Annotated in this window: 304 protein-coding genes, 3 tRNA genes and 1 rRNA gene (1 of these 308 running past the window's edge); 173 read left to right on the top strand and 135 right to left on the bottom strand. The window is 35.3% G+C overall.

All coding sequences use genetic code 11. From position 1 onward, the window contains the following. The 4 genes from Q0871_RS11925 to Q0871_RS11910 all read right to left on the bottom strand — a co-directional run. A 16S ribosomal RNA gene (locus Q0871_RS11925) occupies positions 1 to 266 on the bottom strand; the annotation flags it as partial. A 589-nt stretch (positions 267 to 855) separates the two neighbouring features. Continuing rightward, positions 856 to 2,847, bottom strand: a complete 1,992-nt coding sequence (locus Q0871_RS11920) for a putative porin (protein WP_299323334.1) — start codon at positions 2,845 to 2,847, stop codon at positions 856 to 858. 115 nt (positions 2,848 to 2,962) lie between these two features. Then, complete coding sequence (locus Q0871_RS11915) at positions 2,963 to 4,381, bottom strand: hypothetical protein (RefSeq protein WP_299323330.1); 1,419 nt, start codon at positions 4,379 to 4,381, stop codon at positions 2,963 to 2,965. A gap of 15 nt (positions 4,382 to 4,396) precedes the next feature. Beyond that, a complete protein-coding gene (locus Q0871_RS11910) occupies positions 4,397 to 7,210 on the bottom strand; it encodes a TonB-dependent receptor (protein WP_299323325.1) in 2,814 nt (937 codons plus the stop codon). Positions 7,211 to 7,416: 206 nt separating this feature from the next. On the opposite strand from Q0871_RS11910, the gene Q0871_RS11905 reads away from it, so the two are divergent. From Q0871_RS11905 to Q0871_RS11885, 5 genes are all read left to right on the top strand, one after another. Further along, positions 7,417 to 7,998 (top strand): ribonuclease HII, encoded by a 582-nt coding sequence (locus tag Q0871_RS11905; RefSeq protein ID WP_299323321.1) that lies wholly within the window; start codon positions 7,417 to 7,419, stop codon positions 7,996 to 7,998. Between the two features lie 42 nt (positions 7,999 to 8,040). After that, complete coding sequence (locus Q0871_RS11900; protein WP_299323316.1) at positions 8,041 to 10,494, top strand: ribonuclease HII; 2,454 nt, start codon at positions 8,041 to 8,043, stop codon at positions 10,492 to 10,494. A 118-nt stretch (positions 10,495 to 10,612) separates the two neighbouring features. After that, positions 10,613 to 11,305 carry a hypothetical protein gene (locus Q0871_RS11895; protein ID WP_299323312.1) on the top strand — a complete coding sequence of 231 codons (693 nt, stop codon included), beginning with the start codon at positions 10,613 to 10,615 and terminating at the stop codon, positions 11,303 to 11,305. 116 nt (positions 11,306 to 11,421) lie between these two features. Beyond that, on the top strand, positions 11,422 to 12,156 hold the full coding sequence (locus Q0871_RS11890; protein WP_299323308.1) for a hypothetical protein: 735 nt from the start codon (positions 11,422 to 11,424) through the stop codon (positions 12,154 to 12,156). Between the two features lie 118 nt (positions 12,157 to 12,274). Continuing rightward, positions 12,275 to 12,934 (top strand): collagen-like protein, encoded by a 660-nt coding sequence (locus Q0871_RS11885; RefSeq protein WP_299323303.1) that lies wholly within the window; start codon positions 12,275 to 12,277, stop codon positions 12,932 to 12,934. Positions 12,935 to 12,963: 29 nt separating this feature from the next. Here the strand turns inward: Q0871_RS11885 and lipB are convergent, their stop codons facing one another. The 3 genes from lipB to Q0871_RS11870 are packed head-to-tail and all read right to left on the bottom strand — an operon-like array spanning position 12,964 to position 14,608. Next, positions 12,964 to 13,677, bottom strand: a complete 714-nt coding sequence (lipB, locus tag Q0871_RS11880; RefSeq protein ID WP_299323299.1) for a lipoyl(octanoyl) transferase LipB — start codon at positions 13,675 to 13,677, stop codon at positions 12,964 to 12,966. A 26-nt stretch (positions 13,678 to 13,703) separates the two neighbouring features. Then, positions 13,704 to 14,441, bottom strand: coding sequence for a hypothetical protein (locus Q0871_RS11875; protein ID WP_299323296.1), 738 nt, complete (start codon positions 14,439 to 14,441; stop codon positions 13,704 to 13,706). Positions 14,442 to 14,452: 11 nt separating this feature from the next. Further along, positions 14,453 to 14,608: a YqaE/Pmp3 family membrane protein gene (locus tag Q0871_RS11870; RefSeq protein WP_073240341.1), complete on the bottom strand. Its 156-nt coding sequence runs from the start codon at positions 14,606 to 14,608 to the stop codon at positions 14,453 to 14,455. 96 nt (positions 14,609 to 14,704) lie between these two features. Between Q0871_RS11870 and Q0871_RS11865 the strand changes: the two genes are divergently transcribed. The 8 genes from Q0871_RS11865 (at position 14,705) to Q0871_RS11830 (ending at position 27,669) form a co-directional block, all read left to right on the top strand. Next, on the top strand, positions 14,705 to 15,757 hold the full coding sequence (locus Q0871_RS11865) for a helix-turn-helix transcriptional regulator (protein WP_299323289.1): 1,053 nt from the start codon (positions 14,705 to 14,707) through the stop codon (positions 15,755 to 15,757). A 106-nt stretch (positions 15,758 to 15,863) separates the two neighbouring features. Continuing rightward, entirely contained in the window at positions 15,864 to 16,427 is a 564-nt protein-coding gene (locus Q0871_RS11860; protein WP_299323285.1) for a thioredoxin family protein, read from the top strand. A gap of 219 nt (positions 16,428 to 16,646) precedes the next feature. Next, positions 16,647 to 18,338, top strand: coding sequence for a lysine--tRNA ligase (gene lysS / locus Q0871_RS11855; protein ID WP_299323280.1), 1,692 nt, complete (start codon positions 16,647 to 16,649; stop codon positions 18,336 to 18,338). A 55-nt stretch (positions 18,339 to 18,393) separates the two neighbouring features. Next, on the top strand, positions 18,394 to 19,824 hold the full coding sequence (locus Q0871_RS11850) for a DASS family sodium-coupled anion symporter (RefSeq protein ID WP_299323275.1): 1,431 nt from the start codon (positions 18,394 to 18,396) through the stop codon (positions 19,822 to 19,824). A gap of 194 nt (positions 19,825 to 20,018) precedes the next feature. Continuing rightward, on the top strand, positions 20,019 to 22,508 hold the full coding sequence (locus tag Q0871_RS11845; protein WP_299323270.1) for a zinc-dependent metalloprotease: 2,490 nt from the start codon (positions 20,019 to 20,021) through the stop codon (positions 22,506 to 22,508). A 179-nt stretch (positions 22,509 to 22,687) separates the two neighbouring features. Then, positions 22,688 to 22,867, top strand: coding sequence for a hypothetical protein (locus Q0871_RS11840; RefSeq protein WP_299323266.1), 180 nt, complete (start codon positions 22,688 to 22,690; stop codon positions 22,865 to 22,867). A gap of 161 nt (positions 22,868 to 23,028) precedes the next feature. Continuing rightward, positions 23,029 to 23,484 carry a hypothetical protein gene (locus Q0871_RS11835; protein ID WP_299323262.1) on the top strand — a complete coding sequence of 152 codons (456 nt, stop codon included), beginning with the start codon at positions 23,029 to 23,031 and terminating at the stop codon, positions 23,482 to 23,484. A gap of 255 nt (positions 23,485 to 23,739) precedes the next feature. Next, positions 23,740 to 27,669, top strand: a complete 3,930-nt coding sequence (locus Q0871_RS11830; protein WP_299323259.1) for a DUF2194 domain-containing protein — start codon at positions 23,740 to 23,742, stop codon at positions 27,667 to 27,669. 74 nt (positions 27,670 to 27,743) lie between these two features. Here Q0871_RS11830 and hemL read toward each other — a convergent pair whose 3' ends face one another. The 4 genes from hemL to Q0871_RS11810 are packed head-to-tail and all read right to left on the bottom strand — an operon-like array spanning position 27,744 to position 31,109. After that, positions 27,744 to 29,024, bottom strand: coding sequence for a glutamate-1-semialdehyde 2,1-aminomutase (hemL, locus tag Q0871_RS11825; protein ID WP_299323254.1), 1,281 nt, complete (start codon positions 29,022 to 29,024; stop codon positions 27,744 to 27,746). A gap of 20 nt (positions 29,025 to 29,044) precedes the next feature. After that, positions 29,045 to 29,866, bottom strand: a complete 822-nt coding sequence (locus Q0871_RS11820) for a glucosaminidase domain-containing protein (RefSeq protein ID WP_299323250.1) — start codon at positions 29,864 to 29,866, stop codon at positions 29,045 to 29,047. Next, positions 29,863 to 30,768, bottom strand: a complete 906-nt coding sequence (locus tag Q0871_RS11815) for a 1-aminocyclopropane-1-carboxylate deaminase/D-cysteine desulfhydrase (protein WP_299323246.1) — start codon at positions 30,766 to 30,768, stop codon at positions 29,863 to 29,865. The genes Q0871_RS11820 and Q0871_RS11815 overlap by 4 nt, the downstream gene beginning before the upstream one ends. Before the next feature lie 11 nt (positions 30,769 to 30,779). Further along, positions 30,780 to 31,109 (bottom strand): hypothetical protein, encoded by a 330-nt coding sequence (locus Q0871_RS11810; protein WP_299323243.1) that lies wholly within the window; start codon positions 31,107 to 31,109, stop codon positions 30,780 to 30,782. Between the two features lie 197 nt (positions 31,110 to 31,306). Here Q0871_RS11810 and Q0871_RS11805 point away from each other — a divergent pair, with 197 nt between their 5' ends. Both Q0871_RS11805 and Q0871_RS11800 read left to right on the top strand, forming a co-directional pair. After that, a complete protein-coding gene (locus Q0871_RS11805) occupies positions 31,307 to 31,465 on the top strand; it encodes a DUF5522 domain-containing protein (protein WP_177214896.1) in 159 nt (52 codons plus the stop codon). 74 nt (positions 31,466 to 31,539) lie between these two features. Continuing rightward, positions 31,540 to 32,112 carry a DUF4136 domain-containing protein gene (locus Q0871_RS11800; RefSeq protein WP_299323229.1) on the top strand — a complete coding sequence of 191 codons (573 nt, stop codon included), beginning with the start codon at positions 31,540 to 31,542 and terminating at the stop codon, positions 32,110 to 32,112. A gap of 58 nt (positions 32,113 to 32,170) precedes the next feature. Here Q0871_RS11800 and Q0871_RS11795 read toward each other — a convergent pair whose 3' ends face one another. Next, positions 32,171 to 32,638, bottom strand: a complete 468-nt coding sequence (locus tag Q0871_RS11795; protein ID WP_299323225.1) for an Lrp/AsnC family transcriptional regulator — start codon at positions 32,636 to 32,638, stop codon at positions 32,171 to 32,173. A gap of 168 nt (positions 32,639 to 32,806) precedes the next feature. Here Q0871_RS11795 and Q0871_RS11790 point away from each other — a divergent pair, with 168 nt between their 5' ends. Continuing rightward, positions 32,807 to 34,564, top strand: a complete 1,758-nt coding sequence (locus Q0871_RS11790) for an aromatic amino acid hydroxylase (RefSeq protein ID WP_299323220.1) — start codon at positions 32,807 to 32,809, stop codon at positions 34,562 to 34,564. On the opposite strand, the gene Q0871_RS11785 is transcribed toward Q0871_RS11790, so the two are convergent. From Q0871_RS11785 to alaS, 6 genes are all read right to left on the bottom strand, one after another. Beyond that, complete coding sequence (locus Q0871_RS11785) at positions 34,554 to 35,168, bottom strand: DUF4230 domain-containing protein (protein ID WP_299323216.1); 615 nt, start codon at positions 35,166 to 35,168, stop codon at positions 34,554 to 34,556. The genes Q0871_RS11790 and Q0871_RS11785 overlap by 11 nt on opposite strands. 45 nt (positions 35,169 to 35,213) lie before the next feature. Continuing rightward, positions 35,214 to 35,903: a T9SS type B sorting domain-containing protein gene (locus tag Q0871_RS11780; protein ID WP_299323211.1), complete on the bottom strand. Its 690-nt coding sequence runs from the start codon at positions 35,901 to 35,903 to the stop codon at positions 35,214 to 35,216. Continuing rightward, the gene (locus tag Q0871_RS11775) at positions 35,846 to 37,678 is read right to left on the bottom strand and encodes a hypothetical protein (protein ID WP_299323208.1); all 1,833 of its coding nucleotides are present in this window, start codon (positions 37,676 to 37,678) and stop codon (positions 35,846 to 35,848) included. Before Q0871_RS11775 ends, Q0871_RS11780 begins: the two co-directional genes overlap by 58 nt. A gap of 84 nt (positions 37,679 to 37,762) precedes the next feature. Beyond that, positions 37,763 to 38,683 (bottom strand): GSCFA domain-containing protein, encoded by a 921-nt coding sequence (locus Q0871_RS11770; protein WP_367275143.1) that lies wholly within the window; start codon positions 38,681 to 38,683, stop codon positions 37,763 to 37,765. A 20-nt stretch (positions 38,684 to 38,703) separates the two neighbouring features. After that, positions 38,704 to 39,555 carry a tetratricopeptide repeat protein gene (locus tag Q0871_RS11765; protein WP_299323201.1) on the bottom strand — a complete coding sequence of 284 codons (852 nt, stop codon included), beginning with the start codon at positions 39,553 to 39,555 and terminating at the stop codon, positions 38,704 to 38,706. Between the two features lie 75 nt (positions 39,556 to 39,630). After that, a complete protein-coding gene (alaS, locus tag Q0871_RS11760) occupies positions 39,631 to 42,246 on the bottom strand; it encodes an alanine--tRNA ligase (RefSeq protein ID WP_299323196.1) in 2,616 nt (871 codons plus the stop codon). Positions 42,247 to 42,351: 105 nt separating this feature from the next. On the opposite strand from alaS, the gene Q0871_RS11755 reads away from it, so the two are divergent. The 5 genes from Q0871_RS11755 to Q0871_RS11735 are packed head-to-tail and all read left to right on the top strand — an operon-like array spanning position 42,352 to position 45,487. Beyond that, entirely contained in the window at positions 42,352 to 43,329 is a 978-nt protein-coding gene (locus Q0871_RS11755) for a M23 family metallopeptidase (RefSeq protein WP_073240362.1), read from the top strand. Next, positions 43,329 to 43,658, top strand: a complete 330-nt coding sequence (locus tag Q0871_RS11750) for a MerR family transcriptional regulator (protein ID WP_027066328.1) — start codon at positions 43,329 to 43,331, stop codon at positions 43,656 to 43,658. Before Q0871_RS11755 ends, Q0871_RS11750 begins: the two co-directional genes overlap by 1 nt. A gap of 10 nt (positions 43,659 to 43,668) precedes the next feature. Beyond that, on the top strand, positions 43,669 to 44,268 hold the full coding sequence (locus Q0871_RS11745; RefSeq protein WP_299323180.1) for a LemA family protein: 600 nt from the start codon (positions 43,669 to 43,671) through the stop codon (positions 44,266 to 44,268). Between the two features lie 6 nt (positions 44,269 to 44,274). Further along, entirely contained in the window at positions 44,275 to 44,712 is a 438-nt protein-coding gene (locus Q0871_RS11740; protein ID WP_299323176.1) for a TPM domain-containing protein, read from the top strand. Next, positions 44,693 to 45,487 carry a TPM domain-containing protein gene (locus Q0871_RS11735; RefSeq protein ID WP_299323171.1) on the top strand — a complete coding sequence of 265 codons (795 nt, stop codon included), beginning with the start codon at positions 44,693 to 44,695 and terminating at the stop codon, positions 45,485 to 45,487. Before Q0871_RS11740 ends, Q0871_RS11735 begins: the two co-directional genes overlap by 20 nt. 359 nt (positions 45,488 to 45,846) lie before the next feature. Here the strand turns inward: Q0871_RS11735 and der are convergent, their stop codons facing one another. From der to Q0871_RS11720, 3 genes are all read right to left on the bottom strand, one after another. Continuing rightward, the gene (gene der, locus Q0871_RS11730) at positions 45,847 to 47,151 is read right to left on the bottom strand and encodes a ribosome biogenesis GTPase Der (RefSeq protein ID WP_299323165.1); all 1,305 of its coding nucleotides are present in this window, start codon (positions 47,149 to 47,151) and stop codon (positions 45,847 to 45,849) included. 82 nt (positions 47,152 to 47,233) lie between these two features. Further along, a complete protein-coding gene (era, locus tag Q0871_RS11725; RefSeq protein ID WP_073240368.1) occupies positions 47,234 to 48,118 on the bottom strand; it encodes a GTPase Era in 885 nt (294 codons plus the stop codon). Continuing rightward, positions 48,105 to 49,469, bottom strand: a complete 1,365-nt coding sequence (locus Q0871_RS11720; RefSeq protein ID WP_299323156.1) for a sodium:alanine symporter family protein — start codon at positions 49,467 to 49,469, stop codon at positions 48,105 to 48,107. The genes era and Q0871_RS11720 overlap by 14 nt, the downstream gene beginning before the upstream one ends. 194 nt (positions 49,470 to 49,663) lie before the next feature. Between Q0871_RS11720 and Q0871_RS11715 the strand changes: the two genes are divergently transcribed. The 19 genes from Q0871_RS11715 to Q0871_RS11625 all read left to right on the top strand — a co-directional run bounded on the left by Q0871_RS11715 (position 49,664) and on the right by Q0871_RS11625 (position 71,828). Continuing rightward, positions 49,664 to 49,736 (top strand) — tRNA-Met (locus Q0871_RS11715). Positions 49,737 to 50,000: 264 nt separating this feature from the next. After that, entirely contained in the window at positions 50,001 to 50,420 is a 420-nt protein-coding gene (locus tag Q0871_RS11710; RefSeq protein WP_299323151.1) for a hypothetical protein, read from the top strand. Between the two features lie 119 nt (positions 50,421 to 50,539). Beyond that, a complete protein-coding gene (locus Q0871_RS11705) occupies positions 50,540 to 54,292 on the top strand; it encodes an efflux RND transporter permease subunit (protein WP_299323146.1) in 3,753 nt (1,250 codons plus the stop codon). Further along, positions 54,289 to 55,506, top strand: a complete 1,218-nt coding sequence (locus Q0871_RS11700) for a TolC family protein (protein WP_299323141.1) — start codon at positions 54,289 to 54,291, stop codon at positions 55,504 to 55,506. Before Q0871_RS11705 ends, Q0871_RS11700 begins: the two co-directional genes overlap by 4 nt. A gap of 3 nt (positions 55,507 to 55,509) precedes the next feature. Beyond that, positions 55,510 to 56,076: an AraC family transcriptional regulator gene (locus Q0871_RS11695; protein ID WP_299323136.1), complete on the top strand. Its 567-nt coding sequence runs from the start codon at positions 55,510 to 55,512 to the stop codon at positions 56,074 to 56,076. Positions 56,077 to 56,148: 72 nt separating this feature from the next. Next, a complete protein-coding gene (locus tag Q0871_RS11690) occupies positions 56,149 to 58,485 on the top strand; it encodes a multicopper oxidase domain-containing protein (RefSeq protein ID WP_299323131.1) in 2,337 nt (778 codons plus the stop codon). A 31-nt stretch (positions 58,486 to 58,516) separates the two neighbouring features. Beyond that, on the top strand, positions 58,517 to 59,107 hold the full coding sequence (locus tag Q0871_RS11685; protein WP_076546995.1) for a DUF3347 domain-containing protein: 591 nt from the start codon (positions 58,517 to 58,519) through the stop codon (positions 59,105 to 59,107). Then, positions 59,108 to 59,560, top strand: a complete 453-nt coding sequence (locus Q0871_RS11680) for a heme-binding domain-containing protein (RefSeq protein ID WP_299323083.1) — start codon at positions 59,108 to 59,110, stop codon at positions 59,558 to 59,560. Between the two features lie 74 nt (positions 59,561 to 59,634). Then, positions 59,635 to 62,136, top strand: a complete 2,502-nt coding sequence (locus Q0871_RS11675) for a heavy metal translocating P-type ATPase (protein ID WP_299323079.1) — start codon at positions 59,635 to 59,637, stop codon at positions 62,134 to 62,136. Positions 62,137 to 62,155: 19 nt separating this feature from the next. Then, positions 62,156 to 62,647, top strand: coding sequence for a DUF305 domain-containing protein (locus Q0871_RS11670; protein ID WP_299323075.1), 492 nt, complete (start codon positions 62,156 to 62,158; stop codon positions 62,645 to 62,647). 109 nt (positions 62,648 to 62,756) lie between these two features. Further along, positions 62,757 to 64,499: an efflux RND transporter periplasmic adaptor subunit gene (locus Q0871_RS11665; RefSeq protein ID WP_299323071.1), complete on the top strand. Its 1,743-nt coding sequence runs from the start codon at positions 62,757 to 62,759 to the stop codon at positions 64,497 to 64,499. Between the two features lie 145 nt (positions 64,500 to 64,644). After that, positions 64,645 to 65,496, top strand: a complete 852-nt coding sequence (locus tag Q0871_RS11660) for a class I SAM-dependent methyltransferase (protein ID WP_299323068.1) — start codon at positions 64,645 to 64,647, stop codon at positions 65,494 to 65,496. Between the two features lie 140 nt (positions 65,497 to 65,636). Continuing rightward, positions 65,637 to 66,431 (top strand): CPBP family glutamic-type intramembrane protease, encoded by a 795-nt coding sequence (locus Q0871_RS11655; RefSeq protein WP_073240383.1) that lies wholly within the window; start codon positions 65,637 to 65,639, stop codon positions 66,429 to 66,431. Positions 66,432 to 67,357: 926 nt separating this feature from the next. After that, positions 67,358 to 67,702: a single-stranded DNA-binding protein gene (locus Q0871_RS11650; protein WP_299323061.1), complete on the top strand. Its 345-nt coding sequence runs from the start codon at positions 67,358 to 67,360 to the stop codon at positions 67,700 to 67,702. A 78-nt stretch (positions 67,703 to 67,780) separates the two neighbouring features. After that, positions 67,781 to 68,161, top strand: coding sequence for a DUF6876 family protein (locus Q0871_RS11645; protein WP_299323057.1), 381 nt, complete (start codon positions 67,781 to 67,783; stop codon positions 68,159 to 68,161). Positions 68,162 to 68,172: 11 nt separating this feature from the next. Next, positions 68,173 to 68,370, top strand: coding sequence for a hypothetical protein (locus tag Q0871_RS11640; RefSeq protein ID WP_299323052.1), 198 nt, complete (start codon positions 68,173 to 68,175; stop codon positions 68,368 to 68,370). Positions 68,371 to 68,800: 430 nt separating this feature from the next. After that, entirely contained in the window at positions 68,801 to 69,181 is a 381-nt protein-coding gene (locus tag Q0871_RS11635; RefSeq protein WP_299323047.1) for a BfmA/BtgA family mobilization protein, read from the top strand. 11 nt (positions 69,182 to 69,192) lie between these two features. Continuing rightward, positions 69,193 to 70,224 (top strand): MobB family relaxase, encoded by a 1,032-nt coding sequence (gene mobB / locus Q0871_RS11630; protein WP_299323043.1) that lies wholly within the window; start codon positions 69,193 to 69,195, stop codon positions 70,222 to 70,224. Between the two features lie 5 nt (positions 70,225 to 70,229). Then, entirely contained in the window at positions 70,230 to 71,828 is a 1,599-nt protein-coding gene (locus Q0871_RS11625) for a type IV secretion system DNA-binding domain-containing protein (RefSeq protein ID WP_299323041.1), read from the top strand. Positions 71,829 to 72,127: 299 nt separating this feature from the next. Here Q0871_RS11625 and Q0871_RS11620 read toward each other — a convergent pair whose 3' ends face one another. From Q0871_RS11620 to Q0871_RS11560, 13 genes are all read right to left on the bottom strand, one after another. Then, positions 72,128 to 74,095, bottom strand: a complete 1,968-nt coding sequence (locus Q0871_RS11620) for a heavy metal translocating P-type ATPase (RefSeq protein WP_299323040.1) — start codon at positions 74,093 to 74,095, stop codon at positions 72,128 to 72,130. A 41-nt stretch (positions 74,096 to 74,136) separates the two neighbouring features. After that, positions 74,137 to 74,553 (bottom strand): Fur family transcriptional regulator, encoded by a 417-nt coding sequence (locus tag Q0871_RS11615; RefSeq protein ID WP_073240391.1) that lies wholly within the window; start codon positions 74,551 to 74,553, stop codon positions 74,137 to 74,139. 9 nt (positions 74,554 to 74,562) lie between these two features. Then, entirely contained in the window at positions 74,563 to 75,705 is a 1,143-nt protein-coding gene (locus tag Q0871_RS11610) for an efflux RND transporter periplasmic adaptor subunit (RefSeq protein WP_299323034.1), read from the bottom strand. 43 nt (positions 75,706 to 75,748) lie between these two features. Further along, positions 75,749 to 80,134, bottom strand: a complete 4,386-nt coding sequence (locus Q0871_RS11605) for a CusA/CzcA family heavy metal efflux RND transporter (protein WP_299323032.1) — start codon at positions 80,132 to 80,134, stop codon at positions 75,749 to 75,751. A 118-nt stretch (positions 80,135 to 80,252) separates the two neighbouring features. Then, positions 80,253 to 80,564 carry a DUF6660 family protein gene (locus tag Q0871_RS18740; protein WP_073240394.1) on the bottom strand — a complete coding sequence of 104 codons (312 nt, stop codon included), beginning with the start codon at positions 80,562 to 80,564 and terminating at the stop codon, positions 80,253 to 80,255. A gap of 371 nt (positions 80,565 to 80,935) precedes the next feature. Further along, on the bottom strand, positions 80,936 to 81,196 hold the full coding sequence (locus Q0871_RS11595) for a hypothetical protein (RefSeq protein WP_073240395.1): 261 nt from the start codon (positions 81,194 to 81,196) through the stop codon (positions 80,936 to 80,938). 3 nt (positions 81,197 to 81,199) lie between these two features. Continuing rightward, a complete protein-coding gene (locus Q0871_RS11590; RefSeq protein WP_276493804.1) occupies positions 81,200 to 81,562 on the bottom strand; it encodes a hypothetical protein in 363 nt (120 codons plus the stop codon). A 7-nt stretch (positions 81,563 to 81,569) separates the two neighbouring features. Beyond that, a complete protein-coding gene (locus tag Q0871_RS11585) occupies positions 81,570 to 82,403 on the bottom strand; it encodes a DUF4138 domain-containing protein (RefSeq protein WP_073240397.1) in 834 nt (277 codons plus the stop codon). A 32-nt stretch (positions 82,404 to 82,435) separates the two neighbouring features. Then, positions 82,436 to 83,365 carry a conjugative transposon protein TraM gene (gene traM / locus Q0871_RS11580; protein WP_299323005.1) on the bottom strand — a complete coding sequence of 310 codons (930 nt, stop codon included), beginning with the start codon at positions 83,363 to 83,365 and terminating at the stop codon, positions 82,436 to 82,438. Next, complete coding sequence (locus tag Q0871_RS11575; RefSeq protein ID WP_299322997.1) at positions 83,346 to 83,969, bottom strand: conjugal transfer protein TraK; 624 nt, start codon at positions 83,967 to 83,969, stop codon at positions 83,346 to 83,348. Before Q0871_RS11575 ends, traM begins: the two co-directional genes overlap by 20 nt. A gap of 20 nt (positions 83,970 to 83,989) precedes the next feature. Beyond that, positions 83,990 to 84,832, bottom strand: coding sequence for a hypothetical protein (locus Q0871_RS11570; RefSeq protein ID WP_299322993.1), 843 nt, complete (start codon positions 84,830 to 84,832; stop codon positions 83,990 to 83,992). 2 nt (positions 84,833 to 84,834) lie between these two features. Beyond that, positions 84,835 to 85,410 (bottom strand): conjugal transfer protein, encoded by a 576-nt coding sequence (locus tag Q0871_RS11565; RefSeq protein WP_299322988.1) that lies wholly within the window; start codon positions 85,408 to 85,410, stop codon positions 84,835 to 84,837. Positions 85,411 to 85,414: 4 nt separating this feature from the next. Then, entirely contained in the window at positions 85,415 to 87,817 is a 2,403-nt protein-coding gene (locus Q0871_RS11560) for a TraG family conjugative transposon ATPase (RefSeq protein WP_299322984.1), read from the bottom strand. 116 nt (positions 87,818 to 87,933) lie between these two features. On the opposite strand from Q0871_RS11560, the gene Q0871_RS11550 reads away from it, so the two are divergent. Further along, positions 87,934 to 88,071 (top strand): hypothetical protein, encoded by a 138-nt coding sequence (locus Q0871_RS11550; RefSeq protein WP_299323375.1) that lies wholly within the window; start codon positions 87,934 to 87,936, stop codon positions 88,069 to 88,071. A gap of 52 nt (positions 88,072 to 88,123) precedes the next feature. On the opposite strand, the gene Q0871_RS11545 is transcribed toward Q0871_RS11550, so the two are convergent. Further along, a complete protein-coding gene (locus Q0871_RS11545; protein WP_215932671.1) occupies positions 88,124 to 88,411 on the bottom strand; it encodes a hypothetical protein in 288 nt (95 codons plus the stop codon). Between the two features lie 188 nt (positions 88,412 to 88,599). Here Q0871_RS11545 and Q0871_RS11540 point away from each other — a divergent pair, with 188 nt between their 5' ends. Beyond that, positions 88,600 to 89,259 (top strand): N-acetylmuramoyl-L-alanine amidase, encoded by a 660-nt coding sequence (locus tag Q0871_RS11540; RefSeq protein ID WP_299322977.1) that lies wholly within the window; start codon positions 88,600 to 88,602, stop codon positions 89,257 to 89,259. 74 nt (positions 89,260 to 89,333) lie between these two features. On the opposite strand, the gene Q0871_RS11535 is transcribed toward Q0871_RS11540, so the two are convergent. The 13 genes from Q0871_RS11535 to Q0871_RS11475 form a co-directional block, all read right to left on the bottom strand. Then, positions 89,334 to 91,022, bottom strand: coding sequence for a hypothetical protein (locus tag Q0871_RS11535; RefSeq protein WP_299322974.1), 1,689 nt, complete (start codon positions 91,020 to 91,022; stop codon positions 89,334 to 89,336). After that, positions 91,006 to 92,598 carry a hypothetical protein gene (locus Q0871_RS11530; RefSeq protein ID WP_299322973.1) on the bottom strand — a complete coding sequence of 531 codons (1,593 nt, stop codon included), beginning with the start codon at positions 92,596 to 92,598 and terminating at the stop codon, positions 91,006 to 91,008. Before Q0871_RS11530 ends, Q0871_RS11535 begins: the two co-directional genes overlap by 17 nt. Positions 92,599 to 92,745: 147 nt before the next feature. Beyond that, the gene (locus Q0871_RS11525) at positions 92,746 to 93,408 is read right to left on the bottom strand and encodes an ATPase (protein ID WP_299322968.1); all 663 of its coding nucleotides are present in this window, start codon (positions 93,406 to 93,408) and stop codon (positions 92,746 to 92,748) included. Next, positions 93,392 to 94,144 (bottom strand): hypothetical protein, encoded by a 753-nt coding sequence (locus tag Q0871_RS11520; protein WP_299322963.1) that lies wholly within the window; start codon positions 94,142 to 94,144, stop codon positions 93,392 to 93,394. Before Q0871_RS11520 ends, Q0871_RS11525 begins: the two co-directional genes overlap by 17 nt. A 3-nt stretch (positions 94,145 to 94,147) precedes the next feature. After that, positions 94,148 to 94,432, bottom strand: coding sequence for a helix-turn-helix domain-containing protein (locus Q0871_RS11515; RefSeq protein WP_299322958.1), 285 nt, complete (start codon positions 94,430 to 94,432; stop codon positions 94,148 to 94,150). 319 nt (positions 94,433 to 94,751) lie between these two features. After that, positions 94,752 to 95,588 (bottom strand): RteC domain-containing protein, encoded by an 837-nt coding sequence (locus Q0871_RS11510; RefSeq protein ID WP_299322953.1) that lies wholly within the window; start codon positions 95,586 to 95,588, stop codon positions 94,752 to 94,754. 271 nt (positions 95,589 to 95,859) lie between these two features. Continuing rightward, a complete protein-coding gene (locus Q0871_RS11505; protein ID WP_276493783.1) occupies positions 95,860 to 96,285 on the bottom strand; it encodes a response regulator transcription factor in 426 nt (141 codons plus the stop codon). Positions 96,286 to 96,785: 500 nt separating this feature from the next. Then, entirely contained in the window at positions 96,786 to 97,271 is a 486-nt protein-coding gene (locus Q0871_RS11500; RefSeq protein WP_276493782.1) for an asparaginase domain-containing protein, read from the bottom strand. A gap of 104 nt (positions 97,272 to 97,375) precedes the next feature. After that, positions 97,376 to 98,581, bottom strand: coding sequence for a site-specific integrase (locus Q0871_RS11495; protein ID WP_073240416.1), 1,206 nt, complete (start codon positions 98,579 to 98,581; stop codon positions 97,376 to 97,378). A 250-nt stretch (positions 98,582 to 98,831) separates the two neighbouring features. Next, a complete protein-coding gene (locus tag Q0871_RS11490; RefSeq protein WP_299322939.1) occupies positions 98,832 to 101,132 on the bottom strand; it encodes a type IA DNA topoisomerase in 2,301 nt (766 codons plus the stop codon). Positions 101,133 to 101,411: 279 nt separating this feature from the next. Next, entirely contained in the window at positions 101,412 to 101,852 is a 441-nt protein-coding gene (locus tag Q0871_RS11485; protein ID WP_299322937.1) for a DsrE family protein, read from the bottom strand. 150 nt (positions 101,853 to 102,002) lie between these two features. Further along, entirely contained in the window at positions 102,003 to 102,440 is a 438-nt protein-coding gene (locus Q0871_RS11480) for a response regulator (protein ID WP_299322933.1), read from the bottom strand. A 206-nt stretch (positions 102,441 to 102,646) separates the two neighbouring features. Beyond that, positions 102,647 to 103,087 carry a BLUF domain-containing protein gene (locus Q0871_RS11475; RefSeq protein ID WP_299322928.1) on the bottom strand — a complete coding sequence of 147 codons (441 nt, stop codon included), beginning with the start codon at positions 103,085 to 103,087 and terminating at the stop codon, positions 102,647 to 102,649. Positions 103,088 to 103,319: 232 nt separating this feature from the next. Here Q0871_RS11475 and Q0871_RS11470 point away from each other — a divergent pair, with 232 nt between their 5' ends. Next, positions 103,320 to 103,793, top strand: a complete 474-nt coding sequence (locus Q0871_RS11470; RefSeq protein ID WP_299322924.1) for a hypothetical protein — start codon at positions 103,320 to 103,322, stop codon at positions 103,791 to 103,793. A gap of 109 nt (positions 103,794 to 103,902) precedes the next feature. After that, complete coding sequence (locus Q0871_RS11465) at positions 103,903 to 104,412, top strand: peroxiredoxin-like family protein (RefSeq protein ID WP_299322921.1); 510 nt, start codon at positions 103,903 to 103,905, stop codon at positions 104,410 to 104,412. Between the two features lie 90 nt (positions 104,413 to 104,502). On the opposite strand, the gene Q0871_RS11460 is transcribed toward Q0871_RS11465, so the two are convergent. Together Q0871_RS11460 and Q0871_RS11455 are read right to left on the bottom strand one after the other, a co-directional pair. Next, on the bottom strand, positions 104,503 to 105,219 hold the full coding sequence (locus Q0871_RS11460; protein WP_299322916.1) for a ribonuclease activity regulator RraA: 717 nt from the start codon (positions 105,217 to 105,219) through the stop codon (positions 104,503 to 104,505). Between the two features lie 23 nt (positions 105,220 to 105,242). Then, on the bottom strand, positions 105,243 to 106,211 hold the full coding sequence (locus Q0871_RS11455; protein WP_299322912.1) for a TIM barrel protein: 969 nt from the start codon (positions 106,209 to 106,211) through the stop codon (positions 105,243 to 105,245). Between the two features lie 166 nt (positions 106,212 to 106,377). Here Q0871_RS11455 and Q0871_RS11450 point away from each other — a divergent pair, with 166 nt between their 5' ends. The 7 genes from Q0871_RS11450 to Q0871_RS11420 all read left to right on the top strand — a co-directional run bounded on the left by Q0871_RS11450 (position 106,378) and on the right by Q0871_RS11420 (position 118,689). Next, positions 106,378 to 108,696, top strand: a complete 2,319-nt coding sequence (locus tag Q0871_RS11450) for a chondroitinase-B domain-containing protein (RefSeq protein WP_299322907.1) — start codon at positions 106,378 to 106,380, stop codon at positions 108,694 to 108,696. A 24-nt stretch (positions 108,697 to 108,720) separates the two neighbouring features. Then, positions 108,721 to 109,773: a polysaccharide lyase family 7 protein gene (locus tag Q0871_RS11445; RefSeq protein ID WP_299322903.1), complete on the top strand. Its 1,053-nt coding sequence runs from the start codon at positions 108,721 to 108,723 to the stop codon at positions 109,771 to 109,773. A 247-nt stretch (positions 109,774 to 110,020) separates the two neighbouring features. Continuing rightward, positions 110,021 to 112,357: a chondroitinase-B domain-containing protein gene (locus Q0871_RS11440; RefSeq protein WP_299322898.1), complete on the top strand. Its 2,337-nt coding sequence runs from the start codon at positions 110,021 to 110,023 to the stop codon at positions 112,355 to 112,357. A 5-nt stretch (positions 112,358 to 112,362) separates the two neighbouring features. After that, positions 112,363 to 114,591, top strand: a complete 2,229-nt coding sequence (locus Q0871_RS11435) for an alginate lyase family protein (protein ID WP_299322893.1) — start codon at positions 112,363 to 112,365, stop codon at positions 114,589 to 114,591. A 19-nt stretch (positions 114,592 to 114,610) separates the two neighbouring features. Then, positions 114,611 to 114,985: a cupin domain-containing protein gene (locus Q0871_RS11430; RefSeq protein ID WP_036156630.1), complete on the top strand. Its 375-nt coding sequence runs from the start codon at positions 114,611 to 114,613 to the stop codon at positions 114,983 to 114,985. A gap of 90 nt (positions 114,986 to 115,075) precedes the next feature. After that, positions 115,076 to 116,329 (top strand): Nramp family divalent metal transporter, encoded by a 1,254-nt coding sequence (locus Q0871_RS11425; protein WP_299322883.1) that lies wholly within the window; start codon positions 115,076 to 115,078, stop codon positions 116,327 to 116,329. A gap of 41 nt (positions 116,330 to 116,370) precedes the next feature. Continuing rightward, positions 116,371 to 118,689 (top strand): chondroitinase-B domain-containing protein, encoded by a 2,319-nt coding sequence (locus Q0871_RS11420; protein WP_299322879.1) that lies wholly within the window; start codon positions 116,371 to 116,373, stop codon positions 118,687 to 118,689. A gap of 43 nt (positions 118,690 to 118,732) precedes the next feature. Here Q0871_RS11420 and Q0871_RS11415 read toward each other — a convergent pair whose 3' ends face one another. Then, on the bottom strand, positions 118,733 to 119,827 hold the full coding sequence (locus Q0871_RS11415) for a type I phosphomannose isomerase catalytic subunit (protein ID WP_299322875.1): 1,095 nt from the start codon (positions 119,825 to 119,827) through the stop codon (positions 118,733 to 118,735). Between the two features lie 634 nt (positions 119,828 to 120,461). Here Q0871_RS11415 and Q0871_RS11410 point away from each other — a divergent pair. From Q0871_RS11410 to Q0871_RS11390, 5 genes are all read left to right on the top strand, one after another. After that, positions 120,462 to 123,497, top strand: coding sequence for a TonB-dependent receptor (locus tag Q0871_RS11410; protein ID WP_299322871.1), 3,036 nt, complete (start codon positions 120,462 to 120,464; stop codon positions 123,495 to 123,497). A gap of 26 nt (positions 123,498 to 123,523) precedes the next feature. Continuing rightward, positions 123,524 to 125,053, top strand: coding sequence for a RagB/SusD family nutrient uptake outer membrane protein (locus Q0871_RS11405; RefSeq protein ID WP_299322867.1), 1,530 nt, complete (start codon positions 123,524 to 123,526; stop codon positions 125,051 to 125,053). A gap of 273 nt (positions 125,054 to 125,326) precedes the next feature. Continuing rightward, positions 125,327 to 126,028, top strand: coding sequence for a FadR/GntR family transcriptional regulator (locus tag Q0871_RS11400; RefSeq protein WP_299322863.1), 702 nt, complete (start codon positions 125,327 to 125,329; stop codon positions 126,026 to 126,028). A gap of 119 nt (positions 126,029 to 126,147) precedes the next feature. Then, complete coding sequence (locus Q0871_RS11395) at positions 126,148 to 127,437, top strand: MFS transporter (protein WP_299322860.1); 1,290 nt, start codon at positions 126,148 to 126,150, stop codon at positions 127,435 to 127,437. A 40-nt stretch (positions 127,438 to 127,477) separates the two neighbouring features. Further along, positions 127,478 to 128,239, top strand: a complete 762-nt coding sequence (locus Q0871_RS11390) for an SDR family NAD(P)-dependent oxidoreductase (RefSeq protein ID WP_073240463.1) — start codon at positions 127,478 to 127,480, stop codon at positions 128,237 to 128,239. Positions 128,240 to 128,293: 54 nt separating this feature from the next. Here Q0871_RS11390 and Q0871_RS11385 read toward each other — a convergent pair whose 3' ends face one another. Then, positions 128,294 to 129,310: a LacI family DNA-binding transcriptional regulator gene (locus tag Q0871_RS11385; protein WP_299322852.1), complete on the bottom strand. Its 1,017-nt coding sequence runs from the start codon at positions 129,308 to 129,310 to the stop codon at positions 128,294 to 128,296. A 149-nt stretch (positions 129,311 to 129,459) separates the two neighbouring features. On the opposite strand from Q0871_RS11385, the gene Q0871_RS11380 reads away from it, so the two are divergent. The 5 genes from Q0871_RS11380 (at position 129,460) to Q0871_RS11360 (ending at position 135,069) form a co-directional block, all read left to right on the top strand. Further along, positions 129,460 to 130,506: a sugar kinase gene (locus Q0871_RS11380; protein ID WP_133688088.1), complete on the top strand. Its 1,047-nt coding sequence runs from the start codon at positions 129,460 to 129,462 to the stop codon at positions 130,504 to 130,506. Between the two features lie 35 nt (positions 130,507 to 130,541). Beyond that, a complete protein-coding gene (locus Q0871_RS11375; protein WP_299322841.1) occupies positions 130,542 to 131,762 on the top strand; it encodes a 6-phosphofructokinase in 1,221 nt (406 codons plus the stop codon). Positions 131,763 to 131,770: 8 nt separating this feature from the next. Then, positions 131,771 to 132,439, top strand: coding sequence for a bifunctional 4-hydroxy-2-oxoglutarate aldolase/2-dehydro-3-deoxy-phosphogluconate aldolase (locus Q0871_RS11370; RefSeq protein WP_299322838.1), 669 nt, complete (start codon positions 131,771 to 131,773; stop codon positions 132,437 to 132,439). Positions 132,440 to 132,735: 296 nt separating this feature from the next. Next, on the top strand, positions 132,736 to 134,400 hold the full coding sequence (locus Q0871_RS11365; protein ID WP_299322836.1) for an ATP-binding protein: 1,665 nt from the start codon (positions 132,736 to 132,738) through the stop codon (positions 134,398 to 134,400). Between the two features lie 3 nt (positions 134,401 to 134,403). After that, positions 134,404 to 135,069 carry a response regulator gene (locus tag Q0871_RS11360; RefSeq protein ID WP_299322833.1) on the top strand — a complete coding sequence of 222 codons (666 nt, stop codon included), beginning with the start codon at positions 134,404 to 134,406 and terminating at the stop codon, positions 135,067 to 135,069. A gap of 199 nt (positions 135,070 to 135,268) precedes the next feature. Here the strand turns inward: Q0871_RS11360 and Q0871_RS11355 are convergent, their stop codons facing one another. From Q0871_RS11355 to Q0871_RS11345, 3 genes are read right to left on the bottom strand one after another with little or no spacing between them, the layout of a single operon-like run. Then, on the bottom strand, positions 135,269 to 136,159 hold the full coding sequence (locus tag Q0871_RS11355) for a transglutaminase family protein (protein ID WP_299322831.1): 891 nt from the start codon (positions 136,157 to 136,159) through the stop codon (positions 135,269 to 135,271). A 2-nt stretch (positions 136,160 to 136,161) separates the two neighbouring features. Further along, positions 136,162 to 138,723, bottom strand: coding sequence for a circularly permuted type 2 ATP-grasp protein (locus tag Q0871_RS11350; protein WP_299322827.1), 2,562 nt, complete (start codon positions 138,721 to 138,723; stop codon positions 136,162 to 136,164). Then, positions 138,723 to 142,046, bottom strand: coding sequence for a DUF2126 domain-containing protein (locus tag Q0871_RS11345; RefSeq protein WP_299322824.1), 3,324 nt, complete (start codon positions 142,044 to 142,046; stop codon positions 138,723 to 138,725). The genes Q0871_RS11350 and Q0871_RS11345 overlap by 1 nt, the downstream gene beginning before the upstream one ends. A gap of 249 nt (positions 142,047 to 142,295) precedes the next feature. Here Q0871_RS11345 and Q0871_RS11340 point away from each other — a divergent pair, with 249 nt between their 5' ends. Together Q0871_RS11340 and Q0871_RS11335 are read left to right on the top strand one after the other, a co-directional pair. Then, complete coding sequence (locus Q0871_RS11340) at positions 142,296 to 142,838, top strand: DUF4287 domain-containing protein (protein WP_299322820.1); 543 nt, start codon at positions 142,296 to 142,298, stop codon at positions 142,836 to 142,838. A 26-nt stretch (positions 142,839 to 142,864) separates the two neighbouring features. After that, complete coding sequence (locus tag Q0871_RS11335) at positions 142,865 to 145,222, top strand: carboxypeptidase-like regulatory domain-containing protein (protein WP_299322816.1); 2,358 nt, start codon at positions 142,865 to 142,867, stop codon at positions 145,220 to 145,222. Between the two features lie 65 nt (positions 145,223 to 145,287). Here Q0871_RS11335 and Q0871_RS11330 read toward each other — a convergent pair whose 3' ends face one another. From Q0871_RS11330 to Q0871_RS11310, 5 genes are all read right to left on the bottom strand, one after another. Continuing rightward, entirely contained in the window at positions 145,288 to 146,184 is an 897-nt protein-coding gene (locus Q0871_RS11330; protein ID WP_299322812.1) for a flavin reductase family protein, read from the bottom strand. 31 nt (positions 146,185 to 146,215) lie between these two features. After that, the gene (gene fahA / locus Q0871_RS11325; protein WP_299322809.1) at positions 146,216 to 147,451 is read right to left on the bottom strand and encodes a fumarylacetoacetase; all 1,236 of its coding nucleotides are present in this window, start codon (positions 147,449 to 147,451) and stop codon (positions 146,216 to 146,218) included. Between the two features lie 17 nt (positions 147,452 to 147,468). Beyond that, complete coding sequence (locus Q0871_RS11320) at positions 147,469 to 148,623, bottom strand: homogentisate 1,2-dioxygenase (protein ID WP_299322804.1); 1,155 nt, start codon at positions 148,621 to 148,623, stop codon at positions 147,469 to 147,471. A 162-nt stretch (positions 148,624 to 148,785) separates the two neighbouring features. Next, positions 148,786 to 149,916 carry a 4-hydroxyphenylpyruvate dioxygenase gene (gene hppD, locus Q0871_RS11315; RefSeq protein ID WP_299322799.1) on the bottom strand — a complete coding sequence of 377 codons (1,131 nt, stop codon included), beginning with the start codon at positions 149,914 to 149,916 and terminating at the stop codon, positions 148,786 to 148,788. A gap of 59 nt (positions 149,917 to 149,975) precedes the next feature. Continuing rightward, positions 149,976 to 151,082, bottom strand: coding sequence for a histidinol-phosphate transaminase (locus tag Q0871_RS11310; protein ID WP_299322795.1), 1,107 nt, complete (start codon positions 151,080 to 151,082; stop codon positions 149,976 to 149,978). 120 nt (positions 151,083 to 151,202) lie between these two features. On the opposite strand from Q0871_RS11310, the gene Q0871_RS11305 reads away from it, so the two are divergent. From Q0871_RS11305 to Q0871_RS11290, 4 genes are all read left to right on the top strand, one after another. Further along, the gene (locus tag Q0871_RS11305; RefSeq protein ID WP_299322790.1) at positions 151,203 to 151,649 is read left to right on the top strand and encodes a MarR family winged helix-turn-helix transcriptional regulator; all 447 of its coding nucleotides are present in this window, start codon (positions 151,203 to 151,205) and stop codon (positions 151,647 to 151,649) included. Positions 151,650 to 151,753: 104 nt separating this feature from the next. After that, positions 151,754 to 151,827: transfer RNA gene (locus Q0871_RS11300), tRNA-Arg, on the top strand. Positions 151,828 to 151,961: 134 nt separating this feature from the next. Further along, entirely contained in the window at positions 151,962 to 152,393 is a 432-nt protein-coding gene (locus Q0871_RS11295) for a BLUF domain-containing protein (protein ID WP_299322786.1), read from the top strand. A 208-nt stretch (positions 152,394 to 152,601) separates the two neighbouring features. Then, on the top strand, positions 152,602 to 153,039 hold the full coding sequence (locus tag Q0871_RS11290; RefSeq protein ID WP_299322785.1) for a response regulator: 438 nt from the start codon (positions 152,602 to 152,604) through the stop codon (positions 153,037 to 153,039). 176 nt (positions 153,040 to 153,215) lie between these two features. Here Q0871_RS11290 and Q0871_RS11285 read toward each other — a convergent pair whose 3' ends face one another. From Q0871_RS11285 to Q0871_RS11250, 8 genes are all read right to left on the bottom strand, one after another. Continuing rightward, positions 153,216 to 154,211, bottom strand: coding sequence for a helix-turn-helix transcriptional regulator (locus Q0871_RS11285; RefSeq protein ID WP_299322781.1), 996 nt, complete (start codon positions 154,209 to 154,211; stop codon positions 153,216 to 153,218). Then, positions 154,202 to 154,363, bottom strand: a complete 162-nt coding sequence (locus Q0871_RS11280; RefSeq protein WP_299322777.1) for a hypothetical protein — start codon at positions 154,361 to 154,363, stop codon at positions 154,202 to 154,204. Before Q0871_RS11280 ends, Q0871_RS11285 begins: the two co-directional genes overlap by 10 nt. A 116-nt stretch (positions 154,364 to 154,479) precedes the next feature. After that, positions 154,480 to 156,405, bottom strand: a complete 1,926-nt coding sequence (locus Q0871_RS11275) for an ATP-binding protein (RefSeq protein ID WP_299322773.1) — start codon at positions 156,403 to 156,405, stop codon at positions 154,480 to 154,482. 129 nt (positions 156,406 to 156,534) lie between these two features. Continuing rightward, complete coding sequence (locus tag Q0871_RS11270) at positions 156,535 to 156,975, bottom strand: response regulator (RefSeq protein WP_367275142.1); 441 nt, start codon at positions 156,973 to 156,975, stop codon at positions 156,535 to 156,537. A 37-nt stretch (positions 156,976 to 157,012) separates the two neighbouring features. Beyond that, on the bottom strand, positions 157,013 to 157,546 hold the full coding sequence (locus Q0871_RS11265) for an AraC family transcriptional regulator (protein ID WP_299322765.1): 534 nt from the start codon (positions 157,544 to 157,546) through the stop codon (positions 157,013 to 157,015). Positions 157,547 to 157,723: 177 nt separating this feature from the next. After that, positions 157,724 to 158,104 carry an alpha amylase C-terminal domain-containing protein gene (locus tag Q0871_RS11260; RefSeq protein WP_299322762.1) on the bottom strand — a complete coding sequence of 127 codons (381 nt, stop codon included), beginning with the start codon at positions 158,102 to 158,104 and terminating at the stop codon, positions 157,724 to 157,726. 155 nt (positions 158,105 to 158,259) lie between these two features. Beyond that, a complete protein-coding gene (locus Q0871_RS11255; protein WP_299322757.1) occupies positions 158,260 to 158,586 on the bottom strand; it encodes a hypothetical protein in 327 nt (108 codons plus the stop codon). A 199-nt stretch (positions 158,587 to 158,785) separates the two neighbouring features. Further along, a complete protein-coding gene (locus Q0871_RS11250; protein WP_299322752.1) occupies positions 158,786 to 160,438 on the bottom strand; it encodes an ATP-binding protein in 1,653 nt (550 codons plus the stop codon). Between the two features lie 305 nt (positions 160,439 to 160,743). Between Q0871_RS11250 and Q0871_RS11245 the strand changes: the two genes are divergently transcribed. From Q0871_RS11245 to Q0871_RS11235, 3 genes are read left to right on the top strand one after another with little or no spacing between them, the layout of a single operon-like run. Continuing rightward, the gene (locus Q0871_RS11245) at positions 160,744 to 162,390 is read left to right on the top strand and encodes a hypothetical protein (protein WP_299322747.1); all 1,647 of its coding nucleotides are present in this window, start codon (positions 160,744 to 160,746) and stop codon (positions 162,388 to 162,390) included. 25 nt (positions 162,391 to 162,415) lie between these two features. Further along, positions 162,416 to 163,903: an APC family permease gene (locus Q0871_RS11240; protein ID WP_299322743.1), complete on the top strand. Its 1,488-nt coding sequence runs from the start codon at positions 162,416 to 162,418 to the stop codon at positions 163,901 to 163,903. A gap of 3 nt (positions 163,904 to 163,906) precedes the next feature. After that, complete coding sequence (locus Q0871_RS11235) at positions 163,907 to 165,355, top strand: aldo/keto reductase (protein ID WP_299322739.1); 1,449 nt, start codon at positions 163,907 to 163,909, stop codon at positions 165,353 to 165,355. A 19-nt stretch (positions 165,356 to 165,374) separates the two neighbouring features. Here the strand turns inward: Q0871_RS11235 and Q0871_RS11230 are convergent, their stop codons facing one another. After that, a complete protein-coding gene (locus Q0871_RS11230; protein WP_299322736.1) occupies positions 165,375 to 168,494 on the bottom strand; it encodes a hypothetical protein in 3,120 nt (1,039 codons plus the stop codon). Positions 168,495 to 168,837: 343 nt separating this feature from the next. Here Q0871_RS11230 and Q0871_RS11225 point away from each other — a divergent pair, with 343 nt between their 5' ends. The 18 genes from Q0871_RS11225 to Q0871_RS11140 all read left to right on the top strand — a co-directional run bounded on the left by Q0871_RS11225 (position 168,838) and on the right by Q0871_RS11140 (position 188,668). Further along, on the top strand, positions 168,838 to 169,698 hold the full coding sequence (locus Q0871_RS11225) for an RNA polymerase sigma factor RpoD/SigA (protein WP_299322733.1): 861 nt from the start codon (positions 168,838 to 168,840) through the stop codon (positions 169,696 to 169,698). Positions 169,699 to 169,841: 143 nt separating this feature from the next. Then, positions 169,842 to 170,033 (top strand): hypothetical protein, encoded by a 192-nt coding sequence (locus tag Q0871_RS11220; RefSeq protein ID WP_299322731.1) that lies wholly within the window; start codon positions 169,842 to 169,844, stop codon positions 170,031 to 170,033. 42 nt (positions 170,034 to 170,075) lie between these two features. Further along, positions 170,076 to 170,897 (top strand): pyrroline-5-carboxylate reductase, encoded by an 822-nt coding sequence (gene proC / locus Q0871_RS11215; protein WP_299322728.1) that lies wholly within the window; start codon positions 170,076 to 170,078, stop codon positions 170,895 to 170,897. A 238-nt stretch (positions 170,898 to 171,135) separates the two neighbouring features. Further along, positions 171,136 to 171,834, top strand: a complete 699-nt coding sequence (locus Q0871_RS11210; protein ID WP_299322723.1) for an NUDIX domain-containing protein — start codon at positions 171,136 to 171,138, stop codon at positions 171,832 to 171,834. Positions 171,835 to 171,864: 30 nt separating this feature from the next. Further along, entirely contained in the window at positions 171,865 to 172,743 is an 879-nt protein-coding gene (locus tag Q0871_RS11205) for a TIM barrel protein (RefSeq protein ID WP_299322719.1), read from the top strand. A gap of 166 nt (positions 172,744 to 172,909) precedes the next feature. Continuing rightward, positions 172,910 to 173,422: a hypothetical protein gene (locus tag Q0871_RS11200; RefSeq protein ID WP_299322715.1), complete on the top strand. Its 513-nt coding sequence runs from the start codon at positions 172,910 to 172,912 to the stop codon at positions 173,420 to 173,422. A gap of 445 nt (positions 173,423 to 173,867) precedes the next feature. Further along, positions 173,868 to 177,167, top strand: coding sequence for a S41 family peptidase (locus tag Q0871_RS11195; RefSeq protein WP_299322711.1), 3,300 nt, complete (start codon positions 173,868 to 173,870; stop codon positions 177,165 to 177,167). A 93-nt stretch (positions 177,168 to 177,260) separates the two neighbouring features. Further along, positions 177,261 to 178,535, top strand: a complete 1,275-nt coding sequence (locus Q0871_RS11190) for an amidohydrolase family protein (protein ID WP_299322707.1) — start codon at positions 177,261 to 177,263, stop codon at positions 178,533 to 178,535. A gap of 241 nt (positions 178,536 to 178,776) precedes the next feature. Next, the gene (locus tag Q0871_RS11185) at positions 178,777 to 180,435 is read left to right on the top strand and encodes a serine hydrolase (protein WP_299323366.1); all 1,659 of its coding nucleotides are present in this window, start codon (positions 178,777 to 178,779) and stop codon (positions 180,433 to 180,435) included. Between the two features lie 101 nt (positions 180,436 to 180,536). Continuing rightward, positions 180,537 to 180,929: an endonuclease domain-containing protein gene (locus Q0871_RS11180; RefSeq protein WP_299322702.1), complete on the top strand. Its 393-nt coding sequence runs from the start codon at positions 180,537 to 180,539 to the stop codon at positions 180,927 to 180,929. A 366-nt stretch (positions 180,930 to 181,295) separates the two neighbouring features. Beyond that, a complete protein-coding gene (locus Q0871_RS11175; protein ID WP_299322698.1) occupies positions 181,296 to 182,039 on the top strand; it encodes an FRG domain-containing protein in 744 nt (247 codons plus the stop codon). Positions 182,040 to 182,041: 2 nt separating this feature from the next. Next, positions 182,042 to 183,157, top strand: coding sequence for a DUF262 domain-containing protein (locus Q0871_RS11170; protein WP_299322694.1), 1,116 nt, complete (start codon positions 182,042 to 182,044; stop codon positions 183,155 to 183,157). A 585-nt stretch (positions 183,158 to 183,742) separates the two neighbouring features. Then, the gene (locus Q0871_RS11165) at positions 183,743 to 184,960 is read left to right on the top strand and encodes an alginate lyase family protein (protein WP_299322691.1); all 1,218 of its coding nucleotides are present in this window, start codon (positions 183,743 to 183,745) and stop codon (positions 184,958 to 184,960) included. 73 nt (positions 184,961 to 185,033) lie between these two features. Next, positions 185,034 to 185,567 carry a DinB family protein gene (locus Q0871_RS11160; protein ID WP_299322687.1) on the top strand — a complete coding sequence of 178 codons (534 nt, stop codon included), beginning with the start codon at positions 185,034 to 185,036 and terminating at the stop codon, positions 185,565 to 185,567. A gap of 319 nt (positions 185,568 to 185,886) precedes the next feature. Next, positions 185,887 to 187,125, top strand: coding sequence for a DUF2130 domain-containing protein (locus Q0871_RS11155; RefSeq protein WP_299322683.1), 1,239 nt, complete (start codon positions 185,887 to 185,889; stop codon positions 187,123 to 187,125). A gap of 158 nt (positions 187,126 to 187,283) precedes the next feature. Then, a complete protein-coding gene (locus Q0871_RS11150) occupies positions 187,284 to 187,583 on the top strand; it encodes an immunity 53 family protein (protein WP_299322680.1) in 300 nt (99 codons plus the stop codon). Between the two features lie 64 nt (positions 187,584 to 187,647). Then, complete coding sequence (locus Q0871_RS11145) at positions 187,648 to 188,148, top strand: hypothetical protein (RefSeq protein ID WP_299322677.1); 501 nt, start codon at positions 187,648 to 187,650, stop codon at positions 188,146 to 188,148. Positions 188,149 to 188,152: 4 nt separating this feature from the next. After that, positions 188,153 to 188,668: a hypothetical protein gene (locus tag Q0871_RS11140; protein WP_299322673.1), complete on the top strand. Its 516-nt coding sequence runs from the start codon at positions 188,153 to 188,155 to the stop codon at positions 188,666 to 188,668. A gap of 13 nt (positions 188,669 to 188,681) precedes the next feature. On the opposite strand, the gene Q0871_RS11135 is transcribed toward Q0871_RS11140, so the two are convergent. The 4 genes from Q0871_RS11135 to Q0871_RS11120 all read right to left on the bottom strand — a co-directional run bounded on the left by Q0871_RS11135 (position 188,682) and on the right by Q0871_RS11120 (position 193,546). Continuing rightward, positions 188,682 to 189,443 (bottom strand): LytTR family DNA-binding domain-containing protein, encoded by a 762-nt coding sequence (locus Q0871_RS11135; RefSeq protein ID WP_299322669.1) that lies wholly within the window; start codon positions 189,441 to 189,443, stop codon positions 188,682 to 188,684. Further along, complete coding sequence (locus Q0871_RS11130) at positions 189,440 to 190,474, bottom strand: sensor histidine kinase (RefSeq protein WP_299322666.1); 1,035 nt, start codon at positions 190,472 to 190,474, stop codon at positions 189,440 to 189,442. Before Q0871_RS11130 ends, Q0871_RS11135 begins: the two co-directional genes overlap by 4 nt. 120 nt (positions 190,475 to 190,594) lie before the next feature. After that, entirely contained in the window at positions 190,595 to 190,978 is a 384-nt protein-coding gene (locus Q0871_RS11125; protein ID WP_299322661.1) for a hypothetical protein, read from the bottom strand. A gap of 252 nt (positions 190,979 to 191,230) precedes the next feature. Beyond that, on the bottom strand, positions 191,231 to 193,546 hold the full coding sequence (locus Q0871_RS11120; RefSeq protein WP_299322657.1) for a hypothetical protein: 2,316 nt from the start codon (positions 193,544 to 193,546) through the stop codon (positions 191,231 to 191,233). A gap of 261 nt (positions 193,547 to 193,807) precedes the next feature. Between Q0871_RS11120 and Q0871_RS11115 the strand changes: the two genes are divergently transcribed. Continuing rightward, a complete protein-coding gene (locus Q0871_RS11115; RefSeq protein ID WP_299322654.1) occupies positions 193,808 to 194,488 on the top strand; it encodes a head GIN domain-containing protein in 681 nt (226 codons plus the stop codon). On the opposite strand, the gene Q0871_RS11110 is transcribed toward Q0871_RS11115, so the two are convergent. The 8 genes from Q0871_RS11110 to Q0871_RS11075 all read right to left on the bottom strand — a co-directional run bounded on the left by Q0871_RS11110 (position 194,489) and on the right by Q0871_RS11075 (position 205,678). After that, positions 194,489 to 194,671, bottom strand: coding sequence for a CPXCG motif-containing cysteine-rich protein (locus Q0871_RS11110; RefSeq protein WP_036156737.1), 183 nt, complete (start codon positions 194,669 to 194,671; stop codon positions 194,489 to 194,491). Positions 194,672 to 194,680: 9 nt separating this feature from the next. After that, complete coding sequence (locus tag Q0871_RS11105) at positions 194,681 to 195,349, bottom strand: hypothetical protein (RefSeq protein ID WP_299322647.1); 669 nt, start codon at positions 195,347 to 195,349, stop codon at positions 194,681 to 194,683. Between the two features lie 52 nt (positions 195,350 to 195,401). Continuing rightward, positions 195,402 to 196,787: a TolC family protein gene (locus Q0871_RS11100; RefSeq protein ID WP_299322643.1), complete on the bottom strand. Its 1,386-nt coding sequence runs from the start codon at positions 196,785 to 196,787 to the stop codon at positions 195,402 to 195,404. Next, positions 196,787 to 200,074, bottom strand: coding sequence for an efflux RND transporter permease subunit (locus tag Q0871_RS11095; RefSeq protein WP_299322639.1), 3,288 nt, complete (start codon positions 200,072 to 200,074; stop codon positions 196,787 to 196,789). The genes Q0871_RS11100 and Q0871_RS11095 overlap by 1 nt, the downstream gene beginning before the upstream one ends. Beyond that, positions 200,074 to 201,204 (bottom strand): HlyD family efflux transporter periplasmic adaptor subunit, encoded by a 1,131-nt coding sequence (locus tag Q0871_RS11090; protein WP_299322635.1) that lies wholly within the window; start codon positions 201,202 to 201,204, stop codon positions 200,074 to 200,076. The genes Q0871_RS11095 and Q0871_RS11090 overlap by 1 nt, the downstream gene beginning before the upstream one ends. Before the next feature lie 430 nt (positions 201,205 to 201,634). After that, entirely contained in the window at positions 201,635 to 202,519 is an 885-nt protein-coding gene (locus tag Q0871_RS11085) for a hypothetical protein (protein ID WP_299322631.1), read from the bottom strand. Positions 202,520 to 202,731: 212 nt separating this feature from the next. Beyond that, entirely contained in the window at positions 202,732 to 203,607 is an 876-nt protein-coding gene (locus tag Q0871_RS11080) for a hypothetical protein (protein ID WP_299322630.1), read from the bottom strand. A gap of 157 nt (positions 203,608 to 203,764) precedes the next feature. Continuing rightward, positions 203,765 to 205,678 (bottom strand): ABC-F family ATP-binding cassette domain-containing protein, encoded by a 1,914-nt coding sequence (locus Q0871_RS11075; RefSeq protein ID WP_299322628.1) that lies wholly within the window; start codon positions 205,676 to 205,678, stop codon positions 203,765 to 203,767. Positions 205,679 to 205,817: 139 nt separating this feature from the next. On the opposite strand from Q0871_RS11075, the gene Q0871_RS11070 reads away from it, so the two are divergent. After that, positions 205,818 to 206,207 (top strand): DUF983 domain-containing protein, encoded by a 390-nt coding sequence (locus tag Q0871_RS11070; RefSeq protein ID WP_299322624.1) that lies wholly within the window; start codon positions 205,818 to 205,820, stop codon positions 206,205 to 206,207. Here the strand turns inward: Q0871_RS11070 and Q0871_RS11065 are convergent. The 9 genes from Q0871_RS11065 to Q0871_RS11025 all read right to left on the bottom strand — a co-directional run bounded on the left by Q0871_RS11065 (position 206,204) and on the right by Q0871_RS11025 (position 218,143). Further along, positions 206,204 to 207,247 (bottom strand): FAD-binding oxidoreductase, encoded by a 1,044-nt coding sequence (locus tag Q0871_RS11065; protein ID WP_299322621.1) that lies wholly within the window; start codon positions 207,245 to 207,247, stop codon positions 206,204 to 206,206. The genes Q0871_RS11070 and Q0871_RS11065 overlap by 4 nt on opposite strands. A 99-nt stretch (positions 207,248 to 207,346) precedes the next feature. Then, on the bottom strand, positions 207,347 to 208,234 hold the full coding sequence (gldN, locus tag Q0871_RS11060) for a gliding motility protein GldN (RefSeq protein WP_299322619.1): 888 nt from the start codon (positions 208,232 to 208,234) through the stop codon (positions 207,347 to 207,349). Between the two features lie 64 nt (positions 208,235 to 208,298). Beyond that, positions 208,299 to 209,858, bottom strand: a complete 1,560-nt coding sequence (gene gldM / locus Q0871_RS11055) for a gliding motility protein GldM (RefSeq protein ID WP_299322615.1) — start codon at positions 209,856 to 209,858, stop codon at positions 208,299 to 208,301. 55 nt (positions 209,859 to 209,913) lie between these two features. Further along, positions 209,914 to 210,570, bottom strand: a complete 657-nt coding sequence (gene gldL / locus Q0871_RS11050) for a gliding motility protein GldL (RefSeq protein ID WP_073240527.1) — start codon at positions 210,568 to 210,570, stop codon at positions 209,914 to 209,916. Between the two features lie 84 nt (positions 210,571 to 210,654). Then, entirely contained in the window at positions 210,655 to 212,019 is a 1,365-nt protein-coding gene (gene gldK / locus Q0871_RS11045; protein ID WP_073240528.1) for a gliding motility lipoprotein GldK, read from the bottom strand. A gap of 121 nt (positions 212,020 to 212,140) precedes the next feature. After that, on the bottom strand, positions 212,141 to 213,298 hold the full coding sequence (locus Q0871_RS11040) for a formimidoylglutamase (protein ID WP_299322605.1): 1,158 nt from the start codon (positions 213,296 to 213,298) through the stop codon (positions 212,141 to 212,143). 58 nt (positions 213,299 to 213,356) lie between these two features. Further along, positions 213,357 to 215,861 carry a type I DNA topoisomerase gene (topA, locus tag Q0871_RS11035; RefSeq protein ID WP_299322602.1) on the bottom strand — a complete coding sequence of 835 codons (2,505 nt, stop codon included), beginning with the start codon at positions 215,859 to 215,861 and terminating at the stop codon, positions 213,357 to 213,359. A gap of 214 nt (positions 215,862 to 216,075) precedes the next feature. After that, on the bottom strand, positions 216,076 to 217,341 hold the full coding sequence (locus Q0871_RS11030; RefSeq protein WP_299322599.1) for a hypothetical protein: 1,266 nt from the start codon (positions 217,339 to 217,341) through the stop codon (positions 216,076 to 216,078). A gap of 58 nt (positions 217,342 to 217,399) precedes the next feature. Beyond that, positions 217,400 to 218,143, bottom strand: a complete 744-nt coding sequence (locus Q0871_RS11025; protein ID WP_299322596.1) for a hypothetical protein — start codon at positions 218,141 to 218,143, stop codon at positions 217,400 to 217,402. A 156-nt stretch (positions 218,144 to 218,299) separates the two neighbouring features. On the opposite strand from Q0871_RS11025, the gene miaB reads away from it, so the two are divergent. The 7 genes from miaB to groL all read left to right on the top strand — a co-directional run bounded on the left by miaB (position 218,300) and on the right by groL (position 225,256). Continuing rightward, positions 218,300 to 219,745: a tRNA (N6-isopentenyl adenosine(37)-C2)-methylthiotransferase MiaB gene (miaB, locus tag Q0871_RS11020; RefSeq protein WP_299322592.1), complete on the top strand. Its 1,446-nt coding sequence runs from the start codon at positions 218,300 to 218,302 to the stop codon at positions 219,743 to 219,745. Between the two features lie 20 nt (positions 219,746 to 219,765). After that, positions 219,766 to 221,052 (top strand): sigma-54-dependent Fis family transcriptional regulator, encoded by a 1,287-nt coding sequence (locus tag Q0871_RS11015; protein WP_299322589.1) that lies wholly within the window; start codon positions 219,766 to 219,768, stop codon positions 221,050 to 221,052. 21 nt (positions 221,053 to 221,073) lie between these two features. Further along, on the top strand, positions 221,074 to 221,595 hold the full coding sequence (locus tag Q0871_RS11010; RefSeq protein WP_299322586.1) for an LptE family protein: 522 nt from the start codon (positions 221,074 to 221,076) through the stop codon (positions 221,593 to 221,595). 5 nt (positions 221,596 to 221,600) lie between these two features. Beyond that, positions 221,601 to 222,719: a tetratricopeptide repeat protein gene (locus Q0871_RS11005; protein WP_299322581.1), complete on the top strand. Its 1,119-nt coding sequence runs from the start codon at positions 221,601 to 221,603 to the stop codon at positions 222,717 to 222,719. 6 nt (positions 222,720 to 222,725) lie between these two features. Beyond that, positions 222,726 to 223,079 (top strand): preprotein translocase subunit SecG, encoded by a 354-nt coding sequence (gene secG, locus Q0871_RS11000; protein ID WP_299322577.1) that lies wholly within the window; start codon positions 222,726 to 222,728, stop codon positions 223,077 to 223,079. Positions 223,080 to 223,227: 148 nt separating this feature from the next. Continuing rightward, entirely contained in the window at positions 223,228 to 223,506 is a 279-nt protein-coding gene (gene groES, locus Q0871_RS10995) for a co-chaperone GroES (protein WP_036156781.1), read from the top strand. Positions 223,507 to 223,624: 118 nt separating this feature from the next. Next, the gene (groL, locus tag Q0871_RS10990) at positions 223,625 to 225,256 is read left to right on the top strand and encodes a chaperonin GroEL (protein WP_299322559.1); all 1,632 of its coding nucleotides are present in this window, start codon (positions 223,625 to 223,627) and stop codon (positions 225,254 to 225,256) included. 414 nt (positions 225,257 to 225,670) lie between these two features. Here groL and Q0871_RS10985 read toward each other — a convergent pair whose 3' ends face one another. The 4 genes from Q0871_RS10985 to Q0871_RS10970 form a co-directional block, all read right to left on the bottom strand. Further along, positions 225,671 to 226,036, bottom strand: a complete 366-nt coding sequence (locus tag Q0871_RS10985) for a metal transporter (RefSeq protein WP_299322554.1) — start codon at positions 226,034 to 226,036, stop codon at positions 225,671 to 225,673. A gap of 21 nt (positions 226,037 to 226,057) precedes the next feature. Continuing rightward, positions 226,058 to 228,295 carry a TonB-dependent receptor gene (locus Q0871_RS10980; protein WP_299322548.1) on the bottom strand — a complete coding sequence of 746 codons (2,238 nt, stop codon included), beginning with the start codon at positions 228,293 to 228,295 and terminating at the stop codon, positions 226,058 to 226,060. A gap of 21 nt (positions 228,296 to 228,316) precedes the next feature. Further along, a complete protein-coding gene (locus Q0871_RS10975) occupies positions 228,317 to 230,809 on the bottom strand; it encodes a heavy metal translocating P-type ATPase (protein WP_299322543.1) in 2,493 nt (830 codons plus the stop codon). Positions 230,810 to 231,008: 199 nt separating this feature from the next. Further along, positions 231,009 to 231,413: a hypothetical protein gene (locus tag Q0871_RS10970; RefSeq protein ID WP_299322539.1), complete on the bottom strand. Its 405-nt coding sequence runs from the start codon at positions 231,411 to 231,413 to the stop codon at positions 231,009 to 231,011. A 197-nt stretch (positions 231,414 to 231,610) separates the two neighbouring features. Here Q0871_RS10970 and Q0871_RS10965 point away from each other — a divergent pair, with 197 nt between their 5' ends. The 8 genes from Q0871_RS10965 (at position 231,611) to rodA (ending at position 240,611) form a co-directional block, all read left to right on the top strand. Continuing rightward, positions 231,611 to 232,711, top strand: a complete 1,101-nt coding sequence (locus tag Q0871_RS10965; protein ID WP_299322537.1) for a hypothetical protein — start codon at positions 231,611 to 231,613, stop codon at positions 232,709 to 232,711. Positions 232,712 to 232,822: 111 nt separating this feature from the next. Continuing rightward, positions 232,823 to 233,272 carry a GAF domain-containing protein gene (locus Q0871_RS10960; RefSeq protein ID WP_299322533.1) on the top strand — a complete coding sequence of 150 codons (450 nt, stop codon included), beginning with the start codon at positions 232,823 to 232,825 and terminating at the stop codon, positions 233,270 to 233,272. A gap of 92 nt (positions 233,273 to 233,364) precedes the next feature. Beyond that, positions 233,365 to 234,897 (top strand): bifunctional phosphoribosylaminoimidazolecarboxamide formyltransferase/IMP cyclohydrolase, encoded by a 1,533-nt coding sequence (gene purH / locus Q0871_RS10955; RefSeq protein ID WP_299322528.1) that lies wholly within the window; start codon positions 233,365 to 233,367, stop codon positions 234,895 to 234,897. Between the two features lie 56 nt (positions 234,898 to 234,953). Beyond that, the gene (locus Q0871_RS10950) at positions 234,954 to 235,982 is read left to right on the top strand and encodes a rod shape-determining protein (protein WP_027066022.1); all 1,029 of its coding nucleotides are present in this window, start codon (positions 234,954 to 234,956) and stop codon (positions 235,980 to 235,982) included. A 167-nt stretch (positions 235,983 to 236,149) separates the two neighbouring features. Further along, positions 236,150 to 236,971: a rod shape-determining protein MreC gene (gene mreC, locus Q0871_RS10945; RefSeq protein ID WP_299322512.1), complete on the top strand. Its 822-nt coding sequence runs from the start codon at positions 236,150 to 236,152 to the stop codon at positions 236,969 to 236,971. Continuing rightward, a complete protein-coding gene (mreD, locus tag Q0871_RS10940; protein ID WP_299322508.1) occupies positions 236,964 to 237,473 on the top strand; it encodes a rod shape-determining protein MreD in 510 nt (169 codons plus the stop codon). The genes mreC and mreD overlap by 8 nt, the downstream gene beginning before the upstream one ends. Beyond that, the gene (gene mrdA, locus Q0871_RS10935) at positions 237,470 to 239,338 is read left to right on the top strand and encodes a penicillin-binding protein 2 (RefSeq protein ID WP_299322503.1); all 1,869 of its coding nucleotides are present in this window, start codon (positions 237,470 to 237,472) and stop codon (positions 239,336 to 239,338) included. The genes mreD and mrdA overlap by 4 nt, the downstream gene beginning before the upstream one ends. Beyond that, on the top strand, positions 239,328 to 240,611 hold the full coding sequence (rodA, locus tag Q0871_RS10930) for a rod shape-determining protein RodA (protein WP_299322501.1): 1,284 nt from the start codon (positions 239,328 to 239,330) through the stop codon (positions 240,609 to 240,611). Before mrdA ends, rodA begins: the two co-directional genes overlap by 11 nt. Here rodA and Q0871_RS10925 read toward each other — a convergent pair. After that, a complete protein-coding gene (locus Q0871_RS10925; RefSeq protein WP_299322498.1) occupies positions 240,608 to 241,420 on the bottom strand; it encodes a DNA/RNA non-specific endonuclease in 813 nt (270 codons plus the stop codon). The two genes, rodA and Q0871_RS10925, sit on opposite strands and share 4 nt — an antisense overlap. A gap of 89 nt (positions 241,421 to 241,509) precedes the next feature. Here Q0871_RS10925 and msrB point away from each other — a divergent pair, with 89 nt between their 5' ends. The 3 genes from msrB (at position 241,510) to Q0871_RS10910 (ending at position 243,040) form a co-directional block, all read left to right on the top strand. Continuing rightward, on the top strand, positions 241,510 to 241,968 hold the full coding sequence (msrB, locus tag Q0871_RS10920) for a peptide-methionine (R)-S-oxide reductase MsrB (RefSeq protein WP_299323361.1): 459 nt from the start codon (positions 241,510 to 241,512) through the stop codon (positions 241,966 to 241,968). Continuing rightward, entirely contained in the window at positions 241,961 to 242,503 is a 543-nt protein-coding gene (msrA, locus tag Q0871_RS10915; RefSeq protein ID WP_299322493.1) for a peptide-methionine (S)-S-oxide reductase MsrA, read from the top strand. The genes msrB and msrA overlap by 8 nt, the downstream gene beginning before the upstream one ends. A gap of 129 nt (positions 242,504 to 242,632) precedes the next feature. After that, positions 242,633 to 243,040, top strand: coding sequence for a DoxX family protein (locus tag Q0871_RS10910; RefSeq protein WP_299322489.1), 408 nt, complete (start codon positions 242,633 to 242,635; stop codon positions 243,038 to 243,040). A gap of 70 nt (positions 243,041 to 243,110) precedes the next feature. Here the strand turns inward: Q0871_RS10910 and Q0871_RS10905 are convergent, their stop codons facing one another. Continuing rightward, positions 243,111 to 245,249, bottom strand: a complete 2,139-nt coding sequence (locus Q0871_RS10905) for a carboxy terminal-processing peptidase (RefSeq protein ID WP_299322485.1) — start codon at positions 245,247 to 245,249, stop codon at positions 243,111 to 243,113. 191 nt (positions 245,250 to 245,440) lie between these two features. On the opposite strand from Q0871_RS10905, the gene surE reads away from it, so the two are divergent. The 5 genes from surE (at position 245,441) to Q0871_RS10880 (ending at position 250,313) form a co-directional block, all read left to right on the top strand. After that, positions 245,441 to 246,214: a 5'/3'-nucleotidase SurE gene (gene surE, locus Q0871_RS10900; RefSeq protein ID WP_299322481.1), complete on the top strand. Its 774-nt coding sequence runs from the start codon at positions 245,441 to 245,443 to the stop codon at positions 246,212 to 246,214. 45 nt (positions 246,215 to 246,259) lie between these two features. Continuing rightward, complete coding sequence (locus Q0871_RS10895) at positions 246,260 to 246,544, top strand: hypothetical protein (RefSeq protein ID WP_299322476.1); 285 nt, start codon at positions 246,260 to 246,262, stop codon at positions 246,542 to 246,544. Position 246,545: 1 nt separating this feature from the next. After that, positions 246,546 to 247,667: a lipid-A-disaccharide synthase gene (gene lpxB / locus Q0871_RS10890; RefSeq protein ID WP_299322473.1), complete on the top strand. Its 1,122-nt coding sequence runs from the start codon at positions 246,546 to 246,548 to the stop codon at positions 247,665 to 247,667. 68 nt (positions 247,668 to 247,735) lie between these two features. Beyond that, the gene (locus Q0871_RS10885) at positions 247,736 to 248,299 is read left to right on the top strand and encodes a C40 family peptidase (RefSeq protein ID WP_299322470.1); all 564 of its coding nucleotides are present in this window, start codon (positions 247,736 to 247,738) and stop codon (positions 248,297 to 248,299) included. A gap of 1 nt (position 248,300) precedes the next feature. Further along, entirely contained in the window at positions 248,301 to 250,313 is a 2,013-nt protein-coding gene (locus Q0871_RS10880) for a ComEC/Rec2 family competence protein (RefSeq protein WP_299322467.1), read from the top strand. Positions 250,314 to 250,320: 7 nt separating this feature from the next. Here the strand turns inward: Q0871_RS10880 and Q0871_RS10875 are convergent, their stop codons facing one another. After that, the gene (locus Q0871_RS10875; protein ID WP_299322462.1) at positions 250,321 to 251,853 is read right to left on the bottom strand and encodes a peptide MFS transporter; all 1,533 of its coding nucleotides are present in this window, start codon (positions 251,851 to 251,853) and stop codon (positions 250,321 to 250,323) included. A 16-nt stretch (positions 251,854 to 251,869) separates the two neighbouring features. Continuing rightward, on the bottom strand, positions 251,870 to 254,035 hold the full coding sequence (locus Q0871_RS10870; RefSeq protein WP_299322457.1) for a S9 family peptidase: 2,166 nt from the start codon (positions 254,033 to 254,035) through the stop codon (positions 251,870 to 251,872). Positions 254,036 to 254,246: 211 nt separating this feature from the next. On the opposite strand from Q0871_RS10870, the gene Q0871_RS10865 reads away from it, so the two are divergent. Both Q0871_RS10865 and Q0871_RS10860 read left to right on the top strand, forming a co-directional pair. Next, the gene (locus tag Q0871_RS10865; protein ID WP_299322455.1) at positions 254,247 to 255,563 is read left to right on the top strand and encodes a hydroxymethylglutaryl-CoA reductase, degradative; all 1,317 of its coding nucleotides are present in this window, start codon (positions 254,247 to 254,249) and stop codon (positions 255,561 to 255,563) included. 7 nt (positions 255,564 to 255,570) lie between these two features. Then, complete coding sequence (locus Q0871_RS10860; protein ID WP_299322452.1) at positions 255,571 to 256,482, top strand: GYDIA family GHMP kinase; 912 nt, start codon at positions 255,571 to 255,573, stop codon at positions 256,480 to 256,482. A 54-nt stretch (positions 256,483 to 256,536) separates the two neighbouring features. On the opposite strand, the gene Q0871_RS10855 is transcribed toward Q0871_RS10860, so the two are convergent. The 7 genes from Q0871_RS10855 to Q0871_RS10825 all read right to left on the bottom strand — a co-directional run bounded on the left by Q0871_RS10855 (position 256,537) and on the right by Q0871_RS10825 (position 264,298). Next, the gene (locus Q0871_RS10855; protein WP_299322448.1) at positions 256,537 to 258,654 is read right to left on the bottom strand and encodes a peptidylprolyl isomerase; all 2,118 of its coding nucleotides are present in this window, start codon (positions 258,652 to 258,654) and stop codon (positions 256,537 to 256,539) included. A gap of 110 nt (positions 258,655 to 258,764) precedes the next feature. Further along, positions 258,765 to 260,051, bottom strand: coding sequence for a hemolysin family protein (locus Q0871_RS10850; protein ID WP_299322443.1), 1,287 nt, complete (start codon positions 260,049 to 260,051; stop codon positions 258,765 to 258,767). Then, positions 260,051 to 260,257, bottom strand: a complete 207-nt coding sequence (locus Q0871_RS10845) for a hypothetical protein (protein ID WP_299322438.1) — start codon at positions 260,255 to 260,257, stop codon at positions 260,051 to 260,053. Before Q0871_RS10845 ends, Q0871_RS10850 begins: the two co-directional genes overlap by 1 nt. Further along, entirely contained in the window at positions 260,250 to 260,861 is a 612-nt protein-coding gene (gene lptC, locus Q0871_RS10840) for an LPS export ABC transporter periplasmic protein LptC (protein ID WP_299322435.1), read from the bottom strand. Before lptC ends, Q0871_RS10845 begins: the two co-directional genes overlap by 8 nt. Positions 260,862 to 260,866: 5 nt before the next feature. Continuing rightward, positions 260,867 to 262,240, bottom strand: a complete 1,374-nt coding sequence (locus tag Q0871_RS10835; protein ID WP_299322433.1) for a hypothetical protein — start codon at positions 262,238 to 262,240, stop codon at positions 260,867 to 260,869. Positions 262,241 to 262,279: 39 nt separating this feature from the next. Continuing rightward, complete coding sequence (locus Q0871_RS10830; protein WP_299322431.1) at positions 262,280 to 263,569, bottom strand: hypothetical protein; 1,290 nt, start codon at positions 263,567 to 263,569, stop codon at positions 262,280 to 262,282. Beyond that, positions 263,570 to 264,298: a type III pantothenate kinase gene (locus tag Q0871_RS10825; protein ID WP_299322428.1), complete on the bottom strand. Its 729-nt coding sequence runs from the start codon at positions 264,296 to 264,298 to the stop codon at positions 263,570 to 263,572. 100 nt (positions 264,299 to 264,398) lie between these two features. Between Q0871_RS10825 and Q0871_RS10820 the strand changes: the two genes are divergently transcribed. Beyond that, a tRNA-Phe gene (locus Q0871_RS10820) sits at positions 264,399 to 264,471 on the top strand. Positions 264,472 to 264,834: 363 nt separating this feature from the next. Here the strand turns inward: Q0871_RS10820 and Q0871_RS10815 are convergent. Beyond that, on the bottom strand, positions 264,835 to 266,415 hold the full coding sequence (locus Q0871_RS10815) for a glycoside hydrolase family 32 protein (protein ID WP_299322425.1): 1,581 nt from the start codon (positions 266,413 to 266,415) through the stop codon (positions 264,835 to 264,837). 55 nt (positions 266,416 to 266,470) lie between these two features. Here Q0871_RS10815 and Q0871_RS10810 point away from each other — a divergent pair, with 55 nt between their 5' ends. The 4 genes from Q0871_RS10810 to Q0871_RS10795 are packed head-to-tail and all read left to right on the top strand — an operon-like array spanning position 266,471 to position 269,246. Next, entirely contained in the window at positions 266,471 to 266,977 is a 507-nt protein-coding gene (locus tag Q0871_RS10810; RefSeq protein WP_299322422.1) for a rhodanese-like domain-containing protein, read from the top strand. A 36-nt stretch (positions 266,978 to 267,013) separates the two neighbouring features. Then, positions 267,014 to 267,685: a TIGR04282 family arsenosugar biosynthesis glycosyltransferase gene (locus Q0871_RS10805; RefSeq protein WP_299323356.1), complete on the top strand. Its 672-nt coding sequence runs from the start codon at positions 267,014 to 267,016 to the stop codon at positions 267,683 to 267,685. Continuing rightward, on the top strand, positions 267,682 to 268,497 hold the full coding sequence (locus Q0871_RS10800) for a purine-nucleoside phosphorylase (RefSeq protein ID WP_299322417.1): 816 nt from the start codon (positions 267,682 to 267,684) through the stop codon (positions 268,495 to 268,497). The genes Q0871_RS10805 and Q0871_RS10800 overlap by 4 nt, the downstream gene beginning before the upstream one ends. Before the next feature lie 44 nt (positions 268,498 to 268,541). Beyond that, complete coding sequence (locus Q0871_RS10795; RefSeq protein WP_299322413.1) at positions 268,542 to 269,246, top strand: TIGR04283 family arsenosugar biosynthesis glycosyltransferase; 705 nt, start codon at positions 268,542 to 268,544, stop codon at positions 269,244 to 269,246. Positions 269,247 to 269,249: 3 nt separating this feature from the next. On the opposite strand, the gene Q0871_RS10790 is transcribed toward Q0871_RS10795, so the two are convergent. From Q0871_RS10790 to Q0871_RS10775, 4 genes are all read right to left on the bottom strand, one after another. After that, entirely contained in the window at positions 269,250 to 270,284 is a 1,035-nt protein-coding gene (locus Q0871_RS10790) for an N-acetylmuramoyl-L-alanine amidase (RefSeq protein WP_299322408.1), read from the bottom strand. Between the two features lie 66 nt (positions 270,285 to 270,350). Next, the gene (locus Q0871_RS10785) at positions 270,351 to 271,616 is read right to left on the bottom strand and encodes an outer membrane protein assembly factor (RefSeq protein ID WP_299322403.1); all 1,266 of its coding nucleotides are present in this window, start codon (positions 271,614 to 271,616) and stop codon (positions 270,351 to 270,353) included. 170 nt (positions 271,617 to 271,786) lie between these two features. Then, positions 271,787 to 272,662, bottom strand: a complete 876-nt coding sequence (locus tag Q0871_RS10780) for a hypothetical protein (protein ID WP_299322382.1) — start codon at positions 272,660 to 272,662, stop codon at positions 271,787 to 271,789. Positions 272,663 to 272,684: 22 nt separating this feature from the next. Further along, the gene (locus tag Q0871_RS10775) at positions 272,685 to 273,401 is read right to left on the bottom strand and encodes a DUF547 domain-containing protein (protein ID WP_299322378.1); all 717 of its coding nucleotides are present in this window, start codon (positions 273,399 to 273,401) and stop codon (positions 272,685 to 272,687) included. Positions 273,402 to 273,678: 277 nt separating this feature from the next. Here Q0871_RS10775 and Q0871_RS10770 point away from each other — a divergent pair, with 277 nt between their 5' ends. The 8 genes from Q0871_RS10770 (at position 273,679) to Q0871_RS10735 (ending at position 284,022) form a co-directional block, all read left to right on the top strand. Further along, on the top strand, positions 273,679 to 275,025 hold the full coding sequence (locus tag Q0871_RS10770) for an FAD/NAD(P)-binding oxidoreductase (RefSeq protein WP_299322374.1): 1,347 nt from the start codon (positions 273,679 to 273,681) through the stop codon (positions 275,023 to 275,025). 28 nt (positions 275,026 to 275,053) lie between these two features. Next, positions 275,054 to 276,637 carry a 4Fe-4S dicluster domain-containing protein gene (locus tag Q0871_RS10765; RefSeq protein ID WP_299322369.1) on the top strand — a complete coding sequence of 528 codons (1,584 nt, stop codon included), beginning with the start codon at positions 275,054 to 275,056 and terminating at the stop codon, positions 276,635 to 276,637. A 156-nt stretch (positions 276,638 to 276,793) separates the two neighbouring features. Continuing rightward, entirely contained in the window at positions 276,794 to 279,199 is a 2,406-nt protein-coding gene (locus Q0871_RS10760; RefSeq protein ID WP_299322362.1) for an alpha-L-rhamnosidase C-terminal domain-containing protein, read from the top strand. A gap of 56 nt (positions 279,200 to 279,255) precedes the next feature. Further along, entirely contained in the window at positions 279,256 to 279,747 is a 492-nt protein-coding gene (locus Q0871_RS10755) for a hypothetical protein (protein WP_299322359.1), read from the top strand. Then, the gene (locus Q0871_RS10750; RefSeq protein WP_299322356.1) at positions 279,747 to 280,436 is read left to right on the top strand and encodes a glycosyltransferase family 2 protein; all 690 of its coding nucleotides are present in this window, start codon (positions 279,747 to 279,749) and stop codon (positions 280,434 to 280,436) included. Before Q0871_RS10755 ends, Q0871_RS10750 begins: the two co-directional genes overlap by 1 nt. Position 280,437: 1 nt before the next feature. Further along, positions 280,438 to 281,922 carry a cellulose synthase family protein gene (locus Q0871_RS10745; protein WP_299322353.1) on the top strand — a complete coding sequence of 495 codons (1,485 nt, stop codon included), beginning with the start codon at positions 280,438 to 280,440 and terminating at the stop codon, positions 281,920 to 281,922. Between the two features lie 199 nt (positions 281,923 to 282,121). Then, positions 282,122 to 282,931, top strand: a complete 810-nt coding sequence (locus tag Q0871_RS10740; RefSeq protein WP_299322349.1) for a hypothetical protein — start codon at positions 282,122 to 282,124, stop codon at positions 282,929 to 282,931. A 224-nt stretch (positions 282,932 to 283,155) separates the two neighbouring features. Next, positions 283,156 to 284,022 carry a hypothetical protein gene (locus tag Q0871_RS10735; RefSeq protein WP_299322344.1) on the top strand — a complete coding sequence of 289 codons (867 nt, stop codon included), beginning with the start codon at positions 283,156 to 283,158 and terminating at the stop codon, positions 284,020 to 284,022. Positions 284,023 to 284,116: 94 nt separating this feature from the next. On the opposite strand, the gene Q0871_RS10730 is transcribed toward Q0871_RS10735, so the two are convergent. Both Q0871_RS10730 and Q0871_RS10725 read right to left on the bottom strand, forming a co-directional pair. Beyond that, entirely contained in the window at positions 284,117 to 284,425 is a 309-nt protein-coding gene (locus Q0871_RS10730) for a transposase (protein ID WP_299323353.1), read from the bottom strand. Between the two features lie 6 nt (positions 284,426 to 284,431). Beyond that, positions 284,432 to 285,688, bottom strand: coding sequence for an IS1182 family transposase (locus Q0871_RS10725; RefSeq protein WP_299322342.1), 1,257 nt, complete (start codon positions 285,686 to 285,688; stop codon positions 284,432 to 284,434). Positions 285,689 to 286,470: 782 nt separating this feature from the next. On the opposite strand from Q0871_RS10725, the gene Q0871_RS10720 reads away from it, so the two are divergent. From Q0871_RS10720 to Q0871_RS10700, 5 genes are all read left to right on the top strand, one after another. Further along, positions 286,471 to 286,866, top strand: a complete 396-nt coding sequence (locus tag Q0871_RS10720) for an RDD family protein (protein WP_299322338.1) — start codon at positions 286,471 to 286,473, stop codon at positions 286,864 to 286,866. A 104-nt stretch (positions 286,867 to 286,970) separates the two neighbouring features. Further along, on the top strand, positions 286,971 to 287,129 hold the full coding sequence (locus Q0871_RS10715; RefSeq protein WP_299322334.1) for a hypothetical protein: 159 nt from the start codon (positions 286,971 to 286,973) through the stop codon (positions 287,127 to 287,129). 162 nt (positions 287,130 to 287,291) lie between these two features. Beyond that, the gene (locus Q0871_RS10710) at positions 287,292 to 288,365 is read left to right on the top strand and encodes a YHYH protein (protein ID WP_299322331.1); all 1,074 of its coding nucleotides are present in this window, start codon (positions 287,292 to 287,294) and stop codon (positions 288,363 to 288,365) included. Next, complete coding sequence (locus tag Q0871_RS10705; protein WP_299322329.1) at positions 288,355 to 288,984, top strand: hypothetical protein; 630 nt, start codon at positions 288,355 to 288,357, stop codon at positions 288,982 to 288,984. The genes Q0871_RS10710 and Q0871_RS10705 overlap by 11 nt, the downstream gene beginning before the upstream one ends. Then, the gene (locus Q0871_RS10700) at positions 288,981 to 289,196 is read left to right on the top strand and encodes a hypothetical protein (protein ID WP_299322326.1); all 216 of its coding nucleotides are present in this window, start codon (positions 288,981 to 288,983) and stop codon (positions 289,194 to 289,196) included. Before Q0871_RS10705 ends, Q0871_RS10700 begins: the two co-directional genes overlap by 4 nt. A gap of 95 nt (positions 289,197 to 289,291) precedes the next feature. Here the strand turns inward: Q0871_RS10700 and Q0871_RS10695 are convergent, their stop codons facing one another. Next, the gene (locus Q0871_RS10695) at positions 289,292 to 289,708 is read right to left on the bottom strand and encodes a hypothetical protein (protein ID WP_299322324.1); all 417 of its coding nucleotides are present in this window, start codon (positions 289,706 to 289,708) and stop codon (positions 289,292 to 289,294) included. A 99-nt stretch (positions 289,709 to 289,807) separates the two neighbouring features. Continuing rightward, entirely contained in the window at positions 289,808 to 290,479 is a 672-nt protein-coding gene (locus tag Q0871_RS10690) for a class I SAM-dependent methyltransferase (protein ID WP_299322321.1), read from the bottom strand. A 271-nt stretch (positions 290,480 to 290,750) separates the two neighbouring features. Between Q0871_RS10690 and Q0871_RS10685 the strand changes: the two genes are divergently transcribed. The 16 genes from Q0871_RS10685 to argH all read left to right on the top strand — a co-directional run bounded on the left by Q0871_RS10685 (position 290,751) and on the right by argH (position 305,269). Further along, a complete protein-coding gene (locus tag Q0871_RS10685; RefSeq protein WP_299322319.1) occupies positions 290,751 to 291,212 on the top strand; it encodes a hypothetical protein in 462 nt (153 codons plus the stop codon). Positions 291,213 to 291,222: 10 nt separating this feature from the next. Next, positions 291,223 to 291,600, top strand: coding sequence for an ester cyclase (locus Q0871_RS10680; protein WP_299322316.1), 378 nt, complete (start codon positions 291,223 to 291,225; stop codon positions 291,598 to 291,600). Between the two features lie 27 nt (positions 291,601 to 291,627). Beyond that, the gene (gene speB / locus Q0871_RS10675; protein ID WP_299322311.1) at positions 291,628 to 292,410 is read left to right on the top strand and encodes an agmatinase; all 783 of its coding nucleotides are present in this window, start codon (positions 291,628 to 291,630) and stop codon (positions 292,408 to 292,410) included. Positions 292,411 to 292,488: 78 nt separating this feature from the next. Then, positions 292,489 to 293,808 carry a glycosyltransferase 87 family protein gene (locus Q0871_RS10670; protein ID WP_367275141.1) on the top strand — a complete coding sequence of 440 codons (1,320 nt, stop codon included), beginning with the start codon at positions 292,489 to 292,491 and terminating at the stop codon, positions 293,806 to 293,808. A gap of 236 nt (positions 293,809 to 294,044) precedes the next feature. Continuing rightward, positions 294,045 to 294,659 (top strand): GNAT family N-acetyltransferase, encoded by a 615-nt coding sequence (locus Q0871_RS10665; protein WP_299322302.1) that lies wholly within the window; start codon positions 294,045 to 294,047, stop codon positions 294,657 to 294,659. A 135-nt stretch (positions 294,660 to 294,794) separates the two neighbouring features. Then, a complete protein-coding gene (gene argG / locus Q0871_RS10660) occupies positions 294,795 to 295,985 on the top strand; it encodes an argininosuccinate synthase (RefSeq protein ID WP_299322298.1) in 1,191 nt (396 codons plus the stop codon). Next, positions 295,978 to 296,952: an N-acetyl-gamma-glutamyl-phosphate reductase gene (gene argC, locus Q0871_RS10655; protein ID WP_299322293.1), complete on the top strand. Its 975-nt coding sequence runs from the start codon at positions 295,978 to 295,980 to the stop codon at positions 296,950 to 296,952. The genes argG and argC overlap by 8 nt, the downstream gene beginning before the upstream one ends. Positions 296,953 to 297,000: 48 nt before the next feature. After that, positions 297,001 to 297,795 carry a pyrroline-5-carboxylate reductase gene (proC, locus tag Q0871_RS10650; RefSeq protein ID WP_299322289.1) on the top strand — a complete coding sequence of 265 codons (795 nt, stop codon included), beginning with the start codon at positions 297,001 to 297,003 and terminating at the stop codon, positions 297,793 to 297,795. Positions 297,796 to 297,834: 39 nt separating this feature from the next. After that, entirely contained in the window at positions 297,835 to 298,959 is a 1,125-nt protein-coding gene (locus tag Q0871_RS10645; RefSeq protein WP_299322286.1) for an aminotransferase class III-fold pyridoxal phosphate-dependent enzyme, read from the top strand. Further along, positions 298,956 to 300,152: a glutamate-5-semialdehyde dehydrogenase gene (locus Q0871_RS10640; protein WP_299322282.1), complete on the top strand. Its 1,197-nt coding sequence runs from the start codon at positions 298,956 to 298,958 to the stop codon at positions 300,150 to 300,152. The genes Q0871_RS10645 and Q0871_RS10640 overlap by 4 nt, the downstream gene beginning before the upstream one ends. Positions 300,153 to 300,205: 53 nt before the next feature. Further along, complete coding sequence (gene proB / locus Q0871_RS10635; protein WP_299322278.1) at positions 300,206 to 300,973, top strand: glutamate 5-kinase; 768 nt, start codon at positions 300,206 to 300,208, stop codon at positions 300,971 to 300,973. Continuing rightward, the gene (locus Q0871_RS10630) at positions 300,970 to 301,911 is read left to right on the top strand and encodes an acetylornithine carbamoyltransferase (RefSeq protein WP_299322273.1); all 942 of its coding nucleotides are present in this window, start codon (positions 300,970 to 300,972) and stop codon (positions 301,909 to 301,911) included. Before proB ends, Q0871_RS10630 begins: the two co-directional genes overlap by 4 nt. Continuing rightward, positions 301,901 to 302,083 (top strand): hypothetical protein, encoded by a 183-nt coding sequence (locus Q0871_RS10625; protein WP_299322270.1) that lies wholly within the window; start codon positions 301,901 to 301,903, stop codon positions 302,081 to 302,083. The genes Q0871_RS10630 and Q0871_RS10625 overlap by 11 nt, the downstream gene beginning before the upstream one ends. Then, positions 302,073 to 302,852, top strand: coding sequence for an acetylglutamate kinase (gene argB, locus Q0871_RS10620; RefSeq protein WP_299322265.1), 780 nt, complete (start codon positions 302,073 to 302,075; stop codon positions 302,850 to 302,852). Before Q0871_RS10625 ends, argB begins: the two co-directional genes overlap by 11 nt. 1 nt (position 302,853) lies before the next feature. Next, positions 302,854 to 303,918, top strand: a complete 1,065-nt coding sequence (locus tag Q0871_RS10615) for a M20 family metallo-hydrolase (RefSeq protein WP_299322259.1) — start codon at positions 302,854 to 302,856, stop codon at positions 303,916 to 303,918. A gap of 73 nt (positions 303,919 to 303,991) precedes the next feature. After that, on the top strand, positions 303,992 to 305,269 hold the full coding sequence (gene argH, locus Q0871_RS10610) for an argininosuccinate lyase (protein WP_299322254.1): 1,278 nt from the start codon (positions 303,992 to 303,994) through the stop codon (positions 305,267 to 305,269). Here the strand turns inward: argH and Q0871_RS10605 are convergent. Further along, positions 305,266 to 306,144, bottom strand: coding sequence for a YihY/virulence factor BrkB family protein (locus Q0871_RS10605; protein ID WP_299322249.1), 879 nt, complete (start codon positions 306,142 to 306,144; stop codon positions 305,266 to 305,268). The genes argH and Q0871_RS10605 overlap by 4 nt on opposite strands. A 69-nt stretch (positions 306,145 to 306,213) precedes the next feature. Between Q0871_RS10605 and Q0871_RS10600 the strand changes: the two genes are divergently transcribed. From Q0871_RS10600 to Q0871_RS10575, 6 genes are all read left to right on the top strand, one after another. Next, on the top strand, positions 306,214 to 308,007 hold the full coding sequence (locus tag Q0871_RS10600) for a tetratricopeptide repeat protein (protein WP_299322245.1): 1,794 nt from the start codon (positions 306,214 to 306,216) through the stop codon (positions 308,005 to 308,007). 280 nt (positions 308,008 to 308,287) lie between these two features. Next, positions 308,288 to 316,228 carry a BspA family leucine-rich repeat surface protein gene (locus tag Q0871_RS10595; protein WP_299322242.1) on the top strand — a complete coding sequence of 2,647 codons (7,941 nt, stop codon included), beginning with the start codon at positions 308,288 to 308,290 and terminating at the stop codon, positions 316,226 to 316,228. Between the two features lie 4 nt (positions 316,229 to 316,232). Further along, positions 316,233 to 317,165, top strand: coding sequence for a PorP/SprF family type IX secretion system membrane protein (locus Q0871_RS10590; protein ID WP_299322239.1), 933 nt, complete (start codon positions 316,233 to 316,235; stop codon positions 317,163 to 317,165). A 109-nt stretch (positions 317,166 to 317,274) separates the two neighbouring features. Beyond that, positions 317,275 to 319,092: a WG repeat-containing protein gene (locus Q0871_RS10585; RefSeq protein WP_299322235.1), complete on the top strand. Its 1,818-nt coding sequence runs from the start codon at positions 317,275 to 317,277 to the stop codon at positions 319,090 to 319,092. Positions 319,093 to 319,110: 18 nt separating this feature from the next. Further along, a complete protein-coding gene (locus Q0871_RS10580; RefSeq protein ID WP_299322233.1) occupies positions 319,111 to 319,422 on the top strand; it encodes a hypothetical protein in 312 nt (103 codons plus the stop codon). Further along, the gene (locus Q0871_RS10575) at positions 319,403 to 319,753 is read left to right on the top strand and encodes a hypothetical protein (protein ID WP_299322229.1); all 351 of its coding nucleotides are present in this window, start codon (positions 319,403 to 319,405) and stop codon (positions 319,751 to 319,753) included. Before Q0871_RS10580 ends, Q0871_RS10575 begins: the two co-directional genes overlap by 20 nt. 87 nt (positions 319,754 to 319,840) lie before the next feature. Here the strand turns inward: Q0871_RS10575 and Q0871_RS10570 are convergent, their stop codons facing one another. The 5 genes from Q0871_RS10570 to Q0871_RS10550 form a co-directional block, all read right to left on the bottom strand. Then, entirely contained in the window at positions 319,841 to 320,902 is a 1,062-nt protein-coding gene (locus Q0871_RS10570) for a putative zinc-binding metallopeptidase (protein WP_299322224.1), read from the bottom strand. A gap of 35 nt (positions 320,903 to 320,937) precedes the next feature. Continuing rightward, the gene (locus Q0871_RS10565) at positions 320,938 to 321,780 is read right to left on the bottom strand and encodes a S4 domain-containing protein (protein WP_299322221.1); all 843 of its coding nucleotides are present in this window, start codon (positions 321,778 to 321,780) and stop codon (positions 320,938 to 320,940) included. 75 nt (positions 321,781 to 321,855) lie between these two features. Then, positions 321,856 to 322,761: a geranylgeranylglycerol-phosphate geranylgeranyltransferase gene (locus Q0871_RS10560; RefSeq protein ID WP_299322216.1), complete on the bottom strand. Its 906-nt coding sequence runs from the start codon at positions 322,759 to 322,761 to the stop codon at positions 321,856 to 321,858. A 13-nt stretch (positions 322,762 to 322,774) separates the two neighbouring features. Then, positions 322,775 to 323,713: a mevalonate kinase gene (locus tag Q0871_RS10555; protein ID WP_299322213.1), complete on the bottom strand. Its 939-nt coding sequence runs from the start codon at positions 323,711 to 323,713 to the stop codon at positions 322,775 to 322,777. A gap of 145 nt (positions 323,714 to 323,858) precedes the next feature. Next, positions 323,859 to 324,941: a diphosphomevalonate decarboxylase gene (locus tag Q0871_RS10550; RefSeq protein ID WP_299322209.1), complete on the bottom strand. Its 1,083-nt coding sequence runs from the start codon at positions 324,939 to 324,941 to the stop codon at positions 323,859 to 323,861. Between the two features lie 81 nt (positions 324,942 to 325,022). Between Q0871_RS10550 and Q0871_RS10545 the strand changes: the two genes are divergently transcribed. Continuing rightward, positions 325,023 to 325,496, top strand: a complete 474-nt coding sequence (locus Q0871_RS10545; RefSeq protein WP_299322207.1) for a TspO/MBR family protein — start codon at positions 325,023 to 325,025, stop codon at positions 325,494 to 325,496. Between the two features lies 1 nt (position 325,497). On the opposite strand, the gene Q0871_RS10540 is transcribed toward Q0871_RS10545, so the two are convergent. Genes Q0871_RS10540 through Q0871_RS10510 form a run of 7 tightly spaced genes read right to left on the bottom strand, consistent with a single transcriptional unit; the run spans position 325,498 to position 333,957 of the window. After that, positions 325,498 to 326,037 carry a DUF1697 domain-containing protein gene (locus tag Q0871_RS10540; protein WP_299322204.1) on the bottom strand — a complete coding sequence of 180 codons (540 nt, stop codon included), beginning with the start codon at positions 326,035 to 326,037 and terminating at the stop codon, positions 325,498 to 325,500. Between the two features lies 1 nt (position 326,038). Further along, a complete protein-coding gene (locus tag Q0871_RS10535) occupies positions 326,039 to 327,319 on the bottom strand; it encodes an NAD(P)/FAD-dependent oxidoreductase (protein WP_299322200.1) in 1,281 nt (426 codons plus the stop codon). Next, on the bottom strand, positions 327,319 to 328,065 hold the full coding sequence (locus Q0871_RS10530; protein WP_299322196.1) for a glycerophosphodiester phosphodiesterase family protein: 747 nt from the start codon (positions 328,063 to 328,065) through the stop codon (positions 327,319 to 327,321). The genes Q0871_RS10535 and Q0871_RS10530 overlap by 1 nt, the downstream gene beginning before the upstream one ends. A gap of 3 nt (positions 328,066 to 328,068) precedes the next feature. Then, positions 328,069 to 329,844 carry an alpha-amylase family protein gene (locus Q0871_RS10525; RefSeq protein ID WP_299322193.1) on the bottom strand — a complete coding sequence of 592 codons (1,776 nt, stop codon included), beginning with the start codon at positions 329,842 to 329,844 and terminating at the stop codon, positions 328,069 to 328,071. Between the two features lie 47 nt (positions 329,845 to 329,891). Then, a complete protein-coding gene (locus tag Q0871_RS10520; protein ID WP_299322191.1) occupies positions 329,892 to 332,195 on the bottom strand; it encodes a glycoside hydrolase family 65 protein in 2,304 nt (767 codons plus the stop codon). Positions 332,196 to 332,252: 57 nt separating this feature from the next. Further along, complete coding sequence (pgmB, locus tag Q0871_RS10515; RefSeq protein ID WP_299322182.1) at positions 332,253 to 332,921, bottom strand: beta-phosphoglucomutase; 669 nt, start codon at positions 332,919 to 332,921, stop codon at positions 332,253 to 332,255. A 13-nt stretch (positions 332,922 to 332,934) separates the two neighbouring features. Beyond that, complete coding sequence (locus tag Q0871_RS10510) at positions 332,935 to 333,957, bottom strand: LacI family DNA-binding transcriptional regulator (RefSeq protein WP_299322178.1); 1,023 nt, start codon at positions 333,955 to 333,957, stop codon at positions 332,935 to 332,937. Between the two features lie 320 nt (positions 333,958 to 334,277). Here Q0871_RS10510 and Q0871_RS10505 point away from each other — a divergent pair, with 320 nt between their 5' ends. Then, positions 334,278 to 337,400, top strand: a complete 3,123-nt coding sequence (locus tag Q0871_RS10505; protein WP_299322174.1) for a SusC/RagA family TonB-linked outer membrane protein — start codon at positions 334,278 to 334,280, stop codon at positions 337,398 to 337,400. A gap of 19 nt (positions 337,401 to 337,419) precedes the next feature. Continuing rightward, a complete protein-coding gene (locus tag Q0871_RS10500; protein ID WP_299322171.1) occupies positions 337,420 to 339,030 on the top strand; it encodes a RagB/SusD family nutrient uptake outer membrane protein in 1,611 nt (536 codons plus the stop codon). Between the two features lie 690 nt (positions 339,031 to 339,720). Here Q0871_RS10500 and Q0871_RS10495 read toward each other — a convergent pair. Then, positions 339,721 to 341,307 (bottom strand): solute:sodium symporter family transporter, encoded by a 1,587-nt coding sequence (locus Q0871_RS10495; protein WP_299322169.1) that lies wholly within the window; start codon positions 341,305 to 341,307, stop codon positions 339,721 to 339,723. A gap of 275 nt (positions 341,308 to 341,582) precedes the next feature. Between Q0871_RS10495 and Q0871_RS10490 the strand changes: the two genes are divergently transcribed. Genes Q0871_RS10490 through Q0871_RS10470 form a run of 5 tightly spaced genes read left to right on the top strand, consistent with a single transcriptional unit; the run spans position 341,583 to position 351,274 of the window. Continuing rightward, a complete protein-coding gene (locus Q0871_RS10490) occupies positions 341,583 to 344,939 on the top strand; it encodes a VCBS repeat-containing protein (protein ID WP_299322166.1) in 3,357 nt (1,118 codons plus the stop codon). Next, positions 344,929 to 348,180: a VCBS repeat-containing protein gene (locus tag Q0871_RS10485; RefSeq protein WP_299322164.1), complete on the top strand. Its 3,252-nt coding sequence runs from the start codon at positions 344,929 to 344,931 to the stop codon at positions 348,178 to 348,180. Before Q0871_RS10490 ends, Q0871_RS10485 begins: the two co-directional genes overlap by 11 nt. A gap of 4 nt (positions 348,181 to 348,184) precedes the next feature. After that, on the top strand, positions 348,185 to 349,516 hold the full coding sequence (locus tag Q0871_RS10480) for a vanadium-dependent haloperoxidase (protein ID WP_299322161.1): 1,332 nt from the start codon (positions 348,185 to 348,187) through the stop codon (positions 349,514 to 349,516). An 8-nt stretch (positions 349,517 to 349,524) separates the two neighbouring features. Further along, positions 349,525 to 350,415, top strand: a complete 891-nt coding sequence (locus Q0871_RS10475; RefSeq protein ID WP_299322159.1) for an AraC family transcriptional regulator — start codon at positions 349,525 to 349,527, stop codon at positions 350,413 to 350,415. A gap of 1 nt (position 350,416) precedes the next feature. Next, entirely contained in the window at positions 350,417 to 351,274 is an 858-nt protein-coding gene (locus Q0871_RS10470) for a hypothetical protein (RefSeq protein ID WP_299322157.1), read from the top strand. Between the two features lie 9 nt (positions 351,275 to 351,283). Here Q0871_RS10470 and Q0871_RS10465 read toward each other — a convergent pair whose 3' ends face one another. After that, a complete protein-coding gene (locus Q0871_RS10465) occupies positions 351,284 to 355,006 on the bottom strand; it encodes a metallophosphoesterase (protein WP_299322154.1) in 3,723 nt (1,240 codons plus the stop codon). Positions 355,007 to 355,063: 57 nt separating this feature from the next. Here Q0871_RS10465 and Q0871_RS10460 point away from each other — a divergent pair, with 57 nt between their 5' ends. After that, positions 355,064 to 356,281 carry a Pycsar system effector family protein gene (locus Q0871_RS10460; protein ID WP_299322151.1) on the top strand — a complete coding sequence of 406 codons (1,218 nt, stop codon included), beginning with the start codon at positions 355,064 to 355,066 and terminating at the stop codon, positions 356,279 to 356,281. Here Q0871_RS10460 and Q0871_RS10455 read toward each other — a convergent pair. Beyond that, positions 356,270 to 358,642: a GAF domain-containing protein gene (locus Q0871_RS10455; RefSeq protein WP_299322150.1), complete on the bottom strand. Its 2,373-nt coding sequence runs from the start codon at positions 358,640 to 358,642 to the stop codon at positions 356,270 to 356,272. The two genes, Q0871_RS10460 and Q0871_RS10455, sit on opposite strands and share 12 nt — an antisense overlap. Before the next feature lie 110 nt (positions 358,643 to 358,752). Here Q0871_RS10455 and Q0871_RS10450 point away from each other — a divergent pair, with 110 nt between their 5' ends. Then, entirely contained in the window at positions 358,753 to 359,649 is an 897-nt protein-coding gene (locus Q0871_RS10450; protein ID WP_299322149.1) for a metallophosphoesterase family protein, read from the top strand. Between the two features lies 1 nt (position 359,650). On the opposite strand, the gene Q0871_RS10445 is transcribed toward Q0871_RS10450, so the two are convergent. Then, positions 359,651 to 360,913, bottom strand: coding sequence for an aminotransferase class V-fold PLP-dependent enzyme (locus tag Q0871_RS10445; RefSeq protein ID WP_299322148.1), 1,263 nt, complete (start codon positions 360,911 to 360,913; stop codon positions 359,651 to 359,653). Between the two features lie 392 nt (positions 360,914 to 361,305). Between Q0871_RS10445 and aqpZ the strand changes: the two genes are divergently transcribed. From aqpZ to Q0871_RS10410, 7 genes are all read left to right on the top strand, one after another. Beyond that, positions 361,306 to 362,001: an aquaporin Z gene (gene aqpZ, locus Q0871_RS10440; protein WP_299322145.1), complete on the top strand. Its 696-nt coding sequence runs from the start codon at positions 361,306 to 361,308 to the stop codon at positions 361,999 to 362,001. Between the two features lie 96 nt (positions 362,002 to 362,097). Next, complete coding sequence (locus Q0871_RS10435; RefSeq protein ID WP_299322142.1) at positions 362,098 to 363,414, top strand: gluconate:H+ symporter; 1,317 nt, start codon at positions 362,098 to 362,100, stop codon at positions 363,412 to 363,414. Between the two features lie 11 nt (positions 363,415 to 363,425). Continuing rightward, the gene (locus Q0871_RS10430; protein WP_299322139.1) at positions 363,426 to 363,893 is read left to right on the top strand and encodes a RidA family protein; all 468 of its coding nucleotides are present in this window, start codon (positions 363,426 to 363,428) and stop codon (positions 363,891 to 363,893) included. 5 nt (positions 363,894 to 363,898) lie between these two features. Further along, positions 363,899 to 365,011 carry a D-TA family PLP-dependent enzyme gene (locus Q0871_RS10425; RefSeq protein ID WP_299322130.1) on the top strand — a complete coding sequence of 371 codons (1,113 nt, stop codon included), beginning with the start codon at positions 363,899 to 363,901 and terminating at the stop codon, positions 365,009 to 365,011. Between the two features lie 2 nt (positions 365,012 to 365,013). Beyond that, positions 365,014 to 366,078, top strand: a complete 1,065-nt coding sequence (locus Q0871_RS10420) for a membrane dipeptidase (protein WP_299322126.1) — start codon at positions 365,014 to 365,016, stop codon at positions 366,076 to 366,078. Between the two features lie 450 nt (positions 366,079 to 366,528). Beyond that, positions 366,529 to 366,696, top strand: coding sequence for a hypothetical protein (locus tag Q0871_RS10415; protein ID WP_299322124.1), 168 nt, complete (start codon positions 366,529 to 366,531; stop codon positions 366,694 to 366,696). Between the two features lie 115 nt (positions 366,697 to 366,811). Continuing rightward, positions 366,812 to 367,465 carry a hypothetical protein gene (locus Q0871_RS10410; RefSeq protein ID WP_299322119.1) on the top strand — a complete coding sequence of 218 codons (654 nt, stop codon included), beginning with the start codon at positions 366,812 to 366,814 and terminating at the stop codon, positions 367,463 to 367,465. A 29-nt stretch (positions 367,466 to 367,494) separates the two neighbouring features. Here the strand turns inward: Q0871_RS10410 and Q0871_RS10405 are convergent, their stop codons facing one another. Together Q0871_RS10405 and Q0871_RS10400 are read right to left on the bottom strand one after the other, a co-directional pair. After that, positions 367,495 to 369,672 carry an acylase gene (locus tag Q0871_RS10405; RefSeq protein WP_299322115.1) on the bottom strand — a complete coding sequence of 726 codons (2,178 nt, stop codon included), beginning with the start codon at positions 369,670 to 369,672 and terminating at the stop codon, positions 367,495 to 367,497. A gap of 47 nt (positions 369,673 to 369,719) precedes the next feature. Then, positions 369,720 to 370,763: a YgcG family protein gene (locus tag Q0871_RS10400; RefSeq protein ID WP_299322112.1), complete on the bottom strand. Its 1,044-nt coding sequence runs from the start codon at positions 370,761 to 370,763 to the stop codon at positions 369,720 to 369,722. Positions 370,764 to 370,927: 164 nt separating this feature from the next. Here Q0871_RS10400 and Q0871_RS10395 point away from each other — a divergent pair, with 164 nt between their 5' ends. Continuing rightward, positions 370,928 to 372,667 (top strand): ABC transporter ATP-binding protein, encoded by a 1,740-nt coding sequence (locus Q0871_RS10395; RefSeq protein ID WP_299322109.1) that lies wholly within the window; start codon positions 370,928 to 370,930, stop codon positions 372,665 to 372,667. A 187-nt stretch (positions 372,668 to 372,854) separates the two neighbouring features. Here Q0871_RS10395 and Q0871_RS10390 read toward each other — a convergent pair whose 3' ends face one another. Beyond that, on the bottom strand, positions 372,855 to 373,187 hold the full coding sequence (locus Q0871_RS10390) for a 2Fe-2S iron-sulfur cluster-binding protein (RefSeq protein WP_027065921.1): 333 nt from the start codon (positions 373,185 to 373,187) through the stop codon (positions 372,855 to 372,857). A gap of 70 nt (positions 373,188 to 373,257) precedes the next feature. Further along, positions 373,258 to 374,057, bottom strand: the 3' portion of a protein-coding gene (locus tag Q0871_RS10385) for an NAD(P)/FAD-dependent oxidoreductase (RefSeq protein WP_299322101.1). It continues 259 nt past the right edge of the window; 800 of the gene's 1,059 nt are visible here — the last part of the coding sequence; its start codon lies beyond the right edge, outside the window — the gene reads right to left on this strand; the stop codon is at positions 373,258 to 373,260.

Raw genomic sequence — 374,057 nt, 5'->3', positions numbered from 1 at the left:
CGTTACCTTACCAACAAACTAATGGGACGCATGGCCATCTTATACCGCCCGAAGGCTTTAACCAAATCCCGATGCCGAGTTATGGTACTACGGGGCATTAATCCAAGTTTCCCTGGGCTATTCCCCTGTACAAGGTAGGTTCCATACGCGGTGCGCACCCGTGCGCCGGTCGTCATCTTGTGCAAGCACAAATGTTACCCCTCGACTTGCATGTGTTAGGCCTGCCGCTAGCGTTCATCCTGAGCCAGGATCAAACTCTTCATCGTTGTTTTGTAAATATTCGTCCCAACGAAGTCTAAATTTCTCCCGGCCCCGACTCTCGATTCAATTCCTTATATATACCTTACGATATACTAAATTGTATGTTTCCTTAATTCTTGTTCCTCTCACCCAGGTCCTCACCTGAACTCGATTCTTATCTCCACAATATTTCAATGAACTTCTATCCACTCCGCATCAAATCTCTCGATTTCTTCGCTTCGTTTCCCTTAGGTGTTTCCCTAAGCGGCTGCAAATATACAACTGTTTTTTAACCTGACAACTTTTATCGAAAAAAATATTTTTTCTTTTTTCGCCAAACCAAAACAACATATCTATGAACCTTTTTCCAACTAACGATTCAGAAATTATCTTCCTCGTTTGCGGGGTGCAAATGTACACACTATTCTTAATATCACAACCATTTTTTAAAATAAAAAATGAAAGTTTTTTAACCTCAACATAACAACATGATTTACCGTACGTTAGAAACAATACAAAAACGAATAAAAACAACTTACTGTATTACAGTCACTTAAGCAAAGTGCAGTATCTATACATTTGACTTTCAGTGTGTTGAATAAATCAACCTAACCGTTAAGAAAAGAAATTCCATACTAAACCAAAGCGTATAACAAAATCACGGTACGGATAATTTGGCGCAGCATAATAGTCATACCCAGAAAAAGCGGCATTAAAGTGTTCTGCTTTTAAGTAAATTCTAGTTTGTTTAATTCGAGCATTAATGAAGAAATCTAATAAAGGGTACCCGCCCAATTCTTCCTCATTCTGTACATAGAACTCACCTAGTATAGGATTGTAACCATTCATATTATAACTGGAGAAATATTTAAACGTAATGCCTGTTTGCAAGTACATTGCTTTCTTAAATACATCTGAAGAAAAATACAATGTATTTCGAGTGACTAATTGAGGCACATTCAACACTTGAGTGTCTTGTGTTACATTCTGATACATCACTGTATTGTTCAAAGCAAACATACCAACCTTAAACTCTTTCTCATATTTAACTTTTAAATGCGATACACTATTACCTTCCTGTAACGGTTTTATAAATGCATTCTCCGTGTCATTCCCAATTTCGTCATCTGAGACTGGCGCAAAATATGTGTAGTTGTCTAAATTACTATACTTCACCATAAGGTTACCCCATGTTTTTGAAAGCAACTCGCCTTTTAAACTACTAGCACGCTCTTTCTCGAATACTTCGCTATTGTTCCAATTATAATTAAGGTATTCGCTTTGATATAATAGGTAATTGAAATTTGGCATTCTACTTGAAGTATGCAAAGAGAATCTCAACTTATGGTTCTTATTTATGGTATATGATGCAGCCGCATTAAAAAGGTTACCCGCTAATTCGCCTGAAATATTATATTTCAAATCAGCCTTAAAATCAAATTCCCCTATCCGCTTTTCATATTTCCCCACTATTCCAAACTCTGTTCCGTTTAACCTACTTGGAATTATAGTACCATCTTCCTCTGTAAGTCGACTATTGAAATAATAATCATAATTATACACATTAACACCCCCTGTCAACTTACCTAGGGTTCTATTATAAAATTCAGCATTTACTTCATTAAAAAATGTCTTTAGAATTGCCTTATCATTAATAGTACTTAGAATAGCATCACCAAACAAGGTATCACTGGCTGTCTCTATAAATTGATAATATTTAGTCTCATAATCAAAGGTATGCCCTATTGAAAAGGATGTCTTTTCAAATCGAGTTGAATCTAACTGCTTTCTAACCAATTTATAGGTATGATCTAAGTAATATCTTTTACCCAAAATTTTGTTATTCGCATCATCTAGATATACATCTACTCTTGGCCTATTAATAAAATCTTCATCACCAGATTCAAATTGCTCCTCTTTTTCTGACAAACCACCATTTTCTTCAGAAGTAATATTCTGAGCAGCAATATGAGCCCTTAACGCATACCTTCCATTTTTTGACAAGTAATTTGTTGTTGTTATAAAATTTCCGGACTCTATTTCTGTATCGTTATACTTACCAAATGATCGAAAACCTGTGTAACCGATAGAAAAATTTAATCTTCTAGATGTATTAAACGCCAAATTAGCATCTAACAATTGACCTTCTTCTAAAGTTGTTTTAAAGAACAACTCGGTCATAGGCGTAGCTACGTTGTAGTAATTTATTTGCTCTTTCTCTAAATACTTGCGGTCTTTTGCAATGGCCCCTAAATTTGGATAGCTAGTTATCCTTTCAAAATCTACCCCTAATTCATTATAAGCCTGACCTATATTAGAAAATGACATTAATTCAAAATCGTCTTCCCTTAAGTAATTGTACTTATACTCTTTTTGAATAGTAAGTGTAGTATCTAAAAAAGTAGTATCTCTTGCAAATGAAATAATTTTATAATCTTTTACTGTTAAAGTAATAGAATCATTTTGCAGTTTGTCTTTCGGACTTATTGGTTTAGCCTTTTTACCCAGAGAAAGTGAGTCTTTCTTTTTCTGAGGTTTTTCAATTACATCTTGACCTAAAGCTATCGAAGCTGTTAAACACAATAAAACTAGAATTATATATTTCATGAAGCTTTGTTACCCTTGCAAAGTTAATTTTTTTGTTGCTAAGTAAATGTGAAAGTTTAGCACAAAAAAAAAGCTCCTATATTAATATAGGAGCTTTTAGTAAATTTATAACATATTATTCAAAAGGAACAACCTGATCTGAATTTTTGTTTGCAACCAAAATATCATTTAAATTAATTACAGTAGTTGATACACTATTTGCTGCATCATAAGTTATTGCATCTAAATCTGCAATAACAGAAGAAATGAAAGATGGGACAACTGGAGTTGTACCTAAATCTCCCTCATTAATATTTCCGTTAATTAATATTTCATTTTCGTCTATAACAAGTTTCACACCCATATCTACCATACGCAAGCCTTCTGCAATAAATACTTCTTGTCTTGTTCTATATAACAAACTTAAACCTGCATCATCATCTTGCATAGCAGAAATATCATCTGCAGTTAGAGAAGTTCCCGAAACCGAGGGTATATCTACATTACCAGATTGACGATCCAATACAAGGCCTGACCTACCATTAACTACTACAGAAGCATTATCAGGTCTAGAACCTTCTTCTACTTGAGTACGTTGCTCAATGGAATCATCGATACTTCTTACGTCTCTTGCAGCTATTAAATCTATTAATGCTGTCAAGTTAGTTCTAGCACTATTAATATCATCGTCAGAAAGGCTGGCTTCTGCCAGAATCAAATAAGCTTCTTCCGCTTTCATGTAATGCACCGGAGCATCTTCATTCGGATCTAAAAATGAATATTTAGGATCTAGAAAATCTAACGTTGGAAGAGGCTGAAGATCATCAAAGGTAGCTCTTTCATATAATGCATCTTCAAATGTATTACTTGGCCCGTTCGATTCATCAAACAAAACAGTTCTATCAAAAGAAGTATCTAATGCTAATGCTGCAGTTGCAGCAACAACAGCCTCGGACTTATTACCTAAATAATAATTTGCACGAGCTTTAGCCAAATAGTATTCTGGTTTTGCATTAATCCCTATTGCTAAATCTAATGCGATGATAGCATTACCATAATGCTCAGCAGAAGTCAAAGTAACGCCCACTGGTTCTTGAGGCAAAGCAGAAAAGTACATTCCCGAAAACAAGTAAGATATACCTTCGAAATAATTGAACTCAGCCTCAGTCTCTGCATCATAATTTGGGTCACCAGGACCAACTTGACCAAGACCAAAAACTGCTAGTTCTCTAAGACGCTGAATTTGTCTTTGAGTATCTCTCATATCAGGATCAGTATTCTGAATTAACAACTCATCCATAAACTGATTAAAAAAGGTCTGCGTATTTACATAATTATCAGAACCTAATTCTGACAAGACCAGTGTCTCATTAAATACATTTGCCAACTGTCTTTCAAGACCTGTAAGCCAAATTGAAGCCGAATTTGGCTGTCCTACAACCGAAGCTTCTGAAAGGTTAGGATTCTGAACATCTTTATAGTCGACAACGTCTCCAAAATCACCCGTACAACCAAATACCAAAATGGCGGTAGAAAATATTATTAATTTTTTCATTTTTACAATTTTTTATTAAAATTCAAACCTCAAAGAGGCTATGTATGTTCTAGGCGCCGATTCTGTACCATAAGCAAATCCTCCACTAGAAAATCCGTTTTGTGCAGAAATTCCAGAACCCGTTGTTTCAGGATCAAAGTTACCTGCTGTCCAGTTAAACGGATTGGTTACAGTTGCACTTAATCTAATATTACTAAACAATGGTTTTGCAATATCCCCAAAATTATAAGACGCTCCAATATTTCTTATTTTTAAGAAATCGTTATCAAACACGAAGAAATTTACGTAATTGAATGGAGATGTTGTACCTATTAATTCTTCAGGAATACCTGTATCATCGGTACCTCTTAAATGTCTCAACAAGAAACTTAAATCTGTAATTTTACCTCCAAATTGATAATCTGCTGTTGCAAAGAAATTAAAATCGCCGTACGTATAATTTAAGCCCATTGAACCAAAATTCGGAGCAAATGTATCACCCAAAGCTGTATTAGCTTCAAAAGCATAAGTTCCATCATCTTGTAGAACAGCTGCAGTTCCTCTTAGGTAACCTAAACTTTGACCTTCTTCAACGACTGAACCTAGTACCGTAAAACCACCAACTACAAATGGCGGCGCTCCTCCAGAATCTGTAACCAAGTTCTCATTTGTATTATAAGAAAGGTTTATACTTAAATTTTGCTTTTCAGTTTGTATTGGTGTTACCGTAAGAGCCAATTCATAACCTTTATTTTCTACTTCTCCAATATTTTGGATTTGGTTTAGTTGCCCAGATGAAGGTGCAGATTGTGGTGTAAACAAAGCATCTTCGGTAATACCTATATATCTGGTACCACTAAAAGTAAGCCTATCTCTAAAAAAACCAAGTTCTATACCGAATTCAGTAGTATTTACTCTTTCTGAAACCAACTCATCATTACCAGGGTTATCAAATGTAAATGACGGCCCTCCTAAAAATGGATTTTGCGCAAATGTTTTATCTTGATCAAAAGGTTGTGCAAAATTTGTTGCTTCACCGTAGTTAGCTCTTAACTTAATTGTTGATATTGTATTGCTTATTGCCGCATCCTTATAAAACTCATGGTCACTTAGGTTATAAGTAAGACCAATCTTAGGTAATAATAATGGACTTGTATTAGACCCTGAAATTGTATTCTTATCAAGTCTTCCTCCAAATTCTAAGAAAGCTACATTATAAATACCAATGTTTTCTAAGAAATAAAGACCATAGTTTGCATTCTCCAAAACGAAATCAGAAAAAGTTTGCTCAGAAAAATTATTTAACGATCTAGTACCATCAACACCACCAGAACCATTTAATCTATTTTGCCTATCAGTAGTTCTAAAAAATTGAGCACCAAAAATACTTACAAAAGAAAAATTGTCAGTATATGCTTTGTGAGTAAGGTTCAAATCTGTAGTTAAGGTGAATGCAGATCTTAAAACTCTAGTTAGAGACCCTTGGTCAGTAGTACCTTCTGCCACAGAACCAAGCTCTACTTGCAATGCATTACTAAGCAACTCTTCTTGAACCGTATTTCTATTATCAATACCAATTGTAGCATTTACTTGAAAATTTTCATTAACATCATAAATGAATTTATTTGAAGCCGTAATACGATTTGTAGTACTAGCTATATCAACCAATTCACCTATTCTTTGATACCTAGCGATTTCCTCATCAAATTCAGCATCAGTAAATCCATCTGTATCCCCTCTTGAAGAACCTTCTAAATTAGAAAATCTAGAAAAACTTGTATTCGCGTTATAATCAAGATTTGATTCAAAATTTACATATGAAAAAGAACCTTGATATCTTAATTTATCTGTTACTCTAGCGGTTAGTCCGAACGTAAAAGTTCTTCTAATCTGCTCATTAATATCGTTATAACTATCATCTTTATATAAACTTCCACCAAAATTATATGAAAATTTATCAGACCCACCACTTAAACCAACTCTATATTGTTGCGACCAACCTGGTTGAAAAATTGCTTCAGCAGTTCTATCATACCTCAAATAATCTGTAGTACCTTTAATGGCTCCCACACTACTTTCAAAGTATGCAGAACTTTTCCCGTCCTTACCTTTTTTCGTTATAATCTGAATAATACCATTTGCAGCATCTGCACCATACAATGTTGTTGCAGCACCACCCTTAATATATTCAATTCTTTCAATTGATTCCATTGGTATATCAGCCAATGCAGACACGTTTGCTCCACCAGTATCAATTCCTAATTGTGGATTTGAATTTAAATTATCTACACGAATACCATCTATAATAACAACCGGAGTTGCAGATGAAGCTGCCGAAATAGGACCACGAGTACGAATAATAGCTGCAGTACCTGGCTGACCAGAACTTAAACGTACTTGCGCACTTGGCGTAGTAGACTGCAACAATTGATCAATTTGAGTTGCAGGCAATTTATCAATATCCTCAGAATCTAGAACATCAACAGTAGTTGATAACTTTCTACGAGCAATACCAGACCCCTGACCAGTTACAATTACTTCTTCCAATGCTTCAGCATCTTCTTGTAACTGTACATCAATTGTATTGGACGCGCCAACACTCATCGTCACTGTTTTTTGACCTATATAAGAAAATCTTAAACTTTGGCCTTGATTAACGTTGATAGCAAAATTACCATCAAAATCCGTTTGAGTACCATTTGCAGTACCAACTACTAAAACGGACACTCCAGGTAGCGGCAAACCTCCTTGATCGGTTACAACACCTGTTACATTTTTTTCCTGTGCAAAGGAAAATGTCATGAAGAGCACCAATAAAGGTGTCAACATCCACGTCAACTTCTGTTTCATAAAATTTGTTTTTGAATTAGCTTGCGCCAAAAGTCCAAAAAATTGCTTAGTATTCAAAAGCTATCTTAACCCAAAAAGATTATATGTTAAAAAAACACTTATTATTATTTTTTCCTTCCTAAAACAAGAAATTTGTTGAAAATAATACGGTTATTTAACATTAAATTAATGTTGAAAAATCAATATTTTAAGTTAAAAAAATCATAATGCTTCTTAAATATTACAAAAACGCTAACGAAACAGGCACTGACGAGGCTGGAAGAGGTTGTTTAGCAGGACCTGTTACCGCTGCTGCCATCATTTTACCAGAATCTTTCGAAAACTCCATGTTAACAGATTCAAAGCTTTTATCTGAACATAAGAGAGAGCTTTTAGAACCCTTACTAAAAAATGAGAGTGTTTGTTTTGGTATAGCTCATATTCAACCATCTGTCATAGATGACATCAATATTTTAAACGCTTCTATTTTAGCCATGCATAATGCTATAGATTCCCTATCTCAAATACCTGAATATATAATTGTAGATGGCAACAGATTTAAGCCCTACAAAAATATATCCCACTCTTGCATAATTAAGGGTGACTCTAAGTATTTGAGTATTGCAGCAGCTTCCGTATTAGCGAAAACTGCACGTGATGCCTACATGCTTCAATTGCATGAAGAATACCCTATGTACAACTGGAAGAAGAACAAAGGCTACCCTACAAAAGAACATAGAGCTGCAATTAAAAAATACGGTCCTACAAAATATCACAGAATGAGTTTTAAGCTTTTACCAGACAACTAAACTTTATTTTACAAATAGTATAACTTTGCACAAACTTTTCTAATGAGGCCTACTCTACTATCTGTAGTAATTACATTCTTCTGCATATCCTGTACATCTAAAAAGCAATCTGAGAATTCTATCTTAGATTTAATTCCACGTAATGCCAGTATAGTTTTTAAAATAAATGATTTTGAAACGCTTAATGATGAGCTTTCGAGTAATGAGATTCTGAACGCACTAGAGTCACAAAAACCATTTATAGATGTAAAGAAAATTCTAACTCCGATTAACTATTTTACTGATCAGAAAAAAGGGCTATTAGCTTTATCAGCTGATAGCACTAGAATAGATTATACCTACATATCAAAAGATAGTTTAGTTATTACTATTGGCGATAGTATTTCGAATAAAAGTACTGAGACGCTTAAATATAATAATGTAGCCATCACCAAATACAAAATTGAAAAGGATACTTTTTATAGTACGTTTATTGAGAAGCATTGGGTTTTAAGTTCTTCTCAACCATTATTACAAAACCTTATTAATACTATTGAAAATCCAATAAAAAATGAGTCATTAGAACGCTTTTACGAAGTTTCGAACACTGACAAGGTTGTAAATATTTGGATAAATATAGAAAATGGAGAAATGCTATTTCAAAAACTACTTTCTGATGATCAGCATATTTCAAATTTCGGTAGTTTGATGTCTCTAGACTTATCCCTAAATGACAACGAAATCATATTGAACGGCGTAGCTGAATCAAGTGCAGAAAAAAAACTATTTCTTAATCTATTCAACGAAACAAAACCTATTCAAAACAAAACATGGAATTTAACACCTAGCGATGCCAACAATATGACATCATTTGGTTTGGATGATTTTAATAAATACACTTACAACAAAACACTTAAAAACTACCCCAATACTGTTTTAGATTCACTACTTAGTACCGTAGAAGAAATTGGAATCGCCGCGTATAACAACGAACACGTTTTGTTTTTGAGAACATACGGTATCGAAACACTACTTGATTATATTAACGAAGAAAAGATATCTGCCGAAGAATTTAGCAGTAACGAAATATGGGGATTAAAACCTAATCTTGAAATATTTGATCCGTTAACACCCTTAATTGGAGAACATTCTTTTGAATTTGCGAGTATAGTTGAGAATACTTTTCTCTTTTCTAAGTCTAAGAGCACGCTTGAATCTGTAATTACAAAAATAAAAACAGGTGATACTTTTGACAAGACCACCTTATTTAAAAATGCGGAAAACAAACTTACCTCTTCATCAAGTGTAGTGTCTATCTCTAATTTAAAAGGTTTTGTTTCCAGAATGAATGAATTAGCTTCCAGAACTTTAGGTAACTCATTCTCCAATAGCAAATTAGATGATTATATTTTTGCCTCTCAAATAATCGCAGATGCGGGATTCTTTCACACCAATTTCTTAATAAAGAAAATCATAAAAGAAGAGGAATCAAATTCTGTATCTTCTGCTTTTGAAGTAAAATTCGATACTGATCTGGCAACCTTACCACAATTTGTAACGAACCATAGCAATAGAAGAAAAGAGATTATAGTACAAGATCAAGAAAATATACTCTATTTGATTTCTAATAGTGGAAAAATTCTTTGGAAAAAACAACTTAATGGAACTATACAAGGCAAAGTTCATCAGGTTGATTTGTTCAAAAACGGAAAATTGCAATTGGCATTTACTACGAACAACGAGTTCTTGATTTTAGATAGAAATGGAAAAGAGGTTCAACAGTTTACCAAAAAGTATACTGGTGGCAACTTGAACCCTTTAGCCGTATTTGATTACGAGGGTCGTAAAAATTATCGCTTTGTTGTTACTCAAGATAAAAACGTATTTATGTATAACGGTGAAGGAGACATTGTTAAAGGTTTTACCTATAATACTGCCGAAGCACCTATAGCAGCAGCACCTCAACACTTTAGAATCGGTAAAAAAGATTACATCGTATTTAAATTAGAGAACGGTCAATTAAAAATAACTAATAGGGTAGGTAAAACTAGAATCAACGTAAAAGACAAGTTCTCATTTTCTGACAATGACATTAAGTTGTATCAGAACAAGTTCACATTTACGTCTGTCGACGGTATACTGTATCAAATAGATGCTAATGGAAAAATCTCATCAAGTAATCTAAACCTTGCTAAAGACCATGGTATGGATGCTACTTCAAGAACTTTAGCTATCATGAACGACAATACTTTACAGATTCGTAACAAGAAGGTGGAGCTTGAATTAGGTGTTTACTCAAAGCCAACTATTTTTTACCTTAACGATAAAATTTACGTTTCAGTTACCGATATACAAAATCAGAAAATATATCTCTTTGATAGTCAGTCGGAATCAATTCCAAATTTCCCCATTTTTGGCAGCTCAGCAATTGATATGGAAGATATAAATGCAAATAAAAAACCAGAGTTTGTATTTAAAGACCAAGAAAACAGCATTACGGTTTTTAAAATACAATGATACACCTGAAAGTAAAATTCACAAGCATTTAAATACCGAATACACATATCATACAAAATAGTGAATTGATTTTTATATATTTAAGTAGTTATTAATCAAAACCTTAACTGTATCAAAAATGAAAATTAAATTACTTAACTCATTATTTTTTTTAATCGGAATCGCATTCGTTACCGCTCAAGACAATTGTAGTACGTTCTACACTATGAACGAAGGTGTGTCTATGGAATACACCAATTACAATAAAAAGGGAAAAGTTGAAGGTGTTAGCAACTACAAAGTTATCGAGGCAAACCATACTGGTAATACTACTACCGCCACTATGTCCATAAACTTAAAAGACAACAAAGGCAAAGATATTTATAGCACTAGCTACAACTTAGCTTGTAGCGGCAATGCGGTTACTTTAGATTACGAATCTTTATTACCTACCGAAATGATGGAGCAATATGGCGATATGGATATTGAAATCTCTGGCAATGACATTGAAATACCCAATGAACTTACCGTAGGACAAAATCTCAAAGATGCTAATGTTGCCATGAAAATTAGCATGAGCGGTATTAATATGAATATGACCGTTGACATGACCAATAGAAAGGTTGAAAAGAAAGAAAGTGTAACTACCACTGCTGGCACATATGATTGTTTTGTTCTATATAGCGAAAATCGTTCTAAAATGATGATGGCTAACCAAGTGTATCCATCTAGAGTTTGGCTTGCAGAAGGCATAGGCATGGTTAAACAAGAAACCTATAAGAAAAACGGAGACGTAATGAGTAGCACACTGCTTACGGCACATAGCAAATAATAACTTAACCAGACACCAACTTTGAACCGAGGCTTACACCTCGGTTTTTTTATACCCGTATGTTAACCTTTATTCTCAAGCTTCATTAAAATAAAATAACCTTAAAAATTTTAATAATGAAGACTACATCAAATTTTATCAAATGCGCAGTTTTAATATTCGCCATTTCATTTACATCATGCTCTAAGGATGGAGATATTGGTCCTATTGGTCCACAAGGCGAACAGGGAATACAGGGCGAAGATGGTGAACAAGGACCCGCTGGTGAAGATGGAGAAGCACTAGGCGTACCAGGTCCGCAAGGAGAACAAGGAGAAACTGGAGCAACCGGACCTGCTGGAGAAGACGGAACTAATGGAACTAACGGTACTGACGGTACAAATGGAACCAACGGTGAAGACGGAGAAGATGGCAATGCTAATGTTGTAGCGTCAAGTTGGTTAGTTGCAGACTTTCCTGACAACTATTCTTACTCTGCTGCAACCGTCACTATAAGTGATTCTAGAATTACACAAGATGTATTAAATAATTATACTGTTCTAGGGTATTTTTCATTTTCTGATACTTTTTCCGAGGTCTATGCTATACCATTTACAGAGCCTTTATTCAGGTCTTTTACCATGGAACAAAAAATGTCTCTTGGCGAATATAAAATTACTGAAATGGGCAACCCAGATACAGTAGGTACTATTGACCCTACCGATGGTTTTGTTCGCTATTTATTAATAGCCCCTGCTTACCTTTCACTTAAATCAGGAGAAAATAACCGGTATACTATAAGCGGAATGAAAGAGAACGGCGTAAATCTATCTAATTACCATGAAGTTATGGATTACCTAGGGCTGGAGTAACACACCCCTATTTTAATAAAAAGAAAAAACCGAGGCATATACCTCGGTTTTTTTATGCCCGTATGTTAACCTTTACTCTAAAGCTTCATTAAAGGGAAATAATCCTAAAATATTAATAATGAAGACTACAACAAATTTTATCAAATGCGCAATTATAATATTCGCTATCACACTTACCTCATGCTCAAAAGATGGCGACATTGGACCTATTGGTCCACAAGGCGAACAGGGTGAAACCGGTGCAACCGGACCTGCTGGCGAAGACGGAACTAATGGTACTAACGGTCCAAATGGTACCGATGGAACGAACGGAGAAGATGGAGAAGATGGAGAAGATGGAGAAGATGGCAATGCTAATGTAGCCACTTACACCTACGATATTTCTTCAGAATCTGGAGCTACTATACCAGTTACCGCAACTGCTTTATCGCAAGAGGTAATAGACAACGATTTAATTCTTGGGTATCTCTCAAAAGATAGCAGCGTCTACACACCTATTCCCGCACCCATTTATGCTTTCGAACTTGGTGACAATAGCGATATTGCCGTGGAAATAAGTTTGAACAGATATTGGATGTTCTTTTATGAAGTGGGCACAGAGAACTTAAAATCAGTAACTGCAGGTCAATTAAACGAATTAAAATTAATTATTGTAGAATCTAATAGTACAACTTCCGGTAAATCTAGTAAAGAAAACACATTAGCCAACTTAAAGTATGCAGGTATTGACACCAGTGACTATTATGCAGTTATGGACTATTATGGATTAGAATACTAATCTGATTTTAAAGCATAAAAACCCGAGGCTTACACCTCGGGTTTTTTATTTATCTCAGCCTCAAAAAGCACTTGAAAATGTTTAAGCAATTTCTGTTTCACCTCATCCATATCCACCTCCTTTTTACCTAATTCTACATTTAAAGAAGTAACGGCCTTACCTTTTATACCGCATGGGATCATCAAATCAAAATAACCTAAATCGGCATTTACGTTTAATGCAAAGCCATGCATGGTCACCCAACGTGATGCTCTTACACCCATCGCACATATTTTTCGTGCAAACGGAGTACCAACATCTAACCAAACTCCGGTTTCGCCTGGAGATCGCTCAGATTTTATTCCGTATTCTGCCAAGGTCAAGATGACCATTTCTTCTAAAAAACGAAGGTATTTATGAATATCGGTAAAGAAGTTATCTAAGTCTAAAATAGGGTAACCTACTATTTGACCGGGACCATGGTAGGTTATATCTCCTCCCCTATTTATTTTATAAAAAGTAGCTTCTTTAGCTACCAAGACTTTTTCATCTACTAATAGATTAGAAATATCTCCACTTTTACCAAGTGTATACACATGTGGGTGTTCAACAAACAGAAAATGATTAGGAGTCTCTAAACTCAAATCTTCTCTTCTATTTCTAATTTTAAGGTCTAAGGTGTTTTTAAATAATTGCTCTTGGTAGTCCCAAGTCTCTTTATAATCCTTAAGCCCTAAATCTTGTACATGCACCTTCTTATTCATCTTACAAAGATATGAAAAGGAATATCCTATTTTTCTAACTCTACTTCGATGACCATAGATTCTGGATCTTTCATCATCTGTAAAAAATTCACTTCATGCACCATGGTTTTTCCATCCATAGAAAAAGTTGCTTCTTCAATATTGGTAGACTTTACACGTCTTGGAAAATGATACTTAAAAGTGTAGGTAGAACTAGACAGAAACATTTCTGCACTAGCCAAACTATCTAAACTTTTTTCAAATAATTCTTGATTTAGAATTACCGTCTCTCTTTTAAATGTGTTCTTATCAAAACTGTAATTCACAGTTGTTGTTTCTTCTGTTGCACCAGCTGGCATTGATTTACCGCCTGCAACAGGACCTATAGCACTAGCATTTTGAAAAGCATTAAATGCATCATTAACCTCAGACACTTTTTTGAAGTCTGTAAACATATTAAAATTCATGACTCCGCCTTCAGGATCAACTATCATACGTAAACTAAAAGGCTCTAATCTTTTTAGCTTAGCTTGCTCTTCTGGCGATAACTGCGCTATACTATCCTTTTTTTCTCTTAATAAGTCTTTAAAGACTAAAGTAGAATCTATTGCTTTATCCAATTCTGTAGAATCAGTTTCTGGTATCATTTGCATCATTTCATTACCGTCGAAAAGAATGCTCATTTTACCTGACCCGTCTTCATTGAAATAAATTTCTTCAGTAAAATTACAGGCAGCGAAAAGTACTGTTATAATAACAACAGATAGAATTTTAAAAAGTCTCATGTATTTTGGTTCTAGTTAGGATTATTCAATATAACTAATGCAGCGATTACCCCTGGCACCCAACCGCAAAAAGTCAAAAGTAGAACAATTACAAAAGAACCACAACCTTTGCCTAAAACTGCTAAAGGAGGAAAAAAGATGGCGAGCAATACTCGAATTAAACTCATTTGATTATTATTTTGATTGATTGATGTACCTTATAGGTCGCAATTGCAAACGCTTTGTTACAAGATCTATTAATTTTATTATCCTTAACCCAATCAATGTTCAGAACAGTATTTTTAATCCTTATTTTTTTCTCCTGTTTCAAAGGTTTATCTCAATATAGTTTCGACGGTCAAATTGCCGATGAACAAAGCGGAAAGACCATTTACCTATCTATCATTGAAGATTATAGGAAGTTTGGTAGGATTTCGATGGAACAGATTCTTAAAAAAACTACTACCGATTCGTTAGGTTATTTTAGTTTCAGAGGCAATAATCTTAACGATGATAATAGAATTTATAGAATTCATTTAGATGATTGTTCTGACACGTCTTCGAATTCTGAACACTTTTTTGGCAGTTGTGAGTTCAGCAAAAGCATACTTTTTATTGCCAATAATAATGACACTATTACTTTCCCTACTTCTTTTGCAAACGAAGCTCTCTGTGAAATTACCTCAACAAACAGGAAATCATCTACCTTTTTAGATATAGCTGTTTTAAAAGAGGAAATGGCTTTCGATTTTAATGACTTTAGAAGTGATGCCAATAGAAAGCTGAATTCTAAAAAGTGGTTCTCGACCTTGCAGGATTTCGGAGAAAATCTAGATGAGCCTTTAGCCGAACTCTATATTTTCAACTTTTTGTCAGATAAAAGAAATGATACCTACAGCTATTACCTAAAAGATATTCGCAAAACCAATTATTATAATGAACTTGGCGAGCGATTACTCTTGAAATATCCAGACGCGGCATTTACTGATTTGTATTTAAACGAAATAGCCATAGACCAACAATTAACAAATGGTAATTCACCAAAATCTAATTACTGGAAATGGTTACTTCTTGCCCTACTTCTACTCTCTATATCGCTGAACGTATACTTTGTTTTCAACCAGAGAAGTACATCAAGAAACTTGCAAAACGATTCTCTTGCGAAGCTCACCGAGCAAGAACATAACATTGTTCAACAAATTCTTGAAAACAAAACCAATAAGGAGATTGCAGCTGCCATGTTTATCAGTGTAAGTACTGTAAAGACCCATATTAACAATGTTTACAAGAAATTAGAGGTGTCGTCGAGAGACGAAATAAAGCAACGTTTTCAATAATTTTTTAAATTTCCACCTAGGGTCTAGTACCTATTTCCACCCCACTAAATCAATTTTACTCTAGTAATTTCTAGAATTTTCAGGTCTAATATAAAAACTGCAAATCATGAAATTATCATTTTTAATGACCACTCTTCTTTTAAGTTTCTTCTTAACTACCTTCTCTCAAAATACAAACCACGAGGTTGTTATTGATAATCAACAACCTTTTTTATTGGGAGAAATAACTGTTGGCGGACTCTCAACTAACTCCTACAAAACATGGTTTGAACCTAGTTATGAAAATTACGAGACCAATCAAAGTCAAATTGATTTATTTAAAGAAAAATTAAACTCTTACAAAATTCTAATCTTCATGGGTACCTGGTGTGGTGATAGTAAACGAGAAGTACCTAGATTTCTTAAAATTCTAGAGTCTGCGGAATTCCCTCTGGAGAATTTAAAAATAGTTGCGCTAGACAAACGAAAAGAATCTTACAAGAAAAGTCCACAAGGTGAAGAGTGGGGATTGAACATCCGCAGGGTTCCCACATTTATTTTTTACAAGAACGGAAAAGAGGTGAATAGAATTATTGAAACGCCTGTTACCTCGTTAGAAGACGATATCTTAAAAATTATTTCAGAACAAGAATACATACCCAATTACACATCATCATTACATTTCGACTGATGATTAAAATTAAATGTCAAAACAAAAGGAATTACTTTCCTCGATATCACCGATATCACAAGAAAAGGTTTGGATGAAACAGAATTGGTTGCTAATGACAGATTACATCCTTTAAGGCTTGCTTATGAAAAATTTGTAGAAAGACTCTATCCTTTAGTGTCTACAAGATTGAAAGATTAATACATATCGATTATATTTGCCAGCTAAATAAACGACGGCATGCAATTATCGGAGCAAGAGCTTATCAGAAGAGAAAAATTAGAGAAATTAAGAGCACTAGGTATTAATCCTTATCCAGCGGCTTTATATCCTGTAGATGCTACATCTGCAAGTATCAAATCTAATTATGTGGAAGGCAAACAAGTTATTGTTGCTGGTAGATTGATGTCTCGTCGTATTCAGGGGAAAGCATCTTTTGCTGAACTTCAAGATAGTACCGGTCGTATTCAGGTATATTTCAACAGAGATGAAATTTGTACTGGTGAAGACAAAACCTTGTACAACGATGTTTACAAGAAATTACTTGACATTGGTGACATCATCGGTATTGAAGGTGATCTTTTTACCACTCAGGTAGGTGAAAAAACGATTATGGTAAAGAAATTTACCATGCTTAGTAAATCGTTAAGACCTTTGCCTCTACCTAAAAAGGATGCCGAGGGTAAAATATATGATGAATTCAATGACCCTGAGCTGCGTTACCGCCAACGTTATGTTGATTTGGTGGTAAACCCAAAAGTGAAAGAAACCTTCATTAAAAGAACTAAAATAACCACTAGTATTCGTGAATTTTACAATGCAGCTGGGTATTTAGAGGTAGAGACTCCAATTTTACAACCTATACCTGGTGGGGCAACTGCACGTCCGTTTTTAACGCATCATAATGCATTAAATATTCCCTTATACTTAAGAATCGCAAACGAACTTTATCTTAAACGATTAATAGTTGGTGGTTTTGATGGTGTCTATGAATTCTCTAAGGATTTTAGAAACGAAGGAATGGACCGTACCCATAACCCAGAATTCACCGTAATGGAATTGTATGTTGCATACAAAGATTACAACTGGATGATGGATACCACCGAGAAACTATTGGAGAAAATTGCGATGGATTCTAACGGTGCCACTAAAATTACTGTAGGTGAACATGAAATTGAATTTAAAGCTCCGTATGCACGTGTGCCTATTTTAGAAGCGATAAAGATACACACTGGTTATGATGTTGCAGGTATGCCTGAAGATGAACTCCGTGAAACTGCCAAGAAATTAGGACTTGAAGTGGACGAAACTATGGGTATCGGTAAATTAATCGATGAAATATTCGGTGAAAAATGTGAGCACTTCTACGTGCAACCAACATTTATTACTGACTACCCAAAAGAAATGAGTCCGCTTACGAAAGAACACAGAGACAACCCTGCATTGACAGAGCGTTTTGAGCTTATGGTAAATGGTAAAGAGCTGGCAAATGCTTATTCTGAGCTTAATGACCCTATTGATCAAAGAGAGCGTTTTGAAGATCAATTAAAGCTTTCTGAAAAAGGAGATGATGAGGCAATGTTCATTGATCAAGATTTTCTTAGAGCTCTTGAATATGGTATGCCCCCAACTTCTGGTATTGGTATTGGCATTGATCGTTTGGTGATGTTAATGACTAACAATGCATCAATACAAGAAGTATTGTTCTTCCCTCAAATGAGGCCAGAAAAGAAGCCTTTACAACTGTCTGAAAATGAAAAAGTGATTTTCGATATTCTTAAGGCAGAAAAGAAGATGGAGCTTGACGCCCTTAAAACTAAATCTGACTTAAGTAACAAAGCTTGGGATAAAGGCATTAAAGGGATTACGAAGCAACAATTGGCTAAAATCTACAAAGAAGACGATGTTCTTTTGGTGGAAATTATAAAATAGTCATTTCAAGGAACGTTAAAAAATAGTAGCTTAGAAGCTGGCAAAACCAACCAGCATGAATCTAAGTAGCAAAATAGGTCTATTTACAGGTCCTATCATATTTTTCATTATCCTTTTTTTACCCAATGTACTTATCTCTGAAAATGCAGATGCTGTAATTGCTGTTGCGCTCTGGATGGTAATTTGGTGGGTTACCGAAGCGGTTTCTATTTCTGTAACCGCATTGCTGCCCTTGTTACTATTTCCTATTTTAAAAGTGATGCCCATTGGTGATGTTGGAGCTAATTATGGTAGCCCCATAGTTTTTCTATTCTTTGGTGGTTTTGTCATGGCATTAGCGTTAGAAAAAGTTAATCTTCATAAACGTATTGCCTTAAACATCATTAGACTTACGGGTACGACAGCGAATAAAGTAGTTCTCGGCTTTATGATTGCTACAGCTGTTTTAAGTATGTGGATCAGTAATACGGCGAGTACCGTAGTAATGTTACCCATTGCCATGTCGGTTATCAATTTACTGATCGAAGATGAAGACGGATTTACAAAGCGAGATCGAAACTTTGCTTTAAGTGTAATGTTAGGTATCGCCTTTGCTGCCAACGCCGGTGGTATTGCAACTGTTATTGGCACTCCCCCAAATTCAGTTCTCATTGGCTTATTAGAAAATGAATACAATATTGAAATTTCATTTCTAAAATGGATGGTTATAGGACTTCCGTTTTCCCTGATAATGATTAGTATTTGTTATTTTGTTCTAATAAAAGTGTTTTTTCCTACTCAGGGTTTAAAATTTAAAGCTTCAAAAACCATTATTCATGAAGAGCTAGATAAATTAGGTCCTACTTCTGGGAAAGAAAAAATGGTGCTTATCATATTCGGAGTTACCATCTTCTTGTGGGTAATTAGAACTTTGATCAATTCGATATTCCCGAGTTTGGGATTATCAGATACACTTATCAGTATGTTTGCGGCAATCACCCTATTCGCACTTCCATATAATCTTAAAAGAGGAGATTTCATTCTGCAATGGAAAGATACACAAAAACTAGCCTGGGGAATTCTTATTCTATTTGGTGGCGGACTCTCATTAGCCAAAGGCATGTCGGTTTCTGGTATTGTCGATTTAGTAGCTGAAGTTATTGGGCAAAGCGACCTTAGTATTCTACTAACCGCATCATTATTGATTTTGTTAATGTTGTTTATGACAGAGCTGATGAGTAACGTAGCCCTTGTTGCCGTACTTGCTCCTGTAGTGGCAGGTATCGCTATTGGTCTAGGCTTACCTATTACTTATTTATTGATACCAATAACTATTGCCAGCAGTTGTGCTTTTATGCTACCTATGGCAACACCACCAAATGCTATCGTATTTGCCAGTGGCTATATTAAGGTTCATGAAATGGCACGGGCAGGTGTCATCTTAAATCTAATTGCAGTGCTACTATTAATAGGATTATTCCATTTTATTCTTCCCCTTTTATTTTAAAATTGCCCAAAAAAAAATAAAGCCCTTGCAGATGCAAAGGCTTTATAATCGACTAATTCAGAAATGAAAAAATGTTTATTCCTACTTAATAGACGCCTTTCATTCAGCATTGTTACAAATAGGCTTAAGAAATTATTAACTATTTGTTCCAGATATTATTTCAATCTTTGAAAGATTACCAAACTAACTCACAAATGAAAAGAAAATTACTAGTAAAATTATTGCTGTTTGTATGTATTTTCGGCTACCAAAATGCCGAAGCTCAAATTTTTAAAAAGAAGAAAAAAAATACTGAGCAAGAATCTAAAAAACCTTCAAAAGATAAAATTCAACCTTACAATAAGGTAATCACTAAAGATGCCGTAAGTGATGCGGGACTTTTTACTACCCACGTAGTTGACGAGAATCACTTTTTTGAAATTCCAGATTCACTATTCAACAAAGAAATGTTGATGGTAAGCCGTATCTCTAAAACTGCCTCAGGTATCGGTTTTGGTGGCGGAAAAATTAACACACAGGTTTTACGATGGGAAAAAAAAGACAAGAAGGTATTACTTCGTGTAGTTTCTCATGATGTGGTTGCTGCAGATTCTCTTCCTGTTCATGAAGCTGTTCTAAACTCCAATTTTGAGCCAGTTTTATACTCGTTTGATATTAAAGCTGTTCAAAAAGATTCTCTAAACTCAACCACAGTTATAGAGGTCAATGATATTTTTATAAAGGATACCAAAGCTTTTGGTATGCCAGATAGATTTAGAAAAAGATATAAAGTATCTCGTTTAGATGAAGGCAGAGGTTATATTGAATCAATCAAGAGTTACCCTTTAAATGTAGAGGTACGCCACATTAAAACATATTTGGCAAGTGCCGCACCTAGTAACCAGAGTTTAGGTTCTATTTCTGTAGAAATCAATAATTCTATGGTATTGTTACCTGAAGAACAGATGAAGCGACGTTATTTTGATGAACGTGTTGGCTGGTTTGCTCGCGGTCAGGTAGATTATGGCTTAGAAGCTCAAGAGAGCAAGACCATCAAATTTTTGGACAGATGGCGTTTAGAGGTAAAAGATGAAGATGTCGAAAAATTCAAGAACGGCGAATTGGTAGAGCCTAAAAAACAAATCATTTATTATGTAGATAGAGCTACACCTAAAAAATGGGTACCGTTTATTAAACAAGGTATAGAAGATTGGCAAGTTGCTTTTGAAGCTGCAGGTTTTAAAAATGCAATTATCGCCAAAGAAGCTCCGACTGAAGAAGAAAATCCAGAATGGTCTCCTGAAGATGTTCGTTATTCTGTGGTGCGTTATTTAGCTTCACCAATACCAAATGCTAACGGTCCACATGTTAGTGATCCACGTAGTGGCGAAATATTAGAGTCAGATATCAATTGGTACCATAATGTAATGACACTTTTGAGAAATTGGTACTTTGTACAAACAGCAGCCATTAATCCTGCAGCTAGAGGCGTTTCTTTCGATGATGACGTAATGGGTAGATTAATTCGTTTTGTATCTTCTCACGAAGTTGGACACACGTTAGGGCTACCACATAACATGGGTAGTAGCGTTGCTTATCCTGTAGATTCTCTTCGTTCTAAATCATTTACGAAAAAATATGGCACCGCTCCATCAATAATGGATTATGCGCGTTTTAACTATATCGCACAACCTGGTGATGAAGGCGTGGCTCTAATGCCAGATATTGGTGTATATGACAAGTATGCTATTCAATGGGGATACAAGCCTATACCCAACACAACTGCAGAAGAAGAAAAATCTATTTTAGATAAATGGATTATGGCACATGCAGGTGATCCTTTATATCGCTTTGGTCACCAACAGGTAGGTGACATTGTTGATCCAAGTTCACAAACTGAAGATTTAGGTGATGATGCCATGAAAGCTGGTGAATACGGTATTGCCAACCTTAAAAGGATTGTTCCGAAATTAATTGAGTGGACAGCCGAAGACGGTAAGACTTATGAAGACCTAGATAAGTTATACGGACAAGTATTCTCTCAATTCAACAGATACATGGGTCACGTCTCAAATAACATTGGTGGAGTTTACGAAAACCATAAGACATATGATCAAGATGGTGCTGTTTACACAGCTGTACCAAAAGCAAAACAACAAAGAGCAATGGTTTTTCTTCACGAACAGCTTTTTGAAACCCCAATGTGGATGCTGGATCAAGATATTTTAGAACGCACAGAGTACTCCGGCTTCTTAGAGCAAATGCGCTCAATGCAAGTACGTACATTAAACAATGTATTAAGCTTAGGTAAAATGGCGAGGTTAATTGAAAATGAGACCATAGATAAGTCTGAAGCATATTCTCTTGCTCAAATGATGAGCGAATTAAGAAAAGGAATTTGGTCTGAAGCTAAAAACGGTAAAGCCATAGATACCTACAGAAGAAACTTACAAAAAGCGCATATAGATCGTTTAGAATATTTATTGACAGCAGACAATCAAGCGAAAGCTTCTGATTTCGGTGGCTACAGAAAATCAACAGTTGTCAACACTAGCCAATCTGACATTAGAACTATTGCAAGAGCAGAACTGAACATTTTAAAGCGCGATATTAGAAATGCAAGCAATAGAACCTCTGATATGATGACAAAATATCATTACGACGATGTTTCTGAGCGTATTAACGTCATTTTAGACCCTAAGTAAGAACACGTTTTATGATCGATTAAATGCACTTGTCGATGAACAACCAATATCATCGATGAATGAAATGTATTAACCACATTTTAAATATTCTAGACATCAAAAAAAGCCCATTACACAACAATGGGCTTTTTCATGCGTTATTGTTTTTTAGATTAGCAATGAATTTAAACCCCCAAATCATGACAAGTAAATTAAAAAGCCTTATTTATCTAGCTTGTTTCATCTGCGCTTCTGTTGTTTATCATCAAAGCACAAGTGAAAATGCACAAAAAGAAATTGTAACTTATACTTACGATCAAGAAGCTGACATTGTAATTAATCCTTACAAAACTATGGAGGGAAGAACACCGTCAAATTAAAAATTTACAAAATTTACCTACTTAAAAGCGCGGCTACCTACAGCCGCGCTTTTTTATTTTAAGCACTTTACCTAGCCGTTAAACTTTTACTAAAATGAGGTTTAACTTTAAACCAATTTGAATTATTCATGTCAAAGAACCAAATAATTAAAATAATAAACATGAAAAAAATACTAATGGCCATTTTAGTAATGGCAACAATATCGGTAACAGCGCAAGATCATAACATGAAAGGAAAAAGAGGCAACATGAAGGATTTGTCTCCTGAACAAGCAGCTACTCTGCAAACAAAAAAAATGACCTTGGCATTAGATTTAAACGAATCGCAACAGTCAAAAATCAAAACTATTCTTACCGAAGATGCTACTGCTAGAAAAGCAAAAATGGAAGAGCGAAAAGCTAATAAAGAAGATGGTAAAAAAGTTTTGACTGCAGATGAAAAATACGCTATGCAAAATGAGCGATTAGATCATCAAATTGCACGTAAAGAGCAAATGAAATCTATTCTTAATACGGATCAATATGAGAAGTGGGTAAAGATGGATGGCAGAAAAAAAATGCGTGGCAAAGGAAAAAATCGTGGTGACAAAAAAGAAAAATACTCTTCTAAACAATAGATATTTAATTCAATAGATTAAAAAAAGACTTGCTTTTAGCAGGTCTTTTTTGCATTTAATCGATTTACCATTTTCACATTAACCCCACTAAAATACAGTATTAAGCACATAAATGATTCATTCATGGATGAATTTGAATACTTAACTAATAAATTTTATGATAGCGCGATTAGTAAGGTACTTAGTTTGTTCAAATTAGAGACTAGTTTAAGTTTTAACCATTGGTCTCTCTATTGAATTTCAAGACACCAAACCATGATAGCAAAAAAAATAGGTTATTTATCACTTCTTATAGCCTTTAGTTTATTGACCAGTTGTCAACAAGAACTATACAAGTCTAACAATAAATTTAATATCCCTGAAAAAAGTACCGAAGAACCTCTTGTTCAGTTTTTGATAGAGCCAACAAATTATAGCGCTATTCTTGAAACCGAGAATTTGGCAAAGGCTTTTGACTATTCTAAAATTGCCCATAAAACTTTATGGGTAAACCAATTTAACGAAAAACTTAATATTGCACCCACTACTAGGGTTGTAACAGTACACGAAACTGCTGGACTAAGCACTATTACCATAGACAGTCTTTTAAAGTTTGTTTCAAAAGGAGGAACTTTATTCGTTACCAAAGCTGCCAAAGATGAACGTATGTCGTACTTTTTTGGAATGACACCTGATGCCGACTGGAGCACGAACAGAGAGGCTTCTGGTCTATTCTTTAATAAAGCTCTTTTTCCTGGTATGCAAGGGCGTGGTTTTGATAACAAAACGGTTCATCTTGGCTTTGACAGCTCAAATTTTTCTAGTAACATCAATGTTTTAGTCGCCGCACATAACAACCAAGATTATCCGGTGTTAATTGAAAATAGAATTGGTAACGGAAAAGTGATTCTGTACAACTCATCTCAAATTCTTAAAAAAGAAATGAGAGGTCTACTATTTTCCGCAAGTTTATTAGGTCTAGAAGGTATTCCTTACCCTATTTCAAATATTGGGACATTATTTCTTGACGATTTTCCTTCGTCCATGTATAATGATAATGGAAAAGCAATCAACGTACAACAAGGTATCAGCAAATCTGAGATGTTAAAGGCTGACTGGTGGCCAAAAATGAAAGCACTTGCACAAGAAGAAGATATTAAATACTCTGCTTACGTAACTTTTAATGCCAACGAAAAAAATAACGGCGACCCCACTTTTAAAAGTTGGGACCAAACAGGTTTGCTAGACGGTAAAAATCAAAGTGGTACTAATAAGTGGCTTACAAATGAATTTACCAATAGAGGTCATGAACTTGGTTTTCGTGGTTATAACGACCTTCCCCTATCTAAAAAATTATGGAAAGACACGGACCTCATTTTAGACAATACCAAAGCATCAAGAGAAAAATGGGAAAATGATGTATCAAAAACACTACCTAGCTCATACGTTGCTCCAGATAATCAAATAGATAGTCTAGGTCTTATAGCACTAAAGAAAGGGTTTCCTAGCTTAAACTTTCTACATACTTCTTTTTTAGGAGATGTATATGAAGGTGGAAATAGAGAATTCGACCCAGACCCATTAAATAACAGATTTTTTGATTACCCTCGTTTAAGTAGCGGCTATACCATTTCACAAAAAGAACGATGGGCAGTAGAATCTACATACTTATATACCGGTATTTGGTCTCATGTATTAAATACTAATGATATTTTAAAGATAGGCAGCACTTCAAATGCTATTGGTGAATTAAAAAAGCACATTGTTGATTACAAAAAAAGACACCCTTACATGAAGTTTTTAACTGCCAAACAATCTACAGAAGCAGCAATGGACTGGCGTTACCAAAGTATTCGCCATTTAAGCTACGAAGGTCAATATGAAGTTTCTAGTTCTTTAAATACCGATGAAAAAAAGGACTCTTATTGGCTAATGTATGTTGAAGAAAACAACAATGTAAAAGTGCATGAATCACTTTCTCTTGATCAAGCAGAATTTTCTTCAGTTCCTTTATTGAACGGTTTTCTTTATAGTATTAAAACCAAAACGCCGAATTTAAGCGTTCCAGATATTCGACCAGAAATAAGAACTCTTATAGGTAATACCTCAACTTTAATTACTAATACAAAAAGCGATTATAAATCTTATAATAAAAGTAAGCAAACCATGGTTCCGTTGAAACAAAAAATCGATAGATTGATTGTTGAGGAAAAAACAGAAGAGGCAACAAATTTAATGGAGAAGTTATTTAAGGATAACAAATTCATTAACTCTCAACAGATCGTTACCTATGCCAAAGGCATGGAGTCACAAGGTAAAACCGACCAGCTTTGGTCTCAGTTAAATGGATTGTATTTAAAAAATCCTTCTGGCTCATATGCTGATTTTTCTAGAGATATAAGCACTGTAAGCAATTACCCCTCACCTGCCGTTAAAAAAATGTGGATGGAGAGACAAATGGAATGGGGACAAAATGATGTCACTATTTTAAAAGAATACTTCAACAATTTTAATACTGACGATAACACTGAAATTATTGAACAGGTTTTAGAAGTTCTTTACACAATAGAGCCAACGGAAGAGAACAAGTTGACGTATTACGAATTTCTAGTAAATTCTAATAATGAAAATCTTCTATCAAAACTAGATAACATTGAACCTTGTAGTATTTCTAACAGAGATTTAGCCACTTCTATTAGTCAAGTATATGCTGACAAATTAAATTTTGAAAGAGCAGAGCAATGGCAAAAATGCGGTAACATTTCTCCAGAAATCGTTAAGGAATGGAAGGAAAAAACTAGAACTATAGAAAGTAAGAAGTTTACAGATTTTGAATATTATGTAAGATACTTGTTGGTTAATGACCCAGACAAAGCGGTTACAGAATTAAGAGATATTGAAACATGTAGACCTGACCTAATAAGATTATCTAAAAACATAGCATTTCTATTTGCCGATTATACCCAATACCAAAAAGCTTTGGATTGGAGCACTTGTACAAATACTGTACCTGTAGCTAAATTGCTAGACTGGAACTTAGAATTTGCAAATGGTAGATACTTAAAGAAAGTATATGCTAACCATATAGAGAAAAATCCTAGAGATTACAACACCATGAACCACATGGCAAAAATCTTATTATTAAAAGGTGATGTAAATAAGGCCGGTGAAATTGCAGTAAACATACCACCAGCCAAAATTGATTCCGATTTTAAAATTGCATTTAACAATGAAGTAAAAGCAACACCTGAAGAAAAGCAATCCCTGTACATAAGCAAGTTCAAAATGCTAATGGATGATGCCATCGTAAAAAAATCAGAAATTGAATCACGAAAAAAGAAAGGACATTCCATTGGGCTTACCTCAACGGCTATAGCAGATGAGTTTAACCCTACACTTTTCAATAATGCATTTCACTTTGGTTTTTATAATAAGAATTTAGATTTTCACCAATTCTCTATTGTTCAAGGTACGGCATATACCATTTTAAAAGATACAATTGTACCTAATGATATTGGTAGAGATTTATTAGGTATAGAATATGTCTATAAAAAAGAATCTGACCAAAAAAGCCCGTTTTATGTAGGCGCAAGAGTTGAGATGGACAACTTTAATAAAGTATTCTTCCATTTTAAATCTGGTATAGATTTTATCGGTGACACCAGCAAATCTTCTTTAGCACTAAAAGCACACCCGGTTACAACTGGTCCTGGTTATGATTTAAATATTTACGATATACAGGTAAAAGCTACACAAGAGTTTGAATACTCATCTAATTTAAACCATGAGTTTTATATAAAAGCCGATTATTATACCGATAGTCAATATTATGCCATTGGTGGTACGCGAGTAGAATATAACCTATTGAATTTAGATAAATTCAAACTAGGACCGTTAGTTGAAGGTGCTTACGGTGTTGGCTCTGAAGATAGAAGAAACGGATTTCCATATTGGTTGACCGAAGACAGACTTTTTGCCGGTGGTGGACTGCTATTTCAAATTGGGAATGATGATTCTGATTTTAACCTGAAGAGCGATTTCTCTCTTTTTGCAGAACAAGATGAAGATAGCTTTCAACGCTATGAAGGTGAACTATCATATAGAATTAAGAATTTCACCACCATTAATTTAAACTACTCTTACTTTACAATTGACAAGTTTTTCTCGAATGCTGTTCAACTAGGTATTCAGTATAATTTTAAATAGTATTATAACTAACTCAAACAAAAAGAGCCCTCATTTGAGGGCTCTTTTATATATTTAATATTAGTAAACTTATACTATAAATCTATTTCTTTCAACGCATTTATAGTAGCATCTAAATCTTCATAACCTAAAGCATCATTTAAAAAATAACTTTCAAAAGCACTTGGTGGCAAGTAAATACCGCGTTCTAACATACCATGAAAGTATTTCTTGAACGTTTCATTATTACCCTTAGCGGAAGAGGTAAAATCAACAACTGGCTCATCACTAAAATGTACAGATATCATACTGCCATAACGGTTAATTTGATGAGCTACCTTTTTCTCGGTCAACACTTCTGCAATGCCTTTATGCAGGTATTCTGCCTTATCAGCCAGACTTTTAAATACGTCAGGGTTGTTATTCAATTCTGTCAACATAGCCAAACCTGCGCTCATGGCCAACGGATTTCCACTTAAGGTACCAGCTTGATAAACTGGACCATCTGGAGCAAGAAAATCCATTATTTCTGTTCTTGCCGCAAAGGCACCTACTGGTAATCCACCTCCGATTACTTTACCATAAGTAACTATATCAGCCTTTATATTCAGTACTTCTTGGGCTCCACCTTTCGCTAAACGAAATCCGGTCATTACCTCATCGAAAATCAATAGAATTCCCTCTTGGGTACAAATGTCACGTAGCCCTTTCATAAAAGCATCCGAAGGTACAATACAACCCATATTACCGGCAATTGGTTCAATGATGATAGCAGCCAATTCTCCTTTGTTCGCTTGTACCAATTCTTTAACACCGGCTAAATCATTGTAATCTGCCAATAAAGTATCTTTTGCAGTACCTTGGGTAACACCAGGACTATTGGGACTACCAAAAGTAACCGCACCACTACCCGCTTGAATCAAAAATGAATCTGAATGACCATGGTAGCATCCGGCGAATTTAATAATTTTGTCTTTGCCTGTAAATCCCCTTGCCAAACGAACTGCACTCATGCAAGCTTCTGTTCCGCTGTTCACAAACCTGATTTTATCCATATTAGGAACCATAGAAATAGCCAGTTTCGCAAGCTCTGTTTCTATTTCAGTAGGCATGCCAAATGAAGTACCGTTCTGTGCCTTTTCTACAACAGCGTTGATTACAGGCTCATAGGCATGACCTAAAATTAACGGCCCCCAAGATGCTATGTAATCAATTAATTTATTACCATCCTCATCATACAAATAAGCTCCTTTGGCTTTTTTTACAAAAATTGGATCACCACCAACAGCTTTAAATGCGCGTACTGGTGAATTTACTCCGCCAGGTATATATTTTTTTGCCTCTGCAAACAGGGCGCTACTTCTTTGATAAATCATTCTCTTAATAAATTTTACTATTATTTGACTTTAATAGGCTGCCCAATAGACAAATCTGCACTTCGCAAATTATTCAACTTCATCAGTTCATCGACACTCATATAGTACTTTCTTGATAATGAATATAAGGTATCACCTTTTTGTACCGTATGTATGTTGTTAGAATCTGTTGTGACTACCGCTGTATTGTTATAATTGACTTTTCTCGCATGCTTATCATATTGATGCAAATCGTACTTTTCTATTAAATAAATAAGCTTTTGTGGATATCTTGGATCCGTTGCATAACCTGCCTTTCTTAAGCCCCTTGCCCAACCTTTATAATCGGTATGTCTTAAATTAAAAAGAAATGCATATCTGGACCTTGTCGTCAAGAAAATACTATGATCTCTAAAAGAATACATAGGGTGGTTATATTTTCTAAAGCACTCTCCCTTTTCGTCATCATCATGAAAATCATAATCACCTTCCCACCCTTTATGACATTTTATACCAAAGTGATTATTGGTCTTCATTGCCAATTCACTTTTACCGTTACCACTTTCTAAAAGTCCTTGTGCCAAAGTGATACTTGCAGGAATACCATAATCCCTCATTTCTAATTGAGCCGTTTCTGCAAATGTGTCTATATATTCTGAAGGAGAGTCTATGCGAAAACTTATAAATTTCGAAGGCTCTGCAGGTAAGTTCGTATTTTCTTTCTTTTTAGAAGGTTGCGTATTCGATTTTCTTTGTTCATTTAGAACGTTTTTGGTACGCAATTCATCAGAGTGTCTTTTTTTAGATTTACAAGACATGAATCCTATACCCGCCAACAACACCAATAAAATTATCTTTTTCATAAATGCAACAAAGGTAAATTTTTCTTTTTCAGTACACTATTCATGCCAGCAATACCTTGCAAACCACCTGTATGTATCGCTAAAATTTTTGTTCTAGGCACAAAAATATCGCGCTTTATCATATCGAACAACCCAAAAATCATTTTTCCGGTATAAATTGGATCTAAAGGAATACCTGTTTTTTCTTTAAACTCATTTATAAATAGAATTAGTTCTTCGGATGTTTTTGCGTAACCCCCAAAGTGATAATCGGTAAGTAATTGCCAACGTTTATTATTGACTAATTTATCAATTTCATCGTTCAAAAAATCACCTTTCAATGCCGAAAACCCCAAAACGTTCTGATTTGGAAAAGATACATTTATTAATCCGGATACTGTACCACCTGTACCTACGCTACTGCAAACAACAGCAAACTCTTCATCATCTTTGGTTATAATTTCTTCACAACCTTTTATAGCTAAACTATTTGTACCACCTTCTGGCACTAAATAAAAATCACCAAATTCCTTTTTTAAATCTTCAATAAATGCGGCAGATTCTTTTTCTCGATAATCGCTTCTACTTATGAATTTAAAACGCATTCCATCGTCATATGCCTTCTTTAATGTAGTGTTTGTTTGCCAAGAATTTTCAAGCTCTTCGCCACGTATAATTCCTATCGCATCAAAACCTTTTTCTTTTGCCGCATAAGCCGTAGCCGCAATATGGTTTGAATATGCTCCTCCAAAAGTTAATATGGTATTTTGATTATCTGCTTTAGCAGCCAGTAAATTGTATTTGAGCTTTCTGTACTTATTACCAGAAATTAAAGGATGCAGTAAATCTTCGCGTTTAATAACAAGGGTAACTTGCTTTTCTGCTAATAACGGATATTCAACAAGTTGATTTATACTTTGCAAGAAGGGCGAATTTATCGCCAAAGATATTTAATAAAGCTAAATGCTCTGCGATTCGTAAGATAATCCCTATCATTTTCATGAATGTAAGCCTCACGCTCAAAACTTAAATTTTGGTATGCCTTATACGTATCTAAATAACAAACAGCACGAATTAACCATTCGGTTAAATACAAAACATAAAAGGGTAGAATCAATAATTCTTGTTGCTGACGCAAGTGAATTTTTTCATGATTTATAAGTACATCGTCATTTTTTAAATTTCCATTTTTTAAAAATATAAAGGGCCATAGTGATAGCCCCACATAATTTTTATAGAAGAAATGTCTAAAAACCAATATCATAGATTTACTTTGGTGATACTATTACAAAGATAAAGCCAAAAATAGCTTGTCAGAAAATTACTGGTTTTTGTTGCCAACAAAACCGTTTAATGGTCAATCTATGGCTTAAGCGCTTTAATAGCTATCTTCTAAACAACATGCCCTTAGGTTATCAACAGAAAGAAGTAACTTTATACTATTAAATAGGCATCGATTACATGAAAGAGATAATCCCCATAGAGGAAGGTGATTTTTATTGGTCAGAAAACGGATTTAGGGTCTTCACAAAACAGTACCACCTTAAACGAGGGTATTGTTGTGAAAGTGGTTGCAGACATTGCCCATATGGCTATGATCCAAAAACGAACATGCAATAAGTTTTAACATACTTCGGCATGATATTTGTGTTTATTTTTTAACAGAAAATTTAGTACTTAAAACATATAACGTTATGAAAAACATCAAATTACTTGGCTTACCGCTGCTACTTTTAGTTTTTATTACTTCATGTTCATCAGTTAGCGTACTTTCTGATTATGACCAAAAAGCAGATTTTAACGGATATAAATCTTACGCCTTCTACAAAACAGGTATTGATAAAGCGCAGATATCAGATTTGGATAAAAAACGAATTCTAAGAGCTATTGAAACTGAAATGAGTTCTAGAGGCTTTGTAAAGTCTGAAACACCAGACATATTGGTAAGCATATTCACTAAAGAACAAGAAAGAGTTGATGTTTATAATAACAACTACGGTTGGGGCGGCGCCTGGGGTTGGGGTTACAACCCTTACTCTTGGGGACCTGGTTTTGGCTGGGGTGGCGGCACTAGTGTAAGCGCAAGCACACAAGGCTCTTTATACATTGACCTTATTGATAATAAAACCAGTGAACTGGTATGGCAAGGTAAAGGTGTGGGTACACTTTCTAACACCAAAAACATAGCTAAGAAAGAAGAACGTATTAGAGAATTTGTTTCTCAGATTTTAGAGCAATACCCACCGAATGCGATTGCAATGAAATAATAAAAAATTATAGTTTAAAAAGGGGTTGTAGATGAATTCATCTATAACCCCTTTTTATTTATAGCAACGGAAAATGAGTATCGTTCTTTACCTCATTTAAAACAAAAGCACTCTTAACACCACCTATACTTGGTAACGATGCAATCTTAAATTTCGCGAAATTATAATAGGCATCTAGATTTTTGACGATAACTTTTAATAAAAAATCAAATTCACCACCCACAACAAAACATTCTACCACCTCTGGGTATTTCATCACCTGCTCAAAGAAATCATCCATCATAGCACCCTTTTGGGCTTCTAATGAAACAAAGCTAAAGACCGTAATACTTTCTTCAATTTTATCTTTATTTAAGATAGCTACATAGTTTTTAATGTAACCTTCTTGCTCTAATCTTTTAATGCGCTCATAAACCGGAGTTTTAGTTAACCCCAATTGCTCTGCAATAGATTTTGCCACCGTCTTGGCATCCTTCTGCAAAATTTTTAAGATTTCACGATCTATATCATCTAATTTCTCTGTCATAACTTTTTCCTGTTTTATGATTATAAGCTACATCTAAAAAGAACTTATTCCTTTAATATTATTATTTAAAAGTCATATTTCCTAATTAAAATAATATTAACAATTAATTGGACTGTAAATGATATATTTAATAGAAATATTGTGACTCAACAATTGAAAACTAAGCGTATGAATACTTCTGAGTATGAAAGCAATCCTATTTTAGATAAGCTTCCTAAGCATTTAAGGCAATACATAAAACCTCAAAACTATGAGGACTACACGCCTATCAATCAAGCTGTGTGGCGCTATGTAATGCGTAAGAATGTAGATTATCTTAGTAAGGTTGCTCATAAATCTTATTCTGAAGGATTACGCAAAACTGGTATTTCAATTGACAATATCCCCAATATGTACGGTATGAACCGTATTCTAAAGGATGTAGGATGGGCTGCTGTTGCCGTAGACGGATTTATACCACCCGCTGCTTTTATGGAATTTCAGGCATATAATGTGCTGGTAATCGCCTCAGACATTCGCCAGTTAGAAAACATTGCATATACCCCTGCCCCAGATATTATTCATGAGGGCGCTGGGCATGCTCCTATTATTGCTAACCCCGAATATGCTGCTTATTTAAGACGTTTTGGTGAAATAGGATGCAAGGCAATATCTAGCGCTAAAGATTTCGAGCTTTATGAAGCGGTACGCCATCTGTCTATTATTAAAGAAGCCAAAGGCACGCCTATAGAAGAAATTGATAAGGCAGAAAAACACATAGAATTTCTTCAAGATAATATGGGCGAACCTAGTGAAATGGCTTTTATTAGAAACCTGCATTGGTGGACCGTTGAATACGGACTCATAGGCACTCTGGATGACCCTAAAATTTATGGGGCGGGACTTTTATCTTCTATTGGTGAAAGTCAATGGTGCATGACCGATAATGTCAAAAAACTACCTTACTCTATTGAAGCGGCAAAAACATCTTTTGATATTACCAAAAAACAACCGCAACTATTCGTAACTCCCGATTTTGCATTTTTAAGCCAGGTGTTAGAAGATTTTGCCAGTACCATGGCATTACGAAGGGGTGGACTTACTGGTTTACAGAAACTTATAGACTCTAAAGAATTAGGCACTATTGAACTAAGTACTGGCTTACAGGTATCTGGTAATTTCGAAACATTGATTTCTCATGAAGGCAAACCTATTTACTTTCAAACAAAAGGGAAATCTGCATTGGCATACCGAGAAAAAGAATTGGTGGGGCAAGATATTAATCAGCATGAAACCGGTTTTGGCTCTCCTATTGGTAGACTTAAAGGAATAAATATTCCTATTGAAGATATGAGTCCGCGTGATCTAAAAGCTTATAAAATCTATGAAGGAGAAATTGTTTCATTAGATTTTACAGGTGGTATTAATGTTACTGGTAAAATCATAACCGGTACTCGTAATCTTCTGGGGCGAATAATTCTAATCACTTTCGAGAATTGTAAAGTGACGCATAAAGGTATTACACTTTTTGAATCTAACGAAGAATTGTACAACATGGCTATTGGTGAAGAAATTGTTTCTGCCTACCATGGCCCTGCAGATTTAAAGAGTTTTGACCTTTTGGACCATTCGTTAAGTTCCGGCAGCCAAAATAACGACCAAGTAGGTTTAAGTGAACTGGAATCTTACTATAAATTAATTCGTGATTTTAGAGAAGGCAACAACACCATTATCTCTAGAACAAAGGTTTTTGAAGTAATACAAGAAAAATACCCGAAAGACTGGTTACTAACCATTGAAATCTATGAACTGGCGATTTTAAGTAATGAAAAAATACTACCGGAGAAAATAAAAGCACATCTTGAAAACATTAAGCGAGACCAACCTAACCTTGGACAATTAATTGATGACGGATTAGAATTGGCAACTATAAAAACTAAGGTTTAATGACTTGCAAGCCATCTAAAGATTCAATGGTCTGTTCTTGATAGGTTAAACGCCACCCCATAGAATTAGTAAGAATATAGAATTTCTGCAATTCGCTGATTAGCCTATTTTCTGCATTGCTGCGCAGTGCAGAAGCTTCAACCTTTTTCATTAAAGAAGCTTTAACTGTTTTCTTTATTTTGTTATAGTCGGCAGCATCAAACTGGTTCAGATAATCTGCGGTTACGTCATAATATTCAAAATCAGGATTCAGATTAATTTCTGCATCTGGTATGCTTTTGATTTTTACCGTTTTGGTTGCCTCGTCAATTTCAAAATCAATCTTACCTAAATCATAGGCTACAGTTACATCTGCATTTACCACTACTAACGCTTTTTTCTCTGCTCTTAAAAGCGGACCAAAAAGTTCTTTTGAGTCTTTATAATTATATACCTCAGCAAAATGACCCTCTGTTACCACTAATTTAGAAACATTGGTTATTTCTTGCTGAATGAGCATAGAATTTTCCTCTAGAATAGATTTATCTTCTTTGTCATCTTGACAAGTTTGGAAGGCAAACAATAATGTCGCTCCTATTACTAAGCCTAAAAGTATTTTCTTCATAAAAAACAATGTACTCGAAATTAAGGAACAAACGAATATATAAGCCTATCGCTTTAACGAAAAATGACCCGAAAGGTCTATTCCGGTATCGTAATTCAGATATTTGAACCAATAATCAGTTGAAGGCATTTGCTTGCCATTATACATACCATCCCAAGCACTATTAGAAGCATTAGGGTCAAGCTGCTTTAAGAGCTTACCATAACGATCATAAATAAATATACCTATATCAACTGTGCCAGATAGTTTTGATGTATCCCAAACATCATGATATGAATCATTATTAGGAGTAAAAAACTTAGGCAACGCCAAAGACTCTAAACCTTGGCAAGCAACAGCATCTATATTTATCGTAAATCTAGACTGACTAAAACAACCATTCTCTTCTACAAATACATAAATAGTCATTGACGCTGAAATTTCATCACCAGCCAATAAAATGCTTCCATTCCCATCTGCTTCACTATAGTAATCCTGTCCATCTGGTAATGTTGGTAGTGTAAACGTAAGACAAGCCGTTACATCATCGAACTCTGCAACTGAGACCTCAGTGATATCTATGAAAAAACTACTTTCATCAAAACAATCTTCCGCTCCCGTAGCACTCCCTGCATACACGTATATTGTTTGCGATTCGGTAATCTCTTCACCTGCATTCAATATCGTTCCAGTACCCCCTATAGCTGTATAATAGTTATTCCCGCACTCAATGCTGGTAGAATATAAGCGTTGCAAACTTCGACATCAGAGAACACATCTGCGACGGTCAAAGGATTTACAATAAGACTAAAAACAGTCTTGTCAAAACAGGTTGCAGATGCCTCTACCCTAACTGTAATATCTTGTTGGTTTGCAGTAGTATTATCAAATGAGTTTGTTAACGTTATTTGACTTCCTGTGCCGTCAAAATAAGAAACCGTTAATCCTGTTTGACTGCCTACTACTTGAGATTCAATAGCCGTCAAATCTAAATTAAATGTGGCAAATCCGTCAGTATCGATATCACATAGCACGATATCATCAATATCGTTTGCCGTAGGTCCGTCGTTATTCACTGTTAACGTAATTGGGTTTCGCTCTAACACCAAATCTGTTACTATAGTACTACTAATTTCGCATGTATAAACACCTGTATCTGTTACTTGAAGGTTGGTCAAAACTAAATCTGGTGTATTAGAATTTGGTATTGCAACACCATCCTTAAACCACTCATATACATTTGAACTACCGCTAACCGTAGTGGTTAAGGTTAAAGAACCACCAACACACCCTGTTATATTATCTATATCATTCACTAAAGCTTGCGGATTATCAACAAAAAATAAAAACCCTTCATAATAATCAAATTCATCTTCAAAATCTCCGAATTGAAAACGATTATCATTAATTCTTAATATGGTTGTATTTAAAAAAATAAAACTAGGTACATCTCCCTCTATTCTATTATTCGAAATATTAAAAGAACTAATATTAACCCAGTTTACTATGCCTGATGGTAAAACGCCAACTATATCATTATCATTAATTTCAAATGACCCTATATTTATTAGACCTGAGAAAGAATCGGGTATTGTTCCCGTAAAATTATTTTGACCTAGCCACAATGTAAGTAACGTAGTAATATTTCCAATTTCCTCCGGCAAATCTCCCTCAAATTGGTTATTTCGAAGTATTAAAATCTCTAAAGACACTAAATTTTCAACCAATGGAGAAATAGCCCCTTCTAGCTGATTAAATTCTAATTGCAACGTGATTAAATTCATTAAACCATAAATACTTTCAGGAATTTCACCTGTAAGATTATTATTGCTTAAAAGTAATTGCCTCAAATTTGAAAGCAATCCTATTTCGACGGGAATTTCGCCAGTAAGTTCATTTGAAGAGAGCCAAAGAGATACTAAGTTATTTAGGCTTCCTAGCTCCATCGGTATGGTTCCTGTGAGTTGATTTCCTGAAAGCAGTAAAGATTCTAAAGTACTTAAGTTACCAAGTTCGGGCGGTATAGTTCCACTTAAATTATTTGAGCCTAGCCATAATGTTAACAAATTATTTAAATTCCCTAATACTGGAGGTATGACTCCAGATAACTCATTGCCATTTAAAAGTAAAACTTCAAGATTTAGAAGATTACCTATACTGTCTGGAATGGGACCAGTGAGGTTAGTTTGATCAGAAAGGTCTAAATCAACCAAGTTCTGTAAATTACCGATTTCAGTTGGTATCGTTCCTATTAAATTGTTCCCAGTATTTCCTCCATTATCTAATATTAACTGTGTAACACGGTTACCGATTACGGTGACCCCGTACCAATTAGTAACATCGGTATCAATCAACGGCGTAGCAAAAACCCAATTATCAGTAGGATCTACATCTGTTTCACTAACCCAGTTAGGACCTCCGGTTTCATTATATAACGCTTGTAATGCCTCTAACTCATCTAATGGAAGCTGAGCGCTAGCAGTAATTACACTAAACATTAATAAAACAAGACAGCTTAACTTTTTAATCATATTGGACGTAAAACTGGAAAGTACTGAAAAAACTATAGTATTAATATCCAAGCCTAAAAAAATTCGACAAAGTTCTTAATTAGACTAGAAAACAAGGTCTGGATATTCTTTATGAATTTCAGATTTCAACACATTTAGTTTTAAAAGAAATTTCTGATGTTGTTCTGATTTATCATTGAAGGGTTTATGAAGAATCCCTTTTTGTATTTTTTCAATCTTTTTCATAGTAGGATAAACATTTGAAGCAATCCATACTTCGCAAAATTTCTCCCAGATATAATCTATTGCTACTTCGTTAGGGTGAATCATATCTTTTGCATAAAAACGATAATCTCGAAGCTCATCCATCATAAGTTCATAACTAGGAAAATATGAGATTTTATTATCCTCTAAAACGTTATGAATAGCAGAAATTAAATGCGATTTGCTTAATTGATTTTCTACGAAGCCGTCTTTTAAATGCCGAACGGGCGATACGGTGAATATAAATTGAACAGCGGGGTTTATCGATTGCACCATTTCAATAGTACGTTGTAAACTTTGTTTAACATCATTGACACTCAATAACTCTTTATTGAAATTTACCTGAGGCACTTTATGACAATTGGCAACAACTTTTTCACTCGCATTATTACGATATACCCAAGCAGTACCTAAAGTGATAATGATGTGACTTGCTTTTTTTAGTTGCGCAGTAGTGTTTTGTACGGCATCATTTAAATCGTCAATAATTTTTTCTTTGGATGGATTACTTAAGCAAGAATGTGCATCGAAACTATGCCATTGCTCATTCTCATGGAACACATCTTTTTCAGTAAACACCTCTTGATGAACAGACTTTTGAATGAGTTTTTCAATTGCCAAAGGATGAAACAAAATACCAAACGGATTCTGTAATCCCTGGAATTTAAAATATTCTAGTTTAGCCCCAATATTCTCTGAAAAACAAGAACCCAAAAGTAACAACTGACTTGAATAATCAATTGGATTTTCAGATTTCGACAATGGTATTTTGGTTAAGAGATTCATTTAGGTCGTACACTCTCGTTTAACTTATGAAACACTTGATATGGATAAATTTCATAAATAACATTATCCTCATTTATAGTATTTTTTCCATTTTCAAAGGCTTTTTTCTCCCATTCAGCACCTTCTACATTTCCTAATTTGGTCATACTTCTACCTCTAAAATAAAGTGCATCGGCAAAATTTTCATATACTTTCAAAGACATATCAAAAGAAGTAATCGCCTCTTCATAATTACCCAATTCAAAATCTGCAATACCCAAATAATACCAATCTAAGTAGTGACAGGCTTCTTGCGGCGTGTCATTAGGGAAATCGTGAAACTGCTGCTCTTTACTAAGCAACAAGAATTCTTTGGCTTTAGAGAATTTATTTAATTGAAGGTAATCTAGCCCAATATAAAAATTATAGGTATGATCCATTACATAGCCATCACCGTATTCTTTTTTTGCTCTCATGAATTCAGTTATAGATTTTAGGTAGTCTTTTGAGAAAATACATCTCATAAAACCACTGTAATCTAAATATTTTTCAGGGGCATACTCAACAGCCTTTTCTAAAAATGGTCTACCTAATTGATACTTTCTAGCTTTATATAACGGCATTGCTTTTTGCTGCCAAAGCCAAGCATTTGCCGGATCTATTGTAAGGGCAGAATCTAAATACTGCTGATGCTCTAGAGAATGCAACGGAGTTTGAAATGATTTTTCAACATACTCCCTAATATGAATTGAGTCTATACCAGTTAAGATGTTTGATTCCACTGTACCAGAGCTCTCAACACCATCTTGATTTTTATCTGAAAGGTTACAAGACGAAATAATGAGCAATAAGATGATATACTTTTTCATAAAAATATCGTATTAATTAAATCCATCAGTTAATTCAACTGAAGTTTTATTATTATCATCTTATAGATGGTAGCATTACCCCAAATAGCCTTCAGCCTTCGCCAATGCCTCTTCTATACCTGCCGGATTCTTACCACCTGCAGTTGCAAAGAAGGGTTGACCACCACCGCCACCTTGTATATATTTACCAAGTTCGCGAACAATAGTACCTGCATTCAAATTTTTAGAAGCCACTAATTCTTTAGATACATAACAAGACAATAATGCTTTCCCATTTTGCTCGGTACCGAACAGCAAAAACAAATTATCTTTATTAGCACCCATTTCAAAACATAAATCTTTTATACCGGCAGCATCTAAATCTATCTTTTTTGCTAGAAATTGAACTCCGTTTACCTCCTTAAGTTCAGATAGTAAATCTCCTTTTAAGTTCTTCGCTTTGTCTTTCAACAATTCGGCCACTTGCTTTTTAAGACTGCTATTTTCATCTTGAAGACTTGAAACCGATTTTACAGGGTCTTGAGTATTACCAAGAACAACTTTTATTTTCGACAATAACTTATCATTATCTACATGCAAATCTTTAACTGCGTCGCCTGTAATCGCCTCAATTCTTCTAATACCAGCAGCTACAGCACCTTCTGACTTAATTTTAAATTGCCAGATATCGCCAGTATTCTTTACGTGTGTACCACCACATAATTCTATTGATTGACCAAAACGTATTGTTCTTACCGAATCGCCATATTTTTCACCGAACAATGCCATGGCACCATCTTCAATTGCAGATTTCATTGGTACATTTCTTTCTTCTTGAAGTTGTAAATGCCCGTCTATACGTGCGTTTACAAAATTTTCTACTTCCTGTAATTCTTCTGGCGACATTTTAGAAAAATGAGAAAAATCGAATCGTAAGTGTTTAGAATGTACAGCTGAACCTTTTTGCTCTACGTGATTTCCTAAAATCTCTCTTAAAGCTTGGTGTAACAAGTGTGTTGCAGTGTGGTTGGCTTCTGTTCTGCTACGTTGTTTTTTATCTACTACCGCTTTAAAACTCTCATCTAAATGTTTAGGTAGGTTCTTCGCAAAGTGAATAATTTCATTATTCTCTTTTTTAGTATCGGTAATATACACGACATCGCCATTGGTATCTTCTAAATATCCTTTATCCCCTACTTGACCACCACCTTCTGCGTAGAACGGAGTTAGATTGAAAACCAACTGAAACTGTGTTCCGTCTTTTTTTGAAACTACTTTACGGTATTTGGTGATTTTCACTTCAACATCTAGCATATCATAACCAACAAACTCCTGTTCGTTATCATCCTGTAAAACTTCCCAATCTTCCTTTGAAACTACTGATGCCGATTTTGAACGATTTTTTTGCTGCTGCATAGCTTCATCAAATCCCGCTTCATCTAATTGATATCCTTTTTCACTAAGAATCAGAGCAGTCAAATCTATAGGGAAGCCAAAAGTATCATACAACTCAAAAGCTTTACCACCATCAACTGTTTTACCTTCGGTATTTTTTATAATCGTATCCAATAACAACAATCCTTGATCTAACGTTTTCAAGAAAGAATGTTCTTCTTCTTTAATTACGTTTTCAATTAATTGCTTTTGATTTTTCAATTCTGGGTATGCATCTCCTAAAGAATCTGTCAACACATTTACCAAACGGAACATAAAGGGTTCTTTGGTATTCAAAAATGTGAATCCGTAACGTACGGCTCTTCTCAATATTCTTCTTATCACATAGCCTGCACCGGTATTACTTGGCAACTGGCCATCTGCAATTGAAAACGAAACGGCACGTATATGATCACTGATAACACGAATAGCGATATCAATTTCCTCATTTTTACCGTAATCGGAACCTGTAATAGTTTCTATTTCACGAATTAACGGTGTAAATATATCTGTATCATAGTTCGATTGAACTCCCTGTAAAACCATACACAAACGCTCAAAACCCATACCGGTATCTACATGTTTCGCCGGTAAACTTTCTAACGACCCATCTGCTTTACGGTTGTATTGCATGAATACAAGGTTCCAAATTTCTACCACCTGCGGGTGATCTTGATTTACCAAACTTGCACCCGAAACTTTTGCTTTTTCTTCCTTAGAACGAATATCTACATGAATCTCTGAACATGGTCCGCACGGACCTTGATCGCCCATTTCCCAAAAATTATCCTTCTTGTTACCCATGATAATTCTATCTTCAGGCACAATACTTTTCCAAAGCTCAAAAGCTTCTGTATCTAATTCTAATTGATCCGCATCTTCACTTCCTTCAAAAACAGAAACATATAAACTGTCTTTATCAATTTTAAGAACCTCGGTCAATAGCTCCCATGCCCATGTAATGGCTTCTTCCTTAAAATAATCGCCAAAACTCCAGTTACCTAACATCTCGAACATGGTGTGGTGATAGGTATCTTTACCAACCTCTTCTAAATCATTATGCTTACCACTTACACGCAAACATTTTTGGGTATCTACAACTCTAGAGCTTTTAGGCTGACTTATACCTAAAAAGTATTCTTTAAACTGGTTCATGCCCGCATTTGTAAAAAGCAGGGTCGGATCATCTTTAATGACCATTGGTGCAGAAGGCACTATTTTGTGTTCTTTACCTTTGAAAAAATTCAGAAATTGAGTTCTTGTATCTTTGGAATTCATCTAAAATGCTAAGCTTTTACAAATTTTAACGGTTTATATAAAACTATCTTTATATTTGTTTGTTCCCTAATAATTGAAAAAACAAAAATAGGATAAATAACATTCATGTCTAAGGTAAAATACTATTACGACCCAGACACGCTGTCGTACCGTAAAATAGAACCCGAAAAATCTAAACGTTATAGAAATATAGCCTTCTTTATTTTGGGCTCATGCCTTTTTGGTTTTTTGGCACTTATCCTTCTGCTAAACACCAACTTAGTCAATACACCAAGGGAACTTTCTTTATCTCGTGAAGTCAAAAATTATGAACTACAGTACGAGCTTTTGAACAAGAAAATGGAACAAATTGAAGAGGTTCTAGGTAATATCGAAGACCGTGACAACAATATTTACCGTCTATATTTTGAAGCTAACCCAATACCAGACGAACAGCGTAAAGCTGGTTTTGGTGGTATAAACCGATATAAATCATTAGAAGGTTTTAATAATTCTGAAATGATCGTTTCTACTACAAAGAGACTAGATATCATTAAAAAGCAAATGGCCATTCAATCTAAATCATTGGATGAAATTACCAAACTAGCAGAGGAAAAAGAAAAATTATTAATGTCGATACCGGCTATTCAACCTATCAACAATGAAGACCTAAAACGTATGGCTTCTGGTTATGGTTGGCGTTCAGATCCTTTTACAAAGGCTAGAAAAATGCATTATGGTATGGATTTTACCGCTCCAAAAGGCACCCCTATATATGCCGCAGGTGATGGTAAAATAACTAGAGCTGACAATAACTCATCTGGCTACGGAAAACATATTCGTATTGAACATGGATATGGATATTTGAGTCTATATGCTCACTTAAGCCAATACAATGTTAAGAAAGGACAAAAAGTAAAAAGAGGCGATTTAATAGGTTTCGTAGGAAGCACAGGTCGCTCAGAAGCTCCACACCTTCATTATGAAGTATGGAAAGACAATGATAGAATCAACCCTATGAATTTCTACTATGGCAGTTTATCGCCAGAAGAATTCGAAAACATGTTGAAATTCGCTAATCAAGAAAACCAATCTCTGGATTAATGCAGATAGAACTCCCTGAAAAAAGATATTATGGTATTGGCGAGGTCGCCCGTGCCTTTGGCGTAAACGCTTCACTAATTCGTTTTTGGGAGAAAGAATTCGACGTGCTTCAACCTAAAAAAAATGCGAAGGGAAACAGAAAATTCACTCCCCAAGACATTAAAAATCTTCAATTAATATATCATTTGGTAAAAGAAAGAGGTTTTACTCTCGATGGTGCCAAAACACATTTAAAAGAAGAAAAGCAGAAAACACTTTCTAATTTTGATATTATTCAAAAATTAGAACGCGTTAAAGCAGAACTAAATAAAATTAAAGACCAGTTATAACACAACCATTATGAAAAAAGGACTAATTGCATTAATCGTCATTGCCGTCATAGCATTCGGACTATACCAGTGGGGCGTTGGTTTCAACAACACTGCTGTTGCATTAAAAGAAACATCTACAAAGACTTGGGCAAATGTAGAAAGTGCCTACCAACGTAGAAACGACTTAATAGGTAATCTTATAAAAACAGTACAAGGTGCTGCCGATTTTGAAAGAGGCACATTAACAGATGTTATCGAAGCAAGAGCAAAAGCAACATCGGTTAGCATTGACCCTACTAATATTACACCTGAGCAACTAGCACAATTCAACCAAGCTCAAAGCGGACTAAGTGGTGCATTAAGTAAATTATTGGTAACTGTAGAACGCTACCCTGATTTAAAATCTAATCAGAACTTTCTAGAGCTACAATCACAATTAGAAGGTACAGAGAACAGAATAAATGTAGCAAGAGATAGATTCAACGCTACTGTAGAACCTTACAACCTTCACATTAAAAAATTCCCTAATTCTATATTGGCAGGTATTTTCAATTTTGATGAGCTAGCTTACTACAAAGCAGATGCCGGTTCAGAAGATGCACCTGATGTAGATTTTGATTTCGAATAATATCTTATGTCTAGAGTAGAAGATTTTTTAACGGCAACAGAAGAGCAAGAGGTAGTAAATGCTATTCTTAAAGCGGAAAAGAATACTTCTGGTGAAATCAGGGTACATATTGAAGGGCACACTCGTAAAGATCATTACGAGCGCGCTAAAGAGGTTTTTCATTTATTAAAAATGGATAACACCAAGCAAGAAAACGGCGTATTAATTTACGTTGCCGTCACCGATAAAAAGTTTGTTATATGCGGTGACAAAGGAATTGACAATGTGGTACCTAAAGACTTTTGGCAAACTACTAAAAATAGCATTCAAGCACATTTTGAAAAAGGAGCGTTTAAAGACGGTCTCGTTGCTGGCGTATTAAAAGCTGGCGAAGAATTAAATAGTCATTTTCCTTGGCAATCAGATGACACCAACGAATTAAGCAATGAGATATCTAAAGGTTAGCCTTGTAATTCTTTTTCTTTGGTGCACTCCGTCATGGAGCCAGTTTCAAATACCTGAAAAGCCAGCACTACAAACCAGTGTTTACGATTACACAAACCTTCTCACCGATCAGCAAAAAGTAGCTTTAAGCCAAAAACTGGTTCGTTATTCAGATAGCACCTCAACTCAAATTGTAGTTACTATTATTGCCAGCACTAATGGGGAAAACATTAATTACCTAGGTGCAAATTGGGGTCAAAAATGGGGAATCGGACAAGAAGGAAAGGACAATGGTATTCTCATTATTCTAGCAGAAAACGATAGAAAAGTAGCTATTAGTACCGGATACGGAGTTGAAGGTTCTTTAACCGATGCACTTTCTAAACGAATCATTGAAAATGTAATTCTCCCTGAATTTAGAGTCGGAGATTATTACGGAGGTCTCGACAAAGGGTCAGATGTTATTTTTCAAGTTTTAACCGGTGAATTTCAGGAAGACAGAACTTTTGGAGATAATAGTGGCACTCCATTTTCATCTCTTTTACCATTTATCATATTCGTGGTAATCCTCTTCATTCTTTGGAGTCGAAAAAATGACGACAATGATAGTAATGGCGGCAGAAGACGTGGCGGTCTTAGTCCGTGGGACATGATTATTCTCAGCAACATGGGTCGCTCAAGCGGTTCTAGTGGCGGATTCGGTAGCGGCGGAGGCGGAAGCTTCGGTGGCGGTGGATTCGGAGGAGGTTTCGGCGGCGGCGGCTTTGGCGGCGGCGGCGCTTCTGGAGGGTGGTAGCCTTTATTCCGGAAGAGTTACTTTGTTAGTATTATCTAAAAATTTTCAATTCAAGTCAGAATCTGTTCCCCTCCTGGGAGGGGAAGATTACGTTTTTTGTTTTGAGATTGTTGAGTGCTGGGAGCAATATTTCTACAAGTATCACTAAACCTGCTTTATCTAAAATGAATAATTCAAGTCAGAACCTGTTCCCCTCCTGGGAGGGGTTAGGGGCGGGTAATTGTTTGTCGAATTAACACTAAAAAAAAATGACCAAATAATTCTGCTACGCAAAATATTTGGTCATTTCTTATTTCTCTCACTGAAGATTAGAGTTTACTCTTCAACCCTAACACCCAAGTCATAAGTCCAAAAGCAACTTACTTCTTTCTCATAAATACCGTAATCGGTACTCCTGTGAAATCGTATTCCTCTCTAATCTTATTCTCCAAATAACGCTTGTAAGGCTCACGCACATATTGTGGCAGGTTACAAAAGAATGCAAACTGCGGATACGGAGTCGGTAATTGCGTACAGAATTTAATTTTAACGAATTTGCCTTTATATGCCGGTGGCGGATAATTCTCAATTATTGGCAACATGGTTTCATTGAACTTACGGGTAATAATCTTTTTATTACGATTATTATACACTTCTACAGCTGTTTCAATTGCCTTAAAAATACGTTGCTTAGTAAGTACAGATACAAAAAGAATTGGCACATCGGTAAATGGCTCAATAGCTTTTTTAATTTTTTGAGTATAGTGCTTTATGGTATTGGTCTCTTTATCCTCGACCAAATCCCATTTATTAACAAGAATTACTATTCCCTTATGGTTACGTTGAGCTAGCCAAAATATATTTTCTACCTGACCATCAAATCCTCTGGTTGCATCTAACATTAAAATACACACATCGCAATGTTCAATAGCTCTTACCGAACGCATTACAGAATAAAATTCTAAATCTTCCTTCACCTTTGCCTTACGACGAATACCTGCCGTATCTACAAGATTAAATTCAAATCCGAATCTATTATACTTTGTATCAATACTATCTCTAGTTGTACCAGCTATATCGGTAACGATATATCGATCTTCACCAATTAGGGCATTGATAAAAGATGACTTACCAGCGTTAGGCCTACCTACTACTGCAAATCTTGGCAATTCACTTTTTTCTTCTATAACTTCTGGTAATTTCTCAACCAAATCATCCAGCAACTCACCAGTACCACCTCCATTAATACTAGATAGCGTGTAATATTCACCTAAACCTAACGAGTAGAATTCAACAGCATCTTCTGCCCTCTTAGCATTATCTACTTTATTGACCGCCAAAAAAACAGGTTTTTTAACGCGCCTTAATAATTTAGCTACATCTTCATCCATACCGGTTACCCCAGTCTCAACATCAACCATAAAGATAATTGCATCAGCTTCTTCAATTGCCAGTTCAACCTGCCTATCGATTTCCTTTTCGAAAACATCATCACTACCAACAACATATCCACCGGTATCAATAATTGAAAACTCTTTACCGTTCCAATCACTCTTACCATAATGGCGATCACGAGTAACACCGCTAACGGCATCAACAATAGCCTCACGTCTTTGAATTAATCTATTAAAAAATGTTGATTTTCCTACATTAGGTCTCCCTACAATGGCAACAATAGCACCCATAGCTTAAATTTGCCGCAAAGGTAGTATAATCCAAACAATAGTAGCCTGATTACCTTAGCTATATATAAAATTATCGTTTTGACTACTTATTATATCCAAAACGCTTCAATTGACGTGAATTACTACGCCAATTTTTATTCACTTTTACATACAATTCTATATGCACTTGCTTACCGAAGAATTTTTCTAGGTCTTTTCTCGATTCTACACCTACCTTTTTTAATGCGGCACCTTTATGCCCTATAATTATCCCCTTTTGAGAATCTCTTTCAACCATAATTACCGAACGCATACGAATGATGTCTTCATCTTCAAAGAACTCTTCCGTTTCTATCTCAACTGCATACGGAATTTCCTTTTTGTAGTTCAATAAGATTTTCTCGCGGATAGTCTCATTTACAAAGAAACGTTCTGGCTTATCGGTTAATTGGTCTTTTGGATAATATGCTGGTGACATTGGCAATAATTCTATAATTCGCTCAAAGACACCTTTTACATTAAAATTAGATAACGCAGAAATAGGATGCAGCTCTACACTTGGTAACATTTCTTGCCAATATTGCACTTGCTCTTCCAGTAATTCTTGAGTAGCAGTATCTACTTTATTCAAAAGCAATAAAACAGGAATCTTACTATTCTTTATTTTCTCAAAGAAAGCTTCATCTTTTAAAGCCTTCTCTCCTATCTCTACCATATACAGAAGTACATCAGCATCTTCAAAGGCAGATTTCACAAAATCCATCATACTGCTCTGAAGCTGATATGCCGGTTTAATAATTCCAGGAGTATCTGACAAAATCATTTGGAAATCATCGCCATTTACAATACCTAAAATACGGTGCCTCGTTGTTTGTGCCTTTGATGTTATTATGGATAATTTTTCACCCACAAAAGCATTCATCAACGTTGATTTACCAACATTAGGATTACCAATAATATTTACGAAGCCTGCCTTATGATCTGCCATCCTTATACTTTAATATATATTTCTTCAATTCCACATTTACCTTTGGAGCCAACAAAAGTACGGCAATCATATTGGGTATCACCATTAGTGCATAAGACAAATCAATTAAATTCTTCACCAACTCTAATGATGCTACTGCCGCAAAGACTATCATAATTACAAAATACCAGTTGTAAAACTTACCTATTTTGGCATTTGTCAAGAACGATAATGATTTTACACCGTAATAAGAATAGGTAAATAAGGTAGATAATGCAAAAGCAGTTACGATCACCATTAACAATACATCTCCCCAACCAAACAATGTTCTTTCAAATGCAGACAAAGTCATTACGATTCCACTAGAATCTTCTAAATAAGCTCCACTTAATATGATAACGATTGCCGTAAACGTACATACTAATATGGTATCGATAAACGGACCTAACATGGCAACCAATCCCTCACGAATAGGCTCGTCATTTTTAGATTGTCCATGATACATTGGTGCACTACCTAAACCTGCCTCATTAGAAAACATCGCTCTACGTACCCCGATAATAACAAGACCCCAAAACCCACCAGTTGCCAGCGATTTAAAATTCCAGGCTTCTGTAATTATCATTTTTAAGGCTGGTAGTATTTGTTCAGAATTCAGTGCCATTACTACTATTACCGCAATTAAATATACAGCCACCATAAAAGGTACGATAGCAGATGCTACTTTAGCTATATTTTTTAAACCTCCAAAAATTACCAAAGAAGTTATGACAGCTAAAACAATACCTATCGTCCATTTCCAATTTACTTCACTCATTTCAAATAATGTAGATGATGGCTTAACTACACTCATAAATGTTTCGGTAAATTGATTTGCGGTAAAAACTCCTAAAAATCCAAATAGACCACAAACAGCAAAAAATATAGCTAACGGTCGAGCTTTTTCACCTAATCCTTTGGTAATGTAATACATTGGTCCTCCTTGTAAATTACCATCCGAATCTGTTCCTCGATACATAATTGCCAAACTACACGAATAGAATTTAATACACATACCAATCAATGCAGTCATCCAAATCCAGAAAACCACACCCGGACCACCGTCATGAATAGCGATGGCAACTCCAGATATATTCCCTAAACCAACCGTTGCCGCAACAGCTGCCGATAAGGCCTGAAAAGAACTCACATCTCCTTTTGAGTCTTTATTATCATATTTACCCGCTGTAATTGCGATTGCATGACCAAAAAAACGGTAAGGCATTAGTTTTGAATAGAAGACAAGAAAGAGTCCACCCCCTATTAATAAAAGAAACATTGGCCACTCTGTATACGGTAGTGCGCTGGCTATAAAGTCGTTAATTGTATCCATAGAATTGTAAAAAACCGAAGTTATGGATTTAATGTTTTTTAAAAGATAATGCTCCTAAAAAATATTATTTAAATAAGTTTTGAATATAGAGAAAATGTGTTGTATATTTGCAGCCCGTTACAAATAGTAGCGCATCTTTATCTCGTCAGCTTAATGACCTGAAGTCGCAAGACAAGTGAGATAAAAACCCATATCGCGGGGTAGAGCAGTAGGTAGCTCGTCGGGCTCATAACCCGAAGGTCGCTGGTTCGAGTCCAGTCCCCGCTACTAATAAAATCAAGCCTTTCAAGAAATTGAGAGGCTTTTTTTATGCTTGGGTACAACATAGGTACAACATTTCTTTGTTTTGCTAATCAAAATAAAAATTATCATTATTTGACATTAAAAACAGTCAATAGCAATTATTTGAGTACTACTCCCAAAGATTTTAAATTGTAAGTCCCCGATTTTCAGCTTACTTGGTTCAAACCATTACAAATTAAATTATTGTTAAACTCAATAAAAATTTTAAATTTTTATATATTTGTGCTAATGAAAAAAGTATCTCAAAAAATAATGTCAATCTTGATGGCGTTCGTAGTGTTATTCTCTACGATGTCATTTACCATTGATTTGCATTACTGTGGAGATACTATGGTCGATTATTCTTTCTTTCATAATGTGGAAACTTGTGGAATGAAAAAAGAGCAAGTTGTATCAACTTGTGAAAATCCAGAAATGAAAAATAAATCCTGTTGCTCAGATGAACAAATCATCATCGAGGGACAAGAAGATTTAAAAAATAATTTCAGCACACTCACATTTGAGCAACAGATTTTTGTTGCATCATTCCTTTACTCTTACATCAATCTTTTTGAAGGAACGGCATCAGAGGAGGTTCCTTATAAAGATTATCCACCACCATTTGTCATACGGGATGTGCAAGTCTTGCACCAGACCTTCTTAATTTGATTTATTAAACATTCGTGATTCGCCCTTCGATAACTATCGACTAGGGCTCAATTTGTTGTATTTGTATTTCTGTGTTTCAGGATTTCAAATCATTCGTAAATGTTTAATAATCAAAGTATATGCTTAATAAAGCTATCAAATTTCTTATCGAGAATAAGCTCGTTGCAGCTCTATTGTTATCCCTGTTTGTAAGCTGGGGAATTATAAGCACTCCATTTAATTGGAATACCGGAATTCTACCATCAAATCCTGTTGCCGTAGATGCAATACCAGATATAGGAGAAAATCAACAAATAGTATTTAGCAAATGGGTTGGTAGGTCTCCTCAAGATATAGAAGACCAAATTACGTACCCTTTAACAACCACTCTTTTGGGAATACCTGGAGTTAAAACTATTCGTAGTTCATCTATGTTCGGCTTTTCTAGTATTTACATCATTTTTGAGGAGGATGTTGAATTTTACTGGACTAGAAGCCGAATTCTTGAGAAAATAAATTCTTTACCAAATGGTTTGCTTCCCGATGGTGTCAACCCCACATTAGGACCTGATGCTACAGGATTAGGACAAATTTATTGGTACACTTTAGAAGGTCGAGATAAGGATGGTAATGTAACCGGTGGATGGGATTTACAAGAACTACGAAGCATTCAAGATTATTATGTTAAGTATGGCTTGGCTTCTGCAGGTGGTGTTTCTGAGGTTGCATCAATTGGTGGTTATGTGCAAGAATACCAAATTGATGTTGAGCCTGAAAAAATGCGTCAATATGGTATTGGATTAAGTGATGTCGTTAAGGCGGTTAAAAGGTCTAATCAAGATATTGGTGTACAGACTTTAGAAATGAATCAAGCGGAATATTTAGTTCGTGGCTTAGGTTATGTGAAATCTATTTCTGACCTAGAAGATGCTGTGGTTACTTCAAAAAACTTTACCTCAATTCATATCAAGGATATTGCGAATGTACATTTAGGCCCCCAAACGAGAAGAGGTATTCTAGATAAAGAAGGAGCTGAAGTTGTAGGTGGCGTTGTGGTTGCTAGATATGGTGCCAATCCATTAGAGGTAATTAACAATGTAAAAGAACAGATTGTAGAAATTTCATCAGGTTTACCCTCAAAAGTATTGAAAGATGGGAGAACATCTCAGTTAACAATTGTCCCCTTTTATGATCGTACAGAGCTTATTCAAGAAACCTTACATACGTTAAACGAAGCACTTACGCTAGAAATTCTTATTACTATTCTTGTAATTATAGTTATGGTGTTCAATCTACGTGCATCTATACTTATTTCGGGTTTATTACCGGTTGCAGTATTGATGGTCTTCATTGCCATGAAATTGTTTAATGTAGACGCAAATATCGTTGCTTTATCTGGAATTGCGATCGCTATAGGTACTATGGTAGATGTCGGGGTAATACTCGCTGAGAATATGATTCGGCATTTAGAAGATGAGAAACTGCGCTTTCAAGCAAATGGTGTAGAGTATACAACCAATGAAATTATATATAACGCAACGGCAGAAGTATCAGGGGCAATATTAACAGCTGTTCTAACAACGATTATTAGTTTTTTACCCGTATTTACAATGATAGGTGCAGAAGGTAAACTTTTTCGTCCGCTAGCATTTACCAAAACAATGGCATTAACGGCATCTTTGGTAATTGCACTTTTCTTGATACCACCAATCGCCGCATTTCTTTTTAGAAAGCGAAGTTTAAAAACAGCAACAAAATTCGTTATTAATGGGTTATTAATAATTCTAGGTTGTATCCCCATTTTTTATGGCTATTGGTTGGGCTTATTGTTAATTGCTTTTGGTGCTGTGGCTTTTTTAAAGATCAGGTCTTTTATATCATCGAAACAAGAGAATTTGACAAACATCGTACTATCAACGTTAGCGATTGTAATCTTACTTGCAGAATACTGGAGACCACTTGGGTTTGATCGTAGCATTATCATGAATTTGATTTTTGTTTCTATTATTTGTTTCGGTCTATTGGGAGTATTTACCGTTTTTAAAAAGTATTATGACCAAATTCTTCGCTGGGCTTTAGAGAATCGACTTCTTTTCTTAACGATACCAACAGTGATTTTAATACTGGGGGTTCTCATTATGAGAAATACTGGCAAAGAATTTATGCCTGCTCTTAATGAAGGCTCTTTTCTTTTGATGCCTACTTCTTTACCGCATGCTGGTGTTGAAGAAAATAAACGTGTTTTGCAACAACTAGATATGGCTGTTGCCAGTATTCCAGAAATAGAGACTGTGGTTGGCAAATCTGGTAGAACAGAATCTGCGCTTGACCCAGCTCCTTTATCTATGTACGAAAACATGATTCAGTATAAGTCTGAATATATGAGAAATAGTAATGGATTAAGGCAACGTTACAAGGTTAACGATGACGGATTGTTTGTCCTTAATAATGACAAGTATATCATCAACCCGAACAATGACATAAATGATGATGCAATTTATGAAGCTTCAAAACTAAAAACTACAGCTACTAACAGAGATTTAATTGCTGATGATGACGGAGAATATTACCGAAATTGGCGACCAGAAATAAACAGTCCAGATGATATTTGGAATGAGATAGTTAAGGTAACCAAATTTCCAGGTGTAACATCTGCCCCAAAATTACAGCCTATTGAAACTAGACTTGTAATGTTACAGACCGGTATGCGAGCTCCAATGGGTATTAAGGTAAAAGGTCCCGATTTAAAAACTATCGAAGATTTCGGATTGCAATTGGAAACCATTTTAAAGGAGGTGAATGGTGTAAAGAAACAAGCTGTTTTTGCAGATCGCATCGTTGGTAAGCCCTATTTACTAATTGACATTAAGAGGAAGCAATTAGCCCGTTACGGATTAACCATAATGGACGTTCAAGAGGTACTACAAGTAGCGGTTGGCGGTATGTCTCTTACGCAAACGGTAGAAGGAAGGGAACGATATGGAGTAAGAGTTCGTTACCCAAGAGAATTAAGGTCAAACCCAGAAGATTTGAAAAATATCTATGTTCCCATTAAAAACGGTACACAAGTGCCACTTGGTGATCTTGTAGATATAAGATATGAACAAGGACCACAGGTAATTAAAAGTGAGGACACCTTTTTAATAGGTTATGTATTGTTTGATAAATTAGATGGTTTTGCTGAAGTTAATGTTGTAGAAAGTGCACAAGCTCGAATTGAACAAAAAATCGAAAATGGTAGTTTAATAGTTCCGCAGGGTGTCAGTTATCGCTTTACCGGAACCTATGAGAATCAGATAAGGGCAGAGAAAACACTTTCAATCGTAGTGCCTATGGCGCTGTTAATTATTTTCTTGATATTATATTTTCAGTTTAAATCGGTAGCCACATCATTAATGGTATTTACAGGAATCTCGGTTGCATTTGCTGGTGGCTTTATTATGATCTGGTTATATGGTCAAGATTGGTTTTTCAATTTTAGTTTATTCGGAGAAAATCTACGAACACTTTTTAATATGAAAACCATTAACCTAAGTGTAGCCGTCTGGGTTGGTTTTATTGCACTGTTCGGTATAGCTACTGACGACGGTGTTGTTATGGCCACCTACCTAACCCAAACATTTGATAGAGAAAACCCTAATGATAAAAAAGGGATTAGACAAGCAACTTTAGAAGCTGCAGGCAAGCGAATAAGACCTTGTTTAATGACTACTGTAACTACCATATTGGCACTACTGCCTGTATTAACATCTACAGGAAAGGGAAGTGATATTATGATACCGATGGCCATTCCCATATTTGGAGGAATGATCATAGATATAACTTCCTATTTTTTGGTTCCTGTTCTGTATAGCTGGAAAAAAGAGTATGAACTTAAAAAAGTATACAAATGAAACAGTTAAATCTAGTTATTTGCTTATTCTTTCTAACTGCATTTGTTAATGCTCAAGAATTACAGTCTTTTATACAGGAAGCTGAAAGTAATAGTCCAGAGATACAAGCATACAATCTTCGCCATAACATAGCTGAAGAAAAAGTGAACGAAGCTAATTGGATTCCGAATACGGAATTTAGCGCTGGCTATTTTGTAAGTGAGCCAGAAACTAGAACGGGAGCTCAACGAGCACGTTTTTCAGCAAAACAAATGTTGCCTTGGTTTGGTACTATCACAGCTAGAGAAAATTACGCGAGTTCAATAGCTAATGCCGAATATGTAGAAATCGTAATCGCCAAGCGTAAACTAGCACTTTCCGTCTCTCAGTCGTATTACAGCTTATATACAACTAAGGCAAAGAAAAAAGTGCTCGACGAGAATATAGAGCTACTTAAGACCTATGAAAAATTGGCACTTACTTCCGTAGAAGTTGGCAAAGCTTCAGCGGTAGATGTGTTGCGATTGCAGATTAGACAAAACGAATTGCAGCAACAAAAAGAGGTGCTAGAGGAAACCTATTTGGGAGAGCAAACCGCATTCAACAAGTTGCTGAATCGAGATGGAAATACAAGTGTAACCATTCTCGAAGCATTGTGGTTGCCCAGTGAAGACATCTTTTACGCTGAAAATAACTTATCGCTTAATCCAGAGTTGCTTAAATATGACAAACTCTATGAATCCATAACACAATCAGAACTGTTGAATCAAGCCGAAAGTAATCCTATGATTGGTTTTGGACTGGATTATTTGCCAGTTTCCGACCGTCCTGATATGAACTTTAGTGATAATGGGAAAGATATTTTAATGCCGATGGTTTCGGTCTCTATTCCTATTTTCAATAAGCAGTACGATTCTAGAAGCAAGCAAAACGAATTGAAACAGTTAGAAATCAACGCTCAAAAAGAGAATCGATTGAATGTTTTAGAATCCGCTTTCGCGAAAGCGCAATCGCAACGTAATCAATCCAGAATAGCATACAATACACAAGCTAAAAATTTAAAGCAAGCTAAAGATGCTGAGCAAATTCTTATTAAAAACTATGAAACAGGCACTATCGATTTTAACGATGTACTGGATATACAGGAGCTTCAACTCAAATTTGAGTTGAATCAGGTGGAATCCATACAAATGTATTACATACAATCTGCACTGATTAATTACCTAATTAACTAACCGATGGAAAAGAAATTATTCATAAAAAATATGGTGTGTAATCGCTGTATTAAAGCAATTCAGAGGGATGTTGAAATATTAGGTATTCAATTAAAGCATATTCAATTAGGCTCTATAATCTATGAAGAGAGATATAAAGATGATTTTAATAATATAAAAACGATTTTAGAAAATAATGGTTTTGAAATTCTACTTGCTCAAGACCAGCAACTAGTAGAACAAATTAAAATTGAACTCATCAAGTTACTGCAAAAACTGCCTTTACAATTGGAAAAAACTCTCTCTAAATATTTAGAAAGCACGATGAGTATCGAGTACTCAAAAATCAGTAAGATTTTTTCATTTAATGAAAGTATAACTATAGAAAAATACTTTATCAAGTTAAAAATAGAAAAAGTAAAAGAGTTGATACAATTACAAGAAAACAACTTTACAGAAATTTCACAACTACTTGATTATAGCAATGTCAATCATTTAAGTAGGCTATTTAAGAATGAAACTGGTATGAGTTTAACGGAATATAAGAATAGTCAAAAAAGCATAAGAAACGCCTTAGACCAAATTAGGTAGATAAGAACCATAATTGTGATACAAAAAGCTTTAAATCAAGAGTAATTTCGTGTCTACAAAATAAAAGCTAAAATGAAAACTAAAATAATTTTGTTGTTTCTAATTGAGTTAACTACAGGTGTTTATGCACAAGACACACAAGGAAATATAGATAACCTTCCAGTAAGAGAACACACTATTACCTTGCGTGAGGCTACTGTGAATAAAGCAGGCAAAGATGTTGTGGGAATGACCGTTAACGGGACAATTCCCGGTCCAACTTTAGAGTTTACAGAAGGTGAATATGCAATAATATATGTAAAAAATGAAATGAGTGTAGAAACCTCAGTGCATTGGCACGGACTTTTACTTCCTAACTTTTACGATGGTGTACCGTACTTAAATACACCACCTATAGAACCAGGACATACACAGAAATACGAATTTCCTATCAAACAATCTGGAACCTATTGGTACCATTCCCATACAATGTTACAAGAACAAAGCGGCGTATACGGTTCCATTGTTATTCAGCCTAAAGAAAAAGTGTTGGATTATGACAAAGAATTGGTGTTGGTCTTATCTGACTGGACGAATGAAAAGCCGATGAACGTTCTGCGTAATTTAAAGCGTGGGAATGAATGGTACAGTATTAAAAAAGGAACAGCTACACCTTTAAATCAAGTAATTGCGCGTGGCGCTTTTGGAGCACAACTCAATTTTTGGAGGCAACGTATGGAAGGTGCAGATATAGCAGATGTATATTATCCTGCATTTTTAATTAATGGAGAAGAAAGCATTGACTATCCAGAATTTAAAGCTGGTGAGAAAATAAGACTGCGAATGATTAATGGAGGAGCTTCTACCTCTTTTTGGATGACGTTTGGAGGAGAGATACCTGTACTGGTTTCTTCAGATGGATTAGATGTGGTTCCTGTCGAAAGAAATAAAACTTTTATAGGAGTAGCCGAAACGTATGATTTTATTGTCACGGTACCAAAAGAAGGTAAGATGGAATTTAGAATTACTGCACAAGATGGTTCTGGTACAGCCTCTGCTTTTATAGGTAATGGTACAATTTTACCTGCAATGGATGTTGCTCGACCAGATAAAATCGGGATGATGCAGAAAATGGCTAAAATGGATATGAAAATGGGTGCACACGCCTTAAAATTTCAGCCAGGTAAGGATGAGCGTTTTGAGATGAAAGAGGAATACGGGATGCAGATGGATAAAATGGAAGGAATGAAAATGGATGGAGAGATGAAAATGGATCATTCTAAAATGAAAGGTATGAAGATGGATCATTCAAAAATGTCTGGAATGGATATGAAGAAAGACAAAACAATGTCTGGAATGAATATGAAGAAAGAGAATTCTATGCCAGGAATGAAGATGGAGGGAATGGATCTATTTGCCGAATACAATTATGATTATTTGAAGTCGCCCAGCAAAACAACATACGACAAAGATGTTCCCGTTAAGGAAATATTACTAAATCTTACTGGTAATATGAATCGTTACATCTGGAGTATGAATGGTGTACCACTATCTGAGGCTGATAATATCAAAATAAATAATAAGGAGGTAACGCGCATTACATTCAATAACCTGACGATGATGCACCACCCAATGCACTTACACGGTCACTTCTTTAGAGTACTTAATGAAAATGGAGAGTACTCGCCATTAAAGCACACGGTAAATGTGCCCCCAATGGAAGAAATGACTATCGAGTTTTATGGAAATAATGGCGATGAGGCTGGAGACTGGTTTTTCCATTGCCACATTTTATATCATATGATGGGTGGTATGGCAAGAGTAGTGTCTTATGATACGCCACGAGACCCAAGAATGGATGAATTTCCAGCTTCTAAAATTATTGAAGAAACCAACAAATGGTATTCTTGGGGACTGGTAGATGCAGCGTCGCATACTACTGGTTTTAATTTGATGACCTCTAATATTAGAAATCAATTTAATGCTTCTTTTGAATATGGATGGAATGAAAATCTGGAAGGAGAATTCACGTATGAACGGTATCTACACGATTATTTACGAGTTTTTGGTGGTGTAAACATTGAGAATTCAACACGTGATAGCTTAAATGAGTTTAGCACAACGGCAGTTGTTGGTGTTCGCTATTTAACGCCCTACTTATTCAATTTAGATGTGCGTGTTGATAATAAATTAAGACCAAGAATTGGTGTAGGTCGCAGTATAATGATTTTCCCAAAACTGTCTGTATTCGGTTATTATGAATACCAAATAGATTTAGGTTTCGTAGATGACCTACCTATGAATAAAGACTTTACTTCAGAAACAGTATGGAGTGCAGGAGCTGAATATATGCTATCAAGAAACTTTTCTCTTATGGCGAGTTACGATAACCGTTTTGGTGCCGGTGGAGGATTATCAGTAAGATTTTAAGTAAATAATATTAACAATAAAACAAATAAAAATGAAAACAATTAAAAGAAGTATTAGAACAGTAGCCTTAGTCGCTACAATGATTTTAACCGTGTCTTGTAAAGATGCTAATAAGAATGAAGCACCTTCGTCTGCTAGCAATGAAGTAATGCAAGAAAATATGGATAGCTCAAAAAATATGGCAATGAATAATTCTCAAAACGCAATGGCAGAAGCTATTTTAAAAGATTATTTTAATCTTAAAGATGCGCTAGTAGGAGATGAAAATGACAAGGCTAAGATGCTCGGTGGAACACTTGCTAAATCACTTGGCAATCTTGACAAGTCAACATATTCTGAAAGTCAGCAAAAGGAATTAATAGACATCATCGAAGATGCTACGGAACACGCTGAACATATTTCAGAAAGTGATATCAAGCATCAGCGGGAGCATTTTAAAATTTTAAGCAAGGATATTACAGATATGGTTGCTATTACAGGAACAGCGACTAAATTATATGAACAGTTTTGCCCGATGTACGATGGTGGAACTGCTTGGTTGAGCACCAAAGAAGAAGTAAGAAACCCTTACTATGGTAGCAAGATGTTGAAGTGTGGTAAAGTACAACGAGAAATAAACTAAATGAAGATTCTAAAAGTCATTGCAATTATTGCATTGGTCGTTCTTGTGGGTATACAATTTGTACCCACAGAACCTAATCAAAATGATGTAACACCACAAACAGATTTTATGTTGGTCAATGAAGTGCCAATTGCTATCCAGAATCAGTTAAAGGTGTCTTGTTACGATTGCCATAGTAATAACACTAACTACCCTTGGTATAATAAGGTGCAGCCAGTTGCTTGGTTTTTAGAAAATCATATTAAAGAAGGAAAATCCGAACTTAATTTCAATGAATGGAAAAACTATTCTGATAGGAAAAAAAATAGTAAGCTACGCTCAATTATTAAACAAATTGAAAATGGAGAGATGCCTATGGATAGTTATACGCTAATCCATAGAGGTGCTAAATTGGATTCTCTAGCAAAAAATGAGATTATCAATTATATGAATAATTTGAAAATAAAAAATTAAGTCCTGATTTGGGAGGGTAAATTCTTTGATGGTTGGTTAATAGACCTTCCCGCATCAGGCACAATATAAATTATATGAAACATACTTATCACATACACGGAATGACCTGCAACGGCTGTCTAAATCACGTAGAGCAAACACTTTATAAAGTGGAAGGTGTGACTAATGTTTCGGTAAATTTAGAAAAAGCTGAAGCATCTATCGAAATGGAATCTCATATTTCTATCGAGACGTTTCAAAAAGCAATGCAAGATGATGGTGGTTCTTATAGCTTACATAAATTAGGAGAGCATCATAAAGCGAAAGAATCCAAAAAGGAAAAGACCAAAGGCAAAGGAACTGGTACATTTTATTGTCCGATGCATTGCGAAGGTGATAAAACCTATGATAAATCTGGCGATTGTCCTGTATGTGGAATGGATTTAGTAGAAGAGCAAAATCTTTCTGTAACAACATTAGAACAATGGACTTGTCCTATGCATCCCGATATTGTTAAGGACGAAGCTGGAGCTTGTCCCATTTGCGGAATGGATTTAGTACCTATGCAACCAGACCTTTCCGCAGAAGAGAAGACCTATAAAAAATTACTGAAGAAATTCTGGATAGCTGTAGCTTTTACGTTACCTATTTTCTTAATCGCAATGAGCGAGATGATTCCCGATAATCCATTATACGATGTAATGGAACAAAAATCGTGGAATTGGATTCAGTTTGCATTATCCATTCCTGTGGTGTTTTATGCGACTTGGATGTTTTTTGAACGTGCGTATCGCAGTATCAAAACGTGGAATCTCAATATGTTTACGCTTATTGGCATCGGTGCTGGTGTAGCTTGGTTATTTAGTGTATTCGGGATGTTATTTCCTGATTTTTTTCCTGAACAGTTTAAGACCGAATATGGTGCAGTCCACGTGTACTTTGAAGCTGCAACGGTCATACTTACGCTAGTATTAATGGGTCAGGTTTTAGAAGCTAGGGCACACAGTAAAACCAATTCCGCAGTAAAGGAATTATTAAAGCTTGCGCCTAACAAAGCCGTACGTGTGGTCGATGGCAAAGAAGAGGAAGTTTCTATCGATACCATTGAAAAAGGAGATTTTCTACGTGTAAAACCAGGCGATAAAATCCCCGTGGATGGTAGCATCACGGAAGGTAGAACAACCGTAGATGAATCGATGATTTCGGGAGAGCCAATTCCAGTAGATAAGATTGAAAATGATAAAGTAAGTAGCGGTACTATAAACGGAAATCAGTCCTTTTTAATGAAAGCAGAAAAAGTGGGCAGCGATACCTTACTTTCTCAAATCATACATATGGTAAACGATGCTAGTCGCAGTCGTGCACCCATTCAAAAGTTGGCAGATACCGTTTCAGGATATTTTGTACCAGTAGTGGTCATCATTTCGTTAATCACTTTTGGGGTTTGGGCTGTTTGGGGTCCAGAACCGGCGTATGTATATGCACTAGTAAATGCCATTGCAGTATTGATAATTGCTTGTCCCTGTGCTCTAGGATTGGCTACGCCTATGTCCGTAATGGTGGGTGTTGGTAAGGGAGCGCAAAACGGTGTATTGATTAAAAATGCCGAAGCTTTGGAGAAAATGGACAAGGTAGATACCTTGATTGTGGATAAGACAGGTACGATAACCGAAGGGAAACCAACCGTTGAGAAAATAGGAGTTTTTGGAGACAGATTTAGCGAAAGCCAGATGCTACATTTAATTGCATCCCTAAACAGTTCTAGCGAACATCCACTTGCCGAAGCTACCGTGAAATACGGTAAGAAACAGAATGTTGAAATATCAAAAACAGAAAACTTCAGCGCAGTAACCGGAAAAGGCGTAGAAGGAACGGTTGATGGCAAAAAATTAGACTTAGGAAATGCCAAAATGATGGAATACGCAAAAGCCACCATTTCATCAAAAATGGAAACCGAAGCGCAATCCTTTCAAAGACAAGGGAAAACAGTTTCTTATCTGGCTATAGATGGCGAAGTATCAGGCTATGTAGTTATTGGAGATAAGATTAAACAAACAAGTGCCAAAGCAATCAAGGAATTACAAGATCAAGGCATCGCTGTGATAATGCTAACAGGCGATAACCACGATACGGCAAAAGCCGTAGCGAGCGAACTTAATCTTGCTGATTTCAAAGCAGGTATGTTGCCAGAAGACAAACTTAAAGAAGTAACAAAATTGCAGGAACAAGGCAAAGTTGTCGCAATTGCTGGCGATGGTATCAACGATGCACCGGCTCTTGCCAAAAGTGATGTAGGTATCGCAATGGGAACAGGAACCGATGTGGCTATTGAAAGTGCTATGATTACCCTTGTAAAAGGAGATTTACACGGCATTGTCAAAGCAAAGAATTTAAGCCACGCCGTAATGAAGAACATCAAGCAAAATCTATTTTTTGCATTGATATACAATACCCTCGGTGTACCCATTGCAGCAGGAGTTTTATTCCCATTTTTTGGAATATTATTATCGCCAATGATTGCCGCTTTAGCAATGAGTTTCAGTTCGGTTTCGGTAATTGCAAATGCGCTAAGGCTGAGAACAAAATCAATTAATTAAAAACTAAAAGCCATTAGAAATGAATTCAAAAGAGAACAATCACGGAGAAATGAAAAAAGGAAATTACTCAAAATTTGTTGGTATGCTCGTGGCATCCTTTATAGCAATGTACATCACGATGTATCTAAACACCTATGCAATCGAACACGTATATTTTAGCCTCACAAGGTTTTATATGAGCTGTTTAGGTATTGCAGCGATGGCCATAATAATGTTTGTGGCAATGCGAAATATGTATCAAAATAAAAAGAAAAATGTTACCATAGTTTTAGGAAGTATTGTTCTATTTGTTGGTGCGCTAGGACTGGTACGTGACCAAAAATCAACTGTGGGCGATGTACTCTGGATGAAAGCTATGATACCGCACCACTCGATAGCAATATTAACCAGTGAGCGTGCAAATATTCAAGACCCTGAAGTGAAAAAATTAGCCAATGATATCATTAAAGCTCAAAAGAAGGAGATAGAAGAAATGAAACAAATGATTGACCGATTGCAAAATCAGAAATAGAGCGTTCGAGCAGTCTTTTCGCTATATCTTTTGTTTGCAGAAATAGCAAAAAAAGGATGCCGCTACTATCCCTAACACACATCGTGCTACACATTAAACAATTTTTATTATGAACAAAAACATATTATATATAGCAGTCGCAGTAATAGTGGGATTATTTGCAGGCTGGCTCATTTTCGGAAATTCTGAGATTGATGTTGACGCAAGCAAGGATTCGTCTAATATGTCAGATTCCCACAACCACTCTAGCGATACGGCAAACCAAATGTGGACTTGCTCAATGCACCCACAGATTATGCAACCAGAAGCAGGCGACTGTCCTATATGCGGGATGGACTTGATACCTGCTGAGTCTGGCGCTGAAGGTCTCGCTTTGAATGAGATAAAAATGACAGATAACGCAATGGCGCTGGCCAATATTCAAACTACAGTTGTAGGTAGTGGTGCACCTTCTGATGAAGACGGAATGATCTCACTCTCAGGAAAGATTGCTACAAACGAAGAAAATAACGCTGTACAAGCAAGCTATTTTGATGGTCGTCTGGAAAAATTGAATGTAAGCTATGAAGGTCAAAAAGTAAATCGTGGTCAATTACTGGCTACTATTTATGCGCCTAATTTAGTAGCGGCACAACAAGAGCTTTTAACTACGACTGCTTTAAAAGAATCGCAACCTGCTTTGTATAAAGCTGTGCGAAACAAGTTGAAACTCTGGAAGCTTTCAGAAAGTCAAATTAATGCTATTGAAACTTCTGGGAAGGTTCGTGATAATTTCCCCATTTATGCTACTGTTTCAGGAACTGTCTCAGAAGTTGCGGCAAGAGAAGGAGACTATGTAAAACAAGGTCAACCAATTTTAAAAGTGAGTAATTTGAATTCAGTTTGGGCAGAATTTGATGCCTACGAAAGTCAAATCTCTAATCTAAAAGTAGGTCAGAAAATGATGATAGTAACCAATGCCTATGCCAATAAAGAATTTGACGCCACGATTTCTTTTATTGACCCTATGCTGAACAACGCAACGCGTACTGTTACCGTAAGAGCAACACTTAAAAATATAGATGTCCTATTTAAGCCAGGAATGTTTGTCACGGGCAAACTCAAAGGAGAATCCAAAATGAATGACGATTTAATTACCGTTCCTGCAAGTGCAGTGATGTGGACAGGAGAACGCTCATTGGTGTATATAAAGACCAATCCTAACGAACCAATTTTTGAAATGCGTGAAATTGTGATTGCGAATCGTAATGGAGAAAATTTTAGGGTAAAAGAAGGGCTTGAAAATGGCGATGAAATCGTGACAAATGGAACATTCTCAGTAGATGCCGCCGCACAATTACAAGGGAAAAAATCGATGATGAACATGAGCAAAAAGGAAACATCGGATATGTCATTGTCTCAAATGATAATAGACTTACCATCAAGTTTTCAGAAGGACTTTGAAAAAGTGCTCACATCCTATCTTCAAATGAAAGATGCATTTGTCTCAAACAATGCTAACCAAGTTGCCGCTTTTGCAAAAGAGACATCCAAGGCCTTAAAATCTATAGATATTAGTGGTTTAGGAAAGATGGAGCAAGCACACTTAAATAAAACTATTAAAATGTTTGACGCCATTGTAGAAAATGATAATCTGGAAAATCAACGTGACCATTTTGTAATTCTGAATGAAAATTTAGTGCCCATTGCTATGAATATTGAGAATGTTGATCCCATACTATATTTGCAAAAATGTCCTATGGCAAATAAAAATAAAGGTGCTTTTTGGCTAAGTAAAGATAAGGATATTCGAAATCCATATTATGGAGATGAAATGTTGACTTGTGGAAGTATCATTAACATAACTAAGTAAACTGTCAAAGAATAGAACACAAATTTTTCAAATAGTCCAGATTAAAATAGTTTAAGCTAAAACCTTAGGAAAGATAAATTTTTCTAGGATATAAAAAGAACCAAACTATAGAATTAAAGAAATAAATGTTATAGCACACTAGCAAATGAAAAAAATAATTAAAGAATTCATTGGAGCAATTTTGATTAAGTTACAACCCCAAAAAGTTGAAATATTAATAAAAAAAGGCATCAGTTTTAATGTCAAAAATGAACTTAGTTTAAATGAACGTTTCATGCGTTCGGCACTTTTAAAAAATGCCGAAAAAAACCAAGACTTCGATATGCTGGCAGATTATCATGAAAATTTTTGGAAAGAGACAGGTAGAAAATATTTTTCAGATAAAGAGAATGTATTGAAAGATTTTTTTCTTCCTAATTGTTTACCAGTATTTGAAAAGCTTCAGAATATTTTAAAAGATACATCACATGAATTTCACACCATTGTCGAGATTGGAACAGGCAATGGGGATGTTTTAGATTACTTGAGCGCTGAATTTTCACAAATTGAAAGATTTATAGGTATTGATTTAAGTGTTGAGCAAATTAAATTTAATAAAAAACAGTATGTTGAGAATATTAAAATCGAATTTGTAGCCGCAGATGGATTTGATTGGATTAAAGAAAACGGAACCAATAATATGATAATCTTTACTTCAGGTGGTGTCCTAGAATATTTTTCAGAACAACGATTGCAAGAGTTCTTTTCTTACCTAAACAAATTAGGGACTTCAATATTTATTGCAATTGAGCCCATTGGAGCAAATATTGACTTTAGCAAGAATCCAAATTCTCAACCTTATGGTGTTGAGCGATCATTTTCTCATGATTATGCACGCCTTTTTAAAAATGCAGGTTTTAATTTATGGCACGAGTCTAAGGCACCAGGCAAGATGCATGAAGATTATTTTGGGGTTTTTGGAGCAATAAATGAATGTTATTCATTAATAATTACATAGAAATTGACGTTTAATCCAACATAACAGTTCGAATAAACAAAAGGTCTTGTATAAAAAAATGATAAGACTATCTTGGCAAACGATTTTTTTACAAAGAGATTAAATCAAAATAACACCAAACCATAACTAGAAATTTACTGATGACCACAAAAATGATAGACTTTTTAAAGAGGTACGAAATATGGGTGTTTTTAACACTTGCACCAATGCTGAATTTTGTAATAACTTTTGCTAAAAGCAAAGGCGTAATAGAATTTTTCCCGTACACCAATGGTCGCTTTTACGCTTTAATGTTTTTGTTGTTATTTATTGTAAAAATTACAAAAGGTAATGAAGGCATAAAGAATTTATTTAGACCTATGCTAGTTTGGAAAGTACACCCAAAGTGGTATGTATTTAGCTTACTGTTCGCATTTACCATAGGTTTAATAACTTTAGTAATTGTAGCTTTTTATAATGGAGATATGTCCATTCTTGATTTCGAAATTTATATACCTACCTTAAAATTCACTTTGTTTCTTTTGTCTTGGGCATTTCTAGGTGAAGTGGTATGGATTGGTTATGCATTTCGTGAACTTTCGAAAATTACTAAACCATTTTACGCAACTCAGGTTATCGGCTTTGTATGGTCTTTATGGTGGCTACCTTCCGTTTATATAAATGTTGGTGTAATTGAAGACCTTCCTGTATGGCCGTTGTTTTTAAATATGATGGGAGCTGCTGGTATGTGTGCTATTGTATATTCAAAAACCAGAAGTGGAATATGTGTATTGGTAATACAATCGATGTTAAATATGTCTCTTGTTTTGTTGCCGATTTCACCAGATGCGGGTGACCATACCTATACTATATTTGCGGTTCTTTACTTTATAATAATGTTGGTCTTTATGTATTTTATGCCACCAAAGATAGATTCTAATTCATTGAAATTGTAGTCTTTCTTATTAATCAATTACTTTAAAAAATTTTAAATATTATCCGTCAGCACATACCCCAACATTCCGCGAAGAGCTTCATTTCGGGAAAAGCGCTTCATTAAAGGTCTTAGACACAATCCCAAAGATTCCGATTTCCACTACGCTAATCCCGCCCAAAAGCAGGAAACGCTTCATTCCCAATCTACATATTTGAAATTTAGTCCGCTTTAAATTCTGCTAAAGAGGTTAATTCGTTTTCACAATCCGTTCAGCACATTCCCCTACATTCCTTAAAAAACTTCATTCCGTGAAAAGAGCTTTTCTACAAATGTCTTGGACACACCTATTGTTTTGCTTCCTTCATTACGTTAACCCGAACCGCTACGCTGGTTTGGGACACTTCATTTCGTCAGAAAAAATAGGTAAGTCCAACAAAACATCGGAAAGCCATCGGCTCGATTTTCTTAACAGGATTTTCGGCGAAGTCTTTTTGAGCCTTCACTCGAAAATCCTTAAAAACCAAACCGCTGTCTTACACATTTTAAGGGGTTTATAATGGATAAAGCCTTTGTTGTTTTTCGGGTCGTCGAAAAACAGGCAGAACATAACCAATTCTAGATTAAACCCAGCTACTTATTTCGCTTAACTATCGGTACGCTTAAACGCAACTGCGTTTAAAAGAATTGCTAATGCCCTTATGGAACTTGTCAAGACTATACAAGTTTTAGTGAAAAATAAGGTTTCTACTTCCTTGAAATTCCAAGGAATTTACTACGTCGCAAACACACCTGATTTATTCCCGAAAAGTCTTGACAAAACCCACTCTATCCATTGTGCGGTGCACAGAAGAAAAGAACAAACACCCCTTAAAATTTAATTCAGTTTAAAACAAATAAGGGAAATATAAACCAGTCTGTAATAAAGCAGACACAAATCTTTTTATTATGAGTACTATTAAAAATTACGTACAGTTAATTGGAAACGTTGGACAAGAACCAACCATTACGAACCTTGAAAGTGGAAAGAAAGTAGCCCGTTTTTCACTCGCCACAAATGAGTATTACAAAGATGCCAAAGGCGAAAAACAAACTGACACTAATTGGCATACGGTAGTTGCTTGGGGCAAGACTGCCGAAATTGTAGAGAAGTATGTCATTAAAGGTAAAGAAGTTGGAATATCGGGAAAACTTAAAACCCGAAGTTATACAACCGATAAAGATGAGCAACGCTACGTTACCGAAGTGGTAGTCGATGAAATTCTATTACTTGGAAACAAAGACGACAAGTAAATCTTAAAATGAAAGAGGGCGTAACCGTCGAAAGATGCGCCCTCTTTTTCATTATTCACACTTTAAATAATATGTACAATGAAAGCACAAGTTAACGAAATCAAAGAAGGATTGCAACATTTTCACGGAACGAAAATGTTCTATCAAATCCCATTATTAAGAACACGTTTTACCGACGGACTGAAATATTTATCCGAAGTTGCTGAATGTTTTTGGCTCATTACCGATACATCCGTAATCGCAAAAAGTCTGATGAACCGAAGCGAATTTGTAACCATAGACTTTAAAAGATTGTCCGAAGAAAAACAGGATTTTACAGGTTATGAAGCTGAAATTATTTACACAGATGGCAACGATAATATTTTAGAAAAACACGGCTATCGTGTAACCGATTTTCCATTGGATGAACTGCGGTTATTTTTTGTAAATGATACGCTGATGTTACCTAGCGAATATTAAATTTTCAAATTATGATTTACATTAAATTTCAAGATTTGAGCGAGGAAAAACAAGAGGAACTTTTACAAGTTTCGAGAGAACACGTTACACATCTTTTTGGGGAATCCATAAAAAAGTATGTGGAAGAAACCGGTGCAGATTATGAAAAATTGATAGATGAAGAAATGATTAAAAACCTATACTCATACAGTTATGTTTTCAATATCTGAAACTTTAAAGTTTTATTTAAAACACCTCTGAATTTTTAGAGGTGTTTTTGTATGTAATTAGTATCAAGTCAATAAAAAAACGTATCTTTAATTTTGCTGAAATTCAGCATTCAAATTAAAGTAAGGTTATCCATTTTTTACTTTCGCCGATAACCATACACATCGAAAAATAACATATCGGAAAATCATTTTCCTAAAATGGCAATCAGCTTTTTGAGCTGGATTGTATGGATTTTTGTTCGCCTGTGGCGAACGAAAAGGAATAGCAAGAGGGTAACACGCTGCGCGATGTTTCGGATTCCTTTTCGTTTTCAAATAGCTGATTACCAGCGATTTGAATATATTTTAATTTTCTGACAATCAGAGATTTGCGACAAACGAGCTGTAAACGCCCATTTTTAGGGAAGATTTTGCGACAAATCGGCGAAATATGGACTCATTTATTGGAATTAGATTTAAAAAGGAAACTGCAAAACGTTTCCAGACTTTCTCACGCACTTACTTCAAATCGCACACCGAGGCAATGTCCACGATGCTCGATTTTTTCTTCTATAACGAAATATCGCCAAAGGAAAAATTAGGACCAACAGGGCGAACCATCGAAGCCAAATTACTTAAAAGAATCAATGCTGTAATTGCCATAATGAGGGATGTGGAAAAGACACAAACCAAACCTACGGTAGCGATGATTCAATCTCTTTTTCAGACAGAAGAACCAAATGAAAAGCCTCTGATTGTGGAAAAGAAATATGCCAAAGAGAAAAAGGAAGTACGCTTTCGTGAAAAGAAAAACCCAAGTAATCAACTTTAAATTTTTGAGCTATGTACATCACAATAACACCTCAAAAATTAGGCGGCACTTATAGTCAGGGTTCAGCGGATTTTGTAGGCTATTTAGAGAAAGAAAATCAAGGTTTGGAACAACAAGATGTAGAACACTTTTTTAACCTATATGGCGATGAAATTTCCGCTGAAGAAGTGGTCAAAGAAATTGATGGAAATACCGCAAAATTAAAAAAGAAAGAACCCAAGTTTTATTCGATTACGGTCAGTCCTTCAAAGTATGAATTACGAAAACTAAAGAACAATAGCCAAGATTTAAAAACCTACACGCGTGAGCTGATGAAGGATTATGTTGCCAGTTTCAACCGTGAAATTAATGGGCGACCTATAACTATTGATGACATAAAATACTATGCGAAAATTGAACATCAACGAACCTTTAAAGGCACAGATATTCAGGTAAAAGAGAACCAACCTTTCGCGACAGAAATACTTCAGCTAAAAACAGAAATCCGAAATATTCAAGATGGACGAGCAAAAGGGAATATTAAAAAGATGAACAGGGAAATTGCCAAACTGGAACGCCAAGCACCGCATCAACAAAATGGAAAACGCATTGTCCAAGGAATGTCAAAAGATGGAAACCAAAGTCATATCCATATTATCGTAAGCAGAAAGGATGCTTCCAATTCGGTAAGTCTTTCGCCTGGTAGTAAACACAAAGCTTCTGAAGTAGAGATGCACGGCAAAAAGGTAAAGCGAGGTTTTGATAGGGATGCCTTTTTCGTTAAAGCGGAAAAGACGTTTGACAAAACTTTTGGATATAAACGCAATTTTGCCGAGACCTATAAAGCAAGAAAAGATTTTGTTAAAAACCCTAACCTCTATTTTGCTGCCTTGATGAAACTACCAGCTAACGAAAAGGTATTGGCTTTTAAAATGATTACAAAAACAGGCTTGCCAGTAATACCTAGTATTCCTTTAAGCCAAGCACAAATTGCGCTTCGGGTTTTCAAACGGTTAAGACGTGGTGCAGAAATAGCAATTAAATCAAGTTCCATCGGAATATAAGTAGTATGCAGATAGATAATATCATAACGACACTTTCAATTATTGGTTTTACCAGTACTGTTTTCTATGCGATGTTTCGGGTAAGTAAGTTTGCGTTTCTTTTGAATATCGCAATACTGTCATTTTTCGTATTCTATGTTGCTGCTGGAAATGAATTAACATTCATTTTGTTGTATCTAGTTTGTCCGATACTATTAATTAATACAGGACTATACGTTTTTCTGCATAAAACTGAAAATTCGCAAAATGGCGATAGTAAATACCAAGTCAACTTTGCTACGAGCAAAGGGAATTTTAAATTGGATAATATTAAACGTGGCGCATCCGTCATCGGATCCGCTGGAAGCGGAAAAACCGAAAGTGTCGTTTACGGATTTCTTAAACACTTCCAAAAAGAAGGCTTTTGTGGAATCATTCACGATTACAAAGATTTTGAATTGACCGAAATGGCATATCCACTTTTCAAGGATAGCGATATTCCATTTAAGGTCATTTCCTTCGATAAAATCATCCATAGGGTAAATCCTATTGCGCCACGCTATTTAGAGAACGAGGAAAGCGTCAATGAGGTGTCAAGGGTGTTAATCGAAAACCTTTTAGAGCAAAGAGAAAGCGGAACAACTGGCACGACAAAATTCTTTAACGATGCTGCAGAGGGGTTGATTGGTGGTTTGATTTGGAAACTGAAAACGGAATATCCAAAATACTGTACGTTACCCCATTTGATAGCTGTTTATCAATTCCTTGATACAAAAAGCCTAATCCAGTTTCTGGAAACCAACACCACCTCAAGGGCGATGGCAGATGCTTTTATTAGTGGCAAAGATTCTGAAAGACAGACTGCTGGTGTAAAAAGCACCTTGGCCAATGCGCTCAAACGAATTAGTACCCAACGTATTTTTATGGCATTGTCCGCAGACGAAGTGCCATTGAATATTAATAGCGAGGAAAATCCATCAGTAATTTCAATAGTGAACAACCCAAAATTTGAAACCTCCTATTCGCCCGTCATCGCTACCATCATTCATACTATTACCAAGCAAATGAGCGTGCGGAATTCAAAACCATCATTTCTATTAATGGAAGAAGCGCCAACCATACGACTGTTGAATATGCACCGTATTCCGGCAACATTACGTAGTTATAACATCTCAACTATTTATGTGATGCAAGACAAAATTCAGAATGATATGATGTATGGCGATAAAGCAAGTAAAGCGATTTTGAGCAATTTATCCTATCAATTCTTCGGTAAGGTCAATGACCCAGATACCGCTAAATATTACGAACGCTTTTTTGAAATTATTAAAGACCCAACCAAGAGTATCAGTCGAGGACATAACCTTGATTTTGATACGCGTATTACTACGGGCGAAAAGGAAATTCCAAAGATTAGAGCTTATGTTTTCTTCAGGTTGAAACAAGGCGAATTTATTACTTACGCGGATGGAAAGGATAAGAAAATTCAATTTAAATTGGATGATATTCAAAGAGAATTACCAAAGGAATCGAAACAGTTTGCACAGGCTGATTTAGCAGCTAATTTTGAACGGGTTTATGATGAGGCGCGTTCGATATTTGAAAAGCGACTGTATGTGAGTTAAAGTAGCGACGTTCTTTGTACTCTTAGCAAAAAGCGGATTTTGTAAAGAGTGTGGCATTTTTGAAGCATACTTTAATGAGTTTGACTGCAATAACGAAACGAAGCACAACAAGTATAATGTTAAGAGTACATTTAAACAATCGTTTAATTATACTTTTTTAGTTCCGTAAAAGGTGAATTACCGGAACTACTAAAAAGAACGACAAATTGAACTGGAAGCGAATATGTTAGCAACATTTTCAAGTCATTTCGTAAAACGGCCGTTTTAAAGAACTAAAATCTATGTATTTTATTTCTTTACTAACCCCACTTCATCTTCTGCAATCGCACCGCATTCAATATAGCTAGCAACGCCACCCCCACATCCGCAAAAACGGCTTCCCACATTGTGGCAAGTCCACCAGCACCAAGAATAAGAACTATAATCTTTACACCAAATGCCAAACCAATATTTTGCCAAACAATTTTTCGGGTAGAACGCCCAATTTTAATTGCTCTTGCGATTTTTGAAGGTTGGTCCGTCTGGATAATGACATCCGCCGTTTCAATGGCAACATCGCTACCCAAACCGCCCATCGCGATACCTACATCACTTGCTGCCAATACCGGTGCATCGTTGATACCGTCGCCTATGAAGGCAACCTTCGTATCTGGTTGTGCTTTGAGCTTTTCGACTTCGTTCAATTTATCTTCCGGTAATAGACCGCCCTTAGCCCAATCTATGCCCAATTCTTTTGCGACCTGTTGAGTTATGGAATCCTTATCGCCCGAAAGCATAATGATTTTGGAAATCCCAGAATCCCTAATTTGCTTTATGGCTTGGTGCGCATCTTCCTTTAGTTCATCGGCAATGGTCACATAGCCCGCAAATTTTCCATCAATGGCGACCATGACGATGGATTCCACAATGTCATTGGTTGCAGATGGAGCTTCGATGTTATTTGAGGTCATCAAAGCCTTATTCCCTACCAGAACAGTCTTACCATTAACCGTTCCCAATAAGCCTTTTCCAGCAACCTCAGAAACATTCGTGGCATCTAAATCTGCACCTTCAGCTTTATATTCCAGAATTGCTTTTGCAATAGGATGGGTAGATTGTTCTTCCATTGCCATCAAGTATTTCATAAATACCGCTTCCGAGAAATTGGAACTGTTTATTACTTCCTTAATCTTGAAAACACCTTTGGTCACGGTTCCCGTTTTGTCCATTACCACAGTAGTCACTTTGGTCATTGCATCCAAAAATGAAGCTCCTTTAAATAGTATACCGTTGTGCGAGGCTGCACCCAGACCACCGAAATAGCCGAGAGGAATCGAGATGACCAATGCACAAGGACACGAAATCACGAGAAATATTAAAGCTCTGTACAGCCAATCACGAAACACATAATCATCCACGAAAAAGTAAGGCAAGAATGTCAGACCGATAGCGAGAAAAACAACGATAGGCGTATAAATCCTTGCGAACTTCCTTATAAATAATTCCGTCTTTGATTTTCTTGCAGTCGCATTCTGTACCATATCAAGAATTCGTGCAATGGAACTATCTTTAAACTCTTTTGTGGTCTCGATTTCGATTACACCATCGAGATTTATGCTTCCGGCAAAAACACTATCTCCTTTGGCGATAGTATCGGGTTTGCTTTCGCCTGTTAAAGCTGCGGTATTAAATGAACCTTTATCAGAAAGCAGAATACCATCGAGTGGTACTTTTTCGCCCACACGCACCTGAATCTTTTCGCCTATCTGAACAGTCTCGGGATTGACCGAAATGAAATCGCCATCACGGTTTACCAAGGCTTCATTAGGGCGCACGTCCAATAATGCTTTTATATTTCTTTTAGCACGGTTAACAGCAGCATTCTGAAACAGTTCTCCAACGGCATAGAAAAGCATTACCGCAACACCCTCGGGATATTCGCCTATGGCAAATGCGCCCAAGGTTGCAATGGACATTAGAAAAAATTCTGTAAAGAAATCGCCATTCTTGATACTGTTCCATCCTTCTTTTATGACTGGAAATCCAACTGGAATATAGGCTACCGTATACCAGACAACACGAATCCAACCCTTAAAAAATGGAAAAGCATCGAAATAATCAATGGCGATTCCTGCTATCAACATTACAAAGCTAAAAATCGCTGGTAAATAAGTTCTGAAATTGGAGGCTTCTTCTGGACTGCCGTGATTGTGTCCGTCATCGTGATTGTGCCCGCCTTGGTGTTCCTTTGGGTCTAAATCCCGTAAGTTTACTTTTTTCTTTTTCATGAGTGTAATTTCCTAATTATTTTGATGCAACAGAAGTGCATTTATTGCCTGCTGCATTTGTCACAGATTCCCTTCAAAACCAAATTTGCGTCTTCGGCAACGTAACCGTCCGGGAGGTTGATATGTGGAATCTTATGTTCAGTCAGACAGACCGTCTCATTGCAGTTGCTGCAATGAAAATGAAGGTGTAAATCCTGTTCAATCTCACAGTTACAACCGGGCTCACATAATGCATACTTGGTTGTGCTAGTGCCATCGTCTATCTGGTGTACGATTCCTTTTTCCTCAAAGGTTTTCAGCGTTCGGTATAACGTAGTCCTGTCAGATTTCGCGAAAGCGTTCTCAATATCCGTAAGGGCGACCGCAATTTCCTTTTCGGCCATATATTTATAGATCAAGATGCGCATTGCCGTAGGACGCACATTTTTATTTTCCAATGTTTTTTCTATTTCCTTCATGCTTTATTATTAATGGCCGTGACCTCCTTCTTCTTCGCTATTCTTTGCTTTTGCCAAAAGGGTAAAAGAATCCTTTAAAACAATTTCCATAGAAGTAATGTCCTGCGTTTCATCGACAAATTCGAACGCAACAAAACCTTCTTCCTCGTTACCTTTTGTGATTTCGAGCATTTCAAAATCATTCATCGGGTTTTCACCTTCTCTCCGTTTTCCGAGGGATTTAAAAATATACTGTTTTGCTTCAAATCGAACTATGGCTTCTTCTGGAACGGCATATAGTTCCTGCGCTTCCACTTCAATAGCTGCATTGACGAACATTCCTGGCAATAAGTCTTCATTTTTTTCCTTTAAATGACCGTGAATCGTAATAGACCTATCGTCACGCACGTTGCTTCCAATGAGAAATACTTCGGCTTCCATCCATTCTTCCGGTGCATTTGCCAGTCTAAAGCGAATGCGTTGCCCATTACGAATCAAGGGAATATCATCTTCATATACCTTAAGTTCTACATGTAAATCTGTTGCATCGGTAATATCCATTATTACATCTTGGGGATTGAAATATTTTCCTGTGTTGATATAAACATCCCGAACCACACCATTTATGGGCGAATACACATTCACGACAGTTGATAGATTACCATTTTTTACACTTATTGGGTTTATACCTATCAATCGAAGTTTACTTTCAAGCGACTTGATGTTTGCCTGATTGGTCAAATACATACTTTTCGCCTTTTGGAATACTTTTGTTGATGTTACATTTTCATCGTTCAAGGTTTGCTGACGGTCAAAATCTGCTTTGAGATAATCATTATTTGCCCGAGCTTCCAAATATTCCCTTTGGAACTCGATAAATTCTGGATTTTCCACACTTGCTATTACCTGACCCTTTTTAATTCTGCTACCAGGAAGCATTTCGGTATATTTCAAAAATCCCCCGTACAGTACTGTAACTGAAATATTGCCCTGTGGTGGCACATCAATCATTCCGTTTACCGAGATTTCGTGTCCTATTTTTCGTTTTTCAACCTTACCAATGACAATGTTGGTCTGTTCCATTTGCGCATCGGTCAGTTCAACTTGATTTTCTTCTCCTTTGTGGTCATCTTCAACCATTGGTTGTGCATTATCCTTACAACCTGTTGACATTAAAGCGACGATAAAAAAGATTGTTATATATATATTCTTCATTTTATTGATTATTAGCGATGAGTTCTTCGATTTTTATGAGTGTTTGATTGTACTGGTTTACAAAATCCAAATATTTCACTTGAATAGTCATTGCCCTGTTAAGCCCTTGGATGTATTCGATATACCCAACTTCCCCTTCCTGAAATCCACGTTGGGAATTTTTCAACAGCAATTCCGCTTGCGGCAAAGCATTGTTTTTGTACGATTCCAGATTTGTTTGCTCCGTTTGAAGCGTTTCCCATAAGGTATCAAACTGGGTCTGCGCTCTGTTTTTTATAGCTTCCAATTGTGCTTCGTTCTCCATTTTTTGGATTTTGGCAGCTTGGATTTTCGCTGTGTGTGGTTTTAACCAAATTGGGATACTCAAACCCAATTGCACACCTGTAAATCTATCTCCAGAATCGAATACTGTTGGTGTTCCGTTTGCGGTTTCGCCATTGCCTATAAAGGATTGATTGAAATAACCCAATGTGATATCTGGTAATAGTTTTGAAACAGCCACGGATTTTTCATTTTCGGCAAGTTCGATTTGCTTTTGGTAAAAAGCGAGCGTTGGATTATTTGAGATTGCTGTGGAATCCTTCAACTGGGGTAACATTTCAGTTTTTACTTCTAAATTTCCTACATTGATATCAACCAAACTATCTGTATTCATCAGATTTTGCAATTGTAGTTGATGGTTTTTAAGGACAGAAGCGTTATCCAAAATCATAATCTGAATATCTGCCAGTTCCACATTGGCTGTTGCCTGCTCCAATGCATTGCTTTCGCCTGTTTTATAACGCAAGTTCGCGGCGTAGGCAAACCGTTCATAAATGCTGTCCTGTTTTTGCAGTACCATTTGTTTGCTCTTGATATACCACAATTCGTAATACGTGGATTTAACTTGGGCAATCAAATCATTTTTTAGAACCGCTTCATTCAGTTCGCTTGCCTCAATTTTGGTTTTTACCAATTTATTTTGGCTTCCATAAAGTGTTGGGAACGCAAACTTTTGACTAACGCTAAAACGTGTATCATTATCTGCAATGCTATTGATTTGTCCATATTCCAAACCAAAATCAGTTTTAGGTAAATCGAAACTACTGCCTTTCAATGCCTGCTGCTGTTCTGTCTGCAAACGTGACACCTTGATATTGGGATTGTTTTTTAATGCTGTTTCAATTACTTCATCAATATTTTGATAGACTTTTACTTGAGAAGTTGTCTGCGCATTTATGGAAAAGGCACTTCCGAATAATGCCATCAGCATAACAAGAGCTGTCTTATTAGGTTTCGTCTTTAATTTTTTTTCAGAATAATAATAGAGAATTGGCAATACCACGAGCGTTAAAAAGGTTGCTGTAATCAAACCACCAATCACTACGGTTGCCAAAGGTCGCTGTACTTCTGCGCCAGAAGTTTGGGAAATTGCCATTGGCAAAAACCCTAGAGAGGCTACGGAAGCGGTCAAAATTACAGGACGTAAACGGGTCTTTGTGCCTTGATAGATGCGTTGGAAAATATCTGAAATTCCGTCTTTTTTAAGTCGGTTAAATTCCGCAATTAAAACGATACCATTTAGGACCGCTACACCAAACAAAGCAATAAATCCAACTCCTGCAGAAATACTAAATGGCATATCTCGAAGCCAAAGTGCAAACACACCCCCAATGGCTGATAATGGAATTGCCGTAAAAATGAGCACACCTTGTTTGATTGACCCAAACGTAAAGTATAACAGAATAAAAATGAGCAACAATGCGAGTGGAACTGCAATTGCCAAACGTTCTCGTGCCTCCACAAGATTTTCAAACTGCCCTCCATACGAAATAGTATAGCCTGGTTTCAGATTGATTTGTGAATCGATTTTTGAACTTATTTCATCAACAACGCTTTCCACATCCCGATTACGCACATTGAAGGCTACGATTATTCGTCGTCGTGTATCATCTCGTTGAATTTGGTAAGGTCCATCTTTTATGGAAACATTTGCTACCTGTTGCAAGGGAATCTGTTGGCCATTGGCACCATTGAGATACAGATTCTGGACATCCTGAAGGTCTGTTCTGTTTTCATTTTCCAAACGTACTACCAAGTCAAACTGCTTTTCGCCTTCATACACCAAGCCTGTGGAAGCTCCAGCGAATGCAGCTTGAATCGTATTGTTTACCGATTTTATATCCAATCCGTATTTTGCAAGTTGTCCACGATTGTAGTTGATGACTATTTGTGGCACTCCCGTGACCTCCTCCGTATAGACATCCACAGCACCTTCCACCGTTCCTGCCAATTTTCCGATTTGGCTTGCATAGGTAGAAAGTTGATTTAAATCTTCGCCATAAATCTTGATGGCGACATCTTGACGCACACCTGTCATCAACTCATTAAAACGCATTTGAATCGGTTGTTGAAAACCAAAGGTAACACCAGGAATAACTTCAAGTGCTTCAGCCATTTTATTTGCCAAATCTTCCCTGTTGGATGCCGAAACCCATTCTGATTTATCTTTAAGAATTATCATTAAATCGGCAGCCTCAATCGGCATCGGATCTGTTGGGATTTCTCCCGAACCAATTTTAGATACGACTTGTTCCACCTCTGGAAAATTATCCAAGAGGATTTTTTCAGCTTTGGTAGTCGCTTTTATTGTATTTGAAAGGGAACTTCCCGTAATAACTCGTGTTTCTACCGCAAAATCGCCTTCTTCAAGTGTTGGAATAAATTCGCCACCCAAGCTTTGGAACACTAAAAAAGCGGTGACGAAAAGTGCAATGGTACTACCAACTACAATAATTCTTGTACGCATTGCCCAATGTATGATTGGTTCGTAAATGCAATAAAAGAAGTCCATTATTTTATCGGAAATATTCCGCTTGTGTTCTGTTTTTTTGCTCAAGACCAATGCCGACATCATTGGAATGTAAGTCAGCGACAATAAGAATGCTCCCAAAATAGCGAAACTTACCGTTTGCGCCATCGGTCCGAACATTTTGCCTTCCGTTCCCACCAAGGCTAAAATAGGTAGATATACAATTAGGATGATGATTTCTCCGAAAGCTGCTGAATTTCGAATTTTACTTGCAGATTGATACACTTCTTCATCCATTTCAGCCTGCGTCAATTTTCTGGAAATTTTTAACGCCCCTAAATGGAATAGGGTCGCTTCCACAATAATGACCGCACCATCCACAATTAAACCAAAATCAACTGCTCCCAAACTCATCAGGTTTGCCGAAACACCAAAAATATGCATCATACTAAACGCAAATAGTAAAGCGAGAGGAATAACGGATGCTGTAATCAAACCAGCACGCCAATTGCCCAACAATAAAAGTAAAATGAAAATCACGATAAGCGCACCTTCCACAAGATTGGTGGTAACTGTACCAATGGCATTGTCCACCAATTTAGTTCTATCCAGAAAGGGTTCGATAACCACACCTTCGGGCAAGGTTTTGCTAATGGTTTCAATTCTATCTTTTACATCCTTTATTACTTTGGCGGAGTTAGCGCCTTTCAACATCATAACAATCGCACTAACCACTTCGCCTTCGCCATTTCGGGTTGTTGCGCCATAACGAATCGCCTTTCCTGTTTGAACTGTTGCAACATCACTTATCAAAATAGGAATGCCACTTTCTGTCTGCTTTACAAGAATATTCTTGATATCTTCTATCGAACCAACAAGGCCTTCGCTTCTAATAAAAAGTGCTTTGTCATTTTTTTCAATATAAGCACCGCCAGTATTTTGATTGTTATTTTCGAGTGCGCTGAAAAGGTCGGAAATGGAAACACCCATACCGTTCAAGCGTTCTGGACGAACTGCAATTTCATATTGTTTTAGATAGCCACCAAAACTACTGACGTCTGCAACGCCTTTCGTTCCCAATAGCTGGCGTTTAATGACCCAATCTTGTATCGTCCGAAGCTCTGTTGCTGTGTATTTGTCCTCATAACCAGGCTTTGTAGCAATGACATATTGATAAATTTCACCAAGTCCCGTAGTCAATGGTGCGATTCCTGGCTTACCGATGCCCTCTGGAATTTGGGATTGAGCATCCGCCAGACGTTCGTTTACCTGTTGTCTTGCCCAATACACATCTACATTCTCCTCAAAAACAATGGTTACAACCGATAATCCAAAACGTGAAAAAGAACGAATTTCATCGATTTGGGGAATGGTTGCCATTGTGAGTTCAATGGGAAAAGTGATTAATCGCTCAACCTCTTGGGCTGCAAGTGTTGGCGAGGTCGTAATGACCTGTACTTGATTATTGGTAATATCCGGAACGGCATCTACAGGAAGCTGTTGCAATGAATAAGCACCCGTGATAATCAAGGCTAGAGTGAGTAAACCAATAACCAGCTTATGGGTTATGGAATACCTAATAATTTTATTAAGCATAGAAAGAATTTAATACAGTTAAACATCACGGAATTATGCCAAAAAATTGCAATTGTCCGCAGCGGAGTGTGACCTTTCTAGGTCAAAATCGGATATAGTTATCCTAGTGTAAAACTGACTATGCCTTTGGAGGCTGGAAAAGAGAGTGTGAAATGTCATTGCCGAAGCTATCGAAATGCGCAAATTTTTCCTTGAAATTCATAAGAATCAAGGGTTCGAACGAAATAATGTTGGATTCGATGGTATGGATATGGCAGCAATGGCAATTGCAAAATGGGGAACACAGGTCGGTTGCGCCATGGTCATGATTTCCATCCATCGCGATTACATTTTCGATTTCCGCATCATCACTTGACATCTTCCCATCATTACACGGAATGAAATTGAGTGCCAAAAAATATAGCGATAATATGATTGCGATTGATTTCACTTTCCAAAGATAACAAGAAATTCATGCAACTGTGTTGCAAAGCTTTACTATGCTATGAGTTCCTAAAAAAAGAAAGTTGTACGGGACTGCATTTAATTTCTAAAGTTCAAATAAGGGTATTTCCACAGAATTTAACTAGTACGTTTAAACCCACCTTTATTTAGACTTTCAAAATTGCAGATTTAGTCTACTTATAACGACCGTTTAAATGGACCTTTCTCAACATTATTTAGTAACTATTTACAAATAGCACTTTTAATAGAAAGTTTTTGCATAGAGGACTATTACATAAAAGGTGCAAATAGTGAAGTAATCTCTTCTAGATAAAATTAACGATAAAATCTATTTTAGACAGAGTTCAGTTTACACCATCATTCATGGACTAACCGATTGTAATAGGATACAAATTCCACAACATCCTCATCGCTGATTTCATCCGAAATTTGTTTAGATGAGATGACCATATCTTTGATATTAATTTTCAAAATATCGTTGAGTTCTATTAAGTCTGATTGGTTATGACCAAAAGCGGTATAGGCTTCAATTTTACCTTTTATAATACTCTTGAAAATATCCAGCGCTATAAACGCGGTATCAGGGATATTATTGTTATGGACCTGTTCATTATCCATAGCTTAAAAAGGCCCTTTTTCCCTCGGTCTTTTACTGGTAACTTTCCATTGACCGTTTTCTTTAACCAACTTGAAAATTCCAGTTTTCCCATCGTAGGTGCTGCTGTATTTTATCCAGGCAATTTCGCCATCAACAGCTTCATCTAAAATTTCCACTTCGATGTTTTTATCAGAATCCGGTATCATATTCTGTACAGTAATCAAACTGGCATAGCCTTCTGTAGTAGTATGTTTTTTTAAAGCTGATTCATCTTTTGAAAAAAAACTTCCCGCAACTGCCTTGGCAGTTTCAGAAGGGGATTTTGTTGTGCTTTCTGAACAAGAAAGGAACAACAGTACAAGCGAGCAAATGACGATTTTTTTCATAACAATTTTAATTTGGGTTATTGATATACTTATGCGATACCTTCAATTTTAAATCCCTTTCCCCATTTTTCTCATTCAGCTCAACCACTAATCTACGGTCATTAATTATTGAAAATTTAGGCATTACATAAACTAATTTTACAACTTCGCCCTCAGCTATTCTGGACGGTACGTTGTGCTTAAAAATGGGTTCTTGAAGCAGCTTTTGTAACGATTTTCTTTTGCCTTTTTGTCTTGTTTCTAGCGAGAGATTTAAGAAATTTAAGTCGTAATCCAAACTCGATTTATTCTCAATCTGGATAACAAAGTAGAGTTCTTCCTTATCAAAAACTATATTCTCAACACTCAAAACGATGCTTTCATTTCGTTTTTGTATCGTACCTATTCGTTGCTTTCTTTCAAGAAGATAAGAAGAGAATTTTGTGTAGTAAAATCTGCTGTTATCTACTAAATTCTCAACTTCAGTTACTTCGGTAGTGTCAATGATGATAGGTTTTTCATTGCCTATACTACTTGATTGTGACACGAAATAATTGAGCTTCGATAGCTGCTTTCTATATCTTATAATATACGAAAAAATCGCCCCATTTCTATTGATTATCAATAAATTACTTTCTTTCCCAGGGGTTGCCTGAAGCAATCCAAAGTACTGTTCTTTTTCACGATTGTAGGTAAAGACAAAATTATCCGAACCAGTTACACCTTGCCTAATAGGTTCTGGAAAGAACAGCGCAACGTTTTTGGTGTCGTTGGCATAAATGGTGTCGAGAACTTTGGTTGTTTGTGCTTTCGCGAAAGCGGAAATACATATGACTGCTATTATTAAGACTGAATTTTTCATAAGAGTGCGTTTTTAAATACCCATTATAGGCCTCATAATTTTGGTTTTAAGATTAATTTGTAATTGTTCAAAACCGTAACTTTTACGTTACGATTACTACGTCTAAGAACTTTTGTAATTCCACCTACTTGCGGAACGGCAGGTATGTTGATGTCGCCAATAATGTCGTCAAGAACTTCGGTGGTGGCTTCTGCTCGAAAGTTATTTTCCACATAGATACCTTCACTACCATCCAGCAAATCAAAAGCTTTGAGTTTGGTCGGATGATGCTTTATGTTTTCAATCTCAATCAAGGCACGGTTGGGTTGAAAGCTTATGAACCCGAAAATGAATGTGTTCTTTGATATCTGTTTGCCATTGATTAGTGCAGACTTGGTCAGGCGCATTCTTAATCGGGTATTTGCCATAACTATTTGGTCGCCGTCAACGACCACGTAAATAGTTTCATCTGTATTACCTAAAATTGAAAATTCATTTGGTTTTGGCGATGCAGCAAAGAACAGTTGATGTTCTAGTCCTAATTCTTTAGCTTCAATCTTTTGTTCTCGTTTTATTTCGGCTGAGTCAATCTGTTGTACATTTTTTTGTGCAACTTTCTTTTGTCCAATATTTTGATACCGCTTTTCGGAATATTGAATTTTACCAGCATCGTAAATACTATCTATAATGCGTTCTTTTTCACGTCCCGGAAGGTCAGGGTCATAGAAGCCTAAAGAATCAATTAGTTTTTCGTCATAGATACTCGGTGCATTGGTTTCCCTTGCTTCCTTCAAATCGTTGATGGCATCTAGTTTGGAATCGTATTCTTTTTGGTTTTCATCCAAATCTGGTACTAAGGTCTGTTCTAAATTATCATTTTCGCTTTCATCATCGCCCATAACCATCATAGAATAGGAAATCAGGAATATGAAAATCACAGCCAATACAGCTGCAAAGACAATTTTATTTTTTTCTATCTTCATCTGTAAGTTTTTTTAAAGTGTTCTCGAAATAGTTTGTAATCAACAATCCGTGCGGATTATTTGGAAAGTTCCGGTCAACCACTATCAGGTTTCCAGTGGAAACCAACTCATATTTATCGATAATAGTCCCTCTGTTGATTTCAAAAATGGTCGTTGTGGTAAAGCTATATGACCCCTTGTTTTCTTCTATTTTGGAATCGATGCTAACTACCTTTTCTACCAAAGAATACTGTAACAATCGGTTGTAGACACCATCTGCCTTTTTTTGTCGGTATAGGTTATCCACGGAACTATTGCCGAGCCAAAGCGCCTTTTCTAGATTGCGTTCATAATTGCTGGCATCGATATTATAGAAGTAGTTGTGGAACAGGTCTAAATGCGCTAAAGCTTCAACCTTAAAATTCTCTTTTTGCGTAACGAGCTTCAGCGGAATAATACTGCCATCGGTATTTATGGCGAAAGCACTATTAAGTGCTTTTTGATTGGTATTGAACGCTATCCAAACCGAAAAGGTACTGGACAGCAAAGCGCAAACAATAACTGCTATTACTATAAATCGGTTCAATTTTAGGACGGCATATATGTTCTTGTATGGTGTTTTCATAGTTCTATTTTTAATCTGCTTTAAGCCGTAAATAACCTGAGTGTAAATGATGTGGCGCGTTTGTATAATTTGAATTTCAGAAAAACAATAAAACCAACTGACCCAAGTTGAACCACAGGTGCAAAAAAGCCCTGGCCAACATCTGTCCCAAATAGGTTTGTCCAGAAATTTGTATTGATTTCCGTATAGAGTGCGTTCACAAATACATTAACCAAAAAGAATGCTGGCACCAACATATAAACGCCAGCGTACAATTTGAAAAATGTGTAGGCAAGCGAGCGGAACTTTTCAAAAACGGCCAAACTTATAACCAACGGAAAGAAAGCTTGCATTATTCCAAGTAAAAAGTAGCGTTCTGCAAGGAATAATGGGTAGATGAACAAATCCAGAATCCAAAGGAAAAGACTAATGATAAATGCAAATATTTTGAATCCATAAAGTGGTGTGACTAAGGCTTCGTATAAGAGCGTCATAGCTGCTTGTGCTACCTCAATGATACTTACATCTTCCTCAATGGGAATATCTTGCATCTGCAAGGGTAATAAGGCTGGTGCGGTGCCTCGATATTGTCCTTCAATAGAAACCAAGATACTATCGAAGAAACCTAGTACTTGTGTTGAAAAGATGACCAGCACGACAATGGCAAAGTTCTTCATCAATTCCCCTGGGCTTAATCCCCAAGTATAACCATCTTTGTCCGCAATGCCCTCGTTATACTTTTTAAGGATATTGACCAGAAAAAACAATACAGCAAGCGTTTTCATTCCGGCAATGGTGTATTGCGAGAAACTGCTGTTCTGTATGGTTTGAAACACCGCATCGATGTATTCCAATCCTATCCCTAAAAGTATGGTTGCGGTCATTATTAATATTCTGTTTCGCGATTATTTATTTTATCCTGCATTTTTCTGAAGGAAATAATGTCCCTATATCGTTTGGTTCTTGTGTTAATATTGGAAACCATTTCCTTAGATTCCTGTTTTTTCTGTTCTAACACTTCAGCACGTTGTGCATCAGACATTTTTAGATTATCACTTGATAAAATTTCTCCCATAAAATCAACCGTGTCTAAAGAGTTTTGGACTATAGCATCAAAAGATTCCGCAACCCGTGTGACTTCCTCTGGTTTGATGTAAGGCGAGTTTAAAATATCCTGTAAATCGTCTTGCATTACATTAATAAGGCGTTGATTGTTCTGTGCAATTTCCTGAACCGCTCTAAGCTGTTGTACCACACTTGACACCTTTTCCATACTTTCTTTTGCATCTTTCAGGAACTTTACAGACTTAATAAGTTGAGAGGTCTGTTTTGCAGATTCGACAAGAGATTTTACCAAGCTAATAAAGTTGGTATTGTCATAAGTGGGCATTCCCTGGCACGCAGCGCGTGCAGGCAGTAAAAAAGTGAATGCGATTACGAGTACTAAAATTTTTGTCTTCATAATATTATATTTTAGATGTGAATTGAATTATTGCTTTTTCCATATTGTTATGCTCATCGAAGAGCTTCATTATGGCCTCGTTTTCTTGTCCATCGGTCAAGTATGCTGCATACACTTCCTTCGGAACTTCTAGCCTAAAAATGTTACTTTCTTTACCTATTTTGATAAACATTTCGGTGTACTTGCGTGGACCAGAAAGATTGTTCTTGATGGATTTTAATTGGTTTAAATCGTGGCTAGAAAGATTGAGTCTTTTGACTAATTCATCATAGCCTTTTTCATTGTTCAGGCTATAAATGACCTGCGTATTTTCTAGTATGCTGGCTGATGTTGAATTATTGGGAAGTTGATTTATGGATTGAAGAATAATCCCAATCGCACCATTTTGTTTACGGATAGCTTGATAATAGAATTCCACGCTTTCCAATACGTTATCAAACTTTAGTTGCTTTGCAAACTCATCGAAAAGAATAATGCCTTTTTCTGCTCTGTTTTTCCAAATGGTTCTTTGGATGGCAGACTTAATCAACTTCAACATTACGGACAGGATTTCCTTGTTATCCTTGACTTCATCCAGTTCAAACACAATCAAGCGTTTGTCCTCTATTTTATAGGTTTGGTCTTCGCTTACTTCAAACAGGAAACTATATAGACCATCGCCGACATATTCAGACATTACGTGTAAGAAGCTTGTAATATTGAAATAATCGGGATGGATTTTTAAGGTATCCAGAAGGTCTTTCTGATTCTTTTCTATAAAGTTGTAGAAACCATCTAAGGAATGATTTTCCGAAGTATTATTGTAATAATGGCGCAGTATCTTTTTGACTGAAACCGATTGTGCTTTGGTTACTTTTAAATCTGAAGCAAAGAGTTCAAACAAGAAAACAGACAAGTCTTCCAACCGTTCTGGTGTTAGGTCATTTGTATCGCTGATGTAAAAGGGATTGATACCCAAGTTCTTTCCACTTTCGTAGCGAAGTACTGTATATTTTTTAGGATAGAGCTTTGCGAATTTGGTGTAAGAACCACCTAAATCAATGATGACCAACCGAACACCGCTTTCAAAATACTGGCGTAGAATGTTATTCGCCAAAAAGGATTTCCCTTCCCCTGTTGGCGCAAAAATGGCAAAGTTCCGAGCTTTAATTCGTTTCTTTTTTTCATCCCAAACATCCTTTAAAACTGGAATGTTATGCTCACGGTCGTTAAAGATGATTCCCGTGGAATCAGATTTGTAATTGGTGTTATTGATGAACAGGCATAAAGCGTGTTTTAAATCAGTTACATACAAATCGTTGTTTGAGAAATTGGACGAAAAACAGCAGTAACTGTTCAGGATATAATTCTTTCGTTCTTCGCCTCTAGGGTAATACGGAATGATATCCAGTTCCTTAAACTCGGTCTTTATTTTAGAACCGATTCGGCTTAGGTTTTCAGGATTTTTATCCCAGAAAACAATGTTTAAATGACCACGAATAATCCGTGCATTATCATCCGCATTGATTTGGTCAAGGATATGCTGAATTTTACCAAGTACTACTTTGTTTTGAGAACCGAAGTTTGAACTCTTGTTGAGTTCTTCAATCTTTTTGTCGAGCAACTTGCGCCACTTCTGTTTGTCATCCAAATACAAAATTTGATTGACAATGTGGTTTTCATTAAGCGTAAGCCCTAAGCCATCAATAAACCCTTGATGAAACACAAAATCTTCAGAAGTGAATTTCTCATTGGTTTTGCTACTCTGTACACTTTCGCCAAAGCACAGTTCGCTATTGATGGCAAGGGCATCAAAATGGTTTTCGCCAATATTGACGCTTTTCTTTTCTAATAAAATATCGGTATCAAAGCCTTCGTTGAAGCCATTAAAATAGCCCTTTGTTAAATGTTGAATTTCCATTGCATCAATCGGAAGGAATTCCATTTTACGACTGTTATTGATGAAGGAAACCGAATCGCTAACCGAGTTGACGAACCGTTGCACGTTATCATCCAGTTCCTGTACGATTCCTTTTGAAACGTTACGGAACGGATTCACATATTTTGAATTATTGAATGCCTTGTTTTTGGTTAACGTGAAGAACAGGTAACACTTATGTTCTATATGACCGCGACTTTTAAAATGCTCGTAAGTAGCTTTTTCTAAAAAGGTCGTATTCGGAAGCTGCTCAGAAGTATAGGTTTTCTTCAGGTAGATATCTTGCTTATGAACAACAGTCCCAACGGGTAATGATTTTAGGGCTTGAAACCAAGCTCCGTGCATATCCTCAAAATCATTTTCAGAAAGCGAATAGATTTCCGGTAGATTCCCTTTATAACACAAAATCACATTGCCATTATTGGCAAAGATGATATTGTCCTGAATATCTGTGATAGGTTGATATGCGGAAAGGTTAATCTTGTTCATAATCGAAGCCTGAGTTTTGTTTATTACTAATAATTGTTGGAAAGACTTTTGCCACCTGAAACAGTTGAGGATTATTGCTAATTCTCGTGAGCGAGATGTATAAAGCAGCGTTGAAAATGGCAACACCTATAATCATCGCAAAACTGAACGAGAAGATGATGACCATTAATGAAGCCAATACTGACATCATCATCAGGGCAAACAAGGAAATGGGCAGCCCAAAAATGACCGCCTTTTTCCTAATGTTTTTATAGGGCTCAAATTTTTTCATAAAGCTTTGATAATAAAGACCTCGATGAGGGTTAATTAAACAACGATTGAGATTAAATAAGTAAATATGCCGACAACCGCACCTGCGATTAAAACAAATACAAGGACACGAGTAATACCTTTTTTAAGGTCTGCGTTTTCCCCAAAGAAATGTCCGGCATTAAATAGGAAACCAACAAGAAATATAACCCCAAGTAAAATTGGAAAGATGGTTCTGATGGTATCGCCCACATCATTAACAGAATCTTCGATTCCCCCAATTTGAGCAAAAAGTGATGTTGAGAGCAGCGACAAAAAAGTTGCCAAATAGATTGATTTTTTCATAATAAAAGGTTTAGAATTTTTATTCATTTTCGCTTTCTTAAATTTACATATATTTGTACATAAATAACTGAAAATCAATTATTTGTGAATAAAATATTATTTGATATCGATTGAATTCCGTTGCTATTATTTGGCATCAAATGCTATGAATTTTTGAAGGAAAGTTGTTGATAACCTGAAAATTGAAAATGAAAAAAGTGCTCAGAAACGTCAGTTTTGTAATTTTGCTTCTAAAAATGTGTATCATTTTTGGGCAAGAAACGACTGCTCAAAAACAAATTGTAATTGACGTTGGACACGGTGGAAATGATTCTGGTGCGATAGGTATTAATAAAATCCAAGAAAAGGATGTTGTATTGGATATTGCGAATGCCATTTTGAAGCTTAATAATGAATTGGATAAACCTTTGGATATTTATTTGACTAGATATAATGATACGCTTATTTCTTTATCGGATAGAACGAAATTGGCTAAAGCCTTGAATGCTGATTTATTTGTGTCGTTGCATTGTAACCATTCTGATAATCCAAATGCGAGAGGGGTTGAAGTTTATGTGGCTAACGCTACTTCAGAATATTCTGATGAGTCTACTTGGTTTGCTTTTCAACTGCAAGATGCATTAAATAAGGGTTTAGGTTTTGAGAGTAGAGGTGTGAAGTTTGCGAATTTTCAGGTGTTGCGAGAAACGATTGGCAATTGTCCAGCAGTATTATTGGAATTGGGGTTTTTGAGTAATGTGGATGAGAGTAGTTACTACCGTAAGCCTGAATCGATAAAGCTCTTGGCTTTGGTAATATGGGATAGTTTAATTAAAAAAATATTTAGTTATGAGAGAGTTGGGGATTGAGGTAATAAAATGTATAAGAGAGATAATAGTTATTTTATTCTATTTAATCCAAAAGGACAGATAAGCTTAATATATCATTGGTCTCGATACATATCTTCGCCTACTTGTAGAAATCTTCTCCAAAAGAACGGAAATGGTAGCCCTCTATGATAATGACTGGTAATTGTAAAAATGTAATCGTAGCCAATTTTGATTGAACTGAAATCCTTTTCAGCAGAAAACAACTCAACCTCTTCTATTACCTCTTTTTTGTAATCATCAATTGAGTCATAAAGTAATATAGAATGTTTGACTTTTCCGGATTGTCTGCTGTAACCAGTATCTAAATAAAATTGTTCTGTTTCTGATTTAGGAAACCATATCTGAAGGTTCAATTTCTCATCGAATAGTTTTAGTACATTTTTTAAGTCTTCATACGCTTTACTACTATTTAGGATTACGCACCAATCGGCTAAAAGCGTCAATAGCATACTGGATTTTTCATCTTGTTTCTTATTTCCCAGATAGTAGTCAACTAAGTTCTCATAATGAGTTCTAAACAAAGGAAAAAAATCTTTAAGAACTTTAGCGTCGTGAATGCCTACAATTAGCGTTCTTAACCATTTTATACCTTCTTCTTTTTTCCCAGTTAAAAATAGAAACCTCATTGCTGGTTCAATATCTATGATATGGTCATCATATAAAGGGTAGTGCGAAGGTGGGTTTGTATCTATTAGAGAAACAAGAGCTTCGGAAATTGTCATAGCAGCTTCTTCGAAAATAGTAGCATTTTTAGGTGCTCTCGAATCAAAATGGTATTGATAGTGTCTGATTTCGGTTAATCCAATATTGGCAAGTACCCCTATTTCTTCCCAGACAGTCAAACCATACTCTATTTGATTTTTCGAGTATCGTTGTAAGCTATGTTCGACGAAGTAGTGGTCACTTACTTTATTAAAATACGCTATGCCTATTTTACGTCTTAGAGAATGAATATTATAAAACTCTATATTGACATATTTTTTCTTAAAGTGACCTTGACTGTTTAACCATTCAAATGACTTCAAAATTGTTTTATCCGCAGCTTTAATGGCTGACTTTAAATATCCATTGTCCTCTGCCCATTTGAAAACAATATCTAAACAAATTTGAACGAGTTTTAATCTTTTTAATAATGGCTTTTTGGTTTTAATGGGTTTTTCTAGAATTAAATCAATTAGCTTTTTAAAGTGATTTAAATCGTAATCTTTAAGTTCAAGAAAGGCTAATGTTTTCTTTAAGAGTAAACGCCTTTGAGAATCAAAAAGCCTTTCAGAAAGTAGATTGTCCGATACCATTCTAGCAATATCATCAATACCCCAAAAATCAAATTCTATTCCTTTTTCCTGATGCTTTTCCGTGTATTGCGCCCAACTTGTCTGTATAGTTTGCTCAAGTACACCGTTGGTGGCAATGATTATTATTTTAGGAAGTTTTTTTTGACGCGCTGTAAGCGATATGTTGATGTAGGTTTCTCGTATTTCATTCAAAGATTGTCTAACACTATTTTGCCCAGAATCCCAAATTGAACGAGAAATATTACCTTGCTTTACGGTAATAAGAAACAGCTTTTCCACGTCATCTTTGTCTTTGCCTATTGCCGCAATATCCACTCCATACTGCCTGCCCTTTTGTGGTTTGGAAATTGGAATGATACCCTTGCTGTTAAGGATGTCAATAAGAAGAGTGTCCAGTTCCCCATCCTCCTTTAGTAAGGCTAAATATTCACTAGTCAGAAAATTCATCTCTCGTTTTATTTTGCCACATTAACCGTAATTTTTCTTGCCCTATCTCATCAATAAATTGAACGCGTGCAACTTCAAAACTACTTCTGAAATTCTGCATCTCCGATTCTTGAGAATACTCTCCTCTATATTTTGAGAAAAAAGATTTGCCTGCTCTTAAGTTTACATTGGTAAACATATTTAAAAATGAACCTCTTTTCATTTCTGAATCATCCATCAATTTTTGCATTTGGCTGTTTTGTTGTTTCAAAAAGTATTGCATCTTCATATCGGATGGCTCAAACTCATTTACCAATTCCAATTCAGTAACTTGTTTGTAATAATTTTCCGAAGATTGAATTATTTGGTCAATAACAGATTTTATAGTTTTGTTGGCCGAACTTCTTTTTCTTTTCAAAATTTCCGTTACGGAGTAATAATTTATTATCAAATATTTTGCAAATAGGCTGGCAATATGATTTCTTATTTTTTCACTTTTATGGTTGACTTCAAGGATAGAATAAAGCATTTCTGAAGCATATTTTCTATCTAGAATATGACCGACTATCATATAAACTATATAGAGTGAATCTTTTTCGGATAGTTTTTGTAGTGACTCTTTGGGAAGTCCTATTGCATCTACATTTGAGCTAAGATTGCTTATTACAAATGGCAGAGCAAATTTGTATAAGCGGTTGTCTGAGTTTAACCAATCCAAGAACATTTTTTTAATAGATGACGGGTGCTCAAAGTATAGTTCTTGAATAACTCCTTCCAAAGAAGCAATACCTTTTAATTTTTTTTTATTGTTAAGAACCCAATCGTCTATGAACTTTAAAATCAATTTAGGATGAGATTTGGTTATGTCTTTTAGTCGAAAGCGAATCGTATTATAAATACCTTTGTATTTGGTATCGGTATAAGTTAAATGACTTAAACATTCTTGGAAGAACTCAATATCGTCATCGGGCTTAAATTCTTCATTAAGTGACCTTGCTACCTCACTTTGAACTTCGACATTTTTAAGCTCTAATAGTCCAAGTACAACTTCCTTGGCTTCTTCAATTTTCGTAAGGTGTTTATTGTAAAACCTAGTGATTATACCAAAGCATTTTGTTGATTCTTCACTAAGTACACTTTTTAATTTATTGTGGACTTTTTTGAGGAATTTCTTTTCTTCTTCTTTATCAGTGAAAACACTTCTGTAAGCAGCATCCACGCCCGAAGAAATTTTGTTTTCATCCTTACTATCAATAAAATCTAAGATTTCTTTCTGGTAATCAAAGGTAGTTTTGGATTTCGAGAGCCCACTGAGAATTGAGGCGCTAAATGATAAAGTTTCTTTCGTGTTCTTCTTTTCGATTAGGCTTAATAATTCAACAGCTTCTTGAGGTTTTGCTTCTGCATACTTGTTTAACCCCTGATAAATGTAATAACCCGCTCCATCATTTTCTATTCTTCTGAAGAGTATTGGTAAGGATTCAACGAACTCCTTTTTGTTAGGGATATCTAAATCTTCGCAATACTCTCTTAAGTCCTGCCAAAACTCAAAGTAATCAGGGTCCTCTTTTAGTTGTTTTAGAAATTTATTAGGCATTCTTTTGATACTATATTTTAAATAAAAAAAGCTAATGAATACTCATTAGCTCAGTCAAACTTTATCTATGTGTAATCTAGTCTAAAGATATTAAAATTTTAACATAATTTCTTACGGACTTCCGTATTCATTCTAATCTTTGTAAGATTATTTTCTCTTATCCCCAGCCTTAGTATCAAAAGCAATCAAATTAAACAGTTCACGCATACGGCTGCGAACACGATTACCGTAGCGTTCTTCGAGTTCTTCAGCATTGAGGTTGGTGGTAGCGTGTGTTTTTATTTTCCGTTTGGTATCAAGATAGAGTTCGTAACGAGATAACAAGACTTCACCCATTACGTTCAAATCTTTACCGTAAAATCTGCCAGCAGGTTCCACGCCTAAATCATCAAAACAATAGAATTTAGTATTGCCGTATTCTTCAACAGTTTTAAAACCAAGATGGTTAAAACTAAAGGCTACATTCCTGCACGGAATCATTTCATAAGGGCGTTGCAGCGGTACAATATGGCGTAGCAATTTCATCAGGCTGGTTTTACCACATCCTACAGGTCCAGAAAGTAAAATGCCTTTGTCAATGTCTATTCCATACTTTTCACAATTGTCCTTATCCTTGATAAAATAGTGGCAGAGCTTTCGGATGATTGTGATATCTTCATCATAGATTCTAAAATTTTTTCCGAATAATTGTCTGCCTTTGGCATTTAGATAAATCAAGATTTTGTCAAAATCGTAAAGAACGCTTTTGCCATCAAACTTGCCAAGTGAATATTCAATACCACCTTCGGTAATTTTAGAGGGGTTGTCCATAATCTTTGTTTTTAGTGGTTCGCAAGTTGTCCTTGATTTGGGATGCTTGTTTTTTGTTTTCTTTGTTTTCTTCGTCAAAAAGTTCGATTCTATCCATCCAGTTTTTGGCTACTGCACGCCAATCTCTAATCGATTTTCCATCGCTCGTTTGCCAATTCCGAGTTTCATAATGGGCAAAGAATTTTTTTCCTTCATCAGCATTAATACCTTTTTCAATAAAAAAATCAATAACGGCCTGGCAGCCCTTTGGTTGTTTTATATTGTTTACTTGTTTGGTATTGTTTATAGTAGATACCAATGCTTGTCCACCTATGGGACGGTGCGAGTCCACAGCTTGTCCGTTTATGGGATGGTGCTGTCCCGTAAGCGGTACACCATTGAGACGGTACTGTTCCGCAACCTGTTCTAATATGGGATTGTACCGTCCCATATCCGGTTCATCACTTGTCCCGATAATGAACATCTTGATTTTACTGCCCTTATATGGATTGTTGGAAGGAAAGTAGCTTAGATAGTCCCAAGCATTTAAATCGGTCACACATCTGTGGTATGTGGATTTTGAGCCTATTTTAGACGCAAGCATCAAATCCCTGCGGTTCACGAAAAATTCATCCGCAAATCTAGAGCTGTTCCATTCTTGGAAAAGCGCCATATACAAACTGATATGCGTAGGATTGAGCCGGTCATCAAAAAAGAATTTTTCAAAAGCCGCATTTAGTAGCTTTATATAGTTCATCACCTAAGAATTAAGGCCGTGCTGCACACGGTTGGCGGTCATTATCGTTTGTATTTCTTCAGCATCATAGTAAATGATTCCCCCAACTTTGGTGTAAGGCAATGTACCATTGATACGTAGGTTTTGTAAGGTGCCTGGACTTACTTGTAATAAATCCATAACCTCGGAAGATTTGAGGTATTTTTTCAGTTTTCCGCTGGCTTGCTTGGAAAGAAGATTTTTAATGTCATCGAGTAATTCTAGTTTGAATTCCCGAAGGTCGTCTGTTGTAATAATACTTGTCGGCATAATAAAAAGGGTTTAATGGTAAGGGACTATCTGAAATAAATTTTTAATTGATAGCCCCTGACCTGATTTGACTTTCGTTCTGCAAATTTGAATAGGTTTATTGGATTTTATTCCCCAGTACGACCGTACTACGGTTAAAATTTAACATTTTGAAAATTGAGGTGTTTTGTAGTGTTTTAAAGGTCATAAAATATAAATCACACGCCAAATCATAGTAAATTAAATGAAAAAAGTATTCAAAATCGAAAGACCGTAGGTCGACCGTAGTACGGTCTTATCTAAACATTTTAAAATTGAGTTTAAGGAAGTCATTAAAGGCTTATTCTTCGCTCTTTTTTATTTCGATTTGAAGTGCTATCGAAAGGTCGTCAAGAAAAAGAGTTCTACTATTTTTCCGATTTTTAATGTCCTGAAAGGTTTTATAAATGTCTTTCGGCTCAAAATCGAATACCTGCTGCAATCGCTTAGAAACTTTCATTATACTTTGATTATCCTGCTTGCCTAAGCCTTTTGCACAAAGCGCATAGACCAATTCAACCCAATCCGTATTAGAAAATGGCCAACGTATTTTTTTTAAAGATGAAACTGGAGTTAAAATACCGTTTGAACCATTCTGAATTCGATTTTTTTTTTCATCGAGATAAATTATCAGAGAATTGAACGCCTTGAACTTTCCTAAAAGCATATCTCTTGGTGTGCAAAATTCTGGGTCTTGAAAATAGAATTTTGAGGTAATAATGCGAAAAGTATTCATATGGTCTCTTGTATAATACTCTTTATCAAAATGAACTGCTTCAGAATTAATATAACGCCCAAAATCGATATTGTATAAGAAGAAACGATTGAGTTTGTTGATTTTCTTTTTGATATATTTTAACTGATAATTTTTACCCGCCTTCGGGAACTGTGTTTCAAAAGAATGTATCTCTGAAAAATAAATTAGTTCTATCAGCGGAATTTGCTTGGTTTCCTTAAAGAATGTTATTTCGTCATTGATGGTATTAAATCCTTCTCTAAGAATTTCTTTCTTAAAGGTGCTGAGTAAACTGCTGCATAATGCGATGGATTGATACGCCCTTTCCAAGATGTCATCATTTTGAATTCTAACATCATCCAAATCTTTTATCAGCTTTTTTGATAATAATTGTAAATTCATAAGAAGGCGTATTAAAATTGTAAAACATATTAAGGTGTTTTAATTGAAGGTTTAAAAAAGGATATTTTCGTGATTTAAACTAGATTAAATCGCACCCATATTCTAAAAAAATCAAGTTTAGCAAGGGTTGTAATGGAATTCTTGTTAATTTACTTTTTTAGTAAAATAAAGTCAAGAAACTGTGACGTACTTAATTACGGAATATACCGTATTTTTCTACGGAACTACAGTCACTTACTGTAAATACTAGGATTGAAGTCTTTGGTAGCTATTACTTTTTCTTCCGGAATCGTTTTAAAAATTCAGTTCTATTTTTCACGCCACTCTTTTTAAAAATATTGGAAGCGTGTTTTGATACTGTACTTTCCGCGATGAATAAATCTTTAGCGATATTTTTGTAGCTCAAGTTACTTAAAATGGAAACTGCAACCTCGATTTCACGACGGGTCAAATCTTCATAGATAATCTTATTCTTTATTAATTCGGTTCTATGCTTTTTCTTCAACGCAAAAACCTGATACATTCTGTTCTTGTTTTCGATAAAATAAAGATACCTGTCGATTTCTATGGTCGTAATGGCGTAAAATGCAATATTCATTACGCTAAATGTAAGCCATTGATAATCGCCTATCAGCGTGCAAACGGGAAGCAATGCAATACTTGATGCGCCAATTAATGAAAGTTTGTTCCTTCTCAAGATAACGGGCTTAGGATTATTTGGTATTGATATTCGACGATAGAAAATGACTAGAAAAATGAAGGCAATTATCGAAATCGGAATCGTAAAAAAAAGTCTTGCCGTATCAAGATTGTCCGTTAGCAAATAAGGAATTATAAATAATATTAAAAAACAGACTGCTACCATTATAGCAACATTCCGAACAGATGATTTGAAGGATAGAACTACTATATCGTATTCTTTATATAAGTGGTATATTATGAAAACGCAAAGAGTAATGGCCACGCTGTAGGTAACGATATATTGAAGAATAATTGGATCTGGTAAGCTATCTATGGGAAGTAAACCCCCTGTAATATTGTATGTAATAAAAAGTAAGCCAAGACTGATAAAACGTTTAAGGCTCCTACAGTTCTGTTTTCTGGAAGCGTAAATTGCAAACAATACAATGAACGTATCTAGCAATAGATAGAAAAACGTTGTCCAATGTATAGATGTCCCAAACATTTATAATGTTACTATTCATTATGCTCAAATTTGTTGGTTTCTAAGTTTTTTACAACATTGTTCCAATGAAATACTTTTCCGTTCATAGCAATATAAACATCTGGCTTTAGAAATTGTAGTGAGCTAATTGCATACCCTAAATTAAATGGGGCATCCGTATTAGCAGACGACCCTAAAATGAAAGACCCAACTAAAACTATAGTTTTGCCAATATTGAGCTTTCCTATATAGTTTGCGGTAGCTTCCATCGTGAAAGTACCGTGTGTAATTAATACTTTGGTCGCATTAGTTCCAATTATCTTACTGAGAAGCAATTCAAGGTCATTTTCAGTAATAGCTCGACTATCCTTTTTAAAGATACTTTCGATGGTATATTCAAAGTCAACATTTGCACTATCTAAAAAGTCTTTAATTGTTATATTAGTTTCTGTAACACCTTGGTCATTTTCATAATCCAAACCTTCGATTGTGCCGCCCGTTGTGAATATATGTATCATAATTAATTGTCATTGTAATACTTTTAAAGTTAACCGAAATATTTTATAATGGTTTTGAGGGGATTTAATGTAGATAAATTTTAAGATTAAACATACAAGTATGATTAGAAATTAATGACACTATCAAGCGCATCATCAGTATCTTTATTGATGAAGTTTGCTTGGTAGCGTATTGTTGTGGTCACCGAAGAATGACGATATAATTTTTGTAACATTTGAATTGGTATTTTATCCCCAGAAATATTTCCGAAACTATGTCGAGCTATATGCATACTTATGTTTTTAGTTATGCCTAGTTGCTTTGCTGCAATTTTTAGCCTTCTGTTTAGGTTTCTGGTAATGGATTGTGTCCTTTTTGAAACTTCCTCGGTATTATTTAGGTCTATATGATTTAATTGAGGAAACACCAATCCGTTGCTTTCTGATTCATCCTTATAATTTTCGATTATTTCAATTGCTTTTTCAGGAACCTTTAGAGAAACCAGTTTGCTATTTTTATTCATTCTATAAAGTAGCCTACCATCATTAAAATCCGACCATTTTAGTTGAAGTACATCCCCAACTCGTATGCCAGCGAAATAAAAACTAATAAGCCAAATATGAATTGCCTTTTGTTGGGCTTCCGTTATACCTTGCGCATTTTCAAGTTTTTGTATTTCATCGGCGGTAAACCCTATTTTTTGAGATTCAGGAATTCTAATGGTCATCTTACCTTTCCCAAAAGGATACAACCCCCTATCTACAATAGATTCTGAAATAGCTAAATTATAAATGGTTCTTATAAGAATCAGATAATTCACAACAGTTCTAGGCGATAGGTTTTTGCGATGTAATAAGTGTGTTTCAAACTTCTTTAGGATTGTAACGTCCAGCTTGTTAAAAGGAAGTGAATCCTTACCTAGAAACTCTTTAAACTTTTTCAATCGACCAAATTCCGTATCGTACTGATGGTGTTTGTTTCTGTTCTTAAGATTTTGAAGATGCATATCTGCAACCGTAAAAAAGTCTAAACCCTTCTTCTTAATTATTTTATTTCTTATTTCTGATACAGTTTCATACTCAGATTTCATTTCCGATTTGAGAACCTTGTCATTTGCTTCGGCTAGCTTACCTGTTATAAAATTGTTGAGGACTTTGGAGTTAGGGTGGGATTTTCTAACATTACGATTCCTTTCATCCCAAAACTTTTCATCGATGTATTGACCCGTATTTAGAAAGGTGCTTTTACGGTCTTTTGTGATTCGAATAGCAATAGGAAGCTGTCCAGCTTTGTTTTTTTTCTTTCTCGTAACTGCTCTAATTGTTGCCATATCGAATTTATTAAATCTTCAGTATAAAGGTAATCATTTTGGGTACAACATAGGTACAACATTTGTTGATTTCGTTTGATATTATTTGATACCAAATTATATTAATTTTTAATTAAATAATTGAATATCAGTATGTTTATATTATTATGATACATTAGTATCAAAAACTCATAACCCGAAGGTCGCTGGTTCGAGTCCAGTCCCCGCTACTAAAAAAAAAGGCTTGTGTTTCACAAGCCTTTTTTTGTATTTAATACTCTCTAAATATTTCATAAACCAACTCTTTGGTCAAGGGTCTACCATTTGCTTTTTCGCGTATGGCATCAAAATTACATCTAAAGTCGCAACCTGCTTTGTATTCGCTACAACCATACGCAGTTTTTCCTTTAACGATAGTACCTATTTTACATTTTGGACAACTATTTTCTTCAGTAGTATTCTTTGCTTGAACTTTAGACTTCTTAGGTTCTAACTTTAGCTTAAAGCTTTCATCAAATCTAACCAAACCTTCAACGGAAGCATTGTTGACTTTAAAGCCTTTTAAATTCACCGTGGATCCTTTTTGAAAAAGTCTTGTATATTGTTTTTCTGAAATAGTTTTTCCTTCAAATTTAAAAGGAATAACAAAATCACAAGTCTTATTAAACTCAGAACAGCCATAGGCTGATTTCCCTTTTCGTATGGTTCCTTTTTTACATTTAGGACAAACCTCTGATGTTATTTCTGTAGCCTTTTTAATTGCTATTTTCTTAGAAGCCGCTGCTGCCGGTTTATTATTTACAGCCGAAATATTAGCCTTTCTAGTTTCACTTCGAACTTCGTAAACCAATTGATCCACCATTTGTTTCATCTGTTTAATGAAACTACCCGCACTAAAAGTACCTTTCTCTATATCTTTTAATTGCTTTTCCCATTTACCAGTAAGTTCGGCAGACTTCAGCATTTCATTTTGAATGGTATATATTAATTGAATACCTGTAACGGTGGGAATCACTTGTTTTTTATATCGTTTTATATATTTTCTACGAAACAATGTTTCAATGATATTGGCACGTGTTGAAGGTCTACCAATTCCGTTTTCTTTCATTAGCTCACGAAGTTCATCGTCATCGACCTTTTTGCCTGCTGTTTCCATTGCACGCAAGAGTGAAGCTTCTGTATACTGCTTTGGTGGCTTTGTTTGCTTTTCTAGAAATGAAGGTTCGTGTGGTCCCTTTTCGCCTTTCTTAAAAGTGGGTAATATTCCCGTTTCTTTCGCTGTTGTATCGGGTGTTTCAAAAACAACACGCCAACCCTTTTCTAAAATCTCTTTCCCCGTGGTTTTAAACTTTACTGTTTCAGCTTTACCGATTACAGTTGTATTAGAAACTTTACAATCTGGATAGAATACCGCAATAAACCGACGGACAATTATATCATAAACCTGCTGCTGGTTGTACTGCAAGTTCATTTGCTGACCGGTAGGAATAATAGCATGGTGATCTGTAACCTTACTATCGTCAAAAACCTTTTTGGTTTTCTTTATTTTTTTACCATCAAGAGGCTTCGTTAGCGTATCATACTTCGTAAGGTTCTTGAGTATTCCCGGCACTTTAGGGTACACATCATTAGGCAAAAATGTGGTATCTACTCTTGGGTAGGTTACTACTTTTTGCTCATATAATTTCTGAACAATCTTTAATGTCTCGTCTGCACTAAATCCAAATTTGGTGTTACAATACACTTGCAGCCCTGTTAAATCAAAAAGTTTTGGTGCATATTCATTCCCCGCTTTTTTGGTAGTGGAAACAATTTCGAAATCGTGTTCTTTTACAATATTGGCAAGTTTTTCGCCATCTTCTACTTTTAAAAAACGACCTTCTTCATAACTGAACAACGTCTCGCGATATAATGTTTGCAGCTCCCAATAGGGTTGTGGTTTAAAATTCTCTATCTCCTTAAACCGGTCTACCAACATTGCCAAGGTAGGTGTTTGTACACGCCCAACAGACAATACTTGTTTGTAGCCACCATGTTTTAAAGTGTATAAACGGGTAGCATTCATACCCAAAAGCCAATCGCCAATTGCACGAGAAAAACCTGCATAATATAAATTATCGTAATCTGTAGATGATTTTAAATTATTGAATCCTTCTTTTATAGCTTCTGTGGTAAGTGAAGAAATCCAAAGTCTTTCAACTTTACCTTTATAGTTCGCTTGATTTAATACCCAACGTTGTATCAATTCTCCCTCTTGCCCGGCATCACCACAGTTTATAACAACATCTGCCTTATCGAATAATTGCTTTATAATTTTAAACTGTTTTTGAATACCAGAATCTTTTGTCACTTTGGTTTCAAAATGTTCGGGTAACATTGGTAGATTATTTAAATCCCAACTTTTCCAATGTGGTTTATAATCATTTGGCTCTTTGAGCGTGCAAAGGTGTCCGAAAGTGTAGGTTACTGCATAGCCATTGCCTTCGTAATAACCGTCATGTTTGGTATTTGCCCCAAGAACGGAAGCGATTTCTCGAGCTACAGATGGTTTTTCGGCAATACAGACTTTCATTTTATGAATTGAAAATTAAAGATTTAGGCATTGATCTTAGTCTAAGCAGTCATATTATTTATGATAACTAAAATTCACAACCGTCGGACATTTTTATTTGGACAAATATAGAAATAGTTTGTCATAGGTAATAGTATATAAAAAGCTTCTAAAACTGAGTTTTAGAAGCTTTTTAATTCTAGTTATTTAGCTAACATAAAAATGATGCCAATTACCAGAGTGTTCAAAAAAAAAATCCTTTCAAAAAAAATAGGGTAATTTTAATTTTTATGTATTCTCTTAATAGGTTAACGTATTGTAACCGTTTGCTTGTAGTTGCAGTACACGTACCGATGCGGTCGGCGTAACATCAAGACCATCAAAAAGTGTTTCTTCTGCTACACCTAGTTTCTCCATAGCAACACTGCATACACTTACTTTTACCTTTCCCTTATATTTTTTAAAGAACTCTTCAAGCTCTGAACCTTTTACCAATTGGGTCACCACTTTACCTTTTACCACAATTTCATAATCCTCTATTTTAACGCCGTTCTCAATAAGAAGGTCATACATACTTAGCACACCCTTAAAATGTCTTTCTGAAGTAAGTATAAAACCATATTTAGGTGTTTTCTGTAAATCAGCAACAGCTTGTTCGTCTAATTTTTTTTGTCCATATGCTTGTGTACCACTAGCAATCATTACAATAACTACTAAAAGTGTTCGTAAAATATTATTCATAATTTCTATTTTGATGGATGCATTTGTTATTTAAAAATACAGAAAAATAGTTCTAAATATTAATTTAGGGATGATAAAAAAAGGAATCGTTTTTTAGCATTACGTAACACCATCAATCGATTATAAAAATTGTAGCAAAGTTCACTTCATTTACAATAGAACAACGAATTCATCTTTATGTACTACTTCATCATTCTTGAACGGCACCTTTCTCAAAGACTTCGACAACAGCTCTCTTAATTCTTTCAAGGAAGATGATTTTTTTAAGAATTGATTAGCCCCATCTTTTTTAAGCTGATTCACTTCTCTATCTCTATAAATTGAAGAATAGGCAATGATGTATATATCCTTAAATTTTTTGAAATTTCTGATATCAATAAGACACTCAAAACCATCCATAATAGGCATATATAAATCTAAAAATATTACATGTGGCAAGGTAACATCAGAGAATAATCTATCCATTAAATCAACACCATTATCAAATTGAGACACTTCTGTATTTATATCTACACTCTTCAAAGCATCCATAAAAAAATCACGGTCGTCAAAATCGTCATCCGCAATATATACATTCAATTCTTCCATTATTTCTATATAAAATCAGTGTGTCTTTCAAAACTATATAGAAATATCAAATAAAATTCTACCAATAAAAACGAAAAATGACTCTAAAGCATATAATCATAAAACATGTTCTATTATCAAACACTTAAAATTCAGTTTTTTACCTTTTGTGTTACTTAATAAGTGTACGAAACATTTTCTCTAATAATATGATTCAATAACCGCTTTTAATTAAAATTATCATGCCCTATTTTGTTCAATAAATTCTTTGCCGCCAGCCAAAATCTTTTAGAAGTTGGATTAGGAATAACCGACATATCGGTAATTTCAAATTCAGGACTAACCATTAACTTAATGTATTGAAAAGCTTCGTTTGGAAGTTCATCTGAGAGGTACGCCATACTCCAAGTATCAAACTCCCTTGAATATATATTACCTTGAGATAGAACAATAACTTCATAATGACGAGTATCTACCCTAATTTTCTCGAATAATGCCAAGACTATCTCGGCATTGCCTTCTAAATATTGTACAAAAAAACCATCATGATAAATAAGACATCCTGTAACATCATGTTTGCCATTAAAATCTCTTGATTCCATTAGAATTTCACTAACCTGAGCAGGTGTTAGGTTATTGGCAATTGACTTATACACAAGATTGTACATATAGTAGGGTTTATAAAACTGCTTAAAACAGTTATTAAGGTAGCAACTTTCAATGAATTACACCTATTTAAACATGGTATTTTTCTTACAAAAATAATTTAACGTAAATTTTCATCCTTAACAATAACAAAAAAAACCATTATACCCTAAGAGTCAATTTTAATTGTGATAGCGACTATAGAAATTTATTTTAAGCCATAATTTTCGAGGAGAATTTTAAAATATGAAAATCATGAAAAATAGAATCATAGTTACTTTAGCATTAACCGTCATCTTGACCGCATGCTCAAGCACTAAAAAAACGACTTCAAACAATACGAAAGCAGTAACAGCACGAATGAATACCGCACAAAATGAAACGTACACAAAATCAACAGAAACTACTGCTTCTGAAACAGCTATGAATCAAAAAAATAGCATTGAACAAGTGAACGAATCTACTGGCGCCATGAACAATGTAGCTACTGAAAATAGCTCAAATAGCTTAGGTGCCGAGTATTCTGATATGTTCACTGCCTTAGACATGAGCGAAAATCAAATCAGCATTTTCAAATCTTCTATGGAACGTTTTAAAACAAAACAGGCAAACATGGCTAGTGGTGAAATGTTAGGCAGTATAGAAAGTGAACGTACACGACAAATGGAAAGTATTTTGTCTAGCGCTCAATATGCAAAATACGAAAAATGGTTAGCTGATAACAAATAAATAGTAAATTCAAATTCATGTATTGCATCAATTCTAAAAGGTATGCAACAAAGCTTTTACAAGAACCTCATATACCTTTATAACTTACTAATTATAAAATAATATTACCATGATAAAACCCACATCAGAAGTACCTGATTTAAAAATACCATTGATCAACGATACACAATGGAGCTTATATGACCAAGCCAGTACATCTTTTACTATGATCGTTTTTTATAGAGGACTGCACTGCCCAGTTTGTAAAAACTACTTAGAAGATTTAGCGACAAGATTGAAAGATTTTAGCGACAGAGGTGTTCACCTAATTGCTATTAGTAGTGATAGTGAAGAACGGGCAAAAAAAGCAGGCAAAGAATGGAATATACCTGAACTACCTGTTGGTTATAATTTACCAATTGAGACTGCTAGAGAATGGGGATTATATGTTTCTAAAAAAACATCGGACAAAGAGCCAGATGAATTTTCAGAACCTGGATTATTTTTAATTCGCCCTGATAATACATTATATGCAAGTGCTATTCAAACAATGCCATTTGCCAGACCTCATTGGGATGATATTTTGAACGCAATAGATTACGTCAACAAAAATAACTACCCTGCAAGAGGTGGTGAGTAGAATACATTTCAAGAATACTTTACATAAATAAGGTGATTAGTGCTGTTATAGCCTAATCACCTTATTTTTTTATCTGCCAAAATCACTCAACTACATGTTATCTAACTTCCATTTTTCAAATTTAACTTTAGCCTCATCACTTACCATTGGGTAGAGTCCTATCACAGGTTCTCCTCCTTGTACCATTTCCAAAACGAAATCTTCATACAATGTCATCTGAATACATTCATCTGCAACCTCATCGGCAAGATGTGCAGGTATCACCATTACTCCGTCATCATCACCAAGTATAATATCACCAGGAAAAACTGCTACATCGCCACAACCAATAGGATCATTTATAGCAATAGCTTGGTGTAAAGTCAAATTGGTAGGTGCTGTAGGTCTATTATGATATGACGAAAAATTTAAATCGGCAATTTCGGCGGAGTCTCTAAAGCCGCCATCGGTAATAATACCTTCTGCTTTTCTAACCATTAATCGTGTTACCAAAATTGAACCGGCAGACGCAGCTCTAGCATTTTGTCTACTATCGATTACCATAACAGCACCTTCTGGACATTCTTCTACTGCTACTCTCTGTAAATGCTTTGGGTCTCTAAAAACCGTTATAGGATTCAGATCTTCTCGAGCAGGTATGTAACGTAAAGTGTACGCCTCACCAACCATAGTCGGACGACCTAATTTTAGAGGCTTTACATGTTGTATAAACTGGTTTTTCAATCCTTTTTTAAATAAGCAGGTTGCAACGGTTGCCGTACTAACCTTTCTTAATTTATCTTTTGTTGCTTTAGCTATTTTGGTCATTCTATTTGATCTGAAAATTTATATTATTCCGCTTTTTTCCATGCTTCTTTGATAAAGGTTAAATCCTTTTTAATCTTAGCGAACACTTCTTTTTTATCTATTGTAATTTTTGATGCACCGTGCTCTGCCCCGCCGAGATCATATTCTAAATGTAATGATATTGGCACGTTAATTTTGTACTTTTTAAGCAAAGAAAAGTATCGGTTAAAATCTATCATACCTTCCCCTAAAGGTGTATTGATAGGCTCCCATACTCCATCTTTCTTTCCCCATTTAAAATCTTTAATAACTATAGATTTAATATACGGCTGAATGCGTCGCAAATCTAATTCCCAACTTTTGCCGCCTTCTACTACTGCATGCCTTATATCATACTGACATCCTAAAAATTCAGTATCCGTTTTTGAAAAAATTGTAGGCAAATCCCAAATTGGTGCCCCTACGTGATTACCTGCATGATTTTGATAGCATCCGATTAATCCTAATTCCTTATTTAAGATTTCTAAATGTTTAGCCTGCGTAGCATATAATGCCAGACTTTCTTCTATTGATTTTTCTTCGGGATAGCTTAACCAACCCGTTCGATAATATTGGAACCCTAACGTGCTAGCTGTCTTTAAAACTTTTTGCTGACCGACATCTGTAATATCCCAAACATTGGTGGTCATCATCCTCGGATTCAATCCATATTTTTTCATCGCTTCTACTGCCGCCGGTAAATCTTCATCTACCCTGTCTGGCAATACATGCCCTTTGGGGCGTACTGTTAAATCTAACCCATTAAAACCCATTTCTGCTGTTGCGGCAGACATCTCATTATAATCAAGAAATTGTAAATGTTTAGAAAATAGGTGTACTTCAATACTATCATCTGTAGTTAAAAATGGTTTTAGAAAATCACTATCTAACTGTACCAAAGGTATGCCCGCCAAAGCCATAGCTGATTTTTTCGCAAAATTCCTTCTAGAAACACCCTTTTTATCTTCTCTCATTTTTGATATCTCTTTTATATTTTATTAATAGGTTTTGTGTTAATTAGTTGTCATTCTTACAAATATATGTATTTTTGGTCAACCAAACTGGTTAACCAGTTTGTGGTGATTGCACAATAAATCACAGACCTACTTTGAGTTTCAAACCAGATTAAAATACTATCTAATGAAAAAGTATTTCATACTATTAGCTTCCGTTTTCTTACTACTTTCTTGTGGTGAAGAATCAACCAGTAACTCTATCACTGTAAACGATATTAATGAATTGAATACAGCTATATCAAAAGCAAAACCTGGCGATGATATTGTTATGGTTAATGGAGATTGGAAAGATGTAAATATTAAATTTGTTGCCTACGGTAATGAGCAAAATCCTATTACTTTACGTGCAAAAACTCCTGGCGAAGTATTAATTACCGGTACTTCTGATTTAAAACTTGCCGGTGAGTATTTGAATGTAAATGGTTTAACCTTTACTGATGGATCATCTCCATCTTCAGCAGTTATCGATTTTGGTATTAGTGAAGACTCCGTTGCAAACCATTGTAAGATTACCAATTCTGCTATTATAGATTTCAACAAAGCACAACGTAATCAAACAGATTTATGGGTATTATTTAAAGGTCGACACAATGAGCTAGACCATTGCTATATTTCAGGAAAGTCGAATAGAGGACCTACGGTTAGAATTGATTTGGCAGGTAATAATAGTATTAAGAATTACCATAAAATTACCAATAACTATTTTGGACCTCGACCACCTAAAGGCGGACCTAGTGCCGAGACCATTCAACTTGGTAATAGCTTTACCTCTATGGCCCCTAGTTATACTTTAGTTGAAAATAACTTTTTTGACCACTGTAATGGTGAAGTAGAGATTATTTCTAGTAAAACCAATTTCAATGAATTTAGAAATAATGTATTTTATAAAAGCGAAGGTTCTCTTGTTACAAGGCATGGTAACTACTGCATTATTGATGGCAATGTATTTATAGGCGATGAAAATTCTGAACAAATAGGTGGTATTCGATTAATAGGAACAGGACACTGGGTGACCAATAATTATTTCTATAACTTAAATGGTAAAACTTTTAGGAGTCCACTTGCCGTAATGAACGGAATTCCAAAATCACCTTTGAATAGATATTTACAAGTTACAGATGTTGTAGTAGCCAATAATTCTTGGGTAAATTGTGAATCACCTTGGCAATTTGGTGTAGGATCAAATACCGATCAAAAAGATATTTTACCTAAATCTGAGATTCGATCTGCTACACCTATACGAACTATAGTAGCAAATAACCTTATTTATAATGATAAGGGTGACAAGCAACCTATAGTTGAACACGATTCTATTGATGGTGTTGATTTTAAAAGTAATGTAATCAATAATAAAGGGGTGATATTTAAGGCTATTGACGGACTTACCCAAAAAGATTTTGGTACCACTGTAGCCGATGGTGATATTTTAATGCCAGATAGTTCGTTGTCTAACTTTGAACTTTATAACGGATTTGAATTTGACCAGATCAAAGCCGATTTGTTCGGTAACTCTAGAGCTGACAAAAATTTGGTCGGTGCTGTTATTGGTAAGCCAGTGAATAAAAAAGATATGATGGATGTATCGCAATATGGTCCTGACTGGTATTCTAAAACAACTTCTACGAGCACCGAAAACAAAACACATTCAGCAAATAACGTTGCCGAGCTTACCAGTGCCCTTGCAACTGCAAATAGTGGAGATACTATTGTACTATCTGCCGAGCGTTACAATTTAGATACCCCTTTAATAATTAATAAAGGTATTACCATAATGGCTACTACCTCTGATACAAAAACCATTATTCAATATAAAGGAGCATCTGAAACTCCGGCTTTTGAAATGAATCCTAAAGGGCAACTTACACTTAAAAATGTTCAACTTATTGGGGCTAAAGAACAGTATGCTTTTGCTAGTTTAAAGAACAATATGTCGAGCCTGTACAATTTAACCGTTGTCGATTGTGAAATATCGAATTTCGATTATGTTTTAAAAGCATACAAACTTTCGTTCTCCGAACATATTACTTTCAAATCTACTCAAATTAAAGATTGCGCAAATGGTTTAGAATTGTCTGAAGAAACAGATGATAAGGGGGAATACAATGCCGAGAACATCACCATTGAAAATTGTTTATTTGATGGGATTGCGAGTAATGTCCTGGACTACTATAGAGGTGGCTATGATGAATCTACGGTTGGTGGTAATTTAATAGTAACTAACAGCACATTCACACATTGCGGATCTAAAGCTGAAGAAGGACTACTTCTTAATACTTACGGTATTATCAATGTAAACCTTGCTAACAATAAATTCATTGACAACCCTGTAAAAATAGTCACGCGCCTTTGGGGTGCAAAAAACAACAGATATTCAGATAACGAAATAAAAAATTCAGGTAAGATTCTTGTTGAAGAAAATTTACCTCTTAAACTTATGTATTAATACCACGCAAAAAATATATTACCAATGAAAAAATCAATAATTACCATCATAGCAGTAGTAGCTTTATTTGCCTGTAAAGACAACTCAAAGAAAACTACAGTTTCTAATGAAGAATCAACGACCGAAGGTGAAACTGCCGTTAAATACCCAAGTGATGTTATTCCGTTTATGGCCGAATGGAAAATTCTATTAGGTGATGGCACCTACGAGGACAACCTTAAAGATTACGCTAAAGATGATTTCTTTTATGTTGCTAATGACGGAAAAACGGATTGGGTAGTTTACAAAACACCAAATAGCGGCATAACATCTCGTACATCTAGCAATACAAGAACAGAACTAGGACAAAAAGAACATTGGATACCAGAAACTGGCGGAAAATTAACCGGAACTTTAAAGGTACAACACGTATCTACCTCTGGCGATGCCAGAGTTGCCGCTTCTTATGCTGTTGTAGTAGGACAAATACATAGTGATGAGGGTCATGAGAATGAACCTATAAAGATATTCTACAAGAAATTTCCCGGACATACAAAAGGATCTGTTTTCTGGAATTATGAAATCAACACAGCAGGTGATAATTCAAAAAGATGGGATTATTCATCGGCAGTTTGGGGTAATGACATGTCTGTTGTTGGATCAGACGCAATAACTCCTCCTGCAGAACCAGAAAATGGTATTGAATTAGGTGAAGAATTTAGCTATGAAATCAATGTTTATAAAGGCATCATGTACTTAACTTTTACAAGTGAAGGTCATGAAACCGTAAAGTTCACCAAAAACCTATTGGCGTCTGAATTTACTAAAACCTTACCTGAACAAATTAAAACACTATATGCCTCAATAGGTCGTGATGGTTTGGAACGCGAAAATGCATATGCTGGCGAAATTCAATATTTCAAACAAGGTGCTTATAATCAAACTAATGGTAAATCTCCAGAAGACAATATTGTTTGGAGTACAGGTGCTGACACCTATGATGGTAATATCGAAAAACAATATGCAAACGGAGATTATACCGAAGTCTGGTTTAAAGAGGCAACAGTTGGTGCAGGTACTCAACCGAGCGAAAAATAACATTTAGTTTTCTTATGGTACTGTCGTTTAAAGTATATTAAAACTGAAAACAAATCACTCGTTACTAGGTTAATAAGACTACTAATTATCGGAAAATTTGCCAGTAATAGAATTTATCGAATTGACGATTTCTAAAGTAGATATTTATCGATTCGTAAATTAAACCGCCCTTTTTATGTTAAATATTTGCCAGTCTTGCAAATATCCTTATTTTTGGTAAACCAATTTGGTAAACCAATTTCCTTCTATGAGACGATACCACCTTCTATTCTTATCTGTTTTTCTATGCCTGGCATATTCCTTTACCACACCACAGCATACTCATACTGTAAAAAATGTAGCAGAGTTTACTGAAGTACTTCAAAAAGTACAGCCTGGTGATAGCATAGTTCTTGCCAATGGAATTTGGATGGATTCTGAACTACTCTTCGAAGCAAATGGTACCGCAGAAAATCCGATTACGCTTATAGCAGAAGAAAAAGGAAAAGTGATTTTATCTGGCGCATCTAATTTAAGAATCGCTGGCGATCATTTAATCGTAAAAGGTCTTGTATTCAAAAACGGTTTTACGCCGACCAACGCTGTTATTTCCTTCAGAAAAAGTAGAGAAAAAATGGCTAATAATTCTCGCCTTACCGAATGTGTAATCGATAACTTTAATAATCCTGAGCGTCAAGTACAAGATTATTGGATAACCATCTACGGAAAAAATAACCGAATTGACCATAACCATATTGCAGGTAAAAAGAATTTAGGAGTTACCATGATTGTTGGTTTAGATACCGAAGATAGTAGAGCGAACAATCACCAAATAGATCATAATTATTTTGGACCACGCCCTACCTACGGAAACAATGGAGGAGAAACCTTAAGAATAGGAACTAGCCACCATGCATTAGAAAAATCCAACACCTTGGTTGAATCTAACTATTTTGATAGAACTAACGGTGAGCACGAAATCATCTCTAATAAATCTTGTAATAACACTTTTAAGTACAATACATTTTTTGAATGTACAGGTACATTGACTATGCGCCATGGCAACGAAACATTGGTAGATGGTAATGTATTTATAGGCAATAATAAACCAAGTACTGGCGGCGTTCGTGTCATTAATGAAACGCAAACAGTTATTAACAACTACCATGTTGGCTTGACAGGATATCGTTTTAGAGGTGCCTTTGTAATGATGAACGGTGTACCTAATTCACCACCAAATAGGTATGTACCAGTTATCGATTCTAAAGTAAACAACAACACTTTTGTAAACTGCGATAATATTCTTTTTGGTGCAGGTAGCGACGCTGAAAGAAGTCAGGCACCAAGAACCTCTGAATTTTCAGAAAACATCATTTACAACGATACCAAAAAAGATGTTTTCACAATTGATGATGATATTAGCGGTGTAAAATTCAAGAACAACATCCTTGGTGAAAATTCAGAAACAATTATAGAAGAAGGTTTTAAGAATGCTAAGATTAAACTGGTAAAAGACAAAAACGGATTCCCCATTCCTACTTCAAAAAAGATTAAAACTAAAGTTGTTATTAGTCCTAAAATCGCAACTAAAGAGAACACAGGTACATCATGGTATTCTAAAGCAGATAATACGGTTGCGTTAAATTCTGGTAATACTATTAACGTAGCTGCTGGTATTAATACGTTGTACGATAAAGTAAAAGAAACGAAAGCAGGTGATATTATCATTCTTGAAGGCGGTGGTACTTACTTATTGACCAAAGCCGTTAAAATTAATCACCCACTTACTTTTAAAACAATCGGTAAAGAAAAGGCGACCATCTTATTTGAAAGAATGATGGCTTTTGAAATTGAAAATGGCGGTAGTCTATCTCTAGAAAATATCACTTTTGACGGTACCAAATCCCCAGACTACGCAGGTAACTCAGTTATTAGTACCAGCAAAAAATCTATGATCGATAATTACAAACTGTTTATTGACAGGTGTGAGTTTAAAGACATGATCGTAAACCACTCTTTTGATGTATTACGAGTTTCAAAAGGAACTTTTGCCGACACTATTAGTATTCAAAATTCTAAATTTAAAAACATCTCTGGTAGCATTGCAGCCTTAGATAAAGAAACTGATGACATTGGTGCTTACAATGTGGAATACTTTTTAATGAATAACAATGCCATCAATGATTTACAAGGCGCTGCATTACGTTTGTATAGAGGTGGTAAAGATGAAAGTACCTTTGGACCATTTTTAGAAATGGAGCACAATGTATTTGACCATGTTGGTTACGGTTCTAAAAATAAATATGATGCTACCGTTTCTTTATACGGAGTTCAAGAAACAGCCATTAAAAACAATATTTTTAAAGATAGCAAGGCAATTAACATGCATCTGGTAGTCGGTGAGCCAATTGTAAAAGTTCTTAATAATGCTTTGAGTAATTCAGAAAAACTAATGGTCACTGGCGATCAGAAATACCAAGTGGAAAATCAATGGGAACTTGTCCCTGAATTTTCTAAAGACACCAACTACGCATTACCTTCAGATTCTCCATTAAAAGGAAAAGGTACTGATGGCAAAGACTTAGGCCTACTTAAAAACGAATAACAAGCATGATCAAATACTTAACAACATTGCAAATTTTTATTTGCGCTATTTTAATAACGTTCAGCGCAGCTGCACAAGAACACCCTAGCCTTATTCTCACTAAAGAGGGAGTTGAAAAAATAAGAGCAGAATTAGGTTCTGTTCCTTTATTTGATGCCTCGTTACAAAAGTTAAAAGCAGAGATTGATGCCGAAATAGCTTTAGGCATAGACACACCTATACCTAAAGATTATTCTGGTGGATATACCCATGTACGTCATAAACGTAACATGATAGTAATGCAACAAGCTGGTGTTTTATATCAAATTTTAGACGACGAAAAGTATGCAAAGTATGTAAAAGACATGCTTATGCAATATGAAGGAATGTATAAAACATTACCTCTGCACCCCAAAACCAGATCTTATGCACGAGGTAAGCTGTTTTGGCAATGTTTAAACGATTCTAACTGGTTGGTTTACGTTAGCCAAGCTTACGATTGTGTATATAACTACTTAAGTGCAGCCGAAAGAAAAAAGCTAGAGAAAAATCTTTTTAGACCATTTGCAGATCACATTTCAGTTGATAGTCCGCAATTCTATCAAAGAGTACACAATCATAGTACATGGGGTAATGCAGCTGTTGGCATGATTGGTTTAGTAATGAACGATAAAGAGTTAATTGATCGTGCTTTATACGGAATTCCAGATTTAGAGATGGATAAAACCGCTAAAGACGATGATGGCGGATTTATCAATAAGGAAGGAAAAGCCGGATTTTTAGCGAACATTGAAGAACCTTTTTCTCCAGACGGTTATTATAATGAAGGTCCATACTACCAGCGTTATGCCATGTATCCATTTTTGATTTTTGCAGAAGGATTACACAATGTAAAACCAGAATTGAAAATTTTTGAATACAAGGACGGAGTACTTTTAAAATCAATCAATGCCCTTTTAAATTTATCTGATGCAGATGGAGATTTCTTTCCCCTTAACGATGGTCAGAAAGGAATGTCTTATTACAATGATGCCTTAGTTACTGCTGTAGATATTTCTTATTATTTCGGAAACCAAAACCCTGGATTATTAAGTATAGCAGAAAAGCAAAACAAAGTATTGTTAGACGATTCTGGTTTAGCTGTTGCTCTTGGAGTAAAAAATGGAAAAGCAAAACCTTTCGCTAAAAAATCAATCAACTTATCTGACGGTCCTAACGGAAAACAAGGTGGTGTGGGTATTTTACGTAGCGATGATTTAGAACTTGTTTTTAAATATGCAGCACAAGGCTCAAGTCATGGGCACTATGATAAGTTATCGTACTCCTTCTACGAAAATGGTGATGAAGTATTGCAGGATTACGGATTAGCTCGTTTTGTAAATATTGAACAGAAAGGTGGTGGTAATTATCTGAAGGAAAATAAAACTTGGGCCAAGCAAACAATTGCCCATAACACCCTTGTGCAGAATGAGAAATCTCACTACCAAGGCAAATATGATATTGGCAGCAAGCACAACCCTACTTTATATATTTTTGATGATTCTAATGCCAATGTACAATTAGTAAGCGCTAAAGAATCTAACGCATATCCTGGAACTGAGATGCACAGAACAATGGCCATTATTAAAGATGGTGAATTTGAAAAGCCTTTCATGCTTGATATTCTACGAGTTAAGTCTGATAGTACCAACCAATATGATTTGCCCTTTTATTTTATGGGTCAAGTATTGAACACAAATTTTGAATTCGAAGTTCCAAAAACCCTTGAGCCTTTAGGTATTGATAGCGGCTATCAACATTTATGGTCAGAAGGTTGTGGAAGTACAACAGAAGAAAACACTAAATTGAGTTGGCTAGAAAAAGGGAAGTTCTATACCTTAACATCTGCAACCTCAAAAGATGACGAGTTAAGATTTGTACGAATAGGCGCCAATGACCCTGAATTTAATTTAAGAAGAGAAGCTGGTTTTATTATCCGCAGAAATGATACTCAAAATACGCTTTTTGTTTCAGCTATAGAAGCACATGGAAGCTATAGCCCGGTTTCAGAATCTGCTGTTAATTCTAATAGTTCTATCTCAGCGTTAAAAGTAGTTTTAGATACTATAGATTACACTGCTATTTCAATAACTACCGTAAAAGATTCTACCAAACTATTTATTATTGCAAATACCAATGCTTCAAAAGAAGCTACACATACATTAAAAATTAACGATAAGAATTATGAGTGGTCTGGTTCTTATTATTTTAAATAAATATTAAAGAATAAAAATTATGAAAAGATTCAGTGAAAAATACGTCATCACTAAAGACATGGAATGGGAAGTACTTGGAGGAGGAGTTTCAAGAAAATTCTTAGGTTATGACAACCAAATCATGATGGTTAGAGTAAAATTTGACAAAGGAGCATTAGGTGCCCCTCATCAACATTTTCACACACAAGCTACCTATTGCGTTTCAGGTAAATTCGAATTTGTAATTGACGGTGAGAAGCAAATAGTAGAAGCAGGTGACGGAGTTTATATTGAACCAAATTTATTACATAGTGCTGTTTGCCTTGAAGAAGGGGAACTAATTGATACTTTTAGCCCTGTCAGAGAAGATTTCTTAAGTGGTGTGGGTCCATCTTATTTCGGAGATAAAGAGTAAGACCTAATCTATTTACAGTTACTTTTTGCGGCTTCAAATAGATTTTTTGAAGTAATATTTTATAACATATTAAATGCTGAACCAATACTTATGACAACAGAAAATATGTCCTTTTCAGGAAAATTCAAAAAACGTCTCAAGGATTTTGGTCCAGCATTTTTTATTATTGGTTACGTTGTAGGTACCGGTAGTGTCACCTCAATGGTAGTTTCTGGTGCTAAATATGGTCTTAGCCTTTCATGGGCGCTACTACTTTCTTGTTTTTTCACCTACTTCTTATTGGTGTCTATTAGTAAATTGACCATCGTTTCTGGAAATACCCTAATGTTCAATTTTAAAAAGGCATTCGGTAAACCACTCACTATTTTTATTATTACTGCATTACTCGTCTCTATTGTTTCATCTTGTATTGGCGTTATGGGCGTAGTAGCAGAAGTAACAATGGAATGGATTTCAGTAAAAACTTCCATTTCATTTCTAAACAAACCTGTAGTTTCCATCTTTTTTATCGCTTTACTTATCGGACTTTTTTGGACCGGTAAACACGAAAATTTCATAAAAGCCATGAGTATTATGGTTGGCTTTATGGCCTTAGCCTTTATTATCACTAGCTTTATGGTGGTTAAAGAAGCAGGCACTTCCATTACCGAATTTTTTCCAGAATTGCCTAAAGGTGATAACAACGGCTTGGTAATTGCCGGTATAGTAGGTACTACAATGGCAGGTGTTTGTTTAGCGTCGAGAAGTATTCTCGTTCAAGAACAAAATTGGGGCTTAAAAGATTTAAAAACTGAAAACAAAGATGCAATGTCTTCAATGGTAATGACCTTTTTTATAAGTCTTGCTATAATGATCAGCGCAACGGGAACCCTGTACTTTAAGGGCGCACCTGTTGAAGATGCCACAGATATGATGCATGCATTAGGACCATGGGCAGGAGATTTCGCCCTTACCCTATTTACATTAGGTATTATCGGTGCGGGTTTGTCATCCATCTTTCCCAACCTATTATTATTCCCTTGGTTAGTTGCTGATTACACAGGTACAGAACGCGACATGAAAAAACCGCTGTACAAACTAATTGTTGTATTGGTGGCACTGTCTGGTTTAATTGTCCCTATTCTAGGAGGAAAACCAGTTTGGATATTAATTGCTTCTCAAGCATTAAGTCCGTTTGTAATGCCATTGATTACACTCTTTCTTATTATCCTCTTAAACAAAGAAAGTATCATGAAAGAGTACAAAGTAGGTATTGGGATGAATTTAGCCTTAGGCGCCACTTTTATTTTCAATTGTTATATGCTTTACGTTGCATTAAACGGATTTATTGATTTCATTCAGTAAACAAACAGAAGCTAGTTCATTTTATTTAACAAGTTACTTTTATGAAGAATATTCTACTAGCGATTACTGTTTTTATTGCACTAGCATCTTGTACAGAAAATAGTTCTAAAAAAACTCTCATTGTTAATGACATTGCCGAATTAAATACTGCTATAGCCAAAGCCAGTCCTGGTGATAAGATTTTATTAGCCGATGGCATTTGGAAAGATGCTGCTATAAAATACTACGGTAACGGTACAGAAAAACAACCTATTACCATTAGTGCCGAAACACCTGGTAAAGTATTTTTAGAAGGCAATTCATTTATTCAACTAGGCGGAGAGTATTTAACTGTAAGTAACCTCTACTTTAAAAATGGATACTCCCCCAACAGTTCTATAATTCGTTTTATGATTAATGAAGATAGCGTTGCAAATAACTGTCGTGTAACCAATACAGTCATTAAAGATTACAACCAACCAAACCGATACACGAATGACCGTTGGATAGAACTTTACGGTAAGCACAACCAATTTGATCATAATTATATATCTGGAAAATCTAATGATGGAGAAACGTTAAGAGTATTCTTCACGGGTAACCAACATATAGAGAATCACCATCAAATAGTAAACAACTATTTTGGACCACGTCCCAGAAAAGGAGGTCCTAGAGGTGAAACCATACGTATAGGTGATAGTAAAACCCGTTTTTCACCAGGTTATGTAAACGTATCAGATAATTATTTTGACGCCTGTAATGGTGAAGTCGAGATAATATCAGACAAGACAAATTTCAATACTTTCAATCATAATATCTTTTACAAATCTGAAGGCTCTTTGGTATTACGCCATAGTAATTACGCTAAAGTAAATGGTAATATTTTTATAGGTGCTGATGATTCTGAATTCTATGGTGGCATTAGAGTTGTAAATGCAGGTCATTGGATTACCAATAATTATTTCTACAAAATCAAAGGAGAAGAATTTAGGTCACCACTTGCGATTATGAACGGCATACCAATGACTCCTTTAAACAGATATCTACAAGTATCAGATGTTGTGGTCGCTTTTAATACATGGGTAGATTGCACATCACCTTGGCAAATAGGTATTGGTCAAAATTTAGAAAGTACCAGTGTACTGCCTGCGAGTGAAATTAGATCTGCATCACCTATTCGATCTATCGTTGCGAACAATCTGATCTATAATTCGGAGTCAGATGAAACTCCTATTATAAATCACAGTGAAATGGATGGCATTTTATTTAAGAATAATATTATTGACAATAATGGCACTCTATATTCTGAGTATGATGTACTACAAAATGGAGAAGTAAAAATGGAGCAAATTAATGAATGGCTCTTTGCTCCTGCCAATTTTAAAGATAGTATTTCGAAAGTGGTGTATAACGGATTCGATTTTGCTAAAATCGACAAAGATATTTTTGGTGCATCGCGAAGTGATAAAAATCGCCCAGGTGCCATAAACGACCTTTCTTCAGCTAAAAAATTTATAATCGACAAGAAAAAGTATGGACCAGATTGGTTCTCGCCCGAAGAAGAAGTTTATGAACCTCAAATAATAAAAGCCACAGCTGCAGAAGGTGAACTTACCAATAAAATTCAACAGGCACATACTGGCGACATTATAGAATTAACCGATGCCATTTATCAAATAAATACTCCCTTAGCTATTGACAAGAGTATTACCTTACGTTCAAAAGACGCTACCACTAAAGCTCAATTAATATTCACGAATGATAAAGATAGCGTGGCTTTTAAAATGAAGCCTAAGGGAAATTTAAGATTGGAACATATTATAGTAAAAGGCTTAGATAACCAGATTGCTTTTGCACCATTAACAACAAATATGTCATCTGCCTACAGTCTAGATATAATGGGTTGTGAAATAAGCAATTTCGCCTTTATCTTAAAAGCCTACAAAGGCTCTTTTGTGAATAGCATTTCATTGAAAGATACTGCTTTCAATAATTGCTTAAACGGTATAGTTCTCGCTGCAGACGAAAAGGGCGATTACAATGCCGAAATGGTCTCTATTTACCAATGCGAGTTTGATAATATTGGGCAGAATGTTATTGATTTCTATAGAGGGGGTTATGACGAATCTACTATTGGTGGATATTTAACAATAAAAAATAGCAGTTTTACAAATTGTGGAAAGAATGAAAAAAGTGATATCCTATTAAAAACCAAAGGTATAATCAACGTGCTAATTACAGATAACACTTTCAAGAACAATCCTGTTAGCTATGCTGCTCTTTTATGGGGAGAAAAGAATAATCATCATAAGAATAATTCAACTATAAATTCTGGTGAAATTAAAGTAGAAGAACAGCAGAAGCTAAAAATTCTATATTAAGATAATTTCTGGATTCCGCTGTTATGTTTATTTTCCAAACACCTTATTTTGGTGGGTAACATAATAAGATTTTCGATTCTATAGTAGACCTAAACTCAACTTGGTCTATTGCTGCAGAAAAGAATATTTCATCACCTTGGGCAAAGCTATATTCTTTACCACCACATACTATAGTGCCTTCACCAAAGTAAATAACAGCTACAAAAAAGCTTCCATTTGCTTTAATGGTATGTGATCCATTTAAATCTAACTCACTTAGCCCAAAACAATCTGTATGACTTTCATTGAAAATCGTATTCAATGAATGCGTATCAGATGAATCTATCGTTTTAGGTGAGACCTTCCATCTTTTTATTGCTTCTTCATAAGAACAACCATCGTAATGAAAACAATCAAGCATATTTTGCTCCCCCACCCCTTGGTGTATTAATTCATCAGAAATTGTTAATCCTGCAGGAGTAACTTTTTCTACACGCATGGTATAATCTGTAGGCTCTTGAACTTCCATTAAAAAGCAACCACTACCAATTGCATGTGGTACACCACCATATATCATATATGCATCACCAGGGTTTACCTCTATCTTATGAAGACTGTTCAACATACCTTCTATATCTTGAGCGATAAATAAGGTTTCCCATTGTTCTTTGGTCACACCTTCTTTAAAGCCCATGTAAATGACACTCTTCTCGCCATTTATTTCTCTCTTATTCAAAACGTACCATGACTCCGTTTTTCCGAAAGCGGAATTCAACATGGTCTTAGCATAATCTTTATCTGGATGAACTTGTATCGTTAACCTTTCTTTAGAATCGAGCATTTTTATCAATACTCCCGTAGTGCCAAATTTATCAGCTAATGCTTTACCTAAATACAGTTCTTTGTTAGAAGCAACCAATTGTTTTAACGAATGAGTACCTGACGGAGTTTCCACAAGAGAGAGCCCTTCGTTTTCAGGGCGACCATTGCCTCTTGCAGTTACAGTAGACATAATCCATTCTTCTGGCATGCTACCATCTACTTCTGGAACATCTTTTTTCCACTTATCAATTAATGCCCCACCTTCATAAGTTCGCCAAACTCTGTTAGAAAATTGTTTAAGGGGCATATATGCATATTGCTCAAAACTGTTATTCATATTACTGTATTTACAATGAATTAAAATCATCAGAAATTAATGAATATCACAAAGTTGAATTCATTACTTGCTATTAAAAATCAAAATATTATTGAAAAGTTAGAGAGGAAAACCGCTCAAATTTAGGGATTTAAATGCAGTTTTTAACTGCAAATAAAGCATAATTAGCTACAAAAAGCATTATCTCAAAAAAGATTCCATTTGTTAATTAAATACCATATCCTCAATATTATATAGGGTTAAAAGCAGATTTGAAAAATTTCAGCACAGCAAAAGTTGTTAAAATGTAAATTTCTCTTTTTTTAACGATTAAATAACATATATTTGGTCAACCAAATTGGATAACCAGTTTGGAAAACCAAAATATTTTCAACTCAAATTAACATCGAACTTAATTTTAATTCAATCCAATGACTGAAAATTTAGATTAACACATTAACATTATCGCTTCTTATTTGAGATAAGAACTATGATTAAAAATTGAACTACTTACTGTTAGTGCTTTCTTCAAAAGCAAGAAATAGAAATAAAAGAAGCCTAACAGATGTAAAATAAACTTAACTCAATTTTCATTTTAAAATGCTTTAATCAGACTTTAACAAGTCGAACTTAAATTAACATAACAAGACTACAAATGAATTTAAAAACGAAATTAGTATTAATGATGGTATTGTTACTCAACATATCATTATTCGCACAAGACGGGTATAACCTGACCGGTACAGTTACCGATGAAACAAATATGCCTGTGCCCGGTGCCAATGTTGTTATCCAAAATACAACAACAGGTACATCAACAGATTTTGATGGTAATTATGCCATTACAGTTAAAAATGGCGATGTATTAGAATTCTCTTACATTGGTTACGCTAAGAAATCTGTAACTATTAATGGGCAACAAACTTTAGACGTTGTTCTTGCTGAAGATGCAAGCCAACTGGAAGAGGTTGTTGTAGTAGGTTACGGTTCTCAGAAAAAAAGTGACATTACAGGTTCAGTTTCTTCAGTTAAATCTGAGGAATTGAATGCATATCCTGTTTTAAATGCAGAACAAGCATTACAAGGACGTGCAGCAGGTGTTGTAGTACAATCTAATAATGGTGGTGAACCAGGTGCACCTATCAGTATAAAAATTAGAGGTAACACCTCTATTAATGCAAGTAGCTCTCCACTTATTGTTGTAGATGGCTTTGTAGGCGCTTCTATGCCACAAGCAAATGACATTGAATCAATGGAGGTTTTAAAAGATGCATCAGCAACTGCTATATATGGATCAAGAGGTTCTAATGGTGTTATATTAGTAACTACTAAAAAAGGTAGAAGTGGAAAATTATCAATTGAAGCTAACACTACTTACGCAATTCAAAATATTTCTAACAGATTAGATTTACTGAATGCTAGTGAGTTCGCTGATTATCAAAATCAAATTAGAACTAACAATGGTGTTTCAACTCCATATGCACAAGGACCTGCTAATACAGATTGGCAAGACCTTATCTATAGATCAGGAAGTACATCTAATAACCAAGTTTCATTTTCAGGTGGTAGCGAAAAAATTAATTTTTATGCTTCTGCAAACTACTTCAAACAAGATGGTATCATAATAGGTTCTGATTTCGAAAGATTAACTTTCTTATCTAACATTGACGCTCAAGTTACCGACAAATTAAAGTTAGGTATGAACCTTTTTGGAAGTAGAGGTATTAAAAATGGTTCTGCAACACAGTCAGATGGTTCTGTTTCTGCTGGTGGTGATGATGTAATTACATTAGCTCTAAGATATGCACCGGACCAACCAGTTTTTAATGCAGATGGAACTTATACATTTGGTAATACTGTAGGTGATCCAGTTGATAACCCTTTTGCTGTTGCAACAGAAAGAATTGATGAAACAAAAACCGATAATTTTAGAGCTAATTTATATGCTAATTATGAAATTTTAGAAGGTCTTAGTTTCAAAACTACTTTTGGTTTAAGTACAGAGAATCAGACTAGAGGTATATACTTACCTTCATTATTAACCCAAACTGCAGGTGGAGAAAGCGGAAGAGCAATAGTAGACACTAATAGAGAAACAAGTGTTTTGAGTGAAAACTATTTAACTTACACTAAAGAATTCGGTAAAAGCAATTTAACGTTATTAGGAGGATATTCTTACCAAAAAACAGTTAATGAAAACTTTTTCTCTGAAGCTACCGGCTTTATTTCAGATGGCTTTTCTTATTATGGTTTAGGTTCTGCTACGAACATCTTACAACCAGATTCTTCAAAATCAGAAGTAGAAATTCAATCTCAGTTTGGTAGATTCAATTATGATTTTGATGATAAATATTTATTAACTGCGACTATAAGACGAGATGGTGCATCGAACTTTTCGGCTAATGAAAAGTATGCCCTTTTCCCTTCTGCAGCTTTAGGATGGAAAGTTTCTAATGAAAACTTTCTTAAAGACAGCAAGGCTATTTCTAATTTGAAATTTAGAGCTAGTTACGGTGTTACTGGTAACCCTTCAATTGGTGCTTACGAATCTTTATCAAGACTTGAGACTCTTTATGCTTCAAGCAACGGACAAACTGTTAGTGCTGTAACTCCTGAACAACCTGAAAATCCAAATTTGAAATGGGAATCTTCATATCAAACAAACTTTGGTATTGATTTAGGTCTTATTAACAATAGAGTATCTGTATCATTAGATTATTACAACATTGATACTAAAGATTTGATTTTAACGGATAACAGTATTACTGAATACTTAGGTTTCTCTGGTGATGATATTTTAGCTAATGTTGGTGAAATAAACAACAGAGGACTTGAAATTGCTTTAAGTACAAAAAACATTCTTAAAGAAGATTTTAGATGGACAACTGATTTCAACATTGCTTTTAACAAAAACGAAGTGGTTAGCTTAGTAAACGATGCAGATTTATTTTTCGATGCTACACCAAGTTATTTCAGTCATGACAGAAGTTATGTTTTAAGAGTTGGTGAAGAAGTTGGTCTATTCTGGGGTTATGAATATGCTGGTGTTTATCAAGGCGGTACAGCACCTACAGGTACACAAACCTTATCAGGTGGTGTAGCAGGTGACCCACTATTTGCAGATATCGATGGAAGTGGTGACATTACCGAAGCAGATAGAACAACGATAGGTAACCCTAATCCTGATTTTACTTGGGGTTTCACTAACAACTTTAGCTACAAAAACTTAGATTTAAGTATATTCTTTCAAGGTTCTCAAGGCGGAGATATCTTTAACTTGACCAATGTTCAGTTAACGAATGGAGATGCAAATACTACTAGAGCTTACTACAATAGCGCTTGGACTCCAACAAATACAGACACAAACGCTCCACGTGTTGGTAACAACAGTAACAGAGAAATTTCTTCTCGTTTTGTAGAAGACGGTAGTTACATTAGACTTAAGAATATTTCTTTAGGTTATACAGTACCTTCTAACGTTTCAGAAAAGTTAGGTCTTGATAACCTTAGATTATCTTTAAGTGGTCAAAACCTATTAACTTTTACAGATTATTCTGGTTTAGATCCTGAGGTAAGTTACTACGGTTCTGGTGGCAACAACAACACTTCATCTAATACCGCTCAAGGTTTTGACTTTGGAAACTACCCAACAGTAAGAACTGTTACTATGAGCCTTAATTTAAAGTTTTAATAAAGAATTAATTTAAAATAAGAAAAATGAAAATATATAAATTATTACTATTATTGGTAGGCTTATCAATAATGGGATGTTCAGATCTAGAAGAAGAGCCTGTAGGTATATTATCTGCTGAAGGTTTCTTTGAAACTCCTGCGAATATACAAACAGCGGTAGATGGTTCTTTAACACACGCTATTAATGAAAAATTTTGGGGCAGAAAATTATCAATTGCCTTATTGTTACGTTCAGACATGGTAAGTCTTGCCTCTAACGAAACTAGAAGAGTTGAAATGAACGAGTTCACTACTCTTGCCAGTAATGGTATGATCAGTGAATTCTGGCCAAGAACTTATCAAGGTATTGCTGCAGCAAACGCTGCAATTGCTGGAGCTGAAGATGTAGATGTGGATGATTCTATAAAAAATCCAATTACAGCTCAAGCTTATTTTGCAAGAGCATTCTACTATTTTCACTTAGTACGTCTTTTTGGAGATGTTCCTTATATCGATGAACCTGTAACCGATTTTGATGCTGCCACTTCAATTAGTAGAACTCCAGCTGCAGAAGTATATCAAAATATAATTTCAGATTTAGAGTATGCAAAAGCATGGTTACCAGCAACGGTAACATCAAGAGCAACCCCTTCGAAAGCGGCAGCTAGTTCTTATTTAGCTCTAGTTTATTTAACGATGGAAGAATGGCAAAATTCTTTTGATGAGGCACAAGAAGTTATAGACAATGCAGGAACTTATAATTTAGTATTAGATACTAATTTTCAAAACCTATTTAATGCAGATGCTATAGATGCATCTCTTGAACCAATTTTTGCATTGGATTACAATAATTTCGAAGCAGATGATAATGCTTATGATCAAACAGCTCCAATGACCGGTATCAGAGGAGATGATAGAAACTTAGGAGGAGGATGGTCTGTAGCTGTACCAACTTTAGAAGTTTATACAACATGGGATGCAGCAGATTACAGAAGAGCTGTTAGTATGGATGACGAAGTATCTATTGGAGGTACAGTTGTTGATTACACGCAATTTGACATCAGTGGTCATGAATTTGCTAAAAACAACCCTTACGTTGCAAAATACACACGTTTTCCTGGACCATTTGCTCGCGCAAACGCTAGAGCAACTAGCCATAACTATTCTATGATACGTTATGCAGAAGTATTATTGATTGCAGCTGAAGCAGCAGTAGAATTAGGAGACAATGCAACTGCTCTTAACTATATAAACCAAGTTAGAGCAAGAGCAAGAATGGGTGGAGAAACTCAAACTGGCTCAGGTGTTACTGTAACAGTAGAACCAAGTGCAGTACCTGCAGATCTTTCAGGTACAGTTACAATCGACGACATCTTAGAAGAAAGAAGATTAGAATTTGCTTTTGAAGGAATAAGATGGTACGACATTGCTAGAAGAAAAATTGGAAACGAAGTATTTGGAGCATCCGGATTAGAAGGTGAAAAACCATTTTTCTCTGTAGATGATTATTTACTTCCATTACCCGAAGATGAATTAGAAAGAAACCCTAACCTAACACAAAATCCAGGGTATTAAGTTATAAGCTTTAATTTTTACTATCTGAAAATTCATGAATTAGCTAATCGAATTTATCGATAGTAAAAATTAAAGCATTGTTTAAAGAAAGTTGTTTGAGTTAGTTTTTTTTAAGATTGCTGGCTTGTTAAGCGGGTCAGCAATCTTTCATATCAGTATTTTCTGTAAAGTTCTCAATATTAAGTTCATTAAAAATTTGATAACACAGTTATTTTCATAAATTTGATAAACCAATCTGGTTAACCAATTTGTTTCAGTAATAATATGTGATTTATGAAGCTAGAGATACTTACAAAAAATGAACACAAAGAACTGCATAATGTTATAATTGCCAATATTAGAGATTTAATAAACAACAAGAATCTTGAACCAGGCGACAAATTACCCTCTGAGCGTATGCTCTCTGAAAAATTTGAAGTTAGTAGAAGTAATGTTCGTGAAGCAATTCAAAAACTAGAATTCTATGGTATTCTAAAATCTAAGCCACAAAGTGGCACATTCGTAGCCGATATTGGGCAAGTAGCCATGAACGGTATGATGGATGATATTCTTGGTTTGGAAGACCCTGATTTTAAATCATTGGTTGAAACAAGAATTCTGTTAGAACTAAAAACAGTTAGACTAGCGGCAAAAAGAAGAACCGATGAAGATTTAAAATCAATGGAATCGGCATTAGAGGCTTTCAAAGAAAAAGTATTGAACAATGAAGACGCTGTTCAAGAAGATTTACTTTTTCATTTAGCAATTGCTCAGGCATGCGGCAATAGTACTATTAATAGAATGATGTTGATAATCACACCAGAGATCATCAACAATTTTGAGAAATACCACGTCTGCGATAAAAACCAGAGTAAAAGAAGATTAAAAGAGCATCAAGATATTTTTGAAGCTATTAAAGAACAAAATACACAGAAAGCAAAACAAATGATGAAAGATCATTTTGTTGAACTGTATAAATATTGTTACAACTTATAAGAGACAAACGATAGAATCTCTATTAACCAACCAATGAAAATAAGAAGTTTTATAGATTATTAAAATAACTCAATACTACTTATTTTCAACAACAAACTAAACCAAAAAAGCACTGAATTATGAAAATTAAAGGACTAAGATGGTGGATAATTGTGCTTATTTTTATAGCGACTGTTATCAATTATATTGATAGAACTGCATTTGCTTTACTTTGGCCAGAGATGGGTAAAGACCTAGGCATGGACAAAGCAGATTATGCATTTATGTTCAATATTTTTCTAGCAGCTTATGCTATTGGTAAATTTGCTTCTGGAAAATTATATGACCAAATAGGAACAAGACTTGGTTTTACCGTTTCTATTATTATTTGGTCTGTCGCCTCGGTATTACATGCCTTTGCAGGTGGTATCGTTTCTCTATCCATATTTAGAGGTGCACTTGGTTTAGGTGAAGCAGGTAACTGGCCTGGTGCCGTAAAAAGTAATGGAGAATGGTTTCCTGTAAAAGAAAGAGCCATTGCCCAAGGTATATTTAATGCTGGCGCTTCTATTGGTAATGTTATTGCTCCTTTCATCATCGTATTCCTATACGCCCAATTTGGCTGGAAAACTACATACATTATTTTGGGTGCTGTTGGTTTGCTATGGGTTATTCCTTGGTTATTCTTAAATAAATCTACCCCAGAGAAACACCCTTGGGTTACAGATGAGGAAAGAAAACTAATTCTAACTGATAGAATTGAGGAAGAAGATACGGGCGTTAAAAGAAAGAGCCTTAGTGTTGGTGCAATTCTTAGCTACAAAGAGTCATGGGGTATTTTACTATGTAGATTTTTCATAGAGCCAATTTGGTGGTTCTTCGCTGCATGGATGCCAATTTACCTTAATAATAAATTCGGCTTAAGCATTGAACAGATTGCCAATACAATGTGGATTACCTACCTAATGGCAGCAGTCGGTAGTATTGCAGGCGGTATGGTATGCGGCGAATTAATGAAAAAGTATTCTGTAGATATTTCCAGAAAAGCGACCATTGTCTTTGGTGCCATTCTAATTCTTATGGGCTTTGTAGGCATCATTATACTGGTAAAGCAAGATAACTTTATGACTTTCATATACCTTGCAGGTCTAGCCTTATTTGGCTTCCAATTCGCAATTGGAAACATTCAAACACTATCTAGTGATATGTTTAGCGGACCATCTGTAGGTACTCTAGCGGGTATGGCAGGAACGGTAGCCGCTGTATCACCAATGATTATGAACTGGTTTGTAGGTAAGATTACAACCAACTCATATACCCCAGCATTTATCGCTATTTGTATAGCAGTAGTTTTAGGTGTTCTCGCAATTTTGGTTTTAATCAAAAAAGTGGAACCCGTGAAAAAATATATTCCAAATATTAAAAAGTAATATTAAACTGAATTAAGAATAGATTAAAATAAATTATATCATGAGTACAGAAGGAAAAGTAGCAGTAATTACAGGAGCAACTGGAGGAATCGGATTTGAAGTTGCTAAAAGATTAGGACAAGATGGGTTCACCGTTATCTTAAATGGTATAGATGACGCAGCTGGTGCACAAAGAATCAAAGAACTTACTGCAGAAGGTATTACTGCTGAGTACTTAGGGTTTGATGTTACCAATGAAGAAGCGGTAACTAAAAACATCAAAGCTATTGGTGATAAATACGGTAAAATTGATACCCTTGTAAACAATGCAGGTGGATTAGGTGGTAGATCTCGTTTCGAAGAAATGACTACTGAATTTTACAGATCTGTAATGGCATTGAACCTTGATTCTACCTTCTTTGCATCAAGAGCTGCTATCCCTTACCTTAAAAAAGGTGAGCACCCATCAATCATCAACTATACATCTAACGCAGCTTGGACAGCAGGTGGACCAGGCGCAGGTATCTACGGTACTTCAAAAGCAGGTGTTAATGCAATAACTAGAGCTTTGGCAAAAGATCTTGCTGAATATGGTATTAGAGTAAATGCAGTATCTCCTGGTACTATCGACACTCCTTTCCACGCACAGATCAAAGCTACTAAACCAGAAGTTTTTGCTTCTTGGGCAAATAACATTATGTTAGGTAGATTAGGTCAACCTGGCGATGTTGCTGGTGTTGTTTCTTTCCTTGCAGGTAAAGATGCAGCTTTCATTACTGCTGAAACTATCCAAATTGGTGGTGGACAAGCTTTAGGTATCTAGTAAGTAGAAATTATTTATAAAAGGCGTTATTATAATCTTACAATAACGCTTTTTCTATTTAGACGAATCACGTATGATCAATTCTGAATCTAATATAATTTTATTCAAAGATTGTTTCACTACATCTTTATCGACATAACTTAAAAAGGTATCTGCCGCTAGTTTTCCTATTTTTACACTATGCTGACTAATACTGGTGATAGAAGGTGTAACCAAAGAAGTAAACGGTTCATTTCCAAATCCTACCAATTTTATCTCTTCTGGCACTTTAATATTTTTTTCCTTTAAAACTTGTAACGCGCCTAATGCTGCATAATCACTTGCGACATAAACTGCATCTGGTCTATTTTTTAAAGCCAATAAGTTTTCAATTTGTTGTCTGCCATCTTCCAATGTCAAGCTGCTTTCAATTAATAACTCATCATCATGAGGTAAATCGTGTTTTTTTATCGCATCTATATAACCACGTATTCTGTTATTAAATATTCGGGTTCTACGGTATCCGCCTATATGGGCAATACGTTTACAACCTTGAGCTACTAAATGCTCTATAATCATATGACTACTATCGTAATCATTAATACCTACATAATCTACGTTCAAATCATTCTCTCCCCTATCAAATAGAATTAAAGGAATTCCGTTAGATTTTATTTTTTCATAATACGATAGATCAACCGTTTCATTCGCCATCGAAGCAATGATACCATCTACCTGTAAATATAAAAGTGTATCTATATTGTTACACTCCTTTTCAAATGATTCGTTAGACTGTGTTATTATAATATTATAACCGGCTTTATTAAGAACGCCCTCCATACTCTCTACCACCGAAGAGAAGAAATGACTATTAGTTCTAGGCACTATAACGCCTACCAATTTGCTTTTTCCTTTTCTAAGTGCACTTGCCAAATGATTAGGTTGATAGTTCAACTCTTTAGCAACTTGCTTTACGGCTTTTTTAGTTTTAACGCTTATACGCGCATCATCATTTAAAGCTTTGGAAACAGCTGCAGTTGAAATACCTAAAACATTTGCAATGTCTTTTAAAGTTGTTCTTTTTTTATTCAATTACTTTGTATATATTTGTTTAATCGATTAACCAAAAGTAAGACTTTAATTATCTTTAACAAAAAATGTCTGTTTTGGTTATTTTTTACCTAAAATGGTTAATCGATTAAACAAACGATAAATCAGTATATATTAAACTTAATATTCACATGAAAAAAGTAGTAACATTCGGCGAGATAATGCTTCGCTTAGCACCGGAAGGATTTTTGAGATTTTCACAAGCAAATAGATTTGATGCTATTTACGGTGGTGGTGAATCTAACGTAGCTGTTTCTTTAGCTAATTATGGCGTTCCTGTAGATTTCGTAACACGTTTACCAAAGAATGATATTGGTGAATGCGCTATGATGGAAATGCGTAAAAGAGGTGTTGGTGTAGATAAAATTGTTTACGGTGGTGATCGTTTAGGTATCTATTTCTTAGAAACTGGTGCAGTATCTAGAGGTAGTAAAGTAGTATATGATAGAGCACATTCGGCTATTGCTGAAATAGAATCTGGCATGATCGATTGGGATGCTGTTTTTGAAGGTGTAGAATGGTTTCATTGGACGGGTATTACACCAGCTATTTCTCAAGGAGCTGCAGATGTTTGTTTAGAAGCTGTAAAAGCTGCTAGTGCAAAAGGAATTACTATTTCTACCGATTTAAATTATAGAGCTAAACTTTGGACATTCTGTGATGATGCTCATAGAGAAAAAATTATGTCTGGTTTAACTGAATACTGTGATGTAATTTTAGGTAACGAAGAAGATGCTGAAAAGCATTTTGGGATTCACCCAGAAGGACTTGATGTTCATAAAGATGGTGCCGATGTTAAAGCAGAAGCTTTCTTATCTGTATGTAAGCAAATGATGAAAAAATTCCCAAAAGCTAAAAAGGTAATTACAACCTTAAGAGGTTCTATTTCTGCATCTCACAATACATGGGCAGGTGTACTTTGGGATGGTACTAAAATGTACGAAACTCGTCAATACCAAATTACAGATATAGTTGACCGTGTTGGTGGTGGAGATTCTTTCATGGGCGGTTTGATCTACGGATTATTAAAATACCCAGAAGATGATCAGAATGCACTTGACTTTGCAGTAGCTGCATCATGTTTAAAGCACACAATTAAAGGTGATGCCAACCTTGTAACAGTTTCTGAAGTAGAGAAACTAATGGGTGGTGATGCTTCTGGTAGAGTTGCTAGATAATTAAAAAATTGTTTTAGACCTTCTAAAAACCAAAAATGTCGAAAAAATCTGTTTTAATTCTTTGTGGTGGCGGACCTGCACCTGGTATAAATACCGTGATCAGTACCGTGGCAAAGGCTTTCCTAAAAGATAATTATCGCGTTCTAGGTCTACATGAAGGATTTAAAGGAATTTTTGATGAAAATCCTCAAATCAAGGAATTCGATTTTTTCCATGCCGACAGGATTTTTAGTAGAGGTGGCTCCACATTAATAATGAGCCGTTTTAAACCTAAAAACGAAAAACTAAACACTAGCCTGTTTATTGATAATAATGTAAAACTGTTGGTAAGTATTGGTGGTGACGACACTGCTTCTACTGCCAACAGAATTACAGGTTTATTGAAGAAAGAAGGTATTTCAATTGCCAACATTCACGTACCTAAAACCATTGATAACGATTTGCCGTTACCAGATAGAAACCCAACATTCGGTTTCCATTCTGCAAAAGATGAAGGTGTACGTATTGGGAATACTACCTATGAAGACGCTCGCACCAGTCAAAACTGGTTTGTAATGTCTACCATGGGTCGTTCTGCAGGGCATTTAGCATTCGGTATTGCGGCTAGCTGCCACTACCCTATGATGATTATACCAGAAATGTTTGACCGCACTTCTATCACTTTTGACAAAGTGGTTAGAATGGTCATTTCTTCAATGATCAAACGTAAAATTGAAAATATTAATTACGGTGTAGCACTAATTAGTGAAGGTGTATTTCATAACATGCCAGACTCTGAATTAAATAAGTGTGACATTAAATTTACCTATGATGATCATGGACACCCAGAATTGGGCAATGTTAGTAAAGCGCATATTTTTAATATGCTCGTTCAAAAAAAATTAAAGGAATTAGGTATTGATATTAAAAGTAGACCTGTTGAACTAGGCTACGAATTACGCTGTTGTAGACCTATTGGATTCGATCTTACATTATGTACGGTTCTAGGTCTTGGTGTAAAAAAATTATTTGACGAAGGTAAAAGTGGCTGTATGGTTACAGCAAATTCTAGAGGTGAAATTACACCGCTATTTTTATCTGAAATTCAAGATGAGAACGGTAAAATTGCTCCTCGTTTGGTAGATATCAATTCAGAATTGGCAGAATTATGCTTTCAAAACTTATTCCACGTAGGTGAAGACGATTATGAGAATGCAAAAAAATATGTAGACAATCCATCGGACTACGATTTCAACAAAATTTTAACTGAGAAATAAAAAAACAAATGGCACAATATTCAAGAATAGAAGTAGCAAACGTAATGAAGGAAACTGGTATGGTTCCTTTATTTTATCATCCAGACGTAGAATTAGGTAAAAAGGTTTTACAAGCTTGTTACGATGGTGGTGCACGTTTAATGGAATTTACCGCTCGTGGCGATTTCGCTTTCGAAGTATTTTCCGAATTGAATAAATACGCTATCAAAAATTTACCGGGTATGATTATGGGTGTAGGATCTATTACAGATGCAGGTGCCGCTTCATACTATATGTCTATTGGTGCAAATTTCATTGTAACACCTTCATTAAGAGAAGATATTGCCATTGTTTGTAACCGTAGAAAAGTATTATGGTCTCCTGGTTGTGGTTCATTAACCGAAATCAACAAAGCTGAAGAAATGGGCTGTGAGATTGTAAAATTATTCCCTGGTGACCTTTACGGACCAGGATTCGTAAAAGGTATTAAAGGACCTCAACCTTGGACAAACATTATGCCAACTGGCGGTGTTAGTACCGATGAAGCAAACCTAAAAGGTTGGTTCGATGCAGGTGTTACTTGTGTTGGTATGGGATCAAAATTAATTAGTAAAGATATTTTAGCAAATAAAGATTACGCAGGATTAGAAGCTTTGGTAAAAAATACCTTGGTTACAATTAAAAAATTGCGTTCATAAAGTATAGAGGTATCACACAACATGAATTAAACACTCATACAGTGTAACCTTTTAAAAGTGCATATTTAAGTTGTTAGTTGGAAAAGGGCATTTAAACTTTGGCATTACGCTGAAGTTTGGTGCTCTTTTTGTTTTTAATTACTAGGCATATAAATTTTAATTAAAAAAATATTTAAATAGCCTAAACCACTAATTATCAATCCAATAAATTTTTATTTATTTTTAAATGTGTATCTCACACAAATCATTATTGAAATCAGAAATATAAATACATAAAATGTATTTACTTTAGAGGAATGGAGTACAGCAAAATTTCATTTAACCCTTACAGTCTAATCTTTATCTTTCTTGCATTTTGCTTACCCTTAAAATCCTTAGCACAAATCTCTTCTGATAGTTCTCGTTATTATAGAAAAGCTATTATAAGCCCCGTAAATCCAAATGACTTACCATCGGGGATTAACTTTTTTACAAAAAAAAAAGAAACTGATCTAAAAATACACGATACCTTAAATGCTATTTATGATTTACGGCTGCTGTCTATTGCAGAATTTAAAATAGGGAACAATTTCAATAGCGAAAACCATATTGTTGAAGCTTTGAACCTTATTCAACCTATGCCTTCAAAAGACACTTTAATTAACTCTAGAGTTGGCATCTACAATCAACTAGGACGTATTTACCGAGCGTCAAGTAATCCTGTAGAAGCCATAAAGACTTTTGAAAAGGCTTTACTTATTGCCAATAAGTTAAAAGACAGTGTTATTATCTTAAATAATAAAGCCAACATTTACAAAGATCAGCTAGATTATATAAATGCACTAGGTATATATACTATACTGCATGAAATACGACTACAACTTAATGACGAACAACAATTGGCTATGGTAGTTGATAATTTAGGTTATGTACAATCTAAACTAAATTTACCAGAAGCATTACCAAATTTAAAAAAAGCGCTACATCTACGAGAAAATAACCATGACCTTACCGGTCTACATTCTAGTAACACACATTTATCAGAGTATTATTTAGACCGAGAAGATACCGTTACGGCTATATTTTATGCTGAAAAGGCTCTAAACCTATCTACCAAAATTAATAGCAGCTCTTTTAAGCTTAACTCTATATCACATCTTATGAATTTAAGTAATAATCCACTTATTCATGAATACAAAAGATTGAACGATAGTATAAATAATGCAAAACAGGTAGCTGAAAACAAAAATGCCTTTTTAAAATACAATGTAGCTGAAGAACAAAAGAAAACCCAAGCTAGTATTCTTCTTCAAGAAATTGAATCTCGTAAACGACTGGCATATCAATCGCTTGCCTTTATTATTTTTTTAATCTTAGTTAGTTCTTATTTTATCTATCGCAACAGATACCGCAAAGCTAAAATTGAAGAAATCTATAAAACAGAAACCAGAATTGCTAAAAAAGTACATGATGAAGTAGCTAACGACATGTATAAAGTGATGACCACACTTGAAAATAATTCAGGTATCGACAGCAAAATTATTGACGAATTGGAGAATATTTATACCAAGACAAGAGATATTTCAAGAGAAAATAGTGCTATTGACCTAAGAAATGATTTTGATCTTCAATTAAATGATTTATTACTTGGCTACAAAAACAACAAGGTAAATGTGATTACCCGCAACCTATCTAAAATGCCATGGAACAATGTAACAGAACATAAAAAAACTGCTATTTATAGGGTCTTACAAGAACTTATGACCAATATGCGAAAACACAGCCAGGCAACTTTTGTTACACTAGTTTTCAAAAAAGAAGGGTCTAAAATTCAAATAATTTACCGTGATAATGGCGTTGGTTGTGATCTTTTTAAAAAAAATGGGCTTCAACATACGGATTCCCGTATCGCTTCTTTAAATGGAACTATTAATTTTGAATCTAAGCAAGGTGATGGCTTTAAGGCATCAATAATAATTTAACGCATGTTCAAAAAAGTTTTAATCGCAGAAGATATGGAAGACATCAATAAAGGTGTATTTTCATTACTTACCGAATTAGGGGTTTCACAAATAGACCAAGTACAGTACTGTGATGATGCATACTTAAAAGTTAAAAGAGCCAACCTAGATGGCGAGTCTTTTGATTTGGTAATATCTGACCTATCTTTTAAAGTAGACCATAGATCACAATCCTACCCTTCTGGGCATTCGCTAGTAGAAAAATTAAAAACAGAATTTCCAGAATTAAAAGTTATTGTCTATTCTGTTGAAGATAGATTACAAGCCGTAAGAACTTTGTTTACACAGCATCATATTGATGCCTATGTATGTAAGAGCAGAAACGGACTCAAAAATCTTACACAAGCTATTACTGAAATAGCTGAGGGCAATACTTTTTTATCTCCTGAAGTGGCTAATGCCTTTAGCAGTGAAAATGAATTAGAGATAGATGATTACGATATTTCTCTTCTAGATAATCTAAGTAAAGGATTATCTCAAGATGAAATTAGTGCATTATATAGAAAAGAGAATATTTCACCTGCCAGCTTAAGTTCTATTGAAAAGCGTTTAAATAAATTACGTATTCAATTCAATGCCAACAATGCTATACACCTTGTGGCTATAGTGAAAGATTTAGGGCTGATTTAAAAACTGAAACTTACACCGCTTTACGGAAAACCGTAATGCTTTTTCATAGAATGGTATTAATTTCGCCCTACTTAAAACAAGAATAAATACTAGTCAATATCTATAAATATTTAGTGCTATGGCCATCCTACCGAAAAGGTATTTCGGGGGAACTAACCGATTTGGTGGGTATGGCCTATTCTTAAACCAAACACCCAATCTATACTACCGCTGCAATATCAACCGATACATGCAATTTACTCTGTCCGCTACCATATACCACACCTTTTAAAGGTGGCACATCATAATAATCCCTACCCCAACCCACTACAATATGTTGATTTTTTGGAATTTGATTATTTGTAGGGTCAAAATCTACCCAACCAAAGCCTGGTATAAAAATAGCAAACCACGCATGTGACGCATCTGCACCTACCAACTTCTTTTTACCAGGGGCAGGCAATGTTTCTATATACCCACTTATATATCTTGCCGGTAAACCAATAGATCTTATACAGGCAATTGCAATTTGAGCAAAATCTTGACAGACACCCTTCTTCTCTTTCATTACCTCTTCTATAGGAGTAGATATGGTCGAGAATTCTGAATCAAAATCAAAATCGGTATAAATGCGTTGCATCAATTCGTAAGCGGCTTCAAAAACCGACCTATTCCCTTTAAATGATATTTCAGCATAATCACGAATTGCCTTATCTGTTCTTCTTATAAAAATAGATTCTAGTATATACTGCTTTGCCTCTAAAATTTCTGGGTGCATGCCATTTAATGCTGTAAGGGCATCACTCATTGTTACACTCTTACAGGCATCACTATTGAACGATTCGTGAAACTGAGCGTATTCTCTTTTAATTTTACTTCGAGTTGTAACCTTTAAAGTTCTATGTTCTGTCTGTATGGAAAAACGGGTAATATAATTACCGAAGAAATCTACTCGTTCACTTATTTCTGCCGGTTCTGGCGAAATATCAATACTGTATTCTAACAACTCTTGCCCTTTAGATTCTCTGGGACGTAGCGTTGCTATATTATGACAATAGCTTACTGGAGCATTATAATCGTATTTAGTGATATGTGTAACGTTAAATATCATAATCAAATAGGAAAAGACTGCGTAAACAATTGTGTCTGCTTGTCTGTATGATTGAAATAGGTATTTGAGATAGATTGGGATGCCTTATACAACAAATCTGTTAGTTCTTCTAACAGCGTATCTAAATCTTCTCGTTTAAAATCTGTTTCTGATTTCGTCATTGCTAGTTTTGAAGACTCTGCCAACCTCAACTTAGAAAATGCTTCGAAAACATACTTTTGATAATTGTTTAATTGGTGGTCATGTTTAGAATGTGGCAAACGTGCAATATCTTTTTGAATGCGATTGATCATAAAAGTCAACGAACGTGCATAGTCTAAATCTAACACTACCAAATCTAATACATGTGCCAACTCTATATGAGAGCGGTAACTATATCTGTAAATATTTAAACTTTCGTGACTGGTCAATAAATACTCTAACAGGTCATACTCTACCTGCTCATCATATTTTATAGTCAATAAGGCTCTGCATTTGGTAATATTTAAAGTGCTTTGCTCTAATTGCAAGCCGATGAAATATAACAACAAACCTTGTTGCACCATGATGCTTTCTTCAATTAACCCCATAAATGCTATTAAGCGAGTAATTAATTGATTCAACACTTTTAATATTTTGTTGATTGAATGATCCTTGCCATCTACCAAGGCATTCCATAGTTTCTGAATATTTTCAAATACACGCCACATATCTGAAGACCAGAGATTACGAATAGAGTAATAAGAATTACTGAACATGCTAATGGTATGTGCCAAACTGCCTATTCTATTCTTATCTAGAATTACCGACAACATTTCTTCATACGGATTATCCATTGCCAATTTACCGTCTTTGTCCTTTTCCACGAACCCTGGGTATGTACCTGTTAATTGCGTAACTGCTTTAAACAGTACTTTAAGTTTCTCAGAATCTGGCTTTTCATCTCTATTTTGAACAATTGCCATTTGGCGCATTACAGTTCTTAAAAAACGTGCATTTACCAATGTACGCCCTACATAACGACCTGCCCAATATAAATTCTCGGCTGTTAAACTTGGTAGATCATCAAGACCAGAAATAGCTATCGATGATTTCTTTTGCCAATGTCTGTTCTTTTCTTCTTTTATTTCAGCATCATCTAATATCCAAAAATCTTTACTGGTGCCTCCTCTTTGGTTTGAAACTCTTACCGTTTCGCCATCGGGTGCTACTCTTACTAAACCACCTGGCATAACAGAATATTCACCTTTAGATGCAATACAAAATGATCTGGCGACTACATTTCTAGGTTCTAATTTATCTTTGGAAAGGTTAGGTGCAGTTGAAAAATTTATACGCTCTTGCGCTACAAAACGATAAGGCCGTTCTAGAATAACTTTTTTAAGCTCTTCTAATTCTTTAGCGCTCATTTGCTCGCAAAAGTATATACTCTCTCTATTGGTGCGATCTATTCTCTTTATAACTAATTCAGATATATGCTCAAGCACATAGTTTCTTTCTTTCTCTTGTCCACACCACCACGACGCTATCTGAGGTAATTTCAATTCTTCCTTCAAAAAGTACTTTGCAATTGCGGGCATGAATGGAATTAATCCTGGATTTTCAATTACTCCGCTCCCAATAGGATTGATGACGGCTACATTTTTTCTTCGTACTACATCTAGCAATCCGGCTACGCCCAAATGAGAATCTTCACGCAATTCTAACGGATCTGTAAAGGCATCGTCAACTCTTCGTAAAACAACATCTATCTGCTTTAAGCCTTGCAATGATTTCATCCAGAGAAAACCATCTCGCACTACCAAATCATTACCCTGAACTAAAGGATACCCTAAGAACGAAGCCATATAGGCATGCTCAAAATAGGTTTCGTTATGTGAACCGGGAGTAAGAATTACAATTGTAGGATTTTCTTTTTTACCAGGCGCCGCATCAATAAGCATTTGATTGAATTCTTGAAAGAAGCCAGATAATCGCTTTACCTTCATTTCAGCATACATATCTGACAGAATTCTACTGGTGGTAGATCTATTTTCCAACGCATACCCCATACCTGAAGGTGCTTCTGTACGATCGTTTACGACCCATAAACGCCCATCTGTACCACGACAAAGATCTGCCGCATAAATTGATAGATATTGTTCTAATTTAAGTTCCATACCAGAACATTGCCTTAGAAACCCACGATGTCCATAAATAACTTCATAGGGCACTATGCCATTTTTAATCAGCTTTCGTTCGCCATAGACATCTTTAAGAACCAAATTGAGCAGTTCTGCCCTTTGCTTTAAGCCTGCCTCTACCTTAGTCCACTCGTCTTGGTGCAGCATAAAAGGAACCACATTAAGGTTCCAAGGCCTGTGCATACCTTTTGGGTCGTTATAAACATTATAGGTGACACCGTTCTCTGATAATAACCAGTCAATATCTTTTTGACGGGCGGTCAAACCTGTAACTCCTAAAGTGTCAAATTCGGTTAATAATTTACTCCAATAGGGCTTCATACCATTGTTCAATGAATACATTTCATCATTGCCCTTTTGGGTATCATAATTATTAAACCAGCGCGTTTTTGTTGTCGGCATTACTTCTTACGTAAATCTGTTACATGAGGATACTCGGGGTTAATCGGCATCTCTTTGTATACAAATGTATTTGAACCTGCCTTAGGTTCAACCATTCTACCCGTAAAATTTGTTGAAGCAACCAATTCTGTAGGAGTTACCTCATCTTGTGTTACCCCTATATCCCAAAATCTATTGATTCTACGCGATTCTGCCTCTAAACTATTTACCGGGTAGGTATCATAAGAACGCCCACCAGGGTGCGCTACAAAATAAGTACAACCACCAATAGATTTCTTGTTCCAATCATCAACAATATCGAAAACTAGCGGAGTATCCACACCGATAGTTGGGTGTAATGCCGACCATGGTTCCCATGCTTTGAAACGAACACCAGCAACATACTCTCCTTTTGTACCGGTTGAGCTGAGCTCTATTTTCACCCCATTACAGGTCAATATATATCGCTTACTATTAAAATTATTCACTTTTACCTGTACACGTTCTAATGAAGAATCTACATAACGCGATGTACCACCACCGGTCATTTCTTCGCCAAGCACATTCCAAGGTTCTATCGCCATTCGTAATTCCATCTGAATTGAATTGATTTCTACTAAACCATATAACGGAAAGCGGAATTCAAAAAATGGATCAAACCAATCTAGCTTAAACGGATAACCCGCATCGTTCAATTGCGCAACGATATCTTTTATATCTTCTTTTACATAATGCTCTAACAAGAACTTGTCATGTAACTCTGTACCCCAACGTACCAAATCATGCTTGTACGGTTTTTTCCAAAACCATGATACCAATGTACGTACCAGCAACATTTGCATTAAACTCATTTGTGCATGTGGTGGCATATCAAAAGCACGCAGTTCTAATATACCTAAGCGACCAGAAGAAGAATCTGGCGAGTATAATTTATCTATACAGAATTCTGCCCTGTGGGTGTTTCCCGTAATATCTGTTAATAGGTGACGGAATAATCGGTCGGTAATCCAAAACGGAACCTCTTCATCGTCCGGTATTTGAGAAAAGGCGATTTCAAGTTCGTACAGATTCTCTAACCTTGCCTCATCTACTCGTGGCGCCTGACTTGTAGGACCTATAAAGGCACCAGAAAACAAGTAAGATAAGCCTGGATGATGTTGCCAGAATGTCAAAAGACTTCTTAGTAATTGTGGGTTACGTAATAACGGACTATCAGCTGGCGTTACTCCGCCCAAGGTTACATGGTTACCACCACCTGTACCGGTATGCTTGCCATCTAACATAAATTTTTCTGTACCTAAACGGGCTTGTTTTGCTTCGGCATATAGAGTTAAGGTATTATCTGTTAATTCTTGCCAGTTTTTAGCAGGATGTACATTTACCTCGATCACCCCTGGATCAGGCGTCACCTTCAACACCTCTAACCTATTATCTCTTGGTGGCTCATAGCCCTCTAAAATAACAGGTACTTTCAATTCTTTCGCGGTAGCTTCTATACATGCTACCAAGTCTAAAAAGTCTTCTGCACTGTCTAATGGCGGTAAGTATAGAAATAACTTTTTCTCACGAACCTCGGCGCAAATTGCCGTACGTACATAAGGGTGCTTTCTTGGGTGCGAAGTAGATTTCAACTTCATTCGCTTTTGCAAAGCGTCATCAGTCATAGGTAAATCAGGAGTATTTTTAAACAGCTCTACCTCTGCAGTTGGTTCTGACGGAATAGGTGGGTCTTTTGGCAATGCCGCTAAAGGTAAACGCAAGCCAATTGTCGAATTACCGGGAGTAAGCAGTAAGTTCTTATTTCTAAATTCCCATTTATTGGTCAACCATTTATTATCTTTTTTAATCAACGGATACACATGACCTACCGTTTTGCCTAAACCTTGTTCTAAAATCTCACCTAACTTTCTACGCAGGTGGCTATCGTCTTTATTATATTTTTTCGGGTTTACATCTACAGGTAACTTTCCTTCTTCCCACAAGAAATAAAAAGCATCTTCATAGGCTGGCATTACACTATTGGTTTTACAACCCAAATAGCCGCCCAAAGTCTTTAAAAATCGTTTGGTAATATTTCTTGGCATTTTATATTCCTCAGAAAATGATGCCAGTAAACTTGGGTCTTTCCAAATTGGTTTTCCATCTTTTCTCCAGTGAATACCAATCAACCAACGAGGTAGCGCTTCACCTGGGTACCACTTACCTTGTGCATGATGCAGCAATCCGCCCTTTCCAAAAACCTCTAATAAGCGAATAGACAACTTACTTGCCAGTTCTCTTTTGTGTTGCCCATCTGCAGCAGTATTCCACTCTTCAGACTCCATATCATCTATAGAAACGAAAGTGGGCTCACCACCCATGGTCAAGCGAACATCATTTGCCTGTAATTCTTCTTCTACCTTAAAACCAAGATTATATATAGCATTCCACTGCTCTTCTGTATATGGCTTTGTTACTCGTGGTGATTCAAATATTCTAGTAACCGAATTTTCAAATTCAAAGGTGGTTTCTGCAAAATCTGTAAATCCGCTTACAGGAGCTGCACTCTCATAAGATGGCGTACATGCCAAAGGAATGTGACCTTCACCAGTAAAAAGACCAGAGGTGGCGTCTAAGCCTATCCAACCGGCACCTGGCAAATATACTTCTGCCCATGCATGTAAATCAGTAAAATCTTCTTCAGGACCAGACGGCCCGTCCAATGATTTTTCGTCAGATTTTAATTGTACCAAATACCCAGATACAAAACGTGCCGCTAAACCTAAATGACGTAATGTTTGTACCAATAGCCAAGCATAATCTCTACAAGACCCCAATTTACCTTCTAATGTTTCTTCGCAAGTCTGTACTCCGGGATCCATACGTAAAGTATAGTTTAGGTGGTTATACAAATCAGCATTAAGACCAATTAAAAAATCGATACTTCTTTGTGGAGTTAAATCAATCTGAGACAACCATTCCTTCAAAAGCGGACCACTTTCTACTTTTTCTAAATAAGGTAAAAGCTCCTTTTTAGCTTCTTCAGAATACTTAAAAGGAAATTCTTCACTCGCTTCTTCAACAAAAAAATCGAACGGATTAATCGTCTTTAAATCTGCAATGATCTCTACATCGACAGAAAGCTCGGTTGTCTTGTCCGGGAAGACAATACGAGCCATATAATTGCCAAAAGGATCTTGCTGCCAATTGAAAAAATGATTTTCTGGTTTTATTTTTATGGAATAAGCCTCAATTGGTGTTCTACTATGTGGCGCAGGTCGTAACCTGAATATGTGTGGAGATAGATTTATGCTTCTATCATAAATATATTTTGTCTTGTGTTTAATTGCAACTTTTAAAGCCATAATACAGTGGGATTTCAGTACTAACTAATATAAGCACTAATAACAGCAAAAAGAACACACAATTGCTTAATCGCCAAATTTTTATATATAAAAGAGTTGAAGCCAATTTTATTGATAGATTCCCAATGTAAACTTAGTATTGTTGTTTTTTCTTTGGATAAAACAATTAGGTAAGAAAGATGAATTAGTAACGGTACACATAAACATTTTAATTTTCGTAAATTGACTTTTATACCAAACCCTAAAAAAATGGACAAGGCACTACAAACCATGATTGATAATATGCCCGAGAAAACTGGGAAATCTTTAACCGAATGGAAAGATGTATTAAAAACTAAATCGTTTACTAAACATTCTGAAGGTGTCAATTTTTTAAAGAAAGAACACGGTGTTACACACGGATTTGCAAATACTATCGTCACTTTATCTAAAGAAGAAAACAACTCCCCAACCGACTTAGTTGCACAGCAGTATAAAGGAAAAGAGAGTTTAATCCCTATTTTCGAAGCGCTTTTAAAAGTGGTAAAAACATTTGGTGACGATGTTACCATTACCCCAAAGAAAACTACAGTAAGTATTATTGGAAAAAAACAATTTGCACTTATAAAACCCGCTACCAAAACAAGAATAGACCTAGGACTGAAAATAAAAAATAAACCAACTACAGACCGACTAGAATCTTCAGGACCATTTGGTAGCATGTGTACACATAGAGTTCAACTCACTAATGCCAGCCAAGTTGATGGCGAATTAATTGACTGGTTGAAGGAAGCTTATGAGAAAGCGGAGTAAGTTTGTTTAATTCTTGAAAAAATACAATGAAAAGTATATATATAGTAATTTCGATTCTTTTTCTAAATCTCATATCTACTAGTACTCTTTTTAGTCAAGATTTACTTTTTAAAGGAATATCACCTGCCGAATTTGAAATCATTTTACTTGGAGAGCAAACTCATGGAGATGGTGCCGTTTTTGACAAAAAATTTGAAATGATAAAAGACCTACATGAGAACCATGGGTATAATTTATTAGTTTTTGAGAGTGGTATGTATGATAATTTTAAAGCAAATGAGCTTTACAAAAATCAAAAAGAGGAGATTGACATTTTCAAGCAAAGTGTTGGTTGGCTGTATACCACTACCGAAGTTTTCCAAGAATTATTGGATTATATGGAAACACACCCTGAATTAAAAATTCTTGGGTTCGATTCACAAGAATCAACTCTTTTTGAAGAGTACTTCTTAAATGACTTTAAATCTCTTTGCTCTAAAAATAACATTGTAATTTCTGATGAAGACTACATAGAAATTGAAAAGACAATGGTTGTTAGAGATTTTGAAAAATATGCTTTTAACAAAAAAGACTCTACCAACCTTTACAACAATATTAATGCTCTCATTGATAAAATTGACAAGATCCCTAAAAATGATATTGAAACAAAAGTGATAGTTCAAACATTTAAGAGTGCATTTTCTGACTTGGATTTTGGATTAAAAAGTTTACAAAAAGAAAAAATAGTCATTCAAAACCCTAGGGATAAACAAATGGCTGAAAATCTGATTTTCATTAAAGACCTTTACCCTAATGAAAAAATAATTGGATGGGGCGCTAGTTATCATTTTGCGAATAAATTGAATGAATTCGAGTACACCTTAGAAACTGAAAATTACATTAAAAAACAAATTGCAGTCACAGACAGTATTCACGGTGATAGCCATACCAACACTAAAGAAGAAATTGCGCAAATAAAAGATTTGAAATATGCCGTACCTATGGGTCAAATTCTTAAAGAAAAATATGGCTCAAAGTTGTTTAGTTTAGCTTTCACTTCTTATGAAGGTTTCTATTTTGATTTTTCAGTAGAACAGATTTCTCCAATTTTACAACCACCAGCCAATAGTATTGAATCCGATTTTAAAAATCAGGATATTAAAACAGCGCTATATGTTTTAAATGATATTCCGCATCAATTTTATTCTTCTGCTCTAGGCTACATTCCGCTATCCGCCAATTGGGAAAATATTTTTGATGGTATTTATTACATTGAAAAAATGTACCCTCCAAAGTATATTGAATACGATAATGAAAAAATAAAGACAGTTACATATAAAGGCAGCAGCATAAGCGGATCTATAATTGACGATGATACTTCTGAACCCATAAATTATGCCGATGTATATTATTCTGACTTGAATTCAAGTACAGTTTCAAACGCAAAAGGACAGTTTAACATCCCGAATAAAAAAAGTACAAATAGCTATTTAGTATTTTCTTCAATTGGGTATGAAAGCGATTCTATTTCTACCAATTCACTTACAAAACAAATTAACATCCGTCTTAAAAAATCTAAAGATGATATTGTTTTAAATGAGGTCGTTGTTTCGGCTGCAAGAGTAGAATTAAGCGCTGAAGAAATCATTAAAAAAGCTCGGGAAAATATTGAAATAAATTACGTACAAACTCCCTATAATCAAAGTTTCTTATTTAAAATAAGTCAACTCAACAGCACAGATTCTGTAGCCATTGGTGAAGAAGCCGTTATTGACACCTATAATAAAAAAGGAATTAATGGTAGCAATAAACCTGAGAGTAACATATTCGCAAACATTAAACATTTAAGAACTAATACAGATGCTTATGAGAAAAGTAAATGGCAGAACGGAATAGGCTCATTATGGGCAGTTTTAAATAGAGATATCATTTTAAGCAAAACCAATGTTTTGTACAGAAACGGTTCTTATGACCTGAAAAAGCAGAAATTATTAAACTATGAAGGACAAAAAGTGTATAAAATAGATTTCATCAATAATTCTCCTGGCTCTTATTCTACTGGGTATGGTTATCCAGCGCCAATAGCATCATCTGGCAGTATTTATATTAGTACAAAAAACTATGCTGTTTTAAAATATGAGCATACTATTGAACGTGCAGAATACCAAACTAAAAAATCTAAAAAATGGATAAAACAAGAGCACAACATTGTACAGACTTATAAAAACGTTCATGGAAAATACTTTTTTAATCTATTAGAAGTCTCAACGAACACTGATATATTTTCAAGGGAACATCAATATTTACAGAGCACCTATACAATTAACAAACTTGTATCTAATGATATAGAGACTTCATCTGTAAAAATTTTAAAAAGACCACTTATAGAATTAAAACAAGGGTAAAAAAAGCAACTAAATGACCCATATTGGGAGGACAAGCCAATGGATTTTACATTTGAAATAAAAGGTTAAGACCCTAAATGCAACAATGCTAAAGCATCTTCAGTTTTACCATCTGCTAACCACTGTTGCGCTAATTTGTGTATTTCTAAAACATCTTCAGCTCCATTTAAAATAGATTTCACCTCAGCGTGTTCTGTAATCTTTGCTATAGCTTCTTTATTAGGCAATTCTTCTAAATTCCCTAATCTACCTAAATTATTACCTGTTAATACAGCGCTATTTCGAACAGCTTCCGGTAGCATATCTACTCCTATTCCTTGGGTACGAATTGGTTTAGGTATCTCAAATAAAGCATCGCCATTTGCTCTGCAATACCAATTACCACCCATACGTGCCACTAAATCCAATTTGGGAGTATCTAATTTCCCCTCTGCATCTAAAAAGGCTTTTTTTACATGTATCTGAACTACTTTGGCTAGTACCAAATTACCTGCTCCGGGTCCGTCACCCAATGCTATAACTTGATCTACCACACACTCAAATGCTACAGGCGCCTCTCCAACTCTTGGCGGTTTTACCTTATCACTTGGCACTTGAGTCAATCCGGCTTTTACAAATTCGTTTACACCATCGCCATATTCGGTACTTGACAATGACATTTGCTCTACCATATCATAATTCACGATATTGATCACTGTTTCTTTTACCTCCAACACATTCTCTAATGTATGCTTCGTAGTATTGTCTCGACCTCTTCTAGAAGGGGAGAAAATCATGATTGGCGGATTTACACTAAACAGATTAAAATAACTGAACGGACTCAAATTTACATTGCCATCTTTATCAATTGTACTTGCAAAACAAATAGGTCTTGGCGCTACGGCAGATAATAGATACCCGTGTAATTCTTGTTGAGAAATACTGTTTGGATCTATAGAATTGATTTCCTCGTTCTTCGACATGTGTTATTCTTCTATTTTGTAAAGTATTCGTTTATTTACTTGGCAATATTGTTCCGGTTACTTGACCAAAACCCACTCTCTTTCCGTCTTTTTCTGCAAAACCTCGCATAGCTACGGTATCATTATCTTCTATAAAAGTACGTTTGCTACCATCTTTTAATTCAAATGGTTTTTTACCGCCCCAAGAGATTTCTAACAATGATCCATATGAACTTTCGTCTTTGCCCGATATCGTTCCAGATGCCATTACATCACCTACATTAATATTACATCCGTTAACGGTATGGTGCGCCAATTGCTGCATCATATTCCAATACATGAATTTGAAATTAGATTTGCTAATGGTGGTTTCTTCTGAAGTTGGCGAACACATTCCGACCTCTAATTGAATATCATAATTTCTTTCTCCCTCGTACGCTAAATACGACAGGACTTCTGGTTTCTGTTCAGGACCTTGAACTTTGAATGGTTCTAAGGCTTCTAAAGTTACAATCCATGGTGACATGGATGATGCAAAGCTTTTACCCAAAAACGGACCTAAAGGCACATACTCCCATTTCTGAATATCGCGGGCAGACCAGTCATTGAACAGCACTAATCCGAAAATATGTTCATCAGCATCTTTTGTAGAAACGCGTTCACCTAACTCGGTACTTTTACCTACAACAAAACCCATTTCCAATTCAAAATCCAAATTACCTGAAGCTTTAAAAACCGGCACTTCCATATCATTGGTTTTCACTTGCCCCATTGGTCTGTGAATATTTGTACCACTTACCACAATTGATGATGCACGACCATGATATCCTACCGGAATATGCCTCCAATTTGGCAACAAAGCGTTTTCTGGATCACGAAACATTTTACCCACATTGGTAGCATGCTCTATACTTGAATAGAAATCGGTATAATCACCCACATGAACTGGCAAATGCATTTTTGCATCTTGCTGCGACACAAAAACTTCTGGATGATTTTTTAACGAAGAATTCTCAGAAATCAATAATTCCTGAATATCTAACCGAACTTTATTCGTTATTTTCTTTCCTAGGGAAATGAATTCATTTAAAGTTTTTTGTCTAAAATATGATGCATCAACAGTAATTAAACCTAACTCTGAAATTGCCGCTAAATCAATTATCTGCTCCCCAATAGCCATGCCTGCTTTTGGGGCATCACCATTAACAGAGAAGATTCCAAAAGGAAGGTTGTAAATTGAAAAATCTGAATTATTGGGTACAGTGACCCATGTTTTTAGTGTTGTCAAGTGCTTACTTATTTCTGTTATAACCAAGATTGATAATAATCTCCATCATCTAATTTCATTGCATTTTCCGTAACCATTAAAGGTTTAAAAGTATCTATCATTACAGCTAGTTCTTCAGACCCTTTTTGCCCTATACTACGCTCAGCCGCACCTGGGTGTGGACCATGAGGTATACCTGCGGGATGCACCGATATATTACCTGGCTGCACTCCATTTCTACTCATAAAATCCCCATCTACATAATACAGCATCTCATCAGAATCTATATTAGAGTGATTGTATGGTGCCGGTATAGACAACGGGTGATAATCATACAACCTTGGCACAAAAGAACAAATTACAAAGGTATTTGTCTCAAATGTCTGGTGCACTGGTGGCGGCTGGTGAATTCTACCGGTAATGGGTTCAAAATTGTGAATGGAGAATCCGTACGGAAAGTTATATCCATCCCAACCTACAACATCAAAAGGATGCCCTATGTAGACCATTTCATGCATGACCCCTTGTTTCTTCACTTTAATCAAGTGCTCATCGGTATCTGTAAACGTTTCTAAATTCTCTGGTAATTTATAATCGCGCTCACAAAAAGGAGAATGCTCCAATAATTGACCAAACCAATTACGGTATCTTTTAGGAGTATAAATAGGAGAATACGATTCTGCAAACAAAATACGATTGTCTTCACCATCAAAATCTATCTGATAAATAGTACCTCTAGGGATAATTAAATAGTCTCCGTATTCAAAGGGAATCTGCCCAAAAATAGTTCGTAACGTACCTGTACCTTTATGAATGAACAACATTTCATCAGCATCAGTATTCTTATAAAAATAATCTCGTAACGATTTTCGTGGCGCTGCTACTCCAATAATAATATCACTGTTCACCAACAAAGGTTCACGAGCCTCTAAAAAATCATCTTTTGCAGGAGCATTAAAACTGACCAACTTCAACGATCGTATATTTTTCTCTAAAGCAATTTTCGGAGAAACATCGGTACTCTTCAATATCTCTTTGACCATTGTTGGTCGGTTGTGATGATATAGTAAAGAAGACATACCGTCAAAACCAATGGTACCGAACAATTGCTCTGAGTACAATTCGCCATCCGGTTTTCTAAATTGCGTATGCCTTTTAGGTGGCCACGCTCCCTGTTTATGATATATAGGCATATACGTTCGTTTTACTCGATAATCGAGATTAAATACCTCAAGACTTACCTTGAAATATCAAAATTACTTAGTAATAAATACCTCGAGTACTAGCGTCGAGGTATTTATGAATACTTCCTTTAAAAATAATCTATTTTAAGATTCTCAAGAAATTTGTTGAACCTATAAAGTTCCTCTTAATTCTTGCTCACGCTCAATAGCTTCAAATAAAGCTTTAAAGTTTCCTTTTCCGAAAGAAGTTGCTCCTTTACGCTGAATAATTTCAAAGAACATTGTTGGTCTTGCTTGTACGGTTTTCGTGAAAATCTGTAATAAATACCCTTCATCATCACGATCTACCAAAATACCTAGTTTTCTAAGTGACTCTATATCTTCATCAATTTCACCAACTCTTTCCGTCAATACATCATAATACGTAGTTGGTATGTTTAAAAACTCTACCCCTCTACTTTTAAGATCTGAAACTGTCTTTACAATATCATCTGTTGCAACAGCAATATGCTGAACACCTTCGCCTTCGTAAAATTCCAAATACTCATCTACTTGAGATTTTTTCTTACCTGGCGCAGGTTCGTTAATTGGGAATTTAATACGACCGTTACCATTACTCATCACCTTACTCATCAATGCCGTAAAATCTGTAGAGATATCTTTATCATCAAAAGACATAATTTGCTTAAAGCCCATTACATTAGCATAGAAATCTACCCAATAGTTCATTTTACCTTCATGCACATTACCTACCATATGATCCACAAATTTTAAACCTGTAGAAGTTGGTTGGTAATCGCATTCCCATTTTTGATATCCTGGTAAAAATGTTCCGTTGTAATCTTTACGCTCTACAAAAATATGTACGACCTCACCGTAAGAATAGATACCAGAGGTAACGACTTTACCGTCTTCATCCTTTTCTGTTTTAGGCTCCATATAACTTTTGGCACCTCTTTTCATTGCCTCTTCATAAGCGTACGTAGCATCATCTACCCATAGCGCAGTAACTTTTACTCCGTCACCATGCTTGTCAATATGTCTACCTACATCAGTTCCACTTTTTAGAGGAGATGTCAATACCAACCTTATTTTGTCTTGTTCTAATACGTAAGACTCATATTCTCTGCTACCTGTTTCTAGACCTTTATACGCTAAAGATTTAAAGCCGAATGCAGTTTTGTAATAATGTGCCGCTTGCTTAGAATTACTTACATATAACTCTAAATAATCTGTACCGTTAATAGGCATAAAATCTTGAGCTTCTTTGTGATCGTTTTGTACTACTGTTGCTGTTGACATATTGTTGAGTTTATTCTTGTTTCGTTTTTGTTGCTTATGCAACATATATATTAAAAAAATTAAGCCGTTGTTGTTTGGGTTTTCATGAGTACTTCTAAAGCTGCCAAGAGTGCTTTATTAGCCTCTCTTACCCCGAATGAAATTCTCACTTTTCCTGGAGCTCCAAAATTACCTACAGGTCTCACCATAATACCACGTTGCTCTAAAAAGGAAGTAAACTCCACATCATTAATTGGCGGGTCTATTAGCACAAAATTACCTTGTGCAGGCCAATATTTAATCTGTAAAGCATCAAGTCCGTTCAAAACAAACCTTCTTTCTTCCTTTACCAATGCTACCGTTTTATTTACAAAATCTACATCTTCTAATGCTGCAATAGCACCTTCTAAAGCTAAAGAAGACAGTAAAAATGGCTTACAGATTCTTCGCATATAATTACTGATCTCTAATGGAGCATAGCAATACCCTACGCGTAAACCAGCTAAACCATAAGTTTTTGAAAAACTATTTATGGCAATTACATTTTTACCTTCTACAACAAACGGCAAACCAGATGTGTAATCTTCTGCTTCTGCAAAATGTCTGTACACCTCATCCAATACCAGAATAACATGCTCAGGTAATTTCTCTATAAAGCTTCGCAACTCCGTCATAGGAATGTAATTTCCTGACGGATTATTAGGCGATGCTAGAAATACCAACTTCGTTTTCTCTGTAATTGCGGCTATGATACCTTCTAGATTATAGTCATAATTCTCGGTCATAGGTACATTGATAGCCTTTGCCCCCATCCATCTGGTAAATGCTGTATACGGAAGAAAACATGGCTGACTCACAATTACCTCATCGTCTTCATTCAAAAATGCTTTCGAAATCATATCAATAATTTCAGAACCACTATTTGCTGTAATGAAATTGTCGGCAACTAAAGCACCATCAAAATCCTTTACCAATGCTTCTCGCAATCTGATATCTGTATTATCTGGATAGAAACTTAAATCGTCTAATGTTTTACCTAATGCTTCTTTCACTTTTGGGGAATACCCTAGCGGATTCTCATTAGACGAAAGCTTGTGTACCGTAACACCATCAGGCATAACAATTTTCTTTCCACCACCTTTATAGGTGCTATCTTCTAATATATATTTCTTGAAACCTAGTTGCATATTTCTACTTCTTTTGACCAATTTATCCGTAGTAAATATACACTTTTTTTTAATTATTGTTGCATTAACAACAATATTAACGATAAACTCTGTTACTTTTGGAGGAATAACATTTGGATTATGGACAGGACGGAAGGCTTCGGCGTATATATTGATCGTACATTAAAAAAAGTACAGAGTACCTTTCTACAGGTTTTTGCAGAGAATAATATTGATTTGACCATTGAGCAATGGGTCATATTACAACGTGTACAGTTAGAAGGTAAAGATGCCTCACAGGCAGATATTGCCAAATCTAATTTTAGAAATAGGGCTACAACCTCTCGAGTTATTAGCGGATTATGTAAAAAAGGCTTCTTACGAAAGTCTAGATTTAGAGATGATCAAAAAAGATACAAGCTTGTAATAACAGACGAAGGTTCTGCACTCATTAAACAAGTAATGCCGTTTATTACCGATTTAAGAAAAGTTAGTACACTGGGTATCACTGAAGAAGAGTTTGAAATATTCTATAAAGTTCTTGATCAGCTATGGGAAAATTTTGACCAGTATGAAGGTCGTTCATAACCGTAAATAGGTAGATAAAAGAAATAATTAAATTTTTATTGATTTTGGTTTTACCAGTCTATAAAAATCACTAAGTTTGCACCCACATTTGAAAAAATGGTGTCGGTCGCATAGCTCAGCTGGATAGAGCATCTGCCTTCTAAGCAGACGGTCGGAGGTTCGAATCCTCCTGCGATCACTCAAAAGCCCCTTTTAGGGGCTTTTTTGTTATAAACACTTTCCTCACTCACTATTTAATTACTTATTTGAGAAGTCTTTTTCATATTTTGACATTTTTATTATTTTTACCCATTAAGACCAATTTCATTTTAGATGTATACATTGACTTATGAATCTGTTGCTACCAATAAGATTAAGGGCGCAGAAATGGAAGAATTACTTGAAAAGGCACGTGCAAATAATCAACGTGATGCTATTACAGGTTGTTTGATCTATTATAAAGGTCGTTTTGTTCAACTGCTAGAAGGCAACAAAGTAAGAATAGAAGAACTTTACAGCAAGATTAAAATGGATCCTCGCCATAAAAATGTCACTCTTTTCTCTGATGATGAAATAAGCAAGCGAACATTCCCAAATTGGGGAATGGCCTACTACCCCATTGATGAGAACAATACTAACAAATACGAATACGAGCAATTCAAGAGAAATCTAATTTTAATGGCAGATCTAATTGAACCTACCAATGTTACTTCAAAACACTTTTGGAAGAAGATTAAATCGATGGTAGTAGAACCGCCTATGTAGCTTACAAAACATGTTACACATTTTTACATAAAATAGTAATATGTGCTCATATGTCAGCGTTATATTTTAGGTATTGAGCTATTTTTTAAACGAATCGCATTAGAGAGTAGACTCCTTAAGTTTTACCTTGCTTTTAGATTTTGATTAAAATTTTAAATCAAATTCTTTGTGAACAAACATTTTTTAGCGTTTTAAATTATTAATTGCCATGAGCAAAAATTTACTAAATGTCTTCCTAGCTGACGATGATAGTGATGACAGAACTTTCTTTTCTGATGCACTAAGAGAGATTCCTATACAGACTAAAATTTCTGAATTTAATAATGGTGTAGACCTAATGGCAGGTTTACTATCAAATACTGATGAGAAACCAGATGTTATATTCTTAGATTTAAAAATGCCTATGATGGACGGATTTGAGTGTCTTGCAGATATTCGTGACCTAGAGAAATATGCAGATACGCCCGTAATTATCTATTCTACATCTTATCACCCTAAAGAGATTACACGTTTAAATGAAATGGGTGCTTCTTTATATTTACAAAAACCTTCTTCATACAACCAGTTAAAAACACTTTTACACAAATGTCTACGCTATGTAAATGATTCTGAAAGAAACGAAAAAGAGTTCGTTATTTCTATTTAACCTAGTTATTATATACTCTCCATACTGTCATTTTAAATCTTCAATCTTACTTAGTTTTTAGCTAAAAGTATTTTCCTGTTTAAATTTTTCAATCCTTAAAAAAGTATTTCCCTAAAATAATAAAGCAAAAAAGCCAGCTCTATTGAGCTGGCTTCATTTTTTTCATATATGTTTTTCTATGCTGAAATAGATACGTTTCTAATGTTCATTAAATACGCTTTTGGCGTACACTTAAATTTATTTCTAAAGATTTTAGAAAAGTAGCTTCTACTTGTAAACCCTATAGAATAAACAATCTCTGAAATGTTCATGTCAGATGTTTGTATTAATTCTTCAGCTAGTATCAATCGTTCATTTCTAATGAAATTGGTTACCGTTGTACCTTCCATCACTTTAAATCCTTCTTGTAATTTTGTTGGCGAAAGACCGTATTCTTTACTTAAATCGGTTACTGTATAAGGAAATTCTGGTTTTCTCTTAATAGCATTTACTGCTTCTTCAATTCTTAAAAGCTCTTTCTTTGTTAGCATAGTCGAAACTTGACCGCTATTCTCAATATCTTGCTTACAATGTAAAATCTCTAATGCCAACGTAAAGTTTACAATACCTTCTATAAGCAGTTTTCTTACCAAACCTACTTGGGTAATTGACCTAATCTGTAATAATTGTTCTTTTATTTTAAGATTGAATGTACCTATGTGTGCACTACCATCTTCATTTAAAAACGAAGCAAACAATTGCTCATATAATTCATTATTGTTAACATTCTTACTTAATGACTCTCCATCTTGCGTTACCTTAATAATAGACAAGTTAGACTTTGTCGCCTCTCTAAGTTTAATATTAATAGTCTCGTTAGAACCACCTATCACTACTGTTTGCAAAGCTTCAACTTTACTTGTTTCTTTTCCTTTAGAAAATCTAAAACTACCTTCTAAACAATAAATGAAGTATAAACTACGATTCTCATCCAACTTTAAATCGAAATTGAAATCATCGTTCAAATCCAAATCATATTCGGTATAAGAAATTCCTGATCCTAATGAAACGGTCTGTATTCTACCTGTACCTTTATCATTATCGTATTGAAGAATACGATCTCCTTGAAAACTAGAGATACTTCCTCCTAAAATATTATTGAAATGACTTAACTGATTATGAACTATTTGCATGATATATTATTTAGATGGTTATTATTTAATGAAGCCTCTTGTGCGTTAAAGTTTTCGGAAAAACCAGGAGTACTACTCTGTACATTTAAAGTCTGGTCATAAGAATCTTTTCGTCTTACATTACCTACTCTAGCATATTGAAGATTATTCATAAAGGCTTACATTTCTTGTTGATACAAAGATGCGGCCAATGCAATGTAAATCTGTTACAACATTTTTAGAAGCTGTTACACAATTTTAAGAAGGGTATATTTTACAGTGGTAAAACCTATAATAAGGTTGGAAGATAAACGGTGAACTCAGCACCTTTGTTCAACTCGCCTTTTGCCGTGATGGTACCGTTATGCGATTGAACAATTTTTTTACAGATAGATAAGCCCAAACCAGTACCTGAAAATTCTGTCTTACCATGAAGTCTTTGAAATATTTCAAAAATTTTCTCTTGATACTTTTTTTCGAATCCTATACCGTTATCAATAAATTGAAGCTTCACATAATTTATGTTTGGTAATAAACTTTCTACCAAACTTTTATCCCCACTAACGATATTACCTATAATTTTAATATTGGGCTGTACTCCTTCATTTACATATTTGAGTGAATTACCAATGAGGTTCGCAAACAACTGTTCTAACTGAAATTGAATACCATTTACTACCGGCAAACTCACAGACGCTACCTCGGCCTCTAAATCATTAATACGTTCACCTAAATCTTCTAAAACATTATTTAAAACATCATTAAGGTCTACGCGCCTTGGTTGCTCGCCCACCTCATCTATTTTAGAATAAGATAGTAGATTATTAATAAGATTACGCATTCTATCTGACGAGTACTTTATCTTAGACAAGTAGCCTTGGGATCGATTACTTAACCGCCCCTCTTCTTCTTCATCTAATCGACTGACGAACATTTGAATTTTACGTAATGGCTCTTGCAGATCATGACTGGCCACACGGTTAAAGGCTTCTAAATCGGCATTGGTTCTTTTTAATTCTGTATTCTTAATCTGCAGCACCGACTCTGCTTCTATTTGCTTGGTAACATCTCTAATAACACCTACCATATACCAATTACCTTCTTTCTGGTAACATTCGCCAATAGTGTTCATATACCTCAACTCTTTAGATTTTATATACACACGAAAAACCAAGTCAGTTTTAGATTTATTTTTTCTAGCCGCTTTAAAACTAGATTTTACCTTTTCAAAATCATTAGGGTGTAAAAATGTAAGTAAGCGATCATACTTATCATCGAACTCATTAGGGTCATAGCCAAACAACCTGTATACATTGTCTGAGTATTTTATTTGCTCCTTAGCTAAATTCCAACGAAAACTACCAATATTGGCTACATGCTCAGCCTCTGAAAGTAATCTGTTCTGTATAAACAATTGTGTTTCATACGCCTTCTCTTGCGTTACATCTTTAGAGAATAGTATTAGGCCACCGTTCATTTTTATTGCCCTGGTGGCCAACCAAACAGGCTCTTTATCAAAAATAAATTCTTTAGTATATTCTTTATTCTCACCAGACAAATACCCATCTGCTAGAATCTCTAAAACTCCGTTCTCCGCGTTCTTAGGATAATATTCGAGTATGGTCTGCCCTTCAATGAACGTAGATTCTTCATTTGCAATTTCACCCATTCGATTATTTATATAATCGATACGAAAGTCTTCAACATCTCCTTTCTTATTAAAAATCGGTTTTAAGTAACAAATAATACTATCATTACTATCTAAAACTCGTATTCCAAAAAGATTAGAAATCTCAAGCTCTCTCCTTCTAGATTCTTGGATACCTAATGGGGTTTTAGATTCTTTATCTGTAATAAACTTAGGTTTAATTAAAGTCAATGTAAACGACAAACCCTTTTCAAAAGTGTAAATTCTGACATTATAGCTTAATAAGCTATCTTCTTCTTTTACTATAATATTGAAATTTTCTTCAACGCCGGTTTCCAATACCTTATTCGCGAAAATTAAAATTTCATCATAATTTATAAGTTCTCCTAAAGAATGATTTTCAACATTCTCAAATGAAAAGAATTTTTGCGCGCTTTTATTCGCATACTTGACCAAATATTCTTTTACCTGTAAAGATTTAAGCGCCGATGGCTCAGCATATAGTACAGCAGTGTTGGCATCGTCAACTATTTTTTTAAAAAAATCATCTGCTACAGTATTCATCATTTGTACTAACTTTTACTCTTCTGTTAAGATATTGCGAAATAAGTGTTTATAATACAGTTCGATTAGTGCTAAAACAAAAAAAGTTGTTCCGAATGAAACAACTTTCTTACTGCAATTTTATTTGAGACCTTATATTTTCAATAAAAAATTCTCTTTCTTAAAATCATTTAAATGATATGCCCAGTTCATTTTAACCACTTGTTTTAATGATTTTTTAAGTTCATTAAAACTAGAGGGCTTTTTAATGTAAATGTTGGCTCCTTTTTCAAACGTTTCTTCAATATCTCTTTCGGCAGATGAGGTAGAATAAATGGCGACCAATAAATCTTTTAAATGAGGGGTCCGTCTTATTGCTTCCAAACATTCAAAACCGTTCATTATCGGCATATTCAAATCTAGAAACACCAAATCGGGAGTATTATCTGTATCGGTCAATAAATATTCTATACAGCTTTTTCCGTTCTCTAATTGATGTAAATCGGTATTCAATTCGATTCCTTCCAATGCATCGGCAAAAAACTGTCTGTCGTCTTCGTCATCGTCAACGAGTAGTATTCTTAATTTATCCATTTTCACTTTTCATGTATTGAAAGAAGAACCATTCTTCTCACTTTTTTCTAAACTTCAAATACTGAGTAATGGTTAACCCAGTAACTTTTTTGAACTGATTTGATAAATGAGGAACACTACTAAAATTCAAGTCATATGCAATTTCACTTAAACTTGTATTTTCCAATAGTACCAACTCCTTTACTTTTTCAATGCGCACTAATATATAAAAATTCTCTATTGAGGTGAACGTTTTACTAGAAAATAGATTTGACAGATATGGATAACTAAAACCCAACTTATCGGAAAGCGATTCTGACATTTTTACATTTCTAATATCACCCTCATAAACCATTTTCTTTATGTAGATTTTTATCTCTTCTACAACATCTCGATTCTCTTTTGTTTGAATCTTTATACCAAAACCTTCAAGCTCAATCTGAATAGATTTAAGCTTCTCATCACTTAAATCTTCAGGTAACTTAATGGTGCCATCTTGCAATATTTCAAAATCAACTTCTGCAGAAAACATTGTTCTTCGAAACACTTCATTAACCATTTTTTCAGGGCTATATATGAAACTATATTCCATTTAATAAATACAATTAATTCTCCGCATAAAAGTTTGTAAAATTATTATTTTAGAAAAATATTATATAACAAAATACAATAAATTATTAGCACTTTTGAAACTCAACTTAAAAAACATTTTAATTATAAGTTTTAAACTACAAAAAATTCATCTACAGTAATAACAACAGTTAGACGATTAAGAATTTGTAAAAATCAACGCTCCATAAGCCGGAATATTTATTTTCCCCGTCCAAGTTTTAGCGTCGGTACTTTCTTTTACTACTTCAACACTCTCTACAGGCAATTCTGAGAAATCTTCATCGTAAATTTTACTACTAGCATTGACCTTTAGCCAAAATGGTTCATCTTCATTTAAACCTATACCATAATTTTCATACTCTTGATTGCTAAAATTCAAAACTACAAGTACGAGTTCTTTTAAATCATTAACATCGAAACGTCTATATGCCGGAATTTCTGTTTCGTGATTACTATGCAAAATCTCTATATGTTGACTTCTTAGCCCTTTAGCACCTTCAATTTCTCCTGTTCTTAACTTAATAATATCTCTAATCAAGTTTTCTATACCCTTGTGCTTTTCTTCTTTTTCCCAATCTAAGCCTTCGGTATCTTGAAAATATTCGTCTTCAATAAACTATTGACCTTGAAACAGCATTGGTATACCCGGCGCTGTAAGTGTTAATACCATACCTAATATGGCTCTTTACTTGGCTAAATCACTTTCTGCATCACCTGGTTGAATTTCTTCTGGAACCCTCGCTTTACCATTGCTATTGGTGACCTCAAAAGCATACGGATCGTTTCTCGACAAAAGTTCCCCCTCATATTTTTATATTCATCGTCTTCTGATGCCTTATCTGTAATTACAGACCAATACCCATTTTCTTCTATTTCAAGTGAAATATCTTTTTTAGTCCAGTTATTAAAGCTACCGCCAACGAAGACTTTCACTGCATTCGGTGCCCATACTCTAAAGGTTACAGCACCATCATTTATGACAGCGCCCATACCTGCCGATTTTGTTATTGTAGTATTCATGAGTTAAAAATCGAATCGAATTCTCCCATATAATATCTTAAAAAGAATATGCTTTAACTCAAAAAAAATTTATTTTAAATAATTAGGAAATATTGGAATTTAACTAGCTATTGAAATGGAATACAATGACATAGAAATTTATCCTAATCAATAACAATGAATAGATTTCTAGAACTTCGGATAAAAAAATGGGTTGTATTTATTGCTTTTTAGGAAGTACAATTGTAAAAACAGATCCATTATTTAATTCACCTGTAGCACTGATAATCCCAGCGTGATTTTGTACAATTTTCTTTACAATAGCCAAACCTATACCTGTACCCACATATTCTTGTTTGGAGTGTAATCGTTGAAATACTTCGAATATTTTTTCTGAGAACTGCTCATCGAAACCGATACCATTATCGGTAATCGTAATTTGAACATATTCTTTATCATTTAATAGATTTTCATCTATGGTATTCGCATTGGTAATTATTTCAATTTCTATAGTGACCACCAGTGGAACGTCGCTTTTTGAATATTTAATGGAGTTAGATAGCAGATTGTACATTAATTGGCGAAATTGAAATTTCACCATTTCAATCTTAACTGAATTTACGATAGTTATGGTACCATTCTTTTTATTAAGCTCTTCACCTAAATCCTTTTTAACATCTTCTACAAGATTTTTTAAATCGACCGTCTCAAAAATCCTTTGCTCTGTATCAGTACGTGAGTACGATAACAAATCGTTTATGAGCGATTGCATTCTATTTGCTGCAGATTGTATTTTTTCGAATTTAGTCTTTCCAGAAGTGGAAAGTTTGTCAAATTCGTTTTCCATCAGTACCTCTGAAAACATTTGAATTTTACGTAAAGGCTCTTGTAAATCGTGACTAGAAATATAGGCAAAAGACTGAAGCTCTTTATTCATTGCCTCTAGCTTTAAATTACTATCGGCCAACTGTCTCGTACGATTATCTACCTCTTCTTTTAATTGATCTGCAAATGATTTTTGCTTGTCAATATTCATACCGGTGCCGATAAATCCTATCATTTTACCTTCTTCAAACTTTGGAACGCCCAAAACTTTAAACCACTCGTACTTATCAGTACTATGATTTTTAACCCTATACTCTAATGTAAAACCAGTTTGATCTTCTAATGCTTTGCCGAAGCCTGAATACACCACGTCTAAATCATCAGGATGAACCACATCGACCCAAACTTGACCTTTAAATTCAGATTCGTTTTCTACGCCTACATAATCTAATAATGCCTTATTCGAATATTCTATATTTATTTCATTATCGGTGATCCAAATCCAAACTGGAGATAGGTCTGCCAACTCTCTAAATCTTCGCTCACTCTCTCGTAACCTTCTCTCTGCTAAAACAGCCTCGGTAGTATCTGTTACAATTACTAGAACGCCAGATACGTTTCCAGATTCATCTTTAACAGGACTATAACTAAATGTCCAGTAGACATCTTCCATTCTACCGTTCCTATAAATAGGAATCATTAAATTTTCTCTCCAAATAGACTCTCCTTTTTTAGTTACTACACTAAGCATCGGAAAAATATCTTTCCATATCTCTGCCCAAGCTTCTTCCCCGTTTAAACCTAAAATTTTGGGGTGTTTGCCGTCTACACCTAAAATTGGTCTATAGGCATCGTTATAAAATCCTTTTAGGGTATCTCCCCAAAACAAAAACATTGGAAAAGGTGTATTTAAAATAATATTAATCGTAGTTCGTAAACTTTGCGGCCACTCTTCTGGTGGACCTAAAGGGGTCATTGACCAATCTTTTTCGCGCATTAACTTACCCATCTCGCCACCATCATCAAGAAAATGAAACTCCTTATTCATACGATTAAAATTGAACTACATACTAAAGTTTATGCTTACACTATTGCGTGTATAGGTGTATAAAAATACATCTTTAAGACAATACAATTAAGTAAAATACTTTCAGATTTGATTTACAAATAACTCTATTCGCAATTTAAATTGTGGTGAATTGAGCATTTGAGATACTTTTTTTCGCATTAGAGCAACTTTGCGCTATTTCGTAAGTAACTACACCTCTTACAGCCTTCAATATTTTTAATTTAAATATGGCGCATTGCTCCACTATTATTAATTTGCATAAACATACCAATCACCAACTTCAAATGAATAAAACTGCAAATTCGAAATTATTAATTTACTTCTTTCTTCTACTTTTTGTCAGCACGCCTTTAACAGCATTAGCTCAAGACACAAGTTCCAATCAAAATTTAGTTGAGCTTTTTAGAAAGTGGCGTTCTTTTGAAAATCCGCCATTGCTAGACGGTGCTCCTGATTATACTGCTGATGCTTTCGAGAAAAGATTTCCTGCATTCAAAGCATTACAGCAACAACTACACGCTACAGATACTACTGGGTGGTCAATACCAGATAAAGTTGATTGGCATATTGTAAATGCCGAGATGAATGGTTACGATTTTAACCAACGGATTTTAAAACCGTGGGTTAGAGACCCAGCTTTCTACAAGACAATATGGACAGACCGCAGCGATGTACCTGCACATGAAGGTCCGGCGCACCATGCTATAATCGATATATGGAAATACAACTTTCCGTTAGATAAAACCGAGCAAACAAAATTACTGGCCGCATTAAAAGTAATACCTGTTCTTAACGAACAAGCGAAGAAAAACTTAACGGGTAATGCTAAAGATTTATGGGTCGCTGGTATTCGCGATATCGAAACTCAAAGCAAAGATTTGGCGCAGCTTAAAAATCTTGAAGGAGTTCAAAAAAATAAAAAAATAGTGCTGGCTATTGATGCTGCAATTACCTCAACAAATAGTTTGGCTGAATGGCTAAAAACCGAAGCAACCACTAAAACGGGGCCTTCAGGTATTGGCAAAGAAAATTATACATGGTATTTACAAAATGTACATTTGGTGCCTTTAACTTGGGAAGATGAAGTAATGCTCTTAAAACGTGAGCTTACGCGAGCCTGGTCGGCACTTAAATTAGAAGAACATAGAAATCGGAATTTACCTGAATTAGATGACGCCAGCAGTGTTGAAGAATATGATACCATGGCAAAAGCTTCTACCAAAAGTCTTCTAGAATTTTTAGATAAGAATGAGATTGTAACAGTTAAAGATTATTTTGAGACTGCGCTTAATGACCATTTAGGTTCATATGTACCAAAAGAGAAAAGAAACTTTTTTTGGATCACGGCACATTTAGACCAGCGCCCGCTATACTCTCATTTTTACCATTGGTTCGAACTAGCTAGAATGGATAACGAGCCTAACCCACGTGAAATTAGAAAAGAGGCATTGCTTTATAATATATTCGATTCAAGAAACGAGGGTACGGCCACTGCAGTTGAAGAAATGTTCATGGATGCCGGTCTTTATGATGACCAACCTCGCTCTAGAGAAATCGTATATATCATGATTGCCCAACGTGCCGCTAGAGGTTTAGGCTCGTTATACGCACATGCCAACCTTATGACATCTGAAGAAGCCGGTAGTATTCACTCCAACTACACCCCAAGAGGATGGATGAAAACAGAAAAAGATCTATTGCTTTTTGAACAACATCTTTACCTTAGGCAACCTGGTTATGGCACCAGCTACATAACAGGTAAATACTTGTTAGAAAACACCATGGCAGAATATGCCAGAATGAAAGAGAGCAAGAACGAACCTTTTGAAATGAAAGCTTTTTTCGACGAATTAAATGTAATTGGGAGTATACCAATAACCTTGGGCAGATGGCAAATGACCGGTGTACAATCTTTTCTAGGTCAAGAATAGCCTAACCAACTGCAACTCATTATAAATGTCAAAAACTAACTCAAAAAAACTAACTCGACAAATGGGGCTTTTAGCCCTTACCGCAACCGGTGTTTGCTCTATGCTAGGGGCTTCTATAAATGTTGTTCCTTTCATGATACAACGCAATGTACCCGGTATTGGTCCGTACGTGTTACCTGCGTTTGCTTTTGCAGCGGTACCTGCATTATTTGCCGCCTTGGCGTATGGTATTTTGGCATCGGCAATGCCACGTGCGGGCGGTAGTTATATTTATGCCAGTAGAGGATTAAACCCCTATTTAGGCTTTGTAGCCAGCTTTTCTCAATGGTTCGGACTCTCCATTGTTATCGGAGTTATTGCCTACGTAACCGTACCTTTTATTCGTGATGTTACATTGAGTTTGGGGTGGGAAAATATCTCGAACGGCTTAGAAATAGGATGGATACGCGTAACCATAGCTCTGGCATTAATTTGGTCTTTTGTCGCCATAAATATTCGAGGAATAAAAAGTTATGAACGCATTTTATTACCCATGATGTTTTTAATGTTCGCCCTCGGCGGAATTGTAATCGTATCGGGACTCATTTACGACTCGACAGATTTCTTAACTGGATTACAAGAAAAAACCGGACGCACTTTTGACCCCATTAAAAATATTGATTTCGACTGGCGTATTTTTTTGTCGGCAGCCGCACTTTTATTTTCAAGTTTTATCGGTTTTGACTCCATAGCACAGGCAGGTGGAGAGGCTAAAAATCCGACTAAATCATTACCACGAGCAATTCTACTAGCCATATTCGGAGTAGGTTTGTTCTACTTTCTTTTTGCATCGGCAGTATATCATATTGTGCCTTGGAGTTTTGTTGCAGAAGAAGCAATGATAAAAGATATATCTGCCCCCGGTTTGTTAAGCTACGTACTACCCGCTGGTTTAGGTATCGCAATATTGGCAGGTGCTGCAATTGCGTTAATAAACGATTTGCCAGCCATGCTGTTATCGGTTTCGCGATTGATGTTCGCTTGGGCAAAAGATGGTATTTTCCCAAAATCTATCTCTCAAATCCATTCTAAAAACCACACCCCACATATTGCATTAATAGTAGCTGGTGTAATGGCAAGTATTGGCGTATTGGGTTCTCATTTTGCAGGCGACTTCTTTTTAGGTATCGATATTATGGTTACTTCTATGATGGTCAATTTTCTGTTAATGTGTATTACGCTAGTTACCATTAATAAGGTAAACCCGGCATTGACGAAACAAATTTCAGTACTTAAGAATAGAACCTTGCAATTATGGATTGCTTGGTCAGGTATAATCACCCTTTCTGCCTTTTTAGGAATTCACACCTATAAAGATTTAACATCAGAAACAACGGCGTGGTATTTTCACTCCACACCTATATGGCTAATTGTTATGGGCTTGGCTAGCTTGTTATTTACCTACTATTGGAAAAAATTAAAAAAACAGCACAACAATACAAACGAATTATTTTTAGAACTCCCTGAAGAATAAAAGATGCAGACAACAATTGAATTAGCAAAAGATTTAGAGATTTCTAGAGTGGTTACCGGCTTATGGCAAATTGCCGATATGGAACGTAACGGTAATACTTTAGACCCTGTTGCAACCGCCAAGTTCATGAAGCCTTATCTTGATGCCGGACTCACTACTTTCGACATGGCCGATCACTATGGATCTAGTGAAATTATAGCTGGTACTTTTAAAAATAGTCTTGCCGATAAAGATAGCGTGCAGCTATTTACTAAATGGGTTCCAAAACCAGGAAAAATTACTCGTACAGATGTTAGAGCCGCCATACAAACAGCGCTAGACAGAATGCAACTAGCTAGTATTGATCTTTTACAATTTCATGCATGGTACTACCCCGATGCTAGTTGGTTAGACGGTCTTTTTTATCTTAAGGAGTTACAAGAAGAGGGATTAATTAAACATATTGGAGTAACTAATTTTGATGCCGCGCATTTACGAATTGCTCTGGCAAGTGGTATACCCATTGTTAGTAATCAAATTTGTCATTCTTTGATAGACCAGCGCGCGAATGGAAACATGGCTGCCGTTTGCCGAGAGTACAACGTAAAACTATTGGCATTCGGAACATTGGCAGGCGGATTCTTAACCGATAAATGGTTAAATAAAACCGAACCTACATATGAAGAATTGACCACATGGTCACAAATGAAATACAAACGTTTTATTGACGCCGCTGGCGGATGGGAACCATACCAGAACCTCTTACAAACAGTAAAAAAAATTGCCGATAAACATAATGCCTCTATCGCAAATATTGCAAGTAGATTTATTCTAGAGTGTGATGCGGTTGCTTCTGTCATCGTTGGCGCTAGATTAGGCGAAAGCGAACATATCGAAGACAATAGAAAAATGCTGGATATTACGCTAGATTCTGATGATATCAACGCCATTAAAAAAGCACAACACCAACTGACATTAATACCTGGCGATTGCGGTGATGAATATAGAAAACCTCCATTTTTAACAGCATCGGGTGATCTTAGCGATCATTTGGAAACAATACCAAAAGCATTTACCCCAATACAAACCGGAGAAAACAGAGAACAGATTTTTAGCGGTACCGAATGGGAAGACTATGCGGGGTACTCTAGAGCAGTAAAAATCGGCAATACCATTCATGTTTCAGGCACCACGGCAACTCATGGAAGTGACATGATCGGTGGCACCGACCCAGCTGCTCAAGCCCATTTTATCATTGATAAAATCGAAGGCGTTATCACTTCTTTCGGCGGCACTTTAGCCGATGTGGTGAGAACACGAATTTTCGTCAACGAACTAAAAGACTGGGAACCTGTAGCACGCGCACATGGCGAACGTTTTAAAGGCATTAACCCTGCAAATACATTGGTAGAAGCTAAATTGGTAGGTGATGGTTATATGGTAGAAATTGAAGCAGAGGCTATTCTATCTTAATTACCTCAGCTTCATTATATTACTCATCCCAAGTGATGTTGCTATTTTTGACCATAGTTTCAAAGGGCGCCCATTCATTTTTCATAAAATTGGTTACTGTTTTAGAAAATTCAGTAACTAATAATTTTCCCTGTTCAAGAATTTCTTGATGCTGGGCTGAAGGCTCATTAGTTTGTGCAGCAGCTATACTTAAAGCTTCTCGCATTTTAGAATAGGGCGATGTCTCAAAAGACTGCCACGCCCCTACTTGTCTTTCTGGCTTAGGGGTTTGACCTTTTGCCTTCAGAACCTTTAGCGCCTGTCTCATATCTTCAAGCTTGGTCACAAATGCTTGATCAGGTGTATTCTCAGACTTACTTATTTTGCTTAACAACCCATTTATTTTTTTGCTTTTAGCATCAATATCCGTTAAGTGTTTCGACAAGATTTCGACTTGACTATCTACTGCCTTTTTATATTCATAAAGTGCTTTATCTACATTTGATTTTAATTCAAATCTAGGATCTGCAATTACGGTTACTTTAGTACTATCGGTTTGTGCACCATACTTTAAAACAATAGTATACTCTTCAGGCAAAACAGGAATATCTCTTGAAAAATCATCAGTCCATGAACCAGGTAAAGATGCTGCTGACTCATCTAATTTCCAAATCATGTAATTCAACCCTTTAGTGAGTTCTTTAGTTTCAACCGTATTTACCAATCTATTTTTTTGATCATAAATCATTGCTGAAACATTGGATTCAGCGGTTGGCTCCTCCGATAAATAAAACGGAATTTGAGTTTTCTGAAATACTTTATTCTCACCCTCGAAAGTGGTATTAAAACCTGTCCAAATATTTCCTGGCGGGTTTATAAATAAGCCTTTCACCTGTACAGCATCATTCATCGGTAACGCGGTTATACCAGATTTTAATCGGTCACCAGCTATTTCCCTTAAGGTCAACAAATCATCTAAAACCCATATTGCCCTACCAAAAGTTCCAACAACCAGTGCAGATTCTGTTTCCTGTATCTTTAAATCCATCGTTGAAACTGACGGGAATCCGTTTTTAAACTGCGACCATGTTTCACCTTCATCAATACTTATCCATAATCCATTCTCGGTTCCTAAAAACAACAAATTCGGTTCTACGGGATCTTGTATAATTGTTAATGCATAACCATTGACCATAGATTTATCAACTACTTGTTTCCATGTTCTCCCTAAATCTTCAGTTTTAAAAACATAAGGATCACAATCTCCCTTTCTGTAATTATTCACCACCACCCAAGCAGTTTTAGCATCGTATTTAGAAGCTTCAATTTGAGCTATCCACCCTTCATTTGGCAGCCCTTTTAACCTTTTAGTAATATTTTTCCATGTTGCACCACCATCTGTTGTTAATTGCACTTGACCATCATCAGTACCTACCCAGATTATTTCATCATCTATACTACTAGGCGCAATACTCAAAATAGCATTGTAGCGTTCTGCTCCTGAAACATCCAATGTTAATCCGCCATAATCAGGTTTTTGATGCTCAGGATTGTTAGTTGTTAAATCGGGTGAAATTATTTCCCATGTCGCTCCCTTATCCTTAGTAATATGTACAAATTGAGATCCATAATAAGCAGCATTGTCATCGGTAGGATTTCTAGCAAAAGCAGCATTCCAATTAAAACGAAGCGAAGTTTCTAAATTTGGCGCCGGTGGTTTTATACTTACATAATACCCCGTTAATTTATCATACCTATATAAATCTCCATTTTGAGATGATCCATATCCAAATCTAGAATTATCTAAATCGGGAGAAATATCAAAGCCATCGCCCCCAACCAAATACTGCCAATATAACGTTCTAATTCCGCCTCTTTTCCAAGTATAAGCAGGACCAGACCAGTTGCCGTTATCTTGCATACCGCCATATACGTTATACGGAGTATCATTATCTACGCCCACATGGTAAAATTGTGCGACAGGTATGGTTTCAGGAAAATACCAACTTTCACCATGATCCTGAGTAATTCCCAATCCGCCATCACCTCCAATAATAAAATGTTTTGCATCTTTCGGATTTACCCAAAAGGCATGAAAATCGGCATGAATACCTTTCGTCTCATCGGCAGGTATCATTGGTATGGTATCAAAAGTGGTAGCGCCATCATAGCTTACCGACAAAGGCTGATAAATATTATACACTCTATCTGGGTCTTCTGAATCTACTGCAAGGTCTTGAAAATAAAAGGGTCTATTATTCGCAAACTTTGGGTTATCGTTTATCATCTCCCAAGTAACACCACTATCATCACTGCGATAAATAGCATTCTTCTTCGCTTCTATTTTAGCATACATTCTAGTTGGGTTAGAAGGCGCTATGGCAAAACCTATTCTCCCCAAATTACCAGAAGGTAGACCGTTTTTCTCTCCCTGTATTTCCCAATTATCCCCACCATCTTCTGTTACATATAATCCAGAACCTTCGCCACCAGATGTAAAATAGTACGGAGTTCTCTCATGTTCATATAATGCTACAAATAGTTTGTTACTATTGGTAGGATGCATAACCATATCTGCAATACCCGATCTATCGTTCGTATATAAAATCTTTTTCCAATGCAAACCTCCATCAATAGTTTTATACAGCCCCCTATGCGCGTTTGGTGTAAATGGATCACCCATAGCGCCAACATAAACCACGTTTGGATCATTTGGATCAATACTGATTCTATGTATGGTTTTGGTAGCCTCCAATCCCAAATGTTTCCATGTTTCCCCTCCATCGGTACTTTTAAAAATACCCATGCCCAAGTTCATTGAGTTACGAGGATTACCTTCGCCTGTACCCACCCAAATAACATCTGGATTGTCCTGTTGAATAGCAAGTGCGCCAATGTTCTGAGTAGGTTGGTCGTCAAAAACGGGTCGCCATGCAGAACCACCATTTTCAGATTTCCAAACTCCGCCAGAAGCCGCACCAACGAACATTATTTTCGGATTGTCAGTTACCACATCAATAGCTGTAATACGACCACTCATATTCGCAGGACCCACGTTACGGATGCTCAGATTTTTTAAATTAGAGAAATCGATTTTTTGTCCGATTGCAAACTGAGTAATAATAGCAAAGACAAAGAAGATGATAAAGCGAATTTTCATGGTATGAGTGGTAGTTTACCCAAAAATAAAAATCGACGCGTAAACAATGGCATTTTAGCTAATGAAATTCTCTATTTTAAACAATAATCAACTATTTAAAAATAAAGGCGGAAGATTGCCTTAATCAGACCTTAGCTACAATATTACTTTCAAAAGGTCATATTACACATTTATAAGGAAAAATTTAGAAAATTACCAAGATTCAAATATTTCAAAAACAAACCTTTTTTATTCAAAATCAAGCAAAAAAGCCTTTAAATTAACCAAACTTATCACAAAAAGTGTCTTTTTCTTGCATTTTAACGAAATTATAGTATGTTATATATGAACTTAAAAATAATCTATGCGACAACTAAAGATCACCAAACAAATTACGAACAGAGATGCCAAATCATTAGAAAAATATTTTCAAGAAATCAGTAAAATAGATTTAATTACTGCAAGCGAAGAGGTAGAACTGGCTCAGAAAATTCGTAATGGTGATCAGAAAGCGCTAGATAAATTAGTGAGTGCTAATTTAAGGTTCGTTGTATCTGCTGCCAAGCAATATCAAAACAGAGGGCTACGCTTAACCGACCTCATCAACGAAGGTAATTTGGGGCTAGTAAAAGCAGCTAAACGCTTTGATGAAACTAGAGGATTTAAATTTATCTCGTATGCCGTGTGGTGGATCCGTCAATCTATTCTTCAAGCGCTTTCTAACACTTCACGTATGATTAGGATACCGCAGAACAAAATTGCGGTTAGCAGCAAAATTTATCAGGTGTATTCTTCTTTAGAACAAGTAAATGAAAGACCACCGAGTGCTGACGAAATTGCATCAGAATTAGACATGAGCGTTTCAAAAGTAAAAACCTCCATGAAAAATTCGGGAAAATCTATTTCTTTAGACGCTCCTTTTAAAGAAGGGGAATCTTCTTCCTTATATAATGTGTTAGAGTCTACAAAACTAAATAGTCCCGATAAAGAAATGATGGCCGAATCATTAGAAACGGACATCAATCAAGTATTGAAGAAAATTCCAGAAAGACAAGGTGATGTCTTACGTCTTTTCTTTGGTTTGGGCAACCAGCCTGCAATGAGCTTAGTTGAAATAGGTGAAGTCTTTGATGTGACTAGAGAACGTGTACGACAGATAAAAGATAAGGGTCTTAAATCTCTTAGACGTACATCGAATACCGAATTGTTACGTGCCTATCTATAATTATTAAATCAGTATTTATCATCACTAGGAAAAATATTTTCCAACATTCATTTTAACCACATATAATAGTATAACATTAGCTTAACAGCTCTAATTAGGAGTTGGTAATGCATTTGTTATGTTACTGTTTTAAATACCATTACATGAAACTTATTTACATTAAAAGAGAAAGCAATACCAAAGAATTATACAGAACACGTAACGGACTCAAAAAGTCAAAGGTGACATCAATCACGAAATACTTTTTAGGTATCCCCATAAAAACCCTGCACACCTACAGACAAATTTATTACAGGCGTAAGAATAACGCTATTGAAAAAATACTATTTATCTAATTAGACAATCATACATATTATCCAATAATTAAAATTGAATTCATGAAAATACTAGTAATAGGAGCCGGCAATATGGGATTGACTTATGCAGAGGGCATGTCGAAATCAAAATTACTTAAAAAGAGAAATATCATGGTGCTCGATACTTCTGAAGAGAAGTTAGAAGAACTACGCGAAAATCCGCAATTTGATGCTTTTGATGATTTAAAAAATTGTGCACCACAGGCAGATATTATTTATATCGCGGTAAAACCATATCACGCAGAAAGTGTTTTCTTAAAACTGAATCCGCTTGTAAAACCTGGTCAAATTGTAATTTCTATTATGGCCGGTGTTACTATCGATACTATTCAGAATTTAACGGGACTCACAAAAATAGTACGCGCTATGCCTAATCTACCTGCATCAATTGGTAGAGGACTAACGTCATTCGTAGCTTCTAAAGAAGTAACGCGTATTGAATTGTTAACGATTGAAAGTTTGTTAGACACTACGGGTAAATCTATTCAAATAAGCAATGAAAACTTCATTGACGCTTCTACCGGTATATCTGGTAGCGGTCCGGCTTATGTATTTTACTTTATGCAAAGCATGATGGAAGCTGCCCTAAAAATGGGCTTTACACCAAATGTATCTAAAGTATTGGTAGCACAGACATTTACAGGTGCTATTGAACTTTTTAATCAAAATGAGCTTTCCCCTAATTCTTGGATGGATAAGGTTGCCAGTAAAGGTGGTACTACCCGTGCAGCACTAGATTCTATGGAAAATAATAATGTAGGTGAACTTATAAAAGAAGCAGCTTTCGCAGCATTTGAGCGTGCAGTTGAACTGGGTAAGGAAAAGGTGAATTCTATAGAATAGCATATCATAAATACTACACACCTGAGTGCGAAAAAGGTATTTTAAAGACCTTTATAATCGCACAACATTCTTTCCATTAGATGAAAAAATAGTTTTTGGACTATTCCATTTTAAGTAATTATAAGTTTACTTTGGAATAGTCAAATTCTATTGTCTCACTTTATGACAATAATTCTTTGATTACATGTTTTTTTGTGCTTTATTTGATAAAGACAACTGAAACTTATCAAATTCACTAATGAAAGGTATCAAAAATAAGAAATTCATTCCCAACCTTTCTTATGATTGTGTCATTTTTGGGTTTAATGGTATCAACTTAAAAATTCTTATTCTAGAATACCACAACACTGGTTTATTTGCACTTCCAGGAGGATTTATTAAAAAAAATCAAAGCCTACAAGATGCAGTAAATAAAGGGGTAGAAGAACGTACCGGAATAAAAAATGTGTTCTTAGATCAATTTCAAGTTTTCGGAAAACCAGAAAGATCTGACCCTGCTGCTATGCATCGTATTTTAGTTGCAAATGACAAAAATTTAGAAAAAAATGAATGGATGATGGACCGCTTTATTACCGTAGGCCATTATGCACTCATCAACTACGAAGATGTTAACCCAAAGCCAGATCATCTTTCAGATAGTATTGATTGGTACGACATCGATAGTGTACCTAAATTAATGATGGATCATAATGAGATTGTAAACAAAGCTCTTGAAGTACTTCGCAATAATATAAGCGAGAAGATTATTGGAATGAATCTACTACCTATAAAATTTACTATGAAGCAGTTACAACAAGTTTTTGAGGCCATTTTAGACCAGACACTAAGACGCACTAGTTTTCAACGTAAAATGTTATCTCTAGATATATTACAACGGCATGAAAAGCTTTTTGAAGGCAAAGCTCACAAAGCTCCATACCTATACAGTTTTAAATAAAATTAAATACTTAAACTAATAATTATAATAATGAACAAATCAACACTAAGCAACTTTTTAAAATGTACCGTTCTCGCAGCTCTTATGTTCAGCACATTAACAACATACGCTCAAAAGAAATTTGGCGGTCTTGCTCTTTACACTGTTAGGGACGATATGGGTACCGATGCGAAGGCAACTTTGCAAGCTGTATCTGATGCCGGTTATAAAAATATTGAAGCTGCCGGTTATGCTGATGGAAAATATTATGGTATGACTCCATCTGATTTTAAAAGCCTTTTAAAATCTTTGAAGCTGAAACCAATTAGCACACACCAAAGTGCAGTTACTATTGACAATGCCGATAAGATGATGGCTGATGCCAAGTCTGCAGGCTTCAAGTATTTTGTAGTTCCTATTCCGCCAATGGGTATGTTCACTTTCAACGAAGAAGATAGAACAATGGGCATGACTGGTACTGTAGAAGATTTAGCTAAAATTCTAACCACTTTGGGTGAAAAAGCCAATAAAGCAGGATTAAAACTATTGTACCATAATCACGATTTTGAATTCAAGAAAAATGCTGCGGGTATTGTTACAATAGACTACTTATTAGAAAATATAGATCCTAAGTTATTGAACTTTCAGATGGATTTATATTGGGTAACCAAAGCAGGCGCCAACCCTATTGCTTACTTCAACAAATATCCAGGTCGTTTTAAAATATGGCATGTAAAAGATATGGATGAGCAAGGTAGATTTGCACCAGTGGGTACAGGTTCTATAGGCTTTCAAAATATCTTAGCCAATAAAGAGCTTTCTGGTATGAAATACTATATGGTTGAACAGGATATGACTTTCGACGGATTAAAACCATTAGAGGCTATTAAAATTAGTCATAAAGGTATAAAGGAGATAGGTTTTAAATAATTACTATTATCAAACAACGGAGATGGCCCCGAAGAGATTTTTCTCTTTGGGGTTTTCTTTTTTAAGTACTTTCTCATTAAACCTTTCATAACAATTGCTGTCTTAATCACTTATTAAATTATGTGCTTATTTTTGCACACTTAACACCAACTTTAAAAAGTACAAAATGAAAATGACCACAAGTTTACGCATGAGAATTATTCACAGATATTTAGGCTTCTTTTTAGCCGGTATCATGGCGATGTACTCCATTAGCGGAATCATAATGATCTATAGAAATACTGATTTTCTAAAAAGTGAGAAGATCATAGAGCAACAACTAAAACCAAATTTAAAAACCGCTGAGCTTAGTGGTGCGTTACGAATTAAAGGCGGATTGAAACCTCAAAAGACTGAAGGTGATGTTGTTTACTTTAAGCAAGGTGAATACAATACAGTAACAGGTATGGCTACCATTAAAAAAATGGAGCTTCCTTTTATTTTAGATAAGATGGAACACCTTCATAAGGCAACTACAAATAGCCCCGTATATTTTTTGAACATATTTTTCGGACTTTCACTATTATTCTTCGTAGTCTCCTCTTTTTGGATGTTCATGCCTAAAACTACTGTATTTAAAAAAGGACTATACTTTTCACTTGGTGGTATCGTTCTGACCATTATTTTGCTGTTTGTGTAATAGCATAAGATAAATTGATATTTAATCCGCTTTAAAGACATTTCTTTAAAGCGGATTTTTTGGTTTTGATAAACACCGTAACCATCAAGAACCCACCCCTAGCCCCTCCAAGAAGGGGAACAGATAGTGACAATTATTGAAAACAACAACATCAAATAGCACAAAGACCCAATTTGGAGTAGGGGTGGACAATAGCATATTCGAAAACATGAAGTTAAGTCTGCCTGAAAAAAAACTTTTTACGTAAGTTATTGTCTCTCAAACTTATTTATCTTGCAGTAGAACAAGCAAAAGTCTACTCCCCTACCGCTTAAGCATCGACAAATTGAATACCTTATTTGCACTACTATTTATAAATCTGTTATATCAGAATATACTTATTGGTCAGCATGTATAACTTCATTTTAAGTAAATAAAATTTGGCTATCAATCAAAAATAAAACCTATGACTAAAGTATCCGTTCTTCGTTTTTTTAAACCCACCTTACTACTTTTTTGCACCCTCTTTTCGTACTTATCTTCATCTGCACAAGGTTTTGAAGGGTACTATCAAAATCCCACTATCCATAATAATACTATTGTATTTACTGCTGAAGGTGATCTATGGAAAATATCTTTACAAGGGGGCTTGGCTCAACGACTAACTACACACGCCGAAGAAGAAAACTTCTCTTCCATTTCACCTGACGGAAAAACAATTGCCTTTTCCGCAAGTTATGAAGGCCCCATGGAAGTCTACACTATGCCTATTGACGGAGGATTACCAACTAGGTGGACCTTTGAAAGAGACGCATCTGTCATCAATGGCTGGACACCCGACAACCAAATAATTTACAATACACGGGCATTTTCTAAGGTTCCCGATAACCAAATCGTAACAATTGACCCCATATCTAAGCAAAAAACCAGAATTCCTCTTTCACAAGCTAGTGAAGCTTCTTATGACGCTACCGGAAATACGGTGTATTTCGTAAGACCGGCTTACCATAGAAATGTAACCAAAAGATACCAAGGGGGTACAGCAAGACAAATATGGAAATTTACAAAAGGAGCGGACGAAGCCGTTAAGTTGACCAAAAATCACCTTGGTGGAAGTCATCACCCCATGTGGTTTTCAGATAGGGTCTATTTCATTACTGATCGAGATGGCATGATGAATATTTGGTCTATGACCGAAAACGGAGAGGATCTTAAACAACATACAACACATAAAGATTTCGATGTACGTTCCGCGAGTATATCTAACGGTAACATTGTTTATCAAATGGCCGCCGATCTATGGCATTATGACTTAGCTACTAATGAGAGTAAAAAAATCGATATTAAATTAGTCTCAGACCTTGATCAACTAAGAGAAAAATGGGATGACAATCCGTCAAAATATATTACTTCGGTGCATGCAGATCCTTCGGGCGAACATATCGTTATCACTGCTAGAGGTAGGGTTTTTGTCGCTCCGGTAAAATCAGGTCGTTTTGTTTCATTTACCGACAAGGCTGACGTTAGGTTTAGAGATGCGGTTTTTTCTCATGATGGGTCAAATATCTACACCCTTTCTGATGAATCTGGTGAATTTGAATTTGTGAGCATGCCTTCTAACGGTCAAGGTTCAGAAAAGAGTATTACTAGTAATGGTAAGGTACTTAGATATGGTGGCAGCCCTTCATCAGATGGTAAATGGATTGCCTATAATGACCTTGAAAATAATATGTACGTACTCAACATTGCCAATGGGGTCAGTAAAAAGATTTCTACGAACCAAGAAGGCATTGGTAATTTTTCATGGTCGCCAGATAATAAATGGTTGGCTTTTGTACAAATGGCTTCAAATACCATGGCGCAGATTAAAGTTTATAATGTCGACACCGGCGCTCTTTTCGACCTTACTACCGATAGGGCCAATAGCTTTAATCCAAAATGGAGTCCAGATGGTAAGTTTATATATTTCCTTTCTGATAGAAGCTTCACTACTTTGGTAGGCAGCCCATGGGGACCTAGACAACCAGAACCTTATTTTGACGCTAGCGAAAAGGTATACCACGTGGCGTTGAAGAAAGGTACTCGTTCGCCTTTTAGAGAAGATGATGAACTTAGTAGTGATGCTAAAAAAGAAGATAAGTCAGGTGAAACGGATAAAAAGGATAAAGGCAAGAAAGAGGATAAAGAAGATAAAGTAACCGTAACTATCGATCAAAATGGTATTCAGAATAGAATCGTTGAAGTACCGGTAAGCCCTGGCAACTATTATGGGCTTGAAGTAAGTAAATCGGCTTTATATCTCATGTCTAGCACTACGGGCGTAAAGACCAAGAATCATTTATCGTTTATTAAAATAGACAATAAAGAGGTAAGCTTAAAAACTATGGTCAGCGATATTGAAGGATTTGAACTTGTTGGTAACGGTGAAAAAATTCTTCTAAACAAAGGAAAGGATTATCATATCATTGAGGCAGGGACATCTGAAGTAAAAGACCTATCAAAAAGTAAAATAAATTTGACCGATTGGAAATTCCCGATAACGCCCAAAGAAGATTGGAAACAGATCTTTACGGATGCATGGCGTATGGAGCGCGATTATTTCTACGACAAAAATATGCACGGGGTAGATTGGGATGCCATGCATGCAAAATACCTACCTCTTGTTGATAGGATTACCACACGTAGCGAACTTTCTGACCTTATCGGTAGATTTGTAGGTGAACTTTCTGCACTGCACACAAGTGTAAGGGGCGGTGATGAAAGAGAAGACGATAAAAAAATTGCCGTTGCTAGTTTGGGTGCCGTATTCAGTAGAGATGAGAACAAGAAAGGGTTTAAAATAGAACATATTTACAAAGTTGATCCAGACTACCCAGACAACAAGTCTCCATTAGACGATCCCTATTTAGATGTGCGTAACGGCGATATCATTACAAAAGTTAATGGTAAAGATGTACTGAACGCAGTTGATATAGGCGAACTGATACGAAATGAAGCAGGTAAACAAGTACGGTTAACATTATTAAGAGGCACCTCATCTAGAGATATCATAGTTAAACCTATAGCCAATGAATACAACCTTCGCTATAGCGATTGGGAATATGGTAATCGCCTAGATGTTGAAAAAAAGAGCGAAAACGAAATTGGTTACCTCCATTTAAGAGCTATGGGCAGTAATGATATCAATCAATTTTATCGAGAGTTTTATCCTGTTTTCAATAAAGGCGGTCTTATTGTAGATGTACGTTATAATTTTGGAGGAAATATAGACAGTTTTATTCTAGAAAAATTGCTTAGAAAAGCTTGGATGTATTGGAAAGCAAGATCCGGAGAATCTTATTGGAATATGCCATATGCCTTTAGAGGTCATATTGTGGTTCTGGTCAATGAAAACACCTATTCTGATGGCGAAGCTTTCGCCGATGGTTTTAAAAAATTAAAACTAGGTACGACTATTGGTACCCGAACTTGGGGTGGTGAAATCTGGTTACATAGCGGTAATAGACTAAGCGACAACGGACTCGCAAGAGCACCAATGATGGGCGTATATGGTGATAACGGAGAGTGGTTGATCGAAGGTCGAGGATTCGAACCAGATATTGAAGTAGATAACCTGCCACATGCAACGTTCAAAGGCGAAGATGCACAACTAGATGCCGCAATAAACCATCTTAAAAAGCTCATAAAAGAAGACCCAAGAGAAGTTCCAGCTCCACCGGCATACCCAGATAAATCCTTTGAGAATAATAAAAAAACAAATAACTAAAATACGACCTGAGACAAAATCAAATATTCAAAAAAGGGGTATAACCAAGTAATATAAACCACCTTAATAAGTACCATTTAAACCAAACTCTATATGAAACAATTTTTATCTCTCCTTCTCCTTTTAACAGCGACATTATCAGCTATTGCACAATCAAAACTGATTAAAGCAGATTCGTACTTAGATGTCAGAACCGGAAAATTAATTTCTCCGGCTAATCTGCTTATCGAAAACGGAACCATAAAATCTATTAATCCAAAGGTATTGCCGGAAGGTTTAGAAACCATAGACCTATCGGGTAAAATACTATTACCGGGTCTTATGGATATGCACGTGCATTTAGATGGCGATTTTAGAGGCAGCTGGGACTATATCTATAAAGAAAGTGCTAGTCAAGGTACTGTAAGGGCTGTGGTCAATGCCGAAAAAACATTAATGGCCGGTTTCACTACCATAAGAAGTATAGGGCAATTACACATTACACCTGAGCTTATTGATGTTGCCGTTTCTGAAGCTTCTGATAAAGGGATGATCGCCGCACCTAGAATAATCCCATCGGGACATATGATTTCTATAAGTGGCGGACACGGAGATATTTCTTTGGGGCTGGCTGAAGGTTTAGTAACCGTTGGTCCAAATGACGGAATCATCAACGGAAAATATGATGCCATCGAAGCGGTACGCTATCAAATTAAGCACGGAGCAAAATTCATTAAAATGCATGCTACAGCAGGCGTACTTTCTATGGAAGATGCCATTGGCGCACAACAGTTAAGTAATGAAGAAATGAAGACCATTGTAGATGAAGCTGCCAGACATCATATAAAAGTTGCTGCCCACGCACATGGTACCGAAGGTATCAAAGAAGCTATTAAAGCTGGTGTGTATTCTATTGAGCATGGATCTATTATTGATGATGAAGGTATTCAGTTAATGAAAGAAAATGGTGTTTACCTAGTACCAACGAGAGGGCTCGCGACTATAATCGAGCCTATGATCGACAAAATGGATCCCGTTATGGCCGGCAAAGCAAACTATGTGATGCCTATTGCTAAACAGAACCTTACAAAAGCTATTAAAGCAGATGTAAAAATTGCCTTTGGTACAGATACCCCTATAATCCCTCATGGTAAAAATGCCATTGAATTCGCAGCATTAATTGATTGTGGCATGAGTACTAAAGAAGCAATTAAAACCGCTACTACCAATAGTGCAGAAATGCTAGGTCTTACTGATCGTGGTGAAGTAAAAGAAGGTTTACTGGCAGATATTATTGCCGTAGACGCCAACCCCATAAATGATATCTCCACTTTAGAGAATGTAAAATTTGTTATGAAAGACGGAGTCATTTATAAGAATGAAAAGTAAATAACCTCGTGGCAAGCCCGCGATATATTGAATTGAAAATTATTAAAATTTACTCTCAAGAGTCGGAGCATTTAAATCACGATTATCGAGTAGAAGCCACTTGTTGGTACTATAGTCAATCAATTAAAAAACGAACATCATGAAATCATCGCATCACATTTTAATCAGAACACTTCTTTTAGGCTTTTCCGTAATATTATTTTCAGGTACTGTAGCATACGGATAAACGAAAGCCGAACAGATAGATGAGCTTTTAAAGGAATATCTAGCCTATTCTAAATTTAATGGTTCTGCTCTAGTTGCCAAAGATGGAAAGGTCATTTTCAAAAAGGGATATGGTATGGCGAATATGGAATGGGATATTCCAAACAATCCCAACACCAAACATCGCCTAGGTTCCGTAACCAAGCAATTTACCGCCATGCTTATTCTACAATTGGCAGCAGAAGGTAAACTAGATCTGCAGGCACCTATTACTACCTACTTACCAGAGTACCCAAAAGAAAACGGTGACAAAATTACCACCCATCACTTATTAACTCATACTTCTGGTATACCGAACTACACGTCATTTCCAGATTTTTTCAAAGACGTAAGTAGAGACCCATACACCCCAGAAGAGTTTACCAAAAAGTTTCAAGATATGGAGCTAGAGTTTACTCCCGGCGAAAAGTTCAATTACAGTAATTCCGGTTATTTTTTATTGGGAGTGCTTATTGAAAAACTATCCGGTAAAACGTATGAAGAAATGCTAGACGAGAAGATATTTTTTCCATTAGGTATGAAGGAATCCGGATACGATCATCATTCAGACATCCTAAAAAATAGAGCAACAGGTTACGAGAATAATGGAAACGGATTTATCAATTCCCCTTTCCTAGATATGTCTATTCCGTATGCTGCAGGATCGTTATACGCTACCGTAGAAGATTTATACCTGTGGGACCAAGCATTGTATACCAACAAATTGTTATCCCAAAAATATATGGATATGTATTTTAAACCACACATACCCGCTTTCGGCAGTTTTCATTATGCCTACGGATGGATGGTTGGTAATGAAGCCTTAGGCAACACAACCGATAGTATCGCAGTAATTACCCATGGTGGCGGTATTAACGGATTCAACACGCAAATTTCAAGACAGCTCTCAGACAAGTCATTGATTGTACTTTTAAATAATACCGGTGGTGCCCCATTAGGTAAAATCACGCAATCGATTCTTGGTATTATAAACGATAAAACTTACGACCTCCCTAAAACTCCTTTAGCATCTAAACTTTTAGAGGTCATAGCATCAAAAGGTATTGATGCAGGGGTTACATATTTTGAAAAGAATAAGGACAACAAAGATTTCGATGTCAATGAAAATGAAATGAACCAAACAGGATATCAACTATTAGGGTCTGACAAAACAAAAGAAGCTATTCAAGTTTTTAAACTGAACGTAGACGCGTATCCAAAATCTGCCAATGTATATGATAGTTATGCCGAAGCATTAATGAAATCTGGCGATAATAAAGGTGCTATTGAGAACTATACAAAAGCGGTAGAAATGAATCCTGGTAATGAAAATGCCATAGATATGCTTACAAAATTAGGTGTCGATACCAGTAACTTAACAAAAGAGTTCGAAGTACCAGAGGCACTATTAGAAAGCTACATAGGCGTCTATGAATTAATGCCCACTTTTAAAATTACCATAACCAAAGAAGGCAAGCAATTAAAAGCACAAGCAACAGGGCAGCCGATGTTGGATATTCTCGCCAAATCAAACGATACTTTTTACTTAAAAGAAGTTGCTGCTCAAATTCAGTTTTTTAAAGATGAAAACGGAGCAATTGAAAGTTTAACTCTATTTCAAAACGGTCAGGAAATGAATGGTAAGAAGGTGGAGTAGTGTGAGATTATTTAACCTTAGAACGTAGATACCACAGACCCAAACTAGAAGCCCGAAAATCTTACCCCAACCCTAAAGGGTGGATTTTCTACAATGGAGAAATGAAAAAAGATAAAGCAAACATATCTGGAATGCATCATGGAGCAACACCTTCGGTATTTAAAAATGCCGCAAAACTGAGAGCTTCTGTGACCGAAACAGAATGTATTTTATGGAATTATCTTAAAACTAAACCACAAGGTTTCAAGTTTAGAAGGCAACACCCCATTGCAGGTTATGTTCTAGATTTCTATTGTCATAAATTAAAGTTATCCATTGAAATTGATGGTGGCTATCATTTAAAACAAGAACAAATAGAAAAAGATAAAGAAAGAACGATGTACCTACAGGATATTGGTATTTCAGAAATTAGATTTACAAATAATCAAGTAATAAATGAATTTGAAGCGCTAATTGATCAAATTAACATCAAACTACGCGCGGGCACCCTTTAGGGTTGGGGCGAGCGCTGGCATTATAAAACCCAACTCCCCAATCACCAAAAAACCCACAATCAAAAACGCAACTCTCCCCTCTTGGGAGGGGGTTAAGGGGTGGGTGCTACGGTGTACTAACTTCAATTGCAAACGCACCTCGTTATATTCTCTTTACACCTCTTTTACTTTTCTGACAGTTTTACGGAAACCCGTAAGAAAATATACCGTAAACTTCTTTATATTGCAATACCAAGCAAAGTATACTCCCCTACCACTTTAGCAGAAATTATTTTATAAACCATTACACTTACACCTTATTAATTACAAGTATATTTAATTATACATATACTATTAAGTTGGGGGTAATTAATTAAAATATAGTAAATGGAAAATTTTGACATAACCAAAATTGAAGATTTCTTCTCAGCTATTGAAGAAGTCAAAAATAAGTTTGGCACTGTTTGGTTCCGGGGCTTAACTAAAAAGACTTATGAACTTGAACCATCAATTTACAGGTCTCCTTACAACCCCGACCTAGAAACTAATTTCCTTGGAAGTTTTATGTCAAAAACGCCTCCTTTTTTAGATAAAATGCCGAAAAATGATTGGGAATGGCTATTTATAATGCAGCATTATGCAGTACCAACAAGACTTATGGATTGGACTGAACTTCCATTGGTTGCCTTAGCTTTTGCACTAAAAAACATACCTGAGAAAGTACCTACAGAAGATGCTCTAATATATTGCCTTAATCCAGTGAAGTTAAATGAAAATGTAGGTGGGATAATGTATGACAAAAATAATTCTATTCCTTTCATTAATGATAAATTAAATGGTGTATTCGGTGTTGGACAAACCGTTTCAAATAATCTTCCAATTGCAGTAATTGGTCCTTTAAACAACCATCGAATTATTGCTCAGAAAGGAGCGTTTACGCTCTTTCCACATTCTCTTAACAAAGCATTTTCTAAAGCAGATAAGGCTGATGATTTTCTAATAACTCTTACCCTTAAGAAAGATAAACTTGAAGACTTAAAAAAGTGTATTGAAAATGCCGGAATAACCCAAGAAAGTTTGTTCCCAGGATTAGACTCAATTTCAAAAGAAATCACTAAAAAATATAAGTAGTTATGTTTCAAAGATTAGAAATATCACCAATAGGAAAGGCTACTATAAAAAATATATGTGAGCTTTTCGAACAAGATCAAATAGATGTAACCCCAGATTATCAAAGAATGGGACATCTATGGAAACCTGAAAAGAAACAGTTATTAATTGATTCAATTATCAATGATTACGATATACCTAAAATTTATTTTCACTATTTAAATTCAAATGGAAATCAAATTAATGATTCAGGGAAATTGCTTGCCGTTATTGATGGTAAACAAAGAACCGAAGCCTTTTACGAATTTTTAAATAACGATTTAAAGCTCTCGAAAAACTTTGTTTTTCTTGAAGATCCATCAATAGACTTAAAAGACAAAAAATTTGATTTTATAAAAAAGGAATACCCTTCTATTGCTTACAAAATAGAATCATATAAACTAGACTTGGTATTTATTGATACAGATGAGAAGGAACGTATCGAAGATTTGTTCCTTCGTCTCAACGAAGGACTGCCTTTAAATAATGCTGAAAGAAGAAAAGCTATTCAAGGATATTCTGTAAATAAGATTTTAACAGATATTACTCAAAATCCATTCTTTGTTGACAAAGTATCTTTTAAAAATAATCGTCTAGAACACTTCGACCTCTACACGAAACTACTTTTAATAGAACATAATGATGATATCAAATCATTTACAAAGTCTAACTTGGACAGCTTGTTGAAGGAGAATAAAACCCAAAATCAAGAAATTGATACAACTTTTAATGAATTGCAAAATAGATTAGCACTATTGAGTCAACATTTCAACAATAAAGACCCATTGTTAAAATCAAAATCTATAGTACCCTTATTCTATTTATTTCTTGAACCAAATTCTCAATCTATTAATGAACAAATCGAGTTTCTAAGAGAATTCACAGAATTACGAAAGGAAAATAGAAAAGACCAATCCAATAAAATTTTTATAGAATTCGACAGATTGAATCAACAAGGAGCACATCAAAAAACTTCGCTAGAAAAAAGACTATTAATATTGAAAAGGTATTTAGAAGTTTATAAAAATGGCGATTTATCAATGAAATCTAAAATTAAAACAGAAGGTTTAGGACTTAGAAAAAACATAGAAGACATCTAAAAACTAACCCCAACAATGTGTATAGTGCATAGCGCCCTACAGGTTGCTACGGCACCATACACTAAAGGTTGAAATCTAAAAAAAGTATAATAAAAAATCTCTCCATAAAACCTGTTCACTGCAACAGACACAATCAACAATTTTACCCCATTTTACAGCAATATGATAGTTATTATAACTATTTTCAATAGCATCATATTGAAAATAGCTATTTCTATGCATTAACAGCATTTTTGGTATACGCTATAAGCATAAAGTAAGGTGATAAATCTAATTAGATTGTAGATTACAACTTTCATTTTAATCTTGCTATCGAAATTTATTTCATGAAAAAACATAAACTATTAAACATTATCTCAATCATACTATCTATTACTGGACTAGCCTTAGCAATTTATGGACGAGAAAGCGAGGGTAAATCTGGTGATTTGACTTTTTATGGAATGCTATTACTTGTCGTAGCACTACTTGTTTCTGCCGTAAGCACTTATCTAAGAAAAAAGAAGGTATGAAAAAATGAATGCTTAACTTCATAAGCAACAGATATTAAGTATTGCTATAAAAATCTATTACCAATAAACTATTATGAGACAGTTTGCAATTACTATCATTTTCCTTTTTTCATTCGTTTTAATCTTTCCTCAAAATAATATCACCAATACCACACCATCTTTATTACTTGGTCAAGGAGATCAACTCCCTCGAATAAAAAAAGAGCTTGCAGCAGGTAATACTGATTTGGTGGCAGCTTTGAAAAAAATCGTTGAAGAGGCAGATGCCGCACTTGAGCAACCCATTGTAAATGTAGTAGCAGAAGGTGCTTTGCCACCAAGTGGCGATGCTCACGACTACTTTAGCTATAGCCCCTATTGGTGGCCAGATGCTGAAAACTCGGATGGTCCTTACATTTGGCGTGACGGAGTTACAAACCCTGATCGCCGTACTTCTGATGTCTCTAGGCTAGAGACGATGAACAAAGCGGTAACATCTCTTGTTCCTGCTTGGTATTTCACAGGCGAGGAAAAATATGCCGAACGCGCCGTACAACAAATTCGTGCTTGGTATTTAGATCCTGAAACTAGAATGAACCCTAATTTTCGCTATGGTCAAAAACGCCGTGGTCACGACTACAACAGTAGTGGTGGTATTCTTGAATCTAATCGTATGGATTGGGTGGTTGATTGTGCCATTCTGCTAGAGGGCTTTTCTGGCTGGACAGATAAAGACAAAACCGACCTGCGTAGTTGGTTTGGTGAATTATCTACCTGGATGGTGGAAAGTCCGGAAGGTATTGAAGAAGCTATGCAACCCAACAACCATGGTGCTTGGTATAATCAGCATCTTATTCTCTTTTCGCTCTATGGTGAAAAACCTGAGATTGCACGCGCTTATCTTGAGCTCATGCCCGCACGTATTTTTGGGCAGGTCTTTATAGATGGTCGCCAACCGCAAGAACTTATCCGTACAAATGCATTAAGCTATAGTATTTACGGTGCACGTGCGCTAGTAGGTGTTGCCCGCCTTGGTCGCCATCTTGATTTTGACCTTTTTGCCTATCGCAGCACCGAAGGCAGAAGTATACGACTTGCCATAGATTACATTACACCTTTCATTCTGGGTGAAGAAGAATGGCCTGGAAGTCAAATTAGACCGCTGCGTACCGGAAGAGCCAACGAGTTATATTGGAATGCAGCCCTCGGATTTCAAGAGCGTGAATTTGCCAATATTCTGCATAAGTTACCGGGAGACCAATTACCATCGCCCATAGTGCAGTTATTAGACCCATTGCCTGAAGGCTGGTAAGTCAAGTAGAAGAAATGGATTTCGTAATTTTAATTGGAGTAATTTAGATGTTCATCAATCAAAATAAATCAATATGAAAAATCTCATTATCATCACATTACTTCTATTAACTTCCTCTCCGCTTCTAGCCCAACAAGACATATTCATTGAAGACTCCATTGAGCGATTAGAAAACTCACGTAAGTATTTATTACTCGTTGCTGATATGATGCCCGAAGAAAAGTATGGATATAAAGCAACAGAAGAGTCCTTGAGTTTTTCTGAGAATTTAATGCATATTGGTTATGCCTTTGATTGGCACAGCCAATCACTCATTGGCGACAGAGAAGCGCGCGTATACCAAACGGACACCGTTTTTAAACCTGCCAACAAAACAAAGGCTGAAATGATGGCTCGTATAGACCAAACGTTTACAGAAGCCATTGCCCTTTTACAAGATGTTTCTCCTGAACAGTTAGATAATGAATTGGATTATTTTGGACTTACACGCTCTAAACGACAAATTTATATGCTATTGGCAGACCATATTACGCACCACAGGGCACAAATGCTGGTATCCATGCGATTAAATGGGCTGGTGCCGCCTAGGTATGTGTTGTATCAATAGGAAATTTACTCTTGCTTTTTCTTATCGTTCTTCATTAAATTTAGCACTATAAGTACAAGGCCTAAACATACGGCTGCAAAAATGGCAATAAGAATTACGCCATAGCTCCAATTAACAAGGGGTATCATCTGTGATATCATAGGTCGGTTATTTTAGAGTAACAAAAATATAATGAAGTTGCAAGGCATCATATGACAATTGTCAGTAAATCAAAATACTACGCTTTTTATAAATTTTCATTTCATAAGAGTGCCGCCAAATATTGTAAGCTTGGTACGGGTTCTGTATTTTTATAGTTGAATTTGGTATGTTATAAATAATGGTAGATAAAATTAAGTGTCCTAATTGTGCGCATGAGTTTGATGTTGAAGAGGCGTTATCTGGTAAAATGCAGGCGCATTTTAAGGCAGAGTACGAGCGTAAGGTAGCGGAACAGGCAGAGATCTTTAATAAAGAGCGTAATAAACTGGCTCTAGAAGTAGAAGAGTTTGAGAAGAAAAAGGAGAAGGAAAACGAGCTTTTTAAAGAAAAACTTGCACAACGCCTTGCCAAAGAATCTGAAAAAATACAACTCCAGACAAACGAATCTTTTGAGCAAAAGTTAAAAGCGCTACAAGAAGAGAACGAGAAAAAGAAAGAGGAAAACAGGACATTACGTTCGCAAGAAATAGATTTGCTTAAACGGGAGAACGAGCTTAAAGAAAAAGCAGAGGATCTAAAGCTGAACGTGCAAAAAGAATTGCTGGAGAAGCAGACAGAAATTGAAGAAAAAGCCAAAGCCAAAGAACGCGAGTCTATGGCGATGAAAGAGAAGGAATACCAAAAGCAGCTAGAAGATCAAAAGAAGCTTATTGATGAAATGAAGCGCAAGGCGGAGCAAGGTTCTATGCAAATGCAGGGCGAGGTGCAAGAATTAGCTTTAGAAGAGCTGTTACGTGCTACCTACCCTTTTGATGATATAGATGAAGTGGGCAAAGGCGTACGTGGTGCAGATTGCGTGCAAACGGTTATTAACTCGCTACAGCAAACCTGCGGCTCTATTGTATATGAGAGTAAGCGTACCAAGAATTTTAGTAACGACTGGATCAATAAATTAAAGCAAGATCAGATAAACTGCAAGGCAGATATTGCGGTGATCGTAACAGAAACTTTTCCGCCAGATATGGAACGGTTTGGAGAGAAAAACGGCGTGTGGATCTGCGGATTCAACGAGGTAAAAAGTGTATCCCTTGTACTGCGTGAACTACTGTTAAAAACTCAATCTATTAAATCTTCGGACGAGAATAAAGGTGATAAGATGGAGCTGCTATATTCTTACCTTACCAGTAACGAGTTTGTACAGAACATAAATAGAATTATAGAGAACTACGATTCTATGATCAAGCAACTGAACTACGAAAAGAAAGCGGCGTTCAAGAATTTTGCTGTTCGTGAGAAGCAAATTTGGGGTGTTCAAGAAAATATAAACGTACTCTTCGGTTCTATTAAAGGGATTGCGGGTAATGCGTTATCTACTTCAACCATTCTGGAATTACCGGATGCAGAGATAGATGATTAGTTTTTAGTTGTTGGTTGTTAGTTGTTAGTTGTTAGTTGTTGGAAATTAGAATTTTCATGTCCACTTGCAAATTTCAGCTGGAAATCATTTATAACACTCTTGAAGACCTATATTAGCACATTACACAATTACGACTCAAGTTCACGAAAGCATAACACATGGATATTTTAGATTGGATACAAGATTGGTTTAAAGACAATTGTGATGGCGATTGGGAAAGTAGTGATGCTATTCAAATAAACACATTAGATAGACCGGGGTGGGAAGTGGAAATTGATATTTCGAATACTTCTATAGCTAGTATGGAGTTAGATTGGATCCTTAATGAAACCAGTAAACAAGATTGGTACGGGGTTAAAATTGAGGACCAAAAATTTACCGCCGCAGGTGACCCAGATAAACTGAAATTTTTATTGAACCTTTTTAAAGAGATGATTGATAAAATTGAAAATCAGTAGTGTAGTTATGATTTTTGAATAAATTGTAAAAAAAATCGGAGCGATTTTTGATATTACTAAACGTATGAGGAAATCCGTTTTACTATTTGTCACATTTGTCCTTTTTGGTTTATTGAGCAGTGCGCAACAAACTAAAATCAGTGAATTTGATTTATATGGTTGTTGGGTGCTAGAAAATAAAAAAAGACCTTCAACTAACATAATTACTTATAAGCATTGTGAAGATGTAGCCCATGAAGATGTAAAATTTAGGTCTAAAATTTCTCTCCTTGCATTTAATGAGAGTGAGCATGAAAGTACTGGTCCTCTAGCATGCTTTACTACATTAACAGAAAAAGGTACTTGGGAATTTGATAAAAACTCAAGAATAGCAAGTTTGTATTCTGGTCATGAATGGCTGAAAGAGTTTAAACAACTTGACCCTGATGAATATACCAGCTGGGGATCACCAGAAAAATTTGACAAGCTCAAATTCAGAGTAATCTCTATTGAAAACAATCAACTTACAGTAGAAATTATTCCAAAACAATACGGTAAAAAACGAACCGAAGATTCTTTAGAATAACACTATGAAACTACGCCTGTTGCTATATACTTTACTAATCGTGTTTTGCTTCTCGTGCAAGCACGAAAAAAAGCAAGTTGCCGAAGAACTCCCTAGCCAATGGATAACGTTTTTAAATCATTTAGAAACGAATGACAAAGTTGCTTTTAAAAAGGCATCTGGTGAAACCATTTATTGCTATAATTGTTTAGAGAATACACCAGCCGAAATGGAGAAAATGAATCTGATGCGAGACACAGATTCTCTCTGGTACGATAAAATTTATGAAAATCTAGTATACATCCCAATAGACAGTTTTATACAAAACGACTATGATGTTTTTTTTAATCCGAAGTTTGTTCAACTATTAAAAGAGAATGAAACCCTTTTTAGATATAATGAGGAATCGGGTATTAAAAGATTACACATTTATGTAACCACTACTCCGCCCACTGCATTTTTTGAAGGCGGACAGCATAGTTTTTCATTCACTAAAATGAATGACGAATGGAAATTTACAGAGACAAGTACCATACCGTAACTACTAAAAAAAGTTAGGTCCCGACCCAATTTTTAAATTCCGATGCTTTTGCCTTGCTCACTACTATACGCTCGCTACACACAGGGTGAACATCTACCAATAACTTACTATTAAAATGAAACTTAATAGCGGTTATAGCCTCTCTACGCACTATAAATTGTCTGTTTGCCCTATAGAATACCTCGGGATCTAAAGATTCTTCTATGTCTTCTAACTTAATGTCTAGCACATACGAACGTTCTTGTACCGTTACAGCTTTTACAAGACCTGTATCAATAAAGAAATAGGCAATATCGGCTGTTTTTACCGGTAACAATTGATCGCCCAAACCTACCAAGAATGTCTGCTTAAAATTAGCAGATTTATGCTGCACTAGTTGCATTAGACTCTGCATCTGTTGCTCATCGATACCTTTTTGCTGGTTCTGAGCTTCAAAACGATCTAAGGCATCTGACAATTCTTCTTGGTCTATCGGCTTCAATAAATAATCGATGCTATTTACCTTAAATGCCTTTAATGCATATTGATCATATGCCGTAGTAAATATGATAGGTATGTTGATTTCTACCTGGTCAAAAATCTCGAAAGATATGCCGTCTGCCAAATGAATATCCATAAACACCAAAACACCTTCATGTGGCTTTGAAAAATATGCTACGGTCGCCTTTACGGTATCTAAAACGGCTACAACCTCTATTGCAGGGTTGATCTTCGTTAGCAGATATGTTAGGTTATCGCTTGCAGCAAGTTCATCTTCTACTAGTATTACTTTCATGCTGGTTGCTTTAAAGGTAATTCTACTTTAAAAATATCATTTTCGGTACTTACCAGTACTTCTTTTTTCAATAAAAGAGAATACCGCTTCTTCAAATTATAGAGTCCGGTTCCCATACCCTCTGCCAATGTACTACGGCTACGAATGGGATTTTCTACCACCAAAGAATTTCCGTTAGAATATACTTTTACGGTCAGTGGGTTGGTCGATGATATTTCATTATGCTTCACCGAATTTTCTACCAGAGATTGTAATGCCAATGGCGGAATTTTCATATCCATAAATTCTTCATCGATATTTACGTCTATTTCAATACGATCTCTATATCGGGTTTTCATCAAGAAGGTATAACAGTCTAAAAACTTTAACTCTTCTTTTGTGGATACCAAGTTAGTTTCCCCACTCTGCAATATATAGCGATACATATACGACAGCTTATTTACAAATTTGGTAGCGTTCTCATTATCTCTAATTAAAGAGGACAAAGAGTTTAAAGAATTGAACAAAAAGTGAGGATCGATCTGGTTTTTTAAAGCTGCCAATTCATTCTCTAAATTCTGCTGTTTTAACTGCTCGTTCTCAATTCTACTCTCTTGCTTATCTGTACTTACAAGAAGTAACCTAGCAATAAAAAATAGTACAATAGATAGGTTGATAAAAGTAAAGTTGATCCAGCCCTCTTCATTAGGTTTTAAATCCCTACCGTTTATTAAGGGGTAAAACGCTTTGATTACTTTTATGACCGCAAAAAGCAACACCACATTAATGATCAGTATTACAATCCATTTAAGAATAGGAGACCATTTAAACCCATCATAATCTATATTGGCATTCAACTGAATGACCAACCAAGAGAAGCAATAAAAAAATAGATAACGGTATAGAAAATCTGTTACCCAAGACATAGAGAAGTCTAAATTCCCCTCCATAATACCATTATATAAATAGATAGTCTTTGGCAATGATACCAGAATACCCAACAATAGCGCTGTTTTTATTACCTCGCCCTGTTTTACTTTTGTTAATGCCATGTAACTTCTTTTCTAATGGTATTTCTCAAATATACCGTAATAAACGTTTGTAACCCTAGTACACGAAAAGTTGGTCTCTACCTAAGTAAAGACCAACTTAATTTAAACTATACTACCTTTTTAAAGTGCATAGGCATTGAACTCATTTGGCAAATATGCCGCCGAATCAAAACCTAGTTCTACTATTTCTTCATTTTCAAAAATCTCAAAATCTTGAGTTGATATATCTGTACCAGCAAAGGCATTAAACCCAATTGGTAAATATTCAAAGGCATCAAAACCTAAATCTATTTCTTCATTAATCTCTACTACTTGAATGTCATTGGCATTCAATTGATCCATCTTTAAAGATGCTTCTAGCTGTGCTTCTAAATCGATAACACAATCATCAAAAATCGCGGTGATTTCTGCCTTTTCGGTTTCTTTATTTTTTTCTATCCCATTAAATGACATGAAGGTGACGGCCACTATGACCACTGCAGATAAAATTTTAATGTTTTTCATTATGTATGTTTTTAAATTTTTAGAATTGTTTTTTCTATGGTACAAAGGTATTGCGTAATATGACTGGCGGATGGTATTAGTAACCCAACCGTCTATATTGCCATCTAAAACAACCTTAGACTATTATGAAGTTTTTCTGTTGGATTACAATAGGATAAAAAGCGGAAATATTTTAGGATATACAGAAAACTACACACGGCAAATCAGACACATACAAACTGATTTTCACCTTATTCAAAACCCGGATACATTTTACTTTGTGAACCAATCGCGCACCGATTCTTCTGCCAATTTGTTATTGGGTGTAAAGGCACTGTTGTGCTCGCCACGGTATTCTATGTAGCTAGGGAATTTCCACCACAGTATACCTTGGCACCAAGGTTCGTCTTGTATGCCTTTAAAGATAATTTCGTAAGCTCTCCGCTGTGCTTCTTCGTTAATGGTATCGTCTGCCTCTGCATGCGGATTCTTCCATGGGGTATCTACACTTCTAAACCCTATTTCGGTAAAAACGATGGGTTTTTTAAAGCGATCATAGACCTTTTTAATCTTTGTCTTTACCGTATCGAATTGCAAACTTAATTCTTCGTTCGTAGGGTCGTCTTTTTTACTCAATGGGTAATAAGAGTTTAAACCAATAAAATCTAAATCGTCCCAAAACTCAATTTTCTCAAATTCAGCTCCCCAATTGGCGGCATAGGTCAGTTGTCCTGAATATAATGCCCTCGTTTTCTTGATCATCTCACGCCATGCATCGGGCTGCGATAAAGTTGCTTTGGTAAACTCCACACCAATACACAAGGCATCCATCTCATGAATTTCTGCTAAAAATGCGTAGTGGCGAATCCACCGGTAATAATAATCATGAAACTTATCCCATTGTGCATCTGTTGGCATATCTATTCCGCCCGGCCAGCTACCGCCTACATATATTTGAGGTTTCAACAAGGTATACATGCCCATATCGCTCGCCATCGCTACGGCATGCACTACGGCATCATCATTTTCACTACCGGCATTATTACTAAAATGAAGTGGCGTTGGTGTATTTATATCATTGATTCCCGTATACGGCACAATTGCCATGGCATTACTGCCCATGTTCTTTTGCTTCAATAAAGATTCCGTTGCTTTTTGAGAACCATAGCCATTGTAAATACTATAGCCTTCATGTGCAAAATTGAAACCTTTTAAGTAGGGTAATTTTTTCTTTTCCGTTTTTTTCTTCGGATGTGCTTTTGGTAATCCCCTTAAATAATTCTGCCACTTTACTTCTAGGGTTTTTATTTCCCCTTCAGAGATTGATACATTTTTGTAACGCTTTAGGTACGTTTCTTTTCCCCATGTCGTAATTAGAAAATCGGTAAATGCCCCTGCCATACAATCTCTAATAAGTGATGATTCCATCTCCATAAAAGAATTATTTAACAGCTCTGCTATCGTAAACGTATTCTCAGAATCTACCAATCGTGCCGCCCAATATTGGTAGCCTTTCATTTGCCAGGTTTCTGTAAAATAAATTGGTAGTCCTAAAGTAATTATATTCTTATCACTCTTACCAATAAGGTTGTGCAGTACCAAGGCATTATCTCTACCTATGTTATTATTAGTGTAAATTTTATTGACAATAGTATGTACCGAATTTGTCACTGTATCAAAAGTAGAGTGATCGGTATTCCCCGTCATCAAACCTTTTTCTTCTGTACAGGTATAAAAATTATAGGTGATTTTTGGTACACTATTACCATGTACAAAATTGACAATGGTTGCTTTTGATGCCATAACCTTGGCTTGCCAAGTAGCAACATCTGCTGGTTCTATAGCTTTTTGGTGGTCTATAAATTTAAAATCATCGGTATCTAACAAAACTCTGGTACCTGTGGCAAAATTGAAGAATGTTGACCCTTCAATTCCCCAATTGGTATTGAAATCTCCCATGACCAATCGCTCTTTATTCTCATACACCTCGTATTCTAAATTCTGGCGGTAAAAAGCCAAACCCCGTTCAGCTACTTTTTCTGCAAATACCGTAAAAACTTCTTGGGCATCTGTACCAGTCAAAAAGCTAAAAGGAATTTTAGGATCTGTAGGACTCGGATAAAAACAAACCCCCAATATTGAATTATTATTGGGAACTTGTTTTGTACCTATTTTAATCTCTGAGTCCGATACTTGAAAAGGCGTATCACTCATGTACTTTTTTATTAGCGAATTTTCTTCTACAGCACCTACTAAAAATACGATACTACTGTTAAGCGATTCATCTGTAACCTCATCTGCACTTATGTACTTTACCTTGGCACTACGTCTAGATCTAGTAATATCTAATAAAGACAACTCATGAAGAATGTTCTTATACTGTTGTTGTAATGCCTCATCTTTTGCACCATAGACCACTAAAATCTCTCGTTTATCAAAGAAACTTCTGCGTAGATCCCTACGCGTGGCAACTGAATCTACAGTAGCGGGAATGTCATTATTTTCAGCTACCGGAAAGTATTCTGCACCGGCAAAACCAACGATACCAACAATAACAAACAAGGCAACTAAGAGATATTTCTTTTTCATAAATGCAACAATGAACTAACTATCGTTTAAGATAACAAAACTGCAAAATCTACCTCTGTTTAAGGTGTTATTTAACTTTTAAAAAGGGTTTGTGTAGTAGCATGTTCCAAACCTGTTCTCTATACATTTTTGAAAATAGGTCATGCTCCTTTTAAAAAAACGGGAAGTGGCATTTTGAGTAAAAAATGATTTCCAACAATAGCTATTGTGATACAAACCTATTTGTACCTTAACTTTGTACTATTAAATAGTCAACGCTACATGAGATCAATTCTACTTTTTGCTTGTATTTGCTTTTATACCTTGACTACTTTCGGGCAAGGCGTCGCAACTATTTCTCTAGAGAAATATACAGAGCTTAGAGTATATGATAGAATTAGTGTTACCCTAGTGAAAGGCGAAGAGAATAAAATTGAAATATCTGCCGAGAATAAAAAAGATTTGAGCATTACCGAAAACGACGGTCGTTTACGACTAAAAATGTGCTCTGGGGAATCTGTACTGAACTCCATCTTAAACATTAAACTTTTCTATACCGAAGCACTTTCAGTTATTGATGCAAATAAGAACTCTCGTATTGTTTCTACCGGATTAGTCATTGGTACAGATTTAGCTATTGAAGCCCAAGATGCCAGTACCATTACTTTAAATATTGCCTATAATAATGTATCGGCAAAGAGCACAAGCGGTAGTGAAATAAAATTATCTGGCACTAGTGGTAATCAAGAAGTGATGATCAATACAGGAGGTAGACTTTTTAATAAAGGTCTAAAGACCAAAAGTAGTACTGTAATTGTGCTATCTGGTGGCAGTGCAGAAGTTTATGCTAGTGAAGCTGTCATTGCAAAAGTAAAGGCCGGTGGTGCTATTACCGTATACGGCAATCCAAAATCTGTGGATAAAGATGATACTTTTGGTGGTAAAATTGCAATACCAGAATAATTATTGTTCTATACTCTGAACATCAAAACCGATTAGTTCATTATCTTGAAACTGCGGAGTAACCTCTATAGGGTTACAACATACCTCGCAATCTTCTACATATGTTTGTTGCGAAATAGAAGGGTCTAGAAGCATTGAAACTTCTTCCCAACAATATGGACATTGAAAGTAATGCTCGAACATAGCAAATGTTTATGCTTTCAATTCTTTTGCCAACTCTTTTAAGGTAAGGGTCTGTATTAAATTACCAGCATTAGAAGTGAAAATGGTATCATGACCTAGTTTTAAAGCTAAAATAGCATCATCGGTATCTAAATGAATGTCTGAAGGATCCACCTTAATTTCCTCTAACTTCACATCAAAACGCTTTTTTAAAGTTACCAATCCGTTAAACTTACTCAATTCAAATCCGTAGAAGTCAAACAATCGTTGCAACCCGCTGAAAAAGCTTATTCCTATAAAAATTAGACCTGCCATAGCAAATTTATATGCCAAGGTAAATACGTCTAGCTCATCGCCGTTTATAAAAGTATATACCAAGTTGATACAGCCATAAATACCTAATAAGAATACCAATAGACCAACGATTACAGCAAGTACATCGGTTAGCAATGCCTTATTTGTTCTAGTAACCACCAATCCGTCTGCCGATTTATTTGCTTGAAATCCGAAATCCTTTAAATATTCTAGATTGTTGATTTGAGCTAGCTTATTGGCAATAGTTGCTTCTAAACCACTTAAATCTACCACAACAGCTCGTTTTTCAAGCTCGTCTCGCAAACTTAACTGCGCTTCAAAAGTGAGTAATGAATGTTGATCCAGAATCTCTATAAGCTCGCCATTTGTTCTATCGCTATACATGTTATTCCCTAATTAAATTACTCGACAATCGAGGTTAAAATCTCTAAGCCTTTTACAATTCTATATTCAATAACTGACCTGTAAGCTGCAATAATTGAAGCTCTGCCAACTTTGCATCGTACTTTGCCAAGTTCTTATTAGTCTGCGCATTCAACAAATTGATTTGCGCCTGTCTAAATTCTATCGATGTAATACTCCCTAATTGAAACTGCTCTTTAGAACGCTCAAAATTGTTTTGGTTGGTAAATACATTCTGCTCTTGAATCTGATATATTTTTAAAAGATTCTCATACAATGCCATTGCATTCTGCATATCTCTGCTAACCTCTAATTCTACCTGCTTGCGAAATAATTCTTGATTTGCATACGTAATTTTCGCATTTTTGACACTTACCGTAGTGCTACCACCATCAAAGAGATTCCATGTAAGGCTTGCTCCTAAAGCAAAATTATAAGTTTCATTGTTTGATCCAGGAAAGAATGCTGAAGCTGCACTTTGATTTAAATTCCACCCATAAGAACCGGAAAGACCAACAGTTGGTAAATACCCAGATTTGCTTACTTTAATATCATATTCATTAATACTTAAATTTGATTCCGTTTGTAGTACCGCAACATTATTAGTGATTGCCTGATCCATAAACTCTATGATCTGAAACTTTGGTATAAATACAATGGTTGTGTCTACTGTAAACTGAGAACTTAAATCTTGATTTAACACCACATTTAAATCGCGTTTTGCATTTGCCAATTGCTGCTCTGTATTCAATAGATTAATACTATCATTAGTCATATCTACCTGAGCGTTCAATATATCTAATTTTGTATTTTGACCATATTCAAATGAATATTCAGCTCTCTGAATTCTATCCGTAGAAATTTCCAATGCTTGCTTTTGTACATTTTTATTCTCTGTAAGTCTAGCAATTTCAAAATATACCGTAAACATTTGAATCATGGTATTTTCTATAGTCTCCCTAGCCTGTAGCGTACTTAAATTATATTGTTCTTTTAATTTTTTATAATTATAAAATCTACCCATTCCATCAAATAATGTGTAGTTAGCAGTAAGAGCTGCAGAATAACGTTGAGCTTCAGCTTTATAAATATCGGTGTCAGGAAATGGAGTAAGCTCTCCTGTTATTGGATCAATTACATCTACACCATCCTCTGTCAAAATTCTACCAGGAAATTCAATTGTTGAATCATCTCTATTATAATCAGCTCCAGCGGTACCTGTCAAAGTAGGCAAATACCCTGAATTTAAAATACTGGCATTATTCTCTGCAATATCCACCTGACCTTTCGCAATCTCAATTCCGTAATTATTTTCCAAGGCTTTTATAACCGCCTCTTCTTTTGAAAGTGTTTTCTCTTGTGCAAAAATTGTGCAAATAGGGAGAAATACCAATAATGTGATGAATCTTAATCTAATCATTATAACTTATCTATATTCTTATATGGGTGGGAACCACCTTCAATTTGCTCTTGATGATTATTATCTTCAATTGCCTCTTGCGAATGACCTTCTAAATGAGTAGCCTCTTTTCTTTCCTTAATCGCTCTTTCCACCTCTTCTTTCGTAATCTTATGACCCGAAGCAAAAGATAAATTCTGCGCTTTTAAGTTGTTACTAAACGATAAGAACAATGGCAACATCAATAAGGTTAGTACTGTAGCAATACCAATACCATAAGCGATTGAAATTGCCATTGGCTTTAAAAACTGTGCTTGTCTACTCGTCTCTAACATTAAAGGAGCCAAACCTGCGATAGTAGTTATCGATGTTAGGAAAATAGCTCTAAATCTCGATTTACCTGCTTCAAAAATGGCATTATCGAAAGACATACCTTCTCTTAAATTCGAATTAAACTTACCTATAAGCACCAGACCATCATTTACCATAATACCAATCAATGCGATGATACCTAATATAGAAAGCACGTTTATCGGAAAATCGTGAATCCAGTGTCCCCATGCAACTGCCGTAAAGCTAAATGGCACTAATAACAATAGCATTAATGGCTGACTGAAACTTCTAAACGTAAATGCGATGGTAATGTAGATTAATAATATTACCGTAAAACCGACCAATTTTAAAGAGCCTGTCAATTTCTCTAACTCTCTATTCTGACCTTCATATGATGCACTTACCGTTGGATATTTTGACTGTATCTCTGGCATGTGTACATTCTGAATTTCGGTCATGATTTCTGTTGGACTATCCTTTACATCTTTCATATCGGCAGAAATCTGAATTTCTCGTCTACCTTCTAAACGATTGATGGCTACATCGCCTCGTTCAATGGTATAATCTGCAATTTCACTCAATGGTACGCGCTCACCTGAAGGGGTGACAATACGCATATCATCTAAATTAGATATTGACGAACGCTCATCTCTATCATAACGTACCCAAACCCTAATCTCATCTTGTGACCTTTGAAAACGTTGTGCTTGCACACCAAAGAAACCGGCACGAACTTGAGTCATTAATGCTTGAAGATCTAACCCTAATAAATAGGCATTCTCCTTTAATGTTAACCTTATTTCTTTAATACCCGCTGGATCATTATCAGAAATATCTTTTAACCTTGTATTCTTAGTCAATATACCTTTTAACTCTACCTTAGCAGCCTTAAGTTCTTCAATATTATTACCTAATAATGATACAGAAACCGGTGATCCACCAAAGTTACCACCAGAACCATAAATTAGACTTTCTACACCCACAACAGGACCAACAAGTTCTTCTAACCTACTAGTGACCATATCTGCAGATATCTCATTTGGTCTTTCTTCACCCGGCAATAAGTTAATTGTCAAAACCGCTGATGATGAACCCGGACCTAATCTTTTGATTACATTCTCAAAAACATCTTTATCAGAATTAACCATATACTCCTCTGTCAATTCTTTATTGACTATCAAAGCCTTCTTTTCAATTAACGAGATAATAGAATCTGTAATTTTCTCATTGGTACCGTTTGGCATTTCTAACTCTATGCCTACTCTATCACTGGCAACTCTTGGAAAGAATGCCGTTCTAATAATACCCCCACCTACAGAACCTAAAGTCAAAATAAAAGCAGATGCAAATACAGCGAACATGAATATTTTATGATTCATAGAAAAGCGCAGAACCGGTGTATACAATGTATCACGCATCCATACCATTAACTTATCACCGAATTCATTGATTACCCTAAGTTTGGCAAATGCGTTTGCCAAACCGCTTTTTGGTTTATTATCTATTGGTTGCAATGCCTTAGAATGCGCCAAGTGAGCTGGTAAAATAACCAATGCCTCAACTAACGATACTACTAAGGTCAAGATTACAATAACCGATACTTCACCAAAGAATTCCCCAATTCTACTATCTAAGAATAAGAATATAGAGAAGGCCAATATAGTTGTAATAATCGCCGAAATAATTGGAGGCAACACCTCCATAGTACCATCTACAGCTGCCTGAACAGGAGATTTTCCTTTTTCGTAATGCTGATAGATGTTTTCGGCAATTACAATACCATCATCTACCAAAATACCGATAACGATAATCATACCGAATAATGAAAGTACATTGATGGTTACATCAAAGAAACCTGCAAAAACAAACATTCCCAAGAATGCAACCGGCAGACCAAAGGCAACCCAGAACGCTAATCTTGTATTCAAGAAAAGAGATAAGAATATTAATACCAAGACCATACCCATAATGGCATTCTCAGTTAATAACTGTGTTCTTTGATTCAGCGTAACTGATTGATCAGAAACAACATCTAACTTAATGTTATTATACTTTTGATTAAACTCAACTACATATTCATTTACCTGATCAGCTGCTGCTATTAAATCTTCATTATTGGTACTGGTAATAGTTGTACTGACAGATAAATTTCCATTAAAATAAGTAGCATTTGGTGTTTCAGAAAAACGATCCCTTACTATAGCTACATCTTTTAAACGTATTACATTACCTGACTGATCTGCACGAACAACTAAATTACCTAACTCACTACCATAGTAAGAGCGGTTATTGGCACGTATTAAATATTCTTCTGCATCAGTTTTAATATTACCACCTGTTACTAGAATATTCGCATTTGCTACTGAACTTGCTACTTCAGAAAAAGATAAACCATAAGCCAAAAGATCATTTTCATTTACGGCAATTTCAATTTCTTCATCTGGGAAACCAGAAATCTCTATTTGAGAAATTCCTTCCATAGCCCTTAAATCATTTTCGATATCTCTACCAACACTCTTTAAGGTCGCTAACGGAATGTTTTCTCCACTAATAGCAAACGATATAGTTTGACGAACGGTCTCTAAAATCGAAACTATTAAAGGCTCCATACCCGTTGGAAAAGTAGGTACTCTATCTACCGCATTCTTCACCTCTAAAAGCATGAAATCGATATTCTCTCCTTTTTCGATTTCTACATTTATAGTACCACTATTTTCTCTAGAAGTAGAGGTTACACGGTCAACACCTTCAAGACCTTTTAAGTTATCTTCAATCTTTAGTACAATACCTTCTTCAACCTCTTGTGGCGAAGCACCAGGGTAAGTAATGGTGATTGCGATATTCTTAGAATCCGTTAACGGAAAATAAGATGATTTTAATGCCTTTGCACCAACGATACCGAAAAGTGCAAAAGAGATTACTACAACATTAACGGCAACATGATACCGAATAAAATATTCTATCAGTTTACGCATTATTCTTTTGTGTTTTCTGGTTGTTCAGAGTATATTTTTACTGCCATACCCGTAAATGCACCACTTATTGGCTTAGATACTATTGTAACGCCATCAGGCACATCTTTTAATACCACACGCTTATCAGAAAAATAAACAGGTACTACATCTATCATATCCAAAACAGAATCTCTAACAACAAATATTTTATTGCCTTCCAATAATAACCCTCTATCTACTTCAATGGCATCTTCTTCTTTTTTAGCATCTAAATCTGCCTCTAGATACATACCTTCTCTCAAATTTTCTCCGTCTACTTCTATATACGCATTTACCGTTTGCGTTAACTGATCAATACTACCACTGATTCTAGTCACCTTACCTTTATAAGTAGTGTTATCATCTAAATTGGTAAGTTCAACAGACTCGCCTACTTTTAATAAATCGGTATATCGCTTGCTAATAGCAACTTCAAGTTCATATACTTCGGTGTTAATGAATTCTCCTAATTTCTGACCTGACCTCACTAAAGTACCTTCGGTTACCAAGGTCTCGGTTAGAACCCCTGAAAATGGAGCCACAATACGATATTTAGATAAACGTTGCTCTAAATTCTTAACATTATAAAAGCTGGTCAATATACCTCTACCTGATATGAAAAACTTTTCTTTCTCCGTTGCCAATTCTGGAAGCGGCGGAGTAGTTTTCGACATATCGAAGTTTGAAAGGTAATCTTGCCACTTAGAATAGATATCTGGATAGTCTAATCGTAAATCAGGCATTACTGCTGTTAACTGGTTAAAAAGATTACTCTTTGCAGATTGTACGCTTGCCGCATATTCATTTGCATCGATGCTTATAATAGTCTCACCTTTACGAAAAGCTTGCCCTTCTTTAAATAGCTTACTTCCTTTTTTAAATACACCCTGTACCTCAGCATATAACTCTACACGTTGCTTTGCGGTTAGATTACCATTTGCAGATACTACAATTGGTACCGTGCCATTTTTTACTACCTCTGTAAAAACAGTTTTCACTACCTTTTCAGATTTCGGCTTGAAAGTTTTCTTACTATCAATAATAGCTCCAGCTAGAAAAAAAGATACTACTATTAGTAAAATACCTAGAACGGTAAAAATAATTTTTCGCATTTTATTATAATTTATAAGCTTATTTTAAAAAACACAGGGTCAAAAATACTTTTTAATATCGGTTAGAATTTTGCTAATGAAATGAAACGACCAAATTTCAAAGTGAAACGACTTTGACTCTATTTCAGCTCAATTCTCAATAACCCTTCCAGAACTTTATTTCCATAAAACATCAATACTAACGTCTTAAATTCAGCTCTTCATGTCTTTAAACAATCAAAGTATTGTTAAAATTGAACCTTAATTTTATATAGACTTTAACCAGAAACTTTTGGAAATCAATTAATCATCGGCGAAACTACGAAAAAACACTTCTGACAATGAAAGCCGTAATGGTTAAAGTAATCATAAAAAAAGTCGCAACCTCAGTATTTTAAAAACAAAAAAAGAGATGCTATTGCATCTCTTTTTATCAATTTTTCGGGTTTTTTTAATTTCGTTTCACATCTTCGTATTTAGTATCTACAATACGTGTTCTACTAGCTTCTGTTGTGCCAAATTTCATATTTAAAAATTCATCGTCACTATCAAAAACTGCGAGTTTCGAGCTTTGCATTCTTAACAGTGAATTTAAAGATCTAAAATCGTTACCCTGTAATTGTACAAACTCTAGATTACTTAATGTTGCCATTCCAGTTGGCAAATCACCTTCGAACTGGTTATATGAAAGAATCAATTCTTTTAAATTCACCAAACGTCCTAAATCTACTTCTATAGCACCTGCTAGCTTATTGCCAAATAGCTCTAACCTTTCTAACTTATCCAATTTTTCAATTGACCTAGGCAAGCTTCCTTCTAAATAATTGCTTGAAAGATTTAAAGATTTCAGGTTTGACAGCTCTCCGATATCATTAGGAATTGTGCCTTGTAATAAATTATTGAACATTGACAGCTCTTCTAATAACGTCATTTTTGAATAATCTTCAGGTAAATTACCTGTCAGTTTATTCATCTCTAATCTCATAGATGTCAATTTTTCTAATTGAAATATATCTTCTGGTAAATTACCTTCGATTACGTTAAATGCAAGATTTAAGGTTTGTAAATGTGATAGCGCTGAAATTCCTTCAGGAATAGCTCCTCTAAGATTATTACGATATAGCTTTAATGCTGTAACGTGACCATCATTGATTTCTACACCGTACCAGGTTGACGGGTCTGCTTTCACGTCCCATTTATTTTGCCATTGGTCACCAATGGTACTTTTATTAAAATCTAATAGGTATTCTTTTTCGCTTTTAGGTATTTGTGCATTGACCACAAAACTGCAGGTCAGTACAAAAATTAAGCAGGCATTGGTTAGAACATTTTTCATATTGAAAAAATTATTTTGTTTGGGGAAACTTTACGCATACCATTTACTGAGCAATACTATAACAATACAGCACTGGCGAAAAAAGTACTTTTATTATAACGTGCAAAAAATACATTTATGATACACCGTTGAAATTAATGTACTTAAAACAAAAAAGAGATGTTAAATAACATCTCTTTTTTCACCAAACTAACTAAAAGTGTAAACTACTCTTACTCTTCTATATCTTCAAACTTCGTATCTGCCATTCTGGTTTTACTGAAGTTGATATCTTTAAACTCTAATTTTCTGTCATCTTTATCATAATCAAAAACCAAATATTCTTTTGTTTCTAAAAACTCTAAAGCTTTGAAAGAACTGAAATTATTATTCTGAATTTGAAATACTTCTAAACTTGCCAAATCAGCAAACTCATTAGGTATATCACCTATAAATCTATTATTTGCTAAAACCAATTCTTTCAATTTGCTAAGCTTACCCATATCTCTTGGTATAGCACCTTCTAATCTATTTTCAAATAGACCTAAAGTTTCTAATTGAGATAACGCCCCTAACGAACTTGGTATGTCACCATAAAACTCATTACTTGAAAGGTTCAATACTTTTAAACCTGTAAGATTACCTACGGTAGCTGGAATTTTACCTGTGAAAAAATTATTGAAAGCTGAAAGCTCTTCTAATTGTATTAAACTACCTATACCTTCTGGCAATTCACCATTCAGCCTATTCATCTCTAATTTTAAAACTTTCAAATTAGATAGGTTTGCTATTTCTGCAGGCAAAGAACCCGTTAATGAATTGAATGCAAGATTCAATACCTTAAGGTTTTGTAAATTTCCTATTTGAGGAGAAATTGCGCCCATAAGGTTATTATGGAACAAATTAATTTCTACTACTTTATCATTTTCTACCGTAACACCGTGCCATTGAGAAACCGGAGTCTTTAAATCCCATTTTTTTACCCAATGAGTACCATTGGCGGTATCATAAATATCAATTAACGCTTTCTTCTCCTTTTTAGAGACTTCGGCAAAACAAATAGTTGTCAGAAATAATAGACTGAAACTTAAATAGTATAATTTTTTCATAAGATGGTGGTTTGATAAATTCTTCAACTAAGAATTCTCCTACAAATTTGAACTAATAACGTCGAAAACTGAAATTTTATCGTTGATTAACCCCACTTTGTTGTGAAAGCAAGGGAAAATGTTGTGAAACCTCCAAAAATGTATGTGAGATATTATCCTACAAATCTAGTTCGTCAATATCAATTGTAAGAGTTTCCCAGTCCTTCATTAGAGTTTCTAGCTTTTTCTTTTTCGCTTGGTACCCCTCAAAAAAATTGGATTTTGCTATGGTAGCATCATAATCTACCAAAAGGTTATGGTCTATATCTTTAATCTCTTTTTCAAGCGAACCAATTTTGCTCTCTACTGAGCTCAACTGATTTTTTAAACTCTTTAGCTTCTTCTGATCTTGAAATGAATTTGATGGTTTAGATTTTGTCTTTTCTACAACAACTGCCGACTTCTTCTCTATAGCTCTAAAGTTTTCTACTTTACGTTGCTCTAGATAGTAATCTACATCACCCAAATACTCTCTAATTTTTTGATCTTTGAACTCATATACCTTATTGGTTAGACCTTGTAAAAAATCTCTATCGTGAGAAACTAGTATTAACGTACCTTCAAAATTTAGACATGCCTGTTTAAGTACATTTTTCGATTTAATATCCAAGTGATTGGTAGGTTCATCCATCACCAATACATTAAAAGGTTGTAACAACATTTTTGCTAAAGCTAACCGGTTACGTTCACCACCTGATAGTACTTTTACATATTTATCTACTTCATCGCCTCTAAAAAGAAATGAACCTAAAATATCTCTTACCTTACTTCTATTCTTTTCGTTCGCGGCATCTATCATGGTATCTAAAATGGTCTTATTACCATCAAGATATTCTGCCTGATTTTGAGCAAAATATCCTATTTGGACATTATGCCCAAGTTTTAGGTGCCCGTCGTATTTAAGCTCGCCCACAATAATTTTTGCCAGCGTAGATTTCCCTTGCCCGTTCTGACCAACGAAGGCAGTTTTACTATCACGCTCAATAAGCAGATTGATATCGTTCAATACCAAATTATCACCATAAGCCTTTGAAAGGTTTTCTATCTCTACTACCACTTTACCAGGAGTAACAGAAATAGGAAAGCGAAGACTCATTACACTATTATCATCTTCATCGACCTCTATACGCTCTATTTTGTCTAATTTCTTAATTAAAGATTGCGCCATTGAAGCTTTGGTCGATTTTGCCCTAAACTTTTCAATTAGCCGCTCTGCTTGCTGAATTTCTTTTTCTTGATTCTTTTGAGCGTTTACCTGCTGCTGCTTTATCTCATTTCTCAACACCAGGTATTCGGTATACGGTTTATTATAATCGTAAATACGACCTAATGAGATTTCAATAGTTCTGTTAGTAACATTATCTAAAAACATTTTATCGTGAGATACAATAACAACCGCACCGGTATAATTGTTCAAAAATTGCTCGAACCATATAATAGATTCAATATCTAAGTGGTTGGTAGGCTCATCGAGTAACAACACATCGTTAGTTTGCAATAGTAATTTAGCAAGCTCTATACGCATACGCCACCCACCAGAGAAAGTTTCGGTCTTTTTATCAAAATCTTCTCTTCTAAAACCTAAACCTTGTAGTATTTTTTCTGTCTCGCCCTGATAATTATATCCTCCTAAAATTTCATAGTGGTGGGTAATATCACTTAGATCTACAATTAACTGACTGTAAATATCAGATTCATAGTCGGTTCGTTCTGCTAATTGATGATTAATCTCATCTAATTTCAGCTCTAAAGCTTTTATCTCTTCAAAAGCCTGATATGCCTCTTCTAAAACTGATCGACCTACTACAAAATCTATATCTTGTCTAAGAAAACCAATTTTAATATCTTTTTCTATTGCAATAACACCGGTATCTAAAGCCATATCCTTGTTAAGCAATTTTAACAAGGTTGATTTACCTGCGCCGTTTTTACCTACTAGCCCTGCTCTATTTCCTCCATTTAAGCGAAATGATATTTCTTCAAATAAATATTCTCCTCCAAAAGAGACCGATAGGTTGTGAACGTTTAACATAAATTCTAATTATTCTGGTTTTTCTCAAAAGCAAGATTGATTTTACCTTGGTTACTTTTAAGTTGAATTTTTCTTTTCAATGATACATATCAGGCATAAAAAACGCCTCAAAATCGTACCTTAGTGTAAAGTTTTGCAAATGTTAAAAAAAGGAAACAAACTCTACAGTATTTTAACAGGAAGTTGCCCTAGATGTCATGAAGAAAGTATGTATTTGGACAAAAATCCATACCATATGATTAAAATATTTAAAATGCATGAAAAATGTAGCCATTGTGACTTAAAATATAAAATAGAACCTTCGTTCTTTTATGGGGCTATGTATGTGAGTTATGGAGTAGGTATTGCCTTTGCCGTAGCAGCGTTTGTTATCGCAAATCTTTTTCTTGGCGCTAGCTTAATAGAAGCCTTTATTGCTATAATTATTACCCTTATTGTATTTATGCCAGTAATAATGAGAGTATCTCGTAACATATGGATTAATATATTCATCAAGTACGATGCTAAGGCTACCCTTAAAAAATCTTAATTCGGAGCGAAACGCGCTATATTCATTTCTTCCAATAAAGGAATTTCATGCTCTATATACTCATAAAGAGATTTAGCCGCCCAAGGTGCAATAGTTATACCATGAGACCCAAAACCATTCAATAGCCATAGGTTGTTATACTTTGGATGCCTACCCACCAATGGCCTTCTATCTTTTACCGTAGGGCGCATACCTGCCTCATGGTTAACTATCTCATAAGAGCAGTCTAAAAGGGTATCGAGCTTAATTACTAGCTCATTTTTAGCTTCTAGAGTGGCTAAATTGTCTTTTTGACCTCTATTATATGTAGCTCCTACTTTATACAAATCATCTCCAAGGGGAATTAAAAATATAGATGATTTAATTATTTGAGTTTCCTTTAACTCTTTAGCCTTTATAACAATATACTCCCCTTTTGATCCTTGCATTGGCAAATGGTTGAAATACGGATTCTGGATCATACCATAACCTTCGGTGAAGACTATATTTTTGGCTTTTATATCTTGATAACTTACAACCTCATGTTCTATTTGAAGCTGACCATAATCAAACGTTTCTTTATACAATTTGTTCTCTTGCTCTAACCAGTTTGCATAGCTATTGAAAATTAACTTAGTATCTAACTTACCAGTTTCTAAAACTTTTCCAAATTGATGCAGTGCTTTGAGCGATGTATTCTCATTATTTATCAATTTAGAATCTAAGTACGGCTTCAGTTTTTCTTTATCAGCAGCTTCAAACCAAAGATTTTGCTCTTCTATAGACGCGAATTTTCGTAGTACATTGAGCTTTTTATCAAACTTAACATTTAAAAATTGCTCTAGGTGGGTATAAAATTCAGTTGCTATAGGCAGTTGCTCATCTGCTCGCCAAGAAAGGGTAAATCGCTTTAAAATAACAGGATTGTACAAACCACCCGCCACACGTGAAGATGTTTGTGATTGGTCATTAAAAACAACAAATGTCTTGTTATTTTTACGCAAGGTTTCGCAAAATGCGGTACCCGCCAACCCTAGTCCTACTACCATATAATCTACCATGGCGCAAAGGTAATGACAATTGTAGAAAACATGATATAAAAACAAAAGACCCGATCTTTCGAACGGGTCTTTATTATGTGAATTGGATTTTCAGTAAGCTTAGTAAGCCCACATGTCTTGTTCCTTATCTCTAATTGTTTCTTTAATTCGTTTTGCTTCCAATAATTGGAACAAAGCATTATCAGAAATGTAATCATCTACTTTTCTATCGCCTTGTACGTTATCTTCTTTGTAAATAACGGCATCGAATCTTCTTGCATTTAACAACATATCAAATGAGATAGGCTGAGCTGAATTCTGTGAGTTGAAAACTTTAGCTTCGTGCAACATTTCACGAGCATCTGGATACCATACCCAAAAAAGCTCTACCATATCTGGATTGTCATCATCCATAAAGTTTACATCTGGCGCTACTGGAGCAATACCTAAAAGACGGTATTTTAATTCTCCCTGTCTCTTATCAAAATACCATATTCCTTTAATGTGGTATTCTTCAATATCAGCTGCAGAAATAGTTCTACGAGTAATATATTCTTCAGAAACAGCTTCCCCTGCATTCATTTGCTCATACCCATAATCTAGAGTATCAACCATTTGCAAGGCATCTTTTAAATCGCCAAAAGTTCTTTTTTGTGTAAAATAAGAATCTGTATAAGTTTCTAATTTTCCACTTTTTAAATTTTTAACTAGAACGTGGTATAAAGACCTTCTATCTGGACCAATATCCATAGTATCTGTTGGATAATATAATGGGAAATTAACTCTCTCATCTAAATCCACGGATTCCCATAAAGTTTTAGACCAAAGGATATCCCTATCATCTACATAACCATATTCTAATGGAGCATCGTTATCGACAGCTTTCTGTGCTTCTGTACGCATACCAACCTCATCTGGTTTCTTTGCATTCAATACATTTGCTTGGGCCATCATTGATAAAGGTAACATTGTTACCGCTCCCATTACTAAAACATTTTTCCAATTCATGTTTGCTTCACTTTAAAATTAACCGGGCAAGACCAATGGGCTTACCCGGTATCATTCTATTTATTTAGTTTGTAATCTCCACAACTACTGGAGATACTTTCTTCAACTTGTAACTCTTATTGTTTGTGATATAAGCTTCAATATCAAATATTTGAACGATATCTCCTCTTTTAGCACGTGATAAAGCTTGTTTAGCCTTAGCATTCATTTTGTTTCCTCTTACTGAAACAGTTGGTTGACCTGGTACTTTGAATTTAAATCCGCTTACTGCAAGATTCAAATCAAAATCGAAATCTTCTAAGCCAGCACCTACAGTAGCGATCTCAACATTCCTTTTTGGAAGTTTAATACTACCTGTTTGCTTACTTACAGAACCTTCTGGTCTTGGAATATCTTTAATTCTGAATTCAGATTTAGAAGATACAGACTGACCATCTGGTAAAGTACCTGAAGCTGTAATAGTAACGTTTCTTCCAGTACCTGGAGTCATTACATACTTACTACCACTTACAGATTTAAGACCTGGAGCTGAAGCTCTAACCTTATTATTTGGTATACCTGGTATAGAGATAGACATTGGGTTAGCAACACCTCTATATACAACATTCATTTTATCAGCAGCAATTAAAGCAGCATTAGGCTTAGATATTGTTGCGAAAGAATTTTTAACCTCAACAGGAATTTCTTCACCGTCTTGCTTAAAGTAGATAGTACCTTTTACTTCATGATCACCAGCAGAACCAGAACCAATCAGCATTTTAACACCACCAGCTTCTAATTTATAATCAGAACCTTCAGTTAATTTTCTACCATCTAAAGTTAACTCAGCTTTTATCGGTGTAGAAGAGTTATCAGTTTTGCTGATAATGATCTTACCATCATACTTCTCACCTGCATAGTATGCAGATTTAGTAGAAGAAAGCGATGTTGCAAAGTTCTTTAAAGAAACTTGGTTAGACAACTCACCTGCTAACATAGATTTTAAAGCTGCTTCTTCAGTTATTTTAACGTCAGCTTGTAACTGAGTTAATTTTGCTAAAGATGCTACCAAAGGATATCCTTCATAGTGATAGTTGATCCAATCTTGTTTAGTACCGTCTCTTTTTTCAACTTTGCCATTCTCATCTCCTGTTTGGAAACGATCAATAACAGATTGCTTTAAAGCAGCTGGTACTATTGCAGCAACTTGATCTCTATAACCAGTTAAGTTACTCATGAATTTTTTACCGTCTTCCGATAAAGTTTCACCTTGGAATAATTTCTGATCTAAGTAATCAGCCATATCCATACGAGCATAATCTTTAGGATCTTCGATCCCTTCCATCATACCTGTTTTAAGTCCTTCTAAGTAATCATAATACTCTTGAGACATAGATTTTATCTCTTGAGCATTCTTGTATAACTTATCGTACTTTGCAGCATCTTCAGATGCTTTAGTTCCAAGACTTTCCAAGAACGCATCGTTACTTGCGGTTGTCTTTTGATTTGAAGTCTCTAGCTTTTCATTCATTATACCGAATGCGGCTAATACTTCTTTACTCATGTTTAATGCCAGCATTGCGATGAAGATCAAATACATTAAGTTGACCATCTTCTGACGTGGTGAATTTTTTCCTCCTGCCATGGATTTTTAATTTAGATTTTTATTAATAATTGATTCGGGTTGGTAAAAATCCAAATTAGTTTTTGCTCATTGCAGATAACATACCACCATATACACCATTCAATGAAGAAAGGTTTGTAGACAAAGATGCCATTTGATCTTTAAGTGCACTTGCATTTTGTACAACTTCTTCATTAACTGAAGCTTGTTTGCTAGCACTTTCTAATTGTACTTTATAAAGACTGTTCAAAGACTCCATTTGAGAAGCAGCCTGAACCATTTCACTAGAATATTTTTTAGTAGATTCCATTGCATCAACTGTTGGAGCGATACCTTTAGCAGCACCTTCAAAGTTTTTAATGCTTGAACCTAAGCTTTCCATAAGACTTGCGTCTACACCAGCTTCTTTTAATAAATCATCTAATTTCTTAGATAAAGATGCTTCAGCTTCTTTTACTTCTGTTGCAGCTTGTGCTTTCTTAGGTGCTTTACCTTCACCACCTGCTAATTCTGGGTATACTAATGCCCAATCTAATTCGTCATCTACTGGTTCGAATGCACTGATCGCGAAAATTAATGCTTCTGTAATAAGACCTATCGCTAAAAGAATACCACCATTTAATGGTCCTAACTCCCAGTGAAGAATTTTGAATAATGCACCAATAATTACAACTGATGCTCCAAGCCCGTAGGCCATGTTAAATAATTTTTTTGTGGATTTTGACTGTGCCATGTTTAATTTAATTTAAGGTTTTAAAAAAAAAGATTTGGTTAAAAAATGAATTTGAATTTATACTAAAACTGTTAATATTATTATTTATTGTGTGGAATCTTCCTCACCCATATAATCTTGTACTGTTCTGAAACCGATGTAACTACGAGCCGAATCAGCGTATTCGTAATCTCTTGTACTCACTTGTAAGAAGTAAGCTACATCTTTCCAAGAACCACCTCTAATAACTTTTCTTGTATTAGATGAATCTCCTCCGTTAGGGTTCATTGTAGATACATAATCATATGCACTTGGATCATAACTTGAATTTGTCCACTCAGAAACGTTACCGGCCATGTTGTACATATTAAAGTCATTAGGCTCGTAAGATTTCGCTTCTACTGTATATAAAGCAGCATCTGCAGCATAATCTCCACGTTGTGGTTTAAAGTTTGCCATAAAACAACCAGTATCACTGATTACGTATGGTCCACCCCATGGGTACGTACCACCTTCGATACCACCTCTTGCAGCGTATTCCCATTCAGCTTCTGTTGGAAGTCTAAATTGATTAACGAATTGTCTATTACGACTCTTGTTATCATCATTTTTGAACTTCGTTCTCCAGTTACAGAATGCTTTAGCTTGTTGCCAGCTGATACCAACTACAGGGTATTCGCTATAGGCATCATGCCAGAAATAATCATTGTGCATTGGTTCGTTATAAGAATAAGAGAAATCTCTGATCCAAACTGTTGTATCTGGGTATATCTCTACTTCTTCTGTACGAATGAAGTCTTTACGACTCTTGTTTCCTTTTACAGAAGCACGTGCAGCTGCCTCGATATCCATCCAGCTATACTTATACTTAAGACTCTTAACATCTATAGTACGTTGACCGTTATAAGACTCTTCTTCAGAAAGATAGATAGAATCCATAATTTCGGTATAATACTCATCTGGATAGTCTGATGTGTTCCATACCAGGTCTTCATCTTTGCTCAACGCTCTACCTTCGTAGCCCGTTTCGCCCATACCTGAGTAATTGTCCAACATATACTTATCGTATACAGATGCTCTTGTAGTATCTGCATCTTTAAAAGCATAGTCACCAATACCGCCTTCTTCTGGACCGATACCTAACTCATCAGCTAAAATGGCTAACTTGGTTCTAACGATAGAATCCTTTACCCATTCTACAAACTGACGATACTCACTGTTCGTGATTTCGGTATCATCCATGTAAAAAGAACGTACCGTAACTGTCTTAGTCGGCGCATTCAATAACTTTCCTTGATCTTCTTCACTCTTACCCATTATGAAAGAACCCCTTGGGATAAGTTCCATTCCATATGGTTTTTCCGGGTACCATTTTTTTCCCTGGACTCCAGTTAGCTCACCTTTTTGCTTAGACCCACAACTTGTGAGTAAAAAAACAAACGCTATAGAGGATAACAATAGCTTCTTCATACTTTAGGTTAAATTTCGATTATGGTTAAACTCAGAATACAATAATTTATTCTAACAACTAAAACTAGGTTTTATATAAAATATTGTATTAAAGTCTTTTTATGCTTTAAAAAAAATAATGTTAATTAAAGCCTTTCTTGTAGGCCTTAAACCACCTTTCGGGAATTTGTTGATTACATGCATCTAAATAATCCTTCTCGGTGCAAGGTAATAACGCTGGTGTATGGCCTTTAGTATGTGAAGTAAAAATAGATGGAACTTCTGTCCACCATCTTTCTGTTAATAAACTTTTGTAGAATACCAATTCTTCGTCTTCGCTAGGTACATTATACTTAACAAAGTCGTCAGTTTTGGTATATGGAGATTCTTTAATTCTAAAATTGATACCTTCTATAAAGTACCATATTATCTGTGCTATCAGCTGTTGCGACTGTACGGTGTTCTCCATTTCGTACAACCCAAATACAGAAACTTTATCGCTAATACCGGCATATCTAGAAATGGCACAAATCTCTCTACCATTAAATCCGTTCGGAGAAAAATTTGCTGATGAAGAAATTTCACTTGCTTTAACAGATCGCAAGTCTAAACTTACCATATGCGCATTTCTAAGCACAGGTTCTGCTAAAGAAATATCGTTTGCAACTTCTCCAAGTCTATAGGCGTCAAAAAATAAACGCTCCATTAAATCTATTTCTTCTTGAGCATTAAAATAACTTTGATAGCCAATATTTGAGAAATTAAAAAGATTATTTGGCTTATCTGTTATGATCTTACTCATATAAGAATGTGATGAAATAAGCTCATCTTCTATTCCAAAATCGAACCTACTATCTATCGCCACCAGATTAATCATATCTCTGATACCATCAAAAGCTCTATAAGCAGGGTAGGTTATATCTTGCGTTGCTCCTAAAATAATAGGAATAACACGTTCTTCTAATAACTCTGCCACTACTTCTTTAACAACAAAATAAGTGTCATTTACGGTAGCGCCTTCTTCAATATCACCTAGATCTACAATGGTTGCGTTCCAGTTTCCTATTAGAAGTTTGTAAAATTGTAATCGTATAGCAGAGACATCTAACTTCTCATGCTTCTTTTCGTAGGCATTTCTAGATTCTCTAACCCCAATTATTGCTACCGTAGCATTTGCCAATACAGGTAAACCATCCTTTTCGGTGTGTATATGGGTGTTTTTACCAATGGCCTGACTAGGTAGTAACTCATTATGGGCTAAAACTTTATCCGATACCGGAACTAGAAAATCAAAGGCCATTTATTAAAGGTTTTTAGAAATCATAAAATACTATACTAATCTTCGACCTAAAATTAAATTACTTTTTTGACTTAGGTTTAGCTTTTGCCTTTTTCTTTGGAGTTTTTTTCTTCGGAGTCTTAGCCTCGATCAACTTCTGAGCTTCTTCTAAAGACATCTTAACCACATCGACAGTTTTAGCCAATTCCACCTTTATCTTACCTTTTATTACATTATGACGGCCCCATCTAGCTTTTTCTATACGAATGCCTTCTTCTTCCCAGTTATGAATAACCTTATCAATTTCTTTTTGCTTCTTGACTTCGATAAGCTCTATAATGTCGTCATTTGATAAATTATCAAAATCGTACTTTTTATTCACATTGATAAACATACCGTTCCACTTAATGAACGGTCCAAATCTACCGGTACCTTTAGTTACCTCAAGATCTTCGTACATGGCAATTGGCGCATCGGCTTTCTGCTTGGCAACAATAAGTTCTATTGCCCTGTCCATCTCTATTTCAAAAGCACTTTCGCCTTTATCCATAGAAATAAACTTTTCTCCGAATTTTACATACGGTCCAAACCTACCTACGTTAGCCAATACTTCTTCGCCTTCATAAACTCCTAATTTTCTAGGAAGTTTAAAAAGGTCCATTGCCTCTTCGTATGAAATGGTATTTAAAGATTGTTCCGGTAACAAACTTGCGAATGTTGGCTTCTCTTCATCATCAACAGTACCTATTTGTACCATTGGTCCGAATCTACCTAAACGTACAGAAACTTGTTTTCCGCTTTTAGGATCTTTACCTAATATTCTTTCACCGCTTGCACGATCTGCATTTTCCTCAACATCTACTACATTAGGATGAAAATCTTTGTAGAAGTTCTTCATCATTTTCTTCCAGTCTTCATCACCAGAAGCTATTTCATCAAAATCTTCCTCTACCTGTGCAGTAAAATTGTAATCTAATATATTGGCAAAGTTACTTACCAAGAAATCGGTAACAATCATACCGATATCTGTTGGTACCATTTTACCTTTATCTGAACCAACATTTTCAGTAAGGTTCTTTGTTTCTATTACATCTGACGCTAATATCAATTGTTGATATTTACGCTCTTTACCTTCAATAGTACCTTTCTCCACATAGCCTCTATTAAGAATTGTAGAAATTGTCGGCGCATATGTAGACGGTCTACCAATACCCAATTCTTCTAATTTCTTAACTAAAGATGCTTCTGTAAATCTATATGGTGCTCTTGTAAAACGCTCTGTTGCTGAAATAAAGTTATTCAACAAACGCTCGCCTTCTTTCATTGCCGGCAACATACCTTCTTGTTCTTCGGCTACATCTTCATCATCTACACCTTCCATGTAAACTTTTAAGAAACCATCAAACTTTATAACCTCACCGTTAGCAGTAAATTCTTCTGTATGCTTGCTTGCTTTGATCTTAACATTGGTACGTTCTAATTGTGCATCGCTCATTTGAGATGCAACTGTACGTTTCCATATTAAGTCGTATAATTTAGATTGATCACGCTCCAATGACGGAGATTGATTACCCATATCTGTAGGTCTAATTGCTTCGTGTGCTTCTTGAGCTCCTTTAGACTTACCTTTAAAATTTCTTGTTTCGCTATATTCTTTACCGTAATTCTTTTCAATAGCTTCTTTCGCAGATGTCAACGCTTCATTAGAAAGGTTAACACTATCTGTTCTCATGTAAGTAATTAAACCCGCTTCATATAAACGTTGGGCTACTTGCATGGTTCTACCCACAGAAAAATATAATTTTCTTGATGCCTCTTGTTGTAATGTAGATGTTGTAAACGGCGCAGACGGCGACTTCTTAGCCGGTTTCTTATCTAATTTATTTACCGAAAAATCAGCAGCTTTATTTTTCTCTAAAAATGCTTTTGCTTCTTTTTCTGATTTAAAGGTCTTGTTCAACTTAGCTGAAAAAGTATTTCCCGCTTCTGTTTGAAACTCCGCTGCAATCTTAAATGATGCCTGTGGCTCAAAGCCTTCAATATCTCTTTCTCGTTCAACTATTAACCTAACGGCAACAGATTGAACACGACCGGCAGAAAGACCCGGTTTAATTTTTTTCCAAAGTACTGGAGATAATTGATACCCAACCAAACGGTCTAATACTCGTCTCGCTTGTTGTGCATTTACAAGGTTGTAATTGATCTCTCTTGGATTCTCAATTGCTTTTTGAATAGCTGCTTTTGTAACCGAGTTAAAAACAATACGTTTTGTCTTTTTCTTGTCTAAACCTAGCTCTTCGGCCAAGTGCCAAGAAATAGCCTCTCCCTCTCGATCCTCATCACTCGCGAGCCATATAGTTTCTGCTTTATCAGCAAGACTCTTTAGCTTTTTTACTAAAGCTTGCTTGTCTTTATCGACTATATATTTCGGTGTAAAATCGCCTTCAACATCTACTCCCAGCTCCTTTGAAGGTAAATCGGCAATGTGACCAAAGCTCGATTCAACCTTAAAATCTTTTCCCAAAAACTTCTCTATAGTTTTGGCCTTTGCAGGAGACTCAACAATTACTAAATTTTTCGCCATCAACCTTGTTTATACTTACAAATGTATACTAAAAATTAAACTTTGGAATTTTAGGAATTTATTTTTTCCCATATTTCAATAGAGTTTAGCCAATAAATTCAAATAATTCATGATTATTACACAAGCTATATCACAAGCCACAAACTAATTAGGGTATCGAAATAAAAAAAAGGGAAGCTAAACTAGCTTCCCTTTTTTTAACCTTTTATTATTCTTACAATTGAAAGGCACTTAACAACCTAATGTCATTATCTACATATTCATATTGATACAATGTGCGATCACCTATCATTAATAATGATGATGCTAACGGTATAACATCATAGGCAATAATATTTTCGAATGTATTGACTAAGGTAACATTTGGTGCATCTGTTTTATCATATACTTTTAAGCCCGAATCTCCATCACAGATAAACAAGATATTGTTTTTAATCCCTAATCCGTTCGGTCCATCCATCGGATAAATTACTTTTAATTCAGGATTCTCAAGATTAGAGATATCGATCACATACAATCCGCTCTCTGTATTTCCACAGAAACCTCCTCCTTTTAAAGTTACATATGCATAATCGCCATCAACAACCACAGGATCACAAGCAGTACCATGCCTAAATTCTGAAATAAATTTCGGATTTTTCGGGTCTTCTATTCCATAAATATACATACCCTGAGCACCGCCTATAAATAAAATATTTCCCTGACTGTATATCGTTTCAATATCCCAAGCGACCTGCACATCATCTAATACTTTTACATCTTCGACATCTGCAATGTTAAAAATATTAATGTTGCTATAATCTACTACGTATAAATAGTCGTCTATAATTTTAAAACGCGCCAAAGAACCGCCTTGCCCTATACTAGACTGACCAGAATCATTACTTTCTGCCGTTTCAAGCGCTAAATCATCTGTATACCTATACCGCTCTTCATATTCTTCAACAGATCTTCTTTCTGTGCTTACCTCCCAGCCTATAACAATATCTCTACTATAATCGATATCGCCATACTCGTAAAAATCTGCCTGAGGAAATTCAATATTCGAAAGCCATACATCATTATTATATATGGCATTTACAATTCTACTTTGAATGGTAATATTTGTAATATCTGATATATCAAAAATTACCAAATCGCCATAACTATCTGCATACAACTTATCGTCTTTTATAGAAATATCGAAGTTGCCCTCTAACTTTATAAATGCAATACTTTCTGGCGCTGACGGATCTTTGTTATCTATTACGTGAAAACCTAGGTTTACATCGTTTACAAAAATATAGTCTTGGTAAGCGTATATTTTACCTGATGAAACAATTGGTATAGGATCAACTACATCAACCGCTTCTGCTTTAAACGATATTGCATCTTGCACAATTGGTCTAGCCACCAAGTAATCTTCATACGGGCCATCATCATTACACGAAACAAATACAGATAATGCGATGGCACAAAAAAGAAAAACAAAATTCTTCATGGTCTATAATTTAATTGGTTGTAATCATAAGATGAAGAAACACATAATAGTTGCGTTATCAATAGTTTGAAATTTCTTCTATATCGTTAAAACCAACTCCGTCTTTATAAATGTAGTACGTAGGTACTTTACCAAGCATTGCTGTAAACAATACTCCTACACAACATAAAACAAAGCCTAGTTGCGCCACAAATGCCGAAACGATTACCAGACCAAATATGACCAACCAGTTTTTATTACCTAAGGTAAAACTAGCCTTTACCATTTCTAATGGAGAAAGTTCATTCGAAAATGCCAAAAAAGCCGGAATCAATGAAACTGGGACAATTACATAAAACATACCAACACCACAGGCCATCGCCCCTAGAATTGAGAGTCCGAATGTATACAAAGCAAGAATAAATACTTTACCTAAACGTCCTTCTTTAAAGAAATAGAAGTAATCATCACTAGATTCTTTTCCTAAATCTTTTTCTCTACACATCTTTAAAAATGCTGCATTTAATGCCAAAGCAAAAGTAGTTATCCCTATTGCAAAAACAGGAAAAAGAATAGCCATTGCAATAGCTGCCATTGGTGGTAATTCATTATGCTGAAGCGCCTCTGGATCAGTTATGCCCAATGCAATCATAGGTATATATAAAACAATATAAAATGGTAGTATTACAACGAATGTTAAGAGCAAAATAATAAAGCCCTGCAACCATACCTTCTTAAAAAGGTCTATAGACCTACTGAATATGGTACCAAATTCTAAATCTGGCTTCATTTTAATTTGTTGTGTCAAGTTTTCTAAGTTCATAAGTACAGGTACAGGTGGTTATATTAAAAGTTAAAACTAAATAATTTTCATGTAGAAAGCCTAAACTATCCCTAAATAATCATGTCATATTGTCATATTTTTGATTATAATAGTATCTTTGCCTTCCAAAATATTTTATTGCAACGTATTACAAAAATGGAGAAAACCATAGACGAAAATGTGCAGGGCACAACTTTGGTAGTTGACGGAAAAGAGGCTAACAAACGAAATCTCTACATTGAGAGTTACGGTTGCGCCATGAACTTTGCAGACAGTGAAATTGTAGCATCTATACTTGCGACCGAAGGTTTTAACACCACCCAAACGTTAGAAGATGCCGATTTAGTACTTGTAAACACATGTTCTATCAGAGATAAAGCTGAACAGACCATACGTAAAAGATTAACCGAATACAATAAGGTAAAAAAAACTCGACCACATTTAAAAGTTGGAGTTCTTGGCTGTATGGCGGAACGCCTAAAAGACAAACTTTTAGATGAAGAAAGAATAGTAGATATGGTCGTTGGACCAGATGCCTATAAAGATTTACCCAACTTAATAAAAGAAGTAGATTCAGGTAGAGATGCGGTTAATGTTATTCTTTCTAAGGATGAAACTTACGGCGATATTGCACCTGTTAGACTAAACACAAACGGAGTTACCGCTTTTGTCTCTATTACCAGAGGATGTGATAACATGTGTACATTTTGTGTTGTACCATTTACTAGAGGTCGTGAACGTAGTAGAGACCCACAATCTATTTTAACTGAAGTAAAAGAGCTTTCTGAAAACGGATTCAAAGAAATTACATTACTTGGACAGAATGTAGATAGTTATTTATGGTATGGCGGCGGACTCAAAAAGAATTTTGTGAATGCTTCTGATATGCAAAAAGCGACAGCTACCAACTTTTCTAAACTGTTAGAAATGGTCGCATTGGCAAACCCAAAAATGCGTATTCGCTTTTCAACCTCAAACCCGCAAGACATGACTTTGGATGTGATTAGAACCATGGCCAAACATAAAAATATTTGTAATCACGTTCATTTACCTGTACAAAGCGGTAGCAATCGCATTTTAAAGGAAATGAATCGTTTACACACTATCGAAGAGTATTTTGAACTGACAGATGAAATTAGAAAAATTCTACCTGGCTGCTCTATATCTCAAGATATCATTACTGGTTTCCCTACAGAAACGGAAGAGGATCATGCAGCTACTTTAAAAGCCCTAGAGCACGTAAAGTATGATTTCGGTTTTATGTATTCATATTCTGAAAGACCTGGCACCATGGCCGGCAGAAAAATGGAAGATGATGTACCAGAAGCTACAAAGAAGAGACGTCTTTCTGAAATTATAGCTTTACAGAGAAGTCACTGTCAGTTTAGAACAGAAAAACATGTAGGTCAGATCCAAGAGGTATTAATAGAAGGGACTTCTAAAAAATCTGAACTCGAATGGAAGGGAAGAAATACTCAAAGTACTGTAGTGGTTTTTCCGAAAGAAAATTACAAGGTAGGCGACTTTGTAAACGTACAAATTAACGACTGCACTTCTGCAACCTTAAAAGGTGTTGCTGTTGGGTATTCTGACAATAACTAACTTTATAGTACCCATTTTATATGGAAAGCATACAAAGTATAAAACAACGTTTTGAAATTATTGGGCAAGACCCAAAATTGAACCGTGCCATTCAAAAAGCAATGCAAGTTGCCGCAACAGATATTTCAGTTTTGGTTACTGGTGAAAGTGGTGTTGGTAAAGAATCTATTCCGAAAATCATTCATTCGCTTTCTCATAGAAAACATGCAAAATATATCGCCGTTAACTGCGGTGCAATACCCGAAGGAACTATTGACAGTGAGCTTTTCGGACACGAAAAAGGCGCTTTTACTGGCGCTACACAAACTAGAAGCGGTTATTTCGAAGTCGCCGATGGTGGTACCATATTTTTAGATGAAGTTGGAGAATTACCATTAACTACGCAAGTGCGGCTTTTACGTGTGCTAGAAAATGGTGAATTTCTAAAAGTAGGATCATCTCAAGTTCAAAAAACAGATGTCCGTATTGTAGCTGCCACAAATGTAAATATGTTCGAAGCGATTAAAAAAGAGCGTTTTCGAGAAGACCTTTATTACCGTTTAAGCACCGTAGAAATTAACATACCGCCATTGCGTGAACGTCAAGATGATATTCACTTGTTGTTTAGAAAATTCGCATCTGATTTCAGTCAGAAATATAAAATGCCTACCATTAGGTTAGACGACCATGCAGTATCTTTATTAATAAAATATAGATGGCCAGGTAACATACGTCAGTTAAGAAATATTGCAGAACAAATCTCGGTTTTAGAGGAGAATAGAGCCATCACTGCTGCGACCTTAAATGGCTACCTACCCAACAACACGACAAGTAACTTACCTGCAGTTGTCTCAAATTCTAAATCTGAAAGTGATTTCAGTAACGAAAGAGAGATTCTATACAAGGTATTGTTCGATATGAAGGGTGACCTTAACGACCTTAAAAAGTTAACGATGGAGTTGTTAAAGAACAACGATTCGGAAAAGGTTCAAAAGGACAATGAAAACTTGATACGCAAAATCTACGGTAACGACGATGAAGATGATGCAGATATCGAACATGATACTCAAGAAGAAGCGCCTAGAAATCTTCTGCATTTACCCGAGCCTAAAAAAGAAGAACCTTCTTTAATTCAAGAATCATACGAAGACAAATATCATTTTGCCGAAGAAATTCAAGAAGAAGAAACCCTATCTTTACAAGAGAAGGAAGTAGAATTAATCAAAAAATCTTTGGAACGTAATCGCGGAAAAAGAAAGGCTGCAGCAACAGAGTTAGGTATTTCTGAACGAACGCTTTACCGTAAAATAAAACAGTACGACCTTTAATTTAAAATGAATCCCATTTCAATGAGATACCTTAAAAAATCTATAATCTATATACTACCCGTTATCTTAATTTTAAGCTGCGGCGTATACAATTTTACCGGCGGTAATGTTGGTGAAGCCAAAACATTCAAAGTAAGCTATTTTCAAAACTATGCAACCCAGAGTCCGGGTTCTACTTTTGAACCAGGGGTAGATAGAGATTTCACCTTAGCACTACAGGACAGAATTCAAAATCAGACCAGTTTAGATCTTATTTCTTCTGGCAATCCAGATTTATTATACGAAGGCGAAATAACCGAATATAAAATTTCACCTATGTCTGCAACCGCTGCACAAACAGCCGCACAAAATAGACTTTCTATTAGAGTAAAAGTGCGTTTTTACAATCAACTAAAAGAAGATGCTGCTTTTGACCAAAGTTTTTCTTTTTTCTTTGATTATGATGCAGACACTCAATTAGCAACCGTAAAAAGCGAAGCACACGAAATAATTTTCGAAAGGTTAACACAAGATATTTTTAACGCCTCATTGGCAGATTGGTAGATCACATGAATGTTAAGGACTTTACATATTTTCTAGAACATCCTACCAAAGTGGTAGAACCCATACATACAAAACACCTAGAAGATATTATAGCTGAATATCCTTACTTTCAAGCTGCTCGCGCATTACATCTAAAGGGATTAAAAAATTTAAACAGCTACAAGTACAATAAAGCATTGAAAGTAACTGCTGCCTACACTACGGACAGAGATGTACTTTTTGAGTTTATTACTTCTAAAGATTTTTTACAATATGATGGAGATATCCCAGAAGAGAATATTGTAGCATCCGAAAGTAAAGAAGAAGAAATAGTCCACATTGAAGAAACGGAGAAAATCTCAGAAAACGAACATATTGAGATTGTTAAAGAGATAGAAGAAGTAACTGAAATTGAAGCCGAAATTGAAACTGAAGATTCGATTACAGAAGATGAAATTGTAGAAATAGAAAAAAATGATTTTTCTACAAAAGAAACTGCTATAGCATCTTTAATTACGCCATCTGAAGATAAGCCCTTACCGCAAGATGAACATGATGCTGACCAAATACTAGATCCTGAGTTATTTCAAACTAAAAATCCTGCAAATACCGAAGAAGAAAATGCTCTTGATATAGGTAAGCCCCTAACTTTCGATGCCAAAGAGAAATATTCCTTTTCTGAATGGCTAAGTCTCGCATCTAAAAAACCATTAGAAGAGTCTAAAGAAGATATTGCTGAGACTCAAGAAGAAATTATTGAGCAACAGCCAGTGGCAAGAGAAAGCAACATTAAAAAAACCGTACAAAAGGTAAAAGAGATCAAAATTACTCCAAAACCTATTAGAAAACCTAGGGCAAATAGTGAAGCAATTAAAAAGAAATACGACCGTATAGATAAGTTTATAGCCTCTAACCCTAAAATAGTTCCAACAGAGCAGAGTACCGTTATAGATATTTCAAAATCCTCTAAAATTGACCATAATGAATTGATGACAGAGACTTTAGCGAGGGTTTATCTAGAACAAAAAAAGTACAAAAATGCAATTCAGGCTTACAAAATTTTAATTTTGAAATATCCAGAAAAAAGTAGTTTCTTTGCAGACCGAATAAAAGCGGTAGAAAAATTACGAAAAGATAATAAATAATTTAGAATGAGTACATTTTCAATTTTCCTAATACTTATCATTGTCGTTTGCTTATTGTTAGTATTAGTGATCATGGTACAGAACCCAAAAGGTGGCGGACTTTCTTCTTCTTTTGGTGGAAGTGGTAACCAAGTTGTTGGCGGAGTTAAAAAAACAGGTGACTTTTTAGATAAAAGTACGTGGACTCTAGCAGGTTTATTAATAGTTTTAATCTTAGCATCTAATGTTGCCCTTAAAGGTAACTATGGTGATGCCGATTCAAAATTATTACAAGGTGATGATATCGAAACTGTAGTACCAGAAACGCTACCAGAAACAGTAACACCACCTGTAACTAATGATGAAACACCTTCAGAATAGTTTATAAAATTATTTCTACATAATATTTAAATGCCAGCTTGTCATAAGCTGGCATTTTTCGTTTACAATTTGTCAGGAAACAGGCAATGGCATAATTTCTGCCTTTATGTTATCACGAAACTAAAAATCAATTTAAAAATTAATAATTATGGCTAAAGTTAATATCAAACCATTGGCAGACAGAGTTCTTATCGAGCCAATGGCAGCTGAAACTAAGACTGCGTCTGGACTTTATATTCCTGATACTGCAAAAGAGAAACCACAGAAAGGTAAAGTTGTAGCCGTGGGTCCTGGAACAAAAGATGACAGTGTTACCGTTAAAGTTGGTGATACCGTTCTTTACGGAAAATACGCCGGAACTGAATTGAAGTTAGAAGGTACAGATTACTTGATGATGAGAGAAAGTGATATTCTTGCTATTATCTAAAAATAGCAATTGGTCATTGGCTCTTAGCCAATAGCCTTTAAATTTTCATTTAAAAAATTAATAATTTTCTTGACTTTATGCCTAGTGCAAAAAGTCATAAATCAAAATAAAATTAAAAATGGCAAAAGATATTAAGTTTGATATAGATGCAAGAGACGGCCTTAAAAGAGGTGTTGATGCATTGGCAAATGCTGTAAAAGTAACATTAGGCCCAAAGGGTAGAAACGTTATTATCAGCAAATCATTTGGTGCTCCACAAGTAACTAAAGATGGTGTTACCGTAGCAAAAGAAATTGAATTGGCTGACCCATTAGAAAACATGGGTGCGCAAATGGTTAAAGAAGTTGCTTCTAAAACCAATGACCTAGCAGGTGACGGTACAACTACCGCTACAGTTTTAGCTCAAGCTATCGTAAAAGAAGGTTTGAAAAATGTTGCTGCAGGTGCAAACCCAATGGATTTAAAAAGAGGTATCGACAAAGCTGTTGAAGCAATCGTTGCCGATTTAGCTAAACAAGCTAAAAAAGTTGGTGATTCTTCTGAAAAAATTAAGCAAGTTGCTTCAATTTCTGCTAACAACGACGAAACTATTGGCGACTTAATCGCAAAAGCTTTCGGTAAAGTTGGTAAAGAAGGTGTTATTACTGTTGAAGAGGCTAAAGGTACAGATACATATGTTGATGTTGTTGAAGGTATGCAGTTCGATAGAGGTTACCTTTCTCCATATTTCGTAACCGATTCTGAAAAGATGGTTTCTGAATTAGAAAGTCCTTACATTTTATTGTTCGACAAGAAAATTTCTTCAATGAAAGATTTACTTCCTGTATTAGAGCCAGTTGCTCAATCAGGTAAGCCTTTATTGATTATCGCTGAAGATGTTGATGGTGAAGCATTAGCTACATTGGTTGTAAACAAATTAAGAGGTTCTTTAAAAATAGCTGCTGTCAAGGCTCCAGGTTTTGGTGACCGTAGAAAAGCAATGTTAGAAGATATCGCAATCTTAACTGGTGGTACTGTTATTTCTGAAGAAAGAGGTTTCTCTTTAGACAACACTACTCTTGACATGTTAGGTACTTGTGAAAAAGTACAGATTGACAAAGACAATACAACTATCGTTAACGGTGGTGGTGTTGCAAAAGATATCAAAACTAGAGTTAACCAGATTAAATCTCAAATCGAGACAACTACATCTGACTACGATAAAGAAAAACTTCAAGAGCGTTTAGCTAAATTGGCTGGTGGTGTTGCAGTACTTTACGTAGGTGCAGCTTCTGAAGTTGAAATGAAAGAGAAAAAAGACCGTGTTGATGATGCATTACACGCTACAAGAGCTGCCGTTGAAGAAGGTATTGTTGCTGGTGGTGGTGTTGCATTGGTAAGAGCTAAATCTGTTCTTAGCAAGGTTTCTACTGAAAATGAAGATGAGGCTACAGGTTTACAAATCGTTGCCCGTGCTATTGAAGCTCCTTTAAGAACTATCGTTTCTAACGCTGGTGGTGAAGGTTCTGTAGTTATCGCTAAAATACTTGAAGGTAAAGGTGATTTTGGATACGATGCTAAAACTGAGCAGTATGTTGAAATGATGAAAGCAGGTATTATTGATCCGAAGAAAGTAACTAGAGTAGCATTAGAGAACGCTGCTTCTGTTGCCGGTATGATCTTAACTACTGAATGTGCTTTAACTGACATTAAAGAAGATACTCCTGCTATGCCTCCTATGGGTGGTGGCGGAATGCCAGGCATGATGTAGTGTCGTGAGTCGACAGGCAATTACTAGCTTGTTCTTACAGTTTATATTATTTAAAACCGTTCTTGAAATTTCAAGAACGGTTTTTTTATACCTATACCAACAAAAAAACCACCTTCTTTATTTACAGAAGGTGGTTTTATCGTCCAAACGGTATCGCCTTCTAAAGGCAATAACTTAAATACTTCTTTTTAGGAGCAGCTTTTGGAGCAACCTTTTTTCCAGCTTTTGCTGGAGAAGGTTTTGCAGCTGGTTTGCCTGCTGATTTTGCTTGTGCCATTGTTATAGAATTAAAGATAAATCTATAGCTAATGTATTTCAGATTTTGATTCGTGATAATTGCGTTGGCAAAAAATTAACTAAAACTTTTTAACCAATTTTCAACTCCAAATCAAACCCAAATAAAAGCAGTATTTACTACTTATTTTCATGGTGTTTTCCATCATCAGAATTGTCTTCTCTATACAAACAACAAGGGTGTACACTGTTGTACGCTTCATCTGTTGCTTTTAATTCTTTGGTATCGTGACCCACAGCAACTATTGCTGTTTTAACCTTCATGGCATCGGTCTTACGCTCATCCATTATTATATTTAGCTGATGTGTTGGTATACTCCAATTTGCATATTTTACACCTTTCACATTTAAGGCTGCTTCTTCTATACGCTCTTTACACATAACACATCTACCATTGACATCAAAAGTTACTTTCTTGTTCTTGTCTTGCGCATAGGTTACTACTGCAATAAGCATCATTGCTATTGATAAAATCGTTGCTTTCATTGTTTTTATATTAATCGTTAGTTACTGAATTTTAAATCTGAATCCGCCATAGAACATTCTTCCCATAATTGGCGCATATACTATTGTTGTATCAAAATTGGGACCAAAAGGTTCATTCGCTCCTAAAACTGGATTATTTTGTTGTTCTCCTGTTAAATTCTCGCCACCTATATATAACTCTATCCTATTAGAAAACACCTTGGTTATTTGGGCATTCATTAAATTATAGGGTGATGAATACTCGTCTAATTGATACGCCGGCTCATTAACACTGGTATCAGGTAATCTCATTTTACCTAAAGCATGCAAGGTATAATCGAACTTCCATTGTGCACCGTTTTCTTTTGCTTCGGTCTCATAACCTAAATTAGCAAAAAATCGGTTTTGAGCCAATAACGGTTTTTGTAGATTGCCGCTATTATAATCGGTCGATACATCATAAAACTTATATGACGTTCTAAAATTTAAACGGGTTAATAGCTCGTAATTAACCTCAACTTGAAAACTCTTAGCACTACTATCTCCATCTAAATTATAAAAAGAAACCTCTTGCGGATTTTCCCAATCTACCACTACCTGATTTTCAAAATCGGCGATGTAATAATCCAACGAAATATCTCCTTTTCTATTTAAAAAATTGAATCCCTGCAAAAAGCTTACTCCGTAATTCCATGCATCTTCCGGATCCAAACCATACACTTTACCACCTGTATCGTCTATATTAATTTGCCTTGCGGATGCAAATAACTGCTGATTCTCTGCAAAAATATTTGCTGCTCGTTTACCTCTACCAAATGAACCTCTTAGACTCCCTTTTTCCCATGGTGTATATCTAATATGAAATCTAGGCGTTACAAAAGTACCTAACCTATTATGGTTATCTACTCGTAAACCAGCAGTAAGACTTACTTTTTCTAGATTCTCATAGCTATATTCAAAAAATGCCCCTACAGACGTGTCGTCTCTAGAATAATCTGTTGCAGCAACCATTTCATCATAACCATCATAAGCAAATGTAATTCCAGTTTTAAACTTATTTCTAGTATCACCAATTATAGAATTGAAAAGCAAATTACTATACAAACTTTCATGATTGATATCATAGGTTCTAAATCCGAAATAGGAATCTTGTTTATGTAAGCTGTATGATGTTTGAAAACCTAAACTTTGAAAGGGCAATTCAGGAAAAACATAACCAAGTTTTAATGAAGTATCGAACCTACGTGTATTAATCTCACTACCCCATGAGTTCGTTGTGAATTTATCTACATCAGGATTAAAATCTACTTGTCCAACCTGTTTTTCATCATTTAAAAAACGAACATTAAAAAAACTAACCCACCCCTTTTCTGCATCTTGATACTGCCAACGGTTCATTACATTTATTTGATCAGCCAAAGGAGCATCTAAAAATCCATCTTCATTATTATCTTCTTTTTGCGTCCGCTTGTTTCCATGAATATATAACCCTGTACTCCACTTGTCGGTCAACTTTCTATTAAAATGCGTATTAAGTTCATAACGTCCATTTTGATTGGCATATCCGTTTACAAAAACAGCATTATCAGTTAATGGTTTTACCAACTCTGTATTTATTTGTCCGGATATACTTTCATACCCATTTACAACACTACCTGCACCTTTGGTAATTTGAATACTCTCTATCCAAGTACCAGGTGTAAATGTTAATCCGTATGCCTGTGATGCTCCACGAACCATAGGAATATTCTCTTGGGTGATTAATAAATATGGACTCGTCAATCCCAACATTTGTATTTGTTTGGTACCCGTTAATCCGTCAGAAAGATTTACATCTATAGATGGATTGGTTTCAAAACTCTCCGCCAAATTACAGCAAGCTGCTTTCAATAACTCAGCACTATTAACGGTAATGACGTTCTGCGGACTGAAATACGTCTTCTGTATTGCATCTCGCTCTTGTTGAACCACAACCTCATCTAATTCATTAGATGGTTTTAAACTTACGCGAATTGTCTTTGGTTCATTTATTGTTAATGTATCAGTTTCAAAACCGACATAACTAATTATTAATTTATTAAATTCATTTTTATACCGAATTGAAAATTTACCGTCAAAATCTGTCACCACTCCCGTTTGAGAGTCTTGCCAATAGACATTTGCACCCGAAAGTGTCAACGCATTAGACCCTTCAGAATCTAACACTACACCTTCTACCTTTTCTTGAGAAAAAGCAAACCAGGGCAACATGGCTACTATTAGTATTATATATTTATTCATTTAATTTTTTATTCAATTTTATTAATCAATTTTTGCTGCTCTTAATCGCAATGCATTTGCAATCACTGAAACAGAGCTGAAACTCATTGCTAAAGCGGCAATCATAGGCGATAGCAACAATCCAAAAAACGGATACAAAACTCCAGCAGCAATTGGGATACCAACGGTATTATAAATCAGTGCAAAAAATAAGTTTTGCTTGATATTTTTCATAACAGCTTTACTCAAGTTGTGTGCTTTTACAATACCATGTAAGTCACCTTTAACCAGCGTAATAGTTGCACTCTCAATAGCAACATCTGTACCTGTACCCATAGCAATACCAACATCACTTTTTGCTAATGCAGGCGCGTCATTTATACCATCGCCAGCAACAGCCACTTTTTTACCCTCTAACTGCAAACGTTCCACTTCTACTAGCTTGTCTTGAGGAAGCATTCCTGCTATAAATTCTGCTAAATTCAAATGTTCAGCTACAGCCTTTGCCGTATCATAATTATCACCTGTTAACATGATTACCGAGATACCAGATTTTTGAAGCGCTTCAATCGCATTTTTACTTGTCTCTTTAATTTGATCACCAATAGCCACAAAACCAACAGCATTACCATCGATCGCTACATAAGAAACTGTTTTACCTTGCTTTTGATGCGCAACAACAACTACTTGTAAATTCTCAGGAATAGCCACTTTAGCCTCACCCATCATTTTATCATTTCCTAAAACAACAGACTCTCCATTAATTTTACCAGCAACACCCATACCCGTAATAGAATTAAAATCATCAACTTTTAATAGTTCTACATTTTGAGATTTTCCGTAATTAACGATAGCATCTGCCAATGGATGCTCACTTAACTGATTTAAAGAAACGATATACTGCAGCACCTTTTCTGAGTCACTTTCTGCTATGCTCCCTACTTTTTCTACCGATGGCTTCCCTTCGGTTATAGTTCCTGTTTTATCTATAATTAGCGTATCAATTTTATCCATACGCTCAAGTGCTTCGGCATTTTTAATCAACACACCAGATTGCGCTCCTTTACCTACACCTACCATTACGGACATTGGTGTAGCCAAACCTAATGCACACGGACAAGCAATAATTAATACCGCAATAGCATTTACCAACGCAAATACATAAACTGGTTCTGGACCAAAAGTGACCCAAACCAAAAAAGTTACAATAGAAATAAAAACAACTGCCGGTACAAAATAACTAGATATTTTATCTGCTAGTTTTTGAATAGGCGCCTGGCTACGACTCGCCTTGTTCACCATATCGATGATTTGAGATAAGAGCGTATCTGCCCCTACTTTCTCTGCTGTCATTATAAATGAACCCTTACCATTTATAGTACCTGAACTTATTATATCACCGACTACTTTTTGAACCGGCACAGGTTCACCTGTAATCATAGATTCATTGACTGTGCTTTCACCTTCATAAATACTACCATCTACAGGTATTTTATCGCCTGGTTTTACGCGAAGCAAATCTCCTTTTGAAATCTGGTCAATAGAAATGCTCTCTTCTTTACCTTCAACAATCTTAACAGCTTTATTAGGCGCTAATTTCAGAAGCTCTTTTACCGCAGAATTCGTTTTACTATGTGCGCGGGCTTCTAATACCTGACCAAATAACACTAAAGTCAAAATCACCGTAGCAGCTTCAAAATATACATGAACCGTACCCTGCTCTGTTTTAAATTGTGGCGGAAAAAAATCGGGCACTAAAATAGCGAATACACTAAACAACCACGCCACCCCTGCTCCAATACCTATTAATGTGAACATGTTTAAATTCCATGTTTTAACAGAACGATAAGCACGTTCAAAAAACATCCACGTGGCATAAAACACCACAGGTATCGATAATGCAAATTGTACCCAGTTCCAATACTTCAAGCTCAAAATATCCTGAATCGGATTATTAGGTATCATTTCTGACATTGCAATAAGAAAGATTGGCAACGTAAACCCTACTGCTATTTTAAACTTATTCAGTAGTTTCTTATAACTCTTTTCTTCAGCTGAAATATCTGCTTGCTTCGGTACTAAGTCCATACCACAAATTGGGCAATCGCCAGGTTCATCACTAACAACCTCTGGATGCATTGGACACGTATACTCTTGACCTTTATTCGTTGTAGCACTCGCCTCTTCTACCAAATCCATACCACAAACCGGGCAATCGCCAGGTTCTGTATATGTCTTTTCTCCTTCGCAATGCATTGGACAGTAAAAAACGCCATTACCATTCTCGACCACCATGGGTTTTGTAGCCTCATGCACATGAGCACCCAGTTTATGGATGGAATAATGCCCTCCGTCAGCTTCCATAGCCGCCTGCAGAGTTTTTAAGGGAATTTCATTATCCATTTCCAAAACTGCTTCAGCCTTTTCTAAATTCACCGCAGCATTCGATACTCCGTTAATTTTAGCCAAGGTTTGCTCAACATGGCCTCTGCAGCCATTACAAGTCATTCCGTGAATTTGATATGTATTTTTCATAATGAGATTATGATTTCTTCCAGTTATTACAAACTGTTTCTACTATTTAAACTAATCGTATTCACTAACTTTTAAAAATCTACATATAAAACAACTACATAGAGGTTGACTTGCTTTACAGCATTATAAAAAAGTAAATAGTTAAAAGTAGTAATTGATTACACTGTATTTGCGAACTAACGCTAATCATCAGTTGAAATCAAATCAAGAAAACTTGGTGTAGAATATTCAAATCTTCAGCCAATAAAGGCGGAGGATATAAATTAAAATCGATATTCTCATCTGTAGTTTCTTCAAACAAGCCTATATAAGAACTTGTAAAAGAGATTAAGAATACCTGCTGTGAAAAATCAAAACTAGAAATATCATGTGTTAAATCATCTTGACCTTGCACGGTAAAAGCTTCGTCATTACAACAGTGCTTTTTTACTTTAGGTGCATCTTCCAATAAAGACAGACCAGCTTCCATGCCACAATCATCTGCGTGATTAAACAATGCAACGTCCATAACACGACCCATACACAAATGCTTTTCTACTGTCCAAGAAATTGTTGACAGTAATAATAGCATTGCCATGAACACAGAAAATAGTTTATGTAGCAATTGTCTCACACTGTAAAATTACAAAATATTGAATAGCCAAGAGCTTTTACAGCATTTCTTTAACAAAACATTTATTTAAGAAATATCCTACAAAATAAACTAAGTAGAATATATACGATTCTTAATATTTTTAAGTTAAAAGAGTTAACACATTAACAAATACAATCAATAAACACTAATCATCAAAATTAAAAATTATGCAAAAACAAATTAAACAGGTCTTCTTAATATGCACTATTGCCCTATTTATAAGCAGTTGTAGCTCTGACGATGGATCAATTTTTGACACTCCATTACCAGATGATACTACAGGAGATGATGGCGCTGATGACTCTGATGAGCCAGAAGTGGCTACGATAGTTTTTAACGAAGCATTACCTTCTGTAAACATTACAACAGCATCTGCAAGCGGAGAAGCAGGTACTAACGTTACTGGTAGAGTTATTTTTACTTCAGACGCTACTACACAACGTAGAATGTATATTACCCAAAATTATTTAGGACAAGGAGAAATGCCTTTTAGTTCTTTTGATTTAGTAAGTGATGATTTAACAAAAGCCTTAAAAGCTGATGGATCTATTGACTTAGATGGCGCTACAAAGAAAGAAATCGATTTTTCTTTTCCTCTTCCAGTTCCAGATATTGAAAATGGAGAAATTGTTTACTCTTTTTGGACTACTACAGGTAAAGGGGATTTTAGGGACAGCGAAAAAAGATTGGCATTAGGTGTAGGTCAAATTACAGTAACTATTGGTACAGGTACCAACCCTGCAGCAGCAGTTAGGGAGTTTACAGACATTAAACTATTTGCTCCGGCACAAGATGGATCAACAGAATCTTTCTTCTCATTATTGAACGAGACTGTTTACAGAATTGATGTAGGACCTGAATTTAGAGCTTTCTGGGATTTTGGCTATTACTACGGTGCTTCTGGTGATTCTGCCGGCGACAATGCTTCTTTTGCTTCTACAGAACAATATGATGCTTCTTTTGGATTTGATGTAGAAGGACTAGAGCCAGGTGCAGACGAAGAGAATGCAGCAACGGAAACATTGAATCAAATGTTCTTCTCAACTTCTATTACTATAGATGCTACGGCATTTGACGCAATCGCACTAAACAGTGAATTAGATTTTATTACAAGCTCAAGTTCTCAAAACATAACCAACTTAAGTGTAGGTGATGTTGTAGAGTTTGTAGACAACTATGGTAAAAAAGGTTTGATTAAAATCACAGCCATTGAACCAGGATTTAATAATAATGACTTTATTGAATTTGATGTTAAGATTCAACCATAATCTCAACATATAATATTTAGTATTAAAAAGAGGATGTTTTTAAACATCCTCTTTTTTTGTTTTAGCGTTCACCGTTACATTACAACAATATGTATTTTTGCAAAAAAAGTTATGTTCAAAGCGCTACGCCCTCAAATAAGTTCTATTATTGATTCTAACAAAACCTCAGATGCAAAAATGCAGGATATATGCGAGCTTTTAAAAGCTAACGTTCCGCATTATGACTGGGTAGGGTTTTATTTTAAGAATGGCGATAAGCGCGAACTAAAACTAGGTTCTTATGCTGGTGTGCCAACGGATCATACTATTATTCCCTTCGGAAAAGGTATTTGTGGTCAAGTGGCTGAAAGTAACGAGAATTTTGTAGTACCAGATGTACAAGCTCAAGACAACTACATCGCATGTAGCATAACCGTTAAAGCAGAGATAGTGGTACCGTTATTTGTTAATGGTGAAAACATTGGTCAAATAGATATCGACTCTAACACTCCTGACCCTTTTACAGAGGCAGATGAGACCTTTTTAGAATTCGTAAATTTTGAAGTAGCCAAAATTCTTTAAAACTTTAGGCTTTTTGTTGATAAACTAGCTCATTTTATAACTGCAAAAAAATTACTTTTGCTTGCTTATTAAAAACATTTAAGCATCATACAATGAGCAGTGTAAAAAAAGCGTCTTCAGCCTTAATTTCAGTTTTTCATAAAGACGGATTAGAGCCAATAGTAAGAAAATTTCAAGAATTAGGAATCACTATTTACTCCACCGGAGGAACCGAAAAATTCATAACTGATTTAGGAATCGACGTGGTTCCTGTAGAAGATGTAACCAGCTACCCTTCTATTCTAGGAGGAAGAGTAAAAACTTTACACCCAAAAGTATTTGGTGGTATTTTAAACAGACAGGACAACGAAAGTGATGTTGCCCAATTAGCTGAATTTGAAATTCCACAAATAGATATCGTCATTGTTGATTTATATCCTTTTGAAAAAACAGTTGCCAGTGGTGCTTCTGAACAAGATATCATTGAGAAAATCGATATAGGCGGAATTTCTCTTATTCGTGCTGCAGCAAAAAACTTTAAAGATGTTACCTGTGTTTCTTCCATGGAAGATTATGCAGAGTTTCTTGACGTTGTTTCTTCAGATGACGGTAACATTAGCTTAGAAGACAGAAAGCGTTTTGCAGCTAAATCTTTTAATGTTTCTTCTAATTACGATACTGCTATATTTAACTATTTCAATAAAAACCATGATATCGCTGCTTTAAAAGTTAGCGAAACTCAAGGCAAGGTGTTACGTTATGGCGAGAACCCACACCAAAAAGGATTCTTCTTCGGCGATTTTGATGCTATGTTCTCTAAATTGCACGGTAAAGAATTATCATACAACAACCTTTTAGATGTTGATGCTGCAGTTAATTTGATGTTGGAATTTAAAAATGATGCTCCGACTTTCGCAATATTGAAACACAACAATGCTTGCGGACTTTCGCAAAGAGATACTTTACACCAAGCTTATGTTGACGCTCTAGCCGGTGACCCTGTTTCTGCTTTTGGCGGAGTTCTTATTAGCAACAAAGAAATTGATAAAGCTACGGCAGAAGAGATTCATAAATTATTCTGTGAAGTAGTTATAGCACCAAGTTATAATGCAGAGGCGCTTGAGATATTAAAAGGAAAGAAAAATAGAATCATTCTAATCCAGAATGAAGTTGAAATGCCAGAGATGCAAGTAAGAACTTGTTTAAACGGTATGCTTCTTCAAGAAAAAGATCATAAAACAGATACGCTTGCCGATCTTACAAATGCCACCCATACAAAGCCAACAGAACAAGAATTAGAAGATTTAATTTTTGCATCTAAACTTTGTAAGCACACGAAGTCAAATACCATTGTAATCGCAAAAAACAAACAACTTTGCGCAAGTGGTACCGGGCAGACTAGTAGAGTTGATGCCTTAAACCAAGCAATACACAAAGCACAAACCTTTAATTTCGACTTAAAAGGTTCAGTTATGGCAAGTGATGCTTTCTTCCCTTTCCCTGATTGTGTGGAGATTGCAGACAAAGCCGGGATTACTAGTGTTATTCAACCAGGCGGATCTATTAAAGACCAATTAAGTGTAGATTATTGCAACGAGCACAAAATTTCAATGGTGATGACAGGCACACGTCATTTCAAACATTAATTTCATTACTTTTGTCGATGAAATACACCCTTTTATCTAAAATTTAAACAGCACATATGGGATTTTTTGATTTCTTGACCGAGGAAATAGCTATAGATTTAGGTACAGCGAACACCCTTATTATTCATAATGACAAGGTAGTTGTCGATAGCCCATCCATCGTTGCCAGAGATAGAATTAGCGGAAAAATCATTGCAGTTGGTAAAGAAGCCAACATGATGCAAGGTAAAACCCATGAGAATATAAAAACCATTAGACCATTGAAAGATGGTGTAATTGCCGATTTTGATGCATCTGAAAAGATGTTGATGATGTTCATCAAGAACATTCCGGCATTAAAGAAAAAATGGTTTCCACCAGCATTGCGTTTGGTGATCTGTATACCTTCTGGTATTACCGAAGTTGAAATGCGTGCGGTAAAAGAATCTGCTGAACGTGTTAACGGTAAGGAAGTATATCTAATTCACGAACCAATGGCTGCAGCTATAGGTATCGGTTTAGATATTATGCAGCCAAAAGGTAACATGATTGTTGATATAGGTGGTGGTACTACTGAAATTGCAGTTATTGCTTTAGGCGGTATAGTTTGTGATAAATCGGTAAAGATTGCAGGTGATGTATTTACGAATGACATCATTTATTATATGCGTACTCAGCACAACTTATACGTTGGTGAAAGTACAGCTGAAGCAATTAAAATTGAAATAGGTTCAGCAACTGAAGATTTACAATCGCCACCAGATGAAAAATCTGTACAGGGTCGTGATTTGTTAACAGGTAAACCAAAGCAAGTTCAAATATCTTATAGAGAAATAGCGAAAGCTTTAGATAAATCTATTCTGCGTGTTGAAGATGCGGTTATGGAAACATTATCTCAAACTCCCCCAGAATTAGCTGCCGATATTTATAACACTGGTATTTACCTAGCAGGTGGTGGTTCTATGTTACGTGGACTGGATAGAAGATTGTCTCAAAAGACCGATCTACCAGTTTATATTGCAGAGGATCCATTACGTGCCGTAGTACGTGGTACAGGTATAGCACTAAAGAATTTAGAACGCTACAAGAGCATATTAATTAAGTAAGAAGTTCATTCACGAACAACTTCTTATGTAATAGCAGAAAACCTTGAAGAAATTTCAAGGGCTATTTATTATTGAGTATTGATAGAACTTCGAGGCAAGCCTCAAAGTAGCTTGCCTAACGGCAGTCAGGTTTAAATCTCGATTATCGAGTAAAAATTTAAGGGTGAATGCAACAGATCATAAATTTTCTAATTAGGTATAAGATATTCTTACTTTACCTTTTTCTGTTATTGATTTCCTGCATTTTTACGTTTCAATCGCATTCGTACCATCAATCTAAATTTTTAAATTCCTCTAACTATATTTCAGGAAGTATTTATACTTTTTCAGATAATGTAACTTCATATTTTGGCTTAAGAGAAGAAAACAACAAACTTGTTGAAGAAAATAAAAGACTTAGAGATAAGCTCTTTAATAATGTAGTTCTTTCACCTTCACTAATAGATTCCACTACTATAGATTACGAAGTTGTAAGAGGTCGTGTCATCAATAACAGTTATGCTGACCAGCGTAACTACATTACTATCAACAAAGGTAAAAATGATAGTATAGTACAAGATATGGGTGTTATTACAGACAAGGGTATTTTAGGTATCGTTGAAAATACATCAGATAAATTTTCTACTGTACAGAGTATTTTAAGTGACAAGTCGAACATAAATGCAAAAATCAAAAACTCTAATCACTTTGGATCTTTAGTTTGGGAAAATACCACAGATTATAATGTTGTTCAATTAATCGACATTCCAAGACTGGTACCATTGACCATAGGTGACACTATTGTTACGGGAGCCATGAGTAGCATCTTCCCAGAAAACATTCCAATTGGTACGATTAAAAGATTTGATTTAGACAACTCAAAAAGTTTCTATTTTATAGACGTAGAACTCTTTAATGATATGACCAATATTGGCTACATCTATATCATTAGAAATTTGAACCGTAAAGAGGTTTTAGAATTAGAAGCAGAAACAGAAGCCAATGATTAATAGTACTTCATTTTTAATTGTACTCCGATTTATATTATTGGTACTATTGCAAGTGCTAGTATTCAATAAGCTGAATTTCTTTGGCTATATAAATCCGATGATATATATTCTTTTCTTGTATTGGTATCCTATCAAACAAAATAGGACTACCTTTATAATATTATGCTTTTTCTTAGGACTTTGCGTAGATATTTTTTCAGACACACTTGCCATAAACGCAGCAACTACCGTTACCATAGCTTATCTTCGACCAACCATTATGCGTTTTGTCTTTGGTGTCAATTATGAATTTCAAAGTTTTAAGTTAAACAACAGTACAAAGGCACAACAATTCACATTTTTAGCGTTATTGATTATAATACATCACTTGGCATACTTCACTTTAGAAATTTTCAGCATCTCTAACAGCTTGTTAATTTTGCAAAAAACACTAACAGTGGGTGTTTCTACGTTGATTTTGGGCATATTGTTCAGTACTTTATTCAGCAGTAAAAAAGAATGAGAAAAATTCTTTTATCATTAATTATAGTTGTCATCGCCATTACCTTTTTGGGAAGGCTATCTTATTTGCAAATTTTTAGCTTTTCTGCAGAGCAAGTTTTAGAGGACCCGGCAATTAAGGCAATATATGATTATCCTGAGCGTGGCTATATTTATGACCGAAACGGTCATCTTTTAGTTGGTAATGATCCTGCTTATGACGTCATGGTTATTCCTAGAGAAGTTCAACCTTTAGATACTCTTGAATTTTGTGGACTATTAGGTATTGACAAAGAAAAATTCGTAGAAAAACTTAGAAGAGCAAGAGTGTACTCACCAAGACTACCTTCTGTATTGGTTCCACAACTTTCAAAACAAGATTATGCAAAGCTTCAAGAAAAAATGCGTAAGTATAAGGGCTTCTATATCCAAAAAAGATCTCTACGTTATTATGACACCCCTAGTGCTGCAAATGTTTTAGGCTATATCAGTGAGGTAAACGAAGGTGATTTAGCAGTCAATAAGTATTATGTTCAAGGCGAACTGAAAGGTAGAACGGGAGTTGAACGTTACTACGAAGATTTATTGAGAGGTCGAAAAGGCGTACAATACATTCAGAAAGATCGATTCAACAGGGATATTGGACCATATAAAAATGGAACGATAGATACCCTTCCAGAACAAGGAAAACAAATAAGCATCACCATTGACAAAGCATTGCAAGAATATGGTGAATTACTAATGAATGGCAAAAGAGGGGGAATTGTAGCTATAGAGCCTGCAACAGGTGAAATCCTTTCCATGATTTCAGGACCAACTTATGATCCTGCTCTTTTAGTTGGTAGAGAACGTTCAAAAAATTACACAAAACTGTATAATGATACGATAGCGAACCCAACCTGGGATCGCTCCATTCATGCACAGCAGCCACCAGGATCACCCTTTAAAACGCTGAATGCTTTAATAGCTTTACAGGAAGGTGTTCTAGATGTAAATACTACCATACAATGTTACCACGGATTTTATGTGGGCAAGAAAAAAAGAGGATGCCATTGTGGTGGTGGTTTACGAAGTTTGAACAAAGGTATATCGCAGTCATGCAACGCCTATTTTGCGGGTGCATTCAGAAAAATATATGAAAAGTTCGAAACTACTGATGAAGGTATGGATGTGTGGGAAAAACACATGAAAAGCTTTGGTCTAGGCGACTATTTAGGTTACGATTTACCATTCGGACAAAAAGGACGTATACCTAACAAAGAATACTACGACAAATGGTACGGAGATAACAGATGGAGTTCTTCATATATCATCTCTAATGCTATAGGACAAGGCGAAATATTGGCTACACCGGTACAACTGGCGAATATGACGGCGGCAATTGCCAATAGAGGACATTATTTTACACCGCATATCTTAAAGAAAATTGAAGGTAAGGATATCACCGAACCAAAATTTACAGAGGCTAAACATACCACAATCGATCCTAAACATTTCGAACCTGTGGTTCAAGGTATGGCAGATGTTTATGTAAGTGGTACTGCAAGATGGTTGCAAATACCAGGTATTGAAGTTGCAGGTAAAACAGGTACCGCCGAAAACTTTACTAAAATAGATGGCGTGCGTACACAATTGACAGATCACTCGGTATTTGTAGCATTCGCACCTGTCGATAACCCTAAAATTGCTATAGCGGTATATATTGAAAATGGATATTTTGGATCGAGATACGCCGGACATATAGCTACTCTTATGATCGAAAAATATCTTAAGGGTGAAATTACCTTAAAGACCCTTGAAAAGAGAATGCTAGAAAAAACACTAGAAGCAGAATACGCGAAACCCTACAGTGGGGAGGAGTTTAAAATAAACGAACGTGTCTGGTAGAAGCATCTTAAAAAGAATTGACTGGCTAAGTGTTTTCATCTATTTCGCACTTGTTTTTATTGGTTGGATCAATATTTACTCTAGTACATTTACTGACGAGCATAGCTCTATCTTTGATTTCAGTACGCTTTATGGAAAGCAGTTATTTTTTATCGGGGTTAGTTTAGTCACTATAGTGGTGGTACTTGCCTTAGAAGTAAATTTCTATGAACGCTTTTCTAGTTTGCTTTACCTGTTATCAATGGTATCCCTCCTTGGTTTATTTGTATTTGGTAAAACTATTGCCGGTGCAACTTCTTGGTACGACCTTGGTTTCTTCAACTTACAACCTTCTGAACTTGCAAAAGTAGCTACTGCACTTGCACTCGCTAAATACCTCAGCGATATACAAACAGATATTAAACGTAGAAAAGATCAGTTCTATGCACTTTTAATTATACTGGTACCAGCCATTTTAATTATACCACAACCTGATCCCGGTAGTGCACTAGTATTCTTTGCAATGATTTTCGTGATTTTCAGAGAAGGATTACCATTGTATTATTTAGTAATTATATTGAGTTTAATTCTCGTTTTTGTCACAACCTTAATGTTCGGCACCGTTTGGCTAATTATTGGTTTGGCATTATTGATTATAATTTTATTCGCTACCAAACGTAAAACATTAAAAATTCCGGTAATACCGCTTAGTCTCGTTAGTGTAGCTGTAATTCTATTCTCGCTTTCGGTAAATTTCGTTTTCAATAACGTGTTCGAGCAACGCCATAGAGATCGCTTTGGACTATGGTTACGATTAGAAAAAGATCCAAAAAAATTAGAGCAGATTAGAAAGTCGATTGGATATAATACTTATCAATCTGAAAAGGCAATTGAATCTGGCGGATTCTTCGGAAAAGGATTTCTAGAAGGAACCCGTACAAAAGGAGATTTTGTGCCTGAGCAACACACAGATTATATTTTTAGTACCGTTGGTGAAGAATGGGGGTTCTTAGGTACTGCAACAGTAATTATTCTATTCACCGTCTTGTTTCTGCGCTTAATTTCTTTAGCAGAACGACAGAAAAATGCCTTTGCCAGAATGTATGGCTATGGGGTAATTTCAATTCTACTCATCCATTATTTCATTAACATAGGTATGGTAATCGGTATTCTGCCCACTATTGGTATTCCACTACCCTTCTTTAGTTATGGTGGATCAGGACTCCTATTCTTTACTATTCTACTCTTTATTTTCTTAAGGCTAGATACGAACAGATTAAAGGAGAGTTTCTAAAACTTCCACCCAGTAGTATTCTTACTTCCTTCAAAAGCACTTTGTTGCTTTTCTGTTAGTTTAGCAAAAAAGTCGATTCCAGTTTCTTTTTCTATCTCATCAATTGATACTACGAAATTGCGTAAAGATGTAAATTGGGGTTTATTCGGCATTAAAAAAGACAGTGTATAAATCTTATCTCCTTTTTTACGTGCTATAATCTTATAGAAAGCATCTGGCACATCAACATCTTCTTGTCCGATCTCTTCTAACCCACTTTCTAACACACCACCGGTAAATATGTATAATGTACCATACTGTTTCGCCCAGCGTCTTGTTTGCTGTTCTAAGTCGTTCCAAATACCTGCATTGAACTCTCTGTCTTGCGGACTTATATTACTCGTATAAAAAGTCTCATTGTATGCCTGTAACGAGAATCTACGATCACCAGCTGGTAGTAAATGTCCACGATCATAACCCGACCCTTTATAATTTCGCCAATCTGCAGATTTAGAAGAAACAAATGGATCTTCTATAAAATAGGGGCGCTTTCTATCATCATAGGTCAAATGACTTTTACTCAGTGTATATGCCACCCATTCGGCTTGCTCATAAGGCTCATTGTAAGACAAGGTGAAATACTCATGATTTACAATTTCACCAGTTGTTGATGAAGGCAGTAATTCTTTTGGAAACTCATTTGAAATAACACCCTCTTCATTTTCAGAATATGTTGCGGGAGTGTAAAAGTTTTCAAACAACCAAAAACCTACAATACAGACAAGAATTAAAATACTATACAGAGATCCATTTTTTTTGCGGTACGCCATATGCCAAAATTACCTAATTTTGTAAGATATAAGGCAAATTACCGACCAATATACCTAGTAAAAAAAGTCTAAACGAAAGGAAAATTATGATATTAACTTGGAGAGATGTAATTCATTTTTCAGTGAATGGCAACCCTGAACCTGATAGAAGAGTTGAAAAAACAGAACAGGAATGGAAAGAGATTTTGACACCTGAACAGTTTAGAGTTACTCGAAAAAAAGGTACTGAAGCTCCGCATTCTGGTGCGCTTTGCACTGCTCACGAAGCTGGCAAGTATGAATGTGTTTGTTGTGGCACACCATTATTTGATTCTACTATTAAATTTGAATCTGGTACTGGGTGGCCTAGTTTTACACAACCCATTAAAGAGAATGCTATAAAATATCATAAGGACACAACCTTTGGTATGATACGCGTAGAAGTAATGTGTAATACTTGCGATGCGCATTTGGGCCATATATTCCCTGATGGACCAGAACCTAGCGGATTACGCTACTGCATTAATTCTGAATCTATGCAATTAGAAAAGGAGGAAGCTAATGGCTAATACGAATCTAGAAATCGCCACAGTTGGTGGTGGTTGCTTTTGGTGTACCGAAGCGGTATTTCAAGAGGTAAAAGGGATACATAAAGTAGTTTCTGGATACACAGGCGGAAAAGCTCCGGGAAGACCAACATACAGAGAAATCTGTTCAGGGTTAACCGGTCATGCAGAAGTGGTCCAAGTTACTTTTGACCCAGCTATTATTTCTTATGAAGATATTCTGATAATTTTCATGACAACCCACGACCCTACTTCTTTAAATAGACAGGGTGCCGATGCAGGAACCCAATATAGATCTGTCATTTATTTTCATAATGATGAACAAGAGAAAAAAGCAAAAATAGTATTGAACGAGATGCAAGCGGTCTATGAAAAACCTATTGTCACTGAATTAAGTCCTTTAAGTATTTTCTATGATGCAGAAGAGGATCATCAAGATTACTACAAGAATAATTCTGAGCAAGGCTATTGCCAGGTCGTTATCAATCCCAAGTTGGCTAAACTTAGACAGTTACATGCAGACAAGCTTTTATCTTAATATGTAGTCCGGTTTAACTTAAGAGATATTCTATTCAACTACAGCAATTTTCAGTTCACCTATAAAAACTTAAAACTTTTTATAGGTGAACTTATTTTTAAGACATAATAACATTAAAACCTACTTATTATGAATTCTCAAAAATCTTTTTATTACATCGCATTAGGGCTTTTCGCCATCGCCGTTGCAGGCTCAATCATTAACTCTATTATTAATTTTGATACAGTTGTCGCTACTTTTACAAAACTTGGTTATCCTATTTACCTAATATATCTTCTTGGAGTATTTCAATCTATAGGTCTATTAATGATCGTGTTCAACAAATCGCACTGGTCATTAGAATGGATTTATGCCGGATTTTTTATGAATTATACATTGGGTGCTATAGCTCATTTGGCTGTAAAAGATGGTAACGGAGCATCTGCGGTAATATGCATTGTACTTTTATTTGTAACCTACATTCAAAGTAAAAAAATACGTAACACAAATAATGAATTAGCTGAATTTGGAAAATCTGAGTACGCCAAATTCATTTAAAAAATAATTCATAAAAAAAAGCCGCTATATAATTTATATAGCGGCTTTTTTATTTTATAATACAAGAAGTCTAGTTCTTAACACTAGCAAGTTTACCCTGCTTAATATTATTTATTTTTAAATCTTCTAATACGTTTACAGCTTCCTCAACATAAACATCTTTTGCTAAATTTTTATGCCATCTATTACGCTTTTCACGTAACACAGAATCTTTAGTAAATAATTGCTCTTCATAACCTAAAGACTTAAACGTAAGTTGAGAATCATAATCGGTTAACTTCTTAAAGTAATTCGATTGTTCTTTATCCTTATTTTTTTCTTCCTTATAAGTATCGAAATTTAAAGAGATCTCCGTTTCGTCTTGCTCGGCTTTTAACCACTTTGCATTTTCTTCTATCAACTTAATTTGTTGACTCGTTGCCATTCTCTTTTCACTATCGGCAATAGTTTTCTCATAATTAATATAACCGTCCCAAGCTTTATAATCTGCAGGTGTGATTTTATCCCATCCTAACGGATTAGACTGATCTCTTTCTCCTAAATCAATATAACTATATCTGTCTGGTACCACGATATCACTCTTAACACCTTCTAACTGCGTTGAACCGCCGTTAATTCTATAGAACTTCTGAGTAGTAATTTTAATAGCACCTAAATCTCCGTGCTCATTACTACGTAACATATTGTTCAACGGTATAACGTTCTGTACCGTTCCTTTACCAAATGTTTGCTTACTACCTATTACAATAGCTCTTTTATAATCTTGCATTGCAGCTGCTAAAATTTCTGAAGCAGAAGCAGATAACTCATTTACAAGAATTACCAATGGACCATCCCACTGAATTCTTTCATCTTTATCATCATATACATCTTTGCCCTTATCTTTAGACTGCACTTGTACAATAGGACCATCTTTAATAAACAAACCTGCCATTTCAACAACAGTCTTTAAAGATCCGCCCCCATTATCACGTAAATCTAAAATAAGACCTTCCATGCCTTCTTCTTTTAAACGCTCTACTTCTTTAGCAACATCTGTTGCCGCATTTCTTTCGCTGTAATCATTAAAATCAACATAGAATTTTGGAAGATTAATAATTCCGAATTTTTCTTCTCCCTTTATAATGTTGGCAGATTTCGCATATGACTCTTCTAGTTCTACAACGTCTCTTGTTAAAGAAACAACATCTAAAGAACCATCAACTTTTTTAACCGTTAAATCTACAATAGTACCTTGAGCACCTTTTATTAATTTAATGGCATCGTCTAAACGCATACCAACTATATTAATAGGCTCTTCACCATTCTGACCAACTTTTATAATTTCATCACCAACTTCTAATCTTGCATCCCTCCATACTGGTCCACCAGAAATAATTTCTACGATTTTTGCACCTTCCGCTTTTTTCTGAAGTCTTGCTCCAATACCTTCAAACTTACCTGACATGCTGGTATCAAACTTCTCTTTTTCTTCTGGAGCGAAGTAAAATGTATGTGGATCAAATTCATCAACAATAGTATTAATATACTGTACGAACCAATCTTTACGCTCTAAATCATTTACAAAATCAAAGAACTCATCTAAAGTAGTTTCTGTAGATTTTCTTGATTCTTCTTCTGCTTCTTTTTGTGAATGCGCAGTATGATTATGCTCATCTGTACTCTCGATTTCATCATTCTCCATATGAGAAATTTTAGAATCATACGTACCTAAGGTTGCATATTTCAATTGCTTTCTCCAACGTTCTTTAAGCTCTTTTCTATTTGCAGCAAATGGCTCTTCATCATATTTAATACTGATGCTTTCATTCTCAGAATAATCAAAAGGAGTTTCTAAGACTTCTTTATAAATTCCTTTTGCATCGCCCATACGTTCCATCAATCTTTCATATACTACATTGAAAAATGTGATATCTGTATTTTTGATTTCGTCATCTATCTGATATTTGTACTTTTCAAATTCAGCAATATCAGATGCTATAAAGTATCTTTTGGTAGGATCAATAACATCAATAAAATCTTCAAACACATGTACCGAAAAATCATCGTTAAGCGCTTTAGGCTCATAATGTCCTTTTTCTAACACATAGGTTATTAAATCTAACAACAATTTGTCCTTATCGTCATTTTCAAAAGTCTTATTTGTAAAACTGCATGATGCTACAGCTGCGAGCATCAACAACAGTACGTAGGCTAAATTTCTTTTCATAAAATTATCTTTTACTTTCCTTTTCAATATCTCCGAATTTGAGGGTTGTAAGCAACATTAAAAGTTACTTAAACCCCTAAGGTAAAGAAAAAACCATGCCAATTAAATGTGCTTAGAACTAATTTTTTGTTAAACGGCATTTCGGGCTTATCATATTTAAAAACGTATTTTTACTACAGAAAGTATATGATATGGAAAAACCACTGATTTTAATAACGAATGATGACGGAATTACTGCGCCTGGTTTACGCATGTTAATCACGATAATGAAAAAAATAGGCGATGTAGTTGTCGTAGCACCTGACAGTCCGCAATCTGGCATGGGTCATGCAATTACCTTAGATACTGCCCTTTTTTCTAAAAAAATGAAAATCGATCTAGACCAAGATGGTATTGACGAATATAGCTGTAGCGGTACACCTGCAGATTGTGTAAAATTAGCTCTTCAAGAAATACTACCAAAAAGACCCGACATTTGTGTTAGCGGCATTAATCACGGCTCTAATTCTTCAATTAATGTTATTTATTCAGGTACCATGAGTGCTGCGGTAGAAGCTGGTATAGAGGGAATTCCTGCTATTGGTTTTTCGTTATGTGACTATAGCTGGAATGCTGATTTTGAGCAAGCTCATGATTTTATTCACAGTATTGTCTCCCAAGCTTTAACCAACGGAATTCCAAAAGGTACCGTGTTAAATGTAAATATACCTAAGCTTACCAAAAATGAGATAAAAGGTATTAAGGTGTGCAGACAAGCAAAAGCAAATTGGAAAGAAAAGTTCGATAAGCGAACTAATCCCATGGGTAAAGATTACTATTGGCTTACCGGTGAATTTGAACTACTCGACAAAGGCGAAGATACCGACGAATGGGCATTAGCAAATGGTTACATTTCTGTTGTGCCTGTACAATTCGATTTAACTGCCCATCATGTAATTCAAGAATTGAATACTTGGGAGCTTTAGGAAAACACAGTTTAAAGATTTAATTATTACGCACAACTATTTTAAATGAATACTAAAAAAGAAATTCTAATAGGCTTTATAGTAGGCATCATTGCAAACACGCTTGGTACATTACTATACATTCTTATATTTTCAGAATTAAGCATTGCCGAAACTTTTGAAGCCGCTGTTAACCAAGAACATGTTGGCAGCCTTTTGGCATTAGGCGCCATTCTAAACTTAGTTGCTTTTTTCGGATTTCTAAGAATTAAGAGAGATAATAGAGCTAAAGGGGTTTTGATTGCTACCATATTAACCGCTTTCGCAATTCTTTACTACAAAGTATTTTAAAATGAAGTACTACATTATTGCAGGCGAAGCTTCTGGTGATCTACATGGTTCTAACTTAATTAAGGCATTGAAGAAACAAGATCCCAATGCTGATATTAGATGTTGGGGCGGCGATTTAATGCAACAAGCTGGTGGAACTTTAGCCAAACATTATAAGGAATTGGCATTCATGGGATTTCTCGAAGTTATCATGAACTTAAACGCCATTTTCAAAAATATAAAATTCTGTAAGCAAGACATTGCAGCCTTTAATCCTGATGCTATAATATTTATTGATTACTCAGGATTTAATTTACGAATTGCAAAATGGGCTAAAGAACATAATTTCCAAACCAATTATTACATCTCTCCACAGATTTGGGCATCTAGAGAAGGTAGAATCGAGAAAATAAAAGCTACGGTTGACCACATGTATGTGATTCTCCCTTTTGAGAAAGATTTTTACGAAAAGAAACACAATTACCCAGTCAACTTTGTAGGACACCCTTTACTAGACGCCATTGACAATAGACCGGAATTAATCGAAAGTCTATTTAGATCAGATAACGGCATAGATCCAAACAAACCAATTATAGCCTTACTACCTGGCAGTCGCAAACAAGAAGTTCAAAAGATGCTTTCTTTGATGCTTTCTTTAACCAACGACTTTGCTGAATATGAATTTGTCATTGCAGGCGCACCAAGCTTAGACAAAGAATTCTACGCTACTTTTCTTACCAATGCCAATGTAAAATTTATTCAAAACAAAACTTACGATTTACTTTCTATATCAACTGCTGCTTTAGTTACTAGTGGTACTGCCACATTAGAAACTGCTTTATTTAAAGTACCACAAGTAGTATGCTACAAGGCAAACTGGATTTCTTACCAAATTGCAAAACGCATTATTACTTTAGAATATATTTCTTTGGTCAACCTTATCATGAAAAAGGAAGTAGTTAAAGAATTAATACAAGATGATTTCACCAAACAGAACCTTAAAAAGGAACTGACCCTTATTTTAGATGGGGAAGCCAGAAGAAAACAATTGGCTGATTATGATGAGTTAATTACTAAGTTAGGTGGTTCTGGTGCTAGCGCCGAGGCCGCTTCGTTAATCATTGCAAATGCTAAAGTTTCATAGCTTTATTAATCTTAAAAAATAATTCTATAATTTTGGAGTTACACGTACTATAGGGTACACACTATTTTATGCGCATATTACCATACTTTTTTATCATTTGCTTTTTAGCTAGTTGCGGAGTCAAAAAAACGAGCACTTCTGACAAAGAGCGTAAAATATTTGTTGCTGCCGCAAATAATGCCAGAACAGGTAATGTTACCGAACCTACAAGAGCTGAAGAACGCAGGGTAATTTCTTCTTCAACGCAAACTAAGGCTGACGAGATCATTAATACAGCCCTTTCATTTTCCGGTACACGCTATAAGTTTGGCGGTACCACCAAGAAAGGAATGGATTGTTCTGGTCTACTATATATTTCTTTTGGTGAACATGATGTACAGCTTCCAAGAGTTTCTTACAACATGGCTGAAGAAGGTCGTAGGGTAACCGTTAAAAATGTGGAAAAGGGCGACTTGTTATTCTTTAAGACTTCAAGAGGTTCTAAGCGCATTAACCATGTGGGTATGGTTGTAGGTACCGATAATGACGAAATTACATTTATACACGCATCAACATCTCGAGGTGTTACCGTTTCATCTTTACGAGACGGATTCTGGAACCAAGCATTCGTAAAAGCTACAAGAATATTATAGCATGAAGCTTTTAGCGTTTATTCCTATCAGATTAACGCTTTTACTCATTGTTGGAATCTTAATAGGTTACTTTTTTTCTCTCAACTTATTATATACTCTTTACATCACCGTTTTTCTTTTTCTACTACTTGCCGGAATTTTCTTTTTTGAAAAGAATACAAAATCAATTTTATTTGGAACCATTGCCGCGCTAACATTTGTATCACTAGGGATCTACAGCTACACTGCCGCACAACCCATAAATCACAACAGTCATTACAGTAATCACCAAAGCACCAAGGACGAATTATGGACGCTAAAAATCAAAGAGGTTCTAAAACCTAATCAGTTTTCGACCCGCTATTTTGCCACTGTAAAAAATATCGAGAATGAGCATGTAAGTGGCACTATTCTTCTCACCATACCCAAAGATTCAGTGAATTTAAGCTTAGCTATCGATGATGAATTTGTAACCTATACCGAAGCTAAAGCTATTTCTTCTCCGTTAAATCCACATCAATTTGATTATAAAAAATATTTGGAGAATCTAGGTGTATATCATAGTATACAAATAGAACATGATAAGCTTGTGAAAATTAAAAGTTCGCAAACTACCCTTCTCGGCATCGCTGCAAGAGCTAGAAATCATATTATTAAAAAACTTGATAAAGAAAATTTCGGAGCAGATGAATTAGGAGTCATACAAGCACTATTACTTGGGCAGCGTTCAGATATATCAGAAGAAACGTATACCAACTATCAGAAAGCGGGTGCCGTGCATATTTTAGCAGTATCTGGACTACACATTGGTATTCTACTTTTAGTAATTCAATTTTTATTGAGTCCGCTAAAAAACATCCCTAATGGGCGAACCCTTATTTTAATTCTATCGGTTCTCTTTTTATGGGTTTTTGCCTTTATTGCTGGGTTGTCTGCTAGTATTATTCGTGCAACCACCATGTTCACTTTTGTGGCTTATGCACTGTATTTAAATAGACCTAGTAACACCTTCAATATACTTGCGCTTTCCATATTATTTATTCTACTATTCATCAATCCGAATTTATTGTTTCAAGTCGGATTTCAAATGAGTTATGCTGCTGTTTTTGCCATACTTTGGATTTTCCCCTTACTTAAACAATTATGGTTTCCGAAGAATAAAGTGGTACGCTACTTTTGGCAACTGCTTTGTGTTAGCATCGCCGCGCAATTAGGTGTTTTACCTATTAGCTTATTTTATTTTCATCAATTCCCAGGATTGTTCTTTGTTTCGAATTTAGTAATTGTGCCTGCTTTAGGATTGATTCTAGGTATGGGTATTTTAGTGATTGCATTATCACTATTAAATTGGCTTCCTACGCAATTGGTATGGTTTTATAATGAAATCATCAGTCTAATGAACAGCCTTATTGCTTGGGTCGCAAAACAAGAAAATTTTATTTTTAGCACTATCTCTTTTGATTTTATTCAGCTATTATTAAGTGTTTTGGTCCTTATAATGGGCGTAGAACTTTTTACAAAATTCAATTACAAACGAATAGTTTTCTTTTTACTGAGTATTCTATGTTTTCAAGGTTGGACAATTTATCAGGAATATGAAGCTCGTAGTAAATCGGAAGTAATGGTGTTACATCAAACAAGAAAGAGTCTCATTTTTAACAGAAGCGGAGATGATTTATCCATCCTAACAAACCCTGACAATATACCAGATTATCTTATATCAGATTATAAAACTGCTGAACGTATAGATTTGGTGCGATATGATTCTTTAAAAAATAGCTATACTTTAGAAGACGAATCGTTACTAGTTATTGATAGTGCAGGAATTTATTCGAAGTCGGCATTCCATAAAATTCTATTAACACAATCACCAAAAATTAATCTAAACAGATTGCTTGACAGTATCAATCCAAAGGTGATCATAGCAGATGGCAGTAATTACAAAAGCTATATTTCCCGCTGGGAAGAAACCTGTATAAAAAATAAAATCCCTTTTCACTATACTGGTGAAAAGGGAGCTTATTATTTTGAGTAATTAGAGACTAATGCACTTTACCCATTAACTTTTTAATTAGTGGTGATGCTAAAAGAACAATAACACCTGCACCTAAAGCATATTTTGCAATAAGCATAAAACCATCTGTATACACCGTTAAAGTTGCAAATCCGCTTACATCACCATCTGTACTTTCAATCGCTAATTGCTTACCTATAAAACCAACTATCTGAAATGCAAATGCAGACGATAAAAACCAAACACCCATGATAAAGGCGATTAATCTCATAGGTGCCAAATCTGTCATTTTAGATAAGCCAACAGGAGACATAAACAGCTCACCAACAGACAACAAGAAATACATTAACAAAAGATATGTAAACGGAACAAATCCGCTTTCGTTGGCGCTACCACCACTTAATGCTAAAACATAAAAACTGATACCGGCAAAAAGTAATCCTAATCCGAATTTATAAGGAGTTCTAGGATTCCAATTTTTCTTGCTCAACCAAGTCCACATCATGGAAATCGGAATAGCCAAGATAATAATGAACATAGAGTTTAATGAATTAGTTTGTGCCGCAGACATTATACCATCAAGGTCAATATTTCTAGCTGCAAACAAGGTAATAACACTACCAGACAATTCATGAAAACCCCAGAATATTGTCATGAAAAACGTAAGTAAAACAGCTACAAATAGCTCTTTTCTTTCCTTAAGGTTCGCTTTATACATTTCATAAGCCAAATATGCAAGTACTGCAATACCAATACCGGTAAAGATTACGTTGACAATATTCTGATCTGCGAACATACCATCTGTAGCAATCGCTTTATAAGATGATAATAACAGTGCTATTAATGGCGCTGCCAATACAGCAAGTACAGGCACAAGAATACCTTGTTTTACACCAAGTACTTTTTTTTCTAATACGTGCTCATTAGGTGGCAAGCCCCTATCTCCGAAAACGTTTGCTTGTATACCTCTCCAAAAAACAATTAGACCAGTTAACATACCAATACCTGCTAAACCAAAACCATAGTGCCAACCATAGGTAGCCGCTAGCCAACCACATAAAAGTGGAGCTACCCAACCACCAATATTAATACCCATGTAGAAAATGGTAAAACCAGAATCTTTTTTGGGATCTCCTTTTTCATATAACGTACCAACAAATGTGGAAATATTTGGCTTAAAAAATCCGTTACCTACAATGATCAATGATAGCGCCAAGAAAAAAGCAATATCATTTTCAACAGCCAGAACAAAGTGACCTATAGACATTAAGATTCCCCCTAAGAAAATGGAATTTCGCATCCCTAAAATCTTATCCGATAATTTCCCCCCAATAACCGTCGAGGCATAAACCAATGAACCATAAGAGGAGTAAACAGCTGCTGTCGCATAATCTCTTTCTGCCAAGGCTTTAAAGATTACATCAATCATGTAAAGCGTCAGCAACGCTCGCATACCGTAGAAGCTAAAACGCTCCCACAATTCTGCAAAGAATAAGTAAAATAAACCCTGCGGGTGTCCAAAAATCTGCTTTTGGTCTGAAATTTCAGTACTTTCAGTCATAGTTCAATTAGTTAGTTTATAATTTCTCTTTTATGAAATTGGTCATTTTGTTATAAAGGTGAATTCTTGTGTTTCCACCGTAAATCCCATGATTTTTATCTGGATAGATTCCCCAATCGAATTGCTTGTCAGCCTGAATTAAAGCTTCTATCATACGCATAGAATTCTGTACATGTACATTATCATCACCAGTACCATGTATCAACAAATAATCACCTTCCAATAACTGCGGGTAATTAAATGGTGAGTTGTCATCATAACCACTTGGGTTTTCTTGCGGAGTTTGCATGTAGCGCTCCGTATAAATAGTATCATAAAAAGCCCATGATGTAACAGGCGCAACAGCAATTGCCATTTCAAAAGTATCATTACCTTTTAAAATGCAATTGGTTGACATAAAGCCACCATAGCTCCAACCCCATATACCAGTTCTTTCTTCATCGATATACGGTAACTCACTTAATTTTTTAGCAGCAGCAATTTGATCTTCTACCTCGTATTTTCCTAATTCTTTTTGAGTAACTTTTTTGAAATCTCTTCCTTTGAATCCGGTTCCACGACCATCTACACAAGCAACAATATACCCTTCTGCTACTAGCATTTGGTGCCAGTAATCATTAGCGCCCATCCAACTATTGCTAACATTTTGCGATCCAGGACCACTATACTGATACATGAATAAAGGATACTTTTTTGCAGGATCAAAATCTTTTGGCTTGATCATGTACATATTAAGATCGTTGCCATTAATAGCAATTGTAGAAAACTCTTTAGGACTAACAGCGTACCCTTCTAATCTCTTCAATAATTGACTATTGTCTTTTATATCTTTAACCTTCTTACCATTAATGGCTTGATGCAAGGTATATACCTGAGGCATTTCTGCACTAGAAAATGTATTAATGAAATATGTGAAATCAGTACTAAAAGAAGCGTTGTTCGTTCCTTCAGTTACTGCTAAACCTTTTTTATCATCACCACCGCTGCTAATATTATAAACCCCACGGTTTATAGAACCATTTTCAGTTGATTGATAGTAAATTTTATCTTCGTTTTGGTCGTAACCGTAGTATTTGGTTACTTCCCAATCGCCTTTTGTAATCTGATTCATTAAACTACCATCTTCCCCATAAAGGTAAATATGGTTATAACCATCTTTTTCGCTAGTCCAGATAAAGCTATCATCTTCTAAAAATGTTAGGTTATCGGTAATATCAACATACGCATCATCTTTCTCTTCTAATAGAACAGCTACTTCACCTTTTTTTGCATTAACCGCATACATGGTCAAATGATCTTGATGCCTGTTCAAGGTTTGGACACTCAACATATTTTTATTGTTCATCCATTTAATACGCGGAATGTAATATGCATTATTGGTATTTACTGCAGAAATCGCTCCACTTGCAACATCTAAAAGATGCAACGTCACTATAGAATTATTCTCGCCAGCTTTTGGATATTTAAATACATGTGGTTGTTGGTATAGCCCGGTTCCATAAACATCCATAGAAAACTCTGGAACATTGGTTTCATCAAAACGTAAGAAAGCTATTTTAGATCCATCGGCATTCCATTCGAAAGCACGAACAAAAGCAAACTCCTCTTCATAAACCCAGTCGGTAACCCCGTTAATGATTTTATTGGTTACTCCGTCTGTAGTAATCTGCTTGGTTTCACCCGAAACTATATTAAAAATGAAAATATTATTATTCTTTACATATGCAACTTGACTACCATCTGGAGATAATAATGGCTCTTGTATTTTGTCTGCACTTATTTTAACCACTTGTTTAGAAGCTACATCATACACATAGTAAATACCAAGTTTCGATCTTCTGAATATTGGTTCTACCTCTGTTGACAATAGAATCTTTTTTTCATCTGAACTGAAGTCATAAGACGAAAACGAAGGAATCTCTGCTAAATCTGCGGAAGAAACTACTGTACCTACTTTTTCTAATGTTTTGTAATCGTATTTATCAACTGTTGTAACTTGGCTAAACCTATTCGAATTAAGAACCGTATACTGGGTGCCATTGTTCATGGACCTAAGGGCATCCATCCCTTCTGTTCTAAAAGCGCCTTGATAAATATCAGAAACTTGTATTTGTTTTTCCTGTGCCCAAGTAATTGCGGTGAACGAAAATATAATCAACGCAAATAAGTGTGTTTTTCGCATAAAAATTTGAATTTTGTTAAATCTCTCAAGTTTACCACTATTTCCTCAAAAAAACACATTTTACAGTGAAAAAGAAAGCGGTTTTAACGCTTTGTCCTTAGAAAATAGATTCTAGCCAATATGCTTATCTTTACCACCGTAAAAATGTGTAGTATTTTTCTAAATCTAGACGTTTACACAACATCGAATATTAGTAGAAAGTTATACCTAAATGACCAAGCCAATAAGCGGTTTCTCCAAGCTTACGAAAGAAGAAAAAATAGATTGGGTCACCACAAATTACACCCAAAATGCAACGCAATCAAAGAAAATATTGCAAACCTACTGGAATGAGAATTCTAGCATTCAGCAACTACACGATGAGTTTATTGAAAATACACTCACCAATCTTTATATGCCATTAGGCATTGCCCCTAATTTTTTAATCAACGAGACACTTTATGCCATACCTATGGCAATTGAAGAAAGTTCTGTTATTGCAGCCGCTAGTAAGGCCGCAAAATTTTGGTTGAACAAAGGCGGATTTAAAGCCGAAATCATAGGTACTGAGAAAGTAGGTCAGGTACACTTTATTTTTAAAGGTTCGGTGAAAAAACTAAACTCCTTTTTCACTTATCTAAAACCTATTCTACTTGCCGAAAGTGCTTCTTTGACAACCAGTATGGAAAAAAGAGGTGGTGGTATTTCTGATATCGTTCTAAGAGATAAAACCAGCGAATTAGAAAATTACTTTCAGCTACATGCTACTTTTCAAACGAAAGACGCTATGGGCGCTAATTTCATCAATAGCTGCTTAGAGCAATTTGCAGCTACATTGAAAAAAGAAACTGCAAATTATGATGAATTCTCAGCCATAGAGAAAGATGTAGAAGTAGTAATGAGCATACTTTCTAACTACGTTCCCAATTGTACTGTACGTGCTGAAGTTAGCTGCCCAGTAGAAGATTTAAAACTAACGGCAGAATTAACTCCACAGCATACAGCCGAAAAAATTATACAAGCGATTAAAATTGCGCAAGTCGAACCTTATCGCGCAGTTACACACAACAAAGGCATCATGAACGGGATTGACGCGGTTGTCTTAGCCACGGGAAATGACTTTAGAGCTATAGAAGCCGGTGTACATGCATATGCTTGTAAAGATGGACAATATAGAAGCTTAACCCATGCGGAAATTGAAAACGGAATTTTTAAATTCTGGATTGAATTACCCTTAGCTTTAGGTACTGTTGGCGGACTCACAAATTTACATCCGCTAGTGAAACTGAATATGGAGATACTTCAACGACCATCTGCAGAAGAACTTATGCAGATTGTTGCTGTTGCAGGACTTGCGCAGAACTTTGCTGCAGTAAGTTCTTTGGTAACCACCGGAATTCAAAAAGGACATATGAAAATGCACCTACTGAATATATTAAACCAATTAGGCGCTAATGAAAAAGAAAAAACTACGTTGGTCGAGTATTTTAAAACCAATGCAGTTACTCACCACGGTGTAGAAGTTCAACTGAATAACATAAGAAAGTAAGGTATCTATGACCAAGGAATTTTATAGTAACGGTAAATTATTGCTCACCGGGGAATACGCCATTCTTGATGGTGCAAAAGGCTTAGCCTTACCTACATCTTTCGGACAATCATTAAAACTTAGAAATAAAAACTCTGAAACTATTCACTGGTTTAGTGTTGACGAGAATGACGATACTTGGTTTTATGCTGAATTTTCTAAGACAGATTTTAAAACTATTAATACAACTAACGAAGCCGTTTCTGATAGATTACAACAAATATTGAATGAAACACAAAAGCTGAATTCTGATTTCTTATCAAGTATTTCAGCATATAGTGTTATTGAAGCTAAAATATCTTTCCCTAAAGACTGGGGATTAGGTACTTCCTCTACATTGATTGCAAATATAGCAGCATGGGCATCCGTTAACCCGTATCAATTATTAGAAACTACATTTGGCGGCAGCGGTTATGATATTGCATGTGCTACACATAATACCGCAATTACTTATCAAAGAAATGGTTTAGAACCAAAAGTAAACGAGGTGATTTTTAATCCCGATTTTAAAGATGAGGTGTTTTTCGTTTACCTGAATCAAAAAAAGAATAGCAGAGACGCCATTAATAGCTACCGTAGTTTAGACATTAACAAAGAGGCTCTTATCACCAAGATTGACAGTATTACAGATCAGATCCTATCTTGCTCTAATCTAAAGGATTTTGAAATCCTATTGAACCGACACGAAGCTATTTTATCAGAAACACTTCAAACACCTACTATTAAAGACTCTCTATTTTCTGATTATTCTAGAACTATTAAAAGCTTAGGAGCTTGGGGTGGAGATTTTGTGCTAGCAACAGGCACTGAAGATGACATGCAATACTTCAAGAAAAAAGGATACAATACCATTCTCCCCTATTCAAAAATGATAATATAAAAAAAGAGCATCCATTTTGGATGCTCTTTTTTTATATAAATCTTAAAGTAGCTACTAGTAGAAAGTAGCTCTCTTATCTTCTATTTCAGAACCGTCTTTCAACGCATTATATACTGCAGTGTTTACACGGCTAGCTGCTCCTGATTTTAGATTATTAGCATATACACTATAGTTATCTAATTTAGGAGCTTCTGTTTTCTTCACGATTTCAATTTTGAAAACTCCTGTATTTCCTTGAATCAAACCTGAAGTTTCACCAGCAGCCATTCCGTAAGCAGTACCTACCACAACTGGCTCACTACCTGCACCAGGTATTGTTGGCGATTTTACTGTTAAAGCAGAACCATTTGAAATACTAACACCGTTAACAGATGCAATAGCACTCATATCCTTCCCCTTGTTAGCTGCGATAATTTTCGCTGCCTTACGTTCTTTTCTAATAATAGGCAAAACAAGCACAGAAGCATCTTCAGCACTCATTACACCTTCAGCATAACTACCTGTTAACTGAACAACCGCATAACCGTTATTGATGTTAAATCTCTTTACATCGCCAACTTTAGTATCGCCATTAAAAGCCCACTGAACAATGTTCCTTTGATTAGTTAAGCCAGGAAGGTTCTCATCTAAAGCCTTAATCTTATTTACCGGACGAACTACATATTCATCTTTCTTAGCCAATGTTGAAAATGCACTTTCATCATCTGTTGTTTCCATTTCAAATTTGGTAGCACTTGTAAACAATGTATTAATTGTCTCTTCTGATGCAACAATTTCTCTTGAGATGGTAGCAACTTGAACTACATCTTCTTTATCATCTATTTTGATAACGTGAAAACCGAAATCAGTTTCAACCAAACCAATTGAACCTTCATTATTATTAAATGCAAAGTCATTGAATTTAGGAACCATAACTCCTTTTTGGAAATATCCTAAATCTCCACCGTTTGGTGCAGAAGGTCCGTCAGAGTTATCTCTTGCCAATTCTGAAAATACTACTCCAGATTTCTTAGCCTCTCTTAATAATTCTTTTGCTTTAGCTTCCGCTTCTTCTTTTGTTCTAGTTACAGCAGGATTAGCTCTCGTTGCACCTGTGTAAGCCAATAAAATATGACTAGCTTTTACAGAACCATTTGGCTTTCTAGCAATCATTTTTGAAATCTTGTACGAATCTCCATCTTTATAAGGACCGTAGATTTGACCAACATTTAAGCTCATCAATGTATCAGCAACACTAGAAGGTAAATTCTTCTTAGCTTTATAGATAGTATCAAACTTAGTGTCTGAATATCTATCTAAAAATGCAGTAACATCTTTTGTATTTCTAAAACCTTTAATAGTATCGTTACGATCTGTTTGAGAATTATACTCAACTGTATCATCTAAAAGTTTAGTAATCTCATCTTTAATAGCAGTTTGATCAGCTTCAGATGGTTTTTCTTGAAAATATACATATTGCAAATCTCTAGCAGGATCTTGCTTATACTCATCTTTATGCTTACTAACGTAATCAGCAATTTCACTTTTAGTAACAGAAATAGTACTATCTGCAATTGAAGTGTAAGGTACTCTTACGTACTTAATGTCCATTTTTTCGTTAGCCAACTTATAATCTAACTCACCTTCTTTCAAAGTAGCACCTACACCAGCTCTTACCATATTAAAGTAAGTCTGCTCTTTTGCCAATTCAATAATTTCATCTTCTGTTTGCAACCAAGCTTCGTATTGTGCAGGGTTGTTAACTTTCCAATCTGCTACAGTTTGTCTGAACATGTTAGCATCGAACTGACCGTTCTGATCTTGAAACTGAGGATTTTGTGCATAACCGGTAGTTCTAAGAAAATCAACAATTTGATCTTGCTCTATACCAATACCTAAATCTTCAAATTGCTCACCTAAGATTGTCTTTCTTACTTTGTTCTCCCAAACCTGGTTTACAACCTGCATAGATGATGCTGTTGGACCAACTCTATTTGAAGCAACTTCAACTTCTCTTCTGAATTCATCAATAGAAATATCTTCTCCATTAATTTCAGCTACTGATGAGCCTACTTTTTCTCCTCCAAAATTGCTACTGGTAAAAACCCCAGAAATAACAAATGCAAAAAGTGCTAAACCTATTATCAAGATCAACACGGTTGTACGTTTCCTAATATTTTCTAATACTGCCATTCTAATTAACGTTTAAAATAATCGTTTGTGGTTATTGGGAGGCAAAACTACCATTTTTAATTGAAATAATAAAAACTAAAAAGCCTCCTAATTTATTGATTGATGCACTGTTATTCCTCTTCTAAAACTTCTATGGAAATCAAATCGATTTTGGTGTTAGAAACTTCTAGCACAGTAAACTTATAAGACGCTATGGTAAGCTCTACTTCTTTATCTGGAATTTCCCCTAGTGTATGTACTAAAAGACCACCTAAGGTCTCATATTCATCTGATACTGGCAGATTTAATTTATGGTTTTCATTGATATCATCAACTTCTAACCTTGCAGAGAAAAGAAAGTGACGTTCATCAACTACTTCTTCTCTTAAATCTGTAGTATCATGTTCATCTTCTATCTCTCCAAATAGTTCTTCTACAATATCTTCTACCGTTACAAGACCTGATGTACCACCATATTCATCTAATACTACCGCAATACTTTTACGTTTCTTTATCAACACGTTTAGTATATCTTGAATTAGCATCGTTTCTGGCACAAACTCTACAGGTAATAAAATGCTCTTTATGGTCTTTGGCTTTTTGAATAACTCATAAGAATGCACATAACCAATTACATTGTCTACCGTATCGTTATAAACTAATATTTTGGAGTAGCCTGTTTCTGTAAATATCTTTGCCAAGTTTTTAGGACTCTCATACATTTCTACAGCTACAATTTCTGTTCTTGGAACCATAACCTCACGCGCTTTTACAGCCGCAAATTCTAATGCATTCTGAAATATTTGTATTTCGGTATCTACCTCATCTTCTTCCTCTATAGTTTCCATCTGTTCGGTAATGTAATCACCTAACTCTAGCTTACTAAAGGCGAGTTGTACTTCATCACCCGATGTTCCAAAAACATATTTCAATATCAAATCAGAAATCCAAATAATAAAATCTGAAATAAAAGAGAATAATATGTAAAATAAAAATGCAGGGATTGCCAATAACTTCAACAGGTTATTTGCATAAATCTGAAAAAGTACCTTTGGCAAAAACTCCGCTGTTATTAAAATAATAAAGGTAGAAATCAACGTTTGGGTCAACAGACTAAAATCTGTTATCAATAACTTTAAAAAAGCATTATCTGGCACAATACCCGTAAACCAATTCATAAGTACATCACCCATGAAAAGACCATAAATAACCAGGGCTATATTGTTACCAATTAGCATGGTCGCAATAAACTTAGATGGTTTTTTGGTTAATCTAGTTAGTACTCTAGCCAAAAAACCATCTTGTTTTTTCTCTATTTCAATATGAATTTTGTTCGCAGAAATAAAGGCAATTTCCATTCCTGAGAAAAATGCTGAAAAAATCAAGGAAAGTATAATGATAATACCGGCTGTACCCACTATTTATTTTGATTATCCCGTTTACGTTGTTCGAATTTTTTTCTGTAGTTTCTTCTAAACAAGAACATACCTATAGATACTATGGCAAAAAATATGAAAAAATAAGCCATACTTCTATCCGTATTCCAATCTGTAAAAATTCTAAAAATTGAAAAACCTGCCACTATTACATATAAGTACTCTGTATACCTTAATATATTAATCATTCTCTTGCTCTTTATCTTCTTTAATCAACATAAGACCATAGGTTTTATGTGCATTTAAAAACTTAAGGTCTTTTTGAATATCCATTCCCTCACCATCCATTACCGTTCCATCATCAGGATTGGTAAATGTAAATTTCTCTTGCGTAAATGCCCATTCATTACCGCGATCATAATACAATTGAGATGTTGCTAGTTTCTTACCATCATCACTTTTTATAAGCACATTACCACGCAAATCTACGATAGAAGTCTTAGAGTACAACACTCCATAATCTGCTTCTATAGTTGTTTTTTCATTCTTCTCATTAAAAATCTCTACCAACAAGCCTTCTGGAAAGGTTTGATATGGAAAAGACAACTGCTCAAAATCGTTTCTTATAGGCCCTGATAGCACCGCCATAACTCTAGAAGAACCTTCATCTTCAGACCCTAATTTTTCAGGAGATTCGGTATAGGTGGCTACGAAATTTTCTGCTACACTTCTAGGAAAAACTTCCTTTACCGCTTCTTCACCAACTCTCTTGTAATCATCTTTACAAGATAAAAAAAGCATTGCCATGGTACATACCACGGCAATGCCTTTAAAATTTTTAATCTGTATCATTTTTTCTATAAAGAAGGTACTTTCACGCTACCACCAACCCAACAGTTGAAAGTAACAGTTTTACCAGCCATACCTGAGCTAAAGATCATTTCTTTAGAAGGTGCTTTTGCACTATAGCTGTTTGCAGCTTGACTTGAAGAACCACTTAATGATGGATCTACTCTACCTGCTTTTCTTGCCATATCTGCCGCTTTCCAATACATTGCTCTTTTTTCGAAAGCAGTAGTACCACAACCGTTTGCACTTGTTGCATATAGGTTAGCAATTAATAAATAAGCACGCCCATTAGATGAGTTAGCATCAATTGCTTTCTGTGCGTAGCTACGTGCTGTTGACTTGCTACCTTTTCTCTTATTAATAACAGCTACTTTATAAGCAATCTTAGATTTTTTCTCATTATCAGTTTCTAAAGACAATGCTTTATCGAAATCTGCAAGAGCACCTTTAGTATCTCCATTTTTCATTTTCAAAGTACCACCATATACATAAGCATCGGCAGATGGATCTAGTCTTAACTGCGCCTCAAATAATTTCTGGAACATTGGATCATCTGTACATTCTTTGTTGAACATAAGACCAACAGCTCTTTTTACCCAAACAACATCGTTCTTTTTCTCTTCAAAACTCTTCTCGTAAAGAGGAATTAAGTTGCTACAATCTGCTAAAGGACCTAATTTAGAATCGATACTTCCTGCGATTTTACCGTAAACTTCAGAATAAGAATTGTAAGATTTTAAACGAGATTTTTCTTTAGAAGTTAATGTACCAGCTTCTTCCTTAGGTAAAAGTTTAGCAATTTTACCAGTAAGGCTTTCATTTTCTAATTCAATTTTCTCTGTAACAGCATCGTATACGTCAAATACTTCTTGCAAATCTTTTCTACCAGCCTTATGCTCATCTACCAAACTCGAGAAATAGATATATAATGCTTTGGGGCTTTTAAAGTTTTCTTGATCCTTTGTAAAGGCGTCACTTAGCATGCTGTACATTTTAGCATCATCTGCCATTTTATTTTCGTACATCACCATAGCTTTATCAACCATAGTCTCACCAGCGCTAGTTTTAGATGCAAAATGCTTCATCTTATTGTCGTAAAGACCCATAAGATCATTTGCAAATTTTTCTTTATCAGCATCAGTTGCTTTTTCTAATTTGTCTTTAAGTATACGCTCACCATATACATAGATAGCGTTGTTTAATTGTGGACAAGTTTCATAAACCATTTTCCATGGCTCATAAGCTGCGTCATAATTTTTAACTTTTGCATGTTCAGAAAATATGGACAAGTTTGTCATACATTCAGGGTTTTGCGCCTGTGCATTGCTCACTCCCATCATCCCAAGAAACATAATTGCCGTGAAGTAAAGTTTCGATTTCATTTTTTCTATTTTTAAAATGGTTAATGTACTAATTTTTTATTAATTGATTTTTCTTTTCTGGAACCAGCGATCGTTCAATGAAAGACCTACATTAAATTTAAAATAGCTCTCTTCTATTAAATTAGCTCTAGTAGTTCCTCTTTTGCCAATTTCAAAACCTAAGTTAAGATTAGAGAAACTTCTACCCAGTGGTAAGCCTAATCCAAAAGTTATGCCAAAGTTATTTATATCAACATCATTCACCAACATACCAGTCTTATCTAAACGCAAACCTGCACGGTAAGTAATTCGTTTTAAGTAACTTGAAAACGAATTATGATCTGGGGTAATAAAAGCACCTAAAGCAAAAGAACTTGCGTCTTCATACGCTATATTATCTGCACCTAAGAATACATTTTCAAAAGAACTCATCTCTTGAAAACTATATTCAGCACCTATAAACCATTTATAATCTTCACCATAACCCAAACCTAACGTTGTGGTCGTAGGTATCTTCAACTCGGTATTACTCAAATTCTGAGCAGCCAAGTTTACTTCTACTTCTTCAATTGTCCCTCCATTAGCAACCGAGAAAGAACCTACTTGCCTATCATTCTTAGAAACTAAATTACCTTGTGTATTTATACGAATAGAAGAATGTAGTCGTTGCCTACCTTTTATTATAGGGGTATAGTTTAATGCGTAGTTAAAATCGAATCCGTTTATTCTAGAACTTCTTCTATCAAAAGTACCAAATTGAATATCTTCCACCTGTTGTAATCTTTCACTATCTAAAGTACCAAAGTTGAAATTTACGGTAGCCCCAATACTTAAATCTTTTATAACTTCATATCCTACAGAATAAAAAGCACGGGTCAATCCGCCTTCTCCACTATATACATTAACTAATTCTGAGCCACTTGCATTTGTGCGTTCTTCTACCAAATTATAGCCAACTGAAGAATACGGCATAATACCAAACCCCATACCTAAACCTTTACCTAAACTAAAACCTAGTGCCAAATAATCTAAATTAGTAATAGAGCTTTGTTGTTCTTCGGTAAAACTTTTAAGTGTATACTGCTTATTAGAGACACCAGCCGTATAGGTAACCAAACCTTCCCTATCCATCACCTCTAAACCAAGCTTGCCATATGCTGCTGGGTTTTTAAGGTTTATATGAATACTATCGGCATAGACGCCAATACCACCCATCATTTGATTTTCTACCGTGCTTTCGCTTCTTAAATCGCCAATTCCGAAGAAAGAATAGGGAGAAACGGTGCCATCTTGAGCGTACATACCCACGGTGGTTATGTATACAATTGCAATTACAATTTTTCTGATCATTTAGTGCTTGTTGTATTCCAGCAAATAATTAAGCCCTTTCAGGAGAAATTTGGAATCCGCAAATATGGTATTTTTTAATCGTTTAGACAAAAATAGTGTGTCTCCACCGGTTAAAATAACTGTTAAATTTTCAAATCTGCCTCTGTAGAGATCAATGACACCGTCTATTTCAAGAGTTATACCGTTTACAACACCACTATGAAGACAGTTTTCTGTAGTGTTGCCGATATAGTCTAACAGTTCTTTTTTCTCTAATAAAGGTAACTTTGCCGTTTGATGATGCATAGCATTATATCGCATTTGAACACCTGGAGATATCGCTCCACCCAAATATTCATCAAAATCATTTATCATATCGTAAGTAACACAAGAACCTGCGTCAATGACCAAATTATTCTGATGAGGATTAAAATAATATGCTGCTGTAGCCAAAGCCAAACGATCTACACCTAATGTCTGAGGTGAGGCATATGAGTTCTTAAATGGCACTTTTGATGCATTAGAAAGCTCATGAAGATCACAAAAAACGGCTACAACCTTCATTTGCTCCTTAGAAAGTGACCCTACACTAGAAACTATTGAAGATTGTATTCCTGGGAATTCTTTGAAAATTTTTTTAACCGCTTCAACAAACAAATCGACAACAACAGTCTCTAAATGAATTATTTCTGACTTTTTAAAGATTGCTAACTTAACGTTTGTATTACCTGCATCAATTATTAAATTCATGTTACAAAGATTAAAAATTAAAAAAACATTTTTCTTTTTTTGCGATTTAGTTTGTAAATCCTAAAATTGAAATTATATTTGCAGCCGCTTATAGCGACATGGTGCCTTAGCTCAGTTGGTAGAGCAATGGACTGAAAATCCATGTGTCCCTGGTTCGATTCCTGGAGGCACCACAATAAATCCTTACTTAACGGTAAGGATTTTTTTGTTTTAACACCCTTTTTTTCTAATACAAAAATATATAGGCTCGCTGACAAATCATAGAATAGAGGTGTGCTTTTTGCCTTTAAATAGACAAAAAGAATAAATAAGATATTTTAGGTATTACTTGAAATAAAACAGGCTTTAGAATTATACTGCTATTTATAACCAATTATAATGACGATTACATCATAGCCAACCTTTCAGTAAACACAATTAGCCCAAATTCACCTTAGAGATACCGAAAGCTACCTAGCAAAGTATTTAAAAAATCGAGCATAGCAAGTATAAGCACAGACGAAGATGTCTTGACCTAAGCGACAACTCTGAAGAAACTAGTCCCAGACGCGCTCTACTTTATGCTCTGTAAAGTCTTCTATAACTAACTCTTCTTCAGAATTATTTACAATGGTTATCGCCCTGAAAAATTCATTAGGAAAAATTTGATTAGTCATTACATACTGACCTCCATTGATGAAAAGTTCTAATGAAGAATGATCTAGAAGCAATACAATTTCAATTGGATCATCCGGTAAATTCGGAATTTTCATTTGCTGAACTCCCGGTGAAAATTTATCACTAAAATCAACATTGCCCGATTTTCTTCGATCTAGCGTGACCAACTTTTTATCTCTATCAATATCAATACTAAGGCTATCTCCATTTTTATTTCTAAAATAAATCTGAGCATTTGGAACTGACAACGTAAATTTCGTTTTGCTTTGATTACTATATTTAAGTGGAATAATTCTTTTTCTAGTAGGTAGAATCTTTATTATACTTTCTGGGTATGCCAAGGCAACATGCTTTTCAAAACCTATTACCGGATAATTAAATAACGATACGTCGTCACCAACCTTACGCAAAGTCAACTCTCTTGGCACTGTCATAGCGCTACGCCATTTTTCCGTTGGTGTGTCACGTGCATAATCCCAATTACTCATCCATCCTATAAAAATACGTTCATCGTTTGGTGCGCCATTGTAAGTTACACCAGCATAATTGTCTCTACCTAGATCTATCCACTTGTGCTCTACTTGGTCTGTTGTAAATGTAGTACCATCAAAATCACCAATAAAATATTGCGTACCGCTGCCTCCATTTGGCGCACCAGGGTTTATACTAATCAAAAGCACCCATTTTACCTCATCGGTACCTTCTATTTTTAACGGAAACAAATCCGGACATTCCCATACTCCACCATGCGCTCCAGTATCTTTACCGAATTCACTCACTTTTTCCCACTCTTTTAAATTGGGCGAATTCCATATTTGCAAGTGATCACCAGCAACCAAAAGCATCGTCCAAACCTCAGCTTTATCATTCCAAAAAACTTTTGGATCTCTAAAATCTTTTATTCCCGTATTACCAATTACAGGATTCTTCTCATACATCGCCCAGCTGTCACCATTATCTAAACTATAGGCAATACCTTGTGTTTGAAAATCATTTTTTCCTTCTTGTTCACCAGCCATATCATGATAGGTGAAAATTGCCACCATGGCGGGATTATTTTTTGTACCAAAGCCCGAAGTATTATTATGATCCACCACCGCACTACCAGAAAATATGAATCCGTTGTCATCAGGAAATAACGCTACTGGTTTGTGCTTCCAAATAATCATATCTTTACTAACTGCGTGCCCCCAATGCATAGGTCCCCAAACCGTACTATCTGGATAATATTGATAGAACAAATGATACAAACTATCCTTATAAACCAATCCGTTAGGATCATTCATCCATTTTTCTTCTGGTGTAAAATGATATTGCGGTCTATATTTTTCAATATAATACCCAGTCGGAACCTCTTCTTCGACCAACTCTTGCTTCACCTCTTGTTTACAACTGAAATTGAAAATAACACACAGTAGTACAAATACTGCTAAACCTTTATTTTGCAAAGTTTTAACCATAAATTCACTTTTACACCAGTACTTCTTAAATGCTAATTATAGTACCTTTGTAGTTATGAAAATACTAAATTATAAGTTATTACTCTGTGTTCTTGTCTTCCTTTCTTTTTCAAAATATAGCTCAGGACAAGACAAAATTACAAAGGCGCTAAACTCTTGGAACCAGGGTACAATACCTTATGCGTATGTTGATAATTTACCAGAGACAGATTCTATCGTATTTTTAGATACAAGAGAAAAAGAAGAATTTGAAGTAAGCCACCTTAAAAATGCTATTTGGGTGGGGTATAAAAAGTTTGATGAGAAAAAAGTGCTGGAAACGATTACTGACAAATCGCAAACCATCATCGTATATTGTTCTATTGGTGTAAGATCAGAAGACATTGGTGAGAAGCTGAAAGAATTGGGGTATACCAAGATTCTAAATCTACATGGTGGTATTTTTGAATGGAAAAATAAAGGCGGAGAAGTTTTTAACGACAAAGAGATTGTAACCGATAGCGTTCATGCTTTTAGCAAGCATTGGGGCAAGCTTTTACACGAAGGAATTAAGGTGTATTAATCAGGAGTTAGGAAAAATTAAAAAATCACATTGGCAATACTACAGAACAATAAAGCAGTACGAGACGAGAAGGTCATAGATTTTACCCTCGCAAATTCAAACAATCTTTTACTAATTTTCACCAGAAACCCTGAATTGGGAAAGGGAAAAAGACGCTTAGCCGCTACGGTTGGCGACCAAGCTGCATTTGATATTTATAAATTTTTATTAGACCATACCGTAGCGATCACCAAAAATTTATATGCCGAAAAAGAGGTATATTATTCTGAAGAAATTTGGGAAAACGATGTTTGGGACAATCAAAAATTTGGTAAAAAATTACAAGTAGGCGAAGATTTAGGTATTCGCATGGCAAATGCCTTTCAAGAAGGATTTAAGAACGAATATCAAAAAATTATTATTATCGGTAGTGACATGCTTGATCTTTCTCAAGAAGATTTAGAAGAAGCATTTAAATCTTTAGAGAAAAATGATTTTGTGGTTGGTCCCGCAGAAGATGGCGGATACTATTTACTGGGGATGAAGAAATTTTTACCAGCACTTTTCAAAAACAAAACATGGGGAACAGGAACCGTTTTAAAGGACACTTTATCTGACCTTAAAAATGAAACTACTACCCTTTTAGAAACAAGAAACGACGTTGATTATTACGAGGACATAAAGGATACTGATGCCTTTGCTCCCTTTTTAAAACATATAAAATTATGATGAAAGATGAACTTTTAGAATCTGTAGCATACCTTAAAAATAAAGGTTTTGATAAACCTGAAATAGGTATTGTTTTAGGTACAGGATTAGGTAAATTGGTCAATAGTGTTGAAGACCCTATTGAAGCTCATTACAATCACATTCCATTTTTTCCATTGGCAACGGTTGAATTTCATACTGGTAAATTGGTATATGGTACCATTTCTGGTAAGAAAGTAGTTGTAATGCAAGGTCGTTTTCATCTTTACGAAGGCTACGACTTTTTAGATATCACCTACCCTATTCGCGTAATGCACATGTTGGGTATTTCTAAATTATTTATTTCTAATGCTGCCGGTGCTGTAAACCTTGATTATAAAAAGGGCGATATGATGCTGATTGAAGATCACATTAACTTACAAGGCGGTTCTCCTCTAGCATTTAAAGGTGTTAGCGAATTTGGCGAGCGTTTTGCAGACATGTCTGAGCCTTATGATTTAGATATGCGCACCAAACTAATGGCTATTGCTAAAGAGCATAATATTACATTAAAAAGCGGAGTTTATGCTTCTGTAGTAGGACCACAACTAGAAACTAAGGCTGAATATAGAATGATCAAATTAATTGGTGCAGATGCTGTTGGTATGAGTACTGTACCAGAGGTTATCGTTGCCAATCATTTGTCATTACCTATTGTTGCCGTTTCTGTTTTGACAGATGAATGCGATCCAGACAATTTAAAACCTGTTGACATTAGCGAGATTATTTCTATAGCTGAAAAAACCGAACCTAAAATGGTAAAGCTTTTTCAAGAATTAATTAAGCAATTGTAAGGAATACCAGTATTTGACTACCATAAGTAAGTAAACATTTTTTTATGAGTACTCACCAGCCAACCATAAGTATTATCATTCCGGTATTGAATGAAGAAAAGTACATTAAAGATGTACTTTTTGCCATTTCTACCAATGCAGGTACAAACCGCATAAAAGAAATACTTGTGGTTGATGGTGGCAGTAACGACCAAACTGTTGCTAATGCCCAAGAATATGGAGCAATAGTCATTAATAGCAAAAAGGGACGCGCTACACAAATGAACCTTGGCGCAACAAAGGCAACTGGCGATGTTCTTTATTTTATACATGTAGATACGCTACCTCCAAAAGATTTCGATAGCGCTATTTTAAACGAAATTCAAGATGGGTTTGAAGTGGGTTGTTTTCAAATGCGTTTTAATAGTAATAGTCCTTTTTTAAAATTCTTTTCTTGGTGCACCCGTATTAACCATCAAATTTGTCGAGGCGGCGACCAGTCTCTTTTCATCACCAGTAAACTATTTCAACAACTTAAGGGTTTCAATGAAAATTATGTTATTTACGAAGACAACGAATTCATTAGAAGAGTATACAAACTAAAACCTTTTAAGATTATTTCTTCTGCCGTAACCACTTCCGCACGACGTTATGAAGAGCGCGGCGAGGTAAGATTGCAATGGCATTTCGGAATGATTCATTTAAAATACCATCTGGGTGCAAATCCAACTGAATTATACCAGTATTATTTAAAGTATATAGCGGCTTAACCTTTATTCACCTTCAAAATCTAACAGCACCCCTTCGCTGATCCATTTAGCAAGTGCCTGGCGATTATCAGGATCAACAATTCTAATTTGATCCTTCGCATTTCTAATATTCCCAATTTCAATATATGCCATTGCAGGATGCGTTTTTTTCACCAAATACAGTGACGTTCTATCTTCAAAAGTTCCTGAATAGGTTCTATTAGGTTGATATTTTTTATACTTGGCTCCGAAGGTCTTATGTATACTTTCTGCTAGTTTTTCTCCGTTTTTACTTTTCTCGTGGTGATAAAAGAATACATCTATATTTTGATTTTCACTTCTACTATCAACATGTGTAACGATTAATCGCTGATATTTATCTCTATTTTCTTTATACAAATCATTGACGATATCTACCCGTTGTTTTAATCTCTCTACTTGATTTAGAGGTATTGTTTTATTCATATAAGCAACCTCATCGTAGTCAATTTCAAGAACGAAATCATCTCTAATTCCGTCATTTTCGTCTTGTATAATAATATATACTTCTGCACCATGTGCCAATAACTCTTTTGCCAATCGTAATGTAATATCATAGGCATATTCATCTTCAGATATAGCCTTACCTGCATAAACCCCCATAGCACCAGGATCTGGACCACCATGACCTGAAACTAAATAATATATATTGCCTTTTAATCTTTCACTTTTAGCAATAACTGTTTTGTGCTTCTCTCCAAAAATATCATAAGAATCACTTTCTAGCTCTTTAATTTCTTTTGATTGCAACTGTAAAGAATCTACAATAGCCACCGTATCTAATTTTATTCTTGGAAGTACATAAACTCTACCAGCAACAAGATGCACACTATCGCGCAAATCATGATAGTTTAATTCTACAAACTCATCATAAGCTTCATACGGATTAACACCTTGCTTTCTTAACAGCGATAAAATGCCGTCGCCGGGTTCTGCCACAACCGTTTTTAGCGAATCTTGCGCAACGCAAAAAACGCTCAAAAACAATAAAAATGTAATTGTAAAACTGGTGTATTTCATGCTGATATTTAACACAAGGTCTATGCCATAATTTATTTATGACAATATATTGAAACACAAAGATTGCTAAAAATATTGACCAATACCAAAGACAATTCCGTTGTCGCCGTCTTTTGTGATTCCGTAGCCGTAGTCTATCCTGAAAATTGCATTGAAGATTCGTTTGTGCATAAATCGGAGTCCTACTCCCGGGTAAATTCTAAGATTTTCACTTTTTAGCAAATCATCAAAACCACCTGCTGGATTTCGCCATGTACCGCCATCAATAAATATATTTCCTTGCAGCACAAACTTGTTTTTATCTATTAAGGTTTGCCTGTACTCTGTATTCAAAACAATCATGCCTGTACCTCTGTCAATTGAATTACCAACTCCTCTTATATTTAAATTATTATCTACTGTGAATGGTGCAAACGGACTATCAACATTACTTGCCAAACCTAAACGCAGCCTATTGGCCCAATTACCCCTATCTCCAATTCTTTTAAAATACGTAAAATCATTAAACCCAATTAAGAATTCTGGCAAATTAGTATTGGTACTGCCTACGTATTGTAAATTTAGTTGACTTCTAAATCCTTCTAAATAATGATAGAAATAATCCAATCCATTATAATCATAAATGAACTTGAATAAATGCTTATCTACATTTAAATTCATAGGTACCCCCGCACTTGTTGCCCCATCTACATATTGGTAGTCTTCGGTAAAAAGACTAAAACCCAATTCCATCCTATTTTTAAAATTGACTTCGTAAAGTCCTAAGAGTTCAAAGCCGGTATTGTTATACTTATAATCTGCTGTATCATCTTGAAAAAAAACAGGTTCTAAAGTGGTGAAATTATTATAATTTACCGCCAGCCCAAGCTTATTAGAAAATAAATAAGGTGCCCTTACACTTAACCCAAATGAACTGTAATTATCATACTGATAAAAAGCACCTAAAGTAATATTTCGTCCAAAAGAATTAAACTCCTGTAATCCTATTCTAAAAGCAAAATCATCATTGGAAGAACTGAAAAGATTAGCAAAAGGTATTAACGTAAAATTCTCTTCAATAGCATATTGTACTTCGCAAGTTTTATTTGGTAAGATATTAACCTTATAATAGGCATGAGATATTGAAGGCAATCTCTTTAAGCGTTGTATGTCATTATTCATTAGAACAGAATCTAACAACATACCCTCCTTTAAACTAACAAGATTCTTAATAAACAAAATCTTGGTGCGCTTTGTTCCTGAAAATTTTAATTCTGCCACCGTTACATCTTGCCCGCTCACGAATAAGCAAACAAACATTAAAATTAGAAAAGAAAGTGTTTTTACATTCATTTTTTCAAATACTCACATCTTAACTTATATGAATCTTTTACCAAGGTTTTCAATATAGAACAAAATAAGCGCGTAATCAATTATAGTTCAAAAACATACCTATAAATACCAAAAAAGAGCCTATTTGTTTTTGACAACAAAAGGCTCTTTAAGGAACACTCAAAACATCTTTAAAATATACCTCGCAACCCTAAATTAAAGGTTTGACCAAGCCCGGTATTACTACCACGAACAAAGTTTGTATACAACAACTCTAGATTTAAAGCACTTGTTAGTTGATATTTTGCACCACCACCCAATGCTGTAAAATCTTGAGCAAAATCGTTACCCAAATCTAAACGTTGAGAATGTTGTGCCAATGCCAAAACAGTAAACTTACTTGACGGAAAATAACTAAGAAATAAACCTGGCGTAAGGTTTAAACTATTATTAGCAAAACTCTCTTCTTTATCTCCAAAACTTAATTCTGAGTTGATCTCACTAAAAAGCTGCCACTTATCGCCTGGAAAAGTATAATCGTAAAAGAATCTATTTTGCCAGATGTATCCTTTTTGATCTAGAAAAACTCCGTTCTCTGTTTCATTATCCACTAAAGGAATAAAGAATGAACTTTGAATAGAAAAATTACTGACCGAAGCTATTGGAACAAACTTTACCGATGGCGCTATTGAAGTAAGACCTGATCTAGCTGTATTGTTTTCACCATCGAACTTAAATACATCCAAGGCACTTCTGTCACCAATAACATTTGATCTAAATTCTAGAATAGCACCTACATTCCATCTTTTATTAGTACCAACACCTGTATATGCTTCTAATGTAGAGGTAAAAAAAGTTTGTCTTGGCTCTGTACCTTCTGTAAACGTGCTTTCGGTTTGAGTATATAAATTATTGAACCACTTTACATCATACTGTCCTTTGCCTATTAATTTTGATGGCGTGTACTGTTGTATGTTACTTTTCTGTTGCAGACTATCTTGTGCATTCACTGTAAAAAAAGCACAAAAAAATACTCCAAGAAATATCTTTCTAGTTAAAACTTTCATTTCGGTTTTTTTTAAAAATTGATTATTTAGCCTCGTTTAAAGACCAGTCGTATGGGTAATAAGAAACCTTTGCATTTTCTGGCAATTGCTCTTTTCTATAGGTATTAATAAAATCTACTGTACTTCCTTTTTGTTCAAAATCCCCTTTGTACCACTCAAATAATTGAGAAATCTGGGCTTTGTTCTTATTAACTTTTATAAAATTAGGGTTGTTCAATGCCATAACGGTCTGCTTCTGCAACTGACTGTCTAATGAAGATGGCTTGTAAGCCGCAGTTATAATTGGAGGACATCCTAAACCGGCACACACCAATACAAAATGAAATCTAGCTTCAGTAGGAAACTGTGCTCTTAACAAATCATTCTCTATTCCGTTTAAGGTTACATACTTTCCGCCAATTTCATGCTTTGTTTTATCAAAAAAACCAGCAACATCTAAAGGTGATTTTAATGGATAATTCTTAACAATACCATCTATAACAAGTAGATTATAGGCATTGATCCAAAAAGCTTGGTATGTTGCAGCATCAGACTTAGAAACCGTTATGCTTTTTGCAGATTCCAATACTGCATTCAAAGCTTCGGGGTTATTTTTTATAGCTGCATACTTTACTTTACCATCAACTACATTGGTCTTAAAAAAGCTATCGCTTTTACTAAAAAAGGTAGTAACATCTTGTGCAGATAGGTTGGTTACTATCAAGATTAAAAACAATGTCTGTATTAAATTTCTTTTCATGATTTTCTTAATTTAAAGTCGCTTATGAGTTTGTATAGGTCGTGGGTTTTGTTAAAACCATACAAACATTAAAATAAATTTTTCTTTCTTTTACAAATCACTAAGTCAATTACCACTTGATTTACTGTATGTTACAAATCCGTTTTAATTCTATTAAAACGCAAACTACGTTTAAAAATATCACAGAGTTATAACAAGTTTATAATCTTTCTAAATAAAAAGAAAGCTGTTAAGTTCTTACCTTTAATACCGACACAACCATCAACAAAAGCATTTTATGGATCATATTGTAATTATTGGTAATGGCATATCCGGAGTCACTTTAGCTAGACATATACGAAAGCTATCAGACAAAAGAATCACCATTATTTCCGCAGAAAGTGACTATTTCTTCTCCCGTACCGCATTAATGTATGTTTACATGGGGCACATGAAATTTGAACATACACAACCTTACGAAAACTGGTTTTGGAAGAAAAACAGAATCGACCTCGTTAACGGTTTTGTAGAAAAAGTAGAAACCGATGCCAAAAAGCTACTTTTAAAAGGTGGTTCATCTATTTCTTATGACAAACTAATCATTGCAACAGGGTCTAAACCAAACAAGTTTGGTTGGCCAGGGCAAGATTTAAAAGGTGTACAAGGTTTGTACTCCAAACAAGATCTAGAAATGCTTGAGAAAAATGCCCCTAATAAAAAGGTATGTAATCGTGCGGTTATTGTCGGTGGCGGACTAATAGGTATTGAAATGGCTGAGATGCTACGTTCTCGCCAAATACCTGTTACTTTTTTGGTTCGAGAAAATAGCTTTTGGAACGGAGTATTACCTGCTGGCGAATCTGCCATGATTAACGAGCACATTCTAGAGCATCATATCGATCTTCAATTAGACACCAATCTTGAGAAAATAATTTCTGATGAAAATGGACGCGCAAAAGCTGTGGTAACAGATAAAGGTGAAACCATTGAATGTAATGTAGTTGGCTTAACTGCCGGTGTTGCCCCAAATATCGATTTTCTAAAAGATTCTGGTATTGAATTAGGCAGAGGCGTTAAGGTTAATCGTTTTTTAGAGACCAACGTTAAAGATATATTCGCAATAGGCGATTGTGCAGAGCAACACGAAGGTATTGGCAGCAGAAGACCAATAGAAGCTGTTTGGTATACTGGCAGAATGATGGGCGAAGCGCTTGCACAAACTATATGTGGCAACCCAAGAGAATACAACCCTGGCCACTGGTTTAACTCAGCTAAATTTTTAGATGTGGAATACCAAACCTATGGATGGGTTTTTAGCGAACGTAGTAAAAAAGATAATGAACATCATTTTCACTGGCGTCATGCTACTGAAAAGATATGTATAACCGTAGCATTTGATAAGGATAGCCATCAATTTTTAGGTCTTAACACGTTCGGTATTCGAATGCGACATGAAATTTTTGACCAATGGTTAACAGAGAACAAAGACATTGATCATGTAATGACGTATTTAAAAGATGCCAATTTCGACCCAGAGTTCTTTAAACTTTATGAGGATGAAATTATCACCAAATACAATGCTGATTTCAATAAGAATATCAGTGCAAAGAAAAAAAGCTGGAAACGTATTTTCAGTATCGCCTAACTAAATAACAAAACAAACAACACCTACTATGGGTAATTTTGACAGAAGTATGTCACTTGCGGGAGAACCGCCTAAAGCATTAAATACAGGCCAAAAACTGGCAGTAGTTACAGGAATGATCGGTTTGGGAATTCTCATTCTTCAATTGTTCAATTTAAACCTTGGCAATACTGCACTTTGGCTAACAGTTTCAATTGTAGCCATTTTCGCTGGGATTATCTGGTTTTCGCAAGCGGCCTACGCCAATAAACATAAGGGAATAAAAAATGACGGCGTTTGGTTTAAATCCATTTCTAGTCGTGGTGTACTTGCCTGGATGGCCGGTATTGCCTTAACAGGGTTTTACATCGTACTTTATTTTTATCCGCACTACTTAGGTCTTGTAAAAGATGGCGACAATACGGGTTTAATTGCCCTATTCGACCCTTTAAGTAAAGGACTAAGCGGAAACCCTGCTAGCCAATGGTTTGTTTACGGCACCATGTATACCGTGGCAATTTTGGCTTTCGGCGCTAAATTTATTTGGAAGTATCGTCATAATAAATACGAGCAACTGAGAACGGTTAGTGTTATGTTCTTTCAGACTGCATTCGCATTTTTCATTCCAGAATTAATGGCACGTTTAAATGGTGATTTACCATATTATGACCTTAAAAATATGTGGCCTTTAAATTATTACAACTTTGAACGTTACCGTATTAATGGTTTCATAGATTCTGGTAGTGTGGGTATGACCATGCTGTTTTTTGGTATCATATCTATCTTTGTCATCTCTCCTTTTTTAACTTACAAATATGGTAAACGTTGGTATTGTTCTTGGGTTTGTGGTTGTGGTGGATTGGCTGAAACTGCGGGTGATTCTTTTCGCCAATTAAGCGATAAATCTAAATTCGCTTGGAAAGTTGAGCGCTGGGTAGTACACAGTGTTGTGGTATTCGTAACCGTAATGACTATTGCTGTAATATATTCTTATTTAGGTAATGACTCTAGCAAATATTGGCTTACAAAAACCATGTTTATATCTGGTGTAGCTTTCATTTTAACCGCTATTTTTTCTTGGGTAATGATTTACAAAAGAGAAGAATTAGCAAAAGATGCCAAATATGGCGCAATAGGCTATTTCACCATTATCGCTGTATTAATAGGAATGCACTTTTTTAGTGACTCAGCAAACATATTCATCTTCAAGGCAGAAACGCTACGTACTACTTACAGCTTTTTAATAGGTAGTATTTTCTCTGGAGTTATAGGAACGGGGTTCTACCCTATTTTAGGAAACCGAGTATGGTGTAGATTTGGATGTCCAATGGCAGCTATGTTAGGGTTTCAACAACGTATGTTCTCTAAATTTAGAATTACGACCAACGGTGGTCAATGTATTTCATGTGGTAACTGTTCTACTTATTGTGAAATGGGTATTGATGTACGTGCGTATGCTCAAAAAGGAGAAAACATTGTACGCTCTAGTTGTGTTGGCTGCGGTATTTGTTCTGCGGTTTGCCCAAGAGGAGTTTTAAAATTAGAAAACGGACCAGAAAAAGGTCGTATCAACTCTCAAGATGTATTATTAGGTAACGATGTTGATTTAATGGATTTAGTGAATAAAAAATAGATCTCATTTCTAAAATGGAATACACTATTTTTTTTGCATTCTGACCTATAAACTCAAGTGCACTTAAATTAGATAATAGGAAAAAGTTCATGAAAGACTGGTTTTCACTAATCTTTCATGATCTTTACAACCTACTAACATCAGCTTATAAATTAAATGAATCGCTTTTTAACCCTCTTACTTTTAGTATCTCTTTCTGCTCAATCGCAAACAGAAGTCAATTACCCTGAAGTTATTTATGGAAAAGAGAACATCAGTGCCAGTTGGGTAAGTCACCCAGATGTTAAAGGCGGCGAAGACACTGTTTTGTTGTTTCGTAACACCTTTGAAGTTGAAGATTCAAAAGCTGATTTTATTATCAATATCTCTGCAGACAACCATTACTACCTTTATGTAAACGGACGGTTTATCACCCATGGCCCACAATTGAGCGACATTCAACATTATAAATATGAAACCTTAAACCTGAAAGATTACCTAAAGCAAGGAGAAAATGTCATCGCCGTTAAGGTAATCAATTTTGGTAAAAGAAGATTTTTAGGCATGCAGTCTATATTCACTAGTGTAATGGTAAACGGCGTAACAGATAATGCTAAAATCATTAATACTACCGGTTTTAACGATACTTGGGTAAGCACTATTGATAAGTCGTACAAGGCTAATGAAGTAGTTTGGAGAGGCAATAAAGAAAAGGCAATCGTTGGCGGTTTTTATGCCAACAACCCTACCGATATAGTTGACATGAACAACTACCCTACTCATTGGGAAATATTAGATTTTGATGACTCTGATTGGAAAAAAGTGGAATTTTTTGAGAATGCCAGTAGTATGGGCGGCTCTATTGCCTATTTATTAGAACCTCGCAATTTACCATTGCTTTCATGGGACGAGGAAAGGATTGCAAGTATTGTTCATTCTTCAAAACCTCTTGAAACTGAGTTCCCAGTGTTGGGCAGTTTAACACTAGCACCTAATACAACCACCACTTTTCTATTAGATCAGCAATATGTTACTAACGGATTTCCAGAATTAGTTTTCGGTAAAGGGAAATCAGCTACCATTATCATTAAATATGCTGAGAACCTTTTTGGTGCAAACAATGAAAAAGGGGATCGTAACGACTTAGAGAACAAAAAGCTTTTAGGCTATTACGATGAAATTATTTCTAATGGAAAAGATGCGCAAAAATTTATACCGAATTGGATGCGTACCTTCAGATTCATAGAGTTTGAAATTGAAACAAAAGATGCAGCGCTAGTTCTAAATAAATTTGTAAACCATAGGTCAAGAACTACCATACCTTCTATTGCCAAGTTCAATTCAGACAATGACATGTACAATGATATTTTTGACATCTGTAAACGTACCATTGATATCTGTACACAAGATTACTTTTTAAGTGATGCCTATTATGAAACTATGCAGTATGTGGGCGATACTAAAATACAAGGTTTAATCTGGCAAGCTTTAAGTGGTAATGCCGAACACACCAAAAATGCGATTCGCCAATTTGACCATTCTAGAGATTCTGACGGTAACATTCTAGGTGCCTACCCGCTTCGCTCTACCTTTATTTACCCTACCTACTCTTTGGTGTGGGTCGATATGCTTGCAGATTACTACAACACCTCTAAGGACAAACAATTTATTGAAACTTATAAAGACGGTATTGTTAATACTCTTGCCGGATTTGAGAAGAATATGAACGACCTTAATTTGGTCAACAAAACACCATACCGCTATTTTGTAGATTGGTATACCGGCCCAAATAATGGCAGTGGTACCGCTACCAAAAATGACGGACTCAACTCTGCCGTAGTTAGTTTACATTATGTACATGCGTTACAAAATGCCTCTCGCCTATTCAATGAGATCGGAGACGAACAAACTTCATTGAAATACAAGAACAGAGCGCAAGAAATCATTACATCGGTTTATCAATTGTGCTATGATACCGACAGAAATCTTTTTGCCGAAAGACCGGATAAGACCATTTATGATCAGCATACCAATATCATGGCAATATTGACAGATGCTATTCCAGAAACTGAACAAAGAGCACTTCTAGATAAAATTTTAAACGAAGAAGATTTATTACAAGCCACTTACTACTACCGTTTTTATCTTTTTGAAGCGATTAAAAAAGTAGGGGCACCAGAATTATTTGATGTTGCCCAGAAACCATGGGAGCAAATGATCGAAGACCACATGACCACTACTTTAGAGCGTTTTGAAAGTGTTGAAAAACCAACAAGATCAGAGGTACACCCGTGGAGCGCATCGCCAGCATATTTTTATTTTAATTATTTGGCAGGTATCCGTTCTGTAAAAAATGATTTTGAAGAGGTAGAAATTGCTCCGGCATTTGGAAAACTCAATGAAATAAGAGGTTTACTTCCTACATCAAAAGGAAATATTGAATTTGAATTAAAGAGAAACAAACATAAATTATCAGCAGAAATAACCATTCCTAAAACTATAAAAGGAAAGGTAGTTTGGCAAGGAACAGTAGTTGAACTAAAACCTGGAAAGAATAGATACACCCTAAAAAGCTCTAAATAACATAGCATTTTCGGTGTCTGTTTCGACACAGTAATAAACTTGAAAATTTTAAAAAAATGAAGCTATTTAAACTCTTTTACACCGCACTTATTTGCTTAGGTCTGTTAGCTTTTATAAATCCTGAAGACAAACGTTACGAGCGCACCTATTATGATGACGGTACCCTAGAAAGTGAAGGGTGGATTCGCTATAGTACAAAAACCGATTATTGGACCTTCTACCACCCTAACGGGCATAAGTCTGAGCAAGGTTTTTACAATTATGGCAAAAAAGAGAAATATTGGTTCTTTTTTAGCGAAGATCGTATTAGAACCAAAGAAGGGAAATTCGTTGAAAATAAAGAAATAGGCTGGTGGTTGTTTTACGACAAAAAGGGACGTGTAAATCACAAATGCCAATTATCAAAAGGGATTAAAGACGGATATTGCTTAAAATATAAGGATACAAAATTGATATCTGCAGAGAAGTACAGTAAAGGTGAAAAAATTAAAGAATGGACATCTTTCCGTGCTTTTACCAGTGAAAATAGTTTATCAGATTTAAAATAATGACAGACATTAAAGTAATAATACCAGCTTTTAACGAAGCAGATTCCATTGCCCATGTCATCAACGAGCTACCAAAATCGGTGTCTGAGGTAATCGTTGTGAACAATAACTCTACAGATGATACCGTAAAAAATGCCGAAGGTGCAGGTGCAACGGTACTTACAGAGACCAGAAAAGGATATGGTTATGCATGCCTTAAAGGCTTAGATTATGTAGCATCGACATCTAAACAACCAGACATTATCGTATTTATTGACGGAGACTATTCTGATTATCCAGAGGAGCTAGATAAAGTTGTTGCTCCTATTTTGGAAAATAATATTGATTTTGTAGTTGGCGCCAGAACTAAGGGTTTGCGAGAAGAAGGCTCTATGACTCCGCAACAGGTATTTGGTAACTGGTTGGCGACATTTTTAATGCGATTGTTTTTTGGCGCAAAATTTACGGATTTAGGCCCTTTTAGGGCAATTAAATACGAAAAGCTCAAGGAATTGAACATGGAAGACAAAACTTATGGATGGACGGTTGAAATGCAACTGAAAATTCTTAAGAAAAAAATGACATATACCGAAGTACCAGTACGTTACAAAAGAAGAATTGGCATCTCTAAAGTATCAGGAACCGTAAAAGGTAGTATATTTGCAGGCATAAAAATTTTGGGGTGGATCTTCAAATACAGTATAAAATAATATGGCATTAGCTCTAGCGTATCTTATTATCATAATTTATAGTATCTCTTTACTATTGATTTTCTTTTATAGCTTGGCGCAGCTGAACTTGCTAATCAATTACTTATCACAAAAAAGAGAGAACACAACAGCACCAAAATATAATCTACTAGACCCAAAAGAAATTCCTTTTGTAACTATTCAACTCCCGGTTTACAATGAGGAGTATGTTATGGATCGCTTATTAGAGAACATTGCTAAAATAGAATATCCTAAAAGCAAATTAGAGATTCAAGTACTAGACGACTCTACAGATGATACCGTAATTACTACTGCTGCCACTGTTGCAAAATTGCAAGAGACCGGTTTAGATATTCAACATATTACAAGAACTGATCGTTCTGGTTTTAAAGCTGGTGCTTTAAAGGAAGGACTTAAAGTAGCAAAGGGTGAGTTCATCGCTATTTTTGATGCAGATTTTTTACCGGCTTCAGATTGGTTAAAGAAAACCGTTATCTATTTTAAAGATGAAGAAATTGGTGTGGTACAGACCCGTTGGGGGCATTTAAACCGCGACTACTCTACCTTAACTAAAATACAGGCGTTTGCCCTTGATGCGCACTTTACTTTAGAACAAGTTGGGCGTAACAGTAAAGGTCATTTCATCAACTTTAACGGTACCGCTGGCATATGGCGTAAAGAGTGTATAATAGATGCCGGTAACTGGGAAGGCGATACGCTAACCGAAGATTTAGACCTAAGCTACCGTGCACAGTTGAAAAACTGGAAATTCAAATATTTAGAAAATGTAGAGACTCCTGCAGAATTGCCAGTTGTAATTAGTGCCGCACGTTCGCAACAATTTCGTTGGAACAAAGGTGGTGCTGAGAACTTTAGAAAAACAGTATGGAGCGTTGTTACCGCAAAGAACATTCCTTTTAAAACGAAGTTTCACGGAGTAATGCATTTACTGAACAGTTCAATGTTCTTATGTGTATTCTTAGTTGCTTTATTAAGCATACCATCGCTTTATATTAAAAACACCTATGGTCATTTAGACTGGGTATTCTCTCTATTAAGCTTGTTTACGGTAAGTACTATTATCTTATTTGTTTGTTATTGGTTTACCTATAAGAGCATACAAGGCAGCGGCTTTAATAACTTTGTAGATTACATACGTATATTCTTCACTTTCTTCTCTGTTGCATTAGGCTTCTCATTACACAACACTATTGCTGTAATTGAAGGTCATATGGGTAAACGAAGTGAATTTGTACGTACACCAAAATTTAATATCAGCACCTTAAAACAAAGCTGGAAAGGCAATAAATACCTTGCTAAAAAATTATCACCAAACATGATTCTAGAATTTGCCTTAATGGTCTATTTCATGTTTGGCATGTACAGCGCAATACCATTAAATGATTTCGGACTGTTTCCGTTTCATTTTATGCTGTTCTTGGGCTTTGGATTTGTATTCTTTAAATCATTGACCTCAAGAGCTTAAAACTAAGCTTAATTAAATTTTAGAAAAGGGATAGCCATTGTCTATCCCTTTTTTTATTCCAATTCTTCTCATTTGTTTAACTTACACATAAAACAGGAATAAGATTACTAGTGATCTTATTCGTCTTAAATAGCGTATAAAGTAAAAAGTAACTAGTTACCTTATACAATTGTTACCCACAATTAAAAACAAATAAAACATGAAATCTAGGAACAAAATAAAACTTGCAAATCTGACCACTTGGATAATGGTAATTACAATTTCAGTAATTGCAATTTGGTTCATTGGATTTATGGTAGCAAATACTTTTGATTTGAATGTATTCACCAAACGAACTTCTGACTTCATGTTCGGATTTATTGGCTTCTCAGCAGTTTTAGTTCTTTGTTCTGCCATTTTAAATATTAGTTTAAATATCGGACTAATAGCAGATAGTAAAGTTCAAGAATTGAAAACTGAAGGTTCAAACTTAATTGGAAAGAAATTTTACGTAGCAACTTTATTCGGAATAATCGCTTTAATTGCTTTTTTATTCATTGGAGATTATCTGACAAGGAAAAATGAAGAAAATAAATTAGTAAGTGCAGCAGATTATATTGTTGAAACATACTCAGAATCTATTAATAAAATAGCCCCGAGTTTGACAGATACTTCTAAAGTTGGACAAATACCAGAGATACTGAAATTTCTTTCAAATCAAAAATCTGAATTTCCTTCTGTTACTCTGCTTACAAGTGGTAAATATGACGGACAATTTACATATTTAGAAATTTCACATTGGGAATCTATTGAGAATCTGAAAAAGCCTTTGTTTGGAAATTCGTTTTATAAATGCCAAGACTATGACTGTGAATACTTACAACAATTATTCACGGGAAAGACTAACAAATCATTGTTTTGGACAGAAAAAAATGATTACAAACTATATTATCCATTCGTAGAAAAGGACACTAAATACATTCTGCTTTTCACTAAATATCAACGACATGGTAAAGTAGGTTCCTACTAATGAAGAATGAAAAAAAGTGGGTAACACTGTATATAGCAAATAGGGCGTTTAGTGGTTTATGAAAGTTCAGGGCTATTTACAAACACCGCCAAATTTTTAATTTGGCTTTTAATATGATTAAGTTAAAAACAAAATATAAAAATATGGCTCAGAGCACACTCGAAAGTTTATCGGTTTCTACTGCCCTACTTGCCATATACTAAACGTTGTGTGCAATTTGAGAAATGAAAAGATTAATATTAGTTTTAATTACAATAACAATAAATACTGCTGTTTGGAGTCAAAAAGTGACCCTAGATAAAGTAAGCTATGAATCATATTCGACATTCAAATCAGTTGCTGTAGAAATAAAAATCGATGGAGTAAAATTAGACACCATTAACAGGATAAAGCTTTTGGGAAATGCATTTGCATATATAGGTAAATCAAAAGAGTATATCTCAGATTCGTTTTATTCTGATGAATATCAGGATAATTCTGACAACAAGTACACCATTGTATTTGACTCAATTTCAAAGCAAATAAATAATTTCGAGAAGGTTACCGGAACTCTGAGATATTTTCATCCAAGTACTTATGATAAATCAATAGTAGTAATAGAGAATTCAAAAAACACATTTAATTCAAACGTTTTAAGCAAAAATTCAGATGAAATAAAAGTTATACCAATAAACGGTTTAATTCTTCATAAACTAAATAAGCGAAAAAAGAAATTACGCAAATATTTAGATGGAATAATATTAAAAAATAGGTTGGACAAAAACCTTTTTATTGAAACTTTGAGTAAACATTTTGATAATTATAAGGATTTCAACTCACTAAATAAATTATCTGATTTCATCATTTTTTATATAGAACAGCCACATTTTAAAGTAGTATCTATTCATTTAGAGGATTCGAATAATAAGAATAGAACTGGGTATTACAGCGTAGAGATTAATTCCAAACTAAATGGACCAAAATCAGCTATCTGGATATCAAGTAACTTTGGAAAAAAATTAAATGATGACTACAAAATTGAAATTCGATATGAAAATAAAAATTCCATTAGAGATTTTGAATTCGAATTATCGAATCTACAATTAAATTAAAACTGCACACAACAATGGTAACCGTTGCACAAGCAGTTAATTCAGAGTAAAATGTATCATTATGAGCCTCTCTAAGAGGCTTTTTATTTTCAGCTCACAAGTTACAAGCCAGTTTTCGGTGGATTACATAAGCACTAAATAGGTATTGAAAGGCACTTTTTACAAATGCCAACAAAACAAGCTGCCTTGCCCTACTTTTTACTCGTTTTTGTTCGAATTTCAGATACTTCTTCAGATTGTAGGCTATTGCACTAAGATGCATCACCATGTTGGTCTGCTTGATTCCGATGGTATTTATTTTACGCATCCCCATGAATTGGGTTAAAGTTCCGAAAACGGGCTCTACTGTACTTTGCCGTTTGCCTTTCATATATCTGCCTTGTTTGCTTGTTACACGTTCAATATTTCGTTAATACTCCGCTCTATAATACGTAACACTAAACTTCTTCTCTTGGGCACTCTTGCCTAAGCAGCTACTGCGCATTGGGCAATCAATACAAACATGCTTTCTAGCGCGATACTCTTTCTTCTTGGTCTTGGTACGGCTATCTAAAAACTCTTTGGTAAAAGGAATAACCTTGCCCTGTGGGCATATATAATGATCGGCTGTTTCATTATAAATGAAGTCTGTTGGTCCGCCTTTGTAAGTACCGTGTGGTGGAATGAAACTCTTTAAACCTTGGTTTTCTAAAAATGCATAATTCTCCCCACTACTATAACCTGTATCAGCTACACAGTTTTCAAACACTAAACCTTGTTGCCATAAGCGTCTTTGTAAGCGTTGCACGATATCTTGTAATTGTTGATTGTCTTTGCCATCTGCGTGGTAAGCCCTAATATCTGTGATCACATGATGCGCTGTATCAACACTCAATTGACTCAAGTAATTTAGCTTTCTGGCTTTGCCAGGCTTTACGCTTATTCTGGCATCGGGGTCGGTAGGGTTGTAATGGGTCTTGTTACTGGTATACTTTGCCCCTTTGTTACCTGCGCCCGGTCGCTGATCTTGGTCTTTTGCCCATTTCTTGTTACGGACCTTTATCGCGTCAAGTTCCTTCTTGCTTGCTGTAATACCGCGTTGACCTTCATCCGACTTATCGCCCTTACTCTTTCGATGGGGTGTTTCTTTATCCATTGAACTGATCGCTCGAACCTTTCGAAGATGCTCGTCAAGTTCCTCTTCGGGCACCTTAAGCTCCAAAGTATCCATGCTCGCATTCGCCTTTACAGGAGCGGAATCTATCGCCTGGGTATGGCCACTGACCATTCCTTTTTCAATACACAACTCTAAAACATTAGTGAATACTTCTTCGTATACCGACTCGGGGAACAGTTGCCGAGTTCTACTGATTGTACTATGCCAGGGAAGCTCCTCATCAATATCATAACCAATGAAATATAGAATATCCAAACGCATGGAACAATGAGCGATAAGTTGGCGGTCACTAATAAGGTTCTCCAGATAACCCACTAAACACAACTTAAAAAATACAACGGGATCAATACTCTTTTGACCGCTATCCCCATAATATTCCTTAGTAAGCTTATAAAGAAAATGCAAATCCAGAACTCCTTTTAAACGCTTGTAAAAATTGTTCTTTGGTATACGCTCGCTCAACTGAAAATGGGAGAACAGCTTTTCTTGGTAATCCTTTTTTCCTTGCATAAATAAAGTTAAGCAAAAACAGTATTTTTATCAAGGACTTGTGCAACAAGCACAATGCCTATAATTAATGTGGGGTTTGGGTTTTTACGCCAAGGTCTATGTATATTTATCAGGTCGCAAAATCTTTGAGATTTTGCTTTAGACAAAAAAAAATAAAACAAATCAAAAAGATTCGGCTACGAGCTGTGGCGCAGCGGGAATCGTAAATCACCGCCCCACACTAATCATAGTCTAGACGTTGTGTGCAATTAAGGTACGTTAAAAGGACATCGTTTACACTTTTTTAGGAGTTAATTTGAGATGAAAATCAAATTATCATGCCTTGGAAAGTAATTACAACAATGGAACAAAAAATTGAACTAATATGTGAATGGTGTGTAGGAAAATCTACCACTACAGAATTATGACAGAATTCAAGAATACCTAATTATTGAAGTCATAAGCCCAGCAAATAAAACATTTCGAATATGGATGGAAATCGACACATCAATATTGACAAAAATTAAAATTCAATATCAGAAAGAAATCGATTAGTGAATGAAAAATAAGAATCGCATAATTATCCTTTGGGTTATTGGAAACATCTTGCTTTTAATAAGGTTCTTAGTCGACCCATATCTGATTTTATGCGAACCTTGTATGTCTGGTTACACTTGCCCACCTTGCCGCACTGAATTCGCGAATAATATTTGGATCTATTTCTTAATTTGGAATCTGCTATTTGGAATAATTCTTATATTAAAGAAGAAAATTACAACAGCCAATACCACCAAAGCCAAATTATGACAAAAGAATATGCTTTATTACCCGACAGAATTAAAGCCGCAGTAATTGATGGCATTCTACTTATCGTTGCTATGTACGCAGTATCTGAAATTTTAAGCCTTTTTGAGAACGTCCCTAATTACGTGAGAATTTCGATAGCGATTTTATTATTTCTTCTTTACGACCCAATTTTCACAAGTCAATTCGATGGAACTATCGGACATTCATATAGTAAAATTATGGTTAAAAAAGATGCAATTACAGAACAAAATATTAATCTAGTACCTGCCCTTTTCCGTTTCTTGATCAAATTTTCTTTAGGCTGGGTATCGTTACTTACCGTAACAGGTAATCAAAAGAAAAAAGCATTACATGACCTAGTGGTCAATTCAGTAGTGCTAAGAGAAAAATAAAACTACAAAACTGAAATTGACGTTTTTAAATTTATTGAGAAATATATGGTCGGAAATCAAAAAAAAAGGCGAAAGAAGGCGAAGAACAAGTATACCAAACTGGTTTGGAAGTAGCCACAATTTTCTTAGACGCTGCAAAAAATGAACACCCGCCATTACGTATTCGTACTTCTAAATGGGCAGAAGACTTTTGTAATTTAAAAATACAAGCAGATCACGATAGAACTAAACTAGTTCAACAAATTAAAAAGCCTTTCTTATAATAGAATATTAAAAATATGTCTGATTTAGATTATTATAAAATTTGAAGTGCTATTCACTAGTAATAATATAAATCAGGCTCTTTTCCGACAGATAAGTTGATACAATAAACGCCAAAACATTAAAATTCTTAACTTTATAGTACTAACCACAAGAAGGCAGTTATGATAAAATATCATCTTAAAATTTTAACGATACCTGTATTACTATTCATTTTTACAGGGTGCAAAGACACAAAATCAAATACCAATACTACAGCAGATACTGAAGTAACCATTTCGGTAAAGAAAGAGAATTTTTTATCTGGCGGATTGGTAGAACCGATTTCTATTGTTAGCAGAGAACTTTCTGATGGTTCAACCGCAGACTGTTATAAAATAGTTGTGACCTCTACACCTACCGATCACGAAATGGGACCATGGTGCCCCGGTAATATTTCTGATGATGCTTCTGCTGGTGGTGTCTGGTTAGAAGGTGGTAAAGTCTATGATGTAGATGGCGAATTTGTAAAAAATCTTAGTACATTTTATGATGATGAAACATGGATGATGTACAATAGCGAAACTGGCGAAATAACAAAAACAAGCACTAAACAAGAATGTGAAGATGCTGCCAACCCTAATGTTGGTGAAGAATATGAGAATTTTTGTGTGGAATGCCTACCATCTTATATAGGTGATATTACGCACACCTATTACATACCTGTTACTCCTAAAAAAGCGGCTAAACCATATGCCTTTTCAAACGGACCTGGTGGCGGACCACCGCCTGGCGGAAGACCAGATGACGGGCATGAAAGACCAGGACCACCAACAAATGGCGGACCAGAAGGTCATGGTGGACCAAATGGGAATTCTACAATGCCTTCTAATAGAGGTTTGGCATTTAATGGTGTTATTTTTAACGCTCCCGCTCCCGTAGATGCCATTTTAGGTGCGTATACCTTAGCTCCTTTTGATGATGCTGGCGGACATATAAATTTAAACGAAGGATATCACTACCATGCTGCTACTGGTATTTCTAAAAAAATTGAGCAGTCAGACAACCATGCTGCTATGATCGGTTATGCTTTTGATGGATATGGCATTTTCGGAAATACTGATGCAGAAGGTAAAGCCTATACAGACCTAGATGACTCTCGTGGTCATTATGATGAAATTAGAGGATATCATTATCACGTAGATAATGCCGGTAATAATAATTTTATTGATGGCTTACGTGGTGAATATGCTTTGTAAAAACACTACTTTAAAAATTATATTTTTCAGTTTGCTATGGGTAAGTACTAATACATTTGCCCATAGTCCTGATTTTTCTAATATCATTATTTCTAAAACTGAAAACGGACAAATTGTTCTTCAAATTAATAGCTCGTTAACGGCTTTTCAACAAGAGATAAATTACGTAAACGGAAAAGGTGCTTACAAATCTCCCAAAGAATTTCAAGAACTCGTACTTCAACTTTTTAAGTCTAGATTCTCTCTTATTCTTAACAACAATGACACTATTAAGTTCAAGAACTCTAAAGTGTTTTTAGGTCATGAAACCAAGATAGTTACCGAAATTATAGGTATTCCAAAAGATGTTAAATCCATTCATCTGAAAAATATAATATTCAAAGACCTACACAATAGCCAATCTGCTGTTATCTTTTTATTGGATGGATTTCCAAAGGAAAAATTCACTTTACAGCGCGATAATAAACACGAACTAAACATTATTTTAGCAGATAAAAAATGGCTCGTGCCAACAGCTATAAATGATCAAACACTCTTGAAGTATTTACCTTATCTGATTACTTTAATAATTGGTGGTCTGCTACTTTTAATTTCTAGAAAAAGAAAATATCAATTATGAAAAAACCAAACACAGTAATCTATATTGCTTTAACCATCGTTGTATTGGGGCTAGTCTTTCAATTTATGGAAATGGGAGTTTTTGGAGAAGACCCCATACCTAATATTACCAAATTCAATCAGCTATTTTTCTGGACCGGAATCCTTGTTTGGGCTCTTGGATATATGCAGCAAGAAGCTGTAAAAAAGAAGGACAGCGAAAATGACCTGTGAACTAAACAACAATCTAAATGGTCTGCTTGTTATGAACTACCACTGTAAAACAAACGAACCTTTCGCTATCCTCTTCTTAAAAAATTTATTCTCGTTTACTTAAATAAACGAATAGAAGATTCTTTTAAATTTAATTTTGCCGGTTGTGGAAACTCAGCATGAACTATCAATACATTTTCATGATGCTGCTCTAGCTCACTCAATACCTTTCTGTTCAATAATAAAATGGTTGAATGACCAAAATGATCTAATTTATCTAGAATAGTTTTCCCATTAAATTCACAAACCCAATGGGTTTCAGACATATTCTCTTCGTAAAATAACTCTAAAGTTGGCACTTGGTAATAGTCATGCTCACCTATACCTTCTAAATCAAAAACCAAACGAAGCAATCCGCTTTCTAAATTTGCACCTTCATTAGAAATTCCTAATTCTTCAAAAGATAATTTACCTGAAGTTGGTTCATTAAATTTAACTTTTATCTCTCCTTTATTTATTTCTACTTTGCTCATCTACGTTTGTTTTTATGATACCATCAAAGCTAGATAACAGCGTGAATTTATAATATGATATTTATCAGGATTGAAAAATTTAATGTTTAAAAACAAGATTTACCTGCAACGATATAAAGTTGTTACAATTACTCCGTTTTCATCAGTAACCGACAATAATTCTCTTTCTTCAATCACCTTAAAATTAAATGGCGCCATCAAAAGATTGATGCCACTCCGCTTTTTTAAACGAGTACCTTGACCTGAGATAATATCCTTATTTGGTATAAAATTACCTTCAGGTAGATGTTCTGTAAGTATTACATATTCATAACCAGCTAATTTAGCAACTACTTGCTTTACTTCATCATTAGAGATGTGCTGCAATACTTGACGAAGAATAGCACAATCTGTATTGGGCAAAGTGTCTTTGGCGACATCTAGACATAGAAATTCCAAATTAGGAGCTTTATATTTCTCTTTGTTACGTTCGATCAATTCTGGAACAATATCCACCGCAATACAATTCTTGGTGTGGTCCACCAATTCTTTTCCCACATTAAAATCCCCGCAACCTAAATCACATATTGAAATTGGTTTTTGCAGCGAGCTTAAAAAGCGAATAATTGCTTGAACATAAGGTGTAATAATTTCTGGTTTATGAGAACCTTCACCAGAGTATAAATCTGAAGTACCACTACCCCACAGATTCTTTTCATAAACCTGCTGCATGGCATCTTTTGTTGGCCATGGTTTTTTGCCTCTGCCTCTTAATTTTTCGTATTTATCCATCATTATCTATCTAAAAAAACATGAACTTTTATCTGTATGCATTAATATAAAGTAAAATAACCAAACGCAATTATTACCTACTTCCTATCCTGAATTCGACTTCAAAGGGCAACAAATGTGAGTCATAAAAAAACTACCACATAAAAAATGAGGTCTTTACAGATTAGAAAATGTATTTTCACTAGCATAAAAATTAAATAAATGGAACAAATAAAAATCATATTCGTTCTTTGGTTTTGAAAACAGTAGAATTGCTTCAGACAAAACCACTGTGACCATTTATCCTGAAAAACACAAAATAGATATTGTTCAAGAAAACATTTTCACAATCATACAAACTGAAAAAGACACTGCTCTTACCTTGGCACAATGGGAGCAATTAGTAAATTGGAAAGAAAACAAACTACCATGGGCCAAAGAATTAGAAAACTTTACCAACAAAGATGTGACGATTGAAAATAACGAAGGGACTATAGAACCACGTATTTCTTTTAATTATACTGACGAAAATGATTTACGCGCCTTGGGTATCTGGTATAATAAAGAAAAGAATCAATATTCTATTAATAACATTCCAAGAGAACATACCACTAGCGAAAACGGTAAATTAGAAGGTAATTATTGGATTTTTGAAGGAAACAGCAAATTTAGCTTCACCAATGAAGCTTTTATTGACCTGCCCAATGAGTTTAAAAAATCAAAACTTCCGATCATTGAAATCTTTGAGGACTAAATTTCAAATTATGGACTTACTGAAAAATAAAGAAAATGCCATCGCATTCTACAAAACAGCTTATTTAGGGCAACCAAAACTGGCGATAGAGAAATATGTAGGTAACGAATATATTCAGCATAACCCGGCGGTAGCGAACGGTACACAGGGCTTTATAGATTACTTTGAACGTATGCAAGAAGGATACCCAGAGAAGTCTATTGAATTTGTACGATGTATTGCCGAAGGTGATTTAGTGGCATTACATACACACCAAATATGGCCTGGTAATGATCAATATATTACTATGGATTTTTTTAGGTTTGACGACAATGGTAAGATTTGTGAACACTGGGATTCTATTCAGCAAATTCCTGAGAAATCTGAGAACCCCAATACGATGTTTTAATTTCAAAATCAAGTAACAACAATACTCATGCACCATATTAATATTCAAGGTTTAAACTGGGATACCAAATCCTCTTTTCAACAAGGTCCAGCAAAAGCTCCTGACCTAATCAGAAAAGCACTGTACAGCGATTCTATGAATCTATGTACCGAATTTGGGGTTTCCATAGAAAATGATGCCATTACCGATAAAGGTGATTTTACCATAAATGAGTATTTTGATATTACAGACATTACCAGAAAGAATATTGAATCTGGCGCTAAACTACTTTCATTAGGCGGTGATCATTCGGTTACCTTCCCTATAATAAAAGCCTTTCATGAGCTCTACCCAAAACTAGACATTCTACATATTGATGCCCATGCAGATCTGTACCATGAGTATGAAGGCGACCCGTATTCTCACGCATGCCCCTTTGCACGCATTATGGAAAATGGTTTTGCTGTAAAATTGGTTCAAGTTGGTATAAGAACTTTGAATCCGCATCAGGCTGCACAGGCAAAAAAGTACAATGTAGAAGTACATGAAATGCGGAACCTTGACTTAAATAACATTCCAATATTTAAAAACCCGTTGTATATAAGCTTAGATATGGATGGCTTTGACCCTGCCTTTGCTCCAGGGGTTTCTCATCACGAGCCAGGCGGACTCTCATCACGCCAAGTTTTAGACTTAATTCATAGTATAGATACTGAAATAGTCGGTGCAGATATTGTAGAATACAACCCTGATCGTGATTTTCACGACATGACAGCCTACCTCGCTGCAAAAATGATGAAAGAACTTATTGGTAAAATGATGGAAGGTTAAAACATATTTCAATAAAAACCATTAAATTGACCTGTTACTAAACCCAAACCCGTAATGCCGTTTTCCTTTAAAAATTTTTTGAAACTCCATAAGGTTTCCTTGATATTGGCGGTATTGAGTTTTGTATTCTATTACACCTTTGCATATCACTTGCAGAGAACAGATTTCATAAAACTGCTTACACTCTTTGTTGCACTTTTCTTTTTCTGTTTTAAACTTATACAGTTCGAAAAACTCAACTTTAGATTTCTACTGGGTATAGGAGTAATTTTTAGGCTTATTTTTCTCTGTATAGAACCAAATCTATCTCAAGATTTTTATCGTTTTATTTGGGACGGGCACTTGGTCTTTAGCGGCGCCAACCCCTATTTACACACACCAGATCAGTTAATGGAAAACATGGTATCTATGATACCAAATGCCAATATTCTATATGAAGGCATGGGCAGTTTAAGTGCGCGGCATTATAGTAATTACCCACCTTTGAACCAGCTTGTTTTTGCAATTGCCGCATTCGTAGGCGGTAAGAGTATTTTTGGATCACTATTAACAATGCGAGTAATCATTATACTTGCCGATATCGGTATATTCTATTTTGGTAGAAAGTTGCTAAAAAATCTGAACAGATCTCCGCATTTAATATTTTGGTACTTTTTAAATCCGCTTGTAATTGTAGAGCTTACCGGTAATCTTCATTTTGAGGGGGTGATGCTGTTTTTCTTTATCCTAGCTATGTTTTTATTATCTATAGATAAATGGAAAACTGCAGGTATAGTTATAGCTTGTTCTATTTCAATAAAGCTCGTACCCCTATTATTTTTACCTCTTTTCTTTAAGTACTTAGGATGGAAAAAAAGCATCATTTTTTACGCTATCATTGGCATAACATCAATTGTTCTTTTTCTACCATTTAATACCCCAGAATTTATAGACAATTATTCTAAAACTATAAAACTATGGTTTTCTAATTTTGAATTCAATGCCAGTATCTATAACATCGCTAAAAAAACTGCCATACATTTTGATGCAAAGCCGTGGGAATTTATTAAAGAATATGGAAAAATTACACCGTTACTTACCATAGCCACCGTAGGTCTGTTTACATTTTTACCAAAAAGGTATGACTTAAACAGAGTGATCTGGTCTATGATGTGGGTATTGACTATCTATTATTTTATATCTACTACTGTACACCCTTGGTACGCCATTTTTCTGGTGTTGCTTTCTATTTTCACAACCTATAGATATGCCATCATTTGGTCTGCAGCCATTGTACTGAGCTACTTCGCTTATTCTCAGTCAGATTTCAAAGAGAATCTATGGTTACTTACCATTGAGTATATTTCAGTGTACGGCTTCATTATTTATGAAATTATTGCACATAATAACAAAAAGTGAAGTTTTTGTAAAAATTATAGGTTGTGTGATGTCAAATAAATATAATTTGTACATTTGCCCTGTAATGAACGAAAAAAACTACTTTCTAAATAGTACCGTGAGCACAGTTGCTCTTGCGCGTCCGTTCACATCTCGCCGTCGCCGCCCGTAAGGGTAAGATATAATTATGGAATTAGGTGAGTCCATTTCCGCACAACAAATCAAAACTTTTTTTACACTTTTAAATCTAACTGGCAATGAACTTAATTGTTGCTAACGAATCACATTTTAAATACGCTCAGGATATTTGCGATACAATAGCTGATTCTGCTAAAGTACGTGGTACTGGTATTGCGAAACGTACCCCGGAATATATTCAGAGAAAACTCTCTAACGGCAATGCTATATTAGCTTTGGACGGAGAAAAATTTGCAGGGTTCTGTTATATTGAAATTTGGGGACACGAGAAATTTGTGGCCAACTCCGGACTCATAGTACACCCAGACTACAGAGGTCAGGGACTTGCCAAGAGAATAAAAGCTAAGATTTTTGACCTTAGTAGAGAGAAATTTCCAGATGCTAAAATATTTGGAATCACTACTGGTTTAGCAGTTATGAAAATCAATAATGACCTTGGTTATAAACCTGTAACATTCTCTGAACTTACAGATGACCCAGAATTCTGGAAAGGCTGCCAAACCTGTAAAAACTTTGATATTCTTACAAGAACAGAACAAAAAATGTGTTTATGCACAGGTATGCTTTATGATGGCGCTACCAAGAAAAAAACCGAAGACTCAAACGAAATGAACGGCAAGGCTTTTACAAGATTAAAAAGTATTAAAGAGAGTTTGTTTCTTAAAAAGAAGTAACAAGTATAGAATATAGAACAATAAAAATATGAGCTGAATGCTGAAGGTTTTTCAACCTTTTTTCTAACATCTCTTTTCTAAACACTATCAAAAAAACAATAATTACCCGGCATCACCGGATTTGAACATTTTACAATGAAAAAATTAGTACTAGCATACAGCGGCGGATTAGATACATCTTATTGCGCTAAACATTTATCAAAAGACAAAGGGTTTGAAGTTCATGCAGTAAGTGTAAACACTGGCGGATTTTCTTCGGATGAAATAAAAGAAATCGAGAAAAAAGCAATCGAATTAGGTGCAACATCATATACCTCAATCGATGCCGTACAGACCTTTTATGACAAAGTAGTAAAGTACCTTATTTTTGGTAATGTATTAAAAAATAATACCTACCCACTTTCTGTAAGTGCAGAACGTATTGTACAGGCTATTGAGATTGTAAATTACGCTAAAAAAGTAGGTGCAGATTACATCGCTCACGGTAGTACAGGTGCTGGTAATGACCAAGTTCGTTTCGATATGATTTTTCAAATCATTGCACCAGAAATTGAAATCATCACTCCTATTAGAGATAATAAATTAGCAAGAGAAGAAGAGATTGCATACCTAAAAGAAAACGGAGTCGATTACCCTTGGGAGAAAGCTAAATACTCTATCAACAGAGGTCTATGGGGAACATCTGTAGGTGGCGAAGAAACTTTAACTTCAGATAAAGCCTTGCCAGATAGTGCTTACCCAAGCCAGTTACAAGAAAAGAACCCTACGGACGTAAAACTGACTTTCGAAAAAGGTGAGCTGATTGCCATTGATGGAATAAAAGATACTCCTGTTGCTAATATTGAAAAGTTAGAAGCGTTAGCCTCTAAATATGCTATTGGTAGAGATATTCATGTAGGCGATACTATTATAGGCACTAAGGGAAGAGTTGGTTTTGAAGCTCCTGCTTCATTAATCATCATAAAAGCACACCACTTATTAGAGAAGCATACGCTTACAAAATGGCAACAATACCAAAAAGAACAACAAGGTAATTTCTACGGAATGTTATTGCATGAAGGTAACTACCTAGATCCTGTAATGAGAAACATAGAAACTTTCTTGACCGACACCCAAAAAACAGTTTCTGGCGATGTATTCGTTGGCTTATACCCTTTTCAATTTAGATTACATGGTATTTCATCTAAACATGATTTAATGACAGATGCCTTTGGTAAATACGGTGAAGTCAATAAAGGTTGGACTGCAGATGATGCTAAGGGCTTTATAAAAATACTTTCTAATTCAGGAAAGATATATAACCATGTAAACGGAAACAATGATTAAAGCAGGTATTATTGGCGGTTCTGGTTATACAGGTGGGGAACTTATTCGAATTCTATTGAACCATCCGGCAACGGAAATAGATTTTGTTTTCAGTACTACTAGAGCAGGTAAAAAGGTAACTACTGCACACCCGGATTTACTAGGTACTACAGACCTTGAATTTACAGGTGATGTGAATTTAGATGTGAATGTTGTTTTTCTATGTTTAGGTCATGGTAACTCTACGGCTTTTTTAAAGGAACATAGCTTTTCTACAGATACTATTATCATCGATTTAAGTAATGATTTCAGACTTGATGCCGATGCTGATTTTGAAGGAAAGCACTTTGTATACGGATTACCTGAATTGAACAAAAGCAACATAGAGAACGCAAAATACATCGCCAACCCTGGTTGTTTTGCCACTGCTATTCAACTAGCGTTGCTGCCATTAGCAAAAGCAAATCTACTGGAAAATGAAGTACATATAAATGCCGTAACTGGCAGTACAGGAGCAGGTGTTAGTCCGTCTGCAACTTCTCACTTTTCATGGAGAAATAATAATGTAAGCTGGTACAAGCCTTTTACCCATCAACATTTAGGTGAAATTAACGAAAGCTTACATTCACTTCAAGAGAATACGGGCAACTTATTTTTCATGCCCAATAGAGGGAATTTCACTCGTGGAATTTTAGCGACTTCTTATACCAAATTTGAAGGCAGTTTAGAAGATGCCAAAAAAATCTATCAAGAGTTTTATAAAGACACCATGTTTACCCAAATATCAGATGAACCTATCAACCTGAAACAGGTGGTAAACACCAATCAATGCCATATTCATTTACATAAACACGATGATATTTTATTGATTACATCAGCAATTGACAACCTCTTAAAAGGTGCATCTGGGCAAGCGGTTCAGAATATGAATTTAATTTTTGGATTAGAAGAAAATTTAGGCTTGAACCTAAAAGCAGGTGTCTTTTAGAAACAATGTAAAAAGTACTATGCAATTGGTACAAGAAAAATATAAAACATGAAAATAGCGATTATAGGTGCAGGTAATTTAGGACTTTCTATAGCAAACGGAATTCTAAAAAGTAATGGTGCCACTAGCATGTACCTTACTAAAAGAGACATCAAATCTATTGCTGATTTTGAAAAATTTGACAAGGTTACCGTCACAAACGATAATCGTTTGGCGGTACAAAATTCAGACATTCTAATATTTGCGGTACAACCCGTTCATTTTGCTGCAATCTTAGAAAGTGTAAAAGATTTATTGACCGAAAATCATGTGATTATATCTACGATAACAGGTTTTGGAATCGAAAAAATAGAGGCAGTTATAGGTAAGGATAATTACATTGTTAGAAGTATGCCAAATACAGCAATCTCAGTTGGTAAATCTATGACCTGTATTTGTAGTAATGAAAAAGGGAAAAAACGTATAGATCTCACAAAGGCAATTTTCAACAGAATGGGACATTCTATGGAAATACCTGAAAGTCAAATGCAAGCTGCAACAGTTATTTGCGCAAGCGGTGTAGCTTTTTGGATGCGTCTAATTCGTGCAACCACGCAAGGTGCCATACAATTAGGTTTTGATGCCAAAGAGGCTCAAGAACTAGCTATGCATACCTGTAATGGTGCTGCAAGCTTATTAATAGATTCTGGCAATCACCCTGAAGAAGAAATAGATCGCGTAACTACACCAATGGGCTGTACCATAACCGGTCTAAATGAAATGGAGCACCAAGGTTTAAGCTCTTCTTTAATACGCGGCATTATCGCCTCTTACGATAAGATTACTGAATTTAAGACGAAGTAATACAAACCAATTCACTATTAAAATTGATTCTATTGACTTATGAAATTATTTGACGTTTACCCACTATATAATGTTACTCCCGTTTCCGCAAAAGGTATTGTGGTTACCGATGACAAAGGTCAAGACTATTTAGACTTTTACGGGGGGCATGCCGTAATATCTATTGGACATTCGCACCCACATTATGTGGAGCGCCTAAAAAATCAATTAGATAAAATCGGATTTTATAGTAATGCTGTTCAAAATCCGCTTCAAGTAGAATTAGCCGAAAAATTAGGTGTCGCTTCTGGATGTGAACATTACAATCTATTTCTGTGTAATTCTGGTGCTGAAGCTAATGAGAATGCGCTTAAAATGGCATCTTTTGTTACTGGTAAATCTAAAGTTATCGCTTTTAATAATGGTTTTCATGGGCGAACTTCTGCTGCAGTAGCGGCAACTGACAATCCGTCTATAAATGCTGAAATCAATCAGCAGCATGAGGTGGTTTTTCTAGACCTGAACGATATCAAAGGCTTTGAACGAGAAATTTCAAAGAATGTCTGTGCCGTTATTATTGAATCTATACAAGGTGTAGGCGGATTAGATGAGCCTACTACTGAGTTCTTACAACAAGTGGCAGCGCTATGTAAAGAAAATGACGCTTTATTAATAGCCGATGAGGTGCAATGCGGATTTGGTAGAAGTGGTAAATTCTTCGGATTTCAACATCACAATATAAAACCTGATATTATCAGCATTGCAAAAGGAATGGGTAACGGTTTTCCTGTAGGTGGCGTTCTTATACACGAAAGTATAAAAGCAAAATACGGAATGTTAGGAACTACTTTTGGTGGAAACCACCTCGCATGTGCAGCTACAATGGCAGTTTTAGAAGTTATTGAAAAAGAAAACTTAATTGCCAATGCCGAAGAACTAGGAGTTTATTTCAATAAAAAGGCTAAAGAAATTCCGCAAGTAAAAAGAGTAAAAGGCAGAGGCTTAATGCTCGGACTAGAGTTCGATTTTCAAGTTGCTGATCTACGCAAAAAATTAATTCATGAGCACCATCTTTTTACCGGTGGAGCGAAAGACAAAACGGTACTTAGAATACTACCTGCATTGAATATTACAAAACAAGATTTAGACGTGTTTTTCACCGCTCTTAAGACTGCTTTATCATGATAAAAACGCTCAATTTAGAAAAAAGAAATGCCGTTCTAAAACGTATGGCAGAATTGGTTCAACAAGAAGAATCTATTTTAATATCTGCAAATGAGAAAGATATAAATTCTTTCGAATCTGCCGACATCGCAATGATTGACCGATTAAAGGTGGATAAAGATAAGGTAAGAGAAATGGCTTCTTCCTTAAAAAAGTTAGCAGCTCTACCAGACCCTTTGCATGTAGAACGTTTTCAATTTACGCATGACAACGGTTTAGAAATCAGTAATAAAACGGCTCCGTTCGGCACTATCATGATCATTTATGAATCTAGACCAGACGTAACAATTGAAGCTGCGGGTATTGCTTTTAAATCTGGAAATAAGATTTTATTAAAAGGCGGCAAAGAATCGTTGAACTCGAATTTGGTTTTGGTCAATTTGTGGCATAAAGCTTTAGAATCTTGTGACTGTTCTGAGGATTGGATTACGTACTTAAATTATTCAAGAACAGAAACACAGCAGTTTCTTGAAAATCCTACCCAAAAATTAGATTTGATTGTTCCACGTGGTGGCGAAAAATTGATTGCTTTCGTAAAGCAACATGCTCAGTGCCCTGTAATTGTTAGTGGTCGTGGAAACAACTTTGTATATGTTTCTCATGAAGCAGATCTACAAATGGCTTTAGACGTAATTGTCAATGCCAAGACCACTAAAATATCTGCATGTAATGCGGTGGACAAAGTCATTATTTCTAGAGATTTACCTCGTAAGGCTGAATTTCTAAGTCACTTGATTCAAACTTTAAAAAAACATAATGTTGAAATTCTAACCGATGCCAAACTAGCCGGTATGGATGGTACTTCTCAAATGGAAAATGAGTCGGTATGGTATGAAGAATTTTTAGATTATAAAATTGTCATTGGGCAGGTGCCCGATGTTGATGAGGCTATACAATTAATCAACACCTACGGTGGCGGACATTCAGCTGCTATCATCACAAAAGACGAAGAAGAGGCAGATATTTTTATGCAATCTGTAGATACTGCGGCTGTGTACCATAATGCATCTACCCGTTTTACTGATGGTGGACAATTTGGATTAGGTGGCGAACTAGCAATAAGTACTGACAAATTACACCAACGCGGACCAATTGGCTTGCAGCATTTGGTTACCAATAAATGGTACGTAAAAGGGAATGGACAGATTAGATAGTTAGGAGTTAGGAGTTAGGAAGAAATAGTTATCCTGACAAAAAGGAAACAAGCATGTTGAAAAAGAGAATTTTATTAAAATTAGGTTCTAATACCTTAACCAAGGACACTGACCATATCTCTCGTGGTAAAATCGAAGATATTGGTAGGCAAATAGCAGCTTTAAAAGACCAATATGAATTCATCATTGTAAGTTCTGGTGCTATTGCGGCAGCAAAGCAATTCGTAAAATTGGAACATAATGGTGAAGAAATCAATGTAAAACAGGCATTGGCATCTATAGGTCAGCCCCACTTAATGCGTATTTTTCAAGAGAATTTTAGGGAGCTTGGGCTTTTTACATCACAGTGTTTACTATCGTATTCCGACTTTGAAAAAGAGCAAACTAGGGTGAATATTAAAAATACAATCAACGTTCTTGTCGCTAATAATTTCATCCCTATCATTAACGAAAATGATACCGTTGCAACAGATGAAATTAAGTTTGGTGACAACGATAAATTAGCAGGATTAACAGCCTCTCTTTTATCTGCAGATATTCTAATTATTGCTACCAATACTGATGGTATTTATACGAAGTCATCCTTATCGACTGCTACACCAAAAACAATTGAAACAGTATCGGATCTCAGCATCCTATTAAAAGAAATTGGTGAATCTAAATCCACACATGGCACTGGCGGAATGCAATCTAAAATAGATGCAGCAACTATTGCCCAAAAAGCAGGTATTGAAACTTGGATCACAAATGGTTTAAAAGATCACTTCATTATCGACGCCATTGATAACAAAAGCACATTTACTAAAATTAAAGCATCATGAATTACCTTTCTATAAATGATATAGACTCTTTATCTACTTGGGTAAAAGAAGCTATATCGCTTAAAAAACAACCTAAAAAATTTAAAGCTTTAGGTAGTGACAAAACTATCGGACTCCTATTTTTCAACAACTCGCTACGTACACGTTTAAGTACTCAAAAAGCGGCAATGAATTTAGGTATGGAAGTTATTGTTATGAACTTTGGTAGTGAAGGTTGGGCTTTAGAATATGCCGATGGTACTGTTATGGATCAAGGTACCTCTGAACATATAAAAGAAGCTGCACAGGTAATTTCTCAATATTGTGATATCATTGCCATTCGTGCTTTTGCAGGTTTGAAAGACAAAGAGTTGGACGAAGCCGAGGAAGTTTTAAACGGATTTAAAACATACGCATCTGTACCTATCGTAAATATGGAGAGTTCTGTTGGGCATCCTTTACAGGCACTAACCGATGCCATTACTTTAGAAGAACATAACTTTAAGAACAACCCAAAGGTAGTTTTGTCATGGGCACCACACCCTAGGGCCTTACCACAAGCGGTTGCCAATTCATTTATACAAATGATGCAAAAGCAAAATGCTGAATTTGTAATTACACATCCTGAAGGTTATGAACTAGATTCTAATATTACCAAAGATTCTAAGATTGAATATGATCAAGAAAAGGCGCTAGAAAATGCCGATTTTGTTTATGTAAAAAACTGGAGCAGTTATACTGATTACGGTCAAATAAAATCTCAAGATACCAATTGGCAAATGACCCTAAAAAAATTAGGAAAGGCTAAATTTATGCATTGTCTTCCGGTGCGTAGAAATGTAGTGGTTGCCGATGAAGTTTTAGATAGTGAGCAATCATTGGTCATTGAACAAGCGAATAACAGAACATACGCAGCACAATTGGTTCTAAAGAAAATACTGGAAAGCAATGAAAATTAATAAATGGATTTATATCGGCATCGCATTATTTGCACTTATTTTATTTGTAGCAAATATGGTCGATATTGATCATAGTACCGCACATTGGAAAACATATATGGGTCCGGTTAGTAACATTATTCTTATCGTTGCCATGGTACTCATGTTCAAATTTTCTGACGATGAAAAATAAACTAAGCGTTGTGAAAATTGGCGGTAATGTCATTGAGGATGAAAAAGCTTTAGCAATTTTTCTTACTGCATTTGCCAAACTAGACGGACTAAAAATTTTAGTACATGGTGGCGGAAAATTAGCTACCCAACTAGCCACTAAACTAGGTATTGAATCTAAAATGATTGATGGCAGACGTATTACCGATGCCGAAACTGTCGATATAATTACTATGGTTTACGGTGGATTGGCAAACAAGAAAATCGTTGCTCAGCTTCAAGCAAAAAATATTAATGCCATCGGGTTAAGCGGTGCTGATGGTGATAGCATACAGGCACATAAACGCCCCGTAAAAGAAATAGACTACGGATTTGTCGGTGATATTGACGGCATAAATTCTGAACTAATCAGCAATCTCCTATCCATCAAACTCACGCCTATTTTCTGTGCGCTATCGCACGATGGTGCCGGACAATTACTAAATACCAATGCAGATACCATAGCATCTGAAATTGCAATCGGTATGGCATCAACCTATGAAACTACCCTTTATTACTGCTTTGAGAAAAAAGGGGTTCTAATGGATATTAACGATGACAATAGCGTTGTAAAAAATATTAATACAACTACATACAAAGAACTTTTATCAGCAGGAATAATTGCTGATGGCATGTTACCTAAACTTCACAATTGCTTTCATGCATTGAACAATACTGTTAAAAAAGTATGTTTGGGCGATGTAACCATGTTAGATAAAAACACCGAACTGTTCACTACGATAACCCTATAGAATGAACCAAACAGAACTAACAGAAAATGCGATAGCATTATTAAAGGAACTAATTTCAATAGAATCTTTTTCTAAGGAAGAAGACAAAACTGCTGATGCTATACAAGCTTGGTTGGCAAAATACGATATCCCTACAGAAAGGGACCTCAACAATATTATTGCGAAGAATAAATTTTGGGACAATTCTAAACCTACCCTACTTTTAAACTCGCATCACGATACCGTTAAGCCTAATAAAGCCTATACTAAAGACCCTTTTTTGCCCCATATTGAAGATGGTAAATTATTCGGATTAGGAAGTAATGATGCAGGCGGACCTTTAGTGTCTCTTTTAGCAACTTTTGTGAACTATTACAATGATGAAAACCTCAGCCATAATATTCTTATGGTCGCTTCTGCAGAAGAAGAAAATGCAGGTGAAAATAGCTTACGCGGGCTGTTACCTAAATTACCACATATTGATGTAGCTATAGTTGGCGAACCTACTTTAATGCAATTGGCTATTGCTGAAAAAGGGCTGGTTGTATTTGATGCTGTGGTAAAAGGTACTCCGTCGCACGCTGCACATCCAAACAATGATAATTCCATTTACAACTCTATTAAAGTTTTAGAATGGTTTAAGAACTACACATTCGACAAATCATCTGAAGCCTTGGGAGATGTAAAAATGACCGTTACTCAAATTAGTGCAGGATCACAACACAATGTGGTGCCAGCTCAAGTTGATATGGTAGTTGATGTTCGTGTAAATGACGCCTATAGCAACAAAGAAATTGCAGATTTACTAAAGAAGAATGCGCCATGCGAATTAAAGGAGCGATCTTTACGCCTCAATTCGTCGAAAATAGATAAAGACCATCCGTTAGTAAAATCGGGTATTGCATTAGGCAGAACAACCTATGGTTCACCTACACTCTCTGATCAAGCAGCATTAAGTTGCCAGTCATTGAAACTAGGGCCTGGTGACAGCACACGCTCTCACTCAGCCAATGAATTTATCTATGTACATGAAATTGAAGAAGGCATAGATTTGTATATTAAAATATTAAAAGGCTTCATGCACTAAGCGTGCGGCTAATTATAAAATTAATTATCATTATTAAGTTTTGAACTTGATATTTGAACTTGACACTTGAATTATGAAACTCTGGGATAAAGGATTTAGCACTGATAAAAAGATTGATCATTTCACCGTAGGTAATGACAGAGAACTAGATTTACTATTGGCTAAGTACGATATTATTGCATCTAGAGCTCATGCCAAAATGTTAGGCGAAATCGGATTGATTACACCTAAAGAAACTCAAGACCTCGTAAGAGAGTTGAATACTATCGCTGCACGAATAGAAAAAGGAACTTTTACTATCGAAAATTCTTTTGAAGACATGCATTCTAAAATAGAATACATGCTTACCCTTAGTTTAGGCGATACTGGCAAAAAAATACATACCGCACGCTCTAGAAACGATCAAGTTTTAGTGGCTATGCACCTTTATTTAAAAGATGAGTTAACAGAAATTAAATCAATGACAAAGTCGCTCTTTAATCTTCTTTTGGTTAAAGCGCAAGAACATAAAGATGTTATGTTACCTGGGTATACACATTTACAAATTGCCATGCCTTCTTCATTCGGACTTTGGTTTTCTGCTTATGCAGAAAGTTTAATTGACGACCTTTATTTTATTGAAGCCGCCTACAAAGTTGCCGACCAAAACCCGTTAGGCAGTGCTGCAGGTTACGGAAGTTCATTTGCTATCAATCGTAGATTTACTACTAAAGAAATGGGCTTTAGCACACTAAAATACAATGTAGTTGCCGCTCAAATGAGTAGAGGAAAAGTGGAAAAAGCTACTGCATTTGGCATCGCAAATATTGCTGCAACGCTTTCTAAAATGGCTATGGATATTTGCTTGTACATGAGCCAGAACTTCAACTTCATTTCCTTCCCAGATGAGTTGACTACGGGTTCTAGCATTATGCCACATAAGAAGAATCCTGATGTTTTTGAATTGGTACGTGGTAAGTGCAATAAGTTACAGTCTATTCCAAATCAACTTACTTTAATCATAAATAATTTACCAAGCGGTTATCATAGAGATCTACAATTAGTGAAGGAAATTATTATACCGGCAATTCAAGACATGAAAGCATGTTTAGAAATACTGACATTCAGTTTAAAAGAAATTAAAGTCAATAATGACATCTTAGAAGACCCGAAGTATGATTACCTATTTAGTGTTGACACTTTAAATGAGCTGGTGCAAAACGGCATGCCTTTTAGAGATGCGTACAAGAAAATGGGACAAGAAATTAACGAAGGCACTTTTACCCCTAAAAGAGATATTCACCACACACACGAGGGTAGTTTAGGTAATCTATGCTTAAAGGAAATTAATGATAAAATGAAGGAGATTTAATTCTCCTTCAAATAGCTATCTGAATAAATTTTGGTGAACTGGGCTCCGAAAGTGACAATTAAACTAGAGTACGAGACCCATAGCATTACTAAAATTATGCTTCCTGCTGCACCATAGGTTGAACCTGGCTCTGCTTTACCAAAATAGAAAGCAAGAGCATATTTACCTATTAAAAATAGTAACGCAGTTAATGCAGCCCCTACTTTAACTGCTTTCCACCGAACATGGGTGCTGGGCAGGTACTTAAACATTGCTCCAAATAAGAGGTATATAAAACCTAGAGATAATATTATATCTAACCCAAAACCTAACTCTAACATTCCTTCTGGCAAAAGCTTAGAAAGCTGTGATGAAAATGCAGACAATAATGATGTGAGTACAAAACTGACCAATAATAGAAAGCCTATAATTATTATAAACCCGAAGCCCTTTAATCTCATAAATAAAGTAGACAACACCTCGTTCGAGTATTTTGGTTTTACCTCCCAAATGTCATTCAAAGAATTTTGTAACTGGTAAAAAACTCCGGTTGCACCATATATCAGTACTCCAACCCCCAAAAGAGTTGCTACTAACGATGTTTGTTGACTACCGCGGTCTGCAATCATTTCTTGAATTGATTGTGCCGTATCGGGCCCCATAGCCGACGAAATTTCAGCAAACAACTCACCACGTACGATTTCTTTACCCCAAATTCCCCCAACTAACTCCAATATCAAAATCAATAAACCTGGCAAAGAGAGAATTGCATAATATGCTATAACCGCACTTATTTGAAATGGTTCTTTCTCCATCCATGATGTATAGGTCTCTGCTAGTAGTTTAGGAATATGACTTAATCGAAATTTTGAATTTAAAGATTCTTCTTTCAACATATTTAGATAACATATATCGATAAATATATTTGAATCCTTTAATATTTGTTAGCTCTTTCACATAATATAATGCTTCGAAGAATAATTCAAAATGACAAACAATTGTTTCAATTTCAATTAAAACAATTTAATGAGAACCCTTATTTCTTTTTGGAAATTTTTATTTTTAAATTACCAAAGGCAAATTACTTATATAGTCAGGTAAACATGAAATACTCCCCCTTATTTATTTTCTTTTTTTCTACTTTCTTTTATTTAAATGCTCAAAATGATAGTGATGAAAAAATGTCTAATGCAAATGAAAAAGCCATCTACTATTTAGAAAAACTACAAGAACATTATGGTAATGGGGAATATGAATTACATAAAACATATACCGACTCTTTACAAAGTATCTCTAAAGAGTATGGTTTATCAAAAATGTACATTATTTCTTTAACTAACCAAGCCATCTATTATAATAACAAAGGGCAACAACAAAAATCAATACCGTTATTTCATACCGCTTTAGAAAAGTGCAAAGAAATACCAGATGACAAAAAAACAAAAACTGTTGTTTTAGTGAATTTAGGCAATACCTATTATGATATTAAACTTTATACTAAGGCGATAGACGCTATGGAAAAGGTATTGATAGTAGCCAATTTTGAAGAGAACTCTGGTAAAATAAAGGCTGCAGCACTAATAGGACTTTCGAATAGTTATTCTGACCTAGGGGAACTGGACAAAGCCCTAGACTATCTATACCAGGCAAAAAAATTAGGCGAAGAAATAAATAACAATGTAGTTATTTTAAGCTCGGTAAATGATATTTGCGACATCTTGTATCAACAAAAAAAATACGCAGAAGCAATTACTATTGGCAACAGCGCATTAAAATATACGAAAGCAGAGGAACCAACCAAACATCGAGCATGGCTGTTCTATAACTTAGGGAAATCATATTTTAAATTAAACGAGGCCTCTTTAGCTTTGACCAATTTAGAAGAGGCTTTAGCCATTGGAAAGAAAAGTGAAAATTTAGAAGTTGAAATGTATTGTCACGAATACTTAGCTCAGGTCTATGAAAGTGAAGGAAATATTGAAAGATCTCATGAAGAACAAAAGGCGTTTATCAAAACGCAGGCTATTTTCTTGAACAACACCACTCAAGCTACCCAATTAGAATTAAAAAAAGAAATCGATGATAAAGATTCAGAAATAACCGAAAATAATAAAACCATATCATCATTACTTAAAAATAAAAAGATGCTGATTTTTTCAGGAAGCTTCGCCCTATTAATCCTTTCAGGATTTTTATTCTTTTATGTAATTCAAAAAAAGAAAGAAAAGAAAAACATATTAAAGATTCAGGCTCAATATAGTCTCTTAAAAGAAGAAATACAAAAGTACAATAAAGTTGGTATCACAAAAGATATACAACCTGAGAACATATCACTATCCAAAAATGATAGATTAAAAGGTATAGATGAACTTGTTGAAAAAGTAGCCGCTCCATATAAAAATTCTTCATTATCCATCGAAGACAGAAAACTTTATAAAAATTCTATTCTAGAACTTATGAAGCATGAAAAGCCTTATTTAAATGCTTCTTTAAATCATTCTGAACTGGCTAATAATTTAAGGATTAGTAGTCATCATTTATCTGAAGTATTGCATTACGAATTTGAACAGAACTTCTATAATTTTATAAATTCTTACCGTATAATTGAAGCACAAGATCAATTAAAAGACCCAAAGAACATACATTCTAAAATGATTGCCATAGCTTTTGATTCTGGATTTAAAAGTAAGACTTCTTTTAACAGAGCGTTTAAAAACTACACTGGTCTTACTCCGTCAGAATATAAGAATTCACTTTAAAAAAGTAATATTCACTTTATTTTTAGCTAAATGATGTACCATTCAACCGAGTGGTACCATTTGAACAATTTAGCAAATAGAACCTCGTTCTCACTTTCCAAACTAAATACTTTTAACCTTGTTATCCCTGTTGTTTGTACTATATACAGTGTAACATAAATTTAACAAGGCATTAAAAACTGAATCGTTCACCTATGAAAATAGTACGTTGACAACATGATTTAAAGAATTTATCATATATGCCAAAACAGTTCGTTACTACTTAATATCACAACCAAACATGATTAAAACCTTACTTACCACGCTCTCCTTATTTTTTACGCTCTGTCTTTTAGGACAAGATTTTACATCTATTTGGAACACCAATAATATAGAATCTGGTTCTTCTGCCAATAATCAGGTAACTATCCCAACCAATCCCGCATATACTAACTATAATTACACGATAGACTGGGGAGATACAAGTACCGATACTGGTGTTACCGGAAATATTACTCATGACTACGGTGCTCCTGGAACGTATACTATCAAAATTAGCGGTACTTTTCCTTCTATCTATTTCAACGATGAACAAGCTAATGACAAACTTAAAATCATTGAAATTTTAAGTTGGGGTACTATTCAATGGCAAACTATGGAAAATGCTTTCTATGGTTGTGAAAATTTGAATTTTGATGCTATTGATTCGCCTGACCTTTCACAAGTAACCACTCTTAAACAGATGTTTAGAGGTTGTTCTTCTTTTAATGGAATTGTAAATGATTGGGATGTAAGCACTATAACGGATATTTCTGGAATGTTCTATTCAAATAGTAGCTTTAATAGACCTCTTGACCTATGGGTAACTAGTTCTATTACCGATATGTCTCAAACATTTTATTCTGCCTCAAGATACAATGAACCTTTAGATAATTGGAATACAGGAGCAGTAACAAACATGATGGGAATGTTTGATAATGCAGGAGATTTTAATCAAAACATTAACAATTGGAATGTAAGTCAAGTTACAAATATGTCATTTACTTTTTCGGATACTAATGACTTCAATATGCCACTTAATAATTGGGATGTATCTAAAGTAACAGACATGAGTTATATGTTCGATGATTCTGGTTTTAATCAACCTATTGGAAATTGGGATGTAAGTAAAGTAACCAACATGTCTCACATGTTTTCTAATGCTGTATTTAATCAACCTATCGGAGACTGGATAGTTTCTTTGGTAGAAGATATGTCATTTATGTTTCAAAGACACTGGACATTTAATCAACCACTAAATAATTGGGACACCAGTAAGGTTACGAATATGGAAAGTATGTTCGATGGCTATTATTGGGATAATGTTTATAACTACCCCTTAGATAACTGGGACGTTAGTGCGGTTACCAATATGAAAAACATGTTCAGAGATAATTCTTCTTTTAATCAACCCATTGGAAATTGGTTAGTTACCAATGTCACAAATATGGAAGGCATGTTCTCTTTAACAGACGCTTTTAATCAAAATATAAGTGGTTGGAATATTAGTAATGTTACAAATATAGGTAGTATGTTTCAACAAGCTTCTGTTTTCAATCAACCTTTAAATAGTTGGAATGTTGCAAATGTCACCAATGTTACTGGTATTTTTTATAGAGCTACAGCATTTAATCAACCTCTTAACTCTTGGAACTTACTTAGTGCAACAAACTTCACTAACATGTTTAACCTTGCGACCTCTTTTAATGAAGATATCACAGGTTGGGATACCTCAATAGTTACAAATATGAGTGGAATGTTTTCAGCTGCTACTTCTTTTAATCAAAACATAGGAGTTTGGAACATATCCTCGGTAACCAACATGAGTAATATATTCTCAAACAGCGGTATTTCTCAAGAAAATTATGACAACATTCTAATCGCTTGGTCAGGACAAACGGTAAACTCTGGTATTAATTTAGGCGCAACCAATTTACAATACTGTGATGCTTTAACACAAAGACAAAGTTTAATAGATGATGATGGTTGGAATATTACAGGAGACGCTGTTAACTGTTCTTATGTTTTATGTACAGAAATCACTATGCCTCATTCAAGTGATACAGCGACACCTGCTAATAGTGATATTCGTTGGAATCCAGCCCCAAACGCAACAGGCTATAGAGTTACGATTGAAGTTGAAAGAGGCGGAGTAAGAAGTTATGTAACTATAAATGGTAGTACTGCAAACAACTATGATGTAGGTAATGTAGTTGGTGTTAGTTTCACCAATGAATTTATGGCAAATGACATGGTTTTTGTAACTGTAGTCCCTTACAATGGTGAAGGTCCCGCTACAGGATGCCAAGAAATTAATTTTACCGTAGTTGAGAGTTGGGTAAATAGTTTAGATGCCTTTAAACTTACCTATGATACTACTTTACAAGAAGGAACGACTACAACACCCATAAATCAACTTATAATCCAAACTCAATCTGGCTTCACTTATGATTATAATATTGATTGGGGAGACGGGCAATATGATAACAATGTGACAGGTGCTATTACACATACGTACTTAAATCCTGGTATTTACACTGTAAGTATAATAGGAACCTTCCCTAGCCCTAGGCATAATCAATCTAGTGGTGATGCATACAAACTCTTATCTATTGACCAATGGGGAACACAAGCTTGGGAAAGTATGAATAATGCTTTTGCGGGTTGCGAAAACATGGAATATAATGCCACAGACGTACCTAATTTAACCAATGTAACAGATATGACAAGTATGTTCATTGTATGTGACAAATTCAATGGTAATATCAACAATTGGGATGTCAGCAATGTAACGGGTATGTATGGTGTTTTTGGTTCTGCCGATATATTTAACCAACCTTTAAATAATTGGGATGTTAGCAATGTTACTAACATGAATTTTATGTTTGCCAGTACAGACGAATTCAATCAAGATATTAGTTCTTGGAATGTTGGCAATGTTATTGATATGGCTCGAATGTTTCAACAAGCAGAATCCTTTAACCAACCACTTAATAGTTGGAACGTAAGTAATGTAATAGATATGTCTCAACTATTTTATAGTGCAGAAGTATTTGACCAACCACTTAATTTATGGAATGTAGAAAAGGTGGAAGAAATGGATCAAATGTTTTATTCCGCAGAAGTTTTTAATCAGGATATTGACAGCTGGGATGTTTCATCGGTGACAACTATGAGTCAAATGTTCTATTCTGCGATTGCATTTAACGAACCATTAAACAGTTGGGATGTTTCATCGGTGACAACTATGGCTTCTATGTTCTATAATGCTGAAGCCTTTAATCAGCCTTTAGATTCTTGGAATGTTAATAGTGTTTCAACTATGTCTTCAATGTTCAGTAGTACGGATAGTTTTAATCAAAATATTGATAGTTGGAATGTTACCAATGTAACCAACATGACCAGTATGTTTAGTTATGCATTAAGTTTTGACCAACCTCTTAATAGTTGGGATGTAAATTCTGTAGTAAACATGTCTAGCATGTTTCGTGGTGCAGCGGTATTCAATCAGCCTTTAGGTAATTGGAACGTAAGTGCAGTAGCTACCATGAATAATATGTTTGAGGATGCTCTACTTTTTAATCAGCCAATTAATACTTGGAATGTTAGTTCAGTAACACTAATGGAATCTATGTTTGAAGATGCGGCTGTTTTTAACCAACCTTTGAACAATTGGAATACTGCCGTTGTTACCAATTTTGAAGCTATGTTTAAAAATGCATTGGCTTTTAATGAACCTCTTACTTCTTGGAATACAGGAGAAGCTTTAAACATGGAGGAAATGTTCAGTGGAGCAACTGCTTTTAACCAAAATATAGATGCTTGGAATGTCTCTTTTGTTACCACTATGGAAGCCATGTTCAATGGAGCAACGGCATACAATCAAGCTATGAATTCTTGGAATGTAGCCTCTGTAGCTACTATGGAAGATATGTTCAAAGGCGCTACAGCCTTCAATGAGAACATTAGTGACTGGAACGTTAGAGGAGTAACCACTATGGAAGAAATGTTCAGTGATGCAACTGCCTTTAACCAAGTCCTAAATAACTGGCGTATTTCTGGAGTAAACAATATGGATTATATGTTTAGAAATGCATCGGCATACAACCAACCTATGGATTTATGGAATCCAGGTAATGTAACTATGCGTTCTATGTTCGATAATGCCACTTCTTTAAACCAAAGTTTAGCCGAATGGGATGTTAGTAATGTTACTAATATGAGTGACATGCTAGATCATACTGCTTTGATCAGAGAAAATTATGATAACACATTGATCGCTTGGTCAGAACAGACCTTGACCAGCGGAATCACCCTAGGTGCTGAAGGACTACCTTATTGTGATGCACAAGAAGAAAGACAGTCGATGATAGATACGTATGGATGGACGTTTAGCCAAGATGTACGCGATTGTCCTATACCAGAGTGTACGCAATTAGCTTCCCCTTTAGATGGAGATACTGACGTACCTGTGAACACTAATATAACTTGGGATGCTGCTTTATTTGCACAAGGCTACCGCCTAACCGTAGGTACTTCTGCCGGTGGTAATGATATTGTAGATAATGAAACAATCACCAATGAAACATCTTTTGAATTTACTTCTGATTTTAATACTGGCGATACGGTTTATGTAACTATTATACCTTTTAATGATGAAGGCGATGCCGTTGGTCCTTGTACCGAAGAAAACTTTACGATTTCTAATGACCCGGCAACTATTCCAGATTGCACAAATCTTACAGAACCATTAAATAATGCCAATGATGTTTTGGTTACTTCAGATTTAAGCTGGAACCCAATTTCAAATGCCGATGGCTATAAACTTATCGTAGGTACTTCTTCTGGAGCTAGCGACATATTAAATTCTGAAGATGTAGGTAATATAAACACCTATGAATTTACTTCTGATTTACCTGAAGATAGTGACATTTTCGTGACTATAATTCCTTATAATGATGAAGGCGATGCTGTTTCATGTACCGAAGAAAGTTTCCATACAGAATTAATTCCTGTACCACCAGTTTGTACAAACTTAACCAGCCCTATAAATGGTGCTACTGATGTTGCTATTGACACCCATTTAAGCTGGACACCGATAGCTAACGCAAATGGTTATTTAGTACTAGTTGGTACCACCTCTGGCGGTATAGAGATAGTAAACAATGTGGATGTTGTTGGCGCTAACACCTATGATATCCCTGTAGATTTACAGGAAGGCAGATTACATTACGTAACCATTATACCTTATAATGATGAAGGTGATGCTACGGGTTGTACTGAAGAAACATTCACTACTGGTGATTCTACAAGTCCACCGTCATGTACTACGCTAACAGCACCTATTAATGGTGCAACTGCGGTTGACCCTAGCACAAATTTAACTTGGGCAGAATTATCATCTGCAACCGGTTATAATTTGACCGTAGGAACAACAAGTGGAGGTTCAGATATTTTTACAGGTGATGTGTTAAATGTAACTACATACGACCTTGCGACCGATTTACCAGAAAGTTCACCTATTTATATAACTGTCACTCCGTATAACGATAATGGAGATGCTATTGGTTGTATGGAAGAAACTTTTACAACAGATGGCGCACCTTTATGTACTTCTCTAATAACACCCGCAAACAATGCTACAGACATTGCCGTAGATACGAGTATAGAATGGAATGCCAGTAGTAATACCGACGGTTATAAATTAACCGTAACAGCAAGTAGTAGCACAGCAAATAATTTGACCGATTTTGATGTTACTACAGGCACAACTTACGATTTTGCAAATGACTTTGAAAGAGGAGAAACGGTTACCGTTACCATAGTACCATATAATAGTATAGGTAATGCCGTAGGACCATGTACTTCTGAAAGTTTTACTATTATACCCCCACCGGTACCTGTTTGTACGACTTTGATCAGTCCTACAGACAATGCTACAAATATAGCTGTAGATTCGGATCTGGAATGGAATGCAAGCACAGGTGCCGATGGTTACAAATTAACAATAGTGGCTAGCACTAGTACAATTAACAATGTAACCGACCTTGATATTACTACAGGAACTACTTACAGTTTTTCAAATGATTTTACACAAGGAGAAACCGTTTCGGTAACGCTTGTACCCTATAATGATCAAGGGGACGCCATTGGATGTACCGCAGAAAGTTTTACTATAAAACCAGTACCAGGCTGTACTAGCTTGATTGATCCTAGTAATGGAGCAGTTGATGTAGCCGTAGATACAAATATTTCATGGACAGCCGTAAGTGATGCAACAGGGTATAAGCTAACTGTTTCTGCAAGTAGTAGCACTGTAAATAATACTACTGACGAGCTAATTACCTCGGGCAACAGCTATAATTTTTCGAATGATTTTGAGCAAGGGGAAACCGTTACAGTAACTATTACACCATACAATGAAGTTGGTGATGCCATTGGTTGTACTTCAGAAAGTTTTACGATAAAACCAGTGCCTGTATGCACTATTCTAACAGCACCAGCTAATGAAGATATTAATATTCCTGTGGATACGAATATCACTTGGAATACAATTACCGATGCTACCGGATACAAAGTGACCGTGAGCGCAACTACAAGCACCGCTAATAATGGAACTTTTGACGTGACTACAGGTAATAGCTACAACTTTTCAAACGATTTTGAACAAGGAGAAAACGTAACTGTTACGATTGTACCTTATAACGAAGTAGGCGATGCGATCGGTTGCACTGCAGAAAGCTTTACTATCAAACCTATTCCATTGTGTACCAACTTAAGCCTGCCGGAAAATGGTGATATAGATGTACCAGTAGATACAGGTATTACTTGGAATGAAATAAGTGATGCCAATGGATATCATGTTACCATTAGTGCAAGTAGCAGTACAGCCAACAATGGAATTTTTGATGTAACCACTGGAAACAGTTATGATTTCCCGAACGATTTTGAACAAAGTGAAACGGTTACCGTTACCATTGTTCCTTATAACGAGGTGGGCAATGCTATCGGTTGTACCTCAGAAAGTTTTACGATCAAATCAGTTCCTTTATGTACTAATTTAATAGCACCTGCCGACGGTGATATCGTGGCAGAAGTAGATGAAATTAGTTGGAACGCCGTTACAGATGCAAATGGTTATAAATTGACTATTAGTGCAACCAATACTACTTCTAACAATGTGACCGACCTTGAAGTTACCGGTACCTCTTACATTTTTCCGAACGACTTTAACCAAGGGGAAATGGTTACTATTACCATTACACCTTATAATGAAGTTGGAGATGCCATTGGTTGTACTTCAGAAAGTTTTACCATTAGACCCATTCCACCATGTACTGATTTGGTTGCTTCATTAAATGATGCAAGAGAGGTTTCTGTTATGGCGGATATCTCATGGAATTCAAGTTTTGATGCCGATGGATACCGAATTTCGGTTGGAACTTCTCTTAATGGAACCGATATCGTAAATAATGAGGATGTGGCTTCATTAACAAGTTATACGTTTGCAGAGAACCTTCCGTCTGAAACTTTGATCTATGTGACCATTACACCTTACAACACTTCTGGTGATGCTGTTGGCTGTACTTCTAATAGTTTTGAAACCGAAGTTATTATTCCTGAGTGTACCGTTCTATCAAGTCCTTTTAATGGCGAAACTGAAGTAGATTTAGAGGCCAGTATCATTTGGCAAGAAGTAGAAAAAACAGATGGTTATCGATTATCTATTGGCACATCTGCTGGCGGAACCGATATTGTAAACAATGAAGATATGGGAAGTAATACAAGTTACTCACCTGTTCAAGAATATCCTTTTGGCACTGAAATCTTTGTAACCATTACACCTTACAATAGTAAAGGTGATGCGATACAGTGCGAGCAACAGTCGTTTACCACTTTAGTACCAGAAGATGAAACTAAATACGGCTTCTCACCAGACGGAGACGGAATAAACGAATATTGGCATATTGATAATATTGAATACTATCCTGAAAATGTTGTAAGCATTTACAATAGATGGGGAGATATGGTATTCGAGATTAAAAATTACGACAATAATTCAGCAGTATTCACAGGTGAAGCAAACCTAAAAACTAAAATGGGTGCTGGTCAGCTACCAGATGGAACCTACTTCTTCAATATTCAAATTGAAGGGGAAACTATTCTTCAAAAAACTAAAGGATACGTAATAATCAAGCGCTAGTACCATGAAATTAAATATAAAAATTGGCACGCTGGCACTAGGTGTTATGCTGTCTCTTGCAATGAACAATACTTTATTTGGCCAACAAACGCCAACATTTACAGAGTATAATTATAATCCTTTTATCATAAATTCCGCTTACGCCGGCTTAACGCAAAACACAGAATTTTCGTTAAGTAACACTGGTTTTTCTAAACCAGTGGAAGGTAGCCCTACAAGTTTTTCATTAAGTGGTCATGGATCGCTTAATCGTAATAAAATTGGATTAGGAGCAGGTATTATTAGAGATGAAATAGGAGTAACTACTTCTACCAGTTTTTTTGCAGCTTACTCATATAAAATATTTTTTGATTTTAAAAGCAACAGACCTTACTGGCAACTATATGATGCTGGCGTATTATCGTTTGGGATTACTGCAGGGCTGCAACAATACCAAAACAACTTAACTCAATTAGGTATTATTGGCGACCCCAATTTTTCACAAGACATTAGCGCCTCTATACCCACTATTGGCTTAGGGTTTTTATTTAACCACGCTTCTTTTTATGTTGGGTTTTCAACGCCTAATGTTTTAGGAGATGCTTTAGCATCAGACGATAATCTAAATTTAAACAGCCCGTACTATGGTTATTTTGGATACCGTTTTTTCAATAATATTTTTGAGGATTTAATGATAAAACCGAATGTACTTTTAAAATATGAAAATGGCGCTCCACTACAAGCAGATATTAATGTTGCTGTAAGTTTCAGAAATAAATTTGAAATAGGTACTGGTTATAGAACAAATAATTCTTATAATTTTTTAGCAGGAATTTATTTATTTGACAATGTCAGAGCTATTTACAACTATAATTTGGCTACCAATGGCTCTACACTTGGTAACACCCATGGTATTATAATAAGCTATCAATTTGGTAACGGTTATTCCATAGATTAAATAAACATTAACTTAAAAGCAAATAAGAATAATCTACTTCTAAGGCTTTTTAAATTTACCCATATCATTCTATTGCTATAATTGGCTTACTATTAAATAAGAGAATTTTATGATGAAAAGAATTTTACTTCTAATTATCGGTGTCACGGCTAATTTTTATTGCGTAAAGGCTCAAGAGATGGATCCACAAATGGAGGCCTTCATTGCTCGCATGGACAGTGGTAGTTTGAATGAAATCGAACAAGAGTTAGATAAAGGTATTGAAGGGCTTAAAGCCTTTGCCGGCTTTTTCGAAAGCCCAAGTGAAGATCAAATTAAAAATTACACTCCAGAAGAAGAACGATTTGAGAAACCTTTTAAAATAGATACTGCATCAGTTCAAAAAGCGTTTCATCAATTCAATAATATTGGTTTTAAACAAATTTTTCGTGAAGACAAATCACTTTTAGAATTTGAAAAAATTGGCGATGATTATTGGAGTACTGTTTGGATGGAAGAAGGTATGGAAGAACAATTCAATCCTAAAGCAATTTTCTATAAAGATGGAACCCGTACAACAGAAGGTATTCAGAATAACGAAATTAGCTTCTTTTTTGAAAGACCTTGGGGGAAAATTGCAGTTATAGATAGTGTTCAAATAGATTACAACATTCGATATACCGCTGCTTATGATTCTTTAGATGTAGACGACAAAAGAAAAAAAATAAACTATAAAGACGCCAATATAACGGTAAAGAAACTTGAAAAAAATCATGTATACTTAACCGTAAGCGACGAATACAAAGAACGACTAAGTATTCGCGCGCTTAATACCGATGGTAAGTTCTTAAACCAAAACAGCAGTTCTTTCTCTCCTACTTCAGATGATAAATCTGAAGAGGGTTTTGACGAAATGTTAGCCCTTTTAGAAGATGTGCAAACAAAATTAAAAAGCGATAAATTCAAGGACACCGAATCACTTAAAAATTATCTCTTAAAAAAGGTAGGCAAAACAAAAACGGTCAAAGACAAAGATGGCGTTTACCATCTAAAATATTATTTTGAAGGTAATATCGAGAGTCTTCGATTATTTATACAGACCGAAGAAAAACAAAAGACGGTTACCTTTACCGCTAAAAACAATAGTCATTTTGGTGATATCATTTTGATACAAAACAGAACCAACAACATCTTTTTAGATGCTGATACCAAAGAACTTTTTAGAACCCCATTTACCCCTATTCAAAGCCTTGGTTCTCGTTACTTTCAGAATGATACGTTGTATTATCATTTGAATCTTAAAACCAACACACTTGACGAACTTAAAGTAGAGTATGTATGGGAAGCTGACAATGGCCTTGCCTTTATCCAAAAATCATACGAAGACCCTTTGTTGATGTATAGTGTGGAGTATGAATTGCTTTCAGATATGCATTTTATAAAAATATATATTATTGACGATGAATACGTTCTAGGTATAGGAGAAGAAAATGAAAACTATATCATAAACTCAAAAGGAGTTATTAAAAAATTAGAGGGCATTACCAATATACGAGCCCCTTTCGATAACAGAATGGCTGCAAAATCTAATAACAAGTATGGCTTTTTAACTACTTCCGGAGAAATTGTCATCCCCTTTATTTACAAAGAAATAGAAGATTTTAAAAATGGTTTTGCCATTGTAGAGAATGACGAAAATTTATTCGGTATAATTGATGTGAACGGTGTAATCGTAATTCCCTTAATCTATGACCGCATATTATCACATGAAAATGGTTTTACATGGGTTTCTATACATAATACTTACCAACTTCTAAATAAAGATGGTAAAGTGCTACTTACAGAAAAAGGGAGTTCGTATTCCATTAGCAGTTCAGGTGCTGACATTACCTTACAATTTGGAGATAAAAGATATGATGCTTATGGAAATCTTATCGCCGAAGATTAAACAATAGTATAAACAGCCATGGAAATAGCTACATTAATCAAGAAACTTCTTTTAATCGGTGTTGTAGTCGTAGCACTATTGATATTCTTATTCTGGTGGGGTTTCTATAGAACGCAGGCTACCGATATTTCTCAACAAATACCGTATGCCAGTATTATAGGTAAAGAGGTCGTTGCGAAGTACGAAAGTTACATTGCACTTAATTACGAGCCTTTTGTAAATGAAAATCCCTATGTTTTACAAATGCACGATTCATTTTACAGTGAAGCAGGCAATCCATATAAATTACCCATTGGTACGATATTCAAAATTGAATACAATTTACACTGATTACAAGTCTGATCCCTCTAAATATTCTATTCATCAAGATTATCGAATAGCATTATCTCGAAACTTTATTACTTTAGTAGTCACTACTTTTATTGGTAACAATGAAATGGAATCGCGTCTGATCAATTATGATTTAGATGGAAACCTAATCGCAAACCTAAAAATATCATATGATAAAATAGGGAAAGATAAGAGTAAAAGAACATCATCTCTTAAAGGAAATATCATTACAATAATAGATAGTACTTACCACGATTCCGTCAGCAAGATTAGCTCAACCTACCAAATTATGCAAGACGGAAAAATAATCAAGACTACAGATGAATATTAGTAGTATCTGAACCTAATAAATAAAGGTATACCCATTAGTAATGCGCATAATATTGATTTTAAATAAACGATTAACTTTTCGTATCGGTTAAATACCTTTTACTAAATTACGAATGAACGCCAACTTTTTCTTTACTGGCTCAGAGATAATAAAAGGATAAAGGTCATCTTCACCCATTGACCTGTTCATACTATTTAACGTAAACAATAATGGGATACCGGTATCCATTATTTTTTCAAAACTAGTCTCCTTATAAGGATCAAAACTAGCATTCATTTTTATATTTTGCTTTGCGGTAATCTTAGGATTTGATTTTAATCCGAAATTATAGGCGGTCTCCAAAATATCTGTCAAATGTAAATAATGTGACCAAGTTTCCGCCCAATCCTCCCAAGGATGAGAAGAGGCATACTTACTTATAAAATTTTGCTGCCAATTTGCCTGCGGACCATTGTTATAGTGATTGGTCAATGCATCTGCATAGGATTTGGATTCATCACCAAAAATGTTTCTAAAATCCGCTAAAACTTCAGGATTATCACGAATAAGCAAGTCCCAAAAATAATGTCCTACCTCATGTCTAAAATGACCTAGTAAAGTTCTATAACGTTCAGCCATTTGCTGTTTAACCTGCTCACGAACAACCGGATCTGCTTCTGATATTAAAAGGGTAATGACACCATTGGCGTGCCCAGTTTTAGTGTCTTTTGATTCTTCAGGCAAATCTTCTTTAGCCAAAAAATCAAAACAAAAACCCTTTAGTTCATCCTCTATTTTACTAACCACTGGCAATGAAAAACGCAATAATTGATAAACCAGCCTGTGCTTAGCTATTTCAATATGCTTCCACTTGGCTAAATTAGCATCGTCTAATATATGAGGAATGGTTCTATTTAAGGAACAGGCCAGACAAAATTTTCGTCCTCTTGAAGTATCTACCAGCCAATTACAAACCTTGTGCTTGAAATTTTCACAATACTCATAGGTTTTGCCATCCAATTCAGGGATTTCCCATTTAGACACATTCGTATCTAAGGCGACTATCTTATTATAATAAGAAGAATAGCCTAAAAGATAGCCACAATTTACACATACGTTATTTTCGAAAACAACTGTATTCTTACAGTTCGTGCACTGAAATAATTTCATATCCTATAGCCTTTTAAATAGACAAGGACATTGTATTACTTGATCATCTTAAGATTTATAACCTCTTGATCGGTCAAATACCTCCAGTGTCCTCTTGGTAAATCTTTTTTGGTAAGACCTCCATAAACAACCCTATCCATTCTTTGAATCTTATACCCTAAATTTTCAAAAATGCGTTCTACGATTTTATTTCTAGAACTGTAAATCTCAATACCGACTTCTCTTTTTGGAGCATCAGCAATAAAACTTACATCTTGAACACGAACTGCCTTTTCGTCAACAACTACACCTTCTTGAATCTTCTTTAAATCGGCACTTCTTAATTCTTGGTCTAAAACCAAATGATAAATTTTACGCATGCCGTTTACAGGGCTTTTCAATACCTTGGTCATACTACCATCATTGGTGAACAAAAGTAAACCCGTATGTTCTTTTTCCAATTTATCTACAGGAAGTAATTTTGACTTAGATGCACTTGATATTAACCCAGAAACGTGTCTTTTCCCTTTTTCATCGCGTACAGTTGTAACAAAGTCTTTAGGTTTGTTCAGCAATACATACTCTCTCTTTACAGGATTTAATAATTGACCATCGAATTTTACCTCATCGCTCAACTTAACCTTATATCCCATTTCTGTAATTGGCTTTCCATTTACAGTTACATTACCGGCAGCAATGTATATATCTGCATCTCTTCGAGAACATACCCCAGAGTTGGCTACATATTTATTTAGTCTAATAGAATTTGGATCTTGTGGCTTAGCTGGCGTCACATTTTTTTTAATGGGAGCATTACCGCGAGCATAGCTCTTCTTTTTAAAATTACCACCTTGCCTACCTGAAGCATTTTTTCCTCTACTAGAATCATCCCTACTCATAACTGTACCAATTTTGCACAAAGGTAGCAAATTGCGTTGCCGTTCAAATAGTTATATGAAACATATTACGAACAACTATAGTATTCTGTTTAAAACAAGGTCAACATCTATGAGTAGAATACCAAAGACTCCCATTACTATAATTAGTTTTAGAATATTATGCAGCCAAACATAGTCTTTACGGGCTTTTGCCTTGAATAAAAGAAATACAAAGAGGACTAGCAATACCACACAAAGCATAAAATAAAAGTTCATATACCCCACATCGAACTTAAAAATCAGCAGTAATGATGGCACAAGGGTCAATAAAATCAATAAACTGATAAGAACTTTAGAAGTTCGTACTCCGTAAATTATCGGAATAGTTCTATAATTCTGAGCTAAATCTCCTGAAATATTTTCTAAATCCTTGATCATTTCTCGTGCTAGTATTAATAAAAAAAGAAATACTGCATGCATAAAAATCACTGGCTGAATATTCTTATAGTAAATGAATACGACAAAGAATGGTGTAATTGCCAAAGTGGCTGAAATAAAATTACCCAAAAATGGAATTTTCTTCAACTTATGCGAATAGATCCAAATGCCAAAAATGTATGATGAGAAAAAGAAAACCGCTTTAAACGATACATAACTGGCTGCAATTACCGCAAAAAAATTGAGTACAAAATAGGTCGTCAGCTTAAATCGCTGGCTTACCAAGCGATCCAACATACTTTTTCGTGGCTTATTAATGAGGTCTTTTTCTGCGTCATAGAAATTATTGATAATATAACCAGCAGCAATAACCATAGCAGAAGCTATTACAATGACGAAAAGATTAACGTCAAAAACGACTTTACGAACAGGAAGCTCTGGTGCTAAAATATAAATAGACGCTAAATATTGGGCTAGTGCTATAACTAGAATGTTATACCCCCTAACCACTGAAAACAGACTCAGTACTTTTAAAAGTAAGAGTTTATTTCTTCTATTAAGCATGTATGGAAATTACCTAAAAATTATAGACTACTTCTAGTTTATAGTCCTTTAACGCAGTTTTAGCTTTTTCAAAATCTTCGGTAAAACCTAAAATATAACCACCACCTCCTGAGCCACAAAGCTTTAAGTAGTAATCGTTAGTATCTATTCCGTTTTTCCATAAGGCATGAAATTTTGCAGGAATCATAGGTTTAAAATTATCCAAAACAACATGAGACAATTGCTTTAAATTACCGAACAATGACTGAATATTGCCGTTTACAAAATCTTCTACACAAGCATCTGTATGCTTTATGAATTGATTTTTTAGCATTTTACGAAAACCATCATTCTTCATTTGCTCCATGAAAATCTGAACCATTGGTGCAGTTTCTCCAATAATACCGCTGTCTAATAAGAATACGGCTCCTTTACCTTCTACATTTTGTGAAGGTATGCTAGTAGACTCAATATTGTCCTTAGAGTTTATAAGAATCGGAAGACTTAAGTAACTATTCAATGGATCAAGCCCAGATGATTTACCGTGGAAAAACGACTCCATTTTACCGAATATCGTTTTAAGCTTCAATAATTTCTCCCTAGTCAAGTTCTCAAGAACCGTTATTTTTTCTTGCGCGTATTTATCATAAATAGCTGCAACTAAAGCACCACTGCTACCTACACCATACCCTTGCGGTATAGAACTATCAAAATACATACCTTCAGCAACATCTGCTTTTAGAAGGTCTAAGTCGAAAGAAACCAAACTTGGTTCTTCAACAGTTAACTCTTCTAAATAAAGAGCAAATGCAGCTAAACTTTCGTTAGATTTTGTTGCCTCTTTTGAAACACTGGCATCAGACTTCAAAGCTCCCTTATAAAAATTATAAGGTATTGATAATCCTTTGGAATCTTTAATGATACCGTACTCTCCGAAGAGAAGAATTTTTGAATAAAAAAGAGGTCCTTTCATTTTAAAAACTAAGCTAATATTGAAACTTATATAAATATAGTCAAAGATTCACATAAAGTTGAACGTTTTACCTTAAAAGGTTAAACAGAATAGATGAATCATTCTTTTACAAACGTTTTTTATAAAAAAATAGTACATTAATTACCTACAACTTCTTAGCACCCAGACCAATTCGATCACAAATATACTGCCCATTTTGACAAAAAGGCACTAACTTCTCTTTTATAAACGGAAAAACGATATCCTTTTCATTTTCCGGATATAATACATGCACGTTCGCACCTGCATCTAAGGTAAAGCAAACATGGGTATTAGATTCTTGCCTAAATTTCCAAATCGCATTAATTATAGAAAGGGTATTGGGCTTCATTAATATGAAATACGGATTACTCGTCATCATCATCGCATGTAATGTAAGTGCCTCACTTTCTACAATACTTATGAAAGTATCTAAATTACCATCTGCTAAAACCGATTTCAACTTCTCTAAATTGGTATGTGCCTGATCAAACCGCTGATTTGCAAACGGGTGACCGTGCATTAACTCATGACCTACAGTACTACTTACTTGTTTCTCTCCTTTATCAACCAACAAAATGGTATCATGAAAATTATTAAATACCTCATGTACTGCATACGGATATTTTATGCCGAATAAGTTTGAGCTTCCTTCGATTGAAGCTGTTTCGCCCCATTGTACCAAAGGTCCTTCAATACTGCGACATGCACTACCAGAACCTAAACGAGATAAGAACGAAGCTTTTCTATTAAAATAATCACCAGGAATAGATACTGAGAATGACCTTTCCATCTCCATAAAACATAATGCCAATGCTGACATACCGCTCGCAGATGATGCTATACCACTACTATGCGGAAAAGAATTTGATGTATTTATAACAAAGTGGTACTCTTTTAAAAACGGTAGATAGACTTCTATTCTTTTTAAAAATGTATTTATTTTCGGCTTAAATTCTTCTTTTGCTTGGCCTTCAAACAATAGGTCGAACGAAAACTCATCACTTTTTTGGTCCTTCTTTTTATACTGCACACTGGTTTTAGTAGCGCATGCAGCCAATGTAAAACTGATAGATGGGTTGGCGGGAATCTGATTCTCTCTCTTTCCCCAATACTTTACCAAAGCAATATTACTGGGTGAAGAATACGATACTGTGCCTTCTTCTTTCAATGTGGTATATGATGCTGGAATAAATTCTTTTTCTGACATTGAATATTCAATTTGTGCAAATATAGTTTTTAGGACTATCAATTAAAATAAATCCTTATTTTAGAGCTAAACACCAACCAATTGAAAAGAAAGCTTACATACATTTTTATTGGTATTGTCATATGCTCGGTTATTGGATTTCTTAGTAGCGTGGTTACACAAAGCTCTGTAAACGGATGGTACATGACTTTAAACAAGCCAAGTTTTAACCCGCCAAACTGGATTTTCGCTCCGGTATGGAGTGCTCTTTATATTATGATGGGTATATCTGCCGGTTGGGTCTGGGCAAAAGGCTTTCATCATAAATATGTAAAAACGGGATTATATCACTTTGGTTTTCAACTACTTTTAAATGGATTGTGGAGTATTGTATTCTTCGGACTAAAACAACCGTTTTATGGGCTACTAGTAATTATGGCACTTTTAGTAGTTTTATCTATTACTATTAAATGGTTCAATGTAGTTAGTAAATTTGCCGCCATATTGTTAATCCCCTACTTACTTTGGGTTTGTTTCGCTACAGCTTTGAATTACAAAATTTGGGAATTAAATTAATCTAATTACTCAACTCTAATAATTTGTGCATGGTTCTATAATTTCTAGTAGTTGCCAAAACTTTCAGTTTTCGCTCTATCAAATTATTATTCAACTTAGCTTTACCATACCCAGCTTTACACTTTAGATATATACAGTTATCAGAAATTGAAAACTCTTCGTTCTCGTAAGATTCTCCTTTAAACTTAGTAAGCTCTTGAACTTTCGGAACATCATTTAGCAGCACAAAATAGACTTTTTTTCCTATAATTTCATCTTCCGATTCGAACGGATTTTCATTAAGAATATCACGTAATTGAGATGTTGTTTTCACTATAACAGGCACTTCAAAACCAAAATTTTTTAAAATAGCTTTAGAAATTAATACTTCTAACTCTGATGTATTCTCAAGTTCACTTTTAAAAACCACATTACCACTTTGAATGTATGTTTTTACATCTCGCAGTTTTAAACTATCACATAATTCTCTAAGTTCAGCCATCGGTATTTTATGTTTTCCGCTGACATTAATCCCTCTTAAAAATGCAATATAGGTTTTCATTTTAGAATTGATTTGAATTCAAATCTTCGACTACACCTTTAGCTGCGATATAACCACCCGTCCAGGCATTTTGAAAATTGAATCCGCCAGTAATAGCATCTACATTTATGATTTCACCAGCAAAATACAGACTTGGCAGAATTTTACTTTCGTAGGTTTTAAAGTTGACTTCCTTTAAATCCAAACCACCAGCCGTCACAAACTCCTCTTTAAAAGTACTTTTACCATTAACTTGAAAAATACCTGCAGTCAGTTGTTCTGCTAATGAAGTTAATTGCTGTTTTGATACTTCTGGCCAAGTCGTAGTATCGGCTATATCAGATGCTTTAACCAAGTTTACCCATAAACGCCTCGGTATATCTAGCACTTTGGTTCTTAAAACAGTTTTCTTTTCTACCTGCTTTACCTTCAAAAACAATTCTAAGAGTCCGTTTTGATGATATTCTGGTACCCAATTCACTTGAATTTTGAATTGATAATTATAGTGCTCTAAAATTCTCGCTCCCCAAGCAGATAGCTTTAAAATTGCCGGTCCGCTCATTCCCCAGTGGGTAACCAATAACGGCCCGTCTGAGCTTAAACCAGATGTATCTAATTTTGCTTTTCCAGTCTTTTTACCAAAATTCTTTTTAGGTATTACGTTTACCTCGGCATGTGTAGCGACACCGGGTATATCTGCTATACGTTCATCTTTTATATTAAAAGTGAACAATGACGGTACAGGTGGTACAACTGTATGCCCTAATGCTTCAATATACTTCCACATTTTAGGGTTGCTTCCCGTTGCCAAAATGAGCTTTTTGCAGTACATAAAACTCTCGCCTACGGCAACCTTCCAAATCTTAGCTCCTTCTTTCTCAGCTTGCTCTATTCCGGTGACTGAGCAAAGTGTTTTTACTTGAACCCCTAATCTATCTGCCTCTGAAATAAAACAGTCTATAATGGTCTGTGATGAATTACTGACCGGAAACATTCTGCCATCTTCTTCAATCTTTAAAGCCACACCACGTTCTTCGAAAAAACCAACGGTATCACCACTGGCATAGGTATGAAAAGGACCTAATAGTTCTTTTTCTCCTCTAGGATAGTTCTTGCTTAAATCTGCCGGATTAAATTCTGCATGCGTAACATTACAGCGACCACCACCAGAAATTTTCACCTTGGTGAGTACAACTTTACCACGTTCTAAAATAGCTATTTTAGTATTTGGTCTTTTTTCTGCGATATGTATTGCCGCATAAAAGCCTGCAGCACCACCACCAATTACTAAAACGTCGTACATTATTTTACCCGTTCTGGAAAGTTTGTAATGATACCGTCTACCCCAATACGTTTCATTGCATCAATATCTGCAGGTTCATTTACCGTCCATGTATAAATTTTAAATCCGGCATCTCGAATTTCATTTGCCTTTTCTAAATCTAGATTTTTAAAATATGGATTAATTGCTACGGCATTCAATTCTTTAGCCACAGGTATAGCATCTACTGGGTTTTCTTCAGTCAAGACTGCAATAGCTACGTTTGGATTATGCTTACGCATTTCCTTAAGCTCGTCCCAATTAAAACTTGAAATTATAAAATTTTCTGCAGACCAATTTCTTTGTTCTATATAGTAATTCATGATATGGTTAACCTTATCTGCAGTACCTGCACCTTTAAGCTCTATGTTTAAAGCAACCTTGTTGTCAATAAGCTTTAAAACATCTTGTAGCATTGGTATCTCATGCCCGCCTTCAACAATTACCTTTTTTAAGTCAACAAAATAATAATCTTCAATATTACCAGGCGCATTTGTTAATCGATCAAGCTTATCGTCATGAAAAACGACAATCTCTCCACTTTTAATTTTAAAGACATCAATCTCTATCATATCAACACCCATATCCATCGCTTTTTGAATAGACGGCAAGGTATTTTCAGTTTCGTGACCCATAGCACCTCTATGACCAATTACTAACGGTTCTTCTTTCATATTACAAGATGCTAAAGTGATACAAATAAAAACTAAGGCAATTCTTTTGAGCATATCTTAAGATTTTAATTCAAAAATAAAGGATTCTAAAGGATTTAGGCTAATTGCAACATGACCTTCTCCATTTTCTATTCGTAATGAACTGGTGTAACCATAAAGTGCATCATGTAAAGAATAACTACCTTCTTTTAATTGCCATGTATTCATTAAATCAACAGGTAATTTTAAATCGAAAGAAAAGTGGTCATTGACATCAAAATTTGAAACAACTATTAGTTTTTGATTTTCTGACCAGCGAACATATGATAACACCCGGTGATTATAATTTTCAGTAATTTCTTTATTATAAAAATGAATTTCACGGTACGCACCCATTAAAGCTTCACTGCTAATAGTAAAATTCAATAATCGCTTGTAAAAATCTCTTAACGAGGCTTCTTCAGGCGTTGATTGACCACCATCGAACTTTTTATTATTTACCCATCTTTGATGGTGGGGAACACCTATATAATCGAATATAGATGTTCTTGACGGACTACCAAAACCTGCATGCTCAGCAGCTGGCTCACCAACTTCTTGTCCGAAATAAATCATGGTCGGCGATGTACTTATCGTTGCAGAAACTACCATTGCCGGTCTGCCTATTTCAGCATTACCTACAAATTCTGGACTAGCAATACGCTGCTCGTCATGATTCTCTAAAAAGTGAAGCATGTTATGCTCAATATCTTGCAAGCCATTTTGTACCACCGGCAAATGATCAGACCAACCATAGCCTTTCATTATATGTTTTAAGCCATCATAAAAATCGACCTTATCATATAAATAATCCATCTTTCCTTTATGGATATATGTTCTATATAAATCTGGATTATATACCTCTGCCATTATAAAAGCATCGGGGTTTTTCATTTTGATAGATGAATTCATAAAGCTCCAAAACTCTACCGGAACCATTTCTGCCATATCATATCGAAAGCCATCAACGCCCATTGCCAACCAATACAGGGCTACATCTCTAAACTTGCGCCAAGAACTAGGTACTACTCTCTTTTTCCAATAATTAAAATGCTCTTCGTGATCTTTCTCGCCGAAATCATTTGGTAGCATATCAAAATCTAACCTACCATCTGGTCTAACGCCGTAATTTACACGAACGGTCTCATACCAATCGTTCATATCTGGTTGTGGACTACGAGAACCATTACCGGTCCATTTCGCCGGAATTTCCTCTAACTTTGCATATGCTAAATTAGGAGTGTTCCCACCTAAAGGCACATAACCATCTCGCCATTGTGGAGTTTTAAATTCCGTTCCCGGGATGTAATAAAAATTATTATCCTTTTGATATTCAACAGATGTGTCATCGCCAAATCCGAAATCAGAAACACCTTTAGGGCTCGTCTTTCCCTCATACTTTCTGGCAACATGATTCGGTACAATATCAATAATCACCTTCATGCCCGCTTTATGTGTACGGTCAATTAGAGATTTGAACTCTTTTAACCTTTTTGATGGATCTTTAGCCAAATCGGGGTTAACATTGTAATAATCTTTAACTGCATATGGTGAACCTGCTCTACCTTTTACAACGTCTGGGTCATCATTTGAAATACCGATTTCAGTATAATCATTGATTACAGCATGATGAGGTATACCTGTATACCAGATATGGGTAACACCCAATTCCTTAATTTCCGTTAGTGCTTTTTTATTAAAATCTGCAAATTTGCCTACCCCATTTTCCTCGATTGTTCCCCAAGGTTTGTTATTGGTATTTGTGTTTCCAAAAAGTCTGGTAAATACATGATAAATTACAATCTTTCTATTCATGGAGCAATTCAATTTTAAACTTTAAACTTTAAAGCACTAAAGACTTATTAGATAGTAGTCAATTCATCTGGAAACAATGCTACTTTCTTTCCATTTACACGAATGGTCACTTCTTCAGTTCCTGTCAAATGAAAAGTACTGTTCTTAGCAGTAACGTTTACTTTAATTATTCTATTTCTAAAATTGACTTTAAAAGAATATGCAGTCCATTGACTTGGTATCTGAGGTTTAAATGATAATTTATCGTTTATAACCCGCATACCACCAAAACCTTCAACTATACTCATCCAAGTACCAGCCATTGAAGTAATGTGCAAACCTTCTTCTACTTCTTTATTATAATCATCTAAATCTAATCTAGATGTTCTTAAATAGAAATTATACGCCTGCTCCATTCTGCCCAATTTCGCTGCTTGAATACTATGCACACATGGCGATAAAGAAGATTCATGAACAGTAAAGGGCTCATAGAAATCGAAATGTTTTTCTAAATCCTCTACTGAGAAATCTTCCTCAAAAAAGTAAAAGCCCTGTAAAACATCTGCTTGTTTTATATATGGAGATCTTAAAATTCTATCCCAACTCCATTTTTGGTTAATTGGTCTTTCTGTTTTTGGCAAATCATCTACCCTTACCAAATCTTTATCTAAAAAGCCATCTTGCTGTAAAAATACCCCATGCTCTTTCGAATATGGAAAATACATTTTATTGGCTACTTTCCTCCATTTATCACACTCTCTATCGGTAAGCTGAGTTTTACCAATTATTCTATGATAATCATCTGAATAACCGTTTTTAACTTTGTCTAACTGAGTTAGCGTATAATTAATACACCATTTTGCTAAATAGTTGGTATACCAATTGTTATTTACGTTGTTCTCGTACTCATTAGGTCCTGTAACCCCAAGCATAACATATTTATTCTTATCCGTAGATAAGTTTACACGTTGGTGCCAGAATCTAGAAATACCAATTAACACTTCTAATCCCATTTCAGGTATGTAACTATAATCGCCAGTATATCTAAAATAGTTATGGATTGCAAAGGCAATAGCACCGTTTCTATGAATTTCTTCAAAGGTAATTTCCCATTCGTTATGGCATTCTTCACCATTCATAGTTACCATTGGGTACAATGCCGCTCCATTAGAGAAGCCTAATTTCTTGGCGTTTTCAATAGCCTTTTCTAAATGGTTATAACGATATTTCAATAGCTTTCTAGCTACTTTATCATCTTTGGTAGCCATATAGAAAGGAATACAGTATGCTTCAGTATCCCAATAGGTACTACCACCGTATTTTTCACCTGTAAATCCTTTCGGACCAATATTTAACCTAGAATCTGTACCTAAATATGTTTGGTTTAATTGGAAAATATTAAAACGAATACCTTGCTGAGCCTTTACATCGCCTTCAATAACAATATCGCTCATGTCCCAAATAGCAGCCCAAGCATCTTTTTGTTTTTGTAATAGTTGATCAAAGCCCAAAGCACTTACTTCATCTAAACTATTATTAGCTACTTGTTTAAGCTCTTCATTTGGATGATTTCTTGCAACGGTGTATCCGCCAAATTTTGTCAACGAAATAGAAGAATCTGCTTTTACATTTTGCTCAAATTTTAATGACACAAATGAATCGGTCTTTTCTGATGTTACACCCGAAATCTGATTTCCATCATACTCTAAAGAAGCCTGCATAAACGTACAAGTCTTGAATTCTGTTTTCATGGTATATGCCTCTATAAAGGCACGATTATCAGCTGCACTTACATTTGTTGTATTCCAGAATTTATCATCCCAGTTACTATCTTCATTTGTAATACCACTATCTAAATATGGCTCAAATACTATTGTAGCATCTGTATTTAAAACTTTAACTGTATATGAAATAGCACCTACCGCATCAATATCTATGCTTAAGAACCGTTTTACAACAACTTCTATTTCTATATTATTCGTAGTTATTGCTTGAAAGCTACGGGCGTAAACGCCCTCTTTCATATTTAATTCTCGTCTAAAATTTGAAACTTTTTTACTTGTTGCCAAATCGAACTCTACCTCATTTATATAAATTTTGATTCCGATCCAATTAGGAGCGTTCAAAACCTTTGCAAAATATTCTGGATAGCCGTTTTTCCACCAACCCACACGGGTTTTATCAGGATAATAAACTCCAGCAATATAACTACCTTGAAAAGTTTCGCCTGTATAGGTTTCTTCAAAATTGGCGCGTTGCCCCATAGCACCGTTACCTATACTAAATATACTTTCAGAAGACTTTACGTTTTCTTGATCGAAACCTTCTTCTATGATGCACCAATTATCTGGCTTTATATAATCTTGATTCATAAAATTTATATTGAATTGAAATATGAAAAAATGAAATTAAAGTACAGCTTCCCTAATTTATTCTTTATGTTCTTTGTTGATCAATGATTCTAAAAAATCATCGCTCATTTCAGTAAAGTCGTTAAAATTGTAATCTGCCTCGTTTAGTATTTCAGCTTCACCTATGCCTATGCTTACCATATTCGCAGCATTCGCCGCTTGAATACCAGCAACTGCATCTTCAAAAACTACACATGAATTTGCTGCAACACCTAAATTATTGGTTGCTATCAAAAATACCTCTGGATCTGGTTTTGCCTTGGTTACGCTATTGCCATCAACAATACTATCGAAAAATGGCAATAAATCAACCTTTTCTAAAATAGGCCTGGCATTTTTACTTGCCGAGCCTAGTGCAATAGGAATATTTTTATTCTTTAAATATTGTAAAACCCTAGTTACATCTGGTAGAATTTCACTTGAATCCATCTTTTCAATGTAAGCTAGGTAATCTAAATTTTTCTCTACCATCCAAGTGTCGAACTGATCTTGCGTAGCCGTTATATTACCAATATCTAAAAGAATTTCTAGACATCTTTTTCTACTCACTCCTTTAAAGAGTTCGTTCTGCTCTTTAGTAAATTCAAACCCTAATTCATTGGCTAGTTTTCGCCAAGCCAAATAATGGTATTTAGCCGTATCAACTATAACACCATCTAAGTCAAATATAAAACCTACTTTTTCCATTTTCTTACTTCTATTAATTGATTGTAGAACCTCTTTTTATTAAGGTCGCATTAATAATCTCGGTTTTAAAAGGTGCTTCTTCCATTTCTAAAGATTCCATTCTATCTATTAAAAACTTTGCTGCCTTTTCCCCCATTTTTTCACCGTGTTGCGCTACTGTTGTTAATTTTGGAGATGAGTATTTTGATAAAATTCCATCAGTAAACCCTATAATCGAAATATCATTTGGAACGTTATACCCTAACTGTTGAATAACACTCATACATTGAACCGCAAAAATCTCGTTAACACACAACACAGCATCAATCTCATTTTGTTGAAAAAACTCAGTTATTAAATTTGTATTGTCTAAGCTATGAGGTAATGTCAAAATTAAATCTTGATTAACAGTCATACCATTATCTTTCAAAGCTTGCAAATAACCTTCCTTTCTACTTTCACTTACGTTAAAAAAATTCTCAGTAGTTACCAAAGCAATTTTATTTGCCCCGGCAGTTATAAAATGTTCAACCGCTTCTGTTGATATCACCTTATCATTTAATATTACCTTATCACAGGCAATTTCTTCGGTAACACGATCAAAAAGTACTATTGGTATACCCTGATCTAATAATTCTTTTAAATGTGTAAAATCATTCTTACGTTGTGTTTCTGCACTTAATGAAAGAATGAAACCGTCTATACTGCCATTTGCCAACATTTCCATATTTATAACCTCTTTATCAAAAGATTCATCAGAAATACAAACAATAACATTATACCCCATTTGGTTTGCATACATTTCTATTCCCCTAAAAACTGTGGTAAAAAAGTGATGTACAATATCTGGAATAACAACACCAATATTTTTGGTTCTCTTATTTTTTAAACTAAGTGCGATATTATTAGGACGGTAATTATAGAATTTTGCAAAAGCCTTTATTCTATCTTTTGTGTCTTTGCTAATTTCTTTACTGTTTTTCAATGCCTTCGACACCGTAGAAATAGAAACATCAAGTTCTTTAGCAATATCTTTTAAGGTGATTTTTGGTTTCAAATAAAGGATTTTAAATTTTAAGATAATAACTTAAATTAATCTAAAAGTTAAAGTTGCCGAACAACTACTATTTAGTAAATATATGCAAAAAAGTATTTTTCTTATATTTGAATAATATTCAAATATTCATATTTAACCACTATATTAATTAAGAATATCATAATATTGTGCATTGACATTCATTATAGTCGTAAAAAATAAAAGTTATTAACACGAAACCGTTTTCGTAACTTTTAAACTTTGCTCAAACCATTGTTAACACACCTTTTTACATATTTTTAACAATTGAATCAAATTAACTCAACTTAAATTAACAATTTATGAAGATTACATTCCTAAAAAGTCTGTTAGTTCTCGGTACATTTTTGTGCTTTGGATTTATGCAGGCACAAGAAGTATCTGGAACTGTTTCAGATGCAAGTGGACCTTTACCAGGAGCAAGTGTTCTTGAAAAAGGAACAACGAATGGTACGCAAACTGATTTTGACGGTAATTACACATTGACCGCAGAAGAAGGTGCTGTACTTATTATTAGTTATATCGGCTACAAAACTCAAGAAGTAGCGATTAATGGTAGAACTTCCATAAACATCACTTTAGATGAAGATGCTGAAGCATTAGAAGAAGTTGTAATTATCGGTTACGGTACTACAACTGTAAAAGATGCAACTGGTTCGGTAACCGCAGTAACTGCTGATGATTTCAACGGCGGAAACATTGCTTCACCAGAACAGTTAATTCAAGGTAAGACCGCTGGTGTTAACATTCAAGAAACTAGTGGTGAGCCAGGTGCAGGTATCCAAATTAACATTAGAGGTTCTAACTCTGTACGTGCAAACAACAATCCACTATTCGTAGTTGATGGTGTTCCATTAGGAGGCGGTGATACTTCACCACAAGGTGAAACCGGTTTTGGACAAAGTGCCGTTAAAAACCCTTTAAACTTTATCAACCCTAATGACATTGAAAGCATCAGTATATTAAAAGATGCATCTGCAACAGCTATTTACGGTTCTAGAGGTGCAAATGGTGTTGTTATCATTACTACTAAAAGTGGTAAAGGAAGTAGCGAAGGTGTATGGGATTTTTCAAGCTCTTTGAGTATTGCAAAAGCAGCAAATACTTTTGACCTTTTAAAGCCTTCTGAATTTTTAGCTGGTGTTACCGCTGTTGGTGGTAATGCAAGTGCTGTTGATTTCGGTGCTAGTACAGATTGGCAACAAGTTGTATTAAGATCCACTGCTTCTCAAAACCAAAACCTTTCTTATTCTAAGAATTATGGTAGTGGTAATGTAAGAGCAACTTTTGGTTACGGAAAACAATTCGGTATCGTTGAAAACTCTGATTTAGAAAGAATTACTGGTAGAGTTAATTTTAACCAACGTTTCTTAGATGACAAATTAGTTCTTGGTCTTCAAATGTCGATCGCTAGAATTAATGATTCTCAAGCGCCAATTAGTGCGCAAGCAGGTGCCGCTGGTGATGTTTTAGGTGGTGCTTATGCAGCAAACCCTACTTGGCCTTCAAACTCTAACTTTAATGCTGGTGGATTAAATGTAAACCCTCAAAATGCATTGGACAATACTCAGAATATAACTAACACTGATAGGTATTTATTAAACGGTTCTATTCAGTACAACTTTACTTCTGAACTTTCTGCAAAATTAAATGCCGGTTTAGATATCGCCGAAGCTTCTAACACATCTGTTATCTCTAGAGACATCAACAACATTAATGGTGTAACTGATATTGGACGTGGTAACTACGGAGTTTTAAAAAGAGACAACAAAACTTTTGAAGCTACAGTTAACTACAATACAGAATTTGAAAACTCTAGCCTAGAGGCTTTAGTAGGTTTCGGTTACCAAGATTTTCAAACTTACGGATTCAATGCTGGTGGCAGAGGCTACTCAACTAGTGATTTAAATGAGATGGGCAGAGAACTTAGAGGTGCTGTAAATGACTTACAGAATGCTGTTTCTGGTTCTTATCAACAAGCTTATTACGCTCCAAATACAAACGGTGTATTAATAAATAGATTATTACCAACTGTTGTTGCTCAAGAAGAATTAGGTAGAACTCTTAACAGTGCTGTAACTTCTGTATTCACCAATTCATTTGACAATACTGATGAGTTACAATCTTTCTTTGCTAGATTAAATTACACTTTAAACGACAAATATTTGTTTACAGCAACAATGAGAGCAGATGGTTCTTCTAGATTTGGTCCTGAAAACCAATACGGATACTTCCCTTCTGGTGCTTTTGCATGGAAAATGAATGAAGAAGATTTTGTTGGTGAAAATGTATCTACTCTTAAATTACGTTTAAGCGCAGGTATCACTGGTAACCAAGATGGGCTAGGGTATGGTAACTTTGTAGCAAGACAACGTTTTTCTGATTTAACTGTTCAGCAAAATCTTGATATCAACGCAAATGGTACTGCTATTGTAGCAACTGATAGACCGGACTTAAAATGGGAGTCTTCTTTCAACATAAACGCAGGTCTCGATTTCGGCTTTAACAACGATCGCTTAAGTGGTAGTATTGATGTTTATAGAACTGAAACTACTGACGTTCTTTTACAAACACCACCTGCAGCACCTGCTGTGGATCCTTTCCAGTTCCAAAACGTTGATGCTAGTATTATCAACCAAGGGGTTGAATTTGCTTTATCTTATGATTTCGTAAGAAGTGACGATGCAACTTTTTCTGCAGATTTCAACATTGCTTACAACGACAATGAAGTTGAAAACTTCGAAGGTCTAATTGATACAGGTGCGGTTAATGGTCCTGGTTTAACAGGTGCATTTGCACAACGTTTCGCTTCTGGTCAATCATTATACTCTTACTACTTACCAATATTCACTGGTTTTGATAGCGCTGGTTCTCCAACTTATCAAGATGTTGATGGTAATGGTACTGGAGATCCTTTTGCTGATAAAACGTTTGTAGGTGAAGATGCTTTACCAGATATTACTACTGGTTTAAGCTTAAACTTGAAAGTAAAAGATTTCGATGCATCTGTATTCTTTCAAGGTCAGTTCGGCTTCTCAGTTTATAATAACACTGAAAACGCATACTTTACTGCAGGAGCGCTTTCTAACTCTAGAAACGTAACTTCAAATGTATTAACAAGTGGTGAAGACCCAGGAGCTTCTGCTGATGCATCTACTCGTTTCTTAGAAAAAGGAGATTTCGTTCGTTTCCAAAATGCAAGTATTGGTTATAACGTTCCATTGTCTGGTGAGGGAGCTTTAAGTTCTTTGCGTTTTTCATTAACAGGTCAAAACCTATTCTTGATTACAGATTACAGTGGTTTAGATCCAGAAGTTACTTCTAATACTGGTGATTTAGATTCAGGTGTACCATCAAGAGGTATTGACTATGGTTCTTACCCAAGACCAAGAACTTTCACTTTTGGTGTTAATGCATCATTTTAATTAAAAAAAATTGTATATCATGAAAAATAATTTCAAAATATTAACGCTTTCTATTCTATCGTTGGTAGGGATCACTTCCTGTACCGACCTAGAGATAGAAGAAACAGATTCTATCATTTCTGAAGGATTTCAAGGTTTAGCCGACCCTTCTTCAACTGTTACGAATCTATATGGCTCTCTTGCTGGTCAATATGCCGGACAAGACAACTACTTCGCCCTTCAAGAGGTGACTTCAGATGAACATTTAATACCGACCCGTGGTGGTGATTGGGGTGATAACGGACTATGGAGAGTATTACATACACATGATTGGAACGGACAACATGCTTTTATTGTTAACGTATTTCAATTATGGAATTCCAACCAATTACAAGCTTCTCAAGTTTTAGATTCAAGAAGTAGTCCATCAGCAACTAATATTGGTGACGCAAGTTTTATTAGAGCTTATAGCATGTGGGTAATTCTTGATAATTTCGGTCAAGTACCTTACAGAGATACAGCACTACCATCATCATCTGTACCTGAAGTATTATCTGGACAAGCTGCAATTGATTTTATTCTTGCAGATATTGAAACTGCTATTGCAAATGCACCAGCTACTGCTGCTGCAAGTGGAGACACTAGCTTAAGAGCTAGTAAAGCTGCAGCTAGATATTTAAAGGCTAAAGTTCTTTTAAACAAGCATATTTATTTAGGTGGTTCCCCTGATTCAAGTGACATGGCTGAAGTTATTTCTTTAGTTGATGCTATTACAGCTGACGGCTATGCTTTACAAGATGGTTATTTTGACCTTTTCTTACCAGATGCAGACACTGAAACTATTTGGTCTTTAGAAGCTAATACAATTAATAAAGTAGTAATGGGACTTCACTATAATAACACCAGTATTCAAGGTGGTGGTTGGAACGGTTTCAGTACTCTTGCTGAATTTTATGACTTATTTGAAGGTGATTCTGAATCTAACGAATTAGATGCTGAGCAAAACCCTGTGGACGGTCAAGAAGAACGAAGAGGTGGAGTACCTACAATTGGTGTAGATTTTGCTGATCAGCCGTATGCTTCTGAATTAGACGGATATGTAAATGGTTCAAACGTTGGCTATGGTTTTCTTATCAATCAACAATATGATTTAGATGGGACACCATTAGAAGACAGACAAGGTGCACCACTTACTTTTAAAAGAGATTTTAAAGATGGTGCCGGTGCTGTTAATTTCATTAATAATGATGAAACTACAGGTATTCGTATACAAAAATACGCCGCTAGAAATGGCGAGGCCTCCATAAGTCATCAAATTGTTTTTAGATATGCAGATGCTCACTTAATGAAAGCTGAAGCAATGTTTAGAAGCGGTGGCGACCCAACAGCTATGATCAATGATTTAAGAACAATACGTAACACTCAAGAGTTGTTAGGTACGGTTTCTGAACAAGACATTTTAGATGAAAGAGGTAGAGAGCTATACCAAGAAGCTTGGAGACGTAACGATTTAATTCGTTTTGGTCAATTCGGTAGAGATTGGTTATTTAAAGCAGAAGGAACTATCAACAATGACGATTACAATGTGTTCCCTATTCCACCAGCACAATTGCTTGCAAATCCTAATTTGGTTCAAAACCCAGGATACTAAGCATATATAAAGTTAAGTTTAAGTTGAAAAGGTCTCCAATATTAATTGGAGACCTTTTTCTTTGTGACATTTATAAAAAACAGGAAGAAAGTATGAATTATAAATCTTTTGAAGGATTCAATAGATATGCAACCTAAAAAAAAACCTGCTAAACATAAGTAAGATCAACATAACTTGTTTTGGTTCTGTGAAAAAATATTTCTCAATTTGACTTAGAAGAATAAAAAGAACAAAAAAAGGTATATCAAATCTATTATTTTTTACCCCAAAGAATTGCTATTAAAAATGTTCAGTGATGAATACATAAACAAAACTAACTTACGCAGATAAAAAGAGCTTATGTAAGATTTATCATTTACCACTTGCTGTAATTCATAAATTTTAACAAAGTGATGCAGAGACCACATCACTTATAGATGATAGCGGTTTTAAACACCCTTAACTTTTTCAAATACTCAAGTCACTCTAATTGTATAAAAGCAACATACTTTAAAGCAAACAGCTCCTATAACATTAATAAATTACTTCTAATTTAAACATGACATTTCATAAAAAACGCAACATTCCTTTTTGCTTTTGCAAGAAGGAATGTTGCGTTTTCACTATTATTACAGAATTAGTGCATTCCAAAAATAATTTAGAATATACTCTTAAAAGTAAAACCTACAATTTATAATAGATTATGATACTTTATCTAAATATAATATATGTACTAACTACAATTAATGTAATAATCAATCCTACTGGCTTTACATATTTCCAGCTTGTAATATCTACTTCATTTGTATACTCCTGTACATAATCACTATCTCTAGGTTTTAATTTACCTATTACCAACATTAAAGTTATTGTTAATACAAAAGTTATTGCTTGCACGTGCAACATGTGTGGTAACCATTCTACTCCAAGACCTCGTTGCATGAATATATAAATAACATAAACCACCACAGCAAATATAATACCTGCCTTAGCTGCTATAGCCGGTACTCTCTTAGTTAAGAAACCAATAACGATTGCTGATAAAATCGGAATACTATAAGCTCCATTTACTTGTTGCAAATAGCCAAAAAGTCCATCAGAAGCGTAATACAGAAAAGGAGCTAAAATCATTGAAAACAATGCAAGTAAAACACCAAAACGTTTTCCAACTTTAACAACTTTAGTTTCTGAAGCATCTTTATCTATGTACTCTTTATAGATATCTAAACCAAATAACGTAACACAACTGTTTAAAGCACTATTAAAAGAACTAAGTATGGCTCCGAAGAGTACAGCTGCAAAAAAACCAACCAAAGTAGCCGGTAAAACTGCGGCCACTAATTTAGGGTAAGCTTGATCTGCTTTTTCCAATTGGCCATCGAACATATGAAACGCAATGATACCAGGTAAAACAACAATTAAAGGACCTAATATCTTAAAGCAGGCAGCAAGCATTACCCCTTTCTGACCTTCCTTTAAGTTTTTTGCGGCCAAGGCTCTTTGTATTATTTGTTGATTGGTACCCCAATAAAATAATTGTACTAAAACCATACCTGTAAATATCGTAGCAAAAGGTATACTCGAAGATTCTGAACCTATTGCATTAAATTTTTCAGGGTGTTGAGCAGTAAGCTTTGAAAGCCCTCCTAAAAGACTATTATCATCACTAATTGCATAAAGTCCAAATATTGGTATTAACAACCCACCGATTAGCAAGCCAATTGCATTAATACTATCAGATACAGCAACAGCCTTCAAGCCCCCAAATATGGCATAAATACTACCTATTATACCTATACTCCAAACACATACCCAAATTGATGCCCATTCAGATATACCTAATTTAGCAGGTAGATCAAACATTCCACTAATCGCTAAAGAACCAGAGTACAAAACAATTGGCAATAATACAATGGCGTATCCACTTAAAAATAAGCCCGATGTCATTGCTTTTGTTGTTTTATCAAACCTTCTTTCTAAATATGTAGGTATGGTACTAATACCACCTTTTAAATATCTAGGCAACAAATATATTGCACATATTACCATTGCAATGGCGGCTAAAGTTTCCCAAGCCATCACTAAAATTCCATCACTATAAGCATTGCCATTAAGTCCAACAATTTGCTCTGTAGACAAATTAGTAAGTAGTAAAGATCCTGCAATTACCCCAGCCGTTAAACTTCGCCCTCCTAGAAAGTACCCATCAGAGGTTTGTTCATTAGTTGTTCTTGTCGCGAAATATGCAATTACCGCTACTAAAATGGTAAAGCCTAAAAAAGATAAAATTCCTATCATCAGTTGAGTTGTTTGTTATTTAGTCAAGGTTAAATATATTGGATTATTTCCAATACTTCTAAAAACTAGCTGCAAAATCTCATTATTCATATTATTCGACCGATCCTATAACGTTTTCTTTAAATTTTAACGCCAACTTTACTAAATAAGCCTAACAAATAGTAGGTATTTGGCTATATTGCAAATTAATTTTGAACTAACTATTACACAGGTTACTAACTTAACTTTAATAGCTTAAAAAATAACTCAAAGTGCTATTTCAAACATACTCAAAAATGAACTCTAATTTGCTTAAACTAAGCTGTCTTGGTTTATTTTTCTCCCTCTTCTTTTCTTGTAGACCTAAAGAAGATGCAAACACATCAGAAGAAAAAAAAGAACCAACATTGTTTACCTTATTACAACCCGAAGAAACAGGTATTTCGTTTGTAAATAAAGTTGCCAACTCAAAAGAATTCAACATATTTAAATATCGCAACTTTTATAACGGTGGTGGCGTAGCAATTGGAGATATTAATAATGACGGATTATCTGATGTTTTTTTGACCGGAAACATGGAGCCAAACAAGCTTTTTCTTAACAAAGGCGATATGAAATTTACAGATATTTCGAAAACTGCCGGAATATCAGGAAATAAGCCTTGGTCTACAGGTGTTGTGATGGCGGACATCAATAATGATGGGTTTTTAGATATTTACGTTAGTAATGCCGGTAACATGGAAGGCAACAACCATGATAATGATCTTTACATTAATAATGGAGACGGCACTTTTATTGAAAAGGCCCATGAGTATAATTTAGCAGAAACAGGATTTTCTACTCATGCTTCTTTCTTTGATTACGATAAAGATGGCGATTTAGATGCCTACATTCTTAACAATAGTAATATTCCTGTAAGTAGCCTTGGTTATGCAGAACAACGCGAAGTAAGAGCTCAAGACTGGGAAGGTGTGCCAAAAATTTTTAGAGGTGTAGGCGATATGCTTTTAAGAAATGATAACGGTAAATTCGTTGATGTTAGTGAAAAAGCTGGCATTTACGGCAGCCTTATAGGTTTTGGTCTTGGAGTTATGGTAATAGACATTAACAATGATCTGTATCCAGATATATACGTTTCTAATGATTTTTATGAAAGAGACTATTTATACATTAACAACCAAGATGGAACATTTAGAGAAGAGGTTCAAAAATGGACCAATCACTTAAGCTTATCTGCAATGGGTGTTGATATGGCAGATATCAATAATGACGGACTTACAGATATCTTCATAACCGATATGCTACCTGAGCCTGATCAACGTGTAAAATCTGTAATGGAATTTGAAGGGTATAACATTTTCAAACTTAAACAGAGTAAAGATTTTCATCAGCAGTACATTCAAAATACATTACAACTGAACAACGGTAATGGATCTTTTTCTGAAATTGCCTACTACAGTGGCGTTGAAGCTACTGACTGGAGCTGGTCTGGACTGTTATTCGACATGGACAATGATGGTCTAAAGGATATTTACATTACCAATGGTATCAATCATGACCTTACTGATTTAGATTTTGTTGATTTCTTTGCCAACGAAATCATTCAAAAAATGGCTTTGACCGGTAGAAAAGAGTCTATTGATTCAATTATCAACAAAATGCCAGTTACTCCATTACCAAATTATGCATATCGAAATAATGGAGATATCACCTTTAGTAATTACAATAAACAGTGGGGATTTGAAATACCTAGTCGCTCAAACGGTTCTGCATATGGCGACTTAGATAATGATGGTGATTTAGATCTTGTGGTCAATAACGTAAACATGGAGACTTTTGTTTATCGTAACAATTCTGAATCGCAATCTAAAAACAACTTTATAAAGTTAAAATTTAAAGGAAATGATGGTAATAAATTTGGGATTGGCACCGTTGCGCGCCTTTACTACCCAAATAATATTATAGATCAGACCTTGATGCCTTCAAGAGGTTTTCAATCATCAGTAGAGTATCCAATGACTATTGGTTTGGGAGCAACAGAAATGTTAGATTCTATTCGTATCATATGGCCTAATGACGCAACCACTAAATTGAAAAATGTAAAAGCGAACCAAACCATTACATTTAAGCAAGACGAAGCCAAAGAGACATTTAAAATTAAAAAAACAGAAACCTCAACTTTTTTGAAAGCTATTGACAATAAAACCTTCTTGACACATAAAGAAAATAGCTATATGGATTTTGATAATGAGGGATTGATTTCTAAATCATTAGCAGAAGAAGGACCTGGTTTAGCCGTTGGTGATGTAAACGGTGACGGAAACGATGATATTTTTATCGGCGGAGCAAAAAATCAAGCTGGTGCTTTATATCTACATAATGGTAATGGATCACTTTCTAAACCTATTGTAAAGTATTTTGAAGCAGAAGCCCTATTAGAAGATACCACTGCCTCGTTCTTCGATTCTGATAATGATGGTGATTTAGATCTTATAGTTGGTACCGGCGGCAACGAATTAGGTATGCAAGGCTATTATGGAATTCGATTGTACCTAAATGATGGCAAAGGTAATTTCTCATTGAGCACAAACAAACTACCGAGTATCAATAAAAATGTTGCCGTAATAGCTCCGTCAGATTTTGACGCAGATGGTGACATTGATATTTTCGTTGGCTCAAGAAGTGTTGTTGGCACCTACGGCATAAACCCTGACCACCTTTTTCTTTTGAATAACGGAGACGGAACTTTCACAGATATTACCGAGCGTTCTGCTTATGATTTAAAAGATGCCGGCATGATCACTGATGCTAAATGGATAGACATAGACGGCGATGGTAAAGATGATTTAGTAACCGTGTCTGACTGGGGCAGTCCTAAAATCTACAAGAACTCTGGTAGAAGACTTAGCGATTCAAAGAGCTCTTTAGACAGCCTAAGTGGTTGGTGGGGAGCTATTGAAGGGTATGACTTAGACAACGATGGTGATAAAGATCTAATTTTAGGTAATATGGGTAGTAATCTCCATTACAAACCAAAACCTGGGCAACCCATGAAAATGTGGGTTAACGATTTTGACAATGATGGCACTATAGAACAAATTACCACACAAAACTATGATGGTGGCGATTACCCTCTTCATCAAAAGAAGGAATTGACGACCCAAATATTAGCGCTAAAGAAGAAAAATATTAAAGCTTCTGAATACGCATCAAAAACAATCCAAGAGTTATTTCCGAAGAACATTATCGACAATACTATACTTAAACAGGCAAATATCTCTGAGTCTATAATTGCTATAAACGATGGTAATGGCAACTTTACTATTAAAATACTACCACCTCAAGTTCAATTTTCATGTATTTGTGGTATTCAATGTCTTGATATCAATAAAGACGGAAATTTAGACTTGGTTATGGCAGGTAATAATTTCGAGTTCAAACCTCAATATTCTAGACTAGACGCTAATTACGGTAACGTATTACTTGGCGATGGCAAGTTGAACTTTGAATGGCAAAATTATTCAGATAGTGGTTTCTTTATTCGAAATGAGGTAAAGCAATTAAAAATAGTAAAAGACAAGAAAGGCAATCAATTCATTATCGTAGCAATCAATAACGAAACTCCAAAAATGTATCGCCTAGATGAAGAATAGCATACTATACATATGTTTATTGATATTCGCCATTGGTTGTACTGAAAATTCTGGTGAATTATTTCTAAAGCATTCTGCCGAAAAAACAGGTATAACTTTTGAAAATACCCTAACAGAATCTAAAGACCTTAGTATTTTAGATTACCTCTATTTTTATAACGGCGGTGGTGTTGCTATTGGTGATATTAATAATGACAGCCTGCCAGATATTTATTTTTCCGGGAATCAAGTAAAGAATAAATTATACCTAAATAAAGGAAATCTGAAATTTGAAGACATTACCGAAACAGCTGGCGTTGCAGGGAATAGTTCTTGGAATACCGGCACTATAATGGGTGATGTAAATGGTGACGGACTTCTAGACATTTACGTATGTGCCGTTGTGGGCCTTAATGGATTCAATGGTTATAACGAACTTTTTATAAACCAAGGTGATGCCACTTTTAAAGAAAGTGCCGCAGAGTATGGATTGGATTTTGAATCGTACAGCTCTTCAGCTGCTTTTTTAGATTACGACCTAGATGGCGATTTAGATATGTATCTTCTTAATCATGCCATACACACCCAAGACTCTTATGGAAACGCACAAATCCGTTACAAAAGAGTATACGAAACAGGCGATAAACTACTACGTAACGACAATGGCAAATTTGTAGATGTCAGCGAAGAGGCTGGCATTTATGGCGGTATAAATGGATATGGACTAGGTATCGCAGTATCTGATTTTAATCAAGATGGTTATCCTGACCTATATATTGGCAACGACTTTCATGAAGATGATTATTACTATTTAAATAATGGTAATGGTACTTTTAAAGAAAGCCTTAAAGAAGCATTTGGGCATACCACTAGATTTTCGATGGGTAGCGATGTAGCAGACATAAACCATGACGGGTTACCAGACCTGATTTCTTTAGACATGTTGGGTAAAGATGAAATTGTGTTAAAATCATCGGAAGGTGATGATGATATTCAAATTCAAAAAATGAAAACCGAAACCTTTGGCTATCACAACCAGTATACTAGAAATATGCTATCTGTGAACCAACCAAACGGTAAGTTTTTAGAAACAGCATTACAGAGCGGAGTAGCCTCGACAGATTGGAGCTGGAGTGCACTGTTTGGTGATTTTAATCAAGATGGCGAACAAGATTTATACATTAGTAACGGTATACCTAAACGACCGAACGATCTTGACTATATCAACTACATATCTAACGAAAACATCCGGTCAAAAATTAACAATACCAATCTAGTAGATCAAAAAGCTCTTAAAATGATGCCTTCTGGTTTTATCGGTAACATGATTTTTAAAGGAGCAGCAGATCTTCAATTTATAGATGAATCTAAATCTTGGATCGCTCAAGACACTATTATATCCGGAGCTACAGCCTATAGTGATTTAGATAATGACGGAGATTTAGATTTAGTAACCAACAATCTATTTAGTCCTGCGAATATTCAAGAGAACACTACAAACAGCCAACGTAATTGGCTAAAAATTAAGCTAAATTTTTCCGATAAAAATAAATTCGGCATTGGCACCAAGGTGTTTTCATATGTTAACGGAATTCAACAGTTTAAAGAAATGTATACCGTTCGCGGCTTTCAAGCATCTTCTGAACCCATTATACACTTTGGCTACGGCGAACTAAAAAATATTGATTCGTTGAAAATTATATGGCCAGACAAAAGCTCTCAATTGGTGAAAAATATCGCCGTCAACCAAACACTTTATCTTAGTCCTGATAAAGTACAACCTTTCGACTATACTTCATTACACCCTAAACAGCACATATTATTTCAAAAAACATCTGATAATTTAGGCATAAACTACACACACATTGAAGATGCCTACAGTGATTATTTACGCCAAAAGCTAATTCCTTATCAAATGTCTGATAGAGGTCCGGCTGTGAGTGTTGGCGATTTAAATGCTGATGGAAAAGATGATATTTTCTTTGGAGGAGCTAAATTTATTCCATCTCAAATTTATATACAAGGGGATTCCAATTTTCAATTAAAAAATTATCCGGAGATTAAAAAAGATAGCATTAAAGAAGATATTGCTTCTTTAATAGGTGATTTCAATGGTGATGGTAAAAATGATATTATAGTGGGTACTGGCGGGGCAGACTTCTTTAATGAAATGAAGCCATTAACTGACTCGTACTACGTGGCAAGCGATAGTACTTTTACTCAAAAAGAATTTCCTGAGATGTTCGAAAATGCATCTATTCTTTTAAAGTTAGATTACGACCACGATGACGATTTAGACGTTATAATTTGCAATCAATCTATCAGTGCCGATTATGGAAACAAACCCAATAGCTATATTCTAGAAAATGAGAATGGCAATTTCAAAATAATCAATAATCCTTTTGAAAAATTAGGAATGATAACCGATGCCATTGTTACCGATTTCAACAATGATGGCTGGGAAGATATATTATTTGTTGGGGAATGGATGTCACCACGATTTTTTCAAAACAACCAAGGTAAATTTAAAGAAATACAGCCATTAGAAAATAAAGATATGAACGGCTTATGGCAAGCTGTTACTAGTTTTGATATGGATGGTGATGGAGACCAAGACTACCTTTTAGGTAATTGGGGAATGAATACCAAGTTTACTGCATCACAAAAGCATCCGATGAAAATGTTTTACGGCGACCTTGATAAAAACGGAGCGACGGAAACCATTGTTAGCACCTATAAAGACGGTAGAGACTACCCTGTTGACGGATTAAAAGAACTATCGAGCCAATTGGTTTCTCTTCGTAAAAAATTCAATACCTACAGTTCTTTTGCAGGAAAATCGATGAAAGAAATTCTTGGTGAGGATATGTTACCTAATGCAGAAATTCAAGAAGTACATATACTAAGTTCAGGGTATCTACAAAACAACAATGGCAAGTTCACTTTTGTGCCATTTAGATATCAATTACAGTTGGCACCCATTATGGCATTTTTAGAATATGACTTTAATGGTGATAACAACACAGAAGTACTAGCTGCCGGAAATTATTTTGGCGTAAAACCATATCATGGTCGTTTTGATTCTTTTCCAGGAGCATTGATTAGTACTGGCAACAATGTTACCTTAGCGAATGAAATAGGACTCGATTTAACGGGAAAATCGATTCGAAGCATGAACATAATAAACTCAATCAACAACACATACCTTTTGCTCACATTTAATGACGAGGCAGCAGAGGTGTATAGCATTCTCAAACCATAGTACAATGAAAAGGTATTTAATCATCTTAATCGCAGGGCTTTTATTAGCGAACTGCACCGAAAAAAAGCAAGAACCTATAGTAGTATCTCCTGATCAACTGCACAATTCAATTGACAAGATTATAGATATTATGATCCATGATATTTTCTCTCCACCGGTAGCAAGTAGAATATTTGCTTATCCGAATATTGCTGCCTATGAAATTGTTGCTCAAGTAAACCCTGACTATCAATCATTATCTGGTCAAATAAAAGATTTAAAACCTATACCTGCCATCGACACCGTATCAGGTATTAATCCTAGATTATCTGCCTTAATTGCGCATATGAATATTAGCAGACAATTAATATTCTCTGAAGATAAGTTTGATGTATTACAGGATAGTCTTTTCGCTCAATGGAAGTCAATGAACGAACCTGAGTTCGAAGCTTCTAAAGCATACGGATTAAAAGTTGCAGACCATATTAAAGAATGGATGGGAAAAGACAATTATAGTCAAACCCGTACCATGCCAAAATTTACGGTAAATACAGATGACCCTACCAGATGGCAACCAACACCACCAGCTTACATGGACGGTATTGAGCCTCACTGGAACAAAATTCGCCCATTTATTATAGACTCAGCCTCTCAGTTCAAACCAATTCCTCCTCCACCTTTTTCACTAGAAAAAGACTCCGATTTTTACAAAGAACTGATTGAAGTTTATAATATCAGTAATGAAATAACCGAAAATGGTGATGAATCTGACGAAGTTGCAATTGCTAAATTCTGGGATTGCAATCCGTATGTATCGGTTACAAGAGGACACTTAATGTTCGCCACAAAAAAAATCACCCCAGGTGCACACTGGATAGGTATTACGAAAATTGCCAGTAAAAAAACCAATAGTAACTTCGACGATACCGTTTTTGCTTACACTAAAACCTCAATGGCAATCGCCGACGCATTCATTAGTTGTTGGGATGAAAAATATCGCAGTAATCTAATTAGACCAGAAACACTGATCAACCAGCACATAGATGAAAACTGGAAGCCAATTCTACAAACACCTCCGTTCCCAGAATACACTAGTGGACACAGTGTCGTTTCAGGTGCTGCAGGAGTAGCCTTAACTAGTATTTTTGGTGAAAATTTTAGTTTTGAAGATGATACCGAAACGCCGTATGGTCTACCTATTAGAAAATTTAATTCTTTCAACGAAGCTGCTGATGAGGCTGCCATAAGCAGAATGTATGGTGGAATTCACTATAGAGCCGCTGTCGAAGTGGGTGTGGGCCAAGGCAGAAAAATTGGCGCATTGTTGAATTCGAAAATCAAAATGAAGAAAAATTAAATTTTAGCATGAAAAAATTGATTACCATTACAATAGCCATCATTTCTATTGCAATACTCTGGTATTTTTTCATAAAACCTCAAGACTACCAAATACGGGTAGTTGCCAAAGCAAATACGGGTACTATAAACCAAGCATTAAAAGCATGGAATAAAACTTTGCCAGAAGCTTCTATTCATCAATTGGGCAATATTGGCACTCTAGAGCAAATGGTTATTTCAGGCGATTCTACCCATGTTTATAAGTGGAACATTAGCCCTATTAACGATTCAACTTCTCAAATAGTTGTAGACGTAAAAGATGCTAACTTTAGTTTAAACAATAAAATAGCTGTTCCATTTTCAGATACCAATTTTGAAAAACAATCAAGAAAAACAGTTACAGATTTCATTGAGAGTTTAAATGTACATAGAAAGGAATTCAAAATAACCCTTATGGGCGAAGATGAACTACCCTCTACATACTGCGCTTGTGTTGAACATAAAACGCTTCAGAGCAACAAAGCTTTTGGAATGATGGAAAGTTACCCCTTTATAAATTCTGTTATTGCCAGTAACGAAATTCAAGTAAATGGCGTACCTTTTATAGAAACTACAGATTGGAACATGCAAAACGACAGTATTAGCTTTAACTTTTGTTACCCTATCATCAAAACCGATTCTCTACCATTTATCAAAAACCTTGTTTACAAAGAATTTATAGGTATGAAATCTTTAAAAGCAATTTATAATGGTAATTATATGACCTCTGACAGGACTTGGTATACATTACTAGATTATGCAAAAGAGAATAATATTAAGATTGACCCTAAGCCCATCGAATTCTTTTTCAATAACCCAAATATGGGTGGAGATGCATTACGTTGGAAAGCCGAAGTATTCATACCAATAGCAGAATAATATGAACAAAATAATTATAACATCTTTTGTACTATTTACCACACTTATTTCATGTAATAATTACGGGCAACTTAAGGTAATTGCAGACCTACCGGGAAGTTTAGATGAAAATTCTGGTCTCGTATCATATAACGATTCCACTTTATGGGTAGTTGAAGATGGCGGTAACAAAGATGAAATTTACCAGATAAACTTAAAGGGAGAAATTCTTAAAAGCTTAGAGGTTAAAAACGGTAAAAACCATGACTGGGAAGATCTTACTAAAGATACAGCTGGTAATCTTTATATAGCTGATATTGGTAATAACGTTAATGATCGTAAAAATTTAGTCATCCTTAAATTACCCAACCCAACAATTGAACCTGGTGACAAAATAGATGCTGAAAAAATTGAGCTTCGTTACCCTGACCAAAAAGACTTTCCTCCAAAGAAAGATGCTCTCTTCTATGATTCAGAAGCCATATTTCACCACGGCAACAAATTATATATTGTAACTAAGAACAGATCAAAATCATTTACCGGTGAAGCCCATATATATTCAGTACCTGACATCAAAGGTAATTATGAAGCTACACTCGTTGGGTCATTTACACCATGTACAGATTGGGATATATGTCAAATAACTTCTATAGACATATCGCCAAAAAGAGATAAAATTATAGCCCTGAGTTATGGTAAGCTCTTTATTTTTACAGATTTTACTTGGGATGATTTCACTAAAGGAAAGATGCAAGAAATTGATTTGGGAGCGCGCTCTCAATTAGAATCTGTTTGTTTTCTAAATGATAACACCTTGCTTATTTCTGATGAACAAGCACACGGAGAAGGTGGTAACCTTTACACCTATTCTTTAAAGTAACTGGTTTATCTAAAAACCGAATCCTAATCCAAAAGTAAATCTTGGTCCGTCTTCACTAGCGAAGATGGCAGTATTTATAGAAATGATATCAGAGGCATTTAAAAAGAACCCTCCGCCATACGAAGTGTGCCAGCGACCAGAACTCATTTCAGGTATCCACACTTTACCATAATCAAACCCTCCAAAAAGACCCATTGCCGTTGGCAATAATCGAGTACGTTTCTTTTTTAAACTAAATCTAATATCTGTATTCTGATAATACGATGTTTTACCCGTAAAACGCTGGTTTCTAAATCCGCGAAGTCCATCTAAACCACCAATACTTGCAGCTTGGTAAAACTCGTATTCATCACCAATATTAAAATGCGCCTTCCATTTGGTTGCCAATACCAACCTACCATTAGGTATCAATTTGTAATCAAAACCTAGGCTAGGTATTATATACCCAAAACTACCTCCTTCTTTTGAAAGATTCTCTTTGAAACCTGCCTCTAATGATGATGACATCCCTAAGGTCGGGAACGCTTCATTATCCTTATTTTCATAAGAATAGGTAGCGTGTGCACCTACAAAATCGCTATTGGTCTCTTCACCATTTTGCTGATAGAAGGTGTTTATAAATCTGTCATTGGTTTCCTCAACGCTGATATTCTCATAAGACAATCCTAATTTTATCTTTGCCCCTAATTGCCCTCGCCAAACCAATGAAGGAGAAAAATCTACCTGTCGAAGTTTTACCCTATTGTAATCTAGACCTAAATCATCATCAAAATTCTCGGTATTATTCCCAAATCCGAAGAAATTAATGGCAAAATTTGGACTCGTAAATCGCGCTTTCAACTCAGCATTCCAATTTTCAAATACATGTGCAAATTCACCTTGATACTTAAAATCAAATCCGCTTGTCGCAAAATAATAAGATGCAGCAAAAGTATGTTGCTGGGTAAAAGGATTCTGCCTAAAGCCGTTATAAGTATACGTATTTACAAAACCTATTCGCATACCATCATCTGGATTAAACCCAATTGTAGGGATAATCTGGTTGAAACTATTTCTTAATTTTAAAGGCTGATAGGTGTTAAGCTCATAATCATCTGAAAGTTTTACTTTTGCACCACCAGTTTTTTCAAACGTATTTTTTTTACTTTTAAAATCATACAACGCTACATCTCTGCCATCTTCTACTCTATAAATATCATTATTATGACCACCAATAATTCTAACTTTTATACCAGAGAAATTAGACGGATTTTTAATCTCAAAAATATCATCGTCATCTAAACCAAATACCCATAGCTCTTTTGTGTCTTCTTTTGTGAATACCTTGTAGTAAAACAAACGCTTTTTCTTGTCACCAATGTTTCTAAATACTTTTACTTCAGTTTCTTCGTCGTTCAGTCTGTTAATCTCAAACCAATCATCTTTATCTGTACCTGCAACTACAGCATATTTATTCAATATCTGATAATACTCATTAGCAGTTTCTTGAATGTGACTTAAACGTGCCAGAAGAGTTTCTTTAATTTCATCTACAGTTTCATCGCGTACTTCTACAGGAAAAGATTTAAATGCCTCATCAATATCACTAGGCTTTAAGTTTTCTTGTAAGTATTTTGCCTGCGCCATCCACTGACTTTTTTCTGTCTCGCCCAATAAAGTCAAGTCTAAAACATAGGTCATAGGCGAAGAATTGAACCCTTTTACACTTCTAATATCTTCATTAAAACCTTCCATTAGTCGTAAACCAGGTATAATACGTGTAGCTATTTTCATTAAAGCACCATCGCCCATTTTAGAGAATACCTGATCACGATCTCTTGGTACCGGCCTGTATATGGTTTTACCCTTCTTCTCGTCTTTAAATTCTGCCCAACGCCACTGATCTACATGACGATCCCAATCGCCTAGAACCATATCAAAAAGTCGTGCTCTCAAATAAAGGTCTTTATCTATTTCGTATTTTTCATCATCTCGAAGATCTTCAAGCATACCATCGGTACTCGTTAAATTATTTGAATATCCAAAGCTTGCCAAATCTCCATGACCATCACCAGTATGTTCTTCAATCATATATAACTCGTCACCAAAGGTGTTATTATATTCCTTTAAAGCAGGCTGTTTTGGTACATAATACAGTACTGGGTTAGTATGATAGACACCAACAGCATCAGACAAACCAGCTGTTGTAAAAGGACCAAAAGGATGTGATCCTGTATAAAAATCTTGTAATAACTCTTGAGTATAAGTTTCCTTTAAATCATCGAGCACATATTGATCTTGAAAAGCCATCGATTGCAAATAAAGTTCGGCACTTTTTCTTAAGGCTCGCATTACATATTCTCTACCATCTTTGGCACGTAAACGCAATGATTTAGATTGGTGTCCGCCACCTTTTTTAACAGGCTCTAAACCTCCCATTAATGAATCTAAATTTACAGTCGGCACTTTTACCTCTGTACCATAATATTTACGGTAACGGTCTCCCCAGATTCCTTTATAAAATCCACTTTTGTCAATTTCATCTTTCTTATAAACAGATGCGCTTATACTATCTGGAAATTGTGCAGAAAACTCACCTACATATTCGTTCTTAGTTGGTGGCAATACTTCATTTGTAAATAAAAACTCTTCTTGATCATCATCTCCTACCCCATAAAATCTAACTCTAGACGAACCATCTTTATATACCTCTAAAGTGGCATACCCCATTTTACCCGTATTAAACTGAGAACCGTTCAACAACTTGGTAAAACCTTCTTTTGCACCAGAACCACTTACAATCTGCGGGGTATTATTTTCAACAATATATTGCAAGGTATGCTCATGACCAGATGCAAAAATTACGCGATCAGAATACTGTGCCAAGGTAGTTACCCTGTTCATTAACTCTCTATAACGTTTGTTATTTACGTCTTCAATAGATGCGCCCGAAGTACTTCTAAGCACATTTATAAAGCTTCCTAAAACAGGTAAAGGCACCGCCATTTTTTTAGGATAAAATTGTTTTCTTAAAGAATACTGTCCGCCATGCTCACCATAACTATTGGTAGGGTGGTGCATAGCAATGACGGTTGTACGATCACGGTAATCTTTTATCGCATCCTCAAGCTCTAAGAAAAACTTTTCTCTACTTTTTATGTCACATTTATCATTAATATCTGGGCGCTTATCCCAATTGGTCAAATACCATTCTGAGTCTATTGTTATAATTGCTACATCATCCCCTATTTCTACAACATCGATCGGACATCCATTTTCTGGTAAAAATGGATTCTTTTCTTTTTCCTTTAAAACTTTTTTAATGTAATCTTCCTCTCGTTCAAGACCTACCAAACCTTCGGTATACCAATCATGATTACCTGGTATAAAAAGTGGTCTTCCTTTAAAATCATTCAGTGTATTTAATTGTGCATCTAAATGATTCTTCGCTGTTCTATATGCTACCGTTGAATCTTTTGGATCAGGTAGACCGGCCGGGTATATATTATCTCCCAGAAATATAGCCGTACTATTTTTATCAGCTTGGTCCAGTCTATCTTTAAATATCTTCAGCGCAGGATTCATTCCGCCCATCGGAGATAAGCCTGCATCACCAATTAAATAGAACGTATGAGATATCTCTTTAGACTCGTTTACATCTATCGCGTATTTTTCATCTACATATTTGGTACTATAGGTAGCACAACTAGTAATAAACATAAAAACCGACAGATATGCATATATTTTTTTCATAGTAACGTTGCCCTCTTTAAATTTTTGTAATTTGGATAATTCTAACCAATTTTTTCTATGTCAGATATCTTAGATAGCACACAACAGTATGTAGTTGAATTACTTACCAATCATTTGGATAAGAAGTTTTTATACCATAATCTAAGACACACCCAAAGAGTCGTTAAAAGTACTAAACAATTACTGGAATCATGTTCTCTATCCAATCAGGATAAAGAACTTCTTGTATTAGTAGCTTGGCTACACGATACCGGCTATACAAAAGGCACTGCTAACCATGAAGAAAGCAGTTGTGTAATTGCAGAGGATTTTTTGACAAAAAAAGGATATAATAAAGAAGCGATTGAGAAGGTGAAGTCGTGCATACTTGCCACGAAATGGAATGCAAAGCCAAACAATTTGATGGAACAGATTATTCGCGATGCAGACTCTTCTCATTTTGCACAGAGTAGTTACTTAGAAACGTCTGATCTTTTACGTGAAGAACTTAAGTTGCTCGGCTTAAAAAACTACAGCCAAAAAGAATGGTTAGAACTCAACATTCAAGTATTTAGAACAGACCACCAGTATTATACAGATTACGCTAAAGAGAACTGGCTTGAGAAAAAAGACAAGAACTTAAGAAAGCTAATAAAAGACAAAAAGTCTGAAAAGAAACTTGCGAAAAAAGAGAAACTAAAAGCACAATTTAAGAGCGAAAGTCCTGACCGTGGTATTCAGACGCTATATCGTGTAACACTAAAAAACCATATTACACTCAGCGATATTGCAGATACCAAGGCGAACATTTTATTATCTGTAAATGCTATTATAATATCATTAGCACTATCTAATCTTATTCCAAAATTAGACAACCCTTCTAACGATTACCTTATTTACCCTACAGTAATATTTGTATTCTTTAGTGTCGTTTCTATGGTACTAGCTGTACTGGCCACAAGACCAAATGTTACTAGCGGTGAGTTTACCAAAGAAGATGTCGCCAACAAAAATGTAAACTTATTGTTCTTCGGCAACTTCCACAAAATGGCATTGAGCGAGTATGAATGGGCAATAAAAGAAATGCTAAAGGACAAAGATTATATCTATAACTCTTTAACTAAAGATCTTTATTTTCTTGGGATAGTTCTAAATAGAAAATATTCACTTTTACGTTGGACCTATACCATATTCATGATTGGCATGATACTATCTGTAATAGCATTTGCCGTTTCATTTAAATTCTTTGGCCCTGATCGTAAAATACAATTGCTAAGTGAAGTGTTATTCTTTTAAAGCATCCATTAAATCTTGGTACGTATATGTCTTTTCTGGCTCTTGTTCTCTTTTGTAAAGAATTTCTGCTCGTATAGCTTTTAACCCAGATACACCTTGTAAACCTTCTAGCTCTATAATTTCTATCTTATTGGTAAAGCAGCCTTTAGACTTTAAGAATTTAATATACCTTAGGTACTCTAACTCATCTTTCTTTTGAGAATACACAATAGAAAGTACACCTGTTTGAGTTAACCTTTGGTCGGTACCTTTTATATAAGATTTATCGATTCTCTTTTTTATTACCTCATAACGTGCATTATAAGTGCCATCAACATCAAACTGTTTTTCATCCATTCTAAAACGAATAGATAATGATGTATTATAAACCAATATTAACGAAGCGGCATCTAACGGTACCGGTAATTTTGGTTTTAGTGCGTAATGTGCATTTTCCATTTCTACCATTACCTGCAATTGCCATAACCTTAAATTATTAAGATATAACGGATTGTATTCCTTGCTTTCTGATATTGACGCACCAATGTATAGATTATGCTCTACACCGTCTGTTTTGTAACGCTCATAATAATGAGGAAACATTACTTGCGCACTTTCTTGTCTTTTATCAATAACAGATGAAAGCTTTTTATTGATCAATGTTACACTTTCATCATAGTTCTTTCTATGGTCATAGTAAGACCCCGTACCCATATCAATTTTAGACTCATATTTTAAAATATGCTTCTCTATGTCTTTATTCGATTTTTTAAGGTGCTCAAAAACAGGAGATATTTCGTCATGTACAAAATCAAAAATAGCCTGCTCGCTATTCGTATAAAGCATTTCCTTTATACTTTCTAGATGATTATTTACCCTGAAAATTAATTCCTCATAGATTGGCAGATCCCAAGTTTTTACTGCAATATTCAGCACATTATCTATTTCTGAAAGCTGTATCATTAAATCTCGCTGAATGGCTAAATTTCTAGCTTGCGAAGAATCTTTTATATCAATTTGACCAAATAATGGATAGACATCTTTAAAAACAATTTCTTTAAATGAAGGAGATCTACCTTCAGTTTCGTCTATCATGAATTTTTTAGCCTCCTCTTGAAATCTCCAATAAACCGATAAATGCACAGAAGTACACTCATTTTGTATAATAGCGTCTATTCTATTATTCTCTTCATTTTTGGTACGTACCACAGCAGATACAATAAATGGCAATACATCATCTAGCTTTTGAGCATTTACACCATTAAGCACACCCTTCTTCTCAGAAACAATCTCTAAAACTCCTAAAAGATTATTTTCATAAGCTATGGGAGCAAAAATGGCACTTTGTATTCCTTGCTCTTTCAATCCCTTGTACGGATTCATATTACCAGACTGTTCCACTTTACGATCCATGTCTGTTATAGTAAAGTATGAATTATGGTCAATTAATTTATCATAAGAATCTTCACATAAAGCAGTCTTGCAGTTCATATGGTGTTCACCACCCAATAAAAAACTTTCAAACCCCATACCAGCCACCTCTTCAAACTCATTTTTCTTTGCATCAAAAGATGCAAAACCTACTTTAATATTAGGCAGCCTAAAGAAGGACTTAAAAGTTTCCTGCAAATCATGCATGAAATTCGTAGGCTGTATAGTATTCTTTGAAATCAATTTTGACTTAATATTCGAAATTGCCTGCTCCATAGTAACATCGAACAAATTGGCAATTACAAAACCTTTGGATATAAAACTCTCTGGAGGAATTTTTTCCATCCAAAGTTTAATATCATTTGGGCTTGCCAATAATTCATCTACATCTTCTTGAGTAACCTCTTTAGCCTTCTTTGTAGGTATAATGTCAATAAAATCGGCATTATATAAAATACGATAATGTCGCATTACACCATTTGCATCTGGAATATCATAAAAATAAGGGCGACTAAAATCTAAATGGTAACCATAGTAATAATTCAACACTACTACACAGCTCATGATATAATCCATATCATCGCCAACATTCCTCAATTCCGGCACATAATCATCACCTGCTTCTTCAATAATTTTTTGAAAACGCGTAGACGACTTTATGATCATATCTTGATAAGGCAAGGTTGCTACCTTTATCTCGTTTCCACTTAAAGCTTCTGTAAATGTATCTTGTAGAATACGATTAATGAGGTCTTTATTCTTCTCTAATAATGTGAAATCTGAGAAACCATCTCGTAGTTCAGGAAAACCTTTTTCAATAGACAATATCCTTTCAGCAGTTGCCGCCAAAAAAGAATCATCACCTTTCAAATGTTCATCATACTTCTCTAGAAGTTTTTCAAAACTTATGAGGTGCTTAACCGGCATTATCTTTCTCTCGTGCTTTCCCATGGTTCAGTTAGTCTGCTAATTGTTTGTAAAGTTACAAAATATGCTAAGTTTTTTATGGCTCTAAGCCCTATGGTTGACTGGATTTTCGGATATTTAACGAAAAATAGACCATGTCATCGGATAGTAGACTTACAAGAGCTTACGATAATGCAAAAGTTATTCCGTTTGACGACGCTTCTAAATTCATACTTTTTAGCGATTGCCATAGGGGAGACAACAGTTTTGCCGATGATTTCGCCAACAATAGAAACATCTATTATCATGCCTTACAATTCTATCATTCTCAAGGGTTTGATTATTGTGAACTTGGCGATGGAGATGAACTTTGGGAGAACATTCATTTCGAGTCTATTTTTGAAGCTCACAAAAATGTATTCAAGCTTTTGAAGCAATTTCATCTAGAGCATAGATTGCATATGATATGGGGCAATCATGATATGGTCTACAAAGATGAAGCCTATGTTAAAAAACATCTATCGAGCTATTTTGAGCCTATAGATGACAAAGACAAATCTCTTTTTGAAGGTATAAAATATCATGAGGCACTTATTTTAAAACATAAAGAAACCCAACAAGAAGTTTTTCTAACCCATGGTCACCAAGCAGATTGGTGGAACTACACTTTTTGGCGTTGGGGACGATTTTTGGTACGTGTTCTTTGGAAACCCCTACAAGTTTGGGGTATTGCCGACCCAACTTCACCCGCCAAAAATTACACAGAACTCATAAAAGTAGAGCGTCGTACAAAAAAGTGGATTCTAAAAAACAACTTAAAAATTACCGTTGTAGGCCACACACATAGACCACGCTTTCCTGAGCCTGGTGATATTCCTCTTTTTAATGATGGTAGCTGTGTTCACCCAAGAAGTATTACCGGTATTGAAATTGAAAAAGGATGTATTTCATTAATAAAGTGGCAAATAAATACTACTGATGATGGCACCTTGCGAGTGGTTCGCATTTTATTAGAAGGGCCACAGAAGTTGGCGGATTACATAACTAGGTAAATCAACTTCTTTTTGCCATTGTTTTCATGGCGGTAACAAAACTATCCAACTCATCTGTGGTAGTGTAAACATTTGGTGTAATTCTACATCCTTTTACATTTGCATAATCAACACCTACTGTAAATATTTTAAACTCACTTAATAATTGAGCTGCTAGTTCCTTTGCGTCCATAGATGATATTCCCACATTTGCGATACCACAACTACGATGCATCTCTACTGGAGTGTTTACGGTAATATTGGACACATTTCTTAATTTATCGCTCCAATATTTCTGTAAAAACTGAAGCCTTTCTTGTTTGCGTTCTATACCAATCATCTCTATATAATCTAAAGCATCATTAACAGCTAAATCTGTATGTACTGGTAATGTTCCAGTATGATTTAATCGTTGAATAAGGTCAGAGTCATTTTCCCAATCTGTAAAGAGTGGCCATATTTTTGTGATTTTATCTTTTGCGACATGCAACATGCCCGACCCAAGAGGTACACTCAACCACTTGTGTAAACTAGTTCCGTAATAATCGCAATGTAATTCCTCTATATCTACCTTAAAATGACCAATACAATGAGCTCCATCTACCAAAACCTCAACTCCATATTTATGCGCCATATCACAAATTTTACGAATTGGCAATATATGTCCGGTAATATTAATCATATGGCTCACCATCATTAACCTGGTTTTAGGTGTAATCGCTTTTTCATACAGAGCCACTAATTCTTCATCAGATTCTGGGTAGTTTGGAACATCAACAACCGCTGTTTTAATACCATATTTCTTAACCATCAACTCAAAATGGTCTTTCATTGAACCATAATCTTGTAAGGCATAAATGGCTTCGTCGCCTTTTCCCCATGGATAACCACCAATTATTAAATCTAATGACTCCGTTGCATTTCTAGTTATCACCAACTCTTCTGGAGTACTACCGACAAACTTTGCCAATCGATCACGCACCCCTGCTTTATTATCCCATTGTACGGTACGCATGTAGTATGAAGCCTCATAATTGACCATTTTTAAATGGTCTATATACTTCATCATAATTGGTGTCGGGATAAAATTATAATAACCATTTTCCAGATTAATATAATCCGGTTTTAAAAGATAATCTTCCCGTATTCTTAACCAAAAATCATCTTCAGTTTTCGTTACATATGATTTTGTTGGCGCTGCTCCTTTCACCACAGAACTGTATGGAAAAAAAGGCAAGGTAAAAGCCGCTTTACCCATGTTGGTCAAAAACTGTCTTTTATTCATCTTGGCTTTATTTTTTGTTAACTGGATTTTTAAGTTATTAATAATAAATATCAATCACTCTTCTAAAAATATCAAAACTAAACCAATGAACACCAATATAGTAAGCTTCCATTTGATGAATTTATCCAATTATAATTTTAAGGCAATAAGAATTATAAATATGAATAAAAAATTAGGCAATTCATGCTAACTCTTTAATCAGTGATAATACAAAACACTTAAAAATTATTTATTTTAAACATATTATATTTATAATAATAAATACAATTCTTTTATTTATTCAAAAAATAACAAATGAAAATTCAATAAATACGCAAAAATTTGAATAAATAATTGTGACTTTATTAATATTTTGGTTTCCTAATAAGTACAATCAATAAAACCTTATTAAGATGAAAAAATTTATTGCAGAATTTATCGGCACATTATGGCTGGTATTAGGTGGTTGCGGTAGTGCCGTACTTGCCGCAGGATTCCCAGAAATGGGTATTGGCTTTGTCGGTGTCGCTTTAGCTTTTGGTTTAACCGTAGTTACCATGGCATACGCTATAGGCCATATTTCTGGCTGTCATTTAAACCCGGCAGTAACTATCGGTGTTTGGGTAGGTGGTCGCTTTGACGGTAAAGACGTTTTTCCCTACATCGTTGCTCAGGTAATGGGCGGTATTGCAGGTGCAGCTATACTCTTTCTCATAGCTTCAGGAAAATCAGATTTCGTATTAGGCGGATTCGCATCTAACGGTTTCGGAGAACATTCACCTGGCGGATATAGTATGACTTCTGCCTTGATTATTGAGGTAGTAATGACCTTCATTTTCTTATTTGTGATCTTAGGCTCTACTTATACAAAAGCACCAAGAGGATTTGCCGGTTTAGCAATCGGACTTTGTCTTACTCTTATTCACTTAATAACAATACCTGTTACCAATACATCGGTTAACCCTGCGCGTAGTACAAGCCAAGCTCTTTTTGTTGGAGATTGGGCTTTGGACCAGCTTTGGTTATTCTGGCTAGCACCTATCGTAGGCGCAATTTTAGCTGGATTAGTTTACAAAGCTATTTCACCGGAAATGACAGATAAATTATAGTATTTTATAGATTGAGCTCATCATATTAGATAAAATATGATGAGCTTTTTTTTTATGGTATATTTAGAGAATCAACTAAACTAACTCGATTCAAATATGCCTTTATTCATTGTTATTCTAGGAATTCTTCTCCTATTTATTCTCATCGCTAAATTTAAACTCAATGCTTTTATCACTTTTATCATCGTTTCTTTATTCGTTGGTATTGCTGAAGGTATGGAACCCATTAGCGTGGTGGACTCCATTCAGAAAGGTATTGGTAATATTTTAGGATTTCTTGTCATCATTTTAGGTCTTGGCGCTATGCTAGGCAAATTAGTTGCCGATAGTGGGGCAGCACAACGCATTACCACAAAATTGGTAGAGAAATTTGGGAAAAAGAACATTCAATGGGCGGTTGTATTAACGGGCTTCATTGTTGGCATACCCATGTTCTACTCTGTAGGTTTTGTAATTCTAGTTCCTCTAGTTTTCACTATTGCAGCAGCCACTGGTTTACCCCTTTTATATGTCGGTCTACCTATGTTAGCTTCACTTTCGGTTACACATGGCTATCTACCTCCGCACCCAGCACCAACAGCTCTTGCCTCTATGTTTAATGCTGATATTGGTAAAACTTTATTATACGGAATCATAGTTGCTATACCAGCAATTATTGTTGCAGGACCATTACTTTCAAGAACCTTAAAAGGTATTAACGCAACACCGCTTAAAGAATTTTTAAATCCTGTAGTTTTAAAGGAAGATGAAATGCCTAGTATGGCAAATAGTATAATCAGTGCACTTTTACCTGTTATTCTAATTGCAGTTGCTGCATTAGCTCAACTTTTACTGCCTGCAGATTTCTTTCTTACCAAGATTTTAGTTTTTATGGGCAACCCAGCTATTGCGATGCTTATTGCCGTCTTAGTTGCCATTTACACTTTAGGTTTAGGTCAAGGAAAAAGTATGAAAGAGGTCATGGATTCTGTTGGTAGTGCAATTACTGGTATTACCATGGTACTTCTTATTATTGCCGGCTCTGGCGCATTAAAACAAGTATTAATAGATAGCGGCGTAAGCGAATATATTGGAGGAATATTAGAGCAATCATCAATCTCACCATTAATATTAGCTTGGTTGATCGCTACCATTATACGGGTTTGTGTTGGATCTGCCACTGTAGCTGGTTTAACCGCTGCAGGTATCGTGCTACCACTTGTTCAAGGTACAGGTGCTAGTCCTGAATTAATGGTTTTGGCGATAGGGTCTGGTAGTTTAATGCTATCTCATGTTAACGATAGCGGATTCTGGTTATTTAAAGAATACTTTAATCTATCGGTTAAAGACACTTTAAAAAGCTGGACCGTGATGGAAACAACCGTTGGCGTTATGGGACTTATTGGTGTTCTCGTTATAAATACATTTATTTAAAATTAAATAATTTGCATATGAAACCTTCTGAAAAAATTAAAGAATTAGGCTTGGTTTTACCACCTGCCCCACCTCCTGCAGGTTTATACAAACCTGTTTTAGTCATTGACCATTTTTTATATATTTCTGGTCAAGGTCCTATGCAAAATGACGGTTCATTGATTGTTGGTAGAGCTGGTCATGATATGACTATGGAAGAGGCTAAAGTTGCTGCAAGGCAAGTTGCATTGACCATGCTTTCTACGATACAAACTCATTTTGGAGATATTGATAGAATTAAAAGAATTGTAAAAACCTTGGGGATGGTGAATTCCACTCCTGATTTTGGACAACAACCTTTGGTCATTAATGGTTTTAGTGAACTCATGGCAGATATTTTCGGACCCGATAATGGAGTTGGTGTTCGAAGCGCTGTTGGTATGATTTTACCCGGTGGAATTCCTGTTGAAATTGAAGCTCATTTTGAACTACATCATTAACAATTATGGCAAACGAAAATTGGTATTCTATAGACAAAACAGCCGGAGTAATTTCTCCTTCTTTATTGGTGTATCCAGATAGAATTCAACATAACATCGACTTGATGATTTCTATGATTGGTGATGTAAATAGGCTACGTCCGCATGTAAAAACATACAAAAATGCCAATATCATAAACATGCAAATGGCAAAGGGAATACAAAAATTCAAATGCGCCACTATTGCTGAAGCGGAACTACTTGGTGACTGCGATGCCGTTGACGTATTATTAGCGATACAACCCGTTGGTGCTAATGCACAGCGCTTTATTGAATTGATTAAAAAATACCCAAGCACCAAGTTCTCGACCATTGTAGATAATTCTAAAACACTTAAAATTCTTAGTGAACTTGCAAAATATCATCACCTTAAAATTCCGCTTTGGGTAGATATTAATAATGGTATGAACAGAACAGGAATCATACCAGACCACGATGCTTTAGAATTGTACACTCAATTACATGAAAATGAATTTTTAATTGCTGAAGGTTTACATGTTTATGACGGTCATCTTCGTAATTCAGATTCTGCAATACGAGAACAAGAATGTAATACAGCTTTCAAAGCAGTAATCGACTTAAAGAAAAGTATTGAAGATAAAAACATACTTAGCCCAAAAATTGTAGCTGGCGGTTCGCCAACGTTTCCTTTTCACTGTAAACGCCAAGATGTTGATGCCAGCCCCGGAACAACACTTCTTTGGGATTCTGGTTATGGAAATATATTTCCAGAAATGGGCTTTTTACCAGCTGCAGTGCTGTTTACAAGAATAGTCAGCAAACCAACTACTGGTATTCTATGTTTCGATCTTGGTCATAAATCGGTTGCTCCTGAAATGCCCTTTCCTAGAATTGAATTTTTAGACTTAAAACACAGTAAACAAATAAGCCAATCTGAAGAACATTTAGTGGTTGAATATGATGATTTAACCATACCAGAGGTTGGTGATGCTCATTACGCCATACCTAGACATATTTGCCCTACTGTGGCGAAATACGACACCCTAACTGTTATAAAAGATAATACTGTTATCGATTACTGGCCCGTAACTGCCAGAACTCAAAAATCTACTATTTAAGCATGTTTATATTCGATGCCCATTTAGACCTTTCTATGAATGCCATGGACTGGAATCGCGACCTCACTTGGTCTATTGATGAAATTAGAAAAAGTGAACAAGGTTTAACCGACAAGCCTGGTCGTGGTAATAATACCGTTTCTTTAGAAGCCATGAGAAAAGGAAATGTAGGACTGTGTATGGCGACGCAAATTGCTCGTTATGTGCATAAGGATAATACCCTACCAGGTTGGAAATCGCCCCAACAGGCATGGGCACACACGCAAGGGCAATTAGCGTGGTATAAAAGCATGGAAGATGCTGGTGAAATGGTTCAAATCACCAACAAAACCCAACTTGATGCTCATTTAGCTCTTTGGCAAACGGACGAAGAAAAGAAGCCTATTGGTTACTTGCTTAGTCTTGAAGGTGCAGATTCTATCGTTGATATCTCATACCTTCAGAAAGCTTATGATTCGGGTTTAAGAGCTATTGGTCCGGCACATTATGGTCCTGGTACTTATGCTCACGGCACAAATTCAGTAGGCGGAATTGGAACTAAAGGAAGAGCACTTCTAAAAGAAATTGAACGATTGGGAATTATACTAGATGTTACCCATTTATGCGACCTTAGTTTTTGGGAAACTATGGTTAATTATGACGGACCACTTTGGGCGAGCCATAACAACTGTAGAGCTTTAGTTGATCATCACAGACAATTTACCGACGAGCAATTGAAAGAAATAATTGGCAGAAAAGGGGTTATCGGTGTTGTTCTCGATGCTTGGATGATGACACCTACATGGGAAAGAGGTGTTTCTACTCCGCAATCTGCAAACGTAAGTCTACAGCAGATACTAGATAATATTGACCATATTTGCCAATTAGCGGGTAACGCCAATCATGTTGGTATTGGTTCTGATCTAGATGGCGGTTTTGGTAAAGAACAAGGTCCGGCAGATGTCGATACTATTGCTGATTTACAGAAAATAATAGGGTTGCTAGAAGATAGAGGTTATGCGCAACTAGATATTGAGAAAATTATGAATGGAAATTTCATTAACTTTCTAAGACGAAATTTAAAATAGTTTAGTGAAGAAGATTTTTACATATGTAGTATCTCTATGTCTTTTAATCGGACTTACAGCACAGCACTGTACTCTTAATTATCGACATACTACGCGTGCTAATTTTAAAATTTCTTTATACGCTCCTTCTCAACATGTTCAACATTCAGAAAACAATGCTGCGACGTATGAAACTGAAAGTCCTGCACTTATCTCTTCTATTGCTGACGTTTTTATTACTTTCATTATTTTATCCAAAAACTACGGCAATCACATAAATCAAATCATAAGCGTTCAAAATGATACCCTTTTAGTATACCAATCTTCCATAAACAACGCTGTTTTTCTATGTAAAACAATTACTTCTAAATATCAAAGAATCGCATAATAGAACATAGCTTCTTAAGCTATTTTAATGTGTACCAAGCGTACACATATGATAACTAGTATTCACCATTTATCATCACTATTATGTATTTCAAAAAAATAAACAAAGCCTTTCTTTGGTTAAAAAGAAAGGTAATACTTCTCATTGCCGCATTTATGGTAGGCATATCAAATGTCATATATGAAGAAGAAAAAATGATCAACGGCAATTTTATCAAAACCGAGCAAAAACAAGAAGAAGATTCTGATTAAGTCCGTCAGAACAATCATTTCAACGAATTATAGTTCAATCGACAGTTTTTTAACGAAGCCTTAAGTACCCATGGCAGGGTATTTGTTATCTTTATTTCATCATATTAAAGATTCGATGAGAAAACTTTTTTTTCTTTTTATTATTTTATTCTCTTTTGCAGCGATTAAGGTGTCTGCTCAAACAGATTTACCTACATCAAAACCGCTTAAGATTGATAAGGTAAACCCTATTAATTCTAGTGGCACTCCAAATAAGGGATCTGTTCTTAATATGCCTAATTTAATTAAAGAACAGCCCAGTGTAGATATGACCGCTCCAAACCCTGTAAAAATGCTACGTGATGAAGAATTGGTGCAAGCGGGCGCAGGTATGAAAATAGATCCACGTATTGGTCCGGGTGAACGATTAGGTGGTTCTGGTCAGTATTTTGCAGACCAATATCTAGGCGATGTAAAGAGTAGCGGAAAATTTATAGGCATAGTTTGCAGAGATCACGAATATGTAGATGGAGACCGTGTAAAGATATACATGAACGATATGGTTGTTGAACAGAACCTTTTGTTAACAGGTGGATTCAAAGGTATTAATGTTGATTTACAAGATGGGTTTAATCGCTTAGACTTCGAAGCTTTAAACCATGGTTCTTCAGCGCCGAATACCGCACAGGTAGATGTTTACAATGACAAAGGTGAATTAATCTATTCTAATAAATGGTTATTATCTGCAGGTTCTAAAGCGACTTTAATCGTTACAAAAGAATCAATGTAGAACTGTTCTGCTTTAATTCACCTTTAAAATTATCGTTTACCAGGTACATAAGTCTCTTCTGCTCTTTTCAAAACATCTTCACGATAAAAAGGTACTTCTTTCCAATCTACATTCTTATATCTAATAATTTGATCATCAAAGTGTGGTGAAGAAGGATCTCCACTTTGTCCGCCAGCCAACATACTTTTAGCTTGTACCTTCTCTCCAAATTCTACAACTGCTACAAAACTATTACCTCTTGTACCATATAATTTTTTCGCACCTTCTGTTGTATAACGAGCACCATAGGCAGCCAAAGCTCCCCACCTTCCTGAAGCAAAACCAATAGGGATACTAGGCTTAGTATCATCGAAATGTTGAACGATATCTCCTGTAATTCTTTGATATCTATTCACCTCTCCCCACGGTATTTTCCATGTCACAAAATCAGCTGTTAACTGATCGATCACTTCTTCAAAAATTTTCAACGATTCTTCTGTATGGGTACCGAAATAGGTCATGCGTTCCATATCACTGATATTTTCTGGGTGTTTTGCTCTTTTACCCATAGCCGTGCCATAAAAATGCGCCAAAGTCATAGCTACTTGATCTTCGCCCGTAGTATAATCCCAATTTTCAAGAATCTCAATAGGCTCTTTCAATTTCGGATTCTTATCGTCATGCGAATTATATTCTTTCACCAAACCAGGTATCAACACTTTAAATGCTGGCAAGTAAGGGTCATGGGCTAATTGAATTAAACTATCTACCGTATATCCTTTTCTATCCGTCAATAATTCTATCGCATGAACCCCTCTAAAATTCTCTTGGTCTTTAGACATGTAGTTTGGGTAATCTTCTTTCTTCGGACTAAATTCTAAAGCTGATGTATAGGGTGTAGAATTACAGTTTTGTATCCACCCATTTTCTGGATTGAGAACTAAGATATTTTCATCAACGGAATGTAAGCCTTGCCAATCAGTTTTAGGATTACTACCGTCAACCGGTTTTGTATAATTAAATTGAACATCTCGTTTTGGAACATAATTACCATGAAAATAAGCGATGTTACCTTCCGCATCTGCATACACGGTGTTGTTACTAGAATTGGTACGGATATCCATCATTTCACGAAAACCTTTGTAACCACTTTGCTTAGAGCGAATAAATGACTGCTCTAATGCTTTTACTGGTTCCCACATCATCGCCGATGCTGTCCATTGTCCTTCGGCGACATGAGTTATCGGTCCGTGATGGGTTCTATATGCCGAGTATTTTTTTTCTTTTAACTTTTTACCATCAAGATATTTCAACACTATCTCAGATGATTGTACGGGTCGTAATTCTTCTCCATATTGATAGAATAAATTATCATCGTTCTTAACAATCATTTCCTTGAATTCATCCATAACATCTGTATAAGTTGATGTATGCATCCAACCGGTTTTTTCATTGAATCCTTGGTAAACGAAAAACTGACCCCAAGTTACAGCACCATAAGCATTTAATCCTTCCTCAGAAACTACATGAACTTCTCCCCTAAAGTAAAATGAGGTATGCGGATTTATCAATAATAACGGATTACCAGATTGGGTTAATTTACCTGAAATAGCAATTCCGTTAGACCCTTGTGGCTCTTCTACTTCTTTTTCTTTTTGCAACTGTATCGCTTCCATTTCTGGCAAAGCCATATTGCTCTCATAAAAAGCGGCTATCTTCTTTGTTGAAATACGCTCAATATCTCCGCCAATAGATCCTTCGCTAAAGTACATTGGCATCCAAGGTTCGAAATGTGTCAATAATCTCGGTTTTACTTTTGGGTGCGTGTATAAATAATAATTAACCCCATCGGCAAAGGCATCACATAATTCTTTCAACCAAGCGGGACTCTTTTCATAATTTGCTTTAGCCTCTTCTTCTGTCATAAATAGCTTTGCACGTAAATCACTATACAACGCTTCTTCGCCATCTACTTCTGCCAACCTACCAGTCGCCCAAATGTAGTTTTGCTCCACGCGATTAAAATCATCTTCGCATTGTGCATATAACAACCCGAATACGGCATCGGCATCTGTCTTTCCATAAATATGAGGTACTCCAAAATCATCTCTTATTATTTCAACATTAGCTGCTTGAGCTTCCCATTTTTCTATTTCACCCTTCTCTGGCTTATTAGTCTTACATGATAAAACCAATACAAATGCCAACAAATAAATAATTCTGCTCATAGCTACTATTTTAATGATTACTTGAGATGTATAAATGTACTTGAAATTTACCAACTTCCGCTTGATCCGCCACCGCCAGAACTTCCTCCACCGCCGGAAAATGAACTACCACCTCCAGAAGAACCGCTACCCGAACCAAAAGAATGTGTTCCAGAAGACGAGAATGTTTTTCTGTAATAGGTCTTGTCATTCTTGACCCAAGATATATTTAAATCTTCTTTACCCGATAATTTTAATTTTACAAAAGCTATAATTATGGCAATACCAAAAAATGGAAGCAATACCCATAACAACAATTTTGGACTATCTACTATCTCTCCCATTATAGATTGACTGGACGTAAATATGCTATAGACCACAGTTACTGGAGCTAGCATAAAAACCAAACCGAATAAAGATGATAATGAACCCGCAATCAGCATAAACAATCCTGGTAACAATCCTAGCTTACCCATTAACATTCCTCGAAAAACTTCAATAATATTCTTATAACTTCTATAAAAGAAAAAACCGCCTACACCGACAAATATCAAAAGAAAGAAACCAAGAAATATATACCCTATAAGCTGACTATTACTTTCTTCGTCTTTAATCTCTTTTTTAAACTCGTCTAATGCCTCTGGGTTATTCAAAAATTCTATGAGCTGATTACTAGCTTCATTAATACCCGTAAAATAAGCTTCCTCTTTAAAATTAGGAATCATCGTATTTCTAATAATTCTTGATGCAACGGCATCTGTAATGTACGGTTCCAATCCGTAGCCTACCTCTATTCTTACTTCTCTATCTATTTCTGAAAACAAAATAAGTAATCCGTTATCCTTACCTTCTTGACCTATTCCATTTTGGTTGAACAGCCCATTGGCATACGTTTCTATGGTATCAAACCCTAACTCTTCTATAGTTACTACAACAAGTTGATTTGTGGTACTCTCCTCTAGTTCTACTAATCGCTGATTTAACTCTAAAATTTGATTTGAAGTAAAAATGCCTGCACTGTCAGTTACAAAATCGCGCAGTTCGTAGTATTGTTCTTGCGCATTTGCATAAAATGTGACTAATAAGAATAGAAGAATTGTTTTTTTAAGCATTGGTTGGTAATCAAGATACTCAAATATAAAAACCTTTATTGATACAATTAGTGATTATCAAAACCTATTCTAGATTCGGTAAAACTTTAGAATTGAAGTAACTTGCGACTTCTTGTCTTTTAGTCTCGACTTCGCTCGACAAGGCAGTGGAAAATTAAACAAATATGGCAGAAAAAAAAGTAAGTATCCTAACCGCATTTAAGACTATTATATGGCCACGTAGAAAACTGGTTTTGCTAGGTTTATTACTCATTATAATTAGTAAAGCATCAAGTTTTGTTGCTCCGGTGTCGCTACGGTATTTTTTAGATGATATTGTACCCAATAAAGATTACGACCTATTAAAAATATTGGTAGCTGTTGTAATTTTTGCTTTTTTAGTACAGGCAGTTATGTCTTTCTTATTAACTAAAGTATTAAGTATACAGGCGCAGTTCATGATTTCTGAATTGCGATCTCAAGTACAAAAACAGGTACTTTCACTACCTATTCGCTTTTTTGACAATACAAAATCTGGTTCTTTAGTTTCTAGAATTATGAGTGATGTTGAAGGCGTGAGAAACTTAATAGGTACCGGGCTCGTGCAACTTGTAGGTGGTACAATTACCGCCGTAGTTTCTCTAATTTTATTACTTAGAATTAGCCCTACAATGACACTATTGACTTTTGTACCCCTTATTCTTTTTGCACTGATTGCACTGAAAGCTTTTAAAATTATAAGGCCTGTTTTCAGGGAACGCGGAAAAATAAATGCGGAGGTAAAAGGAAGATTGACAGAAACCCTAGGTGGTATTCGTGTTATAAAAGGATTTAATGCCGAAGAACAAGAAAGTAAGGTTTTTGAAGAAGGTGTAGATAAATTATACCAAAATGTAAAGAAGAGTTTAACAGCTACAGCATTTATGACTAGCGCTTCTACTTTCTTATTAGGCTTGGCAACTACAGGTATTATGATGGGCTTTGGTGGTTATAAAATGATGCAGGGAGAATTAACTACTGGTGAGTATTTTGAGTTCACTTTTCTTCTTGCCCTTATGGTAGCACCAATTGTACAAATGAGCAATATAGGAAGCCAATTGACAGAAGCTTTAGCAGGTTTAGACCGTACCGAAGAGTTAATGAACAAGGTTTCTGAATCTGATGAAAAAGATAGAACGATAACACTATCCAATATTAAAGGCGACATGGTTTTCAATGATGTATCATTTGCCTACGAAGAAGACAAAGATGTTTTGCACAACATCAGTTTTGAAGCAAAATCTGGTGATGTTATTGCTTTAGTTGGTAGTTCTGGTTCTGGTAAATCTACAATCGCCGGTTTGGCAGCAAGTTTCTTGAATCCTGATTCTGGAGAGATTACCATAGATGGAACAGATTTATCAAAAGTTGACCTTACTAGTTTTAGGCAGTACTTAGGTGTTGTTTTACAAGACGATTTTCTATTTGAAGGTACAATTAGAGAAAACATTCTCTTCCCCAGACCAGATGCTTCTGAAGAAGAGTTACAAGCCGCTATTAAAGCAGCGTATGTTGATGAGTTTACAGATAGATTTGAAGAAGGATTAAATACAGTTATTGGTGAGCGTGGTGTAAAATTATCTGGTGGACAACGTCAACGTATTGCTATCGCACGTGCGGTTCTAGCAAATCCAAGAATTTTAATTTTAGATGAAGCTACCTCTAACCTTGATACCGAAAGTGAAGCTTTAATTCAAAAGAGTTTAGCCGAACTTACCAAAGGAAGAACAACTTTCGTCATTGCCCACAGATTAAGCACTATTAGAAAAGCAAATCAAATTTTAGTTATTGAAAATGGACGTATTGCAGAACAAGGCACTCACGAAGAGTTGATTGCAAAAGAAGGCAGATACCATAACTTGTTTACGTACCAAGCTAGGATATAAGTTGGCTTTTGGCTTTTGGCTTTTGGCTTTTGGCTTTTGGCTTTTGGCTTTTGGCTTTTGGCTTTTGGCTTTTGGCTTTTGGAAAATAAAAATTTATTTTCCAACATAGAGTAACACGAGCTTTTAAAATTAATTAAGCAGATAGCTGCGTGAATTTCGATTACATCTCGTTTCCTATCAATGACGTTTATAGCTCTTCTGGTGCAAGCTCTACTTCTAGCCCGTCCATATCTTCGGTGATATGTAATTGACAGCCTAAGCGCGAATTATCTTTTACATTGAAAGCCTCTGATAACATAGCTTCTTCATCATCTCCCATTTCTGGAAGTTCTGTGTCTGATAATACATAACATTGACACGAAGCACACATAGCCATACCTCCACAAATACCAATTGTACCTTCTGGTGCAAGTTCATAAGAACGAACTACCTCCATAAGGTTCATGTTCATATCGGTCGGGGCGTCTATTTCGTGTAACACTCCATCTCGGTCTGTTATTTTTATTTTAATATCAGTCATTCAATAATAATTTTTCAAACTTATAGCATTGTAGCCCTTCGACTGCGCTCAGGATGATATTTTAGTTTATTTACTCTATCGCTTTTACTACCGCTTTTGGCGCTTCCTTTTTTGTTCCATCAAAACCACTTACACCACCTACGGTAGTATATTTCATGACATACTTTTTATCTGGATGAATTTTTTGAAAGGCACTTTGACACATCAATGTTGCTTCGTGAAAACCACAAAGAATCAGTTTTAATTTACCTGGGTATGTATTTACATCACCTATGGCATATATTCCTGAAATATTGGTTTGATAATCGAACGTATCTACTTTAATAGCATTTTTCTCTATCTCTAATCCCCAGTCGCCAATCGGACCCAATTTTGGAGAGAGTCCAAATAAAGGAATAAAATTATCTACCTCTAAAGTAATCTCTTCCTTAGCATCAGAAATCTTTCTGATTAAAACAGATTCTAATTTCTCTTCACCATTAAGACCAATAATCTCTGCAGGTGTAATCAGATTAATTTTACCTTGGTTTTTTAATTCTTGAACCTTCTCAACAGAATCTAAAGCTCCTCTAAATTCATTTCTTCTATGCACCAAAGTTACTTGAGAAGCTACATCTGCTAAGAAAATACTCCAGTCTAGGGCAGAATCACCGCCACCAGCTATAATTACTTTTTTATCACGGTATACTTCAGGATCTTTAATCATGTAAGCCACACCGTTGTCTTCAAATTTTGACAAATTATCTAACAATGGTTTTCTTGGCTCAAAACTTCCTAAACCTCCAGCAATTGCAACAATCGGCGCATTATGCTCAGTACCTTTATTTGTGGTTACTACAAATGTACCGTCATCTAATTTTTTGATTGTTT

The sequence above is a fragment of the uncultured Maribacter sp. genome (genome assembly GCF_947500985.1).
Classification (GTDB): domain Bacteria; phylum Bacteroidota; class Bacteroidia; order Flavobacteriales; family Flavobacteriaceae; genus Maribacter.
The sequence above is the reverse complement of the archived record's forward strand: the minus strand, read 5'-3'. Positions and strand labels throughout refer to the sequence as shown.

Coding starts and splice junctions, on each gene's coding strand:
- Q0871_RS10905 (WP_299322485.1), bottom strand. CDS start 245,249: ATGAAAAGAAATTTAGCCTACGTACTGTTGTTGATGCTCGCAGCTGTA.
- Q0871_RS10540 (WP_299322204.1), bottom strand. CDS start 326,037: ATGAAAACCTATATTGCATTTTTAAGAGGGATTAATGTCAGCGGAAAA.
- Q0871_RS11420 (WP_299322879.1), top strand. CDS start 116,371: ATGAAGAATATTCTACTAGCGATTACTGTTTTTATTGCACTAGCATCT.
- Q0871_RS10580 (WP_299322233.1), top strand. CDS start 319,111: ATGGAAATAGCTACATTAATCAAGAAACTTCTTTTAATCGGTGTTGTA.
- Q0871_RS10965 (WP_299322537.1), top strand. CDS start 231,611: ATGCAAAAACAAATTAAACAGGTCTTCTTAATATGCACTATTGCCCTA.
- Q0871_RS11620 (WP_299323040.1), bottom strand. CDS start 74,095: ATGAAAAAGAAAAAAGTAAACTTACGGGATTTAGACCCAAAGGAACAC.
- Q0871_RS11095 (WP_299322639.1), bottom strand. CDS start 200,074: ATGCGTAAACTGATAGAATATTTTATTCGGTATCATGTTGCCGTTAAT.
- Q0871_RS11515 (WP_299322958.1), bottom strand. CDS start 94,432: ATGCCGACAAGTATTATTACAACAGACGACCTTCGGGAATTCAAACTA.
- Q0871_RS11490 (WP_299322939.1), bottom strand. CDS start 101,132: ATGAAAGTCTGTATTGCCGAAAAACCATCTGTAGCTCGAGAAATCGCT.
- Q0871_RS11445 (WP_299322903.1), top strand. CDS start 108,721: ATGAAAAAATCAATAATTACCATCATAGCAGTAGTAGCTTTATTTGCC.
- Q0871_RS11135 (WP_299322669.1), bottom strand. CDS start 189,443: ATGAAAGTAATACTAGTAGAAGATGAACTTGCTGCAAGCGATAACCTA.
- Q0871_RS11595 (WP_073240395.1), bottom strand. CDS start 81,196: ATGGATAATGAACAGGTCCATAACAATAATATCCCTGATACCGCGTTT.
- proC (WP_299322728.1), top strand. CDS start 170,076: ATGAAAATACTAGTAATAGGAGCCGGCAATATGGGATTGACTTATGCA.
- Q0871_RS10755 (WP_299322359.1), top strand. CDS start 279,256: ATGAAGCTATTTAAACTCTTTTACACCGCACTTATTTGCTTAGGTCTG.
- Q0871_RS11380 (WP_133688088.1), top strand. CDS start 129,460: ATGAAAAAAGTAGTAACATTCGGCGAGATAATGCTTCGCTTAGCACCG.
- Q0871_RS10390 (WP_027065921.1), bottom strand. CDS start 373,187: ATGACTGATATTAAAATAAAAATAACAGACCGAGATGGAGTGTTACAC.
- Q0871_RS11635 (WP_299323047.1), top strand. CDS start 68,801: ATGGACTCATTTATTGGAATTAGATTTAAAAAGGAAACTGCAAAACGT.
- speB (WP_299322311.1), top strand. CDS start 291,628: ATGCACCATATTAATATTCAAGGTTTAAACTGGGATACCAAATCCTCT.
- Q0871_RS11435 (WP_299322893.1), top strand. CDS start 112,363: ATGATCAAATACTTAACAACATTGCAAATTTTTATTTGCGCTATTTTA.
- gldN (WP_299322619.1), bottom strand. CDS start 208,234: ATGAATTGGAAAAATGTTTTAGTAATGGGAGCGGTAACAATGTTACCT.
- Q0871_RS11335 (WP_299322816.1), top strand. CDS start 142,865: ATGAAAAGTATATATATAGTAATTTCGATTCTTTTTCTAAATCTCATA.
- Q0871_RS11080 (WP_299322630.1), bottom strand. CDS start 203,607: ATGAAAAAATTATACTATTTAAGTTTCAGTCTATTATTTCTGACAACT.
- Q0871_RS10700 (WP_299322326.1), top strand. CDS start 288,981: ATGAAAAAACCAAACACAGTAATCTATATTGCTTTAACCATCGTTGTA.
- Q0871_RS11665 (WP_299323071.1), top strand. CDS start 62,757: ATGAACAAAAACATATTATATATAGCAGTCGCAGTAATAGTGGGATTA.
- Q0871_RS11465 (WP_299322921.1), top strand. CDS start 103,903: ATGATAAAACCCACATCAGAAGTACCTGATTTAAAAATACCATTGATC.
- Q0871_RS11775 (WP_299323208.1), bottom strand. CDS start 37,678: ATGATTAAAAAGTTAAGCTGTCTTGTTTTATTAATGTTTAGTGTAATT.
- Q0871_RS10480 (WP_299322161.1), top strand. CDS start 348,185: ATGAAAAGGTATTTAATCATCTTAATCGCAGGGCTTTTATTAGCGAAC.
- Q0871_RS11415 (WP_299322875.1), bottom strand. CDS start 119,827: ATGAATAACAGTTTTGAGCAATATGCATATATGCCCCTTAAACAATTT.
- Q0871_RS10745 (WP_299322353.1), top strand. CDS start 280,438: ATGGCATTAGCTCTAGCGTATCTTATTATCATAATTTATAGTATCTCT.
- Q0871_RS10535 (WP_299322200.1), bottom strand. CDS start 327,319: ATGTACGACGTTTTAGTAATTGGTGGTGGTGCTGCAGGCTTTTATGCG.
- Q0871_RS10555 (WP_299322213.1), bottom strand. CDS start 323,713: ATGAAAGGACCTCTTTTTTATTCAAAAATTCTTCTCTTCGGAGAGTAC.
- surE (WP_299322481.1), top strand. CDS start 245,441: ATGGAAAAACCACTGATTTTAATAACGAATGATGACGGAATTACTGCG.
- Q0871_RS11915 (WP_299323330.1), bottom strand. CDS start 4,381: ATGAAAAAATTAATAATATTTTCTACCGCCATTTTGGTATTTGGTTGT.
- Q0871_RS11910 (WP_299323325.1), bottom strand. CDS start 7,210: ATGAAACAGAAGTTGACGTGGATGTTGACACCTTTATTGGTGCTCTTC.
- Q0871_RS11220 (WP_299322731.1), top strand. CDS start 169,842: ATGAAACTTATTTACATTAAAAGAGAAAGCAATACCAAAGAATTATAC.
- Q0871_RS10740 (WP_299322349.1), top strand. CDS start 282,122: ATGAAATCTAGGAACAAAATAAAACTTGCAAATCTGACCACTTGGATA.
- Q0871_RS10665 (WP_299322302.1), top strand. CDS start 294,045: ATGAACTTAATTGTTGCTAACGAATCACATTTTAAATACGCTCAGGAT.
- Q0871_RS11425 (WP_299322883.1), top strand. CDS start 115,076: ATGACAACAGAAAATATGTCCTTTTCAGGAAAATTCAAAAAACGTCTC.
- Q0871_RS10800 (WP_299322417.1), top strand. CDS start 267,682: ATGATGAAAGATGAACTTTTAGAATCTGTAGCATACCTTAAAAATAAA.
- Q0871_RS11320 (WP_299322804.1), bottom strand. CDS start 148,623: ATGCCTATATATCATAAACAGGGAGCGTGGCCACCTAAAAGGCATACG.
- era (WP_073240368.1), bottom strand. CDS start 48,118: ATGGCAGATCATAAGGCAGGCTTCGTAAATATTATTGGTAATCCTAAT.
- Q0871_RS11545 (WP_215932671.1), bottom strand. CDS start 88,411: ATGAAAAAATCAATCTATTTGGCAACTTTTTTGTCGCTGCTCTCAACA.
- Q0871_RS10585 (WP_299322235.1), top strand. CDS start 317,275: ATGATGAAAAGAATTTTACTTCTAATTATCGGTGTCACGGCTAATTTT.
- Q0871_RS10630 (WP_299322273.1), top strand. CDS start 300,970: ATGAATTACCTTTCTATAAATGATATAGACTCTTTATCTACTTGGGTA.
- Q0871_RS11535 (WP_299322974.1), bottom strand. CDS start 91,022: ATGAATTTTCTGACTAGTGAATATTTAGCCTTACTAAAGGAGGATGGG.
- lipB (WP_299323299.1), bottom strand. CDS start 13,677: ATGAATAAGAAGGTGCATGTACAAGATTTAGGGCTTAAGGATTATAAA.
- Q0871_RS11290 (WP_299322785.1), top strand. CDS start 152,602: ATGAGCAAAAATTTACTAAATGTCTTCCTAGCTGACGATGATAGTGAT.
- Q0871_RS10415 (WP_299322124.1), top strand. CDS start 366,529: ATGTATTTCAAAAAAATAAACAAAGCCTTTCTTTGGTTAAAAAGAAAG.
- Q0871_RS11040 (WP_299322605.1), bottom strand. CDS start 213,298: ATGGCCTTTGATTTTCTAGTTCCGGTATCGGATAAAGTTTTAGCCCAT.
- Q0871_RS11355 (WP_299322831.1), bottom strand. CDS start 136,159: ATGATATTTAACGTTACACATATCACTAAATACGATTATAATGCTCCA.
- argG (WP_299322298.1), top strand. CDS start 294,795: ATGAAAAAATTAGTACTAGCATACAGCGGCGGATTAGATACATCTTAT.
- Q0871_RS11250 (WP_299322752.1), bottom strand. CDS start 160,438: ATGAATAAGGAGTTTCATTTTCTTGATGATGGTGGCGAGATGGGTAAG.
- Q0871_RS10425 (WP_299322130.1), top strand. CDS start 363,899: ATGGCAAACGAAAATTGGTATTCTATAGACAAAACAGCCGGAGTAATT.
- topA (WP_299322602.1), bottom strand. CDS start 215,861: ATGGCGAAAAATTTAGTAATTGTTGAGTCTCCTGCAAAGGCCAAAACT.
- Q0871_RS10625 (WP_299322270.1), top strand. CDS start 301,901: ATGAAAATTAATAAATGGATTTATATCGGCATCGCATTATTTGCACTT.
- Q0871_RS11310 (WP_299322795.1), bottom strand. CDS start 151,082: ATGCAACTAGGTTTCAAGAAATATATATTAGAAGATAGCACCTATAAA.
- Q0871_RS10645 (WP_299322286.1), top strand. CDS start 297,835: ATGAAATTATTTGACGTTTACCCACTATATAATGTTACTCCCGTTTCC.
- Q0871_RS11330 (WP_299322812.1), bottom strand. CDS start 146,184: ATGTCGAAGAACGAGGAAATCAATTCTATAGATCCAAACAGTATTTCT.
- Q0871_RS11720 (WP_299323156.1), bottom strand. CDS start 49,469: ATGGATACAATTAACGACTTTATAGCCAGCGCACTACCGTATACAGAG.
- Q0871_RS11210 (WP_299322723.1), top strand. CDS start 171,136: ATGAAAGGTATCAAAAATAAGAAATTCATTCCCAACCTTTCTTATGAT.
- Q0871_RS11265 (WP_299322765.1), bottom strand. CDS start 157,546: ATGGAATATAGTTTCATATATAGCCCTGAAAAAATGGTTAATGAAGTG.
- Q0871_RS10825 (WP_299322428.1), bottom strand. CDS start 264,298: ATGAATTTAATAATTGATGCAGGTAATACAAACGTTAAGTTAGCAATC.
- Q0871_RS11245 (WP_299322747.1), top strand. CDS start 160,744: ATGAATAAAACTGCAAATTCGAAATTATTAATTTACTTCTTTCTTCTA.
- Q0871_RS11125 (WP_299322661.1), bottom strand. CDS start 190,978: ATGAAAAACATTAAAATTTTATCTGCAGTGGTCATAGTGGCCGTCACC.
- Q0871_RS11085 (WP_299322631.1), bottom strand. CDS start 202,519: ATGAAAAATGTTCTAACCAATGCCTGCTTAATTTTTGTACTGACCTGC.
- Q0871_RS11410 (WP_299322871.1), top strand. CDS start 120,462: ATGAATTTAAAAACGAAATTAGTATTAATGATGGTATTGTTACTCAAC.
- Q0871_RS11835 (WP_299323262.1), top strand. CDS start 23,029: ATGAAAAAAATACTAATGGCCATTTTAGTAATGGCAACAATATCGGTA.
- Q0871_RS11905 (WP_299323321.1), top strand. CDS start 7,417: ATGCTTCTTAAATATTACAAAAACGCTAACGAAACAGGCACTGACGAG.
- Q0871_RS11585 (WP_073240397.1), bottom strand. CDS start 82,403: ATGAAAAATTCAGTCTTAATAATAGCAGTCATATGTATTTCCGCTTTC.
- Q0871_RS10860 (WP_299322452.1), top strand. CDS start 255,571: ATGACCAAGGAATTTTATAGTAACGGTAAATTATTGCTCACCGGGGAA.
- Q0871_RS10400 (WP_299322112.1), bottom strand. CDS start 370,763: ATGCTTAAAAAAACAATTCTTCTATTCTTATTAGTCACATTTTATGCA.
- Q0871_RS10550 (WP_299322209.1), bottom strand. CDS start 324,941: ATGTCAGAAAAAGAATTTATTCCAGCATCATATACCACATTGAAAGAA.
- Q0871_RS11520 (WP_299322963.1), bottom strand. CDS start 94,144: ATGAACTATATAAAGCTACTAAATGCGGCTTTTGAAAAATTCTTTTTT.
- Q0871_RS11175 (WP_299322698.1), top strand. CDS start 181,296: ATGGAAAATTTTGACATAACCAAAATTGAAGATTTCTTCTCAGCTATT.
- Q0871_RS10885 (WP_299322470.1), top strand. CDS start 247,736: ATGCGCATATTACCATACTTTTTTATCATTTGCTTTTTAGCTAGTTGC.
- Q0871_RS10420 (WP_299322126.1), top strand. CDS start 365,014: ATGTTTATATTCGATGCCCATTTAGACCTTTCTATGAATGCCATGGAC.
- Q0871_RS11075 (WP_299322628.1), bottom strand. CDS start 205,678: ATGTTAAACGTTCACAACCTATCGGTCTCTTTTGGAGGAGAATATTTA.
- Q0871_RS11130 (WP_299322666.1), bottom strand. CDS start 190,474: ATGGCATTAACAAAAGTAAAACAGGGCGAGGTAATAAAAACAGCGCTA.
- gldL (WP_073240527.1), bottom strand. CDS start 210,570: ATGGCACAGTCAAAATCCACAAAAAAATTATTTAACATGGCCTACGGG.
- miaB (WP_299322592.1), top strand. CDS start 218,300: ATGGAGAAAACCATAGACGAAAATGTGCAGGGCACAACTTTGGTAGTT.
- Q0871_RS10980 (WP_299322548.1), bottom strand. CDS start 228,295: ATGAATAAATATATAATACTAATAGTAGCCATGTTGCCCTGGTTTGCT.
- Q0871_RS10445 (WP_299322148.1), bottom strand. CDS start 360,913: ATGAATAAAAGACAGTTTTTGACCAACATGGGTAAAGCGGCTTTTACC.
- Q0871_RS10720 (WP_299322338.1), top strand. CDS start 286,471: ATGACAAAAGAATATGCTTTATTACCCGACAGAATTAAAGCCGCAGTA.
- Q0871_RS11280 (WP_299322777.1), bottom strand. CDS start 154,363: ATGAATAATCTTCAATATGCTAGAGTAGGTAATGTAAGACGAAAAGAT.
- Q0871_RS11685 (WP_076546995.1), top strand. CDS start 58,517: ATGAAAACAATTAAAAGAAGTATTAGAACAGTAGCCTTAGTCGCTACA.
- Q0871_RS11920 (WP_299323334.1), bottom strand. CDS start 2,847: ATGAAATATATAATTCTAGTTTTATTGTGTTTAACAGCTTCGATAGCT.
- Q0871_RS10880 (WP_299322467.1), top strand. CDS start 248,301: ATGAAGCTTTTAGCGTTTATTCCTATCAGATTAACGCTTTTACTCATT.
- Q0871_RS11660 (WP_299323068.1), top strand. CDS start 64,645: ATGAAAAAAATAATTAAAGAATTCATTGGAGCAATTTTGATTAAGTTA.
- Q0871_RS10505 (WP_299322174.1), top strand. CDS start 334,278: ATGAAGATTACATTCCTAAAAAGTCTGTTAGTTCTCGGTACATTTTTG.
- Q0871_RS11560 (WP_299322984.1), bottom strand. CDS start 87,817: ATGAACAAGATTAACCTTTCCGCATATCAACCTATCACAGATATTCAG.
- Q0871_RS11200 (WP_299322715.1), top strand. CDS start 172,910: ATGAAAATGACCACAAGTTTACGCATGAGAATTATTCACAGATATTTA.
- Q0871_RS10710 (WP_299322331.1), top strand. CDS start 287,292: ATGATAAAATATCATCTTAAAATTTTAACGATACCTGTATTACTATTC.
- mreC (WP_299322512.1), top strand. CDS start 236,150: ATGCAACAGATCATAAATTTTCTAATTAGGTATAAGATATTCTTACTT.
- Q0871_RS10615 (WP_299322259.1), top strand. CDS start 302,854: ATGAACCAAACAGAACTAACAGAAAATGCGATAGCATTATTAAAGGAA.
- proB (WP_299322278.1), top strand. CDS start 300,206: ATGTTGAAAAAGAGAATTTTATTAAAATTAGGTTCTAATACCTTAACC.
- Q0871_RS11145 (WP_299322677.1), top strand. CDS start 187,648: ATGAGGAAATCCGTTTTACTATTTGTCACATTTGTCCTTTTTGGTTTA.
- Q0871_RS11485 (WP_299322937.1), bottom strand. CDS start 101,852: ATGAATAATATTTTACGAACACTTTTAGTAGTTATTGTAATGATTGCT.
- Q0871_RS10565 (WP_299322221.1), bottom strand. CDS start 321,780: ATGAGTAGGGATGATTCTAGTAGAGGAAAAAATGCTTCAGGTAGGCAA.
- argC (WP_299322293.1), top strand. CDS start 295,978: ATGATTAAAGCAGGTATTATTGGCGGTTCTGGTTATACAGGTGGGGAA.
- Q0871_RS11710 (WP_299323151.1), top strand. CDS start 50,001: ATGAAAAAAGTATCTCAAAAAATAATGTCAATCTTGATGGCGTTCGTA.
- mrdA (WP_299322503.1), top strand. CDS start 237,470: ATGAGAAAAATTCTTTTATCATTAATTATAGTTGTCATCGCCATTACC.
- proC (WP_299322289.1), top strand. CDS start 297,001: ATGAAAATAGCGATTATAGGTGCAGGTAATTTAGGACTTTCTATAGCA.
- Q0871_RS10795 (WP_299322413.1), top strand. CDS start 268,542: ATGAGTACTCACCAGCCAACCATAAGTATTATCATTCCGGTATTGAAT.
- Q0871_RS10875 (WP_299322462.1), bottom strand. CDS start 251,853: ATGACTGAAAGTACTGAAATTTCAGACCAAAAGCAGATTTTTGGACAC.
- Q0871_RS11890 (WP_299323308.1), top strand. CDS start 11,422: ATGAAGACTACATCAAATTTTATCAAATGCGCAGTTTTAATATTCGCC.
- secG (WP_299322577.1), top strand. CDS start 222,726: ATGAGTACATTTTCAATTTTCCTAATACTTATCATTGTCGTTTGCTTA.
- Q0871_RS11180 (WP_299322702.1), top strand. CDS start 180,537: ATGAAAAAAGATAAAGCAAACATATCTGGAATGCATCATGGAGCAACA.
- Q0871_RS11800 (WP_299323229.1), top strand. CDS start 31,540: ATGAAAAACATCAAATTACTTGGCTTACCGCTGCTACTTTTAGTTTTT.
- Q0871_RS11375 (WP_299322841.1), top strand. CDS start 130,542: ATGTCGAAAAAATCTGTTTTAATTCTTTGTGGTGGCGGACCTGCACCT.
- Q0871_RS11165 (WP_299322691.1), top strand. CDS start 183,743: ATGAGACAGTTTGCAATTACTATCATTTTCCTTTTTTCATTCGTTTTA.
- Q0871_RS11540 (WP_299322977.1), top strand. CDS start 88,600: ATGAAAAAAGTGCTCAGAAACGTCAGTTTTGTAATTTTGCTTCTAAAA.
- Q0871_RS11195 (WP_299322711.1), top strand. CDS start 173,868: ATGACTAAAGTATCCGTTCTTCGTTTTTTTAAACCCACCTTACTACTT.
- Q0871_RS11755 (WP_073240362.1), top strand. CDS start 42,352: ATGTCTAAGGTAAAATACTATTACGACCCAGACACGCTGTCGTACCGT.
- Q0871_RS10695 (WP_299322324.1), bottom strand. CDS start 289,708: ATGAGCAAAGTAGAAATAAATAAAGGAGAGATAAAAGTTAAATTTAAT.
- aqpZ (WP_299322145.1), top strand. CDS start 361,306: ATGAAAAAATTTATTGCAGAATTTATCGGCACATTATGGCTGGTATTA.
- Q0871_RS11870 (WP_073240341.1), bottom strand. CDS start 14,608: ATGAGTTTAATTCGAGTATTGCTCGCCATCTTTTTTCCTCCTTTAGCA.
- purH (WP_299322528.1), top strand. CDS start 233,365: ATGAGCAGTGTAAAAAAAGCGTCTTCAGCCTTAATTTCAGTTTTTCAT.
- Q0871_RS11695 (WP_299323136.1), top strand. CDS start 55,510: ATGGAAAAGAAATTATTCATAAAAAATATGGTGTGTAATCGCTGTATT.
- Q0871_RS10690 (WP_299322321.1), bottom strand. CDS start 290,479: ATGGATAAATACGAAAAATTAAGAGGCAGAGGCAAAAAACCATGGCCA.
- Q0871_RS10760 (WP_299322362.1), top strand. CDS start 276,794: ATGAATCGCTTTTTAACCCTCTTACTTTTAGTATCTCTTTCTGCTCAA.
- Q0871_RS10590 (WP_299322239.1), top strand. CDS start 316,233: ATGAAATTAAATATAAAAATTGGCACGCTGGCACTAGGTGTTATGCTG.
- Q0871_RS11785 (WP_299323216.1), bottom strand. CDS start 35,168: ATGAAGAAAATACTTTTAGGCTTAGTAATAGGAGCGACATTATTGTTT.
- traM (WP_299323005.1), bottom strand. CDS start 83,365: ATGAAGATAGAAAAAAATAAAATTGTCTTTGCAGCTGTATTGGCTGTG.
- Q0871_RS10810 (WP_299322422.1), top strand. CDS start 266,471: ATGAAAATACTAAATTATAAGTTATTACTCTGTGTTCTTGTCTTCCTT.
- Q0871_RS11090 (WP_299322635.1), bottom strand. CDS start 201,204: ATGCGAAAAATTATTTTTACCGTTCTAGGTATTTTACTAATAGTAGTA.
- Q0871_RS11120 (WP_299322657.1), bottom strand. CDS start 193,546: ATGAAAAAGAAATATCTCTTAGTTGCCTTGTTTGTTATTGTTGGTATC.
- der (WP_299323165.1), bottom strand. CDS start 47,151: ATGGGTGCTATTGTTGCCATTGTAGGGAGACCTAATGTAGGAAAATCA.
- Q0871_RS10495 (WP_299322169.1), bottom strand. CDS start 341,307: ATGATAGGAATTTTATCTTTTTTAGGCTTTACCATTTTAGTAGCGGTA.
- Q0871_RS11160 (WP_299322687.1), top strand. CDS start 185,034: ATGAAAAATCTCATTATCATCACATTACTTCTATTAACTTCCTCTCCG.
- Q0871_RS10470 (WP_299322157.1), top strand. CDS start 350,417: ATGAACAAAATAATTATAACATCTTTTGTACTATTTACCACACTTATT.
- mreD (WP_299322508.1), top strand. CDS start 236,964: ATGATTAATAGTACTTCATTTTTAATTGTACTCCGATTTATATTATTG.
- argH (WP_299322254.1), top strand. CDS start 303,992: ATGAAACTCTGGGATAAAGGATTTAGCACTGATAAAAAGATTGATCAT.
- Q0871_RS10765 (WP_299322369.1), top strand. CDS start 275,054: ATGGGTAATTTTGACAGAAGTATGTCACTTGCGGGAGAACCGCCTAAA.
- Q0871_RS10835 (WP_299322433.1), bottom strand. CDS start 262,240: ATGAAATCGAAACTTTACTTCACGGCAATTATGTTTCTTGGGATGATG.
- Q0871_RS11365 (WP_299322836.1), top strand. CDS start 132,736: ATGGAGTACAGCAAAATTTCATTTAACCCTTACAGTCTAATCTTTATC.
- Q0871_RS11705 (WP_299323146.1), top strand. CDS start 50,540: ATGCTTAATAAAGCTATCAAATTTCTTATCGAGAATAAGCTCGTTGCA.
- Q0871_RS10410 (WP_299322119.1), top strand. CDS start 366,812: ATGAGAAAACTTTTTTTTCTTTTTATTATTTTATTCTCTTTTGCAGCG.
- Q0871_RS11170 (WP_299322694.1), top strand. CDS start 182,042: ATGTTTCAAAGATTAGAAATATCACCAATAGGAAAGGCTACTATAAAA.
- Q0871_RS11025 (WP_299322596.1), bottom strand. CDS start 218,143: ATGAACTTAGAAAACTTGACACAACAAATTAAAATGAAGCCAGATTTA.
- Q0871_RS11895 (WP_299323312.1), top strand. CDS start 10,613: ATGAAAATTAAATTACTTAACTCATTATTTTTTTTAATCGGAATCGCA.
- Q0871_RS11750 (WP_027066328.1), top strand. CDS start 43,329: ATGCAGATAGAACTCCCTGAAAAAAGATATTATGGTATTGGCGAGGTC.
- Q0871_RS11475 (WP_299322928.1), bottom strand. CDS start 103,087: ATGTACAATCTTGTGTATAAGTCAATTGCCAATAACCTAACACCTGCT.
- Q0871_RS11360 (WP_299322833.1), top strand. CDS start 134,404: ATGTTCAAAAAAGTTTTAATCGCAGAAGATATGGAAGACATCAATAAA.
- Q0871_RS10605 (WP_299322249.1), bottom strand. CDS start 306,144: ATGTTGAAAGAAGAATCTTTAAATTCAAAATTTCGATTAAGTCATATT.
- Q0871_RS11230 (WP_299322736.1), bottom strand. CDS start 168,494: ATGAAAATTCGCTTTATCATCTTCTTTGTCTTTGCTATTATTACTCAG.
- Q0871_RS11270 (WP_367275142.1), bottom strand. CDS start 156,975: ATGGATAAATTAAGAATACTACTCGTTGACGATGACGAAGACGACAGA.
- Q0871_RS11525 (WP_299322968.1), bottom strand. CDS start 93,408: ATGGACAACCCCTCTAAAATTACCGAAGGTGGTATTGAATATTCACTT.
- Q0871_RS11795 (WP_299323225.1), bottom strand. CDS start 32,638: ATGACAGAGAAATTAGATGATATAGATCGTGAAATCTTAAAAATTTTG.
- Q0871_RS11590 (WP_276493804.1), bottom strand. CDS start 81,562: ATGAAAAAAATCGTCATTTGCTCGCTTGTACTGTTGTTCCTTTCTTGT.
- Q0871_RS11865 (WP_299323289.1), top strand. CDS start 14,705: ATGTTCAGAACAGTATTTTTAATCCTTATTTTTTTCTCCTGTTTCAAA.
- Q0871_RS11390 (WP_073240463.1), top strand. CDS start 127,478: ATGAGTACAGAAGGAAAAGTAGCAGTAATTACAGGAGCAACTGGAGGA.
- Q0871_RS11640 (WP_299323052.1), top strand. CDS start 68,173: ATGATTTACATTAAATTTCAAGATTTGAGCGAGGAAAAACAAGAGGAA.
- Q0871_RS11340 (WP_299322820.1), top strand. CDS start 142,296: ATGGACAAGGCACTACAAACCATGATTGATAATATGCCCGAGAAAACT.
- Q0871_RS11645 (WP_299323057.1), top strand. CDS start 67,781: ATGAAAGCACAAGTTAACGAAATCAAAGAAGGATTGCAACATTTTCAC.
- pgmB (WP_299322182.1), bottom strand. CDS start 332,921: ATGGAAAAAGTAGGTTTTATATTTGACTTAGATGGTGTTATAGTTGAT.
- Q0871_RS10925 (WP_299322498.1), bottom strand. CDS start 241,420: ATGGCGTACCGCAAAAAAAATGGATCTCTGTATAGTATTTTAATTCTT.
- Q0871_RS11830 (WP_299323259.1), top strand. CDS start 23,740: ATGATAGCAAAAAAAATAGGTTATTTATCACTTCTTATAGCCTTTAGT.
- Q0871_RS10640 (WP_299322282.1), top strand. CDS start 298,956: ATGATAAAAACGCTCAATTTAGAAAAAAGAAATGCCGTTCTAAAACGT.
- Q0871_RS11305 (WP_299322790.1), top strand. CDS start 151,203: ATGGACAGGACGGAAGGCTTCGGCGTATATATTGATCGTACATTAAAA.
- Q0871_RS11500 (WP_276493782.1), bottom strand. CDS start 97,271: ATGATACATATATTCACAACGGGCGGCACAATCGAAGGTTTGGATTAT.
- Q0871_RS11690 (WP_299323131.1), top strand. CDS start 56,149: ATGAAAACTAAAATAATTTTGTTGTTTCTAATTGAGTTAACTACAGGT.
- Q0871_RS11350 (WP_299322827.1), bottom strand. CDS start 138,723: ATGCCGACAACAAAAACGCGCTGGTTTAATAATTATGATACCCAAAAG.
- Q0871_RS11110 (WP_036156737.1), bottom strand. CDS start 194,671: ATGTTCGAGCATTACTTTCAATGTCCATATTGTTGGGAAGAAGTTTCA.
- Q0871_RS11150 (WP_299322680.1), top strand. CDS start 187,284: ATGGATATTTTAGATTGGATACAAGATTGGTTTAAAGACAATTGTGAT.
- groES (WP_036156781.1), top strand. CDS start 223,228: ATGGCTAAAGTTAATATCAAACCATTGGCAGACAGAGTTCTTATCGAG.
- Q0871_RS10595 (WP_299322242.1), top strand. CDS start 308,288: ATGATTAAAACCTTACTTACCACGCTCTCCTTATTTTTTACGCTCTGT.
- Q0871_RS11530 (WP_299322973.1), bottom strand. CDS start 92,598: ATGCCTAATAAATTTCTAAAACAACTAAAAGAGGACCCTGATTACTTT.
- lptC (WP_299322435.1), bottom strand. CDS start 260,861: ATGATACAGATTAAAAATTTTAAAGGCATTGCCGTGGTATGTACCATG.
- Q0871_RS10975 (WP_299322543.1), bottom strand. CDS start 230,809: ATGAAAAATACATATCAAATTCACGGAATGACTTGTAATGGCTGCAGA.
- Q0871_RS11875 (WP_299323296.1), bottom strand. CDS start 14,441: ATGAGACTTTTTAAAATTCTATCTGTTGTTATTATAACAGTACTTTTC.
- hppD (WP_299322799.1), bottom strand. CDS start 149,916: ATGTCAACAGCAACAGTAGTACAAAACGATCACAAAGAAGCTCAAGAT.
- Q0871_RS11455 (WP_299322912.1), bottom strand. CDS start 106,211: ATGAGAGAAGATAAAAAGGGTGTTTCTAGAAGGAATTTTGCGAAAAAA.
- Q0871_RS11205 (WP_299322719.1), top strand. CDS start 171,865: ATGAACAAATCAACACTAAGCAACTTTTTAAAATGTACCGTTCTCGCA.
- Q0871_RS10855 (WP_299322448.1), bottom strand. CDS start 258,654: ATGGCAGTATTAGAAAATATTAGGAAACGTACAACCGTGTTGATCTTG.
- Q0871_RS11070 (WP_299322624.1), top strand. CDS start 205,818: ATGTTAAAAAAAGGAAACAAACTCTACAGTATTTTAACAGGAAGTTGC.
- Q0871_RS10490 (WP_299322166.1), top strand. CDS start 341,583: ATGAACTCTAATTTGCTTAAACTAAGCTGTCTTGGTTTATTTTTCTCC.
- Q0871_RS11240 (WP_299322743.1), top strand. CDS start 162,416: ATGTCAAAAACTAACTCAAAAAAACTAACTCGACAAATGGGGCTTTTA.
- Q0871_RS11395 (WP_299322860.1), top strand. CDS start 126,148: ATGAAAATTAAAGGACTAAGATGGTGGATAATTGTGCTTATTTTTATA.
- Q0871_RS11345 (WP_299322824.1), bottom strand. CDS start 142,046: ATGGCTTTAAAAGTTGCAATTAAACACAAGACAAAATATATTTATGAT.
- Q0871_RS11650 (WP_299323061.1), top strand. CDS start 67,358: ATGAGTACTATTAAAAATTACGTACAGTTAATTGGAAACGTTGGACAA.
- Q0871_RS10750 (WP_299322356.1), top strand. CDS start 279,747: ATGACAGACATTAAAGTAATAATACCAGCTTTTAACGAAGCAGATTCC.
- Q0871_RS11225 (WP_299322733.1), top strand. CDS start 168,838: ATGCGACAACTAAAGATCACCAAACAAATTACGAACAGAGATGCCAAA.
- Q0871_RS11820 (WP_299323250.1), bottom strand. CDS start 29,866: ATGAAAAAGATAATTTTATTGGTGTTGTTGGCGGGTATAGGATTCATG.
- msrA (WP_299322493.1), top strand. CDS start 241,961: ATGGCTAATACGAATCTAGAAATCGCCACAGTTGGTGGTGGTTGCTTT.
- Q0871_RS10525 (WP_299322193.1), bottom strand. CDS start 329,844: ATGAATAGAAAGATTGTAATTTATCATGTATTTACCAGACTTTTTGGA.
- Q0871_RS11805 (WP_177214896.1), top strand. CDS start 31,307: ATGAAAGAGATAATCCCCATAGAGGAAGGTGATTTTTATTGGTCAGAA.
- Q0871_RS10815 (WP_299322425.1), bottom strand. CDS start 266,415: ATGGTTAAAACTTTGCAAAATAAAGGTTTAGCAGTATTTGTACTACTG.
- Q0871_RS11030 (WP_299322599.1), bottom strand. CDS start 217,341: ATGAAGAATTTTGTTTTTCTTTTTTGTGCCATCGCATTATCTGTATTT.
- gldK (WP_073240528.1), bottom strand. CDS start 212,019: ATGAAGAAGCTATTGTTATCCTCTATAGCGTTTGTTTTTTTACTCACA.
- Q0871_RS10560 (WP_299322216.1), bottom strand. CDS start 322,761: ATGCTTAATAGAAGAAATAAACTCTTACTTTTAAAAGTACTGAGTCTG.
- argB (WP_299322265.1), top strand. CDS start 302,073: ATGAAAAATAAACTAAGCGTTGTGAAAATTGGCGGTAATGTCATTGAG.
- Q0871_RS10450 (WP_299322149.1), top strand. CDS start 358,753: ATGTCATCGGATAGTAGACTTACAAGAGCTTACGATAATGCAAAAGTT.
- Q0871_RS11610 (WP_299323034.1), bottom strand. CDS start 75,705: ATGTCAACAGGTTGTAAGGATAATGCACAACCAATGGTTGAAGATGAC.
- Q0871_RS11155 (WP_299322683.1), top strand. CDS start 185,887: ATGGTAGATAAAATTAAGTGTCCTAATTGTGCGCATGAGTTTGATGTT.
- Q0871_RS11740 (WP_299323176.1), top strand. CDS start 44,275: ATGTCTAGAGTAGAAGATTTTTTAACGGCAACAGAAGAGCAAGAGGTA.
- Q0871_RS11190 (WP_299322707.1), top strand. CDS start 177,261: ATGAAACAATTTTTATCTCTCCTTCTCCTTTTAACAGCGACATTATCA.
- Q0871_RS11470 (WP_299322924.1), top strand. CDS start 103,320: ATGAAAAATAGAATCATAGTTACTTTAGCATTAACCGTCATCTTGACC.
- Q0871_RS11295 (WP_299322786.1), top strand. CDS start 151,962: ATGTATACATTGACTTATGAATCTGTTGCTACCAATAAGATTAAGGGC.
- Q0871_RS11885 (WP_299323303.1), top strand. CDS start 12,275: ATGAAGACTACAACAAATTTTATCAAATGCGCAATTATAATATTCGCT.
- Q0871_RS10725 (WP_299322342.1), bottom strand. CDS start 285,688: ATGCAAGGAAAAAAGGATTACCAAGAAAAGCTGTTCTCCCATTTTCAG.
- Q0871_RS10830 (WP_299322431.1), bottom strand. CDS start 263,569: ATGATCAGAAAAATTGTAATTGCAATTGTATACATAACCACCGTGGGT.
- Q0871_RS10485 (WP_299322164.1), top strand. CDS start 344,929: ATGAAGAATAGCATACTATACATATGTTTATTGATATTCGCCATTGGT.
- Q0871_RS10460 (WP_299322151.1), top strand. CDS start 355,064: ATGTCAGATATCTTAGATAGCACACAACAGTATGTAGTTGAATTACTT.
- Q0871_RS11115 (WP_299322654.1), top strand. CDS start 193,808: ATGAGATCAATTCTACTTTTTGCTTGTATTTGCTTTTATACCTTGACT.
- alaS (WP_299323196.1), bottom strand. CDS start 42,246: ATGAATTCCAAAGATACAAGAACTCAATTTCTGAATTTTTTCAAAGGT.
- Q0871_RS11675 (WP_299323079.1), top strand. CDS start 59,635: ATGAAACATACTTATCACATACACGGAATGACCTGCAACGGCTGTCTA.
- Q0871_RS10785 (WP_299322403.1), bottom strand. CDS start 271,616: ATGAATGTAAAAACACTTTCTTTTCTAATTTTAATGTTTGTTTGCTTA.
- Q0871_RS10465 (WP_299322154.1), bottom strand. CDS start 355,006: ATGAAAAAAATATATGCATATCTGTCGGTTTTTATGTTTATTACTAGT.
- Q0871_RS11005 (WP_299322581.1), top strand. CDS start 221,601: ATGAATGTTAAGGACTTTACATATTTTCTAGAACATCCTACCAAAGTG.
- Q0871_RS11745 (WP_299323180.1), top strand. CDS start 43,669: ATGAAAAAAGGACTAATTGCATTAATCGTCATTGCCGTCATAGCATTC.
- Q0871_RS11235 (WP_299322739.1), top strand. CDS start 163,907: ATGCAGACAACAATTGAATTAGCAAAAGATTTAGAGATTTCTAGAGTG.
- Q0871_RS11850 (WP_299323275.1), top strand. CDS start 18,394: ATGAATCTAAGTAGCAAAATAGGTCTATTTACAGGTCCTATCATATTT.
- Q0871_RS11460 (WP_299322916.1), bottom strand. CDS start 105,219: ATGACCAAAATAGCTAAAGCAACAAAAGATAAATTAAGAAAGGTTAGT.
- Q0871_RS11860 (WP_299323285.1), top strand. CDS start 15,864: ATGAAATTATCATTTTTAATGACCACTCTTCTTTTAAGTTTCTTCTTA.
- Q0871_RS11900 (WP_299323316.1), top strand. CDS start 8,041: ATGAGGCCTACTCTACTATCTGTAGTAATTACATTCTTCTGCATATCC.
- Q0871_RS11680 (WP_299323083.1), top strand. CDS start 59,108: ATGAAGATTCTAAAAGTCATTGCAATTATTGCATTGGTCGTTCTTGTG.
- Q0871_RS10520 (WP_299322191.1), bottom strand. CDS start 332,195: ATGAATCAAGATTATATAAAGCCAGATAATTGGTGCATCATAGAAGAA.
- Q0871_RS11765 (WP_299323201.1), bottom strand. CDS start 39,555: ATGAAAAAGTATATCATCTTATTGCTCATTATTTCGTCTTGTAACCTT.
- Q0871_RS10530 (WP_299322196.1), bottom strand. CDS start 328,065: ATGCTCAAAAGAATTGCCTTAGTTTTTATTTGTATCACTTTAGCATCT.
- Q0871_RS10865 (WP_299322455.1), top strand. CDS start 254,247: ATGACCAAGCCAATAAGCGGTTTCTCCAAGCTTACGAAAGAAGAAAAA.
- Q0871_RS11625 (WP_299323041.1), top strand. CDS start 70,230: ATGCAGATAGATAATATCATAACGACACTTTCAATTATTGGTTTTACC.
- Q0871_RS10790 (WP_299322408.1), bottom strand. CDS start 270,284: ATGAAATACACCAGTTTTACAATTACATTTTTATTGTTTTTGAGCGTT.
- Q0871_RS11275 (WP_299322773.1), bottom strand. CDS start 156,405: ATGATGAATACTGTAGCAGATGATTTTTTTAAAAAAATAGTTGACGAT.
- lpxB (WP_299322473.1), top strand. CDS start 246,546: ATGAAGTACTACATTATTGCAGGCGAAGCTTCTGGTGATCTACATGGT.
- Q0871_RS10910 (WP_299322489.1), top strand. CDS start 242,633: ATGAATTCTCAAAAATCTTTTTATTACATCGCATTAGGGCTTTTCGCC.
- mobB (WP_299323043.1), top strand. CDS start 69,193: ATGTACATCACAATAACACCTCAAAAATTAGGCGGCACTTATAGTCAG.
- Q0871_RS10705 (WP_299322329.1), top strand. CDS start 288,355: ATGCTTTGTAAAAACACTACTTTAAAAATTATATTTTTCAGTTTGCTA.
- Q0871_RS11510 (WP_299322953.1), bottom strand. CDS start 95,588: ATGAATTTACAATTATTATCAAAAAAGCTGATAAAAGATTTGGATGAT.
- Q0871_RS11575 (WP_299322997.1), bottom strand. CDS start 83,969: ATGAAAACACCATACAAGAACATATATGCCGTCCTAAAATTGAACCGA.
- Q0871_RS11565 (WP_299322988.1), bottom strand. CDS start 85,410: ATGAAGACAAAAATTTTAGTACTCGTAATCGCATTCACTTTTTTACTG.
- Q0871_RS11700 (WP_299323141.1), top strand. CDS start 54,289: ATGAAACAGTTAAATCTAGTTATTTGCTTATTCTTTCTAACTGCATTT.
- Q0871_RS11790 (WP_299323220.1), top strand. CDS start 32,807: ATGAATACTTCTGAGTATGAAAGCAATCCTATTTTAGATAAGCTTCCT.
- Q0871_RS11065 (WP_299322621.1), bottom strand. CDS start 207,247: ATGGTAGATTATATGGTAGTAGGACTAGGGTTGGCGGGTACCGCATTT.
- Q0871_RS10680 (WP_299322316.1), top strand. CDS start 291,223: ATGGACTTACTGAAAAATAAAGAAAATGCCATCGCATTCTACAAAACA.
- Q0871_RS11810 (WP_299323243.1), bottom strand. CDS start 31,109: ATGATATTGGTTTTTAGACATTTCTTCTATAAAAATTATGTGGGGCTA.
- Q0871_RS11440 (WP_299322898.1), top strand. CDS start 110,021: ATGAGACGATACCACCTTCTATTCTTATCTGTTTTTCTATGCCTGGCA.
- lysS (WP_299323280.1), top strand. CDS start 16,647: ATGCAATTATCGGAGCAAGAGCTTATCAGAAGAGAAAAATTAGAGAAA.
- Q0871_RS10570 (WP_299322224.1), bottom strand. CDS start 320,902: ATGAAATTATTTCAGTGCACGAACTGTAAGAATACAGTTGTTTTCGAA.
- Q0871_RS10870 (WP_299322457.1), bottom strand. CDS start 254,035: ATGCGAAAAACACACTTATTTGCGTTGATTATATTTTCGTTCACCGCA.
- Q0871_RS11010 (WP_299322586.1), top strand. CDS start 221,074: ATGAGATACCTTAAAAAATCTATAATCTATATACTACCCGTTATCTTA.
- gldM (WP_299322615.1), bottom strand. CDS start 209,858: ATGGCAGGAGGAAAAAATTCACCACGTCAGAAGATGGTCAACTTAATG.
- Q0871_RS11450 (WP_299322907.1), top strand. CDS start 106,378: ATGAAAAAGTATTTCATACTATTAGCTTCCGTTTTCTTACTACTTTCT.
- Q0871_RS11100 (WP_299322643.1), bottom strand. CDS start 196,787: ATGATTAGATTAAGATTCATCACATTATTGGTATTTCTCCCTATTTGC.
- Q0871_RS11735 (WP_299323171.1), top strand. CDS start 44,693: ATGAGATATCTAAAGGTTAGCCTTGTAATTCTTTTTCTTTGGTGCACT.
- Q0871_RS11480 (WP_299322933.1), bottom strand. CDS start 102,440: ATGGAAGAATTGAATGTATATATTGCGGATGACGATTTTGACGACCGT.
- Q0871_RS11845 (WP_299323270.1), top strand. CDS start 20,019: ATGAAAAGAAAATTACTAGTAAAATTATTGCTGTTTGTATGTATTTTC.
- Q0871_RS11015 (WP_299322589.1), top strand. CDS start 219,766: ATGGAAAGCATACAAAGTATAAAACAACGTTTTGAAATTATTGGGCAA.
- groL (WP_299322559.1), top strand. CDS start 223,625: ATGGCAAAAGATATTAAGTTTGATATAGATGCAAGAGACGGCCTTAAA.
- Q0871_RS11550 (WP_299323375.1), top strand. CDS start 87,934: ATGGCAACACCTATAATCATCGCAAAACTGAACGAGAAGATGATGACC.
- Q0871_RS11605 (WP_299323032.1), bottom strand. CDS start 80,134: ATGCTTAATAAAATTATTAGGTATTCCATAACCCATAAGCTGGTTATT.
- Q0871_RS11255 (WP_299322757.1), bottom strand. CDS start 158,586: ATGAATACTACAATAACAAAATCGGCAGGTATGGGCGCTGTCATAAAT.
- Q0871_RS10770 (WP_299322374.1), top strand. CDS start 273,679: ATGGATCATATTGTAATTATTGGTAATGGCATATCCGGAGTCACTTTA.
- Q0871_RS10500 (WP_299322171.1), top strand. CDS start 337,420: ATGAAAAATAATTTCAAAATATTAACGCTTTCTATTCTATCGTTGGTA.
- Q0871_RS11840 (WP_299323266.1), top strand. CDS start 22,688: ATGACAAGTAAATTAAAAAGCCTTATTTATCTAGCTTGTTTCATCTGC.
- Q0871_RS10395 (WP_299322109.1), top strand. CDS start 370,928: ATGGCAGAAAAAAAAGTAAGTATCCTAACCGCATTTAAGACTATTATA.
- hemL (WP_299323254.1), bottom strand. CDS start 29,024: ATGATTTATCAAAGAAGTAGCGCCCTGTTTGCAGAGGCAAAAAAATAT.
- Q0871_RS10780 (WP_299322382.1), bottom strand. CDS start 272,662: ATGAAAGTTTTAACTAGAAAGATATTTCTTGGAGTATTTTTTTGTGCT.
- Q0871_RS10950 (WP_027066022.1), top strand. CDS start 234,954: ATGGGATTTTTTGATTTCTTGACCGAGGAAATAGCTATAGATTTAGGT.
- Q0871_RS10735 (WP_299322344.1), top strand. CDS start 283,156: ATGAAAAGATTAATATTAGTTTTAATTACAATAACAATAAATACTGCT.
- Q0871_RS10960 (WP_299322533.1), top strand. CDS start 232,823: ATGTTCAAAGCGCTACGCCCTCAAATAAGTTCTATTATTGATTCTAAC.
- Q0871_RS11400 (WP_299322863.1), top strand. CDS start 125,327: ATGAAGCTAGAGATACTTACAAAAAATGAACACAAAGAACTGCATAAT.
- Q0871_RS10985 (WP_299322554.1), bottom strand. CDS start 226,036: ATGAAAGCAACGATTTTATCAATAGCAATGATGCTTATTGCAGTAGTA.
- Q0871_RS11430 (WP_036156630.1), top strand. CDS start 114,611: ATGAAAAGATTCAGTGAAAAATACGTCATCACTAAAGACATGGAATGG.
- Q0871_RS11405 (WP_299322867.1), top strand. CDS start 123,524: ATGAAAATATATAAATTATTACTATTATTGGTAGGCTTATCAATAATG.
- Q0871_RS10600 (WP_299322245.1), top strand. CDS start 306,214: ATGCTTCGAAGAATAATTCAAAATGACAAACAATTGTTTCAATTTCAA.
- Q0871_RS11285 (WP_299322781.1), bottom strand. CDS start 154,211: ATGCAAATAGTTCATAATCAGTTAAGTCATTTCAATAATATTTTAGGA.
- Q0871_RS10405 (WP_299322115.1), bottom strand. CDS start 369,672: ATGAGCAGAATTATTTATTTGTTGGCATTTGTATTGGTTTTATCATGT.
- Q0871_RS11570 (WP_299322993.1), bottom strand. CDS start 84,832: ATGACCGCAACCATACTTTTAGGGATAGGATTGGAATACATCGATGCG.
- Q0871_RS10845 (WP_299322438.1), bottom strand. CDS start 260,257: ATGATTAATATATTAAGGTATACAGAGTACTTATATGTAATAGTGGCA.
- Q0871_RS11615 (WP_073240391.1), bottom strand. CDS start 74,553: ATGAAGGAAATAGAAAAAACATTGGAAAATAAAAATGTGCGTCCTACG.
- Q0871_RS11670 (WP_299323075.1), top strand. CDS start 62,156: ATGAATTCAAAAGAGAACAATCACGGAGAAATGAAAAAAGGAAATTAC.
- Q0871_RS11370 (WP_299322838.1), top strand. CDS start 131,771: ATGGCACAATATTCAAGAATAGAAGTAGCAAACGTAATGAAGGAAACT.
- Q0871_RS11495 (WP_073240416.1), bottom strand. CDS start 98,581: ATGGCAACAATTAGAGCAGTTACGAGAAAGAAAAAAAACAAAGCTGGA.
- Q0871_RS10775 (WP_299322378.1), bottom strand. CDS start 273,401: ATGAAAAGAAATTTAATACAGACATTGTTTTTAATCTTGATAGTAACC.
- Q0871_RS10435 (WP_299322142.1), top strand. CDS start 362,098: ATGCCTTTATTCATTGTTATTCTAGGAATTCTTCTCCTATTTATTCTC.
- Q0871_RS10475 (WP_299322159.1), top strand. CDS start 349,525: ATGAAAAAATTGATTACCATTACAATAGCCATCATTTCTATTGCAATA.
- Q0871_RS10895 (WP_299322476.1), top strand. CDS start 246,260: ATGAATACTAAAAAAGAAATTCTAATAGGCTTTATAGTAGGCATCATT.
- Q0871_RS11655 (WP_073240383.1), top strand. CDS start 65,637: ATGACCACAAAAATGATAGACTTTTTAAAGAGGTACGAAATATGGGTG.
- Q0871_RS11105 (WP_299322647.1), bottom strand. CDS start 195,349: ATGTATAGCGATAGAACAAATGGCGAGCTTATAGAGATTCTGGATCAA.
- Q0871_RS11140 (WP_299322673.1), top strand. CDS start 188,153: ATGAAACTACGCCTGTTGCTATATACTTTACTAATCGTGTTTTGCTTC.
- Q0871_RS10455 (WP_299322150.1), bottom strand. CDS start 358,642: ATGGGAAAGCACGAGAGAAAGATAATGCCGGTTAAGCACCTCATAAGT.